The organism is Micromonospora zamorensis (genome assembly GCF_900090275.1).
In the GTDB taxonomy this organism is placed as follows: domain Bacteria; phylum Actinomycetota; class Actinomycetes; order Mycobacteriales; family Micromonosporaceae; genus Micromonospora; species Micromonospora zamorensis.
This window is the reverse complement of sequence record NZ_LT607755.1, coordinates 4,675,534-5,125,425: the sequence shown is the minus strand read 5'-3', so window position 1 is coordinate 5,125,425 and position 449,892 is coordinate 4,675,534. Positions and strand designations below refer to the sequence as shown.

425 protein-coding genes, 5 tRNA genes, 3 rRNA genes, 7 pseudogenes and 2 riboswitches (2 of these 442 cut by a window edge) are annotated in these 449,892 nt (G+C 71.2%); of the genes and pseudogenes, 267 read left to right on the top strand and 173 right to left on the bottom strand.

Features of this window, described 5'->3' with window-relative positions; all coding sequences use genetic code 11:
• Positions 1–576, top strand: the final stretch of a protein-coding gene (locus GA0070619_RS22680) for a transglycosylase domain-containing protein (protein ID WP_088949921.1). It extends 1,539 nt beyond the left edge of the window; 576 of the gene's 2,115 nt are visible here — the last part of the coding sequence; the start codon falls outside the window, past its left edge; it ends in the stop codon at positions 574–576.
• 12 nt (positions 577–588) lie between these two features.
• On the opposite strand, the gene GA0070619_RS22675 is transcribed toward GA0070619_RS22680, so the two are convergent.
• Complete coding sequence (locus tag GA0070619_RS22675; RefSeq protein WP_088949920.1) at positions 589–2,052, bottom strand: SDR family oxidoreductase; 1,464 nt, start codon at positions 2,050–2,052, stop codon at positions 589–591.
• A 35-nt stretch (positions 2,053–2,087) separates the two neighbouring features.
• Here GA0070619_RS22675 and GA0070619_RS22670 point away from each other — a divergent pair, with 35 nt between their 5' ends.
• From GA0070619_RS22670 to GA0070619_RS22610, 13 genes are all read left to right on the top strand, one after another.
• The gene (locus GA0070619_RS22670; RefSeq protein ID WP_172862098.1) at positions 2,088–3,377 is read left to right on the top strand and encodes a serine hydroxymethyltransferase; all 1,290 of its coding nucleotides are present in this window, start codon (positions 2,088–2,090) and stop codon (positions 3,375–3,377) included.
• Positions 3,370–3,795, top strand: coding sequence for a hypothetical protein (locus GA0070619_RS22665; RefSeq protein ID WP_088949918.1), 426 nt, complete (start codon positions 3,370–3,372; stop codon positions 3,793–3,795). The genes GA0070619_RS22670 and GA0070619_RS22665 overlap by 8 nt, the downstream gene beginning before the upstream one ends.
• Before the next feature lie 189 nt (positions 3,796–3,984).
• Positions 3,985–4,221: an AtpZ/AtpI family protein gene (locus tag GA0070619_RS22660; protein ID WP_088951984.1), complete on the top strand. Its 237-nt coding sequence runs from the start codon at positions 3,985–3,987 to the stop codon at positions 4,219–4,221.
• Between the two features lie 11 nt (positions 4,222–4,232).
• The gene (gene atpB, locus GA0070619_RS22655; RefSeq protein WP_088949917.1) at positions 4,233–5,030 is read left to right on the top strand and encodes a F0F1 ATP synthase subunit A; all 798 of its coding nucleotides are present in this window, start codon (positions 4,233–4,235) and stop codon (positions 5,028–5,030) included.
• A gap of 64 nt (positions 5,031–5,094) precedes the next feature.
• Positions 5,095–5,337 carry an ATP synthase subunit c family protein gene (locus GA0070619_RS22650; protein ID WP_088949916.1) on the top strand — a complete coding sequence of 81 codons (243 nt, stop codon included), beginning with the start codon at positions 5,095–5,097 and terminating at the stop codon, positions 5,335–5,337.
• Positions 5,338–5,364: 27 nt separating this feature from the next.
• Positions 5,365–5,904, top strand: a complete 540-nt coding sequence (locus GA0070619_RS22645; protein WP_088949915.1) for a F0F1 ATP synthase subunit B — start codon at positions 5,365–5,367, stop codon at positions 5,902–5,904.
• Positions 5,904–6,725, top strand: a complete 822-nt coding sequence (locus tag GA0070619_RS22640) for a F0F1 ATP synthase subunit delta (RefSeq protein WP_088949914.1) — start codon at positions 5,904–5,906, stop codon at positions 6,723–6,725. The genes GA0070619_RS22645 and GA0070619_RS22640 overlap by 1 nt, the downstream gene beginning before the upstream one ends.
• A gap of 140 nt (positions 6,726–6,865) precedes the next feature.
• Positions 6,866–8,518: a F0F1 ATP synthase subunit alpha gene (atpA, locus tag GA0070619_RS22635; protein WP_088949913.1), complete on the top strand. Its 1,653-nt coding sequence runs from the start codon at positions 6,866–6,868 to the stop codon at positions 8,516–8,518.
• A gap of 4 nt (positions 8,519–8,522) precedes the next feature.
• Positions 8,523–9,452: a F0F1 ATP synthase subunit gamma gene (locus GA0070619_RS22630; RefSeq protein WP_088949912.1), complete on the top strand. Its 930-nt coding sequence runs from the start codon at positions 8,523–8,525 to the stop codon at positions 9,450–9,452.
• Positions 9,452–10,888, top strand: a complete 1,437-nt coding sequence (gene atpD, locus GA0070619_RS22625) for a F0F1 ATP synthase subunit beta (protein WP_088949911.1) — start codon at positions 9,452–9,454, stop codon at positions 10,886–10,888. The genes GA0070619_RS22630 and atpD overlap by 1 nt, the downstream gene beginning before the upstream one ends.
• Positions 10,889–11,116: 228 nt before the next feature.
• The gene (locus tag GA0070619_RS22620) at positions 11,117–12,253 is read left to right on the top strand and encodes an LCP family protein (RefSeq protein ID WP_088949910.1); all 1,137 of its coding nucleotides are present in this window, start codon (positions 11,117–11,119) and stop codon (positions 12,251–12,253) included.
• 88 nt (positions 12,254–12,341) lie between these two features.
• Positions 12,342–12,623 (top strand): F0F1 ATP synthase subunit epsilon, encoded by a 282-nt coding sequence (locus GA0070619_RS22615; protein ID WP_088949909.1) that lies wholly within the window; start codon positions 12,342–12,344, stop codon positions 12,621–12,623.
• Between the two features lie 12 nt (positions 12,624–12,635).
• Positions 12,636–13,091 carry a DUF2550 domain-containing protein gene (locus GA0070619_RS22610; protein ID WP_088949908.1) on the top strand — a complete coding sequence of 152 codons (456 nt, stop codon included), beginning with the start codon at positions 12,636–12,638 and terminating at the stop codon, positions 13,089–13,091.
• A gap of 339 nt (positions 13,092–13,430) precedes the next feature.
• Here the strand turns inward: GA0070619_RS22610 and GA0070619_RS22605 are convergent, their stop codons facing one another.
• Positions 13,431–14,003 carry a cob(I)yrinic acid a,c-diamide adenosyltransferase gene (locus tag GA0070619_RS22605; protein ID WP_088949907.1) on the bottom strand — a complete coding sequence of 191 codons (573 nt, stop codon included), beginning with the start codon at positions 14,001–14,003 and terminating at the stop codon, positions 13,431–13,433.
• Between GA0070619_RS22605 and murA the strand changes: the two genes are divergently transcribed.
• Both murA and GA0070619_RS22595 read left to right on the top strand, forming a co-directional pair.
• Complete coding sequence (gene murA / locus GA0070619_RS22600; RefSeq protein ID WP_088949906.1) at positions 14,002–15,444, top strand: UDP-N-acetylglucosamine 1-carboxyvinyltransferase; 1,443 nt, start codon at positions 14,002–14,004, stop codon at positions 15,442–15,444. The two genes, GA0070619_RS22605 and murA, sit on opposite strands and share 2 nt — an antisense overlap.
• Positions 15,445–15,648: 204 nt before the next feature.
• Complete coding sequence (locus GA0070619_RS22595; protein ID WP_088949905.1) at positions 15,649–16,497, top strand: 3-hydroxyacyl-CoA dehydrogenase family protein; 849 nt, start codon at positions 15,649–15,651, stop codon at positions 16,495–16,497.
• Between the two features lie 31 nt (positions 16,498–16,528).
• Here GA0070619_RS22595 and GA0070619_RS22590 read toward each other — a convergent pair whose 3' ends face one another.
• Both GA0070619_RS22590 and GA0070619_RS22585 read right to left on the bottom strand, forming a co-directional pair.
• Entirely contained in the window at positions 16,529–17,350 is an 822-nt protein-coding gene (locus GA0070619_RS22590; protein WP_088949904.1) for an alpha/beta hydrolase, read from the bottom strand.
• 47 nt (positions 17,351–17,397) lie between these two features.
• Positions 17,398–18,591 carry an MFS transporter gene (locus tag GA0070619_RS22585; protein WP_088949903.1) on the bottom strand — a complete coding sequence of 398 codons (1,194 nt, stop codon included), beginning with the start codon at positions 18,589–18,591 and terminating at the stop codon, positions 17,398–17,400.
• Positions 18,592–18,648: 57 nt separating this feature from the next.
• Between GA0070619_RS22585 and GA0070619_RS22580 the strand changes: the two genes are divergently transcribed.
• Entirely contained in the window at positions 18,649–19,602 is a 954-nt protein-coding gene (locus tag GA0070619_RS22580) for an ArsR/SmtB family transcription factor (protein WP_088949902.1), read from the top strand.
• A gap of 44 nt (positions 19,603–19,646) precedes the next feature.
• On the opposite strand, the gene GA0070619_RS22575 is transcribed toward GA0070619_RS22580, so the two are convergent.
• Positions 19,647–20,492 (bottom strand): ABC transporter permease, encoded by an 846-nt coding sequence (locus GA0070619_RS22575; RefSeq protein WP_088949901.1) that lies wholly within the window; start codon positions 20,490–20,492, stop codon positions 19,647–19,649.
• Positions 20,489–21,340: an ABC transporter ATP-binding protein gene (locus GA0070619_RS22570; protein ID WP_088949900.1), complete on the bottom strand. Its 852-nt coding sequence runs from the start codon at positions 21,338–21,340 to the stop codon at positions 20,489–20,491. The genes GA0070619_RS22575 and GA0070619_RS22570 overlap by 4 nt, the downstream gene beginning before the upstream one ends.
• Positions 21,341–21,491: 151 nt before the next feature.
• Here GA0070619_RS22570 and GA0070619_RS22565 point away from each other — a divergent pair, with 151 nt between their 5' ends.
• Positions 21,492–23,498, top strand: coding sequence for a protein meaA (locus tag GA0070619_RS22565; protein WP_088949899.1), 2,007 nt, complete (start codon positions 21,492–21,494; stop codon positions 23,496–23,498).
• A gap of 15 nt (positions 23,499–23,513) precedes the next feature.
• On the opposite strand, the gene GA0070619_RS22560 is transcribed toward GA0070619_RS22565, so the two are convergent.
• A complete protein-coding gene (locus GA0070619_RS22560; RefSeq protein ID WP_088949898.1) occupies positions 23,514–24,131 on the bottom strand; it encodes a DUF4126 domain-containing protein in 618 nt (205 codons plus the stop codon).
• A gap of 71 nt (positions 24,132–24,202) precedes the next feature.
• On the opposite strand from GA0070619_RS22560, the gene nucS reads away from it, so the two are divergent.
• The gene (gene nucS / locus GA0070619_RS22555; RefSeq protein ID WP_088951983.1) at positions 24,203–24,862 is read left to right on the top strand and encodes an endonuclease NucS; all 660 of its coding nucleotides are present in this window, start codon (positions 24,203–24,205) and stop codon (positions 24,860–24,862) included.
• Between the two features lie 5 nt (positions 24,863–24,867).
• Here nucS and GA0070619_RS22550 read toward each other — a convergent pair whose 3' ends face one another.
• Both GA0070619_RS22550 and GA0070619_RS22545 read right to left on the bottom strand, forming a co-directional pair.
• On the bottom strand, positions 24,868–25,527 hold the full coding sequence (locus GA0070619_RS22550; RefSeq protein WP_088949897.1) for a methyltransferase domain-containing protein: 660 nt from the start codon (positions 25,525–25,527) through the stop codon (positions 24,868–24,870).
• Positions 25,528–25,606: 79 nt separating this feature from the next.
• A complete protein-coding gene (locus GA0070619_RS22545; protein WP_088949896.1) occupies positions 25,607–27,103 on the bottom strand; it encodes an aldehyde dehydrogenase family protein in 1,497 nt (498 codons plus the stop codon).
• A gap of 256 nt (positions 27,104–27,359) precedes the next feature.
• Here GA0070619_RS22545 and GA0070619_RS22540 point away from each other — a divergent pair, with 256 nt between their 5' ends.
• From GA0070619_RS22540 to GA0070619_RS22510, 7 genes are all read left to right on the top strand, one after another.
• Positions 27,360–27,776, top strand: a complete 417-nt coding sequence (locus GA0070619_RS22540) for an FHA domain-containing protein (RefSeq protein ID WP_088949895.1) — start codon at positions 27,360–27,362, stop codon at positions 27,774–27,776.
• Positions 27,777–27,894: 118 nt separating this feature from the next.
• Complete coding sequence (locus GA0070619_RS22535; RefSeq protein WP_406083231.1) at positions 27,895–28,965, top strand: alpha/beta hydrolase; 1,071 nt, start codon at positions 27,895–27,897, stop codon at positions 28,963–28,965.
• Between the two features lie 159 nt (positions 28,966–29,124).
• Complete coding sequence (locus tag GA0070619_RS22530; RefSeq protein ID WP_088949893.1) at positions 29,125–30,915, top strand: 3-hydroxyacyl-CoA dehydrogenase family protein; 1,791 nt, start codon at positions 29,125–29,127, stop codon at positions 30,913–30,915.
• 40 nt (positions 30,916–30,955) lie between these two features.
• Positions 30,956–31,450, top strand: coding sequence for a SigE family RNA polymerase sigma factor (locus GA0070619_RS22525; protein WP_088949892.1), 495 nt, complete (start codon positions 30,956–30,958; stop codon positions 31,448–31,450).
• A complete protein-coding gene (locus GA0070619_RS22520; protein WP_088949891.1) occupies positions 31,447–32,496 on the top strand; it encodes a hypothetical protein in 1,050 nt (349 codons plus the stop codon). Before GA0070619_RS22525 ends, GA0070619_RS22520 begins: the two co-directional genes overlap by 4 nt.
• A 40-nt stretch (positions 32,497–32,536) precedes the next feature.
• A complete protein-coding gene (locus GA0070619_RS22515) occupies positions 32,537–32,866 on the top strand; it encodes an ATP/GTP-binding protein (RefSeq protein WP_088949890.1) in 330 nt (109 codons plus the stop codon).
• 134 nt (positions 32,867–33,000) lie between these two features.
• A complete protein-coding gene (locus tag GA0070619_RS22510) occupies positions 33,001–33,798 on the top strand; it encodes an alpha/beta hydrolase (protein WP_088949889.1) in 798 nt (265 codons plus the stop codon).
• A 4-nt stretch (positions 33,799–33,802) separates the two neighbouring features.
• On the opposite strand, the gene GA0070619_RS22505 is transcribed toward GA0070619_RS22510, so the two are convergent.
• A complete protein-coding gene (locus GA0070619_RS22505; RefSeq protein WP_088951982.1) occupies positions 33,803–34,882 on the bottom strand; it encodes an AI-2E family transporter in 1,080 nt (359 codons plus the stop codon).
• A gap of 398 nt (positions 34,883–35,280) precedes the next feature.
• On the opposite strand from GA0070619_RS22505, the gene GA0070619_RS22500 reads away from it, so the two are divergent.
• Positions 35,281–36,255 (top strand): endonuclease domain-containing protein, encoded by a 975-nt coding sequence (locus tag GA0070619_RS22500; RefSeq protein WP_088949888.1) that lies wholly within the window; start codon positions 35,281–35,283, stop codon positions 36,253–36,255.
• Positions 36,256–36,340: 85 nt separating this feature from the next.
• On the opposite strand, the gene GA0070619_RS22495 is transcribed toward GA0070619_RS22500, so the two are convergent.
• From GA0070619_RS22495 to mce, 4 genes are all read right to left on the bottom strand, one after another.
• Entirely contained in the window at positions 36,341–38,467 is a 2,127-nt protein-coding gene (locus GA0070619_RS22495; protein WP_088949887.1) for a coiled-coil domain-containing protein, read from the bottom strand.
• A gap of 179 nt (positions 38,468–38,646) precedes the next feature.
• Entirely contained in the window at positions 38,647–39,909 is a 1,263-nt protein-coding gene (locus GA0070619_RS22490) for a DivIVA domain-containing protein (protein WP_088949886.1), read from the bottom strand.
• A gap of 342 nt (positions 39,910–40,251) precedes the next feature.
• Positions 40,252–41,607 carry a crotonyl-CoA carboxylase/reductase gene (gene ccrA / locus GA0070619_RS22485; RefSeq protein ID WP_088951981.1) on the bottom strand — a complete coding sequence of 452 codons (1,356 nt, stop codon included), beginning with the start codon at positions 41,605–41,607 and terminating at the stop codon, positions 40,252–40,254.
• 384 nt (positions 41,608–41,991) lie between these two features.
• Complete coding sequence (mce, locus tag GA0070619_RS22480; RefSeq protein ID WP_088949885.1) at positions 41,992–42,468, bottom strand: methylmalonyl-CoA epimerase; 477 nt, start codon at positions 42,466–42,468, stop codon at positions 41,992–41,994.
• Between the two features lie 83 nt (positions 42,469–42,551).
• Here mce and GA0070619_RS22475 point away from each other — a divergent pair, with 83 nt between their 5' ends.
• Both GA0070619_RS22475 and meaB read left to right on the top strand, forming a co-directional pair.
• Positions 42,552–43,751, top strand: coding sequence for an acetyl-CoA C-acetyltransferase (locus GA0070619_RS22475; protein WP_088949884.1), 1,200 nt, complete (start codon positions 42,552–42,554; stop codon positions 43,749–43,751).
• Positions 43,752–43,806: 55 nt separating this feature from the next.
• A complete protein-coding gene (meaB, locus tag GA0070619_RS22470) occupies positions 43,807–44,811 on the top strand; it encodes a methylmalonyl Co-A mutase-associated GTPase MeaB (protein WP_088949883.1) in 1,005 nt (334 codons plus the stop codon).
• 94 nt (positions 44,812–44,905) lie between these two features.
• Here the strand turns inward: meaB and GA0070619_RS22465 are convergent, their stop codons facing one another.
• Together GA0070619_RS22465 and GA0070619_RS22460 are read right to left on the bottom strand one after the other, a co-directional pair.
• A complete protein-coding gene (locus tag GA0070619_RS22465; RefSeq protein WP_088949882.1) occupies positions 44,906–46,636 on the bottom strand; it encodes a DUF2207 family protein in 1,731 nt (576 codons plus the stop codon).
• Between the two features lie 3 nt (positions 46,637–46,639).
• Positions 46,640–47,206 (bottom strand): LemA family protein, encoded by a 567-nt coding sequence (locus GA0070619_RS22460; RefSeq protein ID WP_088949881.1) that lies wholly within the window; start codon positions 47,204–47,206, stop codon positions 46,640–46,642.
• 125 nt (positions 47,207–47,331) lie between these two features.
• On the opposite strand from GA0070619_RS22460, the gene GA0070619_RS22455 reads away from it, so the two are divergent.
• From GA0070619_RS22455 to GA0070619_RS33580, 5 genes and pseudogenes are all read left to right on the top strand, one after another.
• Complete coding sequence (locus GA0070619_RS22455) at positions 47,332–47,745, top strand: Asp23/Gls24 family envelope stress response protein (RefSeq protein ID WP_088949880.1); 414 nt, start codon at positions 47,332–47,334, stop codon at positions 47,743–47,745.
• Between the two features lie 78 nt (positions 47,746–47,823).
• The gene (locus tag GA0070619_RS22450) at positions 47,824–48,081 is read left to right on the top strand and encodes a hypothetical protein (RefSeq protein WP_088949879.1); all 258 of its coding nucleotides are present in this window, start codon (positions 47,824–47,826) and stop codon (positions 48,079–48,081) included.
• Positions 48,082–48,371: 290 nt separating this feature from the next.
• Positions 48,372–50,060 (top strand): acyl-CoA mutase large subunit family protein, encoded by a 1,689-nt coding sequence (locus GA0070619_RS22445; RefSeq protein ID WP_088949878.1) that lies wholly within the window; start codon positions 48,372–48,374, stop codon positions 50,058–50,060.
• A 154-nt stretch (positions 50,061–50,214) separates the two neighbouring features.
• Entirely contained in the window at positions 50,215–51,138 is a 924-nt protein-coding gene (locus GA0070619_RS22440; protein WP_088949877.1) for a tetratricopeptide repeat protein, read from the top strand.
• A 66-nt stretch (positions 51,139–51,204) separates the two neighbouring features.
• A pseudogene (locus GA0070619_RS33580) lies at positions 51,205–52,186 on the top strand (arginase family protein); the annotation flags it as partial.
• A 757-nt stretch (positions 52,187–52,943) separates the two neighbouring features.
• On the opposite strand, the gene GA0070619_RS22430 reads toward GA0070619_RS33580, so the two are convergent.
• Complete coding sequence (locus GA0070619_RS22430) at positions 52,944–54,908, bottom strand: penicillin-binding transpeptidase domain-containing protein (protein WP_088949875.1); 1,965 nt, start codon at positions 54,906–54,908, stop codon at positions 52,944–52,946.
• A 288-nt stretch (positions 54,909–55,196) separates the two neighbouring features.
• On the opposite strand from GA0070619_RS22430, the gene GA0070619_RS22425 reads away from it, so the two are divergent.
• Positions 55,197–60,278: an NAD-glutamate dehydrogenase gene (locus tag GA0070619_RS22425; protein ID WP_088949874.1), complete on the top strand. Its 5,082-nt coding sequence runs from the start codon at positions 55,197–55,199 to the stop codon at positions 60,276–60,278.
• Positions 60,279–60,352: 74 nt separating this feature from the next.
• On the opposite strand, the gene GA0070619_RS22420 is transcribed toward GA0070619_RS22425, so the two are convergent.
• Both GA0070619_RS22420 and GA0070619_RS22415 read right to left on the bottom strand, forming a co-directional pair.
• Positions 60,353–61,051: a class F sortase gene (locus GA0070619_RS22420; RefSeq protein WP_088949873.1), complete on the bottom strand. Its 699-nt coding sequence runs from the start codon at positions 61,049–61,051 to the stop codon at positions 60,353–60,355.
• A gap of 1 nt (position 61,052) precedes the next feature.
• Positions 61,053–62,297, bottom strand: a complete 1,245-nt coding sequence (locus tag GA0070619_RS22415; RefSeq protein ID WP_088951980.1) for a putative sodium/potassium/calcium exchanger — start codon at positions 62,295–62,297, stop codon at positions 61,053–61,055.
• Between the two features lie 614 nt (positions 62,298–62,911).
• Between GA0070619_RS22415 and GA0070619_RS22410 the strand changes: the two genes are divergently transcribed.
• Positions 62,912–64,687: a glycoside hydrolase family 6 protein gene (locus GA0070619_RS22410; protein WP_088949872.1), complete on the top strand. Its 1,776-nt coding sequence runs from the start codon at positions 62,912–62,914 to the stop codon at positions 64,685–64,687.
• A gap of 117 nt (positions 64,688–64,804) precedes the next feature.
• On the opposite strand, the gene GA0070619_RS22405 is transcribed toward GA0070619_RS22410, so the two are convergent.
• From GA0070619_RS22405 to GA0070619_RS22385, 5 genes are all read right to left on the bottom strand, one after another.
• Positions 64,805–65,191: a hypothetical protein gene (locus GA0070619_RS22405; protein WP_088949871.1), complete on the bottom strand. Its 387-nt coding sequence runs from the start codon at positions 65,189–65,191 to the stop codon at positions 64,805–64,807.
• Positions 65,192–65,323: 132 nt separating this feature from the next.
• Positions 65,324–65,632: a hypothetical protein gene (locus tag GA0070619_RS22400; RefSeq protein ID WP_088949870.1), complete on the bottom strand. Its 309-nt coding sequence runs from the start codon at positions 65,630–65,632 to the stop codon at positions 65,324–65,326.
• Between the two features lie 15 nt (positions 65,633–65,647).
• Complete coding sequence (locus GA0070619_RS22395) at positions 65,648–67,306, bottom strand: sodium:solute symporter family protein (RefSeq protein ID WP_088949869.1); 1,659 nt, start codon at positions 67,304–67,306, stop codon at positions 65,648–65,650.
• A 186-nt stretch (positions 67,307–67,492) separates the two neighbouring features.
• Positions 67,493–68,506 carry a hypothetical protein gene (locus tag GA0070619_RS34155; RefSeq protein ID WP_088949868.1) on the bottom strand — a complete coding sequence of 338 codons (1,014 nt, stop codon included), beginning with the start codon at positions 68,504–68,506 and terminating at the stop codon, positions 67,493–67,495.
• Between the two features lie 11 nt (positions 68,507–68,517).
• Complete coding sequence (locus tag GA0070619_RS22385; RefSeq protein ID WP_088949867.1) at positions 68,518–69,111, bottom strand: hypothetical protein; 594 nt, start codon at positions 69,109–69,111, stop codon at positions 68,518–68,520.
• Between the two features lie 138 nt (positions 69,112–69,249).
• Here GA0070619_RS22385 and GA0070619_RS22380 point away from each other — a divergent pair, with 138 nt between their 5' ends.
• The 8 genes from GA0070619_RS22380 to GA0070619_RS22345 all read left to right on the top strand — a co-directional run bounded on the left by GA0070619_RS22380 (position 69,250) and on the right by GA0070619_RS22345 (position 79,579).
• Positions 69,250–70,737 (top strand): catalase, encoded by a 1,488-nt coding sequence (locus tag GA0070619_RS22380; RefSeq protein ID WP_088949866.1) that lies wholly within the window; start codon positions 69,250–69,252, stop codon positions 70,735–70,737.
• A 286-nt stretch (positions 70,738–71,023) separates the two neighbouring features.
• A complete protein-coding gene (locus tag GA0070619_RS22375) occupies positions 71,024–73,444 on the top strand; it encodes a sensor histidine kinase (RefSeq protein WP_088949865.1) in 2,421 nt (806 codons plus the stop codon).
• Between the two features lie 12 nt (positions 73,445–73,456).
• Complete coding sequence (locus tag GA0070619_RS22370; RefSeq protein ID WP_088949864.1) at positions 73,457–73,879, top strand: roadblock/LC7 domain-containing protein; 423 nt, start codon at positions 73,457–73,459, stop codon at positions 73,877–73,879.
• The gene (locus GA0070619_RS22365) at positions 73,869–74,258 is read left to right on the top strand and encodes a DUF742 domain-containing protein (RefSeq protein WP_088949863.1); all 390 of its coding nucleotides are present in this window, start codon (positions 73,869–73,871) and stop codon (positions 74,256–74,258) included. The genes GA0070619_RS22370 and GA0070619_RS22365 overlap by 11 nt, the downstream gene beginning before the upstream one ends.
• Entirely contained in the window at positions 74,239–74,841 is a 603-nt protein-coding gene (locus tag GA0070619_RS22360) for a GTP-binding protein (RefSeq protein WP_088949862.1), read from the top strand. Before GA0070619_RS22365 ends, GA0070619_RS22360 begins: the two co-directional genes overlap by 20 nt.
• Positions 74,842–74,928: 87 nt before the next feature.
• A complete protein-coding gene (locus GA0070619_RS22355; RefSeq protein ID WP_088949861.1) occupies positions 74,929–75,966 on the top strand; it encodes a lactonase family protein in 1,038 nt (345 codons plus the stop codon).
• Positions 75,967–76,124: 158 nt separating this feature from the next.
• Complete coding sequence (locus GA0070619_RS22350; RefSeq protein WP_088951979.1) at positions 76,125–77,885, top strand: substrate-binding domain-containing protein; 1,761 nt, start codon at positions 76,125–76,127, stop codon at positions 77,883–77,885.
• A gap of 212 nt (positions 77,886–78,097) precedes the next feature.
• Entirely contained in the window at positions 78,098–79,579 is a 1,482-nt protein-coding gene (locus tag GA0070619_RS22345; RefSeq protein ID WP_088951978.1) for a sugar transferase, read from the top strand.
• A 9-nt stretch (positions 79,580–79,588) separates the two neighbouring features.
• Here the strand turns inward: GA0070619_RS22345 and GA0070619_RS22340 are convergent, their stop codons facing one another.
• Positions 79,589–80,719: a PP2C family protein-serine/threonine phosphatase gene (locus GA0070619_RS22340; protein WP_088949860.1), complete on the bottom strand. Its 1,131-nt coding sequence runs from the start codon at positions 80,717–80,719 to the stop codon at positions 79,589–79,591.
• A gap of 66 nt (positions 80,720–80,785) precedes the next feature.
• Here GA0070619_RS22340 and GA0070619_RS22335 point away from each other — a divergent pair, with 66 nt between their 5' ends.
• A complete protein-coding gene (locus tag GA0070619_RS22335) occupies positions 80,786–81,433 on the top strand; it encodes a MarR family winged helix-turn-helix transcriptional regulator (RefSeq protein ID WP_231927130.1) in 648 nt (215 codons plus the stop codon).
• Between the two features lie 60 nt (positions 81,434–81,493).
• Here the strand turns inward: GA0070619_RS22335 and GA0070619_RS22330 are convergent, their stop codons facing one another.
• Both GA0070619_RS22330 and GA0070619_RS22325 read right to left on the bottom strand, forming a co-directional pair.
• Positions 81,494–83,104 carry a PP2C family protein-serine/threonine phosphatase gene (locus GA0070619_RS22330; RefSeq protein ID WP_172862097.1) on the bottom strand — a complete coding sequence of 537 codons (1,611 nt, stop codon included), beginning with the start codon at positions 83,102–83,104 and terminating at the stop codon, positions 81,494–81,496.
• Positions 83,105–83,228: 124 nt separating this feature from the next.
• Positions 83,229–84,467: an ROK family transcriptional regulator gene (locus tag GA0070619_RS22325; RefSeq protein WP_172862096.1), complete on the bottom strand. Its 1,239-nt coding sequence runs from the start codon at positions 84,465–84,467 to the stop codon at positions 83,229–83,231.
• A gap of 80 nt (positions 84,468–84,547) precedes the next feature.
• Here GA0070619_RS22325 and xylA point away from each other — a divergent pair, with 80 nt between their 5' ends.
• The 3 genes from xylA to GA0070619_RS22310 all read left to right on the top strand — a co-directional run bounded on the left by xylA (position 84,548) and on the right by GA0070619_RS22310 (position 88,720).
• Entirely contained in the window at positions 84,548–85,735 is a 1,188-nt protein-coding gene (gene xylA / locus GA0070619_RS22320; protein WP_088949857.1) for a xylose isomerase, read from the top strand.
• A 9-nt stretch (positions 85,736–85,744) separates the two neighbouring features.
• Positions 85,745–87,172 (top strand): xylulokinase, encoded by a 1,428-nt coding sequence (gene xylB, locus GA0070619_RS22315; protein ID WP_088949856.1) that lies wholly within the window; start codon positions 85,745–85,747, stop codon positions 87,170–87,172.
• 93 nt (positions 87,173–87,265) lie between these two features.
• The gene (locus GA0070619_RS22310) at positions 87,266–88,720 is read left to right on the top strand and encodes an MFS transporter (protein ID WP_231927129.1); all 1,455 of its coding nucleotides are present in this window, start codon (positions 87,266–87,268) and stop codon (positions 88,718–88,720) included.
• Between the two features lie 142 nt (positions 88,721–88,862).
• On the opposite strand, the gene GA0070619_RS22305 is transcribed toward GA0070619_RS22310, so the two are convergent.
• The 5 genes from GA0070619_RS22305 to GA0070619_RS22285 form a co-directional block, all read right to left on the bottom strand.
• A complete protein-coding gene (locus GA0070619_RS22305; RefSeq protein ID WP_088949855.1) occupies positions 88,863–90,533 on the bottom strand; it encodes a glycoside hydrolase family 13 protein in 1,671 nt (556 codons plus the stop codon).
• Between the two features lie 97 nt (positions 90,534–90,630).
• A complete protein-coding gene (locus GA0070619_RS22300; RefSeq protein ID WP_088949854.1) occupies positions 90,631–91,677 on the bottom strand; it encodes a LacI family DNA-binding transcriptional regulator in 1,047 nt (348 codons plus the stop codon).
• 68 nt (positions 91,678–91,745) lie between these two features.
• On the bottom strand, positions 91,746–92,714 hold the full coding sequence (locus tag GA0070619_RS22295) for a carbohydrate ABC transporter permease (RefSeq protein WP_088949853.1): 969 nt from the start codon (positions 92,712–92,714) through the stop codon (positions 91,746–91,748).
• Position 92,715: 1 nt separating this feature from the next.
• Positions 92,716–93,762 carry a carbohydrate ABC transporter permease gene (locus GA0070619_RS22290; protein ID WP_088949852.1) on the bottom strand — a complete coding sequence of 349 codons (1,047 nt, stop codon included), beginning with the start codon at positions 93,760–93,762 and terminating at the stop codon, positions 92,716–92,718.
• Positions 93,763–93,832: 70 nt separating this feature from the next.
• The gene (locus GA0070619_RS22285; protein ID WP_088949851.1) at positions 93,833–95,179 is read right to left on the bottom strand and encodes an ABC transporter substrate-binding protein; all 1,347 of its coding nucleotides are present in this window, start codon (positions 95,177–95,179) and stop codon (positions 93,833–93,835) included.
• 250 nt (positions 95,180–95,429) lie between these two features.
• On the opposite strand from GA0070619_RS22285, the gene GA0070619_RS22280 reads away from it, so the two are divergent.
• Positions 95,430–96,203: a M23 family metallopeptidase gene (locus tag GA0070619_RS22280; RefSeq protein WP_088949850.1), complete on the top strand. Its 774-nt coding sequence runs from the start codon at positions 95,430–95,432 to the stop codon at positions 96,201–96,203.
• Between the two features lie 52 nt (positions 96,204–96,255).
• On the opposite strand, the gene GA0070619_RS22275 is transcribed toward GA0070619_RS22280, so the two are convergent.
• From GA0070619_RS22275 to GA0070619_RS22260, 5 genes are all read right to left on the bottom strand, one after another.
• Positions 96,256–96,750 (bottom strand): TspO/MBR family protein, encoded by a 495-nt coding sequence (locus GA0070619_RS22275; protein ID WP_088949849.1) that lies wholly within the window; start codon positions 96,748–96,750, stop codon positions 96,256–96,258.
• 193 nt (positions 96,751–96,943) lie between these two features.
• Positions 96,944–97,087, bottom strand: coding sequence for a GPGG-motif small membrane protein (locus GA0070619_RS32865; RefSeq protein ID WP_007464364.1), 144 nt, complete (start codon positions 97,085–97,087; stop codon positions 96,944–96,946).
• Positions 97,078–97,854 (bottom strand): metallophosphoesterase family protein, encoded by a 777-nt coding sequence (locus tag GA0070619_RS22270; protein WP_088949848.1) that lies wholly within the window; start codon positions 97,852–97,854, stop codon positions 97,078–97,080. Before GA0070619_RS22270 ends, GA0070619_RS32865 begins: the two co-directional genes overlap by 10 nt.
• Before the next feature lie 10 nt (positions 97,855–97,864).
• Positions 97,865–98,140 (bottom strand): BON domain-containing protein, encoded by a 276-nt coding sequence (locus tag GA0070619_RS22265; RefSeq protein WP_088949847.1) that lies wholly within the window; start codon positions 98,138–98,140, stop codon positions 97,865–97,867.
• Positions 98,137–98,721 (bottom strand): nucleotidyltransferase, encoded by a 585-nt coding sequence (locus tag GA0070619_RS22260; protein ID WP_088949846.1) that lies wholly within the window; start codon positions 98,719–98,721, stop codon positions 98,137–98,139. The genes GA0070619_RS22265 and GA0070619_RS22260 overlap by 4 nt, the downstream gene beginning before the upstream one ends.
• Positions 98,722–98,902: 181 nt before the next feature.
• On the opposite strand from GA0070619_RS22260, the gene GA0070619_RS22255 reads away from it, so the two are divergent.
• Positions 98,903–99,574, top strand: a complete 672-nt coding sequence (locus tag GA0070619_RS22255; protein WP_088949845.1) for a dTMP kinase — start codon at positions 98,903–98,905, stop codon at positions 99,572–99,574.
• Here the strand turns inward: GA0070619_RS22255 and GA0070619_RS22250 are convergent.
• The gene (locus GA0070619_RS22250) at positions 99,559–100,248 is read right to left on the bottom strand and encodes an SDR family NAD(P)-dependent oxidoreductase (RefSeq protein WP_088949844.1); all 690 of its coding nucleotides are present in this window, start codon (positions 100,246–100,248) and stop codon (positions 99,559–99,561) included. The genes GA0070619_RS22255 and GA0070619_RS22250 overlap by 16 nt on opposite strands.
• A 113-nt stretch (positions 100,249–100,361) precedes the next feature.
• Between GA0070619_RS22250 and GA0070619_RS22245 the strand changes: the two genes are divergently transcribed.
• From GA0070619_RS22245 to GA0070619_RS22230, 4 genes are all read left to right on the top strand, one after another.
• Entirely contained in the window at positions 100,362–101,378 is a 1,017-nt protein-coding gene (locus GA0070619_RS22245) for an NAD-dependent epimerase/dehydratase family protein (RefSeq protein ID WP_088949843.1), read from the top strand.
• Positions 101,379–101,451: 73 nt separating this feature from the next.
• Entirely contained in the window at positions 101,452–102,366 is a 915-nt protein-coding gene (locus tag GA0070619_RS22240; RefSeq protein WP_088949842.1) for a MurR/RpiR family transcriptional regulator, read from the top strand.
• Positions 102,363–103,319, top strand: a complete 957-nt coding sequence (gene murQ, locus GA0070619_RS22235) for an N-acetylmuramic acid 6-phosphate etherase (RefSeq protein WP_088949841.1) — start codon at positions 102,363–102,365, stop codon at positions 103,317–103,319. The genes GA0070619_RS22240 and murQ overlap by 4 nt, the downstream gene beginning before the upstream one ends.
• A gap of 379 nt (positions 103,320–103,698) precedes the next feature.
• Complete coding sequence (locus tag GA0070619_RS22230; RefSeq protein ID WP_088949840.1) at positions 103,699–104,688, top strand: sigma-70 family RNA polymerase sigma factor; 990 nt, start codon at positions 103,699–103,701, stop codon at positions 104,686–104,688.
• Positions 104,689–104,758: 70 nt separating this feature from the next.
• On the opposite strand, the gene GA0070619_RS22225 is transcribed toward GA0070619_RS22230, so the two are convergent.
• Positions 104,759–105,736 carry a C40 family peptidase gene (locus GA0070619_RS22225; protein WP_088949839.1) on the bottom strand — a complete coding sequence of 326 codons (978 nt, stop codon included), beginning with the start codon at positions 105,734–105,736 and terminating at the stop codon, positions 104,759–104,761.
• Positions 105,737–106,234: 498 nt separating this feature from the next.
• Between GA0070619_RS22225 and GA0070619_RS22220 the strand changes: the two genes are divergently transcribed.
• Positions 106,235–106,756, top strand: a complete 522-nt coding sequence (locus tag GA0070619_RS22220; RefSeq protein ID WP_088949838.1) for a DUF6232 family protein — start codon at positions 106,235–106,237, stop codon at positions 106,754–106,756.
• Between the two features lie 48 nt (positions 106,757–106,804).
• Here the strand turns inward: GA0070619_RS22220 and GA0070619_RS22215 are convergent, their stop codons facing one another.
• Complete coding sequence (locus GA0070619_RS22215; protein ID WP_088949837.1) at positions 106,805–107,134, bottom strand: DUF3817 domain-containing protein; 330 nt, start codon at positions 107,132–107,134, stop codon at positions 106,805–106,807.
• A 25-nt stretch (positions 107,135–107,159) separates the two neighbouring features.
• A complete protein-coding gene (locus GA0070619_RS22210) occupies positions 107,160–107,582 on the bottom strand; it encodes a hypothetical protein (RefSeq protein WP_197699564.1) in 423 nt (140 codons plus the stop codon).
• A gap of 121 nt (positions 107,583–107,703) precedes the next feature.
• On the opposite strand from GA0070619_RS22210, the gene GA0070619_RS22205 reads away from it, so the two are divergent.
• The 3 genes from GA0070619_RS22205 to GA0070619_RS22195 are packed head-to-tail and all read left to right on the top strand — an operon-like array spanning position 107,704 to position 108,978.
• Positions 107,704–108,045 (top strand): DUF6158 family protein, encoded by a 342-nt coding sequence (locus GA0070619_RS22205; protein WP_374223661.1) that lies wholly within the window; start codon positions 107,704–107,706, stop codon positions 108,043–108,045.
• Positions 108,045–108,383 (top strand): SRPBCC family protein, encoded by a 339-nt coding sequence (locus GA0070619_RS22200; RefSeq protein WP_088949834.1) that lies wholly within the window; start codon positions 108,045–108,047, stop codon positions 108,381–108,383. Before GA0070619_RS22205 ends, GA0070619_RS22200 begins: the two co-directional genes overlap by 1 nt.
• A 55-nt stretch (positions 108,384–108,438) precedes the next feature.
• Positions 108,439–108,978, top strand: a complete 540-nt coding sequence (locus GA0070619_RS22195) for a DUF1360 domain-containing protein (RefSeq protein WP_088949833.1) — start codon at positions 108,439–108,441, stop codon at positions 108,976–108,978.
• A 65-nt stretch (positions 108,979–109,043) separates the two neighbouring features.
• Here GA0070619_RS22195 and GA0070619_RS22190 read toward each other — a convergent pair whose 3' ends face one another.
• From GA0070619_RS22190 to GA0070619_RS22170, 5 genes are all read right to left on the bottom strand, one after another.
• Positions 109,044–109,235, bottom strand: a complete 192-nt coding sequence (locus GA0070619_RS22190; protein WP_088949832.1) for a hypothetical protein — start codon at positions 109,233–109,235, stop codon at positions 109,044–109,046.
• Between the two features lie 23 nt (positions 109,236–109,258).
• Entirely contained in the window at positions 109,259–109,492 is a 234-nt protein-coding gene (locus tag GA0070619_RS22185) for a hypothetical protein (RefSeq protein WP_218907803.1), read from the bottom strand.
• Between the two features lie 75 nt (positions 109,493–109,567).
• Entirely contained in the window at positions 109,568–110,251 is a 684-nt protein-coding gene (locus GA0070619_RS22180) for an SDR family NAD(P)-dependent oxidoreductase (protein WP_088949830.1), read from the bottom strand.
• 45 nt (positions 110,252–110,296) lie between these two features.
• On the bottom strand, positions 110,297–111,178 hold the full coding sequence (locus tag GA0070619_RS22175; protein WP_231927504.1) for a helix-turn-helix domain-containing protein: 882 nt from the start codon (positions 111,176–111,178) through the stop codon (positions 110,297–110,299).
• A 287-nt stretch (positions 111,179–111,465) separates the two neighbouring features.
• Positions 111,466–112,560: a 3-deoxy-7-phosphoheptulonate synthase gene (locus GA0070619_RS22170; protein WP_088949828.1), complete on the bottom strand. Its 1,095-nt coding sequence runs from the start codon at positions 112,558–112,560 to the stop codon at positions 111,466–111,468.
• 272 nt (positions 112,561–112,832) lie between these two features.
• Here GA0070619_RS22170 and GA0070619_RS22165 point away from each other — a divergent pair, with 272 nt between their 5' ends.
• Positions 112,833–113,051, top strand: coding sequence for a hypothetical protein (locus tag GA0070619_RS22165; RefSeq protein WP_088949827.1), 219 nt, complete (start codon positions 112,833–112,835; stop codon positions 113,049–113,051).
• Here GA0070619_RS22165 and GA0070619_RS22160 read toward each other — a convergent pair.
• Complete coding sequence (locus tag GA0070619_RS22160) at positions 113,018–113,761, bottom strand: phosphodiesterase (protein ID WP_088949826.1); 744 nt, start codon at positions 113,759–113,761, stop codon at positions 113,018–113,020. The genes GA0070619_RS22165 and GA0070619_RS22160 overlap by 34 nt on opposite strands.
• Before the next feature lie 100 nt (positions 113,762–113,861).
• On the opposite strand from GA0070619_RS22160, the gene GA0070619_RS22155 reads away from it, so the two are divergent.
• The 4 genes from GA0070619_RS22155 to GA0070619_RS22140 all read left to right on the top strand — a co-directional run bounded on the left by GA0070619_RS22155 (position 113,862) and on the right by GA0070619_RS22140 (position 118,339).
• A complete protein-coding gene (locus tag GA0070619_RS22155; RefSeq protein WP_088949825.1) occupies positions 113,862–115,151 on the top strand; it encodes a M16 family metallopeptidase in 1,290 nt (429 codons plus the stop codon).
• Positions 115,148–116,497, top strand: a complete 1,350-nt coding sequence (locus GA0070619_RS22150; protein ID WP_088949824.1) for a M16 family metallopeptidase — start codon at positions 115,148–115,150, stop codon at positions 116,495–116,497. The genes GA0070619_RS22155 and GA0070619_RS22150 overlap by 4 nt, the downstream gene beginning before the upstream one ends.
• Positions 116,498–116,741: 244 nt before the next feature.
• Positions 116,742–117,767 carry an aspartate-semialdehyde dehydrogenase gene (locus GA0070619_RS22145; protein WP_088949823.1) on the top strand — a complete coding sequence of 342 codons (1,026 nt, stop codon included), beginning with the start codon at positions 116,742–116,744 and terminating at the stop codon, positions 117,765–117,767.
• A gap of 131 nt (positions 117,768–117,898) precedes the next feature.
• Positions 117,899–118,339, top strand: a complete 441-nt coding sequence (locus tag GA0070619_RS22140; protein WP_088949822.1) for a PPOX class F420-dependent oxidoreductase — start codon at positions 117,899–117,901, stop codon at positions 118,337–118,339.
• A gap of 18 nt (positions 118,340–118,357) precedes the next feature.
• On the opposite strand, the gene GA0070619_RS22135 is transcribed toward GA0070619_RS22140, so the two are convergent.
• On the bottom strand, positions 118,358–118,939 hold the full coding sequence (locus tag GA0070619_RS22135; protein ID WP_088949821.1) for a nucleotidyltransferase family protein: 582 nt from the start codon (positions 118,937–118,939) through the stop codon (positions 118,358–118,360).
• Between the two features lie 278 nt (positions 118,940–119,217).
• On the opposite strand from GA0070619_RS22135, the gene GA0070619_RS22130 reads away from it, so the two are divergent.
• Positions 119,218–119,634 (top strand): CBS domain-containing protein, encoded by a 417-nt coding sequence (locus GA0070619_RS22130; RefSeq protein WP_088949820.1) that lies wholly within the window; start codon positions 119,218–119,220, stop codon positions 119,632–119,634.
• 76 nt (positions 119,635–119,710) lie between these two features.
• Here GA0070619_RS22130 and GA0070619_RS22125 read toward each other — a convergent pair whose 3' ends face one another.
• Entirely contained in the window at positions 119,711–120,820 is a 1,110-nt protein-coding gene (locus GA0070619_RS22125) for a winged helix DNA-binding domain-containing protein (RefSeq protein WP_088949819.1), read from the bottom strand.
• Between the two features lie 195 nt (positions 120,821–121,015).
• Between GA0070619_RS22125 and GA0070619_RS22120 the strand changes: the two genes are divergently transcribed.
• The 5 genes from GA0070619_RS22120 (at position 121,016) to GA0070619_RS22100 (ending at position 125,969) form a co-directional block, all read left to right on the top strand.
• Positions 121,016–121,387, top strand: a complete 372-nt coding sequence (locus GA0070619_RS22120) for an SCP2 sterol-binding domain-containing protein (protein WP_088949818.1) — start codon at positions 121,016–121,018, stop codon at positions 121,385–121,387.
• Positions 121,387–123,447 carry an amylo-alpha-1,6-glucosidase gene (locus GA0070619_RS22115; RefSeq protein WP_088949817.1) on the top strand — a complete coding sequence of 687 codons (2,061 nt, stop codon included), beginning with the start codon at positions 121,387–121,389 and terminating at the stop codon, positions 123,445–123,447. Before GA0070619_RS22120 ends, GA0070619_RS22115 begins: the two co-directional genes overlap by 1 nt.
• A 96-nt stretch (positions 123,448–123,543) precedes the next feature.
• Positions 123,544–124,296 carry a lysophospholipid acyltransferase family protein gene (locus GA0070619_RS22110; protein ID WP_088949816.1) on the top strand — a complete coding sequence of 251 codons (753 nt, stop codon included), beginning with the start codon at positions 123,544–123,546 and terminating at the stop codon, positions 124,294–124,296.
• A gap of 79 nt (positions 124,297–124,375) precedes the next feature.
• Positions 124,376–124,984, top strand: a complete 609-nt coding sequence (locus GA0070619_RS22105; protein ID WP_088949815.1) for an isochorismatase family protein — start codon at positions 124,376–124,378, stop codon at positions 124,982–124,984.
• A 4-nt stretch (positions 124,985–124,988) separates the two neighbouring features.
• Entirely contained in the window at positions 124,989–125,969 is a 981-nt protein-coding gene (locus tag GA0070619_RS22100) for a GlxA family transcriptional regulator (protein WP_088949814.1), read from the top strand.
• Here the strand turns inward: GA0070619_RS22100 and GA0070619_RS22095 are convergent.
• The 5 genes from GA0070619_RS22095 to GA0070619_RS22075 all read right to left on the bottom strand — a co-directional run bounded on the left by GA0070619_RS22095 (position 125,851) and on the right by GA0070619_RS22075 (position 130,223).
• The gene (locus GA0070619_RS22095; RefSeq protein WP_157744072.1) at positions 125,851–126,573 is read right to left on the bottom strand and encodes a hypothetical protein; all 723 of its coding nucleotides are present in this window, start codon (positions 126,571–126,573) and stop codon (positions 125,851–125,853) included. The genes GA0070619_RS22100 and GA0070619_RS22095 overlap by 119 nt on opposite strands.
• Before the next feature lie 72 nt (positions 126,574–126,645).
• The gene (locus GA0070619_RS22090) at positions 126,646–127,359 is read right to left on the bottom strand and encodes a response regulator transcription factor (RefSeq protein WP_088949813.1); all 714 of its coding nucleotides are present in this window, start codon (positions 127,357–127,359) and stop codon (positions 126,646–126,648) included.
• Positions 127,332–128,507 carry a hypothetical protein gene (locus tag GA0070619_RS22085; protein ID WP_414855644.1) on the bottom strand — a complete coding sequence of 392 codons (1,176 nt, stop codon included), beginning with the start codon at positions 128,505–128,507 and terminating at the stop codon, positions 127,332–127,334. The genes GA0070619_RS22090 and GA0070619_RS22085 overlap by 28 nt, the downstream gene beginning before the upstream one ends.
• Positions 128,508–128,529: 22 nt before the next feature.
• Positions 128,530–129,708 carry a sensor histidine kinase gene (locus GA0070619_RS22080; protein WP_088949812.1) on the bottom strand — a complete coding sequence of 393 codons (1,179 nt, stop codon included), beginning with the start codon at positions 129,706–129,708 and terminating at the stop codon, positions 128,530–128,532.
• Positions 129,709–129,827: 119 nt separating this feature from the next.
• Positions 129,828–130,223 (bottom strand): VOC family protein, encoded by a 396-nt coding sequence (locus GA0070619_RS22075; protein ID WP_088951975.1) that lies wholly within the window; start codon positions 130,221–130,223, stop codon positions 129,828–129,830.
• Positions 130,224–130,420: 197 nt separating this feature from the next.
• On the opposite strand from GA0070619_RS22075, the gene GA0070619_RS22070 reads away from it, so the two are divergent.
• The 3 genes from GA0070619_RS22070 to GA0070619_RS22060 all read left to right on the top strand — a co-directional run bounded on the left by GA0070619_RS22070 (position 130,421) and on the right by GA0070619_RS22060 (position 132,880).
• The gene (locus tag GA0070619_RS22070; protein ID WP_088949811.1) at positions 130,421–131,422 is read left to right on the top strand and encodes a hypothetical protein; all 1,002 of its coding nucleotides are present in this window, start codon (positions 130,421–130,423) and stop codon (positions 131,420–131,422) included.
• A 257-nt stretch (positions 131,423–131,679) separates the two neighbouring features.
• Positions 131,680–132,393 carry a GAF and ANTAR domain-containing protein gene (locus tag GA0070619_RS22065; RefSeq protein ID WP_088949810.1) on the top strand — a complete coding sequence of 238 codons (714 nt, stop codon included), beginning with the start codon at positions 131,680–131,682 and terminating at the stop codon, positions 132,391–132,393.
• A gap of 79 nt (positions 132,394–132,472) precedes the next feature.
• Positions 132,473–132,880, top strand: a complete 408-nt coding sequence (locus GA0070619_RS22060; RefSeq protein WP_088949809.1) for a four-helix bundle copper-binding protein — start codon at positions 132,473–132,475, stop codon at positions 132,878–132,880.
• Positions 132,881–132,928: 48 nt separating this feature from the next.
• Here the strand turns inward: GA0070619_RS22060 and GA0070619_RS22055 are convergent, their stop codons facing one another.
• Positions 132,929–133,252, bottom strand: a complete 324-nt coding sequence (locus GA0070619_RS22055) for a plasmid stabilization protein (RefSeq protein WP_088951974.1) — start codon at positions 133,250–133,252, stop codon at positions 132,929–132,931.
• Positions 133,253–133,697: 445 nt separating this feature from the next.
• Here GA0070619_RS22055 and GA0070619_RS22050 point away from each other — a divergent pair, with 445 nt between their 5' ends.
• The 3 genes from GA0070619_RS22050 to GA0070619_RS22040 all read left to right on the top strand — a co-directional run bounded on the left by GA0070619_RS22050 (position 133,698) and on the right by GA0070619_RS22040 (position 135,570).
• Positions 133,698–134,444 carry a GAF and ANTAR domain-containing protein gene (locus GA0070619_RS22050; RefSeq protein WP_088949808.1) on the top strand — a complete coding sequence of 249 codons (747 nt, stop codon included), beginning with the start codon at positions 133,698–133,700 and terminating at the stop codon, positions 134,442–134,444.
• A gap of 163 nt (positions 134,445–134,607) precedes the next feature.
• The gene (locus GA0070619_RS22045) at positions 134,608–135,075 is read left to right on the top strand and encodes an STAS domain-containing protein (protein ID WP_088949807.1); all 468 of its coding nucleotides are present in this window, start codon (positions 134,608–134,610) and stop codon (positions 135,073–135,075) included.
• A gap of 96 nt (positions 135,076–135,171) precedes the next feature.
• A complete protein-coding gene (locus GA0070619_RS22040; protein ID WP_157744071.1) occupies positions 135,172–135,570 on the top strand; it encodes a nuclear transport factor 2 family protein in 399 nt (132 codons plus the stop codon).
• Positions 135,571–135,592: 22 nt separating this feature from the next.
• Here the strand turns inward: GA0070619_RS22040 and GA0070619_RS34150 are convergent, their stop codons facing one another.
• The gene (locus GA0070619_RS34150; RefSeq protein WP_406083251.1) at positions 135,593–135,760 is read right to left on the bottom strand and encodes a hypothetical protein; all 168 of its coding nucleotides are present in this window, start codon (positions 135,758–135,760) and stop codon (positions 135,593–135,595) included.
• Positions 135,761–136,421: 661 nt separating this feature from the next.
• On the opposite strand from GA0070619_RS34150, the gene GA0070619_RS22030 reads away from it, so the two are divergent.
• Entirely contained in the window at positions 136,422–136,724 is a 303-nt protein-coding gene (locus GA0070619_RS22030; protein WP_088949805.1) for a MerR family transcriptional regulator, read from the top strand.
• 115 nt (positions 136,725–136,839) lie between these two features.
• Here GA0070619_RS22030 and GA0070619_RS22025 read toward each other — a convergent pair whose 3' ends face one another.
• Complete coding sequence (locus GA0070619_RS22025) at positions 136,840–137,220, bottom strand: VOC family protein (protein WP_210923722.1); 381 nt, start codon at positions 137,218–137,220, stop codon at positions 136,840–136,842.
• A 142-nt stretch (positions 137,221–137,362) separates the two neighbouring features.
• Between GA0070619_RS22025 and GA0070619_RS22020 the strand changes: the two genes are divergently transcribed.
• Positions 137,363–138,088 carry a dienelactone hydrolase family protein gene (locus GA0070619_RS22020; protein ID WP_088949803.1) on the top strand — a complete coding sequence of 242 codons (726 nt, stop codon included), beginning with the start codon at positions 137,363–137,365 and terminating at the stop codon, positions 138,086–138,088.
• 131 nt (positions 138,089–138,219) lie between these two features.
• Here the strand turns inward: GA0070619_RS22020 and GA0070619_RS22015 are convergent.
• A tRNA-Arg gene (locus GA0070619_RS22015) sits at positions 138,220–138,295 on the bottom strand.
• Between the two features lie 160 nt (positions 138,296–138,455).
• Between GA0070619_RS22015 and GA0070619_RS22010 the strand changes: the two genes are divergently transcribed.
• Entirely contained in the window at positions 138,456–139,160 is a 705-nt protein-coding gene (locus GA0070619_RS22010) for a hypothetical protein (RefSeq protein WP_088951973.1), read from the top strand.
• A 323-nt stretch (positions 139,161–139,483) separates the two neighbouring features.
• On the opposite strand, the pseudogene GA0070619_RS22005 reads toward GA0070619_RS22010, so the two are convergent.
• Together GA0070619_RS22005 and GA0070619_RS22000 are read right to left on the bottom strand one after the other, a co-directional pair.
• A pseudogene (locus GA0070619_RS22005) lies at positions 139,484–140,423 on the bottom strand (alpha/beta hydrolase); the annotation flags it as partial.
• 163 nt (positions 140,424–140,586) lie between these two features.
• On the bottom strand, positions 140,587–141,027 hold the full coding sequence (locus GA0070619_RS22000; RefSeq protein WP_088949802.1) for an HPF/RaiA family ribosome-associated protein: 441 nt from the start codon (positions 141,025–141,027) through the stop codon (positions 140,587–140,589).
• A gap of 305 nt (positions 141,028–141,332) precedes the next feature.
• Here GA0070619_RS22000 and GA0070619_RS21995 point away from each other — a divergent pair, with 305 nt between their 5' ends.
• The 3 genes and pseudogenes from GA0070619_RS21995 (at position 141,333) to GA0070619_RS21985 (ending at position 145,075) form a co-directional block, all read left to right on the top strand.
• Positions 141,333–142,088, top strand: coding sequence for a single-stranded DNA-binding protein (locus GA0070619_RS21995; protein ID WP_172862094.1), 756 nt, complete (start codon positions 141,333–141,335; stop codon positions 142,086–142,088).
• Between the two features lie 297 nt (positions 142,089–142,385).
• Positions 142,386–143,375, top strand: a pseudogene (locus GA0070619_RS21990) (cobalamin biosynthesis protein); the annotation flags it as partial.
• A 140-nt stretch (positions 143,376–143,515) separates the two neighbouring features.
• On the top strand, positions 143,516–145,075 hold the full coding sequence (locus GA0070619_RS21985; RefSeq protein ID WP_088949801.1) for a cobyric acid synthase: 1,560 nt from the start codon (positions 143,516–143,518) through the stop codon (positions 145,073–145,075).
• Between the two features lie 250 nt (positions 145,076–145,325).
• Here GA0070619_RS21985 and GA0070619_RS21975 read toward each other — a convergent pair whose 3' ends face one another.
• Entirely contained in the window at positions 145,326–145,727 is a 402-nt protein-coding gene (locus GA0070619_RS21975; protein WP_088949799.1) for a rhodanese-like domain-containing protein, read from the bottom strand.
• 391 nt (positions 145,728–146,118) lie between these two features.
• Between GA0070619_RS21975 and GA0070619_RS21970 the strand changes: the two genes are divergently transcribed.
• From GA0070619_RS21970 to GA0070619_RS21950, 5 genes are all read left to right on the top strand, one after another.
• Complete coding sequence (locus GA0070619_RS21970; protein ID WP_231927501.1) at positions 146,119–146,793, top strand: nucleoside/nucleotide kinase family protein; 675 nt, start codon at positions 146,119–146,121, stop codon at positions 146,791–146,793.
• 130 nt (positions 146,794–146,923) lie between these two features.
• Entirely contained in the window at positions 146,924–148,069 is a 1,146-nt protein-coding gene (locus GA0070619_RS21965; protein WP_088949797.1) for a M48 family metallopeptidase, read from the top strand.
• Positions 148,070–148,105: 36 nt separating this feature from the next.
• On the top strand, positions 148,106–149,449 hold the full coding sequence (locus GA0070619_RS21960; RefSeq protein ID WP_172862229.1) for a dipeptidase: 1,344 nt from the start codon (positions 148,106–148,108) through the stop codon (positions 149,447–149,449).
• Positions 149,450–149,526: 77 nt separating this feature from the next.
• Positions 149,527–149,733: a hypothetical protein gene (locus GA0070619_RS21955; RefSeq protein WP_030333429.1), complete on the top strand. Its 207-nt coding sequence runs from the start codon at positions 149,527–149,529 to the stop codon at positions 149,731–149,733.
• An 84-nt stretch (positions 149,734–149,817) separates the two neighbouring features.
• Positions 149,818–151,410 (top strand): ATP-dependent DNA ligase, encoded by a 1,593-nt coding sequence (locus GA0070619_RS21950; RefSeq protein ID WP_172862093.1) that lies wholly within the window; start codon positions 149,818–149,820, stop codon positions 151,408–151,410.
• 19 nt (positions 151,411–151,429) lie between these two features.
• Here GA0070619_RS21950 and GA0070619_RS21945 read toward each other — a convergent pair whose 3' ends face one another.
• Complete coding sequence (locus GA0070619_RS21945; RefSeq protein ID WP_197699562.1) at positions 151,430–152,110, bottom strand: hypothetical protein; 681 nt, start codon at positions 152,108–152,110, stop codon at positions 151,430–151,432.
• Between the two features lie 115 nt (positions 152,111–152,225).
• A complete protein-coding gene (locus GA0070619_RS21940; RefSeq protein WP_088951969.1) occupies positions 152,226–153,047 on the bottom strand; it encodes an SURF1 family cytochrome oxidase biogenesis protein in 822 nt (273 codons plus the stop codon).
• A 183-nt stretch (positions 153,048–153,230) separates the two neighbouring features.
• Between GA0070619_RS21940 and GA0070619_RS21935 the strand changes: the two genes are divergently transcribed.
• On the top strand, positions 153,231–154,631 hold the full coding sequence (locus GA0070619_RS21935; RefSeq protein ID WP_088949796.1) for a cobyrinate a,c-diamide synthase: 1,401 nt from the start codon (positions 153,231–153,233) through the stop codon (positions 154,629–154,631).
• Positions 154,628–155,197: a GNAT family N-acetyltransferase gene (locus GA0070619_RS21930; RefSeq protein WP_088949795.1), complete on the top strand. Its 570-nt coding sequence runs from the start codon at positions 154,628–154,630 to the stop codon at positions 155,195–155,197. Before GA0070619_RS21935 ends, GA0070619_RS21930 begins: the two co-directional genes overlap by 4 nt.
• A 12-nt stretch (positions 155,198–155,209) precedes the next feature.
• On the opposite strand, the gene GA0070619_RS21925 is transcribed toward GA0070619_RS21930, so the two are convergent.
• Positions 155,210–157,339: a transglycosylase domain-containing protein gene (locus GA0070619_RS21925; RefSeq protein WP_088949794.1), complete on the bottom strand. Its 2,130-nt coding sequence runs from the start codon at positions 157,337–157,339 to the stop codon at positions 155,210–155,212.
• A 121-nt stretch (positions 157,340–157,460) separates the two neighbouring features.
• On the opposite strand from GA0070619_RS21925, the gene cobC reads away from it, so the two are divergent.
• The 3 genes from cobC to cobA are packed head-to-tail and all read left to right on the top strand — an operon-like array spanning position 157,461 to position 160,946.
• On the top strand, positions 157,461–158,546 hold the full coding sequence (gene cobC, locus GA0070619_RS21920) for an Rv2231c family pyridoxal phosphate-dependent protein CobC (protein ID WP_088951968.1): 1,086 nt from the start codon (positions 157,461–157,463) through the stop codon (positions 158,544–158,546).
• A complete protein-coding gene (locus tag GA0070619_RS21915) occupies positions 158,546–159,676 on the top strand; it encodes a nicotinate-nucleotide--dimethylbenzimidazole phosphoribosyltransferase (RefSeq protein ID WP_088949793.1) in 1,131 nt (376 codons plus the stop codon). Before cobC ends, GA0070619_RS21915 begins: the two co-directional genes overlap by 1 nt.
• A gap of 40 nt (positions 159,677–159,716) precedes the next feature.
• Positions 159,717–160,946: a uroporphyrinogen-III C-methyltransferase gene (gene cobA / locus GA0070619_RS21910; RefSeq protein ID WP_088949792.1), complete on the top strand. Its 1,230-nt coding sequence runs from the start codon at positions 159,717–159,719 to the stop codon at positions 160,944–160,946.
• Between the two features lie 200 nt (positions 160,947–161,146).
• On the opposite strand, the gene otsB is transcribed toward cobA, so the two are convergent.
• From otsB to GA0070619_RS21890, 4 genes are all read right to left on the bottom strand, one after another.
• The gene (gene otsB, locus GA0070619_RS21905) at positions 161,147–163,726 is read right to left on the bottom strand and encodes a trehalose-phosphatase (RefSeq protein ID WP_088949791.1); all 2,580 of its coding nucleotides are present in this window, start codon (positions 163,724–163,726) and stop codon (positions 161,147–161,149) included.
• Positions 163,727–163,752: 26 nt separating this feature from the next.
• Positions 163,753–165,153, bottom strand: a complete 1,401-nt coding sequence (locus GA0070619_RS21900) for an alpha,alpha-trehalose-phosphate synthase (UDP-forming) (protein ID WP_088949790.1) — start codon at positions 165,151–165,153, stop codon at positions 163,753–163,755.
• A gap of 142 nt (positions 165,154–165,295) precedes the next feature.
• Positions 165,296–165,688 carry a hypothetical protein gene (locus GA0070619_RS21895; RefSeq protein WP_088949789.1) on the bottom strand — a complete coding sequence of 131 codons (393 nt, stop codon included), beginning with the start codon at positions 165,686–165,688 and terminating at the stop codon, positions 165,296–165,298.
• The gene (locus GA0070619_RS21890; protein WP_088949788.1) at positions 165,685–165,969 is read right to left on the bottom strand and encodes a hypothetical protein; all 285 of its coding nucleotides are present in this window, start codon (positions 165,967–165,969) and stop codon (positions 165,685–165,687) included. Before GA0070619_RS21890 ends, GA0070619_RS21895 begins: the two co-directional genes overlap by 4 nt.
• 210 nt (positions 165,970–166,179) lie before the next feature.
• On the opposite strand from GA0070619_RS21890, the gene ettA reads away from it, so the two are divergent.
• The 4 genes from ettA (at position 166,180) to GA0070619_RS21870 (ending at position 169,761) form a co-directional block, all read left to right on the top strand.
• Positions 166,180–167,856 carry an energy-dependent translational throttle protein EttA gene (gene ettA, locus GA0070619_RS21885; protein ID WP_088951967.1) on the top strand — a complete coding sequence of 559 codons (1,677 nt, stop codon included), beginning with the start codon at positions 166,180–166,182 and terminating at the stop codon, positions 167,854–167,856.
• A gap of 14 nt (positions 167,857–167,870) precedes the next feature.
• Positions 167,871–168,317 carry an acyl-CoA thioesterase gene (locus GA0070619_RS21880; RefSeq protein WP_088949787.1) on the top strand — a complete coding sequence of 149 codons (447 nt, stop codon included), beginning with the start codon at positions 167,871–167,873 and terminating at the stop codon, positions 168,315–168,317.
• Positions 168,314–169,045: a hypothetical protein gene (locus tag GA0070619_RS21875; RefSeq protein ID WP_088949786.1), complete on the top strand. Its 732-nt coding sequence runs from the start codon at positions 168,314–168,316 to the stop codon at positions 169,043–169,045. Before GA0070619_RS21880 ends, GA0070619_RS21875 begins: the two co-directional genes overlap by 4 nt.
• A gap of 131 nt (positions 169,046–169,176) precedes the next feature.
• Positions 169,177–169,761, top strand: coding sequence for a type III secretion system chaperone family protein (locus GA0070619_RS21870; RefSeq protein WP_088949785.1), 585 nt, complete (start codon positions 169,177–169,179; stop codon positions 169,759–169,761).
• 19 nt (positions 169,762–169,780) lie between these two features.
• On the opposite strand, the gene GA0070619_RS21865 is transcribed toward GA0070619_RS21870, so the two are convergent.
• The 3 genes from GA0070619_RS21865 to GA0070619_RS21855 all read right to left on the bottom strand — a co-directional run bounded on the left by GA0070619_RS21865 (position 169,781) and on the right by GA0070619_RS21855 (position 172,952).
• A complete protein-coding gene (locus GA0070619_RS21865) occupies positions 169,781–170,209 on the bottom strand; it encodes a globin (protein ID WP_088949784.1) in 429 nt (142 codons plus the stop codon).
• A gap of 69 nt (positions 170,210–170,278) precedes the next feature.
• On the bottom strand, positions 170,279–171,661 hold the full coding sequence (locus tag GA0070619_RS21860; RefSeq protein ID WP_088949783.1) for an MFS transporter: 1,383 nt from the start codon (positions 171,659–171,661) through the stop codon (positions 170,279–170,281).
• 232 nt (positions 171,662–171,893) lie between these two features.
• Positions 171,894–172,952, bottom strand: coding sequence for a mechanosensitive ion channel family protein (locus GA0070619_RS21855; RefSeq protein WP_088949782.1), 1,059 nt, complete (start codon positions 172,950–172,952; stop codon positions 171,894–171,896).
• Between the two features lie 265 nt (positions 172,953–173,217).
• On the opposite strand from GA0070619_RS21855, the gene GA0070619_RS21850 reads away from it, so the two are divergent.
• Genes GA0070619_RS21850 through GA0070619_RS21840 form a run of 3 tightly spaced genes read left to right on the top strand, consistent with a single transcriptional unit; the run spans position 173,218 to position 174,500 of the window.
• Positions 173,218–173,754: an HNH endonuclease gene (locus GA0070619_RS21850; RefSeq protein ID WP_088949781.1), complete on the top strand. Its 537-nt coding sequence runs from the start codon at positions 173,218–173,220 to the stop codon at positions 173,752–173,754.
• Between the two features lie 60 nt (positions 173,755–173,814).
• Positions 173,815–174,093, top strand: a complete 279-nt coding sequence (locus GA0070619_RS21845) for a type II toxin-antitoxin system Phd/YefM family antitoxin (RefSeq protein ID WP_088949780.1) — start codon at positions 173,815–173,817, stop codon at positions 174,091–174,093.
• Positions 174,090–174,500, top strand: coding sequence for a type II toxin-antitoxin system VapC family toxin (locus tag GA0070619_RS21840; protein WP_088949779.1), 411 nt, complete (start codon positions 174,090–174,092; stop codon positions 174,498–174,500). The genes GA0070619_RS21845 and GA0070619_RS21840 overlap by 4 nt, the downstream gene beginning before the upstream one ends.
• 21 nt (positions 174,501–174,521) lie before the next feature.
• Here GA0070619_RS21840 and GA0070619_RS21835 read toward each other — a convergent pair whose 3' ends face one another.
• From GA0070619_RS21835 to GA0070619_RS21825, 3 genes are all read right to left on the bottom strand, one after another.
• Entirely contained in the window at positions 174,522–175,298 is a 777-nt protein-coding gene (locus GA0070619_RS21835; RefSeq protein ID WP_231927499.1) for a class F sortase, read from the bottom strand.
• Positions 175,299–175,373: 75 nt separating this feature from the next.
• Complete coding sequence (locus GA0070619_RS21830; RefSeq protein ID WP_088949777.1) at positions 175,374–175,898, bottom strand: hypothetical protein; 525 nt, start codon at positions 175,896–175,898, stop codon at positions 175,374–175,376.
• 105 nt (positions 175,899–176,003) lie between these two features.
• Positions 176,004–176,468, bottom strand: a complete 465-nt coding sequence (locus tag GA0070619_RS21825; RefSeq protein ID WP_088949776.1) for an Lrp/AsnC family transcriptional regulator — start codon at positions 176,466–176,468, stop codon at positions 176,004–176,006.
• A gap of 148 nt (positions 176,469–176,616) precedes the next feature.
• On the opposite strand from GA0070619_RS21825, the gene GA0070619_RS21820 reads away from it, so the two are divergent.
• The 14 genes from GA0070619_RS21820 (at position 176,617) to GA0070619_RS21755 (ending at position 189,523) form a co-directional block, all read left to right on the top strand.
• Positions 176,617–177,519, top strand: coding sequence for a tryptophan 2,3-dioxygenase (locus tag GA0070619_RS21820; protein WP_088951966.1), 903 nt, complete (start codon positions 176,617–176,619; stop codon positions 177,517–177,519).
• Positions 177,495–178,820 carry a kynureninase gene (gene kynU, locus GA0070619_RS21815; protein WP_172862227.1) on the top strand — a complete coding sequence of 442 codons (1,326 nt, stop codon included), beginning with the start codon at positions 177,495–177,497 and terminating at the stop codon, positions 178,818–178,820. Before GA0070619_RS21820 ends, kynU begins: the two co-directional genes overlap by 25 nt.
• Positions 178,817–180,154, top strand: coding sequence for an FAD-dependent oxidoreductase (locus GA0070619_RS21810; protein ID WP_088951964.1), 1,338 nt, complete (start codon positions 178,817–178,819; stop codon positions 180,152–180,154). Before kynU ends, GA0070619_RS21810 begins: the two co-directional genes overlap by 4 nt.
• Before the next feature lie 23 nt (positions 180,155–180,177).
• Positions 180,178–181,659 (top strand): 2-hydroxymuconic semialdehyde dehydrogenase, encoded by a 1,482-nt coding sequence (locus GA0070619_RS21805; RefSeq protein ID WP_088951963.1) that lies wholly within the window; start codon positions 180,178–180,180, stop codon positions 181,657–181,659.
• Positions 181,660–181,706: 47 nt separating this feature from the next.
• The gene (locus tag GA0070619_RS21800) at positions 181,707–182,504 is read left to right on the top strand and encodes a 2-keto-4-pentenoate hydratase (RefSeq protein WP_088949775.1); all 798 of its coding nucleotides are present in this window, start codon (positions 181,707–181,709) and stop codon (positions 182,502–182,504) included.
• Positions 182,501–183,433 carry an acetaldehyde dehydrogenase (acetylating) gene (locus GA0070619_RS21795; protein ID WP_269458520.1) on the top strand — a complete coding sequence of 311 codons (933 nt, stop codon included), beginning with the start codon at positions 182,501–182,503 and terminating at the stop codon, positions 183,431–183,433. The genes GA0070619_RS21800 and GA0070619_RS21795 overlap by 4 nt, the downstream gene beginning before the upstream one ends.
• Positions 183,430–184,494, top strand: a complete 1,065-nt coding sequence (gene dmpG, locus GA0070619_RS21790) for a 4-hydroxy-2-oxovalerate aldolase (protein ID WP_088949774.1) — start codon at positions 183,430–183,432, stop codon at positions 184,492–184,494. The genes GA0070619_RS21795 and dmpG overlap by 4 nt, the downstream gene beginning before the upstream one ends.
• The gene (locus tag GA0070619_RS21785) at positions 184,491–185,264 is read left to right on the top strand and encodes a 2-keto-4-pentenoate hydratase (protein ID WP_088949773.1); all 774 of its coding nucleotides are present in this window, start codon (positions 184,491–184,493) and stop codon (positions 185,262–185,264) included. The genes dmpG and GA0070619_RS21785 overlap by 4 nt, the downstream gene beginning before the upstream one ends.
• A complete protein-coding gene (locus GA0070619_RS21780) occupies positions 185,261–185,683 on the top strand; it encodes a RidA family protein (protein WP_088949772.1) in 423 nt (140 codons plus the stop codon). Before GA0070619_RS21785 ends, GA0070619_RS21780 begins: the two co-directional genes overlap by 4 nt.
• The gene (locus GA0070619_RS21775) at positions 185,680–186,204 is read left to right on the top strand and encodes a 3-hydroxyanthranilate 3,4-dioxygenase (protein ID WP_088949771.1); all 525 of its coding nucleotides are present in this window, start codon (positions 185,680–185,682) and stop codon (positions 186,202–186,204) included. The genes GA0070619_RS21780 and GA0070619_RS21775 overlap by 4 nt, the downstream gene beginning before the upstream one ends.
• Positions 186,204–187,205 carry an amidohydrolase family protein gene (locus tag GA0070619_RS21770; RefSeq protein WP_088949770.1) on the top strand — a complete coding sequence of 334 codons (1,002 nt, stop codon included), beginning with the start codon at positions 186,204–186,206 and terminating at the stop codon, positions 187,203–187,205. Before GA0070619_RS21775 ends, GA0070619_RS21770 begins: the two co-directional genes overlap by 1 nt.
• A gap of 88 nt (positions 187,206–187,293) precedes the next feature.
• Positions 187,294–188,757: an amidase gene (locus GA0070619_RS21765; protein WP_088949769.1), complete on the top strand. Its 1,464-nt coding sequence runs from the start codon at positions 187,294–187,296 to the stop codon at positions 188,755–188,757.
• A 57-nt stretch (positions 188,758–188,814) separates the two neighbouring features.
• Positions 188,815–189,129, top strand: a complete 315-nt coding sequence (gene ctaJ, locus GA0070619_RS21760) for an aa3-type cytochrome oxidase subunit CtaJ (protein ID WP_435794572.1) — start codon at positions 188,815–188,817, stop codon at positions 189,127–189,129.
• Positions 189,116–189,523: a DUF5130 family protein gene (locus tag GA0070619_RS21755; RefSeq protein WP_088949767.1), complete on the top strand. Its 408-nt coding sequence runs from the start codon at positions 189,116–189,118 to the stop codon at positions 189,521–189,523. The genes ctaJ and GA0070619_RS21755 overlap by 14 nt, the downstream gene beginning before the upstream one ends.
• A gap of 56 nt (positions 189,524–189,579) precedes the next feature.
• Here GA0070619_RS21755 and GA0070619_RS21750 read toward each other — a convergent pair whose 3' ends face one another.
• Together GA0070619_RS21750 and pepN (GA0070619_RS21745) are read right to left on the bottom strand one after the other, a co-directional pair.
• Positions 189,580–190,143, bottom strand: a complete 564-nt coding sequence (locus GA0070619_RS21750) for a Uma2 family endonuclease (RefSeq protein WP_172862091.1) — start codon at positions 190,141–190,143, stop codon at positions 189,580–189,582.
• Between the two features lie 82 nt (positions 190,144–190,225).
• Positions 190,226–192,775 (bottom strand): aminopeptidase N, encoded by a 2,550-nt coding sequence (gene pepN, locus GA0070619_RS21745; protein ID WP_088949765.1) that lies wholly within the window; start codon positions 192,773–192,775, stop codon positions 190,226–190,228.
• 222 nt (positions 192,776–192,997) lie between these two features.
• Here pepN (GA0070619_RS21745) and GA0070619_RS21740 point away from each other — a divergent pair, with 222 nt between their 5' ends.
• The 4 genes from GA0070619_RS21740 to GA0070619_RS21725 all read left to right on the top strand — a co-directional run bounded on the left by GA0070619_RS21740 (position 192,998) and on the right by GA0070619_RS21725 (position 196,249).
• Positions 192,998–193,624 (top strand): mycothiol-dependent nitroreductase Rv2466c family protein, encoded by a 627-nt coding sequence (locus tag GA0070619_RS21740; protein WP_088949764.1) that lies wholly within the window; start codon positions 192,998–193,000, stop codon positions 193,622–193,624.
• Between the two features lie 204 nt (positions 193,625–193,828).
• Positions 193,829–194,404, top strand: a complete 576-nt coding sequence (locus tag GA0070619_RS21735; protein ID WP_197699561.1) for a hypothetical protein — start codon at positions 193,829–193,831, stop codon at positions 194,402–194,404.
• Positions 194,405–194,493: 89 nt separating this feature from the next.
• Positions 194,494–195,693, top strand: coding sequence for a DUF1015 family protein (locus GA0070619_RS21730; protein WP_088949763.1), 1,200 nt, complete (start codon positions 194,494–194,496; stop codon positions 195,691–195,693).
• 88 nt (positions 195,694–195,781) lie between these two features.
• On the top strand, positions 195,782–196,249 hold the full coding sequence (locus tag GA0070619_RS21725) for a ribose-5-phosphate isomerase (RefSeq protein WP_088949762.1): 468 nt from the start codon (positions 195,782–195,784) through the stop codon (positions 196,247–196,249).
• A gap of 2 nt (positions 196,250–196,251) precedes the next feature.
• Here the strand turns inward: GA0070619_RS21725 and GA0070619_RS21720 are convergent, their stop codons facing one another.
• Complete coding sequence (locus tag GA0070619_RS21720) at positions 196,252–196,593, bottom strand: hypothetical protein (protein WP_088949761.1); 342 nt, start codon at positions 196,591–196,593, stop codon at positions 196,252–196,254.
• Positions 196,594–196,733: 140 nt separating this feature from the next.
• Between GA0070619_RS21720 and GA0070619_RS21715 the strand changes: the two genes are divergently transcribed.
• Positions 196,734–197,279 carry a hypothetical protein gene (locus GA0070619_RS21715; RefSeq protein WP_088949760.1) on the top strand — a complete coding sequence of 182 codons (546 nt, stop codon included), beginning with the start codon at positions 196,734–196,736 and terminating at the stop codon, positions 197,277–197,279.
• A gap of 187 nt (positions 197,280–197,466) precedes the next feature.
• On the opposite strand, the gene GA0070619_RS21710 is transcribed toward GA0070619_RS21715, so the two are convergent.
• Both GA0070619_RS21710 and GA0070619_RS21705 read right to left on the bottom strand, forming a co-directional pair.
• Positions 197,467–197,733, bottom strand: coding sequence for a hypothetical protein (locus tag GA0070619_RS21710; protein WP_088949759.1), 267 nt, complete (start codon positions 197,731–197,733; stop codon positions 197,467–197,469).
• A gap of 95 nt (positions 197,734–197,828) precedes the next feature.
• The gene (locus tag GA0070619_RS21705) at positions 197,829–199,973 is read right to left on the bottom strand and encodes a M14 family zinc carboxypeptidase (protein WP_088949758.1); all 2,145 of its coding nucleotides are present in this window, start codon (positions 199,971–199,973) and stop codon (positions 197,829–197,831) included.
• A 192-nt stretch (positions 199,974–200,165) separates the two neighbouring features.
• On the opposite strand from GA0070619_RS21705, the gene GA0070619_RS21700 reads away from it, so the two are divergent.
• From GA0070619_RS21700 to GA0070619_RS21690, 3 genes are all read left to right on the top strand, one after another.
• Positions 200,166–200,675 carry a SigE family RNA polymerase sigma factor gene (locus GA0070619_RS21700; protein WP_088949757.1) on the top strand — a complete coding sequence of 170 codons (510 nt, stop codon included), beginning with the start codon at positions 200,166–200,168 and terminating at the stop codon, positions 200,673–200,675.
• Positions 200,672–201,514: a hypothetical protein gene (locus tag GA0070619_RS21695; RefSeq protein ID WP_088949756.1), complete on the top strand. Its 843-nt coding sequence runs from the start codon at positions 200,672–200,674 to the stop codon at positions 201,512–201,514. Before GA0070619_RS21700 ends, GA0070619_RS21695 begins: the two co-directional genes overlap by 4 nt.
• A 125-nt stretch (positions 201,515–201,639) precedes the next feature.
• On the top strand, positions 201,640–202,137 hold the full coding sequence (locus tag GA0070619_RS21690) for a GNAT family N-acetyltransferase (RefSeq protein ID WP_088949755.1): 498 nt from the start codon (positions 201,640–201,642) through the stop codon (positions 202,135–202,137).
• Between the two features lie 31 nt (positions 202,138–202,168).
• Here GA0070619_RS21690 and GA0070619_RS33140 read toward each other — a convergent pair whose 3' ends face one another.
• Positions 202,169–202,579 (bottom strand): hypothetical protein, encoded by a 411-nt coding sequence (locus GA0070619_RS33140; RefSeq protein ID WP_088949754.1) that lies wholly within the window; start codon positions 202,577–202,579, stop codon positions 202,169–202,171.
• Between the two features lie 128 nt (positions 202,580–202,707).
• Between GA0070619_RS33140 and GA0070619_RS21680 the strand changes: the two genes are divergently transcribed.
• A complete protein-coding gene (locus GA0070619_RS21680; RefSeq protein WP_088951961.1) occupies positions 202,708–203,502 on the top strand; it encodes a hypothetical protein in 795 nt (264 codons plus the stop codon).
• A gap of 177 nt (positions 203,503–203,679) precedes the next feature.
• Here the strand turns inward: GA0070619_RS21680 and GA0070619_RS21670 are convergent.
• Positions 203,680–203,753: transfer RNA gene (locus tag GA0070619_RS21670), tRNA-Gly, on the bottom strand.
• Between the two features lie 200 nt (positions 203,754–203,953).
• Between GA0070619_RS21670 and GA0070619_RS21665 the strand changes: the two genes are divergently transcribed.
• The 6 genes from GA0070619_RS21665 (at position 203,954) to GA0070619_RS21635 (ending at position 209,621) form a co-directional block, all read left to right on the top strand.
• A tRNA-Pro gene (locus tag GA0070619_RS21665) sits at positions 203,954–204,027 on the top strand.
• 138 nt (positions 204,028–204,165) lie between these two features.
• Entirely contained in the window at positions 204,166–205,506 is a 1,341-nt protein-coding gene (tig, locus tag GA0070619_RS21660; RefSeq protein ID WP_088949753.1) for a trigger factor, read from the top strand.
• Between the two features lie 196 nt (positions 205,507–205,702).
• The gene (locus tag GA0070619_RS21655) at positions 205,703–206,344 is read left to right on the top strand and encodes an ATP-dependent Clp protease proteolytic subunit (protein WP_088949752.1); all 642 of its coding nucleotides are present in this window, start codon (positions 205,703–205,705) and stop codon (positions 206,342–206,344) included.
• A 10-nt stretch (positions 206,345–206,354) separates the two neighbouring features.
• The gene (locus GA0070619_RS21650) at positions 206,355–207,017 is read left to right on the top strand and encodes an ATP-dependent Clp protease proteolytic subunit (protein WP_088949751.1); all 663 of its coding nucleotides are present in this window, start codon (positions 206,355–206,357) and stop codon (positions 207,015–207,017) included.
• 209 nt (positions 207,018–207,226) lie between these two features.
• Entirely contained in the window at positions 207,227–208,522 is a 1,296-nt protein-coding gene (clpX, locus tag GA0070619_RS21645; protein ID WP_088949750.1) for an ATP-dependent Clp protease ATP-binding subunit ClpX, read from the top strand.
• A 301-nt stretch (positions 208,523–208,823) separates the two neighbouring features.
• Entirely contained in the window at positions 208,824–209,621 is a 798-nt protein-coding gene (locus GA0070619_RS21635; protein WP_088951960.1) for a carbon-nitrogen hydrolase family protein, read from the top strand.
• 20 nt (positions 209,622–209,641) lie between these two features.
• Here the strand turns inward: GA0070619_RS21635 and GA0070619_RS21630 are convergent, their stop codons facing one another.
• Positions 209,642–209,866 carry a hypothetical protein gene (locus GA0070619_RS21630; protein ID WP_088949748.1) on the bottom strand — a complete coding sequence of 75 codons (225 nt, stop codon included), beginning with the start codon at positions 209,864–209,866 and terminating at the stop codon, positions 209,642–209,644.
• Positions 209,867–210,501: 635 nt separating this feature from the next.
• On the opposite strand from GA0070619_RS21630, the gene GA0070619_RS21625 reads away from it, so the two are divergent.
• From GA0070619_RS21625 to rrf, 3 genes are all read left to right on the top strand, one after another.
• A 16S ribosomal RNA gene (locus tag GA0070619_RS21625) occupies positions 210,502–212,018 on the top strand.
• Between the two features lie 384 nt (positions 212,019–212,402).
• A 23S ribosomal RNA gene (locus GA0070619_RS21620) occupies positions 212,403–215,513 on the top strand.
• An 84-nt stretch (positions 215,514–215,597) separates the two neighbouring features.
• A 5S ribosomal RNA gene (gene rrf, locus GA0070619_RS21615) occupies positions 215,598–215,714 on the top strand.
• Together the 16S, 23S and 5S rRNA genes form the textbook arrangement of a ribosomal RNA operon.
• Before the next feature lie 127 nt (positions 215,715–215,841).
• Here the strand turns inward: rrf and GA0070619_RS21610 are convergent.
• Positions 215,842–216,528 (bottom strand): hypothetical protein, encoded by a 687-nt coding sequence (locus GA0070619_RS21610; protein ID WP_088949747.1) that lies wholly within the window; start codon positions 216,526–216,528, stop codon positions 215,842–215,844.
• Positions 216,529–216,597: 69 nt separating this feature from the next.
• On the opposite strand from GA0070619_RS21610, the gene GA0070619_RS21605 reads away from it, so the two are divergent.
• The 3 genes from GA0070619_RS21605 (at position 216,598) to GA0070619_RS21595 (ending at position 221,044) form a co-directional block, all read left to right on the top strand.
• On the top strand, positions 216,598–219,216 hold the full coding sequence (locus tag GA0070619_RS21605; RefSeq protein ID WP_088949746.1) for a valine--tRNA ligase: 2,619 nt from the start codon (positions 216,598–216,600) through the stop codon (positions 219,214–219,216).
• Positions 219,213–220,547: a bifunctional folylpolyglutamate synthase/dihydrofolate synthase gene (locus GA0070619_RS21600; protein WP_088949745.1), complete on the top strand. Its 1,335-nt coding sequence runs from the start codon at positions 219,213–219,215 to the stop codon at positions 220,545–220,547. Before GA0070619_RS21605 ends, GA0070619_RS21600 begins: the two co-directional genes overlap by 4 nt.
• Before the next feature lie 104 nt (positions 220,548–220,651).
• On the top strand, positions 220,652–221,044 hold the full coding sequence (locus tag GA0070619_RS21595; RefSeq protein ID WP_088951959.1) for a DUF4233 domain-containing protein: 393 nt from the start codon (positions 220,652–220,654) through the stop codon (positions 221,042–221,044).
• Positions 221,045–221,086: 42 nt separating this feature from the next.
• Here the strand turns inward: GA0070619_RS21595 and GA0070619_RS21590 are convergent, their stop codons facing one another.
• Positions 221,087–222,553, bottom strand: a complete 1,467-nt coding sequence (locus GA0070619_RS21590) for a VOC family protein (RefSeq protein WP_088949744.1) — start codon at positions 222,551–222,553, stop codon at positions 221,087–221,089.
• A 142-nt stretch (positions 222,554–222,695) separates the two neighbouring features.
• Between GA0070619_RS21590 and ndk the strand changes: the two genes are divergently transcribed.
• Positions 222,696–223,121 (top strand): nucleoside-diphosphate kinase, encoded by a 426-nt coding sequence (gene ndk, locus GA0070619_RS21585; RefSeq protein WP_088949743.1) that lies wholly within the window; start codon positions 222,696–222,698, stop codon positions 223,119–223,121.
• A gap of 37 nt (positions 223,122–223,158) precedes the next feature.
• On the opposite strand, the gene sigJ is transcribed toward ndk, so the two are convergent.
• Positions 223,159–224,037, bottom strand: coding sequence for an RNA polymerase sigma factor SigJ (sigJ, locus tag GA0070619_RS21580; RefSeq protein ID WP_088949742.1), 879 nt, complete (start codon positions 224,035–224,037; stop codon positions 223,159–223,161).
• Positions 224,034–224,474 carry a carboxymuconolactone decarboxylase family protein gene (locus GA0070619_RS21575; protein ID WP_088949741.1) on the bottom strand — a complete coding sequence of 147 codons (441 nt, stop codon included), beginning with the start codon at positions 224,472–224,474 and terminating at the stop codon, positions 224,034–224,036. Before GA0070619_RS21575 ends, sigJ begins: the two co-directional genes overlap by 4 nt.
• A 527-nt stretch (positions 224,475–225,001) precedes the next feature.
• Between GA0070619_RS21575 and ileS the strand changes: the two genes are divergently transcribed.
• Positions 225,002–228,148: an isoleucine--tRNA ligase gene (gene ileS / locus GA0070619_RS21570; protein ID WP_088949740.1), complete on the top strand. Its 3,147-nt coding sequence runs from the start codon at positions 225,002–225,004 to the stop codon at positions 228,146–228,148.
• A 95-nt stretch (positions 228,149–228,243) separates the two neighbouring features.
• Complete coding sequence (locus tag GA0070619_RS21565; protein WP_088949739.1) at positions 228,244–228,933, top strand: lysophospholipid acyltransferase family protein; 690 nt, start codon at positions 228,244–228,246, stop codon at positions 228,931–228,933.
• Between the two features lie 112 nt (positions 228,934–229,045).
• Here GA0070619_RS21565 and GA0070619_RS33575 read toward each other — a convergent pair whose 3' ends face one another.
• On the bottom strand, positions 229,046–230,269 hold the full coding sequence (locus GA0070619_RS33575; RefSeq protein WP_231927128.1) for a hypothetical protein: 1,224 nt from the start codon (positions 230,267–230,269) through the stop codon (positions 229,046–229,048).
• Positions 230,270–230,347: 78 nt separating this feature from the next.
• Here GA0070619_RS33575 and GA0070619_RS21555 point away from each other — a divergent pair, with 78 nt between their 5' ends.
• From GA0070619_RS21555 to GA0070619_RS21505, 11 genes are all read left to right on the top strand, one after another.
• Positions 230,348–232,342, top strand: coding sequence for a TIGR03960 family B12-binding radical SAM protein (locus GA0070619_RS21555; RefSeq protein WP_088949738.1), 1,995 nt, complete (start codon positions 230,348–230,350; stop codon positions 232,340–232,342).
• A gap of 243 nt (positions 232,343–232,585) precedes the next feature.
• Positions 232,586–233,026: a hypothetical protein gene (locus GA0070619_RS21550; RefSeq protein ID WP_088949737.1), complete on the top strand. Its 441-nt coding sequence runs from the start codon at positions 232,586–232,588 to the stop codon at positions 233,024–233,026.
• 10 nt (positions 233,027–233,036) lie between these two features.
• A complete protein-coding gene (locus GA0070619_RS21545; protein WP_088949736.1) occupies positions 233,037–234,509 on the top strand; it encodes a hypothetical protein in 1,473 nt (490 codons plus the stop codon).
• Positions 234,510–234,519: 10 nt separating this feature from the next.
• Positions 234,520–235,941, top strand: coding sequence for a type VII secretion-associated serine protease mycosin (mycP, locus tag GA0070619_RS21540; protein ID WP_088951957.1), 1,422 nt, complete (start codon positions 234,520–234,522; stop codon positions 235,939–235,941).
• 149 nt (positions 235,942–236,090) lie between these two features.
• Positions 236,091–236,903: a TIGR03936 family radical SAM-associated protein gene (locus tag GA0070619_RS21535; RefSeq protein WP_088949735.1), complete on the top strand. Its 813-nt coding sequence runs from the start codon at positions 236,091–236,093 to the stop codon at positions 236,901–236,903.
• 131 nt (positions 236,904–237,034) lie between these two features.
• Positions 237,035–240,142 carry an Rne/Rng family ribonuclease gene (locus tag GA0070619_RS21530; protein WP_088949734.1) on the top strand — a complete coding sequence of 1,036 codons (3,108 nt, stop codon included), beginning with the start codon at positions 237,035–237,037 and terminating at the stop codon, positions 240,140–240,142.
• 117 nt (positions 240,143–240,259) lie between these two features.
• Positions 240,260–240,742 carry a hypothetical protein gene (locus GA0070619_RS21525; protein ID WP_088949733.1) on the top strand — a complete coding sequence of 161 codons (483 nt, stop codon included), beginning with the start codon at positions 240,260–240,262 and terminating at the stop codon, positions 240,740–240,742.
• Positions 240,743–240,908: 166 nt separating this feature from the next.
• On the top strand, positions 240,909–241,223 hold the full coding sequence (rplU, locus tag GA0070619_RS21520; RefSeq protein WP_007464063.1) for a 50S ribosomal protein L21: 315 nt from the start codon (positions 240,909–240,911) through the stop codon (positions 241,221–241,223).
• Positions 241,224–241,234: 11 nt separating this feature from the next.
• Positions 241,235–241,489, top strand: a complete 255-nt coding sequence (rpmA, locus tag GA0070619_RS21515; protein ID WP_074313740.1) for a 50S ribosomal protein L27 — start codon at positions 241,235–241,237, stop codon at positions 241,487–241,489.
• Between the two features lie 93 nt (positions 241,490–241,582).
• Positions 241,583–243,055, top strand: a complete 1,473-nt coding sequence (gene obgE, locus GA0070619_RS21510) for a GTPase ObgE (RefSeq protein ID WP_088949732.1) — start codon at positions 241,583–241,585, stop codon at positions 243,053–243,055.
• Between the two features lie 70 nt (positions 243,056–243,125).
• On the top strand, positions 243,126–243,575 hold the full coding sequence (locus tag GA0070619_RS21505) for a GNAT family N-acetyltransferase (RefSeq protein ID WP_088951956.1): 450 nt from the start codon (positions 243,126–243,128) through the stop codon (positions 243,573–243,575).
• A 16-nt stretch (positions 243,576–243,591) separates the two neighbouring features.
• Here GA0070619_RS21505 and GA0070619_RS21500 read toward each other — a convergent pair whose 3' ends face one another.
• Both GA0070619_RS21500 and GA0070619_RS21495 read right to left on the bottom strand, forming a co-directional pair.
• On the bottom strand, positions 243,592–244,251 hold the full coding sequence (locus tag GA0070619_RS21500; RefSeq protein ID WP_088949731.1) for a DUF6766 family protein: 660 nt from the start codon (positions 244,249–244,251) through the stop codon (positions 243,592–243,594).
• A 65-nt stretch (positions 244,252–244,316) separates the two neighbouring features.
• Complete coding sequence (locus tag GA0070619_RS21495) at positions 244,317–244,808, bottom strand: DUF4383 domain-containing protein (protein WP_088949730.1); 492 nt, start codon at positions 244,806–244,808, stop codon at positions 244,317–244,319.
• A 231-nt stretch (positions 244,809–245,039) separates the two neighbouring features.
• Between GA0070619_RS21495 and GA0070619_RS21490 the strand changes: the two genes are divergently transcribed.
• Genes GA0070619_RS21490 through GA0070619_RS21480 form a run of 3 tightly spaced genes read left to right on the top strand, consistent with a single transcriptional unit; the run spans position 245,040 to position 246,983 of the window.
• Positions 245,040–245,837: a hypothetical protein gene (locus GA0070619_RS21490; RefSeq protein WP_088949729.1), complete on the top strand. Its 798-nt coding sequence runs from the start codon at positions 245,040–245,042 to the stop codon at positions 245,835–245,837.
• Between the two features lie 31 nt (positions 245,838–245,868).
• Positions 245,869–246,336 (top strand): phage holin family protein, encoded by a 468-nt coding sequence (locus GA0070619_RS21485; RefSeq protein ID WP_088949728.1) that lies wholly within the window; start codon positions 245,869–245,871, stop codon positions 246,334–246,336.
• Positions 246,333–246,983, top strand: a complete 651-nt coding sequence (locus tag GA0070619_RS21480) for a DUF3618 domain-containing protein (RefSeq protein ID WP_088949727.1) — start codon at positions 246,333–246,335, stop codon at positions 246,981–246,983. The genes GA0070619_RS21485 and GA0070619_RS21480 overlap by 4 nt, the downstream gene beginning before the upstream one ends.
• A 67-nt stretch (positions 246,984–247,050) precedes the next feature.
• Here the strand turns inward: GA0070619_RS21480 and GA0070619_RS21475 are convergent, their stop codons facing one another.
• On the bottom strand, positions 247,051–248,097 hold the full coding sequence (locus tag GA0070619_RS21475; RefSeq protein ID WP_231927127.1) for a glycosyltransferase family 2 protein: 1,047 nt from the start codon (positions 248,095–248,097) through the stop codon (positions 247,051–247,053).
• A 158-nt stretch (positions 248,098–248,255) separates the two neighbouring features.
• On the opposite strand from GA0070619_RS21475, the gene GA0070619_RS21470 reads away from it, so the two are divergent.
• Both GA0070619_RS21470 and GA0070619_RS21465 read left to right on the top strand, forming a co-directional pair.
• A complete protein-coding gene (locus GA0070619_RS21470; protein ID WP_088949726.1) occupies positions 248,256–248,894 on the top strand; it encodes an SRPBCC family protein in 639 nt (212 codons plus the stop codon).
• Entirely contained in the window at positions 248,891–250,060 is a 1,170-nt protein-coding gene (locus GA0070619_RS21465; protein WP_088949725.1) for a zinc-dependent alcohol dehydrogenase, read from the top strand. The genes GA0070619_RS21470 and GA0070619_RS21465 overlap by 4 nt, the downstream gene beginning before the upstream one ends.
• Positions 250,061–250,112: 52 nt before the next feature.
• Here the strand turns inward: GA0070619_RS21465 and GA0070619_RS21460 are convergent, their stop codons facing one another.
• Positions 250,113–251,360 (bottom strand): cytochrome P450, encoded by a 1,248-nt coding sequence (locus tag GA0070619_RS21460; RefSeq protein ID WP_088949724.1) that lies wholly within the window; start codon positions 251,358–251,360, stop codon positions 250,113–250,115.
• A 160-nt stretch (positions 251,361–251,520) separates the two neighbouring features.
• On the opposite strand from GA0070619_RS21460, the gene GA0070619_RS21455 reads away from it, so the two are divergent.
• Complete coding sequence (locus GA0070619_RS21455) at positions 251,521–251,922, top strand: hypothetical protein (RefSeq protein WP_088949723.1); 402 nt, start codon at positions 251,521–251,523, stop codon at positions 251,920–251,922.
• A gap of 58 nt (positions 251,923–251,980) precedes the next feature.
• On the opposite strand, the gene GA0070619_RS21450 is transcribed toward GA0070619_RS21455, so the two are convergent.
• A complete protein-coding gene (locus GA0070619_RS21450; RefSeq protein ID WP_030336536.1) occupies positions 251,981–252,199 on the bottom strand; it encodes a DUF397 domain-containing protein in 219 nt (72 codons plus the stop codon).
• A 69-nt stretch (positions 252,200–252,268) separates the two neighbouring features.
• On the opposite strand from GA0070619_RS21450, the gene pepN (GA0070619_RS21445) reads away from it, so the two are divergent.
• The gene (pepN, locus tag GA0070619_RS21445; protein ID WP_088949722.1) at positions 252,269–254,785 is read left to right on the top strand and encodes an aminopeptidase N; all 2,517 of its coding nucleotides are present in this window, start codon (positions 252,269–252,271) and stop codon (positions 254,783–254,785) included.
• A gap of 85 nt (positions 254,786–254,870) precedes the next feature.
• Here pepN (GA0070619_RS21445) and GA0070619_RS21440 read toward each other — a convergent pair whose 3' ends face one another.
• A complete protein-coding gene (locus tag GA0070619_RS21440) occupies positions 254,871–256,085 on the bottom strand; it encodes an FAD-dependent monooxygenase (RefSeq protein WP_088949721.1) in 1,215 nt (404 codons plus the stop codon).
• Between the two features lie 153 nt (positions 256,086–256,238).
• On the bottom strand, positions 256,239–256,958 hold the full coding sequence (locus GA0070619_RS21435; RefSeq protein ID WP_231927126.1) for a PadR family transcriptional regulator: 720 nt from the start codon (positions 256,956–256,958) through the stop codon (positions 256,239–256,241).
• A 261-nt stretch (positions 256,959–257,219) separates the two neighbouring features.
• Between GA0070619_RS21435 and nadD the strand changes: the two genes are divergently transcribed.
• The 10 genes from nadD (at position 257,220) to GA0070619_RS21385 (ending at position 266,314) form a co-directional block, all read left to right on the top strand.
• On the top strand, positions 257,220–257,816 hold the full coding sequence (gene nadD, locus GA0070619_RS21430) for a nicotinate-nucleotide adenylyltransferase (RefSeq protein WP_088951954.1): 597 nt from the start codon (positions 257,220–257,222) through the stop codon (positions 257,814–257,816).
• A 110-nt stretch (positions 257,817–257,926) separates the two neighbouring features.
• On the top strand, positions 257,927–258,334 hold the full coding sequence (gene rsfS / locus GA0070619_RS21425) for a ribosome silencing factor (protein WP_088949720.1): 408 nt from the start codon (positions 257,927–257,929) through the stop codon (positions 258,332–258,334).
• Complete coding sequence (locus GA0070619_RS21420; protein WP_088949719.1) at positions 258,331–258,990, top strand: histidine phosphatase family protein; 660 nt, start codon at positions 258,331–258,333, stop codon at positions 258,988–258,990. The genes rsfS and GA0070619_RS21420 overlap by 4 nt, the downstream gene beginning before the upstream one ends.
• A gap of 48 nt (positions 258,991–259,038) precedes the next feature.
• Positions 259,039–259,893 carry a DegV family protein gene (locus GA0070619_RS21415; RefSeq protein WP_088949718.1) on the top strand — a complete coding sequence of 285 codons (855 nt, stop codon included), beginning with the start codon at positions 259,039–259,041 and terminating at the stop codon, positions 259,891–259,893.
• Positions 259,894–259,897: 4 nt separating this feature from the next.
• Positions 259,898–260,671 (top strand): SDR family NAD(P)-dependent oxidoreductase, encoded by a 774-nt coding sequence (locus tag GA0070619_RS21410; protein WP_088949717.1) that lies wholly within the window; start codon positions 259,898–259,900, stop codon positions 260,669–260,671.
• A 220-nt stretch (positions 260,672–260,891) separates the two neighbouring features.
• Positions 260,892–261,266, top strand: a complete 375-nt coding sequence (locus GA0070619_RS21405; RefSeq protein ID WP_088949716.1) for a VOC family protein — start codon at positions 260,892–260,894, stop codon at positions 261,264–261,266.
• Positions 261,267–261,415: 149 nt separating this feature from the next.
• Positions 261,416–262,243, top strand: coding sequence for a helix-hairpin-helix domain-containing protein (locus tag GA0070619_RS21400; RefSeq protein WP_414855612.1), 828 nt, complete (start codon positions 261,416–261,418; stop codon positions 262,241–262,243).
• Positions 262,240–264,648, top strand: coding sequence for a ComEC/Rec2 family competence protein (locus tag GA0070619_RS21395; RefSeq protein ID WP_088949715.1), 2,409 nt, complete (start codon positions 262,240–262,242; stop codon positions 264,646–264,648). Before GA0070619_RS21400 ends, GA0070619_RS21395 begins: the two co-directional genes overlap by 4 nt.
• Positions 264,649–264,914: 266 nt before the next feature.
• Positions 264,915–265,895 carry a DNA polymerase III subunit delta gene (holA, locus tag GA0070619_RS21390; RefSeq protein ID WP_088949714.1) on the top strand — a complete coding sequence of 327 codons (981 nt, stop codon included), beginning with the start codon at positions 264,915–264,917 and terminating at the stop codon, positions 265,893–265,895.
• Complete coding sequence (locus tag GA0070619_RS21385) at positions 265,892–266,314, top strand: hypothetical protein (RefSeq protein ID WP_088949713.1); 423 nt, start codon at positions 265,892–265,894, stop codon at positions 266,312–266,314. The genes holA and GA0070619_RS21385 overlap by 4 nt, the downstream gene beginning before the upstream one ends.
• A gap of 192 nt (positions 266,315–266,506) precedes the next feature.
• On the opposite strand, the gene rpsT is transcribed toward GA0070619_RS21385, so the two are convergent.
• Together rpsT and GA0070619_RS21375 are read right to left on the bottom strand one after the other, a co-directional pair.
• The gene (gene rpsT / locus GA0070619_RS21380) at positions 266,507–266,776 is read right to left on the bottom strand and encodes a 30S ribosomal protein S20 (protein WP_088949712.1); all 270 of its coding nucleotides are present in this window, start codon (positions 266,774–266,776) and stop codon (positions 266,507–266,509) included.
• 267 nt (positions 266,777–267,043) lie between these two features.
• The gene (locus GA0070619_RS21375; protein ID WP_088951952.1) at positions 267,044–268,030 is read right to left on the bottom strand and encodes a phosphotransferase family protein; all 987 of its coding nucleotides are present in this window, start codon (positions 268,028–268,030) and stop codon (positions 267,044–267,046) included.
• A gap of 61 nt (positions 268,031–268,091) precedes the next feature.
• Here GA0070619_RS21375 and GA0070619_RS21370 point away from each other — a divergent pair, with 61 nt between their 5' ends.
• From GA0070619_RS21370 to GA0070619_RS21340, 7 genes are all read left to right on the top strand, one after another.
• Positions 268,092–268,628 (top strand): DUF4240 domain-containing protein, encoded by a 537-nt coding sequence (locus GA0070619_RS21370; RefSeq protein ID WP_088949711.1) that lies wholly within the window; start codon positions 268,092–268,094, stop codon positions 268,626–268,628.
• A 116-nt stretch (positions 268,629–268,744) separates the two neighbouring features.
• Entirely contained in the window at positions 268,745–270,622 is a 1,878-nt protein-coding gene (gene lepA / locus GA0070619_RS21365) for a translation elongation factor 4 (protein ID WP_088949710.1), read from the top strand.
• 837 nt (positions 270,623–271,459) lie between these two features.
• On the top strand, positions 271,460–271,744 hold the full coding sequence (locus GA0070619_RS21360) for a GlsB/YeaQ/YmgE family stress response membrane protein (RefSeq protein ID WP_088951951.1): 285 nt from the start codon (positions 271,460–271,462) through the stop codon (positions 271,742–271,744).
• Between the two features lie 459 nt (positions 271,745–272,203).
• Positions 272,204–272,488: a GlsB/YeaQ/YmgE family stress response membrane protein gene (locus GA0070619_RS21355; RefSeq protein ID WP_088951950.1), complete on the top strand. Its 285-nt coding sequence runs from the start codon at positions 272,204–272,206 to the stop codon at positions 272,486–272,488.
• Between the two features lie 251 nt (positions 272,489–272,739).
• Positions 272,740–274,026 (top strand): sugar ABC transporter substrate-binding protein, encoded by a 1,287-nt coding sequence (locus tag GA0070619_RS21350; RefSeq protein WP_088949709.1) that lies wholly within the window; start codon positions 272,740–272,742, stop codon positions 274,024–274,026.
• The gene (locus GA0070619_RS21345) at positions 274,023–275,009 is read left to right on the top strand and encodes a carbohydrate ABC transporter permease (RefSeq protein ID WP_088949708.1); all 987 of its coding nucleotides are present in this window, start codon (positions 274,023–274,025) and stop codon (positions 275,007–275,009) included. The genes GA0070619_RS21350 and GA0070619_RS21345 overlap by 4 nt, the downstream gene beginning before the upstream one ends.
• Positions 275,006–275,836: a carbohydrate ABC transporter permease gene (locus GA0070619_RS21340; RefSeq protein ID WP_088949707.1), complete on the top strand. Its 831-nt coding sequence runs from the start codon at positions 275,006–275,008 to the stop codon at positions 275,834–275,836. Before GA0070619_RS21345 ends, GA0070619_RS21340 begins: the two co-directional genes overlap by 4 nt.
• Before the next feature lie 41 nt (positions 275,837–275,877).
• Here GA0070619_RS21340 and GA0070619_RS21335 read toward each other — a convergent pair whose 3' ends face one another.
• From GA0070619_RS21335 to GA0070619_RS21325, 3 genes are read right to left on the bottom strand one after another with little or no spacing between them, the layout of a single operon-like run.
• Positions 275,878–276,660 (bottom strand): MerR family transcriptional regulator, encoded by a 783-nt coding sequence (locus tag GA0070619_RS21335; RefSeq protein ID WP_088949706.1) that lies wholly within the window; start codon positions 276,658–276,660, stop codon positions 275,878–275,880.
• Positions 276,661–276,705: 45 nt separating this feature from the next.
• On the bottom strand, positions 276,706–277,467 hold the full coding sequence (locus tag GA0070619_RS21330) for an ABC transporter permease (protein WP_088949705.1): 762 nt from the start codon (positions 277,465–277,467) through the stop codon (positions 276,706–276,708).
• Positions 277,464–278,261, bottom strand: a complete 798-nt coding sequence (locus GA0070619_RS21325; protein WP_231927125.1) for an ABC transporter ATP-binding protein — start codon at positions 278,259–278,261, stop codon at positions 277,464–277,466. Before GA0070619_RS21325 ends, GA0070619_RS21330 begins: the two co-directional genes overlap by 4 nt.
• A 72-nt stretch (positions 278,262–278,333) precedes the next feature.
• Here GA0070619_RS21325 and GA0070619_RS21320 point away from each other — a divergent pair, with 72 nt between their 5' ends.
• Both GA0070619_RS21320 and GA0070619_RS21315 read left to right on the top strand, forming a co-directional pair.
• Complete coding sequence (locus GA0070619_RS21320) at positions 278,334–278,975, top strand: MOSC domain-containing protein (RefSeq protein ID WP_088949703.1); 642 nt, start codon at positions 278,334–278,336, stop codon at positions 278,973–278,975.
• 127 nt (positions 278,976–279,102) lie between these two features.
• Positions 279,103–280,296, top strand: a complete 1,194-nt coding sequence (locus tag GA0070619_RS21315; protein WP_157744070.1) for a low temperature requirement protein A — start codon at positions 279,103–279,105, stop codon at positions 280,294–280,296.
• A 32-nt stretch (positions 280,297–280,328) separates the two neighbouring features.
• On the opposite strand, the gene GA0070619_RS21310 is transcribed toward GA0070619_RS21315, so the two are convergent.
• The 3 genes from GA0070619_RS21310 to GA0070619_RS21300 form a co-directional block, all read right to left on the bottom strand.
• Complete coding sequence (locus tag GA0070619_RS21310) at positions 280,329–281,519, bottom strand: low temperature requirement protein A (RefSeq protein ID WP_088949701.1); 1,191 nt, start codon at positions 281,517–281,519, stop codon at positions 280,329–280,331.
• A 197-nt stretch (positions 281,520–281,716) separates the two neighbouring features.
• Positions 281,717–282,619: a phytanoyl-CoA dioxygenase family protein gene (locus tag GA0070619_RS21305; RefSeq protein ID WP_088949700.1), complete on the bottom strand. Its 903-nt coding sequence runs from the start codon at positions 282,617–282,619 to the stop codon at positions 281,717–281,719.
• Between the two features lie 221 nt (positions 282,620–282,840).
• Positions 282,841–283,701: a hypothetical protein gene (locus GA0070619_RS21300; RefSeq protein ID WP_088949699.1), complete on the bottom strand. Its 861-nt coding sequence runs from the start codon at positions 283,699–283,701 to the stop codon at positions 282,841–282,843.
• Between the two features lie 373 nt (positions 283,702–284,074).
• On the opposite strand from GA0070619_RS21300, the gene GA0070619_RS21295 reads away from it, so the two are divergent.
• The gene (locus GA0070619_RS21295) at positions 284,075–284,839 is read left to right on the top strand and encodes an SDR family NAD(P)-dependent oxidoreductase (protein WP_088949698.1); all 765 of its coding nucleotides are present in this window, start codon (positions 284,075–284,077) and stop codon (positions 284,837–284,839) included.
• A gap of 60 nt (positions 284,840–284,899) precedes the next feature.
• Here GA0070619_RS21295 and GA0070619_RS21290 read toward each other — a convergent pair whose 3' ends face one another.
• Positions 284,900–285,709, bottom strand: a complete 810-nt coding sequence (locus tag GA0070619_RS21290) for an enoyl-CoA hydratase-related protein (protein WP_088951949.1) — start codon at positions 285,707–285,709, stop codon at positions 284,900–284,902.
• A 19-nt stretch (positions 285,710–285,728) separates the two neighbouring features.
• On the opposite strand from GA0070619_RS21290, the gene hemW reads away from it, so the two are divergent.
• Entirely contained in the window at positions 285,729–286,952 is a 1,224-nt protein-coding gene (hemW, locus tag GA0070619_RS21285; protein ID WP_172862089.1) for a radical SAM family heme chaperone HemW, read from the top strand.
• A 54-nt stretch (positions 286,953–287,006) separates the two neighbouring features.
• Here the strand turns inward: hemW and GA0070619_RS21280 are convergent, their stop codons facing one another.
• The gene (locus GA0070619_RS21280) at positions 287,007–287,603 is read right to left on the bottom strand and encodes a DUF4870 domain-containing protein (RefSeq protein ID WP_088949696.1); all 597 of its coding nucleotides are present in this window, start codon (positions 287,601–287,603) and stop codon (positions 287,007–287,009) included.
• Positions 287,604–287,828: 225 nt separating this feature from the next.
• Here GA0070619_RS21280 and hrcA point away from each other — a divergent pair, with 225 nt between their 5' ends.
• The 3 genes from hrcA to GA0070619_RS21265 all read left to right on the top strand — a co-directional run bounded on the left by hrcA (position 287,829) and on the right by GA0070619_RS21265 (position 290,808).
• Complete coding sequence (gene hrcA / locus GA0070619_RS21275) at positions 287,829–288,851, top strand: heat-inducible transcriptional repressor HrcA (RefSeq protein WP_088949695.1); 1,023 nt, start codon at positions 287,829–287,831, stop codon at positions 288,849–288,851.
• A gap of 75 nt (positions 288,852–288,926) precedes the next feature.
• Complete coding sequence (gene dnaJ / locus GA0070619_RS21270; protein ID WP_172862226.1) at positions 288,927–290,072, top strand: molecular chaperone DnaJ; 1,146 nt, start codon at positions 288,927–288,929, stop codon at positions 290,070–290,072.
• A gap of 1 nt (position 290,073) precedes the next feature.
• Positions 290,074–290,808, top strand: coding sequence for a 16S rRNA (uracil(1498)-N(3))-methyltransferase (locus GA0070619_RS21265; protein WP_088949693.1), 735 nt, complete (start codon positions 290,074–290,076; stop codon positions 290,806–290,808).
• Positions 290,809–290,828: 20 nt separating this feature from the next.
• Here GA0070619_RS21265 and ppk2 read toward each other — a convergent pair whose 3' ends face one another.
• Positions 290,829–291,740: a polyphosphate kinase 2 gene (gene ppk2, locus GA0070619_RS21260; RefSeq protein ID WP_088949692.1), complete on the bottom strand. Its 912-nt coding sequence runs from the start codon at positions 291,738–291,740 to the stop codon at positions 290,829–290,831.
• A 72-nt stretch (positions 291,741–291,812) separates the two neighbouring features.
• The gene (locus GA0070619_RS21255; protein WP_088949691.1) at positions 291,813–292,574 is read right to left on the bottom strand and encodes an SDR family NAD(P)-dependent oxidoreductase; all 762 of its coding nucleotides are present in this window, start codon (positions 292,572–292,574) and stop codon (positions 291,813–291,815) included.
• Positions 292,575–292,671: 97 nt separating this feature from the next.
• Between GA0070619_RS21255 and GA0070619_RS21250 the strand changes: the two genes are divergently transcribed.
• The 7 genes from GA0070619_RS21250 (at position 292,672) to era (ending at position 298,786) form a co-directional block, all read left to right on the top strand.
• Positions 292,672–293,031, top strand: a complete 360-nt coding sequence (locus tag GA0070619_RS21250) for a histidine triad nucleotide-binding protein (protein WP_088949690.1) — start codon at positions 292,672–292,674, stop codon at positions 293,029–293,031.
• A complete protein-coding gene (locus tag GA0070619_RS21245) occupies positions 293,028–294,425 on the top strand; it encodes a serine hydrolase domain-containing protein (RefSeq protein WP_231927124.1) in 1,398 nt (465 codons plus the stop codon). Before GA0070619_RS21250 ends, GA0070619_RS21245 begins: the two co-directional genes overlap by 4 nt.
• Positions 294,426–294,557: 132 nt before the next feature.
• On the top strand, positions 294,558–295,616 hold the full coding sequence (locus tag GA0070619_RS21240) for a PhoH family protein (protein ID WP_088949689.1): 1,059 nt from the start codon (positions 294,558–294,560) through the stop codon (positions 295,614–295,616).
• Between the two features lie 15 nt (positions 295,617–295,631).
• Positions 295,632–296,105 (top strand): rRNA maturation RNase YbeY, encoded by a 474-nt coding sequence (gene ybeY, locus GA0070619_RS21235; RefSeq protein WP_088949688.1) that lies wholly within the window; start codon positions 295,632–295,634, stop codon positions 296,103–296,105.
• Positions 296,081–297,505 (top strand): hemolysin family protein, encoded by a 1,425-nt coding sequence (locus GA0070619_RS21230; protein WP_088951947.1) that lies wholly within the window; start codon positions 296,081–296,083, stop codon positions 297,503–297,505. The genes ybeY and GA0070619_RS21230 overlap by 25 nt, the downstream gene beginning before the upstream one ends.
• On the top strand, positions 297,498–297,884 hold the full coding sequence (locus GA0070619_RS21225) for a cytidine deaminase (RefSeq protein WP_088949687.1): 387 nt from the start codon (positions 297,498–297,500) through the stop codon (positions 297,882–297,884). The genes GA0070619_RS21230 and GA0070619_RS21225 overlap by 8 nt, the downstream gene beginning before the upstream one ends.
• Before the next feature lie 5 nt (positions 297,885–297,889).
• A complete protein-coding gene (gene era, locus GA0070619_RS21220) occupies positions 297,890–298,786 on the top strand; it encodes a GTPase Era (RefSeq protein ID WP_088951946.1) in 897 nt (298 codons plus the stop codon).
• Positions 298,787–298,823: 37 nt separating this feature from the next.
• On the opposite strand, the gene GA0070619_RS21215 is transcribed toward era, so the two are convergent.
• Complete coding sequence (locus tag GA0070619_RS21215; protein ID WP_157744069.1) at positions 298,824–299,294, bottom strand: hypothetical protein; 471 nt, start codon at positions 299,292–299,294, stop codon at positions 298,824–298,826.
• Positions 299,295–299,489: 195 nt separating this feature from the next.
• On the opposite strand from GA0070619_RS21215, the gene GA0070619_RS21210 reads away from it, so the two are divergent.
• On the top strand, positions 299,490–300,653 hold the full coding sequence (locus GA0070619_RS21210; RefSeq protein WP_088949685.1) for an acyltransferase family protein: 1,164 nt from the start codon (positions 299,490–299,492) through the stop codon (positions 300,651–300,653).
• Here the strand turns inward: GA0070619_RS21210 and GA0070619_RS21205 are convergent.
• Positions 300,640–301,446: a DUF4097 family beta strand repeat-containing protein gene (locus GA0070619_RS21205; protein WP_088951945.1), complete on the bottom strand. Its 807-nt coding sequence runs from the start codon at positions 301,444–301,446 to the stop codon at positions 300,640–300,642. The two genes, GA0070619_RS21210 and GA0070619_RS21205, sit on opposite strands and share 14 nt — an antisense overlap.
• A gap of 102 nt (positions 301,447–301,548) precedes the next feature.
• On the opposite strand from GA0070619_RS21205, the gene recO reads away from it, so the two are divergent.
• From recO to GA0070619_RS21180, 5 genes are all read left to right on the top strand, one after another.
• The gene (gene recO, locus GA0070619_RS21200) at positions 301,549–302,415 is read left to right on the top strand and encodes a DNA repair protein RecO (protein ID WP_088949684.1); all 867 of its coding nucleotides are present in this window, start codon (positions 301,549–301,551) and stop codon (positions 302,413–302,415) included.
• A gap of 4 nt (positions 302,416–302,419) precedes the next feature.
• Entirely contained in the window at positions 302,420–303,232 is an 813-nt protein-coding gene (locus tag GA0070619_RS21195; RefSeq protein ID WP_088949683.1) for an isoprenyl transferase, read from the top strand.
• A gap of 69 nt (positions 303,233–303,301) precedes the next feature.
• On the top strand, positions 303,302–303,487 hold the full coding sequence (locus GA0070619_RS21190; RefSeq protein ID WP_088949682.1) for a hypothetical protein: 186 nt from the start codon (positions 303,302–303,304) through the stop codon (positions 303,485–303,487).
• 287 nt (positions 303,488–303,774) lie between these two features.
• On the top strand, positions 303,775–303,975 hold the full coding sequence (locus GA0070619_RS21185; protein WP_231927123.1) for a thioredoxin reductase: 201 nt from the start codon (positions 303,775–303,777) through the stop codon (positions 303,973–303,975).
• Complete coding sequence (locus GA0070619_RS21180) at positions 303,972–304,733, top strand: pirin family protein (RefSeq protein WP_088949681.1); 762 nt, start codon at positions 303,972–303,974, stop codon at positions 304,731–304,733. Before GA0070619_RS21185 ends, GA0070619_RS21180 begins: the two co-directional genes overlap by 4 nt.
• Before the next feature lie 36 nt (positions 304,734–304,769).
• Here the strand turns inward: GA0070619_RS21180 and gndA are convergent, their stop codons facing one another.
• Together gndA and GA0070619_RS21170 are read right to left on the bottom strand one after the other, a co-directional pair.
• Positions 304,770–306,212, bottom strand: coding sequence for an NADP-dependent phosphogluconate dehydrogenase (gndA, locus tag GA0070619_RS21175; protein WP_088949680.1), 1,443 nt, complete (start codon positions 306,210–306,212; stop codon positions 304,770–304,772).
• Positions 306,213–306,316: 104 nt separating this feature from the next.
• Entirely contained in the window at positions 306,317–306,613 is a 297-nt protein-coding gene (locus tag GA0070619_RS21170; RefSeq protein ID WP_088949679.1) for an MTH1187 family thiamine-binding protein, read from the bottom strand.
• A gap of 294 nt (positions 306,614–306,907) precedes the next feature.
• Here GA0070619_RS21170 and GA0070619_RS32540 point away from each other — a divergent pair, with 294 nt between their 5' ends.
• Entirely contained in the window at positions 306,908–307,384 is a 477-nt protein-coding gene (locus GA0070619_RS32540) for a hypothetical protein (RefSeq protein ID WP_157744068.1), read from the top strand.
• A gap of 187 nt (positions 307,385–307,571) precedes the next feature.
• Here GA0070619_RS32540 and GA0070619_RS21160 read toward each other — a convergent pair whose 3' ends face one another.
• The 3 genes from GA0070619_RS21160 to GA0070619_RS21150 all read right to left on the bottom strand — a co-directional run bounded on the left by GA0070619_RS21160 (position 307,572) and on the right by GA0070619_RS21150 (position 310,511).
• Positions 307,572–308,372, bottom strand: coding sequence for an energy-coupling factor transporter transmembrane component T family protein (locus GA0070619_RS21160; protein ID WP_088949677.1), 801 nt, complete (start codon positions 308,370–308,372; stop codon positions 307,572–307,574).
• Positions 308,369–309,805 carry an ABC transporter ATP-binding protein gene (locus GA0070619_RS21155; protein WP_088949676.1) on the bottom strand — a complete coding sequence of 479 codons (1,437 nt, stop codon included), beginning with the start codon at positions 309,803–309,805 and terminating at the stop codon, positions 308,369–308,371. The genes GA0070619_RS21160 and GA0070619_RS21155 overlap by 4 nt, the downstream gene beginning before the upstream one ends.
• Before the next feature lie 112 nt (positions 309,806–309,917).
• The gene (locus GA0070619_RS21150) at positions 309,918–310,511 is read right to left on the bottom strand and encodes an ECF transporter S component (RefSeq protein WP_088951943.1); all 594 of its coding nucleotides are present in this window, start codon (positions 310,509–310,511) and stop codon (positions 309,918–309,920) included.
• Between the two features lie 74 nt (positions 310,512–310,585).
• Positions 310,586–310,690: riboswitch (TPP riboswitch) on the bottom strand.
• A gap of 108 nt (positions 310,691–310,798) precedes the next feature.
• Here GA0070619_RS21150 and GA0070619_RS21145 point away from each other — a divergent pair.
• The 5 genes from GA0070619_RS21145 (at position 310,799) to GA0070619_RS21125 (ending at position 316,008) form a co-directional block, all read left to right on the top strand.
• A complete protein-coding gene (locus GA0070619_RS21145; protein ID WP_088949675.1) occupies positions 310,799–311,629 on the top strand; it encodes an alpha/beta fold hydrolase in 831 nt (276 codons plus the stop codon).
• A gap of 29 nt (positions 311,630–311,658) precedes the next feature.
• Complete coding sequence (locus tag GA0070619_RS21140; RefSeq protein ID WP_088949674.1) at positions 311,659–312,465, top strand: AAC(3) family N-acetyltransferase; 807 nt, start codon at positions 311,659–311,661, stop codon at positions 312,463–312,465.
• The gene (locus GA0070619_RS21135) at positions 312,462–313,211 is read left to right on the top strand and encodes a sugar isomerase domain-containing protein (protein WP_088949673.1); all 750 of its coding nucleotides are present in this window, start codon (positions 312,462–312,464) and stop codon (positions 313,209–313,211) included. The genes GA0070619_RS21140 and GA0070619_RS21135 overlap by 4 nt, the downstream gene beginning before the upstream one ends.
• Positions 313,212–313,385: 174 nt before the next feature.
• Complete coding sequence (locus GA0070619_RS21130; RefSeq protein WP_088949672.1) at positions 313,386–313,889, top strand: DUF6328 family protein; 504 nt, start codon at positions 313,386–313,388, stop codon at positions 313,887–313,889.
• Between the two features lie 112 nt (positions 313,890–314,001).
• Positions 314,002–316,008, top strand: a complete 2,007-nt coding sequence (locus tag GA0070619_RS21125; RefSeq protein ID WP_088949671.1) for an acyl-CoA dehydrogenase family protein — start codon at positions 314,002–314,004, stop codon at positions 316,006–316,008.
• A 67-nt stretch (positions 316,009–316,075) separates the two neighbouring features.
• Here the strand turns inward: GA0070619_RS21125 and GA0070619_RS32860 are convergent, their stop codons facing one another.
• From GA0070619_RS32860 to GA0070619_RS21090, 8 genes are all read right to left on the bottom strand, one after another.
• Positions 316,076–316,243 (bottom strand): hypothetical protein, encoded by a 168-nt coding sequence (locus GA0070619_RS32860; protein ID WP_172862087.1) that lies wholly within the window; start codon positions 316,241–316,243, stop codon positions 316,076–316,078.
• Between the two features lie 9 nt (positions 316,244–316,252).
• Positions 316,253–316,861: a hypothetical protein gene (locus GA0070619_RS21120; RefSeq protein WP_088951942.1), complete on the bottom strand. Its 609-nt coding sequence runs from the start codon at positions 316,859–316,861 to the stop codon at positions 316,253–316,255.
• 136 nt (positions 316,862–316,997) lie between these two features.
• Complete coding sequence (locus tag GA0070619_RS21115; protein WP_088949670.1) at positions 316,998–317,396, bottom strand: Fur family transcriptional regulator; 399 nt, start codon at positions 317,394–317,396, stop codon at positions 316,998–317,000.
• A complete protein-coding gene (locus tag GA0070619_RS21110; RefSeq protein ID WP_030338189.1) occupies positions 317,393–317,692 on the bottom strand; it encodes an ArsR/SmtB family transcription factor in 300 nt (99 codons plus the stop codon). Before GA0070619_RS21110 ends, GA0070619_RS21115 begins: the two co-directional genes overlap by 4 nt.
• A gap of 43 nt (positions 317,693–317,735) precedes the next feature.
• Entirely contained in the window at positions 317,736–318,602 is an 867-nt protein-coding gene (locus GA0070619_RS21105) for a metal ABC transporter permease (RefSeq protein ID WP_088949669.1), read from the bottom strand.
• A 3-nt stretch (positions 318,603–318,605) separates the two neighbouring features.
• A complete protein-coding gene (locus tag GA0070619_RS21100) occupies positions 318,606–319,367 on the bottom strand; it encodes a metal ABC transporter ATP-binding protein (protein ID WP_088949668.1) in 762 nt (253 codons plus the stop codon).
• Positions 319,364–320,308: a metal ABC transporter substrate-binding protein gene (locus GA0070619_RS21095; RefSeq protein ID WP_088949667.1), complete on the bottom strand. Its 945-nt coding sequence runs from the start codon at positions 320,306–320,308 to the stop codon at positions 319,364–319,366. The genes GA0070619_RS21100 and GA0070619_RS21095 overlap by 4 nt, the downstream gene beginning before the upstream one ends.
• A gap of 54 nt (positions 320,309–320,362) precedes the next feature.
• Positions 320,363–320,620 carry a hypothetical protein gene (locus GA0070619_RS21090; protein ID WP_088949666.1) on the bottom strand — a complete coding sequence of 86 codons (258 nt, stop codon included), beginning with the start codon at positions 320,618–320,620 and terminating at the stop codon, positions 320,363–320,365.
• Positions 320,621–320,649: 29 nt separating this feature from the next.
• Here GA0070619_RS21090 and GA0070619_RS21085 point away from each other — a divergent pair, with 29 nt between their 5' ends.
• From GA0070619_RS21085 to dusB, 4 genes are all read left to right on the top strand, one after another.
• Positions 320,650–320,991 carry an antibiotic biosynthesis monooxygenase gene (locus GA0070619_RS21085; RefSeq protein ID WP_088949665.1) on the top strand — a complete coding sequence of 114 codons (342 nt, stop codon included), beginning with the start codon at positions 320,650–320,652 and terminating at the stop codon, positions 320,989–320,991.
• A gap of 24 nt (positions 320,992–321,015) precedes the next feature.
• Positions 321,016–321,495, top strand: a complete 480-nt coding sequence (locus tag GA0070619_RS21080; RefSeq protein WP_088949664.1) for an Rv0361 family membrane protein — start codon at positions 321,016–321,018, stop codon at positions 321,493–321,495.
• Positions 321,496–321,610: 115 nt separating this feature from the next.
• Positions 321,611–322,990, top strand: a complete 1,380-nt coding sequence (locus tag GA0070619_RS21075) for a glycine--tRNA ligase (RefSeq protein ID WP_088949663.1) — start codon at positions 321,611–321,613, stop codon at positions 322,988–322,990.
• A gap of 79 nt (positions 322,991–323,069) precedes the next feature.
• Positions 323,070–324,227 carry a tRNA dihydrouridine synthase DusB gene (dusB, locus tag GA0070619_RS21070; RefSeq protein WP_088949662.1) on the top strand — a complete coding sequence of 386 codons (1,158 nt, stop codon included), beginning with the start codon at positions 323,070–323,072 and terminating at the stop codon, positions 324,225–324,227.
• 405 nt (positions 324,228–324,632) lie between these two features.
• On the opposite strand, the gene GA0070619_RS21065 is transcribed toward dusB, so the two are convergent.
• Together GA0070619_RS21065 and GA0070619_RS21060 are read right to left on the bottom strand one after the other, a co-directional pair.
• Complete coding sequence (locus tag GA0070619_RS21065) at positions 324,633–325,289, bottom strand: C39 family peptidase (RefSeq protein ID WP_088949661.1); 657 nt, start codon at positions 325,287–325,289, stop codon at positions 324,633–324,635.
• 646 nt (positions 325,290–325,935) lie between these two features.
• On the bottom strand, positions 325,936–327,717 hold the full coding sequence (locus GA0070619_RS21060; RefSeq protein ID WP_157744067.1) for a family 20 glycosylhydrolase: 1,782 nt from the start codon (positions 327,715–327,717) through the stop codon (positions 325,936–325,938).
• A 248-nt stretch (positions 327,718–327,965) separates the two neighbouring features.
• On the opposite strand from GA0070619_RS21060, the gene ppdK reads away from it, so the two are divergent.
• On the top strand, positions 327,966–330,701 hold the full coding sequence (ppdK, locus tag GA0070619_RS21055; RefSeq protein WP_088951941.1) for a pyruvate, phosphate dikinase: 2,736 nt from the start codon (positions 327,966–327,968) through the stop codon (positions 330,699–330,701).
• Positions 330,702–330,751: 50 nt separating this feature from the next.
• Here the strand turns inward: ppdK and GA0070619_RS21050 are convergent, their stop codons facing one another.
• On the bottom strand, positions 330,752–332,179 hold the full coding sequence (locus GA0070619_RS21050; RefSeq protein ID WP_088949660.1) for an MFS transporter: 1,428 nt from the start codon (positions 332,177–332,179) through the stop codon (positions 330,752–330,754).
• Positions 332,180–332,205: 26 nt separating this feature from the next.
• On the bottom strand, positions 332,206–332,886 hold the full coding sequence (gene wrbA, locus GA0070619_RS21045; RefSeq protein ID WP_088949659.1) for an NAD(P)H:quinone oxidoreductase: 681 nt from the start codon (positions 332,884–332,886) through the stop codon (positions 332,206–332,208).
• Positions 332,887–332,962: 76 nt separating this feature from the next.
• Here wrbA and GA0070619_RS21040 point away from each other — a divergent pair, with 76 nt between their 5' ends.
• The gene (locus GA0070619_RS21040; RefSeq protein WP_088949658.1) at positions 332,963–333,421 is read left to right on the top strand and encodes a MarR family winged helix-turn-helix transcriptional regulator; all 459 of its coding nucleotides are present in this window, start codon (positions 332,963–332,965) and stop codon (positions 333,419–333,421) included.
• 53 nt (positions 333,422–333,474) lie between these two features.
• Here the strand turns inward: GA0070619_RS21040 and GA0070619_RS21035 are convergent, their stop codons facing one another.
• Positions 333,475–333,975, bottom strand: coding sequence for a roadblock/LC7 domain-containing protein (locus GA0070619_RS21035; RefSeq protein ID WP_088949657.1), 501 nt, complete (start codon positions 333,973–333,975; stop codon positions 333,475–333,477).
• A 252-nt stretch (positions 333,976–334,227) separates the two neighbouring features.
• Between GA0070619_RS21035 and GA0070619_RS21030 the strand changes: the two genes are divergently transcribed.
• From GA0070619_RS21030 to GA0070619_RS21020, 3 genes are all read left to right on the top strand, one after another.
• Positions 334,228–334,581 carry a VOC family protein gene (locus tag GA0070619_RS21030; RefSeq protein ID WP_088949656.1) on the top strand — a complete coding sequence of 118 codons (354 nt, stop codon included), beginning with the start codon at positions 334,228–334,230 and terminating at the stop codon, positions 334,579–334,581.
• Between the two features lie 101 nt (positions 334,582–334,682).
• Positions 334,683–335,948 carry a deoxyguanosinetriphosphate triphosphohydrolase gene (locus GA0070619_RS21025; RefSeq protein ID WP_088949655.1) on the top strand — a complete coding sequence of 422 codons (1,266 nt, stop codon included), beginning with the start codon at positions 334,683–334,685 and terminating at the stop codon, positions 335,946–335,948.
• Between the two features lie 15 nt (positions 335,949–335,963).
• Positions 335,964–336,821 carry a siderophore-interacting protein gene (locus GA0070619_RS21020; RefSeq protein ID WP_088949654.1) on the top strand — a complete coding sequence of 286 codons (858 nt, stop codon included), beginning with the start codon at positions 335,964–335,966 and terminating at the stop codon, positions 336,819–336,821.
• A 7-nt stretch (positions 336,822–336,828) separates the two neighbouring features.
• Here GA0070619_RS21020 and GA0070619_RS21015 read toward each other — a convergent pair whose 3' ends face one another.
• The gene (locus tag GA0070619_RS21015) at positions 336,829–338,034 is read right to left on the bottom strand and encodes a low temperature requirement protein A (protein ID WP_088949653.1); all 1,206 of its coding nucleotides are present in this window, start codon (positions 338,032–338,034) and stop codon (positions 336,829–336,831) included.
• 113 nt (positions 338,035–338,147) lie between these two features.
• Between GA0070619_RS21015 and dnaG the strand changes: the two are divergent.
• Both dnaG and GA0070619_RS21005 read left to right on the top strand, forming a co-directional pair.
• Positions 338,148–340,050, top strand: a pseudogene (dnaG, locus tag GA0070619_RS21010) (DNA primase).
• A complete protein-coding gene (locus tag GA0070619_RS21005) occupies positions 340,051–340,587 on the top strand; it encodes a hypothetical protein (RefSeq protein ID WP_088949651.1) in 537 nt (178 codons plus the stop codon). It abuts the pseudogene before it with no gap.
• A gap of 9 nt (positions 340,588–340,596) precedes the next feature.
• Here GA0070619_RS21005 and GA0070619_RS21000 read toward each other — a convergent pair whose 3' ends face one another.
• Together GA0070619_RS21000 and GA0070619_RS20995 are read right to left on the bottom strand one after the other, a co-directional pair.
• Complete coding sequence (locus tag GA0070619_RS21000; RefSeq protein ID WP_088949650.1) at positions 340,597–341,616, bottom strand: TAXI family TRAP transporter solute-binding subunit; 1,020 nt, start codon at positions 341,614–341,616, stop codon at positions 340,597–340,599.
• Entirely contained in the window at positions 341,613–343,991 is a 2,379-nt protein-coding gene (locus GA0070619_RS20995) for a TRAP transporter fused permease subunit (RefSeq protein ID WP_088951940.1), read from the bottom strand. The genes GA0070619_RS21000 and GA0070619_RS20995 overlap by 4 nt, the downstream gene beginning before the upstream one ends.
• Before the next feature lie 132 nt (positions 343,992–344,123).
• Here GA0070619_RS20995 and GA0070619_RS20990 point away from each other — a divergent pair, with 132 nt between their 5' ends.
• The 22 genes from GA0070619_RS20990 (at position 344,124) to GA0070619_RS20885 (ending at position 371,492) form a co-directional block, all read left to right on the top strand.
• Positions 344,124–345,056, top strand: a complete 933-nt coding sequence (locus tag GA0070619_RS20990) for an ABC transporter ATP-binding protein (RefSeq protein ID WP_088949649.1) — start codon at positions 344,124–344,126, stop codon at positions 345,054–345,056.
• A gap of 204 nt (positions 345,057–345,260) precedes the next feature.
• On the top strand, positions 345,261–345,803 hold the full coding sequence (locus tag GA0070619_RS20985) for a hypothetical protein (protein ID WP_088949648.1): 543 nt from the start codon (positions 345,261–345,263) through the stop codon (positions 345,801–345,803).
• A gap of 239 nt (positions 345,804–346,042) precedes the next feature.
• Positions 346,043–346,840: an ABC transporter permease gene (locus tag GA0070619_RS20980; RefSeq protein ID WP_088951939.1), complete on the top strand. Its 798-nt coding sequence runs from the start codon at positions 346,043–346,045 to the stop codon at positions 346,838–346,840.
• Between the two features lie 10 nt (positions 346,841–346,850).
• Complete coding sequence (locus tag GA0070619_RS20975; protein WP_088949647.1) at positions 346,851–347,660, top strand: ABC transporter permease; 810 nt, start codon at positions 346,851–346,853, stop codon at positions 347,658–347,660.
• A 64-nt stretch (positions 347,661–347,724) separates the two neighbouring features.
• Positions 347,725–348,750, top strand: a complete 1,026-nt coding sequence (locus GA0070619_RS20970; protein WP_088949646.1) for a YihY/virulence factor BrkB family protein — start codon at positions 347,725–347,727, stop codon at positions 348,748–348,750.
• Between the two features lie 243 nt (positions 348,751–348,993).
• Entirely contained in the window at positions 348,994–350,190 is a 1,197-nt protein-coding gene (locus tag GA0070619_RS20965; protein ID WP_231927121.1) for an ROK family protein, read from the top strand.
• Between the two features lie 193 nt (positions 350,191–350,383).
• Positions 350,384–351,892 carry a sugar ABC transporter ATP-binding protein gene (locus tag GA0070619_RS20960; protein ID WP_172862224.1) on the top strand — a complete coding sequence of 503 codons (1,509 nt, stop codon included), beginning with the start codon at positions 350,384–350,386 and terminating at the stop codon, positions 351,890–351,892.
• Entirely contained in the window at positions 351,889–353,016 is a 1,128-nt protein-coding gene (locus tag GA0070619_RS20955) for an ABC transporter permease (RefSeq protein WP_088949644.1), read from the top strand. The genes GA0070619_RS20960 and GA0070619_RS20955 overlap by 4 nt, the downstream gene beginning before the upstream one ends.
• A 98-nt stretch (positions 353,017–353,114) precedes the next feature.
• Entirely contained in the window at positions 353,115–354,167 is a 1,053-nt protein-coding gene (locus GA0070619_RS20950) for a substrate-binding domain-containing protein (RefSeq protein WP_088949643.1), read from the top strand.
• A gap of 54 nt (positions 354,168–354,221) precedes the next feature.
• Entirely contained in the window at positions 354,222–355,397 is a 1,176-nt protein-coding gene (locus tag GA0070619_RS20945; protein WP_370453101.1) for a Gfo/Idh/MocA family protein, read from the top strand.
• Positions 355,398–356,021: 624 nt separating this feature from the next.
• Positions 356,022–357,188: an inositol-3-phosphate synthase gene (locus GA0070619_RS20940; protein WP_088949641.1), complete on the top strand. Its 1,167-nt coding sequence runs from the start codon at positions 356,022–356,024 to the stop codon at positions 357,186–357,188.
• Positions 357,172–358,026: an SCO3242 family prenyltransferase gene (locus GA0070619_RS20935; RefSeq protein WP_088949640.1), complete on the top strand. Its 855-nt coding sequence runs from the start codon at positions 357,172–357,174 to the stop codon at positions 358,024–358,026. Before GA0070619_RS20940 ends, GA0070619_RS20935 begins: the two co-directional genes overlap by 17 nt.
• The gene (locus GA0070619_RS20930) at positions 358,023–358,991 is read left to right on the top strand and encodes a sugar phosphate isomerase/epimerase family protein (RefSeq protein WP_088949639.1); all 969 of its coding nucleotides are present in this window, start codon (positions 358,023–358,025) and stop codon (positions 358,989–358,991) included. The genes GA0070619_RS20935 and GA0070619_RS20930 overlap by 4 nt, the downstream gene beginning before the upstream one ends.
• A 52-nt stretch (positions 358,992–359,043) precedes the next feature.
• On the top strand, positions 359,044–359,652 hold the full coding sequence (locus GA0070619_RS20925; RefSeq protein ID WP_088949638.1) for an EboA domain-containing protein: 609 nt from the start codon (positions 359,044–359,046) through the stop codon (positions 359,650–359,652).
• Complete coding sequence (locus tag GA0070619_RS20920) at positions 359,653–360,507, top strand: TatD family hydrolase (RefSeq protein WP_088949637.1); 855 nt, start codon at positions 359,653–359,655, stop codon at positions 360,505–360,507.
• Positions 360,507–361,706, top strand: a complete 1,200-nt coding sequence (gene eboE / locus GA0070619_RS20915) for a metabolite traffic protein EboE (RefSeq protein ID WP_088949636.1) — start codon at positions 360,507–360,509, stop codon at positions 361,704–361,706. Before GA0070619_RS20920 ends, eboE begins: the two co-directional genes overlap by 1 nt.
• Positions 361,703–363,118 carry an alkaline phosphatase family protein gene (locus GA0070619_RS20910; protein ID WP_088949635.1) on the top strand — a complete coding sequence of 472 codons (1,416 nt, stop codon included), beginning with the start codon at positions 361,703–361,705 and terminating at the stop codon, positions 363,116–363,118. The genes eboE and GA0070619_RS20910 overlap by 4 nt, the downstream gene beginning before the upstream one ends.
• Positions 363,115–364,182 (top strand): polyprenyl synthetase family protein, encoded by a 1,068-nt coding sequence (locus GA0070619_RS20905; RefSeq protein WP_088949634.1) that lies wholly within the window; start codon positions 363,115–363,117, stop codon positions 364,180–364,182. The genes GA0070619_RS20910 and GA0070619_RS20905 overlap by 4 nt, the downstream gene beginning before the upstream one ends.
• 219 nt (positions 364,183–364,401) lie before the next feature.
• Positions 364,402–367,260 carry a PQQ-dependent sugar dehydrogenase gene (locus GA0070619_RS20900; RefSeq protein WP_172862086.1) on the top strand — a complete coding sequence of 953 codons (2,859 nt, stop codon included), beginning with the start codon at positions 364,402–364,404 and terminating at the stop codon, positions 367,258–367,260.
• A gap of 75 nt (positions 367,261–367,335) precedes the next feature.
• On the top strand, positions 367,336–369,444 hold the full coding sequence (locus tag GA0070619_RS20895; protein ID WP_088949632.1) for a ThuA domain-containing protein: 2,109 nt from the start codon (positions 367,336–367,338) through the stop codon (positions 369,442–369,444).
• 325 nt (positions 369,445–369,769) lie between these two features.
• Positions 369,770–370,273, top strand: a complete 504-nt coding sequence (locus tag GA0070619_RS20890; protein ID WP_088949631.1) for a sensor histidine kinase — start codon at positions 369,770–369,772, stop codon at positions 370,271–370,273.
• A 211-nt stretch (positions 370,274–370,484) separates the two neighbouring features.
• On the top strand, positions 370,485–371,492 hold the full coding sequence (locus GA0070619_RS20885) for a sugar phosphate isomerase/epimerase family protein (RefSeq protein WP_088949630.1): 1,008 nt from the start codon (positions 370,485–370,487) through the stop codon (positions 371,490–371,492).
• A 64-nt stretch (positions 371,493–371,556) separates the two neighbouring features.
• Here the strand turns inward: GA0070619_RS20885 and GA0070619_RS20880 are convergent, their stop codons facing one another.
• Positions 371,557–371,970, bottom strand: a complete 414-nt coding sequence (locus GA0070619_RS20880; RefSeq protein WP_088949629.1) for a hypothetical protein — start codon at positions 371,968–371,970, stop codon at positions 371,557–371,559.
• A gap of 295 nt (positions 371,971–372,265) precedes the next feature.
• On the opposite strand from GA0070619_RS20880, the gene GA0070619_RS20875 reads away from it, so the two are divergent.
• The 7 genes from GA0070619_RS20875 to GA0070619_RS20845 all read left to right on the top strand — a co-directional run bounded on the left by GA0070619_RS20875 (position 372,266) and on the right by GA0070619_RS20845 (position 380,011).
• Positions 372,266–372,338, top strand: a tRNA-Asn gene (locus GA0070619_RS20875).
• A gap of 162 nt (positions 372,339–372,500) precedes the next feature.
• The gene (locus GA0070619_RS20870) at positions 372,501–374,618 is read left to right on the top strand and encodes an MMPL family transporter (protein WP_088949628.1); all 2,118 of its coding nucleotides are present in this window, start codon (positions 372,501–372,503) and stop codon (positions 374,616–374,618) included.
• On the top strand, positions 374,608–375,846 hold the full coding sequence (locus GA0070619_RS20865) for an NAD(P)/FAD-dependent oxidoreductase (protein ID WP_088949627.1): 1,239 nt from the start codon (positions 374,608–374,610) through the stop codon (positions 375,844–375,846). The genes GA0070619_RS20870 and GA0070619_RS20865 overlap by 11 nt, the downstream gene beginning before the upstream one ends.
• Positions 375,847–375,901: 55 nt before the next feature.
• Positions 375,902–376,849 (top strand): hypothetical protein, encoded by a 948-nt coding sequence (locus GA0070619_RS20860; protein ID WP_157744066.1) that lies wholly within the window; start codon positions 375,902–375,904, stop codon positions 376,847–376,849.
• Positions 376,846–378,528, top strand: coding sequence for a M16 family metallopeptidase (locus GA0070619_RS20855; protein WP_088949625.1), 1,683 nt, complete (start codon positions 376,846–376,848; stop codon positions 378,526–378,528). The genes GA0070619_RS20860 and GA0070619_RS20855 overlap by 4 nt, the downstream gene beginning before the upstream one ends.
• A gap of 66 nt (positions 378,529–378,594) precedes the next feature.
• Positions 378,595–378,671 (top strand) — tRNA-Ile (locus GA0070619_RS20850).
• A gap of 68 nt (positions 378,672–378,739) precedes the next feature.
• Entirely contained in the window at positions 378,740–380,011 is a 1,272-nt protein-coding gene (locus tag GA0070619_RS20845) for a tyrosine-type recombinase/integrase (RefSeq protein ID WP_088949624.1), read from the top strand.
• Here the strand turns inward: GA0070619_RS20845 and GA0070619_RS34145 are convergent.
• Positions 379,948–380,262: pseudogene (locus GA0070619_RS34145) on the bottom strand (hypothetical protein); the annotation flags it as partial. The gene GA0070619_RS20845 and the pseudogene GA0070619_RS34145 sit on opposite strands and share 64 nt — an antisense overlap.
• Positions 380,263–380,782: 520 nt before the next feature.
• On the opposite strand from GA0070619_RS34145, the pseudogene GA0070619_RS33570 reads away from it, so the two are divergent.
• Both GA0070619_RS33570 and GA0070619_RS33565 read left to right on the top strand, forming a co-directional pair.
• Positions 380,783–381,445 (top strand): annotated as a pseudogene (locus tag GA0070619_RS33570) (hypothetical protein); the annotation flags it as partial.
• Positions 381,434–382,300 carry an FG-GAP repeat domain-containing protein gene (locus tag GA0070619_RS33565; protein WP_231927496.1) on the top strand — a complete coding sequence of 289 codons (867 nt, stop codon included), beginning with the start codon at positions 381,434–381,436 and terminating at the stop codon, positions 382,298–382,300. The pseudogene GA0070619_RS33570 and the gene GA0070619_RS33565, both read left to right, overlap by 12 nt.
• A 118-nt stretch (positions 382,301–382,418) precedes the next feature.
• Here the strand turns inward: GA0070619_RS33565 and GA0070619_RS20835 are convergent, their stop codons facing one another.
• A complete protein-coding gene (locus GA0070619_RS20835) occupies positions 382,419–382,661 on the bottom strand; it encodes a hypothetical protein (protein ID WP_197699560.1) in 243 nt (80 codons plus the stop codon).
• 3 nt (positions 382,662–382,664) lie between these two features.
• Here GA0070619_RS20835 and GA0070619_RS20830 point away from each other — a divergent pair, with 3 nt between their 5' ends.
• The 3 genes from GA0070619_RS20830 to GA0070619_RS20820 all read left to right on the top strand — a co-directional run bounded on the left by GA0070619_RS20830 (position 382,665) and on the right by GA0070619_RS20820 (position 385,919).
• Entirely contained in the window at positions 382,665–384,176 is a 1,512-nt protein-coding gene (locus GA0070619_RS20830) for a tetratricopeptide repeat protein (RefSeq protein ID WP_197699559.1), read from the top strand.
• Positions 384,177–384,268: 92 nt separating this feature from the next.
• On the top strand, positions 384,269–384,988 hold the full coding sequence (locus tag GA0070619_RS20825) for a hypothetical protein (RefSeq protein WP_088949621.1): 720 nt from the start codon (positions 384,269–384,271) through the stop codon (positions 384,986–384,988).
• Between the two features lie 43 nt (positions 384,989–385,031).
• Positions 385,032–385,919: a hypothetical protein gene (locus GA0070619_RS20820; protein ID WP_088949620.1), complete on the top strand. Its 888-nt coding sequence runs from the start codon at positions 385,032–385,034 to the stop codon at positions 385,917–385,919.
• Between the two features lie 191 nt (positions 385,920–386,110).
• Here the strand turns inward: GA0070619_RS20820 and GA0070619_RS20815 are convergent, their stop codons facing one another.
• Positions 386,111–386,992, bottom strand: coding sequence for an AraC family transcriptional regulator (locus GA0070619_RS20815; RefSeq protein WP_197699558.1), 882 nt, complete (start codon positions 386,990–386,992; stop codon positions 386,111–386,113).
• 91 nt (positions 386,993–387,083) lie between these two features.
• On the opposite strand from GA0070619_RS20815, the gene GA0070619_RS20810 reads away from it, so the two are divergent.
• Both GA0070619_RS20810 and GA0070619_RS20805 read left to right on the top strand, forming a co-directional pair.
• Positions 387,084–388,160: an aldo/keto reductase gene (locus GA0070619_RS20810; RefSeq protein ID WP_088951937.1), complete on the top strand. Its 1,077-nt coding sequence runs from the start codon at positions 387,084–387,086 to the stop codon at positions 388,158–388,160.
• Positions 388,161–388,280: 120 nt separating this feature from the next.
• Positions 388,281–389,477, top strand: coding sequence for a serine hydrolase domain-containing protein (locus tag GA0070619_RS20805; RefSeq protein WP_088949618.1), 1,197 nt, complete (start codon positions 388,281–388,283; stop codon positions 389,475–389,477).
• Positions 389,478–389,550: 73 nt separating this feature from the next.
• On the opposite strand, the gene GA0070619_RS20800 is transcribed toward GA0070619_RS20805, so the two are convergent.
• Complete coding sequence (locus GA0070619_RS20800) at positions 389,551–390,090, bottom strand: TetR/AcrR family transcriptional regulator (protein WP_197699557.1); 540 nt, start codon at positions 390,088–390,090, stop codon at positions 389,551–389,553.
• A gap of 86 nt (positions 390,091–390,176) precedes the next feature.
• On the opposite strand from GA0070619_RS20800, the gene GA0070619_RS20795 reads away from it, so the two are divergent.
• Positions 390,177–391,067 carry an NmrA/HSCARG family protein gene (locus tag GA0070619_RS20795; RefSeq protein ID WP_088949616.1) on the top strand — a complete coding sequence of 297 codons (891 nt, stop codon included), beginning with the start codon at positions 390,177–390,179 and terminating at the stop codon, positions 391,065–391,067.
• Positions 391,068–391,071: 4 nt separating this feature from the next.
• On the opposite strand, the gene GA0070619_RS20790 is transcribed toward GA0070619_RS20795, so the two are convergent.
• From GA0070619_RS20790 to GA0070619_RS20780, 3 genes are all read right to left on the bottom strand, one after another.
• Positions 391,072–392,259 carry an NAD(P)/FAD-dependent oxidoreductase gene (locus tag GA0070619_RS20790; RefSeq protein WP_088949615.1) on the bottom strand — a complete coding sequence of 396 codons (1,188 nt, stop codon included), beginning with the start codon at positions 392,257–392,259 and terminating at the stop codon, positions 391,072–391,074.
• An 82-nt stretch (positions 392,260–392,341) separates the two neighbouring features.
• Positions 392,342–393,286, bottom strand: coding sequence for an RNA polymerase sigma-70 factor (locus tag GA0070619_RS20785; protein ID WP_088949614.1), 945 nt, complete (start codon positions 393,284–393,286; stop codon positions 392,342–392,344).
• A 111-nt stretch (positions 393,287–393,397) separates the two neighbouring features.
• Entirely contained in the window at positions 393,398–394,231 is an 834-nt protein-coding gene (locus tag GA0070619_RS20780; RefSeq protein ID WP_088949613.1) for an SDR family NAD(P)-dependent oxidoreductase, read from the bottom strand.
• A 63-nt stretch (positions 394,232–394,294) separates the two neighbouring features.
• Here GA0070619_RS20780 and GA0070619_RS20775 point away from each other — a divergent pair, with 63 nt between their 5' ends.
• Positions 394,295–395,080, top strand: coding sequence for a helix-turn-helix domain-containing protein (locus GA0070619_RS20775; protein WP_088949612.1), 786 nt, complete (start codon positions 394,295–394,297; stop codon positions 395,078–395,080).
• Positions 395,081–395,106: 26 nt separating this feature from the next.
• Positions 395,107–395,703, top strand: a complete 597-nt coding sequence (locus GA0070619_RS20770; RefSeq protein WP_088949611.1) for an HD domain-containing protein — start codon at positions 395,107–395,109, stop codon at positions 395,701–395,703.
• An 11-nt stretch (positions 395,704–395,714) separates the two neighbouring features.
• Here GA0070619_RS20770 and GA0070619_RS20765 read toward each other — a convergent pair whose 3' ends face one another.
• The 3 genes from GA0070619_RS20765 to GA0070619_RS20755 form a co-directional block, all read right to left on the bottom strand.
• A complete protein-coding gene (locus tag GA0070619_RS20765; RefSeq protein WP_088949610.1) occupies positions 395,715–396,911 on the bottom strand; it encodes an MFS transporter in 1,197 nt (398 codons plus the stop codon).
• 76 nt (positions 396,912–396,987) lie between these two features.
• The gene (locus tag GA0070619_RS20760) at positions 396,988–397,467 is read right to left on the bottom strand and encodes a hypothetical protein (protein WP_088949609.1); all 480 of its coding nucleotides are present in this window, start codon (positions 397,465–397,467) and stop codon (positions 396,988–396,990) included.
• Positions 397,468–397,476: 9 nt separating this feature from the next.
• Positions 397,477–397,929 (bottom strand): GNAT family N-acetyltransferase, encoded by a 453-nt coding sequence (locus tag GA0070619_RS20755; RefSeq protein ID WP_088951936.1) that lies wholly within the window; start codon positions 397,927–397,929, stop codon positions 397,477–397,479.
• A 477-nt stretch (positions 397,930–398,406) separates the two neighbouring features.
• On the opposite strand from GA0070619_RS20755, the gene GA0070619_RS20750 reads away from it, so the two are divergent.
• Together GA0070619_RS20750 and GA0070619_RS20745 are read left to right on the top strand one after the other, a co-directional pair.
• Positions 398,407–398,676 (top strand): hypothetical protein, encoded by a 270-nt coding sequence (locus tag GA0070619_RS20750; RefSeq protein WP_088949608.1) that lies wholly within the window; start codon positions 398,407–398,409, stop codon positions 398,674–398,676.
• Entirely contained in the window at positions 398,676–399,713 is a 1,038-nt protein-coding gene (locus tag GA0070619_RS20745) for a hypothetical protein (RefSeq protein WP_088949607.1), read from the top strand. Before GA0070619_RS20750 ends, GA0070619_RS20745 begins: the two co-directional genes overlap by 1 nt.
• Before the next feature lie 46 nt (positions 399,714–399,759).
• Here GA0070619_RS20745 and GA0070619_RS20740 read toward each other — a convergent pair whose 3' ends face one another.
• Together GA0070619_RS20740 and GA0070619_RS20735 are read right to left on the bottom strand one after the other, a co-directional pair.
• Entirely contained in the window at positions 399,760–400,290 is a 531-nt protein-coding gene (locus GA0070619_RS20740) for an SRPBCC family protein (RefSeq protein WP_088949606.1), read from the bottom strand.
• Complete coding sequence (locus GA0070619_RS20735; protein ID WP_088949605.1) at positions 400,291–400,602, bottom strand: ArsR/SmtB family transcription factor; 312 nt, start codon at positions 400,600–400,602, stop codon at positions 400,291–400,293.
• A 98-nt stretch (positions 400,603–400,700) separates the two neighbouring features.
• Here GA0070619_RS20735 and GA0070619_RS20730 point away from each other — a divergent pair, with 98 nt between their 5' ends.
• Complete coding sequence (locus GA0070619_RS20730; protein ID WP_088949604.1) at positions 400,701–401,630, top strand: LLM class F420-dependent oxidoreductase; 930 nt, start codon at positions 400,701–400,703, stop codon at positions 401,628–401,630.
• Between the two features lie 60 nt (positions 401,631–401,690).
• On the opposite strand, the gene GA0070619_RS20725 is transcribed toward GA0070619_RS20730, so the two are convergent.
• The gene (locus tag GA0070619_RS20725) at positions 401,691–402,119 is read right to left on the bottom strand and encodes a hypothetical protein (protein ID WP_088949603.1); all 429 of its coding nucleotides are present in this window, start codon (positions 402,117–402,119) and stop codon (positions 401,691–401,693) included.
• 101 nt (positions 402,120–402,220) lie between these two features.
• Here GA0070619_RS20725 and GA0070619_RS20720 point away from each other — a divergent pair, with 101 nt between their 5' ends.
• Both GA0070619_RS20720 and GA0070619_RS20715 read left to right on the top strand, forming a co-directional pair.
• Entirely contained in the window at positions 402,221–402,991 is a 771-nt protein-coding gene (locus GA0070619_RS20720) for a hypothetical protein (RefSeq protein ID WP_088949602.1), read from the top strand.
• On the top strand, positions 402,988–404,265 hold the full coding sequence (locus tag GA0070619_RS20715; protein WP_088949601.1) for an FAD-binding protein: 1,278 nt from the start codon (positions 402,988–402,990) through the stop codon (positions 404,263–404,265). Before GA0070619_RS20720 ends, GA0070619_RS20715 begins: the two co-directional genes overlap by 4 nt.
• A gap of 90 nt (positions 404,266–404,355) precedes the next feature.
• Here GA0070619_RS20715 and GA0070619_RS20710 read toward each other — a convergent pair whose 3' ends face one another.
• Both GA0070619_RS20710 and GA0070619_RS20705 read right to left on the bottom strand, forming a co-directional pair.
• Positions 404,356–405,495 carry a site-2 protease family protein gene (locus tag GA0070619_RS20710; protein ID WP_088949600.1) on the bottom strand — a complete coding sequence of 380 codons (1,140 nt, stop codon included), beginning with the start codon at positions 405,493–405,495 and terminating at the stop codon, positions 404,356–404,358.
• Positions 405,496–405,644: 149 nt separating this feature from the next.
• Positions 405,645–406,499, bottom strand: a complete 855-nt coding sequence (locus tag GA0070619_RS20705; protein WP_088949599.1) for an alpha/beta hydrolase — start codon at positions 406,497–406,499, stop codon at positions 405,645–405,647.
• A gap of 158 nt (positions 406,500–406,657) precedes the next feature.
• Here GA0070619_RS20705 and GA0070619_RS20700 point away from each other — a divergent pair, with 158 nt between their 5' ends.
• The 4 genes from GA0070619_RS20700 to GA0070619_RS20685 are packed head-to-tail and all read left to right on the top strand — an operon-like array spanning position 406,658 to position 410,146.
• Positions 406,658–407,563, top strand: a complete 906-nt coding sequence (locus tag GA0070619_RS20700; RefSeq protein ID WP_088949598.1) for an ABC transporter ATP-binding protein — start codon at positions 406,658–406,660, stop codon at positions 407,561–407,563.
• A complete protein-coding gene (locus GA0070619_RS20695; protein ID WP_088949597.1) occupies positions 407,560–408,360 on the top strand; it encodes an ABC transporter permease in 801 nt (266 codons plus the stop codon). The genes GA0070619_RS20700 and GA0070619_RS20695 overlap by 4 nt, the downstream gene beginning before the upstream one ends.
• 26 nt (positions 408,361–408,386) lie before the next feature.
• The gene (locus tag GA0070619_RS20690) at positions 408,387–409,517 is read left to right on the top strand and encodes a sensor histidine kinase (protein ID WP_157744064.1); all 1,131 of its coding nucleotides are present in this window, start codon (positions 408,387–408,389) and stop codon (positions 409,515–409,517) included.
• Positions 409,514–410,146 (top strand): response regulator transcription factor, encoded by a 633-nt coding sequence (locus GA0070619_RS20685; protein ID WP_172862084.1) that lies wholly within the window; start codon positions 409,514–409,516, stop codon positions 410,144–410,146. The genes GA0070619_RS20690 and GA0070619_RS20685 overlap by 4 nt, the downstream gene beginning before the upstream one ends.
• A 16-nt stretch (positions 410,147–410,162) precedes the next feature.
• Here GA0070619_RS20685 and GA0070619_RS20680 read toward each other — a convergent pair whose 3' ends face one another.
• A complete protein-coding gene (locus GA0070619_RS20680) occupies positions 410,163–411,071 on the bottom strand; it encodes a L,D-transpeptidase (protein WP_088949595.1) in 909 nt (302 codons plus the stop codon).
• An 85-nt stretch (positions 411,072–411,156) separates the two neighbouring features.
• Positions 411,157–412,602: an alpha-amylase gene (locus GA0070619_RS20675; protein ID WP_088949594.1), complete on the bottom strand. Its 1,446-nt coding sequence runs from the start codon at positions 412,600–412,602 to the stop codon at positions 411,157–411,159.
• Between the two features lie 282 nt (positions 412,603–412,884).
• Here GA0070619_RS20675 and GA0070619_RS20670 point away from each other — a divergent pair, with 282 nt between their 5' ends.
• From GA0070619_RS20670 to GA0070619_RS20655, 4 genes are all read left to right on the top strand, one after another.
• Positions 412,885–414,495: a ferric reductase-like transmembrane domain-containing protein gene (locus GA0070619_RS20670; protein WP_231927119.1), complete on the top strand. Its 1,611-nt coding sequence runs from the start codon at positions 412,885–412,887 to the stop codon at positions 414,493–414,495.
• Positions 414,495–415,958: an NADH-quinone oxidoreductase subunit NuoF family protein gene (locus GA0070619_RS20665; RefSeq protein WP_172862083.1), complete on the top strand. Its 1,464-nt coding sequence runs from the start codon at positions 414,495–414,497 to the stop codon at positions 415,956–415,958. The genes GA0070619_RS20670 and GA0070619_RS20665 overlap by 1 nt, the downstream gene beginning before the upstream one ends.
• A gap of 69 nt (positions 415,959–416,027) precedes the next feature.
• Positions 416,028–416,645, top strand: a complete 618-nt coding sequence (locus GA0070619_RS20660; protein WP_231927118.1) for a TlpA family protein disulfide reductase — start codon at positions 416,028–416,030, stop codon at positions 416,643–416,645.
• Positions 416,642–417,505 (top strand): cytochrome c biogenesis CcdA family protein, encoded by an 864-nt coding sequence (locus GA0070619_RS20655; RefSeq protein ID WP_088949591.1) that lies wholly within the window; start codon positions 416,642–416,644, stop codon positions 417,503–417,505. The genes GA0070619_RS20660 and GA0070619_RS20655 overlap by 4 nt, the downstream gene beginning before the upstream one ends.
• Here the strand turns inward: GA0070619_RS20655 and serS are convergent.
• The 5 genes from serS to GA0070619_RS20630 form a co-directional block, all read right to left on the bottom strand.
• Positions 417,502–418,785 (bottom strand): serine--tRNA ligase, encoded by a 1,284-nt coding sequence (serS, locus tag GA0070619_RS20650; RefSeq protein WP_088949590.1) that lies wholly within the window; start codon positions 418,783–418,785, stop codon positions 417,502–417,504. The genes GA0070619_RS20655 and serS overlap by 4 nt on opposite strands.
• Positions 418,786–418,882: 97 nt before the next feature.
• Entirely contained in the window at positions 418,883–419,947 is a 1,065-nt protein-coding gene (locus GA0070619_RS20645) for a DNA polymerase III subunit beta family protein (RefSeq protein WP_371409918.1), read from the bottom strand.
• 43 nt (positions 419,948–419,990) lie between these two features.
• Positions 419,991–421,187: a saccharopine dehydrogenase family protein gene (locus tag GA0070619_RS20640; RefSeq protein WP_088949588.1), complete on the bottom strand. Its 1,197-nt coding sequence runs from the start codon at positions 421,185–421,187 to the stop codon at positions 419,991–419,993.
• A gap of 50 nt (positions 421,188–421,237) precedes the next feature.
• Complete coding sequence (locus GA0070619_RS20635) at positions 421,238–422,371, bottom strand: alcohol dehydrogenase catalytic domain-containing protein (RefSeq protein WP_088949587.1); 1,134 nt, start codon at positions 422,369–422,371, stop codon at positions 421,238–421,240.
• The gene (locus GA0070619_RS20630) at positions 422,368–422,808 is read right to left on the bottom strand and encodes a hypothetical protein (RefSeq protein WP_088949586.1); all 441 of its coding nucleotides are present in this window, start codon (positions 422,806–422,808) and stop codon (positions 422,368–422,370) included. Before GA0070619_RS20630 ends, GA0070619_RS20635 begins: the two co-directional genes overlap by 4 nt.
• A gap of 145 nt (positions 422,809–422,953) precedes the next feature.
• Between GA0070619_RS20630 and GA0070619_RS20625 the strand changes: the two genes are divergently transcribed.
• Entirely contained in the window at positions 422,954–425,839 is a 2,886-nt protein-coding gene (locus GA0070619_RS20625) for a LuxR C-terminal-related transcriptional regulator (protein WP_088949585.1), read from the top strand.
• Positions 425,840–425,882: 43 nt separating this feature from the next.
• On the opposite strand, the gene GA0070619_RS20620 is transcribed toward GA0070619_RS20625, so the two are convergent.
• The 5 genes from GA0070619_RS20620 to GA0070619_RS32535 all read right to left on the bottom strand — a co-directional run bounded on the left by GA0070619_RS20620 (position 425,883) and on the right by GA0070619_RS32535 (position 428,929).
• Entirely contained in the window at positions 425,883–426,431 is a 549-nt protein-coding gene (locus tag GA0070619_RS20620; protein WP_088949584.1) for a DsbA family protein, read from the bottom strand.
• The gene (locus GA0070619_RS20615; RefSeq protein WP_088949583.1) at positions 426,428–426,925 is read right to left on the bottom strand and encodes a redoxin domain-containing protein; all 498 of its coding nucleotides are present in this window, start codon (positions 426,923–426,925) and stop codon (positions 426,428–426,430) included. The genes GA0070619_RS20620 and GA0070619_RS20615 overlap by 4 nt, the downstream gene beginning before the upstream one ends.
• A 96-nt stretch (positions 426,926–427,021) precedes the next feature.
• Positions 427,022–427,708 (bottom strand): BON domain-containing protein, encoded by a 687-nt coding sequence (locus GA0070619_RS20610; RefSeq protein ID WP_088951933.1) that lies wholly within the window; start codon positions 427,706–427,708, stop codon positions 427,022–427,024.
• Positions 427,709–428,253: 545 nt separating this feature from the next.
• A complete protein-coding gene (locus GA0070619_RS20605) occupies positions 428,254–428,652 on the bottom strand; it encodes a hypothetical protein (protein WP_088949582.1) in 399 nt (132 codons plus the stop codon).
• Between the two features lie 136 nt (positions 428,653–428,788).
• A complete protein-coding gene (locus tag GA0070619_RS32535; protein WP_157744063.1) occupies positions 428,789–428,929 on the bottom strand; it encodes a hypothetical protein in 141 nt (46 codons plus the stop codon).
• A gap of 387 nt (positions 428,930–429,316) precedes the next feature.
• Between GA0070619_RS32535 and GA0070619_RS20600 the strand changes: the two genes are divergently transcribed.
• Entirely contained in the window at positions 429,317–429,679 is a 363-nt protein-coding gene (locus GA0070619_RS20600; protein ID WP_088949581.1) for an STAS domain-containing protein, read from the top strand.
• A gap of 18 nt (positions 429,680–429,697) precedes the next feature.
• Here GA0070619_RS20600 and surE read toward each other — a convergent pair whose 3' ends face one another.
• Both surE and GA0070619_RS20590 read right to left on the bottom strand, forming a co-directional pair.
• Complete coding sequence (surE, locus tag GA0070619_RS20595; protein WP_088949580.1) at positions 429,698–430,525, bottom strand: 5'/3'-nucleotidase SurE; 828 nt, start codon at positions 430,523–430,525, stop codon at positions 429,698–429,700.
• Positions 430,522–431,484, bottom strand: coding sequence for a PfkB family carbohydrate kinase (locus GA0070619_RS20590; RefSeq protein ID WP_088951932.1), 963 nt, complete (start codon positions 431,482–431,484; stop codon positions 430,522–430,524). Before GA0070619_RS20590 ends, surE begins: the two co-directional genes overlap by 4 nt.
• 185 nt (positions 431,485–431,669) lie before the next feature.
• Here GA0070619_RS20590 and GA0070619_RS20585 point away from each other — a divergent pair, with 185 nt between their 5' ends.
• Positions 431,670–432,137 carry an SRPBCC family protein gene (locus GA0070619_RS20585; protein ID WP_088949579.1) on the top strand — a complete coding sequence of 156 codons (468 nt, stop codon included), beginning with the start codon at positions 431,670–431,672 and terminating at the stop codon, positions 432,135–432,137.
• 23 nt (positions 432,138–432,160) lie between these two features.
• Here GA0070619_RS20585 and GA0070619_RS20580 read toward each other — a convergent pair whose 3' ends face one another.
• From GA0070619_RS20580 to GA0070619_RS20560, 5 genes are all read right to left on the bottom strand, one after another.
• The gene (locus GA0070619_RS20580) at positions 432,161–432,661 is read right to left on the bottom strand and encodes a hypothetical protein (RefSeq protein ID WP_088949578.1); all 501 of its coding nucleotides are present in this window, start codon (positions 432,659–432,661) and stop codon (positions 432,161–432,163) included.
• A gap of 165 nt (positions 432,662–432,826) precedes the next feature.
• Entirely contained in the window at positions 432,827–433,891 is a 1,065-nt protein-coding gene (locus GA0070619_RS20575; RefSeq protein WP_406083300.1) for a coiled-coil domain-containing protein, read from the bottom strand.
• Positions 433,892–433,896: 5 nt separating this feature from the next.
• A riboswitch (cyclic di-AMP (ydaO/yuaA leader) is annotated at positions 433,897–434,028 on the bottom strand.
• Positions 434,029–434,140: 112 nt separating this feature from the next.
• A complete protein-coding gene (locus GA0070619_RS20570) occupies positions 434,141–435,058 on the bottom strand; it encodes a cation diffusion facilitator family transporter (protein WP_088949577.1) in 918 nt (305 codons plus the stop codon).
• A 107-nt stretch (positions 435,059–435,165) separates the two neighbouring features.
• A complete protein-coding gene (locus GA0070619_RS20565) occupies positions 435,166–437,280 on the bottom strand; it encodes a HelD family protein (RefSeq protein ID WP_088949576.1) in 2,115 nt (704 codons plus the stop codon).
• A gap of 108 nt (positions 437,281–437,388) precedes the next feature.
• Positions 437,389–438,327, bottom strand: coding sequence for an alpha/beta fold hydrolase (locus tag GA0070619_RS20560; protein WP_088949575.1), 939 nt, complete (start codon positions 438,325–438,327; stop codon positions 437,389–437,391).
• Positions 438,328–438,475: 148 nt separating this feature from the next.
• Here GA0070619_RS20560 and GA0070619_RS20555 point away from each other — a divergent pair, with 148 nt between their 5' ends.
• Entirely contained in the window at positions 438,476–439,120 is a 645-nt protein-coding gene (locus tag GA0070619_RS20555) for a carbonic anhydrase (protein ID WP_231927117.1), read from the top strand.
• A 108-nt stretch (positions 439,121–439,228) separates the two neighbouring features.
• On the opposite strand, the gene GA0070619_RS20550 is transcribed toward GA0070619_RS20555, so the two are convergent.
• Complete coding sequence (locus GA0070619_RS20550) at positions 439,229–439,558, bottom strand: hypothetical protein (RefSeq protein WP_030330285.1); 330 nt, start codon at positions 439,556–439,558, stop codon at positions 439,229–439,231.
• Between the two features lie 308 nt (positions 439,559–439,866).
• Here GA0070619_RS20550 and GA0070619_RS20545 point away from each other — a divergent pair, with 308 nt between their 5' ends.
• The 3 genes from GA0070619_RS20545 to GA0070619_RS20535 all read left to right on the top strand — a co-directional run bounded on the left by GA0070619_RS20545 (position 439,867) and on the right by GA0070619_RS20535 (position 442,462).
• Positions 439,867–440,358 (top strand): DUF3145 domain-containing protein, encoded by a 492-nt coding sequence (locus tag GA0070619_RS20545; protein WP_088949573.1) that lies wholly within the window; start codon positions 439,867–439,869, stop codon positions 440,356–440,358.
• Positions 440,359–440,443: 85 nt separating this feature from the next.
• Complete coding sequence (locus GA0070619_RS20540; RefSeq protein WP_088949572.1) at positions 440,444–442,180, top strand: glycoside hydrolase family 3 protein; 1,737 nt, start codon at positions 440,444–440,446, stop codon at positions 442,178–442,180.
• 63 nt (positions 442,181–442,243) lie between these two features.
• A complete protein-coding gene (locus GA0070619_RS20535) occupies positions 442,244–442,462 on the top strand; it encodes a hypothetical protein (RefSeq protein WP_030488757.1) in 219 nt (72 codons plus the stop codon).
• A 48-nt stretch (positions 442,463–442,510) separates the two neighbouring features.
• Here GA0070619_RS20535 and fabF read toward each other — a convergent pair whose 3' ends face one another.
• The 8 genes and pseudogenes from fabF to GA0070619_RS20495 form a co-directional block, all read right to left on the bottom strand.
• A complete protein-coding gene (gene fabF / locus GA0070619_RS20530; RefSeq protein WP_088949571.1) occupies positions 442,511–443,737 on the bottom strand; it encodes a beta-ketoacyl-ACP synthase II in 1,227 nt (408 codons plus the stop codon).
• A 2-nt stretch (positions 443,738–443,739) separates the two neighbouring features.
• A complete protein-coding gene (locus GA0070619_RS20525) occupies positions 443,740–443,979 on the bottom strand; it encodes an acyl carrier protein (protein ID WP_030330276.1) in 240 nt (79 codons plus the stop codon).
• Positions 443,980–444,062: 83 nt separating this feature from the next.
• The gene (locus tag GA0070619_RS20520; RefSeq protein WP_088949570.1) at positions 444,063–445,007 is read right to left on the bottom strand and encodes a beta-ketoacyl-ACP synthase III; all 945 of its coding nucleotides are present in this window, start codon (positions 445,005–445,007) and stop codon (positions 444,063–444,065) included.
• 5 nt (positions 445,008–445,012) lie between these two features.
• A pseudogene (locus tag GA0070619_RS20515) lies at positions 445,013–445,930 on the bottom strand (ACP S-malonyltransferase); the annotation flags it as partial.
• Positions 445,931–446,008: 78 nt separating this feature from the next.
• Complete coding sequence (locus GA0070619_RS20510; RefSeq protein WP_269458518.1) at positions 446,009–447,310, bottom strand: PucR family transcriptional regulator; 1,302 nt, start codon at positions 447,308–447,310, stop codon at positions 446,009–446,011.
• 11 nt (positions 447,311–447,321) lie between these two features.
• A complete protein-coding gene (locus GA0070619_RS20505; protein WP_157744062.1) occupies positions 447,322–448,173 on the bottom strand; it encodes a septum formation family protein in 852 nt (283 codons plus the stop codon).
• Between the two features lie 96 nt (positions 448,174–448,269).
• Positions 448,270–448,962: a response regulator gene (locus GA0070619_RS20500; RefSeq protein ID WP_088949566.1), complete on the bottom strand. Its 693-nt coding sequence runs from the start codon at positions 448,960–448,962 to the stop codon at positions 448,270–448,272.
• Positions 448,959–449,892: the 3' portion of a sensor histidine kinase gene (locus GA0070619_RS20495; RefSeq protein ID WP_088949565.1), read on the bottom strand. It continues 272 nt past the right edge of the window; 934 of the gene's 1,206 nt are visible here — the last part of the coding sequence; its start codon lies beyond the right edge, outside the window; the stop codon is at positions 448,959–448,961. The genes GA0070619_RS20500 and GA0070619_RS20495 overlap by 4 nt, the downstream gene beginning before the upstream one ends.

The window sequence follows — 449,892 nt, the reverse complement described above, 5'->3', positions numbered from 1 at the left end:
AAGCTGGCCCGCTACGGCGCGAAGAACTGGGGCCCGTTCACCCTGGGCGTGGCCGCGACGACGCCGCTGGACCTGGCCACCGCGTACGCCACCGTGGCTGCCGAGGGGACCTGGTGCGCACCGCTGCCGGTGGTCTCGATCACCGACTCGGGCGGCCGACCCGTCGACGCCGCCAAGCCGGACTGCCGGCAGGTGCTCGACCCCGACGTGGCCCGGGCGGCCACCGACGCGGCACGCTGCCCGGTCGGCGACCAGTCGATGTACAGGCGCTGCGACGGCGCAACCGCACCCGGGCTGCGCGCGCGGCTCGGCCGTCCCGTGGCCGGCAAGACCGGCAGCTCGGAGCGGTACGAGACGGAGACCGTGGTGGCGTTCACGCCGCAGTTGGCGGTCGCCTCGATGGCGGCGAACCCGGACGATCCCCGGGACGCGGTCGGCCAGGCGGTGCAGGCTCGGATGGTGGACGCGGTCGGCGAGGTGCTCGCCGTCGCCCTGCGCGACCAACCGGTACGCGACTTCGTCCCGCCGAGCGAACGAACCGCCCTCCAGGTCACCGGAGCCCGCACCGGCAACTGAGACCTGCGGGGATCAGGGGGCCTGTTCGGCGTTGCGCGCAATGTTGCGGGCCATCCCGCCGAAGACCACCGCGTGGAAGGGCGCCACCGACCCCCAGTAGGCGTGGCCGCTCAGCCCGCGTGGCAGGAAGACCGCGCGTTGCTGGTAGCGGCTGCGGCCGTCGTCAGTTGGCAGCACCCGCATCTCCAGCCAGGCCCGGCCGGGCAGCCGCATCTCGGCGCGCAGCCGGAGCAACTCGCCCGGGACGATCTCCTCGACCCGCCAGAAGTCCAGCGCCTCACCGACCTGGAGGCGGTGCGGGTCGCGTCGGCCCCGACGCAGCCCGACCCCGCCGACCAGCCGGTCCAGCCAGCCGCGGATCGACCAGGCGAGCGGGAACGAGTACCAGCCGTGCTCCCCGCCGACGCCCTCGACGACCCGCCAGAGCGCCGCCGGTGGGGCGTCCACCACCCTCTCGCGGACGTCGGTGTAGGCGGTGCCGCCGGACCACTTCGGGTCGGTGGGCAACGGCTCGGCGGGCGCGTCCGGGCCGCTCGCGTTCGACCAACGGGTCTCCACCTGGGCGTCACGCACCTTGGCGAGCGCCAGCGCCACCGCGTCGTCGAAGCCGGTCAGCCCACCGGGTGGGTCCGGCACGTAGCGGGCGATGTCGTGCTCGTGCGCGACCGCCTCGTGGATCAGGCTCTCCACCAGGGGACGGGCGATGGCATTCGGCACGGGGGTGACCAGGCCGACCCAGTGCGACGAGAGCGACGGGGTGAGCGCGCGGACCGGCACGATGATCCGTCGGCGCAGCCCGGCCACCCGGGCGTAGCGCTGCATCATGTCGAGGAAGGTCAGCACGTCCGGCCCGCCGATGTCGAAGCCCCGGTTGACGTCCGGCGGAAGCGCGATGGAGCCGGCCAGGTAGCGCAGCACGTCGCGGACCGCGATCGGTTGGATCCGGTTGTGGACCCAGCGCGGGGTGATCATGGCGGGTAGCCGCTCGGTCAGGTACCGCAGCATCTCGAACGACGCCGAGCCGGATCCGATGATCACCGCGGCCCGCAACACGGCCGTCGGCACCCCGCTGGCCAGCAGGATCCGGCCCACCTCGGCCCGGGACCGCAGGTGCGGGGACGGGACCTCCGCGTCGGACGCCGGCTCCGGCCCACCCAGGTAGACGATCCGGCGTACGCCGGCAGCGCGGGCCGCCGCCGCGAAGTTGGTCGCCGCCGTGCGGTCGGCCTCCTCGAAGTCGGGCCGGCCCAACGAGTGCACCAGGAAGTACGCGACGTCCACGTCGGCGAACGCGGCGGGCAGCGTCTCCGGCCGGCTCAGGTCCCCCTCGACGATCTCGGCCGCCGAGGCCCAGGGCACGTCCCGCAGCCGGACCGCCTTGCGGGCGAGGCAGCGGACGGTGTGCCCGTCGGCCAGCAGCAGCGGCGTCAGCCGCCCGCCGATGTATCCGGTGGCTCCCGTGACGAGGCATCTCACAGGTCCCAGTGTGCGGCCCCCTAGACTCGTTCGCTGTGGAGACCGAGACGAGCACCTTCTGGGGGCCGGATTTCGCGCAGCTCAGGGCCACCGACCCGGAGATCGCCGGGGTGGTCCTCGGCGAGCTGGACCGGTTGCGGGGTGGCCTGCAGCTCATCGCCAGCGAAAACCTGACCTCGCCGGCGGTGCTGGCCGCGCTCGGCTCGACCCTGACCAACAAGTACGCCGAGGGTTACCCGGGCCGGCGCTACTACGGCGGCTGTACCGAGGTGGACCGGGCCGAGGAGATCGGCATCGCCCGGGCCAAGGAGCTCTTCGGGGCCGAGCACGCCAACCTCCAGCCGCACTCCGGTGCGAGCGCCAACCTGGCCGCGTACGCCGCGCTGGTGCAGCCGGGTGACACGGTGCTGGCGATGGACCTGCCGCACGGCGGGCACCTCACCCACGGCAGCCGGGTGAACTTCTCCGGCAAGTGGTTCCGCCCGGTCGGCTACCCGGTGCGGCCGGACACCGAGCAGATCGACTACGACGAGGTACGGGACCTGGCGCGGGCGCACCGACCCAAGCTGATCATCTGTGGTGCCACCGCGTACCCCCGGCTGATCGACTTCGCCCGGTTCCGGGAGATCGCCGACGAGGTGGGCGCGTACCTGATGGTGGACGCCGCGCACTTCATCGGCCTGGTCGCCGGCCGGGCCATCCCGTCCCCGGTGCCGTACGCCGACGTCGTCTGCGCCACCACCCACAAGGTGCTGCGCGGTCCGCGCGGCGGCATGATCCTGTGCCGCGAGTCGCTGGCCCAGCGCATCGACAAGGCGGTCTTCCCGTTCACCCAGGGTGGCCCGCTGATGCACGCCGTCGCGGCCAAGGCGGTCGCGCTGCGCGAGGCCGCCCAGCCGGAGTTCCAGACGTACGCCAGGCAGGTCGTCACCAACGCCCAGGCGCTCGCCGCCGGGCTGACCGACGAGGGCATGCGCCCGGTGTCCGGTGGCACCGACACCCACCTGGCCCTGATCGACCTGCGGGAGCTGGGGGTGACCGGCGCCGAGGCCGAGCGACGCTGCGACGCCGCGTCGATCACCCTGAACAAGAACGCCATCCCGTACGACCCGCAGCCGCCGATGGTGGCCTCCGGCATCCGGGTGGGCACGCCGAGCGTCACCACCCAGGGCATGCGGGAGGGGGAGATGCGGCAGGTGGCCTCCCTGATCGCCCGTGCGGTGCGCACCGATCCCGGGGCACCGGGAGGCGCCGACGAGCTGACCCGGCTCGGCGCCGAGGTGGCCGAGCTGGTCGCGGCGTTTCCGGCGTACCCCCGTGGCTGAGCCCGGGGTGGTCGAGCCCGACGCCGACCGGCGGTGGCGGCTGCGGCACCTGCCGGTGCTGCTGGCCGCGTCGGCGGCGTTGGCGGTGGTCGCCGCGGTGGTGGGTGCGGTGACCGGCGGCGCGACGGCAGCGCTCGGCGCGGCGGCCGGCGTGGGCGTCACGGTGCTCAGCTACACCCTGACCACGGTGGTGCTGGCCCGGGCCGACCAGGTCAACCCGCAGTTGTTGCTGCCGCTCGGGCTGGGCCTGTACGTGCTGAAGTTCACCCTGCTGGGCGTGGTGATGGTGGCGGTGGCGTCGACCGGCTGGGCCGGGTTGGTCCCGCTCTGCCTCGGCATCGTCTCCGGGGTGGCAGTGTGGACGGCGGTGCACATCTGGTGGCTGACCACGGTGCACGCCCGCCGGCCGCAGGGCTGACCTGGCCGTTGGCAGGTCGTCCCAACCAGCGGACGCGCCGCAATGTGTCGGCCTCCGGTCATTTTCCGACGGGCGGAAGGGGAGTAGCGTGCCCACAGACGACGGTGCCCACGAGAAGCCCACACAACGATGGTTGTGCGGGGGGTGAGGCACAGCCTCGTCTTCCCGGCTGATATCGTTCGCCCCGTCATGGCTGGTGACCAAACCCCCCGTCCCGCCGGTGAACCGGACGATATTCCGTCCGGCGCCGGTCAGGGTTGGACCGCGCTCAGCTACCTCATCGGAGGCATGCTCGTGTGGGGTTTCATCGGCTGGCTGATTGACCAGTGGCTCGACACCGGCGGCGTTGCCACCGGGATCGGCGTCGTGCTCGGTATGGCCGGGGGCATCATCCTGGTCGTCCGCCGACTCGGCACGCCTACTTAGGAAGGGACGCGGTGTTCGGACAGGCGAACGTTCTGGCAGCGGGCCAGGCGGCATTCCCACCCAGTGTGGAGGACTTTTACCTGCCCAGCATCCTGCCCTGGGGTGCGCACGACTCGTACTGGTTCACCAAGATCACGGCAATGGTCTGGGTCGCGGTCGGCGTCCTGATCATTTTCTTCCTGGCGACCTACCGGAAGCCGCAGCTGGTGCCGACCAAGAAGCAGTGGCTCGCCGAGTCGATCTACGGCTTCGTGCGCAACAACATCGCGGTCGACATGATCGGTCACGCGGGGGTGCGGTTCGCTCCGTACTTCACGACGCTCTTCTGCTTCGTGCTGCTGACGAACTTCTTCGCGATCGTGCCGTTCTTCCAGATCTCGCCGAACTCGCACATCGCCTTCCCGGCGTTCCTCGCGATCATCAGCTACGTGCTGTTCAACTACGTCGGCATCAAGAAGCACGGGTTCGTCAAATACTTCAAGAACTCTCTGGTTCCGCCGGCGCCGTGGTTCATCCTGCCGCTGCTGATCCCGATCGAGCTCTTCTCGACGTTCATCGTCCGGCCGTTCTCCCTTGCGGTTCGTCTCTTCGCGAACATGTTCGCCGGCCACATGCTCCTGCTGGTCTTCACGCTCGGCGGCTTCGCCATGCTGAGCGCCAACGCCTGGCTGGCTCCGGTCTCGGTGCTCTCCTGGGTGATGACCATCGCGCTCACCTTTCTCGAGTTCCTGGTGATCTGCCTGCAGGCATACGTCTTCACCGTCCTCACCGCCAGTTACGTGCAGGGCGCGCTCGCCGAAGAGCACTGATCCACCGCACCAACCGTTGTCGTCCCGCGTGAGAGACACGCGTGATAACCAGGAGGAACCACTAATGGATTACGTCGCCGCCGCAGAAGGTGTCGTTGGCAGCACCGCCGCCATCGGCTACGGCCTCGCGGCCATCGGTCCGGGTATCGGCGTCGGCCTGGTCTTCGCCGCCTACATCCAGTCGACCGCCCGTCAGCCGGAGTCGTCGCGGATGACCCTGCCGTACGTCTGGATCGGCTTCGCCGTCATCGAGGCGCTCGCGCTGCTGGGTATCGCCTTCGGCTTCATCTGGCAGGGCCAGCTCTAATCCCGCTCGTCGACCGGGAGGTCACCTATGTACTTCCTCGCCGCTGAGGGTGGTGAGTCGACCCACAACCCGATCATCCCCATCTGGCAAGAGATCGTGGTCGGTGGGATCGCCTTCATCGTTCTCTGCTTCGTGCTGATGAAGTTCGTCTTCCCCCGCATGGAGCAGACGTTCCAGGCTCGGGTCGACGCGATCGAGGGCGGCATCAAGCGCGCCGAGGCCGCCCAGGCCGAGGCGAACCAGCTGCTCGAGCAGTACCGTGCCCAGCTCGCTGAGGCTCGGACCGACGCCGCCAAGATCCGTGACGACGCGCGGGCCGACGCCGAGGGCATCCGGCAGGACATCCTCGCCAAGGCGCGGGAGGAGTCCGACCGGGTCATCCAGGCCGGCAAGGACGCGCTCGCCGCCGAGCGGGCCACCATCGTGCGCGAGCTGCGCACGGAGGTCGGCACGATCGCGGTGGACCTCGCCAGCAAGATCGTTGGCGAGTCGCTGGCCGACGAGGCGCGACGCAAGGGCACCGTCGACCGGTTCCTGAGCGGCCTCGAGAGCACTGGGGCCCGCTGATGCAGGCCGCCAGCCGGGAGTCGTACAAGGTCGGGGCCGAGCACCTCGACGCGTACGTCCGCGGCAATGACGCGGTCGCGGTGGCACACACCGCGAACGACCTGCTCGCTGTCGGCGGGCTGCTGCGACGGGAGCCCCGGCTGCGCCGGGCGCTCTCGGACCCGGCCCGGTCCGGCGCGGATCGCGCCGAACTGCTCGGCGGGATGCTGCGCGGCAAGGTCGGCGAGGGTGCGCTCGAACTGCTCGCCGCGCTGGTGTCCGGCCGTTGGTCGGCACCGTCGGAGTTGCTCGATGCCGTCGAGCGACTCGGCGTGGAAGCGGTGCTCGCCAGCACCGAGGCCTCCGGTGACCTCGGCGAGGTCGAGGACGAGCTGTTCCGTTTCGGGCAGGTCGTCGCCGGCGAGCCGGCGCTCTCGGCGGTGCTGTCCAACTCGGCGGCCCCGGTGGAGCAGCGCGGGGCCCTGGTCGGCCAGCTGCTGGCCGGCAAGACCCGTCTGGCCACCGTTCGCCTCATCGAGGTGGCGCTGTCCGGCTTCGGGGGGCGCTCCTTCAGTGGATCGCTCACCCGGCTCGTGGAACTCGCCGCCGAACGGCGGGACCGTCAGGTGGCGTACGTCACCGTGGCGGCCCCGTTGAGTGACGAGGAGGAGCGCCGGCTGGGTGCGAGCCTCGCTGGGATATACGGTCGAGAGGTCTCCGTCAAGCAGACGGTCGACCCCCACGTCCTGGGTGGCGTGAGCGTGCGGGTCGGCTCCGACCTGTACGACGGCACCATCCTTCGCCGCCTCAACGAGACCCGCAACGCGCTCGCGAAGCGCTGAACGGCTCGCCGCCCAGCGGCTGAGCGGCTCCGCCGCTCAGCGTCGGGGCGGCACCGCCGCTCAGCGCCCGGATTGACAGACGCCATTCGGACCGGTCGGTACTAGGTATCCCGGGCCCCTGAATTTTAAGGAAGCAGAGGATGGCCGAGCTGACCATCTCGACGGAGGAGATCCGCGGCGCCCTGGAGCGCTACGTCTCTTCCTACTCGTCCGACGTCTCCCGCGAGGAGGTCGGCACCGTCGCCGACACCGGTGACGGTATCGCCCACGTTGAGGGCCTGCCCTCGACCATGACCAACGAGCTCCTGGAGTTCGAGGACGGCACGCTCGGCGTGGCGTTGAACCTCGACGTCCGGGAGATCGGTGTCGTTGTTCTCGGTGACTCCGCCAAGCTGGAGGAGGGGCAGCGCGTCAAGCGCACCGAGCGGGTTCTCTCCGTTCCGGTCGGCGACGCCTTCCTCGGCCGCGTGGTCAACGCGCTCGGCGATCCGATCGACGCGCTCGGCGACATCGCCAACGAGGGCTTCCGCGAGCTGGAGCTTCAGGCTCCGAACGTGATGTCCCGGCAGTCCGTCGACGAGCCGCTGCAGACCGGCATCAAGGCCATCGACGCGATGACCCCGATCGGTCGGGGTCAGCGGCAGCTGATCATCGGTGACCGCAAGACCGGCAAGACCACTGTCGCCCTGGACGCCATCCTCAACCAGCGGGACAACTGGCGCACCGGCGACCCGAAGAAGCAGGTCCGCTGCATCTACGTCGCCATCGGTCAGAAGGCCTCCACCATCGCCTCGATCAAGGGGCAGCTGGAAGAGGCCGGCGCGATGGAGTACACGACGATCGTGGCCTCCCCGGCGTCCGACCCGGCCGGCTTCAAGTACCTCGCCCCGTACACCGGCTCGTCCATCGGGCAGCACTGGATGTACGGCGGCAAGCACGTTCTGATCGTCTTCGACGACCTGAGCAAGCAGGCCGAGGCGTACCGGGCCGTGTCGCTGCTGCTGCGTCGCCCGCCGGGCCGTGAGGCGTACCCGGGTGACGTCTTCTACCTGCACTCCCGCCTGCTGGAGCGCTGCGCGAAGCTCTCCGACGAGCTGGGTGGCGGCTCGATGACCGGTCTGCCGATCATCGAGACGAAGGCCAACGACATCTCGGCCTTCATCCCGACCAACGTCATCTCGATCACCGACGGCCAGATCTTCCTGGAGACCGACCTGTTCAACCAGGGCGTTCGTCCGGCGATCAACGTCGGCACCTCGGTCTCCCGGGTCGGTGGCGCCGCGCAGGTGAAGCCGATGAAGAAGGTCGCTGGTTCGCTGCGGCTCAACCTCGCGCAGTACCGCGAGCTGGAGGCGTTCGCCGCCTTCGCCTCCGACCTGGACCGGGCCTCCCGCGCCCAGCTGGACCGCGGTTCGCGCCTGGTCGAGCTGCTCAAGCAGCCGAACTACTCGCCGTTCCCGGTGCAGGAGCAGGTCGTCTCGGTCTGGGCCGGCACCGAGGGCAAGCTGGACGACATCCCGGTGGGCGAGGTCCGGCGCTTCGAGTCGGAGTTCCTCCAGTACCTGCGGCACAAGCACGAGGGTGTGCTGGCCGGCATCGCCGACAACCAGTGGAACGATGACATCATCGGCTCCCTGGACAGCGCGATCGCCGAGTTCAAGCAGGTCTTCCTCAACAAGGAGGACGAGCGTCGGGTCAACGACGCGCCGGCCGCACCGCTTGAGGGCGACGAGAACCGCGAGACGGTGACCCGCTTCCGCGACAGCGCGACCGACCGCCCGGCCGAGAGCTGATCCCGTGGCGGCCCAGGTACGCGTTCTTCGTCAACGGATCCGCTCGGCGAAGTCGATGAAGAAGATCACCAAGGCGATGGAGCTCGTGGCGACGAGCCGGATCGCCAAGGCTCAGGCCCGGGTGCAGGCGTCCCTGCCGTACGCCCAGGCCATCACCGGTGTGCTCACGGCGCTGGCGTCCAACGCGCGGATCGACCACCCGCTGCTCACCCCGCGCGAGCGGGTGCGGCGGGCCGGCGTCCTGTTGGTCACCAGCGACCGTGGCCTGGCCGGCGGTTACAGCTCCAACGCGATCAGGATGGCGGAGTCGCTGGTCGCGCGGCTCAAGGCGGACGGCAAGGAGCCGGTGCTCTACGTCATCGGGCGTAAGGGCGTCGGGTTCTACCGGTTCCGCGAACGGCCGATCGAGGCCAACTGGACCGGGTTCAGCGAGCAGCCGTCGTTCGAGGACGCCCGCACCGTCGGTGAGACGCTGATCAAGGCGTTCACGGCCGGTGCGGACGACGTCGACGGCGGTGCCGGAGCGGACGGCGTGCTCGGCGTCGACGAGTTGCACATCGTCTACACCGAGTTCCACTCGCTGATGACGCAGAACCCGGTCACCAAGGTGATCGGTCCGATGCAGGTGGAGGACCGGCCGCGCTCCGAGGGGCTGCTGCCGGCGTACGAGTTCGAGCCGGAGGCGGAGGCGCTGCTCGACGCGCTCCTGCCGAGGTACATCAACACGCGGATCTACGCGGCGTTGATCGAGTCGGCGGCGAGTGAGTCGGCGGCACGGCGGCGGGCGATGAAGAGCGCCACCGACAACGCCGAAGAGATGATCGAGAAGTACACGCGCGAGATGAACTCGGCTCGCCAGGCCGGGATCACCCAGGAGATCAGCGAGATCGTCGGCGGCGCCAACGCGCTGGCCGCGTCGGGAAGTGAAGTGTGATGACTGCACCAGTAGAGACCAAGACGGCCACGGGTCGCGTGGTCCGGGTCATCGGCCCGGTCGTCGACGCCGAGTTCCCGCGCGACGCCATGCCGGCCCTGTTCAACGCGCTCAACGTTGACGTGAAGCTGTCCGGCGGTGAGAAGACGCTGACCCTGGAGGTCGCCCAGCACCTGGGTGACAACCTGATCCGTGCCATCTCGATGCAGCCGACGGACGGCCTGGTTCGCGGCGCTGAGGTGCGTGACCGCGGCGAGCCGATCACCGTGCCGGTGGGCGACGCGGTCAAGGGCAAGGTGTTCAACGCGATCGGCGAGGTGCTCAACCTCAAAGAGGGCGAGACGTTCGAGGCCGACGACCGGTGGGGCATCCACCGCAAGGCCCCGGCCTTCGCGGACCTGGAGCCGAAGACCGAGATGCTGGAGACCGGCATCAAGGTGATCGACCTGCTCGCCCCGTACGTCAAGGGCGGCAAGATCGGTCTGTTCGGCGGCGCGGGCGTGGGCAAGACGGTGCTCATCCAGGAGATGATCACCCGTGTTGCCCGCAACTTCGGTGGTACCTCGGTGTTCGCCGGCGTGGGTGAGCGCACCCGTGAGGGCAACGACCTCATCGCCGAGATGACCGAGTCCGGCGTCATCGACAAGACCGCGCTGGTCTACGGCCAGATGGACGAGCCGCCGGGCACCCGGCTGCGGGTGGCCCTCTCCGCGCTGACCATGGCGGAGTACTTCCGGGACGTGAAGAAGCAGGAGGTGCTGCTCTTCATCGACAACATCTTCCGCTTCACCCAGGCCGGTTCGGAGGTGTCCACCCTGCTCGGCCGTATGCCGAGCGCCGTGGGTTACCAGCCGACCCTGGCCGACGAGATGGGCGAGCTCCAGGAGCGGATCACCTCCGTCCGGGGCCAGGCCATCACGTCGATGCAGGCGATCTACGTGCCGGCGGACGACTACACCGACCCCGCTCCGGCCACCACGTTCGCCCACCTGGACGCGACCACCAACCTGGAGCGGTCGATCTCCGACAAGGGCATCTACCCGGCCGTGGACCCGCTGGCGTCCTCGTCCCGGATCCTCGCCCCGGAGTTCGTCGGCGCCGAGCACTTCCAGGTCGCCACCGAGGTGAAGCGGATCCTGCAGCGCTACCGCGACCTGCAGGACATCATCGCCATCCTCGGTATCGAGGAGCTCTCCGAGGAAGACAAGATCACCGTGGCTCGGGCCCGGCGGATCGAGCGCTTCCTCTCGCAGAACACGTACGCCGCGGAGCAGTTCACCGGCGTGGCGGGCTCGACGGTCCCGATCAAGGAGACCATCGAGGCGTTCCGCAAGATCAGCGAGGGTGAGTACGATCACTTCCCCGAGCAGGCGTTCTTCATGTGCGGCGGTCTCGAGGACCTTGAGGCCAAGGCTGCGGAGCTGATGAAGGACTGACCAGCTCGATCGGATCTGCAACAAAAAGACTGCCCCGGCATTGCCGGGGCAGTCTTTTGTTCATGTTCGCGTCCTATCGTCGTCGCGGTCCGTTACTCGTGGTCGGCACAGACGAGCCACCCGAGATACGGTCGTTCCGCGCTCTTATGTGAAAGAGCTTTGATCTTTGCAACCTTTCGGCGACGTGCGCCCGTCTTCCTCCCGTGGGGCGTAACGAACGGAGAACTCGTGGGTAAGGCCGGCAAGAGTGGCCGCAAGTCGTCGGTCTGGCGGGGTGTGCCGCGCTGGGCCAGGATCTGCACGGTGTTCGGCACCGTGTTGACAGTGCTCAGCGGTGCCGTGCTGGTCGGCACCGAGGTGCTCATGGCCCGCTACGAGGGGGCGGTGGGCAAGGCGGACCTGTTCGGCGACCAGGCGGCCGGTGCCCAGGCGAAGAAGAGTGAGATCAAGGGCCCGCTCAACATCCTGCTGGTCGGCATCGACCCGCGTACGGCGACGGCGGCGCCGCTGGCCGACTCGATCATGGTGCTGCACGTGCCGGCGACGATGGACCGGGCCTACCTCTTCTCACTGCCGCGCGACCTCTACGTGCACATCCCGGCGTTCAAGAAGGCCAACTTCGCGGGCGAGTCCACGAAGATCAACGCCGCCATGTCGTTCGGCAGCCAGGTGCAGGGGGCGAACCCCGACGCCGCCCGGGGCTTCGAGCTGCTGGCCACGACCGTGCAGAACGTGACGGGCATCAAGCGGTTCGACGCCGGCGCGATTATCAACTTCACCGGCTTCCAGAAGATCGTCGATGCCATGGGTGGCGTCAACATGTACGTCGAGCGGGAAGTGAAGTCCGAGCACAAGCAGCCGGACGGCAAGGCCCGGCCGGGCAACACTCGCGGCGAGGGCTACGTCGGGCCGCAGGCGGTCTACAAGAAGGGCAACCAGCACCTGAGTGGGTGGCAGGCGCTGGACTACGTTCGGCAGCGTTACCCGAAGAACGGCGTTCCGGACTCCGACTACGGCCGGCAGCGCCACCAGCAGCAGTTCGTCAAGGCCATGGTCGGCCAGGCGTTCAGCGCCGACGTGGTGTCCAACCCGATCAAGCTGGACAAGGTGCTCCGCGCCGCCGGGCAGTCGCTGATCTTCAACGGGCGGGGCAACAGCGTTGTCGACTTCGGGCTCGCCCTGAAGGACATCCGCCCCAATACGATCCAGATGATCAAACTGCCCGGTGGTGGCATGTACGACGGCAAGAGATACCTGGGTGAGCAGTTCCAGCCGGGGGTTCCGGACTTCTTCGCCGCGCTGAAGAACGAGCAACTCGACCCGTTCCTGCTGGAGCACCCCGATTTCGTCAACAAGACCAAGTAGCCGGGGCGTGGTTCTCCCCACCCGCGTGGGGCGCGCGCCGGCGTCAGGCTAGACTTTCGGCAATCCGTAGCCGCAGCAAGGAGACAGCGTGGCACAGCAGCTTCACGTCGAGCTCGTCGCCGTCGAGGAGAAGGTCTGGTCGGGTGACGCCGAGATGGTCGTCGCTCGCACGACCGAGGGCGAGCTGGGTGTTCTGCCGGGGCACGCGCCGCTGCTCGGCCAGCTCGCCGAGCCCGGCCAGGTGCGCATCAAGCTCGCCGGTGGTGAGCAGGTCACCTACGAGGTGGCTGGCGGCTTCCTCTCGGTGAGCGCCAACGGTGTCACCGTGCTGGCCGAGAGCGCAACCCCGGTTTCCGCACCGAGCCGCTGAGTCACACCGGGGATGGAGATCGTCGAAGGATTCGGGATCGGCGTAGTCGTCATCCTCGGCGCGCTTTTCATTCTCTTCGTCCGGCGAGCTCTGGTCACCCGCAGCGGTGGCATCATCCGGCTCAGCGTCCGAGTCTCCACCATGCTCGACGGCCGCGGCTGGTCGCCCGGCTTCGGTCGGTTCGCCGATGACGAGCTTCGTTGGTACCGGATGTTCAGCTTCGCGATCCGCCCCAAGCGGGTGCTGTCGCGCAAAGGGTTGGCGGTGGAGCGCCGCCGATTGCCCGAAGGTCAGGAACGGCTCTCCATGCCGGCCGACTGGGTGATCCTCCGCTGTACCAGTCACCACGCACCGGTGGAGATCGCCATGGCGCGATCGACAGTGACCGGTTTCCTGTCCTGGCTCGAGGCCGCCCCTCCGGGGGCGGTCTCGCCGCGTCTGGCCTCCCAGGACTGGCCGGCTGCCTGAGCCGTCTCTGGTCGCCGTTGGGGTTTCCGGGGAGCCCGCCCGGCTCCGGGCGGTCAGGCTTGATCCCTGCGCCGGGCGGGCTCCCCGGAAACCCTTCTTGGGCATCCTGCGTCGGTCTGGCGCGGTTTTTGTCACCTGCCGTTACCGGTGAGGCTAAGTTCCGCCTTCTGCGTCGCTTGTTCGGGTGATCGACTCGGTTTCGTGATGCCGGGGTGTCCTGCTGGTCTGGATGCCCCTTTTTCTTGAACCCGAGTCGACCGCGCCGCCCACTCGGTTCACGTAGGCGTGGGGGCGGTCAGATCGGGAAGTCACTGCTCGACGTGGTGCAGAGCCCTCCGGTCAGCGCTTGCCGCCTGGCACCCATAGCACGTCTCCCGCCGGATTTGCCGTTCTTGACAGGATAAAGAGCAGATCGGAGAGCCGGTTGAGATACTTTGCCGGGAGCGTGCTGGTTCGGTCCGGATCGTGGGCCACCAGCGCCCACGCCGCCCGTTCGGCACGCCGGGCGATGGTTCGCGCCACATGCAGCAGCGCCGCGCCTGCGGTGCCGCCGGGGAGGATGAAGGAGTCGAGCTTGCTCAGGCGTGCGTTGTACTCGTCGCACCAGCCTTCCAGGCGCTCGACGTACTCCTCGGTCACCCGCAGCGGCGGGTACTTCGGCTCCGGCTCGACCGGGGTGGACAGGTCGGCGCCGACGTCGAACAGGTCGTTCTGCACCGACCCCAGCACTCCCCGCAGCACCTCGTCGAGCTCGCCCATGGCGATCGCGACGCCGATCGCCGCGTTGCACTCGTCGACATCCGCGTACGCGGCGATGCGTGGATCGGTCTTCGGCACCTGCTCGTTGTTGCTCAGCCTGGTCATGCCGGCATCGCCGGCCTTGGTGTAGATGCGCGTGAGGTGGACGGCCATGACGCACAGCCTACGGATTCCCGACCTGACGATCCCGGCGCGGCCGGACAGCTCCGCCAGTTGGCCTGTGGTGGTAGGCCCCGGCGACGCGGGCGACACGGCGGTCAACGACGTCGACGTCATCCGGGTCCACGGTGACGCCCGCCTGGCCGGCACCGTGCACGTGGTCGGTGCCAAGAACTCGGCGCTGAAGCTGATGGCCGCCGCGCTGCTCGCGCCGGGCCGCAGCGTGATCACGAACGTCCCGCGGATCACCGACATCGCGATCATGGGGGAGGTGCTGCGCCGGCTGGGTTGTGACGTCCGGTTCGACGCGGACGACCCGGTCGACCCGATGGTCGCCCGCGGTGGGGTGGCCCGGTCCCGCTCGGTGACCATCGACGTGCCCGAGCAGCCTGGTGCCGAGGCTGACTACGACCTGGTCCGGCGGTTGCGCGCGTCGATCTGTGTGCTCGGCCCGCTGCTGGCCCGCCGGGGGTACGTGCGGGTGGCCCATCCCGGCGGCGACGCCATCGGGTCGCGAGGGCTGGACATGCACATCTCCGGGCTGACCCGGATGGGCGCGGAGATCTCCGGTGAGCACGGGTTCGTCATCGCCTCCGCCCCGCACGGGCTGCGCGGCGCGGACATTGTGTTGGACTTCCCCAGCGTCGGCGCGACCGAGAACCTGGTGATGGCGGCGGTGCTCGCCCAGGGCACCACGATGATCGACAACGCGGCCCGCGAGCCGGAGATCGTCGACATCTGCACGATGCTCAACGAGATGGGCGCGCGGATCGTCGGCGCGGGCACGTCCACGTTGCGGATCACCGGGGTCCCCGGTCTGCGCCCGGTGCGCCACGCCACGGTGGGGGACCGGATCGTCGCCGGCACCTGGGCGTTCGGCGCGGCGATGACCCGGGGAGACGTGACGGTGACGGGGCTGGACCCCGCGTACCTGGAGGTCGCGCTGGACAAGGTGGTGGCGGCCGGTGGCCTGGTGGAGACCAGGGGGGACGGCTTCCGCGTACGGATGGACGAGCGGCCCCGGGCGGTGGACGTGGTGACGCTGCCGTACCCGGGCTTCGCCACCGACCTGCTGCCGATGGCGATCGGGCTGGCCGCGGTCAGCGACGGCGCCTCTCTGATCACCGAGAACATCTTCGACGGCCGGTTCATGTTCGCCAACGAGATGATGCGGCTCGGTGCGGACATCAAGACCGATGGGCACCACGCGGTCGTCCGTGGGCGGGGTCGGCTGTCCGGTGCGCCGGTGCGGGCCACCGACATCCGCGCCGGAGCGGGGCTGATCATCGCCGGGCTCTGCGCTCAGGGTGTCACCGAGGTCTCCCACGTGCACCACGTCGACCGGGGGTACCCGGACTTCGTGGCCGACCTGCGCGCACTCGGGGTGGCGATCGAGCGGGGCACCGCACCGGAGGAACCGTCGCTGGAGATCTGACCCGCCGGGAGGCCGTACGTCAGGCCCGGGCAGTGCCGCCGGGCCGCCGCCATGCCGGGAGGCGGGCGCCGGACCGCCGCCATGCCGGGAGCCGGTGCGGGACCGCCGCCTTGCCGGGAGGCACCTCCCGACGCCCCTTAGCCATCGTTCAGGCTCGCCGACTAGGGTGTTTGCAGGCACTCAATCGCAGCGAGGGAGAAGTAGATGGCGGGTCGACTCGCGGTCGTCGGGGCCGGGCTGATGGGCTCCGGCATCGCTCAGGTGGCGGCGCAGGCCGGCTGGCAGGTGACGTTGCGCGACCTGGACGACGCGGCCACCACCCGGGGGCTGGGCGGCATCCGGAAGTCGCTGGAAAAGTTCGCCGAGAAGGGCAAGATCGAGGCGTCCGAGGTCGAGGCGACGTTGGCCCGGATCACCCCGACCACCGACCTGGAGGCGGCGGCGGACGCGGACATCGTGGTCGAGGCGGTCTTCGAGCGGCTGGAGATCAAGCACGAGGTGTTCCGCGCCCTGGACAAGATCTGCAAGGCCGACGCGGTGCTCGCCACCAACACCTCGGCCATCCCGGTCACCCAGATCGCCGCGGTGACCGAGCGACCCGAGTCGGTCGTCGGCACCCACTTCTTCTCCCCGGTGCCGATGATGCAGCTCTGCGAGCTGGTACGCGGTTACAAGACCAGCGACGCCGCGCTGGACACCGCACGGGCCTTCGCCGAGGAGATCGGCAAGACGGTGGTGGTGGTCAACCGGGACATCGCCGGCTTCGTCACGACCCGGCTGATCTCCGCCCTGGTGATGGAGGCGGTCAAGCTGGTGGAGTCCGGCGTGGTGTCCGCCGAGGACCTGGACACGGCCTGCCGCCTCGGCTTCGGGCACGCGATGGGTCCGCTGGCCACCACCGACCTGACCGGTGTGGACGTGCTGTTGCACGCCTCGAAGAACATCTACACCGACACGGCCGACGAGAAGTTCTTCCCGCCGGAGCTGCTCCAGCGCATGGTCACCGCGGGCGACCTGGGCCGCAAGACCGGCAAGGGCTTCTACACGTACTGAGACGGCGGTAGGCCGCGGGCCCGGGATGTGCTCATCCCGGGCCGGGAGACCGGGCGGGGGCAGCCAACGCCGCCGCGACGAAGTCGAAGGCGCTCGGGATCATCCGGCCCCAGTAGCCGAAGTCGTGTCGGCCGTCGGCGTACTCCGCCCGGGCGGCCGGCTCGGGCAGTGCCCGCTCCAGCGCCTGCACGTCGTCCAGGAAGTCGTCCTGCCGACCGCACCAGAGGGCCAGCGGTGTGCCGCGCAGCCGGTCGACGTTGGCGAAGACGGCATCGCCGGGCGCGACGGCGGGGGAGAAGGCCGCCACCGCCCGGAGCAACCCCGGCCAGGTCCCGGCGAGCAGCAACGAGCCGTAGCCACCCATCGACCAGCCCCAGCCCGCCAACCGGGTGGCGTCGAAGCCCCGCTCGGCGCACCAGGCTGGCAACTCCTCGCGCACCATCCGTTGCGGGTCGTCCCGCCCGGAGGGACGCCAGGAAAGCCGGTCGCCGGTCGCTCCTGCCAGGACGAACGGTGCCGCGCCCCGGCGGACCGCGTCGGTGAGGAAGCGGCCCAGGCCGAGCCCGGGGAAGTCCCGAGCGGTGGTGGACGCGCCGTGCAGCACGAGGCAGACCGGCAACCCCCGACCGTCGCCGTACCCGTCCGGGACGGCGGTGTAGAAGTCGACAGTACGACCACGCGCGGCGGACGGACGGCTGGTGAGCCGCTCGTCGCCGGTCGGCGCGTCCGGCGGCACCGGTCGTGCCGGCGCGGGCCGGATCAGGTCGCGGGCCGCCCAGCCCGCCCCGACCGCCAGCACCGTTGCCCCTGCCCCCGCGAGCAGGAGACCACGCCGGGTCGGTCGAGCGGCCATCGGCAGAGTGTGGCAGCCCGAGGGCAATTCGGGGAGGGGCCTGCCGCTCAGCCGTCCCGCTTGGTCGCCGCGACGGGTGCGGGTGCGGTCCGCCGCAGCCCCGAGGTGAGCGCGACGGTGGCGGCCAGCGAGGCCCCGGCCAGCAGCGCGACGGCCTGGTACGTCGGGACCAGGTCGGCGATCGCGCCGGCGAGCACGGCGCACAGCGCCTGCCCTGCCAGCATGCCGTTCTGATGCAGACCGAGCACCTGGCCACGGGCCTCGGATGGCGAGCGGGCGATCAGCCGCTCCTGCAACGGCAGCCCGCCGGCGAAGCCGATCGAGGCGACCAGTGCGACGACGATGGCCAGCGGTAGCGGCGGCGACAGCAGGAAGACCAGGTAGGGGACGGCGAGCAGCAACCGCAGGGCGGGAACCCACCGCTCCCGGCGGGCCGCGCTCAGGAACCGCCCGACCACCACGTCGCCGATCAGCATGCCGAGGGCGGCGGCGGCGAAGAGGAAGCCCGCGCGATCACCGGCGTACGGAATGAAGAGCGCCTCGCACCCGACGATCAGACCACCGGGCACCCACAGGTTCAAAAAGAGCGACCGGCGACCACGGTCCGCCCAGAGTTCCCTGTTCACCCGCAGGGTGCGCGCGATCGTCGTCCGCTCGGTGGCCCGGACCGGGCGTTCGGCCAGCCCGAACCAGCCCACCGCGGCGGCCACCGCCCGAAGCACCGCGGCGAGCAGGAACACCTGCTCCGGGCTCAGCCAGACGAGCAGGGCGCCGGCCAGCCCGAACCCGGCGATCTGCATCACCCCGACGCTCGTGTTCATGGTGGCCCGGGCCAGTACGTAGGTGTTGGCCGGCAGGATGTCGGTGAGCAGTGCCCACCTCGCCCCACCGGTGATCGAGCCGACGTATCCGCTGACGAAGATGATCGCGAAGCGGGTCCACAGTGGCACCCCGGGTACGGCCTGCACCGCCGCTCCGGCCGCGACCAGCACCGCGGCCAGGGTCAGTGCGCGGCGGGGCGGCAGGCTGTCGGCGGCCGACAGCAACGTCAGGCTGCCGAGCACACCGGCCAGCGGTGCGCCGAACATGCTCAGCGCGGTGATCAGCGCCGAGCCGGTCGACGCGTAGGTCAACGCGCCCAGCGCCAACGCCGACGTGGTGTGCGCGGCGATCCCCGCGCAATTGGCGAGGAACAGGTTGCGAAACTCGCGGGCGGCGAACAGGTCTGTGTACGTTCTCACGGCACGAGCGTGTGGGGCGTCGGCTGCGTTCCATAGAGTTACGTCTGGAGGCGAAACTTGGGCGTCTGGCAGGTGCCGTCGGATCTGCTCGCGCGCAGCCGCTTCACGGTCTCGCCGATGGTCGACACGGTCGCCGCGCTGCGCGCGCTGTACAACCCGCGTACGCCCTGGCAGTGGGCCTGGCGTGGTCCGCACGTCGACGCGTTCCAGCGGATGCTCGCCGCCCGGCCGGTGGCCCGGGCGCTGCTGCCCGCGTCGTTCAATTCCCGGTGGGTCGCCGACTTCTTCACCATCGCGCCGGCCTCGCCGGAACCGACGTTCCCGGCCGAGCTGGCGGCCGTCGGACGGTTGTCCGACGAACAGGTCCGGGCCGACCTGCGGGTCACCCGCCCGGAGTCGCTCGCGCCCGAACTGCTGGCGGACGGCCTCACCGGTCAGGTGGTGGAGCTGCTCAACTGGGTCTGGACGCACACCGTCGAACCGGAGTGGCCGGAGCGGGAACGCCGGTTGCGGGCGGACATCGTCGCCCGTACCACCGCGCTGAGCGCGGGAGGCTGGGCGGGGGTGATCGCCGATCTCAACCGCAACATGCGCTGGCTGGGCGATGGCCGCCTCCAGATCAACGACTACTCCGAGCCGCCGCTGTCGCTGGACGAGGCCGAGCAGCTGGTGTTCGTGCCGGCGCACTGCCGCCGTGGTTGGGTGGTGTGGGACGCGCCCACCCGGTTCGGGATGGTCTACCCAGCGCGCGGGATCCTGATGGACCCCGCCTCACCGGCACCCGACGGCCTGGCCCGGTTGATCGGCGCGAACCGGGCCAGCATCCTGGCCAGGCTGGACGCGCCGCTGAGCACCTCCCAGCTGGTGGTGGTGACCGGGCTGTCCCTCGGGACTGTGAGTGATCACCTGCGGGTGCTGCTCGACGCGGGCGCCGTCAGCAAACGGCGGTCCGGGCGCGAGGTGCTCTACTGGCGTACACCGCTCGGCGCCGCGCTCGCCGCCGGCGGCTGAGCGGGGCCGTCCGACCGGCGGCGCCGGGGGGTCGAGCCTGCCGCTCAGCCGTCGCGCTTGGTGGTCCAGCGGAAGGTGGTCATGCAGAGCACCACGCCGATGACGCACCACAGGGCCAGCACCAGCGCGACCCGGCCCAGCTCGAACGAGCCGCCCGGTTCCTGGGCGCCGAAGCCGTCGGGCAGGAAGACCGACCGCAGCCCCTGGCACATCCACTTGAGCGGGAAAAGCGCCGCCACCTGCTGCATCCAGGTGGGCAGGTCGGTGAAGACGAAGAACACCCCGGAGATGAACTGGAGCACCAGGGCGACCGGGGTGACCACCGCCGAGCCGCTGCGTGCCGTGCGGGCCAGCGACGAGATGGCGATGCCGCACAGGGTGCAGGCGGTCACCCCGAGCCCGGAGACCCAGCCGAAGGTCAACCACTTCCCGGCGGTGCCCGGCAGGTCGAGATCGAACAGCGCCACCGCGACGGCCAGCAGCAGCGCGGTCTCGGCGATGCCGATCGCCACCACCATGATCACCTTGCCGGCGAACCAGACCCACTTCGGCATCGGCGTGCCCCGGTAGCGCTTGAGCACCCCCCGGTCCCGCTCGATCGGGATCCAGATGCCCAGGTTCTGGAAGCTCACCGTCATCAGGCCGGTCGCGATCATGCCGGTGATGAAGTACTGGGTGTACTTGACCCCGCCACCGATCTCCCCGCTGAAGATCGACGCGAAGATCAGGATCATGATGATCGGGAAGCCCATGGTGAAGACCACTGACTCCCGGCTGCGCAGGAACTGGGTGATCTCCAGCCGGCCCTGGCGCAGCGCGAGCGCGCCGGCACCGTGTCGACGGCTGCGGGTCGCGGTGGCCGGCGTCGCCGGCCTTGTCGTGGTGGTCATCGCGCGTGTCCGATCATGGTGAGGTAGACGTCCTCCAGGGTCGGCCGGGTCACCGTGAGGCCGGGGACCTCGCCGCCGTGGCGCGCGGCCAGGTCGGCCACGAGGGCCGTCGGCGTCGCGCTCTGCGCGCTCTCCAGTGTCCCGTCCGGGGTACGCCAGGAGACCGTCGCGAGGGCCTCCTGCCGGTTGCCCAGCCGGTTCGGGGCAGCCACCTCGACCAGCCGGCCACCGGCGATCACACCGACGCGGTCGGCGAGCGCCTCCGCCTCGTCCAGGTAGTGCGTGGTCAGCACGATGGTGGTGCCGGCCGCGGCGAGGTCGCGAATCAGTTCCCAGAACTCGCGGCGGGCCTCCGGGTCGAAGCCGGTGGTCGGCTCGTCGAGGAAGAGCAACTCGGGGCGACCGATGATGCCCAGCGCCACGTCCAGGCGGCGCTTCTGCCCGCCGGAGAGGGTGTGCGTACGGGCCTTCGCCTTGGCGCCCAACCCGACCCGCTCGATCACCTTGTCCGGGTCGTCGGCGGCGGGGTAGAAGCCGGAGAAGTGCCGGATCACCTCGGCCACGGTCAGCTCGTCGAACTCGCCGGTGCCCTGGAGCACGATGCCGACACGGGAGCGCCAGTCGGCGTCCGGGTGGGCCGGGTCCGCGCCGAGCACGAAGACCTCGCCGGCATCCCGGTGCCGGTAGCCCTCCAGGATCTCCACCGTGGTGGTCTTGCCGGCACCGTTCGGGCCGAGCAACGCGAACACCTCACCGCGGCGCACGTCGAGGTCCACGCCCGCCACCGCCACGTTGTCGCCGTACGCCTTGCGCAGCCCTCGGACGGAGATGGCCAGCTCGTCATCCATGCCGTCCAGTGTGCGTCCTGACCCTGCTGGCCCGGTGCCCGGGGTGTGGCGGTGCGCGCCACAGCGGGTACTTCGCACCCGGATGTCCCCGACATGGACCTGTGTGGTTTTCCACAGCCCCTTTTACTGGGCGGTAACTTAAACTCCGGCCATGGACGAGACGGCATTTCCGGGACGGCTGCCCGAGCGGGACCGCCCGTGGGTGATGCGTACCTACGCCGGCCACTCGTCGGCGACCGCGAGCAACGCCCTCTTCCGACGCAACCTGGCGAAGGGGCAGACCGGCCTGTCGGTCGCCTTCGACCTGCCCACCCAGACCGGGTACGACCCGGACCACGAGCTGGCCTCCGGCGAGGTCGGCCGGGTGGGCGTGCCGGTGGCGCACCTCGGCGACATGCGGGCGCTCTTCGACGGCATCCCGCTCGCCGACACGAACACCTCGATGACCATCAACGCCCCGGCGATGTGGCTGCTCGCTCTCTACGGCACCGTGGCGACGGAGCAGGGCGCCGAGCTGGCCCGCTGCTCGGGCACCACCCAGAACGACATCATCAAGGAGTACCTGTCCCGGGGCACGTACATCTTCCCGCCAGCGGCGTCCCTGCGGCTCACCGCCGACGTGGTGGCGTACACGCTGCGGGAGATGCCCCGGTGGAACCCGGTCAACATCTGCTCGTACCACCTCCAGGAGGCCGGGGCCACGCCCGTGCAGGAGGTCGGCTTCGCGCTGGCCACCGCGGTCGCCGTCCTCGATGCGGTCCGTGACTCCGGCCAGGTGCCGGCCGAGCGGATGGGCGACGTGGTCCAGCGGATCTCGTTCTTCGTCAACGCCGGGGTGCGTTTCGTCGAGGAGATCGCCAAGATGCGCGCGTTCGGCGTGCTCTGGGACGAGATCACCCGGGACCGGTACGGGGTCACCGAGGCCAGGCAACGTCGGTTCCGCTACGGCGTGCAGGTCAACTCGCTGGGCCTCACCGAGGCGCAGCCGGAAAACAACATTCAGCGCATCGTGCTGGAGATGCTCGGCGTGACGATGTCCCGCGACGCCCGGGCCCGCGCGGTGCAGCTGCCCGCCTGGAACGAGGCGCTGGGCCTGCCCCGCCCCTGGGACCAGCAGTGGTCGTTGCGGATGCAGCAGGTCCTGGCGTACGAGTCGGATCTGCTCGAATATCCCGACCTCTTCGCCGGCTCGCACGTGATGACCGCGCTGGTCGCCGAGATCGTCACCGGCGCGCGGGTCGAGCTGGACAAGGTGCTGGAGCTGGGCGGCGTGGTCGCCGCCGTGGAGACCGGCTACCTCAAGAGCGCGCTGGTCGGGTCGCTGGCCGAACGCCGCAGGCGGATGGAGTCCGGTGCCGACGTGGTGGTCGGGGTCAACCGGTACACCGAAACCGAATCCTCCCCGCTGACCGCCGCCGGCGCGGAAGCCGTCGAGCAGGTCGACCCCGCGGTCGAGGCGGCCGCCACCGAGGGCGTACGCCGATGGCGGGCCGACCGGGACACGGCCGCCGTCGACGCGGCCCTCGCCCGGCTCCGCGCGGACGCCGCGACCACCACCAACCTGATGCCGGCCACCCTGGAGTGCGTGCGGGCCGGGGTGACCACCGGCGAGTGGTCCGGCGCGCTGCGCCAGGTCTTCGGCGAGTATCGCGCACCGACCGGCCTGGCCGGCGCCACCGGCAGCGGCGGCGACCCGGGCCTGGCCGCCGTCCGCGAGCGGGTCGCCGCCACCGCCCGCGAGCTGGGCAGCGGCCGGCTGCGGCTGCTGGTCGGCAAACCCGGCCTGGACGGGCACTCCAACGGCGCCGAGCAGATCGCTGTACGCGCCCGCGACGCCGGGTTCGAGGTTGTCTACCAGGGCATCCGGCTGACGGCGGGGCAGATCGTCGCCGCCGCCGTCGAGGAGGACGTCGACCTGGTCGGGCTGTCCGTGCTCTCCGGGTCGCACCTGGCCGCCGTGCCGGCGGTGCTCGACGGGCTGCGCGCCGCCGGCCGGGCGGACCTGCCGGTGGTGGTGGGCGGCATCATCCCCGCCGGCGACGCGGACACGCTCCGGGCTGCCGGGGTGGCCCGGGTCTTCACCCCGAAGGACTTCGCCCTCACCGGCATCATCGACGACCTGGTCACCGTCATCCGCCGCGCCAACGACCTGCCCTGACCCGTCGATCAGGCGTCAGACGCGGAAGCCGGCGGCGCGGGCCGCGTCGCGTTCCCGGCGGCGCTCCGAGCGTCGCCGGAAGAACCAGAAGATGAAGACCACCAGGCCCAGCAGGAAAGCCAGCACCAACACCGGCAGGATGATCGCCACCAGGGAGACCACCACGCTGGTGGCGTCCTCGGCGGTGCTGGCGACCGGGGCGCCGAACCCGGCGGTGGTCGCGTTGATGACGGGTCGTGCCGCGGACTTGAGCAGGTGCACACCCAGTGCCAGCAGCACGCCGGTGACGACCGGCACCCACTGGTGGGACGAGAAGAAGCTCCCCGGGTCGCTGACCGTCACGGTCTCCGACGAGGATCCGGCGCCGAAGGCCAGGCCGCCGGCGGTGGGCCGGACCACGGTCTGCACCATGTCGTTGATGTGGTCGACCACGGGCACCTTGTCCGCCACCATCTCGACGGCGAGCAGCACCGCCATGATGAGGATGACCCAGCCGTTGCCGAGCCAGGTCCAGCCGCTGGGCAGGTCGATCAGATCGGTGTAACGGCCGAGGAGACCGAGGATGAGCAGGGGTATGTAGGCGTTCAGGCCCGCCGATGCGGCGAGGCCAGTGCCGGTGAGGACTTCGAACACGGTCTCAGCATGGCATCGACGCGCCAGTGCCGCTCGCTGGCGACCGGGGGGTGCTCAGCTACCCTCGTCGGGTGCGGTTGGTCATTGCGAAGTGCTCGGTGGACTACGTCGGACGGCTCTCGGCTCACCTGCCGCTGGCCACCCGGTTGCTGATGGTGAAGGCGGACGGGTCGGTGTCGATTCATGCCGACGACCGGGCGTACAAGCCGTTGAACTGGATGAGCCCGCCATGTCGGCTGGAGGAGGCCCCCGGTGTGTGGCGGGTGGTCAACAAGGCTGGCGAGGAGTTGCGGATCACCCTGGAGGAGATCTTCCAGGACACCTCGTACGAGCTGGGTGTCGATCCCGGCCTGCGCAAGGACGGGGTGGAGGCGCACCTCCAGGAGTTGCTGGCCGCCAACCCCAGCGCGTTGGGCGAGGGGTTCACGCTGGTCCGCCGCGAGTACATGACCGCGATCGGCCCGGTCGACCTGCTGTGCCGGGACGCCAACTCCGGTTCGGTCGCCGTCGAGGTCAAGCGGCGCGGCGACATCGACGGGGTGGAGCAGTTGACCCGGTACCTCGAGTTGATGAACCGTGACCCGCTGCTCAGCCCGGTTGTCGGGGTCTTCGCGGCGCAGGAGATCAAGCCGCAGGCCCGGGTGCTCGCCACCGACCGGGGCATCCGGTGTGTGGTCGTGAACTACGACAAGCTGCGGGGCATCGAGAAGGACGAGCTGACGCTGTTCTGAGCGGCTCAGCTCCCGGTACGCACCGCGATCAGCGACTTGGGCAGGCCGAACACCCGCTCGACCAGCATGGTCGAGTCCGGGAAGTAGTGGCGCATCTGCGAGCGGTCCAGCAGCTCGGTCCAGAGCACCTGGTGGATGGCAGCGTCGTGGCTGCGGGTCGGCTTGTGCCCCAAGGGCCACCGCCTGGCGAACGCGGTGCGCAGCCGCACCGGTAGGAACTGCATGCCCGGCGCGATCCAGTGTGGCTCGATGGGGAAGTAGCGGTAGGGCGTCTGCACCCAGTGCCGGTCGGCCAGCGAGCGGACGGCGGCGGCGAAGCGCAACCGGCGTTCGTGCCCGCCCACGTGCTCCAGCACCGAGTTCGAGAAGACCATGTCGAAGCTGCCCCCGGCTAGGCGCGCAGGGAGGTCGCAGGCGTCAGCCTGCTCGACGTGGGCCCACTCCGGCACGACGGCCGGGGGTTTCTCCAGGTTGACGACTGTCACCCGAGCCGGCCGGATGGTGGCGCGGTGCCAGGTGCCGAGCCGGCCGCCGAGATCGACCACGTGCATGTCGCCGATGTCAGGGAAGGTGCGCGCCAGCCAGTCCGAACGGTGCTGACGTCGCCGGGCGCTCCACGACTGGTCACTGTCGACAAGGCGGTAGCGCAATCGATTGGGGCCCATTTAACGCAATGTACCGCCGTAACCACCCGTACACACATGTCGATTCGCCGATCTTCTTTGAAGATCGGCTATCTGACACTCACCTTCCGTACATCACCTTGATCGCCTTGACGAGCCGGGCCACGTCGGTCGGCGTCCGTTCGAAGGTCATCGACGGCAGCAGTGACCGGGCACGACGCCGGGTGATCGCCTTGGCCCGACCGAACTCGCGCAGCCCGTCCTCCCCGTGGATCCGCCCGAAGCCGGAGTCGCCCACCCCGCCGAACGGCAGGGTGGACATGCCGGCGAAGGTCAGGGTGGAGTTGACCGAGGCCATTCCGGAGCGCAGCCGCCGGGCGATGGCCACCGCGCGTCGTCGGCCGAAGACCGAGCCACCCAGGCCGTACGGCAGGGCGTTGGCGCGGGTGACGGCCTCGTCGGCGTCGCGGACCCGGCTGATGGTCAACGTGGGGCCGAAGGTCTCCTCCTGGACGGCGGCCGATTCCTCCGGCACGTCCACGAGCACGGTCGGGTGGACGTACGGCGGTTGCACGGCGCTCGGGCCACCGAGCACGGCGCGCCCACCGGAGTCGATCGCGGCGTCGATGTGCCGGCGGATCACGTCGATCTGCCGGGGCATGGTGATCGGGCCGATGTCGGTGCCCTCCGGCCCGACGGTCAGTTGACCGGCGCGGGCCACCACCTTGTCGACGAAGGCGTCGAAGACGGAGTCGACGGCGTAGACCCGCTCGATGCCGATGCAGGTCTGGCCCGCGTTGGTCATGCCGCCCCAGACACAGGCCTCCGCGGCGGCGTCCAGGTCGGCGTCGCTGTCGACGATCATGGCGTCCTTGCCGCCGCCCTCGATCAGCACCGGGGTCAGCGTCTCGGCGCACGCGGCCATCACCTTGCGGGCGGTCGCGGTGGAGCCGGTGAAGGCCACCTTGTTGACCCCGGAGCGGCACAGAGCGGCACCCACGTCGCCCAGCCCGTGCACGGCGGTGAAGACCGGGTGCTCGGGCACCACCTCGGCGAAGCTGTCCACTAGCCACTGGCCGACGGCGGGCGTGTATTCGCTGGGCTTGAGCACCACGGCGTTGCCGGCGGCCAGCGCGTACGCGGCGGAGCCGATCGGCGTGAAGACGGGATAGTTCCACGGCCCGATCACGCCGACCACGCCGTGCGGCTGGTATTCGAGGTGACCGGAGAACTCGGCGAGGATGAGCCGGGACCGCACCCGGCGTGGGCCGAGCACGCGGCCGGCGTTGCGGGCGGCCCAGTCGATGTGCTCGATCGCGGTGACGATCTCGACGATCGCGTCGGCGACCGGCTTGCCGCCCTCGACGTGCACCAGCTCGGCCAACTGCTCGATCCGCTTGGCGAGCAGCGCGCGCCACCGCAGCAGCCGGTCGCGGCGGCCGGTGAAGCCGAGCCCGGCCCACCACTCGCCAGCGGCCCGGGCGCGGTCGACGGCCTGGCGCACCTCGTCGTCGGTGGCGATCGGGAGGCGACCGGCCTCGATGCCGGTGGCCGGGCTGGTCGAAACCAGCTGGCCCTCCTCGATGACCGGGGTCCCCGGGACATGCACAGCCGTCATGACGGAAGTCTAGACCCGAAAACTACTCGCTGGTAGGTCCCCGATCCGGTGCGGCGGGACGGGAGTCGCTCCACCCCGACCGATCGTTGATCAGTGCAGGTCAGGGCAGCGGTGGCCGGTGCGGTCCGCCCGAATCGTCGAACGGCAGGTGGCCGGGAGGTGACGAGAGGCTGACCGGCCGGTCGGTATTGACGATTACCGTCTGATGGCAGGCTGACGCGCGGAGTGACGGTGTGGGGTGGAGGGCTGACTTTCCATGGAGGAACATCCGGAACTGATGCCGCTGTTGACGGTCGCGGGTGGGCCGATGCGCGGTGCGAGCTTTCGACTGCGGGGCGAGCCGCAGGTGATCGGTCGGGCGCCGACCGGCCACGTGGTCATCGCCGACCCGCATCTGAGTCGTCGGCACGCCGAGGTGTGGCTGACCCCGGAGGGGCCCTCCCTGCGGGACCTGGGTTCCACCAACGGCACCTGGCTCAACGACCGACGGATCAGCGAGGTCGAGCTGCTCTCCGACGGCGACGTGATCCGGCTCGGTCGGACCGAGCTGCGCCTGTTCGATCCCGGTGTGGCGCTCACCGACCCCGTGGGGCTCAGCTTCGGGCCGTCGCGGCGGGACGTCCGACCGACGCTGCCGCTGCCGTTGGCCGCGCCGCCGAGCGGCCGTCGCTGAGACGGGAGGGCCCCTTCCCTCCCACTCGGCACACGGCGAGTGCTGAGTGCGGCACACACTCGGTGCGCGCCCCAGGTGTCTGCCGGACACCTGGACCGGCGGGGGCTCGCGTGGCAGCATGCCGCGGATGGAGACCGAGCAGCGGACCGTGACGGCTAACGGCATCACCCAGGCGGTACGGGTGGCCGGCCCGCCGGACGGCACGCCGGTGCTGCTGATCCACGGCAACTGCTCGTCAGCTCTGTTCTGGGAGCCGCTGGTGCGGCGGCTGCCGCCGACGCTGCGGGTGGTCGCCCCCGACCTGCGGGGGTACGGCGACTCCGAGACGGCACCGGTGGACGCCACCCGGGGCCTGCGCGACTTCGCCGACGACGTGGCGGCCCTGCTGGACGACCCGACGCTCTTCGGTGCCGACGCCCGTCCGGTGGTGGTCGGGCACTCCCTCGGCGGCGGGGTGGCGATGCGACTGCTGGTCGACCATCCCCACCGGGTGGGAGCGTTGCTGCTCGCGGCACCGGTCTCCCCGTACGGCTTCGGCGGCACCCGTGACCTGACCGGCACGCCGACCACCCCCGACTTCGCCGGCACCGGCGCCGGCACGGCCAACCCGGACTTCGTCGCCCGGCTCGCGGCCGGTGACCGCAGCGCGGACGCCCCGGCCAGCCCGCGTGCCGTGCTGCGAGCCACCTACGTGGCCGATCCCGCCTCTCTGGTCGAGGACGAGGATCTGCTGCTGGACACCGTGCTCTCCACCGCCACCGGGGACGACAACTACCCGGGCACGGCGGTGCCCTCGGAGAACTGGCCGGGCACCGCACCGGGGGAGCGCGGCGTGCTCAACGCGCTCGCGCCGACCTTCTTCCGGCTCGCCGACGAGCTGGTGGCCGTCGCCGAGAAGCCTCCGGTCACCTGGGTACGCGGCGACGCCGACGTCATCGTCTCGGACACCTCGCTGTTCGACCTGGCGTACCTGGGCTCGCTGGGTCTCGTGCCCGGCTGGCCGGGCGAGGACGCCTGCCCACCGCAGCCGATGGTCGGCCAGACCCGGGCGGTGCTGGAGCGGTACGCGGCGGCCGGCGGCGCGTACCACGAGGTGGTGCTTCCCGGCTGTGGTCACAGCCCGCACCTGGAGCGCCCGGCGGAGTTCGTCGCGGAGCTGCTGGCCCTGACCACCGTGCCCACCGCCTGACGGCGGTCTGAGCACCAGGCCCGCCGCGTCCCTGCACCCTGCGGCGGTGTGGGTGAAATATCCCACGGCGTCTCGACAACCCAGCGTCACGTGGCAGACTCGCGCGCATAACCTTAGCGGCCGTTCAGTGGCCGTGCGGAGTCTCTGGGGAGGCCGGTCGTGGCGCGCGATTTCAGCACCGTTGGCGTGGTGGGGCTGGGCACCATGGGTGCCGGCATCGTCGAGGTCTTCGCCCGTAACGGCATCGACGTGGTGGCCGTCGAGATCTCCGAGCCGGCGCTGGAGCGCGGCCGGGTCACCCTCGCCGGCTCCACCGACCGTGCCGTCGCCAAGGGCAAGCTCGCCGCCGCCGACCGCGACGCCCTGCACGAGCGGGTGCACTTCGCGGTCGGGCTGGACGCGCTGCACTCCGTCGACCTGGTCATCGAGGCGGTGCCCGAGCACCTGGACCTCAAGCAGCGGATCTTCGCGGAGCTGGACCGGGTCTGCCGGCCGGAGACGATCCTCGCCACCAACACCTCCTCGTTGAGCGTCACCGAGATCTCGGTGGCCACCAGCCGGCCCAACCAGGTGATCGGCATCCACTTCTTCAACCCCGCGCCGGTGATGAAGCTGGTCGAGGTGGTCCGCACTGTCGTCACCTCGCCCGAGGTGGTCGCCGACGTCGAGGCGCTGTGCGCCCGGCTCGGCAAGGTCGACGTCACCATCAACGACCGGGCCGGTTTCATCGCCAACGCGCTGCTGTTCGGCTACCTCAACCACGCCGTCGGCATGTTCGAGGCGCACTACGCGACCCGGGAGGACATCGACGCCGCGATGAAGCTCGGCTGCGGCCTGCCGATGGGCCCGCTGGCGCTGATGGACCTGATCGGCCTGGACACCGCGTACGAGATCCTGGACACCATGTACCGGCGCGGCGGGCGGGACCGCCGGCACGCCCCGGTGCCGCTGCTCAAGCAGATGGTCACGGCGGGGCTGCTCGGCCGGAAGTCGGGTCGGGGCTTCTACACCTACGAGCGGCCCGGTTCGCCGGTGGTCGTACCGGACGAGGCGACGCCGCTGGCCACGGAGGCCGCGGTCGCCGACGGCGCGCGGGCCATCACGAAGGTCGGCGTGGTGGGCTCCGGGACGATGGCCACCGGGATCATCGAGGTCTTCGCCAAGGCCGGCTACGAGGTCGTCTCGGTGACCCGCGGCATGGAGAAGTCCGCGAAGGTCTGCGAGGCCGTGAAGACCTCGCTGAACAAGGGCGTGGTGCGGGGCAAGCTCGCCGAGGCCGACCGGGACGCCGCGCTCGGCCGGATCAGCTGGTCGGCCACGCTCGACCACCTCGCCGACGTCGACCTGGTGGTCGAGGCGGTGGTCGAGGAGCTGAGCGTCAAGAAGGCCCTCTTCGCAAGCCTCGACGAGATCTGCAAGCCGGGCGTCGTGCTGGCCACCACCACCTCCTCGCTGCCGGTGATCGACGTGGCGATGGCCACCCATCGGCCGGCCGACGTCGTGGGGTTGCACTTCTTCAACCCGGCACCGGTCATGCCGCTGGTCGAGGTGGTCCGCACCATCCGCACCTCCCCGGAGGCCACCGCCACCGCCCGCGCGGTCTGCGCCACCCTCGGCAAGACCGGCGTGGTCTGCGGCGACCGGTCCGGGTTCATCGTCAACGCGCTGCTCTTCCCCTACCTGAACGACGCGGTGAAGATGCTGGAGGCCAGCTACTCGACGGCCGACGACATCGACCACGCCATGAAGCTGGGCTGCGGCTACCCGATGGGCCCGTTCGAGCTGCTCGACGTGGTCGGGCTGGACGTGTCGCTGGCGATCCAGCGCGAGCTGTACCTGGAGCTGCGCGAGCCGGGCTTCGCACCCGCGCCGCTGCTGGAGCACCTCGTCACCGCCGGCTACCTGGGCCGCAAGACCCGCCGCGGCTTCCGCGACCACTCGCACCGCTGACGGGGTCAACGCCGGAGGGGCCCGGCCGCGTCTGAGGGATGTGACCTTCGAGGAGTACGTCGGCAGCCGCGGCCCGGCCCTGATCCGGCTGGCGCGGCTGCTGACCGGTGACGAGCACCGGGCCGAGGATCTCACCCAGGAGGTGCTGTCCCGGGCGTACGTGCACTGGCGCAAGATCTCGCGGGCCGACCGGCCCGACGTGTACGTACGTCGGATGCTGGTCAACGCCAACAACTCCTGGTGGCGACGCCGGTCGAGCCGCGAACTGGTCGTCGACACCTTCGTCGACCGGGCGCAGCGTGGCGACCTCGGCCGTGAGGCGGCCGACCGGGACGAGATGTGGCGGCTGATCCTCGGCCTGCCCGACCGTCAGCGGGCGGTGCTGGTGCTGCGCTTCTACGAGGACCTCGACGACGCGACGATCGCCCAGATCCTGGACTGCTCGCCGGTCACCGTCCGCACCCACGCGATGCGGGCGCTCGCCAACCTCCGGGAGCGCTGCGGTGCCCCGGCCACGAACGGGAGCCGACCGTGACAGACCTCGACGAGCGGATCAACGAGACGCTTCGCGAGCGCGCCGAGGGCAGCGTCGATGCAGGCCTGCTGTTGGCCGGCGCGGTCTCCCGGGGCCGTGTACGGGTCCGCCGTCGGCGTACCGCCGTCGGCACCGCGCTGGGCATGGTGGCCGTGCTCGGTGCGGGCGTGGCCATCGGTCCGGCGGACCTGCTCGGCTCCGACGCTGCCCCAACCGGGCCGCAGCGGCCGGCCGGTGCTGTCGTGCCAGCAGCACCGCCCCTGGCCGACGGGGTGCCGGGTGCCTCCACGCGGCCCGACCTGGTCGGCGCCGACCCGAACGTGCTGCATTTCGGCTTCAACCCGGGCGGGCCTCGATATCTCTCCTGGTCGGTGGAGGGTGGCGTGGAGATGGCGCGGCTCGACATGGGCGGACGGACGGTCACCCTGGAGTTGGCCGCGTCCGTCGAAGCGCTGCCGAGGTACGCCCAGGGCCTGCCGGCGGGTATGTCCGTGCCGATCAGGAAGGGTGTCTTCGACGGATCGGTGTCGCAGGCTGACACGTTCAACGGGAAGCCGGTCTGGTTGCGGCACTGGCAACCGGCTCCTGGGGTGTACGCCCGGGCCAGCGTGATCGCCCAGGATCAACGGGATCTGGCTGCGGTGGCCGCCGGGTTGCGGTTCGATCGGGCTTACCACTGCGGCGGGCCGTTGCGGCTCACCGCGCTGCCGACGGATGCCCGGGTCACCAACTGCGAGGTGTCGGTGGAGCGGTTTCCGGCCGGGTTCGACGTGTGGCTGACGATCGGGAGGCCTACGGTGTCCGGTCTTCGGGTCGGGTTGAGCTATGCGGTCGCCATCGCAGAGGACCGCACCAAGGGAAATCGGACGATCGCCGGTAAGCCGGCCTACCGCACCCCCCGCGGGCTGGAGCTGCTCGGCCTTCCGAAGGCCCATCTGGGCGCCGAGTTCGGCTTGCCGTTCCAGGGGTTCACCGAGGATGACGCGGCGACGGTCCTGGCAGGAGTGCGGGTCGCCGAGCCGCTGGACGATCCCGCGTCCTGGTGACCGCCCCCCGGACCGTCCGCTCCGACGGACCGTACGCTTGGTGACTGTGAGCCCCCGTCGCAATCGCCCTCGCCGGGACGAGAACGCCAACCTGGACGCCGACCGCGTCCGGCAGGGTGTCGCCTCGGTGCAGCAGTGGACCGACGGCGCCTGGCAGGTGCGCGGCATCGGGGCGGGCGCGTCGGTCAAGACGTACCGTTGCCCCGGCTGTAACCAGGAGATCCCACCCGGGGTGGCGCACCTGGTGGCCTGGCCGGCAGACGGTCTGGGTGATCTGACCGACCGGCGGCACTGGCACAGCGGTTGCTGGCGTGCCAGGGAGCGACGCGGCCCGGCGGTGCAGCGCGGCCGGGGCGCCCCGCGCTACTGAGCGACTGCCCGGGGCCGCCTCGCGCCACGGCTGAGCGACCTGTCCGGGGCGCCTCGCGCCACGGCTGAGCGACCTGGATCACCCTGTTACCGCCTGGGCGGGCGGTGGCGGCGACTTCGCGCCAGACTTGGGCGGTGAGCACAGCGATCCGCGCGTCGTCGATCCTGCCCCGCCGCCGGGAGGACATCGAGCTGCACACCGCCGATGGTCTGCGGCTGGTCGGCGAGTTGGCACTACCGGCCGACCGGCCGCCGGTGGCCACCCTGGTCTGCCTGCACCCGCTGCCCACGCACGGCGGGATGATGGACAGCCACGTGTTCCGCAAGGCGGCCTGGCGGCTGCCCGCGCTGGCCGACCTGGCCGTGCTGCGGTTCAACACCCGGGGCACCAGCAGCATGCGCGGCACCAGCGAGGGTGCGTTCGACGGCGCGGTGGGGGAGCGGTACGACGTTGCCGCCGCCATCGAGTACGCGGAGTTCGCCGAGCTGCCCAACATCTGGCTCGTCGGCTGGTCGTTCGGCACCGACCTGGCGTTGAAGTACGGCTGCGACCCGGCGATCGCCGGTGCGATCCTGCTCTCTCCGCCGCTGCGCTTCTCGGCCCCGGAGGATCTGGCCACCTGGGCCGCCTCGGGGCGACCCTTGACGGCGCTGGTGCCGGAGTTCGACGACTACCTGCGCCCGGCCGAGGCGCGGGAGCGGTTCGCGGCGGTGCCGCAGGCCGAGGTGGTCGGCGTCCCGGGTGCCAAGCACCTCTGGGTGGGCGACGCGGAGACGGTGCTCGACGAGATCGTCCGGCGGGTCAACCCGGCCGTCGAGGTGCCGCTCCCGACGACCTGGGACGGCCCGATGGAGGCCGGCGACGTCAGCGCGTACGCCGACCGGACGGTGGCCTCGTTCGCGGACACGCCCGTGCCGCAGCCGGGCGACTGACGGCTCAGCGCCGCTCCTGGCGGGGCAGCACCACCTCGCGCAGGATCAGTTGCAGCGCGGCCACCGTGGGGATGGCGATCAACGCGCCCACCACGCCCAGCAGCGCCACCCCGAGCAGTGCGGCGAGCAGGGCGGCCACCTCGTTGACCTCCACCGAGCGCCGCATCACCTTCGGGTAGATCAGGTAGTTCTCCACCTGCTGGTAGATGAGGAAGAAGACCGCACAGGCGATGCCGGTGGGCAGGTCGGACGCGAAGCCGACCAGGCTCACGATCACCGCGCCCAGGGTGGCGCCGATCTGCGGGATGAGGTCGGTCACCGCGACCACCACGGCCAGCGCGAACGGGTACGGCAGGCCGACGATCAACGCGAACACGAAGGTGGTCGCGCCGGCCAGCACCGCGATGCTCAGCGCCCCGACCATGTAGGCGCCGACCTTGGCAAGGATCTCGTCGCCGATCAGCTGCACCCGCTCCCGCCGAGAGCGGGGCACCAGCGAGTAGCCCAGCGAGCGCAGCTTGTTGAAGTAGGCCAGGAAGTAGATCGTCAACACCAGCACGGTCAGCGTCCGGAACACCGTGCCGAAGATCAGTTGAGCACCGCCGAGCACCCCGCCGAGGGCCCGCCCGATGGTCTGCGCGTTGGCGGCGCCCTGCACCCGCTCCACCACGTCGTACCGCTCCACCAGGTCGTTGACCGTCGGATTGCGGCGCAACTCGTCGAGCAGGCTCGGGATCTGGTCGATGAACTGCCCCGACTGGGTGACGATCGGCGGGACCAGCGCGACCACGCCGCCGCAGAGCAGCAGCACCACAGTCAACGCGACCCCCGCCACCGCCAGGCCGTGCGGCACGCCCCAGCGGCGTAGCCGGACCACCGCCGGGTTGAGACCGACCGCCAGGAAGAGCGCGATCACCACCAGCACCAGGATGCCGCCGGCATTTCGAATCCCCAGATAAAGGGTGTACGCCAGCAGCACGCCCAACGCGCCGGTGAAGCCGATCAGGAAGCTGCTGCGGCGCAGCGGGCGCCCCGGAGTGCCGAACTTTCCGGACGGGACGGCCGGCGGTTCGTCCGGGTCGATTCCCGGAGCGGGGACCGGCACCGGCGGTGGTGTGTCGACCGGTGCGGTTTCGGTCGACGGGGGATCGGGCGTCGCGTCCGGATCGTCAGCCGACGGGTCGTGCTGTGGCACCAGGGACCTCCCGGCTCAGGCCGTCGGACGACCGGCGGCAGCGACGGCTGTTTCTGATCATCTCTCAGCGCGTCAGCAGCGTAGCGACTTCATGGTCGCTATCGACCACAAGGCCGTCAACCTGGTGCTCCAGGTGCCCGACCAGCCGCCGTCCGTGCCTCGACCCACCACCCGACATCGTCTAGCTCCCGCCGACGCGCAAATCTTGGACACTTTCCGTTAGCGCGTAACGGAAACTGTCCAAGATCTGGTGGTGTGGTGGCTTCCCGGCGGTGAAAGCTGTTCGGATGCTGCCCGCCGACGACGCTGACGCACTCGACTGGCTCGCCTTCGAGCAGGCGGGCGTGCTGACCACCGCGCAGGTGTCCGGCCTGCTAAGCGAGGGGACGGTGCGCGGGCGAATCCGCTCCGGCCGGTGGCGGTCGATCTGCCGCGGCGTCCTGCTGACCGGTAACGGTCGCCTGAACCGCGACCAACAGCTCTGGGTCGCGGTGCTGGCAGCTGGACCGGGTGCGATGCTGGCGGGGGTGACCGCCGCCACCGAAGCCGGGGTACGAGGGCTGCGCCGCGAGCCACTGCACGTGCTGGTGCCGGCCGTCCGCCGTGCTGCGCGGACCTCGCTGCGTCGCCTCCCGATCGACATGCCCGCAGTGCTGGTGCATCGCACGTCGGTGCTGCCGGACTCGCATCGGCAACTCGCCCGTCCACCACGCACCACGACGGCCAGAGCACTCGTCGACGCGGCGGGATGGTCCGTCGGTGTGGACGAGGCGCAGGGAGTGCTGGCGGCCGGTTGTCAGCAGCGGCGGGTGCTGCCCGAGGAGTTGCAGGCGGTGCTCGACGTCCTCCCCCGAGCACCGCGCCGGCACCTGATCCAACAGACCGTCGATGACATCGCCGGCGGCGCGCAGGCGCTCTCCGAGATCGACTTCCTGCGCCTCTGTCGCCGGCATCGGCTGCCCGTCCCTGATCTTCAGGAACATCGGGTCGACGCGGCGGGCCGCAACCGCTGGCTGGACGCGTACTGGCGACAGTGGCGGGTGCAGGTCGAGATCGACGGCGCGCACCACATGGACGCCCGGCAGTGGGCGGACGACATGCGTCGGCAGAACGAGGTCTGGACCAGCGGCGACCGGATCCTGCGCTTTCCGGCCTGGCTGGTCCGCGCCCGCCCCGACGAGGTCGCCGACACCGTCCGGCGGGCCCTCGTCGCAGCCGGCTGGAGCCCCACCCAATCCCAGCGCCGTCCGACGCACAAATAGATCTCGGACAGTTTCCGTCAACGGGTAACGGAAACTGTCCAAGATCTCGATGCTCGGTTGGTTATGCGGCTGGCGACGCCGGCCGTCAGTCCTTCTCGATGGTGACCTTGCTGGGCTTGGCGCTGCGCTCGTCGGTGGTCGGCTTGCTGGGCCGCTTGCCGTTCTCACCGGTGCTGGTGATCTTGGTCGGCTTGGCGCCTCGGCCACCCTCGCCCGGAACGGCGGCCACGGTGGGCTCCCCGTCCACCCCGGCGCTGGCCGCGCCTCCGTCGACGGTGGTCACCGGCTCGGCCACCGGTCGGGTCGTGGACTGCCCGGCGCCCTCGGCCCCGGCGTTCACCGGCTGCCGGGTGTCGGCGGGCTCGGTCTTGAGGCCGGTAGCCGCACCCGACCCGGCCGGCGTGCCCGCATCGACGGTCGCCACGTCAGGGACGGTCGCCGCGCCGGACACGGTCGCGCCGTCATCCCCGTCGTCGGCCGCGCTCCGGCTCGCACCGTCACCGGCGGCCGGCGCGGTCGGGCCGTCGATCGGCCCCGCGACGCTCTGCAACCGCAGCTCGGCCATCTGCCGCTGGAGCTCGTCGGACTCCTGCCGGGACTTCCACGTCTCCTGGCGAAGGTCAGCGAGCTGCTGCTGGGCCTGGGCGATCTCCAGCATCACCTGGGCGAGCTGCTGCCGGCCCGCCGCCGACTCCTGCTGGGTGGCCGCCAGGTGCTGCTGCGTGGTGGCCAGGTGCTGCTGGGTGGTGGCCGCGTACTCCTCGAACTGCCGGCGGGAGGCCGCGACATGCTCGTCGGCCTTGCGGCGCTTGTCGCCGGCCTCGGTCTCGGCCCGGCGCAGCAGCTCGGCGGCCTCCGCCTCGGACCGTTGGCGCAGCGCCGCCGCGGCCTGCTCGGCCGCCTGCCGGATCCCGGCCGCGCCCTGCTCGATCTCGTTCTTGCGGGCCGTGTATTCGGTCTCCAGCTCGTCTTTGCGGCCGGAGTAATCGGCTTCGAGCTCGTCGCGGCGAGCGGTGAAAGCCGTCTCCATCTCCTGCTGACGGCTGGTGAACCCGGTCTCCAGCTCCTGCTGGCGGGACTTGTGCTGCTTTTCCAGCTCGTCGCGGCGCTTGGCGTACTCCTGCTCGGCCGTGGCCCGCCGCTGCGCCAGCTCCCGGTCGGCCGCCTCCCGCCGGGAGTTGACCTCCTGCTCCACCCCGGCCCGCCACGCGCCCAGCTCCTGCTGGGTCTGCGCCCGGGCGTGCTTGACGTACTCCTCGGTCTCGGCGCGCATCCGCTGCACGTACGCCTCAGTCTCGGCGCGGTTGCGCTTGGCCGACTCGGAGGCCTGCGTGGTCAGCCGCTCCGCCTCCTGCTGGGCCTTGGCGCGGGTGGCGCGGCCAGCCATCGACGCGTCGTCGATGATCTGCTTGGCCTCCTGCTGCACCTTGGCGTGGGTGGCCCGGCCGGCCTCGGTGGCGGCGTCGGTGAGCCGCTTGGCCTCCTGGAGGGCCTTCGCGTGCACCTCCTTGGCCGCCTCGCGCAGGTCGCTGGCCTCCTGCCGGGCATTGGCCAGCGCCTCGCGAGCCGCCTCGCGCAGCTTGGTCGACTCCTGCTGGGCCCGGGTGTGGATCTCCTTGGCGGAGTCGCGTAGCTGGGTGGCCTCCTGCTGGGCCTTCGCCAGCGCGTCCTGCGCCGCCTTACGCAGCTGTGCCGACTCGTCCTTGGCAGCCCGCAGGGTCGCGTCCGCCTCGGCCCGCTTGGCGGTGCTGTGCCGCTCCTCCTCCGCGCGGCGCGCGGCGAGGGCGATCTCGAAGTCCTTCAGAGCCCGCGATGCCTGCTCGCGGGCCTCTTCGATGATGTGCTCAGCGGCGTTGCGGCGGGCCTCGATCTCCCCGTTCGCATCGGCCAGGATCTGCTCGGCCTGCTCCTCCGCGAGAGTGAGGATCGACTCGACCCGCGGACCGAGGTGCCGGAACGAGGCGCGGTCCACCACGTTCATCTGCTTGCGCACCTGAGTCAGGTCGCGTTGCAGCACCTCGACCTGGCCGGCGAGCTTGTGGATCTGTGTGTACGCCTGTTCCCGTTCGGAGGCGAGGGTCGCGATCTCGTGCTCGGCACGCGCGACATACCGGTCGACCTGTTTCTTCTCGTACCCCCGCAGAGCGGACTCGAAGCTGGGCTCCGTCGTCACGTCCCCGCCGAGAGCGAACAGTTCCTCGCCGTGCGACATGCCCCCATCCTCACACGCAACGGGCCCTGCTGGGGCGATACGGACGGGCCTTGTGCGAGCTACTTCACTCCGTTGCGAGCGGGAGATTCCACGAACTGGGAAACGCATACGGCGCGAGGTGGACCCGGTTACCCGGTGTCACCTCGCGCCGTTCGATGCCCCGACCTGACGGCCTCGCGTCAGCCAGCGGACTCCGCGGGGACCCGGTCCTGACCGCCCTCGGTCTTCTTGGCCTCCGGCTTGGCCGCGGGAGCGGCAGCGGCCGGCATGCCCGGAACGATGCCGGCGAGCCCGGAGAGCATCTGGCCCAGCTGCGACGTGACCGCGTCCTTCTGCCGGGTGAGGTCGTCGACCTCGCGGCGGGCGGCCTGCGTGGTCAGCTCCGCCTCGGTGCGGGCCTCGGTGAGCAGGCGCTGCGACTCGGCCTTGGCCTCGTTGAGCGTCTTCTCGGAGTGCGCCTTGGCCTTGTCGACCGTCTCGGCGGCGTTGCGCTCCGACTCGACCCGCCGGGCCTCGGCGCGCTGCTCGATCTCCTTGGCACGCTCCTGCGCGGCCCGGGCACGCTGCTCGGCCTCGCTGACCAGCTTCTGGGTCTGCGCGACCTGGGCGGCGTGGCGCTCGGACTCCTCGCGCTCGGCCTTCTCCCGCCGCTCGGCGAGCTGGAGCTCCAAGGCCTGAAGGTCCTTGTCGCGCTTGTCCCGCGCGTCGGTCAGCAGCTTGGTCGCCTCGGCGCGCTTCTCCTCAGCCTCGCGGGCGGCCTTGGCCCGCTGCTGGGTGATCTCGCGCTCGGCGGTGGCGCGGAGGGTGGCCACCTCCCGCTCGACTGTCGACTTCAGCTCGGCCACCTCGTGCGCGGTGACGGTGCGGAGCTGCTTGGTCTCGCGGTCGGCGTCCGCGCGCAGCGTGTCGGCCTCGCGGCGGGCCTGCACCCGGACCTCGGCGGCCTCGCGTTCGGCGGCCGTACGCAGGTTGCCGGCCTCGCGCTCGGCGCTGGCCTTCATGGCCGCGGCCTCGGCACGTGCCTTGTCGGTGATCTCGCGAGCCTCGAGGCGGGCGGCGGAGAGGATGCCCTCCGACTCGCGCTTGGCCTCGTTGCGGTGGTCGTTGGCCTGCTCCTCGGCGAGCCGGAGGATCTGCTCGACCCGGGTGCCGAGCCCCGAGAGGGTGGGCCGGCTGTTCTCTTCGAGCTGCTTGTTCGTGTCGGTGAGCTTCTGCTCCAGCGCGCTCATGCGCTGCTCGGCCTGGCGGAGCCGACGCTGGGCGTCGTTCATCCGCTGCTCGGCCTCGGCACGGGCCTGCTCGGACTGGGTCAGCGCGGCGGTCATCCGGCCGAGGAAGTCGTCGACCTGGTGAGTGTTGTATCCGCGTAGGCCTACGGTGAAATCTGGCTGCGAGTTCGCGTTATCGAAGAACGCGAGAGGGGAGGACTGCTGCTGGGGCATTGGGACATACTGGCAGACGCCCCAGGGTGCTTCGCAAGAGCGGTGCGGAGCTTTCGTGCCCTCTTTACATGGTCAACTTCCGCGATCGGCAGAGCCGGACCAATCGGCGATCTTGGCAGGTCCCGGGCGGGACGGGCGCCATGCCGCGTGATCCGGAAAAGGGCCCCGGGGTTACCCGAGGCCCTTTGTTCGATCCGAGCAACCGCACGCTAATCGGGTTGGAAGAACAATGGCCGATCACCGCATTGGCCATCCACCGCTCATCCGTCCGGCTGGTGTCCAGGTCAGTGCCCCGAACCGGCGTGCGCCGGTCAGTGCCCGCCAGAACCGGCCGTGCGCCGGTCAGTGCCCCCGGAACCGGTTGATTGCGTCCTCGTGCTGGGCCCGCAACTCCCCGTCGCGTACGCCGAGGCCGTCGGTCGGTGCCAGGCAGCGCACCCCGACCTTGCCCTGGTGGGCGTTGCGGTGCACCTCGTACGCGGCCTGACCGGTCTGTTCCAGCGGGTAGGTGCGGGACACCGTCGGGTGCACCCTTCCCAGCGCGACCAGGCGGTTGGCCTGCCACGCCTCGTGGTAGTTGGCGAAGTGGCTGCCGACGATCCGCTTGAGGTGCATCCACAGGTAGCGGTTGTCGTACTGGTGCTGGAAACCGCTGGTGGACGCGCAGGTGACGATGGTGCCACCGCGCCGGGCCACGTAGACGCTGGCGCCGAAGGTCTCCCGACCTGGGTGCTCGAAGACGATGTCCGGGTCCTCGCCGCCGGTCAGTTCGCGGATCCGCTCGCCCAGGCGCTTCCACTCGTCCGGGTCCTGGGTCTCCTCGTCCTTCCAGAACCGGAAGCCCTCTGCGGCCCGGTCGATGACCAGGTCCGCGCCCATCCGGCGGCACAGCTCGGCCTTCTCCGGCGAGGAGACGACGCAGACCGGGATCGCGCCGCCGTTGAGCGCCATCTGGGTGGCGTACCCGCCGAGGCCACCGGAGGCGCCCCAGATCAGCACCACGTCGCCCTGCTTCATGTTGGCCCCGTGGTGCGAGACGAGCTGCCGGTACGCGGTGGAGTTGACCAGCCCCGGGCTGGCCGCCTCCTCCCAGCTCAGGTGTCGCGGCTTCGGCATCAGCTGGTTGGCCTTGACCACCGCCATCTCGGCCAGCCCGCCGAAGTTGGTCTCGAAGCCCCAGATCCGCTGCTGCGGGTCGAGCATGGTGTCGTCGTGCCCGGCCGCGTCCTCCAACTCGACGGAGAGGCAGTGCGCGACCACCTCGTCGCCGGGTGCCCACCGGGTCACCCCGGGGCCGGTGCGCAGCACCACGCCGGCCGCGTCCGAGCCGACCACGTGGTACGGCAGGTCGTGCCGGCGGGTCAGCTCGGAGAGCCGGCCGTAGCGCTGGAGGAACTTGAAGGTGGACACCGGCTCGAAGATGCTGGTCCACACGGTGTTGTAGTTGATCGCGCTGGCCATCACCGCGATCAGTGCCTCGCCCGGCGCCAGCTCCGGCGTCGGCACCTCCTGCACGTGCAGCGCCTTGCGCGGGTCCTTGTCCCGGGTGGCCATGCCGTCGAACATCCGGGACTCCTCGGCGCGGACCACCACACCCCGGTAGCTCTCCGGTACGGGCAGCCCGGCGACGCCGGCGAGCTCGCGGTCCGGGTCGTTCGATTCCTCCGCCGCCATGATCGCTTCGAGGATGTCCTGCACGGTGACCTCCGGTTCGTCCGCACCCGAATGGGCCGGGGTGCTGCCATCGTCGGCGCCGGTGGGGCACGACCACCATGTCGGCATTCGACACATCCGACCCCGGTCGCGCTCCTGTGTGGCGGACGTTACTGAACGGTAGCTAAAGCCGGAAGTCCTGTGTGAAAAACTGCATCCGCCGATGCGTGAAGCTGCCCGGCCACCCCACCAACCGAGCACTGACGTGCGCCCCGGCCGCAACCGAGCCCAACCGCCCCGGCCCACCCACCCACAAGCGCACGCCCCGTTGATCAAGAGCTTTCGGTCACCTGCGAGCCGCAGGATGACGCAAACCTCTTGATCAACGGGGCGTGCGGGGAGGTGGGGGTGGGGGGTGGGGGTAGGGGGTCAGTGGGGGGTGGGGGCGGGTTCTACCAGTTCCACCAGGACGCCGCCGGCGTCCTTCGGGTGTACGAAGTTGATGCGGCTGTTCGCGGTGCCGCGTCTCGGGGTCTCGAAGAGCAGCCGCATTCCCCGCTCGCGCAGTGCCGCGCAGGCCTTGTCGATGTCAGCCACGGTGTACGCGACCTGCTGCACGCCCGGCCCGTTGCGGTCCAGGAACTTGGCGATCGTCGACTCCGGCGTCAGCGGGGCGAGCAACTGCACGCAGCCGCCCTCGGTGGTGGGGCCGACGGACAGCATCGCTTCCCGCACGCCCTGCTCGGCGTTGGTCTCGACGTGTACGCAGCGCATCCCGAACGTCCGCTGGTAGAAGTCGATCGCGGCGTCCAGGTCGGCGACCGCGATCCCGACGTGGTCAATCTTGCGAAGCCCGATGTCCGTGACGTAGTCCTCACCGGGCTCGGCGGGGGAGTTCTCAGTCATGGCGTTAGTCTGGCCGAACAAGCGTTAAGGCGTACAGCTCGGCACCCCCCTCGAACAGCTCGGCACCCCCTTCGGAGGCAGGCATGGCTTCGGTGATCATCAGCGGCGCGCGGACCCCGATGGGGCGGCTGCTGGGCAACCTCAAGGACCTTCCGGCCACGAAGCTCGGCGGTATCGCCATCAAGGCGGCGCTGGAGCGGGCCGGCGTCAGCCCGGACCAGGTCCAGTACGTGATCATGGGGCAGGTGCTCCAGGCCGGCGCCGGTCAGATCCCGGCGCGGCAGGCGGCGGTCGAGGCTGGCGTGCCGATGTCGGTGCCGGCGCTGACCATCAACAAGGTCTGCCTCTCCGGCCTGGACGCGATCGCCCTGGCCGACCAGCTGATCCGTGCCGGCGAGTTCGACATCGTGGTGGCCGGCGGCATGGAGTCGATGACCAACGCCCCGCACCTGCTGATGGGCCAGCGCACCGGCTACAAGTACGGCGACGTGGTGGTCAAGGACCACATGGCACACGACGGGCTCAGCGACGCCTGGGACTGCTGCTCGATGGGTGAGTCGACCGAGCGCCTCGGCACCAGGCACGGCATCACCCGCGAAGAGCAGGACGCCTTCGCCGCCGCCAGCCACCAGCGGGCCGCCGCCGCGCAGAAGAACGGCCACTTCGCCGACGAGATCGCCCCGGTGGTGATCCCGCAGCGCAAGGGTGACCCGCTGGTCATCAGCGAGGACGAGGGCATCCGCCCGAACACCACCGTCGAGTCGTTGGCCAAGCTGCGCCCCGCCTTCGCCAAGGACGGCACCATCACCGCCGGCAGCTCGTCGCCGATCTCCGACGGCGCCGCCGCCGTGCTCGTGATGAGCAAGGCCAAGGCCATCGAGCTGGGGCTGACCTGGCTGGCCGAGATCGGTGCGCACGGCAACGTGGCGGGCCCGGACAACTCCCTGCACTCGCAGCCGTCCAACGCGATCAACCAGGCCCTGAAGAAGGGTGGCCTGAGCGTCGCGGACCTGGACCTCATCGAGATCAACGAGGCGTTCGCCCAGGTCGGCGTTCAGTCCACTCGGGACCTCGGGATCAGCCCGGACAAGGTCAACGTCAACGGCGGCGCGATCGCGCTGGGGCACCCGATCGGCATGTCCGGCGCGCGTCTCGTCCTCACCCTCGCCCTGGAGCTGAAGCGACGCGGTGGCGGCACCGGCGCGGCGGCCCTCTGCGGCGGCGGTGGCCAGGGCGACGCGCTGATCATCCACGTTCCGGGAAGCGCAGCGGCGGACCGGTGAGCGCGAGGAGCGAGCCGATTCTGCGAGCACCGCAGTCGCGAACGAAGACGGCACTGTGAGCGAGGCGGCCGAGCAGGTCCCGGCAGCTGGCAGCACGTCGGTGCGCCGCAGTCGGGACGTACCGCAGCTGGTCGAGCGGGCCCGCGCGGGCGACCCCCGCGCGGTGGCCCGGTTGATCACATTGGTGGAGAACGGCGACCCGCTGCTGCCGGCGGTCGCCGCGGCGCTGGCACCGTACGCCGGGCAGGCCCAGGTGGTCGGGTTGACCGGCTCACCCGGGGTGGGCAAGTCGACCACCACGAACGAGCTGGTCCGCTCACTGCGCGCACGCGGGCACCGGGTCGGCGTGCTGGCGGTGGACCCGTCCAGCCCATTCACCGGCGGCGCGATCCTCGGCGACCGCGTGCGGATGCAGGACCACGCCACCGACCCGGGCGTCTACATCCGGTCCATGTCCAGCCGGGGGCATCTCGGCGGGTTGTCCGCGGCGACGCCGCAGGCGGTCCGGGTGCTGGAGGGCGCCGGCTGCGACGTGGTGCTGGTGGAGACCGTCGGCGTCGGGCAGGCCGAGGTCGAGGTGGCGTCGCTGGCCGACACCACGCTGGTGCTGCTCGCACCCGGGATGGGCGACGCGATCCAGGCGGTCAAGGCCGGCATCCTGGAGATCGCCGACGTCTTCGTGGTCAACAAGGCCGACCGCGACGGCGTCGACGCCACCGTCCGCGACATCCAGGGCATGATCGCGCTCGGTGAGCGCGGCCCCGGGCAGTGGCGGCCGCAGGTGGTCCGCGCGGTCGCTTCGCGGGGCGAGGGCATCGACGACATCGCCGCCGCCATCGACAAGCACCGGGGCTGGCTGGTCGAGCACGGCGAGCTGCGCCGCCGCCAGGAGGCGCGGGCCGCCGCCGAGGTCGAGGCCATCGCGCTCGGCATCCTCCGGGCCCGGATCGGCTCCCTACGCGACGGTACGGAGCTGGCCACGCTCGCCGCGAAGGTGGCCGAGGGCGGCCTCGATCCGTACGCGGCGGCGGACACCCTGCTCGCCCAGCTCGCCCGCTGACCCGCCCGCTCGTTGGTCGCCGTCTCGCGCGGTCTGCTGAGCCGAAACGACCCGGCGGGTCGCGTCCCGGCGACGTCCGGCGAGGTGCTGGCAGTCAGGTGCGTGTGAGGGCGTCCCGTTCACACCTGCTGAGCAGCCACGGAAGGTGCGGGGCGCCCACCCGCCCGCCGCCGAGCGCGGTGAGGACCAGCGTGGTGTCGCCGACGCGCATCACCACCCGGTTGCCGCTGGCGTACGCCTCGTCGCCGATGCCCGGCAGCGGGGTGGCGACACCGCGCGCGTTGGCCCGCCACGCGATCCGTCCCGCCGTACCGTCCGCCCACGCGGCCCGCAGCACAGTGGAGTCGTCGAGCTCGGAGCGGAAGTCGACGCGATGCGGGCGGCGTTCCACGCGTACGGGTTGACCGACGAACCGCGCGACGTCCTCGACGGACACCGGAAGCGGCCCGGCCCGCACATGGCGTACCTCCCCGAAGACGTCGGTGACCAACGGGCCGGTCAGTTCGCTGTCGGGTCCGGCCGACGGCCGGGGGCCCGGGTCTGCCGGTGCGTGCGCGCTGACCGCGATGACGCGTCGGCTCCACGGCCGAACGGTGATCGTCACGACGTCGCCCTGCCGCCAGCGGTCGCCCCACTCGTGGGGCAGCGCCCAGGCGGTGGTCTCGTCGGCGGTCCCGTCGTCGATCACGAGGTGGCTCATTCGTGGGCTGTCCTGCGCCCGCCGCAGGTGGAGCGCGAGCACCCGGCCGGTGATGGTCACGGACCGCGTCCGGTCCACCAGCGTGCGGATCAGCAGGTAAGCGCCGCCGGTGAGCAGCACGTAACCCGGCAGCGCGTACCAGCCCGCGTGGCCGGCCACGATCAGCACGAGCGTTCCCGCCAGCACGACCAGCAGCGCCTGGAGGAACAGGGCTGGGGTGCCGCTGCCGTACCAGGGCCGTCCTCGCGGATAGCGCACCCGGATCCTGCGACAACCGCCGTGGTAGGTCGACCAGAGGTTGCGCCGGACACCGGCGCTGAGGTCGAGGACGTCGCTGGCCTGCTGGGTCACGCCCAGCGCGGCGCCGTACGCGAGGTAGCGGTCCCAGATCGCCACCGCCGACGGCGGCAGCTCGGCGAACTGCTGGTGGTTTCGCAGCCAGGACCGCACCCCGAGCCAGCGGGCGGTGGCTTCCGACCCGGCCGGAGTGGCGCGCTCGCCGATGCGCTGCACCAGGCCCGCGAGCACAGCGGCGACGGTGAGGGAGACGAGGAACGTCCAGCGGAGGTGGGTGCGGTGCACAGCCACGAGGCCGCAGACCACGCCGACCGCGAGTGCCCCGAGGTACAGCGCGGTCATCATCGTCGGCCCGAATCGGCGTTGCGACAGCCCGGCCGCGCGGGCATCGGCGACCACGGCGGCGCGCAGCCGGCTGTTCCAGGTCCTGGACTCGTTGTCGTCCCGGAAGGTCAACGCCGTCAGCGGCACCACACCGTCGACGGCGAGCTCGCGAACCCGCCCCAGCACCTGCCGTTCGTACGGCCGTAGGCCGCCCTCGTCGGGATGCTCCCCGGCGAGATGGATGGTGGTCCCATAGGGGTCGGCGTCCGGCTGTCGCAGCTCGTAGTAGCCGGCCGCGGCCAGGTCGAGCAGCGTCGAACCCGCCGTGCCCGCGTGAGTCGACCCGCCGTTGACCAGCAGGCCCGCCACGGCGGGCGGCTCCGGGCCGAGATCCATGGTGGCCGGTAGGGCGGCAGGCGGCACTGGGCGGGTGGCGACCCGGCAAGCCGCGTACGCGAGGAGCCAGAGCCCGAGAGCGGCACCGGCGAGGAGGAGGTCGGGCACGGCCTAGAAACCGATCGCGATCACTGCACGGTCGGAGTCGGCCACGGCGAACAACTCACGCCGATGGAAGCCGAGCATGCCGGCGACCAGGTTCGTGGGGAAGCTCTCGATCGCCGTGTTGTACTGCTGGACGGCGTACGTCAGGAACTGCCGTGAGTAGGCGATCTTGTCCTCGGTGGTGGCCACCTCGCTCTGCATCGCCGCGAAATTCTCGCTCGCCCGCAGCTGCGGATACGCCTCGGCAAGTGCGACGAGACGACCCAGAGCCCGGCTCAGCGCGTTCTCGGCGTCGGCCCGCCCCGCGTCGCCGCCACTGTGCGCGATCGCCACACCGCGTGCCGCCACCACGGCGTCCAGGGTGCCGCGCTCGTGCGACGCGTATCCCTTGACGGTTTCGACAAGGTTCGGGACCAGGTCGTGCCGTCGCTTGAGCTGCACGTCGATCTGGGACCAGGACGCATCGACCTGGTTGCGCATGCGGACCAGCTTGTTGTAGACCCGGATCAGCCACACCGCGACCAGCAGGACCACCGCCGAGCCCACGAGGCCGGCGGCAAGGATCGATGTCATCTGGGCAAGATAGCGAACGGGGCGTGCCGCACCGACCGGGCGTCCACAGCGGACCCCGCCCTAGTACGCTCGCACGGCCCCCACGCCGCCGGCGCGGGGCCGGTGCGACGGGTGGGTGGGAGAGCATGGCTGACGACGCGACCCAGGAGCTGTCGGTGACCCCGGACGCGGTGGCGGGCGGGAGCACGCACGTCTCCGACGAGGTGGTGGAGAAGATCGCGGCGGCCGCCGCCCGAGCGGTGCCCGGGGTGGCCGAGCTGGGCGGCGACGTGGCCCGGTTCTTCAACACGGTGCTCGACAAGATCGGGCTCGACCAGGTGGGCGACGCCCGGCGCGGCTGCTCGGCGCACGTCACCAACGGTGCGGCGGTGATCAACCTGGTCATCGTGATCGACGCTGGCCGTCCGGTGCCGGAGGTGACCGACGCGGTCCGGGCGAGGGTGACCGAGGCGGTCGAGGCGTACGGGCTGCGGGTTGACGAGATCAACATCCGGGTCGACGACGTGGCGATGGGCGCACCCTCGGCTCCGACGGTCTGACCTGAGCGCGCTCCGGTGGGTGCCCTAAGCTCCTGACGTCAAGATCCTCAGTGGAGGGTCCACCGGAATGGAGTAAAGATGCCGAAGATTCTGCGTCGTCCGCGCCGCCGCACCCTCATTGCTGCTGCCGCCCTGGCCGGCGGCATCGTGCTGGGCACCGCGTCGCCCGCTCTCGCGGACTACAACAGCCCGATGTACCCGACGATGTCGGCGTGCAAGGCGGCCCGCCCGACGTACGTCTCGTCGTGGACGTCGCCCCAGCAGTGCTGGCCGATGTACAACAACAGCGGCACCGTGGTGGTTGGTTACCAGTTCCTCGTGAAGACCCGTTACTGAGATCAGTCTCGTGACCTCGGGTGGCGGTGGGCAGCAGGTGCCCGTCGTCGGGGAATGACGGACGTCCGTCGTGCCACCGGGGTCCCTCGTGCCGGTGCGGCGGTGGCAACGGCCACCGCCGCACCGAAACCGGGCGAGAGTTGGACGCCGGCGATCCACGCACTCGGGATGCCGCCGCTCCGGAGTCGGCCCAGCGCACGTTACCCGTCGGTACGACGTGACTTAGCGATCGTTCAGGTGAGGGCCTTACACTCGACGTGCTGTCGAGGAACCGAGGAGGAGCCCTGCTCATGGACGCCGACGAGATCGACGCCGGACGCGCGCGCTGGCAGGCCCGCTACGACGCCGCGCGCAAGCGGGACGCCGACTTCACCACGCTTTCCGGCATGCCGGTGGAACCGGTCTACGGGCCGCCGGAGGGCGCCACCTATCCCGGCTTCGAACGGATCGGCTGGCCGGGCGAATATCCGTACACCCGGGGTCTGTATCCGACCGGATACCGCGGACGGACCTGGACGATCCGGCAGTTCGCCGGCTTCGGCAACGCCCAGCAGACCAACGAGCGTTACAAGATGATCCTCGGCGCCGGCGGCGGAGGCCTCTCGGTCGCGTTCGACATGCCGACGCTGATGGGCCGCGACTCGGACGACCCGCAGGCGCTCGGCGAGGTCGGCCACTGCGGCGTCGCCATCGACACCGCCACCGACATGCAGGCGCTCTTCGACGGCATCGACCTGGCCGACGTCACCACCTCGATGACCATCTCCGGCCCGGCCGTGCCGGTGTTCTGCATGTACCTGGTCGCCGCCGAGCGGCAGGGCGCCGACCTGTCCAAGCTGGACGGCACACTGCAGACCGACATCTTCAAGGAGTACATCGCGCAGAAGGAGTGGCTCTTCGACCCGGAGCCGCACCTGCGCCTGATCGGCGACCTGATGGAATACTGCGCCGCCGAGATCCCGCGCTACAAGCCGCTGTCGGTCTCCGGCTACCACATCCGCGAGGCCGGCTCGACCGCCGCGCAGGAGCTGGCGTACACCCTGGCCGACGGTTTCGGCTACGTGGAGCTGGGTCTTTCGCGCGGGCTGGACGTGAACGTCTTCGCGCCCGGGCTGAGCTTCTTCTTCGACTCGCACCTCGACTTCTTCGAGGAGATCGCCAAGTTCCGCGCCGCCCGCCGGATCTGGGCCCGCTGGCTGCGCGACGTCTACGGCGCGACCAGCGAGAAGGCCCTCTGGCTGCGATTCCACACGCAGACCGCCGGTGTGTCGCTGACCGCGCAGCAGCCGGTCAACAACGTCGTACGCACCGCCGTCGAGGCCCTCGCGGCGGTGCTCGGCGGCACCAACTCGTTGCACACCAACGCGCTGGACGAGACCCTGGCGCTGCCCACCGACGAGTCCGCCGAGATCGCCCTGCGTACGCAGCAGGTGCTGATGGAGGAGACCGGTGTGGTCAACGTGGCCGACCCGCTCGGCGGCTCCTGGTACGTCGAGGCACTGACCGACAAGATCGAGGCCGAGGCGGAGGAGATCTTCGCCCGGATCCGGCAGCTCGGCGGGGACGGGCCGCACCAGATCGGCCCGATGACCTCGGGCATCCTGCGCGGCATCGAGGACGGCTGGTTCACCGGGCACATCGCCGAGTCGGCCTTCGTCTACCAGCAGGCCCTCGAAAAGGGCGACAAGAAGATCGTCGGGGTCAACTGCCACACCGGCACGGTCGCCAAGGAGCTGGAGATCCTGCGCATCTCGCACGAGGTGGAGCTGGAGCAGCGCCGGGTGCTCGCCGAGCGCAAGGGCGCCCGGGACGAGTCGGCTGTCCGCGCGGCGGTGGCCCGGATGGTCGACGCCAGCCGCACCGACGAGAACATGATCCCCGCCATGCTCGACGCGGTCCGCGCCGAAGCGACCCTGGGGGAGATCTGCGACGCGCTCCGCGCCGAATGGGGCACCTACCGCGAACCCGCCCGCTTCTGACCCATACCACCACCCCCGTCGATCACGCATCCGCTGCCCGCTTCCGGGCGGCAGAAATGGCCGATCGCCGGGGGTGGGGGTGGGGCGTGAGAGTTGCAACGTCGGGGTTGCGGGTGAGCTGAGATCGGGGGCTCACGTGCGAGACTAGGTAACCATGAGCGACCCACGGATCACCTCGTCGATCTTCACCCGCGGCGCGGTCGACCTCAGCACGCTGCGTGGCCCCGCACCAGCAAGTCCCCGCCCCGGCACGCCCCCGCAGGGCGGCCCGTCCAACGGCGCCCCGGGCGCGCCCACCGCAGGCGGTAACACCGCCATCGTGGACGTCACCGAGGCGACAATCCAGTCCGACGTGCTCGAACGGTCGATGGCCATGCCCGTCGTCGTGTTCTTCGGCGCCGCCGGCTTCCCGGAGAGCGACGAGTTCGCCCCGGTGCTGGAACGGCTGAACGCCGAGGGCGACGGCACCTGGGTGCTGGCACGGGTCGACGTGCAGGAAAACCCGCGAATCGCCCAGATGTTCCGGGTCCAGGGCATTCCCATGGTCTACGCGGTCGTCGGCGGGCAGCCCGTCGACGCCTTCTCCGGGGTCGTGCCCGAGGCGCAGCTTCGGCAGTGGCTCCAGGCCGTCCTCAAGGCCGGCGGCGTGGCCGTGGCCGAGCCGGAGGACCCCCGCCTCGACGAGGCGGACGACGCGCTGATGAGCGGGGATCTGGACGCCGCCGAGCAGGCGTACAGGAAGATCCTGGCCGACGCGCCCGCGGACGCCGCGGCCACCGCGGGGCTGGCCCAGGTCGGGGTGGCCCGCCGGGTGGCCGGCGCAGACCCCACCACCGCCATGGCCGCCGCCGAGAGCGCCCCCGACGACGTGGCCGCCCAGCTGCTGGCCGCCGACATCGAGGTGCTCAGCGGCCTGGCCGAGCAGGCGTACGCCCGGCTCGTCGGTCTGGTCCGGCGCACCGCCGGCGAGGACCGCGAGACCGTCCGCCAGCACCTGGTCTCGCTCTTCTCCATCGCCGGCCCGGACGATCCGGCGGTCGCCTCGGCACGCCGGGCCCTGGCCAGCGCCCTGTTCTGAGTTCGTAGCACGCCAGCGCGGGCCGGCGTTCCGGCCGGCCCGCCCGACCACCGAGGACGGGAGCTCATGATGCGCCGGATCGCCGTCCTCGACGCGCCGACAAACCTTGGCCTGCGGCCACCGACGTCCACGTCGGTCCCCGGTTGCGGCAAGGCGCCCGGCGCGCTGCGCGACCACGACCTGCTGGCCCGGCTGCGCGCCCGCGACGCCGGCTGCATCACCCCACCCCGGTACGACCCGGGCGACTGGCGGCCCGGCGACGGCGTGTGCCACGCCCGGGAGATCGCCGACTACTCGCTGGCGCTCGCCGAACGGATCGGCTCGATCATCGACCGGGGGGAGTTCCCGGTGGTGCTGGGCGGCGACTGCTCGGTGCTGCTCGGCTCGGCGCTGGCCATGCACCGCCTCGGTGAGGCCGTCGGCGGGCGGATCGGGCTGGTCTTCGTCGACGGGCACTCCGACTTCCGGCACCCCGGCAACGCCTCCTACGTCGGCGCGGCCGCCGGTGAGGACCTTGCCCTCGTCACCGGGCGTGGGCAGGCCGACCTGGCCGCCCTCGAGGGCCGCCGACCCTACTTCCGCGACATCGACGTGGTGGTGCTCGGCATCCGCGCGCAGGACGAATACCGGCTCGACCTCCAGGCCGCCGGGATCACCACCCGGCCGGTCCCCGCGCTGCGCGCCGAAGGTGCCGCCCGCACGGCCCAGTGGGCGCACGAGCAGCTCGCCGACTGCGCGGGCTACTGGGTGCACATCGACGTGGACGTGCTCGACCCCGCGGTGATGCCCGCCGTGGACGCTCCCGACCCGGGTGGCATCGCCTTCGCCGAGCTGGAGATCCTGCTCGCCGGCCTGGTCGACACCCCGCACTGCCTCGGCGTGGAGCTGACCGTCTTCGACCCCGACTACGACCCGGACGGCTCGTACGCTGCCGAGATCGTCAACACCGTGGTCGCCGGCCTGGCCCCGGTCAGCGCACCGGAAGCGGTGCCGCCCCGACTGCTCTCGGCCCGGCCGACCCCCGGCCCCCGGCGCGGCAACGGCCGGACCCCGGGCACCACCGAACGACCCGACCGCTCCCAGCGGCTCGACGGGATGGATCGTGCCGACCAGCTCGGTGGGCTCGTTCGTGGTGCGCGCCCTGATGGGCTGGAGCGGGGCGAGCGGTTCGATCAGCTCGTTGCTGCCGAGCGGCTCGATGCGCTGCCGAGCGCGATTCATGGCGAGGAGTCGCACGCCGACGTTCCCCCGTGGAACCCGTCCGTCGACGCCAGGTCGCTCGCGGAGGCCGGACCCTCCGATGTCGGGTCTGCCGGCGACGCATCCTCGGCCTTCGGGTCTGCCGGCGTTGGTTCTTCCGACGGCCGCTTCTTCGGGGGCGCAACGCCGCACGACATCGTGGCCGAGGCGGAACCAGCAGTCACCAACGGTCAGGCCCGCTCCGAGCAGTCGAGCGTCGCAGCGGACATCGCCGCCACGTTCGAGCGGGAGCCGGTCGAGCGGGAGTTGGTCGAGCGGGAGCTGGTCGAGCGGGAGCTGGTCGAACCGGAGCCGGTCGGCCCGCCCGCGTCGGCCGGCCCAGGCCTGCTGCGGCGACCTTCCGCACCGGCCCAGAACCCCTCGGACCACCACAAAGCCGACACGGCCTGACCCGTCTGGCGGCCCCTCCGGGCCGTGATCGACTCGGTTTCACGGAAGTCGCGGTATCCAGGTGGCTCGGACACCGCAGTTTCCGTGAAACCGAGTCGATCAACGCCTTCGTGGTGCGGGGGCCGCTCGCTGCGGGTGCGCTCGTCGCGCGGGTGTCAGGACTGTGGGAGGGCGCGGAGGAAGCGCTCGGCGATCGGGACGGCCGAGGCAGTGCTGGCCCCGCCCTTCTCCACGAACACGGCGAACGCCACGTCACCCCGCCAACCGACGAACCAGGCGTGGGTGTGGGCCGGGTTGTCGTCGTACTCGGCGGTGCCGGTCTTGCCGTACACCTCGCCCGGCACATCCTTGAGTGCGCTGCCGGTGCCGCTGGTGACCACCTCGCGCATCATCGAACGCAGCGCCGCGACCGATTCCGGCTTGAGCTGCTCACCCGCCGCGGCCGGCTTGGCCGGCGCCGGGTCGAGCAGGAGCTTCGGCTGCTCGAACCGGCCTCGGGCGACGGCGGCGGTGGCACCGGCCATGGCCAGCGGGCTGACCAGCGTGGTGCCCTGCCCGAACGATGCCGCGGCCTGCTCGGCCGGGCTGCCGCCCGTGGACACCTTGCCGGTGAAGGCGTCGGTGCCGAGGTCCCATTGACCCTCCAGGCCCAACGCGCGGCCGGCAGCGGCCAGCCCGTCACCGCCGAGCTTCGGGGCCAGCGAGGCGAACGCCGTGTTGCAGGACTTGGCGAAGTCGGTGCGGAACGGCACCGAGCCCAGCTCGAAGTTGTCGGAGTTCTTGAAGGACCGACCGTCGACGGTGAAGGTCTTCGGGCAGGCAACCGGCCCGTCCAGAGTGACAGCGCCCCGGTCCAGCAGGCCCAGCGTGCTGACCACCTTGAACGTGGAACCCGGCGGCACCTGGGCGGTGAAGGCCAGGTTTTCCCCGGCCGGCCCGGGACCGTTCGCCGCGGCGAGCACCGCGCCATCGCTGATCCGGAGAGCCACCAGGGCGGAGCGGCGGGACTCGGCGCGCAGTGCCCCGTCGGCCGCGTTCTGGGCGGCGACGTCCAGCGTGGTCTTCAGCGTCTGGCCGGGCTGCGGCTCCCGACGGAACAGCTCAGTGCCGGTGGACTCCAGTTTGCCGCCCTCGGCCGGCCGCTCGACCACCACGGTCAGCCCGGGCGCGCCGCGCAGCCGTTCGTCGTAGCGGCCCTGCAACCCGCCGTGCCCGACCAGGTCGCCGGCGACGTACCGGTCCGGGTGTGCGGTGAGGTCGTCCGCCTGCGCCGGGTCGACAGTGCCGAGCACCGCCCGGGCAAACTCCCGGGTCGGTGCCAGGTCGACCTTGGCGGAGACGAACTTGGTGCCGTCCAGGTCGTAGATCCGGGGCTTGATCTGGAGGTACGCCTCCTCGCGCAGCGACACCACCTCGACGAAGGCGCCCGGCTCGGCCTTGGCGACCCGCTCGGGCAGGTCGGCCAGGTCGACGGCGGGCACCAGCGCCGGGCGGATCGCCTTGAACGCCCCGTCGAGGTCCTTGACCAGCTTCTTGATGTCGGTGACCCCGTCGGGCTGCACGCCCACCCGGACCACCGGGCGCGGAGTCACGAGCGGTTGCCCGGCGGCGTCCAACACCGCGGCCCGGGCACCGGCGTCGCGGCGCACCGCCAACCGGTCACCCTTGGTGAGCTGCTCGTGCACCACCCTGGGCTCCCAAATCACCTGCCACTGGTCGTCATCGCCGTGCGCGAGGCGTAACTCCCGGTCGTACGCCCAGCGGGTCTGACCGGGCAGGTTCCACTCCACCTGGACCGTCGCGGTCGCGATGTCCTTCGTGACCTTCGGCTCGCCGCGCCGCTTCAGCGTGGGCGGGGTGGCCGCCAGCTCACCGGAGAGCTCCTTGATCTCGCGAGTCACCTCGGCCGACGGCAGCTTGTTGCCGGTCGGGTCGATCAGACCGACCGCCTGGAGATCGCCGCTGCGCCAACCGCTGAGGAAGGCGTCGACGCTGCTCTGCGGCCCGTCGTCACCCGAGCAGCCGGCGAGAACACCGGCCGTGAGCAGCGCCGTGGTGAGGGCGGCGGTCAGGCGGCGGGCGTGGTTCGGCCGGTGGGGCCGGGGGTACGACAAGGGCATGGAGCTGGTCCTTCCGATCTCAGACTGCCCTCGCACGGTAGTACGCCGACGCCGTCCCCAACGTCCCGTGGGCGCGCGAGCGTGGGTAAAGAGGGCCGCGCCCGTGTGATGAACATCGCGTGGCGGGGTATCCCGCAGCCGGCCAACCTCGGACCCGCAACGGGTGAAAGGACAAAGTCCCGATCCGGACGTCTGGCCAGTGGTCCGCCGACGAAGGCGAAGAACGGCAGGGCCTAGGCTGGGCGGCAGAGTGACCCACAACGCGGTGGGTCGAGGGGAGTGGCACCGATGGACCGGCGTCCGGCGATCAAACCGGAACCCGACCTCCGGCAGGATGACTCCGGCCGGGACGACGACAGCTTCGATTCGGCGACCGACGGGGACGGCTACGGCCGGCTCGACACGGGAGTCACCGGGCTGACCGGGTCGAGCATCGACACCATCTACGATCTGGGCCTGCCGACCGAGGCGTTGGCCGACGACGTGGAGGACGCCGAGCTCGACGAACCAGTTCCCAACGCGGAGCGCCTGGTGGCCCAGGCTGTCGCGCTCGCCGGGGACGACCACGACGCGGCGACACTTGTCGGCCGTTTCTGGCGGTTCGCCCCGGACGAGGAACTGGTCGGTTTCACGGCAGAGGAGATGCTCGACGCGGCCCGGGCACACCGGGACCTCGCCCAGCAGCGGGTTCCCGGCGAGTTGAAGCTGCGGATCCACGAACCGCACGCGGACCAGCACCACACCGTCGTCGAGATCGTCACTGACGACATGCCGTTCCTGGTCGACTCGGTCACCGCGCTGCTCAACTCGTACCACCTCGACGTGCACCTGCTGGTGCACCCGCTCGTGGTGGTCCGGCGTGAGCCGCTGGGGCGGCTCACCGAGGTCTCCGCGGACGTGGAGCCGGATGACGCGATCTCCGGCGACATCATCGAGAGCTGGATGCGGATCGAGATCGACCCGGTCCGGGACGCGGCCGAGCGGGACCGGCTGCGTCGCGAGTTGCAGCGGGTGCTCACCGATGTGCGGGAGGCTGTCGAGGACTGGCCGAAGATGCGTCAGCGGGCCCTTGCGCTCGCCGACGAGCTGGCCTCGGCTCGCACCTCGGACAATCGCCCACCGGTGCCGGAGAAGGACATCACGGACTCGGTGGAGCTGCTGCGGTGGCTCGCCCACGACCACTTCACGTTCCTCGGCTACCGGGAGTACCGACTGGTGGACGCCCCCGGGGGTGACGCCACCGACCCGGTGGACGGCAAGGCGTTGGAGGCGGTGCTCGGCACCGGGCTGGGCATCCTGCGCTCGGATTCGCCGGACCCGCGGTCGTTGTCGTCGATGACGCCCGAGGCGCACGAGAAGGTGCTGGAGAAGCGCCTGCTCATCATCACCAAGGCCAACTCGCGGGCCACCGTGCACCGCTCGGCCTACCTCGACTACATCGGCTTCAAGATCTTCAACTCGGACGGCGAGGTGATCGGCGAGCGGCGGTTCCTGGGCCTGTTCTCCACGGCCGCGTACCGGACCAGCGTCCGCGAGCTGCCGGTCGTACGCCGCAAGGTCGCCGAGGTGCTGGACCGCTCCGGCCTGAGTCAGCGCAGCCACTCCGGCAAGGATCTGATCCAGATCCTGGAGACGTACCCGCGCGACGAGCTGTTCCAGATCAAGACCGACGACCTGTACCACGCGGTGGTCGGTGTGCTGCGGATGGCGGGCCGCCGGCAGCTGCGGGTCTTCCTGCGCCGGGACGCGTACGGGCGGTTCATCTCCTGCCTGATCTACCTGCCCCGGGACCGGTTCACCACGCAGAACCGCCTTCGCATGCAGGACATCCTGCTGCGCGAGCTGAACGGTGTCGGGGTGGACTACACCACCCGGGTCACCGAGTCGATGCTGGCCCGGGTGCACTTCATCGTCCGCACCGACCCGACCCGGCCGCCCGGCGACATCGACGCCGACCTGTTGGCCGAGGAGCTGGCCGACGCGACCCGGCTCTGGGACGACGACTACCGGCTGGTGCTGGAGCGCAAGCTCGGCGACGAGCAGGCCAAGCACCTGTTCACCCGGTACGCCGACGCGTTCCCGGAGGGCTACAAGGACGGGCACACGCCGTACGAGGCGATGAAGGACCTGGCGAAGCTGGAGCTGCTGGAGGAGCCCGGCCAGCTGGAGATGCACCTGTTCCGCAAGCAGCTCGCGCCCCGACCGGGCACCCGGGTGCCCGGTGCGGACCTCGCCGAGGCCATGGACGTCCGGTTCAAGGTCTACCGGTACGGCGAACCGATGATGCTCTCCGCCGTGCTGCCGGTGCTGCACTCACTCGGCGTACGGGTGGTCGACGAGCACCCGTACGAGGTGGACCGGATCGACGGTCGGGTCTACCTGTACGACTTCGGCCTCCTGCTGCCCGAGGGGCACCACGAGCTGTCCGAGGTGCGCCCACACGTGGAGAACGCCTTCGCGGCGGCGTGGCGCGGCGAGGCCGAGGTGGACCGGTTCAACGAGCTGGTGCTGCGCGGCGGGCTGACCTGGCGGCAGGTGGTGGTGCTGCGGGCGTACGCGAAGTACCTGCGGCAGGCCGGCACGGTCTTCTCGCAGGACTACATGGAGCAGACCTTCGTCGCGTACCCGAAGATCGCCGCGTTGCTGGTGGATCTGTTCGAGACCCGGTTCGCGCCGGGCGAGCAGACGACCGAGCAGCGGCAGCAGCGCAGCGGTGAGCTGGTGGAGATGATCCGGGAGGCGCTGGACGACGTGGCCAGCCTCGACCAGGATCGGATCCTGCGCTCGTACCTGACGTTGATCGAGGCGACCCTGCGGACCAGCTTCTACCAGAAGCGCGCCGACGGGCGGCCGAAGGCGTACGTGGCGTTCAAGCTCGACCCGCAGGCCATTCCGGACCTGCCGGCGCCGCGACCAAAGTTCGAGATCTTCGTCTACTCGCCCCGCTTCGAGGGTGTGCACCTGCGGTTCGGGCCGGTGGCCCGGGGCGGGTTGCGCTGGTCCGACCGTCGGGAGGACTTCCGGACCGAGGTGCTCGGCCTGGTCAAGGCGCAGATGGTGAAGAACACCGTGATCGTGCCGGTGGGTGCCAAGGGCGGCTTCGTGCTGAAGCAGAAGCCGGGTGACCGGGACGAGGCGGTCGCCTGCTATCAGGAGTTCGTCGGCGCGATGCTGGACGTCACCGATAACATCGTCAGCGGGCAGATCGTGCCTCCCGTGGACGTGGTCCGGCACGACGGCGACGACCCGTACCTGGTGGTGGCCGCCGACAAGGGCACGGCGACGTTCTCCGACGTCGCCAACGAGATCTCCAAGACCCACAGCTTCTGGATGGGCGACGCGTTCGCCTCCGGTGGTTCGGCGGGCTACGACCACAAGAAGATGGGCATCACCGCCCGGGGCGCCTGGGAGTCGGTCAAGCGGCACTTCCGGGAGCTGGGCCTGGACACCCAGACCCAGGACTTCACGGTGGTCGGCGTCGGCGACATGTCCGGCGACGTGTTCGGCAACGGGATGCTGCTCTCCGAGCACATCCGCCTGGTGGCCGCCTTCGACCACCGGCACATCTTCCTCGACCCGGACCCGGACGCGGCGACCTCGTACGCGGAGCGGCGGCGGTTGTTCGATCTGCCCCGCTCGTCGTGGGAGGACTACAACCCGGAGCTGATCTCGGCAGGCGGCGGCATCTTCCCGCGTACCGCCAAGTCCATCCCGATCACGCCGCAGGTCCGGGCGGCGATCGGCCTGGACGACGACGTCACGCAGCTGTCGCCGCAGGAGTTGATGAAGGCGATCGTGACCGCCCCGGTGGATCTCTTCTGGAACGGCGGCATCGGCACCTACGTCAAGGCGTCCACCCAGACCAACGCCGAGGTGGGCGACAAGTCCAACGACGCGATCCGGGTGGACGGGCGCAGCCTGCGCTGCCGGGTGGCGGGCGAGGGCGGCAACCTGGGCTGGACCCAGCTCGGCCGGATCGAGTACGCGTTGACGGGTGGCCGGATCTACACGGACTTCATCGACAACGCGGCCGGGGTGGACACCTCCGACCACGAGGTGAACATCAAGATCCTGCTGAACACCGCGGTGGCCGACGGCGAGTTGACCACGGCCGAGCGGGACGAGCTGCTGGCCGGGATGACCGACGAGGTCGCCGAGCTGGTGCTGAGGGACAACTACGACCAGGCGCGGGCGATCAACAACGCCCAGGCCCAGGCCGCCTCGCTGCTGCCGGTGCACCGCCGGATGATCAACGAGTTGGAGCGGTCGGGCGGGTTGGACCGGGCGCTGGAGGCGCTGCCTCCGGACGAGGAGCTGGCGGTCCGCAGCGAATCGGGCCTGACCGCGCCGGAGTTCGCGGTGCTGCTCGCGTACGTGAAGATCGTCCTGGAGCGGGAGATCCTCACCGAGGGGCTGGCCGACGAGGAGTGGACGACCGAGGTCCTGGTCAACTACTTCCCGACGCCGATGCGCGAACGGTTCGCCGACCGGATGGGCCGGCACCGGCTGCGCCGGGACATCGTCACCACAGTGCTCGTCAACGAGGCGATCAACCGGGGTGGCATCTCGTTCATCTTCCGGGTGGTCGAGGAGACCGCGGCCAGCGCGGCGGACGTGATCCGTGCGTACGTGGTGGTCAGCGAAGTGTTCGGCCTGCGGGACCTGTGGGACGCGGTGGAGGCGCTGGACAACAAGGTCGCACCCGAGTTGCAGACCAGCGTCTACCTGGACACCCGCCGGCTGCTCGACCGGGCGGTGCGGTGGCTGGTCTCCAACCGCCGCTCGCCGATCGACGTGCCGGCCGAGATCGCCCGGCTGCGGGACGGGGTGACCCGACTGCTCCCGGGTCTGGAGGACCTGTTCTACGGCGACGAGCGGCAGGGCATCGTCTCGCACATGGACTCGATGACCGAGCGTGGGCTGCCCCGCGAGTTGGCCGAGCGGGCTACCCGACTGATGTACAGCTTCGGTCTGATGGACGTGGTGGAGACCGCGAACGTCAGCGGACGGGACGTCGGCGAGGTGGCCTCGGTCTACTTCGTGCTGTCCGACCTGTTCCGGGTGGACTCGCTGCTGTCGAAGATCTCCCTGCTGCCGCGGGAGGACCGCTGGCAGACGCTGGCCCGGATGGCGCTGCGTTACGACCTGTACGCCGCGCTGGCCGCGCTCACCGCTGAGGTGCTGGAGTCCACCCCGGGCGACCTGCCGCCGCACGAGCGGGTGCAGCAGTGGGAGCAGTCGAACGCCACCTCGATCCACCGCGCTCGACGGGCGATGGGGGAGTTCGACGAGTCGCGGGCGGACCTCGCCGCCCTCTCGGTGCTGCTGCGCCAGATCCGCACCCTGGTGCGGACCTCCGCGGCCGCCTGAGTCAGGCACACCGGACGCGGTCCGGCCGATCGGGTGACCCCGACCGGCCGGACCGCGTTTCGTTTCGTCCCCGCTCAGGCCACCAGGCTGGCGAAGACGACGATGTTGTCCGGGTAGCTCTTGGCGACCGCGTCGAACTGACCGCCGCAGGTGACCACCCGCAGGCCAGGCCGGTCGCCGGGCCCGTACACCAACTCGGTGGGGAAGGCTGTCTTCGGGTACGACTTCACCGAGTCGACGGTGAAGGTGGCCGGCACCCCGTCGGCCCGGCGCACGGTGACGGTGTCACCGGGGGTGAGCGCGCCGAGGTCGAAGAAGACGGCCGGACCGAGCACCGCCGAGTCCACATGCCCGACGATGACCGCGTTGCCCGTCTCGCCGGGACTCGCACCCGGCTCGTACCAACCGGCCTTGTCGGCCTGGTCGAGCGGAGGGACCTGGACGGTGCCGTCCGGGTTGGTGCCCAACGACATGATCGTCGCGTCGACACCGATCCGGGGGATCTCGATGCTGGTCGGCGCCGAACGGGCCAGTCCCGCCGGCGCGTCTCCGACCGGCTGCCCGTCGACCGGCGGGGCGTCGTCGGCGGTGCTCGCCGACCCGGTGACCTCGGGACCGGCCTGAGCCAACGGCTGCGGCGGTCGGGGAGCGGGTGTGTCCTTCAGACTGGCGCCGATCATCCCGGCGCCAATCATGGCCATGGTGACGACGACGGCCGCGCCGGCGGCACGCCACGGTCTCCCGTGACGGCCGCCGGCCCGTGTCGTCGTCACGTCAGACGAGCGAACCATCGGTCCGCCGGCGACGCATCAGCACGATCCCGCCCAGCGCGGCAGCGCCGAGCAGGCCCGCCCCGCCGGTGGCCAGGCCACGGTCGGTGCCGGTGCTGGCGCCACCGTCACCACCGTCGACACCGCCGTGCGGCAGCACGACGAGCTCACCCTCGCCGCACGAGCCCTTGAGCTCGTAGCGACCCGGCTTCGCGTCCTTGTCGACCTTGGCCTCGCCGTAGTAGACGAACTCGCGCTCCTCGTCCCAGTCGCGCTCGTCGGAACGGCCCTCTTCCGAGCCGTAACCGCCGTGCTCGTCCTTGGACTCCCAGCCCTTGTCGGAGCCGTATTCGTCGGAGCCGTGCTCGTCCTTGGACTCCCAGCCCTTGTCGGAGCCGTATTCGTCGGAGCCGTGCTCGTCCTTGGACTCCCAGCCCTTGTCGGAGCCGTATTCGTCGGAGCCGTGCTCGTCCTTGGACTCCCAGCCCTTGTCGGAGCCGTATTCGCCGGAGCCGTGCTCGTCCTTGGACTCCCAGCCCTTGTCCGAGCCGTACTCGTCGGAGCCGTGCTCGTCCTTGGACTCCCAGTCCTTCTTGCCTTCGTCCTTGGAGTCCCAGTCCTTCTTGTCGCGGCTGTCGTCCGCGTCCTGGTCGTGCTCCTCGCCCTTCCAGTCCTTGCTGCCCTCGTCGCCGTAGGCGTCGGCGGCAGCGCCGCCACCCTGGCCACCGGGCTGGGCGTCGTCGGCGGGCGGCTGCGGCTTGTCCTTGCCGTCTTCGCCCTTGCCCTCTTCGCCCTTGCCGTGCTCGTCCTTGCCCTCGTGGTCCTTGCCCTTGTCGTCCTTGCCCTTGTCGTCCTTGCCGTGCTCGTCCTTGCCGTTTTCGTCCTTGCCCTCGTGGTCCTTGCCCTTGTCGTCCTTGCCGTGCTCGTCCTTGCCCTTGTCGTGGTCCGAGGAGTTCTCCTCCTCGCGCCACTCGCGGTCCTCGCCCCGGTCTTCGTGGGCCGGCTTGAGCTTGACCTTGCCGGTGACCTTGGACCACACGTACGCGTGCTCCTGCCGATCCGGGCAGATCTCGAGGAGCTTGACCTCTTCGCCAGCCTTGACGACGTGCGGCTTGGCGTAGACCTTGCCGTCGCGGTCCTTGGCGTCGTTGTGGCCGTCCGCGAACGCGATCCCCGGCGCGAACACCAGGAGCGATGCACCGCCGAGCGCGGCGCCCGCAACGACCTTCCCGAGCATCTTCTTAGCCATGACCTGCGTCACTCCATCCCTGTTGTCCTGTGCCCGGCGACAACCGAGCTAAGACCGACGTTAGACGGTTTCATGACTTATGAAGTGAAAGATTCGCGTTTTGACCTTTGATCCAGGTAAGAGGTGAAGGGGTGCTACGCGGCTTTCGCCGTGCTCAGTGTCGTCTCAGGTGCGGGACGCCCTTGCGTGCGGCGCACGGCGTTCCGGCCTCCCCGTGCCCGACCCGCGCCGCTCATCCGGTCCCGGCGGCTCCGGTCCGCAACGTGCTGCCCGAGCGCACTCGGGGGTATCGTCCGAAACGGGCGAGGGACGGCCGGCGCGCGCAACGCATCGAGCCATTGCCATGGAAGCGCTCCCATGCGAGAATCGTCCAACGCGGTGAGGTGAGCCACACCGCGCAGGCTGGGAGTCGAGGGCACCGGTTCACCGGGCGACGTCCCGCCGCCGATCGACCGGCCGACGCATCGGCCGCGCACCACCACCACCATCGCCCGTCCGGGTCGGGCGCCCCCCAAAGATTCCCGTTGGCGCCGGAGGCCGTCCGTTCAGGACGCCCGCCGGGCCGTCTCGCCGGGCCGTACGCGGGCCCGGTCTCGCCCAAGGAGATCAGTGGCATGAATGTGTGGAGAAGGCTGTCCGGCCCACGCCGGACCATGGCGCTCGCCGGCGCGGGTGTCCTGGTCGCCGGCGGGTTGGTGACGATTCCGGTCACCGCGGCGCAGGCCGCGACTCAGTGCGACATCGCCTACACGAGCAACGAGTGGCCCGGCGGCTTCACCGCCAGCGTCACCATCAAGAACGTCGGTGACCCGCTCAACGGCTGGACGCTGGGCTGGACCTTCCCCAACTCCAGCCAGCGCGTGCAGCAGGGCTGGTCGGCGGAGTTCACCCAGTCCGGCAGCCAGGTCACCGCCAAGAGCCTGTCCTACAACGGCACCCTCGCCACCGGCGCGTCGACGAGCATCGGCTTCAACGGCGCGTGGAGCGGCAGCAACCCGAAGCCGACCTCGTTCACCCTGAACGGCGTGGTCTGCAACGGTGGCACCACCCCGCCGACCACGCCCCCGCCGACCACGCCTCCGCCCACCGACCCTCCGCCCACCGACCCGCCGCCCACCACGCCGCCGCCCGGCACCAAGGTCGACAACCCCTACGCCGGGGCGCGCGGGTACGTGAACCCGGAGTGGAAGGCCAAGGCGGACGCCGAGGCCGGCGGAAGCCGGGTCTCCAACAACCCCACCGCCGTCTGGCTGGACCGGATCGCCGCGATCAACGGCACGCCGGACAGCAGCTCCAACGGCGCCTTCGGCGTGCGTGAGCACCTGGACGAGGCGCTGCGTCAGGGCGCCGGCTACATCCAGTTCGTGATCTACAACCTGCCCGGCCGGGACTGCTCCGCGCTCGCCTCCAACGGTGAGCTGGGCCCGGACGAGCTGCCCAAGTACAAGGCCCAGTACATCGACCCGATCGCCGCGATCCAGGGTGAGTCGAAGTACAGCAGCCTGCGGATCATCAACGTCATCGAGATCGACTCGCTGCCGAACCTGGTCACCAACACGTCCGGTCAGCCCGGCGGCACTGTCATGTGCGACACGGTCAAGGCCAACGGCGCGTACGTCAACGGCGTCGGCTACGCCCTCGCCAAGCTGGGCGCGATCGGCAACGTCTACAACTACATCGACGCCGGTCACCACGGCTGGCTCGGTTGGGACTCCAACTTCGGCCCGACCGCCGACATCCTGAAGACCGCCGCGGTGGCCTCTGGCAGCACTGTCAACAACGTGCACGGGTTCATCACCAACACCGCCAACTACTCGGCGCTGACTGAGCCGTACTTCAAGGTCACGGACAACGTGAACGGTCAGACGGTGCGGCAGTCCAAGTGGGTCGACTGGAACTTCTACGTCGACGAGCTGTCCTTCGCCCAGGCGTTCCGCACGAAGCTGGTCTCGGTCGGCTTCAACTCCAACATCGGCATGCTGATCGACACCTCCCGCAACGGGTGGGGCGGCTCCGCGCGGCCCACCGGGCCGGGTGCCACGACCAGCGTCGACACGTACGTCAACGGAGGCCGCATCGACCGCCGGGCCCACCTCGGCAACTGGTGCAACCAGGCCGGCGCCGGCCTCGGCGAGCGGCCGCGGGCCAACCCGGCGACGGGCATCGACGCCTACGTCTGGGTGAAGCCGCCGGGTGAGTCGGACGGCTCCAGCAAGGAGATCCCGAACAACGAGGGCAAGGGCTTCGACCGGATGTGCGACCCGACGTACGGCGGTAACGCCCGCAACGGCAACAACCCGTCCGGGGCTCTGCCGGACGCGCCGATCTCCGGTGCGTGGTTCTCCGCCCAGTTCCAGGAGCTCATGCGCAACGCGTACCCGGCTCTCTGACCGGAACGCTTCACACCCACCGGCCGCCGGCAGTTGGTGAGGCACTGCCGGCGGCAGGTTCCCCCCGGGTCCCCGGTCCGACCGTTCTGGTCGGGCCGGGGACCCCCCCTTGCCCGATCAGGGCACGGTGCGCTCGATCGCCGCCCGGCCCTGCTCGGCCAGGTCACGGCGGGCCTTCTCCAGGTTTTCCGGCGTGAGGTCCTGCCCGCGGGCCATCACCAGGTCCTCCGGCTCCCAGGGCTGTTCGCTCCCGGTGCGGATGTTGTCCCCGCCAGCGCCGGTGCCCGTCCCGGTCGCCCCGGTGCCGGCGGCGTACGGGTCGCCGATCAGCTCGTCGGTGTCCGGAGCGAGGTCGTCGGGTCGGCTGCGGGGTTCGGCGAAGCCCGGAGTGTCCCGGTCGGGCCCACCTCCGGTCCGAAACTGCGAGACGGTGATGTCATCATCCACCGCCGAGGCCACCTCCGGGCTGTCCTCCAGCGGCGGTTGGCGATCGCGATCGGTCATGGTGCTGCCTCCTGGGTCCGACACGGTGCCTGGATTCCCTCGCGTACCCCTTCGTGCCGCGCTCATGCCGCACGGCCCGGCGGTCAGGCCGGGCCGTGCTCATGCCGTGCGGTCAGGCCGTGCGGCCAGGGGTCAGCTCCCGGGGGGCTGCTCGTTCGGGGCCGGCGGGTCCGCGGGACGCAGCCACTGCCAGAGCAGCATGAGCAGGCCGAAGACGAGCATCGACAGCCCGGCCCACAGGTTGATCCGCACACCCTCGGCCTTGTCGATCTCGGCCCGGCTGTCGAAGATGCCGATCAGCGTCACGATGATCCCGTACGCCACGAAGAGGCCACCGATCACCCGGCGGATGTCGAACAGCCGGGCCGCGGCGGACCGCCGTTGCTCCGCCTCCGACTCGTCGATCAGCGGGTCCTGTGCCGGCTGGCTGTGGTTGTCCATCTGCCGACCCCTTTCCTAGAAGACCGGGATGTAGAAGAGGGCGGCCAGCGCGACCGCGATCACGCCGAGGAGCACGGGGGAGCGGTACCAGACGGCGTCGCCGGCGAGCACGTCGCCCTTCAGGTCGATGCCGCCCATCCCGTAGACCAGCCCGCGCAGTTCCTCGTCCCGCTTGGGCGCGGTGAGCGGGGTGATGATCGCGGCGACCACCACCGCCGTGACGAAGGCGAGGCCGGCACCCCAGAAGCTCTCCTCCAGGTCGGAGTTGAAATCGATCACTCCGCCCTTGTAGAGCAGGTAGAGGCTCAGTGACACCAGGGTGCCGAGCAACAGCGACCAGAAGCCGGCCAGCGCGGTCATCCGCTTCCAGAACATGCCGATGATGAAGGTGGCGAACAGCGGCGCGTTGAAGACGGAGAAGAGCGCCTGGATGTAGTTCATGATGTTGCTGAACCCGGCCGCGATGAACGCGGTGCCGATCCCGATCACCACGGCGCCGACCGTCGCCCACCGGCCGATCCGCAGGTAGTACTCGTCCGACCGGTCACGGCGGATGTACGCCTGCCAGATGTCGTAGGTGAAGACGGTGTTGAAGCCGCTCACGTTGGCCGCCATGCCAGCCATGAACGAGGCGAGCAGGCCGGTGACCGCGACCCCGAGCACACCGTTGGGGAGCAGGTCGCGCATCAGCAGCGGGATGGCGTTGTTGTACTGGAGGTCGCCGCTCTCCGCGCCGAGCCCCTTCACCGTCACCAGGGCCACCAGACCGGGGATGATCGTGACCAGGGGGATGAACAGCTTCGGGTACGCGGCGATGATCGGCGTACGCCGGGCGGCGCTCATGTTCTTGGCCGAGAGGGCCCGCTGCACCTCGGCGAAGTTCGTCGTCCAGTAGCCGAACGACAGGACGAAGCCCAGGCCGAAGACGATGCCGATCCAGTGCGCGCCCAGCGGGTTGGCGGTGCTGCCGGTGTCCTGCCACGCGTGCAGGCCCGCCTCGCCGAGTTTGGTGTCGCCGACCGCGTCCATCAGACCGTTCCACCCGCCGACCTTGACCAGGCCGATCACGGTGACCGGGATGAGACCGGCCAGGATGACGAAGAACTGGAGCACCTCGTTGTAGATCGCCCCGGACAGGCCACCGATGGTGATGTACGCCAGCACGATCGCCGCGCCGACCACGATCGCCGTCCAGAGCGGCCAGCCGAGCAGCGCCTGCATGACGAGGGCCAGCGCGTAGAGGTTGACACCGGCGATCAGCACCTGGGCGACGGCGAAGCTGAGCGCGTTGAGCAGGTGGGTGGGGCGGTTGAACCGCAACCGCAGGTATTCCGGCACGCTGCGGACCTTGGAGCCGTAGTAGAAGGGCATCATCACGATGCCCAGGAAGACCATGGCCGGGACGGCGCCGATCCAGTAGTAGTGGACCGTCATCACACCGTACTGGGCCCCGTTCGCGGCCATTCCGATGATCTCCAACGCGCCCAGGTTCGCCGAGACGAAGGCGAGACCGGTCACCCAGGCCGGCAGGGAACGGCCGGAGAGGAAGAAGTCGACGCTGGTCCGGATCGCCCGGCGAGCGGCGAAGCCGACCCCGAGGACGGTGACGAAGTACAGCGCCAGAATCAGGTAGTCCAGGCCGTTCATGTTGAGCCGGAGACCGTCGCCGTCCATCCCGTCACCCCTCGTGCCGACGTCCACGCTGGCTGTACGCGCGCGCCGTATTACCCCGGACGGGCGGTTTCAATCCCCCTGGATGGATCCGGTGTGTTCGGCTCCGTTCGGGCGGTCCGACAGGCTGCCGACGGCAAGGGGCGCCCCGGCCATCCGGCCGGAGCGCCCCCTTGTCGGTCGTGAGACTCAGCGACCCAGTACGCGGTCCAGGAAGTCCCGGTAATTGCGTACGGCCATCCGCAGTTGCTCGGTGTCGGCCGAGCCGGCGTCCTGCCACCCGCCCAGCGTGGTCTTCTGCGCGGCCAGTGCAGAGGAGAGGGCCTGGATGGCCTCCTCCACCAGCGACTGCGCCTCGCCGGCCGCCGCCTGCGGATCGTCGACGAAGCGCAGCTGCACGTCCCGCCAGCGGTCCCGGAAGCCCTGCGCGGTGTCCGTGTCCAGGAGCGTGGCCGCCCCCGCCGCGACCGTCGACCCGGCGGGCTGCGACGTCCCGGCTGACGCCAGCGAGGTGCTGGTGCCGTCGGTGGTGACCGGTTCGCCGTCCGCGTCCGGGTCGACCATCTCCGGCGTGGCGCTGCCGTAGCCGGCCGTGACGTCCGGGTCGCCGGTCAGGTCGTCGCGTCGCTCGGGAGCGCCGTCCGTGCTCCCCGGCGCTACGAAGGTCCGCGCGGAGGTGTCCGCGTCGGCGCGGTCGTCGAGGTCCGCGTCGTCGTCGACATCGGTGTCGCGGCGGTGCAGCTCGGCCGTGGGGTCGGCGCGCAGGCCCTCACGCTCACCGTCCTCGGCGCCGTCACCCGGCTGGGCAGTCCGCTCGGCCCGGGGGTCCGGCTGGTCCTGCGGGCGCGGGCTGGCCAGCGCGGAGGCGGCCACCGCGTCGGCCACCGTGGTGGCGCCGAACGTCGTCGGCAGCGGCCCCGGCTCGTGGAAACCGCCCTCGTCGGTGGACCGGTCGTCCCGCCGCTGGCGCGGGTCGACGTCGTCGGCCCGCTCGTCGTCGACCGGGTCGTATGCGGCATCCCGTTCGGTGCCGTTCGTCCGGTCCGGGTCGGTGGCCTGCTCGTCGAAGGTGTCCCGCTCGTCGACGGCGTCCTCCGGGGCGTCGGAGCGGTTGGTCCGGTCGTCGGCCGGGGGTACCGGCACGGGTGCGGACCGGACGGCCTCCGGATGGTCGTTGCTCACCTGTTGCTCATCCTGGCGCATCGGTGGCCTCCTCAGCGGCTCGTGGCGTCGTGGTCCGGGTGGTGTGGCTGGTCGGGCGTGTGCTGCCCGAGCGGTTCCTCGCCGAGCAGGTCGGCGAAGAGTGCCCGGTAGTGGACGACCGCCTGCCGGAGCTCCTCGGTGCTGGCCTCGCCTCGGGTGTTGCGCAGGTGGATGTCGTGCGCGTCCCGGTAGTTGCTCAGCGTGCGGGCGTGCTCGACGGAGAGGTGGGCGATCTGGTCGGAGAAGTCGCCGGTCGGGTAGCCCTGCTCCTCGATGAGCCGGGTGACCAGTTCGTCTGCGTCGCCGACGGTCTCGCCGGGTGAGTCGATGAAGCGGACCTGGAGTTCCTCCCAGGCGGCGCTGTAGCGGGCCCGGGACTCCGGGCTGAGCGGGGTGAGCGAGAGCTCGGCGTGCCGGCGTTCCCGATCGCGCAGTTCGCGCTCCGCGGCGGACCGGCTGTCCTGCTCCGCCACCACCCGGTCGTACTCCGGCCCGAACTTGCTGCGCAGCGCGCGACGGCGGCCGAGCTGCCGCACGGCCAGGGCGGCCGCCGCGACGAGCACCAGGACGACGAGCACGATGACGATTACCTGAGTGGGCGACATGGGCTCCTCCTTCGTCTCCTGGTATTCCCTCCGCGCACTGATCGCCAATCCCGATTCGGGACACTTTCCTGACGAGAGACGCAGCTCACCGTCCCACTGAAACTTGACTCATTCCAGAAAAGGCGGTTGGGTGGGGTGATGCACCCACAGACCAGCAAGCCGATCCTCACCACCCGGCAGGGTCACCCCGTGCACAACAACCAGCAGCAGCGGACGGTTGGCTCCCGGGGGCCCGCGACGCTGGAGAACTACCACTTCCTGGAGAAGATCAGCCACTTCGACCGGGAGCGGATCCCCGAGCGGGTGGTGCACGCGCGCGGTTTCGTCGCGCACGGCGAGTTCGAGGCGTACGGGACGATCGGCGACGAGCCGGCCGCGACCTACACCCGGGCCAAGCTGTTCCAGACCCGGGGCACGAAGACCCCGGTCAGCCTCCGCTTCTCCACCGTCATCGGCGGGCGGGACTCCTCCGAGGCCACCCGCGACCCGCGTGGCTTCGCCGTCAAGTTCCGCACCGAGGACGGCAACTGGGACCTCGTCGGCAACAACCTGCCGGTCTTCTTCATCCGGGACGCGATCAAGTTCCCCGACGTCATCCACTCGCTGAAGCCGGACCCGGTGACCTTCCGGCAGGAGCCGAACCGGATCTTCGACTTCATGTCCAACACTCCCGAGTCGATGCACATGCTGACCTGGCTGTTCAGCCCGCGCGGCATCCCGGCCAACTACCGGACGCAGGACGGCTTCGGCGTGAACACGTACCGCATGGTCAACGCCGCGGGCGAGGGCGTGCTGGTCAAGTACCACTGGAAGTCGCGGCAGGGCATCGAGTCGCTGACCGAGGAGCAGGCCGCCGCCATCCAGGCGCGCGAGTTGGGCCACGCCTCCAAGGACCTCTACGAGGCGATCGAGCGCGGCGAATACCCGCAGTGGGAGCTGAACGTCCAGCTCATGAGCGACGACGAGCACCCGGAGCTGGACTTCGACCCGTTGGACGACACCAAGACCTGGCCCGAGGACGTGTTCCCGCTGCTTCCGGTCGGCCTGATGACCCTCAACCGCAACGTCGGCAACTTCCACAACGAGAACGAGCAGATCGCGTTCGGCACCGGCGTGCTGGTCGACGGCCTCGACTTCTCCGACGACAAGATGCTGGTCGGGCGCACCTTCTCCTACTCGGACACCCAGCGTTACCGGGTCGGCCCGAACTACCTCCAGTTGCCGATCAACGCCCCCCGCGAGGACGTCCAGGTGAACACCAATCAGGACGGTGGTCAGATGGCGTACGGGGTGGACAGCCGGGGCGGCAACCCCCACATCAACTTCGAACCGTCCTCGGTGGCCGGTCTGCAGCAGGCTGACGAGTCGTACCGGGAATACCAACCGTTCGTCTCGGGCCGGGTCATGCGGGCGCCGATCGAGCGGCAGAACAACTACGCCCAGGCGGGTGAGCGCTTCCGCACCATGCCGCAGTGGGAGCGCGACGACCTGGTGAAAAACATGATCAACCTGCTGGGTCAGTGCGACAAGCAGATCCAGGAGAAGATGGTCTGGCACTTCAGCCAGTGCGACGACGCCTACGGCCGGCGGGTCGCCGAGGGCCTCGGCATCGCCGACAACGCCTGACCCGCCCCCAGCACGACGAACGCCCCGCCGGTCCGCCAGCGGGGCGTTCGCCGTCTGCCCGCAGGGCACAGCCTCCGGCGCGGCGTCTCGGAGCGTCGATCTCGACGCCGCGCGTCTCGGAGCGTCGATCCCGAGGCGACGGGCGGTAGTGCAACCGCCCCTGATTACGTATCCTGCCCAAGGCGCCCGCGCTGGTGCCCGACGTCGACGCCGGGCACGCAACCGGCCGACGCGTTGCCCGGCGGTGCCGGCACCCCTCCTGCCACCCCTGTACGGGCGAGGTCTGATGAGAACCCGCGACTGGCCGATCCGCTCGAAGCTGACCGCCCTGGTCGTCGCGCCGGTGAGCGCGCTCCTGGCGTTGTGGATCTTCGCGACCACGTTGACTTTCGGGCCCGCCCTCAATCTGCTCTCCGCCCGCACCCTGCTGTACGACCTGGGCCGCCCCGGCGAGGCGGTGGTCACCGAGTTGCAGCGGGAACGCCGCCTCTCGGTGGTGCAGCTCGCCGGCAGCGCCGATCTGCCGGCCCTGGCCGAGCAGCGTCAGCGCACCGATCGCGCGGTCGCCGAGCTGCGTCGCCGGGTCGACGGAGAGGCGCTGCGCGACGCCGCCGACGACCTGCTGGAGGACCGCGTCGACCGGCTGGTCACCGCTCTGGCGGCGCTGCCGACCGGCCGGGACTTCATCGACGACCGGATGATGGACCGCCCCGGCGCGATCGGTCTCTACAGCGGCATGGTCACAGCGGCCTTCCAGGCGTTCTCCGCGATGGCCACCCTGTCCGATCCCGACCTCAACCGGCAGGCGCTGGCGCTCACCGCGCTGGGCCGATCCCGGGAGCTGCTCGGCCAGACCGACGCCATGCTGGCCGGCGTACTGACCGTCGGCCGCTTCGCCGACGGGGAACACGCCCAGCTCGTGCAGTCCATCGGCAACCAGCGGTGGCTCACCGAGAGCGCCGTGGCCGACCTGCCCGAGGCCGGGCGCGTCGCGTACCAGCGACTGACCGAGAGCCCGGCGTTCACCAGTCTGCGCGCCATGCAGGACGCGCTGGTCGCGGCCAACCGGCCCGGCCGGCCGCCGGTGGACGCGGCGTCCTGGCAGGCCAGCCACGACACCGTGCAGCAGCAGCTGCGTGACTTCGAACTGGCCGAGGCCGACGGTCTCACCGACCGTTCGGTGCCGATGGCGGTCCGGATCCTGGTCCGGCTGGCCGCCGCCGGGGTGCTCGGACTCGCCGCCGTGGTGATCTCGGTGCTGGTGGCGGTGCGGGTCGGCCGCACCCTGGTCCGACGGCTCAGCAGTGTCCGCACCGCCGCGCTGGAGCTGGCCGAGCACCGGCTGCCGGACGTGGTGTCCCGACTGCGTCGAGGTGAGCAGGTCGACGTCGCCCGGGAGGCGCCACCCCTGGAATACGGCAACGACGAGATCGGCGAGGTCGGGCGCGCCTTCACCGAGGTGCAGCGCACCGCCGTCCAGGCCGCGGTGGACGAGGTCACCCTGCGTCGCGGGCTCAACGAGGTCTTCCTCAACATCGCCCGACGGAGCCAGAGCCTGGTGCACCGTCAGCTGCACCTGCTCGACCGGATGGAGCGGCGCGCGGAGGACCCGGACGAGTTGGCCGAGCTGTTCCAGGTCGACCACCTGGCGACCCGACTCCGCCGGCACGCCGAGGACCTGGTCATCCTCGCGGGCTCCGCGCCCGGCCGCGGGTGGCGAAACCCCGTCGCGATGGTCGACCTGATCCGCGGCGCGATCTCCGAGGTCGAGGCGTACGACCGGGTGGACATCACCGCCGTGCAGCCGGCCGGAGTGCTGGGCCGGGCCGTCGGCGACGTCATCCACCTGCTCGCCGAGCTGGTCGAGAACGCCACCGCCTTCTCCCCGCCGGACACCCGGGTCACCGTCGTCGGGGAGCAGGTGGCCAACGGGTACGCCCTGGAGATCACCGACCAGGGGCTGGGCATGTCCGACGCGGCGCTGGAAACCGCCAACACCCGACTGGCCAGCTCACCCGAGTTCGATCCGGCGCAGAGCGCACGACTCGGCCTGTTCGTGGTGGCCCGGCTGGCGGCCCGCCACCACGTACGGGTGCGGTTGCGGCCCTCCGGCAAGGGTGGAATGACCGCTGTGGTGCTGATCCCCACCGACCTCGTCACCGCCGAGCCTCCGGCCGGCCCCGACCCGGCCACCCTGGGTGCCGCCTCGGCCGACGCGGGCCGACGGCTGGCGCGCCCGGTACGCCGGGGCAGCGTGCCCCGCGCGCGCACCCGCCCGTCCACGTCCACGCCCGCCGCCAAGTCCCCGACCGCTCCGGCCGCCGTCGCGACGCCGGCTGCCTCCGGCGGGGGTGCTGCCGCAGGCGGCCTGGCGCCTGCCATCGGGGCGTCGACCTCGGACCCGTCCGCGCCGAACGGGACCGGCGACGCGGGGCCGAAATCCACCCCCGCGACGACCGACGACGGGCTGGACGGCCTGCCCCGCCGGGTGCGACGCCAGACTCCCGTCGCCCAGGCCCGGTCGACCGTCAGCGACACCCCCTCGCCCCGATCCCCGGAGGAGGTCCGCCGAGTGATGGCCGCCCTCCAGGCCGGCACGGCACGCGGACGCGCCACCGTGATCACCCCGGCGGCGCCGAACGGCCCGGCGGCCACGGCTGACCCCACCGACCCGGCGACGACCGCCGAACTCCCCAACCGCGACTGAGAGGGACGCCTAGTGCGGCATTCGACGAAGCAGAGCGCCGGCCTCGACTGGTTGCTCGACGAGCTGGTGCAACGGGTCCCGGCCGCCCGGGAGGCGGTGGTGCTGTCCGCCGACGGTCTGCTGCTCGGCTGCTCGGCCGAGTTGGAGCGCTCCGACGCAGAGCACCTCTGTGCCCTCGCCGCCGGCTTCTCCAGCCTGGCCCGAGGCGCCAGCCGACACGTGGACGGCGGCCCGGTCCGCCAGACCGTGGTGGAGATGGAGGCGGCGTACCTCTTCGTCACCGCCGCCGGGCAGGGCGCCTGCCTAGCGGTGGTGAGTGACGCCGACGCGGATATCGGGCTGGTCGCGTACGAGATGGCGATGCTGGTCATCCGGGTGGGGGAGAGCCTCGCCGCGCCGGCCCGATCGTCGGTGGGACCCGGTGATGCGGACTGAGCCGCCCGGGCCGCAGCACGAGTGGCTGGACAGCGACGCCGGCCCGGTGGTGCGGCCGTACACCCTCACCCGAGGGCGGGTACGCTCCGCCGTCGACGGTTTCAACCTGGTCGCGTTCGTGCTGGCCGGCTCGGACGTCGACGCGGCGAGCCATCCGCACCTGCTCCCGGAGCACCGACGGCTGATCGCGTTGTCCCGCCAACCGGTGTCGGTGGCCGAGTTGGCAGCCGAGCTGGACCTCGCGGTCGGTGTGGTCCGGGTCCTGCTCGGTGATCTCCTGACTGAAGGCCTGGTCGCGGTGCACGAGCCGCCGGCCGCCGGCATCCTTCCCGACGACGACATCCTCAAGGCGGTGGTCAGTGGACTCCGTGCGCTATGACCATGTGGGCACCAGCACCACGATCCCGCTGGCACTGAAGATCCTCATCGCGGGAGGCTTCGGCGCTGGCAAGACGACATTGGTGAGCGCCCTGAGCGAGGTCCGCCCGTTGCAGACCGAGGAGGTGTTGACCGGCGCCGGGATCGGCACCGACGACATCTCCGGGGTGGAGGGCAAGTCGACGACCACTGTGGCGATGGACTTCGGCCGGATCACCATCAACGAGGACCTCCAGGTCTACCTGTTCGGCACCCCCGGTCAGGACCGGTTCTGGTTCCTCTGGGACGAGCTGGCCTTCGGTGCGCTCGGGGCGGTGGTGCTCGCCGACACCCGTCGACTGGCGGGCTGCTTCCCCTCCATCGACTACTTCGAGCAGCGGGGCATCCCGTTCGTGGTGGGCGTGAACTGCTTCGACGACTCGCGCAGGTTCAACCTGGAGACCGTACGCCGGGCGCTCGACCTGGACCCGGACGTGCCGATGGTGCTCTGCGACGCCCGGGACCGGCAGTCCGGAAAGATGGTGTTGATCTCTCTGGTCGAGCATGTGGCCCGGCAGCGTGGGGAGCCGGTGCCCGCGGCCTGAGATCCGGGCCGGAAAGCCGGTTAAGGGCCGGGCAACGCGGGCAGCCTCTGGTTGGATCAGCGGGGGACGCCAGCGGAGGAGTCGGACGTGAGTGGTCAGGGTGAGATCGTCCACATCGGGGGTTACACCGCGCAGAGCGGTGGGCGGGGCAGCGGCATCGTCGCGGCACACCGCGACCCGACGACGGGGGCGCTGACCCCGCTCGGCACGGTTGCGGTGACCGCGTCCCCCTCCTTCCTGGCGCGGCATCCCACCCACCCGGTGCTCTACGCGGTCAACGAGCTGACCGACGGCGAGGTCAGCGCCTGGCGGGTCGGGTCGGAGGGCAGGCTGGACCCGCTCGGCAGCCGGTCGACCGGCGGTGCGGAGCCCTGTCACCTGGCGGTGCTGCCCGACGGCGGTCACCTGGTGGCGGCCAACTACGGCAGCGGCAGCGTCGCGGTCTTCCCCCTCGACGCGCAGGGCGTGCCCGGCGAGCGCACCGACCTGGTGGTGCACGAGGGGCACGGCCCCGACCCGGAGCGCCAGGACGGCGCGCACGCCCACATGGTCTCGCCGGGTGCCGGCCGGGCGCCTCTCCTCGCTGTGGACCTCGGCACCGACTCGGTCTACCGCTACGACCTGGACGACGCGAGCGGGCGCCTGGTGCCCCGTGGACCGCGCATCCGTACGGCACCCGGCACCGGGCCCCGGCACCTGGCCCGACACCCGGACGGACGACGTTGCTACCTCGTCGGTGAGCTGGACGCCTCGGTCACCGCGTACGAGCTCACCGACGACGGCGCGATGCACCAGCGCGGTCGGGTCGAGGCCAGCGAGCGGTCCGGTCATGTCCAGCCGTCGGAGGTCGCGGTGGCCCCGGACGGTCGCTTCCTCTATGTCGCCAACCGGGGGGTGGGGACCCTGGCGGTCTTCACCCTGGCCGGGGATCTGCCCGCGCTGGTGGCTGAAGTGGACACCGGTGGCGAGTGGCCCCGGCACTTCGCGCTGATCGGCGAGCACGTCTACGTCGCCGACGAGCGGGCAGACATGGTGCGCGTTTTCCGGCGAGACATCGAAACCGGTGTCCCGGAGGCGGTCGGGGAACCGGTGCTGGTGCCGAGCCCGACGTGCGTCCTCCCCTGAATCTGCGCCGCCGAAACGCGAGGGCGGCACCGATTAGGCAACGCCCCGGGGCCGGTGCATCACTCTGTGTTGCTAAATGGAGGTCAACTGTTTCTCCTGCGTAACTTTAGTCCGAACGGATGTGGCAGAGAGGGCACCTTGTACGCAAGATGGTCACCGTGTCAGCAGGCCGCCATCGCATGCGTTCGAAACTCCACCTAGCAGCCGCCGCCGCGACGGCGACGGTGCTCGTCGTCACGACCGGTGTGTGGTTCGGCTATCGGGAGTTGATCCAGCCCGACTGCTCGGGCGAGATCCGGCTCGCTGTGGCGGTCGCCTCCGAGCTGGCCCCCGCTGTGGACGCCGCCGCGTCGCAGTGGGTCAAGGACGGCGCCGCGGTAGGCCCCACCTGCATCCGGGTGGACGTCTCCGCCTCCGACCCGGTGGACGTGGCCGCGGTGGTGGCGGCGAAGCACGGTGCGGTCCTGGCCGGTGTGGGGCAGGCCAGCGGCACCGCCGTCAGCCCTGACGTCTGGGTGCCTGACTCCTCGACCTGGTTGCTGCGCTTGAAGAAGGACGCGACGGCGTTCGCTCCGACCAACGGCGCGTCCATCGCGCGCAGCCCCATCGTCGTGGCGATGCCCGAGCCGATCGCGACCCGGCTCGGCTGGCCGGACAAGAAGTTCAACTGGACCGACCTGCTCAAGCAGGTCAACAACACGAGCGCGCCGCTGCGGACCGGGATCGTCGAGCCGACCCGGGACGCGGCAGGCCTGTCCGGCCTGATGTCGCTCACGGCGGCAGCCAACGGCGCTGGCGGAGCCGACGCCCAGCGCAACACCGTCGGCGCGCTCCGCGCACTGGCCACCGGGCGCTCCTCGCTCCGCAACGACCTGCTGGCCCGCTTCCCGACCGCCAACGACGCGACCTCCATCGCCAGCGGTCTCGGCGCGGCGGCCCTGTCCGAAGAAGACGTGATCGCCTACAACAGCAAGAAGCCACCGGTGCCGCTCGCCGCGCTCTACATGGAGCCGGCGCCGATGCCGCTGGACTACCCGTACGCGGTGCTGCCCGGCATCGAGCCGAGCAAGGCGTCGGCGGCCCGGGTGCTGTTCGAGCTGCTCACCAGCCCCACCTTCCGCAACCGGCTCGCCGCGCAGTCGCTGCGCGCGCCGGACGGCAACTGGGGTGAGGGCTTCAAGGCGCCGCAGGGTGCCCCCAGCCCGTCCGGCGGCGCGCCGACCGCACCGGCCAACGGTGGCACCGCCGCGGGTGGCCTCGACCCGGCTGCGATCCAGCGGGTCGTCTCCAGCTGGTCGATCGCCACCCAGTCCGGTCGGATGCTGGCCGTCATCGACGTCTCCGGCTCGATGAAGGAGCCGGTGCCCTCCGCCAGCAACCGGAGCCGGGAGGAGGTCACCGTGGACGCGGCACGCCGCGGCCTCGGCCTCTTCGACGACTCCTGGTCGATCGGCCTGTGGACCTTCTCCACGAAGCTGGTCGGCAACCGGGACTACCGACAGCTGATCCCGATCGGACCGCTCTCCGGTCAGCGGGCCCAGCTGGAGGGGGCGCTCGCCACCATCAAGCCCTCCAGCGGCGACACCGGCCTCTACGACACGATGCTGGCCGCGTACCAGGCCGTGCAGGAGGACTGGCAGCCCGGCCGGGTCAACTCGATCGTGCTGTTCACCGATGGCAAGAACGAGGACGACAACGGCCTCAACCAGCAGCAGCTGCTCGCCAAGCTCAAGGAAATCGCCGACCCGGAGCGGCCGGTCCAGGTCATCATGATCGGCATCGGCGAGGGCGTCAGCAAGGCCGAGCTGGAGTCGATCACGAAGGTGACCGGCGGCGACGTCTTCGTCACCAAGGACCCGAGCGAGATCGGCAGCATCTTCCTCAGCGCCATCGCCCGGCGTCCGCCGGCACCGCGCTGATCCGGCGCTCAGACGCCAGCGGGCCTGCCGTACCTTCGATCCGGTGTGGCAGGCCCTTTTTGGCCACCGTGTTGAAGAAAAGTGACGGCAATACGTCCGAAGCAATCGGCCGTCATAGTTGTCAAGGCAGGATGTCGACTGTTCCGGCATAGTCGGTCCGCCTCCGGACCGACCCGTCGGCCGGGGCCATCCTGAACAGAGTGGGAGGGCCGGTGACCGCAGCGACACTGTTGACCCCCGCCACGTCGGCGGGGCCGAAAGGCCGTCCTGCTGGTCTGGTGGCGCGCGCTGACGAACGGTCCTACGTCCGGGTTCTGGTGGTGCTGGACACCACCATCCTCATCATCGCGCTGCTCGTCGGCTACGTCACCCGCTTCGGCGACGACGAGCCGACCGGCTCGGACGTCCCGTACGTGTTGGTCGCCCCCGGGTTGGTGCTGGCCTGGCTGATCTCGCTCAAGTTTCTCGGCTGCTACGACGACCGGGTGATCGGCTACGGGGCGGACGAGTACCGGCGGGTCAGCTCCGCCAGTCTGCGCCTGGCCGGTGCGATCGCCATCGTCGGCTACATCGCCGATTTCGGCGTGTCCCGGGGTTTCCTCGGAATCTCCTTCGCCGTGGGCACCGTCGGGCTGGAGGTGGCGCGGTTCGCCGCCCGTAAGCGCCTGCACCGGGCCCGCTCGCTGGGCGCCGGGTGGTCCCGCAAGGTGCTGGTGGTCGGCGACACCGCCCACGTGTTGGAGTTGGTGCACACGTTGCGCCGCGAGCCGTACGCCGGTTACCAGGTGGTCGGGGCGTGCATCCCGGACGCGTTGCTCGCACCGGTGGCGCAGAGGTTGGGCGACGTGCCGGTGGTGGGGTCCTTCCGGGGCATCCCGGAGGCGGCCACCGCGATCGGCGCGGACACCGTCGCGGTGACCGCGTCGGGCGAGCTGACCGCGACCCGACTGCGTCGCCTCGGCTGGCAGCTGGAGGGGACCGGCGTCGACCTGGTCGTGGCGCCCGCGCTGACCGACGTCGCAGGCCCGCGGATCCACACCCGCCCGGTCGCCGGCCTGCCGCTGATCCACGTCGAGGCCCCCGAGTTCCGCGGGGCGCGCAAGCTGGTGAAGGGTCTCGTCGACCGGTCCGTCTCGTCGTTGGCGTTGGCGCTGCTGCTGCCGCTGATCGCGTTCATCGCCCTGGCCATCAAGGTGGACAGTCGGGGTCCGGTGCTGTTCCGGCAGGTCCGCGTCGGCCGGGGCGGGCAGGAGTTCGGCGTGTTCAAGTTCCGCACCATGGTGGTCAACGCCGACGCCATGCTCGCCGAGCTGACCGCTCGCAACGAGACCGACGGCCTGATGTTCAAGATGCGCCACGATCCCCGGGTCACCCGGGTGGGCCGGTTGCTGCGCAAGTGGTCCCTGGACGAGCTGCCGCAGCTCGTCAACGTGCTGTTGGGTCAGATGAGCATGGTCGGGCCCCGCCCGCCGCTGCCCTCGGAGGTGGCCCGCTACGACGGCGACGTGGCCCGGCGGCTGCTGGTCAAGCCGGGCATGACCGGCCTCTGGCAGGTCAGCGGTCGCTCGGATCTGAGCTGGGAGGACGGCATCCGGCTCGATCTCTACTACGTGGAGAACTGGTCCCTCGCCGCCGACCTCACCATCCTCTGGAAGACCTTCGGAGCGGTGCTGAACGGCCGCGGGGCGTACTGACCGCGCCGGTCACGGTTGCGGGCCGTACCAGTCCAGGCAGACGACCACCGCGTCGTCGACCAGGTCACCGGCCACGAACGCGCGCAGGTCACCGATCAGCGACCGGACGGCGTCCAGTGGCGCCATCGGCCCCGTCCGGCGCAGGAACCGGTCCAGTGCCGTCTCGCCGTAGCGCATGTGCTGCCCGGTGGCCTCCAGCACTCCGTCGCTGACGACGAAGAGCCGGTCGTCGCGCTCCAGCGGGAACTTCTGCTCGTGGTAGTCGGTCGCCTCGAACATGCCGAGCGGGAACTGCGCCTCCAGGGGCTGCTCGGTGACGTCCCCGCCGCGCAGCAGGACCAGTCGGGGTGAGCCCGCGTCGACGACGGCCATCGTCCCGGAGCGAAGGTCCAGCTCCATCAGCAACGCGGAGAGGTGTTGCTCCCCCCGGTGCAGGTCGTAGATGGCCTGGTCGGCGAGGGCGGCCTGGTCGGCCAGGCTCAGCCCGGCCCGGCGCGCGTTGCGCAGCGCATGGGTGGCCAACGAGGTGAGCAGGGAGGCGGCGACGCCCTCACCGGTGCCGTTGATGGTGGCCAGCCAGAGCCGCTCTCCGTCGTCGGACCAGTCGAAGCTGTCGCCGCGCACCGTGTACGCCGGCTCCAACTGCCCGGCCAGGCTGAACGAGGGTCGGATCCGGCTGCGGCCGGGAAGCAGGTCCCACTGCATCTCGGCGGCCAGGGTGAGGCGCTGGCTGCGCCGCGCCGCCCGGTAGACGTCGGTGCCGGCGGATACCGCCGCCACCTCGTGGGCGAGCGCCGTGGCGATCTCGGCGAGCGCGGCGAGGACGTCCGGGTCGTCCGGGACGGGCGACAGGCACAGCACCCCCCGGCGCTCGCCACGCATGCTGACCGGGAACCACCCGTTGCCGTCGGTGAGTATCGGTGACTGGTGGTCGAAGGCCCGCCAGGCGGGGTGCCCGGGGCTGTCGATCGGCTCACCGTCGCCGAGCGGCAGGAGCTCCGCGAGCCGGTAGTCGACCTGGTACAGCTCGACGTCGGTGATCCCGTACGACCGGCCGAGCACCTCGCCGACGCCAATGACGAGCCGGTCGGCCGGTGTCTGGTTCAGGGCGCGCCGTGCCTGACTGACCGGTTCGCTCATCGTCGCTCCCTTGCTAAAGCTCGACCACCAGCGGGTTCGGAGTATTCTCGGCCCACCATGGCCGATGTGAGCGGTCCGACGGACCCCGAGACGAGTATGGCTGCCGCGCTGGACGCGGTGGCCGCAAGCCTGCTGGGCATCTGGGAATCTGCCCGGGAGGGGACCGCCAGTCGTGTCTCCGGCGCCCAGCTACGGGCCGTGATGGTGGTGGAACAGTCCGACGGGATCAACCTGCGTCGGCTCGCCACCCAGCTCGACATGCTGCTCAGCTCCGCCAGTCGCCTCTGCGACCGGCTGGTCGCCGCCGGCATGCTGGAGCGCGAGCCGGGCCGCTTCGACCGGCGGGAGATCTCGCTGCACCTCACCCCGGAGGCCCGCCGGCTCCTCGCCGAGCTGCGGGCGGATCGTCAGGAACAGCTCGGGGCCGTGCTGGCGGGGATGAGCCCGGAGGGTCGCGACGCGCTGCTGCGCGGGATGCGGGAATTCGACGAGGTCGGTCGCCGCCAGCAGGCGCACGCCACGTCGGCACTGGGTGAGCCGGCGGAGCAGGAGGGTTGGCCGGGCCCGGACCGGCCAGGTGGCCGGTCTCTGCCCACTGATCCGGGCCTGCAGACCCGTGGGGCCTGGGCAGGCTCGTCGGGGGACCAGGAACGCTCGGTCGGCCCCACCCGGGACTGGCCGGCCGGCGGCCCACCGGTGGCGCGAACCGCCTGATCGCGCCGCTGCGGGCGGGGGTGGCCGTGAGCGTGTCGCGCACATTCCGGCCGGACCCACTCACGCCGGCACCGACGCACAGACGGCCAGCATCGCGACGTCGTCGTGGGCCTGCCCGTCCAACCAGTCGTCGACCGCCCCGAGCACCCGGTCGATCAGCGCCGCCGGCGGCTGCCCGGCCGCCGCCGCGACCGCCGCACGCAGCCGGGCCTCACCGAACATCACCCCGTCGCGGGGCCCGCGCGCCTCGGTCACCCCATCGGTGTACGCCAGCAGCAGGTCGCCCGGGTCGAGGTGCACCCGGGTCTCGGCGAACCGTGGGGCCGTCAGCGCCCCGACCGGCATGCCACCGACCGGGACCGGGGTGACAGTGCCGTCCGTGGTGACCAGCAGCGGTGCCGGGTGGCCCCCGCCGGCGATCCGGATGTCCACCCCGTCGGGCCCGCGCTGGAGGGAACCGAGCAGCAGAGTGGTGAGCTGGCTGCGCCGCGCAGCGTCCGGCGCATCGAACAACGCCCGGTTGAGCAGGTCGATCAGCTCCAGCGGGCGCTGCTCGACAAGCCGCAGCGTCTGCAACGACTGGCGGACCCGGCCGGTCAGCACGGCTGCGCCCACGCCCCTGCCGCACACGTCGCCGAGCGCGAACAGGGCGCCGCGCGGGTGCGGGAACACCTCGTAGAAGTCGCCTCCGATGCGCAGGCTGTCTCCGGCGGCCCGGTAGCCGCCGGCCAGGGTCACGCCGGGCACTGAGGGCAGCTCGGGCGGAAGCAGGCTGGCCTGCAGGACCCGGGCCAGATGGGCCTGCTCGCCATGGAGGTCGGCCGTGGCCAGCGCGGCACCCGCCCGGGCGGCGAACTCCCGGGCAAGCTCGATGTCGCGCGGGTCGAAGTCGGCCCGCCCGGCCCGTCGGACGAGCAGCAGAGCGCCGACCGACCCTTCGGCGCCGAGCATCGGGCTGACCAGCACCATGCCGGGGTGGCCGAACCCGGGCGGCAGCATGGCGGCCAGGTCGGCGAGCTCGGTGTCGCGCCAACGGCTCGGCTCGGTGAGGTCGCCGGTCAGCGCCTCGGCGAGCCCGGGCACGGTGTCGGTCAGCGTCGCCGGGGCCAGCCCGCTGACCGGGGCGGGCTCGCCGTCGGCGTACCGGATCCAGCGGGCTTGCGGCTCGGCCGGCGCGGCCGGTCGGGGCAGGGCCACGGCGACGTCGGCCAGGTAGGGAACCGCGAGGGTGGTGGTTGCCAGGAGCACCTGGTCCCGGTGCAGGGACAGCCCGAGCCGGCTGCCGGCCTGGGCGAGGAAGGCGGTGCGGGAGCGTTCGGCGAGCAGGGCGTCGGCGCGGGCGTGCTCCTCGGTGGCGTCGCGCACGTACCACGCGAAGCGGGAGCCGGCGAGCTGTCGCCGGGCACCGCGCAGTCGTCGGCCGCGGTGGTCGGCGTCGAAGCGGTCGGCGTCGCTGGCGACCGCCCGGGCCAGGGCCGCCACCGGGCAGCGGGACAGCTCGGTGCCGACGGTGATCTCTGGGAGCAGCTCCGCCGCCATGGCGTTGAGCAGGGTGACCCGGCCGGTCTCGTCCGTCGTGAGGACTGCCTCGGCGAGACCGTCGAGCAGCTCGCGGGCCAACGGCGGGTCGGCTGGCAGCGGAGTGCCGCCGGGTCGCCGGGTCGTGGTCACCGCCGCACGCCGGCTCGCGTCTGACGACTCGTGCGCATGCTGCTTCTCGACTCCTCACACGGCATCGTTGCTGAGGGGCAAGGATACCGATCCGCACCAACAGACGCCCAGCGCGCAGTGTCGATCAGCCGGAGCGGGCCAGCCACCCGGCGGGCTGGGCGACGATCCGGCGGACCACCGAGCCGGCGGCACCCACCGCGGCGGCCTCCGCGCCGAGCGTCGACGGCCGGACCGTGACCGGCGACCAGGCGGCGGTCAGCACCCGGCTGGCGATCTCGGCGAGCACGGGAGGGCACAGCCAGGGCGCGAGCGCCGCGTACCCGCCGCCGAGCACCACGGTGTCCAGGTCGAGCAGGTTCACGACGCCGGCCACCGCGACGCCGAGCGCCGTCCCGGCGTCGTGCAGCGCCCTGAGCGCGTCGGCGTCGCCGGCCTCGGCCAGCTCGGCCAGCCGCACCGTCGCGGTGTCCGCCGGAAGCTCCGCCCGGGCCAGCCCGGCAGCGGTCACGATCGCCTCCTGGCCGGCGTACTGCTCCAGGCAGCCCTGCCCGCCGCAGCGGCACGGACGGCCCTCGGGGTGGACCGGAAGGTGCCCGATCTCACCGCTCCAACCGCGCACGCCGCGGAACAGCGCCCCGTCCAGCACGATGCCGGCGCCGATGCCCACCTCTCCGGAGATGTGCAGGAAGCTGGACGGGCCGGGTGGCCGGGAGTGCAGCTCACCGAGCGCGGCGAGGTTGGCCTCGTTGTCCACGACCAGGACGGGCACGCCGGGCACCTGCTCGACCAGCGGCGGATGCTCGGCGAGCAGTGCGGGGACGGGCACGTCGCGCCAGCCGAGGTTGGGCGCGAGCCGGACCATCCCGGCGTCGTCCACCAGGCCGGGCACCGCGAGCGCGGCCCCGACCAGGGTGAGGCCCCGCTCGGTGGCGTCGTCGCGGGCCGCCACGGCCATCTCGACCAGCTGGGCCAGCGCGTCGGCGGGGGCCACCGGGCGCAGGTCGGCCCGGTGCACGGTGCGATGGCGGACCTGGCCGGCGAGGTCCACCACGCACACCGCCAGGTAGTCGACGTTGACCTCCAGGCCGAGCCCGGCCGGCCCCTGGTCGGCCAGGACCAGCCCGCGTGCCGGACGGCCGGCGCCGGAGCGGGGCGCCGGGTCGGATTCGCTGACCAGGTGGCCGGCGAGCAGGTCCTCGACCACCGCGGAGACGGTGGCCCTGGTCAGGCCGGTCGCGGTTGCCAGGTCGGCCCGGGACGGAGGACGGTGGGCTGCGGCGATGCGGCCGAGCACCAGGGCGAGGTTGAGCTCGCGCAGACTGCCCTGACGGACTGCGCCGGCCGGGGCGTGGGTGAGGCTCACCCCTTGACAGTGCCATAGGGCGAGCAAATAATTCAATGGCTGAACAAATAGCGGACAACACCACCACCCGGAGGTCGCTCATGGCACCCCGTCCCACTCCCGCCGACAAGTTCTCCTTCGGGCTCTGGACCGTCGGATGGCAGGCCCGCGACCCGTTCGGTGACGCGACGCGCCCCGAGCTCGACGCGGTCGAGGCGGTGCACCGGCTCGCCGAGCTGGGCGCGTACGGCATCACCTTCCACGACGACGACCTGATCCCGTTCGGCGCCGACGCCGCCACCCGTGACCAGCACATCGCCCGGTTCCGCAAGGCTCTCGACGAGACCGGCCTCGTGGTTCCCATGGTCACCACCAACCTCTTCACCCACCCGATCTTCAAGGACGGCGGTTTCACCAGCAACGACCGCGACGTCCGCCGGTACGCGCTGCGCAAGGTGCTGCGCAACGTCGACCTGGCCGCCGAGCTGGGCGCGAGCACCTTCGTCATGTGGGGTGGCCGCGAGGGCTCCGAGTACGACGTCGCCAAGGACGTCCGCGCCGCGCTGGACCGCTACCGCGAGGCGGTGGACCTGCTCACCCAGTACGTCATCGACAAGGGCTACAACCTGCGGTTCGCCCTGGAGCCCAAGCCCAACGAGCCGCGCGGCGACATCCTGTTGCCGACCATCGGGCACGCGCTCGGTTTCATCTCCCAGCTGGCGCACCCGGAGATGGTCGGCCTCAACCCGGAGGTCGGTCACGAGCAGATGGCCGGGCTCAACTACGCCCACGGCATCGCCCAGGCGCTCTGGCAGGGCAAGCTGTTCCACCTGGACCTCAACGGCCAGCGTGGCATCAAGTACGACCAGGACCTGGTCTTCGGTCACGGTGACCTGATGAACGCGTTCGCCCTGGTGGACCTCCTGGAGAACGGCGGCCCGAACGGCGGGCCGACCTACGACGGCCCCCGGCACTTCGACTACAAGCCCTCCCGCACCGAGGACATGGACGGTGTCTGGGCCTCGGCCGCCGCCAACATGAGCACCTACCTGCTGCTCAAGGAGCGGGCAGCGGCGTTCCGCGCCGACCCCGAGGTCGTCGAGGCACTTGCCGCCAGCAAGGTCGGCGAGCTGAACACGCCGACGCTCGGCGCGGGCGAGAGCTACGACGAGTTCCTGGCCGACCGGTCCGCGTTCGAGGATGTCGACGTCGACGCGGTGGCCGCCCGGGGCTACGCCTTCGTCCGGCTCAACCAGCTCGCCGTCGAGCACCTGCTCGGCGCCCGCTGAGGCCCCGCCATGCCGTTGGTCGCAGGCGTCGACTCGTCCACCCAGTCCTGCAAGGTGGTCATCCGGGACGCGGAGACCGGTGCCCTGCTCCGGCAGGGCCGGGCGCCGCACCCGGATGGCACCGAGGTCGACCCGGAAGCCTGGTGGCAGGCACTGCGTAGTGCCTGCCACCAGGCCGGTGGGCTGGCCGACGTGGCCGCGATCTCGGTCGCCGGCCAGCAGCACGGCATGGTGTGCCTCGACGAGGACGGCCGGGTGGTCCGCCCGGCGCTGCTGTGGAACGACACCCGATCCGCCGACGCCGCCGCCGACCTCGTCGAGGAGGCCGGCGGCGGCGCGGCCGGGCGTCGGTTCTGGGCCGAGGCCACCGGAAGCGTGCCGGTGGCCAGCTTCACCCTCACCAAGCTGCGCTGGCTGGCCACACACGAGCCGGAGCGGGCAGCCCAGGTGGCGGCCGTCTGCCTGCCGCACGACTGGCTGACCTGGCGGCTGGCCGGCGCACCGGGGCTGGACGCGCTGCGTACCGACCGGGGTGACGCCAGCGGCACCAGCTACTGGTCGCCGGCCACCGGGCAATACCGACTGGACCTGCTGGAGCGGGGCTTCGGCCGGCGGTTGGTGCTGCCCGAGGTGCTCGGTCCGGCGGAGTCGGCGGGAAAGCTGTCCGACGTGCTGGGTGGGCCGGGCGGCGCGCTGCTCGGCGCGGGCACCGGGGACAACGCAGCCGCCGCGCTCGGCGTCGGCGCCGGGCCCGGTGACGTGATCGTCTCGATCGGCACCTCCGGCACCGTGTTCAGCGTCGCCGACGTGCCGGCCGCCGACGAGAGCGGTGCGGTGGCGGGCTTCGCCGACGCGTCCGGTCGCTTCCTGCCGCTGGTCGCCACGCTCAACGCGGCCCGGGTGCTGGATGCCGCCGCCGCGATGCTCGGGGCCAGCCTGGACGAGCTGGCCGAGCTGGCGCTCTCCGCGCCAGCCGGCGCGGACGGGCTGGTCATGGTGCCCTACCTGGAGGGTGAGCGAACGCCGAACCGTCCGCTCGCCACCGGCGCTGTGCACGGCCTGACCCTGCGCACGTCGACCCCCGCGCACCTGGCCCGGGCCGCCGTGGAGGGCATGCTCTGCGCCCTCGCCGACGGCCTGGACGCGCTGACCGCGCAGGGTGCCACCGCCCGCCGGGTCATCCTGGTCGGCGGCGGAGCCAGGTCGGCCGCGGTCCGCCGGATCGCGCCGCAGGTCTTCGGCTGCCCGGTCGTCGTCCCGCCCGCCGGGGAGTACGTCGCCGACGGCGCCGCCCGGCAGGCCGCCTGGGTCGCCCTGGGCGGTCCCACGCCGCCGGTCTGGGCGGTCGAGGGCACCGAGGAGTACGCCGCCGAGCCCGTCCCCGCGGTGCGTGAGCAGTACGCCGCGGCTCGCGGACTGGTTCTCGACCGGCGCTGACCGTCGGGATCGACGCGGGTGGGTGCCGGTCGACGGTGACCGGCACCCACCCACGTGACGACCTCCTCGACGGAGTCTGGTTGGCTGCCGGTCATGACGGTGACCAGTGGCGGGCCCGGCCAGGGGCGGGCGCAGTCCGGCCCCCGCCCGACTGGCCGGGGCGGTGGCCCGGCACACCGGCTGTACAGCGTCGTGGTGTTCGTGCTGCTCGCCTCCCTGGACAACGTGGCGATCGGGCTGGTGCCGCCGCTGTACGGCCCGATCTCCGACGCGTTCGGCGTGTCGGGGCGGCTGCTCGGTCTGGTCACCGCGGTCAGCTTCCTGGTCAGCGCCGTGGCGGCGGTCGGCTGGGCGTACGTCGGCGACCGGACCAACCGCAAGCCGCTGCTCATGGTGGGCACGCTGCTCTGGGCGGCGGGCACCGGCGGCAGCGCGCTCGCCGGCGGCTACCTCACGTTCCTCGCCGCACAACTGGTCGCGGCGGTCGGCCTCGGTGCGGTCGGCTCGGTCGGCTTCTCGGTGGTCACCGACCTGATCTCACCGACCCGGCGGGGGTTGGTGATGAGCTTCTGGGGGCTGTCCCAGGGGATCGGCACCCTGGCCGGCACGCTCCTCGGCGGGCTGCTCGGGGCGGCTGACTGGCGGCGACCGTTCCTGCTCCTGACCGGCGTCGGCCTGGCGGCCACCCTCGCGTACCTGTTCACGTACGACGTCCGCCGTGGCCAGAGCGAGCCGGAACTGGCCGGCAGGCTGGACGCCGGCGCCGAGTACGACTATCGGATCAGCCGCGCCGACCTACCGCGCATCCTGGCCCGACGGACCAACCGGTGGCTGATCCTGCAGGGCCTTACCGCGCAGGCCGCCTTCGGCTCGCTGGTCTGGCTGCCGGTGCTCTTCGCCGAACGGGCCGAGGCCCAGGGATATTCGACGTCGACAGCTGTGGTGGTGGGCAGCGTCTTCGCCACACTGTTCCAGCTCGGCGGGGTGCTCTCCATTGTGGGCGGCCTGATCGGCGACGCGGCGCAGCGGCGTACGCCGAGAGGGCGGGCCCTGGTCGCCGCGGTCGGCATCCTCGCGGCGCTGCCGTTCTACCTGGTGTTGTTCTTCGTCCCGGTGACCATCGACGTGCCGGACGGCGCGAGTGGCGGCGCGGTCGTCGGCGCGGTGCTGGCCAGCGTCTTCACCGAGCCGTCGGTGGGGCTGAGCCTGCTCACCGCGATCGTCGCGCTCGCGCTGACCTCGGCCAACTCGCCGAACTGGTTCGCGCTGATCGCCGACGTCAACCCACCCGAGCACCGAGGCACGGTCTACAGCCTGGGCAACCTGGTCAACGGGGTTGGTCGCGCGGCCGGCAACGGGCTGGTCGGGGTGGCGTTCCAGGGGCTGCGAGCGGCATTCCCGCCGCCGTTGAACTTCGCCGTCGGGTTGGCGGCGTTCCAGCTCTTCTTCATCCCCACCGGTGTCATGTACTGGCTCGCCTCGCGGACCTCACCCGAGGACATCGACAACGTGCACGACCTGCTGCACACCCGCGCCGACCGCCTCTGAGCCGCGTGCGCCGCCCCCACCCCACCGCCCGCCCCGCCCGCACGCCCGCCCTGATCCGCGCAACATCTCCGAAAGTGCTGCCTCAGTCGAGCGTGAGGGGCCAACATCCCTGATGTTGGCCCCTCACGGACTGGGGTCAGGGTCAGCGCAGCCAGACCGTCACGTCGGTTGGGACCGCGTTGTCGTCGTTCAGGGGTGCGCTGGTGGCTAGCACCTCGGCACCGGTCGGCAGCGGCACCGGGGCCGCACCGAAGTTGGTCAGCACGGTCAGCTCACCGTTGCGGAAGATCAGCGTCTCGTCGCCCGAGGACACCCACTCCAGGGTGCCGCGACCCAGCCCGTGCTCGCGGCGCAGCCGCAGCGCCGCGCGGTACAGCTCGTACGTGGAGCCGGGCACGTCGCGCTGGCGGTCCAACGCGTACTCCGCCCAGAGCGCGGGCTGCGGCAACCAGCTCGCGTCGGTCGGCCCGAAACCGTACGACGGGGCGTCGGCCTCCCACGGAATCGGCACCCGGCAGCCGTCCCGGCCACGCTGGGTGTGCCCGCTGCGCTCCCAGGTCGGGTCCTGCCGGGCCTCGTCGGGCAGCGTGGTGTGCTCGGGCAGCCCCAGCTCCTCGCCCTGGTAGAGGTACGCCGAGCCAGGCAGGGCGAGCATCAGCAGGGTGGCTGCCCGGGCCCGGCGCAGGCCGAGGGCCGCGTCCGGCTGCGGGTCGCCGATGCCGATGCCGTTGGGCCGGCCGCCGCCCACCGGCAGGCCGAGCCGGGAGGCGTGCCGCACCACGTCGTGGTTGGACAGCACCCAGGTGGTCGGCGCGCCGACCGAGTCGGTCGCCTCCAACGAGCGGGTGATCACCGCGTACTGGGCCGGTGCGGTCCACGCGGCCAGCAGGTACTCGAAGTTGAACGCCTGGTGCATCTCGTCCGGGCGGACGTAGCGGGCCAGCCGCTCGGCCGGCTCCACCCACGCCTCGGCGACGAGCACCCGCTCGCCCGGGTAGCTGTCCAGGACCTGCCGCCACTGCCGGTAGATCTCGTGCACGCCGTCCTGGTCCCACATCGGCGGGCGCGGCTTGTCGATCTCGTTGCCGGAGAGAATCTCCTGCGGCTCCTGCCAGTCGGCCAGGTCGGCCTGCTTGATCAGGCCGTGTGCCACGTCGACCCGGAAGCCGTCCACCCCGCGGTCCAGCCAAAACCGCAGGACGTCCAGGAACTCCGCGTGGACCTCCGGGTTGTCCCAGTTGAGGTCCGGCTGGCCGGTGTCGAACAGGTGCAGGTACCACTGGCCGGGTTTGCCGTCCGGGTCGACCGTCCGGGTCCAGGCCGGGCCGCCGAAGACGCTCTGCCAGTCGTTCGGCGGCTGGTCACCGGTCGGGCCGAGGCCGTCCCGGAAGATGTACCTGGCCCGCTCCGGGCTGCCGGGCGCGGCGGGTAGGGCGGCCTGGAACCAGCGGTGCGCGGAAGAGGTGTGGTTCGGCACCAGGTCCACGATCACCCGCAGGCTGCGGGACCGGGCCTCGGCGATCAGCTTGTCCGCGTCGGCGAGGGTGCCGAACAGCGGGTCGATGTCGCGGTAGTCGGCCACGTCGTAGCCGGCGTCGGCCTGCGGCGACGGGTAGAACGGGGAGAGCCACACCGCGTCCACGCCCAGCTCGACGAGGTGGTCGAGGCGGGCGGTGATGCCGGGTAGGTCACCGATGCCGTCCCCGTCCGAGTCGGCGAACGAGCGGGGATAGATCTGGTAGATGGTCGCCTCGGTCCACCAGCCGGTGATCGGGTGACCGGAGGGGGTCTGCTGCGTCGGATCGGTGTTCAGAGTCTTCTCCCGTGTCGAGCTGTGGGTGGACTGCCGGCGGTGCTCCTGCCGGCCGCATCGCCGCCAGCCGCCGGCCGGCGGCGATGGTTGAAGTTCTTCAGTTTGCCCGGGGTGGTGCGGTCGAGTCCCGGACCACCAGCCGAGTGGGCAGGATCACCGGCGTGGCGCCGTCGGTGCCCTGGTGACCCACGAGGGGGCCCGGAGGTCGGGCTTCGAGCGGGTCGAGCAACATCCGTGCGGCCAGTCTGCCCTGCTCGGCGGCGGGTTGGGCGATGGTGCTGAGCCCGAGCACGCCGGCCAGGTCGTGGTCGTCGATGCCGATGACGCTGACGTCCTGCGGCACCCGCAGTCCGGCGTCGCGCAGCGCGGTCATCGCGCCCATCGCCATCTCGTCGCAGGCGGCGACGATCGCGGTCGGCGGCTCGCCGCGGGCCAGCAGCTCCTCGGTGGCCCGGGTGCCGCCGTCGATGGTGAACGTGGATTCGACGTCCAGGGTCGGGTCGAGCCGCAGACCGGCGGCGCGCAGTGCCGCCTGGTAGCCCCGGCGGCGGTCGAGGTGGGTGGTGAAGGCCAGCTCGTCGTCCGGGTCACCGGAGATGTGCGCGATGCGGTGGTGCCCGAGGTCGAGCAGGTGCCGGGTGGCGGCCCGGGCGGCGGCCACGTCGTCGATGCGGACGCAGGGCCAGTTGGGCACCCTGCTTCCCGAGCTGATGGTCACCCCGGGGAGTTCCAGGGCGGCCAGCGCGGTCATATCGGCCGGCCGCAGTGGCGTGGCGACCAGCATGATGGCGTCGACCCGCTTGTGCAGGTTGGCCGTACGCAGGACCCGCTGGCGGACCTGCTCCCGGCCGCCCAGGTTGTAGAGCAGCAGATCGTAGCCGGACTCGTGGAGGTATTCCTCGACCGCCTCGACGATGGTGCTGAAGAACCAGCGGGTGATTCGGGGGACCACCACCGCGACCGTGCCGGTCCGGCCCCCGGCCAGCCGGGACGCGCTCGGTGAGACCTCGTAGTCGAGCTGCTCGGCGGCGGCGAGCACCCGGCGTCGGGTGGCGGCCGAGACCGTCGGCAACCCGCGCAGGGCCCGCGAGACGGTGGCCGTGGACACTCCGGCCAGCCGGGCCACATCATCAATCCTCGTCACGGTTCCCCCGCTCGGTGCCCGGAGCGCCCGCCGCCGCCCGAGGGGCCAGGCGGCGGCGGGCAAGCGGGTCAGCCCTTGACGCTGCCGGCGAGCAGACCTCGCACGAAGAAGCGCTGCAGGGACAGGAAAACAATGAGCGGTACGACGATGGAGACGAACGCGCCGGCGGTGAGGCGCTGCCACTCGTTGCCCCGGGTGCCGGCCATCTCGGCGAGCCGGACGGTGAGCGGGGCTGTCTCGTTGCCGCCGCCGGCGAAGATCAGCGCGACCAGCAGGTCGTTCCAGACCCAGAGGAACTGGAAGATACCGAACGCCGCGAGTGCCGGGGTGATCAGCGGCAGCACGATGGTGCGGAAGATCTTCGGGTGGGTGGCCCCGTCGACGCGGGCCGCCTCCATCAGGTCACCCGGCAGTTGCGAGATGAAGTTGTGCAGCAGGAAGACGGCGAACGGAAGCGCGAAGCAGGTGTGCGCGAACCACACCTGGGCGAACTTCTGCTCGTCGACCAGGTCCCAGGCCGGCATCAGGGTGACGCCGCCGAGGCTGACCCCGGTGGAGAAGAACCTCAGCAGCGGCACCAGGGCCATCTGCAGCGGCACGATCTGCAACGCGAAGATCGCGATGTAGACCCAGTCCCGGCCGCGGAAGTTGATCCAGGCCAGCGCGTACGCGGCCAGGCAGGCGAAGGCGAGCGGGAAGAGCACCGACGGGATGGTGATCGCCAGGGAGTTGATGAAGGACCCGGCGAGCTGCCCGGAGGACGACGACCGCCCGAACAGGACCTGCTCGTAGTTCTCGAACGTGAACTGCGGGTTGGTGAAGGCCGTCCACCAGCCGCTGGTCTTGATCTCGTCTTCCGGTCGGAGCGAGGAGACGAGCAGGCCGAAGGTCGGAATGGTCCAGACCACCGCGATGATGACTGAGACGAGGGTGGCGGTGCGGCTGTTCAGCCGCTTGCGGACCCGTCCGGCAGTGGTGGTCGGGGTGCCGTCGGTCTTCTGGGTGCCAGCGGCGACAGTTGGCGTTGCGGTGGTCATCTCAGCCCTCCCGCTGTTGACGGAGGTTACGGATCTGGTAGATCACGACCGGGATGACCAGGATGAAGAGGAAGACCGCGAGCGCGGAACCCCGCCCGTTCTCGCTGTACCGGAACGCCTGGTTGTACATCTCGTTGGCGATCACGCTGGTGTCGTAGTTGCCGTTCGTCGAGGTCCGGACGATGTCGAAGACCTTGAGCGTGGCGATCGTGAGGGTCACCATCACGACGATCAGCGCCGGTCGGATGCTCGGCATGGTGATCCGCCAGAACATCTGCCACGGGCTGACCCCGTCGAGCCGGGCGGCCTCCACGATGTCGCCGGGGATCGCCTTGATCGCGGCGGAGAGCACCACCATGGCGAAACCGGCCTGGATCCAGATCATGATGACGATCAGCAGCAGCGTGTTCAGGGGCGATTCGAGCAGCCACTGCTTGGGCTCGCCGCCGAGGCTGACCACGATCTGGTTGAGCAGGCCGATCTGGTCGCCCTCACCACGGTAGGCGTAGACGAACTTCCAGATGATGCTGGCGCCCACGAAGGAGATGGCCATCGGCAGGAAGATCAGTGACTTGGCCACGGACTCGAACCGGGCCTTGTCCACGAGTACGGCGTAGATGAGGCCGAACCCGGTCGCCACCAGGGGGACCAGGAGCACCCAGATCAGGGTGTTGATCAGGACCCGGACGATCGCGTCGTCGGAGAACATCCAGCCGAAGTTGTCCAACCCCACCCACTCGGTGCTGTCCCTGTTCATCAAGGAGAGCACCGTGGTGCGGATGGCTGGCACGACCAGGCCGATGGTGAGCAGCAGCAGCGTCGGCAGCAGGAAGAAGAGCGCGAAGAGCCCCTCCCGCGGCTTGGTTCGGCGGGGGAGTGGAGCTCCACTCGCCGAGGCGGCGACGAGTTGTGCCTCCCGTCGCCGGGCGAACCAGGCCGGCACCACGTCGAGCAGCAGGAGCAGACCGCCCACCACCACGACGAAGGCGACCAGCCCGTACATCAGCATGAGGAGCTTCGGCTGCTGATCGGCGAAGTCGAACTCCATCAACCCTCCCTCTCGGGTCCACCGCAGTCGGTGGCCCGGCCCGCGGTCACGGGCCGGGCCACCGCCGGGATCACTTAGGCCAGCTGCTCTCGATGCCCTGGAGCACCGGGGCGGTCGCCTTGCCGTTCAGCCACTCGACCATGCCCTTCCAGAACGTTCCCGCGCCGACGGCTGCCGGCATCAGGTCGGAACCGTCGAAGCGGAAGGTGCCGCTCTTGTCCTGGAGGATCTGGACGGAGAGCTTGTCGATCGGGCTGGCCACGTTGGCGATGTCCAGCTTGTTGTTCGCCGTGACCCAGTTGCCGAGCTTCGCGCGGCTGTTGACGTACTCGGCCGAAGCCAGGTAGGTCTGCACCGCCTGGACCTCGGGACGGTCGGCGTAGCCGACGACGAACTCGCCCGCGCCCAGCACCGGCTTGCCCTTGGCGGGGTCGATGGCCGGGAAGTAGAAGGCGAACGCGTCGCCGTCCGCAGCCACCTTGGTGCCCTCGGGGAACTGGTTGGCGTAGAACGACGCCTGCCGGTGCATCGCGCACTTGCCGTTGGTGACCGGCACGCCCGCCTCCTGGAAGGAGGTGGTGGTGATGCTCTTGACGCCGCCGAAGCCGCCGTTCATGTACTTGTCGTTCTTGAGGATGGTGCCGGCGCGGTCGACCGCGTCGACGATCTTCGGGTCGTTGAACGGGATCCCGTGGGTGGTCCACTGGTCGTAGACCTCGGGGCCCTGGGTCCGCAGGATCACGTCTTCGATCCAGTCGGTGGCCGGCCAGCCGGTGGCGTCACCGGACTCGACGCCCGCGCACCACGGCTTCATGCCACTGGCGGCGATCTTGTCGCTCAGGGCGATGAGCTGGTCCCAGGTGGTCGGAACCTCCCAGCCCTTCTCCTTGAACGTCTTCGGCGAGTACCACACGAAGGACTTCACGTTGGCGCCGAGCGGCACGCCGTAGAGCGTCCCGTTGACGGTGCCGTACTTCAGCCAGTCGGCCGGCATGTTCTGCTCGGCGAGGGCCTTGGTGTCAGCGCTCAGGGACTTCAGCTTGCCGGCGTCCGCGAAACGCTTCACGAGGCCGGGCTGCGGCACGAAGGCGATGTCGGGGGCGTTGCCGCCGTCGACCCGGACCGGGAGCTGCGCCTCGAACTCGCCGCTGCCCTCGTAGTCGATCTCGATGCCGGTGCACTTGGTGAAGTCCGACCAGGAGCGCTCGAGCAGGTCCGCCTCGGCGTCACGGATGGACGCGTAGATCGAGACCTTCTTGCCGTCGTGGCCCTCGTACTTGTCGTATGCGGCGCACTCCGCGGAGCCCGCGTTGTTGCTCTTCTTGTCGTCGCCGGTACCGCAGGCGGTGGCGCTGAGCGCCAGCCCGAGTACGCCGGCGATCACGAAGGCCTGGCGTGGTCTGGTAAAGACCGCCATGCCGTCCTCCTTCCTAGCCGGCGCGGTCGTGCTGGTGACCCGTCGCCGGTCCGATTGGGCGTGCACACATGTAAGCGCTTGCATCCGGTCCGGTCCACCCCCTGTCAGACACGAGCGAGTAACAATCCGGAAACCTGCGGGCTGCCTCGTGGGCGCGCTCCCGGGGTGAATCCCCGACTCTTTCGAAGATTGACGATATCTGTCAGGCTAGGGCCACCCCATCGAAGGTTTTCGACATAGGAGGAGCTGTATGCGAAAGCGGTGGATCAGCCTGCTGGTGGCGGGTGTGCTCGTCGGAGGAGTCCTGGCACCGGCCAGCCCGGCGCTGGCCGCGCCGACCTTCAAGGTGCCGTTCCCGTGCGGCCAGTCCTGGTCCGGGCAGACCCGATCGGGTCACAGCCCGGCGAACGCCGTCGACTTCAACCGCACCGACGATCAGGGCGACCCGGTGGTGGCGAGCGCGCCCGGCACCGTCGACCGCGTGACCGACCTCGGTGGCACCAGCTACGGCAAATACGTCCGGATCAACCACGGGGGCGGTTACAGCACCTACTACGCCCACCTCAACGGCTTCAACGTCTCCGTCGGGCAGACGGTCGGCTACGGCAAGGTGCTCGGCTGGGTCGGCACCACCGGCGGGTCGACCGGCCCGCACCTGCACTACGAGCAGCGCCTCGACGGCGCCGACATCAAGGTGCGCTTCAACGGCACCCTCGCGCTGTACTGGGGCACCAAGACCTACACCAGCAACAACGGGTGCTCCTCGGGCGGCGGCAACGGCACTGTCGACACCAGCGGCACCCCGCTGACCGTCCGCTCCGGCCCCGGCACCGGGTACGCCTCGGTGGGCACTGTCGCCGACGGCACGCGGGTGACCATCGCCTGCCAGACCAGCGGCACCACGGTCACCGGCACGTACGGCACCAGCTCGATCTGGGACCGGATCGGCAGCGGCCGGTTCATCGCCGACGCGTACGTGTACACCGGGTCCGACGGATACATCCCCGGCGTGCCCCGCTGCTGACCCGGGGACGGCCACGGTCCCCGGCGGGCGCCGCCGTCGGGGACCGGTCAGGTCAGGAGTTCAGCTGCCAGATCGACAGGTTCAGGGCGGCGGCGAAGGTGACCCAGGCCCAGTAGGGCAGCAGCAGCGCCGCCGCCACCCGCGACACCCTGGCGAACAGCACCACGGTGAGCCCGATCGCCAACCACATCACCACGATCTCGGCGAACGCCAGCCCGTACTGCCCCGCGCCGAAGAACAGCGGGGTCCAGATGGCGTTGAGCACCAGTTGGGCGGTCCACGCCCAGAGGGCGGGGCCGAAGCCGACCCGCTGCCACACCAGCCAGGCGGCCACCGCGATCAGTGCGTAGAGCAGCGACCAGACCGGGCCGAACAGCCATGAGGGCGGTGCCCAGCTGGGCTGCTGGAGGCTCGCGTACTCGCCGGTGGTGCCCTGCACCCCCAGACCGCCGATCGCGGCCGCGACGAAGACGGCCGCCGCGAAGCCCACGAGAGCCCACCACCGCCGCCGGCCGGAGGTCCTCGACGCGTCCTGGGATGTCTCCATGGTCGAGATAATTTCCATCCAGCGTCAGGTCAAACCGGCGGTAGGGCGCACAAGACATCCGGCACCGTCATCAGGGGGTGGGAGCGCCCACAAGAAAGCGCCGGGATTGCCCCGGCCGGTGCTCCTGTCGGGAGGACGGAGCTCCGGTCGCGGCGACCCCGGCGGGTCCCGGTTTTTTTAGGAGTTACGCACGCTAATTGAAGATGCTGACACCACCCGGGCCGACCAACAGCCCGACAACGATGAGGACGATGCCCCACAGGATCTGCCGGCGGAACAGCGCGAGGATGCCGGCGACCACGAGTACGACTGCGAGAATCCAGAGAATCAGCTCCATGACCTCTGACTACCCGACTGGCCGATCGGGGAAACCTGGTCGGTGTCGAGTTGATCGCCGACGTGGAAGACGCTGTACGCCTGCTTGATCACCGGGTGGGCGACGTTGCGGACGCGTACGCCGCCGGGGGTCGTGCCGCGCTCGGTGCCGGCGTGCGCGTGCCCGTGCAGGGCCAGCGCCGTGGGTGCCGAGTCGATCGCCTGCCCCAACTGGTACGAGCCGAGGAACGGGTAGATCTCCAGCGGTTCACCAGCCAGCGTGTCCGGCACCGGGGAGTAGTGGGTGAGCGCGACCAGCATGTCGCAGTCCAGCGAACGGAGCGCCGTGCCGAGAGCCTCGGCGCTCTCGTTGGTGGTCCGGACGAACGCCTTCATCTCCGGCTCGCCGAAGTCGCTGGCGCACCGCCCGGCGAACCCGCCGCCGAAGCCCTTGACGCCGGCGATGCCGAGCCGACCGCCCGCGCAGTCCAGCACGACGCCGTTGCCTTCCAGCACGGTGATGCCCGCGTCCTCGAGGACCTTCACCACCTGCGGCACCTGGTCACACTGGTGGTCGTGGTTGCCCAGCACGGTCACCACCGGCACGGCCAACCCACCGAACTCCTCCGCCACGCAGCGCGCCTCGGCCTCGGTGCCGTGCCGGGTCAGGTCCCCGGCCAGCAGCAGCACGTCAGCGCACTCCGGCAACTCCTCCAACGCGGGACGGAACCGGCCGACCACGTCCTCGTCCAGATGTACGTCGCCCACGGCGGCGATCCGGATCACCATGGAACCTCCCTCAGGGCAGTTGCTCGATCTCCGTGGGCGCCTCGACGCGGATCACCCCGATGTCGCTGGTGATCGGTACGTCCGGGAAGCGCTCGGACACCCGACGCAGGATCTCCTCGCGCCGGTGTGGGCTCTCCACCTCGCCGTAGAGCACGATGGCGCGTTCCCGCCGCACCACGGTGATCCCCTGTTCGGCGACGGCGGGGTCCTCGGCGAGGAGCCGTTGGATCTCCGCCTCGACGTACTCGTCCGGTGGCCCGGCGCCAATGTCGCGTTGGTGGGTCACGATGTCCCCTCTCCGGTCGGGGTGCCGGCGGCCGGCACCACCTCCAGCCGGTCCAGCAGCACCAGGAACGCCTCGGCGTACGGCGAGTGCTCCGTCTCCTTGCGTACCCGCTCCCAGTCGATCTGCTCCCGCAGGGAGCGGGCCAGCGGCAGGCCGCGGGCGAAGTCGCAGTAGTGCTGGGAGAAGCTGAGCAGTTTGTGCACCATCAGCTGGGAGGCGGACAGGACCGGCATCTGGATCGCGTCCACCGGCCGGATGACCGTGTCGGCGAACGTCTCCTCCGTCACCGGTGTCTCGATCGGCCGGTGGATCAGATCCACCATCCGGCCGTCGTCGAAGACCTTGACCAGCCAGTCCTCCGGGGGGCGCTCGGCGACGAACCCGGCGGCGACCAGGGCCTCCAGTGCCTTCTCCACGTCGACCTCCCGGATCAGGAAGTCGACGTCGTGCTCGCTGGAGTGGCCCCCGTGGGCGTAGACGGCGAAGCTGCCGCCCAGGGCGAACGGGATCTCGGACTGCTTGAGCACGGCGGCGACCTTCTTGAGGGTGTGCACCAGACTCTCGTCTCCGCGCTCAGCCATCTGGTTCTCCCGTCGTCGTGTTGGTGGACCGGCGGTTGGATACGAACTCCGGTACCCGGCATTCCGGTCGGCCACACCTGCGGGTGTCCCGGTCGGGTGTCAACAGGGATAAACCATCACATACCTCACGGGTCGGGTGCGTGGGTCGGATAACCTGTCGAGGGTGGCCAGATCATCGGGGATGCGACGACGCAGGGCCCGGTTGCGCACTGTCGCCCTCATCGGCATCGACGGCTCGGGCAAGACCACTCAGGCTCACCGACTGGCCGACGCGCTGAACGCGGCCGGCCGCCCCGCGAAATACCGCCGCAACGCCAGCGGCCGTCGTTGGCTCGGCCGGCTCGCCAACCGGCTCGGGCGGCCCGACGCCCAGCGGCTGGTCGGGCGCGACGGTGTGCTGGCGGTGGAGTCCGTGCTGCGCTGGCTCGCCATCGCCGTAGCCCTGATCAGCTGTCTGCTCACCGGCCGGACGGCGGTGATGGACCGTTACTCGGCCTGCCAGTACGCGAGCATCCGGGCCCACGGTGGGCAACGCTGGGAACGGTTCGCACGGGCCGGCTACCGGCTCTTTCCGACGCCGCAGGTGACCTTCCTGCTGGCCGTGGACCCGGCGGAGGCGTACCGGCGCATCGAGGAACGCGGCACCGACCACGAGACGATGGGCTGGCTGACCGCGGCGGACACCGCCTACCGGGCCCTGCCCGAATACCCGAGCTTCGTGCTGGTGGACGCGGACCGCCCGGCCGAGGAGGTCACCGAGCAGATCCAGGCGCACCTGGAGACCTGGCTGCCAGCGCCCTCCAGGGCGGCACCCGGTGAGGTGCCCCCGCTGGTAACTCAGGCCCGCCCGTAGACCGGAACGGTGGCACCGCTGGTCGGGGCCGACTCCTCCGACGCGAGGAAACGGATCACCGATGCGATCTCGGCCGGCGCGACCCAACGGGAGTGGTCGGCGTCGGGCTGGGCGGCCCGGTTGGCCGGGGTGTCGATGACGCTGGGCAGCACGGTGTTGCAGCGGACGTTGCGGGGCCGGTATTCCACCGCGACCGCGTTGGCGAAGGCCAGCACCCCGGCCTTGGCCGTCACGTAACCGGCCGCGCCGGCGAACGGGGCGACCGCCGCGCGGGCCGAGACGCACACCACCGCGCCACCACCGGCCGCCACCAGATGCGGCAACGCGGCCTGGGTGACCAGGTAGGTGGGCCGCAGGTTGACGGTGAGCATCCGCTCGAAGACCTCGATCGGGGTCTCGTGCACCAGACCTTCGCTGGCGTACCCGCCGACGAGGTTGACCACGGCCCGCAGGGGTGCCGCCGGGTCGCCGGCGGCGGCCTCGACCGCCCGCGTCGCGTCCGCCGGGTCGCTGAGGTCCGCGACCAGCCGGAGCACCCCCGCTGCCGGCTCCGAACCGGGACGGGCCTCCCGCTCCGGTACGACCACCCGCCAGCCCGCCTCGACGAACGCGGCGACGGCCGCCCCGCCGAGCCCGCCAGCCCCTCCGGTCACCAACACGCTGCGCTCCGCCATGCGCCTCACGCTAGCGTCCCGTCCGGCCGGCGCCTGCCGGTGCTCCACAGCCGACGCTCTGCCCAGAGCAGAGTGGCTGGCCGAACCGCCTACCGGCAGCGCAGGATCGGCGGATGCGGATCCTCATTCTCGGTGGCACCCGGTTCCTCGGTCGGGCGGTGGCGCAGCTCGCCCTCGACCAGGGCGACGACGTGACCTGCGCGGCCCGGGGCGTCTCCGGCGTCGTGCCGGCCGGGGCCCGGTTCGTGCCGGTCGACCGCGACGACCCGGACGCCCTGGTGCCGCTCGCCGACGACGGCTTCGACGCCGTGGTCGACGTGACCCGCCAGGTCAGTCACGCGCGGCACGCGCTCTCCGCACTTGCCGACCAGGTGGGCCACTGGTCCTTCGTGTCGACGATCTCGGTGTACGCGGACAACACCACCCCCGGCCAGACCGCCGCGGACGCACCGGTGCTGCCGGCCGCCCCGGCGGACGTGGACGGTCCGGTCGGCCCGGACCACCGTTGGTACGGCGAGTGCAAGGTGAGCATCGAGCAGGCGGTCCGGGAGCGGGTGGGCGTGGACCGCTCGTTCATCTGCCGAGCGGGCCTGATCGTCGGTGCCGAGGACCCGAGCGACCGCTTTCCGTACTGGGTGCGGCGCCTGTCGGCCGGCGGAGAGGTTCTCGCGCCCGGGCAGCCGACCGACCGGGTGCAGTTCGTGGACGTCGCCGATCTGGCGGGTTGGTTGCTGCACGCCGCCGGCACCCGCCTCAGCGGCACGTACGACGGCATCGGGCCGGCGATGACACGGGCGGACCTGCTGGCCGGGGTGGCGGCCGGGCTGGACGCACCGGAGCCCGTCCTGACCTGGGTGGATCAGGAGTTCCTGGCGTCCCACGACGTTCGCGAGTGGTCGGGGGAGCGGGCGCTGCCGCTGTGGGTGCGACTGCCGGAGTCCGGCGGCCTGATGGACCGCGACGCCCGACCGGCTCTGGACGCCGGGCTGACGGTCCGTCCGTTGCCTGACACCGTTCGGGCGACTGCGTCCTGGATGGCAGCGCAGCCGGCCGCCGTACGGCAGGGTGGTCTCGACCCGGCGGATGAGGCGGCGGTCCTGCGGGAGTGGCAGGCTGTGCGGGACCGGTGATCCCGGCAGCCGACACTTTCCCTACCGGACAGTCATAGTTGACGCTCACGCTTGGTGAAAGTAAGTTTCACCCGTGGCGAAGAGTCCGAAGATTTCTGCGAGTCAGGAGCCCGGTGGGCTGATCGTCCACATCAGCGGGCTGTTGCCGTCGCTGTCGCCCGCCGAGCAGCGGGTTGCCCGACTGGTCGTGTCCGATCCGGCCGCTGCGGCCCGGCGGACCATCACCGACCTCGCCACCGCAGCGGAGACATCCGAGGCGACCGTCATCCGGTTCTGCCGTTCGGTGGGCATGGACGGTTACCCGCAACTACGCATCCGCCTCGCCGCCGAGGCCGCTCGCCGGATCGAGCCGCCGGACGCCCGGGTGGTCGGTGGTGACATCCCGCCCGGCGCCGACCTCGCCCAGATCATCGCCACCATCGCGTTCAACGACGCCCGAGCGGTCGAGGAGACCGCCGAGCAGCTCGACCCCGCCGTCTGTGAGCAGGTGGTCGAGGCGATCAGTGGCGCCGGTCGGATCGACATCTACGGCGCCGGCGCCAGCGGCTTCGTCGCCTCCGACTTCCAGCAGAAGCTGCACCGCATCGGCCGGATCGCCTTCTACTTCCCGGACGTGCACACCGCGTTGACCTCGGCCGCCCTCCTCGGTCGGGGCGACGTGGCGATCGGCATCTCGCACACCGGCACCACCTCCGACGTGATCGAGGTGCTGGAGCAGGCCCGCACCCGGGGTGCCGTCACCGTGGCACTGACCAACTTCCCGCGTTCGCCGATCACCGACGTCGCGGACTTCGTGTTGACCACGGCGGCCCGCGAAACCACCTACCGCTCCGGCGCGACGGCCAGCCGGCTGGCCCAGCTCACCGTCGTCGACTGCCTCTTCGTGGGGGTGGCCGCCCGCAACCGGGCCCGGGCACGCAAGGCACTGGAGGCGACCGCTGAGGCGGTCCAGTCGCACCGGGTGGGTGCCAACCGGAGGCGGGCATGACGGCAGGTGCGGTGGAGCCGGACGAGGACGTGCCAGCACCGCCCGCCCGCCCGACGGTCCGGGTGGGTGCGCCCACCGAGCGGCGCAACCCGCTCAGCGTCGACCTCGACCTGATGTCGACCCGGGACGTCCTCACCGTGATCAACGAGGCGGACCGGCGGGTGCCGGCCGCGGTCGCAGCGGTGCTCGACGAGATCGCCACCACCGTCGACCTGGCGGTTGCGGCCCTGCGCGGCGGTCACCGGGTGCACTACTTCGGCGCCGGCACGTCCGGCCGCCTGGGAGTGCTCGACGCGGCCGAGCTGGCGCCCACCTTCAACTCGCCCCGGCACTGGTTCTGCTCCCACCTCGCCGGTGGCCCGGACGCCATGTGGCGGGCCGTGGAGGACGCCGAGGACGACGAGCGGGGCGGCGCGGTCGAGGCGGCCGGTTGTGTGCGCGCCGGTGACCTGGTGGTCGGTCTGGCGGCCAGCGGACGCACCCCGTACGTCCTCGGGGCGCTCGCCTCGGCCCGGGCCAAGGGTGCTTCGACGGTGCTGCTCTGCGCCAATCCGGAGGCGGAGGCCGCTCGCTCGGTCGACGTGTTCATCGGGGTGGACACCGGACCCGAGGTGGTGACCGGGTCGACCCGGATGAAGGCGGGCACCGCACAGAAGTTGGTGCTCAACACGTTCTCGACCGCCGTCATGGTGCGTCTGGGCCGGGTCTACTCGAACCTCATGATCGATATGGTCGCCACCAACGCGAAGCTCCGGGGACGAATGATCTCGATTCTGGTCGAGGCCACCGGCTGCTCCGAGCAGGTCTCCCAGCAGGCCCTTTCCGCCGCCGACGGTGACCTGAAGACGGCGCTCGTCTCCCTGGTGTCCGGCGCCGAGGTGGACGCCGCCCGGGCCGCACTGGCCCGCTCCGCCGACCAGGTCCGCGGCGCCCTCGCCCTGCTCGCCTCCTGACCCCGCCCGGTCCACCGGGAAGCGAACCGGGCTTCGGATTGTTCATCAGGCCGGGGGGTAATAACACTCCCGATGGATGAACCGACCGGTCCGCCGGTGCGTATCAGCCAGTGACCAGGATCGCAGCAGGGTGGTGACCCGGGTCGCTGTGCCCCAGGGCCGGCGGTGTTGCCATGGTCGGTGACCCGTGCGTGGCGCCCAGCGTAGAGCCGCCAGACGGGGTCCTGACAGCAAACATGGACCGTGCTCTCAGCTACTACTCAGGCATTCGTGACACTTTCGACTCACGAGACGGAATCCCCGACACGTCTCATCTGTTGTGTAGGTGTCAGCACCGATGGGCACAGCAGAAGTTACCAGGGGCTGACGGACGTGGGGAATGGCAAGGAACCGGGCAACCGGCGCGAGCGAGGGGACCGTGGGCAACGTGGACAAGAACATCGGCATGCGAACCGACGAGGTTGCCGAGGAGCGCGACCTGGTCGGCGTCTACCTGCACGAGATCTCCCGGACGCCACTGCTGGACGCCGCCAAGGAGGTCGATCTCTCCAAGGCGATCGAGGCGGGCCTCTACGCCGAGCACCTGCTCGGTGAGGACGCCCTCCCCGCCGGTGTCGACCGGGCCGACCTGGAGTGGCTGGTCGTCGAGGGAGAGCGGGCGAAGGACCTCTTCATCCGCGCCAACCTCCGACTGGTCGTATCGATCGCCCGCCGCTACGTGCGCTCGGGCATGCCCATGCTGGACCTGATCCAGGAGGGCAACACCGGCCTGGTCCGGGCGGTCGAGAAGTTCGACTACGAGCGTGGTTACAAGTTCTCCACCTACGCGACCTGGTGGATTCGCCAGGCGATCAGCCGGGCGATCGCCCAGCAGGAGCGCACCGTCCGTCTGCCGGTGCACCTGGTGGAGGACGTCAACCGGATGCGCAACGTGGCCCGGCAGCTGACCCGTGAGCTGGGCGCCGACCCGGAGCCGGAGCAGATCGCCGCCGCCCTCGGCGTCACCGTCGAGCGGGTCAACGAGCTGCGCCGCTGGTCGCAGGACACCGTCTCGCTGGACACCCCGGTGGGCGACGACGGTGACACCAAGCTCGGCGACCTGGTCGCCGACAGTGACGCTCCGTCGCCGGAGGACATCGTCCTCAGCGGTCTGGAGCGGCAGCGCATCGAGGGCCTGCTCAACCACCTCGACGACCGGTCGGCGGGCATCATGCGGGCCCGCTACGGCCTGGAGGACGGCCGGGAGCACTCGCTCACCGAGGTCGCTTCCCGGTTCTCGCTCTCCCGCGAGCGGATCCGACAGTTGGAGATCCAGGCTCTCGGTCGGCTGCGTGAGCTGGCCCGGGCCGAAGGGCTGCAGGCAGCCTGACCTGGTAGTAATGACGGCGAACGGCCGGCGTCCGATAGGGGGACGCCGGCCGTTCGCCGTATTCGTCTGCCTAGCGGACCCGACCGTAGCCCTGGATGGGCATCATGTTCATGCCCCGCTTGAGCACGTTGCGACCGGCGCTCGGCGCGTCGATCACCTGGCCGTCGCCCACGTAGAGGGCGACATGCCCGAGCCCGCTGTAGAACACCAGGTCGCCTGGGCGTAGGTCGCCCCGGCCGATGTGCGCGACGGCACTCCACTGCATCCGGGTGTTGTGTGGCAGCGACTTTCCGGCCGCCCGCCAGGCCGCCGAGGTGAGCCCGGAACAGTCGTAGCCGTTGGGCCCGTCGGCTGCCCAGACGTACGGCTTGCCCAGCGCGCCGAACGCGTAGCGCACCGCGGCCCCGGCGTCACCTGCCACCGCGGGCACGTTCCTGGCCTCGGTCACCGCGGCCTTGGGTTCGGGTCGCTCGGTGGCCGCCCCGTACGCCTGCTCGCGCAGCTCGTACAGTCTGGCCAGGTCCTGCTCGATCTGCTTCTTGCCCGCCGCGAGTTCACGGGCCTGTGCGGCCTGCCGGGTGAGTGTCGCGTCCAGGCGGGACTTCTCGTCGAGCAGCCGCCGCTGGTCAGCGGTGTAGCCGGAGATGCTCTCCTGCCGCTGGCGGGTCAGTTGGTCGAGCGTGCCGAGGCGGTCCAGCAGCGCGGTGGCACCCTCGGCGCGCAGCAGGGCGTCCGCGGTCCGCAGGCCGCCGGTCTTGTACGCGGTGCTGGCCAGTTTGGCCACGTCGGCCTGGCTCTGCTTGGCCTGCTCTTCGAGTGGGCCGATGCGGGCCTGTAATCGGGACACTGCGGCCTCGTTGGTCTTGATCTCCTCACGCAGCTTGTTGTACGACTCGACGACCCGCTCCAACTCGGTCGAGGACGTCTCGATCCGGCGGGTCAGGTCGGCGGGGGACGGCTCGGCGCGAGCCACCGCCGTCGGGGCGATCAGCGCGGCCGACATGCCGGCCAGCGCCACGGTGCGCAGCAGGTTTCTCAGGGATGACAAGAGCGGAAGGCCCCTCTCCCACGGCCGCCGGGGCTGCTGATGCCCTCGGCGACACCGGCCGGGGCCACCCGGGGCGGACGGCACTGGGCCGGACCGGCTCGCCCAACCTAACCCGGGACGGATGTTGCCCGCAGTTGAAGCAGGGGCGAATGTTGGCGAAGTGGCCCGTCGTACCCCTGTGCCGGGTGGCGTCATCGTGGCTGTTGACGCCTGACAGGGGAGGGCGTATCGCACTTTTAGTGCCCAACTGACGGAAATGCGACTTTCGTCGTTCCGGGCGTATGCCGCCGGAGACCCGCCCCCCATAACCGATAAAACCTGAAATGGATGCTGTTTCTCGGCGATGTCCTGCGGTTGGGGGAGCTGTCGAGAGTCCGCAAATGCCCAGGCCGGCTGGCGTTCTCCCAACACAATGTGAACGGAGCCGGGAATCCCGTCGACCGGTAGCGATGTCATTCAGCGGGTCATCTCGGCCAACCGTCCCCCGCGGGAGGAACCGTGAATCGTGAAGGCGCAGGAACGACGCCGCCGCGAACGGTGCCGGGCGCCCGGTCGACCCTGCTGTACGCACGGCCCGGCATCATCGTGACCGTCGACCGGTTCACCGCCGGTCGAACCAGCTACCAGGTCGCCGACCTGACCCATCTGCGGACCACCCGGGGCCCGCACGACCGGATCGCCGTGCGGGCCGTGGTCATCACCGCCAGCATGCTCGGCGGTGTCGGGCTGTTGCTCGGCTTCACCGGAGGTCTGCACCGCCTGACCGCCGGGGCGTACCTCATCCTGGGTGCGGTGTTCCTGCTTCCGGCCGCGCTCGCCCTGGTGGGCGATCGCTGGCGCCCACCGCCCTACGAGCTGTGGGGGTGGTACCGGGGAACGGAGATGCTGCTGTTCACCGCCGACGACGAACGGCAGTTCGGCCAGGTCACGCGGGCACTGTTACGGGCCCGGGAAGTCAACCGGTACGGCGGCTGGGTCGATCCGCTCGCGTCGGCCGACCCGTGGCGACCCAGTCGTTGACCTGACGGCGGTGGGCCGGCGCCGAGGTGGCGTCGGCCCAGCGGCCACTCAGCGGGCGACCGGCTCCGGAGCCCGCTGCTCCTGCGGCGCGGCCAGCCAGGAGCTGACCCGGCGCTCGGCGTAGAACGAGACGAACGGCACAGTGCCGGCCAGCATCACGAGCAGCATCCGCTTCAGCGGCCAGTCCGCGCGGCGGCTCAGGTCGAACGCGGCCACCAGATAGATCATGTAGAGGAAGCCGTGCGCCGGCCCGATCGTCTCGACCACTACCGCGTTGTCGAACACGTACTTCAGGGGCATGCCGATCACGACCAGCATGATCAGCACCACGCCCACGATCCAGGCGATCACGCGGTACCGGGTAAGGGCAGCGCCCACCGTCGTCCGTCCTTCCGAACCCGGCTCAGCCGGGATAGTCACCGGGCCGGGCGCCCGGATTGGCGTTCAACCATGACAGGTAGTGGTTGTAGGCGGCCAGGTCATTGTCCTGGACGGCATCGTCGCTGACCGGCACCCGGGAGACCCGCACCGGTCGGCGCACCGCCGGGCGGGAACCCGTGGTGACAGCCGGCTCCGGCGCGTCGGCCGGGTCCGCCGGTGGCGCGTCGGCCTCCGACGCCCGGTTGCGGGCCAGCTTCACCTCGCGCCACCACACGTAGACCACGAAGCCGGCGAAGATCGGCCACTCGACCGCGTACCCCCAGCTCAGGCTGTTGCCGGCCGCGGCTCGGCTGACCTGCCACCAACCCAGCCCGAGGAAACCCACGGTCAGCACGACCATGGCCACGTGGCGCGCGATCCACGCCGGGGTCCAGAGCCGCCTCATGGCATCGAGGGTACCGGGGACGGCGCGGGTCTCCGACACCGTGTCGTAGCTGACGCGGGTTTGGCGTTCCCGCGCCTGGGCAATCGTCTAGACGCCAGCCCAAACGAGATCAAGGGGGGCGATCATGACCGGATCGGTACGTGAGGACGGCTTTGCGTCCAGCGGCAGCAGCGATATGAGCCCGGAGCAGCGGGTGCCCGAGTGGGCCGGCGACGACCTCGCCGACCCGGCCGGCTCCACGGGTCTCGACGGCGATCTGCCCGGCATCGACCCGACGGAGTTGACCGACGAGGATCTGATCCGCGAGATGCACAGCCTGCACCGCACCCGCCTCGACACCCTGCGGCACGCGTCGGACTCCGCGCTCGCCAACCACCTGCGACGCACGGCGGAGCTCGAGACCGAGTACCTGGCCCGCCACCCGGGCCGGGAGGTCGACCCCAGCCGCCTGCGGGACGCCTGATGCCGGCGCGCGCCGTGCGCGGCATGTCCGCGCCACCCGAGGTGGTCTTCAACACGGCCACCGACCCTCACCGCGCCTCCGCCTGGCTGCCGGAGCCGCTGCGCGGCGACGGCAGCCCCGCTGCGGAGATCAATGGCGAGGAGTTGCGGGCCCGCTGGGGTGACGGCGACGGCGACGACTGGTCCGCCGAGATCCGGGTGGAGCCCGCGGATTCCGGCGGCGCCCGGATCCAGCTCGACCTGGCCGACGGCTCGGGAGGGGCGGGCCCGGACCAGTTGGCCGACGAAGCGCTCACCAACCTGGCACGCGAGGTCGCCGACAACCTCCAGGCCGGCTGAGCCGGCCACGCGGGACACCACTCCCGTACCACCACGACACATCTGAGGAGACCGGGTGAGCGACACTGGCCTGCGACAAAAGGCGGCACGGTTGCGCCGGGCGTACGCGCCGCACGAACACCGACCGCTCGGCGGCTATCTGGTGGCGATGGGCGCCTACGCCGGGGTGACGGGCGCTCTCGCCGGTCTGGTCAAGGTGACCGGTCGCCCGGTGCCGGAGCGTCCCGCCCCATCCGACGTGGTGCTGCTCTCCATCGCCACGCACAAGCTGAGCCGGCTGCTGTCCAAGGACGCGGTGACCAGCCCCCTGCGGGCGCCGTTCACCCGTTACGACCGCCCGATCGGCAGCGGCGAGGTGATGGAACAGGTCCGCGACTCGGGCAGCCCGACCCGGCACGCCATCGGCGAGTTGCTGAGCTGCCCGTTCTGCCTGGCGGTCTGGGTGGCCACCGGGCTGACCGGCGGCCTGGTGCTCGCGCCCCGGCTGACCCGGCTGGTGGCCACCGCCCTGACGGCGGTCGCCGCGTCGGACTTCCTCCAGATGGCGTACGCGACGGCGCAGCAGGCCGCCGAGGGTGGGCACGACGACGACTGAGCAGTCGAAGACAACGACAGCGGGGGCCGGCGCATGCCGACCCCCGCTGCCGAATGTCGTACGTCTCAGCGCTGCATGCCGGACCAGCCGTGCGGCGACTCCGGCTCCCGTTCGTCCTCGTCCGCCCCGGTGATGATGTCCCGGTCCACGGCGGTGCGGTCGTGTTCGTTGGCGAAGTCGGGCTCAGGCGTGGTGTCCCTGCCCTTCGGCGGCTGACCCAGCGCCGGCATTTCCTCGTCGTGGTCCTTGTCGGTCATGTCGGTGTCCCTTCTGCGGTCGCTCACCCGATCGAACCGCCCAGCAGGTCGCTGGCCTCGTCCACCGCGTACTCGCCCTCGGGCAGCGCGTCGATGCGGGCGAGCAGGTCCGGCGGAAGCTCGGCAGCCACCGCCCGGCGGTAGATCTCGGCCTGGGTGACCCGCTCCTGTGCCCGGTAGATGTCGTCGAGCAGGTCGTCGAGGGCCCGGGTGTCCGGCTCGCCGGACACGGATGCGTCGTCGGTCACCTCGATCAGCTACCCGGGGCGGAATCGGTCAAACGTCACGCCGGTGTTCCACGTGCCGGCACCTCCGGACCACCCCACACGTGCTCACCAGGGCAGTGGCCCTGCCTCGTCCTGGAAGGTCCCCGTCGGCCCGGACGGGTCCAGGGTCGCCAGGCGTACGACCTGCCGGGCGCTCTCCGCCGCCGGACGTCCGATGCCGAAGGCGGCGGTCATGTCGGTGGCGGTGGGGCCCGGTTCGAGGGCGTTGAACTTGATGCCCGGCTGGGACTTGGCGTACTGCACCGTCAGCATGGTGGCCGCGGCCTTGGACGCCGAGTACAGGGCGAGCGGCAGACCGTACTCCGGCCGCTCGGGATTGTTCACCGCCCAGAACGACCCCGCGCTGCTCGAGACGGTGACGACGTTGGGATTGGACGATCTGCGAAGCAGGGGCAGTGCGGCCTCCGTGACGCGCACGATCCCCACCGCGTTCGTGTCGAAGGATCGCAGCGCGGCGGGGCCGTCGAGCCCGGTCTCCAGAACGCCCGCGTTGTGCACCAGGACATCGAGTCGGCCCTCGTCCGAGTCGATCGTCGCCAGTGCGCCGCGCACCGATGCGTCGTCGGTCACGTCGAGCTGGACGAACCGCGCCCCGAGCGTCGCCGCCGCCTTCTCGCCTCGCTCGACATCACGAGCGCCGAGGTAGACGACGTGCCCCAGCTCCAGAAGCTGTCGGGCGGTCTCGAAGCCGATGCCCTTGTTGGCTCCGGTGATCAGCGTGACAGTCATGTCCATTCCTTTCGAATACCTGACCCGAAAGGGCCGCTGCGAACGCTATGCGCGTTCCACCGGCGTACCTGGAGCCCTCTTCAGCCTGGGGTCTGGCAGGACCCCCTCTGCGGTCGTGGGCAGGCCCGCGGAGGCCAGGAGGGTCAGCTTCTCGGCGTTGTCGGAGCCGGCGTCGGGGTGGTAGACGACGAGCATCAGGCCCTCGGTTCCGGCGATGCTCAGCCGTTCCCGGTTGAGGACGAGTTCGCCGACCTGGGGGTGGTCGATCCGAATCGGTGTCCCGCGCTGGCCGCGTACCTCATGGCGGGCCCAGAGCTGACGGAATCGGGCGCTCGCCAGGGACAGCTCTCCGGTGAGCTCGATGAAGCGGGGGTCGTCGATGTCCGTGCCCACGGCCTGTCGCAGGTTCGCGACGAAGCACTCCGTGATGTTTTCCCAATCCGGGTGCAGCGCCTGCTCGGCGGGGTTCAGGAACAGGTCCCTGAGCTGGTTGCCGCCTTCCACGAGGCCTGGAGAAAGAGCTGTGGCGAGGCTGTTCGAGGCCAGGATGTCGAAGTACCGTCCCTCGATGAACGCGGGCTGGACGAGGGAGTCCAGGAGCTTGAGCGCACCGGACGGAACGGTCTCCCGGCGCGCTCGGCGTCTGCGCTTGCGGGGAGCGCCCGCAACCAGCGTCAGCAGATGGGCCAGGTGCTCGTCGTCGAGCTGCAGTACGCGGGCGATGGACTCCAGCACCTGCACGGACGGATTTCGGTCGCGGCCACGCTCCAGGCGCAGGTAGTAGTCCGCGCTGACACCGGCGAGCATGGCGACCTCCTCGCGCCGCAGGCCCGGCACGCGTCGCACGCCCCCGTTGGGAATGCCGGCCTGCTGCGGTGTCACCAGGGCCCGCCGAGCACTCAGGAAAGCACCAAGCTCGTTCGACATCTCGCTCACCAATAGATCGTATGGTCGGGCGCAGCGGTCAGCGGGGGGCCTGTCGCACCCCTGGCTCTGGTGGCCCGCCTACAGACAGCGCCGCCCCCGACCTTGTGGGTCGGGGGCGGCGCTGGTGTCGGTGTGCAGGTCGCCTCTCGGCGAGTGGCACTACGCGGCTCCAGCCGGACGGTATTCCGCGAAGGCTATTTAGGTGAGGCCCGGGGACACTGGACACACCGACACCCCTGTCAACGAGCCGACCCCCGTCGGTGTTCCGTGCCCTCGGGTGGCAGCCGTCACACCGTCGTCGGCAGGGTGGCCCTGCGGGCCCGTACGGCGGAGGCCAGGTGGTCGAGCACCTCGGCGGTGTCGTCCCAACCGAGGCAGGCGTCGGTGACCGAGCGGCCGTACTCCAGCTCCCGGGTCGGGTCGAGCTCCTGCCGGCCCGGCAGCAGGAACGACTCCAGCATCACACCGGTGATCCCACGCTGGCCGGCAGCCAGTTGGGCGGCCACGTCCGCGGCGACCTTCGGCTGGTTGCGGTGGTCCTTGCCGCTGTTGGCGTGACTGGCGTCGATCACCAGCCGCTCCGGCAGGTCGGCCGCGCGCAGCAGGTCGAGCGCGCCGGCGACCGACTCGGCGTCGTAGTTGGGCCGGCCGCCGCCGCCGCGCAGCACCAGGTGCCCATCCGTATTCCCCCGGGTGTGCATGATCGCCGGGGTGCCGGAGAAGTCGATGCCGGGGAAGACGTGCGGCACCCCGGCGGCGCGGATCGCGTCCACGGCCGTGCCGATGCTGCCGTCGGGGCGGTTCTTCATGCCGATCGGCATGGACAGGCCGGAGGCGAGCTGCCGGTGCACCTGGCTCTCCACGGTGCGGGCACCGATCGCGCCCCAGGCCACCGTGTCCGCGATGTACTGCGGGGTGATCGGGTCGAGGAACTCGCAACCCACCGGCAGGCCGAGACGCAGCACGTCGAGCAGCAGCGCCCGGGCGAGCCGTAGGCCGGTGTTGACGTCCCCACTGCCGTCCAGGCCCGGGTCGTTGATCAGGCCCTTCCAGCCGACAGTGGAGCGCGGCTTCTCGAAGTAGACCCGCATGACGATCAGCAGGTCGTCAGCCACCCGGTCGGCGGCCACGCGCAGACGCTCGGCGTAGTCGAGGGCGGCGGCCGGATCGTGCACCGAGCAGGGGCCGACCACCACGAGCAGGCGGTCGTCCTCGCGGTCGAGCACCCGACCCACCGCGCGGCGGCCGGTCAGCACGGCCGAGGCGAGCGGGGCGTCCAGGGGTAACTCGTGGTGCAGGAGTGCGGGCGTGGTCAACGGCACGACACGGTCGATCCGCTGATCGCTGACCCGATTGGTCTCCGGGGTCGTCACGGTGGGCATCCTTCCGCCGACCGTGCCCGGGGCCGGTGCCCGGGACGAGCCGGCTGCTCGTACGCAAAAGGGCAGGAACGACAGCTCCTGCCCAGCCGGCTCGGTCCGTGGTGACGTCAGTTCATGGTGAAGTCACCGGCGTGCGAGCCGGCTGCCTAAACCATCGATAGGAACGCGTCACCGGGCCAGCGTACCCGACCGGGCGGGAACCTCCGGCCGTCGTCCCAAGATGCGGGGCGGAGGCAGCGTGCCGGGGACGAGGTCGGGGTAACAGGGGTGCCATGACCAACGAGCAGAGCGATCAGGACCGGGTGGAGTCCCGCGCCCACCACCTCCTGCCCGAGGAGGAGGCAGTGGGCAGCGACGACCCGGAGGCGCAGGCGGAGGCGATCCTCGCCGAGTCGGACATCCGCGAGGCGGACCAGAACGCGGCCCCGGACACCGTGCTGGAGCGTCGTACCTCGGATCAGACGGTGGTCGCGGTCGAGCCCCCGGACTGAGCTGTCGCACCACGTGCCCGGCGTGACCCCCGGTAGGTCTGCTCGCGCAGCCAGGCCAGCGGACCTGCCACCCGCAGTTCGGGTGGCAGGTTGCGCACCGGGTCGAACGCGAGCGCGGCGTCCTCCTCGGCGCTGAGCTGCGCACCGAAGCTGACCTGCCCCACCGGCCGCCACGACCCCACGGCGGACGCGACCGCGAGCACCAGACGCGGCGTGTCGGCCCGGGTCGCGGCGGCCACCGTGCTCAGGCTGCGCCCCAGGCCGACCGAGTCGGGGTCGGCCAGCGCGGCCAGCCAGATCCGGCGACGGCCCACGCGGTAACACATGATCGTGGTGTACGTCCCGGTGAAGCGGCGTCGGGGCAGCGGCAGGTTGCGCAGCAGCGGGGCCGCGCCGCTGGAACTGACCAGCAGGTCGAAGGGACGCTCGCCGTCGCGGTGCAGGCGCAGCGCGAGACCCAGCACGTCCGGCCAACTGCCGGGCGTCGGCGTGCCCTTGGAGATCCGGACGGTGGCCCGGTACCGGCCGGGCTCGTCCAGCAGACCGACACCGACGGGTGGTCCGGGCGTACCCCAGATCATCGTCTCGCCGGCGAAAGAGTGACCGGCCGGATGCAGCAGCCGGCCGTGGCGCCGCCGGCCGAGCGCGGCGCTGGCGCGTTCGACGGCGGTGGCGGCCCAGCCGGCGGACGGGGGCGGAGTGACGGTCATGCCCCTCCGTTACCCCGCGCGGCGGCCCCGATGCGGCGGGTCGGCTCGCCGACCGACCGCACGTCACCTTTCCGCCCGTGAGATCGGATAGCGTCGGGGCATGCCCGACAGCGGTTACCCCTGGCCCATCGAGACGTCCCGACTGGACAACGGCCTGCGCGTGGTGGTGAGTGAGGACCGCACGGCGCCGGCCGTGGCCGTCAACCTCTGGTACGACGTCGGCTCCCGGCACGAGCCGGCCGGGCAGACCGGCTTCGCCCATCTCTTCGAGCACCTGATGTTCGAGGGTTCGGTGAACGTGGCGAAGACCGAGCACATGAAGCTGATCCAGGGCTCCGGCGGCTCGCTCAACGCCACCACCAATCCGGACCGGACCAACTACTTCGAGACGGTGCCGGCCGAGCACCTGGAGCTTGCTCTCTGGCTGGAGGCCGACCGGATGGGCGGCCTGGTCCCGGCGCTCACCCAGGAGACGCTGGACAACCAGCGCGACGTGGTCAAGAACGAGCGCCGGCAGCGCTACGAGAATGTCCCGTACGGGGACGCCTGGCTGCGGTTGCTGCCCCTGCTCTACCCGCCGGGGCACCCGTACCATCACGCGACGATCGGCTCGATGGCCGACCTGAACGCCGCCGACCTCGCCACCTTCCAGGCGTTTCACCAGACCTACTACGCGCCCAACAACGCGGTGCTCACCGTGGTCGGCGACGCAACCGCCTCGGATGTGTTCGCACTGGCCGACAAGTATTTCGGTGCCCTTCCCGCGCGCGACGACATCCCGTCGGCCCCGGATGGCCGCAGCGTCCCGGCCACCGGGCAGACGGCCGTCGAGTCGGTGAGCGCCGACGTGCCGGCGCCCCGGGTGTACATCGCCCACCGCAGCTATCCGTTCGGCACCCCCGGCTACAACGTGATCACCGTGCTCGCCACCATCCTCGGCAGCGGTCGGGGCAGCCGGCTCTACCAGCGGCTCGCCGACGGTGAGCGGATCGCCCAGCCGGACCTGGTCGGGGCGTACGGGGTGGACCTCGCGCACGCCCCGGCGCCGCTGATCGCCACCGCCACCGCCCGCCCCGGAGTGAGCGCCGAGCGGCTCGCCGAAGGGTTGGCCGAGGTCGTCGACGAGCTGGCCACCGTGCCGGTCACCGCCGCGGAGCTGGACCGGGCCAAGGCGTTGCTCAGCACCGGGTGGTGGCGTCAGCTGTCCACCGTGGACGGTCGCGCGGACCTGCTCGGCCGGTACGCCACGCAGTTCGGCGACCCGGCCCGCATCGCCGACCAGTTGCCGGGCCTGCTCGCGGTGACCGCCGAGCAGATCGCCGAGGCCGCCGCCGAGGTGCTCGCCACCGACCGGGTGGTCCTGACCTACCTGCCCGAGGAGACCTCATGACGCTGATCGCCGACCGTCCCGGCCCGGGCGCCGCCCGCCCGTACCGGTTTCCGCCGGTGGTCCGCCGCACGGTGGCCGGCGGCCAGGTCGTCGCCGCGCACCTGCCCGGGCAGAACCTCGCCGTGGCGCTGCTGCTGCTCGACGTGGGCGCGGGCCAGGAGCCGGTCGGCAAGGAGGGTCTGTCCGGCGTGCTGGCCAAGGCGTTGGAGGAGGGGACCGCGCAGCGGGACGCCGCCGCGTACGCCCTCGCCGTCGAGGGGCTCGGCACCGCGTTGATGACCGGGCTGGACTGGGACTCGTTCCAGGCCAGCGTGGTGATCCCGGTGGACCGGCTCAGCGCGGCCGTGGAGCTGCTCGCCGAGGCGGTGCGGACGCCCAAGCTGGACCCCGCCGATGTGCGCCGGGTCCGCGACGACGAGGCGACCGCACTCCGGATGGACTGGGCCAACCCGGGCCCGCGCGCCGACGCCGCGCTGCGCGCGGACCTGTTCGGCGCGGAGAACCGCTGGGGACGGCCGATGCACGGCGACCCGGACTCGGTCGCCGGGTTGGACGTGGAGGACGTCACGGTCTTCCACTCCGAGTGGTTCCTGCGCCCCGGCACCCTGATCGTCGCCGGTGACCTGGACCGGATCGACCTGGACGCGCTCGCCGCCGCGGCGTTCGCCGGCACCGGCGGCGGTCCGGCCGAGCGGGGTGGCCCGCTCGACGTGCCGCTGCACACCGGCCGGCGGATCATCCTGGTGGACCGTCCCGGCTCGGTGCAGTCGACGCTGCGACTGGGTCACCCGTCGCCGCACCGGGCACACCCCGACCACGTGCCGATGACGCTCGCCGGCACGGTGCTCGGCGGGGCGTTCACCTCCCGGCTCAACCACCTGCTGCGCGAGGTTCACGGCTACACGTACGGCATCCGGGGCGACTTCGCGTCGTCCCGGCGGTTCGGGCGGTTCGCGGTCAGCTCCGGCGTGCAGACGGCGGTCACCGCGCCGGCCCTGGTCGAGGCGGTCGGCGAGATCACCCGTACCCAGGCCAGCGGGGTCACCGAGGACGAGCTGGAGGTGGCGCGGTCCTGGCGGGCGGGGCAGCTCTCCGTCGAGTTGCAGAGCCCCCGGGCGATCGCCTCCGCGTTGACCACGCTGGTGGTGCACGACCTGCCGGACGACTACCACGCCCGCCTGCGGGAGTCGCTGCTCGCCGCCGACGTGGACCAGGTCTCCGCAGCGGCGGCCACCCACCTGCACCCGGACGCGCTGACCCTGGTCATCGAAGGCGACGCCGCGGTCATTCGCGACGACCTGAATGCGGCAGCCCTGGGCGACCTCATCACCATCACCAACCCCTGACCCCGCGCCTCCTGCCCCCACCCACCCCCCACCCACCCATCGCCTGCCCTCTCACGCCGTTGATCAAGAGATTTGCGTCAACCGAAGCGCGATTTCTGACGCAAACCTCTTGATCACGGGGGAGGGCACCGAGGGGTGGTGGGGCGGTCGGGGATGGGTTTTTGGGGTGGGGTGGGTGTGATGCGGGCCTGGGGCGTGGGAAAGGGCTCCCGGTTGCGGTGGTGGGCTGGGTAGCCTCGCGGGCATGAGGATCGGCATTGTGGGGTCCACCGGCCAGGTCGGTGGCGTGATGCGGCAGGTGCTGGCGGAACGGAAGTTCCCGGCGGAGCAGGTGCGGTTGTTCGCCTCGGCGCGGTCGGCCGGGCGGACACTGCCGTGGCGCGACGGTGAGGTGACAGTCGAGGACGCCGCGACCGCGGACTACTCCGGCCTGGACATCGTGCTCTTCTCGGCCGGTAAGGGCACGGCCCGGGAGCTGGCACCCCGGGTCGCCGAGGCCGGCGCCGTGGTGATCGACAACTCCTCGGCGTTCCGGATGGATCCGCAGGTGCCGCTGGTGGTCGCCGAGGTCAACCCGCACGCGGCCCTCGACCGCCCGAAGGGCATCATCGCCAACCCCAACTGCACCACGATGGCCGCGATGCCGGTGCTGCGCCCGCTGCACGCCGAGGCTGGTCTGATCGGCCTGGTCGTCTCCACGTACCAGGCGGTCTCCGGTGCCGGGCTGGCCGGCGTCGCCGAGCTGGACGAGCAGGTCCGCAAGGTCGCCGAGCACGCCGCGGGGCTGGCCTTCGACGGCTCGGCCGTGGAGTTTCCCGCGCCGCGCTCGTTCACCCAGCCGATCGCCTTCAACGTGCTCCCACTGGCCGGCTCGATCGTCGACGACGGCTCGTTCGAGACCGACGAGGAGCAGAAGCTGCGCAACGAGAGCCGCAAGATCCTCGAAATCCCCGACCTGAAGGTGTCCGGCACCTGCGTCCGGGTGCCGGTCTTCACCGGTCACTCGTTGCAGATCAACGCCCGGTTCGCCCGGCCGCTCACCCCGCAGCGCGCACACGAGCTGCTGGCCGACGCGCCCGGTGTGGCGCTGACCGACGTGCCGACGCCGTTGCAGGCCGCCGGCCAGGACCCGACGTACGTGGGTCGGATCCGCGCCGACGAGACCGCTGATTACGGGCTGGCCCTGTTCTGCTCCAACGACAACCTGCGTAAGGGCGCCGCGCTGAACGCGGTGCAGATCGCCGAGCTGGTCGCCGCCGAACGCCGCTGACCGTCGTCGTCACCGGGCCCTCGCCGCACGTCGGCGGGGGCCCGGTCCCGTTCCTGGCAGCCTCCAGCGACGATCCGCCGGTCGTGCTTGGATGGGACGAAGCCGATCGATCGTCCCACCTGGAGGAAACCGTGCCGGATGACCGCGTCCAGCAGGCGTTGACCGATCTGGTCGCCGGGCGCTCGATGGGCGTCCTCGCCACGATCAAGCGGGACGGGCGGCCACAGCTGTCCACAGTGGTCTATTCCTTCGACCGCGACGCCGGCCTGATCCGGGTCTCGGTCACCGGCGGCCGGGCCAAGACCGCCAACCTGCGCCGGGACCCCCGGGCCAGCTTCCACGTCGGCAGCGAGGACGGCTGGGCGTACGCGGTGGTCGAGTGCCGTGCCGAGCTGACCACGCCGGCCGCCGAGCCCGGCGACGAGACCGTCGAGGAGTTGGTGGCGCTCTACCGGGGGCTGCGCGGCGACCACCCCGACTGGGACGAATACCGCCAGGCCATGGTCGACGAGGCGCGGCTGGTGCTGCGCCTGCACGTGGAACGCATCTACGGGATGCCGCCCCGGGGCTGACGCGCCCGTCACATCCGGTCAGCCCGGTTCGATCACGGTCACCCCGGGCCAGCGCTGCGCGGGTCGGTGCCGGGCCAACCGCTGCCGGGACCGGGCCACGTCCACCCGGGCCGGGTTGTGCCGCCAGACCCCGCCCAGCAGATCCGCCAGGCCGTACGGGGCGCAGACCTCCAGGCGGTCGGCCGGGTCCAGCCGGACGACCACCGCCGTCGCGTACTCCGGCCAGGTGGCCACCGCCTCGGCCACGCTGCGGTACGGCTCGATCGGGTCGCCGCCGAACCTCGCCGCGTACCAGGTGTGCACCGCCGCCTGGTTGCGTGCCTGCCACGGCGGGTCGGGCCACGCCGCCGTCAGGCGGGCGGTGGCGCGGTGGTCGTCGTCGCGGGTCAGCCTCGTCGGGTCGAAGAAGACCACGTCCACGTCCCGGACCGTCGTCGGGTCGAACCCGTCGCCGTACCGCTCGCCCCAGACCAGGTCGCGCAGGGCGCCCGCGCCGATCCAGGCGTCCGGCAGCCCGGAGTCACGCACCACTGTCAGTGCCCGGGTGAACCAGGCGCAGCCGGCGACCAACTCCCGCAACTCCTGCTCGCCCGTCGTCATCCGCCCACGATAGGCAGCGGCTCTTCCCGACCGAACGGGCACGGGCCGCGGTCGGCCTGCTGGGGTACGCGCTGGCGATTCTCGTCGGATACCTCGCCAGCCCGCTGTTCGCGTTGGCGATCCTCCTGCTGTTGCCGACCTTCTACACCCTGACCAGCAGTGGATTCTACGAACTGCGGCGTTTGCGGCACCCCCACGGACAGCCCGGCGAGCCGTCGGCGTTACCCCGTCCGGGGCGGCGGGTAGACGGGCCGTGCCGACACCGAGAGGGGAGCACCATGACAACGGTCGGAGAGTTCATGACGACCCGGTTGGTGACGATGGACGGCAACGACACGCTCATCGCCGCCGCGCAGGAGATGCGTGACAGCGCGATTGGCGATGTGGTGGTGACCGACGGCGACAGCGTGGTCGGCATCGTCACGGACCGGGACATCACGGTCCGAGGTGTCGCGGAGAACATGGACCCGGGCTCGACGCAGCTCAACCAGATCACCACCCGCGACGTGATCACGGTGAGCCAGTACGACGACGTGGTGGCCGCCGCTGACCTGATGCGTACGTACGCCGTACGCCGGCTCCCGGTGATCGACGACGGGCGTCTTGTCGGCCTGATCTCGATGGGTGACCTCGCGGTCGAGCGTGAACCGCAGTCGGTGCTCGCAGACATCAGCGCCGACGATCCAAACAACTGACCGTCCGCCGCGGGCGCGCCGGCTCTCTCCCTCGGGGGAGGGCCGGCGCTGCGGTGTCGGGGACCAGATCGAGGGATCAGGACTGGTCGAACTGGAGCCGCACGTCGGTGACCCCACGAGCGGCGGCCACCGTCGCGGCCTCGGCGTCGACATCGCGTCGGACCCGGGCGGACAGCGGCGACCACGGGGTGACGGTCAACTCCAGTCGCTTCTTTCCGGCCTGCCGTGCCCGCCAGGTGCCGGTCACCTCCCCGTCCACCAGCAGCGCACCCGGATTGCCGATGGCTCGCCACAGTTGCTTCTGGTGCTCGCGTTCGGGCACCAGCAGGTCACGATCGCGACCAGCGAGGAACGGATCGCCCGGCGGCAGCAGCCGCACCAGCCGGGGCGGCGGCGCGTTGGTCAGCGCCTCGACCGCGTCTGCCGGAAGCCAGGCGGGTCGCCCGTGGACACGCACCTCGACCAGGCCCGTCGGCCAGACCCGACGCAGCTCCGTCGCCGAGGAGCCGAGGAAGCCGGCGGCGTCGGCCGGGGTGGCCGGGCCGAGCAGCCGCAGGTATGTCGTGACCAGCTCGGCGGTGTGCGCGGCGGCGGTGGGCGGGTCGGTGCGCTCGGGCAGTGGGGCGAGCCGGGCGGCGCGGCCGGACACCACGAGGCGCACCCCACCGGCGAGCCCGGCCTGTTGAAAGACCGCACCGGAGATGTGCCGGGCCTGGCACACCCGGCAGTCGTAGGTCAGCTCGCTGGGCACCCGGTCGGAGACGGCACGGCTCACCACGCCGCGCTCCAACTCGGTGGTGACCACCGACTGGAACGCCTCGGCGGTGGCCCGGAAGGCGGCCAGCCCGAGCCGCGCACCCGCGCCGATCTGGCCCGGGATCCGGCGGGTGGCGTCGGCGTCACTGAGCGGCCAGATCGCCGCGGCCAGCGCCGGCAACTCGGCCCGGCGGTGCAGGTGCGGGGCGCCGCGCATCGACCAGACCAGCTCCAGGCGGTCGTCCGGCCCGGTCGCGCCGCGCGCCGCCAGTGCCTGCCGGGCGGTGCCGTAGGGCGTGTCCTGCACGCCGAGAGCCAGAACGGCCAGGTCGCCCGGACGAGGGCCACCGGAGCGGTCGAGCTGCTGGGCCGCCGCCCGGTAGGCGAGCACCTGCCGCCGGTCGACCTGTGGTGGTGTCTGCCCGGTCATGTGCCTCCCGTCCCACACGTCCCGTCCGGGACGCTACCGCGCTGGTCCGACACCGCCCGGCGGCTCACCCGATCCGGGCGAGGTTGACCGGGGAACCGGCGGGGACCCGTGCGGGGACGTGCAACGCCGGCCGGCCGCGCGACGCGAGCGCGGTGAATGGGACCCCGGGCCCGGCAACTGGGAGGAGTGGACCCGATGGTGGACGCGACCACGAGGTTCTTCGAGGACCTGGACCGGCGGGGGTACGAACCCCTGCTGGCCAAGACCTCCGGGACAGTGCGTATCGACCTGCACGAGGGGGCGCAGACCCGGCACTGGCTGCTGAGGATCGACCACGGCCGGCTGGACGTGAGTCAGGAGGACCAGGAGGCCGACACGGTCATCGGGACGAGCCCGGTGCTCTTCGACGACATCGCCTCGGGCCGCGAACACGGCCTGGCCGCGCTGTTGCGCGGGGACATGACGGTCCTGGGGGACGCTCGTCTCGTCGTACAGGTGGAGCGGATCTTCCCGGGTTCCCCGGACGCCCGTGGACCTCGTCGGCGTTTCGTGGGGGAGGCGGACTGATGGGGCAGAGCAACACGATCCGGATCCTGGACGGCAACACGTTCGTCGTCTGCGAGGACACCGGTGACATCGAGGCGACACCGAGCGAGCCGACCGGGCTGTTCTCCATCGACACCCGGTTCCTGTCGACCTGGGTGCTGACCGTCAACGGTGAGCGGCTGAACTCGCTCTCCTTCGACGACCTCCAGTACTTCGAGTCGCGATTCTTCCTCGTCCCGGGGATGGCCACGCACTACGTGGACGCGAAGTTGTCGATCATCCGCGAGCGCGCGGTGGGTGGCAGCTTCTGCGAGCAGCTCACCATCCTCAACCACGACGAGAAGCCGGTCGACCTGGAAGTCCGGATGGACGCGGCGTCGGACTTCGCCGACCTGTTCCAGGTCAAGGACGAGATCGTGAACAAGAAGGGCGAGATCTTCACCGAGGTCGAGTCGGACCGGCTGCGGTTGGGATACCGAAGGGGCAACTTCCAACGCGAGACGGTCATCTCCTCGTCGATGTCTCCCCGATACGACAGCAAGGGCTTCGCGTACACGGTGCACCTGGAGCCCAACGAGCAGTGGGAAGCCTCGATCGACGTCAAGACGCACGCCGTCGGCCCGGGCGGCCGGGACCTGCGTTTCGGGCTGCGCGTGCACGGCAACGAGCGGCTCGCCCTCCAGCACGACCTGGAGCAGTGGATCGCCGACGCTCCGAAGGTCAACAGCGAGCACGGCCGGGTCTCCGCCACGTACCGGCGCAGCCTGATCGACCTGGCGGCGCTGCGCTTCTCGCCGCTGTCGCTGGGCGGCGCCACCCTGCCGGCCGCCGGCCTGCCCTGGTTCATGACCATGTTCGGCCGGGACAGCATCCTCACCTGCCTCCAGACGCTGCCGTTCACCCCGCAGTTGTCGAAGACGACCCTGCGCATCCTGGCCTCCCTGCAGGGCAGCCGGTTCGACGACTTCCGGGACGAGGACCCGGGGCGCATCCTGCACGAGATGCGTTACGGCGAGACCGCGGCCTTCGAGGAGCAACCCCACTCGCCGTACTACGGCTCGGTCGACGCGACGCCGCTGTTCGTCGTACTGCTCGACGAGTACGAGCGGTGGACCGGGGACGTCGCGCTGGTCAAGGAGTTGGAGCGGGAGTCCCGGGCGGCGCTGAAGTGGATCGACAACTACGCCGACCTGGTCGGCAGCGGCTACATCTGGTACGAGCGGCGCAACACCGACACCGGCCTGGAGAACCAGTGCTGGAAGGACTCCTGGGACTCGATCTCCTACCGCGACGGCACCCTGCCGCCGTTCCCGAGGGCCACCTGCGAGGTGCAGGGGTACGCGTACGACGCGAAGGTCCGCGGGGCCCGGATGGCCCGCGAGTTCTGGGATGACCCGGAGTTCGCCGACCAGCTGGAGCGGGAGGCGGCAGCCCTGAAGGAGCGGTTCAACCGGGACTGGTGGGTGGACGACGGCGAGTTCTACGCCCTGGCCCTGGACCCGGACGGTCGCCAGTGCGACATCCTCAGCTCGAACATCGGCCACCTGCTGTGGAGCGGGATCGTCGAACCCGAGCGGGCGGAGAAGCTGGCCGCCCACCTGGTGGGGCCGCGGCTCTTCTCCGGCTGGGGAGTGCGCACCCTCGCCGAGGGGGAGGCCCGGTACAACCCGATCGGCTACCACAACGGCACGATCTGGCCGTTCGACAACTCCTTCATCGCCTGGGGTCTGCGCCGGTACGGGTTTGCCGAGGAGGCCGCCACCATCGCCAACGGCATCCTGGACGCGGCCACGTACTTCGACGGCCGGTTGCCGGAGGCGTTCGGCGGCTATCCCCGGGAGCTGACCAAGTTCCCGGTGGAGTATCCGACGGCGTGCAGCCCGCAGGCCTGGTCGACCGGCACTCCGCTGCTGCTGCTGCGGACCATGCTCGGTCTGGAGCCGCACGAGGGTCACCTGACCGTCGAGCCACGGCTGCCGGTGGGCATGGGGCGGATCGAGGTGCTGGACATCCCGGGTCGCTGGGGCCGGGTGGACGCGTTCGCCCGGGGCCGGCTGGACCTGGACAAGCTCGCCGACTGAGCGATCGGCCGACGAACCGGCGGCGGCGGCGCGCAACCCGCGTCGCCGCCGGTCGCCACCCAGCCGAACCACAGGCTGGCAGGGTAGATTCTGCGGATGCCGGAGCTCGTGTACCCGCCCATTATCGCCGCCGCCAAGACGGCGTTCCGCCTTCTCGACCTGAAGATCACCATCGAGGGCGCCCACCACGTACCCCGCACCGGCGGGGCGGTGCTGGCCAGCAACCACGTGAGCTACCTCGACTTCATCTTCGCCGGCCTGGGCGCGAACCCCTCGGGGCGGCTGGTCCGGTTCATGGCCAAGCAGTCGGTCTTCGCGGACCGGATCGGCGGCCCGTTGATGCGCGGGATGAAGCACATTCCGGTGGACCGGCAGGCCGGCGCTGCCTCGTTCCGGGCCGCTGTGGACGCGCTCAAGCGTGGCGAGGTCGTCGGTGTCTTCCCCGAGGGGACGATCAGCCGGTCGTTCACCGTGAAGGAGCTCAAGAGCGGCACGGTCCGGATGGCCCGCTCCGCGAAGGTGCCGGTGCTGCCGGTCGCGGTGTGGGGCACCCAACGGCTCTGGACCAAGGGCCGCCCGCGCACGCTCACCCGCCGGCACACCCCGATCACCATCCTGGTCGGCGAGCCGATCAACCCGGCGGACTTCCCGGACCCGAACGTGCTGGCCGAGGAGCTGACCACCCGGCTCAACGCGCTCGTCGACCGGGCCCAGAGGGACTACCCGGACACCCCGGCCGGCCCGGACGACACCTGGTGGCTGCCCGCGCACCTGGGCGGCAGCGCGCCCACTCCGGAGGAGGCCGCCGTTCTGGACGCCGCCGCCGAGCAGCGCACCCCCAGCGCCTGACGCCGACGTGGCCGGATCGTTCCGCACCCGGGCGTGATGGTGTCTGCCGGCGCGGTCCTCATCCGGTCAGGATCGGAGCATGAGCAGAGCAGCACTCGTCGTGATCGACGTCCAGGAGTCCTTCCGTCAGCGCCCGATCTGGGCGTACGGCTCCAACCCCGATCTGGTGCGGCAGGTCGAACGACTGGTCGCCGCGGCCCGTGAGCGCGGCGACCTGGTGGTCTGGGTCCTGCATTCCGAGCCGAGCACCGGTGGGTTGTTCGACCCCGCCCTCGGGCACGTGCGGCTGATCGACGGGCTGGTCCCGGCCGAGGGTGAGCCGACGCTGGTCAAGACCGCGCACAACGCGTTCACCACCACGAACCTCCAGCAGGTGCTCACCCAGGCGGGCATCCAGGACATCACCGTCTGCGGCATCCGCACCGAGCAGTGCGTGGAGACCACCGCCCGGGTCGGCTCCGACCTCGGCTACCGGATGACGTTCGTCACCGACGCCACGCTGACCTTCCCCATCCCACACCGGGACCTGCCGGAGACCGCCACGGTGGCGGAGATCCTGGCCGACCCGCGCACCCTCACGAACGAGGAGATCGTCACCCGCACCGAGTACGCGCTGGCTGGCCGCTTCGCGACCATCCGCACCGTGGACGAGGTGACTGGCGCGGCCCTCGCCGGCACCCGGAGCTGACGCGATGACCCGGGTCGTCTTCCTGCTGGTCCCGCAGCTGCACCTGCTGGACCTCGCCGGGCCGGCCCAGGTCTTCTCCAGTGCCGCCGACCTCGGTTTCGACTACCGGCTGCACTACGTCGCCGAGCGGGAGCAGGTGACCACAGTGCAGGGCGTACCCCTGGTCGCCGACACCCGGTGGCCCGAGCTGGCCCCGGCCGACCTGGTCATCGTGCCCGGTTGGCGGCCGGCGGCGCACGGGCCGCAAGGGCCGGTGTCGCCCGGCGACCTGCGGCGGCTGGCCGAGCACCATCGCGCCGGTGGCACGGTGGCCAGCATCTGCGCCGGGGCGTACGCCCTCGGGCGGGCCGGGCTGCTCGACGGTCGACGTTGCACCACCCACCACGAGGTGCAGGACGACCTGGCCCGCCGGCACCCGGCGGCCCAGGTCATCCGCGACGTCCTGTACGTGGTCGACGACCGGGTGGTCACCTCGGCCGGCATCGCCAGTGGCATCGACGTGGCGCTGCACCTGGTGGCCACCCGGCATGGCCCGTCGACCGCCGCGAAGATCGCCCGCACGCTGGTCGTCTACGCCCGCCGCAACGGGCACGAGCAGCAGGCCAGCGCGATGATGCGGCACCGCTCCCACCTGTCCGACTCGGTGCACCGGGTGCAGGATCTGATCGACAGCCGGTACGCCGAGACGCTGCCACTGGCCGAGCTGGCGGCTGCCGGCGGCCTTGCGGAACGGACGCTGACCCGGCTGTTCCGTGCGGCCACCGGGCTCACCCCGCTCGGCTACCAGCAGGTGCTGCGGGTGGAACGTGCCGAGCACCTGATCGGCCACGGCACAACAGTGGAAGCCGCCGCGCGGACCGTCGGCTTCAGCGATGCCCGGATGCTGCGCCGCCTGCGAGCCCGTGCCACGAGCTCGGCTCCGGCCCCGGGCGGTAGTAGTCGTCCCGGGAGTGGAACTCCACCGGCAACGAGCCGGGCAGCGTGACCCGGGTGGCCCCGGCGAGCAGGGCGGGGCCGGCCCGCAACAGCAGCACGTCGCGCTCCTGAGCCGACAGGTCGACCAGTTCAGGTCGGGTGAGCCGGAACATGGCGACCGCCCGGCGGACCTGGCGGCCCAACGCCACGACCTCTCCCGCTGGGCCTCCGAGGGCCAACGCCGGCTGTTGAATGGTGCGCAACGCATCGCAGACGATCAACAGCTGCGACGGCTCGTCCTCCTCGGCGACCGGCAGCTCCAACCGGGACGGCCACTGCCACCGGATCTGCCCACTCATCAGGCCGTTCATCCGCGCGGATGGCCGCGCCCGGGGCAGGTCGTCGGCGACCAGCGACAGTTGTGAGCCGCTGCCCACCCAGCAGATCCGCTGGTCGGTGACGGTCACCGCGACGGGCTCGGGTAGCTGCCAACGGCGCCGTGTCTCGCTCGGCCCGAGCAGGTAGCCCGCGACCAGCAGACGGTGGCGGGCGAGGACCCGTTCACCATGCACCGGACGCAGGTTGTAACGGCGATCCAGGGTCGGCCCCACTTCGTCGTCCGGGGCGTCGAACCGGTGCGGACCGATGAAAAAGGGGGACGCGTCGGCGTGCATCGTCACGACCTCCCGATCAGCTGGCTGTGTGGTGAAGCCTGTCGGATCGGCGGGCCGCTGTCATGACGCCTGTTAGGGGGTCGGCCGGTCGTGCGCCGCGTGTGACCGGTAGATGCCGATCTCCTCCGGGCGGACGAGGCCGTCCTCGATCGCGCGGGCGAGTAATGCCGCCTTTGTGGCGGCCGGCCGCCCCGCCCGGGTGTACTTGATCCGAGCACGGTCGACGTACTGCTTCACCGTGTGCTCGCTGATCCGCATCCGGCGCGCCACCGACGCCTTGGACATCGACTGGAACCAGAGCAGCAGCGCCTCACGTTCCTTGTCGGACAGCATCGGCCGGTCCGGTCGCGGGTCGCCGACCATGGCTCCGGCCAGTGCCGGCGGCACGTACGGGCGGTCGCTCGCGGCGGCCAGCACGGTCGCTACGCAGTGCTCCCGCCCCTCGTGCTTGGCCAGGAACGCCACCGCCCCGGCGTCCAGCGCGGCGAGCATGGTCTGCGGGTCGGTGTGCTCCGAATAGACCACCACCCGACGCCCGGCGGTGCTCAGCTCGGCCAACTTGTCCAACGCCATCCGCCCGTGCAGCCTCAGGTCGAGCAGGACGACGTCGGCGTCCGGCGCCACCCGCAGCACCTCGTCCGGGTCGTCGCCGGTGGCCAGCACGGTCAGCCGCGGCTCGGTGGCGAGCCAGGCGCGGACCCCCTCGACCACGACGGGATGGTCGTCGACGATCGCCACACCGATCGGCCGTTCGCCGGTCATCGCTGCCACCGGGTCTGCGCCCATCTGATGTTCCCGTCCCGTTCGTAGAGGTGCTGCACCTGCCCATCGTCGTACTCCCCGGGTGGCGGGCCGGTCGCCTCCGGCCCCTCCCGGTCCGGCGTGACCAGGCTGACCACCACCTCGTCCGGGCCGGAGACCACTGTCAGCCGGGCCCAGCCCTCGGCGTCGGCGAGGGTGCCGGTGAGCGGATCGGCCAGCCGGCGTCGGATCTCCACCGGCAGCGGTGGCGGGGTCCCGATGGTGACCAGGTCGATCGGTAGGCCGTTGCGTTCCGCCAGGTCGGCGGCGGCCCGCAACTCGTGCAGCAGTGGGTCGGGCACGTCGTCCGACTCGGCGATCAGGCGGCGCAGCCGGGCGGCGGCCAGCACGCTGCGGCGCTGCACCTCCGGGTCGTTGGGGTCGGCCTGACCGGCGGCCAACTCCCCGAGCACCCGCCCGGCCGCCGAGCTGACCAGGGCGAGTCGATCCCGACGGTCGCGGAGGCCACGCTCCGCGGCGTCGCGCTCCGCCGCCATAGTATGGCCGGCGGCCGAGACGGCGGCGCGTTCCCGCGCCAGCGAGACGATCGTCGCGCTGCCCACGAACACCGCCACCGGCAGCGAGAACGTGCCGTAGACGTACATCACGTAGCGGGCCACGTCGACCGGGTCGGGACCGTGCCCGAGCACGGCGACCAGCGCGATCAACGCGTGCGTGGTCAGCAGCGCGATCAGCCCCACGACCCGCCGACCCCACAGGGCCAGCACGAAGAACCAGCCGAGCGTGCCCCACACCCAGTTGGCGGCGGCGAACAACTGCCGCTCGCCGACCGCTGCGAAGACGGCCGCGTCGACGGCGAGCAGCAGCGCGGCCAACGGCCACGGCGGCAGCGGTGAGCCGCGCAGCAGCCGTATCCCGGCCATCGCGCCGGTCACCGCGACCAGCGCCCACGCGCCGAGCACCACCACCGGCGCGGCGAACTCCGCGCGGGCGGCCCACACCGCCGGCAGCCCGATCGCGACGTGCCAGGCCAGCGCGATAGCGACGGCGGCGATCCGGGCACCCCGGTCGGAGGCCTGCGCGACGGCCGCCGGCGCGGCGAGCCCGTCGGCGGAGACCGGCTCCCGGGGGGCCGGCACGCTGGTCCGGTCCGGTGCCTGCGGTGCGCCGATGGTGTGCGCTGGCGCGCCGAGGTCAGCCGACACCAGGCCACTCCAGTCGGATCCGGGTGCCGGTGCCGGGTGCCGAGTGCACGTCGGCCCGACCGCCGACCGCCGCCATCCGGCCGCCGATCGACTCGCGTAACCCGTACCGGTGGGGTGGGACGGTGGCCGGGTCGAAGCCGGGGCCGTCGTCGACGACCTCGACCACGACGCCGATCGCATCCCGTTTCAGCCGCAGCGTGGCCCGCGCGCCCGGCGCGTGACGGACCACGTTGGACATCGCCGCGTAGGTGCTCTCGCCGATGGCGTCGGCAACCCCGGACGGGACCGCACACGACTCCAGGTCAAGGTGCGCCGGAAGCTCGGGCAGGCGGGCCGCCACCAACCGCAACCGCCCGTCCAGCGGCACCGGGCCGTCACCGGCCACCGGGCCGACGTCGGTGTGCGCGACGAGAGTACGCAGGTCGGCGGCGCACCGGTCGCGGAAGGCGGTCGAGGGCCCGGACACCGCGCCCAGCCCGACCATGGTCAAGGTGCCGAGCACCGTGTCGTGCAGGTCGCGATTCTGCTGACGTTCCGCCTCGCGGGCGGTTCGCGCGACCAACGCCTCCCGGGTCAACCGTTGATGCTCGACGAAGGCGCGGTCCGCACGGCCGAGCCGTCGACGCATCACCGCCGTCATCATCGCCGTGCAGGCGGTCTGCACCAACAGGGTGGCCGCGTGCGCCCGAGCCTCGGTGGGATTGCCGGCGGCCTGCGCGCCTGTCACATAGGTGGCGACGACGAGCAGGCCGGCCGGGATGGACCAGCGCGCCGGGGCGGTGGCCTGGGTGTTGATCACCGTGGTGCTGGCCAGCACGGCGATCCAACTGCCCTCACCGGGCAGGACCCCGGGTGCCACCATGACGGGGATGAGCAGGCAGGCCACCGCGGTGACCGCGACGTCACCGGCGACCAGGCTCGGTGTGATCCCGTGGCGCAACGCGCGGTGCGCGTACCAGAGCGACCAGCCGGTCAGCGCGGCGACGCCGGGCAGCAACACGGCTGGCTCGACCGGCGGGGTCTGCACCGACAGGGCCACCGACGCGCCGACCAACCCGCAGGTCAGCCGCAGCAGCGCCGGCAGTGTGGTGAAGATGAGGCCGAATGCGCCGCCGGCCGGATTGTCCAGCGTGGGCGGCGGCACGGGCGGGGTGGCAACGGCCGGCATCGGGAAGTGTCCTTCCGACAACGACCCGGTCCGGGTCCGTGCGGTAGAGATCGACATCGGACAATAGCATGGCTGGTGTCGAACGTTGACCCCGTTGTGCGCAGAGTGTCGCTAATGTGTCACTCTGCGCTGCGGGGTTGGAGCAGGTCCCAGCGGTTGCCGTAGAGATCGGCGAAGACCGCGACAGAGCCGTACGCCTCGTGGCGTGGTTCCTCCAGGAAACGCACCCCGGCGGCCACCATCCGGGCGTGGTCCCGGGCGAAGTCCTCGGTGTACAGGAACAACCCGACCCGGCCGCCGGTCTGGTCGCCGATCCGGGCGCGCTGCTCGTCGGTGCTCGCCCTGGCCAGCAGCAACGCCGTCTCCCGGGCGCCCGCCGGGCGGACAACCACCCATCGCGAACCGTCGGGTCGGGCGGTGTCCTCCACCAACTCGAAACCGAGGTCGCCGACGTAGAAGTCGATCGCCTCGTCGTACTCCCTGACCACCAGCGCGACGAGTCCCAGATGTGCCATCCGGTCATCATGCCGCCGGGCACGTCGCACCCGGTTGGCGGCGTCCCCGCCGGTCGCCCGGATCACGCCGCAGCGCGCCGTCGCAGCGGCGCGTGTCGCGGCTTGCGCGTGAACCACTCGCGTCTGTCAGGTGCCCCGGCGGGAACCGAGTGCGGCCGTGGGCCGTCCCATCCTCGGGTGGAGAGGTGGTGAGCCGGATGCGCTCGTCCCGGACCGTACTGGCGTTCGCACTGCTCGGCATGGCGCTGGGTGGCTGCGGTGGCACGACCACCGGGCCGGGCGTGGCCGAGGAGCCCGGCCCGGCTCAGATCGTCGACTCGTGGGCCTCCTGCCGCGCAGCGGCACCACAGGCCGGTGCGGTGTTGTCGGTACCGAACACGCCGACACCGACACCGAGCGTGCCCGAGCCGAAGATCGGGCGCATCGACCCCGCGTTCACCCCGGTCGCCGCCGTGCTCTGCGGGCGGGAGATCCGACCGGGCGTCAACGGAGGCCAGGAGCAGACCGCCACGGAGCGACGCGCCGAGCAGATCGCACCGCTGCTCGCCGCACTGCGCCTGCCCAACGAGCAGGCCGACGGGGAGATCGCCTGCACCCTCGACATGGTCATCCCACCCTGGTTGGCCCTGCTCGACGACCGGGGGCGCTGGCTGCGGCCGTACCTGCCGACAACCGTCTGCGGCAGGCCGCGCGCCGAGGTGAGCGACGCCCTCGCCGGGTTGTCCTGGACCACTGTGGACACCCGTACGGTCGGCCAGGTCGAATCCCCGGCGGCCGAGGCCGCCGGATGCGCGCAACGATGGACGGACATGGTGTGGGTGGAGACCAGCAACGAACGCCGCGGGCCGCCCGCGCCGGCCACGTCTCCGGCCGCCGGGCCGCTGCGCCTCTGCGTCTACCAGGTGCCCGCGTCGGAGCAGGGTGGCGGCAAGCCGGCGGGCGATTTCGTGTACGGCGGGCCGCTGCCGGCCGAGCGTCAGGGGGGCGTGCTCCGTGGGCTGGCCAACCGCCGGGCGGTGGTCGAGTGTCAGACCCCGGCGTCGCGTTTCGCGGTGCTGCGCCCGCTGGACGGCGCCGCCGGACCCGACCGGTACGTGGAACTCGACGGCTGCCGACGCTTCCTGGTCGCGCCACCGACGGGTGGAGCGCAGCTCGGTCAGGGCGACGAAGCGCTGGCCGCGTTGCTGGGGCCCGTCTGAGCCCGCTCAGCGCTTCGCGAGCCGCTCTCGTCCACGCAAACTCCGGCGCGGCACGTCGCACCACAGGGGAGTAGGGTGAAAATTCTGTAGCCCACGTCCCTGGATGGGGCGGGGCGAGCCGGCGTCACGAGATCGGCGTGGGTCCCAGGTCCACCCGCCGTGGATCTGTGCAGCAGCCCGCCAAGGCGTGCTGCCATCCGCGCGCTCGACGGCTCTGCCGGCAGCGGGCGCGCCGGCCCCGAGGACCTGGTGCACTCATGCCCCGCCTGCCGACGGACCCCGCCACCGCGTTCGTCGAACTCGGGGGTATCAAGCTCTCCGAGGTCAATCTCGACGAGGTCCTTCAGCGGGTAGCTGAGCTCGCGAAACGCGTCCTGCCCATGCCGGTGGAGGTGTCGGTCACGTTGATGCGTGGTGGGGTCGGACATACGGCGGCCTTCACCAGTGAGGTCGCCCGTGACATGGACGAGGGGCAGTATGCCCACGGGCGTGGCCCGTGCCTGGAGGCCGCCGCCAGCGGCGATGTCGTGTCCGTCCCCGATCTGGCCAGCGAGGACCGGTGGCCGGTGTGGGCCGCCCGCGGCCGGGGGCGGGGCCTGGGCAGTTCACTGTCGATCGGCCTGCCGATCCAGGAAGCTGTCGTCGGAGCGCTGAACGTCTACGCGCACACACCCGAGGCCTTCGACGACGAAGCCGTGACGGTGCTGGAGACGTTCGCCGCGTACGCCGCGGTCGCCCTGTCCAACGCCCAGCTCTACGACAGCACCGCCAACCTCGCCCGGCAGATGCGCGAGGCGATGGCCAACCGGGCGGTCATCGAGCAGGCCAAGGGCATCGTCATGGCCGAGCGGCGCTGCGGCCCCGCCGAGGCGTTCGCGATCCTGTCGAAGGTCTCGCAGGACTCCAACCGCAAGGTCCGTGACGTGGCCCAGGCTCTGGTCGACCGGACCGCCGGGCCACGCCGGGGCTGACGGCCATCCGGCCGCGCCCGGACGTGTGCGGGGCGAGACTTCGGGTAGGGCCGAGGGAAGCCGACGAGAGGATTCCCCGATGCCGAGCACCACGATGCCCATGCTCGAGACGTACCCAAAGTCGATCAACCTGGACCGGGCGAAGCTTGCGGCGGCGATCGACGCCCTCAACGACTGCGCCCAGGCGTGTACGGCGTGCGCTGACGCCTGCCTCAGCGAGGACATGGTCGCCGACCTGACCAAGTGCATCCGGACGGACCTGGACTGCGCGGACATCTGCACCACCACGGCCCGGGTGCTGTCCCGGCACACCGGCTACGACGCGAACCTCAGCCGGAGCATCCTGGAGGCGTGCGCCACGGCGTGCAAGTCGTGCGGTGACGAGTGTGCCCGGCACGCCGACATGCACGAGCACTGCCGGATCTGTGCGGACGCCTGCCGGGCCTGCGAGCGGGCCTGTCGGGACCTGCTGGCCACGATGAGCTGACCGCGGCGCGCGGTGCCGGGCGCCGAGGGGCCTCACGCGGAAGGCTCGCTACTTCGACAGGGCGCGCTCCAGCTCCGCCTTCGACATCGACGAGCGACCCTTGATGCCGCGCTGCTTCGCCTCGTTGTAGAGCTGCTCCTTGGTGCGACCCTTCGCGCCGCTGTGGGAGCGCTTACCGCCGCGGTGCCCGGACGACACGTCGTTGCGCGACGACCGGCTCGACGTGCGCGCCTCACCCGAGCGGGCCCGTTCCTTGTTCACCGTGCGGGCCGCGATCTCCTTGGCCCGGCCGGCGGAGGCGCCCCGCTCCTGCGCGCTCTCCTTGATGTGCTCGTACTGCCGCTCCCTCTTGGGGCTTGATCCTGCTGGCATCGGTGCCTCCCGCAGCCGCTGTCGGGTGAGGTCGAGACCCGGCTCGCACAGTCCGAGGTGCGATCGAGGCATCCCAGGCCGGGGCGTCGCGCTCACGCTTCTGGGCCACCATGCCCAGTCGCCACAGAGGTCAAACGAGTGCCGCCGAACGCGCGCGGCCGACGATCGCCCGGCACGTTGTCGGCGCGACGGAACGGCGCCGGCCGTCCCGGCCCGCGCGCTGGACCCGATCCGGCTCTGCACGTTCGGAACCGCTGCGAGCGGCGTCGTATAGTTGTTGCCGCAGCCGACGCCTGTGCGTCGGCCAGTCAGCGTCCAGCAGCGGGCGCCGGGCTCGGTTGGCGAGCCTGTGCGGCGCCCCGTGTTCGCGGTGCGCCATCACCACGCGCGCTGCCGTCGCCTTCCTGCAACTGGTACGCGCCCCGGGCACGAGGACCTTGACGTCATGGCACAGCAGCCCATTGATCCCAATGCGGCGATCTCTGAACTCGGCCAGATCAAATTCGGCGAGACCGATCTGTCCGGAGTGTTGAGCCAGGTCTCCGAGCTGGCACGCCGAACGATTCCCGGCGCCGAAGAGGTGTCGGTGACGTTGCTGAAGCAGGAGGGGGCGCACACCGCCGCGTTCAGCGGCGAGATGGCGTTACGACTCGACGAACTGCAGTACGAGTATGAGCAGGGCCCGTGTCTGGAGGCGGCGAAAGAGGCCGCCGTCGTGTCCGTCCCGGACATGTCCGAAGAGGTTCGTTGGCCGCAGTGGGCGGCTCAAGCCGTGCAGGGCGGAGCGCTCAGCTCACTGTCGATCGGGTTCCCGATCCAGGAGACCGTGCTCGGGGCACTGAACATCTACGGGGTCAAACCGGGCGCCTTCGACGACGACGCGGTCACCCTCGCGCAGACGTTCGCCGGGTACGCCGCCGTCGCCCTCGCCAACGCCCACCTGTACGACACCACCGCCACCCTGGCCGCGCAGATGCAGTCGGCCATGCAGAGTCGAGCGGTCATCGAGCAGGCGAAGGGCATCATCATGGGTGAACGCCGCTGCACCCCGGACGAGGCGTTCGCCGTCCTCGCGAAGGTCTCCCAGGACTCCAACCGCAAACTGCGGGACGTCGCCTCCGCGCTGGTCGAAAGGGCCGCCCGACCGTCGAGCCTCAAACGGGATCGCGGTGACGCAGGCCACCTGCCGTGAGCATGCTGCGCCGTTCGAAGTGGCGGCCCGGCAGCGCACCTCCGGTTGATCGGCAGGGGCGCACGAGTCGACTGGCGGTCGACGGCTGTTCCTATTACCGTTGGGTTCGGGTCAAGACACGCGCCCTTCCTGTTACGAATCTCGACAGGAGGCGCGAGCCCCTATGACTGAGCGTTCCTGGCTCCTCCAGACCCACTTCGATCGGTCCCCGCCGGCAGTCAGCCGAGGGCTGGTCACACCAGCGACGCTCGCCATCCGCCAGGCGGCCCCTGAGGTGGAGTCCTCCGAGTTGTCGTTCCACGTGGCTCGCTTCACCGAGCCCACCGACCTGTCCGCAACCATCTCCGCCGACCGGATGGTCGTCGCCCCGGTGGGTTATGTCGACATGGACACCGCGCCGCGCCTGGCGGTGGCACTGTTCAACGCGGTCGACAGCCATCCCGAGGTCTGTTGCGACCTGAGCGGCGTCGGGTTCTTCAGCGCCGCGGGTGTGCACGTCCTCCTGCTGGCGCGCGACCGGGCGGAACAGGTCGGGTCTCGCTTCTCGGTCCGAGGCGCCAGCGGAGTCACTCTGCGCGTGTTGCGGATCACCGGCGTGGAGCCTCTGCTCCTCGACGGCGAACGCGGCTGAGAACCGCCGATCCGTGCGACCGGACGAGTTGCACGCTCGCCATGTCGGAGGTCGCTGGTAGAAGGAGCAACAAGCATTGTCGTGAGGGGGTCGAGCGTGGAGGTACGGGACGCGGCCAAGCGGTGGGCGACCGTGTGGGCGCACGGATGGCCCGCCAAGGACATCGACGGCATCGCCGGGCTGCAAGCCGAGGACGGCGATCACTGGGCGTCGATGTTCCGCCCGTACCGGGGGCGTGTGGGGCTCCGCGCGTACCTGCGGGAGTGCTTCGACGAGGAGACCCGCCCGGCCGAGGTCTGGTTTGGCGACCCGCAGGTCGACGGCGACACGGCGAGCGTCGAATACTGGGCGGTCACCTACCCGAACGACCGGCCGTTCACCATCTCCGGCTGCACCCTGTTGCGTTTCGACGACGCGGGCCTGGTGACCGAGGCCCGCGACTACTCCCACGCCAAGGAAGGGCGGTTCCTGCCGCCCGCCAACCTGTTCGGGTGACGTCTCACGCCCGCGGCGACTGTCACCAGGTGTCCGGGCGGTCCAGGTCGCCGGTCGGCTGGTAGCCGCCGAGGACCACCAGGCCGTCCTCCTGAACCAGGTCCTCGGCTCGGTGCTCGTCATCGGTCAGCAGTCGGGCGAGCCGGATCAGCGCCGATGTGCGAGCGAACGCGTACTCCTCGAACGTCACGCCCTATTGACGCCGTAGGTCAGCCGGCCCGTAGACACCCGCCGGGTGTTTCTGTCGGCCGCGCAGCGCCTGCCGACCCGCCGGCGGCGTTCTCAGCTGCATGGCCGGCGGGACTGCTCACGGCGGCAGAGAAAATCTCTGTGCGAAGAGCTAGATTTTCTTGCGGCTGTCGGCTAACGTTTCTGAAGTCGAAGACGGAGCAAGTAAAGACGCTGACGTAACCGTCCCGCACGAGGACGAAGGAGTTGGGCCAGGAAACTCGTGGGCCCGCTCAGAAGTTGCGGGTGAGGCCGAGGCTCGTTCAGGGCTTCACCCGAGGCAAGCAGGGTTCGTCGCACGTGTCAGGGCCATGAAGTCGCGTGGGGCTCGGACACCGACGGACAGCAAGAGGAACGACAGAGGAAATCAGAGGCAAGGGAGGGCGTAACACCGTTGGATCGCCCGCTGCCACCCGTGGACATGGGCTGGGCGCGGACACCGCAGTATCCATCGAACGAAAGGTGGTCTCCGGTCACGCATACGCGATCCTCGCACCCGATGCCGTCATTGACGGCCGGTGTGGACAAGACAAGCCGACGTTCTGTCGGCAGATGGTGTTCCTGACCCACAACCCTTGGGCCCCGGTGCTTCCGAGCACCGGGGCCCTCGTGATGGAGGTTTCATGACCCAATCCGACGACATGCTTGACGACGAGGACTACCCCGCGTACACCATGGGCCGTGCCGCCGAGATCATCGGCTGCTCGCAGGACTTCCTCCGTCGGCTCGGTGACGCCAAACTTTTCGACCCGCAGCGCTCCAGCGGCGGGCACCGCCGCTACTCCCGCTACCAGCTCCGCCTTGCCGCACGAGCCCGGGAGATGTGCGACCAGGGCACCGACATCGTCTCGGCCTGCCGGATCATCATTCTTGAGGACCAGCTCGAAGAGGCCCTTCGACGCAACGAGCGCTACCAGCAGGGCTGAACACACCCCACGCTGCGCCCTCCCGCACAAGTGACGCCGACCGCACACGGTCCCTCCCACCAGGGCAGGGACCGTTCGTCGTCTGCGGAAGGGTCTCGGTTCGGTGCCGCCCAGCTCAGAGCTGCTGGACGATCTGAATCGGGTTGCCGTCCGGGTCGGCCGTCCAGGCGATCAGCAGGCGATCGAGCCACCGGTGCGGTGCGGCCAGTGCGGGGGCGCCGCTCGCCGTGAGTGCGGCGTACGCGGCGGCGGTGTCGTCGGTCCAGAGGATCACCGCGGCCCGCTGGCCCTGGGGCACCGGGTCGAGCCCGTGATCGTCGCGGGTGGAGGCCACCGAGGCGATGCCGATCTTGTAGCCGTCGAGCACGAGATCGATGTGGATCGGCTCGCCCTCGACTGGCACCCGGAAGGTCTCGGTGAAGCCGAGACCGGCGTAGAACTCGGCCGCGCGCAGAACGTCCTCAGAGAAGAGGATCACCTGCGGAGTGCGGAACATCGACACATCCCGACGCTATCAGCGCAGCGGAGCTGACGCCGGAGCGATGCTGCCAGCCCGCGGGAGATGCCAGGCACAGCACTGTTCTGCCAGCGGCTAAGACCGGTCCGACCGGGCTCGACGGTCGCTACAGTCCGGTCTCATGAGGACGGTTACAACGCGTACGGTCGAGTATCCGGCCGACGGTTTGACGATGGTCGGGCACCTCGCGCTCCCGGCCGGTGTCGACCGCCGGCCCGCGGTGCTGCTCGGACCAGAGGGCACGGGGCTCAGCGACGTCGAGCGCCGCCGAGCCGACACCCTGGCTGAGCTGGGGTACGTGGCGCTGGCCTTCGACCTTCACGGCGGGCGCTATTTGGGCGACCCCGAGGAGATGCTGGCCCGTTGCATGCCGCTGCTCGCCGACCCCGACCGGATGCGGGGCATCGGCCACGCGGCGCTCGACGTGTTGCGCGCCGAACCGCGGACCGACCCCGACCGGATCGCCGCCGTCGGCTACGGCACCGGGGGCGCCATCGGGCTGGAACTTGGGCGCGACGGCGTCAACCTGCGCGCGATCGGGACAGTCAACGGACTGATCACGGGCCGACCCGGCGAGGCGGCGCGCATTCGCTGCCCGGTGTGGGCCGGGGTCGGGTCGGAAGACCCCATCATGCCGCCCGCGCAACGGGACGCGTTCACCGCCGAGATGCAGGCCGCGGGCGTCGATTGGCGCCTCGTGGTCTACGGCGGCGCCTTGCACGCCTTCCACCACCCGCCGGTCGACCACCCCACGGTCCCCGGCGTCGGCTGCCACCCACGGCACGCGCAGCGAGCCTGGCGCGACGTCGTCGACCTGCTCGCCGAGTGCCTGCCCTTAACGGAGTGATTTGGGTCGGCAACCGCGATTCCGGGGCCACGGACCAGGCGATCGACCGCCGCCGGCTGAATGAATGGCTGTACGGGCGCCGTTGTGATCGACTCGACGGGGAAAGGCAGGTCGCTGACCTGGAACGACGGTGGTGCGCCCGGCAGGATTCGAACCTGCGGCCTTGGGATTAGAAGTCCCCTGCTCTATCCGCTGAGCTACGGGCGCGCGTGACGTGGATGTCGCGCCCAGAGGGTACCGCCGTCCTGCTGCCCGGCGGCGAAAAGGGTGCCCGCGTCCACGTTGTCGAGCAGGGTCTCATGTCACCGGCCTGGTGGGCATCCGGGTTCCCGCGGACCGACCTGGCCTCGGACCGTACCTTTGGCTGGTGTTGCTGGATTCCGACGCCGAGAGCGACGTCGCCTACGAGCTGTGTCAGGTCGTCGGTCGCGCCATCCTGCCGTACCGGTCGTCGGACGACGACCAGCACCACGGCACCGCGTTCTTCTTCCAGGGCGGCGACGACCCGGTCGGGGAGTCGCTGTTGACGGCGGCCGACCTGGTCGGCACGCCGGGTGGCGAGCTGGGGCTGCGGACGAGCGTCACCGAGCCGGCCGGCGTCGCCCCGGCAGCCGTGTCCGAGGTCGGGATCGTGCCCGGCTGGGCCCGTTTCCCGGGCGACGGGGTCGCGGTGCTGCCGACCGCGGACCTGCACCGGTTGGCCGGTGACGGTGGCTGGCGGTGGCGCGTTCAGCCGGTCCCTGCGGGGATCGCCGCCGGGCCCGAGGTGGTCGCCCGCCTCGGCGCCGACGCCGGTTCCGCTTTCGTGCTGGCCCATGGGGTACGCGAAGACGGGTCGCGTCCGCTGGAGGTCGCGATCGAGCGGGTGGTCCGCGACGGGGACACCGTGCGGATCACCACGGAGCTGCCGCAGGGGTACGTCGGCGCGCCGGTCTTCGTCGTCCAGCCCGACTCCAGCGGGGAGCTGTCGCCGTACTGCCTTGGCCTGGTGCTGCCCGGCGTCGGCGAGCACCCGGTGGCGACCTTCGACCGGATCCGAGCCGTCCTTCCGGCGACGCCCGGCGACATCTGAGCCACGCAGCGCCGTCTGAGCCACGCCCGGCGCAACGTCTGAGCCGCGCCCACTGACGTCACCCGTGCCTCGCGTCGCCCTCCCGACTGGTCAGCCGCCGGCCGGCGCGGCACCTGCCGTGTCGGCCGTGGACCGTCGGCTCTCCGGGAGCCTGGCCTCGCCGGTGGTCGAGTCGGTGCCGGTGGAGGCCCCGACGCTCGGTGGCCCGCCGCCTGCCGCAGGGTCGGCCGGTGCGGGATCGGCGGTAGCCGGGGCGGCCGGCGCCAGGTCGGTCGACCCGGGGTCGGCCGTGACCGGACCGGCCGGGGCGGTGGGGCCGGCGGCGAGGAACGCTTCGGCCCAGCGGCCCACCTCGTCGAAGACCTTCTTGCGGACGGCCGGGCCGGAGAGCGTGAGGTCGTGCAGCCCGCCGTCGAAACGGGCCAGGGTGACGTGCCGGCCGAGGCGGGGCGCGTACCGGACCATGTGCTCGACGTCCAGCACGGCGTCGGCCAGTGTCGCGTTGTCGTGCCACCTGGTGCCCCGGAAGGAGCGGGTCGAGTAGGCCAGCAGCACCGGCACCTGGATGTCGAGGCCGGCGCGCAGCCGGCGTTGACCAGTGCGGATCGCGTTCAGCCAGCCGGCCCGGACCGGGAACCCGGCCAGCGGCTTCCACGCCAGGTCATAGGTCCACTCGCCGCGGTGGTCGGAGTGGATGCTCTCGCCGTACACCGTGCCCAGCCCGAACGGCAGGATGCGGTGCGGCGCCCTGCGGCCCAGGCGGGAGACGGCGGCCGCGAGGGGTCGGCGCACCGCCCAGGGGGCGTTCAGGTCGAAAAACGGGCTGTTGAGCACCAAGCCGTCGACGGTGCCGGCGTCGCGGCGGGCGTCCGCCCAGAGCGAGAGGATCAGGCCGCCGGTGGAGTGGCCCATCGCCAGCAGGGTGTCGTGCCCGTCGTCGGAGCGGATGATCTCGGCGGCGGCGTCCAGCTCGGGGAAGTAGTCGCTGATGTCGCGGCAGAAGTTCGGGGTCTGGCCCGGGAGCAGACTGCGACCGTATTTGCGCAGGTCGAGCGCGTAGAAGTCCCAGCCCCGTTCGGCGAAGAAGTCGGCCAGATGGGTCTGGAAAAAGTAGTCGACGAAGCCGTGCACGTAGAGGACGGCCCGCCCGGTGGGGCGCTCGGCGCGCCGCCGGACCAGAGTCGCGACGACCGGTCCCTCGTCGTCGGTGCCCAGATTGATCGTCTGCCGCTCGTACGGCGGCCCCAACACGTCCGGTTCCACAGACGCGACGCTACGCCGCGAACCTACCCAGCGGTAGCCCGCGCTCTGGCTGGCCCCCGCGATCCTGGCCTGCCCCGCGATCCTGCTCCTGATGCCGTGGCGCAGCCTCTGCGAGCTGCGTGCGCGGCCCTGAAGGTGCAGGATCGCGGGGACGAGGCGTGGGTCAGACCGTTTCCGCGTCGGCGCGGCTCGGGTCGGCGGCGGGCAGCTGCTCCTGGCCGTCGGCGGGGTCCAGCTCACTCTGCGGCTGCGGGACGTCGCGCAGGTGCTTGTTGTGCCGGGGCTCCTGGCGGGTCTTGGCGTCGTTGAGCCGGCGGCGCAGGTCGTCGCGGACGTCGTTGAGCGCGGCGTGCAGGTCCTCCTCGCCGGAGGTGGTGACGATCTTCTGTCGGCCGGCGATCCAGCACTCCAGGGTGACCTTCTGGCCGCGGGCCTCCCGGTCCTTCACCGACACCTCGAGCTCGGTGGCGTCGGCGTGGAAACTGGCCAACCGGGCGTCGAGGGTGGCGAACTGCTCGGCGATCCAGTTGCGGTCGCCCTGCGAGAACCCGGCACCCACCCGCAGGCACTCCGCAACGGTGGCCGGGTTCGCCACGGCGCTCATCGCTGCGCCTCGGAGACGTTTGCGGAGCCGATTTCGGTGATCATCATGGCGCTGACCTCTCGTCGACGTGGAGCTGTCGGTGGTGCGTTGATCAAGTGCATACCCAGTTCGGGCAGCCCCGGAAACCGCCGACGTCGAGTCGGGCGGGTCGGGCGTACCACATCAGGGCGTGATCAGGGCGTTGTCCACAGGTGGCTTCGTTGTCCACAGGTCGGAGGTGGGGCGCTGGTGATGGCCGCCCTCAGCGCACAGGCTCGTTGTCGAGTCGACTCGCGCTGGCAGGCCCCAATCCCCCTGGAGGGACGATGTTCGACACCTACGTGACAATCGTCGGCAATGTGCTGACAACGCCCGAGTGGCGGCGTACCACCCAGAGCAACACCCTGGTGGCCAACTTCAAGGTCGCCTCGACCGCCCGACGGCTCGACCGCGACAGCGGCCGGTGGGTCGACGGCAACTCACTGCGCGTCCGCGTCAACTGCTGGCGCAAGCTCGCCGAGGGCGTGGCGGCATCGGTCATGGTCGGCGATCCGGTGGTGGTCTGCGGGCGGCTCTACACCCGCGACTGGACCGACGACGCCGGCAACCACCGCACCCTCTACGAGTTGGAGGCGGTCGCCGTCGGCCACGACCTGTCCCGAGGGCGGGCCCGGTTCCTGCGTAACCGGCCCAGTGTCACGACCAGCACGGTGGAGGACGCGGAGGCCGAGAGCCGCGTGCACGGCGAGCCCACCGAGCCGGTCCCGGCCGGGCAGGCGCCCGTGCTGCCCGACGACCGCCCGTTGGACGACGACTTCGAGCTGCCCGACTACGCCGCGCTGCGCACCAGCCCGTTCGCCGACGGCCCGGTGGATGGTGATCTCGTCCCGAGCGGCGGGCGGATGGGGCCGGTCGACGTCCTGCCCGACCTCGACGACGAGCTGCCCCTCCCGCCCGAGGAAGACGAGGACAACGCCGACCTGGACGACGAGCTGGAGCCGGTGCCGGACGAGGGTCAGCCGGAGCCCGCGCAGTCCGGTCGGGGACGGCGTGGCCGGGGCCGGGTCCCGCAGCCGGCATGACCCATCGGTTCGGCCCTCGCGGGCCGGGCGCCTGACGATCCCGTGCCGGTCGGGCGCCACGCCGCTCGTCACCGCCTCTTTGGCGGCTGGTCGGTCGCCGCTTCGGCAGCACCGCACCGGACGTAACGGCACGACGGGGGCGGGGTGGCGATGCGATCAGCGTCGTCACCCCGCGTGACAACAACTGAAGGACCGGCCCGCCTGGCGTGCCACGAAGCGTCCTTCACTGGTGAAGCACCGTGGGCCGGGCTGGTTCACGGGTTGCTCGTCTAGGCTGGCCGGCCGGAGGTGGTGCGGGTGCGACGGACAGCGCCGGTGGCGAACGCGGTGGGGCTGCTGGCCGGGTACGCGCTCGACAGGCTGCTCGGTGACCCGCGCCGGTGGCATCCGGTGGCCGGCTTCGGTCAGGCCGCCGGAACGTTGGAGCGCCGCCTCTACCGGCCGGACCGTACGGCGGGTGTGGCGTTCACCGCGCTGGCCGTGGGCGGGCCGGTGCTGCTCGGGGCCGTCGCCGCGGCGGCCACCCGGCACCGGCCGGTGACCCGGGCGGTGCTCGTGGCCGCCAGCACGTGGACCGTCCTGGGCGGTCGCACGCTGCGGCACGAGGCCACGGTCATGGGTCGGACGCTGCGCGCCGGTGACCTTCCCGCAGCCCGTCAACGTCTCGGTCACCTCTGCGGACGGGACCCGTCGACGCTGGGCGAGTCCGAGTTGGCCCGCGCCACTGTCGAATCGGTCGCCGAGAACACGTCCGACGCGGTCGTCGCCCCGCTGGTCTGGGGTGCGGTCGCCGGTCTGCCCGGGCTGCTGGGCTACCGCGCGGCGAACACCCTCGACGCGATGGTCGGGCACCGGTCGGCGCGCTACGCACGGTTCGGCACTCCGGCCGCGCGGCTGGACGACGTGCTCAACCTGGTGCCGTCCCGGCTGACCGGGCTGCTCACCATCGCTGTCGCGCCCGTCGCCCACGGGGATCGGCAACGGGCCTGGCAGGTGTGGCGGCGTGACCGCAACGACCACCCGAGCCCCAACGCCGGCCAGTGCGAGGCGGCCATGGCCGGCGCGCTCGGCGTCCGCCTCGGTGGCCGCAACGTCTACTTCGGGCGCTCCGAGGTGCGGCCGTTCCTCGGCGACGGCCCCCGTCCCGAGGCGCGGCACCTGAAGCGTGCCGCCCGGATCTCCGGCGCTGTCGGGTTGGCGGCCGTGGGGTTGGCGGCCGCGTACCCGGTGACCCTCGGCCGTCTGGTCGGCGCCGTGGGCCGGCGCGGGTTGGCCGTCGTGACCGGTGGGCGTGGGCTTGTCGCCTTGGCGGGTGGGCTCGGGCCCTTCGCCGCCGTCAGCGGGCGCAGGCTGCGGGCTGTTGGCGCGGGCGGGTCCGTCCGTGCGGGCGGGGCTGTCGGAGCGGGCGGAATCGTTGGTGCCGGGCGGTGAGCGGCGGGCTGCTGGTCGCCGGCACGACCTCCGACGCCGGCAAGAGCGTGCTCACCGCCGGGATCTGCCGGTGGCTGCACCGTCAGGGCGTGAAGGTGGCGCCGTTCAAGGCGCAGAACATGTCGAACAACTCCGCGGTGATCGTCGGGCCGGACGGGCGTGGCGGCGAGATCGGACGAGCCCAGGCCATGCAGGCCGCAGCCTGTGGGCTCGCGCCCGATCTGCGGTTCAACCCGGTGCTGCTCAAGCCGGGCAGTGACCTGGCGAGTCAGGTGGTGCTGCTCGGCGAGGCCGTCGACACCATCACCGCCGGCACCTTCCGGCACCTGCGTCCCCGGCTCGCCGAGACCGCGTACGCGGCGCTGGCCGAGCTGCGGGAGACGTACGACGTGGTGATCTGCGAGGGTGCCGGCAGCCCTGCCGAGATCAACCTGCGGGCTGGTGACTACGTCAACATGGGGCTGGCCCGGCACGCCAACCTGCCCACCATCGTGGTCGGCGACATCGACCGGGGTGGCGTCTTCGCCTCCATGTTCGGCACCGTGGCGCTGCTCGACCCCGCCGACCAGGCCCTGATCGCCGGCTTCGTGATCAACAAGTTCCGAGGTGACCTCGGGCTGCTCCAGCCGGGGCTGGACATGCTGCGTCACGTCACCGGCCGTCCCACGTACGGGGTGCTGCCCTGGGCACTGGACCTGTGGCTCGACGCGGAGGACTCACTCGCCTACGGCCGTGTGCTCGGCCGCCCCGCCGCCCCGCACGGCACCGAATGGCTGGACGTGGCCGTCGTCCGCCTGCCCCGGATCAGCAATGCCACCGACGTGGAGGCGCTGGCCACCGAGCCGGGTGTCCGCGTACGCCTCACCATCGAACCAGCCGAGCTGGCCGCCGCCGACCTGGTCGTCCTCCCCGGCTCCAAGTCAACCGTCGCCGACCTCGCCTGGCTGCGCGAAACGGGCCTCGCCGACGCGGTTGCCGCACACGTGGCGGCCGGCAAGCCACTGCTCGGCCTCTGCGGCGGTTTCCAGATGCTCGGCCGCGCCATCCATGACCCGGTGGAGAGCCGGCAGGGCAGCGTGCCGGGGCTGGGCCTGCTACCCATCGAGATCACGTTCGATCCGCGCAAGACCGTCCGGCAGTCGGTGGGCACCGCCCACGGTGGCCTTCCGGTGCGCGGCTACGAGATCCACCACGGGTACATCTCGCACACCGACTCCACCCTGGCCCCGTTGCTGATCGGCGACGACGGTGTCGGCGAGGGAGCCGTACTCGGTGCGGTGCACGGCACGCACTGGCACGGGGCGTTCGAGTCCGACGGGTTCCGCCGGTGGTTCCTCACCGAGACGGCTCGCCTGGCCGGCCGTACCGGCTTCCGGGTCGCACCGGCCACCAGCTTCGCCGCCGCCCGGGAACGCTCGCTCGATCTGCTCGGTGACCTCGTCGAGGAACACCTGGACACCGACGCCCTCTGGCGTCTCATCGAAACCGGGCCACCGGCGGGCCTCCCCTTCATCCCGCCCGGCCCCCCACCAACCACCACGCCGCCTCAGAACTAGCCCCCCGGCCGCCACCTCCGTCCGCCGTGGACTCGCTGGCCGTGGTCGATCATGCACTTGTGGTGCCCGTTGTGCTCCGACCAACCCCTTTCATCCCCCACCACAACTCCATGATCGACGGGGCGAGGGCGAGGGCGAGGGCGGGGCGGGGCGGGGCGGGGCGGGGCGGGGCGGGGCGGGGCGGGGCCGTGCGGCTGGTGCGCAGCGCGCGGCGGCGCCCGGTGGTGCACCTGGATGGGGTGATGGAGGACTAGGGGCGGATGTCGGCGGGGCGGTCGGTTGTCGGGAGGCCGGCGGCGAGCCAGGCGTCGACGCCGCCGATCATGTCGGTGGCCCGACGCAGCCCGAGGGTCTGCAAACTGGCGGCGGCCAGGCTGGAGCTGTAGCCCTGTCGGCACACCAGCACGATCTCCCGGTCGTACCCGGTGGCCTCCGGGATCCGCCAGGCGCTGGCCGGATCGAGCCGCCATTCCAGCACGGTACGGTCGATGACGACCGCGCCCGGCAGGTCGCCCTGTTCGCGGCGTTGCAGATCGGTGCGGGTGTCGACCAGCAGCGCACCGCCGCGGACCGCCTCGACGGTCTGCTGCGGAGTCAGTCGGTGCAGCCCGGCACGGGCCTGTTCGAGCAGGGCGTCGATACCGGGGCTCATCACATCTCGGAGCACCACCCGATGATGCCGATTCGGTGGCACCCCGGGGCGGCGAACGGGCCGCCCGTCACCCGTGGCCGCCCCAATTCCCCCGGACGTGACGACGGCCGGCCAGGGGCGGTCAGTCGGACGTGTCAGCCGGCCCGGTCAGGCCGCTGATACGGCGTGATCCACTCGGGTTTGCGGAAATCGTGGTGTCCGGTCGACCGGGATACCGCTATTTCAATGAATCGGAGTCGATCACCCGGGCGGGCGGCGCCGGCGGCATACTTTCGGTCATGCACCACGCGAGGCTGGGCTGACCCCCGAGGCCGGACGGCCGGCACCACACTGCGAGGCCGCGCGGAGTCCCGAGGCCACCCGGCCGGCACCGCAGCGGAGGGCCGTGGACATCACCGGAACGGCCGATGACGTCGGGGGACCGGCCGGTCGTCGGACTGGCAGGTCGTCAGTGGCAGTGGTCGAGGCGTACGCCGAACTGGCCCGTCGGGTGCTCGCGGGCCCGGCGCGGTTGGGGCGGACCCGGCTGGTCGCGGTCGACGGGCCGAGTGGCGCGGGCAAGAGCCGGTTCGCCGCGCGCCTCGCGGATGCCCTGGCGGCGCTGCCCGGCGGCCGGCCGCCCGTCGTGCACACCGACGACCTGCTCGACGGTTGGGACGACCAGGTCACCTTCTGGCCCCGACTCGACGAGGGGGTGCTCGGTCCGCTGCGGGAGGAGAGGCCCGGCGCCTACCGGCGCTACAGCTGGGTGCGGCAGAGCTTCCTGCCTCGGCCGGTTCCTGTTCCGGTCGCGCCGGTGCTGGTGTTGGAGGGGGTCACCGCGGCCCGTGCGGTCGTCCGGCCGGAGCTGACCCTGGCCGTGTTCGTCACCGCGCCTGCCTCGTTGCGGTTGGAGCGCGCGGTCGCCCGGGACGGGCCGGAGATCCTGCCCGAGCTGCGTCGCTGGCACGCCGGTGAGCAGGCGCACTTCGCGGCCGACGACACGGCCGACCACGCGGACCTGCTGGTGGATGGCGCGCCGACGCTGCCGCACGACTCGGACCGGTACTACCTTCGCATCGGTTGAGCGGGGGCATGGACGTCCGCCAGCGGCTACGGCACGATGCGAGAGGGCCGCCACCGGCAGGGCACTGGGCGGGACGGCGGCCAACGGCACGACGCGAAGCACCCAGGGCGCGGCGATCGGGGGACTCATCATGTCGGCAACGGACACGCCCGCGCGGCGCCGGATCACCCTCACCGGCATCAGCTCGCGGGCCTGGGAGCATCCGGCCGACCGGGGCGCTCTGGTCGCCCTGCGGGAGCTGCGTGGGTTCGACGACGTGGTGCGGTCGTTCTTCGGCATGTGGAACGAGCGGGGTTTCCGGCTGTCCGTGCTCGCCTCGGGGATCCGGGTCGACCACCGGCAGTACCCGGCGGTGTGGCAGCGCTACGCCGAGGCCGCGGCGGCGCTCGACGTGGCGGAACTGCCCGAGCTGTACGTGACCCAGTCGCCCTGGTTGGGCGCCGAGGCCGTGGGCCTGGAACGGCCGTTCATCGTGCTCAACTCCGCCTGCGTGCAGCACCTCGACGAGGACGAGCTGCGCTGCCTGCTCGGTCACGAGCTGGGGCACGTGGGCAGTGGGCACGCGGTCTACAAGACGATGCTCATGATCCTCACCCGGTGGGCGGCCAACCTGAGCTGGTTGCCGGTGGGAGCGATCGCGCTGCGGGCGATCATCGCGGCGATGCTGGAGTGGTGGCGCAAGGCCGAGTTGTCCGCCGACCGGGCCGGTCTGCTCGCCGGGCAGGACCCGGCCGCCGCGCTGCGTCTGCTCATGAAGCTCGCGGGCGGCGGTGACCTGTCCCAGATCGACACCGCCGCGTTCCTGGAGCAGGCCGCCGAGTACGCCGGCGGCGGCGACCTTCGCGACAGCCTGCACAAGATCAGGATGACGGCGTGGAGCACCCATCCGGCCCCGGTGGCCCGGGCGGCGCAGCTCCGCCAGTGGATCGACTCCGGGGCGTACGGGCGGGTGCTGGCCGGTGACTACCCGCGCCGCGACGACGACAGCTCGACCAGCGTGTCGGAGGAGATCAAGGCCGCTGCCGAGTCGTACCGGGAGGAGTTCAGCCGGTCCACCGACCCGCTGGTCGGGTTGCTGCGCCGGCTCGGCGACGGCGCCAGCGACGTCGGCGAGTGGGTCGGCGGCACCGCCGGTCGGGCCCGCTCCTGGATGGACGCCGCCACCGAGGCAGCCGGCCGCGCCCAGCGCGCCGGCCGGGCCGCACCCGGCGCGCGGGCGGGCACCGGGCCGGCGGGCGGCGGTGACGGTACGGGCTCGGCCAGCACGTCGGGGTAAGGCCGGCATACGATGCCGGTCATGACCTCACCGATCATGTCCGAGTCCGAGGTGCGGGCCGCCGTCGAGCGGGAGATGCCCGGCGTACGCGCCGACCTGGAACGTCTCGTCCGCATCCCCGGCATCGCCTTCGAGGGCTTCGACCACTCACACGTGGAACGTTCCGCCGAGGCGGTCGCCGAACTGCTGCGCGGCTGCGGCCTGGACGTCGACATCGTGCGTTCCGGCGGTCAGCCCGCGGTGATCGGCCGTCGGGCGGCCCCGCCCGGTGCGCCCACCGTGCTGCTCTACGCCCACCACGACGTGCAGCCGGTCGGCGACCGGTCGCTGTGGGAGTCCGACCCGTTCGAGCCGGTGGAGCGCGACGGCCGGCTCTACGCCCGGGGCGCGGCTGACGACAAGGCCGGCATCATGGCGCACGTCGCGGCGCTGCGCGCGTACGGGGACGCGCTGCCGGTCGGTGTGGTGCTCTTCATCGAGGGCGAGGAGGAGTACGGCTCCGACTCGCTGGAGCAGCTGCTGATCGAGCACCGCGACGAGATCACCTCGGACGTCATCGTGATCGCTGACTCCGGCAACTGGGACATCGGCGTACCGGCGTTGACCACCTCGCTGCGCGGCGTCGTCAACTGTTTCGTCGAGGTGCGCACGCTGGACCACGCGGTGCACAGCGGCATGTTCGGCGGTGCCGTGCCGGACGCGCTCACCGCGCTGGTCCGCCTGTTGTCGACACTGCACGACGACGCCGGTGACGTGGCGGTGGAAGGGCTGGTCGGCCGGGAGGGCGCCACCGTCGACTACCCCGAGGACCGGATCCGGAACGAGGCCGGGCTGGCCGAGGGCGTCCAGTTCATCGGCACCGGCCGGATCACCGACCGGCTCTGGACCAAGCCCGCGGTGGCGGTGCTCGGCATCGACGCGCCGTCCACCAGCGAGGCGCCGAACGCCCTGGTCCCGGCCGCGAAGGCGAAGCTCAACGTCCGCCTCGCTCCCGGTGACGACCCCAAGCGGGCGTACGCGGCGATTCGCGCGCACCTGGAGAAGCACGCTCCGTGGGGTGCCCAGGTGACCGTCAGCCTGGAGCACGACGGCAACCCGTGCGTGATCGACGCGTCCGGGCCGATGTTCGACGCCGCCCGGTCGGCCTTCCGGGCTGCCTGGGACGGCACCGACCCGGTGGACGTCGGCATCGGCGGTTCGATCCCGTTCATCGCCACCTTCCAGGAGATGTTCCCGGATGCGGCGATCCTGGTGACCGGTGTGGAGGACCCGCACGCCCGCGCGCACGGCCCGAACGAGAGTCTGCACCTGGGTGAGTTCGCCAAGGTCTGCCTCGCCGAGGCGTTGCTGCTCGGCAATGTCGCCGCTGCGCGTAGTTAGGTCACGGAACGGCGATTTCGGGCCTGATCTGGGAGTTTACGGCGTGTCGGATGGCCAGCTGTTATAGCCTTTCGTACATGAGTACGAACGAGGTGATGGCCCGGTTGGGGGCCGCTGTCAGCGCGCTGGGGGACGTCGACGTCTCCGCGTGGTCCGAGGACACGCTCAACGAACAGCTCGGTGAGCTCTCCGCCGCACTGGTCGCCCTCGACTCGGTGCTCTCCCGTGTCGCTGGCGAGGTCCGTGCCCGGGGGTTGCGCATCGAGGAGCCCGTCTCCGCCTGATCGTCGTCCGCGTTGGTGGGCGGCAACCTGCCGACACCGCCCGGGCACGGCAATGCCCGGGCGGTGTCGGAGGTGACTGGCAGGATGAGCTGCGTGCGGTTCCTCGACCTGGCAGCCACCTCCGCTGCCGTCAGCGCCACCAGCGGCCGCCGTGCCAAGGTGGAGCTGCTCGCTGACGCGCTGCGCCGGCTCGACCCGGGCGAGGTCGAGCCCGGTGCCGGCTATCTGGCCGGTGAGCTGCGCCAACGACAGACCGGGGTGGGCTACGCGAGCCTGCGTGACCTGCCGCCACCGGCCGCCGAGCCGACGTTGACGGTGGCGTCCGTGGACGCGGCCATCGAGCAGATCGCCGCCGTGGCGGGCACGGGTTCGCAGGCCCGACGGCGGGCGTTGCTCGGTGCCCTCTACGCGGCGGCGACCGCCGAGGAACAGCGTCTGCTCACCGGCCTGTTCAGCGGCGAGCTGCGCCAGGGCGCCCAGGCGGGGTTGCTCGCCGACGCGGTCGCCCGGGCCGCCGAGGTGTCGGTGGCGACGGTCCGACGGGCCCTGCTGCTCGCCGGTGACCTGCGTGCCGTGGCGGTGGCCGCGCTGTCCGGCGGGGCCGCCGAGTTGGCCGGGTTCGGCCTTCAGGTCGGCCGGCCGCTTGCGCCGATGCTGGCGCAGAGCGCCCCCTCTGTCGACGAGGCACTCGCCGCGACCGGCACGCCGGCGGTGGTCGACGTGAAGCTCGACGGCATCCGCATCCAGGTGCACCGCTCGGGCGCCGACATCGCCGTCTTCACCCGCAGCCTCGACGAGATCACCGCCCGGGTTCCCGAGGTGGTCGCCGCGGTCCGGGCCCTACCGGGCCGCGAGTTGGTGCTCGACGGCGAGGCGATCGGCCTGGACGAGACGGGCCGTCCGCTGCCGTTCCAGCAGACCTCCAGTCGAGCCGCCCGACGCACCACCCCCAGCACCACCGGCCGCACTCCGGTCGCCCCGGCGGTGCTCGCGGCAGCCGCCAGCACCGGCGCGACAGTGCTCACTCCGTACTTCTTCGATCTGCTGCACCTCGACGGCGAGGACCTGATCGACCTGCCTGGCCGGGAGCGGTGGGCCGCCCTCGCCGGCGCGGTCGACTCGTCGCTGCTGGTCGGTCGGATGGAGGTCGACGGGCCCGAGCAGGCCGCCGCCGCGTTCGCCGCCGCGCTCGACGCCGGGCAGGAGGGCGTGGTGGTCAAGGCACCGGACGCCCCCTACGACGCCGGCCGGCGCGGTGCCGCCTGGGTCAAGGTCAAGCCCCGGCACACCCTCGACCTGGTGGTGCTCGCCGTCGAGTGGGGCAGTGGTCGGCGCAAGGGCTGGCTGTCCAACCTGCACCTGGGGGCGCGCGACCCGCACACCGGCGACTTCGTCATGCTCGGCAAGACGTTCAAAGGGCTCACCGACGAGTTGCTGCGGTGGCAGACCGAGCGGTTCCTCGACCTCGCGGTCGAGCGCGGCGACTGGGTGGTCCGGGTCCGGCCCGAGCAGGTGGTGGAGATCGCCTTCGACGGGGTGCAGACCAGCTCCCGCTATCCCGGGGGGATGGCGCTGCGGTTCGCCCGGGTGGTGCGGTATCGCGACGACAAGTCCGCCGCCGAGGCGGACACCATCGACGCCGTCCGCGCTATCCACGCCGGTCGTCCCACCGGTTGACCGGCCGCACCGGCCCGGCTCACCTGCTGGACAGCGACCTCGCGTAGTTCACCTGGTTGTTGAGGTGCTGCACCTGAGCCTGATCGGCGACCGGGATCCGGGCCACGTACTGCTGCGCGCCGTTGGTGACAGTCACCTGCACCGTGCCGTGGTGCCGGGTCTCCTTGACCAGCAGGAAGAGCAAACTTAAGACGAACAGGCAGAAGAAGCCGACGATGGCGCAGATCAGCGCCCAGGTGGCCACCTTCTCCTCGCGCTGCCAGTAGTCGGCCACGTGCCAGGTCGCCCCGGCCAGCGGCAGCACACCGGCCGGCGTACGGATGACGGGTGGGCTGACCGCGATCTCGGCGATCTGCACCGCGACCACCTCCGGCCCGCTGGCGTAGCCGGCCAGGGCCGGGGGCACCGCCATCGGGGTCGGCGGGTATGGCCCGACCGCCGGCCACGCCCCGGCCGGCTGGGCCGGCGGCCCGGAGAAGGGCGCGGGTGGTGCCGAGAACTGCGCGGGTGGGGAGAACTGTGCTGGTGCCGGCGCGACCGGGAACGGTGTCGTCGGCGGCAGGTCGGAAGCCGCGGCGGCCGGGGGCGCCGTCGTCGGCAGTGGCGCGGTCGGTGGTTCGGCGGCCCACGGGTCGATCGGCGGGTACGCCCGGGTCTCCGGAACGGGCTCGGGCAGCGGTGCTGTGGGATCCACGCTCATCGGGACCCCCAACGTGAGGTGAACACCCGGCGGAGACTACCGGCTGCCGTGGTGTGCCCGGTGCCCCCGAGTGTCCGGTTGAGTCACCGGAACGGACCGGGTCGGGCCGGGCCGGTCAGGCGGACGCGCTCGGTGTGGGCTCGGCCGCCCGGTCCAGCGGAGCCGGGGTGGTGCCGAGGCCGGCGGCGCGGCGTGCCTCGCGGCGGGCCACCCAGCCGTAGCCGAACAGGGCCATCACCGCGAAGAGCCACCACTGCACGACGTAGCCGAAGTTCTGCCAGTTGTTGGCGTGCCCGACCGGCACCGCCTTGAAGACCGGGTCGGCCGCCGGGGTCTGTTCGTCCAGCAGCAGATAGGCGCCGTAGACCGGGTAGGGCAGTTCGCCGGCCAGGCGTGACACCCCGATCCGTCGGATCTCCAGCCGCCCGTCGCGCCGCGCCACCGCGCCGGCGCCGCTCTCGGTCTCGTGCACCCGACCGACAACTGTCACATCGCCGGTCGGCACGGCCGGCACCTGCGGCTGGGCGGTCGCCCCGCCGGGCGCCGGCGGGATCCAGCCCCGGTCCACCAGCAGCGCCGTGCCATCCGCGAGCACCAGCGGGGTGAGCACCTCGAAGCCGACCCGGCTGTCCACCGTCCGACCACGGACCAGCACGGTGTTCGTCGGGTCGTACCGGCCGGTGACTGTCACCCGCGTCCAGACCTTGTCCTCGGCGGGGGCCGGGCCTGTCGTGCCCGCGCCGCCGGTGGGAGCGCGCAGCGCGTCGGCCAGTGGCGTCGGGGTCATCCGCTGGCCCGCGTCGATCCGCTCGTTGACCTCGGTACGCCCCCGGTAGCGGTCCAGCTGCCAGTTGCCGAGGAACACCATGACGGCGGCGGCAACCAGGGTCAGCGCGAGAGCGCCCAGCCAGCGTGGGCTCAGCAGGAACCGGTACACGGCACCGAGGCTACTCGTATGACCGGCGCCACTGACCTGGACCGGGCCGGAGCCGTGCCAGTAACGGGTCCGGTGGCCCCGGTTGGCGGTGCTCACGTCTTCAGCCGGACGGGTATCGTCACGCCGACGGATCGGCCCCGGTCGTCCCGTCGCGTACCCGCCACCGCTCGCGAGGAGTCGATGATGACCGTCGTGCCGCGCCTGGTGCTCAGCGCACCGTCCTCCGGGCACGGTAAGAACGCGCTGGCGATCGGGCTGCTCGCCGCGCTCGCCGAGCGGGGGGTGGACGTCGCCGGGTTCAAGCTCGGGCCGGACCACGTCGACGCCGCCTACCTGGGCCTCGCCTCCGGTCGGCCGGGTCGGGTGATCGATCCCCGGCTGGTCGGCATGGACCGGCTCGCCCCGCTGGTGGCGCACGGTGCCGCCGGTGCCGGGCTCGCCGTGGTGCAGGGCAGCATGGGCCTGTACGACGCGGTCGGTGGCCGCCCGGAGCAGGAGTCGACGGCCGCCGCGGCCGCGGCGCTGCGCAGCCCGGTGGTGCTCGTCGTCGACGTGGCCGCGATGGGGCAGTCGGTGGCGGCCCTGGTGCACGGTTTCCGCTCGTACGACGAGCAGTTGTGGCTCGGCGGGGTGATCCTCAACCGGGTGGCGTCGTCGCGGCACGAGGCGATGCTGCGCGAGGCGTTGGACGACGTGGGTGTGCCGGTCTACGGTGCGCTGCGTCGCCAGGACCTGCCGGCGGTGCTGCCGTCGCGGCGGCACGGTGTGGCACCGGTGGTCGACGGCTCCGCCGACGCCGTCCGCGCGGTCCGTCGGCTGGGCGAGGCCGTCGCCGCCACTGTCGACCTGGAACGACTGCTCGGGCTGGCCCGCTCCGCCCCAGAGCTGCCCGCCCCCGCCTGGTCTCCCGAGGAGGCCCTCGGCGCGTTCACCGCCCCGGCGGACCGCCCGCTGGTGGCGCTGGCCGGCGGGCCGGGCGGCAGCTTCAGCCACCCGGAGACCGCCGAGTTGCTGCGCGCCGCCGGCGCCGAGATCGTCACCGTCGATCCGCTGCGCGACGAGGCACTGCCGGTGGGCACCCGCGCGCTGGTCATCGGTGGCGCGCTGCCCGAGGCGTACGCCGAGCAGTTGTCGGCCAACCGGCGGCTCTGCATCGCTGTGGCCGAGCTGGCGCGGACCGGGCGTCCGGTGGTCGCCGAGGGCGCCGGGCTGCTCTGGCTGGCCCGGGAGTTGGACGGGCTGCCGATGTGCGGTGTCCTGGACGCGATCGGTGTCAGCCGGGACGGTCTGGTGGCCGGCTACCGGGAGGCGACCGCCCAGACCGACAGCGTGGTCGCCGCCCAGGGCACGGTGCTGGTCGGCCACAAGGCGCACCGTGCGGTGCTCACCCCCCGCGCTGGTCAGCGGCCGGCGTGGAGCTGGGAGGGCGGCACGCCGGAGGGGTTCGTCTGGCGCAACGTGCACGCCTCGCAGCTCACAGTGCACTGGGCCGGTCATCCGGCGACGGCGGCCCGGTTGGTCGCCGCGGCGGCCGAGCCGACGAACGAGGCGGTGCCGGCGCAGCCCGGCGGGGTGCCGGCGTGATCGGTCAGGTGGCGGTGCGCCGCTTCCCGGCGTTGACCGTCTCCACCCCGCGTACGGAGGTGCGGCGACTCACCTCGGCGGACGCGGAGGCGGCCGGTGAGATCTTCGCCGACAAGTTGACCCGGCGCTGGCTGCCGTTGCCCGACGACTCCGGCCCGATCGACGGGCACGCCTGGTGCACCGAGCTGGCCCGGCAGCGGCGGGACAGCGGCGAGGGTGACCACTATGCGGTGGTCCGACGCGAGGACGACCAGGTGGTGGGCTCGCTGTGGACGCGGCGCACCGACTGGGGTGCCCGTCTCACCGAGGTCTCCTACGCGATGGCGCCACACGCGCGGGGCTTCGGCTTCGCCGCCGAGGCCGTCGACGCGGTGGCCATCGCGCTGATCCTGGAGCACGGCTTCCAACGGGTCGAGCTGCGGGTGGCACCCGGCAACCTGGCCTCGCGCCGGGTCGCCGAGAAGGCGGGGTTCAGCTACGAGGGCCTGCTGCGCAATGCCGGGCTGGTCGGCGGCGGCCGGGTGGATCTCGAACTCTGGTCGTTCGTCGCCGCCGACCTGCGCTGACCCGCCGGCTGGTCAGCCGACGATCGCGTCCGACGGTGGGGTGAACTGGCGGGTCGGTGTGCCCTTCAGGCCGTCGCGCAGCGTCTCCGACACCGCCTTGATCGGGATCTGGGACTGCCCGTCACCGACCGCGTTGAACGGGTTGTCCGGGTCGGAGATGAAGCTCGCCGCGGCCAACTCCGGTGTGTAGCCGACGAACCAGGCGGATCGTGTGCTGTCGGTGGTACCGGTCTTGCCGGCCACCGGGCGTCCGACTGTGCCCCGCACGCTGTCGGCCGTGGACCAGCCGCCGCAGCTTCCGCGCGCCGGGGTGTCGCCGGTGGGGCAGCGGGCCGCGTCGGTGGCCGCCCGAGCGGCGTCCGCGCTGACCACCTGCCGGCAGCGGGGCTTGGCCACCTCACGATGGATGCCGCCCGGGGTGGCGTACGTGGTCGGCGTGCCGTCCCGGTTCATGATCGACTGCACCGGGATCGCCTCGCAGTAGCGACCGTCGGCGGCGATGGCGGCGTAGGCGTTCGCCATCTCCAGCGGGGTGGCGTCGGAGACGCCCAGGGTGAACGCGCCCCACTGCTTCGCCTTGTCCGGGGACGCGTGGTCCCGGTCGACGTCGGTGCGCCACCGCAGCCCGAGCTGCTCGGCCAACCGGACCGCCCGGTCCGCGCCGACCTTCTCCTCCAACCAGACGAAGTACGTGTTGACCGATTTGCCGAAACCGGACCACATGGTCTGTTGACCCGTCATCGCGCCGCTGGCGTTGGAGGGCGCCCAACCGTCGTAGACGGACGACCGGTAGCGGTAGGGGGCGTTGAACGAGGTGGAGAGCGTCATCCCCGAGTCCAGCGCGGCCAGCATCGGGAACATCTTGAACGTCGACCCGGCCTGGTAGCCCGCCAGGTCACCGCCGCCGAGCAGCGGCGCCACAGTGTTCGGGTAGTTGGCCTTCACCTTCGGCCCGGCCTCGGGATTGGAACTCTGCGGGTTCTCGCTGAGATCCAGCGAGTACGTCCGGTTCACCGCCATCGCCTTGACCCGCCCGGTGCCCGGCTCGGAGACCACGATCCCGTTGGCGAACGGGCTGCCGGTGGCCTCCTTGGAACCGACGTTCTTCTCCGCCGCCTCCTGGATCTTCGGGTCGATGCTGAGCACGATCCGGTAGCCGCCCCGGCGCAGCTTGTCCATGCGTTCCAGCCGGTTCGCCCCGAACGCGGGCTGCGCGCTCCACCAGTTCTTCAGGTAGTCGCAGGCGAAGCCCCAGCTGTTGTACTTCTCCGCCACCGCGGCACAGTCGTGCGGCGGGGTCGTCAGCTTCAGCCGGATCGGCTCGGACTTGGCGGCGGCGGCCGAGTCGGGGGAGAGGTAACCGAGCTGGCTCATCCGGTCCAGCACGTAGTTACGTCGCCCGGTGGCCTCCTTCTGGTCGGAGTCGGCCGGGTCGTACTCCGACGGGGACTTGACCAGCCCGGCGAGGGTGGCGGCCTCGACCGGGGTCAGGTTTTTCGGGGTCTTGGAGAAGAAGATTTCGCTGGCCGCGTAGATGCCGTACGCCCGGTGCCCGAAGTACGCCGAGTTCAGGTAACGCTCCATGATCAGCTCCTTGCTCATCTCCTTCTCCAGGTCCAGCGCCATCCGCATCTCCTTGACCTTGCGAAGGCTGGTCTGCTGGGTGGCTTCCTGGACCTCCTTGGGCGTGGTCGCGCTGTCCCGCAGGGCCATCCGGACGTACTGCATGGTCAGCGTCGACGCACCCTGGGAGCCGCCGGAGCGGGCGTTGGACACGAAGGCGCGGGCCACGCCCTTCGGGTCGACGCCGTGGTGCTGGTAGAACCGTGAGTCCTCGGCGGCGACGATCGCCTGCTGGATGTTCGGCGACATGTCCGACAGCTTGGTGTACTGCCGGTACTCCTCGTAGAACATGGTCAGCACGGTCTTGCCGTCCGGGGCGTAGACGTACGAGGTCTCGGCGGGCAGCGCGGTGGTCAGCAGTCTGGTCTTCTGCTCCGTGGCGTGCGCGGTGGCCTTCGCGCCGAGCCCGGTGACGGCGACCAGTGGGTACGCGGCGGCGGCGATCACGATTCCGGCGATCAGTCCGGCGCGAAGTAGAGGGACGAGTCGACCAGCGGCAGCAAGGGGTCGGTTACTCACATGGCCAAGTTATGACATTTCCGATTCGTACCTGAGAAGAACTCTTAAACCGGCGGGTGGTGACGTGGCTTACGCCGAGATCGACTGTCCCACCGGCCACCTTCCCGGCAGGATCGCGGACATGTCTGATCAGCCGAGTGGGATGGTCCCGACCGCCGGGGCCGAGCCGGACCTCGCGCACCACGGCGACGCGGAGGCGACCGAAGGCCTGATCGACCTCGCCGTCAACGTCCGCCAGGCAGCGCCTCCCGCCTGGCTGGCCGGCCCGATCGCCGCGACCCTGACCGACCTGGCGCGCTATCCGGACCCGACGGCGGCCCGGGCGGCGGTCGCCGCCCGACACCGCCGTCACCCGAACGAGGTGCTGCTCACCGCAGGCGCGGCCGAGGGCTTCGTGCTGATCGCCCAGGCGCTGCGCGGGGTGCGCCGACCGGTGGTGGTGCACCCCCAGTTCACCGAGCCGGAGGCGGCGCTGCGGGCCGCCGGGCACCCGGTCGAGCGGGTGCTGCTGGACCCCGCCGACGACTTCCGGCTCGACCCGTCCCTGGTGCCCGCCGACGCCGACCTGGTGATGATCGGCAACCCGACGAACCCCACCTCGGTGCTGCACCCGGCGCAGACGCTGGCCACGCTGGCCCGCCCCGGCCGGGTGCTGGTGGTCGACGAGGCGTTCGCCGACACCACCATCGCCCCCGGCCATCCCGGCGAACCGGAGTCGCTGGCCGAGCGGCGCGACCTTCCGGGGCTGCTCGTCCTGCGCAGCCTCACCAAGACCTGGGGCCTGGCCGGTCTCCGGATCGGCTACCTGCTCGGCGCTCCGGAGCTGCTGACCCGGCTGGCCGCCGTCCAGCCGCTCTGGGCCGTCTCCACACCCGCGTTGGCCGCCGCGTCCGCCTGCGCCACCGCCGTCGCGGTGCAGGCCGAACGCGCGATCGCCGCCGATCTCGCCGCCGACCGCGACCACCTGGTCGCCCGTCTGGAAGACCTGCCCGGTGTACGCGTCGTCGGCCGCCCCGCCAGCGCGTTCGTCCTGCTGCACCTGCCGGGCGCGAGCGCGATCCGAGCCGCGCTGCGGGAGCGGGGCTGGGCGGTACGCCGAGGCGACACGTTTCCCGGCCTCGGCCCGGACTGGCTGCGGGTGGCGGTGCGCGACCGTAACACCACCGACGCGTTCATCGAGGTGCTGCGCGAGACCATGGAGGCATGATGCTGGAGACCACGATCGCGGCGATCCGGGCGGCGGACGAAGCGGCCATGGCCGCCGCCCGCGAGCTGCACGGCCGGCTGACCAAGCCGGCGGGCTCGCTGGGGGCTCTGGAAGAACTTTCGGTACGCCTCGCCGGGCTGGCCGGGGCCTGCCCACCGCCGCTGCCCGAGCCGGCCGCCGTGGCGATCTTCGCCGGCGACCACGGGGTGCACGCCCAGGGGGTCAGCCCGTGGCCGCAGGAGGTCACCGGGCAGATGATCGGCAACTTCCTGGCCGGCGGGGCGGTGGTCAACGCGTTCGCCCGGCAGGCCGGCGCGTCGGTCACCGTTGTCGACGTCGGTGTGGCCACCCCGCTGCCCACCGGACCGATCGCCGATCCGGCTGGGCCCGATCCGGCTGGGCCCGATCCGGCTGGGTCCGATCCGGCGGTGCTCGACCCGGCGGTGCCCCGACTGGTTGTCGCGTCCGTCCGCCGGGGCACCCGCGACTTCACGGTGACCGCCGCGCTGACCCGGGACGAGGCGCTGGCTGCGGTGCAGACCGGCATCCGGATCGCCGACGAGCTGATCGACGCCGGGGCCGGCATCCTGCTCACCGGTGACATGGGCATCGGCAACACCACCCCGGCCGCCGCGCTGATCGCCGCGTTCACCGGTGCCGACCCGCTCGACGCCACCGGCAGGGGCACCGGGATCGACGACCCGACGTACGCCCACAAGGTCGCCGTGGTGCGCTCCGCCTTGGCCCGGCACTCGCCCGACCCGGCCGACCCGCTGGGTGTGCTGGCCGCCGTCGGTGGCCTGGAGCACGCCGCGCTGGCCGGGCTGATCCTGGGTGCCGCGGCCCGCCGTACGCCGGTGCTGCTGGACGGCGTGATCGCGGTCTCGGCCGCGCTGGCCGCCGCCGCGTTCGCCCCGGCGGCGGTCGGTGCCATGGTCGCCGGTCACCGTTCGGCCGAGCCGGGCGCCACTGTGGCACTGCGACACCTCGGCCTCGACCCGCTGATCGACCTGGGGCTGCGCCTCGGCGAGGGCACCGGCGCGCTGCTGGCGTTGCCCGTGGTCACCGGTGCCGTCCGGGTGCTGCACGAGGTAGCCACCTTCGACTCCGCCGGCGTGGCCGAGAAGTGACCACACGCAGCGAGCGAGTCGCCCGCCCCGGTGGTGCGGCGTGACCTCCAATCCGTACCCCCTGGGTCTGCGGCTCGACGGGCGGCGGGTGGTCGTGGTGGGCGGTGGCGCGGTCGCCACCCGGCGCGTGCCCGCGCTGCTGGACGCCGGTGCGGACGTCCTGCTGGTGGCCCCGGAGCTGACCCCGGCGTTGCGCGCCCGGGTCGACGCGGGACGGTTGCACTGGGTGCCGCGCCGGTTCGTGCCCGAGGACCTGGACGGCGCGTGGCTGGTCCAGGTCGCGATCGACGACCCGCTGGCGGCGGCCTCGGTGAGCGCCGTCGCCGCCGAGCGGCGGATCTTCTGCGTCCGGGCCGACGACCGCACGGCCGCCACCGCCTGGACCCCGGCGGTGACCCGGCACGGCCCGGTCACCGTCGCGGTGCTCGGCGGCGGTGACCCGCGCCGGGCGATGACGGTCCGCGACGCGATCCGTGACCTCCTGGCGGTCCGCCTGGCACCGGACGGGATCGCCGGCCGTTCCGACGCTTCCACCGGGACGACCGCCGGGCGGGTGGCGCTGGTCGGGGCAGGGCCGGGGGACCCGGAGCTGATCACCGTGAAGGGCTGGCGGTTGCTCACCGAGGCGGACGTGGTGGTCGCCGACCGCCTGGTGCCGGGGCTGCTCCTCGACGAGTTGCGCCCCGACGTCGAGCTGGTGGACGCCTCGAAGATCCCCTACGGCCCGTCCCGGGCGCAGGAGGAGATCAATCAGATCCTGGTGGACCGCGCCCTGGCCGGCGCCTTCGTGGTGCGGCTCAAGGGCGGTGACCCGTACGTCTTCGGGCGGGGCGGCGAGGAACTGCTGGCGTGCGCGGAGGCCGGCGTGCCGGTGACCGTCGTGCCGGGGGTGACCAGCTCGATCGCCGCGCCGGCCGCGGCCGGCATCCCGGTCACCCATCGTGGGGTGGCGCACGAGTTCACAGTGGTCTCCGGGCACCTGGCGCCCGACTCGCCAGCTTCCCTGGTGCGCTGGGAAGCCCTCGCGGGTCTGCGCGGCACCCTGGTGATCCTGATGGGGCTGAAGAACCTCGCCGCCATCACGGCCACCCTGATCGCGCACGGCCGGTCGCCACAGACGCCGGCCGCCGTCGTCCAGGAGGCCACGACGGGCGCCCAGCGGGTGCTGCGGTCGACGCTCGACGCGGTGGCCGCCGACGCGCTCGCCGCCGACATCCGTCCGCCCGCCATAGTCGTGGTGGGCGACGTGGTGGGCGCCCTCGACGGATGAGCCCGGGCTGCGAGCTCCCCGCCCTCCGCCCTCCACCTCCACTCCGTCGATCATGGAGTTGTGGTGGGTGACAAAGCAGCCGTTATGGCTCGAAACTGGACACCATAACTGCATGATCGACCAGAGGCCTGGACTGCGCGTCCCGGATAGTGCGACGGGCCGGAGCGCTAGCGCTCCGGCCCGTCCTACGTGCTGTCGAACTACTGCTTGAGCATGTTGTCGAGCAGCAGCGCGCAGCGGATCAGCCCGAGGTGGCTGTACGCCTGCGGGTGGTTGCCCAGGCCGCGCTCGGCGAGCGGGTCGTACTGCTCGGGGAGCAGCCCGGTCGGCCCGGCGGTGAGCACCATCTGCGCGAACAGCTCCTCGGCGTCGGTGCGGCGACCGGTGCGCAGGTACGCCTCGATCAGCCACGCCGTGCAGATGTGGAAACCGCCCTCACGGCCGGGCAGGCCGTCGTCCCAGTGGTAGCGGTAGACGACCGGGCCGCTGCGCAGATCCGCCTCGATGCGCAGGACGGTGGACAGGAAGCGCGGGTCGTCACCGGCAAGCAGGCCGGAGAGCCCGATCCAGAGCGACGAGGCGTCCATGTCCTCGTCGCCGTACGCGACGCTGTACGCCTCGACGTCGGCGTGCCAGCCGTGCTCCAGCACGTTGGAGCCGATCCGGTCGCGCAGGTCCTTCCACTCGGGCCGGTCCTCGCCGCCGTGCTCCCGCATCACGTGCAGGGCGCGGTCCACTGTCATCCAGCACATCACCTTGGAGAACACGTGGTGCCGTGGTGGCAGCCGGGCTTCCCAGATGCCGTGGTCGGGCTCGTGCCAGCGGCGACGAACCGCCTCGACCATGTTCTCCAGGACCCGCCACTCGTCGTCGCGGACCGAGCCGCGCGCGTCGGCGACGGCCGCGATCAGGTCGGCGATCGGGCCGAAGACGTCCAGCTGCAACTGGTGGTTGGCGAGGTTGCCGACGCGGACCGGCCGGGAGCCGGCGTAGCCGGGCAGCGTGTCGATGACCGCTTCGGCGCCCAGCTCGTACCCGTCGATGGTGTAGAGCGGGTGCAGGCGTTCCGGGTGGCCGCCGGTGCGCTCGATGCAGCCGTCCACCCAGCGCAGCAGTGCCTCGGCTTCCTCGATGGAACCGAGGTCGACCAGCGCGCGGGCGGTCAGCGCCGCGTCGCGCAGCCAGCAGTAGCGGTAGTCCCAGTTGCGGACGCCGCCCAGCTCTTCGGGGAGCGAGGTGGTCGCTGCGGCCAGGATCGAGCCGGTGGCCTCGTGGCAGAGCCCACGGAGGGTGAGCGCGCTGCGGGCGACCAGGTCGCGACTGGTGGACGGCAGCCGAAGTGAGGCCACCCAGTCCTTCCACGGCTGCTCGGCGGCGGCCTGCCGCTCGTGGATCGGCACCCGGTGGTGCTCAAGGCTGTGCGTGCCGAAGCGCAACTCCAGCACGACCTGCCCGCCAGCGGCGGAGAGGTCGACGATCGCTTTGGCGGTCTCGTACCCGCCGTCGTTGCCGACCTCCCACTCCACGCCAGGGGCGTAGAGCGCGACCGGCTCGTTGGAGCCGAGCACCAGCAGGCCGTCGCCGATCGGCTGCAACTGCACGGCGACCTGACCGAACTCGGGCCTCGGCGCGAACTCCACCCGGGCCTTGCCGCTGCCGGTGAGCACCCGGATCAGGGTCGAGTCGCCGGTGATGACCGCGGGGCTGTCATCCGGAGTGGTCTCCCGGGCCGGCTTGTCCAGCCAGTCGGTGACGGTGAGCCCGGACCACCGGGTCTCCACTGTCATCGTGCCGGAGCGGTAGCGCTGACCCAGCGGGATGCCGCCGCGTTCCGGGGCGACGCTGAAGTGACCGGCCGGGCTGCCACCCACCAGGTCGGCGAAGATCGCCGCCGAGTCCGGCTTGGGGTGGCAGAGCCAGCTCACCTTGGCTTCGGGGGTGAGCAGAGCGACGGTACGACCGTTGGCCAGCATGGAGTGCCGCTCGATCGGCACCGCCCGCTCGCCGAACAGCCAGTGTCGACGGGTCTCCAGCAGCAGCGCCAGCGCGCGGGCGGCCTCCAGCGGGTCGGCGACCCGGTAGCTGGCCTGGGTGTCCCCGGGGCCGATCTTGATGCCGAGGTCGGGACCGTGCAGGTGCGCGAACCCGTTCTCGTCGGTGATGTCGTCACCGATGAACAGCACCGCGCTGGAGGCGAGCTGGGTCCGCAACTGGTCGAGTGCGGTGCCCTTGTGGGTGGCCACGACGGAGAGCTCGATGACCTCCTTGCCCTGGGTCACGGTGACGCCGTCGAAGGTCGCCGGGCCGTTGCGGACCGCCTCGATGGCGGCTGCGGCGACCTCCGGGTCGACCCCTCGGGTGTGCACGGCGACGCTGGCCGGCTTGCGTTCCAGCCGGATGCCCGGGTGCGCGGAGGCGATGTCACGCAGCGCGTTGCGCACCTTTTGACGCACCGCGACCAGCTCGGGGGAGAGTCGCTCGACGAAGCCGATGTCGAACTCGGAGCCGTGGCTGCCGACGAGGTGCACCTCGCTGGGCAGTCGGGACAGCGCGGCCAGGTCGCGCAGCGCCCGGCCGGAGACGACCGCCACTGTGGTCTGCGGCAGCGCGGCGAGCGCGCGGACCGCGGCGACCGACTCGGGCAGCGGGACGGCCGTGCTCGGGTCCTCCACGATCGGCGCCAGTGTGCCGTCATAGTCGCAGGCGACCAGGAGCTGGGGAACCCGGGCGATCCGGCCGATGGCGGAGCGCAGCTCGGGGTCCATCACCCCGGTGGCCATCGCCGCTCCATCGTTGACGGTCGTGTTCACTCGGCCTCCGCCTCGGAAACTCCAAGCTCGGAGAGGAAAGACTTGGCCCAGTGGCCCACGTCGTGGGTACGCAGGTGACGTTGCATTGTCCGCATCCGGCGGCGTGCCTCGGTTTTCTCCACGTGCACTGCCCGGAGCAGGGCGTCCTTGACCGCGTCCGGGTCGTGCGGGTTACACAAAAAGGCCTGGCGCAGCTCCGTTGCGGCGCCGGCGAATTCACTGAGCACGAGCGCGCCGCCCTGGTCGGCGCGAGACGCGACGTACTCCTTGGCTACCAGATTCATTCCGTCTCGCAGCGGTGTCACCATCATCACATCTGCGGCGACGTACATCGCGGCGAGTTCACTGCGACTGTACGACTGATGCAGGTAATGCACCGCCGGCACGCCGACCCGGCCGAATTCGCCATTAATCCGACCAACCTCGCGCTCCACCTTGACCCGTAGTGCCTGGTAGTGCTCGACGCGCTCTCGGCTGGGCGTGGCCACCTGCACCATAACCGCATCGGGAACTGTCAACTTTCCGTCAGCAAGGAGCTCGCGGAAAGCCTTGAGTCGCAACTCGATGCCCTTGGTGTAATCCAGCCGGTCCACGCCGAGGATTATCGTCTTCGGGTCGCCCAACTCGGCACGGATCTGCTTCGCCCGGGCCTGGATCGCCGGGTCGGCGGCCATCCGCTCCATCTCCTGGGTGTCGATCGAGATGGGGAAGGCGCCCGCCTTCACCTGCCGACCTTCGACCTGGATCATCTGCCCCTCGTAGCGCAGCCCGAGCAGGTGCCGGGCCAGCCGGACGAAGTTCTGCGCCGCCAGCCGCTGCTGGAAACCGACCAGGTCGGCGCCGAGCAGACCGCGCAGGATCTCGGTGCGGAAGGGCATCTGCATGAACAGCTCGATCGGCGGGAACGGGATGTGCAGGAAGAACCCGATCCGCAGGTCCGGACGCAGCTCACGGAGCATCGCCGGGACCAACTGCAACTGGTAGTCCTGCACCCAGACCGTGGCGCCCTCGGCCGCGACGTCCGCCGCGGCCTCCGCGAACCGCGCGTTGACCAGGCGGTACGCCTCCCGCCACCGGCGCTTGTAGGCCGGCGTCTCGACCGCGTCGTGGTAGAGCGGCCAGATCGTCGCGTTGGACTGGCCCTCGTAGTAGCGCTCCAACTCCTCGGCGCTGAGCGGGACCGGATGCAGCCGGATCCCCTCCAGGTCGAACGGCTCGGGAGCCGCGCCGGTGCCACCAGCCCAGCCGACCCAGGTGCCCTGGTGTTCGGCGAGCACGGGATGCAGCGCGGTGACCAGCCCACCGGGGCTACGTCGCCACTGCCGCCCCTCGGGTGTGCTCACCTCGTCGACCGGCAGACGGTTCGCCACTACGACAAAGGAGCTTCGGACGGTCACGATCGGCCACCTCCGGGTACTGACGGGTCCACCGCGATGAGCGTACTGAGCGTAGCTGCGGCGTCTGGTGCCCCGTGCCGGAGTCTCCTACCCGCCTCGGTCCGACCGAATCCTAGAGGTGATCTTGTCGACAGGCCGTGGGTCAGAGGTCGATGATCGGCCATTCCTTGGGCAGCACCTCGCCGAGCAACTCCCGCCGATCCGTCATGATCGGCACGAGGGGACGCGACGCAGCCTCCATGGCGAGCTGGGCGAGATCCATGCGACCGTTCATTCGGCGAGACCAGCCACCGAGGATGGCGCACATGTCGGCTTCGACTGGTGTGACCCGGATGTTCGGCAGTGCCGAGAGCAGTTCTAGCAGTTCCCACTGTTCGGGAGTCGCCTGTTGGTGTGCCCGCGCTAGGCAGAGCGCCGGCACGAGTACATCAAGAGCGTGGTCGGCGACTTCGGCGATCCGGTGCCCCACCTCCTGAGTTGTCGCTGAATAGGCGAGTAGTGCGGTTGTGTCGAGCGCAAGGCCGAAGGTCGTCACCGGCGGACCCGTGCACGGGCCGCTTCGACCTCTGCCTGCAACTGGGCGGCCTGGGTGCGCAGTTCGGGGGTGATGCTGGCCTTGGCCTGCTCCATCTCGGCATGCGCCCGCGCCAGGCCTTCATCGGTCAGCTTGAAGCCAACGCTTCGGAGGATCTCCCGGGTCTTCTCCCCTGCGACCCGACTCCGCAGGGAGTCCGCCACAAAGGCGGACACGTTGGGTTCCAGTGCGAGTCTCTCCGCAAGATCGTCGGGCAGGCTGACAGTGATCTTCTTGGTCATACCTTAACCGTAATTTGCCTTACCGGCTCGGGCAAGGAGGCTCGCCCACGTACTCCTGAGGCGGGGTGATGTGGGCGAACCGCGTCGTACCTGTCAGGATTGACGATGGCGTGCGCGCGGCCGGTCACCGGCCGGCGGCGGCGGGCGGTCTTCGCAGCCCGCGCCCGCGCCGCCGATCAGCGACAGCAACCGACGGAGGTAGCCCGCACCGTGGCCCAGTACATCTACGTCCTGGAAAAGGCCCGCAAGGCGCACGGCGACAAGGTCGTGCTCGACAACGTGACGTTGAGCTTCCTGCCGGGAGCCAAGATCGGTGTGCTCGGTCCGAACGGCGCCGGTAAGTCCAGCCTCCTCAAGATCATGGCAGGGCTGGACAAGCCGAGCAACGGCGAGGCCCGGCTGATGCCCGGCTACACCGTCGGCATGCTCGCCCAGGAGCCCCCGCTCAACGAGGCCAAGACCGTGCTCGGCAACGTCGAAGAGGCGGTCGCCGAGACCAAGGCCAAGCTGGAGCGCTTCAACAAGATCGCCGAGCAGATGGCGACCGACTACTCCGACGAGCTGATGGAGGAGATGGGCAAGCTCCAGGAGGAGCTGGACCACCTCGACGCCTGGGACGTCGACTCCAAGCTCGAACTGGCCATGGACGCGCTGCGCTGCCCCCCGCCGGACGCCGACGTGACCCAGCTCTCCGGTGGTGAGCGCCGCCGCGTCGCGCTCTGCAAGCTGCTGCTGGAAGCGCCCGACCTGCTGTTGCTCGACGAGCCCACCAACCACCTGGACGCGGAGAGCGTCTCCTGGCTGGAGCAGCACCTCGCCAAGTACGCCGGCACCGTCATGGCGATCACCCACGACCGGTACTTCCTCGACAACGTGGCCGGCTGGATCCTGGAGCTGGACCGCGGCCGGGCCATCGGTTACGAGGGCAACTACTCCACCTACCTGGAGAAGAAGGCCGCCCGCCTGGCCGTCGAGGGTCGCCGCGACGCCAAGATGAAGAAGCGCCTCACCGAGGAACTGGAGTGGGTCCGCTCCAACGCCAAGGCCCGCCAGACCAAGTCCAAGGCCCGCCTGGACCGGTACGACGAGATGGCCAACGAGGCGGAGAAGACCCGCAAGCTCGACTTCGAGGAGATCCAGATCCCGCCGGGCCCGCGCCTGGGCAGCACGGTGATCGAGGCGGTCAACCTCAGCAAGGGCTTCGGCGACCGGCTGCTGATCGACAACCTGTCGTTCTCGCTGCCGCGCAACGGCATCGTCGGCATCATCGGCCCCAACGGCGTCGGCAAGACCACCCTGTTCAAGACCATCGTCGGGCTGGAGGAGCCGACCGGCGGCCAGGTCCGGGTCGGCCCCACCGTCTCGCTGTCGTACGTCGACCAGAATCGCGAAGGCCTCAACGGCGACAAGACCGTCTGGGAGGTCGTCTCCGACGGGCTGGACTACCTGATGGTGGGCAAGGTCGAGATGCCGTCGCGGGCGTACATCGCCGCGTTCGGCTTCAAGGGACCGGATCAGCAGAAGCCGACGAAGGTGCTCTCCGGCGGTGAGCGCAACCGGCTCAACCTGGCGCTGACCCTGAAGATCGGCGGCAACGTCATCCTGCTCGACGAGCCGACGAACGACCTGGACGTGGAGACGCTGTCCAGCCTGGAGAACGCGCTGCTGGAGTTCCCCGGCTGCGCCGTGGTCATCTCGCACGACCGGATGTTCCTGGACCGCGTCTCCACGCACATCCTGGCCTGGGAGGGCGACGACCAGGACCCGACCCGGTGGTTCTGGTTCGAGGGCAACTTCGAGGCGTACGAGAAGAACAAGATCGACCGCCTCGGCGCGGAGGCTGCCCGGCCGCACCGGGTGACCTACCGCAAGCTGACCCGCGACTGACCGGGGCCGAGAAGGTGTCTGACCGGTTCGTCTACCACTGCACGCTGCGCTGGTCCGACCTGGACGCGTACGGCCACGTCAACAACTCGCGCTTCCTCACCCTGTACGAGGAGGCGCGGGTGGCGTTGATGTTCGCCGGCGGCCGGGCCTGGGGGGTCGGCTCGTTCGCCGACGGGGTGGTGATCCGTCGGCACGAGGTCGACTACCTGCGCCCGGTCGACTACGCGCTGGGCCGGGCCACCGCGGAGGCGGCGCCCACCGTTCGGATCGAGCTGTGGGTGGAGGAGATCCGGGCCTCCCGGTTCACTGTCGCGTACGAGCTGTACGACGGCGAGGTGCTGGCCAGCCGCGCCCGTTCGGTGCTGGTGCCGTTCGACCTGACCCGCCAGGTGCCCCGACGGATCACACCTGAGGAGCGGGACTTCCTTCTCACGTACGCCCCACACGGCGGGGTGGCATGACCCGGCCGGGTACAGCCGAGCCGGGACGGACGGCCGCGTCGACCCCGACGCACGGTGTCGCCGGGGTGGCGGACGCCGGCGCCTTCCTGGCCCGGCTGGTCCGGCTGGACCCGGTCGCACCGGTCCGGCTGCGGCCGGCCGGTGGGCCCGGCCGGGTCGCCCTCTGGGCCCGGCTGCCGTGGCAGGTCCTCGTGGTCCGCACGGTGGCCGGTGGGCCGGCCGACGACGTCACGGTGGCCGCCGCCGAGCTGCTGGCCGAGCTGGAGCGTGGCGGTGCGGCCCTGCCGACCCGCCGGGACGCGCAGTGGCGGTGGCCGCTGCCGCCGGTGCGCAGCCGGCAGGTGGAGGCGCTGCCGGTCGCCGAGGTGCGACGGATCGCGCAGGCGGCGGCGGGCACCCTGCGGACGGCGAGCGAGCAGGGGGTGGCCGGCCGCGCGGTGGGTCAGCGTGCGCTGCGCGACGCGTTGCTCGACCACGTGGCGGTGCTGGTCACTCCGGACGGGCCGCCCGCCGAGCCGGTCGAGGTGTCCCAGCGGCTGGTGCAGGCGGTGGTCCGGATGGGCTTCCTCGGCGCCGCTGGCGGCCCGGTCGCCGGCCACGGCGGCCCCGACGTTCAGGTGCGGGTGGCGGGTCGTTGGGTTGGCCTGGTGGGACCATACGGAACGGCATGGTCGCAGAAGGCCACGGATCTTGCCGTGACACCCCTGAGTACTCGTCCGAACGGCTGACCCCGGCTCATTCTTCTGGGCTGGGGCGGTCGTTGGGGGGGTGCTTCAACTCGGCTGTCCGGGTACCGTCCATCCTCGGATCCAACGCACCGTAGGCGGCTGGATCCGCTGGGGAGTGAGGTGCGCGAGCGATGCCGTGGTGGTCATGGCGCCCCGGTCCCGCCGACGGCGGCGATCCGGAAACCCGAAGCGGGATCACAGTGGAGAGCGCGGTCCGGGTCGGGCCGCCCAGCCCTCGCCAGCCGGGGGACGACTGCCCGGCCAATGAGCGGCCGGTGCTGTCCGAGATGCCCGCCAACGTCGAGCCGGTGAGTCTGCGCCGGGTCTGTGACGCACTCGACCTGCTCGACGTGCGCTACCTGGCCGACGGCGACGGCAACCTGCTGGCCATGTGGGAACGGCACGCGGTGCTGGTCACCCTCGAAGGGCCGGAGGACGAGATCCTGGTCATGCGGGCACGCCCACATGCCACCGTCCCGCCGGACTGGGCCGACCGGGCATACCGGGTGGTCAACGAGTGGAACCACACCCGCCGGTTCTGCAAGGCGTACATCGGCGACCCGACCGAGCGTGGGCAGCTACCGATCTACGCCGAGCTCCAGGTGCCGCTCGGCGCCGGCACCCACGACGCGCTCCTGGTCGAGATGCTCGACTGCGGCGCGGCGGTGGCCACCAGCTTCGTGGACTGGCTGCACGACGAGGGCGCGCTGCTCTGACGCAACCTCGGCCCGGCGATCAGCCGCCGTTGGCCGGGTCCTCCTCGGCGTTGACCATGAAGTATGCGGCGCGCTCCAGGTAGTCCCAGAGTGTGGCGGCGATCTCCGGCTCGAGGTCGAGCCGGTCCACGGCGCGGCGCATGTTCCGCAGCCAGGCGTCCCGCTCGGCGGCGCCGATCCGGAAGGGCGCGTGCCGCATCCGCAGCCGCGGATGGCCGCGCTGGGCGGAGTAGGTGTTGGGGCCGCCCCAGTACTGCATGAGGAACAGGGTCATCCGATCCGCGGCCGGCCCCAGGTCTTCCTCCGGGTACATGGGCCGCAGCAGGGGATCGGTGGCGACGCCGGCGTAGAACTCGTCGACCAGCTTGCGGAAGGTGGGCTCGCCGCCGACCGCTTCGAAGAGGGTCATCGACGCACCAGGACGGTCGGATTCACCTGCGGGGTTCACCGTTCCATCCTGCCAGGTGCGCTCCGTGCCGGCCCGACCCGTGCGGCGTGCGTCGGATCACGCCGGGGGTCAGGTGACCGCGTGGCGGCGGTGCCCGTCGCCGGAGCGCGGCTCGGGAGTGCCCGCCTCCGTGTCGTCCTTGGCAGGGCTGGCAGGTTCCTGCGGCGGCTGGGCGTTGGCCGCTGTGGCTGCGGCGATCGCGTCGTCCATGGTCTGCCGGTCCGGCCAGCGCAGCGCGGCCACCCCCATGAGCACCACTCCGGCCGCGCTCCACAACCCGACCACCACCGGGATGGGGAACCGCTCGGCGAGCAGCCCGGTGACCAGCACCGCGACACCCTGGATGACCTGGACACCGGTGGCCATCACGCCGAAGGCGCGGGCGCGGAAGCCGTTGGGCAGTGCCTGGACGAACAACCCGTTGGCCATCGGCAGCATGCCGGCGACGGCGAACCCGCAGAGGGCGGCCAGCAACGCCACCACCAGCGGGGACGGATCGAGCAGCGCCGGCACCAGCACCAGTGGGGCGAGCACCGCGAGTGGCCGCATCAGCTTCATCCGGCGGGCCGGCCCGAACAGCCGGCTCACCAGCAACCCGCCCAGGACGAAGCCCACGGGGTTGGCCACCATGATCACCGCCTGCGCCGCGCCCGTGCTCAGGTCGCCCTTGGCGCCCTCGTTGGCCCAGGCGGCGGCGAGCCCCTCCGGGACGATCGAGAAGAGCATGGCGCTGAAGACCAGCACCGCGATCGCCCGCAACACCGGTGTGCGGAACACGATGGCGAACCCCTCGCGCGTCTCCTGCAGCAGGTGGCTGCGGTGCGCAGGGTTCATGGACGCCGGGCGGTGGCGTACGCCGAGGCGGACCAGCAGCGCGGACAGGCCGAACGTCGCCGCGTTGAACAGCAGCGCGACCACCGGGTCGATCGAGGCGACCGCTGCGCCGAACACGTACCCGATGACCTGGGCGGCCTGCCCGACGCTGCTGTTCAGCGACAGCCCGAGCACCAGCCGGTCCCCGGTGAGCATCTGCGGCATCAGCGCGGACTTCGCCGCCTGGCTGGGCGGGTTGGCCAGAGTGGCAGCGAAGATCAGCACCAACACCGCCTGGTACGGCAGGTTCGGGATGGCGATGAGCAGCATCAGCAGCATGCGGATGACGTCACATGCCACCATCACCTTGCGGTACGGGTACCGCTCCGCCAGTGCGGCGAGCACAGGACCACCGAGCAGCCAGGGCAGGAAACTGACCGCGAAGGCTGCCGCGGAGAGCGCGACGGACCGGGTCTGCTGGTAGACGAGCAGGGTGACGGCCGCCTTCGCGACGTAGTCACCGACCCAGGAGAGAGCACCAGCCACGAACACGGCCCGAAACTCGTGCTGGGCGAACACTTCGCGAAAGGTGGCGGGGCCTTCCGCGGAAGGTCGCTCGTCGGGCACCGTCGCCTCCATCGGCTCCGGTTCGGCCGCTCGTGGCAGCCAGGCCGGAAGCCCTCGTCAGATCTGCGGATCAGCGAGTATGTGATCACGCTCCGTCGGGAACGCGTGGTCCGGATTCTGCCCGATCGTCTGACAACTGGCTAGGGCGAACGGATCGATCGTCGCTTCCCCGACTGAACGAACGGACGATACCTGAGGGGCCGGGCGGCTGGCGACCCTGCATCGGCGGACATTTCCGCCTGGGTCAGGTGGCGCCACCCTGACCGGTCTCGCTGTCGGGCAGCGGCCGGGTCGGCAGACCGGGATAGATACGAGCAGCCGCGATCTGCGCGGTGATCCCCGAGTTCTCCAGCGCCTCGGCGAGCCGCCGACGCAGCTCCCGGCCCACCGCGAACTGCCCGTCCGCGGTGGTCTTCACCACCGTCCGGATGACCGCGCCGTCCACCGTCACCTGCTCGACGCCCAGCACCTCCGGCGCCTCGACGATCTCCGGTGACAGCTCCGGGTCCACCGCGATCGAGGCGGCCGCGGTCCGCAGGACGGCGGTGGCCTCCTCGGTGCTGTTGAAACCGATCGGCAGGTCCACCACCACGAGGGCCCAACCCTGACTCTTGTTGCCCACCCGGATGATCTCGCCGTTGCGGATGTACCAGAGCACCCCGCGACCGTCGCGCACCGTGGTGACCCGCAGCCCGACCGACTCGACCACGCCCATCGCCTCGCCCAGGTCGACGTTGTCGCCCACGCCGTACTGATCCTCGATCAGCATGAAGAGGCCGGCGATCAGGTCCTTGACCAGGCTCTGCGCGCCGAAACCCAGTGCCACGCCGGCGATCCCCGCGCTGGCCAGCAGTGGAGCCAGGTCGAAGCTGAACTCGCGCAGGATCATCAGCAGCGCGATGCCGAAGACGAACGCGGTGGTCAGGCTGCGCAGCACGGAGCCGATCGCCTCAGCCCGCTGCCGTCGCCGCTCGGGCACGAACTCCGCCGGGTCACCCGCCGTGCTGGGCACCCGCTCGCGCAGCGGGCGCAGCATCGTCGGCACCGCGCCCTCGGTGGTCGTCCGGACCAACCGGTTGATGGTGCGGTGCAGCGCCCAGCGGGCCACCATCGCCAGCGCCAGGATCACCAGCACCCGCAGCGGCTTGAGCAGGATCCAGTAACTGCCCTCGGCGAACCAGGCCGATCTGGTGATGTCGTAGATCCACTCGCAGGAGGTGCTGCCCTGGCAGTTCACCGAATCGGCGGTGGACAGGGCAAGGGGCGTCACGCTGGCGGCACTCACCCTGTCTTCGTACCGCAAGGGACCCGACACTCCGCCGCCGACCCACCGGCGGGTGAACTGCCGCAGAGGGCACGACCGGAACGGGGCGAACCGGCCATCGTGACAGGTGCGAGAGAGAGCTTCATGTCCGACCCCGGATTAGTACGTGCAATCCGGGGTCCGATCAGGGACTATTGGCGCAACGGACGTCGGTGATCGGCCCGGCGTCGACCGGGTGGGCCGGCGTGCCCGACCCCGGTCGGCGGCGGTTCGCAGCAGCCGCTGAACCGGGAGGGTGAGCGCGATGCCTGACATACGACCCACGGTGGGCTCCGGCGCGTTGGTCCTCAACGCCACCTACGAGCCGCTGTGTGTCGTGTCGGTGCGCCGCGCCGCGATCCTCGTCCTCTCCGCCAAGGCGGTCTGCGTCGCCGACGGTGACGGCATCCTGCACAGTGCCCGGGACGCGCTCCCGGTGCCGTCCGTGGTCCGGTTGACGCGCTTCGTCCGGGTGCCCTACCGGACGCACATCGGGCTGTCCCGGCGGGCGATCTTCGCCCGGGACGGGTGGCGGTGCGCCTACTGCCGGGGCCCGGCCGAGACCATCGACCACGTCTTTCCGCGCAGCCGCGGTGGCCGGCACGCCTGGGAGAACGTGGTCGCCGCCTGTGCCCGGTGCAACCACACCAAGGGTGACAAGACTCCGGCCGAGATGGGGTGGCGGTTGCACGCGCTGCCGGCCGCGCCGAAGGGCACCGCCTGGCGGGTGCTCGGGCACCGGGCCCCGGACCCGCGCTGGGCAGACTGGTTGGACCTGCGGGAGCCCGAAGCGGCAGCCTGACCTTCGGTGTCTGACCGCGAACATCTGGCAATGTAGAACATCTGGTTCTACACTCGGTCTGTGGAACGCATCGGGGTCCGAGAGCTGAACCAGAACACGAGTCAGGTGCTGGCTCGGGTGAGTGGCGGCGAAACCGTCGAGATCACCGATCGTGGGCATCCGATCGCCAGACTGGTTCCGGTGAGTGACGACAGGTCGGTACTGGCCAAGCTCGTAGCTGCGGGGCGAGCCGTCGCTCCGACCGGCGGCGGCTCTGTGCCGCTTCCCCCGAAGCTGGGTGACGGGGATGTGGACGTGGCTGCCACGCTCGCCGAGATGCGGGACGAGGAGCGCTGGTGATCTATCTGGACTCCGCCGCCGTCGTCAAGTTGGTTCGGCAGGAGGCGTGCAGCGCTGAGCTTGTCTCCTGGCTCAACACCCACGGAGACGTCCCCCTGGTCTCCTCCGCGCTGGTCGAGGTCGAAGTGCCCAGAGCGTTACGCCGATCAGCCCCGCAGGCGTTGGTCGGCGTGCCGGCGGCCGTCGGACGGCTCTTTCGGCTGGAGATCGACGGCACGATCCGTGCGACCGCTGCCGCGTTTGCCGAGCCGACGTTACGCAGCCTCGACGCCATTCACCTTGCCACCGCTCAGGTTCTGACCAACGAGTCCGGAACGGCACTCATCGCCTTCGTCAGCTATGACCGGCGACTGCTCGAGAGCGCCAAGGTTGCGGGGTTACCCGTGGCAAGCCCCGGTCAGAACTGACCCGGTTCCGATCCACCCGGGTCAACCACCTGTACGCGCCTTCGTCAGCGACGCGAAGACCACCACGTTGTCCGAATAGCCCGTCTCGCCGCCGACCCACTGGCCGCCGCAGGTGATCAGTCGCAGGCTCGGACGGCTGAAGTCGCCGTACACCTCGTCCACCGGCAGCCGCCCCTTGTCGAACCGCTCCACCGAATCCACCTCGAAGATCGCCACGCTCCGGTCGGTGCGGGTGACCTCGATCTGGTCACCGGAGCGCAGGTCGCGAAGCTTGTGGAAGACCGCCGGCCCGCTGGTGGTGTCGACGTGCCCGACGATCACGGCCGGGCCGTACTGACCGGGGGTGGGCCCCTGGTCGTACCAGCCGGCCTCCTGGGCGCGGGCCGCGTCCGGCACGGCGATGGTGCCGTCCGGGGCGATGCCCACGTCGTGCACCGGCGCCTCGACGTCGATCGTGTCAATGGCGAGGTTGGTCGGACGGCTGGATGACAGCACCGGGAACTTCTTCGGTGGCGGTCGGAAGCCGGCGCTGAGCTGGTCCGGCAACAGGCTCATGCCGGTCACCTGCTCGACGCCGAGCATCGCCACGATCAGCACCATCAGCGCGGCGACGGCCAGGACCGGCAACCCTGGTCCCGCACCGATCAGGCGTCCGGCCAGCGGCGACCCGGCCGGACGCCTCGGTCGCAGCGGCTGGGCGGTCGGATCGGTGGTGGCGATGCTGGCCGACCCGGCCTGACCGGCGACGCGGCCCAGCCGGCGGGAGGCGCGGGCCACCAGCCGGCCGGAGGCGCGCAGCGCCGGCCCGGCCCGGAGGCGGGCGCGGCGGTCCGGCCGCGCACGCGCGGATCTGCGGGTCATGGGTCGTCCGGCTCAGGAGCCGGCTCCGGTCCGACGCCGGCCGCCCGCCATGCCGAGCGCGATCGCAGTGGCCACCAGCGCCACGCCGCCGAGCACCAGCAGTGAGCCGGTGCCGCGACCGCCGGCCGTCCCGCCGCCCCCGGTCGCCGGTCCCTTGCTGGGCGACGCCATGTTCAGCACTGTCAGGGTGGTCGTGGCCGTCTGGCCGTTCTGGCAGCGCAGGTCCACCGCGTAATCGCCGGCCTGCTTGTCACGCGGAATGCTGGCCTGCGCGGTCAGGAAGCCGTTGTCCGGTCTGAGCGTCACGTGCCCGAACGCATCGGAGTGCACGCTGGACTGGCGGTTGTTGTTGTCGTTGTCGCAGCTCGCCTTGATGGAGACCCGGCTACCGGCCTGGGCGCTGTTCGGCGTCACCTCGACGAAGGTGTTCTCGCCGGCACGGGCCGGAGCGACAGACATCAGGACGAACGCCCCGACCAGCCCGACCAGTGTCAGTGCGGACGAGAGCGCGCGGTTGATCGTGCGGATTCCCTGCATGATTTCCCCCCAACCGGCGACGACCGCCGGAACCCTCCCCTGGGCACGCGGCCTGCTTTCCCGCTGGCGCGGGAGCAAACCCGCAGGCGGCGAGGGTGGGGTGGGTCAGCGCTGACGCGGGGCGACCCCAGTAGAGGGGAGCGGCGTGATCGGCTGCCAGCCCAGCGGGGACGACAGGACCATCGTGCTCGACGGCTGGCCGTACGGGGCGAGTCGGTCGATGACGCCCTCGAACGCGCCGATCGAGCCGGCGGCCACCTTCAGCACGCTGCACGCGTCCCCGGTGATCCGGTGGATCTCCAGGATCTCCGGCCAGCCCGCCACCGCCGGGTCGTGCAGGATGCATCGCGCCCCGTAGCAGGACATCCGGATCAGCGCGATCACGGTGCGGCCGGCTCGGCTCAGGTCGACATGGGCGTGGTAGCCGGTGATGACTCCGGACTCCTCCAGCCGGCGAACCCGCTCGGCGACCGCAGGTGGCGACAGGTGCACCCGCCGGGACAACTCGCTGAAGGACAGCCGCGCGTCGGCTTGCAACTCGCGCAGCAGCGCCCAGTCCATGTCGTCCACGCTCAGACCTTACTTTCGTGAACCGACTTCGCCTAGTTGCCTTTGGTTCGCCAGGAGAAGGCGGCGAGAGCCGTTGATCCGGCATTCCGTAGGCCGATCCGACCGAGGGATCATGACGTCGGCGAGTCCGGGGGAGGGAGACGAGATGGTGGATCAGACGGAGCGGCGGGCGCCGAACCGCCCCGCCACGGTGCGACCGGTGACCCCGGGGCAGCGGGCCGCCCAGGCGGAGCGCACCGGTGGCGAGCCCACGCTGGAGTTCGCCGACATGGTGCCGTACGACGCGTACGTGCAGGCCAGCGCCCTGCACCGGATGCAGCACCCGCTCAGCAGCGACCCGGGCGAGATGTCGTTCCTGATGGTCAGCCAGATCATGGAGCTGTACTTCGGGCTGACCTGCCACGAGTTGCGGGAGACCCAGCGGCTGATCCGCGCCGACCAGGTCTGGGAGGCGTTGGCGCCGTTGCGTCGAGCCAAACTGCACCTGGAGGGGCTCAACGCCGCCTGGCAGGGGTTGCGCTGGATGAGCCCGGCCGACTTCAACCGGTTCCGCAACCTGCTCGGCGAGGCCAGCGGCTTCCAGTCGGCCATGTACCGGCAGTTGGAGTTCCTGCTCGGGCTGCGTGACCCGACGCTGATCCGCCCGTTCCGTCGACAGACCGACGTGTACGCCGCGCTGACCGCCGCGCTGGCCACGCCGAGCCTCTGGGACGATGTGCTCGCGCTGCTCGCCCGGCGTGGCTTCGATCTGCCCGCCGACCTGCTCGACCGGGACGTTGCCGTCGAACATGATCCGCACCCGTCGGTCGAGGCGGCCTGGGTACGGATCTACGACGACGGCGGCCCGGACAACCACGTGCGACTGCTCGGTGAGGCGCTGAGCTCGGTCGCGGAGGAGTTCGGCGACTGGCGGTGGAACCACGTCAAGGCGGTGCAGCGGACGATGGGCGCCAAGGTCGGCAGCGGAGGCTCCGCCGGCCTGGCGTGGCTGCAGCGCAGCATGGCCCGGGTGGTTTTCCCGGAGCTGTGGTCGGCCCGCACCGCGATGTGACCGGAGAGCGAGACACCCCTGTGCACACCCCAGAACGAGAGGCGCACCGCCTCGACGAAGCCGACCCGGGTCACCGGCACCTGTTCCACGTGCCCCCGGCCGACGGCGGCGACCACCCCGAGTCGGCGTACCTCGCCGGCAACTCGCTGGGCCTGCAACCCCGGGCCACCCGCGACGAACTCCTCGCCGACCTGGACGCCTGGGCGCGGCTCGGCGTCGAGGGGCACGTCGAGGCGGCGCGCGCGTGGCTGCCGTACCACGAGTTGTTGACCGCGCCGGCCGCGCGACTGGTCGGCGCCCGCCCCGCGGAGACCGTGGTGATGAACTCGCTCACGGTCAACCTGCACCTGCTGATGGTGAGCTTCTACCGCCCGGCCGGCGCGCGCACCCGCATCGTCATCGAGGACGCGGCGTTCCCGTCGGACAGCTACGCGGTGCGCAGCCAGGCCCGGTTCCACGGCCTGGACCCGGACGAAACCGTGGTCCGGTTGCGCCCGCGCGACGGTGAGGACGCCCTGCGCACCGAGGACGTGACCGCCTACCTGGCCGCCGAGGGCGACCGGGTGGCGCTGGTGCTGCTCGGCGGGGTCAACTACCTCACCGGTGAGCTGCTGGACATCCCGGCGATCACGGCCGCCGGCCGGGCGGCTGGCGCGGTGGTCGGTTGGGACCTGGCCCACGCCGTGGGCAACGTGCCACTGGCCCTGCACGACTGGGATGTCGACTTCGCCGCGTGGTGCTCCTACAAGTATCTGAACGCAGGTCCGGGTGCCCTGGCCGGCGTCTTCGTGCACGAGCGGCACCTCGGCGACGAGACAGTGCCCCGCTTCGAGGGTTGGTGGAGCACTGCGGCGGCCACCCGCTTCGAGATGACCCCGGTGTCGCGGCCACCCGCAACCGTGGAGGCCTGGCAGATCTCCAACCCGCCGATCTTCGCGATGGGCCCGGTGCGCACCTCGCTGGAGGTGTTCGACGCGGTCGGCATGCCGGCGTTGCGCGCCCGCAGCCAGCGACTCACCGGCTGGTTGGAGTCACTGCTCGACGAGGTGGTCGTCGACCGGCCGTTGCGCGTGGTCACCCCGCGCGACCCGGCCCGGCGGGGCTGCCAGCTCTCGGTGCGCATCGGCCACGGCAGCGCGGCGGAGCTGACCAAACGCCTTCGACACGAGCACGGCGTCATCGCCGACGCCCGCGAACCGGACGTCATCCGGTTCGCCCCGGTGCCGCTCTACTCCACGTACCTCGACTGTTGGCGGGCCGCGGCGGCGCTCGCCGCGACGGTGGGGCAGGTGAACCCGTGACCGCGCGGCGCGACGAGGTCGCGATCATCGGTGCCGGCCTGGCTGGTTGCCTGGCCGCCTGCTTCCTGGCCCGGCGCGGCTACCCGGTGGCGCTCTACGAGCGCCGCTCCGACCCGCGGGCCGGCACGGCCGAGCGGGGGCGTTCGATCAACCTGGCGCTCTCCGAGCGCGGCCTGGACGCGTTGCGCCGGATCGGGCTCGCCGACCAGGTGATGACCGACGGGCTGCCGATGCGGGGCCGGATGATCCACCCGGTCGAGGGGGAGCCGCAGTTCCAGTCGTACAGCGCGGCCGGCGACCGGGCGATCAACTCGATCAGTCGGGGCGCGCTGAACAACGCCCTACTGGACGAGGCCACCGCGCTGCCCGGGGTGCGGGTCGTCTTCGACCACCGGTTGGTCGGGCTGGACCCGACCGACGGCTCGCTGAGCTTCGAGACACCGCAGGGCACGGTCGCCGCCAAGGCGTCGGTCGTGCTGGGTGCCGACGGCGCCGGCTCCGCGGTGCGGGGGCAGTTGCTCGCGTACGGGTTGCTGAACGAGAGCGTGGACTTCCTCGACTACGGCTACAAGGAGTTGACGATCCCGCCGCTGGGCGGGGACTTCGCCCTGGACCCGGACGCCCTGCACATCTGGCCGCGCGGCACCTCGATGATGATCGCGCTGCCGAACCCGGACCGCTCCTTCACCTGCACGTTGTTCTGGCCCAACGACGGCGCCGGCAGCTTCGCCTCGCTGACCAGCCCGGCCGAAATCGAGCGGCACTTCGCCGAGCACTACCCGGACGTCATCCCGCTGGCCCCGAACCTCGTCGACGACTACCAGCACAACCCCGTGGGCGTGCTTGGCACTGTTCGCTGCACGCCCTGGCAGGTCAACGGGAGCGTCGGCCTGCTCGGTGACGCTGCGCACGCGATCGTGCCCTTCTACGGGCAGGGCGCGAACTGCGCCTTCGAGGACGTGGTCGAGTTGGACCGCTGCCTGGACGAGTGCGCCGACGACTGGCTGGCGGCGCTGCCCCTCTTCCAGCGACGCCGGCAGGAGAACGCCGAGGCCATCGCCACGATGGCGCTGACCAACTTCGTGGAGATGCGGGACAAGGTCGCCTCCCCGGTCTTCCAGACACGGCGGCGGGTGGAGCACGCCCTGGAGCGAGCCCTCCCCGGCCGGTACGTTTCGCAGTACGAGCTGGTGTCGTTCTCCACCACCCCGTACGCGGAGGTGCGCCGCCGGGTGCGCCGACAGCACCGGGTGCTGGGGGCGGTCGTCGGCGGGGCCGCGTTGCTGCTGGTCGGCGCGATCGGCGCGGCACTGAGCCGAGGGAGGCAGGAATGACCGGCCTGTGGGACCCGCGACTGATGGCCGGCCACGCGCCAGGTGGCCCGCAGCGGCTGCGCAACTTCGTCGCCGGCGAGTTCGTCGACGGCGGGTCGACGTTCACCAAGGCCAGCCCGGTCACCGGGGACCAGGTCTTCGAGGTGGACGAGGCGTCGCAGTCGACTGTGGACGACGCGGTGGCCGCCGCCCGGGCGGCGCTGCGCGGGCCGTGGGGCTGGATGGGCGAACGGGAACGCGCCGAGGTGCTGCGCCGGGTCGCCGACGAGTTGGAGCGCCGCTTCGACGATCTGGTCACCGCCGAGGTCGCCGACACCGGCAAGTCCATCGCCCAGGCCCGCACGCTGGACATTCCTCGTGGTGCGGCGAACTTCCGGGCGTTCGCGGAGATCGTGGCGACCGCGCCCACCGAGTCGTTCACGACGGTCACCCCGACCGGTGGCCGGGCGCTCAACTACGCGCTGCGCAAGCCGGTCGGCGTGGTCGCGGTCATCGTGCCGTGGAACCTGCCGCTGCTGCTGCTCACCTGGAAGGTCGCCCCGGCGCTGGCCTGCGGCAACGCCGTGGTGGTCAAGCCCAGCGAGGAGACACCCGCCTCGGCGACGGTGCTCGCCGAGGTGATGGCCGCCGCGGGCGTACCGGCCGGGGTGTTCAACCTGGTGCACGGGTTCGGGCCGGACTCGGCGGGTGAGTTCCTCACCCGCCACCCCGGCGTGGACGCGATCACCTTCACCGGCGAGTCGGCCACCGGCGGCGCGATCATGCGGGCCGCCGCCGACGGCGTGAAGGCGGTCAGCTTCGAGCTGGGCGGCAAGAACGCCGGCCTGGTCTTCGCCGACGCCGACCTGGACGCCGCCGTGGCCGGCTCGGTGCGGTCCAGCTTCACCAACGGCGGGCAAGTGTGCCTCTGCACCGAACGCATCTACGTGCAGCGCCCGGTCTTCGAGGAGTTCACCGCCCGGCTGGCGAAGCGGGCCGGTGAGCTGGCGTACGGCTGGCCGACCGACGAGGCCACCGCCACCATGCCGCTGATCTCCCACCAGCACCGGTCGAAGGTGCTCGGCGCGTACGAGCTGGCCCGAACCGAGGGCGCCGAGGTGCTCACCGGTGGCGGCACGCCCACCTTCGGTGACACCCGCGACGGCGGGTCGTACGTGCAGCCGACAGTGCTCACCGGGCTCGGCCCGCAGGCGCGCACCAACCGCGAGGAGATCTTCGGGCCGGTGGTGCACGTCGCGCCGTTCGACACCGAGGACGAGGCATACGCGCTGGCCAACGGCACCGAGTACGGCCTCGCGGCGACCGTCTGGACCCGGGATGTGGGCGTCGCGCACCGGGCCGGCGCCCGGCTCGACGCCGGCATCGTGTGGGTCAACACGTGGTTCCTGCGTGACCTGCGCACCCCGTTCGGCGGGGTGAAGGCGTCCGGCATCGGCCGGGAGGGCGGCGTGCACTCGCTGAACTTCTACTCCGAACTCACCAACGTCTGCGTGGACCTGTCGTGAGCCGTAGCGAGCGTGGACCTGTCGTGAGCCGTAGCGAGGGAGCGGGCATGGAAGCTGACATCGAGGCCGCCAACCGGGAGCTGGCCGACGCCCGCAGCACCGGCAAGCCCTGCCCACCGCTGCGCGGGCGGCTGCTGCCGGAGGGCGACGTCGAGTCCGCGTACCACGTGCAGCAACTCCAGGCGCGGGCCTGGCAGGGCCGCGGCGAACGCCGGGTCGGCGCGAAGATCGGGCTGACCTCCCGGGCGGTGCAGGAGACCTTCGGGGTGTTCCAACCGGACTTCGGCATGCTGACCGACGCCATGGCGGTCGGCGACGGGGTCGAGGTGCCCATCGACCGGCTGCTCCAGCCGCGGGTCGAGGCGGAGATCGCGTTCGTGCTCGACAAGGATCTCGCCGACCCGCAGATCACCACTGTCGACCTGATCCGCGCGGTGGACTACGTGCTGCCGGCGATCGAGATCGTCGACTCGCGGATCGCCGGCTGGGACATCTCCATCGTGGACACCGTCGCCGACAACGCCTCCAGCGGGCTCTTCGTGCTCGGCACCACGCCTCGCCGCCTCGCCGACGTCGACCTGCGGCTGTGCGGAATGGTGCTGGAACACGCCGGCGAGCCGGTCTCGGTCGGCGCCGGCGCGGCCTGCCTGGGCAACCCGCTGCACGCCCTGCACTGGTTGGCCAGCACGCTCGCCCGCGCCGGTGACCCGCTGCGCGCCGGGGACGTGGTGCTCTCCGGGGCGCTCGGCCCGATGGTCCCGGTCACCCCGGGAGCCGCGTACGAGGCACGGATCTCCGGGCTCGGCTCGGTGCGCACGAGTTTCAGCAAGGGAGACAACCAGTGACCGGTGTGGCGGTGCTCGGGTCCGGAAACATCGGCACCGATCTGATGATCAAAGTGCTCCGGCTGAGTGACAGCCTGAAGATGGTGGCGATGGCCGGCATCGACCCGGCCTCCGACGGCCTGGCGCGCGCTCGCCGGCTCGGCGTCGCCACCACCGCCGACGGCGTGGACGGGCTCGTGGCGATGCCCGAGTTCGCCGACGTCGAGCTGGTCTTCGACGCCACCTCGGCGGGAGCGCACCGACACCACGACGAGGTGCTGCGCGCGCACGGCCGCACGGTGGTCGACCTGACCCCGGCCGCGCTCGGCCCGTACGTCGTGCCGCCGGTCAACCTCGACGAGCACCTGCACGAGTCGAACGTCAACATGGTGACCTGCGGCGGGCAGGCGACAGTGCCGATCGTCGCCGCGGTGCGCCGGGTCACCCCGGTGGCGTACGGGGAGATCGTCGCCTCGATCGCCTCCCGGTCGGCCGGCCCGGGCACCCGGGCCAACATCGACGAGTTCACCGAGACCACCGCTCGGGCCATCGAGGTGGTCGGCGGGGCCGAGCGGGGCAAGGCGATCATCGTGCTGAACCCGGCGGACCCGCCACTGCTCATGCGGGACACCGTCTACTGCCTCTGCCCGGACGCCGACGCGGATACCGACGCCATCGCCGCCTCGGTGGCGGACATGGTGGCGGCGGTGCAGGAGTACGTCCCCGGCTACCGGCTCAAGCAGGACGTGCAGTTCGACCGGGTGCGGGCGTACGTGCCGACGCTCGGGCGGCAGCTCACCGCGTTGCAGGTGTCGGTCTTCCTGGAGGTCTCCGGTGCCGGGCACTACCTGCCGGCGTACGCCGGGAACCTGGACATCATGACCTCTGCCGCTCTGCGTACCGCGGAGCGGCTGATCGCCCTGCGTTCTTCGGAGGTGGCCGCGCCATGACCGACCTGTACATCCAGGACGTGACGCTGCGCGACGGCATGCACGCCATCGCCCACCAGTACAGCGTCGAGCAGGTCCGCACCATCGCCGCCGCGCTGGACGCCGCCGGGGTGGCCGCGATCGAGGTGGCGCACGGGGACGGGCTCGCCGGTTCCAGCGTCAACTACGGCCACGGCGCGGCCAGCGACGCCGAGTGGATCTCCGCGGCAGCCGAGGTGCTCACCACGGCGAAGCTGACCACGCTGCTGCTGCCGGGCATCGGCACGATCGCCGACCTGAAGGCCGCGAAGGCGCTCGGGGTGACAAGCGTCCGGATCGCCACCCACTGCACCGAGGCGGACATCTCCGCCCAGCACATCTCCTGGGCCCGGGAGAACGGCATGGACGTCGCCGGGTTCCTGATGATGTCGCACATGAACGATCCGGCCGGGCTCGCCGCTCAGGCCAAGCTCATGGAGTCCTACGGCGCGCACTGCGTCTACGTCACCGACTCCGGTGGCCGGCTGCTGATGTCCGACGTGGCGCAGCGCGTCGACGCGTACCGGCAGGTCCTCGCCCCGGAGACGCAGATCGGCATCCACGCGCACCACAACCTGTCGCTCGGGGTCGCCAACAGCGTGCTCGCCGTCGAACACGGTCGGGTCACCGGGTCCGCGCCGGTCGGCCCGGACGCACCCCACGGCCGGACCGTCCGCGTCGACGCCTCCCTCGCCGGCATGGGCGCGGGTGCCGGCAACGCACCGCTGGAGGTCTTCGTGGCGGTCGCCGAGCTGCACGGCTGGAAGCACGGCTGCGACGTGTTCGCGCTGATGGACGCGGCCGACGACATCGTCCGCCCGTTGCAGGACCGACCGGTCCAGGTGGATCGGGAAACGCTCTCCCTGGGGTACGCGGGGGTCTACTCCAGCTTCCTGCGGCACGCCGAGCGGGCCTCCACGAGGTACGGGGTGGACGTCCGGTCGATCCTGGTCGAGCTGGGCCGGCGCCGGATGGTCGGCGGCCAGGAGGACATGATCGTGGACGTCGCACTCGACCTGGCCGGCAAGGAGCAGCCCTCATGATCGGACCGGACATCGCCGGGATCGCCGAGAAGCTGGGCGTGGCAGCGGCCACGGCCACCGCGATCCCGCAACTCGCCGCCGAGACCGGCCTCGACGTGGATGCCGCGTACGGCGTGCAGGCCGCACTGCTCCAGCGCCGGGTGGACGCCGGTGAGCGGCTCGTCGGGCTGAAGATGGGGCTGACCAGCAGGGCGAAGATGGCCCAGGTCGGCGTGGACGAGGTGATCTGGGGGCGGCTCACCAACACGATGCGGGTCCCCGACGGTGGCGTGGTGGACCGGGCCGCGTACATCCATCCCCGGGTCGAGCCGGAGGTGGCGTTCCTGCTGGACCGGCTGCCCGAGCCGGGTGAGCCGGTCGGCGACTTCGCCAGCGCCGTCCGCGCGGTCGCCCCGGCCATCGAGCTGATCGACTCCCGGTACGCGGACTTCCGCTTCTCGCTGCCGGACGTGATCGCCGACAACACCTCGGCCGCCGCGTTCGTGATCGGGCCGTGGTCGCCGGTACCGGCGGGGCTGGACAACCTGGGTGTGCTGCTGGAGGTCGACGGGCGGGTGGCGCAGGTCGGTTCGACGGCGGCGATCCTCGGCGATCCACGCCGGGCCCTCGACGAGGGCATCCGGCTGGCCGGCCGGCACGGCGTGCGGCTGGAGTCCGGGTGGGTCTTCCTGGCCGGCGCCGCCACCGCGGCTGTGCCGCTGCGTCCCGGCGCGCACGTCCGTGCGGTCGTGGAGAAGCTCGGCACCGCGTCGCTGCGGGCCTCGTCGTGACCGCGCGGGTGGTGGCCGGCAAGGCTGTGCCTCGGGGGGCTTTTCCGCACGTCAAGGTGGCGGGTGGGTTCGTCTTCGTCTCGGGTACGTCGTCGCGGCGGCCGGACAACAGCTTCGCTGGTGTGTCGGTGGACGAGTTCGGCACGACCAACCTCGACATCCGGGTGCAGACGCGAGCCGTGATCGAGAACATCGGCGATCTGCTGCGCTCGGTCGGCGCGGACCTCACCGACCTCGTCCAGGTGACGTCGTACCTGGTCAACATGAACGACTTCGGTGGTTACAACGAGGTGTGGGCGGAGTTCTTCGACGCGTCCGGGCCGACCCGCACCACGGTGGCCGTGCACCAGTTGCCCCATCCACACCTGCTCATCGAGATCCAGGCCGTGGCCCTTCTTCCCTCGGGAGGTCAGTCGTGAGTGAGATCGCCGAACCGTTCAGCTTTCCCGGGTGGATCGCGGACAACCAGCACCTGTTGAAGCCGCCGGTGGGCAACAAGGAGATGTTCCCCGGCGGGGACGACTTCATCGTGATGGTGGTGGGCGGGCCCAACCAGCGCACCGACTTCCACGTGGACCCGTACGAGGAGTTCTTCTACCAGGTCAAGGGCAACATGCACATCAACCTGGTCACCCCCGAGGGGCCGCGTACGGTGCACGTGCGCGAGGGTCAGATGTGGATGCTGCCGCGCAACACCCCGCACTCGCCGCAGCGGCCGGAGGCCGGCTCGATCGGCATGGTCGTCGAGCGAGTCCGTGAGGAGGGCACGCTGGAGACGTTCCAGTGGTACTGCCCGGAGTGCGGCAACAAGGTGCACGAGGTGGAGTTGCAGGTCCGCGACATCGCCGCCGACCTACCGCCGGTGTTCCAGGCGTTCTACGCCGACGAGCAGGCACGCACCTGCGCCAACTGCGGCACCCTGCACCCGGGCAAGGGCTGATGCCCGCAGGCGTCGTCGACGTGCACACGCACGTCGTACCGAAGGGGTGGCCGGACCTCGGCGCGGCGTGCGGTGGGTCCGGCTGGCCGCGGCTGCGGGTCGACTCCGAGCGAGCCGCCATGATCATGGTGGGGGAGAGGGAGTTCCGCCCGGTCGGAGCCGAGTGCTGGGACGCGTCGCGCCGGCTGGCCGACATGGACGCCGACGGCGTGGACGTGCAGGTGGTCTCGCCCACCCCGGTCTTCTTCAGCTATGACCGCCCGGCCGACCAGGCGGTGAAGGTCGCCCGGATCTTCAACGACCTGACCCTGGAGGTCACCGCCGCCGGTGGCGACCGACTGGTGCCGTTCTGCCAGGTGCCCCTCCAGGACCCGGACGCCGCGTGCGCCGAGCTGGATCGCAGCCTGGCCGCCGGGCACGTGGGTGTGGAGATCGGCAACCACGTCGGCGACCGGGACCTGGACGACGCCGGGGTGGTCACCTTCCTCCAGCACTGTGCCGAGGTGGGCGCACCCGTCTTCGTCCACCCGTGGGACATGCCGGACGGCCCGCGCCTGCACCGCTGGATGGCCCGGTGGCTCACCGGGATGCCCGCCGAGACGCACCTGTCGGTGCTGGCGATGATCCTGGGCGGCGTCTTCGACCGGGTGCCCGAGACGTTGCGGATCTGCTTCGCACACGGTGGTGGCAGCTTCCCGTTCTGGCTGGGCCGTGCCGACAACGCCTGGCACCGCCGTGGCGACCTGGTCCGTGGCGCGTCCGTCGCCCCGCCCAGCAGCTACGTCGACCGGTTCAGTGTCGACTCGGTGGTCTTCGCGGCACCCGCGCTGCGGCTGCTGGTCGACACGATGGGGGAGGACCGGGTGCTGGTCGGCAGCGACTACCCGTACCCGTTGGGGGAACGCCCGGCCGGCGCGGTGGTCCGCGACGCCGACTTCCTCACCGACGCCCAGCGCGACAAGCTCCTCTCCACCAACGCCCAGCGCTTCCTGCGCGGCTGAGCGCATCTGTGGACCGGTGGGCCGAGTGGGTGGGGAGTCCGGCGTGTGTCGGACGCCCGGGGCCCGTCCCAGCGGGCAGGATGAGGGGATGGCCGAGCCGCACGACCTGACCGCGTTGGAACAGGCCGCCGCGATCGCCCGCGGCGAGCTGACCAGCGTCGACCTGGTCGAGCATTGTCTGGGCCGGGTGGCCGCGCTCGGCGACACCGTGGGCGCGTTCGTCACCGTCACCGAGGACCTCGCCCGGCAGGCCGCACGCGCCGCCGACGCCGTGCCGGTCGAGGCGCGCGGCCCGCTGCACGGTGTGCCGACCGCGATCAAGGACCTGACCCTCACCGCCGGCGTGCGCACCACCTTCGGTTCGGCCGCCTTCGTCGACTTCGTCCCGCCGGTCGACGCCGACGTGGTCCGGTTCATCAAGGCCGCCGGCCTGGTCAGCCTCGGTAAGACGACCACCTCCGAGTTGGGCTGCTCGCTCTACTCCGAGGGCCGGGTTGCGCCGCCGGCCCGCAATCCGTGGCAGTTGGCGTACACCGCTGGTGGGTCCAGCGGCGGCGCCGCGGCGGCGGTGGCTGCCGGGCTGGTCCCGGTCGCCCAGGGGTCCGACGGCGGTGGCTCGCTGCGCATCCCGGCGTCGCTCTGCGGCCTGGTCGGCTACAAGCCCAGCCGTGGCATGGTCTCCGGCGGGCCGCTCGGCTCCGGCGCGTTCGGCCTGCCCACCAGCGGCCCGCTCGGGCGGACCGTCGCCGACGTCGCCGCGCTGCTCGACGTGATGGCCGTGCCGGTCCCCGGCGAGCCCTACCTGTCGCCGCCCGCGCCGCCCGGCGGATATCTGGCCGTGGCACGCCGGGCCGAGCCCGGCCCGCTGCGCATCGGCCGGTTCACCACGCCGATGCTCGCCGACGAGCCGGTGCACCCCGACTGCGTGGCCGCCGTGGATCGGGCCGCCGCGCTGCTCACCGCGGCCGGCCACGAGGTGGTCGAGGTGCCGCCGCCGCTCGGGCCGGCGGTGTGGCCGCTGTTCGAGATCCTCTGGTACGTGCTGGCGCTCGCCCCGGTGCCGCCGCAGCGGGAGGCGGAGCTGCTGCCGTTGACCCGGCTGATGCGCGCCCGGGGCGCGGAGATCTCCGCCGGCACGCTGGCCGCCACCCTCGGTGAGTTGCAGGCTCAGGTCCGCCTCGGCGCCCGTCGCACCGCCGGGGTCGACCTGCTGCTCTGTCCCACCCTGGCCGCGCCGCAGGCGCCCGTCGGCTGGTTCACCGCCGATGGTGACCCGGCGGCCGACTTCGACCGGCAACGCCGCTTCTCGCCCTACTGCGCCATCTTCAACGTCACCGGCGATCCCTCCGTCTCCCTGCCGGTCGGCACCACCACCGACGGCCTGCCCGTCGGGGTGCTGCTCACCGGCCGGTACGGCGACGACGCGCGGCTCATCGCGACCGCTGCGCAACTGGAGAACTCCAGTGACGGATGGGATCGGCACCCCGCAATCTGGCGGGCCGTCGACTCCGCTAACGTGAATGGTGACGGCGTCGGGTGGCCAGCATCATGATCATCCATCCGACCCGCTTGTTCGAGGTCGTCCTTCTTCCGCCTGGGGGCGTTGGGATTGTCTGTTACCGAGACGTTGCTGGTCTTCGTCGGCATCCCGCTGGCCGCGGTGCTGGTCATCGCCGGCCTCACCTATGCCGGTAGCAGCGGTGGTGCCACCGGCGGTGGCCGTGGTGCCAAGCGCTACCGCCCGGGCCGGCCCTTCGACTTCACTCCGGTCTGGTTCCTGGGCCGCCCGGAGCAGCTGGCCGACTCGGCCGGCACCGCGCTGACGGCGGGGGCGCAGGCGCCCGCGCTGACCAGCCACAAGCTTGAGCAGGCCAGCGTCGAGGCGCCGGCCGGTGGAACCGGAGGCGCAAGTGACCGTTGGTGAAAAGCACGCCGGGTCGGAAAATCCGCCCGAGGTGCTGGACGGGCCCTTCTCGACCCGCCAGCTGCTGCGCATCGACGAGGCGTTGCGCCTTGCCGACCAGGGCACCGGCCTGGTCTTCTCGGTCTTCGTCGGTGGTCTCGACGAGCCCGTCCGGGAGCACGCCCAGCGGCTGCACCGTCAGCTCGCCGACCCGGACAAGTCGGTGCTGATCGCGGTGTCGCCCAACCAGCGTCAGCTGGAGATCATCACCGGCCGGTACGCGCGCAAGCGCATCCCCGACACGTACGCCAAGCTGGCCGCGCTCTCGATGGCCGGCGCGTTCAGCGGCGGTGACCTGGCCGGCGGCATCATCAACGGCCTCGACCAGCTCTCCAGCCACGCCGGCAAGGGCTGAGCCTCTCCTCGTACGACGAAGCCCGGCCCGCGAACAGCGGGCCGGGCTTTCGGACCTTAACGGGGCCAGGCGGAGGGGTCGAGGCGCATCGGCCACGGCTCGTTGATCTGCACCGGGTCGTCTGGGCCGACCGTGCCGAGCAGGTTGTAGTGAACGCCCTTCACCAGCTCGTAGCGATATATCACGGGGCCGAAGTCGCCGCGCTCGACCCGCCAGTAGGCGGGAATGCCGAGCTCAGCGTAGAGCGCAGGCTTGGTGAACCGGTCATGCCGACGGCTGCTCGGTGATTCCACCTCGACGACAAGCGCCACATCCGCTGCTTCGATCCAGGTGCCGTCCGCAGGGGCCGTCGGCTTCAGCACGGTGACATCAGGAATGAGATTGCTGCCGGCGGCACGAAGCCCCGCCTCCCGGATTACCCGCCATCCGGTCGGCGTCGCCGCTCGCAGGGCTGCCCGTAGTTCATCGGCCAGTTCCTGGTGTCCGAAACCCGGTGGTGGGGTCACGTGCAGGCTCCCGTCGATGATCTCGTAGCGGTTCCCATCCTCGGGAAGGTTGGACAGGTCCTGCTCGCGCCACTCGCGCGCAGGGGGTCGCCACTCGTAGATCGGCTGTGCCATCACGTCCACCTCCTTTCGCAACCATAACGGCCCGTGCCGGCGTCGGCTCGCGCCCACGCCGGCACGGGCCGCGTACCCCTGATCAGCTCTGCTCGGCGTCCTTCGCGCGGGCCTTGAGCGCCCGCAGCACGCCGTCGCGGCCCTCGGCGACCAGCCGGCGCAGCGGGCCGGGGTGCCCGTCGCCGGCCAGCCACGCGTCGGTGGCCGCCACCGTGTCGTCCTCCACCAGGTAGGCCGGGTATGCCAACTGGGCGAACTCCTGCGCCGGCTCGCTGTCCCGGGTGGCCCACACCTGCGCCACCGTCTCGAAGTACCGCTCCCGGTACGGGGCGATCAGCTCCACCTGCGTCGGGTGCGCGAAGCCCTGCAACAGCGCCCGGTGCCGCCAGTTGGGCAGCGCGTCGGGGCCGGTCAGCAGCGCCCACAGGGCGGCCTTGTTCTCGGCCGTCGGCAACAACGCCTGGGCGTACGCGGCCTCCCGCTCACCGCTCGCGGTGCGGTCGCCGGCCAGCTCCGCCTCGATCTCGGCGGCACCGGCCGCGCCGTTGGCCACCAGCGCGGCGAGGACCGACCAGCGCAGCTCGGTGTCCACGGTCAGCCCGGCCGGGATGCCGGTGTCGTCCAGCCAACCGCGCAGGGTCGCCAGGTCCTCGTCGGAGCGGGCCGCCGAGGCGAACGCGCGGGCCCAGGCCAGCTGGAAACCGCTGCCGGGCTCGGCGCTGGCGAGCGCGTCCCGGGCGGTACGGGCCAGGTCGGCCCAACCGGTCGGCGCCCAGGCCGGGTCGGCGTACAGGGTGAGCGCGGTGGTCGCCTGCCGCAGGGTGGCGGTGACCAGGTTGATGTCGGTCTCGGCGGGCAGCCCGCTCAGCGTGAGCGCCACGTAGTCACGGGCCGACAGCTCGGCGTCGCGGATCATGTCCCACGCGGCGGTCCAGCACAGCGCCCGGGCCAGCGACGACTCGAAGCCACCGATGTGCTGCACCACGTTGGCCATCGACCGGTCGTCGAGGCGCAGCTTGGTGTAGCTCAGGTCGTCGTCGTTGAGCAGCAGCACGTCGGCCGCCCGGACACCGCGCAGCTCGGCGAGGTCGGTCCGCTCGCCGGTCACGTCCACCTCGTAGCGCTCGCGACGGACCAGCCGCCCGTCGGTGAGGTCGTACAGGCCCACGCCGATCCGGTGCGTCCGCAGCGTCGGGTATGCCGTCGGCGCCTCCTGGAGGACCGCCACCTGCTCGTAGGTGCCGTCCGCGCCGATGGTCACCTCCGGGCGGAGCGTGTTGACCTGTGCGGTCTCCAGCCACTGCGCCGCGAACTTGCGCAGCTCCCGGCCGGAGGCCGCCTCCAGCTCGGTGAGCAGGTCGTCGAAGGTGGCGTTGCCCCAGGCGTGCTTGCCGAAGTAGGCCCGCAGCCCGGCGACGAACGGCTCCTCACCCACGTACGCGACGAGTTGCTTGAGGACGCTCGCGCCCTTGGCGTAGGTGATGCCGTCGAAGTTGACCTCGACGGCCTCCATGTCCGGCATCTCGGTGTAGACCGGGTGCGTGGAGGAGAGCTGGTCCTGCCGGTAGCCCCAGTTCTTGCGGATGGACAGGAACGTCGTCCACGCCTCGGTGAACCGGGTGGCATGGGTGTTGCACCAGTGGCTGGCCCACTCGGCGAACGACTCGTTGAGCCACAGGTCGTTCCACCAGCGCATGGTGACCAGGTCGCCGAACCACATGTGGGCCAGCTCGTGCAGGATCGTGTTGGCCCGCTGCTCGTACTCGAAGTCGGTGACCTGCGAGCGGAACAGGTAGTGCGACTCGGCGTGCGTGACGCAGCCGAAGTTCTCCATCGCGCCGGCGTTGAAGTCGGGCACCCAGAGCTGGTCGTACTTCGGCAGCGGGTAGCGCACGCCGAACTTCTCGTGGAAGAAGTCGAAGCCCTGCTTGGTGATCAGGAACAGGTCGTCGGCGTCCAGGTAGCGCGCCATCGACGCGCGGCAGAACACCCCCAGGTCGATGCCGTCGTGGCTGTCCCGCACCTCGTGGTACGGGCCGGCGCACATCGCGGTGATGTAGGTGCTCATCCGGGGCGACACGGTGAAGTGCAGGGTCTTGAGCCCCTCACCCGCCGGCTCCTCGCGCTGCACGGGCATGTTGGACACGGCCCGCCAGTGCGCCGGCACCGTGGCGTGCCAGGTGTAGACGCTCTTCAGGTCGGGCTGGTCGAAGCAGGCGAACACCCGCTGCGCGTCGGCCGTCTCGAACTGGCTGTAGAGGTACGTCTCGCCGTCCACCGGGTCGACAGTGCGGTGCAGACCCTGGCCGCTGTTGGAGTAACCGAAGTCGGCGTCGACGACCAGCGTGTTGTCGCTGTCCAGGGAGGACAGCACCAGGCCCTTCTCGGCCGACCAGTCGGAGAGGTCGACGGGGGAGCCGTTCAGCGTCGCGGAACGCACCGACTCGGCGGCCAGCTCGATGAACGTGCTCGCACCCGGCTCCGAGCAGCGGAAACGCACCTCGGTCGTGGACCGGAACGTGCGGCCGTCCGCCGCCAGCACGGCGGTGGACAGGTCCAGACTGATGTCGTACCCCGTCACATTGAGCAGGCGGGCCCGCTCGGTCGCCTCGACCTGCGTCAGGTTGCGCACTCCCGGCACTGTTCGTCTCCATCCCAACATCTCGCCGTACGCCCGGCGGCGCCCGTCTGCCAACCGCTCGTGGCGGCCGGCCCGAACCGAGTCTTCCATGTACGAGCAGCCCGCGGTGGCCGAGGTCACGCTCTCATTCGGGTGCCGCTCGACGGGCTGCGGGGTGAAGATTCCCCTGAGACGCCGGACTGCCGGCGCCCCCCGTCGCGAAGGGACCTCACCGTGACCGATCGTGTCACCGCCGACATGTGGTTCGACCCGGCCTGCCCGTGGGCGTGGATCACATCCCGCTGGCTGCTTGAGGTCGAGCAGGTCCGTGACGTGGACATCCGTTTCCACGTGATGAGCCTCGCCGTGCTCAACGATGGCCGGGACGAGCTGCCCGAGGAATACAAGGAGTTCCTGAAGACCGCCTGGGGCCCGGTGCGGGTCTGCATCGCCGCCGAGCAGCGGTACGGCAACGACGCCCTGCGTCCCCTCTACACCGCGCTCGGCACCCGGATCCACCTCGGCAAGGAGGAGCGGGGTCACGAGCTGTACGTCGCCGCGCTGACCGACGCCGGTCTGGACCCGGCGCTGGCCGCGGCCGCCGACAGCACCGACCACGACGAGGCGCTGCGGGCCAGCCACGAGGCCGGGATGCGCCCGGTCGGGCAGGACGTCGGCACGCCGGTCGTCCACGCGCCCGGCCCGGACGGCACCCCTGTCGCGTTCTTCGGCCCGGTGATCACCCCGGCTCCGAAGGGGGAGGCCGCGGGCCGGCTCTGGGACGGCGTCCTGCTGGTCGCCGGCACGCCGGGCTTCTACGAGCTCAAGCGCACCCGGGAGCAGGGCCCGATCTTCGACTGAGGTGTGCCCAGGGGCCCCCGGTCGACGCCCGGCGTCGATCGGGGGTCCTTTCCATCGCCGACCACCTCCGCAGCGCGCCCCGCTCGGCGTGTCGCGTCGTGGCGATGCCCGCCCCGTCACCGGGAGACCGCCGCGCTCGTTGGCCTGCATGTCCGCCGCAGCGACCCGCAGGGCCGCACCCCGCAGTTCGTGGAGGCAATCCCGATGGCCAAGCACCGTGCGTCCGGTGACGATCAGCTGACCCGGCAGGGGGTGATCGACACTCCCGGCGCGGCCTACTGGTCCGTTGACGACTCCCGCTGGCCGGCGGTCCGTCCGGACCTACCCGCCCATCTGGTCGACCTGCTCGCGCCGCCCATCGTGGTGGGCGTGGCCCGGGTTCCGGTGACCTCCCGGCTCTCACCGCCCACGTCGGCCGACCCTCTGACGTCGGCCGTCGACTCCGGCCCGACCGACCTCGTGGCGTCCACCGCGGCGTCGCCCGTGCCGGCGCTGCCGGTCCCGGCGCCGCCCGTCGCGACGCCGCCCGTCCCGTCGGCGGCGGCACCGGCCCAACCCGCGCCGCCTCCGCCGGCGCCCGCCCCCTCACGTCCGGTGCCCACGCCGCCCATGAGCCCGCGACCCGTCCCGTCGCCGCCGCCCGAGCGGCCCGTGCCGGGGCCGCCCGCGTCACCCCGCCGTGCCGTGAACACCGGGCCGGTCGGCAACGGCCGGCGGGGCAACGGCGGGCCGGCAACCGCAGGCAGGCACCGCCGGGGCGCGTCCGACCGCACCGGCTGACCACTCCGCCCGGCCTGGCGCTTTCATCTGGTGGACCCCCCGCGGGTCCCCCGTCGACGGCGACACCGTCGCCGGTAGCGTCAGCGGGTATGACGGTCGTGCATCCGATCTCCCGGGCGTGGGTCACCACTGGTGGCACCGGCGCGCAGAACTACGACGAGTTCGCCGACGACGCGGAAATCACCGCGATCATCGAGGCGAACCCGCACAGTGCCCTCGGCATCGAGATGCCGCACCGCGCCCCGCAGAGCCTGGGCAGGTCGTTCCTGGACGCATTGCCGGACGCGGTCGCGCGCCTCGCCGAGGCCAAGGCGGACGGCAGCTACACCCCCGCCGAGCAGGTGGTGGTGCTCTACCGGATCACCGCACCCGGCGAGGAGCCGGCGTACGGGCTGTTCGCGATGGTGGACACCGACCAGATCTCCACCCGGGCCGACGAGCCCGGTCTGGTCATCCGCAACGAGGACGTCTTCATCGCCAAGGTGCGCGAGCGGGTGGCACTGGCCGAGGCGCTTGGTCACCTGCTCTCACCCGTACTGCTGCTCCAGACCGGGCGCGGCGACGAGCTGCACGCCGCGCTCGCGTCGGCGACCGAGATGTCCGGCGCGCCCGCCGCGACGGACACCGACCAGGCGGGGCGCACGCACGCCATCTGGCTGCTCGGCCCCGGGCCGGAGCAGGCCGCGTTGACCGCTCTCGCCGGCGGCGGGGAGCTGGTCGTCGCGGACGGCAACCACCGCAGCCTGGCTGCCCAGACCGGCGGGCTGTCGCGCTTCCTGGCCGTGGTCACGACCCCCGCGTCGGTGGCCATCCAGCCGTACAACCGACTGGTCAGCGAGCTGACCACCACACCGGCCGAGCTGCTCGACCGGCTGCGGGCTGCGGGCGCCGAGGTCGAGCCGATCGACGGCCCGGTCGAGGTCCCGCAGGGTGGCGGCACCGTGCACCTCCGCCTCGACGGCCAGGGGTACGCGGTGCGCCTGCCGGCGACGGCCTCCGCCCGCCTGGAAAACCTGGACCACGCTCTGGTCGAGCGGCTGCTGCTGCGCGACGCGCTCGGTCTGGACCCGGGCGACAAGAGGATCACCTACGTCGGCGGTGACTACCCGGCGAGCTGGCTCACCGGTGAAGTCGACGCAGGGCGGGCCGAGCTGGCCATCCTCATCGCGCCGGTGACCGTTGCCGACTTCGTCGCGGTGAACCTCGCTCGGGAGAAGATGCCCCGCAAGAGCACCTGGTTCACCCCGAAGGCGCGGGGCGGTCTGGTCGTCGCCGAGCTGCCGCGCTGAGCGTTCCCCGGCACGACCGTGTGACGAACCCGGCTCTCCGACGCCGCCCCCGCGACGTCGGAGAGCGCGGCCTGACAGACTGCCCGGTATGCGCGTCTACCTGGGATCCGACCACGCCGGTTTCGAGTTGAAGGTGCACCTGGCCAACCACCTGGCCAAGCAGGGGTACGACGTCGTCGACGTCGGCCCGCACAGCTACGACCCGGACGACGACTACCCGACGTTCTGCCTGCACACCGGCGACCAGGTGGTGGCCGACGAGACAGGCCTCGGCGTGGTCATCGGTGGGTCCGGCAACGGCGAGCAGATCGCCGCCAACAAGGTCGCCGGCGTCCGCGCCGCGCTGGCCTGGAGCGTCGAGACCGCTCAGTTGGCGCGCCAGCACAACGATGCGAACGTCGTCGCGATCGGTGCCCGGCAGCACACGTTGGACGAGGCCACCGGCATCGTCGAGGCGTTCCTGAACACGCCGTTCTCCGGCAACGAGCGGCATGCCCGTCGGATCAACCAGGTCGCCGAGTATGAGCGGACCCGGCAGCTGCCCGTCCTGCCCTGAGGTCAGCGCGGCGAGCGGGGCAACTCCTCGCGGGGCACCCAGTTTCGGCGGACGACAACCACCCGGGCTTCCGCCTCGGCCAGATCCTCGTCGGTGGGCCGGGCGGCGTCCCGGGCCCGCAGCGCGGCGCTCAGGCCCACCTGGGACGAGCCGGAGCCGACCAGCCCCCGCAGCCCCCGCTCGCCGTCGCGCTCGTCGCCACCCGGGCCTCGACGGCGCGGCGGAGGGTCGTCACCGTCATGCACCCCGGGGGTGCTGACCGTCGGGCCGTCGGCGCTGCGCCCGGCCGGCTCCGAGTCGGGGTGGTGGCGTAGCCGTCGCCGTCGTCGGTCGGGGTCACCCATCAGCCGACCGTACCCTGCCCGGGGTGGGATTCGGCACTGTCGCGTCGGCCGGCGTCTCGGGCGGGGTCGGCGACCAGTTTGCCGGCTGGCTACCCTCGGAATCAGGCGGTGTTGTTGCCGTCGGTCAGGGGGAGGACAAGATGGCAGACCAGACGCAGCCGTGGGCGGAGCGGACCGTGGAGGTGCCACCGCAGGCCGGCGTCGGGGTGCCGCCGCAGCGTGACGGGTTCCGCCGGGGTGTGGCCCCGGTGGGCCAGCCGCGCAGCCCGCGGACCGAGCCGTTCCCGGTGGTGGAGCAGGAGCCGACCGGCACCGGCTGGCCCGGCGAGCCGGCCCCGCGCCGGTCGCTGAGCTCGCGGATGTCGCAGCTCCGGCGTGGCGGTGAGTGGAGCGCGGCGGCCGGACTGTTCGCCTTCGTCTGCTGGGGGATCTGGGCGCTCTCCGGCCAGGGTGACCTGAGCGGTCCGCTGCTGGTGCTGGTGCTCAGCCTGCTGGTGGCGGTCGGCCTGTTCGCCCTGTTCCGGTTGGTCGGCCGGGTGGTGTTGGAGCGGCAACTCGGTCGGGTCCGGCGCGGTGCGCGCGGCGCCCACCTGGCGACGGCGGTGTTCCTCGTCGGCCTCGGTGTGGCCTGGCTCCAGCAGACCGAGTGGGTCGTCTCGGCCTGGAACTGGATCTCCTCGAACTGATCACGGGCGCGTACGGGCGGGTCGGCTCTGTGCCGCCCGCCCGTACGCCCGGTCGCGGCACGCCGCGACGCCGGTCGTCTCCCCACCAGGCAAGGCTGCTGCTTACCCGGCCGGCCACGGTTCATCCGTGGCCGGCCGGTTCGACTGGTGCCCCGTTCGGGGCGGCTCGATCCGCTCGGTGTTGCGGTCAGTGGGTGCCGCCGTGCCCCTCGGCGTCGGCGCGGGGCGAGGCGACCCGGGCGGCCGGGTCCTCGACGCCGGGCTCGCCGCCGTCAGGGGCCACCATCCCGTCGTAGTTGTAGAGCGGCTGGCCGTCGTCGTGCTGCTTGGTGGTCTTGATGTAGCGGTGCATCATGCCGTCGATCTCCAGCTCGACGAGCGCGTCGCCGCCGGTGTCGTGGGTGCTGCCGTCGCGGGGGCCGCCAATCAGGTGGGCCGTGGTGTTCGTGTCCATGAACAAGCCCTACCCGCGAGCCGTTGGGCGGAAACAGATGAAATGTCGGCGGGCGGTGCCGTGCCCGGCGTGCGGGCACGGCACCGCCCGGGAGATCAGGCAGCGGGCTGGGCCGCCGCGTAGTCGCGGGCCACCCGGACCATTTCCACCAGTCCGCCGGCGTACTCCTGGGACTCGCCGTGTGCCTCGTCGAACGGCGGCTGGAAGCCGACGCCCTCCCACTGGTTGGTCGCCGGGTTCCACCGGTCGTTGCCGACCTCGAAGTCCCAGGCGAAGATGCCCAGCTCGTAGTAGAGCTGGTCCGCCGAGTTGCCGGCGGCGGAGTAGAGCACGTCGGCGACCGGCCCGGTCTGCGACGGCCAGGTGACGGTGCCGCGTTCCTGCGCGATGGCGCCGACGATCCGCCGGGCGCTGTTGAGGAACAGCGTCGACTCGTCGATCGACGGTCGCGGCAGGGTGACCCGGCCGTCGGCCCGGTACGCCCCCGGCGGCCACATGAAGTACCCGCCGTAGGAGTGCACGTTCATCGCGAACTTGATGTTCGAGTGGGCCTGGGCGAGCGCGATCACGTTGCTGCTCTCCGCCTCGGACAGCTCGGCGGTGCCCGTGTAGGTGCCGGAGAGGCAGTTGGCGCTGGCGCCCACGTAGCCGTCGAAGTACGACCCGACGGTGTAGTTGCGGTTGATGTCGACGCCCCACGAGGTGCGGTACTTCGGGTCGCGGGCCGCCCCGGTGCAGTGGTTGACCAGGTTCTTGCGCTGCATGTTGAAGTCGTTGAACGAATAGTTCGCGCCGTCGGGGTTGACCGTCGGGATGACGAAGATGTCGACCTGCTCCAGCAGCTCTCGGGTGGCCGGGTCGGTCCGGGCGTTGGCCAGCATCCGCTCGGCGAACTCCAGCGTCACCAGCGGCGTGGCCCACTCCCGGGCGTGTTCCTGAGAGTAGGCGAGCACGCCGACCCGGGAGCCGTCACGGTGTACGCCGAGGCGCAGCGCCTGCACCGTCCAAGGCCGTGCCGGCACCTCGGTGCCCTGCAACCCGTCGTCGAGCCGGGCCGGACCGGCGACCGGCATGGGCAGCCCGGTCGAGCCGTCCTCGACGGTGGCCCGGAAGCGGTTCGGTTGGCGGGCGTTGATCGCCGCGGCGACCTCGTCGGTGGTGCTCACCGCCTTGCCGGCGGTGTCGGTGGCCAGCGACACGGTCAGCACGCGATCGCGGTAGCGGACGGTCAGCGGTCGGTTGCGCCGGCCCGGGTCGACCGTCCGCACCTGCACGCCGTTCATGCCCTGGTCGCCGAAGCGGACCGACTCGACCACCACGGCCGCCACGGCCGGGTCACCCAGGTACGCGACGGCGTTGCGCCGGTATCCCTGGGTCTTGTTCGGTAGGTCGATCACGTCCACCAGATCCCGGTACTGGCGGGCCAGCCGCTTGATCCGCGCCTGGATGTCGGTCGGCGTCAGGTACGCGTCGATGAAGTCCTTCTGGTAACCGGCCGGCAGGGGCGGCGGGGTGGCGTTGGGCCAGAACGTCGGCGTGACCACGCGGCTGGCCCCGCCGAGGCTGGAGCTGGCGGTCAACTGGACCGGCCGGTTCGGCACCGGCTGGGGAAGGTTGTAGTGGTACTGGTACTCGCCGGAGTCCTCGAACCGGTAAAGCGGGAACGACCCGGTGGCGCCGTCCGCCGTTCGCCAACTGACGGTGATCTCGACGTCCGGGTCGTCGGTGGCGGTGGTGGCCACCTGGGCCTGGAGGAAGGTCTGGCCGCTTGTGGTCCACCAGTACGCCTGCTGCACCTGGAGGGTGTCCACCGCCGCAGCGGCGGTGGTCCGCTGGCCGGCGGCCGGAGCGCGCAGCCCGGCGGCGGTGCGGGCCTGCGCCGCGCGAACGCTCTCGGCATGGTGCCGGCTGCCGTCCCCGGCACGCTGCACGACCTGTACGGCCTTCGCGCCCTGGGCGGTCAGCTCGGCGAGCTGCGTGCCGCTGAGCACGAGGTCGGCGAGGATCCGCCCGTCCCGCGCCCGGGGCCGGTTGGCGAGGTCCGCGCCGGTGGCGACGAGCCGGTCGAGCTGTGCCTGGTCACGTAGCTGCACCCGGACCAGGGCGGTCTCGGTGGCGCTCAGGGTGATCGGTGGTGCGGAATCGGCGGGTGCCGCGGTTCCCGGAGCGGGGTGGGACAGCACTGCGCTGAACAGGATCGCTGTGGTGGCGGCAGCTGTCCACCGTCGTCGGACGATCATGTGCCCTCCTGACGGACATCGATGTACCTGGTCCTTACACCAGTGCATAGATCGACACCTGTCAAGGTGATGCGTCGGTTGTAGCCTCCGGACGTCGTTCGGCGTTGATCGGGTGACATGTCCGCGAGTTCCGGAGCAACCCGGCGGGCCAGACCCCGCGTGACTACCTCGAAACGGGGATCGGAGGCCTGAATGAGCGATCGCGACAAGGCGTTCGCCGAGTACTTCGCGGCACGGTCCGGTGCCATGCGCGGCACCGCGTACCTGCTGTGCGGCGACTGGCACCGCGCCGAAGACCTGGTCCAGACCGCGTTCGTCAAGCTCTACCGGGTCTGGAACCGGATCTCCCGGCACGAGGTGCTCGACAGCTACGTGCGCCAGATCCTGATCCGGACATTCCTCGACGAGCGCCGTCGCGGCTGGTGGCGGCGTGAACGGGTGGGTGGCGAGGACACCGACCAGGTGGCCCCGCCCGACTCGGCGGAGAGCCGGCTGGTGCTGCTCCAGGCGCTGGCCCGCGTGGCACCGCGCCAGCGGGCCGTGCTGGTTCTGCGCTACTGGGAGGACCTGTCCGTCGAGGATGTCGCGGCGCTGCTGGAGTGTTCTCCAGGGACGGTGAAGAGCCAGGCGGCACGCGGGCTCGACACGTTGCGCGGCCTCCTGGCACCCACGTACAGCGGGATCGAGATGGGGGAGCGATGAACGAGGAACAGTTGCGCGAGGGTCTGCGCAGCGAGATGGCGAGCATTACCCCGCCACCACCATTGAGTACGGGAGCAGCGCTCGGCGCGGCCCGGCGGACGCAGTTGCGCCGCCGAGCGGTGTGGGCGTCCCTCGGATCGGCGGCTGTCGTGCTGGCGGTCGCCGGCTTCGCGGCCGTCACCACTCCGGACGGCCGCCTCTACCAGCCGGCGGGCAACGGGCCACTGGCATCTCCGGACGCGTCGGGGGACACCAAACAGGCGTGGCCGACCGGGCCCGACGGTCGACCGCAGGAGGACCGGACCGCGCGAGCCGGGTCCAAGCACGACCAGGGAGTTCACCTGCTCAACGAGGCTGTCTCGGTCATACCCTCCGGCTACACCACGCCGGAGGATCCGCCGAGCCGGTCCGCCGAGGAGCGGACGCTGCGGACCCACCAGGCGCAGTTCGAGGACAAGGTGAACGGCGTCGACGTGTGGAGCTACTCGTCCTCCGTGGCCGTGGCCCAGGGCAACGGCACCGGGCGCGTGATCGTCGAGGTGCACGACGCCGGTAACCCGCTGCCGACCGAGCCGTGCGCCCTGGCCCAGAACTTCTGGGGCATGCAGGGCGAGTGCCAGGTCGAGACGGTGGGAGCGGTGCAGGTCGGCGTGGTGGTCCGGCCGGGCAGCGACGAGCGGCTCGACCAGTGGTCGGCGTACCGGCACCCGGATGGCGTGGTGGTCTTCGTGGCGCAGGGTGTGACGCTCGACGAGAGTCGGCCGGCGTTGACGAAGCTGCCGTTCTCCGTGCCGCAGCTGGCGGCCCTCGCCGTCGACGAACGGTTTCACCTGAAGTGACACGGCAACTCGGCTGAGCCGAGTGGGTCCAGGTGCCGCGACCGTGTGGCCCACCTGGGCCTTGCTGTGCGTCAAGGCCCGCCGCCGGGATCATCCGGTGTCGTGCGGTTGTAGCGTCAGCGCCCATGAGCTGGCTGCCCGACGATTTCGTCCACCCCGTCCACGTGCCCGTGCCCGGCACCACGCTTCACCTGCGGCCGATCCGGGAGGCGGACACGGCGCTCGACTACCCCGCGGTGATGGGCTCCCGGGAGCGCCTGTGGGAGATCTTCGGTCCGGCCTGGGCGTGGCCGAACGAGAAGATGACCTACGAAGAGGACCGCATCGACCTGCTGCGGCACGAGGTCGAGATAGCCGCGCACCAGTCGTTCAACTACGCGCTGCTGGACGCGGACGAGACGGCGATCCTGGGCTGCGTATACGTCGATCCGCCCGAGCGCGCCGGCTCGGACGGCGAGGTTTCCTGGTGGGTGGTGGACGACCTCGTCGGCGGCGAGGCGGAGCGCGCACTCGACGCGCTGGTGCCGCAGTGGATCGCCGCCGACTGGCCCTTCCGGCAGCCCCGTTATCTGGGCCGCGACATCGCCTGGCAGGAGTGGCTCACGTTGCCGCGCGCCTCGTGACGCGTACGGGATGATCCGGGGCGCGCCGGCCTCACCGGCGCGCCGTGAGGGGCACGAGGACGGCGACGGCGACGCCAAGCGTGCTGGCGCCGACGGCCCACCACCAGAAGAACCCCGAGAAGACCGAGGCGATCAGGAGTCCCACGCCGAGGCCGGCCAGCAGGCCGAGTGCGAACAGGGCCCGTGGGGGCAGGGCGAGATGCGGCAGGCGTCGTACCACGAGCACCTCCAGCCATGTGCCGCCCACCGTCAGCAGCGCCGCGCCGACCACGTCCACGGCCGTGAGTCCGTGACCTTCGCTGAGGGCGACGAGGACCCTGCCCTCGTCGCCCGCCGGGACGAAGAGGACGAGCACGCCGGCGACGACGAGCAGAGCGGCAAGAACGACCTGCCTGCGCGGAGCGCCCTCACCCTTGTGCGACACCGCCACAGTCTCGGCCATCCGCCACCGGTCGCGCAGGAACCGTATCGACGGACAGTGGCCTCGGCTGGCCCCTGATGTCCTCGCGCTGAGCACTAGGGATGGATCGCGCAGGCTAGGCTGTGCCGCACTGTGACGGGGGTGGGCCGGTGGGACCTCGACTGCGGCACGTCGCGATGTTGCTGCTCGGCGCGGTGCTGCTGGGCACGGCCGGCCTGGGCGTCGGCTCCTGGTACGGCGGCCGGGGCGCCATGCCGCTCAGCCCCGACCGGTCTCAGAGCGTGGCGGAAGAGCTGCTCCCTGGGGCCGAGCCAACCGGCTCGGTGATCGTGCGCGGCTATCGGTACGGCGAATTTCTGGCTACCGACGACCTCGGCGGGAGTCACGTGGACTTCCAGTACGGCGAAGGTGCCGACTGTGCGCTCTCGGAGCAGCTGCGGCGCACCGCCGCGACGCGGGGTTGGCAGGAGCTCCGTCGCGTGCCGGGTGCTCCGTGCGACGGCTGGCGGGCCGAGAGAGAGGGGCTGACGGCTACGCTCACCCACCGGACGTACGGGTCGAGGCTGAGCATCGCACCGGCCGCGCCCGACGGGTTTCTCGCCGCCACGGTCACCGGTACCCTCCTCGGCGCCGCCGCTGGTGCGGCGCTGTTCTGGCTGCTGGCGCGGCGACGTCCGCCCGTACCCCGGCTGGTCGGCACGCTGGTGACGGTCGCCCTACTCCCGGGCGTCGCCCTCACCTGGACGGACCTGGCCGCGAACAGGCTCGCCGAGCCGGTGTGGCCCATCTGGCGGGCACTCGCTCCCCTGCTGGTGCCGCTGTGGCTTGTGCTCCTGCTGGTGGGCGTGATCGTTCTCGCGAGGCGACAAAACCCGACCATCCCCGCCACCGACGCGAGGCCTGCCGCACGGGGAAGTAGCCCAAGTGCCAGCAGGGGTGGCTAGCCGCTGCCTGCGGGGCGAGCACTCGGGACCTGATGCAACGGATGTGCCACGCGAGCATGCGGGCCGCGTTGATCTACCAGCACGCGACCAGCGAGCGGGATCGCGAGATCGAAGCGGGGGAGTGGCCGGCCGGCCACGGATCGGGGGTTACCGCCTCTGACCTGGGCCGGAGGGCTGTGGAGCGGGCGACGGGAATCGAACCCGCGTAGTCAGTTTGGAAGACTGAAGCTCTACCATTGAGCTACGCCCGCGTGCACCCACCTGAGCGGGTCGCGCCGACAGCGTACCCAATGGCTGTGCCCGGCGCGTAGCCACGCCACCGCCTGACGCGCCGCGTCGTCCCGGCGCCGCGTGGCCACCCCCGAAGATCCGGGTTTCGGGGGATCTGTCCGGGTGGGGGCTGCCCCGGCACCGCCTGAGGCGCGGCGACGGCATAGACTGCTCGTCGCCACGGGGTGTGGCGCAGCTTGGTAGCGCACTCGCTTTGGGAGCGAGGGGCCGTGGGTTCAAATCCCGCCACCCCGACTGTCGTCCGCGGCCGGGCCGCCCCGGGTGCCGCCCAGCGCGGTCCCCGGGCGATGCCGGAGCGTCAGGCCGGCTCGCCTACACTCGATGGGCTGAATCACGCCCAGACTCAACTGAGATCCGTCAAGGAGTACGCCTGTGAAGAGCACCGTCGAGACTCTGAGCCCGACGCGCGTGCGGCTCGCCATCGAGGTGCCGTTCGTCGAGCTCGAGCCGAGCCTCAAGAAGGCGTACCGGGAGATCGGTTCGCAGGTCCAGGTCCCGGGCTTCCGCCGGGGCAAGGTGCCGACCGCGGTGATCGACCAGCGGGTGGGCCGGGGCACCGTCCTCAACGAGGCGGTCCAGGAGGCCATCCCGGAGAACATCCTCGCCGCCGTGCGTGAGCACGACCTCAAGACGCTGGGGCGCCCCGAGGTCGAGATCACCGAGTTCAACGACGGTGACTCGCTGAACTTCACCGCCGAGGTCGACGTCCGGCCCGAGATCACCATCCCGGACACGAGCGCCATCGAGGTGACCGTCGACGAGCTGCAGATCGACGACAGCGAGATCGACGAGCAGGTGAAGAACCTGCGGGAGCGCTTCGCGACCCTCAAGACCGTCGAGCGGGCCGCCGCCGAGGGTGACTTCGTCCAGATCGACCTGAACGCCACCGTCGACGGCGAGGACGTGCCGGGCGGCCAGGCGAGCAACATCTCCCACGAGGTGGGCAGCAAGCAGCTCCTGCCGGGCCTGGACGAGGCAGTGGTCGGCCTCTCCGCCGGCGAGGAAACCACCTTCACCACCCAGCTGGTCGGCGGCGACTTCGCCGGTCGCGACGCCGACGTGGCGGTGACCGTTCGCACGGTCAAGGAGAAGGAGCTGCCCGAGCTGAACGACGAGTTCGCCCAGATGGCGAGCGAGTTCGACACCATCGAGGAGCTGCGCGGCGACCTGCGGGCGCGGGTCACCCAGGGCAAGCAGGTCGAGCAGATCTACGCCGCTCGGGACAAGGCCCTGGCGCAGCTCGTCGAGGCCGCCGAGATCCCGGCCCCGGAGGGTGTCGTCCGCGAGGAGGTCGAGAGCCGCAAGCAGGCGATGGTTGACCAGCTCGAGCGGATCGGCGCCTCCATGGAGGAATACCTCGCGGCCGAGGACAAGACCGAGGAGCAGATCGACGCCGAGCTGACCGAGGCGGCGACCGAGGGCGTCAAGGTCCAGCTCCTGCTGGACACGCTGGCCGACGCCGAGGACGTCCAGGTCTCCGACGACGAGTTCGGTCACGAGATCGTGCACCGGGCGCAGCGCGCCGGGATGGCTCCCCAGCAGTACTACGACCAGCTGGTGCGCTCCGGCGCGGCCGCTGCGGTCTTCGGCGACGTGCGGCGGGGCAAGGCGCTCGCCGCTGTCATGGAGCGCATCACGATCAAGGACGAGGCCGGCAACCCCGTCAGCCTCGACGCGCTGCGCGCCGCCAACGAGGCCGAGCACAACCACTGATCGTCGGGTGCGGCCGCCGTCCGCCGCTGCGCGGTGGATGGCGGCCGTTTCCCTTTCCGGGGTACGGCCCGGAAGCCCGCGCCGCGGGTACGCCCGACACAGCTGCGCTGAGAGCGAACAGTGCCCCGACCGGGACTCTGCCGCCCCGCACAGCGGTTAGTGTCGGGAAAGACGGTACGGAGAGCGAAGGGCTGCCATGACCGACATGCACATCCCCAAGAAGTCGCTCCGGGCGATTGAAGCGCGCGGTGGCGACTCCATTGGCAACCTCGACGACTCGGTCTACAACCGGTTGCTCAAGGAGCGCATCATCTTCCTGGGCAGTGAGGTGACCGACCAGGTCGCCAACCGCATCTGCGCGCAGCTGCTGCTGCTCGCCGCGGAGGACCCGGACCGCGACATCAACCTGTGGATCAACTCGCCGGGTGGCTCGGTCTACTCCGGCATGGCGATCTACGACACCATGCAGTTCATCGACAACGACGTGTCGACAGTGGCGATGGGCATGGCTGCCTCGATGGGTCAGCTGCTGCTCTGCGCGGGCACCAAGGGCAAGCGCTACGCCCTGCCCCACGCCCGGATCATGATGCACCAGCCGTCCGGTGGCCTGGGCGGCACGGCGTCCGACATCGCCATCCAGGCGGAGCAGATGCTCTACACGAAGCGGATGTTCCAGGAGCGGGTCGCGCACCACACCGGCCAAGACCAGTCGCAGATCGAGGCGGACTCGGACCGGGACCGTTGGTTCACCGCCCAGGAGGCCATGGACTACGGCTTCATCGACAAGGTGATCATCGGGGCCGCACAGGTTCCGGATGGCGCCGGGACCCTGAGCTGAGGAGCTGACGATGACCGATCTGAGCCTGCCGCCCCAGTTCGCGGCCGTGCACAACCGCTACGTGCTGCCGTCGTTCGTCGAGCGCACGTCGTACGGGGTCAAGGAGTCGAACCCGTACAACAAGCTCTTCGAGGACCGGATCATCTTCCTCGGCGTCCAGGTGGACGACGCGTCGGCCAACGACGTGATGGCCCAGCTGCTGACGCTCGAGGGCACCGATCCGGACCGCGACATCATCATGTACATCAACTCGCCGGGTGGCTCGTTCACCGCGATGACGGCGATCTACGACACCATGCAGTACGTCCGTCCGGACATCCAGACGGTCTGCCTCGGCCAGGCCGCCAGCGCGGCTGCGGTGCTGCTGTCCGCGGGCACCGCCGGTAAGCGGATGGCTCTTCCGAACTCGCGGATCATCATCCACCAGCCGGCCACCGAGGGCGGCTACGGGCAGGGCTCGGACATCGAGATCCAGGCCCGGGAGATCCTGCGGATGCGTACGCAGCTGGAGGACATGCTGTCCCGCCACTGCAACCGCCCGATCGAGCAGGTTCGCAAGGACATCGACCGTGACAAGATCATGACGGCCGAGGAGTCCAAGGAGTACGGGCTGGTCGACACGATCCTGACCAGCCGCAAGAAGGGCTTGCTGGCCGCCCAGGCCGCTAGCTGAGCAGTACCGGGTCAGAGGTTGGCCGGGGCTTTCGTTCCCGGCCGACCTCTGACACACCCGTTTTGGGGGTCGGAGAATGCCCCGCCAGCGGGTAACGTCGGGTCCGTACCGCTTCGCCGGTCGATCGGCGGGGCGAACCAAGCCGGACGGCGCGCAGCGTCCGCAGGTCAGGGCCGGGTCTCCGGCCGATGAGTGCAGGGAGAACGTAGGTGGCACGGATCGGTGACGGCGGCGACCTACTGAAATGCTCCTTCTGCGGCAAGTCGCAGAAGCAGGTCAAGAAGCTCATCGCGGGCCCAGGGGTCTACATCTGCGACGAGTGCATCGATCTCTGTAACGAGATCATCGAAGAGGAGCTGGCCGAGTCCGGCGAGGTGAAGTGGGAAGAGCTTCCCAAGCCGATGGAGATCTGCCAGTTCCTCGACAACTACGTCGTGGGGCAGGATCAGGCCAAGAAGGCGCTCGCGGTCGCGGTCTACAACCACTACAAGCGGATCCAGGCCGAGGCGGCCAACGCGCCAGGCTCCGGCAATGATGCCGTCGAGCTGGCGAAGTCCAACATCCTGCTGCTCGGTCCGACGGGGTGCGGCAAGACCCACCTGGCACAGACCCTCGCCCGGATGTTGAACGTCCCGTTCGCCATCGCCGACGCCACGGCGCTGACCGAGGCGGGTTACGTCGGCGAGGACGTGGAAAACATCCTCCTCAAGCTGATCCAGGCCGCGGACTACGACATCAAGCGCGCCGAGACCGGCATCATCTACATCGACGAGGTCGACAAGATCGCCCGCAAGTCGGAGAATCCGTCGATCACGCGCGACGTCTCCGGCGAGGGCGTGCAGCAGGCTCTGCTCAAGATGCTCGAGGGCACGGTGGCGAACGTCCCGCCGCAGGGTGGTCGTAAGCACCCGCACCAGGAGTTCATCCAGATCGACACCACCAACGTGCTGTTCATCTGCGGCGGTGCGTTCGCCGGCCTGGATCAGATCATCGAGTCCCGCACCGGGCAGGGCGGCACCGGCTTCGGTGCCCGGCTCCGTTCGGTGTCTGATCGGTCGACCGACGACATCTTCAGCCAGGTCATGCCGGAAGACATGCTCAAATTCGGGTTGATCCCCGAGTTCGTGGGCCGGCTGCCGGTGATCACCAACGTGCGCAGCCTTGACCGCAGCGCCCTGGTTCGCATCCTCACCGAGCCGCGCAACGCGCTGGTCCGGCAATACCAGCGCCTGTTCGAGCTGGACGGGGTCGAGCTGGAGTTCGACGAGCCGGCACTGGAGGCGATCGCCGATCAGGCGATGCTGCGGGGCACCGGTGCCCGTGGTCTGCGCGCCATCATCGAGGAGGTTCTGCTCTCCGCGATGTTCGAGGTGCCCAGCAACCCCGACGCCGCCCGAGTGTTGATCACCCGCGAGGTGGTCCTGGAAAACGTCAACCCGACGATCGTTCCGCGCGAGTTCACCGGGCGCCGTGCCCGGCGGGACCGCGAGGAGAAGTCGGCCTGATCCTCCCCGTGTCACGCCGGCCGCTCAATCCTGACGCGGCCGGCGTGATCGCGTTCGGCGGTCCCATTCGCCCGACCGGGGGACCGCCACCATCATCAGCCGGGCCGCTTCGCCGCTGTCGTCACGCTGACCGCCGCTGGATCCGACGGGAAGCGTTCCGTCGCGCCGACTCGATCGCCCTGTCCACGGTGTCGCGGCTCCCCAGCGTCCCGCTGCCGGTCGTACAGGTGCTGTCGGTGCCCTGGCCCCCGACCGCCGCTGACGCTGTCCACGCCGGCACCTCCCGCCGTACCCTGTGGTCATGCGTGTCGCCGTCTGCCAGCTGAACGCCCGGGACGACCGCAAGGCCAACCTGGCCGCCGCCGAGGTCCTGCTGGAACGCGCCGCCGCCGGCGGCGCGGATATTGCCGTCCTGCCGGAGTACGTCGACTACCTCGGCCCCGCCGCCGGACTGCCGGAGCCGGAGCCGGTGGACGGGGAGGTCGGCAGCTTCTTCGCCGGGATCGCCCGACGGCTCGGCATCTGGGTGGTGGCCGGCTCGTTCCACGAGGCCGGCCCGGACCCGGAGCACACCTGGAACACGTCGCTGGTCTTCGACCGCACCGGCGTCCTGGCAGCGAGCTACCGCAAAATCCATCTGTACGACGTGGAGATCCCCGGTCGGGTCTCCTACCGGGAGTCCGCGAGCGTGGCGCCGGGTGTGCAACCGGTGGTGGTGGACGTCGAGGGCCTGCGGGTCGGCCTGTCGATCTGCTACGACCTGCGCTTCCCGGAGCTTTACCGGCTGCTCGCCACCGATGGCGGCGCACAACTGCTGGTGGTCCCCGCGGCGTTCATGATGCACACCGGGCGGGACCACTGGGAGGTCCTGCTGCGGGCCCGGGCGATCGAGAACCAGTGTTTCGTGGCGGCGGCTGGCCAGACCGGCGACCACGAGCCAGGTCGCACCTGCTTCGGGCACAGCATGGTGGTCGACCCGTGGGGGACTGTCCTCGCCCAGGTGCCGGACGGCCCGGGCGTGTCCGTCGTCGACCTGGACCTCGACCGCCTTGCCGCGATCCGGGCCGAGCTGCCTAGCCTGGCCAACCGCCGGCTCTGACGCCAGGCCCTGGCAGTCTCTCAGCCTTCCAGCAGAACGCCGATCACCGCGAACCCGGCGATGGCCGCGGCGGTGACCAGCAGCGCGGTGGTCATCCGGGATTTGCCCCGTCGGGCCAGCCGTCCCACCGAGAGCACCAGGACGACCAGCACGACCGCACCGATCACCACCTGCCAGAACGGCAGGAGGAGGCCCAGTAGTGCCTCCTCGGCGAACACCCTGGTGCCCAGCCCGGACTCATCCATGTCTGACACTCTGGCACGTCGGGACAGCCCGCGTCCCGAGGCTGCGCCGGGTGCCGCCGCGTCCCGGTCGGTCGAACCAGTGATGAACCCTGATTTGCCTTCTCCGGGCCGTCCGCGTAACTTTCTCTCTGCACGGGGAACGCCGGACAAACCGGCGGAGAACGGGCACCGGGCTCGTGGCGGGAACGCCGAGCGAGACCGAGGATCGGGCGGTGCGGAACACTCCGGATACGGGGTTGCGAACGCGAAGCCGACCGGGTAGAGTTTTGAAGCCGGCAGGAGCCGGGCGGAGAGCCGCGAAGCGGCGATCGGCCGGTCTGCGGCTTCCCACGACAGTAACGACCGCCGGTCACGGCGTGCGTCATCGTGGATCCGGACGAACCAAGGTGATCGCCTCGGATACGAGGTTGACAACGAAAGTTCGACCAAGTAAGTTTGAGCGGTTGCCCCGAAACGGGGTTCCACTGAGGTGGGGCTTCTGGTCGGTGTGTGGTTGTTCTTTGAGAACTCAACAGGGTGCTTGTAAAGCCAGTGCCAATTATGATTTATACCCCGGACTGGTCAGTTTTTGCTGGCTGGTTGGGATTCCTTTGGCAACATTTGTTTGTTGCCGGGATAGCTGTTCAACTAATTTTTTGTTGGAGAGTTTGATCCTGGCTCAGGACGAACGCTGGCGGCGTGCTTAACACATGCAAGTCGAGCGGAAAGGCCCTTCGGGGTACTCGAGCGGCGAACGGGTGAGTAACACGTGAGCAACCTGCCCCAAGCTTTGGGATAACCCTCGGAAACGGGGGCTAATACCGAATAGGACTTCCGGCCGCATGGCTGGGGGTGGAAAGTTTTTCGGCTTGGGATGGGCTCGCGGCCTATCAGCTTGTTGGTGGGGTGATGGCCTACCAAGGCGACGACGGGTAGCCGGCCTGAGAGGGCGACCGGCCACACTGGGACTGAGACACGGCCCAGACTCCTACGGGAGGCAGCAGTGGGGAATATTGCACAATGGGCGGAAGCCTGATGCAGCGACGCCGCGTGAGGGATGACGGCCTTCGGGTTGTAAACCTCTTTCAGCAGGGACGAAGCGAGAGTGACGGTACCTGCAGAAGAAGCACCGGCCAACTACGTGCCAGCAGCCGCGGTAAGACGTAGGGTGCGAGCGTTGTCCGGATTTATTGGGCGTAAAGAGCTCGTAGGCGGCTTGTCGCGTCGACCGTGAAAACTTGGGGCTCAACCCCAAGCCTGCGGTCGATACGGGCAGGCTAGAGTTCGGTAGGGGAGACTGGAATTCCTGGTGTAGCGGTGAAATGCGCAGATATCAGGAGGAACACCGATGGCGAAGGCAGGTCTCTGGGCCGATACTGACGCTGAGGAGCGAAAGCGTGGGGAGCGAACAGGATTAGATACCCTGGTAGTCCACGCTGTAAACGTTGGGCGCTAGGTGTGGGGGACCTCTCCGGTTTCCTGTGCCGCAGCTAACGCATTAAGCGCCCCGCCTGGGGAGTACGGCCGCAAGGCTAAAACTCAAAGGAATTGACGGGGGCCCGCACAAGCGGCGGAGCATGCGGATTAATTCGATGCAACGCGAAGAACCTTACCTGGGTTTGACATGGCCGCAAAACTCACAGAGATGTGAGGTCCTTCGGGGGCGGTCACAGGTGGTGCATGGCTGTCGTCAGCTCGTGTCGTGAGATGTTGGGTTAAGTCCCGCAACGAGCGCAACCCTCGTTCGATGTTGCCAGCGCGTTATGGCGGGGACTCATCGAAGACTGCCGGGGTCAACTCGGAGGAAGGTGGGGATGACGTCAAGTCATCATGCCCCTTATGTCCAGGGCTTCACGCATGCTACAATGGCCGGTACAATGGGCTGCGATACCGCGAGGTGGAGCGAATCCCAAAAAGCCGGTCTCAGTTCGGATCGGGGTCTGCAACTCGACCCCGTGAAGTCGGAGTCGCTAGTAATCGCAGATCAGCAACGCTGCGGTGAATACGTTCCCGGGCCTTGTACACACCGCCCGTCACGTCACGAAAGTCGGCAACACCCGAAGCCGGTGGCCCAACCCCTTGTGGGAGGGAGCCGTCGAAGGTGGGGCTGGCGATTGGGACGAAGTCGTAACAAGGTAGCCGTACCGGAAGGTGCGGCTGGATCACCTCCTTTCTAAGGAGCACCTTCACCTGAAAGGGTGCAAGGAGCCCGCGGCCCACGGATGTTGGGTCGGGGTGCTCAGATGGCGGAGACACTGGCAAGTTTTTCCTCGGCAACGGCCGGGTTCCTTCTAGTACAGCTGCTTTCGGGTGGTGGGAACGAAGTCCCTGGTGCGGCTGAGAAGAAATGTGAGCACCCTGTTGGGTCCTGAAGGAACAACCATTGGTTGTTGTTTCAGAGACTTGGCCAGCCCCCCGGTGTGGGGGCTGGGAGTCTGCCAGGCATGGCCTGGCCCCACATACCGCTGGTCCTGAAGGGCTGGGTTTGGTGTGGGGCGGATCGGGTTGTGGGTTGGTCGTTTGTTGAGAATTGCACAGTGGACGCGAGCATCTTTGTGGTCAAGTTGTCAAGGGCGAACGGTGAATGCCTTGGCACCAGGAGCCGATGAAGGACGTGGGAGGCCGCGATAGGCCTGGGGGAGCTGTCAACCAAGCTGTGATCCCAGGGTGTCCGAATGGGGAAACCTGGCACCAGTCATGTGGTGTCACCCACACCTGAACACATAGGGTGTGTGGAGGGAACGCGGGGAAGTGAAACATCTCAGTACCCGTAGGAAGAGAAAACAATTTAGTGATTCCGTGAGTAGTGGCGAGCGAAAGCGGATCGAGGCTAAACCGGCTGCGTGTGATACCTGTCAGGGGTTGCGTGGTCGGGGTTGTGGGACCCTGCTGAACAAGCTGACACTTGTTCGAGAAGTTACAAAGTTAGTGGCTAGTCGAACAGTCTGGAATGGCTGACCGTAGACGGTGAAAGTCCGGTAGGTGAAAGTTGCTGACCTTCTGTGGGTGTTCCCGAGTAGCGGCGGACCCCTGAAATCTGCCGTGAATCTGCCAGGACCACCTGGTAAGCCTAAATACTTCCTGGTGACCGATAGCGGACAAGTACCGTGAGGGAATGGTGAAAAGTACCCCGGGAGGGGAGTGAAATAGTACCTGAAACCGTTCGCCTACAATCCGTCGGAGCCTTGCGGGGTGACGGCGTGCCTTTTGAAGAATGAGCCTGCGAGTTAGTGGCATGTGGCGAGGTTAACCCGTGTGGGGGAGCCGTAGCGAAAGCGAGTCTGAATAGGGCGATTCAGTCGCGTGTCCTAGACCCGAAGCGGAGTGATCTAGCCATGGGCAGGCTGAAGCGCGGGTAAGACCGCGTGGAGGGCCGAACCCACCAATGTTGAAAAATTGGGGGATGACCTGTGGTTAGGGGTGAAAGGCCAATCAAACTCCGTGATAGCTGGTTCTCCCCGAAATGCATTTAGGTGCAGCGTCGCGTGTTTCTTGCCGGAGGTAGAGCACTGGATGGTCTAGGGGGCCCACAAGCTTACCGAAATCAGCCAAACTCCGAATGCCGGTAAGTGAGAGCGCGGCAGTGAGACTGCGGGGGATAAGCTTCGTAGTCGAGAGGGAAACAGCCCAGATCACCAGCTAAGGCCCCTAAGCGTGTGCTAAGTGGAAAAGGATGTGGGGTCGCATAGACAACCAGGAGGTTGGCTTAGAAGCAGCCACCCTTTAAAGAGTGCGTAATAGCTCACTGGTCAAGTGGTTCCGCGCCGACAATGTAGCGGGGCTCAAGCACACCGCCGAAGCTGTGGCATTCACATTTTAACCTCGCTTGGACTTGATTCCTTGTGCAGGTGTGTGGATGGGTAGGGGAGCGTCGTGCCGCGAGTGAAGCAGCGGGGTGACCCAGTTGTGGACGCGGCACGAGTGAGAATGCAGGCATGAGTAGCGAAAGAAGGGTGAGAAACCCTTCCGCCGGATGACCAAGGGTTCCAGGGCCAGGCTAATCCGCCCTGGGTGAGTCGGGACCTAAGGCGAGGCCGAGAGGCGTAGTCGATGGACAACGGGTTGATATTCCCGTACCCGCGAAAGAGCGTCCCTGATGAACCTCGTTGTGCTAACCACCTGAACTGACTGATGTCTTCGGACGGATGTCGGGGAGGCTGGGAACCTGATGGGTAGTAGTCAAGCGATGGGGTGACGCAGGAAGGTAGCTGAGCCCGGCCGGTGGTTGTGCCGGGGTAAGCGTGTAGGCCGTGTTGTAGGCAAATCCGCAACACATTTAAGGCTGAGACGTGATGCCGAGCCGATTCAGGTGAAGTCAGTGATCCTATGCTGCCGAGAAAAGCCTCTAGCGAGTTCTTAGCGGCCCGTACCCCAAACCGACACAGGTGGTCAGGTAGAGAATACCGAGGCGATCGGGCGAACTGTGGTTAAGGAACTCGGCAAATTGCCCCCGTAACTTAGGGAGAAGGGGGGCCGGAGACGTGAAGCCCCGCGCGGGTGGAGCGTTGTATGGCCGCAGAGAGCAGGGGGAAGCGACTGTTTACTAAAAACACAGGTCCATGCGAAGAAGTAATTCGATGTATATGGACTGACGCCTGCCCGGTGCTGGAACGTTAAGGGGACCTGTTAGCTCTTCGGGGCGAAGCGGAGAACTTAAGCGCCAGTAAACGGCGGTGGTAACTATAACCATCCTAAGGTAGCGAAATTCCTTGTCGGGTAAGTTCCGACCTGCACGAATGGCGTAACGACTTCCCCACTGTCTCAACCACAGGCCCGGCGAAATTGCAGTACGAGTAAAGATGCTCGTTACGCGCGGCAGGACGGAAAGACCCCGGGACCTTTACTATAGCTTGACATTGGTACTCGAATTAGTTTGTGTAGGATAGGTGGGAGCCGGTGAAGTCCATACGCCAGTATGGGTGGAGGCAATCTTGAAATACCACTCTGGTTGATTTGGGTATCTAACTTCGGACCGTTATCCGGTTCAGGGACAGTGTCTGGTGGGTAGTTTAACTGGGGCGGTTGCCTCCTAAAAGGTAACGGAGGCGCCCAAAGGTTCCCTCAGCCTGGTTGGCAATCAGGTGTTGAGTGCAAGTACACAAGGGAGCTTGACTGTGAGACTGACAGGTCGAGCAGGGACGAAAGTCGGGACTAGTGATCCGGCACTTGCGAGTGGAAGCGGTGTCGCTCAACGGATAAAAGGTACCCCGGGGATAACAGGCTGATCTTCCCCAAGAGTCCATATCGACGGGATGGTTTGGCACCTCGATGTCGGCTCGTCGCATCCTGGGGCTGTAGCAGGTCCCAAGGGTTGGGCTGTTCGCCCATTAAAGCGGTACGCGAGCTGGGTTTAGAACGTCGTGAGACAGTTCGGTCCCTATCCGCCGTGCGCGTAGGATACTTGAGAAGGGCTGTCCCTAGTACGAGAGGACCGGGACGGACGAACCTCTGGTGTGCCAGTTGTCCTGCCAAGGGCACGGCTGGTTAGCTACGTTCGGAAGGGATAACCGCTGAAAGCATCTAAGCGGGAAGCCTGCTTCAAGATGAGGTATCCCACCCACCTTGGTGGGGTAAGGCCCCCAGCTAGACGACTGGGTTGATAGGCCGGAAATGTAAGCCCGGTAACGGGTTCAGTTGACCGGTACTAATAGGCCGAGGACTTGACTACTAAGCTGCTACGCGTCCACTGTGCAACTCTCGATAAACGAACAACAGACCACTGTGTTGGTGTTGTTTGACATGTCGATAGAGTTACGGCGGTCATGGCGGAGGGGAAACGCCCGGTTACATTCCGAACCCGGAAGCTAAGCCCTCCAGCGCCGATGGTACTGCACTCGTGAGGGTGTGGGAGAGTAGGACGCCGCCGGACAATCTTTCCAGAAAGGGTCACCCGTTATCGGGTGGCCCTTTCTGCGTTTCCCCAGGAAAACCCTGGTATCCGCGGCCACTCCATAGCCCGATATCAGGAAAACCGATCGGGCGGCCGGTGGGCCGCGTCAGCCCCGGGTCTGCATGCCGTTGCGGAGGTTACGCAGCAGGCCGCCGGCGTCGCCGACCGACCGTCCCGGGAACATCGCCATCACCACGCTGCCGTGGTCGGCCCAGCCGCAGACCGCGAAGTCGCCGCCCTCGCCGCTGGTGCTGCCGCACTTCATCACGCCGCCCAGGTCACCGGCGGGCACCTCGCGGAGGCCGCTCACCGCACCGGTCTCATCCGACATGAGGCGGAAGAGGCTGTCCAGGTCCCGTTCCGGCTGCCACAGCAGCGTGGTGCCGCCGAAGATGAGGACCGAGCGCTTGTCGTCGGCCGGGTCCCGGTAGACGGTGCCGAAGCTGCGGTCCAGTTCGATGTCTGCCGCCAGGCCGCTGCGCAGGTAGTCGGCGGTGCTCTTCGCCCGTTCACTGTCGTCGCGGGTCAGACCCGCCACCTGGTCGGGCGACGTCAGTTGGGTGTCCTTCTGCTGTGCGATCCGCCACCCACCGACACCCAGCACCCCGGCGCCGGCGAGGCCGACCACCAGGGCGGCAGTCCAAGCGATCTTGCGCCGGCGGGACCAGCCGCCCGACGGCTCGTCCGGGTCGCCACCGGAGTCGCGGGTGCTCAGCTGGATCGGTTCTTCGGTCAGCTCGACCGGCTCGCGACCGCCGTCGAGCGAACGCTCGGTGAGATGTGCGTCGGACATAGCCGACACCGTACGCGAACCACAGGTGGCGCACGTCAGGTCTGCGGAAGCCCTCCGTAGACTTGTCAGGTGACCGAGAGACTGGATGCCCACCGCCCCGCAGCCCCGACCCTTGCCGGCCAGTACCAGCCCGGCGAGGTAGAGCAGCGACGGTACGAGCAGTGGGTAGCCGACGGGCACTTCCGGGCGTCCGCCGACAGCGACAAGCCCCCCTTCACGATCGTCATCCCGCCGCCGAACGTCACCGGCTCGCTGCACATGGGCCACGCGTTCGAGCACACGCTGATGGACGCCTTGACCCGGCGTAAGCGGATGCAGGGCTTCGAGGCGCTGTGGCTGCCCGGCATGGACCACGCTGGCATCGCCACCCAGAACCTGGTGGAGCGCCAGCTCGCCGCCGAGGGCCTGTCCCGGCACGACCTCGGCCGGGAAAAGTTCGTCGAGCGGGTCTGGCAGTGGAAGGCCGAGTCCGGTGGGGCGATCCTCGGGCAGATGCGGCGTCTCGGCGACTCCGTCGACTGGGACCGTGAGCGCTTCACCATGGACGAGGGGCTGACCCGCGCCGTCCAGACGATCTTCAAGAAGCTCTTCGACGAGGGGCTCATCTACCGGGCCAACCGGATCATCAACTGGTGCCCACGCTGCCTCACCGCCCTCTCCGACATCGAGGTCGAGCACACCGACGACGACGGTGAGCTGATCTCGATCCGCTACAGCGACGAGGTCGTGGTGGCCACCACCCGGGCCGAGACGATGCTGGGCGACACCGCCGTGGCGGTGCACCCGGACGACGAGCGCTACCAGCACCTGATCGGCACCGAGGTCGAGCTGCCGCTCACCGGCCGTCGCATCCCGATCGTCGCCGACGCGCACGTCGACCCGTCGTTCGGCACCGGCATGGTCAAGGTGACCCCGGCACACGACCCCAACGACTTCGAGATCGGCCAGCGCCACGACCTGCCCGCGCTCACCGTGATGGACGAGCGTGGGGTGATCACCGTGCCCGGCCCGTTCGAAGGGCTGGACCGGTTCGAGGCGCGGCCCGCGATCGTGGCCGCACTGCGCGAGCAGGGCCGGATCGTGGCCGAGAAGCGGCCGTACGTGCACGCGGTCGGGCACTGCTCACGGTGCAAGACGACAGTCGAGCCGCGGCTGTCGTTGCAGTGGTTCGTCAACACCGCCCCGCTGGCCCAGGCCGCCGGTGACGCGGTGCGCGACGGTCGGGTGCGCATCGAGCCGGCCGAGCTGTCCAAGCGCTACTTCGCCTGGGTCGACAACATGCACGACTGGTGCATCTCCCGCCAGCTCTGGTGGGGGCACCGGATCCCGGTCTGGTACGGCCCGCAGGGCGAGATCGTCTGCGTCGGCCCGGACGAGCAGCCGCCGACCGGCGACGGCTGGCGGCAGGACGAGGACGTCCTGGACACCTGGTTCTCCAGCGCGCTCTGGCCGTTCTCCACTCTCGGCTGGCCGGAGCAGACCCCGGACCTGGCCAAGTTCTACCCGACCAGCGTCCTGGTCACCGGCTACGACATCCTCTTCTTCTGGGTCGCCCGGATGATGATGTTCGGCCTGTACGCGATGGACGGCAAGCAGCCGTTCGACGTGGTGGCCCTGCACGGCATGGTCCGCGACGAGCACGGCAAGAAGATGTCCAAGTCGTTCGGCAACGTCGTCGACCCGTTGGACTGGATCGACCGGTTCGGGGCCGACGCCACCCGGTTCACTCTGGCTCGTGGCGCCAACCCCGGGCAGGACGTCCCGGTCAGCGAGGAGTGGTGCCAGGGCTCGCGCAACTTCTGCAACAAGCTCTGGAACGCCACCCGCTTCGCCCTGATGAACGGTGCGCACACCACTGGCGACCTGCCGCCCGCCGAGCAGCTCTCCACCGTCGACCGGTGGATCCTGTCCCGGCTGGCGCACGTCACCGCCGAGGTCGACGAGCAGTTCGAGGCGTACGAGTTCGCCAAGGTGTGTGACCTGCTCTACCACTTCGCCTGGGACGACGTCTGCGACTGGTACGTCGAGCTGAGCAAGCCGGTGCTCGGTGAGGGCGGTGAGCGGGCCGAGGCGAGCCGCCGGGTGCTCGGGCACGTGCTGGACCAGCTGCTGCGGCTGCTGCACCCGGTCATCCCGTTCGTCACCGAGGAGCTGTGGCTCGCGCTGACCGGCGGCGAGACGGTGCAGAACGCCGCCTGGCCGGTGGCCGACCGTGCGCTGATCGACGACGCCGCCGAGGCCGAGCTGATCAGTGTGCAGCGGGTGGTCACCGAGATCCGCCGGTTCCGTTCCGACCAGGGGCTGCGCCCGACGCAGCGGGTGGCCGCCCGGCTGGACGGGCTGACCGGGGCGGGCATCGCCGCCCACGAGCCGCTGATCCGTTCGCTGGTCCGGCTGGACCCGGCCGGGGACGACTTCCAGGCCAGCGCCACGCTGGCCATGCCCGGGGCGGTCGGTGTCGCGTTGGACACCCGGGGGTCGATCGACCTGGCTGCCGAGCGGGCCCGGTTGACGAAGGACCGCGCCGCCGCCGAGAAGGAGGTCGCGCAGGCCCGGGCGAAGCTCGACAACCCCGCCTTCATCGGCAAGGCCCCCGAGCCGGTGGTCGCGAAGATCCGCGACCGGCTCGCCACCGCCGAGGCCGACCTGGTCCGGATCGACGCTGCTCTGGAGACACTTTCCTCGTGACCGACCGTACCGAATTCGCCGCTGTCGAGGCCGAGCTGAACGCTCGCGGCTTCACCCGCATGGTCTTCGAGTTGGACCGGATCGAGTCACTGCTCGACCTGCTCGGCAGCCCTCAGCGGGCCTACCCGGCGATCCACCTGACCGGCACCAACGGCAAGACCTCCACCGCGCGGATGATCGACTCGCTGTTGCGGGCGCACGGGCTGCACACCGGGCGGTACACCAGCCCGCACCTGGAGACCGTCCGGGAGCGGATCAGCCTGGACGGTGAGCCGGTCAGCGAGGAGCGGTTCACGTCGGTGTACCGGGAGATCAAGCCACTGGCCGAGCTGATCGACGCGCGGTCCGACGAGCCGTTGACGTACTTCGACATGACCACCGCGCTGGCGTTCGCCACGTTCGCCGACGCGCCGGTCGACATCGCGGTGGTCGAGGTGGGCCTCGGCGGTGCCGAGGACGCCACCAACGTCATCCAGGCGGGGGTCTGCGTGATCACCCCGATCGGCCTGGACCACACCGAGTGGCTCGGCGACACCATTCAGGACATCGCGCTGGCCAAGGCCGGCATCATCCACCCGGGCGCCACCGTCATCGCGGCAGCGCAGGACGAGGAGGCGGCAGGCCCCCTCCTCGATCGGTGCGCCGAGGTCGGGGCCACCATCGCGCGGGAGGGCGGCGAGTTCGGCGTACTGAGCCGGGCGGTCGCCGTCGGCGGCCAGGTGCTCAGCCTCCAGGGCCTGGGCGGCGTCTACGACGACGTGTTCATTCCGCTGCACGGGGCCCACCAGGCACAGAACGCCGCTGTGGCGCTCGCCGCCGTGGAGGCGTTCCTGGGCGCCGGGAGTCGTCGGCAGCTCGACGTCGAGACGGTCCGGGAGGGCTTCTCCTCGACCAGCTCCCCGGGTCGGCTGGAGCGGGTGCGCAACGCCCCGACCATCCTGCTCGACGGTGCGCACAACCCGCACGGCATGGCCGCCACCGTCACCGCGCTCCAGGAGGAGTTCGCGTTCAGCAAGTTGGTGGCGGTCGTCGGCGTCCTCGCCGACAAGGACGCGGAAGGGCTGTTGGAGCTGCTGGAGCCGGTAATCGACCAGCTGGTGGTCACCCGCAACAGCTCGCCACGGGCGATGCCCACAGACGACCTCGCCGCGCTGGCCGCCGAGATCTTCGGTGAGGAGCGGGTGTCGACGGCCGAGGAGATGCCGGACGCGATCGAGCTGGCGGTGGCGCTGGCCGAGGAGGACGTCCCCGGTGAGCTCAGCGGGGTCGGGGTGCTGGTCACCGGTTCGGTGGTGACGGTCGCCGACGCCCGCCGGCTGCTGAAGCGATGACCGGCCCGGAGCGGGACCCGCACGTCACCGACGACCCCACCGACCATGCCCCGGCCGGCTCGCCGGCTGATCAGGCCGCGGCCGGCGTCCCGTCGGGTCAGGCCATGCCCGGCTCGCCGGCCGATCGACCCGAGGACGGGCCCGACGCCGGGCAGCCACGACGCTCCGGGTTGCGCAACCCGGAGGCGGCGGTACGCGGCCTGGGTGCGGGAACCCTCGGGTTGGAGGCGCTGGTGCTGTTGCTGGCGATCCAGCCGGTCCGGGTGGTCGGCGGTGACCTGAGCGGCGCCGCGATCGGTGTCGTGGTGGCACTGGCGGTGGCTGCCATCGTGCTCGCCGGCATGATGCGCCGCCCGTGGGCGTGGAATGCCGGCACCGTGCTCCAGGGACTGCTGATGCTGGGCGGTCTGCTGCACTGGTCGCTGCTCGGACTGGGCATCATCTTCGCCCTGGTCTGGGCGTACGCGCTGCACGTCCGCCGGGTCATCCTGGGCTGACGGCCGACCGTCGGCCGTCAGCCCGAGGCGCGACGGGACGGGTCAGGCGTCGGCGCGTTCACGCCACTGGGTGAGGGCGATGCCGTGGCCGTCCGGGTCACGGAACGCCGCCGCCCACACCTCCAGCTTCGTGCCGCGGTTGACCACCCGGGGCGCGTACGTGAAGCGGACGCCCGACCCGCGTAGCCGCTCGTACGCCGCTTCGATGTCGTTCACCTCGAGGTTGACGTGCACCAGTCGGCGGCTGATCGGCGCCGCCCCGGTCACCTCGCGCAGGACGAGCCGGGTCGTGCCGGAGGCGAGGATGGCGTTGTGGGCGCCCTGGTCAACCTCGGTGAAGCCGAGCACGTCGCGGTAGAAGCCGAGCGAGCGGGACAGGTCGGTCACCAGCAGGGTGAGACCCACCCCGCTGATCGGCGCGGTCGGATCCGCGGCCGCGTCCGAGGCGAACCCGAAGATCGCCTGGTCCAACTCCTCGTCGGTGACCGTCTCGCGGCCCGCCCCGGCCGGGGTGGGGTCGTCCAGCGGGAGGTCGAGGGGGTCCAGTGGGTCGGTCGCGCCCGGCCCGGAGCGCTGCGCGGGCGGCGGGTCGGCGCGTTGCGCCCTGGACGGGTCGACGGGGTCAGCGGGGGATGGGGTCGCCCGGTCGTCCTCCGACAGGTCGAACCGGTCGGCGTCGGGCTCGTCGAAGCGCTCCTCAACGGGTGAGCGTGGCGCCGGGGTGGCCCGTCGGGGCAGCCCACCACTGGCCTGCTGCTCGACGAGGACGCCCTCCAACACCACCGGGCCGCCCGGGCTCTGGTGCATCACCACCGGCTCGCGCTCCTCGGGCACGACGCCCGGGTCGTCGCGCAGCGGATCGTCGTGCAGGGGGTCGGTGCGCAGGTGATCGCTGCGTACCGGGTCGGGGCCGAGCGGGTCGCGGAACGGGTCGCCGAGCGGGTCGCGGAGGTCGTCCCGGAAATCGTCGTCCGGCCCACGGTCGGCCCACGGCGGGGCGTCCTGCTGGATCAACACCTCGTCCACCACGTCGACGTCGGCGAACTCCGGCGGGAGGTCGGCGACGGCGGCGGCCGTCTCGGCGTGGGTCGGCACCTCGTCCCAGAGGACCTTGACGTGCCGCTGGTCGTCGAGCGCGACCCGGATCGGCAGGGTCTGGCCCAGCGACGGCCACTTCGAGACCGGCACCCGTGGTTCGATGATCTTCTTGGATCGCGGTGGCAGGCCGGGCGCGTCGAGCACCAGTTGGAGCTCGCAGCGGCCGAACGCGTACTGGGTGGGTGGTTCGGAGGCGCTGTGCACGTGCCCGACGCCGACCACCCAGGTGCGCCCGCCGCCGCGCACGGTCGCCAGCGCGATCGCCAGCACCAGCAGGGCGACGCCGAGGGCCACGATGGCCCAACTGGTCATGCCCAGCCCGAAGAGGACGACGAACGTGGCCACGGTGCCCAGCACCGTGCCGATCAGTTTGCGTACCGGCGCGATGGGCCGGCTCCCGCCATTCGCCACAGTGGACCTCCCGGGGGTCAGGGCCAGGCTAGGCCGGATCGGCCACCGGGGGAAAGACCGGCCGCCGCGCCGGCGCCGGGACCGGGTCGCTACGCTGACCGTACCGATCTCGAGCGTTCAACGCGTACAGGAGGAACCCAGCGTGTCCAGCAACAGCCCGGATGAGCGCAGCCTCGTTCTGATCAAGCCCGACGCGGTCCGCCGCGGCCTGGTCGGCGAGGTTCTCTCCCGCTTCGAGCGCAAGGGGCTGCGGATCGACGCGATGGCGCACCGGACGATGGACGCGGCGCTCGCCGACGAGCACTACGCCGAGCACGTCGACAAGGCGTTCTACCCGCCGCTGAAGGACTTCATGACCGGCGGTCCGCTGGTCGCCCTGGTGCTCTCCGGCGACCAGGTCATCGACGTGGTCCGCGGTCTGGTCGGCGCCACCGACGGGCGCAAGGCCGCCGCCGGCACTATCCGGGGTGACCTGTCGCTGTCCAACCGGGAGAACCTGGTGCACGCCTCCGACTCGACGGACAGCGCCAAGCGCGAGATCGCGCTCTGGTTCCCCGAGCTCGGCTGACCAGGGGTCGTCGACACGGGGCTGGCGGGCGGCGGGGTCAGTCGACCGACGGCAGCTTCGCCGGGTTACCCACCACGTAGACCCCGGTGATCCGGCCGTCGGCCGCCGTGACGGTCAACGTGTAGCGGCTGCCGTCCGCGCGGACGAGCAGGGCGCCGGGTTCGCCGTTCAACTCCAGCCGACGCAGGGTCCAGCTCCGGCTTCCCGGACCGTAGATCCCGGCGAAGAAGCGGGCGATCCGGTCCGCCCCGGTGACCGGGTTGCGGGCGGCCCGCGCCCGGCCGCCGCCGTCGTTCCACGCCGTGGCGTCCTTGGCGACCAGCCCGGTCAGCGTCGCCAGGTCACCGTCGCGGGCGGCGGCGAGGAACGCGTCCAGCAACCGCTCCCGCTCCGAGCGGGTGGCGGTGAACCGTCGCTGCTCCTGGCGTACCCGGGCGGCCGCCCGGTGGTGCAGCTGCCGACAGTCCTCGGGGGTCCGGTCCAGGATCTCGGCGATCTCGGCGTACGGCAGGTCGAACGCGGTGTGCAGGACGTAGACCGCCCGCTCCGGCGGGGTGAGGCGCTCCAGCACGTGCAGCAGGGCGGTGGACAGCGAGTCGCGCAGCTCCGCGCGGTCCAACGGCCCGAACGGCGAGGGCTCGGTGGGCACCGGCTCGGGCAGCCACGGCCCGACGTACGTCTCCCGGGTCGCCTGCCTGGCCCGCAGCCGGTCCAGGGCCAGCCGGGTGACGACCCGGGACAGGTAGCGGCGCGGCTCGGCCACCGTCGAGCGGTCCACACCCAGCCACCGCAGGTATGCCTCCTGGAGCACGTCCTCGGCGTCGTGCCGGCTGCCGAGCAGGCGGTACGCCAGCCCGAGCAGCATCGGCCGGTGCGCCTGGAGCGCACCGGCCGCCTGCGCCGCCTCGGTGGTCACACCTGCGCCGGGGGCTCCGTGCGAGTGGTGATCGCCAGTCGGTTCCACACGTTGATTGTGGCAATAGCGAGTACCAGGTCGGCAAGCTCCTTCTCCGACCACACCTTCGCGGCGGCGTCCCAGACGTCGTCCGGTACGCCGTGGTCGCCGAGGCGGGTCACCGCGTCGGTGAGCGCCAGCGCGGCCCGCTCCCGCTCATCGAAGAAGGGCGCCTCCCGCCAGGCGGCCACCGCGAAGAGCCGACGGCTCGACTCGCCGGCGCCGAGCGCGTCCCGGCTGTGCATGTCGACGCAGTAGGAACAGCCGTTCAGTATCGACGCGCGCAGCTTCACCAGCTCCAGGACGGTGCTGTCGACGTTCGACTGGACGTACTTCTCCAGGCCCAGCACGGCCCGGTATCCCTGCGGCATGACCTCGGCGGTGTTCATCCGTTGCATGACTGACTACCTCCCTGATCGGTTCCGACACCGTGACGACGGACCGACCGGGGCCAACCGTGACAGCTCCGGCTGTGATCCGGGTCATGCGGGTGGCGCCGGGTGGCTCAGCCGCGCGGCCACCGCCCGCAGCCCGCCCAGGGCGGGGAACCGGCGCATCCCCTGGAACTCGTTGTACCGAAGCGAACGCACCGGCGAAGTTCGCGTGAGCGCCCCACCCGCGTCAAGCGCCGGTGCGTTCGCGCGTTTACTCGGCGGCGGGGTGGCGGCTGAGTCTTGTATCGTTGAGCGCTGTAAGGCGATGACCCGGCCATCACCGGTGAGCCTCCGGAAGAACAGTCGGGCAACCGACCCAGTAGAACCGGACGGGTGCGGCCCGTCACAGCCGGCAATGAGCGGGCGGTCGATCCTGACCGCCAAGCGGGGTGGTACCGCGGACCACCCGGGAGCGCCGTTCGAGGCGTACCCCGGACGGTTCGTCCTCGCAGACCCACGTTGAGTGAGCTGCATGAGGAGAGCGACCCCCGATGGCCTATCCGTTGCACGACCCGACCGCCGCCGGTGTCCCGGCGAGCCCGGACCTGCCCGCGGTCGAGCGCCGGGTCCTGGAGCACTGGACGGCCGACAAGACCTTCGAGGCCAGCGTCGAGGCCCGCCCGGCCGGCGACGACGGTAAGAACGAGTACGTCTTCTACGACGGCCCGCCGTTCGCCAACGGCCTGCCGCACTACGGCCACCTGTTCACCGGGTACGTCAAGGACGTGGTGCCGCGCTACCAGACCATGCGCGGGCGGCACGTCGAGCGGCGCTTCGGCTGGGACTGCCACGGCCTGCCCGCCGAGGTGGTGGCCGAGAAGCAGCTCGGCATCACCAGCAAGGCGGAGATCATCGACCTGGGCGTGGCCCGGTTCAACGACGCCTGTCGTGCCTCGGTGCTGGAGTTCACCCAGGACTGGGAGCGGTACATCAACCGGCAGGCCCGCTGGGTCGACTTCGCCAACGACTACAAGACCCTCGACCTGGACTACATGGAAAGCGTCATGTGGGCCTTCAAGACCCTGCACGACAAGGGTCTGATCTACGAGGGTTTCCGGGTGCTGGCGTACTGCTGGCGCTGCGAGACGCCGCTGTCGAACACCGAGACCCGGATGGACGACGTCTACCGGGACCGGCACGACCCCACGCTGTCGGTGTGGTTCGGGCTGACCGCCGACGAGTCCGCGCCGGAGCTGCTGCGCGGGCCGGTCAAGCTGGGCGTCTGGACGACCACGCCGTGGACCCTGCCGTCGAACCTGGCGCTCGCCGTCGGCCCGGACATCGAGTACGCGGTGCTGGAACGCGACGGGGAGCGGTTCGTGGTCGGCGCGGCGCGGCTGGCCGCGTACGCCAAGGAGCTGGACGGTTTCGAGCAGGTCGGCACGGTGTACGGCCGTGACCTGGTCGGACGCCGCTACACGCCGCTGTTCGACTTCCTCGTCGAGCAGGCCGGGGAGAACGCCTACCAGGTGCTCGGCGCGGAGTTCGTCACCACCGAGGACGGCACCGGGATCGTGCACCTCGCCCCGGCCTTCGGTGAGGACGACCAGAACGTCTGCAACGCCGCCGGCATCCCGACCATCGTCACGGTGGACGACCACACCCGGTTCACGGCGCTGGTCCCGCCGTACCAGGGTGAGCAGGTCTTCGACGTCAACAAGCCGGTGATCCGGGAGCTGAAGGAGCGGGGGGTGGTGCTCAAGCAGGACACCTACACCCACTCGTACCCGCACTGCTGGCGCTGCGACACCCCGCTGGTCTACAAGGCGGTGTCGTCGTGGTTCGTCGCCGTGACGCAGTTCCGGGACCGGATGGTCGAGCTGAACCAGGAGATCAACTGGACGCCCGGCCACATCAAGGACGGCTCGTTCGGCAAGTGGCTGGCCAACGCCCGGGACTGGTCGATCAGCCGGAACCGGTTCTGGGGTTCGCCGATCCCGGCGTGGAAGTCCGACGACCCGAACTACCCCCGGCTCGACGTCTACGGCTCGCTCGCCGACATCGAGCGTGACTTCGGCGTACGCCTCACCGACCTGCACCGGCCGGCGGTGGACGACCTGGTCCGCCCGAACCCGGACGACCCGACCGGTCAGTCGATGATGCGCCGGGTGCCGGAGGTGCTGGACTGCTGGTTCGAGTCCGGTTCGATGCCGTTCGCCCAGGTGCACTACCCGTTCGAGAACGCGGACTGGTTCGAGCACCACTACCCGGGTGACTTCATCGTCGAGTACATCGGGCAGACCCGCGGCTGGTTCTACACGATGCACGTGCTGGCCACCGCGCTGTTCGACAGGCCAGCGTTCCGCAACTGCCTGAGCCACGGCATCCTGCTCGGCTCGGACGGGCGCAAGATGTCCAAGAGCCTGCGCAACTACCCGGACGTCTACCACGTCTTCGACGCGTACGGCTCGGACGCGATGCGGTGGATGCTGATGTCCTCGCCGGTGCTGCGCGGCGGTGACATGGCGGTCACCGAGGCGGGCATCCGTGACGCCGTCCGGCAGGTGCTGCTGCCGCTGTGGAACGTCTGGTACTTCTTCACGCTCTACGCCAACGCCGACGGGCACCAGGCGCGTCGACGTACCGACTCGACGCACCTGCTAGACCGGTACGTGCTGGCGAAGACGAACGAGCTGGTGGCCACCGTTGGCGCGCAGATGGACGCGTACGACATCTCCGGCGCCTGCGCCACCGTTCGGTCCTACCTGGACGCGCTGACCAACTGGTACGTGCGCCGCTCCCGGGACCGGTTCTGGTCCGGGGACGCCGACGCGTTCGACACGCTCTGGACCGTGCTGGAGACGCTCTGCCGGGTGGTGGCGCCGCTCGCGCCGTTGACCGCGGAGGAGATCTGGCGTGGCCTGACCGGGGAGCGGTCGGTGCACCTGACCGACTGGCCGGAGGCGACCGAGTTCCCGGCCGACCACGACCTGGTCGCCGCGATGGACGCCACCCGGGCGGTCGCCTCGGCGGCGCTGTCGCTGCGCAAGGCCAAGGGTCTGCGGGTGCGGCTGCCGCTGTCGAAGCTGACAGTGGCCTCGCCGGCGGCGGAGCAGTTGCGGCCGTTCGCCGACCTGGTCACCGACGAGGTCAACGTGAAGGCCGTGGAGTTCAGCGCGGAGCTGTCCGCGTACTGCGAGCAGGTGTTGACCGTGGTGCCCCGGGCGCTCGGCCCGCGGGTCGGCAAGCAGGTGCAGCAGGTGATCAAGGCGGTCAAGGCGGGGGACTGGGAGCTGGTCGACGGCGCCCCGGTGGCTGCCGGCGTCACCCTCGCCGAGGGTGAGTACGAGCTGCGCCTGGTCGCCGCCGACGCCGAACACTCGGCGCCACTGCCCGGCGGCGAGGGCGTGGTGGTGCTGGACACCGACGTGACCCCGGAGTTGGCCGCCGAGGGGCTGGCCCGCGACGTGGTGCGGGTGGTGCAGCAGGCCCGCCGTGACGCCGACCTGGACGTCTCCGACCGGATCGTGGTGTCGGTGTCGGCGTCCGACGAGGTGCGTGCGGCAGTGGCGGCGTACGTCGACTTCGTCTCCCGGGAGGTGCTGGCCGACTCGGTGGACTTCGCCGAGGGCATCGACGGCTTCGCCGGTGAGGTCGGCGACGGCGAGCGGGTGACGGTCACCGTCCGCCGTTCGTAGCCGCGGTACGGACGCCTCCACACCTCCGTCGGCGGAGTGTGGAGGCGTCCGCTACCGTGACACCGCCTGTTCGCACCTCATCTGCCGGAGGACCAGTGCCCCTGCTCTACACCATCGGCAAGCTCACCGTGGCGCCGACGCTGCGGTTGGCGTTCCGCCCGACCGTGGAGGGGCTGGAACACGTGCCGGCGACCGGCGGCGCGGTCTTCGCCGGCAACCACCTCTCCGTGGCCGACGAGCTGTTCCTCGGCACGGTCGTGCCCCGCCACCTCGCGTTCTGGGCCAAGTCGGAGTATTTCAAGGGCGCCGGTGTGAAGGGTGCGATCTCCAAGTTCGTGCTCACCGGTCTGGGCGCCATTCCGGTCGAGCGGGCCGGCGGTCGGGCCGCGCTGTCCGCGTTCGACGCGGCGATCCCGGCGCTCAAGGGCGGTGACCTGGTGGTGGTCTACCCGGAGGGCACCCGCTCGCCGGACGGCAAGCTCTACCGAGGGCGGACCGGGGCGGCCCGACTGGCGATCTCCGCCGGCGTGCCGATCATCCCGGTCGGCATGATCGGCACGGACAAGGCGCAGCCGATCGGTGCCCGGGTGCCGCGTCCCGGCACCGCCAAGATCACCGTCCGGTTCGGCAAGCCGCTGGACTTCACCGGCCGACCGGACGACCGCACCTCGCTGCGGCAGATGACGGATGAGCTGATGGGCGAGATCCAGAAGCTCACCGGCCAGGAGTACGTGCCCCGCTACGCCCCGCCGCGCGCCCACCCGGACCCGACCCGCGAAGCCTGACCCGCACCCGCCCGGCCCACCCTCGGCCCACCCCCGGTTGATCAAGAAGTTTGCGTCATTCGCGGGACTGATTCTGACCGAAACCTCTTGATCAACCTGGGTGGGTCGGCACTCAGCCCCGCTCGGGTTGGACGATCTGGGCGCGCAGTGTGTTCAGCAGGGTGGCGCTGTCACCGACGGAGAGCCGGGTGAACACTCCGGTGGCGATGCTGCCGTAGTCGACAGAGGTGCAGACCACCACGTCGCTGCCGTCCGCCCGGCCGACCGCGCAACGCTCGTGCCGGCCGCGTACGCCGGTGTCCACCGTCTCCGGGGCGTTCAGCGCGTAGCGGTCGGTGAGTCGGCTGATCTCCGCCTCCGCGTCCGACTCCGGGCTCAGCCGGAAGCCGGTGCCGCCGAAGACCGTCACCCGCTTGCCGCTGTTCGTGGAGTAGACGCCGGCGAACGTGTCCTCGGCCAGCCAGTGCTCCTGGCGGACCTCGTTCTCCAACTGCTTGGCGGTTTCCGCGCTGCGGCTGTCCTGACGCAGGCTGAGGTCCTCGATCTGGACGGGCAGTGCCGCGCGGGCCGGGTACTGGGCCGAGATCGGGAACCCGTAGTAGGCGGGGCACCCGCAGCAGCAGGCCAGGGTGAGCAGCAGCAGCCACGGCCAGCGGCGACGTCGACGGACCGGCACCGGAACGTACCCCTTGGGGGCCTGCCAGTCCGGTGGTGGCGCCGGTGGTGGCGGGTCGGACCGCCGGCCGCGGCGCTGCTTCGGCGGTCGGGCCGGCGTCGGGGAAGGTGCGGGCGGCGACATTGGCCGACTCGGCATCGTGGGCCTCGCGGCCTGTGGAGGCACCGGGACGGCCTGCGGCGGCAGCGGGTGCGGGCCGACCGGGGGAGCGGGCGGACCCGACCACTGCCGGGTCGACGGCGGCGACGGGTAGGGCAACGTCGGAGGCAGCGGGGGCAGCTCGGCGGACGGCAGGTCCCAGCCGCCGGTGTCCACGCCGGCCCACGGGTCGACCGGGGTCTGGTGCTCCGGCGGCCCGACGGGCACGGCCTGCGGCGGCGTCGGCTCGGCCGACTCGCCCCAGGCGGGTCGGCGCGGCGACGGAGGCGGCACCGGGGCCGAGCCGCTCCACCGGGGCGCCGGAACGTCGGCGGTGGCGGTCGACTCGGGCTGGCCCGATGGCTCGGGTTGGTCCGCAGCTGTGGGCTGCGCCGAGGGCTCAGGCTGGTCCGATGGTACGGGTGGGGAGGTCGGCTCGTCGGCGGCCGCCGGATCCCGGTCCGGCTCCGCGCCCGGGGTGTTCCCGTCGGCCGGCCCTGCTCCCGTCTGGGGCTCGGGCATCGCGGCAATCTCCTCTCGCGCCGGTCCGAGGTTAGTACCGCGTCGCCACCGTCGGACGGGCGCGTACCCTTGGCCATCATGAGTGCCCCGTCCACGACGCCGCGCGCGGCCGCGACCAATTCGGTCTGGTCCCAGCTCGAGCCACTGCTGCCCCAGGTCTCCAAGCCCATCCAGTACGTCGGGGGCGAGCTGGGTGCGGTGACCAAGGACTGGGATGCCGCAGCCGTGCGCTGGGCGTTGATGTATCCCGACGCGTACGAGGTGGGCCTGCCCAACCAGGGCGTGCAGATCCTCTACGAGGTGCTGAACGAGCTGCCCGACACCCTCGCCGAGCGGACGTACGCGGTCTGGCCGGACCTGGAGAACCTGATGCGCACGCACGGCGTGCCGCAGTTCACGGTCGACGCGCACCGGGCGGTACGCGGCTTCGACGTGTTCGGCATCTCCTTCTCCACCGAGCTGGGTTACACCAACATGCTCACCGCGATCGACCTGGCCGGCATCCCGATGCTGGCCGCCGACCGCACCGACGCCGACCCGGTGATCGTGGCCGGCGGGCACGCCGCGTTCAACCCGGAGCCGATCGCCGACTTCATCGACGCCGCAGTGCTCGGCGACGGCGAGGAGGCGGTCCTGGAGATCACCGCGATCGTCCGGGAGTGGAAGGCCGAGGGCTCCCCGGGCGGCCGCGACGAGCTGCTGCTGCGGCTGGCCCGCACCGAGAGCGTCTACGTGCCGCGCTTCTACGACGTCGACTACCTCCCGGACGGGCGCATCCAGCGGGTCGTGCCGAACCGGGCGGACGTGCCGTTCCGGGTGCACAAGCGCACGACGATGGACCTGGACGCCTGGCCGTACCCGAAGAAGCCCCTCGTGCCACTGGCCGAGACGGTGCACGAGCGGTACGCGGTGGAGATCTTCCGGGGTTGCACCCGGGGCTGCCGGTTCTGCCAGGCGGGCATGATCACCCGTCCGGTCCGGGAACGGTCGATCACCACGGTCGGGCAGATGGTCCGCGACGGCCTGGAGTTCTCCGGCTTCAACGAGGTGGGCCTGCTGTCGCTCTCCTCGGCCGACCACTCCGAGATCGGCGACATGTGCTCGGGCCTCGCCCAGCAGTACGAGGGCACCAACGTGTCGCTGTCGCTGCCGTCGACCCGGGTGGACGCCTTCAACATCGACCTCGCCCAGGAGTTGTCCCGCAACGGGCGGCGGACCGGCCTGACCTTCGCCCCGGAGGGCGGGTCGGAGCGAATCCGCAAGGTCATCAACAAGATGGTGACGAAGGAAGATCTGATCCGCACCGTCGTCACCGCGTACACCAACGGCTGGCGGCAGGTGAAGCTCTACTTCATGTGCGGCCTGCCCACCGAGACCGACGAGGACGTCCTCGAGATCGCGGAGATGGCCCACGAGGTGATCAGGGCCGGTCGGGCCGCCACCGGTTCCAAGGACATCCGGTGCACCGTCTCGATCGGCGGGTTCGTGCCGAAGCCACACACCCCGTTCCAGTGGGCCTCGATGGAGCGTCCGGAGGTCATCGACCACCGGCTCAAGATCCTCAAGCAGGCCATCAACTCGGACCGGTCGCTCGGCCGCGCCATCGGCTACCGCTACCACGACGGCGAGCCGTCGCTGATCGAGGGACTGCTCTCCCGGGGTGACCGCCGGGTCGGCTCGGTGATCCGCAAGGTCTGGGAGGGCGGCGGCCGGTTCGACGGATGGAGCGAGCACTTCTCGTACCAGCGCTGGGTCGACGCGGCTGCCGAGACGCTGCCCGCGTTCGGCGTGGACCTCGACTGGTACACCACCCGGCAGCGCGAGGAGCTGGAGGTCCTGCCCTGGGACCACCTGGACTCGGGCCTGGACAAGGACTGGCTCTGGCAGGACTGGCAGGACTCGGTCAGCGGGTTCGAGCAGGACGACTGCCGGTGGACGCCCTGCTTCGACTGCGGCGTCTGCCCGTCGATGGACACCGAGATCCAGATCGGCCCGACCGGTAAGAAGCTGCTGCCGCTGACCCCGCTGGGCGGCAACGGTATGAACGTGCCGGCAGCCGGCCACTCACACTGAGGCGCCTCCGGGGCAGCGCCGGGCGGCGTTGACCCACTACTCTCCACTTCCGACATCACCCAACGGGTCCGCTCCTCGCGGACCCGTTGGTGTTGGTCGGGCTTCCTGACGGCCCCCGCACACGACATCGACAACTGTCGGTTCGTTCGGACGGCGACCAGGGCTGCCCCGACGTGGTCAGACTTCGATACGCTGCGTCTGACATGGACCGACCCCGAGGGTCGGAAACGGGGGAGGAACCGCATGGGGAGCTTGCCGCCGCCGAACACCGGCGATCTGCACGTCAGCGTCGAGGACCTGGACGCCGCCGCCGCGTACGTCGAACGGCTGAAGCAGTATGTCGAGGACACTCTCAGCTACGAGATGGAGCGCATCAAGGAGCGGATGAAGGGCGACAGCAACAACGCCCAGGCCGTTCCGAACGGCACGCCCTTCGGCGCGTTCGAGGACGCCCGCCTCCAGTGGCGGACGCTGGAGACCTCCACGACCAACATGGAGCTGCACCTCAAGACGCTCTCCCAGAAGCTCGCCGCGCTGAAGCAGGGCACAGAGGACATCGCCAAGGCGTTCCGCGACGCCGAGGCGCGCAACGGCGCCAACGGCAAGGAGATCGAGCGGCTGCTGGAGTCGGCGGCTCCGCCGCCCCCTGCCGGCGGCACGCCCACCTACCCGCACACGGCCTGAGGGGGACGTCATGGCTGGAGGAACCTGGGAGCGGTGCGTCCGCGAGGTGACGCTCTCCGCGGACCCGGAAACGGTCGGCTCGGTCGGGATGGGGTGGAGCAACCTCTCCGCCGGCCTGGGCCATCTGCGGGACGCGCTCGTCGGTCGGTCGTTCGTCGGCCCGATCGCGACGGGTCAGGAGCGCCCGCACGTGGGTGGTCTGCCCGGCATGCTCGCCGGCTGGAAGGGCAGCGGCGGTGACGCGTACCGCGAGCACCTCGGCAAGATCGGCAAGCAGATCGAGGATCTGATCACCGACGCGAGCAACGTCAGTGGCGCGTTGACGCGGATCGAGGGCGACATCCGCAAGGTGGTGGCCACGATCCCGATCCCGTTGGGGGACGACTTCGGGTGGAACGAGTGGAGCCTGCCCAACGGCACCGAGCTCGATGACGCCCGCGACGGCGAGAGCTCGTCGGGCTTCCTCGCCGCGCTGCGCGCGGACTACCAGAGCAACCCCGCGTCGTACGCCGACGGGGCGTTCCGCGACAAGGCCGACGACCTCGAAGCGACGATGAAGGTCGACGGCCAGGCCGGTGACCAGAAGCGGGGCGGCTTCTGGGACACCAAGGCCCATCTGGACAACTGGTACCGGGACAATCAGCAGGCGGCGAACACGGCGATGTCACCGCTGCCCCCGGCGGTGTACACCGAGCGTCCAAAGCTGGTGGTCGGCGATCCAGGACGCTCTTTCGACGACTACCGACCCGACGATCGGGTGCCCCCGAAGGGGCTGCCTGAGACCGGCGGCATTGGCGGCGGTGGTGGCGGTGGTGGTGGCGGCGGTGGCCCGTCCATCGGCAGCAGGCCGCCCGGCATCAGCGACATCAACGGGGGCCCCACGTCCACGGTGGCCCCGTTCAACCCGACGACGACCGGTGGCCCCGGTGGCGGCCCCTCGTTCGAAGGACCCGGCCCATTCGCACCGCCGACCACCGGTTCCGGCTACCCGGACGGCGACGGCGGCTACAGCACCGGCCTGGCCGGCGCCGCGCCCACCACCATTGGTGGCGTGGGTGGTGGCCTCGGCAGCACCGGGGTCGGCAGCGCCGGTCTCGGTGGAGCCGGCGGTGGTTTCGGTGGCGGCGTCGGCGCGGGCGGCGGGCTCGGGTCCGGCGGTGGTCTGGGTGCCGCCAGCGGGATCGGTGTCGGCGGTATCCCCGGCATGGTGGGTGGCGGCAACGGAAAGATTCCGCCGGTGACGAGCGCGGCCAACGCCCTGCGTACCGCCGCTGGCGCGGGTGCCGGTGGTGCCGGCATGCCGGGCGGCGCGCGTGGCGGCACCGGGATGGGCGGCGCCGGGATGATGGGCGGCGGCATGATGGGCGGCGCGGGCGGTGCCGGGCACGGCGGTGGCACCGGCTCCGAACACTCGTCGTGGTTGACTGAGGATGACGATCCGTGGGGCCCTGGTGACGGGGCGTCCCCGGGCGTCCTTCGATGAGGACGGACGGATGAGGGTGAATGCTGCAGCGCTCCGGCCGGTGACTGCCTCCCTGCTGGCGGGTCTCCTGGTGCTGGGAGCCGCCCAACCGGCGGCCGCCGCGCCTCGGCGGGCCGAGCAGTGGTATCTGGATGAGCTCCGGATCGCGCAGGCGCACAAGCTGTCCACCGGGCAGGGCGTGATCGTGGCCGTGGTCGACAGCGGCGTCGACGCGAATCACCCGGATCTCAAGGGCCAGGTGCTGGCCGGTGGCCGCAGCGACGGCGGCAGCGGAGATGGGCGGGCCGACGCGCAGGGGCACGGCACGCACATGGCCGGCATCATCGCGGCGACGAACGCCAGCCCCGACGGCGTGGACGGCATCGCCCCCGGCGCGAAGATCCTGCCCATCAGACTGGACGCCTCTGCGGATGACGCGCCGTACGACGAAGTGACGGTCAGCCGCGGCATCCGGATGGCCGTCGACGGTGGCGCCAAGGTGATCAACGTGTCACTGGGCAAGCCGTCGGCCGTCACCCCCGAAGAGGTCAGCGCCATCCAGTACGCCCTGGAGCGCGATGTCGTCGTGGTGGTCGCCGCCGGTAACACCGCCAAGGGCAGCGTCAAGGTCGAGGCTCCCGCCAGTGTCCCCGGCGTGATCGCCGTGACCGGGACGACCCGGGGCGGCAGCTTCTGGTCCGGCTCGGTCCAGGGCCCCGAGGCGGTGGTCGCCGCACCCGGCGATGACATCTACAACGCCGGCCGCAACAAGGGCTACGGCTGGGGTGACGGCACCTCCGACTCCACGGCGATCGTCTCCGGTGTGGCCGCGTTGATCCGATCGAAGTACCCGAACCTCGACGCCGCCAATGTGATCAACCGGATCATCCGGACCGCCCGGGACGCCGGCCCTGCCGGCCGGGATCCGCAGTACGGGTTCGGCCTGATCGACCCGGTGACCGCGCTGAGCGCGAACGTGCCGCCGGTCAGCGCCAATCCGCTGCTCGACCCGGCCGCCGCGGCCAACCCGGCACCCACTCGGACAGCGGACGCGGCCGAGGAGTTCGACGTCACCCAGCACGGCGACCGCGGTGGCCCCACCGACCAGCAGGTCATGGTGGTCGTCATCGGCATCGCCGTGGTGCTGGTGCTGCTGCTGGGGTTGGCGGTGTTCCTGATCTGGAACCGACGTCGGTACCGCCGTGAGGCGGCCCTGGCGGCCGACCTGCCGGACGACCTGCTCGACCAGGCGGCCACCGACGGGTACGCCCCACCGGGTGCTGGTTACGCCCCGCCACCCGGTTACCCCGCACCCCCGGGCTACGCCCCACCGTCCGGGTACGCCCCACCGTCTGGCTACGCCCCACCGTCCGGGTACGCGCCGCAGCCGCCGGGCTACGGCCCGCCCGGCGGGGGGCCGTCGGCTCCACCGGGGCGCGACAACCGGTCCTGATCGCCAATGGCCGGCCGGGTGACCTGCGTGTCACCGGCCGGCCATCGGCGTCCTGGACGGCTGATCATGACCCTGTCGACCGGTTTCACCCGGTTCGTCGGAGCGAGGCGACCGCCCCGGCTGCGTACCGTCACGGACACTGCGCCAGGATGGGTCCACACGCAGGTACCCCCGAGGAGCCCACGATCGCCAAGAAGCCTCAACCCGAGGGCGGCCAGGCACCGGTCGTCCAGCGCGTCCGCATCCGATACGCCAAGCGCGGCCCGCTGCGGTTCACCTCGCACCGGGACTTCGCCCGCGCCTTCGAACGCGCGCTGCGCCGGGCCGCCGTGCCGATCGCCTTCTCCCAGGGTTTCCACCCGCACCCCAAGATTTCCTACGCCAGCGCCGCCCCCACCGGGGTGGCGAGCGAGGCGGAATACCTGGAGATCGCCCTCCAGTCGGAGGTCGACCCGGAGGCGTTGCGCGCCGCGTTGGACGCCGCGCTCTCACCGGGGCTGGACGTCCTGGACGCCGTGATCGCCGAGGGAGGCAGTCTCCCGGACCGGATCGAGGCGTCGCGCTGGTACATCGAGATGCCCGAGGTCGACCCGGCGGTGCTGCGCGCGGCGGTGGACGCCTTCGTCGCGGCCGACGAGGTGCTGGTGGAGCGGATGACCAAGCAGGGCCGACGCACGTTCGACGCCCGTGCTGCCGTGATATCCATCGATGCCCCGGCGTCGGCACCGACGCCTTCCGGGGCGCCGGCCGTACCGTGTGCGATACTCGAACTGGTCGTGCGGCAGGTCACCCCGTCCGTACGGCCCGATGACGTCCTTTCCGGCCTCCGCGTGGTGGCCGACCTGGAGCCGCCGGTTTCGCCGAGGGTGACCCGGCTGGCTCAGGGCACGTTGACCGCGCAGGGTGCGATCGTGGATCCGTTGGATGCGGACCGCGACGGGGCAGCCATCGTTGGGCACTGACCGACGGTCGGTGTTCTGGCAGGCAGACTTCGGCGGTCGCGCACCACGCGCGCCCGGCGGAAACACTTTTGCGGCGACCCTGCGTGGCAGCGCTCACCCGCGCCCGGGCTAGCCAGAACTGGAGAACGTCCATGCTCGAGAACGAGCCCGAGGGCGGCGAACGGACCGGTTCACAGCCGGCCGGTGAAACCGCCGACGAGAGCACCACGACCGACGGCGCCGCCGTCGCGACCCCCACCACGGCCGTCGGCTCGGCCTCGGTCGAACCGGCAGGCGCGGAGACGGCTGAGCCCGCCGCGCCGGTACGGCGTGCGAGGGCGACCCGTCGTCGGGCCGCCCCGCTCAATCAGCCGGAGCAGACCGACGCGCCGATCGAGGCGTCCACGGGTGGGTCCGGCAGCGTCGAGTCGCCGCAGGCGGAGGTCTTCGCCCCGGTCTCCGGTGACCAGGACGTCGCACCGAAGACCCCCCGGCGCCGCCGCAAGGCCACCCCCGTCGAGACCACCGCCGAGGAGCCGTTGGTCGCCGCCTCCGCGGAGGCGGCCTCGGCCGAGGTGGTCCCGCCGGTCAAGGTGACCCGGACCAGGCGCAAGAAGGCCACCCCGGCTGCTGTCGAGGAGCCGCCCGCCACCGAGCAGCCGGCCGCCGTCGAAGAGCAGCCCTCGATCGAGGAACCGGTCGTCGCCGAGGAACCGGTTGTCGACGAGGAGCCGGCGGAGTCCGACCTGCGCGAGGCCGAGGCTGAGCTGAACGACACCGACACCCTCCCGAGGGCGAGCGCCGCCGAGCTGGCCTGGACCAGTGGCGCGCAGGAGCGCTCGGGCGAGGTGCCGCCGGGTGTGGCCGTCCCCGCTGTGGCCGATGAGCCCATCGAGCCGGCCGAGGTCGAGCCGGAGCAGCCGCGTACCCGTCGTCGGAGGGCCGCCCTCTCGGCGCCCACAGTGCTGTTCATGGCACCCCAGCCGGACGCTGTGCCGGTGACCCGGCCGGTGGAGCCGGCCCCGGTCGCCGAGGAGCCGGCTGTGGAGGAGACCGCCGAGCCGTCCCGCCGCCGCCGGCGTGGTCGCCGCGACATCGAGCCGGTCGAGCCGGTCGAGGCGATCGAGGCCGAGGAGGAGCCGGTCGAGGAGGCCGACGAGGCCGCCGAGACGGATGAGGACGACGAGGACAGCGCCGCCGCGCGCCGTCGGCGCCGGCGTGGTCGCCGGGGTCGGGGCCGCGGCAAGGGTGGGGCCGACGACGCCGAGGACGAGGAGTCCGAGGAGGCGGCGCAGGCCGACGAGGAAGAGACCGCAGAGGTCGAGGCCGAGAGTGACGAGGACGAGGAGACCGAGGGCGGCGATGGCCTGACCCGTCGTCGCCGGCGTCGTCGTCGCCGTGGTGCGGGCGACACGGAGGGCGCCGCGGACGACGGTGTGCCGACCGTGGTCAAGATCCGCGAGCCGCGCCGGACCGTCGACGAGGTGCAGGGCGTCTCCGGCTCGACCCGCCTGGAGGCCAAGCGTCAGCGCCGCCGCGACGGCCGGGAGCAGCGGCGTACCCGACCGCCGATCCTCAGCGAGTCGGAGTTCCTGGCGCGCCGGGAGGCCGTCGATCGCGTGATGGCGGTCCGCCAGCGCGGCGACCGTACCCAGATCGCCGTCCTGGAGGACGGCGTGCTGGTCGAGCACTACGTCACCCGTAACTCCTCCGGCACCATGGCCGGCAACGTGTACCTGGGCAAGGTGCAGAACGTGCTGCCGAGCATGGAGGCGGCGTTCGTCGACGTCGGCCGGGGCCGCAACGCGGTGCTGTACGCCGGCGAGGTCAACTGGGACGTGTCCGGCCTGGAGGGGCGGGCCCGCTCGATCGAGCAGGCGCTGCGCTCCGGCGACTCGGTGCTGGTCCAGGTCACCAAGGACCCGATCGGGCACAAGGGCGCTCGGTTGACCAGCCACATCGCGCTCTCCGGCCGGCACCTGGTCTACGTGCCCAACGGCAACGCGTCCGGGATCAGCCGCAAGCTGCCGGACAACGAGCGCAAGCGGCTGCGCGACGTGCTCAAGAAGCTCGTTCCGGACGGCGCGGGCGTCATCGTCCGCACCGCCGCCGAGGGCGCCACCGAGGACGAGCTGGCCCGTGACGTCAAGCGGCTCCAGGCGCAGTGGGAGGACATCCAGGCCAAGGCCGCCGAGGGTGGTGCCCCGGCGCTGCTCTACGGGGAGCCGGACCTGGTCATCCGCGTGGTCCGTGACCTGTTCAACGAGGACTTCCGCGAGCTGGTGATCGAGGGCGAGCAGTCGTACGACATCGTCGAGTCGTACCTGTCGCATGTCTCTCCGGACCTGGTGGACCGGGTGCGCCGGCACGTCGGGACGAGCGACGTCTTCGCCGAGTACCGGATCGACGAGCAGATCATCAAGGGCCTGGACCGCAAGGTCTTCCTGCCCTCCGGTGGCTCGCTGGTGATCGACCGCACCGAGGCGATGACTGTCGTCGACGTCAACACCGGTAAGTACACCGGCTCCGGGGGCAACCTGGAGGAGACCGTCACCCGCAACAACCTGGAGGCGGCGGAGGAGATCGTCCGCCAGCTCCGGTTGCGCGACATCGGCGGCATCGTGGTGATCGACTTCATCGACATGGTGTTGGAGTCGAACCGTGAGCTGGTGCTGCGCCGACTCACCGAGTGCCTGGGCCGGGACCGGACCAAGCACCAGGTCACCGAGATCACCTCGCTCGGTCTGGTGCAGATGACCCGTAAGCGGATCGGCGCGGGCCTGCTGGAGGCGTTCAGCGAGACCTGCGAGTGCTGCAAGGGCCGGGGCGTCATCATGCACACCGAGCCGGTGCCGGAGAAGCCGCGCCCTGCCGGCGCGGGGGAGAAGGTCAAGGCGGTCGCCTCGGCGGTGGCCGCCCCCGCCCCGGCCGCCGAGCAGGCCACCACCTCGTCCCGCCGCCGGGCGCGCAAGAACGCCCCGGCCGAGCGGGCCGTCGTGGAGGTCGTCGACACCGACACCAGCGCCGAACCGGACGCCGACTACCAGGACACCATGGGCTACGACCTGTCCCGCTACGAGTCGGACACCGCCGCCGCGCCGGCGATCTCCGACAGCCAGCAGGGGGAGTCGGCTCGGTTGGCGGCGGCGGACGACCCGGACGCGCTCGCCGACGGTGACGGCGACGAGGACGCCACCGAGGGTGGCGCCGGCCGACGCCGTTCACGTCGGGGTGGCGCCCGCCGGCGGACGCGCCCCTGACCGCCTGACCGGCCAAGTGTTTGACGAGGTCCCTTCCCCGGCAATGTGCCGGGGGAGGGACCTCGCCGTTGCGGCCACCCCGGTCCAGGATCGGTCGTCCCGGGTCAGGAGAAGAAGATGCGTCGTCTGCTCGCCGTCACCGCGTTGGTCACCGTGCTGGCTGGCTGCTCCGCCGACCGGCCGGGGAGCGTCGGGCCAGGTCCGACCGGCGTGACCACCGGTGGCTCGGCCTCCGGGCCGAGCGGTGTTCCGGCCAGTGGTGCTGCGGCGGGCGGCGGCACGAAGGTCTGCGTCGCCGCCCAGCAGGCCAGCACCAACGCCGTACGGACGTACGTGGCGGAGCTGGGTCAGATGGTCGCGGCGGTGGGCGCCGGGGACAGCAGCACGGCCGAGGCCGCCCGTGGGCGGGCCGAGGCGGCACTGGACGGCTGGCGCACCGAGCTGCGGGAGCAGTCGGAACAGGCCACGGATCCGCAGCTCAAGACTCTGCTCACGGACCTCGGCACCGAGGTGGCCGCGCTCAGCGTCGACGTCGAGTCGATCGACGAGACTGAGTTGGACCGGCTCCAGCAGCGTCTCGACCAGCTCTGCGCGCGCTGACCAGGGCGGGCCGGTTTGGGGTCGGGGCCGGCAATGGCGTACTCTTGCCTGCGGCCCACCTTTGGTGTGCCGAGTTCCCGTGTGCCCGCGCCGCCGTGCACTGCTACCCGGCGAGCCGCTGCGGGGACGACCGCCAGCAGCCTCAACGACAGGGAGTCCGCCTCCGATGTACGCGATCGTCAAGACCGGCGGCAAGCAGTACAAGGTCGCCGAGGGCGACGTGATCGAGGTCGAGAAGCTCACCGGTGCCCCCGGTGACGCGGTGAAGCTCACCGCGGTGCTCCTCGTCGACGGTGACGACCTGGTGACCGACGCGGCGAAGCTTGCCGAGGTCGCGGTGTCCGGCGAAATCGCCGCGCACACCAAGGGCCCGAAGATCCGGATCCACAAGTTCAAGAACAAGACCGGCTACCACAAGCGCCAGGGTCACCGCCAGCCGTTGACCCAGGTCAAGGTGACCGGCATCTCCAGCGGGAAGTAGGTCGTCCTCCAATGGCTCACAAAAAGGGTGCGTCCAGCTCGCGTAACGGTCGTGACTCCGCGGCCCAGCGACTCGGCGTGAAGCGCTTCGGTGGTCAGGTTGTCAGCGCCGGTGAGATCCTCATCCGGCAGCGTGGCACCAAGTTCCACCCCGGTGACCTGGTCGGCCGTGGCGGCGACGACACGCTGTTCGCGCTGTCGGCCGGTGCGGTCCTGTTCGGCACCAAGCGCGGTCGCAAGACCGTCAGCATCGTTCCGCAGCAGTAGTTCTCGAGCCAAGCGGGCCGCGGACCTACGGGTCCCGGCCCGTTTGGCTTTTTTCGAAGTGCGGGGTTGGACCTCGCTGGAAGGATTGACGCCGTGGCAACGTTCGTTGACCGGGTCGTTCTGCATCTGCAGGCCGGCGATGGCGGGCACGGTTGTGCCTCGATCCACCGCGAGAAGTTCAAGCCCTTCGGCGGGCCGGACGGCGGCAACGGCGGGCACGGCGGCAGCGTGTCGCTGGTGGTCGACCCGCAGGTGACCACGCTGCTCGACTTCCACTTCCACCCGCACGTCAAGGCCGACAACGGCAAGGGCGGCGCCGGGTCGAACCGGGACGGGGCCAACGGTCACAACCTGGTGCTCAAGGTGCCCAACGGCACCGTGGTGCAGACCACCGACGGCACCGTGCTGGCCGACATGGTCGGCGCCGGCACCACCTTCGAGGTGGCCCGCGGTGGGCGCGGCGGGCGGGGCAACGCCTCGCTGGCCAACGCCAAGCGCAAGGCTCCGGGCTTCGCCGAGCTGGGCGAGCCCGGCGACCAGCTGGACATCGTGCTGGAGCTCAAGAGCGTCGCCGACGTGGGTCTGGTGGGTTTCCCGTCGGCCGGCAAGTCGTCGCTGATCTCGGTGATCTCCGCGGCCAAGCCGAAGATCGCCGACTACCCGTTCACCACCCTGGTGCCCAACCTCGGTGTGGTCCGGATGGACAACCACACCTTCACCGTCGCTGACGTCCCGGGTCTGATCCCGGGTGCGGCGACCGGCAAGGGCCTGGGCCTGGAGTTCCTGCGGCACATCGAGCGCTGCGCGGTGCTGGTGCACGTCATCGACTCGGCGACCCTGGAGCCCGGGCGTGACCCGGTCGCCGACATCGACGCCATCGAGGCGGAGCTGAGCCAGTACGGCGGGCTCACCGACCGCCCGCGACTCGTGGCTGTGAACAAGGTCGACGTGCCGGACGGCCGGGACCTCGCCGAGATCGTGCGCCCCGACCTGGAGGAGCGCGGCTACCGGGTGTTCGAGGTGTCCGCGGCCACCCGGGAGGGGCTCAAGGAGCTGACCTACGCGATGGCCGACCTGGTCGAGGCCGAGCGCAAGGCCGCACCGCCCGCCGAGCCGACCCGGATCGTGATCCGTCCGATGGCCGTGGACGACGACGGCTTCACCATCACGGCCGAGGCGGACGGCTCCTTCACCGTGCGCGGTGTCCGGCCCGAGCGCTGGGTCAAGCAGACCAACTTCGACAACGACGAGGCGGTCGGCTACCTGGCCGACCGGCTGGCCCGGCTCGGGGTGGAGGACAAGCTGGCCAAGGCCGGCGCGCAGCCCGGTGACCTGGTCCGGATTGGCGCGCGCGAGTTCGACTGGCAGCCGACGCTGTTCGCCGGCGTGGACTTCGTGCCCGGTAACCGGGGCACCGACGTCCGCCTGGAGGAGAAGTCGAACCGGGCCTCGGCGGCGGACCGGCTCGCCGCCCGTAAGGCCCGCCGGGTGCGGTCGGCCGACGAGGTGGGCGCGGACGCGTCCGACGACCTCGACGACATCGACGACGAGGACGACGCCGAGTAGTTCGTTGCGCTCTGTGATCGGGTTGATTTCCGGAAACCTCCGCGAAATCCACCCGTTCTAGCGTGGGGTGATGCTGATCGAGTCCCGGCCTGTCACCGATCCGGAGATCGCCGCCCTCGTCGTCGCGCAGCAGCGTGAGCTGCGCGAGGCCGACGGTGGGTTGGACGGGCAGGTCTTCATGCCGCACGACGACGTCCGCTACCTGGCCGTGGTGGTCAACGATCGGGCGGTCGCCTGCGGAGGGCTCCAGTCGCTCGACGCCGAGACCGGCGAGATCAAGCGGATGTACGTGCGGCCCGCGTACCGGGGGCGGGGCATCGCCCGCCAGTTGGTGGCCGCGCTGGAGGAGTGCGCGTTCCGACAGGGGCACTCGGTGGTCTGCCTGGAGACCGGCACCTACCTGCCGACCGCGATCGCGCTGTACACCTCGTGTGGCTACGAGCAGATCCCGGTCTACGGCGAGTACGTGAGCAACCCGTACAGCGTCTGTTTCGCCAAGCGGCTGCCGGTCGCGGCCTGAGGCGTCGCGTCGCCGGTCAGGCGCCGGTGCTGGCGTGCTCGACGGTCACCGGCTTCGACTCGGGTGAGGCGTGCTGGCGCAGGACGATGCTCAGCAGGATCAGCGCACCGACCGCGAGGAACTCGCTCTGCCAGTTCTGCATCGACTGGAACCAGAAGTCGCTGGTGCCGAGGAACTCCCACACCCCGATCGGCGGTGCGCCGCTCTGTAGCGCCTGCTCCTGGTTGTACGCGGCGGTGCCACCGAACAGGTGACCGACGAACGAACCGGCGAAGATCAGCAGCAGCGCGAGGGAGAGGCTGTTGCGGTAGATCACCAGCGGCAGACCGCCGACACGCACCGGCCAGGGTGACTGCGGGGTGGCCCGGCGCTCGTCGTCCTCCGGCCGGTCGGTCTGGTCCACCGGCTTCGACTCGGCCGACCCCCGCTGCACCAGGTGCGCGGTGAGCAGCACGTACCCGCCCATCTGGAGGAACTCCGACTCCCAGTTCTCGAAGACCGACTCGATGAAGTGCCCGCTGGTCAGGTACGCCGGCCAGCTCAGCGGCGCGGCACCGAACTCGGTCAGCTCCTCATTGTGGGTCTGCCAGCCGAAGACGCTCTGCAACACGAGGAAGACCAGGAAGGCCCCCAGCATGGCGACGGCCAGGCCGTTGTCGCGTAGCCAACGAGGCATGACGTACCTCCTTCGGCGGTCGATTACCCCTGCCGGCGTGGCGGCGAAACCACCAAAGCTCCAGGTCAGTGCCGTTCGGCGGGATTGTCGAGGCGCCCGCCGGTGCCCGCCTGGTTCGACAGCAGCAGCCCGAGCGCGAGCATCCCGAAGCCGAGCGCGAGGTGCAGCCAGTTGTCGGCGTCGTTCACCGGCAGGATGTTCGCCCCGCCCTCCGGGTTGACCGCCTCGATCCCCAGGCCGTACAGCCAGAGGGCGAGGTAGATCGCGCCGCCGGCGGCCAGGAACACGCGGGCGCCGGCGATGCTGCGGGCCATCACCAGGCCGACCAGCCCGAAGAGCAGGTGCACCGCGTTGTGCAGGATCGACACCTGGAACAGCCCCAGCAGCCGGGCGTCCGAGTGGTGTCCGGCGAATCTCAGCTCGCCGTAGTCGGTGGTGATGCCGGGGATGAAGCCGAGCACGCCGATCAGCAGGAAGACCCCGGCGACGGCCAACGCGGCCAGCTGGACCCGGGGTCGGGGGCCGGCCCGTCGGCCACCTCGCGCGTCTCGTGCCATCGCTGCCCCCTCCATGGATCTGCCAGCACTCGCGAACCTCACTGTCCGCAGCGGCGACGTGACGCAGCCCGACGATCCTCCATTTTGAAGTTGGAGCGGCAGGTCCCGCAGAGAAATGCACGAAGAGGTATGGAAGCCAAAACGCAGGGTAGGTCAATGGTCAGCGGCTGCGGCAACGCAGCCGCATCCCCCCAGCACAACCGCGACGACATTCTGAGCGGAAGGGAAATCATGTCTTACGATCTTTCACCTACGTCTTCCACGTACGGGCAGGAGTCGACGAACGGCGGTGGCGTTCGCGACCAGGCGCGCCAGGTCGGTTCCGAGGCCGCGCAGGCTGGCGGCGCGGTCGCCCAGACCGCCAAGGAGCAGGGCACCGAGGTTGGCCGCGAGGCGGCCCGGCAGGCCCGCAACCTGTACGGCGAGGCTCGCACCCAGCTCGCCAGCCAGACCGGTGAGCAGCAGCGCCGGGCCGCCGGTGGGCTGCGTTCGCTGGCCGACGAGATGCGCTCGATGGCCGAGCAGGGTGGCCAGGCCGGCCCGGTGACCGAGCTGGCCCGCCAGGCCGCCGACCGGGTGCACGGCGTCGCCGGCTGGCTCGAGGAGCGCGAGCCCGGCGACATGATCACCGAGGTACGCGACTACGCGCGGCGAAACCCGGGCACCTTCCTGGTCGGCGCGGCGGTTCTCGGCGTGTTGGCCGGCCGGCTGACCCGCAGCATCTCCTCCGCTGGCGACGACTCCAGCAACGGATCCTCGGCCTACCGGGGCGCCGGTGCGTACGACCCGGAGCAGACCGCCGTGATCCCGACGCCGCCGCCGGCACCCCGCGCGGCGCCGGACGCCACCCCGGCGGGCGGTTACCTCGACCCGACCCCCAGCACGTACACCGAGCCGACCCCCGGCGGTTACACCGCGCCGGCTCCCGGTGGCTACACCGAGCCGACCGGCACCGGACAGCCGCTGCCTCCGGTGACCCAGACCGACCCGCTGCCGGGCGTTCCGTCCAGCGGCAGCCCGCGCCCGTGACCCGCCGAGTCATCCGAAGGGAGGCGACGGCATGAGCATGCCGACGCAGGGGTCCGGGCTGGACTCCGGATACCACCCCGACGCGGGTGCCCCGCACACCGCCGCGGAGGTGAAGGGCAGCTCGCTGGGTGACCTGATGCGTCAGGTCACCACCGACCTGTCGACGCTGATGCGTCAGGAGGTCGAGCTGGCCAAGGCCGAGATCCGCCAGGAGGGCAAGAAGGCCGGCAAGGCCGCCGGGCTCTTCGGCGGTGCCGGCTTCGGCGGCTACATGGTGGCCCTCTTCGTGTCCATCGCCGTCTGGCAGTTCCTGGACAACGTCATGGACTCCGGTCTGGCTGCGCTGATCGTGGCCGTGATCTGGGCCGTGGTCGCCGCCGTCCTCTACTCCAAGGCGAAGCAGAACGCCCAGCACGTACGCGGGCTCAAGCAGACCAACGACAGCGTGCAGCGGATCCCCGACGCGCTCAAGCCGCACCCGGAGGGAGTCACCCGATGAGCACCGATCCCGATCAGATCCGCCGCGAGATCGAAGCCACCCGTAACAGCCTCAGCTCCGATGTGGATGCGCTGGCGTACAAGGTCAGCCCGAGCCGCATCGTCGACGACCGCAAACAGCGGGCCCGTTCCGCTCTGCAGAATGTGAGGGACAAGGTCATGGGAACCGCGTCTGACCTCGGCCACGGCACCGGCCAGGCCGCCCACTCGGTGGGTGACCGCGCCTCGTCGGCGGCCTCCAGCGTCAGCGACGCCGCGCACTCGGCGGCGACCAGTGTCAGCGATGCCGCCCACAGCGCTCCGCGGGTGATCCGGCAGAAGTCCCAGGGCAACCCCCTCGCCGCCGGTCTGATCGCGTTCGGGGTCGGCTGGCTGGCCTCGTCGCTGATCCCGGCCTCTCGCCGTGAGCAGCAGGCCGCTACCCAGCTCAAGGAGCGGGTCAGCGAGCACAGCGGTGCGGTGACCGAGAAGCTTGGCGCGGTGGCCAACGAGCTCAAGGAAGAGCTGCGCGAGCCGGCCCAGCAGGCCGCCCAGTCGGTGAAGTCCACCGCCCAGGACGCCGTGCACGCGGTCAAGGACGACACGAAGTCGGCCGCGCACGACGTCAGGGACCAGGCCCAGCAGGCCCGGCACCAGGTCAACTCCTGACCCCACCCCGATCCCGACAGCTCGCGGCCACCTCGGTGACCGCGAGCTGTCGCGTTGTGGGGTGCGGTCAGTGGCGGCGGCGTCGCAGGGCGCGGGTCGGGTGGGCGGCCCGGCGGATTCGGGTGTCGCCGTAGCGGACACCGCCGAACAGGAACCGCTGGCCGACCGCGAGCCAGCCGCACACGCCGCGCTCCAGCAGCCAGACCGGAGCCGCCAGCGCCGTCGCCGCAGGGAAGACCGTGGTGCCGCCGGCGCGACGGCGACCCACCTCGGCGAGGACCACGGTGCCGGCCGCCGCGCCGAGCACCAGCGCGGGCCGCCGGGCCGCGACCGCCGCGGCCAGCGCCGGCAGGACCGCGAGCGAGGTCAGCAGGCGGGCCGGCTGGGCCAGATCGTCGTACGCCTGACGGACCCGTTGACCGCGGAAGTGCGCGGCGTCGGGAGGCAGCCGGCGTACGTAGAGCCAGGCCGGAGCCGCCTCGGTGCCGTCGTTCGCGCGCAGGGTGCGGATCAGCTCCAGGTTCTCGAAGAGCACGTCCGGGTCGTAGCCGCCCATGGCGAGGAAGGTGCTGCGACGCACCGCGAGGGTCCCCGGGTAGTCAGCGCCGAGCGCCCGGTTGAGCAGCGTCCGACCGGTGTCCCACCAGGCGTGCCAGGGCAGCGGGTCGAAGTAGTTCTGCGGTCGCACCAGGTCGACCCGGTCCAGCAGCCGGTGCACGGCGGTCAGCCCGGCCTCGTCGTACCGGACGTCGTCGTCGGCGATCACCACGTGCTCGTGGCCTGACGCGCGTACGCCGGTGCGTACGCCGAGCACCTTGCCGTTGAGCCCTCGAGTGGTGGCGTCGGGCGGGAGGTGCCGGACCAGCCCCCGCCAGGCGTCGGCGTGCCGTGCGAACAGGTCCGGGGCGGAGCCGTCGACCACGATCACGTCGACCCGGTCGGCCAGCCACCGCAGGTAACCGGTCAGCTCGGCCAGGCCGGTGTCGGCGTGCCAGCGCAGCGGCAGCACGTACGTCATCGGCAGTCGGACCGGCGACGTGCTGGCGCGGCCGTGTTCGACATCCCACCGATGCGCGGCGCGCCGGGCGTCACCAGGTGGGCTGAACAGGGACATCGACGTGCCTCCTCGGCAGGACTTCGTGAAACCGTGGCTGAGCAGCACGTGCCCGCATTCCCGCTGATCAAACGGACGTGTTGTTTCGACCGCCCGACGCCGGGTAGCGCTGCCGGAAAGAGCTGTCCATCCCCGGACGTCCGGGTGGAGGAGACGAGATGACCAACAACGGAACGAGATGGGCGGTGCTCGGCGTCACCGCGGTCACGGCGGCCGGTGTGGGCCGGGCGGTGGCTCGCCGTCGGCACCGGCATCAGCCGGAGCGGCAGGACGGCTGGTACGTGGTACGGCGCGGGGTGACCGTGGACCGGCCCCGGGATGAGGTGATCGGCTTCTGGACCGACCGGGAACGGCTGGACCGCGCGCTGGCCGGGTGGGCCACCCTGGAGCAGCTCGACGACCGGCGCTGGCGGTGCGTGGCTCGCGACCGGGCCGGCGGCGACACCGAGTGGCGGGCGGAGATCACCGTCGACGGGCCCGGCACGCTGCGGTGGCGGGTCGAGGACGGGCCGGTGCCGCAGGAGGGGCGGATCGAGCTGGCCGACGCGCCCCAGGGCCGGGGCACCGAGATCCGCGCCGAGCTGCGGTACCGCTCGGGCCCGGTGCGCCGGGTGTTCGGCCTGATCGGTGGGGACGACCCCGATCTGGCGCTGCGGGACACCCTGCGGCGGGTGAAGTCGCTGATCGAGTGTGGCCAGGTGATGGACACCCGCGACGACCCGTCCGGCCGGAGCCCGAGGCAGGAGAAGGCGACCGACAAGGTCCGGGAGAAGCTGATGACGGGAGGCCGGGCGTGAGGGCACTGTGTTGGGAAGGCGTCGGCAAGCTGGCGGTGCGGGACGTGCCGGAGCCCAGAATCCGCGCCGAGGGGGACATCATCGTCCGCGTCCGGGCCAGCAGTGTCTGCGGCTCCGACCTGCACCTGATCAACGGGTACCTGCCGGCGATGCGGGAGGGCGACATCCTCGGCCACGAGTTCATGGGCGAGGTGGTGGAGACCGGGCCCGGCGTACGACAGCACAAGGTCGGTGACCGCGTGGTGGTCGGGTCGGTGGTCGCCTGCGGTGGCTGCTGGTACTGCCGCACCGAGCAGTACTCGCTCTGCGACAACTCCAACCCACAGCCGGTGTTCACCGAGAAGCTGTGGGGGCACTCACCGGCCGGCATCCTCGGCTACTCGCACGCCGCCGGCGGCTACTCGGGGTCGCACGCCGAGTACATCCGGGTGCCGTTCGGTGACGTTGGTGCGTTCGGTGTGCCCGACGGGGTGCCGGACGACTCGGTGGTGTTCGCCTCCGACGCGATGCCCACCGGGTGGATGGCGGCGGACTTCTGTGGGCTCACCGGTGGCGAGGTGGTCGCCGTCTGGGGCGCCGGCGGCGTCGGGCAGATGGCGGCCCGGTCGGCGCAACTCCTCGGCGCCGAGCGGGTCATCATGATCGACCGGTTCCCGGACCGGCTCGCCACGGCGGCCGAGCGGGTCGGCGTCGAGACGATCAACTACGCGGAGACGGACGTGCTGGAGGCGCTACGGGAGCTGACCGCCGGCCGTGGGCCGGACGCCTGCATCGAGGCCGTCGGCATGGAGTCACACGACGTCGGACCGACCTACGCGTACGACCGGACGAAGCAGGCGGCTCGGTTGCAGACCGACCGGCCGACCTCCGTACGCCAGGCGATCATGGCCTGTCGTAAGGGTGGCACGGTGAGCATCGTCGGGGTGTACGCCGGTCTGGTGGACAAGTTCCCGCTCGGCGCGGCCATGAACAAGGCCCTGGTGCTGCGGATGGGGCAGATGCACGCGCAGCGCTACATCCCGATGCTGCTCGACCGGCTCGCGGCCGGCGAGATCGACCCCGGCTACCTGGCCACCCACCCGATCTCCCTGGAGGAGGGCGCACACGGCTACGAGCTGTTCGAGAAGAAGCAGGACGGCTGTCTCCGCAGCGTGCTGCACCCCTGACCCGCTGGGATGCCGCCTCGCCGGTCCCCCCGAACGACCGGCGAGGCGGAGGTCAGGCGGTGCGTCGGATGTTGGTGAGGGTCAGGCCGAGGGGCGGCAGCGCCGGCATCCGGTGCAGGTCCAGGGCCAGGTCCTGGACGGGCACGTCGTAGCGCATGGTGCTGGTCAGGTTGGTGACCGCCCGCTTCATCAGGTCGATGGTGATCCACTCGCCCGCGCAACGGTGCCCGGCCCAGTGGTCACCGCCGCCCTGCGGGATCAGCTCGAACGGGTCCACGCGTCGGTTGGCGAACCGCTCCGGCCGGAACAGTTCCGGTTCCGGCCAGAGGGCCGGATGGTGGTTGGTGCCGTACAGGTCGAGCAGGACCCGTCGCCCCTGGGGAAAGTGGTGGCCCTGCCAGTCGAAGGAACGCCGGACCCGGGCTGCCGCCATCGGGAAGAACGGGTAGTAGCGGCGTACTTCCTGGACGAAGTTCTCGGTGGCCTCACCGTCGCCGCGGACCCGTTCCCGCCAGCCCGGATGGTCGTGCAGGGCGAGCGCGGCGAACGCGATGTACTGGTCCACGGCGACCACCGGCCGCAGCACGTTGAGCAGTTCCACAGCCGCGACCCGGCGGGGGAGCAGCCGGCCCTGCCGGTCGCGGTGTTCGGCGATCACGGCCAGGGCGCTGCCGGGCGGCGCCGGAAAGAGACCGATCCGGGTCCGCTCGATGAGGTCGCCGAGCCAGCGTTCGGTGCGACGACGGGCGAGCCGTCCCCGCCAGTGCCGGGGGCCGACCGCCGCCGGAGCCTCGATCATCGAGTGCAGCTCGACGGCGCGTCGTTCGACCTGGGACGTGGGCAGCGGCACCCCCGCCCAGGCGTAGACCACCCGGGTCAGCAACCGGCCGAGTTCGTCGTAGAGCGGCAGCGGCCCGGCGGCCTCCCAGGCGGGGATCCGCGCCTGCCACTCCTCGTCGAAGAGTTGACCGAGCTGCCGGATGGCGATCGGCGTCATGATCGACATGAACATGGCCTTGCGGTCGGCGTGCTCCGGCCCGTCCAGCCCCTGCACACCACGCCGACCGGTGAGTGTCCGCTGCACCCGCAGCGGCATGGCGGTCGCGCGCTGGAAGCGGTCGTTGTCGTAGAACAGCACCGCCGCCGGCCGGCCGCGCAGGCAGATGGTCGGGGCGAGCAGGATCCGGGTCTGGAAGACGTCGCTGCCGTACCGCTCGCAGCGTTCGCCGATGAACCGGTAGCCGGCACGGAGCAACGCGAGGGTGCTGTCCGGGCTGCGGTCGGCCGGCATGGTGGCCATCGGGTCTCCTCACGCGCGGGTGTGGCCGGGTCGCCACCGGCCGGCTGCGTCTACCCCCGTCACGGCCGCTGAATCCCCGCGCCGACGGCACGCCGGCTGGCCCCTCCCAGGGGCAGCGGAACCTGGTTTGCTGCTGGTGGGGCAACCACGGGGAGGGCGGATGCGCGACAACACATCACCGCGCTGGCGGCAGCGACGAACTGTCGGGGCACTGGGCGGAGGCCGCGACGCGCGGCCACTCATCGGGCCGCCCCGGCGGCCCACCCGGCCACACCGCTTCTTCACCGTGCACCTGGGCTTCACCGCCCCCAGCGTGGTCGAGGCACGCGAGCTGGCCGTGGCGTACGCGGAGGCGCTCAACCTGCTCCGCCCGGAGGTGGCGCTCGGGGCGGCGGCCCTGTCACCGGCCGATGCCTGGCAGCGGGCCGAGCGGCTGTTCTGCGGTGCGCTCGGCCCGGACGGCGAGCGCTGCGTCGACGTGGCCGATCACCCCGGCTTCCACCACGCCCCGGGCCCCGGCGGTCTCGGCTGGGGCGACGGCGACGGCCCCGCCCGTGACTGACCGCCAACCCGGGGTCGCCGGTCCCGGGTCGACGGCCACCGCCCGCCGGCGGGCACGATCAGTCCAGGTCAAACTCGCCGTCCTGCGCGCCGGCCACGAACGCGTCCCACTCGGCCTGCGTGAAGACCAGCACCGGCCCGTCCGGCTCGGCCGAGTTGCGCATCCCGATCAGATCGTCGACGAAGGCGACCTCTACGGCGCTGTCGGAGGTGTCCCCTTCGGCCCGCTGCCAGACCGCCCGAGAGAGGTCGAAGTCGCCCTTGGGGTGCTGCGCCATTGTTCTTTCCTCCAGTGCCGAGGGTCGTGTGGTGACCGGGTGCCGATCCCCATCGGGCAGGATAAGCGGATGCCGAGCCTGACCCGTGTAGAGGCGACCGCGCGTGGCGCGGCGATTACTGTCGAGTCCTATCAGGTGGACCTTGACCTGACCGGTGGCACCGAGCTGTTCCGCTCCCGCGTCGAGATCCGGTTCCGGGCGACCGCCGGCACCGCGACCTTCGCCGAGGTCAAGCCTGCAAAACTGCTTGGCGTACGCCTCAACGACCGCGACCTCGACCCCGGTCTGCTCACCGACAACCGGCTGCCGCTCGACGACCTGCTCGCGGACAACACGCTGGTCGTCGAGGCGGAGATGGCGTATTCCAGGACGGGCGAGGGGATGCACCGCTTCGTCGACCCGGCCGACGGCGAGACCTACCTCTACGCGATGTCCTTCCTCGACAACGTGCAGCGCATCTTCGCCGCGTTCGACCAGCCCGACCTCAAGGCACCGTTCACCCTCTCGGTGACCGCTCCGCCGGAATGGACGGTGTCCGGCAACGCCGAGGTGGCAGCCAATCCCGCGCCCGGTCGTTGGGAGTTCGCACCGACCGCGCCGCTGGCCACATACTTCTTCTCGCTGATCGCCGGTCCGTACCACGTCCGGCGGGCCGAGCACGACGGCGTGCCGCTGGGCATCTACTGCCGCCGGTCGCTCGCCGAGCACCTGGACGCGGACGCCGAGGAGATCTTCACCGTCACCCGGCAGTGCCTGGACCGGTTCCACCAGCTCTTCACCGAGCGCTACCCGTTCGGCAAGTACGACCAGGCGTTCGTGCCCGAGTTCAACGCCGGCGCGATGGAAAACCCGGGCATCGTCACCTTCCGCGACGACTACGTGTTCCGCTCGGCAGTCACCGACAGCCAGCGCGAGCTGCGGGCCACCACCATCGCGCACGAGATGGCGCACATGTGGTTCGGTGACCTGGTCACCATGCGCTGGTGGGACGACCTGTGGTTGAACGAGTCTTTCGCGGAATACCTGGGCACCCGGGTCACCGCCGAGGCGACCCGCTTCGACCAGGCGTGGACCACCTTCGCCATGCGCCGCAAGGCCTGGGGTTACGCCGCCGACCAGCGCCCCTCCACCCACCCGGTCGCCCCGGACGAGGTGGCCGACACCGACGAGGGCCTGCTCAACTTCGACGGCATCTCGTACGCCAAGGGCGCCAGCGTGCTCCGGCAACTGGTCGCGTGGCTCGGTGACGAGGCGTTCCTCGCCGGCCTGAACGCGCACTTCGCGGCGCACCGCTTCGGCAACGCCACCCTCGACGACCTGCTGGCCAGCCTCTCCATCGCCAGCGGGCGGGACCTGTCCGGTTGGGCCGAGCTGTGGCTGCGCCGGCCACAGGTCAACACCCTGCGCGCCGAGGTCGCCGTCGATGCCGACGGCCACTACGCCGAGGTGGCCGTGGTGCAGACCGCGCCCGCGCCACACAAGGTGCTGCGCCCGCACCGCATCGGCGTGGGCCGCTACTCGATGGACGGCACCGTCGAGCGCGACGAGGTGGACATCGACCCCGCCGCCGACGGTGCCCGTACGGTGCTGGGTGAGCTGACCGGCGCCCCAGCGGCCCGGCTGCTCCTGCTCAACGACGGTGACCTCAGCTTCGCCAAGGTGCGCCTCGACCCGGCGTCGGCGGACGCCGTTCCGCTGGTGCTGCCCGGGCTGACCGACCCACTGGCGAGGGCGGTGCTCTGGAGCGAGGCACTGGACGCGGCGACCGACGGGGAGCGGCCGGTCACCGGCCTCGTCGAGCTGATGGTCGCCGCGCTGCCGGCCGAAACCGAGGTGATCATCGCGGAGGACGTGCTGACCCTCAGCCGGTCGCTGATCGACCGCTATCTCGACCCACTGGCCCGGTCCACAGCGCTGGCCCGGGTCGCCGGGGCGTGCCAGCGGCTGCTCGACGGTGCGCAGGCGGGGGAGTCGCTGCAACTCGCCGCAGCCCGCGGCTGGATCGCCGCGACCACCGACGCGGACCTGCTCGTCGGCTGGCTCGCCGGCCGGGACGTGCCGTCCGGTCTGAAGGTCGACGCGGAGCTGCGCTGGGCGGTGCTGCGCCGGCTGGTGGTGCTCGGCGCCGCCGGCGAGGCGGAGATCGCCATCGAGGCAGCCGCCGACAACAGCTCCACGGGGGCGGAACGGGCCGCCCGCTGCCGGGCCGCACTGCCCGACCCGGCCGCGAAGCAGGCAGCCTGGGAGATCATCGTGCGGGACACCGAGCTGTCCAGCCGGCCGTTGGAGGCGACCGCCGAAGGGTTCTGGCAACCCGAACAGGCCGAGCTGACCGCCGCGTACATCGATCGGTACTTCGCGGACATGCCGGCCGCCGCGCGTCGGCGTACCCCCTGGACGGCCGACCGGGTCGCGGCCCTGGCGTTCCCCCGCTATGCCGTGGCGCAGCCGACCCGGGAAGCGGCCGCGGCGCTGCTGGCCCGCGACGACCTGACCCCCGGCCTACGCCGGGTGGTGACCGACGCCGACGACGACCTGCGCCGCGCGCTGGTCGCCCGAACGGCGGTGGCCGCCGCGTCCGCATAGGGCTGGTTGGGCGCGGGGTCCGGGACGGGCGAACCCCCGATTCCCGGACCCCGACTCGATCAGGAAGTGCTCCCGCGCCCGTAGCTCAGCGCAGCGCGGGCTCCGCCGTGACCGGCGCGTCCCAGTCGATGACGTACCGCTGCTCGTGGGCGATCGTCTTCTCCGGGTCCATTGCGGTGCGCACCAGCAGGGGCATCAGCAACGGCATCAGCGTCCGGCCGACCGGCCCCGGCGCCTTGGTGTGGTTGATCCGCGCCGCGCGAGCGGCGACCTTCTCCACCCGGGAGCGGCGGAGCCGGTCGAACGCGGCGAACGCCGACGCCACGTCCGGTAGGTCACGCAGGCAACGGGCGAGCTGCACCGCGCTCTCGATGGCCAGTGACGCGCCCTGCCCGGAGCTGTTCGACGGTGCGTGCGCCGCATCGCCGACCAGCACCATCCGACCCCGGTGCCAGTGCGGCACCGGCGGCATGATCTGCAACGCCCCGACCACCTGGAGCTCGTCCGCCGTGCTGGTCGCCATCAGCTCCCGGCCCGGGTCGTCGTCGCCGTAGGTGTCGCGCAGCGTGGCCAGCCACTGCGTCGACGGCACCGTGCGGGCCTCGACCAGGCTCATCGGCCGCTGGTACGGCAGGTTGGCCCCCCACCGGGTGCCACCGCCCCGCTCCGGCCAGTAGAGGTAGTAGCCGCGGCGCCCGAACGCGAACGTCATAGTGCCCGGCTCCGCATCCACCTCGTGCCGGGCCACCGCCTCGAAGCCGAGCAGGCCGGTGAACCGGGGGCCGGGTGCGGCCGGGTCGATCAGGCCACGAACGGTCGACCGGATGCCGTCGGCACCGATCAGGACGTCGGCGTTGACGGTGCTGCCGTCCTCGAAATGGGCGGTCACGCCGCTCTCCGACTGCTCGGCGTCGACCAGGCGCTTGCCGTACGCGAAACCGACCCCCTCGGCGACCGCCTGGTCGTGCAGCGCCCGATGCAGCTCGGCGCGGTGCACCACGCGCAGCGGTGGCACTCCGCTCAGCGTGGGCAGGTCGATGCGGCGTCGGCCGACCGCCATCACGCTGCGCGTGATCGGGGTGGCGGCCGCCGTCACCGCTTGGTCCGCGCCGACCGTACGTAGGGCCGCCACGCCGTTGGGCGCGAGCGCGAGGGTGCCGCCGATGCCGCCAACTCCGCTGGCGGTGGCCGGGTACGCCTCGTGGACGGTCGCCGTGATGCCGGCGCGGCGCAGCGCTAGTGCCGTCACCGGTCCGGCGATGCCGCCGCCGATGACGATCGCGGTTCGTACCGTGGTCATGCTCTTCTCCCTGAGGTGTGTGGTCGCGTGCGACCGACCTGGGAGGGAGCCCGGTTATCCTCTGGTTGCCGCTTCGGGCCGGGCGCCTTCCCAGGCATCGGTTCGGGGTAAGGGCTCCGGCGGGGTGTTGGCGCACCCCGCCGGAGCCGTTATTCAGTCGGCTTCCCGGCTGCTGGTTGTCGGGGTGCTGGCTTTCTGTGTGGTGGTGTTGTTGCTTTCGGCGGTGCCTTTCGCGGTGGTGGTTCTCTCGGACAGCTCGGTCAGCTCCGCGGGCATCTCGCCGGTCTCGTGGAAGGCCCGCCAGGTGTCCAGCCCCGGGTAGCTGCCCGAGGTCAGCTCCGCGAGCAGCCCCCGCAGCCAGGAGGCCTCCGCGTCGCGCATGGCGAGGTCGTACTCCGACTCCACCAGGAACAGCCGCGGAACCTCCCGCAGGTGCGCGTCGAGCGCTTCCCGGTCCTGGCGTATCGCGTCCTCCAGCAGGTCGAGCCGTTGCCGCAGCAGGGCGGCGGCCTCGTCGGGATGCAGGGCGGCGAGAACGGACAGGCCGGCTCGGAAGCGGGGATGCTCGGGCATCGGCGTGGAGACCAGCTCGCGGGCCCAATCGACCAGCTCCGCCCGCCCCGCATCCGTGATGCGGTAGACGGTGCGTTCCGGGCGCCGACCCTCGCGGACGCTCTCCACCGCTTCGATCATGCGGTGTTTGTCCATGTTGCGGATCACCGTGTAGAAGGACCCCCACTTGAACTCCATGTCCTGGTCCTTGCCCCAGGCACGCAGTGCGGTGGCGATCTCGTACGGGTGCATCGGCCGCTGGACCAGGGCAGACAGCACGGCCAGCGCCAGCAGGTTGCCGACCTTGCGCCGCTTCTGCACGACGTCTCCTCTGCTCGCGGGCGATTACTCGTAGACGAGTATATCCCCGCGCTGGCTTGCCCGCGACCCTCACGCGCGTCCCCTCACGCGACGCCCTCAATGCGGCGACCCTTCACGCGACCCCCGTGTTGCCCCGCGAGGTGACCACCACCACGCCGCCGGGCCGAATCATCTGCCCGGCAGGCTGCCATCCGGTGGGCTGACGTGCGCCCGATGCCGGGCCCCAACGGCGCCCCACGACGTCCGGCCTACGATCACGGGGTGGAGGAAGACATCCGGCGGATCGGGATCATGGGTGGCACCTTCGACCCGATCCACCACGGGCACCTCGTCGCGGCCAGTGAGGTGGCGGACCGGTTTGGTCTGGACGAGGTGGTTTTCGTCCCCACCGGTCAGCCGTGGCAGAAGGCTGACGAGCCGGTCAGCCCGGCCGAGGACCGGTACCTGATGACGGTCATCGCCACCGCCTCCAACCCCCGCTTCCAGGTCAGCCGGGTCGACATCGACCGCAGTGGCCCCACCTACACGGTCGACACCCTGCGTGATCTTCAGGCCGAGTACGGCCCCAAGGTGCAGCTGTTCTTCATCACCGGCGCGGACGCGTTGCAGCGCATCCTGTCGTGGAAGGACCTGGACGAGATCTTCGAGCTGGCCCACTTCGTCGGGGTGACCCGGCCCGGCTTCCAGTTGACCGACAAGCACCTTCCGGCCGACACCGTCAGTCTGATCCAGGTGCCCGCGATGTCCATCTCGTCGACCGACTGCCGTGCTCGGGTCGCCCGTGGTGAGCCGGTCTGGTATCTGGTGCCCGACGGTGTGGTGCAGTACATCGCCAAGCGGCGCCTCTATCAGGGCTGATCACGCCCGGTATGGCCCGGTCTGTGCGCTTAACCGACCAGAACTGAACGGTCGGGGTGTCGCCGGGTATGAGACGCTTGGAGGATCGCACGCTTGATCTAAGGAGAACGGTGACAGTTTCCGAACGCGCTCACGAGCTGGCTATCGCGGCTGCCCAGGCCGCTGCCGACAAGAAGGCGCAGGACATCACGATCATCGACGTCGGCGACCAGCTCGCCATCACCGACGCGTTCGTGCTCGCCGCCGCCCCCAACGAGCGTCAGGTGCTGGCCATCGTCGACGCCATCGAGGCGAGCCTGCTGGAGCTGCCGGAAAAGGCGAAGCCGGTGCGGCGCGAGGGCGAGCGTGGCGGCCGTTGGGTGCTGCTCGACTACGTCGACATCGTGGTGCACGTCCAGCACACCGAGGAGCGCGAGTTCTACGCGCTCGACCGGCTCTGGAAGGACTGCCCCACCATCCCGTTCGTCGACCGCGACCTGGTCGAGGCCGACGCCAGCGGGTCCGCCGCAGCAGAATGACCCGGCTGATCGTCTGGCGGCACGGCAACACCGACTGGAACGCCGCCAACCGCGTGCAGGGGCAGACCGACGTACCCCTGAATGAGCTGGGCCGCGACCAGGCCCGCGCCGCCGCCCCGCTGCTCGCGGCGCTGCGGCCCGACGCGATCGTGTCCAGCGACCTGAGTCGCGCCGCGGAGACCGCTGGCGCGCTCGCCGCGCTGACGGGGCTTCCGGTACGCACGGACGTCCGGCTGCGCGAGCGGCACTTCGGTCAGTGGCAGGGTCTGCACCTCACCGAGGTCGCCGAGCGCTTCCCCGAGGAGTACGCGCGCTGGCGGGCCGGCGACCCCGATCCGGGTGCGGACCTGGAGCCTCTGCACGGCCTCGGCGAGCGGGTCGGCGCCGCGTTGCGGGAGGCGGCCGAAGCGGCACCGGGCGGCACCGTGGTGATCGCCACCCACGGTGGTGGCTCCCGGCAGGGCATCGGCCACCTGCTCGGTTGGGACACCAGCGTGCTGCGCACCATCGGCTCCCTGGCCAACTGCCACTGGAGCGAGCTACGGCACGACGACCGCGCGCCGGCTGTCGGGCGTCCGCAGGACGTCCGGGGCTGGCAGTTGCGGGCGCACAACGTCGGCCTGGTCACCGCCCCGGTCGTCGTCGACGCGATCTGAACGCTTCCGCCTCGTCGTTCGACCTCTCGATCGGCTAGCGTGCCGGGCATGCCCGTCGCGGTTGTCATCGACTCCACCGCCTACCTTCCGCCCGAGCTGGTGCAGGCGCACCGGCTGACCGTCGTTCCGTTGACCGTCGTGCTCAACGGCGCGGAAGGGCTGGAGGGGGTGGAGACCCAGCCGGCCGACGCCACCCTGGCGCTGAGCGCCCGGCGGGTCACCGCGACCACCTCCCGGCCGGCACCCGAGCAGTTCGCCCGCACGTACCGCCGACTGCTCGACGACGGTGCCGACGGCGTCGTCTCGGTGCACATCTCCGCCGCCCTGTCCGGCACGGTGGAGGCGGCCCGGCTCGCCGCCGCCGAGTTCGACGGCCGCGTCGAGGTCGTGGACAGTCGCTCCACGGGCATGGGGCTCGGCTTCCCGGCCATCGCGGCAGCCACCGCCGCCCAGGCGGGTGCCGACCTGACCGGGGTACGCGACGCGGCGCTCGCCGCCGTCGCCCGCACGACCGTCTGGTTCTACGTCGACACGCTGGAGTTCCTTCGCCGAGGCGGCCGGATCAACGCCGCCGAGGCGCTGCTCGGGACCGCCCTGTCCGTCAAGCCGATCATGCACATGCCGGACGGGGCGATCGTGCTGCGGGAGAAGGTCCGTACCGCCAGCCGTGGAGTGGCCCGTCTGGTGGATCTGGCCGTCGAGGCGGCCGGGGACGACGATGTGGATATCGGTGTGCATCATCTGGCCGCGCCGCAGCGGGCCGAGGCGTTGCTCGCCGCGCTGACCGGACGGTTCGGTGACCGGCTGCACGACACGTACGTCTCCGAGGCGGGCGCGGTCGTCGCCGCGCACGCGGGCCCAGGTCTGGCCAGCGTGGTCGTCCACCGCAGGCCGGCCGGCTGAGCCGATGGCGACGTCCTGTGTGGTCACCGGCGGTGGACGTGGTGTCGGCCGGGCCGTGGTGGAGCGCCTGGTGGCGACCGGTGTCACGGTCGTCGTGCTGGAGCGCGACGCGGACGCGGTCGACTGGCTGACCGGGCACCCGGCCGCCGACCGGCTCGTCGCCGTGATCGGCGACGCCGCCGACGAGCAGGTGGCCGAGCACGCCGCCGAGCTGGCCGAACGCGCCGCGCCCCTGTCCGGCTGGGTGAACAACGCGGCGGTCTTCCGCGACGCCGCCCTGCACTCCGCCTCCGCCGACACGGTGCTGGAACTGATCGAGCTGAACCTACGCCCGGCAGTGGTGGGCGCCGCGGTGGCCGTACGCCGGTTCCTGGCCCGGGCCGCAGGCGGCGCGATCGTCAACGTCTCGTCGCACCAGGCCCGCCGGCCGGTGTCAGGCGCCTTGCCGTACGCGACGGCGAAGGCCGCGGTGGAGGGGCTGACCCGGGCGCTGGCCGTCGAGTACGGGAGGCACGGAATTCGTGCCAACGCGGTCGCGCTCGGTTCGATCGCCACCGAGCGGCACGCCGACTTCCTGGCCGCGCAGGAACCCTCCCAGGCCCAGTGGATCGACGCCGAGCTGACCCGGCTGCACCCGGTGGGACGCATCGGGCGGGTCGACGAGGTGGCCGAAGCCGTCGCGTACCTGCTGTCACCCGCGGCGAGCTTCGTCAACGGGGTGGTCCTGCCGGTGGACGGGGGACGGGCCGTGCTCGGCCTCGACCCGGAGGCCCGCTGACGGCGTACCCGTCGGGTAACCTGGTTGCGCGCCCCAGATGGGCCTACCCCCCGGAGGTTCTGGCTACTTCAGCCACCACGCCGAGATCGACGCGATGCACGCGTCTCTCGTGCGGGATCCGGGGCGTCGGTGCCCTCGGGGCGTCGTCATCGGTGTGGCTGGCTGAGCGCTGTGGGCTTCCGGTCGGGTCTTCGGATCAGCCGGGAAGAAGACGGTACGCATGGCAGTCACGTTCAACCACACCATCATCGCCACGAAGGACAAGCAGGCTTCGGCCGCGTTCTACCGGGAGTTGTTCGAGTTGCCGGAGGCGCCGTCGTGGGGGCCGTTCGTCAACGTCCAGCTGGACGAGGGTGTGTTGCTCCAGTTCGCCGAGCCGCCGGTGGACATCCAGATGCAGCACTACGCGTTTCTCGTCGACGACGAGTTGTTCGCCCGGTGCCTGGCGTTCGTCCAGGGGCGCGGCATCACGTACTGGGCCGACCCGCAGCTGAAGCGTGAGGGCGAGACCAACACCGAGCACGGTGGGCGGGGTTTCTACTTCATGGACCCGGCGGGCCACGCCATCGAGATCATCACCCGGCCGTACGTGTAGCGAGCGGCTGATCCGGCTCTGCCTCGTGGGTGAGGTGTGCCCCTAGCAGATCGTGCGGTGATCAGGGCGTTGTCCACAGGACGCCGGTTGTCCACAGAGGGGGAGGACGGCTCGCCCCGTCGCGCTGTCCTCCGCTCTAGCGTCGGGCCGTGTCGCACGACGAGGAGACAGAGGTCCGCCAACGCCTGCGCTGGCTGACCGACCCGGCGGAGGGTTCGCCGCCAATGCGGGCTGAGGTGCCGCTTGCGGGCGTACCCCCGCTGGGTGTGTTGCCGCCCCGGGCCGATGCGCCGCCCGCTGAGTCGGACGCGCGAGGCGCATCGGCTGGCCTCGCGACCGGGCCCGGGTCGCGGCTGCCCGGGCCTGGGGCGTTCGACCCCGGGCGGCGCGGCGTGCGGGCGTTGGCGGTTGTCGCCGTGGTGGTCGTGTTGGGCGCGGCCGGTTGGGCCTGGCGGTCACGCCCGCAGTCGGAACCGGTCGCCCCGCTGGTGAGCGTGGCCGCTTCTGCCGCACCGGCCGAGCAGCCCAGCGCGTCCGGCTCCGGCGAGCTGGTGGTGGCGGTCGCGGGGAAGGTTCGCAAGCCAGGGCTGGTGCGGTTGCCGGCCGGGTCCCGGCTCGCCGACGCGGTGCAGGCGGCTGGCGGCGCGCTGCCCGGTGTCGACGTGGCGTTGCTCAACCCCGCCCGCAAGGTCACCGACGGTGAGTTGATCGTGGTCGGGGTGACGCCACCGCCGCCGCCGGGTGGTGCGGCCGGGCCACCCGGCGGCGCGGCCGGGCCGGCCGTCGGGCCGTTGAACCTGAACACCGCCACGTTGGCCCAGCTCGACGCGCTGCCCGGGGTCGGGCCTGTCCTCGCCCAGCGGATCCTCACCCATCGGGACCAGCACGGTGGGTTCAAGGCCGTCGGCGACCTGCGCCAGGTCGACGGGATCGGCGATGCGCGGTATGAGCAGCTCAAGGACCTGGTGACGGTGTGAGCGGCGGTGCCCCGAGGCCGTCGGACGGTGCCGGTGTCGTGCCAGCCGAGACCTCCCCGCCGGACCTGCGGCTGGCCGGGTTGGCGGTGGCCGCCTGGCTCACCGCGCTCGCCGGCCTGCACCTAGGCGCCGGCCCACTTCTGGCGGTCACCGTGGCGGCGGCCGGCGTGACGACGGCGGGCGCCCTGCACCTGCTCGGTGGCCTCGGCCATCCCCGGGCCGCTGTCCGCCGCTACGGCTGGATCGCCGTCGCGGTCGGTCTCGGCGTGGTCTGCGCAGGAGCGGCCACCGCAGCCCGGCTCGCCATCCGCGACGCACCGCCGATCCGTGCCCTTGCCGAGCAGCGCGCCCCGGTCACCGCCGACCTGGTGGTCCGGGACGATCCGCGTCCGATCCGCAGCGCCGGTCGGCCCGGCATGCTGCTGGTGTCGACGGAACTGATCCGGCTCACCGGCCCGGACGGCCGACGCATCGACGCGTCGGTGCAGCTGCTCGTCCTGACGACCGACCCGGCTTGGCGGGGCCTGCTGCCCGGGCAACGCCTCACCGCCGACGGCCGGCTCGGCGTTCCGCGGGGTGGTGACCTCACCGCGGCGGTGCTCAGCACCGACGGCCCTCCGGAGCGGCACGGTGCGTCGTCCTGGGCGCAGCGTGCCGCCGGGACGCTCCGCGCCGGCCTGCAACGAGCCTGTGCGCCGCTGCCCGACGATCCGGGTGGGCTGCTGCCGGGTCTCGTGGTGGGGGACACCAGCCGACTGCCACCCGCCGTCGAGGAGGACTTCCGGGCCACTGGGATGACACACCTCAACGCCGTTTCGGGAAGCAACGTGGCAATTGTCGTAGGCGCGGTGCTGCTGCTGGCCCGGTGGGCGCGGGCCGGCCCTTGGCTCGCCGCCGGGCTCTGCGGGGTGGCGCTGGTGGGCTTCGTCATCCTGGTCCGGCCGTCACCGAGCGTTGTACGGGCCGCCACGATGGGGGCGATCGGGCTGGCAGCGCTGGCTGCCGGTCGTCCTCGTGCCGCGCTGCCCGCGTTGGCCGCCGCCGTCACCGTGCTGGTCCTGGTGGACCCGGAGCTGGCCGGTGATCCCGGTTTCGCGCTCTCCGTGCTGGCCACCGGTGGCCTGTTGTTGCTCGCGCCGCGCTGGCGGGACGGGCTGCGGCGGAGAGGCGTGCCGCCCGGCCTGGCGGAGGCGCTGGCCGTGCCGGCGGCGGCGCAGCTGGCCTGCGGGCCGGTCGTCGCCGGCATCTCCGGCACGGTCAGCCTGGTGGCGGTGCCGGCCAACCTGCTGGCGGTGCCCGCCATCGCGCCGGCGACCGTGCTGGGCGTGCTGGCGGCCATGATGTCGCCGATCTGGCCGGGCGGCGCCGAGTTCCTCGCCTGGCTGGCGAGCTGGCCGGCCTGGTGGCTGGTGGTCATCGCCCACCAGGGCGCCCGCTTGCCGGGTGGCACCCTGCCGTGGCCGGGCGGGGTGCCGGGCGCCCTGCTGTTGACCGCGCTGACCGTCGCGCTGCTGATCGCGGTGCGCCGGCCACTCGTACGGCGACTCGTGGCGGTCGTCGGCGTCGCCTCGGTGCTCGGTGCGCTTCCGGTGCGGCTGGTGTTCGCCGGCTGGCCGCCGCCGGGTTGGGTGGTGGTGGTCTGCGCCGTGGGTCAGGGCGACGCCGTGGTGTTGCCGGTCGCCCCCGGTCGGGCGGTGGTGGTGGACGCCGGTCCGGAACCCGGGGCGGTGGACGGTTGCCTGCGCCGGCTCGGCGTACGGGAGGTGCCGCTGCTGGTGATCAGCCACTTCCACGCCGATCACGTGGGTGGAGTGGCCGGCGTGTTCCGGGGGCGGCGGGTCGATGCCGTGCTGGTGCCGCCCTCGACAGACCCGGACAGCGGTCGGGAGGTGGTTCGGGCGGCGGCGACTGCCGGACTGGCCGCGTTGTTCACCACAGTCTCCGGGGCACGCCATCCGATCGGGGACGTCGACCTGCTGGTGCTCGGCCCGCCGTACCCGCTGGCCGGCACGAGGTCCGATCCGAACAACAACTCGCTGGTGCTGCTCGCCACGGTGGCCGGGGTGCGGATCCTGCTGCCCGGAGACGCGGAGACCGAGGAGCAGCACGCGATGGTGGCGCGGGCCACGCCCGGCCAGTTGCGGGCGGACGTGTTGAAGGTCGCCCACCACGGCTCGGCGTACCAGGACGTCGGTTTCCTGGACGCGGTGCGGCCCTCCGTCGCGCTGGTGCCGGTCGGCACCGGCAACACCTACGGACACCCGAGCCCTGGGCTGCTCGCGCGATTGGGCAGGGGCGGCGCTCGGGTGCTGCGTACCGACACCGATGGCGACCTCGCAGCGGTTCGGACGAGCCACGGACTGGGTGTGGCCCGGCGAGGTGTCCCAGTGGGCCGGCGACCCTGAGCCGACGGCGGGGAGGTGCTGATCGACTCCGATTTGCTGATATCGCGGTATGAACAGCTGTCCGACATCGCGATATCGCTGATCCCGTGTGGATCAACTCCATACGGGCGTTCCGGTGCGGCCCAGGTCGCCGTCAGGGCTGAAGATGCGGGTAAATTGCGGATTGCATGGGGAATTGAGATAGATGTCGGGATTTGCGCTGTGTGCGGGCTGCGCCGACCAAGCAGCGAATGAGCAGGCACGATCCCGAGCCGGGCCGTGCGAATATGGGCGGCGTGACCCCCGCCAGCCTCGCCCCCATTCTGCTCGTCCTCGGTGACGAGGAGCTGCTCGCCACGCGCGCGGTCACCGAAGCTGTCGCGAAGGTTCGCGGTGTCGACCCCGAAGCGGACGTCCGCGAATACCAGGCCAGCGCGCTCACCGTCGGCGAGATTGCCGAGATGCTCAGCCCGTCGCTGTTCGGTGGACGGCGGCTGCTGATCCTGCGCTCCGGTCAGGACGCTCGCAAGGATCTGGTCGCCGCACTGCTCGCATACGCGAAGAACCCCGACCCGGACGTCCAACTGCTGGTGCTGCACCTGGGCGGCGCCAAGGGCAAGGCGTTCGCCGACGGGCTGCGGGCAGCCGGTGCGACTGTCGTCCCGGCGGCCAAGCTCAAGGGGCACCGCGACCGGCTGGCCTTCGTCCGCGACGAGATCCGCCGAGCTGGCGGAAAATGCACCGACGACGCCGCCGAGGCGCTCATCGCGGCGGTCGGCAACGACCTGCGCGAGCTGGCCGCCGCCTGTTCCCAACTGATCGCTGACACGGACGGGCGGATCAGCGCCGACACGGTCTCCCGTTACTACCGCGGCAGGGTCGAGGTGACCGGCTTCACCGTGGCGGACGCCACCATGGTTGGCGACGTGCCGGCGGCGCTGGAGGCACTGCGCTGGGCCCTGCACGTCGGGGTCGACCCGGTGCCCATCGCCGACGCCCTGGCCGACGGGGTACGCACGGTTGCCCGGGTGGCCTCGGCTGGGCGGGGCAACCCGTACCAGCTCGCCAGCAGCCTCGGGATGCCCGCGTGGAAGATCGAGCGGGCGCAGCGGCAGGGGCGTGGTTGGACCCCGGAGGGCCTGGTCCGGGCCATGCAGGTCGCCGCCGAGTGCAACGCGGCCGTCAAGGGCGGCTCCGACGATCGGGCGTACGCCCTGGAGCGTGCGGTCTTCTCCGTCGCCGCGGCCCGGCAGGGCAGCACCAGGTGACGGGGGCGAACCGCCCGGCCTGGGCCACCATCCCCGTGGACGAGGAGCGTTACCGGCCGCTGTACGCCCGACTCCTCGGCCTGCGGTTCGTCAACCCCGGCGGCGTGCTGTGCTTCCTCTTCTTCGAGGGCACCATCGCTCTGGCGGTGCTGCTCGCCCTCGCCGAGCTGGTCACCTGGTGGGCGGTGCTGGTGCTGCCCGTCGTGGTGGCGGCCATGGTCAAGCTCAACGACATGGTGGCCGCGATCGTGGTCCGTTCCGCCGCGCTCGTGCCCGAGCAGGAACGGGACCGGTTCCGACGGCAGATGGAGCCGGCGGTCGGCCGAGCCCAGGTGGAGTGGATCTCGCACAGCGTCACCGGCGTGGTGATCACCGCGGATTCGGTGCCGCCCGCCCGCCGCCCCGACCCGTCAGACTGAGCCCGACCCGTCAGATCGAACGCTGGTCGGTCGGATCGAGCGTCGGCCCGTCCGACTCAGCGCGGCCCGCGGATTGAGCGTCGGCCCGTGAGATTGAGCCGTCTGGTCTGCGGGCACGACACCGGCCCGCGGACACGCGGAAGCCCCGGGCCTGAGCCCGGGGCTTTCCGAATCGGTCTGACGGTTGAGTCGTCAGGCGGCGGAGAGCGCACCCACGCGCTTCGCGATCGCGGACTTGCGGTTCGCGGCCTGGTTGGAGTGGATCACGCCCTTGCTGACGGCCTTGTCCAGCTTGCGAGAGGCGTCCAGCATCAGCGCGGTGGCCTTCTCGACGTCACCGGCCTCGGCAGCCTCGTTGAACTTCCGGACGGCGGTCTTCAGCGACGACTTGACCGACTTGTTGCGCAGCCGGGCCTTCTCGTTCTGCCGGTTGCGCTTGATCTGGGACTTGATGTTCGCCACGCGACAGCCTCGTCTTGATAGCTCGGGTTGGTCAGCTTGTGCGCTGGATGACGAACATGCGTCACCGCTGCGCGAAGAGCCAGGTTACCAGGTCGCCCGGGACGAGCCAAAACGGCTCGGCCTTCGCGCGGACGGACCCGGCCCGTCGACCACCAGATTACGCCCTCGACCGTTAGGACGGCTCACCCCGGGCCCGCGTCGCGCCCAGGTCAGGCCGCGTCACCGTCAGGCCGCGTCACCGTCAGGCCAGCCCGCCGCCAGGCCGCGTCACCGCCAGCCCTGGCGGCGGGCGAGCCAGTCGAGGGACTGCTCGCCACTCCACCGCTGGTGGGCGGGCAGGTGCGGCGAGGCCGTCGGCGGCGCCGCAGCAGCACCGGTGAGGTAGTAGCCGGCCAACGCGGCCAGGGTCGCGTCCAGTGCGTCCGGGGGCGCGCCGACTGTCGTCGGGTGCGTGGCGAAGAGCCGGTCCGCGTCCAGCCCGCTGGCGTACGCGGTGAGCAGCAGGCCGGCCAGGTCGAACCAGGCCGGGCCGGAGCAGACCCACGTCCAGTCGCAGAACCAGGCTCGGCCGTGCGCGTCGATCAGCACGTTGTCGACCCGCAGGTCGCCGTGGATCAGGCTGGTCGCCCCGGCGGCGTACCGGGGGAGGCGGGACTCCAGCGCCACCAGCTCAGCCAGGCGACCCTGCGCCGGAGCGGGCAGTGGTGGGGCCGGCTCGCGCCCGGCGGCGACCTCCTCCCACCAGAGGATGTCCGAGCGGGCCAGGTCCGACAGCTGCGGCAGGCCGAGCGCGGTCAGCTCGACCGGGGGGTCGGCCAGGGCGGCGGCGACCTGCGCGTACCCGGCGAGGGTGGCGTCCAACTCGGCGGGCACCCAGGGCAGACGCGGGGTGTGGCCGTCGACGGCCTCGGTGCAGAGCACGAACCAGCCAGCTTCGGACAGGGTCCACCGAGGGCGGGGCGCCGGCAGGTCGGCCGGCAGCCGATCCAGGATCGCGGCCTCCCGGGCGTACCACTGGACCAGATGCGGTTGCTCGGCGGCGGGTGCCGCCTTCACGAAGGCCCGGCCACCGTCGGCGGTGTGGAGCACTGCGGCGAAGCCGCGGGTGAAGCCCGCACCCGCGACCCGGGCGGTGACCACCGGCGCGCCCAGCCGGTCGGCGACCGCGGCCCGCAGCGCCGCCGGCAGCGTCGGCCAGGACGGGCGCAGCGCACTCGCGTGGTAGGGCACCGGCGGCAGCGGGGGAAGAGACACCACACCATGCTGCCCCGGGGTACGTGCGCGACGCGCGGCGACACTGCCAGACTGCCAAGCCATGAGGACCGAGGACTTCTGGCAGCTGATCGACCAGGCGCGAGCGGGCGGTGGGGGAGAGCCCGGGCCGGTCGCCGCGCGGGCGGTCGCGCTGCTCGCCGAACGCGACCCGGAGGACATCATCGGGTACGCCCGGCACCAGACGAGAGTGCTGGCCGCCTCGCACAAGGCGGATCTGTGGGGTGCGGCGTACCTGATCAACGGCGGCGCTTCCGCCGACGGCTTCGAGCACTTCCGGGGCTGGCTGATGACCCAGGGTCGGGCGGTCTTTGCCCGGGCGGTCGCCGAACCGGACTCGCTGGCCGAGTTGCCCCAGGTGCGGGCGGCCTCGCTCAGCGGCGAGGAGTTCTCCGCCGAGCAGATGCTGTCGGTGCCCTGGGACGCGTACCGAAAGGCCACCGCGACCGAGTTGCCGGCGGACCGCGACCCGGTGCGTGCGCCGGACCTCAACGACTTCTGGGACTTCGACGACGAGGAGGAGGCCCGCCGACGGCTGCCCCGGCTGGCCGCGCTCTTCGTCGAACCGCCGATGGAGTGAGGGGTCCTCGGGCCGATCCATCGCCCGCGCAGCGGGCGTGCCCCGGCGGCGTGGGAACATAGAGGGGGTCGGCGGCGCGCCGGCCTGTTCACGTCAGCCGACCAGAACGGACCGCTGTGCCACCGAAGCTCGATCCCGGCGCGAACGCCCCTGGTTCCACCGACCCCGGTCGCATCCGGAACTTCGGCATCATCGCCCACATCGACCACGGGAAGTCGACCCTGGCCGACCGGATGTTGCAGCTCACCGGTGTGGTCGACCCCCGGCAGATGCGCGCCCAGTACCTGGACCGGATGGACATCGAGCGCGAGCGCGGCATCACGATCAAGAGCCAGGCCGTTCGCATGCCGTGGACCATCCGCGAGGGCGAACGGACCGGCGAGCACGCGGTGCTCAACATGATCGACACCCCGGGGCACGTCGACTTCACGTACGAGGTGTCCCGGTCGCTGGCCGCCTGCGAGGGCGCCGTGCTCCTGGTCGACGCCGCGCAGGGCATCGAGGCGCAGACCCTGGCCAACCTCTACCTGGCGCTTGAGAACGACCTGCGCATCATCCCGGTGCTCAACAAGATCGACCTGCCGGCCGCCCAGCCGGAGAAGTACGCCGAGGAGCTGGCCCACCTCATCGGTGGCGACCCCGCCGACTGCATCCGCGTCTCCGGCAAGACCGGCGAGGGCGTGCCGTACCTGCTCGACGAGATCGTCCGGCAGTTCATCCCGCCGGTCGGCGACGCGGCGGCGCCCGCCCGGGCGATGATCTTCGATTCGGTGTACGACGTGTACCGCGGCGTCGTCACGTACGTCCGGGTCATCGACGGGCGGATCAGCGCCCGGGACCGGATCAAGATGATGTCCACCGGCGCCGTGCACGAGCTGCTGGAAATCGGCGTCATCTCGCCCGAGATGGTCAAGGCCGAGGCGCTCGGCGTCGGCGAGGTCGGCTACCTGATCACCGGTGTGAAGGACGTCCGGCAGTCCCGGGTCGGTGACACGGTCACCATCAACAGCCGGCCGGCGGCCGAGGCGCTGGGTGGTTACAAGGACCCGAAGCCGATGGTCTACTCCGGCCTCTACCCGATCGACGGGTCCGACTACCCCAACCTGCGTGAGGCTCTGGACAAGCTCAAGCTCAACGACGCCGCCCTGGACTACGAGCCGGAGACCTCCGGCGCGCTCGGCTTCGGCTTCCGTTGCGGCTTCCTCGGCCTGCTCCACCTGGAGATCATCCGGGAGCGGCTGGAGCGCGAGTACAACCTCGACCTGATCTCCACCGCGCCGAACGTCGTCTACCGGGCGATCACGGACGACGGCGAGGAGATCGTCGTGACCAACCCGAGCGAGTACCCCACCGGCAAGATCGCCGAGGTGTACGAGCCGGTCGTGCGGGCCACCGTGTTGACGCCCAACGACTATGTGGGCGCGGTGATGGAGCTCTGCCAGGGCCGGCGCGGCAACCTGCTGGGCATGGACTACCTCTCCGCCGACCGGGTGGAGCTGCGCTACACGCTGCCCCTCGCGGAGATCATCTACGACTTCTTCGACCAGTTGAAGAGCCGTACCAAGGGCTACGCCTCGCTCGACTACGAGCCCACCACCGAGCAGGCGTCCGAGCTGGTGAAGGTGGACATCCTGCTGCACGGCGAGCCGGTGGACGCGTTCAGCGCCATCGTGCACAAGGACAAGGCGTACAACTATGGCGTCACCATCGCCGCCAAGCTCCGTACCCTGATCCCGCGCCAGCAGTTCGAGGTGCCGATCCAGGCGGCCATCGGCAGCCGGGTCATCGCCCGGGAAACCATTCGGGCGATCCGCAAGGACGTGCTCGCCAAGTGCTACGGCGGCGACATCAGCCGTAAGCGCAAGCTGCTGGAGAAGCAGAAGGAAGGCAAGAAGCGGATGAAGATGGTGGGCCGGGTCGAGGTCCCACAGGAAGCCTTCATCGCCGCGCTCTCCTCCGACTCCGGCGACGGCAAGGCGGCCGGAAAGAAGTAGCAGCTCCCGCGGCGGGTCCGCCGGCGCGTTGCTTGCGTGGTGGGCGCTCTTTTGCGGTGGGGTGCTCTCGTGTCGTGGGGTGCTCTCGCGTGGTGGAGTGCTCTCGGGTGGCGCGGCCTTGCGCGGGGCGCCCGGCGTAACCGAAGTCCACAGCCCACCCACTCGACTTCATGAAAATCGAGGTATCCGGGGCTGCTCGACACCCCGCCTTCCTGCAACCCGAGTCGATCAAGAAGCGTCGAGCAAGTCGAGGGTGAGCAGCTGGAGCTCCGCTGTCGGCGCCCTGCGTGCGGGCGTGGTCGAGATGTACCCGCTCTCAGGGGTGCTGCCGCCAGCAGATGTCTCCCGGCGGCGTTCGCCTGCGCCGCATCGTTCGCCTGCGCCGCATCGTTCGCCTGCGCCGCATCGTTGGCTCAGCTCGGCGCTAGATCCACTCGGCTTCCGGGAAGTCGGGGTGTCAAAGGGTCGGCGATACCCCGACTTCCCGAAACGCGAGTCGACCGGCCACCGCCACCGCGCCGGCCACCGCCACCGCCACCGCGCCGGCCACTGGGTTCGGCCACCGGCCCCGGGGCGCGCCACCGGCCACCGGCCACCCGGCACCGGACAGTGCCGGGAAGAAAATTTTCTTGCGCTGTCGCGGAGCACCGGGGGTTACCAGATGGGCTCCCACCTGTGTGGATGCGCTCCCACGCGAAACCGACGCAGCTCTGGGCATTGACGTCTGGCGCTGCTATCTGAGGTGAGTCGGTTTGGATTTTCGGAGGGTCGGGCAATTAGCGGTCACGACAGGAAGCACACGCTGGTGTGTCAGACATTCTTTGAAGGAGGGTGGCCGTGGAGCTCACCGTGTGGGGCATCATCACTGCGATCGTTGTTGGTCTCATCGTCGGCGCGCTGGGCCGCCTGGTTGTTCCGGGTCGGCAGAACATGCCGATCTGGCTGCACCTGTTGATCGGTGTGGGTGCGGCTCTGCTGGGCACCGTGCTGGCGCGGGCCATCGGCATCGCGACCGAGACGAACGGTATCGACTGGGCCGAGCTGCTGGTGCAGGTCGTGGTGGCCGCGATCGCGGTCGCGCTGGTGGCAGGTGTGGGTGGCCGCCGCCGCGTGACCCGGTAACACCGAGCATCACCCCGTACCACTGCTAGATCTTTGATGGGCGCCCGACCGACAGGTCGGGCGCCCATCGGCGTTCCTCCTGTTCGGAGGGCGGCTGGCTCTTCGGATCGTGGCCGGCCGTAACCCTGGTTCGCCGGCTCGGCCGGTCGAGCCCGCCGTGATCGACTCGGGTTCAGGGAAGTCGGGGTGTCCCAGGGCCTCCGATACCCCAGTTTCAAGGATTCCGTGTTGATCATGTCGCCAGCGGCGCCGGTAGGTCGGGGATCGCCGCCAGGTCGGAGACCTCGGCAGGACCGGCGTCCGTCGGGCGATCGCCGGTCGGCGGAACGTGTTCGTGTCTGCCAAATCGTGATCGTTTGGTGGATGGAGTCGGTTTGGATTTTCGTTGGGTCGGGCAATTAGTGGTCACGACAGGAAGCACACGCTGGTGTGTCAGACATTCTTTGAAGGAGGGTGGCCGTGGAGCTCACCGTGTGGGGCATCATCACTGCGATCGTTGTTGGTCTCATCGTCGGCGCGCTGGGCCGCCTGGTTGTTCCGGGTCGGCAGAACATGCCGATCTGGCTGCACCTGTTGATCGGTGTGGGTGCGGCTCTGCTGGGCACCGTGCTGGCGCGGGCCATCGGCATCGCGACCGAGACGAACGGTATCGACTGGGCCGAGCTGCTGGTGCAGGTCGTGGTGGCCGCGATCGCGGTCGCGCTGGTGGCCGGCGTTGGTCGCCGCCGCAGCGTCACCCGATAACGACCCGGCATCACCTGGTCGAACAGCACCACCGGCAAGACGGCAACACTGGAAAGAGCGCCCGGCCTTTGGCCGGGCGCTCTTTCGTGCTGGTACACCCGACTTCGATCCGATGCGGCAGTGCCGATCGTCGGGCCTCTGCGGTACGGTCGCGACGCTTCGGCCAGTCCCGCCCACTGTCGTAAAGGAATTCTCCGTACTAGGGTGCGGCGGAGAAGGTTAGTTCCAGGCGGCGCGAGGGGAGCAGTGGCGTGAACAGGTGGAAGCGGTTGGCCCCGGTCACCGCCATGGTGGCCTCGGCCGCGATGGTGCTGACCGGCTGTGGGGGTTCCGACGACAAGGCGGCCGACGACAGCAAGCTCACGGTCTGGATGATGGGCGAGGGCGGCGACGCGCAGAACACCTTCCTCGACGGGGTCGAGGCCGAGTTCCGCCAGAAGCACCCTGACACCGACGTGGTGGTGCAGTACATTCCCTGGCTCGAGGCGCCCAAGAAGTTCCAGGCTGCGCTCGCCGGTGGCGAGGGACCGGACATCACCGAGCTGGGCAACACCGAGACCCAGGGCTGGGCGGCCCAGGAGGCGCTCGCCGACGTGAGTGGTCGGATGGGCGGCTGGGCCGACGGCAAGGATCTGCTGCCCGACCTGGTGCGCAACGCGCAGCTCGACGGCAAGCAGTACGGCGTGCCCTGGTACGCGGGTGTGCGCGCTATCTACTACCGCACCGACTGGTTCGCCGAGGCCGGTGTGCAGCCCCCGAAGACCTGGGACGACCTGGTCACCGTGGCGAAGACCGTGCAGGCGAAGAAGAAGGGCACGTACGGCATCGCGCTGCCGGGCAACTCGGAGCTGCCGTTCTACTCCTTCCTCTGGGGCGCCGGCGGCGAGATCGCCAGCAACCAGGGCGGCACCTGGAAGTCCGGCTACACCACGCCGGAGGCGCAGCGGGCGGTCAAGTTCTGGACCGACCTGGTGACAGTGCACAAGGTGGCCCCGCCGGCCGCGGCCGGTTGGAATGAGATCGACGCGCGGACCCAGTTCGCCACCGGCAAGGCGGCGATGGCCTTCGCCGGCAGCTGGCAGCAGGGCGCCATGAAGAAGGACAACCCCGAGATCGAGAAGGTCTGGGGTACGTTCCCGATCCCCGGCCCGGACGGCAAGGCGGCACCCGGTTTCGCCGGCGGTTCGGACGTGGCGATCTGGAAGGACAGCGAGCGCCAGGATCTGGCCTGGGACTACCTGACCGTGCTGCTCAACAAGAAGAACTCGCAGAGCTTCGCGAGCAGCCTCGGCTTCTTCCCGGTCTACCAGGACCTGGTGGCCGGTGACGCGTACGCCAACGACAAGGTGATGGCGGCGTTCGCCACCACCATGCAGAACACCAAGCTCACGCCGCTCACCCCGAAGTGGGTGGAGGTCAGCCGGACCAAGACGGTGACCCAGGCGATGAACAGCTCGGTCATGAAGGGTCAGAAGACGGTCGAGAAGGCTACCGCCGACGCGGCCGGTGAGATGGAAAGCATTCTCAACGCCAAGTGACCACGCTGACAAAGAACCCGGAGACGGCCGCCGCGCGGGAGACCCCTGCGCGGCGGCGTCGCCGGGTTGACCGCCTGCCCTACCTGTTGCTCCTGCCCGCACTGGTGATCATCGGGGTGCTGCTGCTCTGGCCGCTCGGCCAGGTGGTGGTGATGTCCTTCTACCGGCTGAACACCGTCCGGCAGTTGCGCGGCGACCGGGAGTGGCCGTGGGTGGGGCTGGGCAACTACGCCGACATCCTCTCCGACCCGTTCTTCCTGACGGTGTTGCGCAACACGGTGTTGTTCGCCGCGGCCAACGTGCTGCTCACCATGGTCCTCGGCACCCTGGTCGGGCTCCTGCTGAACCGGCTCGGCCGCAAGATGGCGACCTTCGTGGCCAGTTGCGTGATGCTCGCCTGGGCCACCCCGGCGCTGACCGGCACCATCGTCTGGAAGTGGATTTTCGACGACACGAGCGGCCTCGTCACGTGGCTGTTCAACGCCCTGCCCGACGGGCTGTCCAACAGCCTCTTCGGCCGTAGCGACTGGACCGGCTACGGCTGGTTCAACTCGCCGCTGCTCTTCTTCGCCATCCTCACCCTGGTGGTGGTCTGGCACTCGTTCCCGTTCATCGCGGTGAGCGTGCTCGCTGGTCTCAAGAGCGTGCCGAGCGAGCTGCACGAGGCCGCCCGGGTGGACGGCGCCAGCCCGTGGCGGGTCTTCTGGAAGATCACGTTTCCGCTGCTGCGGCCGGTCTTCGGGATCCTGATCGTGCTCTCCACCATCTGGGACTTCAAGGTCTTCACCCAGCAGTTCGTGCTGGCCGGCGGCACCCAGGACCGGCCGACGTTCATGCTCGCCATCTACTCGTACGCCGAAGCCTTCTCCCCGCCGCCGAAGTACGGACTCGGCGCGGCCATCGCAGTGATCCTCACGCTGATCCTGCTGATGGTCACCGGCTTCTACGTACGGATGGTGCTCAAGCAGGAGGACGAGTCGTGAAGAAGGTCGCCCTCAACGGCGCCGGGCTGCTGGTCGCGCTCTTCGCGGCGTTCCCGGTCTACTGGATGATCTCCACCTCGCTGAAGCCGAGCAGGGAGATCTTCTCGTCCACTCCGCAGCCGGTGCCGACCCACCCGACGCTGGAGCACTACCGGGAGATCCTGACCGGCAACCTGATCCCCGGGGTGAGCTTCCTCGACTTCTTCCTCAACAGCGCGCTGGTCGCCGTCTCCACAGTGGTGCTCAGTGGGCTGGTGGCCCTGCTGGCCGCGACGGCGGTGGCGCGGTTCCGCTTCAAGCTGCGGACCAGCTTCCTGATCATGCTGCTGGTGGTGCAGATGATCCCGCTGGAAGCGCTGGTCATCCCGCTGTTCCTGATGATCCAGCGACTGGGGCTCTACAACACCCTGCCCAGCCTGATCCTCACGTACCTGGGCTTCTCGCTGCCGTTCGCGGTCTGGATGCTTCGTGGTTTCGTCGCCGCGGTGCCCAAGGAACTGGAGGAGGCGGCGGCCATCGACGGGGCGAGCCGGGCCCAGATCTTCCGGCGGGTCCTCTTCCCGCTGGTCGCGCCCGGCCTGGTGGCCACCAGCATCTTCTCCTTCATCACGGCGTGGAACGAGCTGATCTTCGCGTTGACGTTCATCAACGACCAGGGGAGCTACACCCTGCCGGTGGCGATGACCTTCTTCTTCGGCCGCGACGACACCAACTGGGGGCCGGTGATGGCCGCGTCCACGCTGTTCACCCTGCCGGTCATCATCTTCTTCCTGCTGGTGCAGCGTCGGATGGTCTCCGGCCTGGTGGCCGGCGCCGTCAAGGGCTGAGCGGTCGGGAACGCTGAGCGGTCGGAAGCGCCGCCCGGCGGTCAGCCGGGGGGCGGCTTCGGCAGCCGCTCCATCCGGTTCCAACCGGACCAGCCGCGCTCGTGCATCAGCTCCCGCAGCCGCCGCACCCGCGGGTCGGACTCGACGGCAAGCGCGTCGATCAGGTCGTGCGGAAGATCGTCATTGGCCTCCTCAACGTGCAGGACCTCGCTGACGGCGTACGCCTGCTCTGCCAGGCAGGCCATGATGTCGGCGGCCTCCGCCAGCCGCGGGTCGTCCTCCTCGTCACCGTCGAAGATCTCCGAGAGCACCCGGTAGAGCCGGACGACCTGCGGATCATCGAGGTGGGCGATCTTGCCGGGCATCCACTCGACGATCCGGTCGGGCCAGCGCGCCGCGACCAGGATCCACCCGTCCCGTTCGGCCTCCACCATCCGCTGGGACGCCCCGATGCCCCGGAGTCGGTCGAGATAGGCGGCGACCTCCGGTGGGAGCGCCAGGCTGTCCCCGGCGGTGAGTTGCGCGATGTGTCTGCGGCTGGTCTCCAGCCGGTGGATCTCGTCGCGCAGGTGGTTGTCGATGGTCCGGATAGCTTCGGCGAAGGCTGCGGCGTCGGCTTCGAGCATCCGACTGATCTGCGACAGTGGCACGCCGGCGTCGGCGAGGGTGCGGATCTTGATGAGCGACACGACTGCCGTTGCGCCGTACCGCCGGTAGCCCGAAGCGTCCCGCTCCGGCTCGGGCAGGAGCCCAATCTGGTGATAGTGCCGCACCGCCCGCACCGTGACGCCGGCGTACGCCGCGAGTTGGCTGATCGTCAGCATGCCCTGATCCTGCCCGCAGTCCGTCCAGCTCTGGTCGACACCGGTTCAGGAGATCGTGCGACGGTAGGTGACATTGGCGAACAGGTAGGCGAGGACGAGGATGCCGGTGCACCAGGCGAGGGCGATCCAGATGTCGGCGCCGACCGGCTGTTGGGTGAACAGGTCCCGGATCGCGTTGACGATGGAGGTCACCGGCTGGTGCTCGGCGAAGGCGCGTACCGGGCCGGGCATGGACCCGGTGGGCACGAAGGCCGAGCTGACGAACGGCAGGAAGATGAGCGGATAGGAGAACGCGCTCGCGCCGTCCAGCGTCTTCGCGGTGAGGCCGGGGATCACGGCGATCCAGGTCAGGGCCAGAGTGAACAGGACGAGGATGCCGGCGACCGCGAGCCACCCCGACACGCCCGCCCCCGTACGGAAGCCCATGATCAGGGCGACGCCGACGACGACGACGATCGAGATCAGGTTGGCGACCAGCGAGGTCAGGACGTGCGCCCACAGCACGGCGGAGCGGGCGATCGGCATGGACTGGAACCGTTCGAAGATGCCGCCCTTCAGGTCGAGGAAGAGCCGGAAGGCGGTGTAGGAGATGCCGGACGCGATCGTGATGATCAGGATGCCGGGCAGCAGGTAGTTGACGTAGGAGTCGGACCCGGTCTCGATCGCGCCGCCGAAGACGTAGACGAACAGCAGCATGAAGGCGATCGGCATGATCGCGGTGGTGATGATGGTGTCCGGGCTGCGGGCGATGTGGCGCAGCGAGCGACCCAGGAGAACGGCGGTGTCGCCGACGAAATGCCTGTTCATCGTTGTTCCTTGCTCGTGCGGGCGCCGACGACGGTGAGGAAGACGTCCTCGAGGCTCGGCTGCTTCTCGACGTACTCGACTTTTGCGGGTGGGAGGAGCTGCTTGAGCTCGTCGAGGGTGCCGTTCACGATGATCCGTCCCTCGTGCAGGATCGCGAGCCGGTCGGCGAGGTGCTCCGCCTCCTCGAGGTACTGAGTGGTGAGCAGTACGGTCGTACCGCCCTTGGCGAGTTCCTTGACGGCCTGCCACACCTCGATGCGCGCCTCCGGGTCCAGCCCGGTTGTCGGCTCGTCGAGGAAGATCACCGGTGGGTTCCCGATGAGGCTCATCGCGATGTCCAGCCGGCGGCGCATGCCACCGGAGTACGTCGCCACCCTCCGGGTGCCCGCCTCGGTCAGCGAGAAGCGCCTCAGCAGGTCATCCGCGACCGTGCGCGGCGCTGGACGGTGCCTGAGCCGGGCGACCAGGACGAGGTTCTCCCGCCCGGTGAGGACCTCGTCGACCGCCGCGAACTGCCCGGTGAGACTGATCGACTCGCGCACCTCGGCAGCCTGCGCCGCGACGTCGAAGCCGTTGACCCGGGCGGTCCCCCCGTCGGCCTTGAGCAGCGTGGACAGGATCTTCACCACAGTGGTCTTGCCCGCCCCGTTGGAGCCGAGCAGGGCGAAGATGGAGCCGCGCGCCACGTCGATGTCCACACCGCGCAGCACCTTCAGTTGCTTGAACGACTTCTCCAGGCCCCGCACGTGTATCACGGGCGGCTCGACCTGATCGGTTGTTGGCGGGATGCTCATGGCAGCCAGCATGGAGGGTTGACGCAGCGTCAAGGTCAAGCCCGCACCGCGAATTCACCTAGGCTGACGGTCATGACGGGCAGGGTGGCAGCGGTGAACCTCGGCATCGTGACCGAGGCGCAGTGGGCCGGCGACGCGAGCGGTCGCAGCGGCATCGACAAGCGGCCGGTGGACGGCCCGGTGCAGGTCCGCGTGGACGGGGTGGTCGGTGACTTCATCGGCGAGCGAGCCCACCACGGCGGTCCTGACCAGGCGGTCTACGCCTACGCGGAGGAGGACGCCGCCTGGTGGGCGGCCGAGCTGGGCCGCGCCGTACGACCGGGTGGCTTCGGTGAGAACCTGTCCACCTACGCGGTCGACGTGACCGGCGCGGTGATCGGCGAGCAGTGGCAGGTCGGTTCCGCCCTGCTCCAGGTCACCAAGCCGCGTACGCCCTGCACCACCTTCGCCGGGTTCTGGGGCGTACCGGATCTGATCAAACGCTTCACCGCCCGGGCGTTGCCCGGCGCGTATCTGCGCGTGCTGCGGGAGGGCGAGGTCGGCCCGGGTGACCCGGTCGAGGTGGTGGAGCGGCCCGCGCACGGCGTGACCATCGGCGAGGTGTTCCGGGCGACCAGCCTTGAGCCGGAGCTGCTGCCCCGGCTGCTGGAGGCGGAGGGCCTGCCGGAACCGATCCGGGAGAAGGCACGCCGCCGCCTCGCCTCCCGCGGCTGACCGCGAGCCGCGACGACACGCGGCCCTCCCGTCCAGGTCGGGATAGACGGTCAACAGGAACCGACGGCGGACGGTTGCCCGTATTGTCCCCATCGAGGGCATGCGGCGGGGGACCGGGTGGAGCGCGATGTCGATGGCGACGGACGGCGGTGCTGCTGCGGCGTCACCACCTGATCCGGGTCTGGAGCGTCCGGCGTTCCTGGAACTCTTCTTCGACCTCGTCTACGTCTTTGCGCTGGTCACCCTGGCGACCGTCCTGTCCGAGAACCTCAGCTGGACCGGCCTCGCCAGGACGTTGGTGCTGCTGCTCGGGTTCGCGATGATCTGGGCGCTGACCGTCTGGGCGGCGGACAGCGTCGACCTGACCCGCCCGTCCGGGCAGGGGCAGTTCATCTGGGTGGCGGCGGCCAGCCTGCTGTTGGCTGCGCTCGCGCCCGACGCGTACGACGATCACGCGCTGCCCTTCGCGATCACGTACGTGGTCATCCACCTCAGCGCCTCGGCGTACTACGTCCTGGTCGTCTCGATCAGGAAACCGCCGCGTCGCAGCATCCGGATCCAGGTCTGGGAGGCCATCGCCGGCGTCGGCTGGATCGGTGGGGCGCTCGTCGGCGGTTCGGGACAGTTGGCGATCTGGGCGCTCGCGGTCGTCGTCGAGTACGGCGCAGCCGTGTTCGGCTGGCCGGTGCCGCGGATTGGCCGCTCACGACCGCGCGACTGGCGGCTGGTCGGCGCGCGGGTGGCTGAGCGGTACCGGCAGTTCGTCATCGTCGCGCTCGGTGTCTCGATCTTCGTGACCGGAACGACCTTCAGCATGAGCGAGTACACGCTGGTGCGAGGGTGGGCACTGCTCGTGGTGTTCACCACCGTCGTGTTGATGTGGCGGATCTACACCTACCGCGCCGGTGAGCTGCTGACCGACGCGATCACCCGGTCGACCAACCCGGCGCTGCTCACCCAGTCCGCGGCGGCCACCCATCTGGTCATGGTGGCCGGAATCGTCGGCGCGGCGGTCACCAGTCACCTAGTGGTGGGCCGCCCGTTGGGCGAGACCCCGCCCTCGTGGGCTGCGGTGATCCTCGGCGGCCCCGCGTTGTACCTGGTCGGCCGGGGAGTCCTCGACTTCACCGTGTTCGGGCGGATCTCGCGGTCCCGGCTGGCCGGGCTGGTGCTGCTGGCGTGCGTGGCGCCAACCGCGCCCCTGCTGCCGCCGGTCCTGGTCGCGCTGCTCGCCATGGCGGTGCTGCTCCTGATCGCCGTGGCGAACCTGGTGAGCACCCGACTACACGCACGTACGCCGGCACCGCCGATGCTGCGGTGACTCGGCACGGGCGGCCAAGGCCGGGCGACCGCTCAGAGTGACGGCGCGGCGGCCAAGGCCCGGCGGCGGTCACGCGCGGCCAGCCCTTCCCCGACCAGGGTGAGCAGCAGGACCAGGTTTGCCAGCACCAGGGCGGCCAGGGGCGGGAGCAGGAACGTGGCGGGTGCCATCAGGGCGCCCAGCACCACGATCGCCAGCACCCGGGACCAGAGCATCCGGCCGGTCACCACGGCATCGAACAGGACGCTGCCGAGCAGGAAAAGGGCCGGTCCGCCGAGGATGGCGGCCATCAGCTCGACCGGGGCGCGACCGGACGGCTGATCAATGACTGTCAGGGTGCTGGCCGAGACCACCACCACCCCGGCCACCATCACCAGATGGCTGTACGAGGTGGAGGTGCCGGGGCGCACCCGTTCCACCGTCGCGACGCTCGGTGGGGCCAGGATCCGCTGGACCCGCTGGAAGTAGAGCTGGAACAGGAGCACCGCGCTGACGAACGCGACCGCGCTGGTGGCCACCTGGCCGGTCGTGAACCCGCTGCCGGCCAGTCCCATGCCGGTGCTCAGGATCAACTCACCGAGCGCAACGATGAAGATCGCCCGGTGCCGTTCGGAGAGATGCACCCCGGTGAAGATCTGGCTGGCGAGTTCGGTGCGCCCCAGCCTCGGCGTCGGCCAGCCGAACCGGGCCGAACCGAGGTCGACCGCCACCGCGAGCGACCAGAGCGCCAGCCGAGCCGTCTCGTCCACGAACACTCCGGCCACCCACGGCGCCACTGTGACGCCGAACCAGAAGAAGACCCGGATGCTCCTGGCCTGGATCGGGCGGTTCACCCGGGTGCCGGGGATCAGGACGGCGTCACGGACCAGGTGGATGCCGAAGTACGCCGCGACGAAGAGCCACCCGTACCGGCCGAAGGCGTACGGGGTGGCGATCGCCATCAGCAGGGTGCCGAGCATGACCAGCAGGACGGTCGCCTGGATGATCGGCAGTCGGGGGTTGAACAGGTCGGTGAGCCACGCGGTCAGCACCCAGACCCACCAGGCGGCCAGCAGGAGTACGGCGGTCTGCAGCGCACCCCGGATGGTGAGGTCGGCGGCCAGGCTGGCGGCGAGCCGGGAGAACATGAAGATGTAGACCAGGTCGAAGAAGAGCTCCAGGAAGGTTGGGTATTCCGGCTCGCCCCGGCGGCGGAGGATCCGGGGAAGCGGAGCGGACGTCACTGCGACTGCCTCCTGTGCCACCCCGCGCCCTGGGGTGGGGGCACCGCGCCCCGACCTGCGCACCCGTCACGCTACCGACAGTGCGGCCTGCGGTGGTCGGGAACGGGGCCGGCCCGAGCGGTCGTGTCCGCAGACACGAAAAACGGCCCCTCTGCCACCGCTGGGCGATGGCAGGGGGCCGTTCTGCGAGCGGTGGGTCAGCGGAGCCAGGGGATGTTGCGGTCGAGCAGACCGCGTTCCTTGAGCTCCTTGCGCAGCGGGATCTCGTCGTCGACGTACCCGTCCCAGTTGATGCCCCAGTAGTTGGCGGTGTGGGTGCCCTCACCGATCAGCTGGCGCTGCACGGGGGTGCGGTTGCGGTACCACTCGCCGTTCACGTCGGGGTGCAGCTCGTCCAGCGGACGGATCCACCGGTAGGTGTAGCCGACGAAGAGCATCTTGCGGGTGACGGTCGACAGGTTCGTCGACCGCGAGTGCCACTGCCGACGGTCGAAGATGAAGGCGTCGCCCGGGTTGGCGGTGATCTCCACCGTGCCCTCCGGGTCGGGGTTCTGCACGGTGAGGTCCGCCGGCCGGGGCAGCGAGTTCTTCAGGTGGCTGCCCGGGATGACCTTGGTGGCGCCGCGGCCGGTCTCGGAGAGGTCCGACAGCACGTACGCGACCTTCAGCGAGAACATCGGCCGGGGCAGGTTCGGGTCCATCGTCTCCGGGTCGGAGTTCTGCCGGTACCCGTCCTGGTGCCAACCCCAGTACGGCTTCTCCGGCTCGGCGGCCGGCGGGGTGACGTCCAGGTGGTTGTGGTGCGTGTAGATGTTCCAGCCGGCCAGCCCCCACATGTACGGGAAGGCGATCGGGTGGGTCAGCAGCTCGCCGAAGAGCTCGTCGCGCTCCAGGAAGCCCAGCAGGTGCAGGGTGCCGTCCTTCTTGGTGGTGCCCTTCGCCTGCTCCTCCGCGTAGACGCGGTCGACCGCCGCCTCCAGCGCCGCCCGGTGGTCCTCCGTCAGGACGTTGCGCAGCAGGAGGAAACCCTGCTCGTGGAACTCCTTGCGGTCAGTGTCGCTGATCGGTTCGTAACCGGTCCGGTCGCCGTAATCGAACACCGCGTCGTACCCCTCCCCATGAGGTGAAACCTTTTCTGGCACAGGCCGCCGATCGTAACGCGACGGATCTGGCCCCGGGGAGGGCGTGTGGGGCTGGTGGGCCACAGGGGGACCCCGTGCAGCGAGAGGACTGCGGAGAGTGATTTGACCGTGATCAATGGAGGTATTTGCGGAGACTTGTCCGATTGTGCGGTGACTGCCGGTTAAGAGATCCGGGTCGGTCAACCCTCGTTGAACACCTCGGCCACCACCTGACCGGCGGGGCTCTGCTCGCCGTCCGCCCGGCCCCAGGTGCCGGCCCGGGCGGTCCACTCCAGGTCGCCGAAACGGACGCGCTTCACGCCGTGGTCCTGGGCGTGGGAAACCAGCCAGTGCGCGTACCGCCAGCCGTCGCGCTGGTCGTCCGGCGTCACCGCCAACCCGGTGGGGTCGGTCGGGTCGGTGCCCTTCAGGCCCCAGTCCAGCACCAGGTTGCGGGTCAGCTGCGTGGCCGCCGCCGCGCCGTGCATCGCCGGGGTACGCCCGACGGTGCAGGCGACCGCGCCGGTCGCGTCGCCCATCAGCGCTCGGCTGAGCACCTCGGAGTCGTCGGCCCACTTCTGGTAGGCCTCCGGGAAGGCCGAGCGCTGCACCCGCTGGGCGGCGTCGGTGACGCGCATCTTCTCCCAGCCGCGCACCTTCTTGAGCGCCGCGTAGAACCGGTTGGCCGCGTAGCGCGGGTCCCGGATCTGGGCCGGGGTGCCCCAGCCCTGGCTCGGCCGCTGCTGGAACAGGCCGACCGAGTCCCGGTCGCCGTCGGCGAGGTTGCGCAGCCCGGACTCCTGGTACGCGGTGGCCAGCGCGACCACCACGGCCCGCTCGGACATCCCGCGCTGTGCCCCGATGGCTGCGATGGTCGCCGCATTGGCCATCTGGTCGGCGTCGAGCGCGACCCGACCGTCGGCCTGCACGGTGCACTTCCGGGCCGCCAGCGGCAACTGGAGGCGGTCACCGACCTGCCGTACGACGAGCCAGATCGCGATCACGGCGACGAGGATGAGCACCACTCCACCCGCCACGGTTGCCCGAGTTCGCACCCACACCCCCAGATCGACAGTCTGACAAGCGTACGTCCCTCACGGGCCCCTCCGGGTCGTCCGCACGGTTCCAGGCCGGCTCTGCCGACCCGTTCCGATCGCGGCATTCCCGCTCCGGCCGCGCTCTCACCTGCCCGTATGGCCCTGTGGTCCACCCTGCTCCGGCGAGAATCGAGCCATCCGGCGCCAGGGCCCGCTGGCGGATCGTGGGCACCGCGTGTGTGCCGCCAGTCTGACCTGTCGTGCGTGTCACCGCCCCGACGGTGCCCGGAATGGTCGGAAGGTCGAGGCGCTTACTCCCGATTGACATGTCAATTGCTGGCTCGCCCGGTCGTTCACGCAGGTGGCCGGGGATAGCCACGGAGCAAGGAGGAGTTCCATGGGAACGCTCGACGGCAAGATCGTGCTCGTCACCGGCACCGGCGGCGGCCTGGGGCGCGTCGCCGCGCAGATCTTCGCGCGGGAGGGCGCAAAGGTCGTCGGGGCCGACATCCAGGTCGCCGGAAACGACGAGACGGTCGAACTCGTTCGGAGCGCCGGCGGCGAGATGACCGGCATCGCGCCGGTCGACCTCACCGACCCGGAGCAGGTGCGGAAATTCGTCGAGGACGCCGCCGCGACCTACGGCGGGCTCGACGTGGTCTACAACAACGCGGCGGCGCTCCGCTTCGGCCCGATGCCGGACTTCTCCGTCGAGGCCTGGCGGTACACCATCACCGGCGAACTCGACATTCCGTACTTCGTGTCGAAGTTCGCCTGGCCACACCTGGTCCGGCGCGGTGGTGGCGTCATCATCAACGCCGCCTCCATGGCCGGCATGATCGCCGGTCACGTCCCCCCGATGGTCGGCCACACCGCCGCCAACGCCGGCGTCATCGGCCTGACCCGACAACTCGCGCTCGAAGGCGCGCCGCACGGAATCCGCGCGGTGGCGGTCAGCCCAGGGCCGATCGTCAGCCCCGCAAGTGAGCGCGACCTGGGTGACAACCAGGCGGCTCGGGACGCCATCACCGGCAAGACGCTCCTCAAGCGGTTCGCTCAACCGGAGGAGGTCGCCGAACTGGTGGTGTTCCTGGCCTCCGACCGGGCGTCGTACATCACCGGGGCGAACTACCCGGTCGACGGCGGCGCGACCGCCTGGTGACCGGACCGAATGGCCCGGGGACGCCACATCAAGCAGGCGGCGTCCCCAGCGGCCCCGGCCCTAGCCAACATGATCACCGGCACCACCGTCCGGAGCGGGCACCCAGGCCGCCGGTCGCTTCTCCCGGAAGGCCATGATCCCCTCGCGCCCCTCGTCGGAGAGGAAGTAGCCGGTCGAGAGGGCCGACAGCCGGGCCAGATCACCGCGCAGCTCGGCGGTGCCCGGCCGGCGCAGCAGCTCCTTCGCCCCGGCCAGGGCGCCCGGCGCTCCGCGCACCAGCGAGTCGCAGTAGCGCCGCACCGCGTCGTCCAGCCCGTCCGCCGGGACCGAGGCCGTGACCAGGCCGATCTCGGCGGCCCGTCGACCGTCGAAGGTGTCCCCGGTCAGGTAGAGCTCGGCGGCGGCGCGCGGGTTCAGCCGGGGCAGCACGGTCGCCGAGATCACCGCCGGGATCACCCCGATCCGCACCTCGGTGAACGCGAACGTCGCCTCGTCGGCGCAGACCGCCAGGTCGGCGGCGGCGATCAGGCCCAGCCCGCCGGCCCGCGCCGGGCCGCCCACCCGGGCCAGCACCGGCTTCGGGCAGTCCCAGATCGCCGCGAGCACGTCACCCAGCATCGTGGCGGGCACCGTGCCGCTGGCGTACGCCGCGGCCGTCTCCTTCAGGTCGGCGCCCGAGCAGAAGACCGGGCCGGTGTGGTCGAGCACTATCGCTCGAACCGTCTCGTCGGCGACCGCGTCGCCCAACCCCGCCAGCAGCTGGGTCATGAGGCCGGTGGAGAGCGCGTTGCGGTTGTGCGGGCTGTCCAGGGTGAGGGTGGTCACCCCGCGGGCCGTGGCGACCCGCACGAGGACGTCGGGAGAGGTCATGCCGGGCACACTAGTGGCCATGCCCGGCGTCCTTCCAGATGGTGAGACCGTCCCCGTCGACGGATCGCTGCCCGCCACCGCCACCACGGCGGTCGGCGCGCGCGGCTTCGGCGTGTACGTCCACGTGCCGTTCTGCGCCAGCCGCTGCGGCTACTGCGACTTCAACACCTACACGGCGTCCGAGTTGGGCGGCGGTGCGAGCCGCGAGGGGTACGCCGACACCGTCCTGGCCGAGCTGGCGCTCGCCGCCCGGGTGCTGGGCGACAGCCCGCCGCCCCGGGTCGACACCGTCTTCGTGGGCGGTGGAACGCCCACCCTGCTCCCCGCCGACGACCTGGCCCGCATCCTCGACGGCATCGACCGCACCTGGGGGCTGGCCGCCGACGCCGAGGTGACCACCGAGGCCAACCCCGAATCGGTCACCCCGGAATCGTTGAAGCTGCTGCGGGCCGCCGGCTACACCCGGATCTCGCTGGGGATGCAGTCCGCCTCCCCGGGAGTGCTGGCGATCCTGGACCGCAAACACAGCGCCGGCCGGGCCACCGCCGCCGCCCTGGAGGCACGCGACGCCGGGTTCGAGCACGTCAACCTGGACCTGATCTACGGCACCCCGGGGGAGCGCACCGAGGACTTCGCCGCCTCGCTGGAGCAGGTCGTCGCCGCCGGGGTGGACCACGTCAGCGCGTACGCCCTGATCGTCGAGGACGGCACCCGGCTCGCCGCCCGGATGCGGCGCGGCGAACTGGCGTACCCCAGTGACGACGTGGCCGCGGACCGCTACCTGGCCGCGGAGGCCGCGCTCGACGCCGCCGGGCTCTCCTGGTACGAGGTCTCCAACTGGGCGCGCACCGACGACGCCCGCTGCCGGCACAACCTGCTCTACTGGACCGGCGCGGACTGGTGGGGGCTGGGGCCGGGGGCGCACAGCCACGTCGGCGGGGTGCGCTGGTGGAACGTCAAACACCCCACGGCGTACGCCCAGAGGTTGGCGGCGGGCGCGTCACCCGGCCTGGCCCGGGAGGTGCTCACCGGCGACGAGGCGCACATGGAGGACGTGATGCTCCGGCTGCGCCTCGCCAGCGGCCTCCCGTTGGCGGTGCTCGACGCCACCGGCCGGGCGGGCGCCGAGCGGGCCCTGGCCGACGGCCTGCTGGCCGCCGACGAGTACGCGGCCGGCCGGGCGGTGCTCACCCTGCGCGGGCGGCTGCTCGCCGACGCGGTCGTGCGTGACCTGCTGCCCTGAGTGGGCGGGCCGTTTCGGTGGTGCGGGCCGGCCGGGGGAGCGGCCGACCCGGCATCACTTGATGAAGTTCGCGGAGAGCGGGTAGCGGTAGAGCTGCCCCTCGTTGGCCTTGATTCCGGCGATGATGCCGAACACGAGACCGAGGATGACGGCTGCGCCGACCCCGATGAAGCCGATCAGGATGCAGGTCAACACCCAGCCGACCAGGCCGACGATCGACCAGATGAGCTGGAAGTTGAGCGCCGCCACGGCGTGCGCCCGCACCGTCGGGGACTGGCTGCCACGTGCCAGCATCGCCACCAGCGGGGCGATCCAGCCGAGCACACCGCCGCTGACGATCATGCCGACGGCGCCGCCGAAGTGGGCGATCAGCGCCCAGGTCTTGTCCTCGTTGTTGGCGAAGCCGCCAGGGCCGCCGTAGGCGCCGCCGGTCGGGTAGCCGCCACCGGGCGGGGGATAGCCGCCGGGCGGGGGATAGCCACCCGCCGGAGGGTAGCCGCCTGACGGCGGTTGGTCACCGGTGGGCGGGGGATAGCCACCGGGCGGGGGATAGCCGCCCGGGCCGGGTGCCCCGGACAGTGGTGCGGTGGGCGGCTCCGGCGGGTAGTTACCGGGGTCACCCGCGCCGGGAGGGCGAGGAGGTTCAGTCATGGATGCCACCGTAGGGGCACGTGGCAACGCGGCACCAGCGCGACACCGCCCGGTCGTGAGGGTCGATCGGCCCGGCGGGGTGGCGCGGACCGCACCGACGGACAGCCGTTGATCATCGCGCTGGCGGGCACGCCGACGTAGACTGGCACTCGTTACAGTCGAGTGCCAGGACGGCCCGGCCGGCCGAGGACGCCGGCGGCCGACGTGCGACAGGAGGTGCGGAGGATGGGTCTCGACGACCGGAAACTCGCCGTGCTCCGCGCCATCGTCGAAGACTACGTCTCCACCCAGGAGCCGGTCGGCAGCAAGGCGCTGGTCGAGCGGCACCAGCTCGGGGTCTCCCCGGCCACGGTCCGCAACGACATGGCCGTGCTGGAGGAGGAGGGCTACATCCGGCAGCCGCACACCAGTGCCGGCCGGGTGCCCACCGACCGCGGCTACCGACTCTTCGTCGACAGGTTGTCCCGGGTCAAGCCGCTCAGCCCAGCCGAACGCCGGGCCATCGAGCGCTTCCTGGTCGGCGCGGTCGACCTCGACGACGTGGTGCACCGCACCGTGCGCCTGCTCGCCCAGCTCACCCGGCAGGTCGCCGTCGTGCAGTACCCGAGCCTGGCCCGCTCCTCGGTGCGTCACCTGGAGCTGGTGCCGATCTCCACCACCCGACTGATGGTCGTCATGATCGCGGACACCGGGCGGGTGGAGCAACGTCTGGTGGAGCTGCCCGGTCCGGTGCCCGCCGACGACGTCACCGACCTGCGCCGACTGGTCAACGAGAAGCTCGCCGGCGCCCGGCTGTCCGACACGCCGCCGCTGGTGCAGGCGCTGGTCGAGGAGTCGTCGCCCAAGCTGCGTCCGGCCATGACCACGCTCGCCACTGTGCTGCTGGAGACCCTGGTCGAGCGGCACGAGGAACGCATCGCCCTGGCCGGCACCGCCAACCTCACCCGGGGTGGCCTGCTCGACTTCCAGGGTTCCCTGCGACCGATCCTCGAGGCGCTGGAGGAGGAGGTCGTCCTGCTCAAGCTCATCGGCGAGACCGAGCCCAGCACGACCCGGGTGCTGATCGGCGACGAGAACGAGTTCGACAACCTGCGGGCCGCCTCCGTGGTCAGCACCGGCTACGGCCCGGGCGCCACGATCGTCGGCGGCCTGGGGGTGCTGGGGCCCACGCGGATGGACTACCCCGGCAACATCGCCACGGTTCGCGCCGTGGCACGCTACGTGGGCGAGTTGCTGGCCCAGAACTGATTGGTCAGGGCCGATGCGGCCGGCTGCGGCCGCCGACCGGCACAACGCGAGACGAACATGAGGACACGGAACGCAGTGGCCAGGGACTACTACGGCATTCTCGGTGTGAGCCGGGAAGCCTCCGATGACGAGATCAAGCGCGCCTACCGCAAGCTGGCGCGCCAGTTCCACCCGGACGTCAATCCGGACCCGGAGGCTCAGGAGAAGTTCAAGGACATCAACGCCGCGTACGAGGTCCTCTCGGACGACCGGAAGCGGCAGATCGTCGACCTGGGTGGCGACCCGCTCGCCCCGGGCGGCGGCGGTGCCGGAGGCCCCGGAGGTCCTGGTGGTGCCGGCCCGTTCGTCGGTTTCCAGGACATCATGGACGCGTTCTTCGGCGGTGCCGCGGGCGGCGCCCGTGGTCCGCGTCCGCGTACCCGGCCGGGCGCCGACGCGATCCTGCGCCTCGAACTGGACCTGCACGAGACGGCGTTCGGCGTCGAGGCCCCGATCACCGTCGACACCGCAGTGCTGTGCACCACCTGCTCCGGCGCCGGCACGGCGGCCGGCACCCACCTGGCGACCTGCGAGGCGTGTGCCGGGCGCGGCGAGGTGCAGTCGGTGCAGCGCACCTTCCTCGGCCAGGTGGTCTCCGCCCGGCCGTGCACCGTGTGCCAGGGCTACGGCACGACCATCCCGCACCCCTGCCCCACCTGCGCCGGCGACGGCCGGGTGCGCACCCGCCGCTCGCTGACCGTCAAGATCCCGGCCGGCGTCGAGGACGGCATGCGGATCCGGCTCGCCCAGCAGGGTGAGGTCGGCCCGGGTGGCGGCACCGCCGGCGACCTCTACGTGGAGATCCACGAGCGGCCGCACGACGTCTACTCCCGCAAGGGCGACGACCTGCACTGCCGGGTCACCGTGCCGATGACCGCGGCGGCACTGGGCACCCGGCTCACCATCAAGACCCTGGACAGCGAGGAGACGGTCGACGTCAAGGCCGGCACCCAGCCGGCCAGCACGCTGCGGCTGCGCGCCCGGGGCGTACCCCACCTGCGCGGCACCGGCCGAGGCGACCTCTACGTGCACCTGGACGTGCGGACGCCGACCAAGCTCGACCCCGACCAGGAAAAGATGCTGCGCGACTTCGCCAAGACCCGCGGTGAGGAGGTCGCCGAGTTGTCCAAGCAGGGCGGCTTCTTCTCCCGGATGCGCGACGCGTTCAACGGGCACGCCTGAGGTGTCCGCGCCGCTGTTCCTGGTCGAGGCGCTGCCCACCGGCGACGCGCTGACCCTGGACGGCCCCGAGGGGCACCACGCCGCCACAGTGCAGCGGCTGCGCGTCGGCGAGGAGCTGCTGCTCGCCGACGGCCGGGGTGGCACGGCTGCCGCCGTGGTCACCGCCGTCGGCCGGGGCACCCTGGAGGTCACCATCACCTCCCGGGGGTACGCGGACGCGCCCGTACCCCGGATCGTCACCGTGCAGGGCATCGCGAAGGGCGACCGGGGCGAGTTGGCCGTGCAGGCGATGACCGAGGTCGGCGTCGACGAGATCGTGCCCTGGGCGGCGTCGCGCTCGGTGGCCCAGTGGCGCGGTGACCGGGGCGTACGGGCCCGGGAGAAGTGGGTGGCGACCGCCCGGGAGGCGGCCAAGCAGGCCCGCCGGCCGTGGCTGCCGGTGGTGGCCGGCGCGCCGGACGAGTCGACAGCCACTGTGGCCCGCCGGATCGCCGGTGCCGCCGCCGGGTTCGTGCTGCACGAGGAGGCCGACGAGCGGCTCACCACCGCCGACCTGCCGGCCACCGGTGAGATCGTCCTGGTGGTCGGCCCCGAGGGTGGCATCGCCCCGGCCGAGCTGACCGCGTTCCGTGAGGCCGGCGGCCGGCCGGTGCGGCTCGGGCCGGCGGTGCTGCGTACCTCGACCGCCGGAGTGGCGGCGCTCAGCGTGCTCGCCACCCGCCTCGGCCGCTGGTAGCCCGTCGGCTGCTGGCTCGTTTACGGGCGGGGGAACACCGGCACCACCTCTTCCTCCGGCGTCAGGTCCAGCCCGGCCGGCCCGATGATCTGTGGGTCGGGCGTGCCGACCACCTCGGGGTCCTTGCCCGCGTAGTCGAAGCGGTGCAGCACGTGACGCATCGCCTCCAGCCGGGCCCGCTTCTTGTCGTTGCTCTTCACCACCGTCCACGGCGCGTCGGCGGTGTCGGTCCAGAAGAACATCGCCTCCTTGGCCTCCGTGTACTCGTCCCACCGGTCCAGCGACGCGATGTCCATCGGGGACAGCTTCCACTGCCGGACCGGGTCGACCTGGCGGATCGCGAACCGGGTGCGCTGCTCGTTCTGCGAGACGGAGAACCAGAACTTGACCAGCCGGATGCCCGAGCGCACCAGCATCCGCTCCAGCTCCGGGGCCTGACGCAGGAACTCCAGGTATTCCTTGCGGGAGCAGAAGCCCATCACCCGCTCGACGCCGGCCCTGTTGTACCAGGAACGGTCGAACAGCACGATCTCACCGGCCGCCGGCAGGTGCGCCATCCACCGCTGGAAGTACCACTGGCCGGCCTCCCGCTCGTCCGGCTTGGCGAGCGCCACCACCGACGCCCCACGCGGGTTGAGGTGTTCCATGAAACGTTTGATGGTGCCGCCCTTGCCGGCCGCGTCCCGACCCTCGAAGACGATCACCAGACGCTCGCCGGACTCCTTGATCCAGTCCTGGAGCTTGAGCAGCTCGATCTGGAGCAGCCGCTTGTCGCGGTCATACTCGTCGCGGTCCATCCGTTCGTCGTACGGGTAGTCCTCCCGCCAGGTCTCGACGGGCGTCCCGTCGGGTCGGAGCAGGACGGGGTCGTCGTCGTGGCCATCGGCCACCTGGTAGTCGGCGGTGAGATCCAGCAGCGCGGAGTCGGCCATGTCGCAGAGACTTACCCGCCCTCGTGCCGCGAACCACCCCCTGGCCGGGTGATGTGGGCAGCTGTTCCGCCGTCAGCTGCGCAGGTAGGAGGCGCCGTTGAGGTCGACGATCGTGCCGGAGGCCCACTCGGCCTGCGGCGAGGCCAGCCAGTGCACCGCGGCCGCGATCTCCTCCGGCTCGGCCACCCGGTCGAACGGGCTCTGCGCCCGGATCGCCGCACCGTGCTCGCCGCGCAGGTGCTCGGTGGTCATGTCGGTCGCCACGAAACCCGGCGCGACGGTGGCGACAGTGATGCCGTACGGCGCGAGCGCCACGGCGAGCGACTGACCCAGCGCGTTCAGACCCGCCTTGCTGGCGCCGTACGCGGGCTGGTCCGGCTCGCCCCGGAACGCGCCACGGGACGAGACGTTGACGATCCGCCCACCGCGTTCGCGCATGTGCTGGGCGGCGCACCAGGTGACGTTGCCGGCTCCGGTGAGGTTGGTTTCCACCACCCGCCGCCAGCGCTGCTGCCACTGCTCGTAGGAGGTGCCGAAGATCGGGTGCGGCTCGTCCCGGTCGCCGTACGTCCCGGCGTTGTTGACCAGCACGTCCAACCCGCCGAGCAGCTCGGCGGCCCCGTCGACCATGACCCGGACGGCGTCCGGGTCGGTGAGGTCCGCGCGGACCACCACGTGCCCGGTGCCGGGCAACTGCGCGCGCAGCTGTTCGGCCGCGTCGGCCGAGTCGCGGTGGTGGATCGCCACCCGGTCGCCACCGACCGCGAACGCCGTCGCCACCGCACGGCCGATGCCGCGCGAGGCCCCCGTCACGAGTACCGCCCGATCCGTCATGCCGGCCATCCTGCCTCAGCCGGTCTCTCCTGCGAACAGGCCGGCGGCGCATGCTGCGCCGGGGCGCCCCCGGCCCGTTAGTCCTTACACTGCCCCGATGGGATCCGACTGCCTGTTCTGCCGCATCGTCGCCGGGGAGATCCCGGCCACCGTGGTCCGGGAGACCGACACCACGCTCGCCTTCCGCGACATCGACCCGAAGGCGCCGGTGCACGTCCTGGTCATTCCGAAGGAGCACTACGCCGACGTCGCCACGCTCGCCCAGGGTGACCCTGCGCTGGCCGCCGATGTGCTGGCGACGTCCGCCGCGGTGGCGGAGGACGAGGGCCTGCTCGGCGACGGCTTCCGGTTGATGTTCAACACCGGCGCGTACGGCGGTCAGGAGGTGTTCCACGTGCACGCACATCTGCTCGGTGGCGCGCCGCTCGGCCCGATGCTCGCCCGGGACCTGACGTGAGCGCAGGACCGGCGCCGGACGGCCGGGTGGATGAGCGCCTGGGTCGGTTGGTCCGGCGGGTGCAGGCCGACGCCCGGGTGCCGGCGGTGTCGGCGGCGCTGCACCGGGCCGACCGCCCGCTCTGGAGCTGCACCGTCGGCGAGACCGGCACCGACAGCCCGCTGGGGTCGGACACCCAGTTCCGGATCGGCTCGGTCACCAAGACCTTCACCGCGGCCCTCACCCTCCAGTGCCGCGACGACGGGCTGCTGGACCTGGACGACCCGGTGGGCCGGCACCTGGACCTTCCCGCACATGGCGAGCTGACCGTGCGCCGGCTGCTGTCGCACACCGCCGGTCTGCAACGCGAGCCGTTCGGCGACGTCTGGGACAGCCTGCGCGCACCGGACGCCGACCAGTTGGTGGCAGAGCTGGACCGGGCCGAGCGGGTGCTGCCGACCGGACGGCGGTTCCACTACTCCAACCTGGGCCTGGCCGTGCTCGGTCAACTGGTCGCCCGGCTGCGCGGCGAGAGCTGGGCGCAGGCGCTCACCGAGCGGATCCTCACGCCGCTGGGGCTGACCGACACCACGGTGACCCCTCGGCCGACGGCGGCCACCGGCTTCCTGGTCGACGCGTACTCCGACGAGGCGCACCCGGAGCCGCCGACCGACTTCGGCGCGGTCGGCCCGGCCGCCCAGCTCTGGAGCACCGCGACCGACATGGCGCGCTGGGCCGCGTTCCTGGCCGACCCGGCGGCACTGGACCCGACCGGCACGGTGCTCGCCCCCACCACCCTGGACGAGATGCGCTGGCCGCTGACCACCACCGACGAGACGCTCTGGGGCGCGGGCTTCGGGCTCGGCCTGATCCTCGTCCCGCAGGGGGAGCGGGTGATGCACGTGGGGCACGACGGGGCCATGCCCGGTTTCCTCGCTGGGGTGTACGGCCGGCGGGGCGGCGACGGCACGGCCGGCGCGATGGGTGCCGCGGTGCTCGGCTCGTCCGGCACGGCGGCCGAACTGTTCGACCTGCCGCACCGGCTGCTCGCCGCGGCGGTCGAGCACGACCCGGCCGAGATCGAGCCATGGCGACCGGGGGCACCCGCCCCGGCGGCCCTGCGGGGCGCGCTTGGTCGCTGGTGGGGGGAGGGTTTCGAGTACGTGTTCTCCTGGCGCGACGGTGCCCTGCGGGCGAGCGGGGCCGGTGACGCCGCCGGACGCCCGCCGGCGATCTTCACGCCCCTGCCGGACCAGCCGGACGTGTTCCGCACCGCCTCCGGTCGGGAGGCCGGTGAGCTGCTGCGGCTGACCCGGGACGAGGCCGGGGCGGTGGTCCGGATGCACTGGGCGACGTACCGGTTCACCCGCCACCAGGAGACCTTCGAGGGGTACGACTTCCGGGCCGGCAGTTGATCGCGGCCAGCGGAAATGGGCGCGATGCGGCCCGCGTTGAACGGATACGATGGGTGTAACGTCCGCACGCCAGGCCAGCAGGCCGGCGCCGAGATCGAGAGCAGGTGGCGCAGGGCCCTACGGGCCCGACCTATGACCGGCACCCCACCTCCCGGCCCGCCCCGGGTGCAGACCAGGATCACCGTGCCCGACTCGAAGATCATGGTCAATCTGCTCGGCGCAGGCGACGAGATCCTCCGACTCGTCGAACGCTCGGTCGCCAGTGACGTGCACGTTCGCGGCAATGAGATCACCATCACCGGTGAGCCCGCGGACAACGCCCTCGCCGAGCGCGTCTTCAGTGAGCTGCTCGAACTCATCGAGAAAGGCGAGACCCTGACCACTGACGCCGTCCGGCGTACCGTCGGCATGCTCGAGCAGGGCACCGCCGAGCGGCCCGCCGAGGTTCTGACGCTCAACATCCTCTCCCGTCGCGGGCGCACCATCCGCCCCAAGACGCTCGGTCAGAAGCGCTACGTCGACGCGATCGACTCGAACACCATCGTCTTCGGCATCGGCCCGGCCGGCACCGGCAAGACCTACCTGGCGATGGCGAAAGCCGTCCAGGCGTTGCAGGCCAAGCAGGTCAACCGGATCATCCTGACCCGGCCGGCGGTGGAGGCGGGTGAGCGACTGGGCTTCCTGCCCGGCACGCTCAACGAGAAGATCGACCCGTACCTGCGTCCGCTCTACGACGCGCTGCACGAGATGCTCGACCCGGAGACGATCCCCAAGCTGATGGCCGCGGGCACGATCGAGGTCGCGCCTCTGGCATACATGCGGGGCCGGACGCTGAGTGACGCGTTCATCATCCTGGACGAGGCGCAGAACACGACGCCCGAGCAGATGAAGATGTTCCTCACCCGACTCGGCTTCAACTCCAAGATCGTCGTGACCGGTGACGTCACCCAGGTGGACCTTCCCGGCGGGACGAGCAGCGGCCTGCGGGTCGTCCGGGAGATCCTGGGAAACGTCGACGACGTGCACTTCGCCCAGTTGTCCAGCACCGACGTGGTCCGCCACCGTCTGGTCGGGGAGATCGTCGACGCGTACGCCCGCTGGGACGCCGAGCGGGAGAACCAGCAGGCGCAGGGCGTCCACGCCGTGCCCGGGCGACCCGCCCAGGGCGGCCGGGCCGGCCGTCGCCGCTAAAGCAGAGGAAAGCAGTTGTCCATCGAGATCGCCAACGAGTCCGGTGTCGACGTCGACACTGACGCCGTGCTCGCCGTCGCCCGGCACGCCCTCGACGAGATGGGGGTCAACCCCCTCGCCGAGTTGTCCGTGCTGTTGGTCGACATCGACTACATGACCGAGCTGAACCACCGCTGGATGGGTGGCGAAGGCCCGACCGACGTGCTCGCCTTCCCCATGGACGAGGGCAGCGTCGACCACGGCCCGGGTGAGTCCGCGCCGGCCGGCGGCGAGCCCGCCCTGCTCGGCGACATCGTGCTGTGCCCGGAGGTCGCGGCCAAGCAGGCGGCGACCGCCGGGCACGCGCCGGCCGACGAGCTGCACCTGCTCACCGTGCACGGGGTGCTGCACCTGCTCGGCTACGACCACGCCGAGCCGGAGGAGGAGCGGGAGATGTTCGCGCTCCAGGCCCGACTGCTGGCCAGCTGGCGGTCGACCCGCACCCAGTGATGTCCACTCCTCCGTTACTTGCGGCCGGTGCCACCGCCGGCCTTCCTGACCTGCAGCTGATCGTCTTCGCGGCCGGCCTGGTGGTGCTGGCCGGTCTGATCGCGATGACCGAGGCAGCTCTCGCGGCGGTCTCGCCGGCCCGGGCCGCCGAGCTGGCCCGTGACGGTGTGCGCGGCGCCCGCACCCTCCAGGTCGTCGCCGGCGACGTCGTCCGGCACCTCAACCTGCTCCTGCTGTTGCGGCTGCTCGCCGAGTTGACCGCCACCACGCTGGTGGCGCTCGTCGCGGTGGACAGCTTCGGTGCCGGCTGGCGGGCCGCGCTGGTGACCGCCGGCGCGATGACCGTGGTCAGCTTCGTGGTGGTCGGCGTCGCGCCGCGCACCATCGGCCGGCAGCACGCGTACGCCGTGGGTCGTGCGGTGGCGCCGATGGTCCGCTGGCTGGGCCGGGCGCTCAACCCGCTCGCGTCGTTGCTGATCCTGATCGGCAACGCGGTCACCCCGGGGCGCGGCTTCCGTGAGGGGCCGTTCGCCACCCAGGTGGAGTTGCGGGAGCTGGTCGATCTGGCCGAGCAACGCGGCGTGGTCGAGCACGGCGAGCGCCAGATGATCCACTCGGTCTTCGCCCTCGGCGACACCATCGCCCGCGAGGTGATGGTCCCGCGTACGGAGATGGTGTGGATCGAGGAGGGCAAGACGCTCGCGCAGGCGCTGGCGCTCTTCCTGCGTTCCGGTTTCTCCCGCATCCCGGTGATCGGCGAGAGCGTCGACGACGTGCTGGGTGTGCTCTACCTCAAGGACCTGATCCGGCGCTCCCGGGGCGGTGACCCGGAGGCCGAGCAGTTGCCGGTGGCCGAGCTGATGCGCCCGGCGACCTTCGTTCCGGAGTCCAAGCCGGTCGACGACCTGCTGTCGGAGATGCAGGCGGCCCGTAACCACCTGGTCATCGTCGTCGACGAGTACGGCGGCACCGGCGGTCTGGTCACCATCGAGGACATCCTGGAGGAGATCGTCGGTGAGATCACCGACGAGTACGATGTCGAACGCCCGCCCGTCGAACGTCTGGCGGACTCCACGGTGCGGGTGACCGCCCGCCTGCCGGTGGAGAACCTGGGCGAGATGTTCGACACCGATCTGCCCACCGACGAGGTGGAGACGGTCGGTGGCCTGCTCGCCCAGTCGCTGGGGCGGGTGCCGATCCCCGGTGCGGAGGCGGAGGTCGCCGGCCTCCGGCTGGTCGCCGAGGGCACCACCGGCCGGCGCAACCGGATCGACACCGTCCTGGTCAGCCGGGTGGAGTCGGGCCACGAACAGGACACCGCGGGGCGTGGCGACCACGCCGGCCCCGGGGACGACACGGACAACTACCGAGATGACGAGAGGCAAGCTGCCGATGCCTGACACACCCGCCGCGCCCGCCGCCCGACCCGCCCCCACCGAGTCGGCGACGCTCAGCGCCGAGGACGGCAAGCTCGTCGTCCTGGCCCGGGGAGCCCGCGGACGGGTCGGCGCCGTGGAGGGCGCCGCGGTCCGGGATCAGGACGGCCGGACGTACGCGGCGGCCAGTGTCGCGCTGCCCTCGTTGACCCTCACCGCGTTGCAGTTGGCGGTCGCGTCCGCCGTGGCTGCCGGGGCGAGCCGGCTGGAGGCCGCGGCGGTGGTGACCGAGGCGTCGACGCTGGACGGCGCCGGTCATGCGGCCGTACGTGACCTCACGGTGGACGCGCCGATCCACGTGGCCGCTCCCGACGGCACGGTCCTCGGCACGGTGACCCAGTGAGCCCCGTGCAGGACCCGGAGGCGCGGCCGTACCGTGCCGGGTTCGGCTGCTTCGTCGGCCGGCCCAACGCGGGCAAGTCGACGCTGACCAACGCCATCGTCGGCACCAAGATCGCGATCACCTCGAACAAGCCGCAGACCACCCGGCACATCATCCGGGCCGTGCTGCACCGACCGGAGTCGCAGCTGGTCCTGGTCGACACCCCCGGCCTGCACCGGCCCCGTACGCTGCTCGGCGAGCGCCTCAACGACCTGGTCCGGTCCACCTGGACGGAGGTCGACGTCATCGGCCTGTGCATTCCGGCGGACGAGCCGGTGGGGCGCGGTGACCGGTTCATCACCGGTGAGCTGGCCGAGTTGAAGGCGACAGTGCTGGCGGTGGTCACCAAGACCGACCTGGTCGACAAGCGCCGCCTGGCGGAGCAGCTGCTCGCGGTGAGCCAGATGGGGGAGTTCGCCGAGATCGTGCCCGTGAGCGCGGTGTCCGGGCACCAGGTGGACACCCTGGTCGACGTGATGACCAAATATCTGCCGCCGTCGCCGCAGCTCTACCCGGACGACATGCTGACCGACGATCCCGAGCAGGTTCTCGTCGCGGAGCTGATCCGGGAGGCAGCCCTGGAGGGCGTCCGTGACGAGCTGCCGCACTCCATCGCCGTGGTGGTGGAGGAGATGATCCCCGAGGGTCAGGTCATGAAGATCTACGCCGACCTTTACGTGGAGCGGCCCAGCCAGAAGGCCATCGTTCTCGGTCACAAGGCGAGCCGGCTCAAGGAGGTCGGCACCAACGCCCGCCGGCAGATCGAGGAGCTGCTCGGCAGTCGGGTCTATCTCGACCTGCACGTCCGCGTCGCGAAGGACTGGCAGCGCGACCCCAAGCAGCTGCGCAAGCTGGGTTTCTGATCCACCGCACCGGCCGGGATCGACCAGAGAAATCCGGTCACCCCTCGCCCTGACGCTCGGCCCAGAAGCGGACCAGGAACCGTTCCACGTCCATGATGGGGACGGGGTGGTCCGGCCGGGCTTCGACACGGCGCAGTTCGGCACGCCCGGTGACATCGACCCGGGCGTGGTAGCGGCCCGGTGGACCGAGGGTCAGGATCGGGCTGGCCTGGAACTCCAACATGCCGGAGACGTGCACGGTGCCGTCGCTCAGTGCCAGTGTCACCTGCTGCTGAGCGTCCACGCCCGTGCGGTCGTCCGGCGGGGCGGCGGCCCACGACTCGAGCACTACCCGCGCGCGGTGATAGGAACCCGAAGCACTCATCAGGTAAAGGACGTCGTCGCCGGCGTAGCACAGCGCGCTGGCACGGCCCGGCAGGTCCAGAAACTCGGCAACCGCGCCCGCGACGATGATGACGCGGTGAGCTGGCGCCAGCAGTGCCTCCACGCTGGACAGTGGTTCAGTCATCGTCCCTCACTGTGGTTGCGGGGCCGGCCGAGCCGCCGGCCCCGCAATCGTCGGTGAACATGCCGTGCAACTCATGATCGTCTTCGGTCAGGTAGGTGGAAAGGCTCACGTTTGGTCGGGGTGGTGACCGTTTCGCGCGGGCACCGCGCAGGGTAGGGGAGTTACGCCCCGCGTCCCCGACCCAGATGCAGGCTGATGCGCAACCGGTATCTCGATCTACTCCGTTTCCTGGCCATCGTTCGAGTTGTCGTCTACCACGTCACGGGATGGGCGACCCTCACCCTCGTCTTCCCCGCCATGTCGGTGATGTTCGCGCTGGCCGGTTCGCTGATGGCCGCTTCGTTGACCCGTTCCGGGCCGGCGGCGGTCGGGCGGCGGCTGCGGCGGCTGCTGCCGTCGTTGTGGGTGCTCGCGGTGGTCTTCGTGCCGGCCATGCTGCTCAGCGGGATGCCGATGAGCCCTCGGGTGCTGCTGTGGCTGTTTCCGATCGCCGACCCGCCGGCCAACAACTGGGGCGCCCTGGCGCTGAGCATCATCTGGTACCTGCGCGACTACCTGTGGTTCGTGCTCGCCTCACCGGTCGCGTTCTGGCTGTTCCGGCGTGCCCCGCTGCCGACCCTGCTCGCCCCGTACCTCCTGCTGGTGGCGATCGAGGTGGGGATCTACCCGGCGCCTCCGGTGCTGCGCGAGTTCGGGCTCTACTTCGGAGCGTGGATGCTCGGCTTCGCCCATCACGCCGGGATGCTGCGCCGGCTCGCCGGTCGGGTGTTGTACCCGGTGGCGCTCGCGCTCGCGGTGACCGGCGGCGCCTGGATCGTCGGGCATCCCGGCCCGCGCGGGTACGACCTCAACGACAACCACCTCGGCAACGCGCTCTGGTCGGCCGCATTCATCCTGATCGTGCTGGGCCGAGCCCCCGCCGGGGTGGCCTGGCTGGGCCGAAGCCGGCTGGCTGACCGGGCGGTGACCGTGGTCAACCGGCGGGCGCTCACCATCTATCTCTGGCACATGCCGTTCGTGGTGGCGCTCACTCCGCTGGTCGACGTGGTGGGTTGGTCCCATCAGGACCCGGTGGGTCTGGCCATCCGGGTGGTGCTGGTCTTCGCGCTGGTCGGGGTGGTCACCCTGGCCTTCGGGTGGGTCGAGGACGTCGCCGCCCGTCGCCGCCCGGAGCTGATCCCCGGCGGCCCGGTCCAGGCAACCGAGATGGCCGACCAGCCCGACACCGAGGGCCGCGAACAGCCCGACACCGAGCGCCGCGACCGTCCCGACGAGCAGCCGGCCGGGGCCACCCTCGGGCGGGCGGTGGTGCCACCGCAGCGGGTTACGGCGGCACGGAGCGATGTCAGCGCTGGGTGATCGTGACGCTGCCGCTGCCGGCCGAGCCGTCGAGCACGTCGGTCGCGGCCGGGTCGTGCGTGACGGTGATCCGCGCGTCGCCGGAACCGGTGCTGGAGCGCACCTGGTAGCTGCCCGCCGGCACCAGCATCGTGACGTCACCGCTGGAGGCGTGCGCCCGGGCCGAGGCGGGCTTGTCCAGCTCGACTGTGACATTGCCGGAGCCGGCCTCGGCGTCCGCCGCGCCACCGAGGCGGCGCGCCGTGATGTCCCCCGAGCCGGCGCGCAGGCGGATCGTCCCACTGGCCTCGCTCACGTCGATGTTCCCGGACCCGGTCTCCACCCCGACCGTGCCGGAGGCGCCGTTGACCCGGACGTCACCGGAGCCCAGGCGCAGGTCCACCGCGCCGACCCGGCTCAGCTCGACATCGCCGGAGCCGGACTCGCCCTGAAGGGCGACGCCCTCCGGCACGGCCACCTCGTAGGAGACGCTGCAACGGTCGCCGCAGTCGGTGTCCAGCACCAGCTCGCTGCCCTTGATCTCGTACCGGGCCTTGGGCTCGCCGCCCTGGTAGCGCACCACCCGCTTGATCCGTGCCTCCGCGGCGGTGGCGGTGCCCCGGACGATCACGTCGCCGGCACCCGGCAGCACCCGGATGGTGGTGATCTTCACGGCCTCGGTGTCGTCGTAGTCGAGCCGGCGCATGGCCAGGTTGTCGCACCCTGCGAGCACGATGAGTGCGGTTGTCAGCCCCAGGGCGATGGGGGTGGCGGCGCGACGACGGCGGGCGTCGGTGGTGGATTGCATTGCCATGGCCAGCACGCTACGGCCGGTGCGGAGCCACGCGCATCGGGGTTCATCCGCGCATCCACCCCGAACCGACCCTGATTTCACACCCCGAGGGAGAATGGCCCGATGGCCGGGTATCGCCGACAGCTCTACCGCGACGACGCGGTGGTGCTGCGTGTGCAGAAACTCGGCGAGTCCGACCGGATCATCACCCTGCTGACCCGTCGACATGGCCGGCTGCGCGCGGTGGCCAGGGGGATCCGCCGCACCACCAGCAAGTTCGGCGCCCGGCTGGAACCGTTCGGCCACGTCGACCTCCAGCTCGCCGGCGACCCGAAGGGCAACCACGGCAGCTCACTGCACAGCGTCAGCCAGGTCGAGGGCATCGACCTGTACGGCAAGCGGTTCCTGGGGGATTATCCGCGCTACACGGCGGCGAGCGCGATCGCCGAGACCGCCGAGCGACTGACCCCGGTCGAGCGGGAGCCGTCGCTGCGGCTGTTCCAGCTCACCGTGGGCGCGTTGAAGGCGCTGTCCCGGGGCGAGCACGCCACCACCCTGGTGCTCGACGCGTACCTGCTGCGGGGGATGGCCCTCGCGGGCTGGGCGCCGGCGCTGATCGCCTGCGCCGTGTGCGGCACCCCCGGCCGGCACCGGGCGTTCTCCGTGCCCGCCGGCGGCACGGTCTGTCCCGATTGTCGGCCACCCGGCGCGGCCCACCCCGCGCCGGCCACCGTCGACCTGATGTCCGCGCTGACCACCGGTGACTGGGTGCTCGCCGACGCCACCGAAGCCGGCGTACGCCGGGAGTGCAGTGGGCTGGTCGCAGCTCACCTCCAGTGGCACCTGGAGCGCGCGCTACGCTCGCTGCCGCTGGTCGACCGGGGTCCCTCGGCGACCAGCACGGCCTCGCCGCCGGATGGCACCGGGGCCGTGGTGCTCCGGCCACGTGGCGACGTCGAGGCCGGGGCGGACGGCGCGAACAGGGAGTGACCGAGTGATCCGATCGAAGAAGGCCGGCCGGCGCGAGCCGACGCCGCCGACACCACACCCGTCCGGCGCCCGGCCGCCGGCGCTGCCCGGCGACGCGGTGCCGAAGCACGTGGCGGTGGTGATGGACGGCAACGGCCGCTGGGCCAAGGACCGCGGGCTGCCCCGCACGAAGGGGCACGAGGCGGGGGAGCACAGCCTCTTCGACACCATCGAGGGTGCGATCGAGATGGGCATCCCGTACCTGTCGGTGTACGCGTTCTCCACCGAGAACTGGCGACGCTCGCCGGACGAGGTCCGGTTCCTGATGGGGTTCAACCGGGACGTGATCCGTCGCCGTCGCGACGAGTTGGTCGACCTCGGCGTCCGGGTGGTCTGGTCTGGTCGGGCCGGGCGGTTGTGGAAGAGCGTCATCTCCGAGTTGCAGACCGCCGAGGAGATGTCCCGCGACAACTCGACGCTGACCCTGCAGTTCTGCGTCAACTACGGCGGGCAGGCCGAGATCGGCGACGCCGCAGCCGCGATCGCACGGGACGTGGCGGCCGGCCGGCTGGATCCGGCGAAGGTCAGCGAGAAGACCGTCGCGAAGTACCTCTACCACCCGGAGGTCCCGGAGGTCGACCTGTTCCTGCGCCCCTCCGGCGAGGAGCGGATCTCCAACTTCCTGCTCTGGCAGGCCGCGTACGCCGAGCTCGTCTTCCTGGACACGCTCTGGCCCGACTTCGATCGCCGCCACCTCTGGTACGCGTGCGAGCTGTACGCGCAGCGGGACCGGCGCTTCGGCGGGGCGCTGCCCAACCCGGTCGCCCCGGTTCTCTGAACCGACGCTTATCCGCACGTCACTCTGGGTATCAGTGACGTCAGAAGCCACTGACGGAGGTGAACCCACATGATCCAGAAGCGCATTGCCCAGTGGGCGGTGATGGCGGTCGCGGTGCCACTGGCGGCTGCCGGTGCTCGCCGGCTCAGCCACACACTGGAGGCCCGGCGTGGTCCCTCCGGGGCTACCCGGTTGCTGACCAGGGGCGCTGACCTGATGCGCCCGCAGAAGGCCAAGCGCCGCCGCTTCTTCTAACCCCAGACCCACCGGCGCCGCCCACACCCCGTGTGGGCGGCGCCTCCCTGTGCCCAAACCCGCCCCCAACCCGGTCGATCATGGAGTTGTGGTGGGCGGTTCCACCGCTTTCGCCACTTCTGTGCGGCACTACAACTGCATGATCGACGCGGCCGGGGTGGAGGGGTTCCGGCTGGGGGACTGAGCTGTCGTTTCGGGGTCTCGCGAAAGGGTGGCGGGTAGGGTCCGGAAGTGGCGGGACTACTGCGGTTGGGGTGGGTGTGCGGGATCTTCGGTTCAAGATGATCATGGCGTTGAACGCGGCCGATCTGGGTGACCCGATCTGCGAACAGGTGGCCGACATCTGCGCCGAGATCGCCGAGCAGCACTGCGCCGAGTTCGGCCACACCCCGCAGCTGCGCACCGGCGAGATCGCCGAGCTGGCCACCGGCGAACCGGCCCTGACGTGGGCGCCGTCGACCTCCGACACCGGGCAGCGTGCCTGGTGACCGCGCCCGCTCCCGCCGTCGACGTCCGTCGTGGCGAGGACCGCTTCTCCACCCGGATCTCCTGGCTCGACTCCCACCACTCGTTCTCGTTCTCCCGGCACTACGACCCAGCCAACACCCACCACGGTCTGCTGCTGGTCAACAACGACGACGTCGTGCGACCGGGTGCCGGTTTCGAGACCCACCCGCACCAGGACATGGAGATCGTCACCTGGGTGCTGCGTGGCTCCCTGGTGCACCAGGACTCCACCGGGCACTCCGGGGTGATCTACCCGGGGCTGGCGCAGCGGATGAGCGCCGGCACCGGCATCCTGCACTCGGAGAAGAACGACGCCTGGCGGCTCAACAACCAGGAGCCGCACAGCGACCCGGTCCACTTCGTGCAGATGTGGGTGCTCCCCGACGAGGACGGCGGCGACCCCGGCTACGAGCAGTTGGAGATCGAGGACGAGCTGCTCCGCGGCGGCCTGGTGCCGATCGCCTCCGGGATGGAACGCTACGACGGGGCGTCCGCCATCCGGATCCGCAACCGGTACGCGACCCTGCACGCCGCCCGACTCGCCCCCGGCGACGAGGTGACCATCCCCGACGCGCCCTTCGTGCACCTGTACGTGCCCAACGGCACGGTGACCCTGGAGGGCAGCGGCCCGCTCGGCACCGGCGACGCGGCCCGACTCACCATGACCGGCGGCCGGCGGGTCACCGCCGACGAACCAGCCGAGATCCTCGTCTGGGAGATGCACGCCACGGTCACCTGACCCCACGTGGGCGGGGCCAGGTGACCGTCGCTCAGGTCAGGCGGGGGACTCGGCGCGGTCGCCGGCCCAGGTGGTGTGGAACGAGCCGTCCCGGTCCACCCGCTGGTAGGTGTGCGCCCCGAAGTTGTCCCGCAGACCCTGGATCAACGCGGCGGGCAGCCGCTCGGCGCGCAGCGCGTCGAAGTAGGCCAGCGACGACGAGAACGCGGGCGTCGGCACACCGGCCCGGGTCGCGTCACCCACCACCCGGCGCCAGCTCGGCACACCGGCGGCGACCGCCTCGGCGAAGTACGGTGCCACCAGCAGCGTCGACAGGTCGGGCTGCTGGTCGTACGCCTCGCGGATCCGGTTGAGGAAGCGGGCCCGGATGATGCAGCCGCCCCGCCAGATCGTCGCGGTGCCGCCGAGGTCGATGTCCCAGTTGTATTCCTGGCTGCCGGCCCGGATGTGGTCGAAGCCCTGCGCGTACGCAACGATCTTGGAAGCGAGCAGCGCCCGGCGGACGTCCTCGATGAACGCGTCCCGGTCGGCGACCTGCCACTTCTCACCAGCGTCCGGGAACGCCCGACGGGCCGCCTCCCGCTGGTCGACGTGCCCGGAGAGCGACCGGGCGAAGGTCGCCTCGGCGATCCCGGTGATCGGGATGCCCAGGTCCAGGGCGCTCTGCACCGTCCACCGGCCGGTGCCCTTCTGCTCGGCACGGTCCTGCACGATGTCCACGAACGCCCGGCCGGTCGCCGCATCGGTGTGCGCGAGCACATCGGCGGTGATCTCGATGAGGAACGACTCCAGCTCGCCGTTGTTCCAGTCGCGGAAGATCTCCGCGATCTCCGCCGGCTCCGCGCCCAGACCGGCCCGCAGCAGGTCGTACGCCTCGGCGATGAGCTGCATGTCGGCGTACTCGATGCCGTTGTGCACCATCTTGACGAAGTGCCCGGCGCCGTCCGGCCCGACGTGCATGCAGCACGGCACACCGTCCACCTGCGCGGCGATCTTCTCGAACATCGGCCCGAGCTTGGCGTACGACTCGGCGGAACCGCCCGGCATGATGCTCGGCCCCCGCAGCGCGCCCTCCTCGCCACCGGAGACGCCGGTGCCGCTGAAGTGCAGGCCCTGCGCGCGCAGCGCCTCCTCCCGACGGCGGGTGTCGGCGAAGTGGGCGTTGCCGCAGTCGACGATGATGTCGCCCTCTTCCAGCAGCGGCACCAACTCGTCGATCACCGCGTCGGTGGGCGCGCCAGCCTTGACCATGACGATGACCGCGCGGGGGCGCTCCAACGACGCCACGAAATCGGCCATCGACTCGCCGGGCACGAACGTGCCCTCGTCACCGTGCTCGGCAACCAGGCTGCGGGTGCGTTCCGGCGACCGGTTGTGCACTGCCACCGTGAAGCCGTTGCGGGCCAGGTTGCGGGCCACATTCCGACCCATCACCGCCAGCCCGGTCACACCAATCTGCGCCCTCGCCTGCTCAACCATCCGTGCCGCCACCTCTCGCCGTCGTGTCAATGTGTTGCGACGGTATCGCGACGCAGGGGCCATGGGGGAGCGCTGCCCAACAGCCGGTCACCGACCGATGGCGCTCAGCCCTGGGCCAGCCGGTTCTCCACGTGCGCCACCTTCGCGGTGAGCGCGTCGGTCACCCCCGGCCGGATGTCGGCCTTGAGCACCACGCTCACCCGGGGTGCCTGCGCGGCCACCACGTCGACCGCCTGTTTGACGACCGCCATCACCTCGTCCCACTCACCCTCGACGGTGGTGAACATGGCGTCGGTGCGGTTGGGAAGGCCCGAGTCGCGGACCACCCGTACCGCCTCGGCGACCAGGTCACCGACGGACTCACCGACACCGAGCGGGGTTATCGAGAACGCGATCAGCATGCCGCCGATGGTGCCAGGAAAATCGGCTGCACCGCCCCACCTGGTGCCGATAGAGTGCGGGCATGCGCAACTGACGCCCCACTTCCGAGCCGGCCCGCCGCCCCGCGTCGCGGTCCGTGCGCTCCCGGGCGTCCCGCATCTCCCACCCGCCGTTCGGCGGCGCTGGCTGTGCCCCGACCCCCGGTGAGCAGTCCCTTCCCCGTTGGACCGTCGCACGACGACGGTCATCAGCCGATCCGACCGACCGCCGGCGCGCGGGACCGGCCGTGCCGGTCGGCTTTGAAGGAGGCCCGGATGCCTGCCAGGCGCAACCGGAAGAAATCCCGTTCAGCCGCACCCACGTCCGGCACAGACTCGGCGGCCGGCCATGACGCGCTCCTACCGACCCGCCCCGACTTCGATCTCGCGGTCCAACCGGCTCTCCTGGTCGATCCGGCGTTTCCGGCGGAGTTGGGTGAGCCGGCAGTGCTGGTCGAGCCGGCGCTGCCGGCGGTGCTGAGTCAGCCGGCTCCGCCAGCGGTGCTGAGTCAGCCGGCGCCGCCGGCGGTGCTGAGTCAGCCGGCTCCGCCAGCGGTGGTGCCGGGTGAGCTGGTGCCGCCGTTCGACGTGCCGGCAGCAGTCGACGCGCCGGTGGTGGCAGACCTGCCGAAGGTCGCCGGGCGACCGAAGGCACCGACCGCCGGACCGCCGCAGGGTGGCGGGACACGCTCGGCCGGCGGGCGTGGTCAACAAGCCGGCCAGAACCGCCGCTACGCCTTCCGCCGCAGCTGACCGACCCCGCACCCACCCGGCGCGTTGTCCCCGACGCCGTGGGCGGTGAGGCAGACAGCAACTTCAGGGATGGTGCTGCCTCACCGCCCAACGAAGCAGCACCATCCCTGAAGTTGTGCGGATCATGCCGGCGCGGCGACGCTCAGAGACGCCGGGCGGCGCCCCTGCGTGGAGAGCAGGGGTCAGGTCAGCCGATCAGGGGGCGGAAGCTGCCGAGGAGGATGCTCGTGGTCAGTGCGCCGGCGGCCAGGGTGGCTGCCCCGGCGACGAGCAGCCCGTCGGCCCGGGTGAAGCGCTGCCGGCGGGCCACGGTCCGGGGGGTGCCGGCGTCGAAGCCGCGCGCGTCCATCGCCACGGCCAGCCGGGTGCCCCGGCGGATCGCCCCGACCAGCAGCGCGAACGCGGTGGAGGCGAACAGTCGTAGCTTCGCCACCGGGTTGCGTCCCGCGTCGACGCCCCGCGCCCGCCGGGCCATGCTGATCATCTGCCACTCCTGACCGAGCAGCGGCACCAGCCGGAACGCGGCGAGCGCCCCGATGGCGAACCGGGCCGGCGCCTTCGCGTTCTGGATCAGCGCGTCGGCCAGGTCGGTGGGGTCGGTGGTCGCGAAGACGATCACGCCCGGCAGTGCCACCGCGAAGACCCGCAGCACCAGGCCGAGCGCGGTGAGCAGCACGCCGGTGCTCACGAACACCGGCCCGGCGTCCAGCAGGACCCGACCGGACCTGTCGGCGGCGAAGAGCACCAGGGTGACCAGGATGCCGGTGGCGCTGAGGAGCAGCGGCCAGGCCCGCCGGGCCAGCACCCGGTAGCGGATGCCGAACAGCGGGAGTACGGCGAGTTCGAGCGCGATGGCGATCGCCGGGGCCACCGGGTCCAGGGTGGCCAGCAGGGTGAACGAGAAGACCAGCGCCGCGGCGAGCTTCGCCACCGGGTTGCGGCGGGCCAACGGCGCACCGGGCGCGGCGACCGGTTCGATGCTGATCATCGGGCACCGTCGCCGGTCACGGCCCGGTGCAGGGTGACGGTGCGGTCGGCGAGAGCGGCGACGAAATCCGCGTCGTGGGTGACCGCGACCACGCCGTGCCCGGCGTCGCGCAGCTCGGCGAAGAGGTCGACCAGCTCCCGCCAGGTCCGCCGGTCCTGGCCGAAGGTCGGTTCGTCGCAGATCAACAGACGGGGCGCGGTGGCCAGGGCCGTCGCCACGCTCAGCCGCCGCGCCTCGCCCCCGGAGAGGGTGTACGGGTTGGCGGCGGCGAGCCGATCCAGTCGTAGTCGCTCCAGCAGCCCGGCCACGGTCTCCCGCACGGCTGCCTCGGGTTGACCGGTGCGGCGCGGGCCGAGCGCCAGCTCGTCGAAGACGGTGCTCGTGACGAACTGGTGCTCCGGGTCCTGGAAGACCGACCCGATCCGCCGGGTCAGCGCGGGTGCCCGCCAGCGGTGCGGGGGAGTGCGATGGTCCGCGCCGGCCAACTCGGCGGACGCGGTGACCCGGCCGGTGCCTGGCCGGAGCAGCCCGCCGAGCAGCAACGCCAGGGTGGACTTGCCGGCGCCGTTGGGTCCGCGTACGGCGAGTGCCTCTCCGGCGCGTACCGCGAGATCGGTGGAGGCCAGCCGGGGTGGCAGGCCGAGCCGGTCGGCGGTGAGCAACAGCTCGCCGGGAGCGGCGGTGGCCCGCCGGGGCGCGATGGGGTGACCCGGCACCCAGACTCCCTCGGCGGCCAGGGCGGGGCCGTGGGCGGCGAAGACCGCCTCGGGCGTGCCGTCCGCACGGACCCCGCCGCCCGGGTCCAGGACGACCACCCGGTCGACCAGTGGCAGCGCCTCGGCGACCCGGTGCTCGACCAGGATCAGCGTGGTGTCGGCGTCCAGCGCCCCGGCAACCGCCTGCCGGATCAGGTCGGCCCCGGCCGGGTCGAGATTGGCGGTCGGCTCGTCGAGCAGCAGCAGGCCGGGGCGCAGGGCCAGCGCGCCGGCCAGGGCCAGGCGTTGCTGCTCGCCGCCGGACAGTGCGGCCGTGTTGCGGTCCCGGGAGTACGGGAAGCCGACCCGGTGCAGCGCCTCGTCCACCCGGGGCCAGATCTCGTCGGCGGGCACACCCCGGTTCTCCAGCCCGAACGCGACGTCGTCGCCGCAGCGGGCCATCACCAGTTGGGTTTCCGGGTCCTGGAAGACGATGCCGACCCGTTCCCGGCCCTTGCGGGGGTCGAGCCCGTCGATCTCGACTGTGCCCTCCTGCTCGCCGGAGTCCTCGGGTAGCAGCCCGGCGAGCGCGCTGAGCAGGGTGCTCTTGCCGGCCCCCGAGGGCCCGAGCAGCAGCACCCGCTCCCCGACCTCAACCCGCAGGTCGACCCCGCGCAGAGCCCACGCGCGCCGCCCGGCGTGCCGCCAACCGAACCCCCGCAGCAGTACCCCGCCCACCAAACACCCCTCCCAAGCCCCGGCTCCACCCTGCACGGTCGATCATGAGGTTGACGGTGGTTCTGAAGATCCATCCGCCCGTCAACCTCATGATCGACGCGAGTGGGTGGGGTCAGATCAGGGCGCGGTCCCGGCCTACCGGGAAACGGTCCAGGACACCGGTGTTGGCCAGGGCCTTGGTCAGCAGCCAGCCGCCGGCTCCGGCGATCACCGTGGCGCTGACGATGGTGATCAGCGCGTACGGGATGCGGTAGTCGGCCAGCGCGTAGTCGACGTTCCAGATGAAGAAGTCGAACAGCGCGGCGCTGAGACCGGTCAGCGCGCCGGCCACCACCGCGGTGGGCAGCCGGAACGACCGGTACCGGAAAGCGGCGAACGCCAGCTCCGCGCCGATGCCCTGCACGATGCCCTGCGGGATCACCGTGCCGGCCCACTGGCTGCCCAGCAGCGCGGAGAGGACCGCGGCCACCGTCTCGCAGTAGAGCGCGGCACCGGGCTTGCGGATGACCAGACCGCCGATCACGGCCGGCATCAACCAGACGCCGTACAGCAGCGCCTGCGCCGGCGGGAAGAAGGCGAACGCACCCTCGGTGGCGCTCCAGACCAGGCCCCAGGCCCAGAAGATGACGCCGAAGGCGACCGCGATCACCGAGGCGACCACGATGTCGATGGTCCGCCAACGGTGTGTGTCGGTGGTGGATTTCATGTGTTGCTCCCAGTTCGTGAGTGCGAACCAGGAGAAGACGCACGCCGCGTCCGGGGGCACCGGACTGCGGCGCGGCTGGAGGTCGACCGAACTCCCTGCGCTGGCATTACCCAGATCAGGTTCGAGGGTCTGCGGGCATGCCCGCACTCTCAGCGCTGTGCGCTCCCCTGTCGGATGTGAAGTTGTCTCGCTGACGCTAACACCGACGTGGGCCGCTGGCCCAGGAGGGCATCCGCCTGACCTGCGGCGAGCAGCCGGCCCGTCGTCGGCTGGGTACGCTTCCGATCATGCGGGTTGACGCGCGAGGCTTCACGTTCGAGGTAACCGTCGGTGGTCCGCCGGAGGGCGTACCCGTCCTGCTGTTGCACGGGTTCCCACAGCACAGCGGCGAGTGGGACGAGGTCGTGCCGGCGCTGCACGCGGCCGGGCTGCGCACGTACGCGCTGGACCAGCGCGGTTACTCGCCGGGTGCCCGGCCCACGGCGGTGGCGGACTACCGGATCCCCGAGCTGGTCGCCGATGTGGTGGCGGTGCTCGACGCCCTCGGGTTGGACGCCGTCCACCTGGTCGGCCACGACTGGGGCGCGATCGTGGCCTGGGCGGTCGCCGCCGGGCACCCCGAGCGGGTCCGCACACTGACGGCGGTGTCCGTGCCGCATCCGGCGGCCATGGCGCACGCCCTGGCCAACGACAGCCAGCAGAAGGCCCGCTCGTCGTACATTGCGCTGTTCCGTAAGCCGGACAAGGCGGAGAAGGTGCTGCTGGCGTGGCACGCCACCGCGCTGCGCAAACTGCTCGGCGGGGTGGGCGACGGGCCCCGGGTGGACCGCTACGCCGACCCGATGCGCGAGCCGGGAGCCCTCACCGCCGCCCTGAACTGGTACCGGGCGATGTCCCGCTCCGACCTGGCAGCGGTCGGCCCGGTCGCGGTGCCCACCACGTACGTCTGGAGTGACCGGGACGTCGCCATCGGTCGGACCGCCGCCGAGGCGTGTGCGGCGAACGTCACCGGGGACTACCGCTTCGTGCAACTGGCCGGTGTGAGCCACTGGATCCCGGACGCGGCCCCGGGCCCGCTCGCCGAGGCGATCCTGGCCCGAGTCAGCGCAACGGCCTGAGTCGTGCGGGTCAGCGGGGGAGGGCCATCATGACGACGGACGGCAGCGGGCCGGGCAGCCGCCGCTCGATCGCCGCGCAACTACGCCTGCTGGGCGTACGCCCCGGCGCGACGCTGCTGGTGCACGCCGGCCTCCGTCCGCTGGGATTCATCAGCGGTGGTCCGCACGCGGTGGTGCTCGCCCTGCGTGACGCGCTCGGTCCGGACGGCACGATCGTCGTGCCCACCCACACACCGGAGAACAGCGATCCCGCCCAGTGGCGCAACCCGCCGGTGCCGGCGGACTGGTGGCCGCTGATCCGCTCGGAGATGCCCGGCTTCGACCCGGCGATCACCCCGAGCCGGTTCATGGGGGCGCTCGCCGAGACGGTCCGCGGCTGGCCCGGCGCTCTGCGCAGCTCGCATCCCCAGGTGTCGTTCGCCGCGCTCGGGCCGGCCGCCGAGCAGGTGGTGACCGGGCACGCCCTGGCCGACATGCTCGGCGAGCAGTCCCCGCTGGGCCGGCTCTACGACCTGGACGCCGACGTGTTGCTGCTCGGTGTCGGCCACTCCGCGAGCACCTCGCTGCACCTGGCCGAATACCGCCGCCCCGGCTCGCCCCGAGAGCGGGTCGGCGCTGCGGTGCGCACCGCCGACGGCGGCAGGGAATGGGTGTGGTGGCAGGACGTACGGCTCGACGCGGGTGACTTCGACGCGTTGGGCGCGGCCCTGGAGGCCACCGGAGAGGTTCGCACCGGCCCGGTGGGTGCCGGGACCGGCAGGTTGATGCGCCAGCGGGCGGCGGTCGACTTCGCGGTGCACTGGTTGGCCCGCAATCGGACGACGGAGGACGCATGACGGTGAGTGCCGAGGACTACCTGGCCGTGGTGACCGAGACGATCGGCCGGGTGGCCGAAAGCCAGCGGGAGGCGGTGGGGCGGGCCGCGGATCTGATCGCCGACGCCGTACGCGCCGACGGCGTGGTGCACGCGTTCGGCACCGGGCACTCGGAGGCCCTCGCCATGGAGATCGCCGGCCGGGCGGGCGGTCTGGTGCCGACCAACCGGATCGCCCTCCGCGACCTGGTGCTGCTCGGCGGCGAACCGGCCGATCGGCTGGGCCCGATGCTGGAACGGGACCCGTCGGTCGCGCACCGCCTCTACGAGCTGGCGCCGGTGCGGCCCACCGACGTCTTCGTGCTCGCCTCGAACTCCGGGGTCAACGGCGCGATGGTGGAGTTCGCGACGCTGGTCAAGGAACGTGGCCACGGGCTGGTTGCGATCACCTCGGCGCGGCACTCCGGTCGGATGACCTCCCGGCACCCGTCCGGGCGCAAGCTGGGCGACCTCGCCGACGTGGTGCTCGACAACGGCGCCCCGTACGGCGACGCGACGCTGCCGCTTCCCGGTGGCGGTGCGGTCGGCGCGGTCTCCTCGATCACCGCTGCGCTGCTCGCCCAGCAGATCACCGTGGAGGTGGTGGCGCGGTTGCTGGCAGCGGGGGAGCGGCCACCGGTCTACCTGTCGGCGAACATCCCGGACGGCGACGCGCACAACACGGCGTTGGAGGCCCGGTACGCGGGCCGCATCCGTCGCGGGTCCTGACGCCGCCGGACGGTGCTCACGGTCGCCCGGCATCGGCTGGTGCTGGTGACCGACCTGCGTCCCCGAGGTGAACGGAAGATGTCGTGAACCTGTTTCGCGCTCGGGCGGGTGGGGCATTGGCGTTGCTGCCGGCGGCCGGGACCGCCGGCAGTAGCGTCTCACCGGAGGTAGCGCGTGTCCAAGGAGACCGACAAGCAGCGTTGGCAGCGCAATTTCGCCGACCTGCTCCAGGAGTTGCGGGTCGCACAGACCGGCGTGCAGATCCTCTTCGCCTTCCTGCTCACCCTGCCGTTCAGCAACGGGTTCACCGAGACCACGGAGTTCCAGCGGGACGTCTACATCGTGGCGTTGCTCGCGGCGGCCGCCGCCACCGCGCTGATCATCTCGCCGGTGGCGTTCCACCGGGCGCTGTTCCGGCAGGGACGCAAGCCGGAGCTGGTGCGCTTCGCGCACCGGATGGCCACCGGCGGTCTCGCCTTCATGCTGATCGCGATGGTCAGCGCGGTGCTGCTGATCACCGACTTCGTGCTGGACCGGCCGATCGCCTTCCTGCTCAGCGCCCTGACCGGAATCTGGTTCCTCGCGTTCTGGGTGATCCTGCCGTTCGCGCGACGCAACTGGGGTGAGGACGACATCGACGACGATGACGACGACCCGGACACGATCGCCGGTCGCTGATCGCTGATCGCGCAGATCTTCACGCAGCGCTACCCCTGGGTAACAACCGGGGGTAGCGTGGCGGGTAGTCGCGCACGTCGACGCAGCCGCACCGAGCTTCGAGGGGGCAGCCGTGACCACGACGCAGGACGGCCGACCGGCACCGGACGGCCCCGACTCCGAAGCCGCGCCCAGCACCGCCGGTGCCGCGGCCCCGTTGCCCAGGGAGGCCGGGCAGGTCTCCGAGAAGGAGGCCCGGCAGGTCGCCGAGGCCGCCCGTGAGTCCACCTGGGACCGACCCAGCTTCGGCAAGGAGTTGTTCCTCGGTCGGTTCCGGCTGGACCTGATCGACCCGTGGCCCCGGTCCGACCCGGACGACGTGGCGCGCGCCGAGGAGTTCCTCGGTCGGTTGCGCGCCTTCCTGACGACCGAGGTCGATGGCGCCGCCATCGAACGCGACGCGTCCATTCCGGACTCGGTGTTCCACGGTCTGGCCGACCTCGGCGCGTTCGGCATGAAGATCGACCGGAAGTACGGCGGGCTCGGGCTGAGCAACCTGCACTACTGCCGGGCGCTGATGCTGGCCGGGTCGGTCAGCCCGGCCATCGGCGCGCTGCTCTCGGCGCACCAGTCGATCGGGGTGCCACAGCCGCTGAAGATGTTCGGCACCGCCGAGCAGAAGCAGCTCTTCCTGCCCCGCCTCGCCGCGGGTGAGGTGTCCGCGTTCCTGCTCACCGAGCCCGATGTCGGCTCCGACCCCGCCCGCCTGGGCACCATCGCCGAGCCGACCGAGGACGGCACCGGCTATCGGCTCAACGGGGTGAAGCTCTGGGCCACCAACGGCATCGTGGCCACCCTGCTGGTGGTGATGGCCCGGGTGCCCGCCACCGAGGGGCGTCGGGGCGGGATCACCGCGTTCGTGGTGGAGGGCGACAGCGAGGGCATCACCGTCGAGCGGCGCAACGAGTTCATCGGATTGCGCGGCCTGGAAAACAGCCTCACCCGGTTCCACGACGTGTTCGTACCCGCCGAGAACGTCATCGGCGGCGAGGGCAAGGGTCTGAAGATCGCCCTGACCACGCTGAACACTGGCCGGCTCTCGCTGCCGGCGATGTGCGTGGGCGCCGGCAAGTGGGCGCTGAACGTGGCCCGGGGCTGGGCGGCCGACCGGGTGCAGTGGGGCCGGCCGGTGGGCGAGCACGAGGCGGTCGCGCAGAAGTTGTCCTTCATCGCCGCGACCACGTACGGCATGGAGACCATGCTCGACCTCTGCTGCCTGCTCGCCGACGACGACCGCAACGACATCCGGATCGAGGCGGCGCTGGTCAAGCTGTACGCCAGCGAGATGGCCTGGAAGATCGCCGACGAGCTGATCCAGATCCGGGGCGGGCGCGGCTACGAAACCGCCGACTCGCTGGCCGCCCGTGGCGAACGTCCGGCCGCCGTCGAACAGATGCTGCGCGACCTGCGGATCAACCGGATCTTCGAGGGTTCCACCGAGATCATGCATCTGCTGATCGCCCGGGAGGCGGTCGACGCCCACCTGTCGGTGGCCGGCGACATCATCGACCCGGACGCGGGGCTGGGCCGCAAGGCACGGGCCGGCGCCCGAGCCGGTGCCTTCTACGCGAAGTGGCTGCCCACCCTCGCCGTGGGTCGGGGGCAGAGGCCCTCGGCGTACGCCGAGTTCGGGCCGCTCGCCGCGCACCTGCGCCAGGTCGAGCGCTCGTCGCGCAAGCTGGCCCGCTCGACGTTCTACGCGATGTCCCGCTGGCAGGGAAAGATGGAGCGTAAGCAGGCGTTCCTGGGCCGTGTGGTGGACATCGGCGCCGAGTTGTTCGCGATGTCCGCGGTCTGTGTCCGTGCCGTCGCTGAACGGGACAGCCGACCGGAAAACGTGGAGCTGGCCGACCTGTTCTGTCGGCAGGCTCGGGTGCGGGTGGACGCCCTGTTCGCCGCACTGTGGGACAACACCGACTCGGTCGACACCGCGGCGGCGAAGCGGATCCTCGCCGGCCGCTACGCGGGTCTGGAGGAGGGTGTGCTCACCCCGTCCGACGAACTCCCGTGGGTGGCCGGCTGGTCACCCGGCCCGTCCACCGCCGAGGACGTCCGCCGCCGCATCCCACCGAAGCCGTAAGCCGGGCTGGTCGGTGGTCACGCTGGTCGGCGGCCGGGTTGGTCGGCGGCCGCGTCGATGGCGCCGGTCAGCGGGCGACCGCCCAGGCCAGCACCCCGGCCAGGATCAGGCCGTTGAGCCCGGCCAGCGCCAGGTACGCCGCGGGTGGGATCTTCTTGCCCCGTCGCACGAAGGAGACCAGGACGGCGGCGTAGCCGAGCAGCAGGACGGCGATGACGAGGAGGAAGTAGAACACCCGAAGACCTTAGCGGCTCCTGCCGCGTAGGCCGAGTTGGCGCAGCTCCAACGCGGCCAGGGCGTCGACGGTGGCGTCGTCGCCACGTCGCCACGCCTCGGCGACGTCCGGCGCGATCCGGGTCAGCTTGCCCAGCGGCTGGGTGGCCAGCGCGCGCAGGGCGAGCAGGTCCCGGCCGGCCGGTCCGACGGCCAGCTTCGCCGCTGACCCGGCCCGGCGCATCCAGCGCACCCGCAGCGGCAGCCAGCCGAACAGCACGATGCCGAGCGGGAAGATCAGGACCGCGATGGCGAGGGCGAGGGCGAGCTGGTCGACCAGGTGCTGCTGGTCGCGGCCGGCGTCGGCGAGCCCCCGGGCCGCGTCGGCGGCCCGCTGGAAGGGTGCGGTCAGCTCGTCACCGACCAGCGGGACCCGGCGGACCTTGCCGCCCGCGTCGGCGAGGTTGTCGGCGAGGCCGCTGCCCGCGCCCTCCAGCTTCTGCCCCGGTACGGCGAGCTTCTGCACCAGGTCGTGCAGCCACAGCGCGCCGCGGATCGCCACGTACACCCAGGCGACGACGAGCAGGTCGGTGAGCAACTGACGGGCGGCGGTCGGAAACCGATCGGCATAGATTTTCACGCCGGACAGCGTGTCACGAACGGCCCGGCGCGGCACCCGTCAGATCAGCCGGCGGGACGGCCCGGGCGGCCAGGGCAGGCAGCAACATCGGGGATATTGCTGCCCCAAGGCGCGGCGACCAGTCCGCGATGTTGGGTCAGCGGACGCAGGTCGGGCAGGTGCCGAAGATCTCCAGGGTGTGGCTGACGTCGGCGTAACCGTGCTGGGCGGCGACCCGGTCGGCCCAGCTCTCGACCGCCGGGCCGGCCACCTCGACGGTGCGCCCGCAGGCCCGGCAGACCAGGTGATGGTGGTGCCCCTCGCTGCACCGACGGTAGAGGTGCTCGCCGCCGGGTGGGCGCATCACGTCGATCTCGCCGGCGTCGGCGAGCCCCTGCAGGGTGCGGTAGACGGTGGTGAGGCCGACCCGCTCGCCGCGCTGCCGCAGCATGGCGTGCAGGTCCTGGGCGCTGTGGAAGCCCTCCATCTCGCCCAGCAAGGCGCTCACCGCCGAGCGCTGCCGGGTGTTGCGCACCGCGGCGGTGCTCTCGCTCATGATCCCTCCCCGGCGTGGCTGACCGCGTCTGCCACGATGTGCGCGACGTGCTCGTCGACCAGGCTGTAGGCGATCTCCCGACCGCGGCGGGAGCCTCGCACCACTCCCGCGCCGCGCAGCACCCGCAGGTGCTGGGAGACCAACGGTTGTGCGGCACCGAGCTTCTCCACCAGCTCGTGCACGCACCGTTCGCCGCCGGCCAGCTCGCTGACGATGGCCAGCCGGATCGGCGCGGACAGAGCGCGGAGCAACTCGCTGGCCCCGTCGAACCCGTCGTAGCCCGTCGCGCTGGTCATTCCGCAACGGTACCCATTACCACCGACGCTTCGCTGATCAGGATCAGCTCAGCACGACCTCGTGCGGCTCCGGCGTCGGAGCGTCGGTCGGTGTCGCCCGGCGGCGCAACGTCCGCCAGACGCCGCCGGCCACGGCCACGACCAGGAACGAGGCGATCGCCACCAGCACCACCGAGGCGCCCGGCGCGGTGTCCGCCGTAGCCGCCACACAGACACCGGAACCGGCGGCGAAGAACCCGAGCGCCATCGCGGCGACCATCGTGCTGCGGAAGCCCCGGGTCACCTGCTGGGCGGTGGCGACCGGCACCACCATCAGCGCGCTGATCAGGAGCACCCCGACAGCCCGCATCGCGATGGTCACGGTGACCGCGGTGGCGACCGCGATCAGCAGGTTCAGCGTGCGCACCGGCAGGCCGGAGACCCGGGCGTACTCCTCGTCGTGGCTGACCGCGAAGAGCGCCGGGCGCAACGCGATCATGGTGACCAGGATCGCCGCGCCGAGCACCGCGATGGTGACCAGGTCGTCGGGCGAGATGGTGGTCAGCGACCCGAACAGATAGGCGTTGAGGTTCGCGCTGGTCGCGTCCGAGAGGCCGACCAGCAGTACGCCGCCCGCGATGCCGCCGTAGAAGAGCAGGGCCAGGGCCAGGTCACCGGACGTACGCCCTCGGGCGCGGACCACCTCGATGGCGATCGCGCCGATGGTGGCGGCGATCACCGCGACCAGCACCGGTGAGCGGTTGAGCAGCAGGCCTGCCCCGACGCCGGTCAGCGCCACGTGCCCGACACCGTCGCCGATCAACGCCAGCCGGCGCTGCACCAGGTAGATGCCGAGCGCCGGCGCGGCGAGGCCGATCACCAGCGCGCCGATCAGGGCACGCTGCATGTAGGGGTACTGGAAGAGTTCCATGCGTCAGTTGCTCCACAGCCCGGCGGGCTCGTCGTAACAGTGCGGGTGCACGTGGTCGTGGTCGGGCTCCGCGTGATGGCCCGCCGGGTCCGGCACCGCGCCGTCGTGGACGATGCCACCCTCGTGGACGACGACCGCCCGGCTGATCACCGGTCGCAGCGGGCCCAGCTCGTGGGCGACCAGCAGCACCGTCCCACCGTTGCCGACGAAGTCGCGCAGCGCGCCGGCGAATGCCTCCTGGCTGGCCGCGTCCACCCCGGCGGTGGGCTCGTCGAGGACCAGCAGCTCCGGTTCACCGGCCAGGGCGCGGGCGATCAGGGTGCGCTGCTGCTGGCCGCCGGAGAGCGTGGACACCGGGTCGCCCGCCCGGTCGGCGAGCCCGACCGCGAGCAGTGCGGCGTCCACGGCGGCCCGGTCGGCTCGACCCGGCGGACGGAGCACCCCCCGGCGGGCCAGCCGGCCGGAGGCCACCACCTCGCGGACGGTGGCTGGCACGCCGCCGCCGGCGCCCAGGCGCTGCGGGACGTACCCGATGCGCGCCCACTGCCGGAACCGGCGCAACGGCCGGTCGAAGAGGGCGACCGAGCCGGCGCTGAGTGGCACCAGCCCGAGCACGGCGCGGATCAGGGTGGACTTGCCGGAGCCGTTCGCGCCGAGCACCGCGACCACCTCTCCGGCGGTCACGGTGAGCGAGATGTTCCGGAGCACCGGGCGGCCGTCGTAGCCGACGACCCCGTGCTCGACGGTGATGACAGGTGAGGTCACGAGCAGCTCAAGGCCGTCTGCAGGGTCTGCAGGTTGGTACGCATCACCGAAAGGTAGTCCCCGTTGCTGCCGGCGGCGAGCCCTTCGATCGGGTCCAGCACCGCGGTCTTCGCGCCGACCTGACCGGCGATGGTCTCGGCGACCTTCGGGCTGACCAGCGTCTCGAAGAAGATCGTGGTGGCCTGGTGCTCCTTCGCCTCCTCGATCACGTGCGCGAGCCGCTGCGGGGAGGGCTCGACGTCCGGGCTCAGCCCGGTGATGCCGACCTGGTCGAGCTGGTAGCGGTCGGCGAGGTAGCCGAACGCGGCGTGGCTGGTGACGATCTCGCGCCGCTGGCAGGTCGCCAGGCCCTGCTTGAACTCCCCGTCCAGGGTCGTCAGGTCGGCGCGCAGCGCCGCGGCGCGGGCGGTGTAGTCGGCGGCGTGGGCCGCGTCGGCCTTGCCGAGCCGCTGGGCGAGCTGGTCGCCGATGCCGGCCAGCCGGGTCGGGTCGAGCCAGACGTGCGGGTCCTTGCCGCCGCTCTCCTCGGCGTGCCCCTCCTCGCCCTCGTGGTCGTGCCCGCCGGCGGACGCGTCCAGCAGCGGCTGCACGCTGGTCACGTCGAACGCCCGGTCGCCACCGTTCTGCGCGACGGCGTCGTCCACCGCCGGCTGGAAACCCTTGAGGTAGACGATCAGCTCCGCGTCGCTGACCTGGCCGACCTGGCTCGGGTTGAGCTCCAGGTCGTGTGGCTCGGCACCCGGCTTGGCCAGGTTGGTCACCCGGACCGCGTCGCCGCCGATCCGCTCGGCCAGGAACTGGAGGGGGTAGAACGCGGCCACCACGTCGACCCGTTGGGGGTCGGCGCCGGCGGCGTCGCCGCTGGAGCAGCCGGCCCCGGCACCCAGGGCGAGGAGGGCGGTCGCGGCGGCCAGGACACGGTACGTGGTGCGGTTGGTCATGTCGTCAACTGTCCGTGGCAACGATAATGATTGTCAAAAACGCATGATTGCATGTCAGAGCAGCTTGGCGAGGCCCACCGTCACCAGCAGGGTCAGCATCACCAGTCGAATCAGGCGGGTCTGCGGCGCCTGAACCGCCCAGGTCGTCGCCAACAGGGCGATCAGGCCCGCGGCGAGCGCGAGCGTCAGCAGCCCGCCGATCACCCCGGGCGTGAAGAACGCCACCAGCACCACCACCAGGGTGAGCAGGAACACCGACGTCGGGTTCGCCCCGGCCAACCGGGCGAGCAGGGGGCGCTGCGTACGCTGCATCCCACAGACTCTACGAGGAGGGACCACCGTTGCTGGTGACCAACCGGTTCGTGGTCGACGTCGATGTCGCCGACGACTTCACCGAACGGGCGCACGCCGCCCTCACCGCCCTGGCCGCCTGCCGCGGCTACCTGCGCGGTCAACTGGTCCGGGCGCTCGACGACCCCCGGCACTGGTCGCTGGTCACCGAATGGGAGTCGGTCGGCACGTACCGGCGGGCCCTGGGGGCCTTCGAAGTCAAGGTCAGCGCCGTGCCGCTGCTCGCCGAGTCGGTCGACGAACCCTCCGCGTACGAGGCGCTGGCGACCGCGGCGCCCGGCGGAGCGGTGGTCGTCGCCGAGAGTGATCGGGCTGCGGGTCCTTACCGCTGAGCCGCCGGACACTACGCTGCTCCTATGACCGCACCCGCCCCGCCACCCGGTCCCGGGGTGGCTCCGCCGTTCGCCGCGCCGCCCACCGAGGGTCGCCGGACTCGGCTCTGGATCGGCCTCGGCGTCGGCGCGCTCGCCGTGGTGCTCTGCTGTGGCGGGGGCGGCACCGCCGTCGTCGGCCTGGCCGTCAGCGGCGTGCAGGCGATACGGGAGCAGGCCCGCACCGTGACCGGTGACTACTACCAGGCGCTGGTCGAGCGGGACTACGGGCGGGCGTACGAGCAGCTCTGCGACGACGCGCAGCGGCGTGAGTCCCGGCCCGAGTTCGAGCGGCGAGCCTCCGCCGAACCTCAGGTCTCGGCGTTCCGCGTGGGTGAGGTGGACACCACCAGCCTGACCGTGCCGGTCGACGTGACACTCGCCGGTGGTGACCGGGAGCAGCAGCAGGTCAGGCTCGGGCAGGACGGGGAGACCGGCGGCGTGGAGGTCTGCGGGGTGAGCTGACCCGCCCCCCGGTATTCTGCTGGGCTCAGGGCGGCGGTGGTCGTACCGTTGTCCTGAACTGACCGTTCCATCCACATCTCGCCCCCGCCGACCGCCAGCCGGCGTAGGAGGAAACATGCCAGCCGACCGTATCGACGCCGTCGTCAGCCTCGCCAAGCGACGAGGCTTCGTCTTCCCCTCCAGCGAGATCTACGGAGGCACCCGATCGGCGTGGGACTACGGTCCGCTCGGCGTGGAGCTCAAGGAGAACGTCCGCCGGCAGTGGTGGAAGACCATGGTCCAGCAGCGCGACGACGTCGTGGGCCTGGACTCCGCGGTGATCCTGTCCCGCAAGGTGTGGGAGGCGTCCGGTCACATCGCCGAGTTCGTCGACCCGCTCACCGAGTGCCAGTTCTGCCACAAGCGCTTCCGGGCGGACCACCTGGAAGAGGCGTACGCGGAGAAGCACGGCAAGCCGCTGACCTCACTGGCCGAGCTGAACTGCCCCAACTGCGGCAACAAGGGCACCTTCACCGAGCCGAAGATGTTCAACGGCCTGATGAAGACCTACCTGGGCCCGGTGGAGAGCGACGAGGGGCTGCACTACCTGCGCCCGGAAACCGCGCAGGGCATCTTCGTCAACTACAAGAACGTCGAGACGGTCGCCCGCAAGAAGCCGCCCTTCGGCATCGCGCAGACCGGCAAGTCGTTCCGCAACGAGATCACCCCGGGTAACTTCATCTTCCGGACCCGCGAGTTCGAGCAGATGGAGATGGAGTTCTTCGTCGAGCCGGGCACCGACGAGCAGTGGCACGAGTACTGGCTCCAGGAGCGCTGGAACTGGTACCTCGACCTCGGTCTCTCGGCGGACAATCTGCGCCTCTTCGAGCACCCCGCCGAGAAGCTCTCGCACTACTCGAAGCGGACGGTGGACATCGAGTACCGCTTCCAGTTCGGCGGCACCGAGTTCGCCGAGTTGGAGGGGGTCGCCAACCGCACCGACTTCGACCTCTCCACGCACAGCAAGCACTCGGGCGTCGACCTGTCGTACTTCGACCAGACCAAGAGTGAGCGCTGGATGCCGTACGTCATCGAGCCGGCCGCCGGTCTCACCCGTGCGGTGCTCGCCTTCCTGCTGGAGGCGTACGACGAGGACGAGGCGCCCAACACCAAGGGCGGCGTGGACAAGCGCACCGTGATGCGGTTCGACCCGCGACTCGCCCCGGTCAAGGTGGCGGTGCTGCCGTTGTCCCGCAACGAGGCGCTGTCGCCGAAGGCCAAGGATCTCGCGACGCTGCTGCGCAAGCGCTGGGTGGTGGAGTTCGACGACTCGCAGGCGATCGGCCGCCGCTACCGCCGGCAGGACGAGATCGGCACCCCGTTCTGCGTGACCGTCGACTTCGACACGCTGGACGACAACGCCGTGACGGTGCGCAACCGGGACACGATGGCTCAGGAGCGGGTCTCCCTGGACCAGGTTGAGCGTTACCTGATCGAGCGTCTGCCCGGCTGCTGAGGCTGTGTGCACGGGGCCTCGGCCGACGCGATAAGCGCCGGTCGGGGCCCCGTACACTTGTCCGGTGACTGTCTCGACCATGCCCGCGCTGCGCCCGTTGACTCTCGGGCCGTACCAGGTGTGGCCGCCGGTGGTGCTCGCGCCGATGGCCGGGATCACCAACGTCGGGTTCCGCCGGCTCTGCCGTGAGCAGGGCGGCGGCATCTACGTCTGCGAGATGATCACCACTCGGGCGCTGGTCGAGCGCAACCCGAAGACGCTGCGCATGATCACGTTCGGCGAGGACGAGAAGCCGCGCAGCCTCCAGCTCTACGGCACCGACCCGGAGATCACCGCCGCCGCCGTCCGGATCGTCGTCGAGCGCAACCTGGCCGATCACATCGACCTCAACTTCGGCTGTCCGGTCCCCAAGGTCACCCGGCGTGGCGGCGGCGCGGCGTTGCCGTGGCGACGCCGGCTCTTCGCCCGACTGGTGCGGGCCGCGGTGGACGCCGCGTCACCGGCCGGAGTGCCGGTCACTGTCAAGATGCGCAAGGGCATCGACGACGACCACCTGACGTACGTCGAAGCGGGGCTCGCCGCCCAGGAAGCCGGCGTGGCCGCGGTGGCCCTGCACGGGCGGACGGCCGCGCAGCGCTACTCGGGCACCGCCGACTGGGACGCGATCGCCACCCTGAAGCAGGCCCTCGACGTGCCGGTGCTCGGCAACGGCGACATCTGGGAGGCCGACGACGCGCTGCGGATGGTCGCGCACACCGGCGTGGACGGCGTGGTCGTCGGGCGCGGCTGCCTGGGTCGGCCGTGGCTCTTCGCCGACCTGGAGGCCGCCTTCAACGGCCGGCCGGAGCGGCGACTGCCCAGCCTCGGCGAGGTGGCGGTGACCATGCGCCGGCACGCCGAGCTGCTGGTGGACCAGTTCGTGGCCGGTGCCCGCAACCCGGCCCGGGGCGAACGGGACGGCTGCACCGACTTCCGCAAGCACGTCGCCTGGTATCTCAAGGGCTTCCCGGTCGGTGGCGAGCTGCGCCGCTCACTGGCGATGATCGAAAGTCTGGCCCAGCTCGACGACCTGCTCGGCAAGCTCGACCCGAGCGAGCCGTTCCCGGTGACCGCTCTGGGGCAGCCACGCGGGCGCACCAACTCGCCGGGCAAGGTCTCCCTGCCCGACGGGTGGCTGGCCAGCCGGGACGACGACACCGTCCCCGAGGGCGCCGAGATGGACGACTCCGGCGGCTGACCGAGCCTCCGGCCGGTTGGGCGGAGACGCCCGGCGGCCATCCCTCCTCGGTCTCGTGGCGCTCGGTCTTACCCCGACGATCCGCTCGCAGAGGCTGGGCAGATGAGTTCGGCGCCCTATCGAGCTGATGTCGTGAACGAATCACCAGCCCGCCTCGGTCGGCGATACCACTGATTCGTTTACGACATCAGCTCCAAAGGACCCGTGCCGCAGTCATTCGGGTGCCTGCTGTGGTCGGGACGGCTTGGCCCGGTGGGCGGCCTGCCGTGGCGGGCGCTCTGGTCGGCTCGGATGACCACTCGATCCGTCAGCGCCCGACGAGGGCGCGTGGAGAGTGACCCGGTCATGCCGAAGGGCCGGGCCCCGTGGTGGGGTCCGGCCCTTCGCTTCGTGTCTGGTGCGGGGTCAGCTGGTGGCGTAGCCGCGGGTGGCGATCCAGTCGGCGAGGTGCTCGACGGTGACCTCGTAGGAGGCGGTGTTCGGGTCGGCGGAGTCGGCGATCTTCACGATCTGACCGTTGTCGCGGTAGCCGACGACGCTGATGTAGTGCCCGCCCTCGAAGGAGTGGATAGCACCGTCGGTGTCGGTGGTGGTGCCGGCGATGTTGGCGACTACTGCCCGGCCGTCGTCAACAGTCTTGACGATGTCGGCGCGCAGCTTGTCGGTCTGCTTGGCGTCAGCATCCGGGGTGCTGATCTCCACGGACCGGTAGGCGTCGTTCTTGCCGGTCTCCTTGTTCAGCACCGGGGTGATGTCGTTGATCGAGTTGGTGCCGGCCTCGGTGGTGCCCATCTCCTTGGCCATCGCGTCGACGCTGATGTCCTTGCCCTGCACACTCAGGGCGTTACGGGCGGCGGCGGGCCCGCAGTAGTAGAAGTTCGGCTGGGCCTCGTAGCGCACGCCCAGCTGACGCTCACCCGACGGCTTGCGGTCAGACTGCGTCTGCGACGCCGGCTTCGCCTCGGCGGCGTAAGCGGCGGTGATCGGTCCGACGATGGCGCCGCCGGTGAAGGCCAGGCCAGCAGCGGTCAGAGCGGTCTTACGAATCAGATCGGTACGCATGATGGCGTGCTCCTCTGCGATTGGGGGTGCACGGCACGCCCGGGGGGTGGGCGTGCCGCACGTGCAAGGGGGGAAAGTTTCGGAGGTTCTTGCCCGGCGGCCATGGGGGGCCGGCGTCGGGGAAGGGTGTAACGGTGCGGGGCGGCGGGTCATTCCACCTGGCCCCGGCTTGTGGTGCTCGGGGGTGCGGGGTGTGTAACCGGCCGGGCCGGCGAGTCATTCCGCCGGGCTTCCGGCCTGCGTGCTCCGGGGGATGTAACCGGGGCGGCCGGTCGGGTGTTCCCGGCGGCTGCCGCGCCCCACGGCCCGAAGTCGCGGTGGCATGCCAGGTATAACGACCCCGCCCGGCCCACGATTCCGCCGCCAGGGTGGCCCCGACCACGGGACGGTAGCCGACAAAACGGACAACCTGCCCGACCGGCCGCGCTCACCTCGCATGATCCACTCGGGTTTGGTGATGTCGGGGTATCCGCGCGGCCGGGATACCCCGACATCAAGGAAGCCGAGTGGATCATGGCGGTTTGCGCGGTTTGTGCGGATCGTGAGTGTGCGACGGGGCTCGCCGCGACTGCGGGCAGCGTCAGCGGGCCGTGTCAGTGGGCAGCGTCAGCGGGGCCGTGTCAGCAGGCAGCGTCAGCGGGCCGTGTCAGTGGGCGGCGGTGTCCGTCTGGGGAGTGTCGGTCTGGGGCGTGTCGCGCTGGGTGGGGATGGTGGGGGTGGTTGCCCAGGGGATCTCGGGCGCTCGGTGGAAGCCGATGCCGGCGGTCGCCCAGCGCGGGCCCTGACCGGCCAGCCGGTCACGGAAGTTGGCCCAGTCGTGGGTCGCCCGGGTGGACCAGCCCAACTCGGCGATGGCGGGGAGTCGGGGCAGGAGCAGGAACTCGATGTCGGCCAGTGAGGTGACCGATTCGGTCCAGAGCGGGGCCTCCACACCGAGGACGGCCTCGGCCGGTACGCCTGCGACGTGCGTGCCCGGGTCCCAGTCGTACGCCTTTCGTACGTCGATCAGGCCGGCCCAGTCGTGCCCGATCGGGGTGTCCGGGGCGTACTTCATGTCCAGGTAGGCGTGGTTGCCGGGGGAGACGATCAGCCGGGCGCCCTGACGTACGGCCTCGGCGGTGGTGGGGTCGGCGCTGGTGGTGCCCCACCACTGCAGGATCCGGCCGTCGAGGTGCGCGGCCGGTGCGAGCTGGTGCCAACCCACGACGGTCTTACCGAGGTCGGCCACGATGCGCTGGACCCGCTCGACGAAACCGGTGTAGACCTCGCCGGTGACCTTGAACGCCTCGTCGCCACCGATGTGCAGCCACGGCCCGGGGGTGAGCGCGGCCACCTCGCCCAGCACGTCGGCGATGAAGTCGTACGTCCGCTCGTCGGCCGGGTCGACGTAGCTGAAACCGACCTCGGTGCCGGTGTACGGCGGTGGCGCGATCTTGTCCGGTGCCAGCTCCGGGTACGCGACCAGCGCCGCGTTGGTGTGGCCGGGGAGGTCGATCTCCGGGACGACGGTGATGTGCCGGGCGGCCGCGTAGGAGACGATCCGCGCGTAGTCGGCCTTCGCGTAGTGCCCGCCGGGGCCGCCGCCGACCTCGGTCGCCCCACCGACGGTGGTCAGCCTCGGCCAGGAGTCGACGGCGATCCGCCAACCCTGGTCGTCGGTGAGGTGCAGGTGCAGGTGGTTGAGCTTGTAGCGGGCCAGGTGGTCGATCACCCGCAGCACGTCCTCGACGGCGAAGAAGTGCCGCGCGACGTCGAGCATCGCGCCCCGGTACGGGAAGCGGGGTGCGTCGGTGATCGTCCCGCCGGGCAGCGCCCAGTGCTCGGTGACCGGGGTGGGGCTCTCGATCGCCGCCGGCAACAGTTGGCGCAGGGTCTGCACGCCGTAAAAGAGGCCGGTGGCGGTGACGGCGGTGAGGCGTACCCCGTCGGGGGCGACGTCGAGCCGGTAGCCCTCCGCGCCGAGATCGGCGGCCTCGTCCAGCACCAGCGCGATGCCGCCGACCGGCCCAGGACCGGCGGCGTCGGCGACCGGCAGCGAGTGGGCGGCGGTGTCGGTGACCGGGAGCGGGTAGCCGGTGGCCGGGCGCAGCAGCTCGGCGAGGTGCTCGGCGACGGCCAGCGCGGCCGGGTCGGCGCTGACCACGATGACCGCTCCGGCCGGCAGCACCCAGTCCCCGGTCGGGTCCGGCTGGACCTGCTGCGGGGCGGGCACGACGTCGGCGAGCCGGTGCGAGGTCGCCGCGGTGAGCACCGTGACCGCGCTCTGCTCGGCCGCGCGGGCCAGAGTGGCCGCGTCCGGCTCCTCCGCCGGCAGTGGCGCGGGGACAGCGGTGGGGCTGGGGGAGGGGGTGGTCGGCACGGCGGCGACTCCGGGGGGTGTATTCGCGTCGGTTATGGCAAAAGCGACGTTCACCGGCTGGCGTGCCATCCAGCGTACGGCGCGCGGCCGGGATGCGTGATGGTGCGCATGGAAGCGTTCCCAAAAACCGGTACGAACACGGATAGTCGTGATGGCTGTGCCAATTGTCACCGAACGGTCCCAGGTCGCTCGATGTTCGCTTAACCTTCGCCCACCGATCGGCGTCGACCCGGGGATTACCGGTGGTCCGCTGCGGGGTAGAAGAAAACTGAACCTTCGTTAAGTGTCAATCCGGCGCGTGTGTTGTGGAGGCTCTGGTGGCAGCGCAAGAGACCGTCGATCACAAGTACGTCTACGACTTCTCTGAAGGAAACAAGGATCTCAAGGACCTGCTCGGCGGCAAGGGGGCCAACCTCGCCGAGATGACCAACCTCGGCCTGCCCGTTCCGCCCGGCTTCACCATCACCACCGAGGCCTGCAAGGCGTACCTCGCGACGGGCCAGCAGCCGGACGGGCTCGCCGCTCAGATCGAGGCGCACCTGGAATCGTTGGAGCGCGCGATGGGCAAGCGTCTCGGCGACCCGCAGGATCCGCTGCTGGTCTCCGTCCGCTCCGGCGCCAAGTTCTCCATGCCCGGCATGATGGAGACCGTCCTCAACGTCGGCCTCAACGACCAGAGCGTGGTCGGGCTCTCCGCGCAGGCCGGCGGCGAAGGCGGCCAGGCCGCCTCCGGCGGCGCAGACAGGTTCGCCTGGGACTCCTACCGCCGCCTCATCCAGATGTTCGGCAAGACCGTCTGCGAGGTGCCGGGCGAGGAGTTCGAGCACGCGCTGGACGAGGCCAAGAGCGCCAAGGGCACCCACAACGACCTGGACCTGGACGCCGACGACCTCCGTGGGCTGGTCGACGCGTACAAGAAGATCTTTTTGAAGCACACCGGTCGGGAGTTCCCGCAGCAGCCGCGCGAACAGCTCGACCTGGCCATCCGGGCGGTCTTCGAGTCGTGGAACGCCGAGCGCGCGATCCTCTACCGTCGCCAGGAGCGGATCCCGACCGACCTCGGCACCGCGGTCAACGTGGTGACCATGGTGTTCGGCAACCTCGGCCCGGATTCCGGCACCGGTGTCGCGTTCACCCGTGACCCGGCCAGTGGCGCGCAGGGCATCTACGGCGACTACCTGGCCAACGCTCAGGGCGAGGACGTCGTCGCCGGCATCCGCAACACCGTGCCCCTGCAGGAGCTGGAACAGCTCGACAAGACCTCCTACGACCAGTTGCTCGGCATCATGGCTCGGCTGGAGGAGCACTACAAGGACCTCTGCGACATCGAGTTCACCATCGAACGCGGCAAGCTCTGGATGCTGCAGACGCGGGTCGGCAAGCGCACCGCCGCCGCCGCGTTCGTCATCGCGGGGCAACTCGTCGACGAGAGTCTGATCGACCTGGACGAGGCACTGCACAGGGTCAACGGGGCGCAGCTGGCCCAGCTGATGTTCCCCCGTTTCCAGCTCGACCACGACTTCCAGCCGGTCGCCAAGGGCATCGGCGCCTCGCCCGGCGCGGCGTCCGGCACTGTGGTCTTCACCTCCGCGCGGGCCGTCGAGATGGCCGCCGAGGGCAAGTCGGTGATCCTGGTCCGCCGGGAGACCAACCCGGACGACCTGAACGGCATGATCGCCGCCCAGGGCATCCTCACCTCGCGCGGCGGCAAGACCAGCCACGCGGCGGTGGTGGCCCGCGGCATGGGCAAGACCTGCGTCTCCGGCGCCGACGAGATCGAGGTGAACGTCCCGGCGAAACGCTTCACCGTCGCCGGGCAGACCGTCAACGAGGGCGACGTCGTGTCCATCGACGGCACCACCGGCAAGGTCTACCTGGGCGAGGTGCCGGTCATGCCGTCGGAGGTGGTGCAGTACTTCGAGGGCAGCCTCGACCCGGAGCACATCGACAACGCGTTGGTCCGGGCCGTACACCGGATCATGACGCACGCCGACGGCAAGCGGCGGCTCGCGGTCCGCACGAACGCCGACACCGGCGCGGACGCCGCCCGGGCCCGGCGCTTCGGCGCCGAGGGCATCGGGCTGTGCCGCACCGAGCACATGTTCCTCGGCGACCGGCGGGAGCTGGTCGAGCGGCTGATCCTGGCCCGCGCCCCGGGCGAGCGGGAAGCGGCGTTGGAGGCGCTGCTGCCGTTGCAGCGGGCCGACTTCGAGGAGATCTTCCGCGAGATGGACGGCCTGCCGGTCACCGTCCGGCTGATCGACCCGCCGCTGCACGAGTTCCTGCCTCCGTTGGAGCAGCTCGCGGTCAACGTCGCGGTCGCCCAGGAACGGGGCGAGGACGTGGCCAAGGAGGAGGCGCTGCTCGCCGCCGTCCGGCGGATGCACGAGGAGAACCCGATGCTCGGGCTGCGGGGCGTCCGCCTCGGCCTGGTCATCCCCGGCCTGTTCGCGATGCAGGTCCGGGCCATCGCCGAGGCTGCCGTCGCCTGCGCCCGTGGTGGCGGGGTGGCCAAGCCGGAGATCATGGTGCCGCTGGTCGGGGCCGTGCAGGAGCTGGAGACCGTCCGCGCCGAGGCCGAGAAGATCATCGCGGAGGTGGTCGGGGACAGCGGGGTCGAGGTGCTGATCGGCACCATGATCGAGGTGCCCCGGGCGGCGCTGACCGCCGGGCAGATCGCCGAGGCGGCCGAGTTCTTCTCCTTCGGCACCAACGACCTGACCCAGATGGGCTGGGGCTTCTCCCGCGACGACGTCGAGGGCGCGTTCTTCTGGCGATACCTGGAGCTGGGCATCTTCGGCATCTCGCCGTTCGAGTCGATCGACCGTGACGGGGTCGGCCGGCTGGTGCGGATCGCCGCCGAGGAGGGCCGGGCCGCCCGTCCGGGGCTGAAGCTCGGCGTCTGTGGCGAGCATGGCGGTGACCCCGACTCGGTGCACTTCTTCCACGAGGTCGGCCTGGACTACGTGTCCTGCTCGCCGTTCCGGGTGCCGGTGGCTCGGCTGGAGGCCGGCCGGGCCGTGGTGGAGACCGGCGGGTCGGACAGCCGCTGACGTGGGCCGGCGGCGGACCGGTGACCCGGTCCGCCGCCGCGCCGCCGTGGTCAGCCGCGGCGATGCGGTGGTAGCAGCAGGCTGACTGTCGCGATAGCCAGGCCGATCCCGGCTGCCATAAGGAAGACCAGGTCGTAGCCGGCGGCGAGGGCGGCAGGGGTGCCTGCGTCGGCGGCGTCTGTTCCGACCTTGGCGCTGGCGGCTGTGGCGAGTACGGCCAGGGCTACCGAGCCACCTATCTGGCTGGCGGTGTTGGCCAGGCCGCCGATGATGCCCGCGTCGCCTTCGGGTGCGTCGGCGGTGGCCGCAGCCATCAGGGTGGGGAAGGTCAGGCCGATGCCGACGGCGATGAGCAGCGTGGGTCCGAGCACGCTTGTGACGTAGTCGCTGTCCGTGTGGGCCTGGGCGAGCCAGCCGAAGCCGGCCACGAAGCAGACGCTGCCGGCCAGCACCAGAGGGCGTGCACCGGTTCGGGGCAGCAGGTTGGCGGACAGTCGCGCGATCACCACGAACGCCACCGCCGCGGGTGTCTGCCCGAGCCCGGCTTCAAGAGCGCTGTAGCCGAGTGCGTTCTGCATGAACAGCGACGTGAAATACCACATTGCGATGGCGATCCCGCCGAACAGCAGCAACATGGCGTTGCTGACGGCCACGGTCCGGATCCTGAACAGCCGCAGGGGCACCATCGGCTGGGTGGCGACACGCGCCTCCACCACGGCGAAGACGACGAGCAGGAGCAGGCCCGCCACGGCTGGCCCGAGAACCCGCACGGACATCCAGCCTTGGTCGGCGCTCTGCATGACCCCGTAGATCAACGCGGCCAGCCCCGCCGTGCCCGTGACCGCGCCACCGAGGTCGAGCGGTTCTCGCCGGCTGGCTCGCGTGCGGACCAGCGACATCATGGCCAGCACGATCAGCACGGCGCCGATCGGTACGTTGATGAGGAAGACCCACCGCCACGACAGGCCCGTGGTGATGGCACCGCCGGCGAGCGCGCCGGCCATCCCGCCCACACCGCCCGAGGCGGACCACGCGCCGAACGAGCGGGCCCGCGCCTGCGGCTCGGTGAAGTAGGTGTTGATCACGGCCAACGTGGCCGGGGCCAGCATGGCGGCGCCCACACCCTGCGCGACGCGGGCCCCCACCAGGATCTCCGGAGCGGTTGCCAGGCCACCGACCACACTTGAGGCGGAGAACAGGAACAGCCCGGCGACCAGCATCCGGCGCAGGCCGAACAGGTCGACGGCCCGGCCACCCAGCAGCATGAAGCCGGCGAAAGTAAGCACGTACCCATTCACCACCCAGGCCAGGCCGGTGGCGGTGAAGCCGAGATCCCGCTGGACCGAGGGCAGCGCGACGTTGACGATGGAGACGTCCAGGATCACCATGAACTGGCAGGCGCATGCCAGCGCCAGGACCATCCAGGACGATCCGGCCTGCAGCCTGGCCCGCTGAGTTGCGGTGCTGGTGCTTGTCATGACTTCTCTCCCTGCTTACCCGCCGCTCAGGCGGTTCGGGAGGCTGCTCCGGCGAGAGCTCCGTGGCTGTTTCCGTCACCCACGACGGCATCCGTGACGACGCGGTCGCCCAGCAGCTGAAGTGTGATCTTGGCTAGCCGAAGTCCCTGGTACCTGGCCGCGTCCAGCGCCGCGGCATCGGGGCCGTCTCCGTTCGGGCTGGCCACATGCGACGTGCCGTAGGGGTTGCCGCCTGCGGCGGACACGACCGGATCGGTGAATCCGGGCGGCACGATCAGCGACCCCCAGTGGTAGAAGACGTTGCTCAGCGACAAGATCGTTGCCTCGCTGCCACCGTGCCGGTTGAACGCCGAGGTGAAGGTGGTCACCGGCTTGTTGGCCAGTTTCCCCTCCCGCCACAGCCCGCCGGCCTGGTCGATGAACTGCTTGAGCTGCGCGGCCGGCGCGCCGAATCGACTCGGCGTCCCGAAGGCGTACGCGTCGGCCCATGCCAGGTCCTCGAGGGATGCCTGGGCAATCGACGCGGTCGCGTCGGCGTGCCGCCGCCACTGCGGGTTCTGGTCGATCGCGTTGTCGGGTGCCAGCTCGGCGACCCGCCGCAGCCGCACGACGGCCCCGGCCGAGGCGGCCCCCTCGGCGACGGCCTCCGCGAGTGTGTGCACACTGCCTGTCGCGCTGTAGTAGATGACAGCGACCTTCACGGTCATGTCGGGCTCCTCGGTGTTGCTAGAATTAGTTATCCGCATAATGTTATGCGCGTAACTAACTTGTCAAGGAGAGTTCGTGGACTTTGAGTACGCCGACGCCCTCAACCAGGCCATCCGCCTGCTGAGCCTGCGCCACCGGGCCAGGGCCGCCGCGTTGCTGGCCCCCCTCGGCCTGCACCCTGGCCAAGAGGCACTCCTGCTCGAACTCGACCGGACCGGCCCGAGAATTCAGGCCCAGCTCAGCGAGGCGCTCGGCTGTGAGCCGCCCAGCGTCACGCTCATGACGCGCAAGCTCGAAGCCTCCGGCCACATCCGCCGCAGGCCCGCTCCCTCCGACAAGCGCGCCAGCATCGTCGAACTCACCGACAGCGGCAAGGCGCTTGCCGGCCGGGTCAAGGAGTTGTGGCATGGTCTGGCCGAGGAAACCGTGACCGGCTTGCCAGCCCAGACCGTGGCCGAACTACCCGCCATCCTCAACGCCATGACCGGCAACGTCGACACCAGGCGCCCGGCCACCCGCACGGCCGCCGGCTAGTTCTTGTGCAGCAGGCCCGAGCTGTGCCGTCGAGGAGGTTTGGCTGGTTGCGGTCAGATCGGCGGGCGACGCCAGGTGGGCCGGGACGAGCGGCGCAACTGCGCCGGCAGGGTGGCCATCGGCGTACGCACGGCGAGCGGCCCGTGCGCGTCCTGAATCGAGGTGGCGCCGACTGCCCCACCGCGTCTGTCCAGCACCGAGCCCGCCCGACGGGCCACGGCACGGGCCTCCTCGTGCAGCGCTTCCAGATCCTCGGCCGCAGACACGGTGACCAGGGTCAGCAGGGCGGTGCGCCCGGCCGGGTAGGTCACCACGCAACCGGCGGTGGTGCAGACGACCGACTCCCGGAACTCACCACGTTGGACCGTGTCGGCCACCCGGTGGCCGAGCCCGAAGCTGGCTGCGGCGAGCGCGGCGAGATGGGTGGCGTCGGTGCTGGGCAGATCGCTGGAGATGAGCAGCCCGTCGGTGCCGGCCAGGACCGTGCCGGCGATCTCGGGCCGGCGGCGGCGCAGCCCGCGTAGTTCCGTTCCCACCACCGTGTCCGCGTCCACGAGATTTCCCCTTACCGGTCGGGCTCCGCATGTCGGTCGGCTGGTCACGTTCCGCGCTGGGAACGCTACCGGCCGCGACTTCCGCCCGCGAGCCCATAACCCTCAGCGATCGGTTGACAACTCCAAGCCAATCGGCGGTTGTGGGCCAATCGTCGATGCGTCGTGGGCGGGTCGACCAGCGGTGGCGGGCGTAATCTTGGCTCGCTCGCACACGGCCGATTGCGTATGCCGTCGAACGGGAAAGGTGACTGAATGACCAGCGTCTGGGAGAACCTCACCGTCGATGCCCGCGATCCGGCGCGACTGGCCCGTTGGTGGGCCGAGGCGCTCGGCTACCAGGTCGTCAGCGAGAGTCCGGACGAGGTGGAGATCCGCCAGTCCGCGGACCGCCTGCCCGGCCTGGTCTTCGTGCCCGTGACCGACGCCAAGGACCGCAAGAACCGGCTGCACATCGATCTGCGCCCCGCCAACCGGGAGGCCGAGGTCGAGCGGCTGGTCGACATGGGCGCCCGGCACGTCGACATCGGTCAGGGTGACGTGGAGTGGACGGTGCTGGCAGATCCCGAGGGCAACGAGTTCTGCGTCCTGCGTGAGCGCGAGGAGTGAGCCGGTTTTGCGAGCCCCGCAGTCGCGAACAGCAGTGGCGCCGTGAGCGCGAGGAGTGAGCCGGTTTTGCGAGCCCCGCAGTCGCGAACAACGGCGGCTGCGTGAGAAGTGAGCCTGTTGCGGCGGACGCCCGGCTGGTCGAGGAGCCGCCCAAGGACACCGGGCACCGCCGCTCACCGTACGAGCGTGATCGCGCCCGGGTGCTGCACTCGGCGGCGTTCCGGCGGCTGGCCACGAAGACTCAGGTGCACACCGCCGGGACCGACGACTTCCTGCGTACGCGGCTGACGCACTCGCTGGAGGTGGCCCAGATCGCCCGGGAGATGGGCGCCCGGCTGGGTTGCGACCCGGACGTGGTGGACGTGGCGGGGCTCGCCCACGACCTGGGGCACCCGCCGTTCGGGCACAACGGCGAGGCGGCTCTGGATCTGCTGGCCACACCGTGCGGCGGCTTCGAGGGCAACGCGCAGACCCTGCGGGTGTTGACCCGGCTGGAGGCGAAGGTGCTCGCCCCGGACGGGTCGTCCGCTGGGTTGAACCTGACCCGGGCGTCGCTCGACGCGATCGGCAAGTACCCCTGGCCGCGCCGCCCCGGCGAGCGCAAGTTCGGGGTGTACGCCGACGACGTGACCGTCTTCGACTGGATCCGGGAGGGTGCGCCCGGCGACCGGCGCTGCCTGGAAGCGCAGGTGATGGACTGGGCCGACGACGTCGCGTACTCGGTGCACGACGTGGAGGACGGCATCCACGGCGGGTACGTGTCGCTGCGTCCGCTGCTCGGCGACGCCGACGAGCGGGCCGCGCTCTGCGCCGACGTGGCCGGCGCCTACTCCGGGGAGTCGGCGGCCGACCTGGCCGAGGTGCTGGTCGAGTTGCTGGCCGACCCGTTGCTCGCCCCTCTGGCCGGCTACGACGGCAGTCATCGCGCGCAGGTCGCGCTGAAGGCCACCACCAGTGGGGTGACCGGGCGTTTCGTGTCCGCTGCGGTGGCTGCCACGGAGGAGCGCTTCGGCCCCGGACCACATCGCCGCTACGCCGCCGACCTGGTGGTGCCTCGGCTGGTCCGGGCGCAGTGCGCCCTGCTCAAGGGCATCGCGCTGCGGTATGTGATGCGTCGGACCGGCTTCCGGGGCCGCTACGAGCGGCAGCGGACGATGTTGGCCGAGCTGGTCGCCGCGCTGGTGCGGCGGGCTCCGGAAGGGCTCGACCCGATCTTCGCTCCGCTGTGGCGGGCCGCCCCGGACGACACCGCCCGACTGCGGGTGGTGATCGACCAGGTCGCCTCGCTCACCGACCCGGCGGCGGTGACCTGGCACACCCGTCTCGTCGGCGGGGACACACCGCCGACCCACGACGGGGCAGCTTAGGCTAGCCTAACTGATATGACGGAACGCCCCAGGAACGTCACCTCGGCCCGGGTGCTGCGCACCGAGCGGCCCACCCCGCATCTGATCCGGCTCGTCCTCGGTGGGGACGAGCTGACCGGTCTGCCGGTGGGCGAGTTCACCGACCACTACATCAAGGTGGTGTTCCCGCAGCCCGGTGTCGACTATCCGCAGCCGCTGGACCTCGCCGCGATCCGTCGGGACCTGCCCCGGGAGCAGTGGCCCCGGCTGCGCGCGTACACGGTGCGACGCTGGGACCCGCTGGCCGAGGAGCTGACCGTGGACGTGGTGCACCACGGCGACGAGGGGTTGGCCGGCCCGTGGGCCGCCGCGTTGCGCCCGGGTGACCCGGTGCACTTCGTCGGCCCCGGCGGCGCGTACGCCCCGAGCCCGGACGCGGACTGGCACCTGCTGGTCGGCGACGAGAGCGCCCTGCCGGCGATCGCCGCCGCCCTGGAACGGCTGCCGCTGGGGGCACCGGCCCACGTCTTCGTGGAGATCGCCGACCCGGCGGATGAGCAGAAGCTGCTCAGCCCCGGCGCGGTCGAGGTGACCTGGCTGCACCGCGGCGACAGCCCGGTGGGCGAGGCGCTGGTCGCGGCGGTGCGGGCGTTGGAGTTCCCCGCCGGCACCGTGCACGCCTTCGTGCACGGCGAGGCTGCCTTCGTCCGGGACCTGCGCCGGCTGCTGCGCGGCGAGCGCGGCGTGCCTCTCGATCGGCTCTCCATCTCCGGCTACTGGCGGCGCGGCATGGACGACGAGGGCTGGCGTTCCACCAAGGCCGACTGGAACCGGCAGGTGACCGCCGAGGAGGACACCCCCGCTGTGGTGGCCGAGCAGGCCGCGGCCGCCTGAGGGCGGATCATCCCTCGGGCGTCTGGGTCGACTCGCTGGCTCGGGCGAGTCGGCGGCTGAGCAGCACGGCGTACCCGACGATCGCCGCGGCGAGCAGGGACAGCATCAGCCTCGGCTCGTGCACCGTCGCGGTGATCACGATGACCGAGACCACCCCGTAGGCGGCGATCGCCAACCGGGCGAGGCTCGGCCGGGTCCACAACCAGTACAGGGCCAGGCCGCACACCGTCCACACCACCATCGAGGCGGCCAGCAGCAGCCGCAGCTCCAGCGGCAGCCGGGGTGCGTCGTCGTCGACCAGCCGGACCACCTGCCCGAGCGCCCAGCCGAGCAGCAGCAGCGCACCGCCGAGCGGAATGTGCAGGTAGCTGTACGCCTGCCCGCCCCGCAGACGACTCTGGAGGAGTCGGGTGGTGACGAAGGTCGTGTAGACCCACCAGACGGCCGCCGGGATCAGGAAGGCCAACCCGGCGGTGAGGATCATGTGGGGCGGGGGATGGTCCGGCACGGCGAAGAGCAGGCTGGCCAGGGCGCTACCCAGCACGATGATCGTGAACTGCCCGATCCGTTCCGGCAGGTGCCGGTTGTCCACCGGCCAGCGGTTGAGCCAGCGCGCCCCGACCCAGGGCGTGGCCAGTTCGATGACCATCGCGACCACCCACAGCGTCGGGCGCCGGTCGGGGGGCGCGGTCAGCGACACCAGCCAGATCAGCCAGCCCGACCCGAAGCCGATCAGGTAGACCGTCGTCACCATGCCGGCCATCGGGCTGGTCGGCCGGGCCCGCAGGTACAGGAGGAGCAGCACCCCGCGCACGATCAGGTACCCGACCGGCAGGAGCACGCTCTCCGGCACCTCGTCGACGCCGAGCGTCATCGCGCCCGCGCCGACCAACGCGAACAGCACCAGCACCCGGTGCAGCGCGTCATCCGGGTCGAACCGGGTGTCGTAGAAGACCTGCCCCACCCACGCCCACTGGATCACCACGAACAGCCCGATCACGGCCAGCACGGCGCTCGGCGACGGGGTCGGGTCGCTGCCCAGCCGGGCGACGACCGCCGCCAGCGCGTACACGAAGATGAGGTCGAGGAAGAGCTCCAACCAGGTGGCATGGCGGTGTCCGGCCTCGTCCGCAGGCGGGGCCTGCCCGCGTAGCCCGATCCGACCGGCCAACCATCTGGGCAGGCGGGGGACGTCGGTCCGTACCCTGCGCATCTGGTCATGGTCCCCGGGCGGGCCCGGCCTGCGGGCCGGAACCGCCCAGCCGGCAGCGGTGGCCGCCACACCGGCGTCCCCCGGCCGGCGTGTCGTCGGCCCGGCAGGGCAGGATGTACGCCGAGGGGGTGGCGCATGGCTGGGCGGATCCGGGACGAGGACATCGCACTGGTCCGGGAACGCACCTCGATCGGGGATGTGATCTCCGAGACGGTCACCCTGAAGTCCGCCGGCGGCGGCAACCTCAAGGGTCTGTGCCCGTTCCACGACGAGAAGAGCCCGTCGTTCAACGTCTCCCCGGCCCGCAACGTCTGGTACTGCTTCGGCTGCGGGGCCGGCGGTGACGCCATCAAGTTCCTGATGGACGCCGACCACCTCAGCTTCGTGGAGTCCGTCGAGCGGCTCGCCGGCCGCGCCGGCATCCAGTTGCGCTACATCGAGGACGACAAGAGCGCCCCGCGCCCTCGCCCGCAGCAGGGCCAGCGCCAGCGCCTGGTCGCCGCGCACGCCGCCGCGGTCGAGTTCTACCGGGCGCAGCTCAGCACCGCGGGTGCCCGGCCGGCGCGGGAGTTCCTGGCCCAGCGAGGGTTCGACCGGGCCGCCGCCGAGCGTTACGGCTGTGGCTTCGCGCCGGACGGTTGGGACCTGCTCACCAAGCACCTGCGCCAGCAGGGCTTCACCCACCAGGAGCTGGTCACTGCCGGGCTGTCCCGGGAGGCCCGCTCCGGCAGCCTGATCGACCGGTTCCGCCGCCGGCTGCTCTGGCCGATCCGCGACCTCGCCGGCGACGTGATCGGCTTCGGCGCGCGCAAGCTCTTCGACGACGACGACGGCCCGAAATACCTGAACACCCCCGAGACGCCGATCTACAAGAAGTCGCACGTGCTCTACGGCATCGACCAGGCCAAACGGGAGATCGCCAAGCAGGGGCGAGCGGTGATCGTCGAGGGTTACACCGACGTGATGGCCTGCCACCTGGCCGGGGTGACCACTGCCGTGGCGACCTGCGGCACGGCCTTCGCCGCGGACCACATCTCGGTTCTGCGCCGTCTCCTGTTCGACAGCGACGAGGTGGCCGGCGAGATCATCTTCACCTTCGACGGCGACGCCGCCGGCCAGAAGGCCGCGCTGCGCGCCTTCGAGGACGACCAGCGCTTCGTCGGGCGCACGTTCATCGCCGTCAGCCCGGACAACATGGACCCGTGCGACCTGCGACTGGCCAAGGGCGACCTGGCGGTGCGTGACCTGGTCGCGCGCCGCGAGCCACTTGTCGACTTCGCGCTGCGACACGTGATCGGCCGCTTCGACCTGGACACCGTCGACGGCCGGGTCGAGGCCATGCGCCACGCCGCGCCGCTGGTCGCGCGACTCAAGGACCGGGAAAAGCGCCCGGAGTACGTCCGCAAGCTCGCCATGGACCTCGGCATGGAGATCGAGCCGGTGCAGCGGGCGGTGCTCGCCGCCGCCAACACCCCGCCGCCCGGCACCCGCGACGCCGCACCCGCCGCCCGCCCCACGTCGGCCCGCCCCGAGCCGACCCCGGACAGCCCGCTGTCGATGGTCGAGCGGGAGGCGCTGAAACTCGCCCTCCAGCAGCCGGTCCTGGCCGGGCCCATGTTCGACGCGGTCGAGGCCACCGAATACCGCCACCCGGTGCACGTCGGGGTGCGCGCGGCCATCGCGGCAGCCGGTGGTGCCGCGTCAGCGACCGGCGGCGCGGTGTGGATCGAGTCGGTCCGCGACGCCTGCGACGACCTGGCGTCGGCGGCGCTGGTCGGTGAGCTGGCGGTGGAGCCGCTGCGGATCGACGGGGAAGCCGACCCACGCTACGTGTCGATCACCATGGCGCGGGTGCAGTTCGGGTCGGTGACCTCCCGGATCCGGGACATCAAGTCCCGCATCCAGCGGATCAACCCGGTCAACAACAAGGACGAGTACTTCGCCGCCTTCGGTGAGCTGCTGTCCCTGGAGCAGCACGCCCGGGCGCTGCGCGAGCAGGCTGCGGGAGGCCTCTAGATGGGACTGTTCAGCCGCAAGCCGAAGCTGCCGCCGGCCGACCGCCCGCCGCTGACCGCCGACGAGCGGGTGCTGGCATGGGCGGCCGTTGGCAACGGCGAGGGCGACGGAGTGGTGGTCGCCACCAACCTCGGGCTGTGGCTGCCCGGTCGAGGGCACCGGCTCGGCTGGCACACCATCCTCAAGGCGGTCTGGTCCGGCCGGGAGCTGACCGTCACCCCCGCCGAGACCGTCGTCGAACGCGACGGCTACACGGTGGTCGCCGACGGCCCGGCCGAGACGTACTTCCTCCTCGACCCGCGCGAGCTGCCGCACCAGGTGCGGGCGCGGGTGACCCGCTCGGTCGCGTACACCGAGCACCAGCCGGTGCCCGGCGGCGCGGCGCGGGTCGCGGCCCGCCGAGTGGCCGGGGCCGACGGTCTGACCTGGACGGTCCGACTCGACCCCGGCACCCCCGCGGACGACGAGGCACTGCTCGCCGAGACCGACCGTCTGGTCGGCGCGGCCCGTGCCGCCACCGCGCCGGCCGATCTCTGACCGGTTGGGTCAGTTGGCGCCGAGATCCTTCAGCGCCTTATCCGCGCCGCGATGCAGCGGCACCGGCAGGGTCCTGCGGGCCTTCTCCAGCGAGATCCCCTTGGCCGCCGGGTTGGCCTGGGCCAGGGCGTCGCGCTTGTCGAACACCGTCCGGGTGATCGCGCAGGCGACATTGGCGTCCAGGTCCTTGCGGACCAACAGCACATTGGGCACGACGATGGTCGGGGTGTCGGTCGCCGTCCCGTACGCGTCCCGCCCGATCGTGCCCTCCTGGTAGCCGGGGCTCGACGCGGTCATCTTCGGCAGCAACGGCGCGATGTCGACGAACTTCACCGAGTCGCCGGCAGTGGTGAACAGGTCGGTCAGGCCCCCGGTGGGCAGACCGCCGGACCAGAAGAACCCGTCGACGCTGCCGTCCTTGACCCCCTCGACCGTCTTGGTCAGGTCAAGCCGCTGCGCCCGGATGTCCTTGGCCGGGTCGAGACCGGCGGCCTCCAGCAGCCGGTTGGCGATCACCTCCGTGCCGGACTTCGGTGAACCGGTGGAGATCCGCTTGCCGCGCATGTCGGCCACCGAGGTGATCCCGGAGTCCTTGCGGACCACCACCTGCGTGTAGTTGTCGTAGATGCGGGCCAGCGCCTCCACCGGCTGCGGCGCGGTGAAGCTGCCCTTGCCCTCGACCGCGTTGACCGCCGTGTCGAACAGGGAGAACGCCACGTCGTACTGGCCGCCGACGAGCTGTTCGACGTTCTGCACCGAGGCGCCGGTCTCGGCCGCGGTGCCGGTGAGCTTGCCGCCGGTCGCCCCGGACAACTGCCCGGCCAGGGCGTTGCCGACCACGTAGTAGACGCCCGTCGCGTTGCCGGTGGCGATGCCGACACGGGTCTCCTTGGTCACCTCGCAGGTGACCTCGCTGGCCGCGTCGTCCTTGTCGGCGCCGCCCTGCTGACCTCCACAAGCCGTGGCGCCGACCGTGACGAGGGCGAGAGCGCTCAGGCCCGCCGCGAGGCGTACGTCGATTCGTCTCACAGTTGTTCCTCCACAGGATTTGCTGGTGATCCGGACGATGGCCGACCGGCGGATCCACGTCGGACGAACACACCTGCCGCCGCGACGGCGGCCAGTGCCGCGCCGACCATGACCGGGACGGGTTCGAGCCAGAGCAGGGTGACACCGGCGAGGGCACCGAGCACGCGTTCCGGGGCGCCGGCGGGCCCCACCCCGGGCAGCCAGCCACCGGCGGCGACGGCGAGCACCGCCACGCTGAACGCGGTCACCACGGCGGCGAAGGCGATCCGCTGGACGCCACCGATGCCGAGCAGACCGAGCCCGGCCGGGGTGATGACGAACGCGATCGGGGTCAGATAGGCCGGTAGCGCGTACCGCAGGGTCTGCCACATGGTCGGCACCAGCCGGCCGCCGGTCACCGCGGCCGCGGCCACCGCGGCGAGCGCGGTCGGCGGGGACACCTCGGACAGGACCGCGAAGTAGAAGACGAACATCGCCGCGGCGGGCGCGCTCACGCCCAGGTCGAGCAGAGCCGGGCCGACGATCACCCAACCGATCACGAACGAGGCGGTGACCGGCACGGCCAGGCCCAGCAGGCTGAGGGCGACGGCCGCGAGCAGCGCGGTGAGCACCAGGACCAGTGTCGGGTCCGAGGTGGCCGCCTTCGCCCCACCGATCAGCAACGCCGCCGCCTGCGGTCCGAGGCCGGTCTTCGTGGTGGTTGCCGTGATGATGCCGGCGGCGGCACAGACCGCGGAGACCGCGAGCACGCCGCGTACGCCGGTGACGAGCGCGGCCATCAGCCGGGCCGGGGTGAGCCGGTACGCGCGGTCCTTCGTGCGGTCCAAAAAGGAGAGCGCGACCGCCAGGAGGGTGGCGAAGACGACAGCCCTCGTCGCGGACACGCCGACCGCGAGGAACACGATGATCGCGATCAGCGAGGCGAAGTGGTAGCCGAAACGGGCCAGCAGACGCCAGGGCGAACCGACGTCGATCACGACGGGGCGTACGCCGGAGCGGCGCGCGTCGATCTCCACCGAGAGCAGGATGCCGAGGTAGTAGAGCACCGTCGGCACCGTCGCCCAGCCCAGCACCTGGAGGTACGAGACGCCCAGGTATTCGGCGATGATGAACGCCGCCGCACCCAGGGTCGGTGGGGAGAGGATCGCGCCAACCCCGGCCGCGGCCAGCATGCCGCCGGCCCGCTCCGGGGGATAGCCGGCGCGGCGCAGCAGGGGCCAGGTGACCGCCCCGATGCTCACTGTCGTCGCCGCCCCGGAGCCGGAGACGGTGCCGAGCAGGAAGCCGGAGGCCACCGCCGTCCGTCCGGCGGCGGTACGCGAGCGGCGGAACGCCGCAGCCGACAGCTCGACGAAGAACCGCCCGGCCCCGGACAGCTCCAGCACAGCGCCGTAGATGGTGAACAGCACGATGTACGACGCGGCCACGTCCAGCGGAGTGCCGTAGAAGCCGCTGTCGGAGTTGTAGAACGCGTCCACCAGTTGGCTGAAGTCGAGCCCGGCATGGGCGACCGGCCACGACTGCGGGAGCAACCCGCCGTAGTAGCCGTAGCCGAGGAACAGCAGGCAGACCGCGGGCAGGATCCAGCCGGTCGTGCGTCGGCACGCCTCCAGCAGCAGGAGCAGCAGGATGGTGCCCATCGCCAGGTCCGCCGGCACCAGCAGACCCTGCCGGTCGAGGAAGGCGTTATAGCCGCCGCCACCCGAGCCGAGCGGGACCGGCAGGACTGGGTAGAGGCAGGCCGCCACCGTCAGCACGACCAGGACCCAGTCCGCTGCGGTGGGCGTTGTGGAGGCCAGCCGTGTCAGGACAGGTGCGTCAGTGTCGTGGTTGCCGCTGCCTTTGGTGCTGCGTCGTCCGCGCCGGGCCGCCAGGCGGGCCCGCAGCCGCAGGTCGGCCGGGTAGGCGAGGAAGACCAGCGGGAGTACGCCGGCCAGGAAGATGATCAAGTAATACTTGCTGCCCTGCGACAGCGGGCGGAACACCTGCCAGAGGGAGAGGGCGCCAACCGCCAGCGCCGCCGCGGTGAGGAGCAGACCCGCCGGCCCGGACAACACGCGGCCCGGTTTCTCGTCCTCGAACTGGGCAGCCAGATCCCGGGTCGCCCGTTCGGCGACGGAGTCGCCGTCGCCGGTCGGGTTGTCCCTGCTTGGGTCGTGCCTGGTGGGGTCGTGCCTGGTGGGGTCGTCTCTGCTCGGGTCGTCGCCGGTCGCAGGGGTCTCGGCGGGCGCGGTGAGCTCGGTGGGCGCGGTGAGCTCGGCTGATGGTCGCGGTCGCGGGGCCGCGCTGCTGGGGCCCGTCGCGGGCTCACCGGCGGGAGAGTTGGCTGGTCGGACGGGTGACGAAGAACCATCGGGCGAGCTGATGGGCGGCACGAGGGGACGATACACGTCGATCAGCAAACCGGTGGGGCACCGATCGGGGTTTCGCCGTTGACGGGGTGGCCGGTTGGGCACGGGCGGATATTTGCGTGGAGGGCTGTCGGACCGGGCGGTTAGGGTCGGGCGGTGACTTCGGGGCGACCATTGATTCAGGCTCGCGGGCTGGTGAAGCGGTTCGGTGGCTTCACCGCCGTGGACGGCATCGATGTCGAGGTGCGCTCGGGTGAGGCGTTCGGCTTCCTCGGGCCCAACGGCGCCGGCAAGTCCTCCACCATGCGCATGGTCGGCTGCACCTCTCCACCGAGCGGGGGCGAGCTGCGCATCCTCGGCCTGGACCCGGTGGTCGACGGCCCGGCGATCCGGGCGCGGCTCGGGGTGTGCCCGCAGCTCGACAATCTCGACCCGGAGCTGACGGTCCGGGAAAACCTCACCGTCTACGCCCGCTACTTCGGCATCTCACGGCGGGCGGCCCGCGAGCGGGCCGACGAGCTGCTCGACTTCGTCCAGCTCACCGAGCGCGCCGACAGCAAGGTCGACCCGCTCTCCGGTGGGATGAAGCGTCGGCTGACCATCGCCCGCGCGCTGGTGAACGACCCGGAGATCGTGCTGCTCGACGAGCCGACCACCGGGCTCGACCCGCAGGCCCGACACCTGGTGTGGGAGCGGCTGTTCCGGCTCAAGCAGCAGGGCGTCACGCTGGTGCTCACCACGCACTACATGGACGAGGCCGAGCAGCTCTGCGACCGGCTGGTGGTGATGGACGGCGGCCGCATCGTCGCGGAGGGGTCGCCCCGGGCGCTGATCGAGCGGCACTCCACCCGCGAGGTGGTCGAGTTGCGCTTCGCCGCCGAGTCGCAGGAACCGTTCGCCAGCAAGCTCGACGGGCTGGGGGAGCGGGTCGAGGTGCTGCCCGACCGGGTCCTGCTCTACGTGCCCGACGGCGACGCGGCGGTCGCCGAGGTCACCGCGTTGGGGCTCAACCCGGCCAACGTGCTGGTGCGGCGCAGCGGCCTGGAGGACGTCTTCCTGCACCTGACCGGCCGCACCCTGGTCGACTGACCGACCTCGGCTGATCGTTGGCAGCGCAGCGACAACTTCTCCGGCGTGTCGCACCGCTCAGCTGCCAACGATCGCCGTTCGACTGCATTCGATCTTGGGCGTAACATCGCCCGACCGACGGGCCGGTGGATGCAGGTGACCTTGCGTAGCATCGCCAGCCCGGCGAGCGCATCCGCCCGTTCAGCAGCCAACCACGGGGGTTCCATGTCCAACATGCCGACCAACAGCCGGCATCAGGCCGGCCTGACCGCCCTCTACCTGGGCATCTTCGCCACGGTCTGGTTCAGCGTGCCGGCGGTGGAGCAGCCGTGGCGCGCCCTGTTGGTGGTCGGCAGCGTGGCGTCCATGATCACCGCCGTGCTGGGCGGTGTGATGTCTGGCCGTCCCCGGGGCGAGGGTGGCGGTGCGCAGGAGCGGGCGACCAACCGGCGGTACCTGCTCATCGTCGTCGCCGAGTTCGCCGCCGCCGGGCTGGGCGCCGTCCTGCTGGCTGCCGCCGACCGGTCCGAGTACATTCCGGTGCTGGTCTGCGCGGTGGTCGGGCTGCACTTCTTCCCGCTCGCTCCGCTGCTGCGAGACCCGCTGCTCAGGCCGCTCGGTGTCGCGCTGTGCGTGGTGGCGGCGGCGGGGCTCGTGGCCGCGTTCGGCTCGGCGGTCGCCGCGGGTCGGGTGGTCGGCACCGGTGCGGGGCTGCTGCTGCTCGGTTACGCCGTCCAGGCACTGGTCCGCGCGCGCCGGCCGGCCTGACCGGCACGCGAGGCAGGCGTGAATTGCGCGCGCACCCGTCCCGGGGGGTTGATCGACTCCGCTTTCTGGAAGTCGGGCTGTCCGGGCAACGTGGACACCGCGAGTTCCGTGAAACCGAGTCGATCACCGCGCTGAAACCCGGGCGACACGCCTCCGGGGGCGTCGTAGGGTGACCGGCGGCCTGTCGTACCCCGGGGGTAGACAGGTCGTGGTGGTCGGCACGGTGGGTGGGGGTGGTCGTGGTGAGCGTGGCGACAGCGACGCGCGGGCGGTTCCCGTGGGTGCCGGCGTACGCGGTCTTCGAGCACTATCTGGTGGGTCTACGACGCACCTGGCGGGCCGGGGTGTTCTCGTCGTTCCTGCTGCCGGTGCTGACCGTGCTCGGCTTCGGGCTGGGCGTCGGCGCCTACATCGACCAGGGCGTCGGCGGGGTGCGCTACCTCGACTGGCTGGTGCCCGGGCTGATCGCCTCGACCGCGCTCCAGGTGACCGTCGGTGACTCGACCTGGCCGGTGTTCAGCAACTTCCAGTGGGTCAAGACCTACTTCGCGCAGAGCGCGTCGCCGCTGCGGGTGGGCGACATCGTGGCCGGGCACCTGGCCTTCGTGCTGTTCCGGGTGCTCACCACGATCGTGGCGTTTCTGCTGGTCACCGGGTTGTTCGGGGCGCTGCGGTCGCCGTGGGCGGTGGTCACCCTGCCGGTGGTCGCGTTGCTCGTGCTGGCCGTCGCCGCGCCGACCTTCGCGTACGCCGCGTCGGTGTCCAGCGACAGTTGGCTCGCGATGCTGTTCCGGTTCGCCGTCATCCCCATGACGCTCTTCGCCGGGGTGTTCTTTCCGGTGGAGTCCCTGCCCGACGCGCTGCGGTGGCTGGCGTACGTGACGCCGCTGTGGCACGCCGTCGACCTGTGTCGCGCGGCCACGCTCGGCATCGCCCCACAGTGGTCGGTCGCCGGGCATGTGCTCTACCTGGCCGCCTGGGCCGTCACCGGTTGGCTGCTGGCGTTGCGCACGTTCCGTCGCAAGCTCGTCGTCTAGGGAGGCCGCAGTGGTCACGCTGATCCTGCCCCGGCTGGTCGATGTCTCCGCCGCGTCCCGGCGGTCGGCGTCGGTGGTCGAGCGCAACCTCTCGGCACTGAAGTCGGTCTACTGGCTGCTGCTGCTGTCCGGCTTCGTGGAGCCGCTGCTCTATCTGCTCTCCATCGGGGTGGGCGTGGGGGCGCTCGTCGGCGATCTGCCGCTGCCCGACGGCCGACTGGTCTCGTACGCGGAGTTCGTGGCCCCGGCGATGCTCGCGTCCTCGGCGATGACCGGGGCGCTCGCGGAGACCACCTTCAATTTCTTCGGCAAGATGAAATACATGAAGCTGTACGACGGGATGATCGCCACCCCGGTACGGCCGTTCGAGATCGCCGTTGGCGAGCTGGGTTGGGCGATGCTGCGGGGCAGCGCCTACTCGGCCGCGTTCCTCGGGGTGATGGTCGCTCTGGACCTGACCAGCGTCGGCCGCGCCTTGGCCGCCCTACCGGCCGCGGTGCTGGTCGGGTTCGCGTTCGGGGCGCTCGGCATGGCGATATCCACCTTCATGCGCAGCTGGCAGGATTTCGACCTGGTGGGCTCCGCGCAGTTCACGCTGTTCCTGTTCTCCGGCACCTTCGTGCCGGCGCAGGCCTACCCGACTTTGCTGCACTGGCTGGTCGAGGTCACCCCGCTGTACCGGTCGGTGCACCTGATCCGCGGGGTCGCGCTGGGCGGCGGTGGCTGGGTCTGGGTGCTCGACGTGCTCTACCTGCTGGCGATGCTGGCGGTCGGCCTGTTCGTGGCCTCTCGCCGGATGGGCAGGTTGCTCTACAAGTAGGGGTTATCCGCGCGCGTTCACGGGGCATGTCCGGTGGTGACACCACCGACGAAGAGGAGGGGCGATGGCCTCGGACGAGTCTTCCGCCCAGCGGCAGCGGGAGCGTGATCCCGCGAACGCGCCGGTCGGGCCCGACGCGGGGCCGGACAGCCCCACCGATCTGCCCGGCAGCGGTTGGAAGGCGGCGCTGCGCCGGACGGTCCGCGAATTCCAGGACGACAGCCTGACCGACTGGGCGGCAGCGTTGACCTACTACGGGGTGTTGTCCATCTTCCCCGGCCTGCTGGTGCTGATCTCCCTCCTCGGCCTGCTCGGCAAGAGTGCCACCCAGGGCGTCAAGGACACCGTCAACCAGGCAGTGCCGAACGACAGCGTCCAGAAGATCATCGAGGGCGCGATCGACACCGCCCAGCAGAACGGTGGCCTGGCCAGCGTCGCGGCGATCATCGGTCTGTTGGCCGCGTTCTGGTCCGCGTCCGGTTACATCGGCGCGTTCATGCGCGCCTCGAACACCATCTACGACGTGCCGGAGGGGCGGCCGATCTGGAAGACGCTCCCGATCCGGCTCGGCGTTACCGCGGTGGTCGGGGTGTTGCTGCTGGTCAGCGCGGTGATCGTGGTCTTCACCGGTCGTCTCGCCGAATCGGTCGGTGACGTGATCGGGCTGGGCTCGACGGCCGTCGCGGTGTGGGACGTCGCCAAGTGGCCGGTCCTGCTGATCCTGGTCAGCCTGATGTTCGCGATCCTCTACTGGGCCTCGCCGAACGCGCGGCACGGCGGCTTCCGCTGGGTCAGCCCGGGCGGGGTGCTGGCCGTGGTGATCTGGCTGGTGATCTCCGGCCTGTTCGCCTTCTACGTGAGCAACTTCGGCTCGTACAACAAGACGTACGGGGCGCTCGCCGGCGTGATCATCTTCTTGGTCTGGCTCTGGCTGAGCAACATCGCGATCCTGCTGGGCGCCGAGTTCGACGCCGAGTTGGAGCGGGGCCGCGCCATCGAGGCGGGTCACGACGTCGACGACGAGCCGTACGTCGAGCTGCGCGACGACCGCAAGCTTCGCAAGAAGAGGGGATCCGCCGACCGCAGCTGACCGCCTCGCACGAATCGCCCCGCCACCGCACGTCCGGCTGGCGGGGCGATTTCGTGTCCATCGATGGAACTGCTGGCAAGCGGATGCGGGCGGCCCGTGATCCTTTTCTTGATCGACTAGTAGCTTTTGTTCTTTCGGACAAAAGTTGGTCTCGGAACGGTTGAAGCTCTGGACAGGCGGCGCGGAACGCTCCTACTGTGTCGGACACAACACATCGACATGACGTCGATGTGAACGAGGCTGATGAAGAGGTGGCCCCCGTTGCGGACCGTCGATCCCCTGCACGTACGACTGTTGCGGTTGCTCCGCGACGAGGGGGCCGTGTCCCGGGCCGAGCTGGGCGACCGGCTCCAGATGCCGCGCCCGCGCATGCTGGCCGAGCTGGAACGTCTGGTCGCGCTGGGCTACGTCGCCGAGGCGGGGCTGGCCGCCTCCCGAGGTGGGCGTCGCTCGACCCTGGTCGAGCTCAACCCGAAGCTCCGCTTCGCCGCCGTCGACCTCGGCGCCAGCTCGATAGACATCGAGGTGGTCAACGGCCGCCTCGAACCGGTGGCCCACTACGGCGAGGCCGCCGACATCCGCAACGGCCCGAAGGTGACCCTGCAACGGGTCAACGAGTTGCTGCACAAGGCCCGGGTCGACGGCGCGTACGAGCGGTTGGACGCGGTCGGCATCGGCGTACCCGGCCCGGTCAGCTTCCGCGACGGCGTTCCGGTCTCGCCGCCGATCATGCCGGGCTGGGACCGGTTCCCGGTGCGCGAGCTGCTCAGCCGGGAGCACGGCTGCCCGGCGGTGGTCGACAACGACGTCAACATCATGGCGATCGGTGAGCGGCACGGTGGGGTCGCCCACTCGGTGGACGACTTCCTCTTCGTGAAGATCGGCACCGGCATCGGGTGCGGCATCTACCTCACCGGCGAGGTCTACCGGGGCACCGACGGTTGCGCTGGCGACATCGGCCACATCCAGGTCGACTCGCACGGTCCGATGTGTTCCTGCGGCAACATCGGTTGCCTGGAGGCGCTGTTCAGCGGTGCCGCGCTGGCCAAGGAGGCCACTGCGGCCGCCCGCAGTGGCGTCTCGCCGGCGCTCGCCGAGCGGATGACGCTGCGCGGTGTGGTGACGGCTCTCGACGTCGCCGAGGGTGCCGTCGAGGGAGACGTGGCCTGCATCCAGCTGATCCGTGACGGCGGGCGGCGGGTCGGCGGTGTGCTCGCCGGCCTGGTCAGCTTCACCAACCCGTCGATGATCGTGATCGGCGGCGGGTTGGCCCAGCTCGGGCACATCCTGCTCGCCGAGATCCGCAGCGTGGTCTACCGCCGGTCGCTGCCGTTGGCCACCGGCAACCTGCCCGTCGTGCTGTCCGAGCTCGGTGGCCGTGCCGGTGTCACCGGGGCGGCGGTGCTCGCGAGTGACGTCGCCTTCGCGGAGGCGTCATGAGCGCGAGCAGTGAGCCGGGCTTGCGAGCCCCGCAGTCGCGACCAGCGGCCGGTGCCGTGAAGTTGACCGAGATCCTGTCGTGAGCGAGGAGGAGACTGTGGCTCTGCCCGAGGATGACGCCGCCACCGCGTCGGCTGAGGCCGTCGCCGAGGCACCGCTGGTCGAGGCTCCCGCTGACACCGTCGCTGGCGAGGTGGTCCTGCGCCTCACCGATGTGGTCAAGACCTTCCCCGGCGTACGCGCGCTCGATGGTGTGCAACTGGAGGTGCGTGCCGGCGAGGTGCACTGTCTGCTCGGTCAGAACGGCGCCGGCAAGTCCACCCTGATCAAGGTGCTCTCCGGGGTGCACCAACCGGATTCCGGGCAGGTGGAGTGGCGCGGCGAGCCGGCCACGTTCGCCAACCCGCAGGCCGCGATGAAGGCCGGCATCGCCACCATCTACCAGGAGCTCGACCTCGTCGAGGACCTGTCGGTGGCGGAGAACGCCTTCCTCGGCCACGAATACCGCAGCTTCGGGTTCGTCCGGCGCGGCCGGATGGCCCGGCACACCCGGCAGATCCTCAGTCGGCTCGGCCACGGCGAGATTCCGCCCGGGCGGATGGTCCGGTCGCTGCCGGCGGCGGGCAAGCAGATCGTCAGCATGGCCCGGGCGCTGTCGCACGAGGCCCGACTGATCATCATGGACGAGCCGAGCGCCGTGCTGGCCCATGACGAGGTCGGCAACCTGTTCCGGATCATCCGGGAGCTGACCGCGCAGGGCATCGCCGTCATCTACATCTCCCACCGCCTGGAGGAGATCCGCGAGATCGGCGACCGGGTCACCGTACTCAAGGACGGCCGGACCACCGCGGCGAACCTGCCGGCGCGCGACACCCCGACCCGCGACCTGGTCAGCCGGATGACCGGCCGGACCATCGAGTACGTCTTCCCGGACCGGCCCAGCGACGACGCCGAGGGTGCCGACCTGCTCCAGGTGCAGGGGTTGACCCGGCCCGGCGAGTTCGCCGACGTCTCGCTGAACGTGCGTGCCGGGGAGATCGTCGGCATTGCCGGGCTGGTCGGCTCCGGCCGTTCCGAGCTGCTGGAGACCATCTACGGCGCCCGTCTCGCGGAGGCCGGCTCGGTCCGGATGAACGGCAAGGTGCTGCGTCCCGGCGTGGGCGCGGCGGTGCGGGCCGGCATGGGGATGGCCCCGGAAGAACGCAAGAGCCAGGCGCTGCTGCTCGGTGAGCCGATCTACCGCAACGTCACGCTGGCCACCTTCGGCCGGTACGCGCGGCTCGGCTTCACCAACGCCGCCAAGGAACGCGCCGAGGCGGACCGGATCGCCGAGACCCTGGAGCTGCGGCCCCGGGACGTCGACCGGCCGGTACGCACGCTGTCCGGCGGCAACCAGCAGAAGGTCGTGGTCGGGCGGTGGTTGCTCGGCGGCACGAAGTTGTTGCTGCTCGACGAGCCCACCCGGGGCGTGGACGTGGGCGCCCGGGCTGAGCTCTACCAGGTCATCCGGGCGTTGGCCGCCCAGGGCGTCGGCGTGCTGCTGGTCTCCAGCGAGGTGCCCGAGGTGCTGGGTCTGTCCGACCGGGTGCTGGTGATGCGGGAAGGGCGGGTCGTCCGCGAGGCCGCGGCCGGCGAACTCGACGAGAACACTGTGCTTGACCTCGTGATGGCGGGGTCCTTGATGGAAGGCGCACCGGCATGAGCGACGCGACTCCCACTCCCACCGCGACACCGGAGCGCCCGCAGCTTCCGGCGCAGTCGCCGCCGGTGGACCCGGCGGAGACGGCGGTGGCCGGCGATAAAGCAGCATCCGCGGGTCGGCTCTCCTGGTGGCGGGGCGACGGCGGCGACGGCGCCAAGCGCAACCTCGGTCTGATCGGTGTGTTGGCCGCACTGATCGTGGTTGGCGCGGTGACCAAGCCGGATCTCTACGGTGACCCGAACTGGGTCTGGAACAACGTCCTGGCCATCCTTCAGCTCGCCTCGGTCGTCGGCGTGGTGACGGTCGGTATGACGTTCGTGATCATCGGCGGTGGCATCGACCTGTCGGTCGGGGCGATCGTCGCGCTGGCCGGCGTCTGGTGCACCACGGTGGCCACCCAGAGCTACGGCGCCGGTGGGATGATCTTCGCGGCCCTCGCGGTCGGCATCTGTGTCGGTCTGGTCAACGGGGTGCTCATCTCGTACGGGCGGTTGGTGCCGTTCATCGCGACGCTCGCGATGCTGGTGGCCGCGCGGGGCCTCGCGGCGTCGATCTCCAACAAGCAGACCCAGGTGTCGAGCAGCACCTTCATCAACGACATCGCGGCGCGCAAGGTGATCGGTATTCCGATCCTCGTCTACATCCTCGGCGCGGTGGTGCTGGCCGGTTGGGTAGTGCTCAACCGGACGACCTTCGGCCGGCGGACCATCGCCGTCGGCGGTAACCCGGAGGCGGCACGGCTGGCCGGCATCAACGTCCGCCGCCACACCATGCTGCTCTACGCGCTTTCCGGTCTGTGCTGCGGCATCGCCGCCATCATGCTCACCTCGCAGGCCACCTCGGCGCAGGCGGCGATGGCCAACCTGTACGAGTTGGACGCGATCGCCGCGGCCATCATCGGTGGAACGCTGCTCAGCGGTGGTCGGGGCACGATCGTCGGCTCCCTGCTCGGCGTCATCATCTTCGCCACGATCACCAACCTCTTCGCCATCAACGGCCTCTCCATCGAGGCGCAGAACATGGTCAAGGGCGGCATCATCGTCGCCGCCGTCCTGGTCCAGCAGTTCCAGTTCAAGTCCGTCACTCGGCTCCTCGCGCGGAACAGGGTCACCACCGCAACCTGACGCACCGCACCGTTGTCCCGGGCGACGTCGAGAAATTCGACAGTGGCCGGGCCTCGCACACCCTCACCAACTCAAATCCCGCTCCCAGGAGGTCATTCATGACCCAGCACAGTCGCGACCTGTCGCGCCGCCGGTTGCTCTTCGGTGGAGCCGCAGTAGGCGCCGCCACCCTTCTCACCGCCTGCACCAGCAACGAGACGCCGGCAGCCAGCACCCAGACCAAGGCCGCCGGAGACAGCGCCGGCAACAACGCGCCGGGCAAGAAGGTCGTCATCGGCTTCTCGGCGCCGGCCGCCGACCACGGCTGGATGGGTGCGATCCACGCCAACGCCAAGGCTCAGGCCGCGGCCTACTCGGACGTGGAGTTCAAGGAGGTCGACGGTGGGTCGAACTCCGAGGCCCAGCGCTCCACGCTCGGCACCCTGATCGCCCAGAAGCCGGACATCATCGTCGTGCTGCCGCACGACGGCAAGGAGGTCAACGCCGTTGCCCTCCAGGCGATGCAGGCGGGCATCCCGATCGTGAACCTCGACCGGGCGTTCCCCGACGCGCTGGCCTCGCGGCTGGTCATCAAGGGCGACAACTACGGCATGGGCGTCTCGGCCGGGCACTTCATCGGCAAGCAGCTCAAGGCCAAGGGCATCGCCAACCCGGTGATCGGTGAGATCGCCGGCCTGGAGATCCCGCTGACCGTCGAGCGCAGCGCCGGCTTCGCGGCGGCCCTGGCGACCTACGGGTTCAAGGTGAACAACCGTCGCTCCGCCGAGTTCACCTCGGACAGCGGCCAGCGTGAGGCGGCCCAGCTGCTCCAGGCGCTGCCGAAGATCGACGCGGTCTGGAACCACGACGACGACCAGGGCATCGGTGTGCTTGCCGCCATCAAGCAGGCCAACCGGTCGGAGTTCTTCATGGTCGGCGGCGCCGGCTCGAAGCTCGCGATCGACGCGATCAAGGCCGACAACACCGTGCTCAAGGCGACGGTCACGTACAACCCGTCGATGGCCTCGTCGGCAGTCTCCCTCGCACGGCTCATCGCGCAGGGCCGGGGCCTGGGCGACCTGACGGAACTGCAGGTTCCCAAGGAAGTAACCCTGGCCTCCGAGACGATCACCAAGGAGAACGCGAGCAGCTACGACAAGCTCGGGTTCTGACATACCGGGGGGAGACCCACCTTGTCCACGACAGACAAAGAACTGCGGGTCGGCATGGTCGGCTACGCGTTCATGGGCGCCGCGCACTCACAGGCGTGGCGCACCGTGAACCGCGTCTTCGACCTGCCGGCGCGGGCCCGGATGGCGCTGATCTGCGGTCGAGACACAACGAAGGTGGCGGATGCCGCCGACCGGCTCGGCTGGGACGCGTACACCACGGACTGGCGTGACCTGATCAACCGGGACGACATCGACGTGATCGATGTCTGCACACCGGGCGACAGTCACGCCGAGATCGCGCTCGCCGCGTTGGCCGCCGGCAAGCACGTCCTGTGCGAGAAGCCGTTGGCCAACACGGTGGCGGAGGCACGGGCGATGACCGCTGCGGCGGAACTCGCCCGGGCCTCCGGGGTGCGGTCGATGTGCGGGTTCAACTACCGCCGGGTCCCCGCGGTCACGATGATGCGTCAGTTGGTCGCCGACGGACGACTCGGGGTGATTCGACACGTCCGTGCGACGTACCTGCAGGACTGGATCGTGGACCCGCAGTTCCCGCTGGTCTGGCGGTTGCAGAAAGACAGGGCGGGCTCCGGCGCGCTCGGTGACATCGGTGCGCACATCATCGATCTGACCCAGTTCGTCACCGGCCAGAAGATCAGCGGGGTCAGCGCGGTCACCGAGACGTTCGTCAAGGAACGGCCGTTGCCGGCCGAGTCGAGTGGTCTCGCGGCCACTGTGGATGGCCACACCGCCCCCACCGGGCCGGTCACCGTCGACGACGCCGCGGTCTTCGTGGCACGGCTCGACGGCGGCGCCCTGGCCACGTACGAGGCGAGCCGCTTCGCCACCGGTCGCAAGAACGCGTTGCGTGTCGAGATCAACGGCTCGCTGGGCAGCGTGATCTTCGACCTGGAGCGGCTCAACGAGCTGGAGTTCTACGACGCCACCAGGCCGAGCGTGGAGCAGGGTTTCAGCCGCATCCTGGTGACCGAGGGCGAGCACCCGTACATGTCGGCGTGGTGGCCTCCGGGCCACATCATCGGCTACGAGCACTCGTTCACGCACGAGATGCGCGACTTCATCGAGGCGGTCGCCACCGGCGTCGACCCGACTCCGTCCTTCGCCGACGCGTTGCAGGTCCAGCTCGTGCTGGACGCGGTGACCCGCTCGGCGGAACTCGGTTCCTCCTGGACCGAGGTGGAGCCGGCGCTGATCGCGGCGGCCGTCTGACCATCGACCATCTGCGATGGTGGTGATCGCACCACCATCGCCCTACCAGCTTCCCGAAGCCGACCGGCGAGGGACCGACCGCGGATTGCGCCCCGCGGCCGGGACGAGGTCGGCGTCGGAGAGCGTGCGGCCGGGCACTGCGGCCCGGTGGCGCACGAGCAGGACGGTCGTCCGGTGCGACCGGACCGGGATTCCCCGGCCGCACCGGAGGACCGCCACCAATCCGGAGATCCGGAGGACCTGATGGCACCGCCCGCCGCTGCCCCCACCCGTACCGCAACCACCCGCCGACGTCCGGCGGGTCGTGCTGCGGTCGGTGACCTGGTGGGCACGGCGGCCTGAGACGCCCGGTTGGGACGCATCAGCGCCCCGGCCGGTCGGGTGCGGGGGAGACAGGGTCGAGACGCCGACCCGACCCTGTCTACCAAGCCCCGTCTGCCCGCGCCCGGACCGGAAGCCGGTCCGGCGTCGTCGCCGCCGACGCCGACGTCGGAACCCGGTGCCAAACCGGTGTGGGACGGGCGGACGGGGCCCCGCAAAACCGGGGCGTATCTTTCCGAAACATATTCTGATATTCCTATATTTAGCGGTACCGCGGTTCCTCGTGAACGGGGAAGGAGCACCATGCGAACAGGTGTCTGGCTGGTAGGAGCGCGCGGTTCCGTCGCGACCACCAGCATCGTCGGGGGGCTCGCGCTGCGGGCTGGCCTGGCCGGGCCCACCGGCTGCGTCACCGAGCTGCCCGAGCTGCGTGGCCCCGCCCTGCCGAGTTTCGCCGACCTCGTCTTCGGCGGGCACGACCTGGCCACCACCCCGCTGTCCAAGCGCGCCGAGGCCCTCGCCGACGCCGGTGTCATCCCCTGGCGGCTGGTCGCCGCGCTCCCCGACGAGCTGAACGCCGTCGAGCAGGAGCTGCGCCCGGCACCGGTCGGTGCCACCCAGGCCGACCGGGCCGACGCCGTGGTCCGCGACCTCACCAGCTTCCGTGAGCGACACCACCTGGACCGGGTGGTGGTGGTCAACGTCTCCGCCACCGAACCGGCACCGGAGCCGCACCCCGGGCACGCCGACCCGGCCGCGTTGCGCACCGCCCTCGCCGGGCCGGACGAGGTGCTGCCGGTCAGCTCCCTCTACGCGTACGCGGCGGTGCTGGCCGGCTGCCCGTACGTCGACTTCACCCCGTCCACCGGGCTGCGGCTTCCCGCGCTGGCCGCGCTGGCCCAGGAGGCCCGACTGCCGTACGCCGGGCATGACGGCAAGACCGGGGAGACCCTCGTCAAGTCGGTGCTCGCGCCGATGTTCGCGATGCGCAACCTGGCCGTGCGCTCCTGGTCCGGGGTCAACCTGCTGGGCGGTGGCGACGGCGCCACCCTCGCCGACCCGGCCGCCAACGCGGCGAAGGTGCAGAGCAAGCAGCGGGTGCTCGGCGAGACGCTGGGCTACGTCCCGCAGGGCGGCACCCGCATCGAGTACGTCGAGGATCTGGGCGACTTCAAGACCGCGTGGGATCTGATCACCTTCGCCGGCTTCCTCGGCACCGGCATGCGGATGGAGTTCACCTGGCACGGCTGCGACTCCGCGCTGGCCGCGCCGCTGGTGCTCGACCTGGCCCGGCTCACCGCCGCCGCGCACGCCGCCGGGCAGGTGGGGCCGCTGGCTGAGCTGGGCTTCTTCTTCAAGGACCCGCTCGGCTCGCCCACCCACTCGCTGGGCGAGCAGTGGGCCCGGCTGAGCGACTTCACCCGGCAGCTGCACGCCGGCGGGGACGGTGTCCATGACAACGTTGGCTGATCTCGCCGAGTTGGTCCGGGCACCGGCCGCGCTCTCGGTGCCCGGTGACGTGATCGCCGGTGCGGCGGCGGCCGGCGCGCTGAGCCCGCGTACGCCCGCCCTGGCCGGCGCGTCGGTGCTGCTCTACTGGGCCGGCATGGCCGCCAACGACTGGGCCGACCGGGGCCTGGACGCGGTGGAACGCCCCGAGCGGCCGATCCCCAGCGGTCGGGTCACCCCGGCCGCCGCGGTGGGCCTCGCGGCGGGTCTCACGGCCGCCGGCGTGGGCCTGGCCGCCGCCGTGGGCGGTCGCCGCGCCGTCGCGCTCGCCGTGCCGCTGGCCGCCACCATCTGGGGGTACGACCTGCTGGCCAAGAACACCGCCGCCGGTCCGGCCGTGATGGCCGCCTGCCGGGGGCTGGATGTGCTGCTCGGCGCGTCCGGTGGGCGGGTGACCCGGGCGTTGCCGGCGGCGGCGACGGTTGCCGCGCACACCTGGACGGTCACCGCGCTGTCCCGCCGGGAGGTCACCGGCGCCGACGCCAAACTGCCGATGCGCACCCTCGCGGGCACCGCGTTGGTCGCCGCCAGCGCCGCTGTCGCCGCCCCTCGGCGGGTTGCGGTGCTGCCTGCCGTGTTGGCCGGCTGGTACGCCGCCCGCTACGGCGCGGCCCAGGCCGAGGTGGTCCGGGACCCGTCGGCCGGGCGGGTCCGCGCCGCTGTCGGCGCCGGGATCACCGGGCTGCCCGCCCTCCAGGGGGCGCTCACCGCGCGCGGTGGAGCAGGTCTGCTCGGGGTGGCCGTCGCGGCGGCCGCGCCGCTGGGTCGACGGTTGGCCCGGAAGGTCTCCCCGACATGAGCATCCCCGAGCCCCGGCCCGGTGCGCCGGCCGCCGACACCACGACGCTGCGCCTCGGGTACGGCACCAACGGCTTCGCCAACCATCGGCTCGACGACGCGCTCGCCGTCATCGCCGACCTCGGCTACGACGGGGTGGCGCTCACCCTGGACCACGACCACCTGGACCCGTTCGCGCCCGGCCTCACCCGCCGGGTCGCCGCCGTCGGCAAACGGTTGGAGGCGCTCGGACTGGCCGTGGTGATCGAGACCGGGGCCCGCTACCTGCTCGACCCGTGGCACAAACACGCTCCGACGTTGCTGCACGACGACCCGACCCGGCGGATCGAGTTCCTGCGCCGCGCCGTGCGAATCGGCGCCGACCTGGGCGCCGAGGCTGTCTCGTTCTGGGCCGGTGTCCGACCCGAGGCGGTGTCGCCGCAGTGCGCCTGGGACCGGCTGGTGGCCGGCTGCGCCACAGTGGTCGACGCGGCCGACACCGCCGGCGTCACCCTCGGCTTCGAACCGGAGCCCGGCATGCTGGTGCAGGACATCGCCGACTGGCGTCGGCTGCACGCCGCTCTCGACAACCCGGCCCGCTTCGGCATCACCCTCGACATCGGACACTGCCGGTGCCTGGAGCCCTGGCCGGTGCCGCAGTGCGTCGCCGAGGTGGCCGACCACCTGGTCAACGTGCAGATCGACGACATGCGCCGGGGCGTGCACGAGCACCTGGAGTTCGGCGTCGGCGAGATCGACTTCCCACCGGTGCTGGCCGCGCTGCGCGACGCCGGCTACCGCGGTCTGGTCGCCGTCGAGCTGCCCCGGGACTCGCACGCCGCGCCCGCCGTGGCCGCCCGGTCGATCGAGTTCCTGCGCGCCGCCGCGGCCACCGATTACCACCCTGCCCGCACCCTTTGCTCTGCACCCAGCGAGGCGACACCCACCGAGGCGACACCCGCCAAAGAGGCGCCGGTGCATATGTAGGTGCAAAGCAAAGGTGGCGGGCACCGCGTAGCAGCAAGAGGGAGGAGACGGGATGACACCGGATTCACTACGGGCCGCGCTGCGAGGCGTACCCGATCCCGATTGGTTGGACACGGCGCTGCGCCGGGTCACCACCGAGCCCACCGCGATCACCCGGCTCTTCCCCGCCGCAGGTCGGCGTTGCGGTCGGGGCGCGTTGCCCGAAGCGCCCGGCTGGACCGCCGACGACGCGGCCCGGGTGCTGCTGCTCACGGCGCTGCCCGGCGACCACGCGGCGTACGCCGACAGCCTCTACCAGCACGGCGACGCGGCCGAGCGGCGAGCCGTGCTGCGGGCACTGCCGCTGCTGCCGATCGGCGCCGCCGGCGTGCCGCTGCTGCACGACGCGATCCGCACCAACGACACCCGGCTGGTCGCCGCAGCCCTCGGCCCGTACGCCCGACACCTCGACCCGGCCGCCTGGCGGCAGGCGGTGCTCAAGTGCGTGTTCAGCGGCGTCCCCCTCGCCGCCGTGGCCGACCTGGACACCCGGGCCGACGGGGAGCTGGCCGCGATGCTGGCCGCGCTCGCCGCCGAACGGCACGCCGCCGGCCGGGACCTGCCCGCCGACGCCACCGACCTGCTCGACCGGCTCACCGCCGCACTGCCCCGGGAGGCGTGAATGCGCATCTTCGACCCCCACATCCACATGACCTCACGCACCACCGACGACTACGAACGGATGGCCGCAGCCGGAGTGCGCGCGGTGGTGGAGCCCTCGTTCTGGCTGGGTCAGCCGCGCACCAGCGCCGCCTCGTTCACCGACTACTTCGACTCGCTGATCGGGTGGGAGCCGTTCCGGGCCGGTCAGTTCGGGGTGCGGCATTTCGCCACGGTGGCCCTGAACCCCAAGGAGGCCAACGACCCGCGCTGCCGCCCGGTCCTCGACCTGCTGCCCCGCTACCTGGACAAGGACGCGGTGGTGGCGGTCGGCGAGATCGGGTACGACTCGATGACGCCGGAGGAGGACGAGGCGTTCGCCGCGCAGCTCGCCCTGGCGGTGGCGTACGACCTGCCGGCGCTGGTGCACACCCCGCACCGGGACAAGGCGCGCGGCTGCGAACGGACCCTCGCCGTGGTCGCCGAATCCGGCATTGAGGCGGGACGCGTGGTGGTCGACCACCTCAACGAGGTGACCGTCAAGCTGGTCCGGGACAGCGGCTGCTGGTTGGGCTTCTCCATCTACCCGGACACCAAGATGACGCCGTCACGGATGGTGGAGCTGCTGCGGGAGTACGGCACGGAGCGGATGTTGGTCAATTCGGCCGCCGACTGGGGGCGCTCCGACCCGCTGCTGACCCGGGCCACCGGCGAGGCGATGCTGCTGGCCGGGTTCAGCGACGACGACGTCGACCAGGTGCTGTGGCGCAACCCGGTGGAGTTCTACGGGCAGTCCGGCCGGCTCGACCTCACCGACCTGGAGGTCACCGCCGTGGACCCGCAGACCGGCAACTCGATCCTGCGCGGCGGCAGCTGATGCGCCTGCGACATGCCGGCGGCGACACCGTCCACCTCGGCTACTGCACCAACGTGCACCCCGCCGAGGACCTCGCCGGCATCCTCGGTCAACTCGACACCTACGCCGTGCCGGTCCGCGAGGCGCTCGGCAGTGACCTGCTCGGGCTCGGCCTGTGGCTGGCCGCCCCGGTCGCCGCCGAGCTGGCCGCCGACCCGACGCTGCGCCGCCGGTTGCGCACCGAACTTGACGCGCGCGGTCTGGAGGTGGTCACCCTCAACGGCTTCCCGTACGCGGCCTTCCAGGCCCCCGTGGTCAAGCAGGACGTGTACCACCCGGACTGGACCACCGAGCAGCGCCTGACGTACACGCTGAATCTGGCCCGCGTGCTCGCGGACCTGCTGCCCGACGACGCCGCTCGGGGCTCGATCTCCACCCTGCCGCTGGCCTGGCGGCAACCGTGGGACACCGACCGGGCCGACGCGGCCCGACGCCGGCTCGACCAGCTGGCCGCCGGCCTGGCCGCCGTGCAGCGCGACACCGGCCGCGAGGTGCGGGTCGCCTTCGAGCCGGAGCCCGGCTGCGTCGTGGAGAGCACCGGCCAGGCCGCCGAGCTGCTGTCCGGGATGGACACCGAGCGGCTGGGCGTCTGCGTCGACCTGGCCCACCTGGCCTGCGCCTGGGAGGAGCCGGCCGAGGCACTGGAACGACTGCGGGCGGCCGGGCTGCCGGTGGTGAAGGTGCAGGTCTCCGCCGCCGTCGAGGCCACCGACCCGGATGGTGGGGCCGAGGCGTTGCGCCGCTGGGTGGAGCCACGCTTCCTGCACCAGACGCGGGGCGCTGGTTGCGCCGGTCTGGCCGACCCGGCCGACCCGGCGTACGCGGCCGACGACCTGGACGAGGCACTGGACAGGGCGCTACCCGGGCCGTGGCGGGTGCACTACCACGTGCCGCTGCACGCCCCGCCCGAGGAACCGCTCGGCTCGACCCTGCCGGTTCTTCGCGCGGCCCTGAGAGCGCTCTTCGACGGCCCGACCGCTGGCTGCGACCACCTCGACGTCGAGACGTACACCTGGGGGGTGCTGCCGGCCGCACGACGGCCCGGCACCGACGCGGAGCTGGCCGCGGGCATCGCCGCGGAACTGGCCTTCGCCCGGGACGAACTGGTCGGCCTCGGCCTGACCGTAGAGCGATCCGTGAGCATGGGGGTGACGCGATGAGCCGGCGACTGGTGGTCCTCGACGTGGTGGGGTTGACGCCACGACTACTGGCGCACATGCCTCGACTGCGGGGGGTCGCCGACGGCGGCTTCCGGGCCGAGCTGGGCACCGTGCTGCCCGCCGTGACCTGCTCGGTGCAGTCCACCTTCCTCACCGGCGAGCCGCCCAGCGGGCACGGGATCGTCGGCAACGGGTGGTATTTCCGGGAGCTGGGCGAGGTGCTGCTGTGGCGGCAGCACAACGCGCTGGTCGGCGGGGAGAAGCTCTGGCAGGCGGCCCGCAAGGCCGAGCCGGGCTACACCGTCGCCAACGTCTGCTGGTGGTACGCCATGGGTGCGGACGTCGACTGGACGGTCACCCCACGCCCCGTCTACTACGCCGACGGGCGCAAGGAGCCGGACTGCTACACCGACCCGCCGGAGCTGCACGACGCGCTCACCGGGCGGCTGGGCACCTTCCCGCTGTTCACCTACTGGGGGCCGACGGCCGGGTTGCCGTCGTCGCGGTGGATCTGCCAGGCGGCCGAGCAGATCCTCGCCGACGTGTCACCCGACCTGACCCTGGTCTACGTCCCGCACCTGGACTACGACCTGCAACGCTTCGGTCCCTCGTCGGCCCAGGCTGCTGCGGCGGCAGCCGAGCTGGACGCGGTGCTCGGGCCACTGCTGGACGCCGCCCGGGCGCGCGACGCCACAGTGGTGGTGCTCTCCGAGTACGGCATCACCGACGTGTCCCGGCCGGTGGACGTCAACCGGCTGTTGCGCGCCGAAGGGCTGCTGCGGGTGCACACCCAGGCCGGAATGGAATACCTCGACCCGTGGACGTCGAAGGCGTTCGCGGTCGCCGACCACCAGATTGCCCACGTCTACGTCAAGGACCCGGCCGACGTGCCGGCGGTGGCGAAGCTCTGCGCCAACCTGCCCGGGGTGGCCGAGGTGCTCGACGCCGAGGGCAAGGCCGCGCACGGTCTGGACCACCCGCGCGCCGGTGAGCTGGTGCTGGTGGCCGAGCCGGACGCCTGGTTCACCTACTACTACTGGCTGGACGACGCCCGGGCGCCGGACTTCGCCCGCCTCGTGGAGATTCATCGGAAGCCCGGTTACGACCCGGCGGAGCTGTTCTTCGACCCGGCCAACCCCGGTGCCGCGAAGGCCCGCGCCGGGCTGGCCCTGGCCCGCAAGAAGCTCGGCATGCGGTACCTGATGAGCGCTGTCGGCCTGGACGCCGGCGCGCAGGCGGTACGGGGCTCGCACGGGCGGCTGCCGGACGACCCGGCGGACGCCCCGGTGCTGCTCTGCTCCGACCCGACGGCCGCCCGGGACCGGATCGCGGCCACCGAGGTCAAGGCGCTGCTGCTGGAGTTGGCCGGGTTGGGCGCCGGCGGTACGGGCGGGCCGGGGGAGGGGGCATGACGGTCACCGTCGCGCCCACCGACGCGAGCGGGTTGCGGGCGCGCTTCGACGCGGAGCTGGCCGGGTTCCTCGAACGGCAGGGCCCGGACTGGCCCGACGGCGCGCCCCGCGGCGTGTTCACCGCCCTGCAACGGTTCGTGCTGGCTGGTGGCAAACGGTTGCGCCCGCTCTTCTGCTACTGGGGCTGGCGCGGGGCGGGCGCGGCCGACGGCACCCCGATCGTGGTGGCGGCCGCCGCCCTGGAGCTGTTCCACGCGTTCGCGCTGATCCACGACGACATCCTGGACGGCAGCGACCGCCGCCGGGGTGAGCCGTCGGTGCACCGGCTCTTCGCCGACCTGCACGCCCGCTCGTCCTGGCGCGGTGACCCCGAGGCGTACGGCCGCAACACGGCGCTGCTCTGCGGGGACCTCTGCGCGGCCTGGTCGGATCAGATGTTCCACGAGTGCGGGCTGAGCACCGAACAGGTGCACCGGGGGTACGGCGTGTTCGCGCTGATGCGTACCGAGGTGATCGCGGGGGAGTACCTGGACCTGGTCTCGGGCGTGGGTGACGGCTCGGTGGCCAGCGCGCTCACCGTGATACGGATGAAGGCTGCCCGGTACACGGTCACCCGGCCGCTCCAGATTGGCGCGGCCCTGGCCGGCGCCGGCCCGGAGTTGATCGCCGCGCTGGGCGAGTTCGGTGACCCGCTGGGCGACGCGTTCCAACTTCGCGACGACGTGCTGGGTGTCTTCGGGGACCCGGCGGTCACCGGCAAGTCGGTCCTGGACGACCTGCGCGAGGGCAAGCCCACGGTGATGATGGCGCTGGCCCGCAGTGCCGCCGACCGGTCGCAGACCGCCCGGCTACGGGAGCTGTTCGGCAATCCGGCGTTGGACGCCGACGGCGCGGCGGAGCTGCGCGCGATCATCGAGGCGACCGGTGCCCGAGAACGGATCGAGCAGATGATCCGGGTGCGGACGGAGGCGGCGCTCGTCGCCCTGCGGGCCGCGACGGTGGCCGACGAGGCTCGCTCGGCGCTGGTCGCGCTGGCCGGGCAGGCGATCGACCGCCGGGCCTGACCGGCAACTTTCGATCAGATCGACGAAAGTTGATGCTGAATCGCCGGAAGGTATGGACACATCGACAGGTCCAACTTAGTGTCGTGACCAACACGACAATGTTTCGTCGAGGTGAACCGGCGGCGCGGTAACCCATCGACCCCCACCATCACCGCTACGGCATCCGGCGCGACGGCGCGCGCCCGCCTGGCAGTCACTCGTCAGGAAGGGGCAGCACACATGTCCATGAAGGACGCTCCAAGACAACGATCCCGACGATGGTTCTCCGCCGGATCGGCAGCGCTGCTGGTGGTCGCGGCCGGGACGGTCGCCCTCGGCGCCGACTCGACCCCCGCGCAGGCCCACACGATCAACGCGACCGACTTCCAGCAGGTCGAGCTCGCCCGTGGGGTGAGCGACATGGGTGAGCCGATGTCGCTGGCGGTGCTGCCGGACCGTTCCGTGCTGCACACCGCCCGCAACGGCACCCTGCGCCGCACCGATGCGAGCGGCACCACCTCCGTGATCGGCACCCTGTCGGTCTACCAGCACGACGAGGAGGGGTTGCAGGGCGTCGGCGTCGACCCGGGCTTCGCCAGCAACCGCCAGATCTTCCTGTACTACGCCCCGCCGCTGTCGACGCCGGCCGGCGACGCACCGGCCACCGGCACCGACTTCTCGGCCTGGAACGGTGTCAACCGGCTCTCCCGGTTCACCCTCAACTCCGACTTCACGATCAACCAGGCGAGCAAGGTCGACGTGCTCGACGTCCCAGCCAGCCGCGGTGTGTGCTGCCACGTCGGCGGGGACATCGACTTCGACGCCGCCGGCAACCTCTTCCTGTCGACCGGTGATGACACCAACCCGTTCGAGTCGGCCGGCTACTCGCCGCTGGACGAGCGGACCAACCGCAACCCGGCATACGACGCGCAGCGCAGCGCCGGCAACACCAACGACCTGCGGGGCAAGATCCTGCGGATCAAGGTGAACGCCAACGGCACCTACTCCATCCCGTCGGGCAACCTGTTCGCGCCCGGCACGGCCAGGACGCGGCCGGAGATCTACGCGATGGGGTTCCGCAACCCGTTCCGGATCAGCGTGGACAAGGCCACCGGTGTCGTCTACGTCGGTGACTACGGGCCGGACGCCGGCACCACCAGCTCCACCCGTGGGCCGTCCGGCCAGGTGGAGTTCAACCGGGTCGCCGCGCCGGGCAACTACGGCTGGCCGTACTGCACCGGCACCAACACCTCCACCGAGACGTACAACGAGTGGGACTTCGCCGCCAACACCGGCGGCGCGAAGTACAACTGCACCGGCGGGCCGACCAACAACTCGTTCCGCAACACCGGCCTGACCACCCTGCCGCCGGCCCAGCCGGCCTGGATCCGGTACGCCGGCGACGCCGGCACCCCGACCGAGTTCGGCGGCGGCTCCGAGTCGCCGATGGGCGGCCCGGTCTACCGGTACAACGCCTCGTCGACCTCCACCACCAAGTTCCCGCAGTCCTTCGACGGCCAGTTCTTCGCCACCGAGTTCGGCCGTGGCTGGATCAAGCCGATCCACGTCAACTCCGACGGCTCCCGGGGCACCATCGACACCTTTCCCTGGGTCGGCAAGCAGGTGATGGACTCGGCGTTCGGCCCGGACGGCGCGTACTACGTGCTCGACTACGGCACCGGCTACTTCAACGGTGACGCCAACTCGGCGCTCTACCGCTTCGACTACGTCGGTGGCGGCAACCGGGCACCCACAGCCGTGGCCAGCGCCAACCGCACGTCCGGTGCGGCACCGCTCGCGGTGACCTTCTCCTCGGCCGGCTCGTCCGACCCCGAGGGCGGTGCGCTGACGTACTCGTGGGCGTTCGGTGACGGGACCACCTCGACCGCGGCCAACCCCACGAAGACCTACACCGCCAACGGCAGCTACACCGCCACCCTGACGGTTCGGGACCCGCAGGGCGCCACCGGCAGCAGCAGCGTCCGGATCAGCGTCGGCAACACCGCGCCCACGGTGACCATCAACAACCCCGGCAACGGGCAGCTGTTCAGCTTCGGTGACACGGTGCCGTTCAGCATCACGGTCACCGACCCGGAGGACGGCACGATCGACTGCACGAAGGTCAAGATGACCTACGTGCTCGGGCACGACCAGCACGGGCACCAGATCACGTCGCAGACCGGCTGCTCCGGCTCGATCACCATCCCGGTCGACGGTGAGCACGACGACGCGGCGAACATCTTCGCGATCTTCGACGCCGAGTACACCGACGCGGGCGGGCTGACCACGCACACCCAGCACACCCTGCCGCCGCGGCACCGCCAGGCCGAGTTCTACGGCACCTCGTCCGGGATCAACGTGTTCAGCAAGACCACGGCCGAGGGTGGCAAGACCGTCGGCGACATCAACAACGGTGACTGGATCGCGTTCCAGCCGTACCGGCTCGGCAACGTGACCTCGTTCAACGCCCGGGTCTCCTCGGCGGGTGCCGGTGGCACCCTCCAGGTCCGGGCCGGTTCCGCCACCGGCACGGTGCTCGGCTCGGCCACGGTCCCCGTGACCGGCGGCTGGGAAACCTTCGCCACGGTGACCGGGACGATCACCAACCCGCCGACCGGCACGACCACGCTCTACCTGACCTTCGCCGGGGCGGGCACCGGGGCGCTCTACGACCTGGATGCCTTCACCTTCGTCACCGGTACGCCCCCGACCGGCGGAAGCGGCCCGATCAAGGGTCTCGGCGGCAAGTGTCTGGACGTGCGCAGCGCCGCCACGGCCGACGGCACCCAGATCCAGATCTACACCTGCAACGGCAGCGCCGCGCAGACCTGGGCGGTCACGCCGAACTCCACGATCAGGTCGTTGGGCAAGTGCCTGGACATCTCGGGTGGTGCCACCGCCGACGGCACCAAGATCCAGCTCTGGACCTGCAACGGGACCGCTGCGCAGAACTGGGCGGCCCAGGCCGACGGCACGCTGCGTAACCCGTCGTCCGGCAAGTGCCTCGACGTCTCCGGCAACAACTCCGCCGACAGCACTGTGGTCCACCTGTGGACCTGCGTCAGCGGTGCCGCCAACCAAAAGTGGATCCTGCCCTGAGCTGAGCGGAGGGGCCTCTTGTCAACGCCTAGTGTGGTGCGAGGGGCCCCTCCTAACCGCAATTAGGAGAGCGATATGCGCAGACTCCTGCGACCCGTCCTCGGTGCGGCCATGGCCGCACTCGCCGTCATCGCCTGCACCACCCCGGCCAACCCCGCCAGCGCCGCCGACGCCCCGTACGACGTGCTGGTGTTCTCCAAGACCGCCGGGTTCCGCCACGACGCCATCCCGGTCGGCATCCAGACCATCCGCGACCTGGGTGGGGCGAACAACTTCACCGTCACCGCCACCGAGGACGCCGCCGCGTTCACCACCAGCAACCTCGCCCAGTACGAGGCCGTGGTCTTCCTCAACACCACCGGCGACGTGCTCAACGCCAGCCAGCAGACCGCCTTCGAGTCGTACATCGCCTCCGGCCGCGGGTACGTGGGTGTGCACGCTGCCGCCGACACCGAGTACGACTGGCCGTTCTACGGCAACCTCGTGGGCGCGTGGTTCGCCTCGCACCCGGCGATCCAGCAGGCCAACATGAAGGTGGAGGACCGGGGCCACGCGGCGACCGCGCACCTGCCGCAGACCTGGACCCGCACCGACGAGTGGTACAACTACCGGACCAACGCCCGGTCCACCGCCCACGTGCTGGCCACGCTGGACGAGTCGTCGTACTCCGGCGGCGGCATGGGCTCCGACCACCCGCTGAGCTGGTGCAAGAGCTACAACGGTGGCCGGTCGTTCTACACCGGTGCCGGGCACACCCAGGCGTCGTACGCGGAGCCGGCGTTCCGGGCGCACCTGCTCGGCGGCATCCGGTACGCCTCCGGCCGGAGCAAGGCCGACTGCCGGCCCGAGACCGGCTACACGCCGATCTTCAACGGCTCGACGGCCGGCTGGTCGCAGGCCGGTCCGGGCAACTTCACCAACTCCGACGCCACCCTGACCTCGGTCGGTGGCATGGGGTTGTACTGGTACAACACGAAGCAGTTCACCAACTACTCGCTCAAGCTGGACTGGAAGCTGGCCGGGGACGACAACTCCGGCATCTTCATCGGCTTCCCGCCGTCCAGTGACCCGTGGTCCGCGGTGGACAACGGCTACGAGATCCAGATCGACGCCACCGACGCCGCCGACCGCACGACCGGGTCGGTCTACACCTTCAAGTCGGCTGACACGGCGGCCCGCGACGCGGCACTCAACGCGCCGGGGGAGTGGAACACCTACGAACTGCTGGTCGAGGGCGAGCGGTTGCAGATCTTCCTCAACGGAGTGAAGATCAACGACTTCACCAACACCAACCCGGTCCGCTCGTTGGCCGGTCACATCGGCATCCAGAACCACGGCACCGGTGACGACGCCTCGTTCCGCAACATCCGGGTCAAGGAGCTGGGCACCACACCACCGCCCACCGGCACGATCCAGGCCGAGGCGTTCAGCTCGGCCAACGGTGTCTCCGCGTTCACCAAGGCGGGCGCCAACGGTGGGCAGACCGTCGGCTACATCGACCCGGGTGACTGGGCCGCGTACAACGGGGTCAACCTGGCCGGGGTCACCTCGTTCACGGCCCGGGTCGTCTCCGGCGGCGCGGGTGGCGCCATCCAGGTGCGCACCGGTTCGGCCACCGGCCCGGTGCTCGGCACTGTCGCGGTGCCGAACACCGGCAGCTGGACGACCTTCGCCAACGTCTCCACGGCGCTGTCCAACGTCCCGTCCAGCACCCAGAACCTCTACCTCACCTTCACCGGTAATGGCACGGGGCTCTTCGACCTGGACGACTTCACCCTGGTCAAGGGCAGTGGCGGCGGCACCGGGGTCGGCCCGATCAAGGGTCTGGCCGGCAAGTGCCTGGACGTGCGCAGCGGCGGCACCGCCGACGGCACCCAGATCCAGCTCTACACCTGCAACGGCAGCGCGGCACAGACCTGGACCGTGACGCCGAACTCGACGATCAAGGCCCTCGGCAAGTGCCTGGACGTCTCCGGCGGCGGCACCGCCGACGGCACCAAGATCCAGCTCTGGACCTGCAACGGCAGTGGCGCGCAGAACTGGGCGGCGGCCTCGGACGGCACCCTGCGCAACCCGTCGTCGGGCAAGTGCCTGGACGTCTCCGGCAACAACTCGGCGGACAGCACCGTCGTACACCTCTGGACCTGCCTCAACGCGGCCAACCAGAAGTGGACCCTGCCCTGACCGACTGAGCCTGGAGGGGCCGCCGCTCACGGCGTCGGCCCCTCCCGCTCCAGCGCCGGCCGTGCCGGGCCGGGCCGGGCGTGCCCCGACCGGCCGGGTTTGTCGGCTCTGGCGGAGCGGCGAGGCGGTGCCACCCACGAGCGCTATACCTGTGTGTCATAACTATGACTAGCAGGTATAGCGCTCGCACCGATGTGTGCGACCGCAGATCTCGCCCGTCGCACGCGGCCCGGTGACGCGGTGCCTCCGAGACCGCCGCCCGGGTGGGGGCCGTTCCGGCGACGCCGCGGACCGGCTCACAGCCGACTGCCGTACCTTGACCTGCATGGGGCGGTTCGCGCAGTGGCGCGGGAGGGTGCTGGTGCAGGGGCACCGGCTGGGTGACGCGCTGCGCCGGCCCGACGAGCCGGACGACCCGACCGGGCCGACTCCGAGCCTGAATCGGCTCGACGCGCTGGTGGAGGGCTTCGCCGCCGGTCAGCCGGTGCGGTGGAGCCTGGCCGGGCAACCCCGGCCGCTGCCCGGGCCGGTCGACGTCGTGGCGTACCGGATCATCGAGGAGTCGCTCACCAACGCGTGCCGGCACGCCCCGGGCGCGCCGGTAGCGGTCCGCCTGCGCTACGACGCCACGGGCATCACCATCGAGGTACGCGACGAGGGCACCGGTGCCGCGCCGTCAGGCCGGCGCGGCCAGGGGGCCGGGCGGGGTCTGCTCGGCGTACGCAGGCGCGCGGAGCGGCTCGGCGGCACGTTCTCCGCAGGCCCACGCGCCGGTGGCGGTTTCGCCGTGCGGGCCGCCCTGCCCGCACCCGAGGAAATGATCGGATGATCGGCCGACCGCAGGGCTTCCCCGATGGGGTGCTGCGGAAATAAGGTGGGGGCGGCGACCGTGCTGGTGGCCGGTGACCCGGTGGGAGGCGCAACCCGCTGGGCCCAGGTGTGTTCCGCACCCACCGGTGACCGCCCGGTGCCGCGTACGTCCGGTCACCCTCGCCCCGGTCCGCACCTGGAATCCCCCATGACAACAGGGGAGAAGAACAATGGCGCGACCCATCACGCTCTTCACCGGCCAGTGGGCCGACCTTCCGTTCGAGGAGGTCTGCCGGCTCGCCTCCGAGTGGGGCTACGACGGCCTGGAGATCGCCTGCTGGGGCGACCACTTCGAGGTCGACAAGGCGCTCGCCGACGACTCCTACGTCGAGCGCAAGCGGGAGACTCTCGCGAAGCACAACCTTGAGGTCTTCACGATCTCCAACCACCTGGTCGGTCAGGCGGTTTGTGACCACCCGATCGACGAGCGGCACCAGGACATCCTGCCCGGTCGGATCTGGGGCGACGGAGAGCCCGAGGGGGTCCGCCAGCGGGCCGCCGAGGAGATCAAGGACACCGCGCGGGCGGCGGCCAAGCTCGGGGTGAAGACCGTCGTCGGCTTCACCGGCTCGTCGATCTGGCACACCCTGGCGATGTTCCCGCCGGTGCCGCCGTCGATGATCGAGCGCGGCTACCAGGACTTCGCCGACCGGTGGAACCCGATCCTCGACGTGTTCGACGAGGTGGGGGTGCGGTTCGCCCATGAGGTGCACCCCAGCGAGATCGCGTACGACTACTGGACGACGAAGCGGACGCTGGAGGCCATCGGCAACCGGCCCGCGTTCGGGCTGAACTGGGACCCGTCGCACTTCGTGTGGCAGGAGCTGGACCCGGTGAACTTCATCTTCGACTTCGCCGACCGGATTTACCACGTGGACTGCAAGGACGCCAAGGTGCGCACCGGGGACGGCCGGCGTGGCCGACTCGCCTCGCACCTGCCCTGGGCCGACCTGCGCCGCGGGTGGGACTTCGTCTCCACCGGGCACGGCGACGTGCCGTGGGAAGACTGCTTCCGCGCGCTGAACGCGATCGGCTACACCGGCCCGATCTCGATCGAGTGGGAGGACGCCGGCATGGACCGGCTCGTCGGCGCCCCGGAGGCGTTGCAGTTCGTCCGCCGGCTGGCCTTCGACGCCCCGAGCGCTGCCTTCGACGCGGCGTTCAGCAGCAAGGACTGACCGCACCTCGGACAGACCACGGGCCGGTCGCCCTGCGGCGACCGGCCCGTCGACGTGCGGTTGGTCAGAGCGTGCTGGCGTTCGTGCCCGAGCCGGACGGCTTGGTGCGGGGGTTGTTGGTGGACGACGGCGACCCGGAGGTCGTGCCGACCGTGCTGGTGCCCGCCTTGGCGCCCACGGTTGCGGGCGTGCCGGCGAACGCGTCGTCGGCGGCGGTCAGCTCCTGCTTGCCGGTGCTGCCGTTACCGTTGCCGCTGCCCAGCTTCTCGCCCAGTTTGGTCTGGCCGAGCTTGTCCTTGCCCTCGCTGTAGAACTTGTTGGCCTGGGCCTGCGCGACCCCGGCCGCCTCCTGGACGGTCGGGTGGTCGAGCACCTTGCGGCCCCGAACAACGAGCTCCTCGTACTTTTCCCGGCCGGCACGGGCGCCCAGGACGAATCCCGCAGCCAGCCCGCCAAGAAACATGATCTTTCCGCGCATGGCGGCTCCTTCCGTACCTGACGCGCCTGTCGCTCCGTCGAGTTGCCCCGTCGGAAGGCGACCAATTCGCGCCTGCGTCCTCTGTCCGCAGCTAACTACCCATCCTGCTCTCCGCTCAAGCATGCTTGTGCCCGGATGGCGATTTACCCCGATTGTCGATGCCTCCCGGACCGTGACCTGCGCGTCTTGATCATCGGGCGGTGGGGCGGAACCCACTGGACCACCACCGGGGAATGTCCTGTACTCTTGTCCCGTCGCACGGCGTCGGCGAGATCCGATTCCGAGCGGTGCACGATCCCCTGTAGCTCAATTGGCAGAGCAGCCGGCTGTTAACCGGCAGGTTATTGGTTCGAGTCCAATCGGGGGAGCTTCTCCACCCAACGCCCGTCGGCCTCCGGCCGACGGGCGTTTTCGTGTGCTCGGCCCCGGTTTCACCCTCCCTCGGCCTGCCTGAGCGGCAGGATGGTCGATGTCGACGCTCAGGTTCCCGCTGCGTCGATTCATGCGTCGATCCTTGGGGTGGAGTGCGGATGTCCGGACGAGGCGGCAGGGCCACGCTGATCGCGGTGGCGGTCGTGCTGGCCTGGCTGGTGATCGGCGGCGTGGCCGGCCCGTACGCCGGGCGCCTCAGCGAGGTCGCCACCAACGACAACGCCGCATTCCTGCCCACTGACGCCGAGGCGACCCGCGCCCAGGATCTCGCCGGTGAGTTCGTCGACCGGCAGACCATCCCGGCTCTGGTCGTCTACGAGCGGCCCTCCGGGATCACCGACGCCGACCGGCAGCGGGTGAGCGCCGACGCGGCCCGGTTCGCCCAGGTGCCCGGCGTGGTCGCCCCGCTGCCCCCGCCCATCCCCAGCGAGGACGGCCAGGCACTCCAGATCGTCGTACCGGTGGACGACGCCGAGGGCGAGGAGATCGGCACTGTCGTCGAACAGCTGCGCGACATCACCGGCGGGGACCGGGACGGCCTCACCGTGGACGTCTCCGGACCGGCCGGCCTGCTCGCCGACCTGATCAAGGTGTTCTCCGCCATCGACGGGCCACTGCTGCTGGTCACCCTGGTCGTGGTGCTGATCATCCTGCTGGTCGTCTACCGCAGCCCGGTGCTCTGGATCTTTCCGCTGCTGGCCGCCGGCATGTCGTACGCCCTCGCCTCGGTGTTCGTCTACCTGCTCGCCGACGCCGACGTGGTGAAGCTCAACGGGCAGGCCCAGGGCATCCTCACCGTGCTGGTCTTCGGCGCGGGCACCGACTACGCGCTGCTGCTGATCGCCCGCTACCGGGAGGAGCTACACCGCCACGACCGTCCCTGGGCCGCCATGCGCACCGCGTGGAAGGGCGCCGCGCCGGCCATCATCGCGTCCGGCGGCACGGTCATCGTCAGCCTGCTCTGCCTGCTGCTGTCCAGCCTCAACTCCAACCGGGCGCTCGGCCCGGTCGCCGCCATCGGCATCGGCGCCACCCTGCTGGTGATGCTCACCTTCCTGCCCGCGCTGCTGGTGCTCGGCGGCCGTTGGGCGTTCTGGCCCCGACGGCCCCGGGAGGATCAGGCCGACCCACGCGCCGAGCACGGCATCTGGAGCCGCATCGCCGGCTTCGTGGCCCGGCACGCCCGACCGATCTGGCTGAGCACCGCGGTCGTACTGGCCGTCCTCACGCTCGGGCTCACCCAGCTCGGCGCCACCACCCTCGGCCAGTCCGACCTGTTCACCCAGCGCACCGACTCGGTCGACGGCGAGGAGGTGATCGCGCGGCACTACCCGGCCGGCACGGGCAGCCCGGCCACCATCTTCACCACCGAACAGACCGCCCGGCAGGTCACCCAGGTGGCGCAGGGCGTGCCCGGCGTGGCCGACGTCCGCCCGCTCTCCACCGGCCCGCAGACCGGCCCACCCGATCCGAGCGCCACCCCGAAGGTCGTCGACGGGCGGGTCCAGCTGGAGGCGACCCTGGCCGACCCACCCGACAGCGACGGCGCCGAGCGGACCCTCCGCGAGCTGCGGGTGGCCGTACACCAGGTGCCCGGCGCGGACGCCGTGGTCGGCGGCTTCACCGCGATCAACGTGGACACCTCGGACGCCGCGAAGCGCGACCAGAACGTCATCATCCCGGTGGTGCTGGTGGTCATCGCGGTCATCCTGGCCCTGCTGCTCCGCGCGCTGATCGCCCCGGTGCTGCTGATCGCCACCGTGCTGCTCAGCTTCGGGGCGACACTCGGCCTCTGCGCGATCCTGTTCCGCCACGTCTTCGACTTTCCCGGCGTGGACTCGTCGTTCCCGCTGTTCGCGTTCGTGTTCCTGGTCGCGCTCGGCATCGACTACAACATCTTCCTGATGAGTCGGGTCCGGGAGGAGTCGGTCAAGCGCGGCACCCGCGCCGGTGTGCTCGCCGGCCTGGCCGTCACCGGCGGGGTGATCACCTCCGCCGGCATCGTGCTCGCCGCGACCTTCTCCGCCCTCGCCGTGTTGCCCCTGGTGGTGCTCGTCGAGTTGGGTACGGCGGTCGCGATCGGGGTACTGATCGACACGATCATCGTCCGGTCGCTGCTGGTGCCCGCACTCGCGTACGACATCGGGCCGAAGATCTGGTGGCCGGGCCGGCTGTCCCGGGCGAACGGTGAGCGGGAGGCGCGCGATGCTGGCTGAGACCGACGTGGTCATCGTCGGCGGCGGCCTGGCCGGCCTCGCCGCCGCCCGCCGGCTGCACCGCGCCGGCGTGCCCTGGCGGCTGCTGGAGGCCAGCGGGCGACTCGGCGGCCGGGTCGCCACCGACGTGGTCGACGGACACCTCGTCGACCGGGGCTTCCAGGTGCTCAACACCGCCTACCCCCGGCTCGGCACGCTGCTCGACACCGACCGGCTCGACCTCGGGTACTTCACCTCCGGCGTGCTGGTGCGCAAGGGCGACGACCTGCTGCGGCTGGTCAACCCGTTGCGGGAGCCGACCGGCGCCCCCGGCACCGCGCTCGCCGGCATCGGCTCCCTGCGCGACCGGCTGCGCTTCGCCGCGCTCGCCACCGGCTGCGCCACACTGCCCACGTCCCGGCTGCTCGCCGCACCGGAGACCAGCGCCGAGACCGCGCTCCGCCGGGCGGGCCTCTCCGACGCGATCATCGAGGAGCTGCTGCGGCCGTTCCTGTCCGGTGTGTTCATCGACCAGGAACTGGCCACGTCCAGCCACGTCCTCGCGATGGTGCTGCGGTCGTTCGCCCGCGGCCGCATCGGCCTGCCCGCCGAGGGAATGGCCGCGCTGCCCCGGGCCATCGCCGACCCGCTCCCCGCCGACCTGCTCGACCTGGACATGCCGGTCGCCGAAGTCGCCCCCGGTCGGGTCCGCACCCAGGCCGGCGACATCCGCTGCCGGGCCGTCGTGGTCGCCGTCGACCCACCCGCCGCGTCCGCGCTGCTGCCGACCCTGGCCACGGTACGGATGCACAGCTACACCACCTACTACCACAGCGCGCCCGAGCCGCCGCTGACCGAACCGATCCTGCTCGTCGACGGCGACCGGCGCGAGATCGTGGCGAACACGGTGGTGCTCAGCAACGCCGCCCCGACGTACGCGCCCACCGGACGACACCTCGTCGCCACGTCGGTGGTCGGCCCGAGCGCCCCACCCGAGGCGACCATACGGGCCGAGTTGACCCGGCTGTATGGCCGTTCCACCGCCGACTGGACACACCTCACCACAGTGGCCGTCCCGAACGCGCTGCCCGCCGCGCCACCACCGCAGGGGCGGCTACGCAAGCCCGTGTCGTTGGGAGAAGGGCTGTTCGTGGCCGGTGACCACCGCGACAGCCCGTCCATCCAGGGCGCTCTCGCCAGCGGCTGGCGCGCCGCCGGAGAGGTGCTGGAGGAGTTGCGCGCCGGCTGAGCCCCGCCTCAAACGAGGACCCCACAGCCGTAATTGATCATCTATGATCGCCGCCATGCCCGCCCCTCTACCGGCCCCCACCTTCGACGCCGGTGCCGCGTACCCCGAGGTCAACGACCTGCGTAAGGCGCTCGACGCCGCCGACTGGCCCGCCGTGCAGGCGTTGTTCGCCGACCGGGACCCCGCGCTCCACACACTGCTCGTCAGGGAGGCCGGCGACCACGTCGGGTCCGGGGCGTTCCTGCATCACGTGTACGACGACGACCCCACCGATCAACTGGCCGGCACCCTGCACGGCACCCACCTCATCTGCGACGGCTGGCGGATCCGCAGCGCCGACCGGGCCCGACATGTCAGCCGGTCCCAGTTCGACCAGTTCCACGAGCACCTGCGTCGCGCCGAGCAGGTGCTCATCGACGTCACCGCCCGGTACCCGGACGACCCGTCGGCCTGGACCGAGCGACTCGCCATCGCCCGTGGTCTGGAGCTGGGCCAGTCCGAGGCGCGCCGCCGCTACGACCGCCTGGCCCATCACCACCCCCACCACCTGCCCGCACAGACCAGCCTGCTCCAGCAGCTCTGCCCGAAGTGGAGCGGCGACTGGGACCGGATGTTCGCCTTTGCCCGGGAGTGCGCCCGGACCGCGCCCGACGGGGCACCCAACGCCGTACTGATCGCCGACGCGCACCTGGAACGCTGGCTGGACATCGACGACGACCAGGAGAGCGCCGACTACCTGGCACAGCCGGCGGTGATCGACGAGATCGCACAGGCTGCGGAACGGTCCGTGCTGCACCCGGCGTTCACCCACGGGGCCGGCTGGGTCTGGGTCCGCTCGACCTTCGCGCTCATGCTCTGCCTCACCGACCAGTGGGTCGCCGCCGCGACCCAGTTCACCGCCCTCGGCAACCTGGGCTCGAAGTACCCCTGGAACTACGTCGGTGGGGTCGACGGCTTCACGGAGTACCGTGCCGAGGCGTACGCGAAGGGTGGCCAGTCGTGATCCAGCACCTGGACGTGGACGGCGTGCCCACGCTGCTGGCCCCCACCGGAGGGCCGATGCACGCCGGGTTGACCTTCCGGGTCGGCACCGCCGACGAGACCCTCGCCCGCGCCGGCGTCACCCACCTCGTCGAGCACCTCGCGCTCGCACCGCTCGGTCTGGCCGACTACCACGTCAACGGTGCGACGGCCCCCGCGTTCACCATGTTCCACACCCAGGGCTCGGAGGCGGACATCGCCTCTTTCCTCACCGCCGTCTGCGGGCACCTCTCCGACCTGCCGACAGCCCGGCTCAACGTCGAGAAGGAGATCCTGCGTACCGAGTGGAGCAGCCGGGGCGCCACCGCGATCGACGAGATCCCTCTGTGGCGGCACGGCGCCCGGGACTTCGGGTTGAGCAGCTACCCGGAGTGGGGGCTGGGCGCGCTCACCACCGACGACCTGCGCGAGTGGGCGGCCCGGTGGTTCACCCGGGAGAACGCCGTGCTCTGGATCGCCGGTGACCGGGTGCCCGCCGGGCTACGGCTGGCACTTCCCACCGGGGTCCGGCAGCCGGTCCCGGTGGCGTCGTCGGCGCTGCCGCAGACGCCTGCCTACTTCGTCAACGGCGCCCGCGCCGTGGTGCTCGACTCGGTGGTACGACGGAGCACCGCCGCGAACATCTTCGCCGGCGTGCTGGAGCGCGAGCTGTACCGGTCACTGCGCCAGGACGCCGGCCTCTCCTACGCCACCACGACGGGCTACGAGCCCCGCGGCGACGGGTACGCCATGCTGCGGGCACTCGCCGACGCGCTGCCGGAGAAGCAGGACGCGGTGCTCGGCGGCTTCGTCGACGTACTGGCAAAGATGCGAGTGGGGCGGATCGAGCAGGCGGACCTGGACGCCACCGTCGCCAAGCGGGCGGACGTCCTCGGCACCGCCGAGGTCGATGCCGCGCGGTTGCCCTCGTACGCTCTCAACGTGCTGACCGGGCACCCGAACTCCACCATCGACGAGCACCGGGCCGAGTTGAAGGCCGTCAGCCTCGCCGACCTGCACGAGGTGGCCGGCGAGGTGACGGCCTCGGCGCTGCTGATGGTGCCCGGCGGCCACACCGCCGACTGGGCGGGCTTCGTCGCCGCGCCCACCCACTCCGCCGGCGTCGTTGATGGCACGACGTACGCGTCGAAGGAGGGTGCCGGTGGGCTCCGTATCGGCACGGACGGTGTGAGCTACCTCAGAGGGCAGCGGCCGCTGACCGTCCGCTACGACGACTGCTCCGCCCTGCTCACCTGGCCGGACGGCGCGCGTCAACTGATCGGCGCGGACGCCATAGTGCTGGACATCGAGCCGACCCTGTTCGAGTTGCCCCCGGAGGCAGCCCAGATCATCGACGCCCGGGTGCCGGCCGACCGGCACGTCAGCATGCCGGCCCGCACACCGGACCAGATCCCGCAGCCCAGACCAGTTGCCGAGCAGGTTGAACCCAGCGGACGATCCTGGTGGGAGATCCCGGTGATGGTGCTCAGCGGGCTGGGCACCCTGCTGATGGGCGGCTTCTGCCTGCTGCTGACCATCGGCATGTTCGTCGACGACAGTGAGCCGAGCGAGGGTTGGTTCTGGGGCGTCATCGCAGTCGGCTGGCTGCTCACTGTTATCCTCGCGTTGCCCATCGTGCTGTTGAAGCGACGACGGCGGTGATGAGGTGGAGCCGGATCGCTGCTGGCCCGTGATCCACCGGGCGGGATAAGATCCGGCGCGGTGTGAGGGGCGGTAGCTCAGCCGGTTAGAGCAGGGGACTCATAATCCCTCGGTCGCGGGTTCGAGCCCCGCCCGCCCCACCAGCACAAATGCTAGGTCAGCGATCTTTCCGTGGGGCTACGCGTGGTGCGAGCGAGCTACGGTCGTCTCCATGGGGACATCGACGGGGCGCGCGAAGCGCCAGCGCGGCGAGATCGAAGAGCTGCCCAGCGGTTCACTGAGGGTGAAGGTCTACGCGGGCATCGACCCCATCACCAAGAAGCGGCATTACCTGACCGAGACCGTCCCGCCCGGCCCGACCGCCCGGAAGGAAGCCGAGAAGGCGCGTACGCGCTTCCTCGCCCAGGTGGACGACCGGCGCAACCCGCGCACCCGTGCCACCGTCGATCAGCTGCTTGACCGGTGGTTGGAAGTGCTCGACGTGGAGACGTCGACCCGGCAGGGATACGTCAGGAAGCTGAACAAGCACGTCCGGCCGCTGCTGGGCAAGCTGCCGGTGGGCCGACTGGACGCCGAGACGTTGGAGTCGTTCTACGCGGTGCTGCGGAAGTGCCGGGACCACTGTGGAGGCGCGCGGAAGGCCATCGAGCACCGGAAGGTAGGGCCGCACGACTGCACCGACAAGTGCCGGCCGCATGAGTGCAAGCCGTTGGCACCGGCCTCGATTCGGCAGATTCACTGGATCCTGTCCGGTGCCCTGAACCGGGCCGTCCGGTGGCGCTGGATCGCCGTCAACCCGGCAGATCAAGCGGAAAAGCCTGGGCTGCCTCAGCCCAACCCACACCCACCATCGGCCCCGGAAGCGGCTCGGTTGGTCACTGAGGCGTGGAAGGACCCAGACTGGGGCGCGTTCGTGTGGGTGGCCATGACGACAGGGGCACGACGGAGTGAGCTGTGTGCGCTGCGATGGTCTGCCGTCGACCTGGACGGGGCCGTTCTGACGCTGCGGAGCGCCCTGTACGTGGACGGCACGGGGAAGCTGCGGGAGAAGGACACCAAGACGCACCAGCAGCGGCGGGTGGCCTTGGACGTGGAGACGATAGCGGTGTTGCGCGAACAGCTGGCGCGCTGCGAGGCTCGTGCGTCGACTCTCAGTCTGTCGCTGCCCGCTGACGGTTACGTGTTCTCGCCGGATCCGGACGGTAGTACGCCGCTTGTGCCGGACACGGCCACCCAACGTTTCAGCCGGATGGCCGTTCGCCTTGGGGTCGCGACGAACCTACACGCCTTAAGACACTATTCGGCAACCGAACTGATCGCTGCCGGTGTGGATGTTCGGACCGTCGCTGGCAGGCTTGGGCACGGCGGGGGAGGGGCGACAACTTTACGGGTTTACGCTGCATGGTTGTCGGAGTCCGATCAGCGAGCCGCTTCCGCTCTTAGTGCCCGTATGCCTTCTAGGTCGGGCCCTCGAAGCAATTGATCCCCATAAAGCTTCTTCCAATCAGGACGAGAGCACCGAATGCGAGGAATAGGGTTGAGCTGTAAAGTAGCCAGGCGCTGGGCGGATGTCGTGGTGAGTGCGGCACGGGAGCTGTCGATCTAGCGTTGAAGGTTGTCGATGCCCTGGTGGCGGTAATCGACAGCTTCGACGAGGCATTCGAGCTTGTCTGCGTCACGGGCGACGATGGCTTCAAGGGTTTCGCCGGTTGACACCGAAGAGGTCGATAGTTCCATACCAGCATCCCCCAGTCCCGGTCAAAGGATTTCGACCGCACGCTATCAGTTCGTCGACGCCCTTTCGGCGCATGCTTAATTGCGATCCGCGCGACTTCATTCGGAAGCGGCGCCGCCATGTCTCGCGTGCCCGCCTGCGTGATCATTGTCTCCCGTCGTTACCTGACGTCCCGCCGGTTTGGCTTATTTTAGATAGATTTAGTCTCCTCCGCAGCCCAGTGGTTGGGCTTCGAATGTTGCGGGAGAGGGCTTGCCAGCCAGTGAGGCGAGGCCGTATTGTACTGCTCAGATCGCCCCTTGGATTTGATTGATCGAGCCGCCGACATGGAATCGAAAATTCATTGCTGTCGGCGTGTCGGATCAATTAATGTCCACCCTGGGCGCGCCAATCGGGCTGAGGTGAGTCAATCTATTCTGCTGTCTCACCCTGAATGCCGCTTGATCACACCGAGTCACCGCCGAAAGGAAAAGAATGACCCGTCGACCAGTGAACGAACGGTGGCGACAGAAGCGCGGTCTGAAGCTCTGGAGCGCGTTGATAACCGTTTCGGCGACGACCGTAGCCTGCATCGTCGTGGCACCCGTCTCGGCAAGCGCGGCAGCCAACCCGAATCCGGCGAGGATCACGGCTGCTTCCTGGTGGTTGATGGAAGAACTCCTCGAACTCGAACCGGGCACGCAGAACGGCGGGACTTACGTCAACAAGCCGGGCTACCACAACACCCGGGCCGCCAACGACTCAGACAACTACTCCGTCCGTGACGCAGAGGACAAGGGCGGCCCGTCAGACAAGACCGCCGCCTACGACTGGACTTTTCCCGAGGCCCAGAGTCTTTCCTTGGCCGCGCTCTCCGTCGACCCGAATGCAGATCAGAAGCTTCCAGCTGACGTGACGGCGGCGGTTTCCAACTACACCAACATCGCCCGTTATTCCAGTCGCCTCTTGGCGTCGGGTCAGGATCCGAATGATCCACGGTTGAACGGATGGCGCGAGTTCTTCGGCCAGGCCGACAGTGACACCTCAGTGGAGGGCTACGACTTTCGTTACAACCAGACGGCCACATCCGACTCCTCGCACCTGTGGCACATTCATCTGAGCGAAGACCGCGACCAGGTGGAGAGCTTCGAAAACAAGCAGGCGCTGCTCAGCGTCCTCCGCGGAGAGACGGTGGAGCAGTGGGAGGCGGGCTTTGGAAACGCCGTGTCGGATTCCCAAAGCACGGATCTCGATGGCGATGGCGATGCAGAGCTGGTGCGTTTCAACTCTGATGGGACTGTGTCGGCTTTCCGCAACAATGGCATTCTGGCCGGTAATGCGTGGTCAGCGGCAGTGGTGATCGCCACCAATCCTGGTACGACGGATCCGCTTCGTATGAGGTTCGCTGATCTGGACAATGATGGTTTGGCGGAGTTCGTTCGTATCAACTCTGACGGGACTGTGTCGGCTTTCCGCAACAATGGCATTCTGGCCGGCAATGCATGGTCAGCGGCAGTGGTGATCGCCACCAGCCCTGGTACGACGGATCCGCTTCGTATGAGGTTCGCTGACTTGAACAATGATGGTTTGGCGGAGTTCGTTCGTATCAACTCTGACGGGACTGTGTCGGCTTTCCGCAACAATGGCATCCTGGCCGGCAATGCATGGTCAGCGGCAGTGGTGATCGCCGCCAGCCCTGGTACGACGGATCCGCTTCGTATGAGGTTCGCTGACTTGAACAATGATGGTTTGGCGGAGTTCGTTCGTATCAACTCTGACGGGACTGTGTCGGCTTTCCGCAACAATGGCATCCTGGCCGGCAATGCATGGTCAGCGGCAGTGGTGATCGCCGCCAGCCCTGGTACGACGGATCCGCTTCGTATGAGGTTCGCTGACTTGAACAATGATGGTTTGGCGGAGTTCGTTCGTATCAACTCTGACGGGACTGTGTCGGCTTTCCGCAACAATGGCATCCTGGCCGGCAACGCATGGTCAACGGACGTCGTGGTCGCCGCCAACCCAGGAACGTCGGACCCAGCCCGGCTGGCAATCGCGTAGCTCACACTTCGTCCCCAACTGTATTGGTGCCGACGGCACCAATACAGTTGGGGACGGGCAATTGTTTGGGCGGGGAAATGTCGCCGGCAGGAGGCTGCCGCCGGAGGTGAGGGCAGCTTCAGATCGTTCGGGCCGGCATGCGGCGGCGGGCCGGGTCCAGCCCGTCGATCAGGTCTTCGAGGCGCTGCGCGAGGGTGTCGTCGTCGCCGATGAGCAGCCCGGCCAGGTCGGCGCGGACCAGGGCGTCCACCCGCCCGTGCTCGGCACGCCCGCGCGCCGTCAGGTAGGCCCGGATGCGGCGGCGGTCCACCGGATCGACCCGGCGGAAGACCAGGTTCCGGTCGACGAGCTGGTCGACCAACCGGTGCCCCTCGACCTGCTGAGCCCCGGCGAAGCGCGCGACATGCTGGCCCGCCGACTCGGGGCGCGCCAGATCGCCGCCGAACCCGGCGCGGCCGACGACATCGCCGACCGCTGCGCGCGGCTGCCCATCGCCCTGGCCATCGTCGCGGCCCGAGCCGCCACCAACCGGCACTTCTCGTTGGCGGCGGTCGCCGGTGAGCTGGGCGATCTGGGCGCCTTCCACGGCGGTGACGAGGCCACCGACGTCCGGGCGGTCTTCTCCTGGTCGTGCCGAACGCTCAGCCCACCGGCGGTCCGGCTGTTCCGGCTGCTGAGCCTGCATCCCGGCCCGGACGTCTCCGTCCCGGCCGTGGCCAGCCTGGCCGGGATCACCCCGCAGGCGAGCGGTCCGCTGCTGACCGAGCTGACCCGGGCGAACCTTCTGACCGAGCACACGTACGGGCGTTACGCGTTCCACGACCTGCTGCGCGCGTACGCCGCCGGCCTCGCCGACGAGGCCGAGGCACCGGCCGAGCGTGATGCCGCCGTCCACCGACTGCTCGACCACTGCCTGCACACCGCACACGCGGCCGACCTGGCACTGCACCCGCACTTCAGCGACATCAGCCTCCCGCCACCGCGAGCGGGCGTGACGCCGGAACGGCCCAAGAACAAGTTGGCCGCCACGGCGTGGTTCACCGCCGAGGTTCCCGTTCTGCTCGCGGCCGTGCCACTGGCGGCACGGGCCGGGTTCGAGGGACACGCCTGGCGGCTCGCCTGGGCCATGGCCGGCTTCCTGCACCGGCAGGGGCACTGGCAGGACTGGCTGGGCACGCAACGCATCGCTCTGGCCGCCGCGTCCCGCATCGGCGATCAGACCGGGCAGGGCCACGCGCACCGCAGCCTCGGTCTCGCCTGTTCAAGGCTTCGACGGTACGACGAGGCCGACGACCACCTGCGCCGCGCGCTCGATCTGTTCACCGACGTCGGCGACGACGCCGGCCGGGCACACACCTGCCTCAACCTCGGCCAACTGGCGGAGCGGCAGGGGCAGCACCAGCAGGCGCTGCGCCATTCCCGGCAGGCGCTGGCCCTGTTCCGGGGGACCGGAAACCGGGCCGGGCAGGGGTACACCCTCAACGCTGTCGGTTGGCAGGAAGCGCTGCTCGGCAACTACCACCACGCCCTTGAATCATGCGGCGAGGCGCTGCGGATGTTGCAGGAGGTGGACGACGTCCAGGGGCAGGCCGACACCTGGGACAGCCTCGGCCACGCCCACCACCAGCTCGGCGACGACCGGCGAGCGATCGCCTGCTACGAGCACGCCCTCGACCTCTTCACGCAGGTCAACGACCGGTACGCCGAAGCGAGCACGTACGTCAATCTCGGCGGCAGCCACCGGGCCCTCGCCGATTTCGGTGCCACCCGGGTGGCGTGGCGCCGGGCCCTGAGCATCCTCGACGAGCTCGGCGACGCCGACGCCGACGCGATCCGTGCCGACCTGGCACAGCTCGACGCCAGTCGACTCCACTGACGTACCCCCGCTTTCAGCGCCGTTTCCGGGCCGCTTCAGCGCGGCCCGCCACTCTTCGGACACCAGATTCTTTCCGAGGAATGGAGCGTTCGATGAAGCGTTTGGCACACCGCCTCGCGGTGATCGGGGTGGTCAGCGGGACGGTGCTGGCCATGTCCTCCGCAGCCGTGGCCCGGCCCGACAAGCCGCCGACAAAAGGCACCGACTGCGTGGTCCAGCACGTCGACGAGCGCGGCGGAATCGTCCGCACCGAGACCGAGCCTGAGGGCCGGGAGCACGGCCAGTTCCGCTGCGAAGGCGGGCAGTGGACGTTCGCGTGGGACCCGTTCGGGGCGGACGACATGATCAGGGCTGGCGAGATCCAGATCGATCCGGCCGGTGCGGTGTCGGCCCGGCGGTTCACCGGTCCCGCGCTCGGCAACGACCTCACGGTGGGCGAGATCGCTGGTATCGCCCAGGCCGTCAGCGGCAGCCGGGAGGTGCTGGTCGACCGCGCGATCGTCGCGGTCGACGATGGCAAGGAGAGGACCCCGGAGCAGGTCGCGGCGCTGCTGGCCGGCAAGGACGACACCGGGGTACGGGTGCTGGACATCATCGAGAAGCCCGAGGCCGCCATGTCGACGAAGGACGTCATCGACGAGGCCGGCGGCACACCCGAGACGACAGTCGTCTACTTCAGCATCTGGGGCGCGATCAAGTCGGTGTTCGCCTGGATCGTGGACACGATCGGCGAGATCGGTGAGTGGATCGACGACCACTGCGACGTGGGGTCCCCCAACGATTTCGGCGACATCGTCACGTGTCGTTGGTAGCCCGTCCCACTCCGCCGACACCGATCACCGAGATGAGGACAGGATGACAACTCTGCGGGACATCACCAGGCGCGTCACCATCATCACCACGGCCCTGATCGTCGGGCTGACCGCTTCGTACGCTCCGTCGCAGGCCGCCGAGGGTGAGGCCCGGACGGCGATCACCGACCACCCCGGTGCGCCGCGGACGATGCTCCAACAGTTCGAGGACCTGACCGGCCGGCCCGTCGGCGACCTGGACAAGGTGCTGGCCGTCGACGCGGGAGGCCGGGACCTCACCAGCGACCAGCTCGCGGCGCTCGTCGCCGGTGAGAAGGTCGACGGTGTCAAGGTCGTGGGCACGATGCCGGGCGGCCGGGACATCCTCGGCACGACCATGGCCGACCTGGCCGACGGCGCGTACGACGGCAAGGGTGACAGCGGGACAGGGACCACGTCGCTGATCTTCGCCTCGTCGGTGCCCGGCGGTCGGGACTGGTGCCTGACCATGTGCGTCGCGTCGGGCAAGTCCGTCTGGGAATGCCTGCTGTCGCGCCGGACGGGCGAACCGGTCATCACCCTCGACCTTGGCGGCGACACCACGATCGGCGGGACGAAGGCGGCCTTCGAGAAGGCCAACGGAGTCACAGTGGATGGCCCGTCCGCCGTGGAGACGCTGGTTGGCGAGGGCGAGCCCTCGGCGAAGGACGTCGAGATGCTCCTCGACGGCAAGGACGTCGACTCGCTGCGCCGGGTGGCGACGGTGAAGGGACCGGACCCGGGGTGGGCGTTGGCCGACATCGCCGAGAACTCCGGAGTCGTGTACGCGAAGACCAGGGCTCACATCTTCACCGTCAGCGTTCCCTTCCTCGGGACGCTCCTCGTGGTCTGCATCTCGCAGGATGGCGGGAAGACCTGGAAGTGCTCGGCCCGCCAGTGGGACGGGTTCTAGCGGCTGGGCACGCTGCTGACCCAGTGGTTCCCCTGAGTGAGTGATGCCTGTGAGTCATCTTGATGACTCACAGGCATCACGCTCGTCGGGGCGAGGCCGGCCGCGCCGCCGGCCACGGTCACCCTCGACGGGTCGAACGCCGGCACCACCCCGTTGCCACCGGACCAGCCGGCCACCCCCCTGTGGCACCCTCACACGTCGGCGAGCTGCGCCGGGTCGACGCGGGACAGGCGGGCCGCGTCCTGCCCCGGTGGGAGCCCGAACAGTCGCCGGTATTCGCGGCTGAACTGCGACGCGCTCTCGTAGCCGACAGCGAACCCGACGCCCGCCACGTCACCGGGCTCGGCCAGCAGTCGGGCCCGTGCCTCCTGGAGCCGAATCAGTTTCTGGAACTGAATGGGTGTCATGGTCGTAACGGCCCGGAAGTGGCGGTGCAGCGACGTCACGCTCATCCCGGCGGCGCGCGCCACGTCCTCGACGCGGAACAGGTCGGCGTGATGCTCGCGGATCCAGCGGATCGCCCGTTCGATCTGCACGATGTTGCCGTCGCCCAGCCCGATCTGCCGGACCGTGCCACCCTGCTCGCTGGTCAGCAACCGCCAGACGAGTTCGCGTTCCACCCCCGCCCACAGCACGCGCTGGTCGTCGGGGCGGTCGAGCAGTCGCAGCAGCCGCACCACCACGTCGAGCAGGTCGTCGCTCGCGGTGCTGACCGCTATGCCTGCCGCCGGCTCGCCTCGCGACGGTGGAGTCTCCAGCAGAAGCTCCGCGATCAGTGGCGGGCGCAGAGCGAGGCCCAGCACCAGGTACGGCGTGGCCGGGCTGGCCTCGCTGACGTGGGCGATCACCGGGAGCTCCGTCGACGCGACGACGAACTGCCCGGCACCGTACGAGAAGACCCGTTCGCCCAGTATCGCGTACTTCGCGCCCTGTGCGATCAGAGCGAAGACCGGCGCGGACTGCGACGGCATCGGCTCGGTGGGGGAGTCGCTGCGGTGCAGGACGAGGCCGCCCGGTGCGGGTCGGCCGGCGTGGCGCAGCACCAGGTCGCGGATCTCGGGCAGCGCGCTCATGGGGCTCATCCTGCCGACTTTGGCAGGATCGGGCAACGCGCTGCCAGTTCTGATCTACCCGGTCGGAGGCCCGCAGGTGTGCACTGGGGGCATGCCACTCGACAGTTTCATCACACTGGGCCGCTCTGGCCTGCGTATCAGCCCCTACACCCTGGGCGCGATGACCTTCGGCGAGGACCATGGCTGGGGTGCCCCGGTCGACGAGTCCGAGGCGATGATCACCGAGTACCTGGAACGTGGCGGCAACTCCATCGACACCGCCAACATCTACACCAACGGGCACTCCGAGAAGATCATCGGCGACTACCTGGCCGCTCGGCCTGGACTGCGCGACCGGGTCGTCCTCGGCTCCAAGTTCTTCGGCAACCTGTTCGCCGGCGATCCCAACGGTGGCGGCGCCGGGCGCAAGGCCGTGGTCGCCCAGGCCGAGGAGTCGCTGCGCCGGCTGCGCACCGACTACCTGGACATCTACTGGCTGCACAACTGGGACCGGGGCGTCCCGGTCGAGGAGACGCTGCGAGCCCTCGACGACCTCGTCACGGCCGGCAAGATCCGGTACGTGGGCCTGTCGGACCTGCCCGCGTGGAAGGCAGCCGAGGCGCAGGTCGTCGCGCACTTCCGTGGGTGGACTCCTGCGATCGGGATGCAACTCGAATACTCGTTGCTCGAACGGACGGTCGAAGGGGAACTCATCCCGATGGCGGCCGAGCACGGTCTCGGCGTACTGCCGTGGAGCCCGCTCAAGAGCGGCTGGCTCTCCGGCAAGTTCGTCCGTGGAAACAGCACCGTCGACACGACACGTGCCGGGCTGGTGGGCAGTCCCGCGGAGCGTGACTGGCAGGTGATCGACGCCCTCCACGAGGTCGCGAGGGATGCCGAGGTGACACCGGCGGCAGCGGCACTGGCCTGGGTCGGCGCCCGGCCGGGAGTCAGCTCGGTGCTGATCGGGGCGCGACGCCTCGATCAACTCAAGATGAACCTGGCCGCGGTGGACGTGCGGTTGTCGCCGCAGCAGACGGCACGGCTCGACGAGGTGTCGACACCGGTGCTCAACTTCCCGGCAGACAACAACCGTTACCTCGCGCCGAGTCTCGCCTTCGCTGGCGCGACGGTCGACGGCCGGCCGAGCGAGGCGTCACCCTTCGTCGGGGGCCAGGTCAGGTACTGATCACCGACCGGCCGGGGTAGCGCAGGCTGTACCGAAGGAGGGCAGCAGGAGGGATCGTCCAGGTATCGGACTTCTTGAACCATTGATGGTGTCAAGCGTTTCCGATACCGAGGAGTCATCATGCCCGTGACACCGAACGATCCCTCCCGCCGCCGTCGCACGGTGCGGATGGCCGCCGCCGCGTTGGCCGCCGTCACCGTCGGCGCCGCCCTGACCGGCCCTTCGGCATTCGCCGACACCGCCCGGCGCGACGGCCCGCGCGACGTCGTGCAGCGACAACTGGACGGCCTGGTCAGCGAGAGCGGCTTCCCCGGCGTACTCGCCTCAGTGCGGGGGGCCGACGGGCGGGTCCGGGACTACACCGCCGGTGTCGGTGACCTCCAGACCCGCCGCCCGGTTCCCCGCGACGGCCAGGTCCGCGTCGGCAGCAACACCAAGAGCTTCACCGCGGTGGTCGTCCTGCAACTGGTGGGCGAGGGCCGCATCGACCTGGACGCCACAGTCGAGCACTACCTGCCCGGGGTCGTGCGCGGCAACGGCAACGACGGCGGCAGGATCACCGTACGACAGCTGCTGCAACAGACCAGCGGTCTGCCGGACTACGACGACGTGCTGTTCACCAGATCGCAGGACCTGATCGACAAGAGCCACTCGTACTACGAGCCGCGTCGGCTGGTGGACGCGGCGCTCACCGGCGCGCCGCACTTCGCGCCGGGGGAGAAGTGGGAGTACAGCAACACCAACTACGTCCTCGCCGGGCTCGTCGTCGAGCAGGTCACCGAACGTCCGATCGGCGAGGAGATCACCAACCGCATCATCAGGCCGCTCGGTCTGCGCGACACCTACTGGCCGGGCGTCGGGGAGCAGCGGCTCCGTGGCACCCACCCGCACGGCTACGTCGCGGTGGCGCCTGGCGCGCCGTGGGTGGACGTCACCAAGATGGACCCGTCCCTGGGCTGGTCCGCCGGCCAACTGGTGTCGACGCCGGACGAGCTGCGGACCGTCTTCGACGCGCTGGTCGGCGGCAGGTTGCTCAAGCCCGCGCAGCAGACGGCTTTGATGACGACCGTGCCCGCGCCCGGGTTCGAGCCGGCCGGGGAGTACGCGTACGGGCTTGGTGTCGCCCGGTACGAGCTGCCCTGCGGCGGCTACGCCTGGGGTCACGGCGGTGACATCCAGGGCTTCGAGACCCGCAACCTCGCCACCAGGGACGGCCGGAGCGCCGTCGTCGCCGTCACCGGCCTGCCGACCAGCGAGCAGATGCTCGGCGCGGTGAACCGGAGCGTCGAGACGGCGCTGTGCGCCACCGACCGCTGACCTGGACGCGCATGCCGGCGCGGACCGATTCGGGTGAATCAGCCGCTCCGGCGGCCACCGCCTTGGAGGCCCGTCACCGCCGGGGTGGCTGGATCCCCTCCAGGGCGAGGGTCAGCAGCTGTCCCGCCTTGGCCGCGCCTGCTGGTTGCGCCGCGAGTGAGATGCCGTTGGCGAGCATCATCAGGTCCGCCATCGTGATGTCGGGGCGTATCGAACCCTCGTCGGTGGCTCGGCGCAGCAGCGGTTCACCGGCCGCGACGAGCGTCGCGCCGCAGGCGTCGGTCTCCTCGGTGGGCTCGTTCAGGAGCGAATCCGCGAGGCCGCGGGTTGTCGTGGCGTACGCGGTGACCTCGTGCAGCCAGGTCGTCAACGCGTCGAGGGCGTCCGGCGCGGTCAGCAGGTCTCCGGCGCGGGCCGCCAGGTTGCTGACGCAGGTGCGGAAGACGGCCTGGAGCAGGGACCAGCGGGACGGGAAGTGCCGGTGCAGGGTCGCCGAGCCCACTCCTGCGGACCGGGCGATCTCCTCAAGCGAGGCGTACGCGCCGTCGCGGGCGATCGCCTCGGAGGCCGCGGAGACGATGAGGTCGTAGTTGCGCCGTGCGTCCGCTCTCATGGTCCGCCTTGCCAAAGTGGGGTGGTCCCCCATATCGTAGCCGACAGAAAGTGGGGGGACACCCCACTTGGTTCTGGGGAGGCATCATGGCTGTTCTCGTCATCGGCGCGACGGGCAAGCAGGGCGGGGCCACGGCCCGCGCGCTGCTTGCCCGGGGCGTCGCGGTCCGTGCCCTGGTCCGGGACCCGGGCAGCGACAGCGCCAAGGCTCTGCGGGAGCGGGGCGCCGAACTGGTCAAGGGCGACCTGGACGACGCGGAGTCGCTGCTCGCCGCGGCGGACGGGATGGACGGCCTCTTCTCCATCCCGTATCCCGACGTGACGAACATGTCTGGCGACGCCGAGGTGACCCGCGGTCGCAACGTCGTCGAGGCGGCGCGCCGGGCCGGCGTGTCGCACGTGGTGCACAGCAGCGTTTCCGGTGCCGGCGACTTCCACCGCAACCAGCCCGGATGGGCCGAGGGCCGGTGGGACAGGCACTACTGGGAGAGCAAGGCGGAAATCGACGAGATGGTGCGCTCCGGTGGCTTCGCACACTGGACCGTCCTCAAGCCCTCGACCTTCATGGAGAACCTCGTCGGCTGGTCCTACCTCTTCGGCGACTGGTCCAGCGGCACGATCATCACCGGCTTCGCCGCGGACACGCGGCTTCCGTGGATCGCCGTCGACGACATCGGCGAGGCCGCGGCGACCGCGTTCACCAACCCGGGAAGGCTCGACGGCCTGGACGTCGAACTCGCCGGCGACCTGCTCACCATGACCGAGATCGCCGCCCTCCTCAGCGAGGTCACCGGCCGGGCGGTCACCGCGCCCGTGCTCACCCCGCAGCAGGCCGTCGAGCGCGGCCTGCTGCCCGCCATGGTCAACGCGGTGGAGCAGATCAACGAGAACGGCAGCCCCGCCCGACCGGAGATGACCCGCGCCCTCGGCCTGCCCACCACCGATTTCCGTACGTGGGCGCGTCGGACGTTCTCCTGACGCCTCACGACATCGTCGGGACGGTCTCCGTCCGGGTCGCGGCGATGCGCCGGCGGCGCACCGGGTAGAGCACCGGGTGCGAGATCTGCCAGGCCGCGCCCTTGCAGACGATCTCCTTGTAGCGGGCCGCCAGCTTTCCAGCGAGGAAGGACGGCTTGGCCCTGTCGTCGGCGGTCACGTACTGGATGATGCCGTCGCGGCGGCCGAGGCTGATGCACTGGTTGAAGTAACGCAGCGGGGCCTTGGGGAACTTCTCCCGACCGGCCAGCCGCGCCGCGATGGCGTCGGCGGCCTGCCAGGCCATCGGGATGCCCGAGGCGCAGGACATCCGCAATGGCTTGCCGCCAGCGCCTTCGGCGAGTCCGGCGTCGCCCACCGCGTACACCTCGGGGTGTGAGACCGAGCGCATCGATGCGTCGACGATGATCTGGCCGGTCGCCGCGACCGTCAGGGTCGTGGCGGCGGCGATCGGGTGGACGGCGAAGCCGGTCGTCCACACCGTCACCTGGGCCGGGATCACCCGGGCGTCGGCGGTGACCGCAACGGTCGCCTCGACCCGCGCGATGTCCGCGTGCTCGTGCACGGTGATGCCGAGCCGGTCGCAGACCCTCCGCAGGTGCTGCTGCGCCTTCTCGTTGAGCCAGTCACCGAGGACGCCACGGGCGGCGATCGCGACGTCGAGGTCCGGCCGGGCCTCGGCGATCTCGGTGACCGCCTCGATGCCGGTGAGACCCCCGCCGACGACGAGCACGGTCCCGCCGGCCGAGAGTTGGTCGAGGCGGTCGCGCAACCGCACCGCCGACGGCCTGCCGGCGATGTCGTACGCGTGCTCCGCGTCGCCGGGAACGCCATGGTCCGCGGCGGTGCTGCCGAGGGCGTAGACGAGCGTGTCGTAGGCGATCTCGTCGGTGCCGTGCTCGTCGGCGAGCGCGACGGACCTGCGGTCGGCGTCGACGGCGGTGACCCGCGCCAGTCGCAGTGTGACGCCGGTGCCGGCGTAGACCTTGCTCAGCGGGCGGCGCTCGGGGTCCTGCCCGGTGGCGACCTGGTGCATGCGGACCCGCTCGACGAAATCGGGGTCGGCGTTGACGACGGTGATCTCGGTGTCGTCGGGGTGCAGTCGCTTGGCGAGACGCCCGGCGGCGACGGCTCCCGTGTAGCCGGCCCCGAGGACGACGATGCGGTGCTTCATGGTGTCACTCCTGTCTCGGCGGTGGTCGCTTCCTGAACCGGACAGCGACGTGATTCCTGACAGGCACCGGCTATGACCTGGGTCACCACACGTGCATGAGGGGTTCGCCGTGGTCGGCGGCGGACCACTGACGGGTGGCGCGCACGAGCTTGTCGGGGTTGACCTGGGTGTGGATGGCCGCGACCCCCTCGGGCGTCACCTCCAGGGACATGACACCGATGACCCGGTCGTCCATCACGACCACCGCTGCCGGACTGCCGTTGACGACCGCGACGTACAGGGCGGGACTGCCGCCGATCAGGTCCCGCTTGGCGTCGGCGGGCTTGAACAGGCCGCGCAGGAACTTCGCCACGGCCAGTGCCCCGGAGAACGGCGTGGTCCGGGCCGGGATCTTGCCGCCGCCGTCACCGGTGCTCGTCACGTCGTCGGTCAGCAACTCGACCAGCCGCTGGATCTCGCCGTGCTGGGCCGCCGTGAGGAACTCCGCGACGATCTTCCGCGCGGTGGCCTGGTCGACCTCCGCGCGGGCCCGCTCGGCGGCGACGTGCTGCTTGGCGCGCCGGTAGATCTGCTGGCAGTTCGACTCGCTGAGGCCGAGGATCTCGCCGATCTCACCGTGCGAGTAGCCGAAGGCCTCCCGCAGCACGTACACCACACGCTCGTTGGCGGACAGCCGCTCCAGGAGGGTGAGCACCGCCATCGAGACCGATTCGCGCTGTTCGGCGGTGTCGAGCGGGCCGAGCATCCGGTCCCCGGCGAGAACCGGCTCGGGCAGCCACGTGCCCATATAGGTTTCCCGCCTGGCCCGAGCCGAGGTGAGCTGGTTGAGGCACAGGTTGGTGAGCACCTTCGTCAGCCACGCCTGGGGTGTCTCGACCCGTTCCCGGTCGGCGGCCTGCCAGCGCAGGAACGTGTCCTGGACGGCGTCCTCGGCGTCGCTGGCCGAGCCCAGCAGGCGATAGGCGATCGCCTCCAGGCGGGCCCTGGAGTGCTCGAACAGCTCGACCTCGTCCGGACTCAGCCGCATGGTGCGACAGTATCCACCCGTCGCGTCGGGCACTCGCTCCCGTCGGCAACCGCACTCGACGCCGGCGCGGCAGCACGCAGGGCGGTCGTACCCGGGCCCGGCGACCGGCACTCACGCCGGGTCACCGTCCTGGCCCGGTGCCGCCTGCTCCGCCAGCCAGCGCCAGTCGTTCCAGGTGGCGAGCCGGTTCCGATACAACGTTTCGGCGAGAAGGTACGGGTACGGGCCGAGGAACAGGCGCAGCGGCGGCTCCTCGGAGTCGACGAGTTGCAGGATGACTCCGGCGGTCAGCGCGGGATCGTCCGGCGTGCGGGCGGCCGCCCCGGCCCGGCGTGCCTGCCGTACCGGCTCATAGGCGCCGATCGGCTCCGTGTGCACGGCCGAGTCGCCGGACCAGTCGGTGCCGAACGGTCCCGGCTCCACGATCGTCACCTTCGGGCCGAGTGGGGCGAGCTCGGCGGACAGCGCCTCGCTGAGCCCCTCCAGTGCCCACTTCGACGCGTTGTAGAGCCCGAGGGTGGGGAAGGCCCCGACCCCTCCGATGCTGGAAATCTGGAGGATGTGACCGGTGCCCTGCGCGCGCAGCACCGGCAGGGCGGCCTGGGTCACCCAGAGAGCGCCGAAGAAGTTCGTCTCCAGCTGCGCGCGGGCCTGTTCCTCGGTCGTCTCCTCGACCATGCCGAACAGCCCGTAGCCGGCGTTGTTGACGACGACGTCCAGCTGGCCGAACGTCTCCGCTGCCCGGGACACCGCGTCGAACACGGCCGAGCGGTCGGTCACGTCGAGGGTCAGTGGCAGAACCCGGTCCCCGTACGCCTCGGTCAGATCCTGAAGCGCCCTGTGGTCGCGTGCGGTCGCGGCGACCCGATCTCCGCGTGTGAGCGCGGCTTCGGCCCAGATGCGGCCGAAGCCGCGGGATGCGCCGGTGATGAACCATGTCTTCATGACTCGACCATGCGGCGGCGGACGCCGGGCTGCCAGCACCCTGACAGGGTTAGGCTGGCGGGAATGAAAGGCGAGAACGCGCTCGGCGACTTCCTCAGGGCACGTCGCGGGCGGGTCCGGCCGGACGAGGCGGGGCTGACGTCGTTCGGGCGCCGACGCGTGCCGGGACTGCGCCGTGACGAACTGGCCCACCTGGCAGGCGTGAGCCAGCACTATCTGACCCGCCTGGAGCAGGGCAAGGACCGCAACCCCTCACCGCAGGTGCTGAACGCCCTGGCGAACGCGTTGCGGTTGAATCCCGACGAGAGGGCACATCTCACCGCGCTCGCCGACGCTCCGCCGCACGGGGTCGAGCACACGGCGGTCTCCGACGCGGTGCAGCAGCTCATCGACTCGTGGAGCCAGACACCCGCGTACGTCCGCGACCGCCGGTTCGACGTGCTGGCGGCCAACAAGCTCGCCATGGCGCTCTCCCCGCTCTACACGCCCGGTCAGAACCTGATCCGCGGCGTGTTCCTCGACCCCGCGGCGCGTGCGCTGTTTCCCGACTGGGCGCAGATCGCCGCCCAGAGCGCCGCCGCGCTCCGCGCCGAAGCCGACCCGCGCGATCCCGCGACCGCCGACCTCATCTCCTCGCTACTGACTGACAGCTTTTTCCGCGACAGCTGGACGCTGCACGACGTACAGCCGACACGCGACGAGGTCAAGCGCTTCAACCATCCCGTCGTCGGGCCGCTCACGCTGCGACGGGAGACGCTCGCCATCGCCGGCGCCGAGGGGCAGGTGATCATCGCCTACCAGGCGGCACCGGACACCCCCGCCGCGCAGGCCCTGGCCAGACTGCTCTGAGGAACGGTGGTCGTACCCTTGCGGCCGTGACCGCCGACCCCCTGCGCCGCGCTCTCACCGCACCCGCGGACCCGCCGCTACGGTCCCTGCCCGACCAGGTCGTCGCCCTGTTGGAAACCCTGCATGCGCCGCCGCGTCTCGCCGCGCACCTGCGGGCCGTGCACGACGTCGCCGCGCAGCTGACCGACGCGATGGCGGAAAGGTTCCCGCAGCTTCCGTTCGATCGTGATGCGGTGCTCTTCGGGGCCGCCACCCACGACATCGGCAAGGTCCGGCACCCGGAGGAGCTGTCCGGGCCCGGATCCGCGCACGAGCCCGCCGGCTACGAGCTGCTGCTGGGGCATGGTGTCTCCGAGGCGCTCGCCCGGTTCGCGCGTGACCACGCGTCCTGGCAGCAGGACGGCATCGGCGTCGACGACCTGCTGGTCAGCGTGGCCGACAAGGTGTGGAAGGGAAAGCGGGTCACCGACCTGGAAGGGTTGCTCGTGGACCGGCTGGCCGAGGCCACCGGCCGCGAGCGGTGGTCGGTGTTCCTGGACCTCGACGACATCCTCGACCACATCGCCGCCGACGCGAACCGCCGGCTGGCCTTCCAGGCAACCCATCCGGTACGCGACCGGTGAGGCCCTGCCCGTCATCGGGTCGCGGTATCCCGGTCAGCCGTCCGACGGGCGCTCCGGAGGGACCGTGGGTGGGGGTGCGTGACCACCACGGCCGTCAGACAAATCACGACGGCGGCGACGAGCGGCGGGCGGGCGCCGAGGTGGACGGCCGCGGCGCCGAGGGGGATCGCCACCACGAGTGGCCCGAACATCGCGGTGTTGGCCGTCGCGGAGACCCGGCCCAGCAGCGCCGACGGTGTGTGTGTCTGCACGGCGGTCACCGCCGCGACCAGGGTCCAGGGCAGGCCGACGCCGGCGACCAGCGCCCCGGCGATCGTGACCGGCCACCATGGCAGGCAACGCGCCAAAAGGCCGAGCGCGAACAGCACCGTCCCGGCGACGCCGACGGCAACGGGACCGCGTCGGGCGAGCAGCCGGCCGACGATCAGCCCGCCGATGATGGAACCCGCGCCCTGCGCGCTGGCCAGCACGCCCAGGAACGTCGTCGGTAGGCGCAGCTCCGTGATCACGACCGCGTAGACCGCCGCGGTCGTGAAGCCGGACATGGCGATCGACACGGCCGCGAGCGTGACCGGCACCCGGGTCACCCGCTGTCCGAACAGGACCGACAATCCGGTACGCAGGCCGTTTCGCCGTGGTGCGGGCTGGTCGTGCGACGTCCTGTTCAGGCGCACCGCCGCGTACAGGGTGGCGACCAGGACCGGCATGGCCGCGCTGAGCACGACGACCGCGTGACCGCCGTGCCATGCGTACAGGCCCGCCCCGGCCAGGGGAGCGATGAGCTTCATGCCCTCCTGCGCGCTGGAGCGCCAGCCGTTGACGTCGCCGAGTTCCGTCGGTGACAGCGCGGACGGCAGCAGCGCCGTCTCACCCGCGTCGATCAGCACGTAGCTGACGCCGTAGGCGCACGAGACGGCGAAGATGAGCCAGATCTGTCCCGGCCCGCGCACCGCGAGGAGCGCCAGCAGCGCGGCGGCCAACAGGAGATTGACGGCGATGACCAGGGGCCGCCGGGGTGCCCGGTCGAGCAGACCGCCCAGCCACGGGCCGGCGAGGACCGGGGCGTACACGCAGAGTCCGGCGAGGGCGGCGAGGCCGGTGGAGCCGGTGAGGTCGAGGATCCAGATCCCGGCCACCAGGGTCATGGCGCTGCTGCCGAAGCCGGACAGCAGGGAGATCGCCACGAACAGTCCCGCGTTGCGCCGCATGAGCCCTCCAGGTTGAGCCGAGATGACTCACATCCTGAACATTGAGTCTCATGCGGGCAAGACTCTCGCGGCTCTGTCAACCAACCGTTGACAGAGCCGCGTTGATCTTCGCTGCGGCGGCGCGAACGGGTGCCGGCACGCGCTCGCCCACCTCGGCGAGATCGGCGGCGAGATGCTCGGCCAACGCGTACAGCGAACCCGGGGCGGCATCCAGGGCGACCTCCACCGTGCTCCGCACGAGCCCCGCCCGATCGAACCGGGCGTCCCAGCGGCGATCGGCGGCGATCCACCGCCCAAGGTCGGCAACCGCGTTTCGCAGCGCCACGATCCGTGGTGCGAACCGGAGGTCGAGGTGCTGGCGGCGTGACCACCGCGCGGCCACCAGTCGCTGCCGGCGCTGCTCCGCGGCCTGCCGGCTGCCGAGACCCAGTGCCGTCGCGATCTGCGCCCACGTCGCGCCGTTGTGGCGCGCCCGGTCGATGAGGTCCAACTCCCGCTCGTCGAGGCGGGCGCGGGTGGCACGAACCTCGGCCAACCGGGCCAGCTCCGACGTCATGTGTCAACGTTACATTGACATGCGGTTGGGCTGGCGCACCAGGAACACGTCGATCGGGTCCTCGGTCTCCACTGTGAAGCCGTGTCGCTCGTACAACCGTCGGGCGGGGCTGCCCTGCAACACGTTCAGGCGGACGCGGGTGCCGTCGCGGTCGCACCGGTCCAGCAGCGCACGCAGCACGGCCGTCCCGATGCCGCTGCCGTGCAGGTGTGGGGCCAGATAGAAGTGCTCCAGCCAATGGGCGTCCGCCGCGGGCCGCAGCGCCACGCAGCCGGCGAAAGCTGCGCCCACCTCGACAACCCAGGTGTACGCGGGTGCGAACCCGTCCCGCAGGCGCTGCCGCACCCGCTGCTCGTCGTAGCGCCCCAGCCGCTCCAGATCCGCCCGCAGCACCACCGCCCGTAACTCGGCCACCGCCTCGACGTCCTCTGCCGAAGCCGGCCGAAGCTCCCAGTCCGCCATGATCACAAGTTATCGGCCCGCAGGACGGTGATCGACTCGGTTTCGCTGATGCCCTGTCGGCGGCGGTGTAACAAACCGGACAAGACGGTAAAGGCCCTGGTAGAGCACCCTTGGGGCAGGTGGAGGTAGACGGGTGGCGGGCCACACCCAGAGCCTCCGGCCCGGTGGGGACAACATCGTCCGCACCGGTGCGGTCCCCACCCAGCCCGGCCCCGACGCCGCGGCGGTCACGGCACAGATGCCGTGCCGGTCACGCGTACCACAGCCGTGGCTGCCACCGACACCCCTGCGGGCGCCCGCAGCGGTGCCTCCGCCCATCGGGACGAGGACGTCAGCACCGTCGGCAGCCAGGCGACGCCTGTCGCCGGCCGTGCCTGTCGTCCCCGCGCCCCGCCGGCCTTTCGCACTGTGGACCCCGCCGTCCGGTGTCGCCCAAACCGCGCGCCGGCCTGGCGACCGAGCCAGAAAGGGCCCGACATGGCCGCTCCCACCGCGACAGCAGCCTTGAACGCATCCGTCTTCGCGCCGGGTGACCAGATGCTGCTGACCGTCACCTACTCAGACGCCGACACCAAACCGCTGACCGTCACCATCGTGGTCACCGACGCGCAGGGCAACAGCAGCGCGCCGGTGAAGGTCACCGCCGTCATCGACCCACTCACCCTGACCGTCAGCGACAACTCCGGGCGTACCTGGACCCGGGTGTCCGACAACGGTTCCGTGGCCGTCTACCGGGCGGTGGCGTGATGCCCCGGGTCACCGTCCAGGTCCGCGACGCCGCCGGGAACACCGCGACGGCCACCGCCGACTACAACCTGAGCCAGCCGGTGCTGGGGGGCTACTACCTGTCCGGGGGCGCCGACCCGACGGCCGACATGGCCGGCGGCAACTTCCGGTCGCTGACCCAGTACCGCAGTTTCGCCGACGGCTACACGTTCCCCGGCTACAACCGCCCCTGGCTGACCAGCCTCGGTAAGGCCGGGGTGCAGATGAACATGGTCCTGGAGTTGAAGCACTACGGCGCCCCGAACCAGGGGCCGCAGAGCTTCGCGGTGGACGGCGTCAGCTACACGGTGCCGGCACCGTCGATGACCATCCAGCAGCGTCCCGGCACCACCTGGCCGAGGGCGTACGGGTACGGCCAGGTGATCAACGGACAATGCGACGGGTTGTTCGCCCGAGCCCTGTCGCAGTACCGGACGCTCGGCTTCGGGGTGAACATCCAGCTCGCCTCGGAGTTCGACACCGACCACGAGTTCGGGACCACCGAGGACGGCAAGGCCTACACCTGGGCCGAGTCGGACGCTCGGGCGGTGCAGGCGGTGAACTACATCCTGACGTGGTTCAAGGCGCGGACCCTGCCCGCCGGGACGACCTTCTCGGTCGGGCTGGGCGGCTTCGACCGGGCCTGCTTCCAGCGTATGCACCCGGAGTCGCTGATGACCCGCCTCGACTATCTCCAGTGGAACGCGTACGCCACCAACGCCAGCCACACCGCGTTGGCCCGGTTCCGCCGCCCCAAGGACTGGGCGGTGGCGGATCTCGGCCCGGTGGCCCTGTCCCGTCCCGTGATCGTCGCCGAGTGGGGGGTCCGGTCGGCGGAGATCCCGAACCAGGCCGCCTGGATCGCGACCGTGCCGGCGGCGATCGCTCAGCTCAACGCCGAGCGTGGGCCCCGGATCACGCGGACCAACTACTTCAACTCCGGTTGGGGCACCCTGACGCCGAAGGCGGTCGGGTTGGCCGCGCTGCGAGAGGCGTACGCCAAGCGGCCGTACGTTTGAGCGGTCCCGGCGGCTCCGGGGCTCCGGGGCCGCCGGGACAGACCGGTCAGCCCGCACTGAGCCGTTCGGCGTACGCGTCGCGCAGCTCGGGCCAACCGAAGTCCCTGGCCTCCGCGCCCCGGATCGGGCCGACCGGGTCGCCGTCGAGCAGCCGGTCGGCCACGTCGAGGCAGAGGTGCCAGCCGGCCGCGACCATCGGCAGCATGCCCCGGTCGGCGACGGTGTGCCGCAGGGTGAGCCGGGTGCCGCTGCCCAGCGGGCTCAGCTCCCAGCACAGCAGGTCGTCGCCCCAGGTGTACTCCAGCAGGTGTGGCGGCTCGGCCCGGCGTACCGTCGCCGGGTCCTCCTGGGTGGTCTCGCCGTCGACGAGGGTGAGCACGGCGGTGCCGACGTGGCCGAGGTCGCGGTCGGCGAGGAACGGCGCCCACTGCGCGAGCTGGGTCGGGTCGGTCAGGGCCGCCCAGACGGTGGCCGGCGGATGCCGCAGGTCGCGGACGAAGACCAGTGTCGCGCCGTCGTCGGCGGGCTCGGCGCGCACCTCGGCGGGCGGGCTCGGGCGGAACGCGTCGCGGTCCATTCACTGCTCCTGACTGTCGAGGTGCCGTTCCAGGGCGTCCAGGTGCCGGGCCCAGAGCCGGCGGTACGGGTCCAGCCAGCCGTCGACCGCCCGCAGTGGGCCGGGGTCGAGGCGGTAGATCCGCTGTCTGGCGGCCGTCCGGCAGGTGACGAAGCCGGCGTCGCGGAGCACCCGCAGGTGCTTGGAGACGGCCGGCTGGCTGACCCCGAGCCCGTCCACCAGCTCGCCGACGCTGCGTTCGGCGTCGCGGAGCTGATCGAGGATCCGGCGCCGGGTGGGCTCGGCGAGGACGGTGAAGGCATCGGTGGACACCAACCTAATATGCCTGGTTCTTCATATGACTGTCAAAGCATATGACAGGAGTCTCCGTCCCGACGTGGCGTCGCCGATCAGCTCCCTATGCTCGGATCATGGAACTGCGGATCTTCACCGAACCCCAGCAGGGCGCCAGCTACGACCAGTTGCTCGCCGTCGCCCGCTGCGCCGAGGACGCTGGCTACGGCGCGTTCTTCCGGTCCGACCACTACCTGATGATGGGTGCGGCGAGCGGCGAGCCCGGCCCCACCGACGCGTGGACCACGCTGGCCGGGCTGGCCCGCGACACCAGCCGCATCCGGCTCGGCACGTTGATGACCGCCGCGACCTTCCGGCTGCCCGGCCCGCTGGCGATCACGGTGGCGCAGGTCGACCAGATGAGCGGCGGTCGGGTGGAGCTGGGCATCGGCACCGGCTGGTACGCCGAGGAGCACACCGCGTACGGCATCCCGTTCCCGCCGCTGGCAGAACGGTTCGACCGCCTGGAGGAACAGCTCGCGGTGATCACCGGGCTGTGGTCCACGCCGACCGGCGAGCGGTTCGATCACGCCGGTCGGTACTACCCGGTCCAGGACTCGCCCGCGTTGCCCAAGCCCGTGCAGCAGCCGCGCCCACCGATCCTGCTCGGCGGGACGGGCCCGAAGCGCACTCCTCGGCTGGCCGCCCGCTACGCCGACGAGTTCAACCTGCCGTTCGCCTCGGTGGCGGACACGGCGGCGCAGTTCGACAGGGTCCGCGCGGCGTGCGCCGAGATCGGCCGGGACCCGGCCGGGATGGTCTGGTCCAACGCCCTGGTCCTGTGCTGCGGGCGGGACGACGTCGAGGTGGCCCGCCGGGCCGCCGCCATCGGGCGCGACCCCGACGAACTACGGGCCAACGGTCTGGCCGGGACCCCCGCCGAGGTCCTGGACACCATTGGCCGGTACGCAAAGATCGGCAGCGAGCGGATCTACCTCCAGGTGCTGGACCTCGGCGACCTGGAGCACCTGGAGTTCGTCGCCAGCGAGGTGATGGCGAAGCTCTGAGTCGGCCGGGTGGCCGTGGGACGGCGCTCGGCCGGGTGGCCGTGGGACGGCGCTCGCCGGTCAGGCTCGGTGGGCGCCCGTCGCGACCGCGTCCGGGTCGCCCAGCACGGTGTCCAGCCGCCCGTCCCCATCACTGTCCACATAGGTGATGTCGGGGATCCCGTCGCCGTCCACGTCGATCTGGACGACGTCGGCGACACCGTCGCCGTCGAGGTCGGTGACCACCTCCACCGAGCCGTCCAGGTGTCGGGTCACGATCGACTGCGGGCCGGCACCGGGCGTGCGCGGCGGCGGCCCCGGTGCCGGCACCGGTGTCGGGGCCGGCGCGGGCGCCGGTGTGGGGCGGGGGCCGGGCGTCGGCGCCGGGTGGCTCGGCAATCCGTCGGCCGCTGGCGCGCTGGCCTGCTCGACTCCGGTGCCGGTGGGGTCCAGCTCCTCCTCGGAGGGGTAGACGTCGCCTCTCGCGGCGGGATCACGGTAGCTGCTCATGGGCGTAGGGTTCCCCGACGATGACGAGAACAACCGTGCCCGATCGACCGGTGTCCTCGGTGCCGGGTTTGGCGGAAAATGCTGGGACCGACGCCACGGTCATGAACGGGGGTCCGAGCGTGGAACTGCGCCGGAATCGGGGAGCCCGTGCGCTCGCCCTGGTGTGCGTACTCGGCGGAGTGCTCTTGTTGGTCTACCCCAGCGACGGCGCCCTGCTACGGACGATCATCGCGGTGGGAGCCGTCGTGCTCGGCTGCCTGGCGCTGGTCAGCGCACTGCGGCCGTTCCGGTTCCGGATCGACGCCGAAGGTGTCAGCATCCGCCGGCCCGGCCTGCGCCGGGAGATCCCGTGGGCCGAGGTCGACGCGCTGGTCCTCGACGACCCGCCCCGACGCGCCGGCTACTCGGCACCACCGCGACTGCTGCTGGTGCCTGTGCCGGGTGTGACGCTTGAGCCGGTGACCGCCCGCCACCCGCTCGACGGCCGCCCGGCCATCGAGTTGCTCGTCCTCGACCAGGTTCGCGAGCAGCCCGAGCAGGTGTCGGCCGCGCTCACCCGCTATGCCGGAGGTCGTTTCGTCGACCTGGCCGCGCTGCGCCGCGCCGCCTTCGCCACCCCGGACCTTCCGGTCGGCCTGCGTGGCTACCGGATGGACCGGGTCGACCAGCTGATCCGGCGCGGCCAGGACGCCCTGGTTTCCGGGGACGCGCAGAGCAGGCAGGCGGCCCGGGGCGAGATCGAACGCGTGTGCGCGGCCGGCCTGCCGGTCGCTCAGCGTGGCTACAGCACGTTCCAGACGGATACGGTTCTGGACGCCCTTGTCGCCGCGTTGGCCGACCACCAGTCCACCGATCGGGAGACCGCCACATGACCGCCCAGGGAGAGCACGGCACGTCGACCACCGCGGCCGACGTCCCGCGCCGCAACTGGGCCGGCAACGTGCGGTACGCCGCTCGGGCGTTCCACCGCCCCACCTCCGTCGACGAGCTGCGCCGGCTGGTCGCCGGCAGCAACCGGATCCGGGCGGTGGGCAGCGGGCACTCCTTCAACCGCTTCGGCGACACCGACGGCGACCTGGTCACCCTCGCCGGCTTGCCCCCGGTCGTCGACCTTGACCGCGAGCGCGGGCAGGTCACCGTCAGTGGCGCGATGCGCTACGGCGACCTCGCCCGGCACCTGCACACCCAGGGGTACGCGCTGGCCAACCTCGCGTCGCTGCCGCACATCTCGGTGGCCGGGGCGGTGGCCACCGCCACCCACGGCTCCGGCCAGACCCACGGCAACCTGGCCAGCGCGGTCGCCGGCCTGGAGTTGGTCACCGCCGACGGCGACCTGCTGCGGGTCGACCGCGACGCCGACACGTTCGCCGGCATGGTGGTCGGGCTCGGCGCGCTGGGCCTGGTCACCCGGGTCACCCTGGACGTGGTGCCGACCTTCGAGCTGCGCCAGTACGTGCGGCTCGACCTCGACCGGGAGGCGCTGGACGAGGCGCTCGGCTCCGCGTACAGCGTGAGTGTCTTCACCGACTTCCGTTCCCCCCGGCTGCGCGAGGTGTGGCGCAAGCAGGTGGCGGACCAGCCGCCACCCCCGGCGGACTGGCTGGGCACCACCGCGGCCGACGCGCCCCGGCACCCGGTGCTCGGGATGCCGGTGGAGAACTGCACCCCGCAGCTCGGCGAGCCGGGCCCGTGGCACGAGCGGCTGCCGCACTTCAAGCTCGGCTTCACCCCGAGCAGCGGTGACGAGCTCCAGTCCGAGTACCACGTCGCGCGTACCGATGCGGCCGACGCGCTCGCCGCCCTGGACGACGTGGCGCACCTGATCGCCCCGGTGCTGCTGGTGTCCGAGCTGCGTACCGTGGCGGCGGACGAGCTGTGGCTCAGCCCGAACCACCAGCGGGACAGCTTCGTACTGCACTTCACCTGGGTCGACGACACCGCGGCCGTGCTGCCGGTGGTGGCCCAGGTGGAGGAGCGCCTGGCACCGTTCGCGCCCCGCCCGCACTGGGGCAAGGTCTTCGTCACCGACCCGGCGGAGCTGGCCGCCCGCTATCCGAGGCACGCTGACTTCGCTGCCCTGCTGCGTCATCTGGACCCGACCGGCACGTTCCGCACCGAGCTGCTGGACCGCTACTTCCCCCGCTGAGTTCCCGCTGGCCCCCCGACCCCCGCTTTACCCCGTTGATCATGAAGTTAGCGACGTGGATGTCGGCGTGTCACGCCGCTAACTTCATGATCAACGGGAGGGTGCGGGGGTGCGGAGGGTGCTGCTCTGGACGGCTCGGCTGATGTCGCTGGGGGACACTATGCCCGTCAGGCGGCCGTCTTCGGTCACCACCAGGGCTCGGCCGTCGGCGCACGCGCTGAGGCGGGGGAGCAGGTCGTTGAGTTGCTCACCGGGCTGGGCCAGGACCAGATCCTCGGCCCGGCAGGCCACCTCGGCCAGCGTGGTCGACGCCCGCCGCTCGGGCGGTACGCCGCGCACCCGGTCGACGGTTACCAGGCCGGTCGGCCGGCCGTCCTCGGTCAGCGGCAGCGCCGAATGCCGGTACGCGAACAGGTAGTGGTCGACGAAGTCGGCGACAGTCATCTCCGCCGAGGCGGTCTGCGGCTGTGAGGTCATGACGTCGCCGACCCGGATGCCGCGCAGCGCGCTGCCGGTGCGAGCCTGCCGCTCCTCCAGGCTGGCGGCCCCGATCAGGAACCAGCCGATCAGGGCCAGCCACAGCCCACCGAAACCGACCCCGGACAGGAACTGCCACAGCCCCAGGCCGATCAGCAGCACACCCAGCACCCAGCCGGCGCGGGCGGCCACCACGGATGCCCGGGTGCGGTCGCCGGTGGCCTTCCAGACCGCGGCGCGCAGCAACCGGCCGCCGTCCAGGGGCGCGGCCGGCAGCACGTTGAAGATGGCCAGCAGCACGTTGATGCCCGCCAGCCAGGCCACCGACCCGAGCAGCAGCCCGCCCTGACCGGCCAGCGCGAGCAGCGCGGCGACGACACCGAAGAACGCCCCGAGCAGCAGGCTGACCAACGGGCCGACGCCGGCGATCCGCAGCTCCGCGCCCGGGTCGCGTGGCTCGCCCCGCAACTCGGCCACGCCGCCGAACAGCCACAGCGTGATGCCGTCGACCTCCAGCCCGTTGCGCTTGGCCACCACCGCGTGCGACACCTCGTGGGCGAGCAGGCCGACGAAGAACACCACCGCGGCGGCAAGCCCGGCAATCGCGTACGCGACGGGCGAGCGGTCCGGGTACGAGCGGGGGAACTGGTTGGCGGCCAACCCCCACGCGATCAGCGCGAAGATGAACAGAACGCTCCAGTTGACGCCGACCGGCACTCCCGCGACCCGGCCAAGCCGGAAACTGGCCCTCATCCCGGTGAGATACCCCGGACAGACCCGCCCATGCCGGCCCTGGCGCCCGAAGGACTGGTGATCGACTCGGGTTCACGAAAACCGGGGTATCCACGACCCTTCGACACCCCGACTTCCGGAAAGCCGAGTAGATCGTGCGCTCGCCCGGCTCAGCGGCGCGGGGACTCGCTGGCGATGGTCACCTCGCGGGGGAGCGCCGCCGCGCGCAGCGCCCAGTCCAGCGCGTAGTCGGCGATCTCCTCCCAGCCGTCCTGCCCCACTGTGAAGTGCGAGCGGCCGGGAAACTCCTCGTACGCGGTGAGCGCCCGGGACTTCTGGTAGAGCCCTGCGTTGGCGCGGACCACCGAGGCCGGCACCACGTGGTCGGAGCCTCCGGCCATCAGCAGCAGCGGCGCGCGGTCGTTGCGCCCGTTGTCGACGCGGGCGGGTGAGCGCGGGTCGACGTTGGCGAAGGCGCCCTCGAAGAAAATCCGCCCGGCACCGGGGACGGCGTAGCGCTGCCAGGCCCGGTCGGAGTCCTCCCGGCTCATCGTGTTCCCGAACGTGTAGGCGAAGTCGTCCGGGGTGAACGGGACGGCCTTGGTGCGGTTGGCGGGGCTGCGCAGGATCGGGAAGCCGGAGCGCAGCTGACTCAGCGGCACCTTGAGCACCCCCTTCACCGCCGCGGGATGCACCCCCACCACCGCCGCGCCGAGACCCCGGTCGGCGAGGACCTGGGCGAACAGGCCGCCGAACGAGTGCCCCATGATGATCGGCGGTCGGGGCAGCGCCCGGATGATCTTGTCGTAGTGTGCGACGACCGTGGCGATGCTCTGCTCGGCGATCGGGCCGGGATCGTCCCGCAACTGCTCCACGGACCGGTCCATCCCGGGCCAGGCAGGGGCGATGACGTGCATGCCGCGCGCGGTGTACCGCTCGGCCCACCCCTCCCAGCTGCGCGGAGTCATCCAGAGTCCGTGAATCAGCACGACCGTGTCGGCCCGGCCCTGCGGCGTGGCACCCATCGCGTCCCCCCGGTGTCGCGGTGTCCGGCCCCGCGGATACCCGTTGCCCTGCCGTGAATTCCTCGGCCGGTCGAGCCGTGTGCCCCTGACAAATGTCACGGCCGGGACGTGACGGCCGCTCCGGGAGTCGAGGTCCGCGCCGCCGGAGCATCAGTGCCATGACAAGTACGCATCCGGCCGTCGAGTTGGACGGCCTCACCAAGACCTTCGGCGCGGTCACCGCTGTCGACGGGTTGAGCCTGCGGGTGCAGCCCGGCGAGGTGGTGGCCTTCCTCGGCCCGAACGGCGCGGGCAAGACCACCACCATCGACATGCTGCTCGGGCTGGCCCGCCCGGACGCGGGCACCGTCCGCATCCTCGGCGGCACCCCGGACGACGCGGTGGCCCGGGGCCGGGTCGCCGCCGTACTCCAGACCGGCGGGCTGCTCAAGGACCTCACCGTCGGCGAGACGGTCGAGATGTCCGCGCACTTCTACCGGCACACCCGCCCGGCCGCCGAGGTGCTGGAGCGGGCCGGCATCGCCGACATCGCCGGTCGGGTGGTCGGGCGCTGCTCCGGCGGCCAGCAGCAGCGACTGCGTTTCGCGCTGGCCCTGTTGCCCGACCCGGACCTGATGGTGCTCGACGAGCCCACCACCGGCATGGACGTCGAGGGCCGCCGGGACTTCTGGCAGGCGCTGCGCCGCGACGCGCGGGCCGGACGGACCGTCATCTTCGCCACCCACTACCTGGACGAGGCGGACGCGTACGCCGACCGCATCGTGCTGGTCCGGCAGGGGCGCATCGTGGCCGACGGCACCACCGCGGCAATCAAGAACCTGGCCGCGGGCCGTACCGTGCGGGCCACCCTGCCCGGCGCCGACCAGGCCGCCCTCGCCGCGCTGCCCGGGGTGGACGCCGTGGAGGTACGCGGCGACAGCGTGCTGGTGCGCACCAGCGACTCGGACGCCATCGCCCGGCACCTGCTCACCCGGACCGCCGCCCGGGACGTGGAGATCACCTCCCGCAACCTCGAAGACGCCTTCCTCGCCCTGACCACCGCGCAGACCGGAGCCTTGAGATGACAACCCTGCCGGCCACCCCCACCCGTACCGTCGAGCCGGACCGTCGGTTGCCCGCCCTGGGCGGGTTCGCCCCCGGGGTGCTGCGCATCGAGCTGCGCCGCGTGCTGCGCAACCGCCGCACCCTCGCCTTCACGCTGATCATGCCCGGCGTCTTCTTCCTCATCTTCGGCCTGCCGCAGGGCGGGCAGAACCTGGACAACGGCCGCCCGGTGACGGCGTACGTCATGATCAGCCTGGCCGTGTACGCGGCCATGGTGGCGACCACCAGCGCCGGTGGCGCGGTCGCCACCGAGCGGGCGCTGGGCTGGAGCCGTCAGTTGCGGCTCACCCCACTGCGCCCGAGCGCGTACGTGGCCACCAAGCTGGTCACCGCGATGACCCTCGGCCTGCTCGCGGTGGTCGTCGAGTTCCTGGTGGGCGCGGCGGCCGGCGTCCGCATCCCGGCGTACGTCTGGCTGCTGTCCGGGCTCGCCGCCTGGCTCGGTTCGCTGGTCTTCGCGGCGTTCGGTCTGTTCATCGGCTATCTGGTGCCGGCCGAGAACGTCATGCAGTTCATCGGCCCGATCCTGGCCGTGCTGGCCATGTTCGGCGGCCTGTTCGTCCCGGTCGAGGTGCTGCCGGAGGTGCTCCAGCAGGTCGCGAAGTTCACCCCGGTGTACGGGATGGGCGTCCTGGCCCGCGCCCCGCTGACCGGCGACGGGGTGAGCGCGGCGGCGGTGGTCAACCTCGTCGGCTGGGCGCTGGTCTTCGGCGTCGGTGCGGCGCGGCTGTTCCGCCGGGACACCGCGCGGGTCTAAGCGCACCGACGGTTAGCGTGAACCCGATGGACCTCTCGACGGGACAGCCCCGGCCGGCGAACCGCCACTGGCGGGTCACCGGCTGGTTGCTGGCCGCCGTCTGGCTGTTCTTCCTCAACGTGCCGCTCGCCACCGCGCTGCACCAGCCGGAGATGTGGCGGCGGGTGCTCGGCGTGACGGCACTGATCGCCTTCGGTATCGGTTACGTGCTGCTGTTCCAGTGGGCCCGCCGGCTGCGCCAGGTGCTGGCGCCGATCCCGGCGGGCCGGGCACGGGCCGGGCTGGCACTGCTGCTCCTGGTGGGCCTGGCCAGCATCCCGGGCACCGGCGGGGACTGGCTGGCCACCCTGGTCTACGTGGCGGCCGCGGCGGTGTTCCTGCTGCCGCCCTGGGAGGCTTTGGCGGTGGTGGTGGTCTGCGCCGTGACCCCCGCGCTGGCCTCCTGGCTGGTGCCCGGATGGCAGGCCGAGAGCGGCATCGTCTTCGCGGTGCTGCTCGCGTCGTTCGCCATGTTCGGGGTGTCCCAGTTGGCTCAGCGCAACAGTCAGCTCCAGGCCGCCCAGCAGGAGATCGGTCGGCTCGCGGTCGCCGAGGAACGGGCCCGCGCCGCCCGCGACCTGCATGACATCCTCGGGCACTCGCTGACCGTGGTGGCGATCAAGGCCGAGCTGGCCGGGCGTCTGATCGACGTCGACCGGGACCGGGCCGCCGTCGAGATCGCCGAGGTGGAAGCGTTGGCCCGGGCGGCGCTGGCCGACGTACGGCAGACGGTTGGGGCGTACCGCGAGGTCACTCTCGCCGCGGAGCTGGCTGGCGCCCGCTCCGCGCTGGCCTCGGCGGGCATCGCGGCGGATCTGCCGGCCGAGGTGCCGGACCTGCCGGGGGAGTGGGACCGGTTGTTCGGCTGGGCGGTACGGGAAGGGGTGACCAACGTGGTCCGGCACAGCGGGGCGCGGTGCTGCACGGTCCGGGTCCACCCGGACCGGGTCGAGGTGAGTGACGACGGCCGTGGTCCGTCCACTCCCGACACCAGCGGGCACGGGCTCGTCGGTCTGCGGGAGCGGGCGCGACGGCTGGACGCCGTGGTGACCGTCGGTCGCCGGCCGGAGGGCAGCGGTTTCCTGCTGCGGGTGCACTCGCCGGCGGAGGCCCGGTGAGCGGCGGGTCCGCGCGGATCCGGCTGCTGCTCGCCGACGATCAGGCGTTGGTCCGGGGTGCGCTGGCCGCGCTGCTCTCGTTGGAGGAGGACCTGACAGTGGTGGCCGAGGTCGGCCGGGGCGACGAGGTGGTGCCCGAGGCCCGGCGGACCGACCCCGACGTGGCCCTGCTGGACGTGGAGATGCCCGGCATGGACGGGATCGCCGCCACGACCGCGTTGCGCGCCGCGCTGCCGACCTGCCGGGTGCTGGTGGTGACCACCTTCGGCCGGCCCGGCTATCTGCGCCGGGCGATGGAGGCCGGCGCGAGCGGCTTCGTGGTCAAGGACACCCCGGCCCGGCAACTCGCCGACGCGGTCCGCCGGGTGCACGCCGGCCTGCGGGTCGTCGACCCGACGTTGGCCGCGGAGACGCTGGCCACCGGTGTGAGTCCGCTGACCGAGCGGGAAACCGAGGTGCTGCGTACGGCCCGTGGCGGTGGAACGGTCGCCGACCTGGCCCGGGCACTGCACCTGTCCGAGGGGACGGTGCGCAACCACCTCTCGGCGGCGATCGGCAAGACCGGTGCCCGCAACCGCGCCGACGCGATCCGGGTCGCCGAGCAGAACGGCTGGCTGCTCGGCGAGTGACAGTGCCTGCTGACGGTCAGGCGGTCGGCGGCGGGGTGGGCAACCGGTCGACCACCAGCACGCTGCTGCCGGGGCGGACCTCGGCGAGCAGCTCCCGCTGGCCGGAGCGGGTCAGCCGGATGCAGCCGTTGGTGGTGTTCTCGCCCAGCTCGTCGTCGTTGTGCCAGGTGTGCACCCCGATGTGCGCGCCGCGCAGCCCGGCCGGCACCGACTCCGGGTCGTCGGGCACCGAACCGAGGGCGTAGATGTCCACCCCGCCGTAGACCGACTCCGGCGGTGGGGTGCGACCCAGGACGAAGGTGCGCCCGAGGGGAGTTTCCTGCCCCGACTGGCCGAGGCTGACCTCCCAGGAGCGCACCGCCTTGCCTGCCCGGTACCAGGTGAGACGGTGCACCTTGCGTTCCACCACGATCTGGTCGCGCAGTGGCACGGTGTCGAACCCACCGGGCGGCAGCCAGGCGAGCCGCCGGTTGGCCGAGGGCAGCAGCACTGCCGTCCAGCCGGCGTGCCGCTCGGCGATCGGCATGGTCAGCTCGACGCCGCGGATCGTCGGTTCGAGGAACGCTCGCGGACGACCGCCGGGAGCGTCGTACGCGGCGATCCGCGTGGTCGGATGCGCGCCCTCGGTCAGCGGTGTGGTGTCCATGGTGGCCGGGTCGGCGGGGAACCCCTTGGGGGCGGGGTCGTAGTCGACCACCGGCAGCCCGGCCGGGGCGGGCGCGGCCGCGGGGATCGGCTCCTCGGCGTTCTGCTCGACACTGCTCGGCGTCGGGTCGGCCGCCGCGACGACCTTCTCGGGGGCCGTCGGGCTCGGGGTGAGGGCCTGGCCGATCAGCAGCGCGCTCACCAGCAGCACGGGCACGGCGATGGCGGCGGCCACCCAGACGCCACGGCGGCGGTACGGGGACTTTCCGGCAAACTCCACCAAATGACTGTATAGGACGCACGTTCGCCGGGAAGGGCCCCTTGCCAGACAAAATGCGATAACAGGGGCTCTTCCCGGCGGTGCGTCAGACCCGTGCGCCGATGTGGATCGCCACGGCGTCGTGTGCCGGCACGTTGGCCGCGAACCAGCCGCTACCGTCCACCGTGATCACCGGTCCGCTGCACGTGCCGCCCGCGTACGTGCCGTGGATGACGTCGCAGTACCGACCGGCGGGCAGCCCGGTGTAGTAGGAGCGGCCGTTCACCGCGGAGTCCTCGTCGTTGACGGTGATGAAGCCCTTGCCGCTGCGGCTGAACGCGATGTGGTTGTTGCCGTTGTCGTACCAGTTGGCCACGGCGGCACCCTCGGTGGCGTTGCGGAAGCCCACCATGTTGGCGATCACCGGCCAGCGGTGCTCACACTCCCAGCCGGAGTAGCAGGTGGCGTTGAGCGTCTTGTTGGCGCCGTCCGAGGGTGGGCCGGCGTCCCGGTTGCTGAAGGTGTAGCTGGACATCACGGTCGGCGAGCCGTACGGCCAGGCCAGCATGAACGCGTTCGCCAGGGAGTAGATGCCCCGATCCTTGTAGGTCAGCACCCCACCCGAGTCGCGCTGGGTGTCGTGGTTGTCGACGAACACCGAGGCCTTTCCGGTGGGCAGGTGCCCCCAGCCCTCGCCGAAGTTGCGCAGGTACGCCAACCGCTCCGAGCGGAACACCCGGGCCAGGTCCTTGCCGTAGCGGAACTCGTGCACGTCACCGTTGCCGGTGTACTCGGTCGGCTGGACCGGCTCGCCGGCACCGTAGATGACCTCCTGCACGATGTACGCCGAGCGGGAGAGCTTGCCCCTGATCGCGGCGATGTCGGCGGCCGGCATGTGCTTGCTGGCGTCCAGTCGGAATCCGTCCACACCGAGGGAGAGCAGGTCGTTGAGGTACGAGGCGATCTTCGTGCGCACGTAGTCCGACTCGGTCTTGAGGTCCGACAGGTTGACCAGCTCGCAGTTCTGCACCTCGTACCGGTCGTTGTAGTTGGCGATGTCGTCGCCGCCGTTGCGACCGCAGTGGTGGAAGTCCTGGGTCTGGTAGATGCCCGGGTAGTCGTAGTGCGAGAAGGACGAGCCGGCCCAGCCGGTGCCGCCGTTGTCCTGACCGGACATGTGGTTGATCACCGCGTCGACGAGCACCTTGACCCCGGCCGCGTGGCAGGTGTTCACCATCGACTGGAACTGGGCCCGGGTGCCCTTGCGGGACTCGATCCGGTAGCTGACCGGCTGGTACGCCAGCCACCACTGGTTGCCCCGTACGTGTTCCTGTGGGGGCGAGACCTGCACGTAGCCGTAGCCCTTCGGGCCGAGTGTGCTCTGGCACTCGCTGGCCACCGAGGGCCAGTTCCACTCGAAGAGCTGGACGATGACCTTCTTGGAGCCGGACGGGGCGGCGACGGCCGGTGATGCCGGCACGGTGGCGGGGAGAAGCAGGCTGGCGACCAGGCCGAGGGCGAGGATCGCCGAGCCGCGTCGACGTCGGTGCATCGAGGACTCCTGACGAACGCAGGGCGGGGTGGGGGTGGTGGCGCGGCGGGAAACGCTGGGTTGTCGGAATCTTGCAACCCATGCTGAAAATTTCCGAAAGATTACAAGCCTGTTGCAGCGACTGTCAATGCATGGACGATCGTCACTGCAATGACCCGCGCGTGTGAGCGTGCGCAACGCACGTTGGCGGCAGTCGGTTCGATCCTGCCCCAGAAATTTTTGGCAGCGGGTGATCCGCGCACCCCCACCGTCCGTACTGGATGGGGGAGCAGGGGTCGGCCGGTGGTACGCCGCCGCGAGACGATCGAGGAGCAGATGGCCCGGGCACAGCAGGACAAGAAGGCGGCGACCGTCCGGACCAGCGCCAGCAGTCGGGGGGTGCGGACCCGGTCGCGGTCGGCGACAGCCATGCTGATCGCGTCGGTGCTCGCCGCGCTCTGGGCTGCGGTCATGCTGACCGGCGCCGGCCAGAAGGCGTACGCGTACGGCTTCTTCTTCACCGAGTTCTTCGCCGGGGTGATCTCCCTGGTGGCGTTGAGCCTCACCGTGATGCTCGGTCTGCTCGCCACCGACCGGTTGGTGCTGCGCATCTCGCACCGGGTGCTGATGCAGTCGGCGCACCGGGCCACCGGTGTGCTGGGCGTGGCCGGCCTCGGTTTTCACGTCCTCACCAAGATCGCCACGGGCCGGGCGGCGGCGACCGACGCGGTGGTGCCGTTCGTCGGCGGCCGAGGGCTCTACGTCGGGCTCGGCACGGTGGCCGCCCTGCTCATGGTCAGCGTGATCTGGACCGGGATCATCCGGGCCCGCTTCGCGGGCGTCGGTCCGAAGTGGCTGTGGCGCACGCTGCACTCCACCGCGTACCTGGCCTGGCCGTTCGCTGTCTTTCACGGCCTCAACGCCGGTCGGGCCGCAGCGCCCTGGGTGATGTTCAGCTACCTCGGCTGCATTTTGCTGGTGGTGCTTGCCCTGCTGGTCCGGTTCTCGGTCACCATCGGTCGGCGCAGCCGCGAACAGCACCAGGCCGCGGTGCGCAACGCGGTGATGGTAGGCCGGGCCGAGGAGGCGAAGACCGCCCGATCGCTGCTGGCCGGGTTGGGTCGGCGCAGCAAGGCCGCCGACAAGCGTCCCGCCTGGGCGGAGACCACCACCGCCACCTGGGCCGCGCCGGCCGCGCGACGTGACCCCGAACGGTTCACCGTCCCCGTGGTGCCCGAGCCCGGTTCCCTCGTCGAGCCGACCCGGCCGAGCCGACGTCGACGGGAGGAGGAGCCGGCGGCCCGCCGCGACACCGAACGCTCCCGCGGCCGGCGCGACAAGGTGGAGCCCACGACCCGCCGGTCGACCCGCCGCGGCGTCGAGGAGACCGACACCCGCCGGCGCGACGAAGAAGAGCTGGCGCCGGTGGCCCGGCGTCGCGGCTCGCGTACCCGGGACGAGGACGTTCCGACCGGCCGGCGACGCGCCGAGGACCCGGTCGTCGAACGGTCCAGCCGCCGGTCCCGCAGCGAGGACGACGGCAGCCGGTACTCGGCCCCGCCGACGGTCGAGCCCGAGGAGCCGTGGGACAGCCCGCGCCGGTGGCAGGCCGCCGAGCCGATCTCCGCCGGCCCGATCTCCAGCAGCCCGATCTCCGCGACGCCGCGCAGTGACAGCGGCTGGCACAGCGCCGACGAGGACCTGGCGGACGAGCCGGACTACTGGCGCCCACCGGCCCGGTACGTACCGGACGAGGTGCCGCCGCCGGTCGACGACACCCCGACCCTGGTCGACCTGGCCTCCCGGCGCGCGCGCCGGACGGCCGGCGAGGGCCGGTCCGCCAAGCGCCGCAAGGCCAGCGCCGACGCGGTGGACGGGGCGTACTGGGCCGGGCTGCGAGGTGAGGCGAAGTGATGCGTACCGCCGTGCCACCGGTCGCCTGTGTGGGCGAGCCCCGGCTCACCGCCGGCTTCGCCGAGTACGGCCGACTCGACCTGCTCGCGCACGAGGAGGTGCACGGACCGATCGGCCCGATGGAGCCGGCGCAGCTGCTCCGGCTTGCCGAGGGCATGCAGCTCAAGGGCAAGGGCGGAGCGGGTTTCCCGTTCGCCCGCAAACTGCGCGCGGTGCTGGAGTCCTGCGAGCGGCAGGACCTCGCCGCCGTGGTGGTGGTCAACGCCACCGAGGGGGAGCCGGCCAGCTGGAAGGACAAGGTGCTGCTGACCCGCGCGCCGCACCTGATCCTGGACGGGGCGGCGCTGGCCGCGTACGCGCTGGACGCCGACGAGATCGTGATCGGCGTGGCGGACGACGGGGTCGGCCGGGACTCGCTGATGGATGCGCTCGAAGAGCGCCGGATGCCGGTGCAGACGACGATCGTCACAGTGCCGCACCGGTTCATCTCCGGTGAGGGCGGCGCACTGGTCAACGGGATCAACGGGCTGCCGCACATCCCGCCCGGCACCAAGAAGCGCTCCAGCGACTCCGGGGTCAGTGGCCTGCCCACCCTGCTCTCCAACGCCGAGACGTACGCCCAGCTCGCCGTCGGCGCCCGACTCGGCCCGTACGAGTACGCGGCCCTCGGCACCGACGACGAGCCGGGCACCGTGCTGCTCACCGTGACCGGCGCGGCGGGCCGGCCGGCGGTGGTCGAGTGCACCGCCGGCATGCCGCTGCGCGACGTCCTCGACCTGTGCGAGGTGCCGGAAATTCAGGGCATCCTGATGGGCGGCTACCACGGCAAGTGGATCACCCCGGAGGCGGCGGAGACGGCCGAGGTCTCCCGCAAGGGCCTGGCCGCGGTAGGCGGCACCCTCGGCGCGGGCATCATCATCCCGCTCGGCGTCGACACCTGCCCGCTCGGTGAGGCCGCCCAGGTGGTGCGCTACCTGGCCGGGGAGTCCGCCGGCCAGTGCGGGCCGTGCAAGATGGGCCTGCCGGACCTGGCCCGAGCCGTGGACCTGGCCGTGGCCGGCAGCCAACCGGCGGACGTGGTGCGAGCCGCCGCCGGCGAGGTGAAGGGCCGGGGCGCGTGCAGTCACCCGGACGGCACCGCCCGGTTCGCGCTCTCCGCGATCGAGGTCTTCGCCGAGGACCTGCGGCTGCACAGCACCGGCGACGGCTGTGGGCGGCGGGTCAAGGGCGTGATGGGGCTGCCGGGCGCACCCGACGAGAACCCGCAGAAGCTCACCCTGGACTGGTCGCGCTGCGACGGGCACGGCCTCTGCGCGCACGTCGTACCGGACTTCATCCGGCTCGACGCGAACGGATACCCCGCCTTCCCGCCCACCCCCGTGCCGACCTGGCTGCGCGAAGGCGCGCTGAAGGCCGTCAAGGTGTGCCCGGAGCTGGCTCTGCGCCTCGCCAAGGCCGAGTAGGGAAGGGCACCCAGTCAACGCCTGATGAGAGTCGGGAAGGGTCCCTTCCTGACCGGAACGGAGAAGCGGATGCCCAGTGGCATGGCATGGACGGCGGCCGGGCATCTACGCCGCGCCGCCACCGCCGGGACGCTCGTCGTGGCCCTGTCCGGCGCTGCTGCCTGCACCGGCACCGCGCCGGGTGGCCCCGCCGTCGCCGGGTCGGCCCCGGCCTCGACCGGTTCGGCGACCACACCGACCGGTACGCCGGCTGGCGCGCCACCCGCAGCCCCGGCGCAGGTCCCGGACATCCTGCGCTTCACCGGCACCACCCTCACCGGCGCCGCGTTCGACGCCGCGCAGCTCGCCGGCAAGCCGGTGGTCCTGTGGTTCTGGGCGCCGTGGTGCGCCACCTGCGCCAGCCAGGCCTGGACGGTCGCCGAGGTCGCGCCCCGATACCGGGACACCGTGCCGATCATCGGCGTCGCCGGGCTGGGCGAGCAACGCGCCATGAAGGAGTTCGTCACCGAGTTCGACCTCGCCGGGACGCCGCAGATCGAGGACCGCAAGGGCGCGCTCTGGAAGCGGTTCAAGGTGACCGAACAGAGCATCTTTGTGATCATCGACCGGAACGGCACAGTGGTCCACCAGGGCTTCCTCGACGGTGAGGCGCTCACCGCCCGCGTCGCCGCCCTGGCCGGGGCGTGACCGCCGCACTGCTGCTCGCGCTGACCGCCGGCATGCTCGGCGCGGTCAACCCGTGCGGCTTCGCGTTGCTGCCCGCGTACCTCTCGCTGTTGGTCGCCGGTGCGTCGGACGCCCGCGGCGCGGTCGGCCGCGCGCTCACCGCGGCGGCCGGGCTGACAGTGGGGTACGTGCTGGTCTTCGGCGCGTTCGGGCTGGCGCTCGCGCCGCTGGCCGGCTGGCTGCGACCCCGGCTGCCCTGGCTGACCGTGACGCTCGGCGTGCTGCTGATGGTGGCGGGCTGCTGGCTGCTCGCCGGACGGCGACTGCCCTCCCCGGGCTGGTCGGCCCGAGCGCCCCGGCTGACCCGTTCCTGGCCGTCGATGGTCCTGTTCGGTGCGGCGTACGCGCTCGCGTCGCTCGGCTGCGCCATCGCGCCGTTCCTGGCCATCGTGGTGACCAGCCTCCAGGCCGGCTCGACCGGCCAGGGGGTGGCGCTCTTCGGCGCGTACGCCCTCGGGATGGGTCTGGTGGTCGCGGTCGCCGCGCTCGGCGTGGCGCTGGTGCGCGACGGCCTGGTGGCGCGGCTGCGCGTCGCCGGCGCGCTCGTGCCCCGGCTCAGTGGCCTGATGCTGCTGCTCGCCGGTGGTTACGTCGCCTGGTACGGCTGGTACGAGCTACGGCTGGCGGCCGGCCGCCGCGACGCCCTGCGGGACCCGGTGATCCGGGTGGCGTCGGAGGTGCAGCACGCCCTGGCCGACGCGCTCGACGCCGTCGGCCCACCAGTGCTGCTGGCCGCTCTCGTCCTGCTCACTGCGCTGGGTGCCTGGATGCGTCGACGGGGGCGCGGGGCGGACCCGGCCCCCGTCGAACGGACCGGCTAGCGCGAGGTCAGACGGTCGGTGCCCAGGCGGTCCTGGAGGACCTTCGGGATCAGCACCGAGCCGTCGGCCTGCTGGTTCTGCTCCAGGATGGCCGGGAAGAGCCGGCTGGTGGCCAGCGCCGACCCGTTGAGGGTGTGCACGAAGCGCGTCTGCTTGCCGCCCGGCTCCCGGTAGCGGATGGCCGCCCGACGGGCCTGGTAGTCGCCGGCCCAGGAAACCGACGACACCTCCTTGTACTTGCCGGTGCTCGGCATCCACACCTCGATGTCGAGGGTCTTCTTCATCGAGGCGCTGGCGTCACCGGCGGAGAGCAGGGTGCGCTGGTAGTGCAGACCCAGCCCCTCGACCAGGCTCTCGGCGTGGGCGAGCATCTCCTCCAGAGCGGCGTCGGCCTGCTCCGGCAGCGTGAACTGGAAGATCTCCACCTTGTTGAACTGGTGCCCGCGCACCGTGCCGCGCTCGTCGGAGTGCGAGCCGGCCGACTCCCGCCGGTAGCACGGGGTGTACGCGAAGGCCTTCAGCGGCAGCTTCGGGGTCTCCAGGATCTCGTCCTGGTACGCACCGAGGATCGCCGTCTCCGACGTGGGCAGCAGGAACTGCCCGCGCGGGGCGGACGCCGAGTCCAGGTGGTAGACGTCGTCGTAGAACTTGGGGAACTGGCCGGCGGCGAAGCCGGCCGAGTCCAGCAGGAGGTGCGGCGGCAGCAGGAACTCGTAGCCGGCCTTGATGTGCTGGTCGACGAAGTAGTTGAGCAGCGCCCACTCCAGCCGGGCACCGACGCCGGTGTAGATCCAGAAACCGGACCCACCGAGCTTGACCCCGCGCTCGTAGTCGACCAGGCCCAGCGCGCGGCTCAGCTCGACGTGGTCGCGGACCTTCTCGATCACCGGCGGCTCGCCGAAGGTCTTCACGACCCGGTTGGCTTCCTTGCCGCCGGCCACGACGTCGTCGCTGGGCAGGTTGGGCAGCTCACTCATCGCGTCGCGCAGCCGGGCCTGCACCTCGTCCAGCTGGGACTCCAGCTCGGCGAGCTGCTTACGCTCGGCCTCCGGCGCGGCGGCCTGCGGCTCCTCGCCGGCGCGCTTGGCCTGCGCGTACGCCCGGGCCTCCGCCTTGCGGCGTTGCCGCTCGGCGTCGATCTCCGTGATCAGGGCGCGTCGTTCCTGGTCGAGCCGCTGAATCTCGTCCAGGGCACTGGTGACCTCGGCGGGATCCAGACGCTTCGCCAGCGCGGTCGCCACCGCCTCGCGATCCTTCCGGATCAACTCCATGTCGAGCATGCTGCTCTGTACGCCTCCGTCCGGGGTTCACAGGTGAACCACCAGATGCTACCGTCGCGGGCTTTTCCTCGCGGGACGGGGATTGCTGGCCGCCGGCTCAGAGCCGGATCGGCATGAGCACCGAGTAGGTGTCCGCGTCGTCCGGTCGGCGTAGGGCCAGCGGGGAGATCGGCCCGTCCAGCTCCAGCACCAGTTGCGGCGCGCCGGCCGCGTTCAACGCGTCCAGCAGGTAGCGACCGTCCACCCCGACCCGCAGCGCGTCGCTGTCCAGGTCGGCGGCGGGGAGCAGCCGAAGACCGCCCTGGTCGTCGACGCCGAGCACGGTGACCTCCCGGGCCGTGCCGTCGTCGTCGCGGGCGACGGTGGGGGCCGCCGGGTCGGCCAACGCGGCGCGCAGCGTGGCCACGTCGACAGTGATCCGGCGCGCGGTGGGCCGCTCGCCGACGGCCTTGCGCAGCAACCGGCGGTAGTCCGGGAAGTCGTACGGCAGGGCGGTGCCGGTCAGCGTCCGGTCGGCCACCAGCACCCGCAGGTCCGCGCCCGCCACTGTCAACGACACCGGCCAGGCGTCGGCGGCGTCGAGCAGCGGCCGGAGCTGGTCGACGAGGGCCACGGGGACGAACACCCGCACCGGCGGACCGTCGACGTCGGCCCGGGAGCGGGCCAACGCGAGCCGGTACCGGTCGGTGGCGACGAGCCGGACACCGTCGGGCTCCACGTCGAGCAGCACGCCGCAGAGCATCGGCATCTCCGGGTCCGCGCCGACGGCGAAGCGCACCGCGTCGAGCGCGGCCGCCAGGTCGGCGGGGGAGAGCAGCAGCGTGGTGGTGCTCGGCTGGGCCGGGTCGACCAGCGCCCGGAGCCGGGTCACCTCCCGACGGGCGTCGGCCAGCCCGTCGACCAACCGGCGCAGGTGCGTGTCGAGCAACCGGTGCACCGCAGCCGGCTCGGCGCGGACCGCGGCGGCGATCTCCGGCACCGGCATGCCGATCCGGCGCAGCCCGGCCACCAGCCGGGCCGGGGCGATCTGCTCATCGGTGTACCAGCGGTAGCCGGTCACCGGGTCGACCAGGGCCGGTTCCAGCACCCCCGCCGAGTCGTAGAAACGCAGGGCGCTGACGGTCAGGCCACTGGCCCTCGCCAGCTCACCGATGCTGTGCAGGTCGCTCACGCTGGGCATCCTGCCCCCTCGACCCGGTCGAGGGTCAAGCCGAGTGCTCCGCCGTGTCCTGCTTGAGCACCCGGAAGGTGAGCCCGGCCCGGACGAGCCGGTCGAGCAGCGCGTCACCCATCGCGGCGACCGGGGTGACCTGACCGGCAGTCTGCGGCAGCTCGTCGAGCGCCAGGCACAGCGCCGACTCGCCGAGCATCTTCGCCGTCTCGTCGTAACCGGGGTCGCCGCCAGCCACCTCGGTGACCACCCGCTGCCCGCCGCCGGTGCCCACGAACCGGACCCGGAACCAGGACGCCGCCCGTTGCTCGGCGGTGGGCCCCTGCCCGGACGCGAGCCGGCCGAGCAGCCACCGTCGGCTGGGCGGCAGCTTCACCAGCCCGACCACCGCTCCGAGCCCGACCGCGCCGGCCAGCACTGTGGGCAGCCGCTTCACGGCCGCGAAGTGCCGGTAACGGAAGTCCGGGCCGTACTCCGGGCGGGCCGCCGCCGAGCGGCGGACCACCTGCGGGTCGATGGTCGGCAGCGGCACGGTCCAGATGCCCAGCTCCGCCGAGCGGCCCAGCCGGCCGGGCACCGCCCGCACCCGGCGGCCGGTGGGGCGCGGCTCGACCGCCCGACGGTCCCGGGCGGCCTGGCTGGCCTGCCCGGTACGGGAGAACGCGGTGAGCGCCGAGTGGTAGGTGCCGGCGGAGAACCGGCCACCGGCGCGCACGTAACCGTCCACGGTGATCGGCACGTCGGCGGGCAGCTGCTTGACGGTGAACCAGACGCCCAGGTCGTGCGGGATGGAGTCGAACCCGCAGGCGTGCACCAGCCGCGCGCCGGTGCGGGCCGCCTCGGCGTGGTGGCGCACATACATCAGGTCGACGAACTCCGGCTCACCGGTGATGTCCAGATAGTCGGTGCCAGCCCGGGCGCAGGCGGCGACCAGCGGCTCCCCGTGGTGGACGTACGGGCCGACAGTGCTGGCCACCACCCGGGCGCTCTCCGCGACGGCGCGCAGCGAGGCCGCGTCGGTCACGTCGGCGGTGAGCAGCGGAAGGTCGGTCAACGTCGGGTCGGTCGCGGCCAGCCGGTCCCGGACGGCGGCGAGGCGGCCCGAGTCGCGCCCGGCCAGCGCCCAGCGCAGCCCCGGCGGCGCGTGCCGGGCCAGGTATTCAGCGGTCAGGCCCCCGGTGAACCCGGTCGCCCCGAACAGCACCACGTCGTACGTTCGCTCCCCAGCCATCCCCAGAGTCTGCCATTCGCGGTGCCCGATGGCAGATCACGAAAGGGCCGTCACGGCGTGAACACGGCCCGTACGCATCCGTCAGCCCGGTCCCGGAACAGCGCGTACCCCTGCGGGCCCTGCTCGAGCGGCAGCCGATGGGTGGCCAGCTGCTCGGTGCGCAGCTCGTCGCGGGCCATCCGGTCCAGCAGCATCGGCACGTCCCGCAGGTCCGGCCGCCGGGCCCCGCGCAGCGTGAGCCGCCGGTCGTTCACCGTGCCCAGCGGAAACGCGTCGACGAAACCGGCCGACTCGCCGAGCACCACCACCACACCGCCCTTGCGGCAGGCGTACACGGCCTCCCGCAGGGCGTCCGGGTGGTCGGCGGTGCGGCCACCGAAGCGACCGGCCGCCGACCAGCCGACCGCCACCACGCACACGTCCGCCCCGCGTCCGCCGCTGCGGTCACGCAGCTCCGCCGCAACGTCGGTGTGGCGATAGTCCAGCGGCTCCGCGCCACAGTGCCGCTCCGCCATCCGCAACCGCTCCTCGTAGCGGTCCACCACCAGCACCTGGGCGGCACCACGCCGCACCGCCGCCCAGGCGGTCAACTGGCCCACCGCTCCGGCGCCCCAGATCGCCACCACGTCGCCGGGGCGCACCGCACCCAGCTCAGCCGCCGACCAGCCGGCCGGTGCCGCGTCGGCGGCGAACAACGCCCGGTCGTCGTCGACAGCGTCCGGCACCGGAAACGCGCCCACGTCGGCGTACGGCACCCGCACGTACTCGGCGTGACCGCCCGCGAAGCCGCCCGCCGCCCGGGGCCGGCCGAAACCGCCGGCGTCCCGTCCCTGGTCGGGGTCGGCGCTCGCCAGGTCGACGCTGCTGTTGTCGCAGCAGGAGTGCAGGCCCTGACGGCAGTACCAGCAGCCGCCGCAGGCGACACTCGCGCCGACGACCACCCGGTCGCCGGTGCGGTGCCGGCGGACGGCGGGCCCGACCTCGACCACCTCGCCCATGAACTCGGCCCCGAGCACGTCACCGGCCCGCAGCAGCGGATCCCGCCCGGCCAGCAGCGGCAGGTCACCGCCGCAGGTGGTGCTGCGACGAACCCGGACGATCACGTCACGCTCGTTGCGCAGCTCCGGGTCGCTCACCTCGCGTACCGCCACCTCGTCGGCGGCGACCCAGCACAGCGCCCTCACCCGTGCACCTCGCGGCGGTCCAGCGCCGACCGGTCCGCGCGCAGCACCTCGCCGGCCTCCACCCGTTGCTTGACCTGGCGCAGGGTACGGCGCACCAGCAGGCCCGGGTCGTCACCGACCAGGTGCGCGGCCAGCCCGGGGGGCGGGGTGCCGCCGGGCAGCGGCCGGGCCGCCAGCTCCGTGCCCCGGTCGCCGGGCGCCGGCCGCACCCGCACCTCGACCGCACCGCCCAGGCGGCGCAGCGGTTCGGGCCAGCGACCATCGGGGAGCACCTGCTCCGGAGGCCGGTCGACAGTCACCACCTGCCACCGGGCCGGCGCGCCAGGGTCGCCGTCCGCGCCGGTCCGGCCGCGCCGCCGGGGTACGCGCAGCAACCGCGCCGCCCCGGTCAGCGCCGCGCTGCCGAGGGCGGGTCCCGCCCGCGCCAGCCGTCCCATTCGTCCCCACCCGTCCTCGCGGTCCACGTCCCCCGATCGTCGGTCCCGGCCGGGTGAAGCGTGCTCGCCCGGAAGGGGTGAACCGGCCCCCGCCGGGTAACCGCTCGCCGACCGGGGGCGGAGCGCGTGGTGGGGGTGGGGCTGGGTGCCGGAACAGCGGAATCGCGTACGGGTCGAAACCGCACGACAGGTCGATACGGCACCGGGGCGTCCGGCGGAGTCTCCGCTGCTGGCGTCCCGGCTGACTCCGGCCGTGCCGCCGGAGCCGGTGGTGGCCCGGCCCCGACTGCTGCGCCGGTTGGACGAGGGCAGTGCCGGGCCGGTCACCCTGATCGCTGCTCCCGCCGGCTGGGGCAAGACCACGCTCCTCGCCTCCTGGGTACGGCTGGGCGGTGCTGAGCCCGACGTCGAGCCGGGCGGGGTCGTGCCCGACTCCGGCGACCTGTCGGTGCCGCCCGAGGCCCGCCCGGTCCCGGCGTGGCTGTCCGTGGAGGTGGGCGACGACGGCGACCGGCTCTGGGCGTACCTCGCGGCGGCCCTGCGGTCGGCGACCGGGTCGGCGGAGGACGGCCCGCTGCCGGACCGGCCGCCGCGCCCGGAGCAGCTGGAGGTGCTGGCCGCCACGCTCGCCGCCGCGGACCGGCCGGTGCTGCTGGTCCTGGACGACCTGCACCGGGTCGCCGACCCGGCGGCGCTGACCGGCCTGGAGTTCCTGCTGCGACATGCCGAGCGGCGGCTGCGCCTGGTGATCGGCGCGCGGGCCGGGTTGCACCTGCCCCTGCACCGGCTACGCCTCGCCGGAGAGCTGACCGAGATCGGCCCGGACGAGCTGGCGTTCACCGACGACGAGGTGGCCGACCTGCTCACCGCGCACGCCGCCGCGCTACCGGCAGCCGCCGTGCACCAGCTGCGCGACCGGACCGGAGGCTGGCCGGCCGCGCTGCGCATCGCCGCGCTGGCGGTGCGCGGGCAGCCCGACCCGGAGCGCTGGGTGGGGCAGTTCGGCGGTGACCAGCCGGAGATCGCCGGCTACCTGCACGAGGAGGTGCTCCCCGCACTCGACCCGGCCGAGGAGGATCTGCTGCGCCGGACGGCCATCGTCGACACCGTCTGCGCCGACCTGGCTGAGGCGCTGACCGGTCGGGCCGACGCCGCACAGGTGCTGGCCGCCCTGGCCGGGACCGGTGGCCTGCTGCACCGCGAGGACACCCGCCCACCCTGGTACCGCTGCGAGCCCCTGCTCGCCGACCTGCTCCGCGCCGACCTGGCCCGGTTGCCCCCCGACGAACTCCGTGACCTGCACGGACGGGCCGCCGACTGGTACGCCGAGGACGGGCGGCCGGCCGACGGTCTGCGGCACGCGCTGGCCGCCGGCCGGTGGGACCTGGCCGGCGACCTGTTCGTCGCGCACTGGCCGGAACTGACCCGGTACGACCGGGACCCGGTGCACGCCCCCGCCCCCATGAGCCCGCCGGCGGAGGTGATCCGCGCCGACCCGGAGGTGGCGTTGGCCTGCGCCGCCGAGCGCGCGTACGCCGGTGATCTGCCGGCCGCCAGCAGCCACCTGCGCTCGGCCGCCGACCATGCCGCTGGTCTGCCCGTGCCGCGGCGGGACCGGTTCCTACGCCTGGTCACGGCGCTGGAAGTAAGCGTGGCACGCCTCTCCGGCGACCCGGCGGAGGTCCGGGCCGCCGCCGCCCGACTGCTGCGAACCCGCCCTGCGGGCGCCACGCCGACCCGTGTGCCGGACTCCGCGCCGACCGGAGCGGCCAGCTCCGCCCCGACGGCCGGTGGGGGAGGCGCGGCCGACGACGCGGACCTGAGAGCGTTCACCGGCACCGCCCTCGGGCTGGTCGAGTTGGCCGACGGCGCACTCCCGACCGCCCGGTTCGTCCGGGCCCGGGCGGCGGCGCGCGAGGCCGGCCGTCCGCGTACCGAGTTGGTCGGCGCCAGCCGTGCCGCGCTGCTGCTCGCGGTGCGCGGCGAACTGCGGGCGGCCGAGCAGGCGGCTCGGGACGCGCTCGGGATGCCACCCTGTCGGGGCTGGTCCTGTCGGCTCGACTGCGCCTACGCGTACCTGGCGTTGGCCCTGGTGGCGCAGCTCCGCGACCAGCCCGAGGAGGCTGCCGCCAACCTCGCTCTCGCCGGCCCGGCCCTCGGCATCGTCGGCGGCTGGATCGCCGGCCTCGAGACGGATGCGGGCGACGACTGGCCGGCCGCCGCTGCCGACGAACCGGTAGCGGCGACGGTGGCCGCGCTGTGCCGGGCAAAGCTGCACCGCGACTCCGGCGACCCGGCAGCCGGGCAACGACTGCTCGTCCGGGCCCGGGAGGCGCTGGCCGACCGGCCGTCCGCGACCGAGCTGGCCGGCCTGCTGCGGGCCGCCGAGGCCGAACTGCGCGCCGAGCGGGGTGACCTGGACGCCGCCCGCGACCTGTTGGTCGGCGCGAGCGAACCCGTCCTCGCGGTCGCGGCGGCGAAGGTGGAGCTGCTGGCCGGTGAGGCCGCTGCCGCAGGGCGCGCCCTTCCGGGCTGGCAGTCACCAGCGGCCACCTCCTGGCCCCTGCCGGTACGCCTCGACGCGGGGCTGCTGGACGCCCTGCTGGCCGAGCGGGCCGGCGACGGGCGGCGGGCGGGCCGGATCCTGGAGCAGGTGCTGGACCTGGCCGGGCCGCAGGGCTGTCGACGGGTCTTCACCCGCGCCGAACCACCCGTGCGGGACCTGCTGGCCGCCCACCTGGACGCCGGCACCGCGCACTTCGCGCTGGTCAGCGACCTGGTGCGGGGAGCCGGCAGGAGCACCGCCCGCCCCGCCGCCGAGCCGAGGGACACGCTCGACGAGCCGCTCACCGAGCGGGAGCTGACCATCCTGCGCTACCTGCAGAGCATCCTGTCCAACGTGGAGATCGCCAGCGAACTGTCGCTCTCGGTCAACACGGTGAAGACCCACGTCCGCAACATCTACCGCAAACTCGACGCGACCCGCCGGCGCGAGGCGGTCCGGCGGGCGCGCGAGTTGCGGCTGATCTGAGCAGGTCGGCGGTTCTCGGTCGGCGGTCAGGCGTTGCCGGCGGTCAGGCGTTGCCAGCGGCGTCCACGGCCGCCAGCAGGTCGGGCAGGTCGTAACCACCGTCGTGCCGAACGCCGTTGACGAACAGGGTGGGGGTGCCGTTCACCCCGCTGCGGATGCCGCCGACGAAGTCCCGACGCACCCGGTCCGCGTGACTGCGGCCCTCCACCTCGGCGTTCAACTCGTCCGGCGGCAACCCGACCTGCTCGACACCGAGCGAGAGGTGCACCGGGTCGAGTTGGTCCTGGTGCTCGTAGAGCCAGTCGTGCATCTCCCAGAACCGGCCCCGGACCCCGGCGGCCTCGGCCGTCTCGGCGGCGCGTTCCGCGTACGGGTGCATGTTGGCGATCGGGAAGTACCGGTAGACCAACCGCACGGTGTCGGCCCGCTGCCGCAGCAACTCGTGCAGGTTCGGGTACGCGGCACCGCAGAACTGGCACTGGAAGTCGCCGTACTCGACGATGGTCACCGACGCGTCGGCCGGGCCGCGGATGTGGTCATCGGTCGTCACCGGATCCCGAAGCCGGGCGGTGACCTGAAGTGGCGTGGTCATCCGGCCATCACCTTCCGATCGGCGGCGAGTTGGTCCAGCGCGTCGAAGATGCCGTCCGCGCCCGGGTTGACGTCGGGCGGGGAGAGGTAGCTCCAGGTCACCGTCCCCGCCGGGTCCAGCACCACGAGCGCGCGGGCCGCCTCACCGTTCGACATGTACGCGCCGTAGCGGCGGGCCACCTCGCCCTTGGGCTCGAAGTCGGCCAGCAGCGGGAACTCGATGCCCCGGCTCTCGGCGAACGCCCGGTGCGACCAGATGCTGTCCACCGAGATGCCGAGCACCGCTGCCCGGTACTGGGCGAAGACAGGCGCCGCCGACTGGTAGAGGGACATCTGGTCACCGCAGACCGGGCTCCAGTCAGCGGGGTAGAAGGCGAGCACGACCGGCCGGCCACGGAACTGCTCAGGGCCGACGAGGCCCCCGTCCGGGGTGGCCGGCAGGGTGAAACCGGGCGCGGGGCGGCCCGGTTGGATCAGCCCGTTCGGATCACTCATGCCTCCAGCCTGCTCCCGGGGCGGGTGAGACGGACTCACCCACCCCGGGTGGTTCCACGCCCGTTCAGCGCCCGCTGAGCGGGCGCCCGCGTCCGCTCAGCGCAGCACCGGGGCGACCGCGATGTGGTTCTGCACCTCGCGGATGCCGGGCGCGGACCAGGCCAGCTGCTCCACCTCGGCCCGCTCGGGCATCGAGTGCACCAGACCGGCGAGCACCGCCGTGTCGCCGTGCACCCGGACGCTGATCCGTTCGGCCTCGGTCGCGCCGGCCCGGGCGAGGGCGTCGACGATCCGCTCGGCCAGATCCCGGCCGTCGGGTGGGGCGGCCGGACGGACGGTGATGCCGTTGCTCACCCCGCGTACGCCGGTCAGCCGGCTGACCGCCCGTTCTGAGGCCCGGCGCTGGTACTCCCACTCGACGTCGCCGTGCAGCGTCACCCAGCCGGCCGAGACGGTGACCTGGAGCTTCTCGATGGGCACGAAGGCGTCCCATTCCAACGCGTGGCTGGCGGCGGCGGCCAGGTCGGGATCGGCGCGCTCGGAGCCGCTGTCCAGTTGCACGGCCACGTCGTTGGCGACCGCCCGGACCCGGGCGACCCGGTGCGTGGCTCGCTCGGCGGCCCACTTCTTGGCGTAGCTGTCCACGCGTCCGGTCAGCGTGACGACGCCCTCGGCGACGGTCACGCCGATCTCGTGCGGCTGTACCCGCGGTTCCCAGGTCAGCTCGTCGAGTACGGCGGACTGGATGTCCTGGTCGGTTCGGCTGATCTCCGCGATGGCCATCTGCCCCTCCTCCCGTGCTCTGTCGGCGGACCGGGCGGCGGTCGCGGCCGGGAGGTCCGCCGTCGTCCGATCCTGCCGCTGCTCCGGGTGAACCATCCTCGCCCGGAAGGGGTGACGGCCCGGCCGTGCTGTTCCGGGACGGCCGGATTTCCGCCATGGGAGCGCTTCCAAAGCGAGCCGCCTTCAGTTACGGTAGTGGCGTTCCTCGATTGCGGGAGCCGTTCGCGTCGGGTGGTGGAGCCAGGGCAGCTCTTCCCGTCCCCGTCGCTGTGCCCGTCCCCCGGGCCACGGCGTTCACGTGCGGTCGACCCCGTCCCCCGGGGCTCCGCCCGAGAGGAACAGCACCCACCCAGCAGCCTCCATGCGCCCCACCACCCGAGCACCGGTCCGCCGGCGGCCTGAGGGGTCCGGCACCCGGCGGACCGGCCCCAACCTGTTCGGTAATCGGCCACGTCCAACCCGCCCTGTCCCGCCGCAATGCCGGCGGGCCCCGCTCGACCGTGGTCGAGTGGGGCCCGTGGTGGTGGTGCGGGGAGAGCGGTTGATCAGACCGCGGGGGAGTTGGGGCGGTCGACGTCGACGAACTCCACGTCGTCGACGGCACGGTCGTCGTGGCTGCCGGCGGCCCGCGCGGCGGACCCGACGGCCCAGCCGACCGCCGCGCCGACGAGCGCGGCACCGATCAGCAGCGTCCAGGGCAGTGCCGGCTGGCGGCCGGCGAGCGCGTCGAAGGCCAGCGAGGCACGCCGACGTGCCTCCTCGGCGGCGGAGCCCACCAGGTCACCCGCGCCATCGGCGAGGTCGCCGCTGTTGCGACGGGCCGACCGGGCGGTGTCCCGCACACTGTCTCCGGCGGAGCTCACGGCCGAGAGCAGGTGCTCCCAGGCCTGGTCCGCGATCCGCTCCGGCTTGCTGCGGCGGTCCAGCAGGTTGGTTCCGAACATCGTGGTTACCTCCTCGGGTGCCGAAGCCGCCGGCCACTTCGGACTTCGGCGTCTGTTCAGCGCGTCACGGTTCGCCTACCCCGCAGTGCCCAGGGCCGCCCGAGCGCAAACCCGGCCGGCCCTGGCTCGGAGGAACTCAGCGCACCACTGTCACGGCGACGCCCCGGGCGAAGTCGTCGTCATCGTCGTCATCGTCGCCTCCGCCGCCGAAACCGCAGGCCAGAACGAGGGCGAGCAAGACGCCGACGCCAGCCAGCCCCGCAAGTCGCTTGATCATCGAAGGTCCTCTCCGTCACGGTGGGTTTCCCGGCCCGATGCTAGGGCGCGTCGGCAACCACAGGTGCCGATCAGGGCGGGCGTTCGCGGGCGACACGCCGGTGGCACACGGGGCGGGCGTAGGTGGTGGTCCGGTTGTCGGGCCTGTCGGGTCCGGGCGGCTACCCTTGTCCGCGGCGCGTCGGTCCCGACTGATCGCCGAGGGTCAGATAACGAAAAGTGTTGAGTAATCAGATACTGAAAAGTACGGATATGGGCGGCTTTGTGGGTCCGGATCCGCGAATTACTCATCCCGAGGGGTGGCGACCGAGGCCGTCGGAGGAATACTCTCGGTCGCGGCCCGCGTACTGATGAGGCGCCCGGGGGACGGGCGGGTGGAGGTGCTCGCGTGAGCCTGTCGATCGTGAAGTCGGTTCTGTCCGGTGGTGTGGTGGAGATCGCCCCGCGGGGCGAGATCGACGTGGACACCGCGTACGAGGTGCGCGAGGCGATCGCGGAGGTGCTGGCCAAGGGCCGTCCACTCCGCATCGAGCTGAACATGAGGCTGGTCACCTTCATCGACTCCGTCGGCATCAGCGCCATGGTCGCCGGCTTCCAGACGGCCGAGGTCAGCGACGTCAAGCTGGTGGTCACGCAGCCGAGCCGGTTCGTGCACCGACAGCTCTGGGTGACCGGTCTGCTCGGCCTGTTCGGCGCCCCGGAGCCCTACTTCGCCGGTGCCGCCACCCCCGAAGTGCTGCCCGGCGCCTGAGCACACCGGGCATTCCGGTCAGGGCTGCTCGTCCAGCCCGGTCAGGTCGATGTCGGTTGCTTCGGTGACCGCCCGGATGGCCGTCACCGAGGCATACCCGGCGGCCAGCAACGCCACGTCGGTGCCCGGCTGGGCGGCCTGCCCCGGCTCCTCCAGCGACGTGCGGATGAAGCCGTGGCCGGATTCGGCCACCGTCATCTGCACCTGACCGAAGCTGGCCAGCGTGCCTCGCCGCACCCCGCGCAGGCGTCCGTGCGGCAGGTCCGGGGCGTTCACGTTGAGCACGCTCTCCATCGGTGCGGACGTCAACCGGGGGAGCAGGTCCAGGGCGACCCGCGCCGCGGTGCTCCAGTGCCGCTCGGCGTCGCGTACCCGGGCGGCCGCGTCCACTGCCGCACCGCCGCTCGCCGCCGTCGCCTCGCCCGCGGAGAGCACGTCCAGGGAGACCGCCATCGCCCGGCACCCGTTCGTGGCGGCGGTGAACGCGGCCCCCACCGTCCCGGAGTGCAACACGGCCCGGCCGGCGTTGGCACCACGGTTGATGCCGGAGAGCACCACCGATGGCGGTGGGCCGAACGCGCCGTGCAGGGCGATCAGCGTGATGAAGCCCGGTGAGCCGCCAACCCCGTACGCCGGCACGCCCTCCAGGTCGGGCAGCGGGTGGTCGTTCACGACCACCCGTCCGTCCCGTTCCACGGCGCTCATCGCGGCGCTGGTGCCGCTCGCCTCCTCCAGCGGGGCGGCGACCACCACGTCCAGGCCCCGCTGCCGGGCAGCCCAGGCCAGTGCCTGGATGCCCGGCGCGGCGATCCCGTCGTCGTTCGTGATCAGCACCCGCAGGGTCATCGGTCGACCGCCCGGTCGGCCAGCTCGTCCGGGGTGGTCCGCTCCTGCTGCCGGCTGTCCGCAGGCACCAGTCGGACCCGTTCCACCAGGCCGGTGATCGAGTCCAGTCGTCCGGTGCCCAGGCCATGCCGGGTGACGTTCAGCGCGCCGGCCGCGGCCCCGGTCCGGATGGCGGTCCGGATGTCCCCGCCGCCGGCCACGACGGCCGCCACCCCGGCGGTCATCGAGTCGCCCGCGCCGCGCGGGTCGGCGGCCTCCAACCGGGGCATCTCGACCTCGAACAGCTCCCCGTCGATGAGCGCGAGTGCCGGCTGGTCGGCCCGGCTCACCACCACCGTCTCGGCGCCGGCCGCGTGCAGCTCGTACATGACCCGGGTCAGTTCCACGATGTCGTCGCTGCGGGCGCGGCCGTCGCGGATCAGCTCCTCGTGGCTCACCTTGAGGAAGAAGACGCCGCCCTCCAGCGCCGAGCCGAGGTGATCGCCGGAGAGGTCGACCACCACCCGACCGCCGTTGGCGCTGAGGTCGGCGGCGAAGCGTCGGTACAGGTCGGCAGGCACGAGCCACGGCTCGTTCGGCCCGCTGAGGATGCTCACCGCGGCCGACAGGCCCTCGCCGAGGGCCAGGTTGTACAGCTCGTCGAGTTCGTGTCGGCTCAACGGCTGACCGGGCACGTCGGCGATCTCCTGCCGGGAGCCGTCCCGGCGGTCGTGCACGTACCCGCCGCTGCCGGAATCACGGGCCACCGCCTTGAGGTCCACGCCCTCACTGACCAGCAGCGGCTCCAGCACCTGGCCGATCTCGCCGCCGAGGGCAGCGCAGAGCACCACCTCGACACCGAGCGACATCACCATCCGGGCCTGCCAGACGCCCTGCCCGCCGGGGTGCAGGTGCAGCTCGGGGTGGTCGTTCGGCTGGTCGACGGTCACCGTCAGCTGTGGAGTGGGCGCGAAGACCATCACGTGCCCGCTCACCGGATCGTCGCCGTTCATGATGTCCGCCTCCAGCACGGCCGGGTGATTCCTCACTAAACGACCTTAATGCGCCAAACGGTGACTGGGCGTGTCATCGGGCCGGCCCTCGGACATTGCCAGCCAGACATCGGTACGGGACGATCGTGCGACCATCGACGGCGGGAGACGGTGTGCTCAGCAGCGATACCTTCAGCTACACCGTGCAGGCCCGGTGTTCGCCGGCCGAGGCGGCGGCGCTGCTCAGCGACCTGACCCGGCAGGGTGAGCTGCACCCGTTGATCGTCCGGGTCCGCCGACTGCCGCCCCGACCCGGTGCGCAGGCCAGCTACACGATCAACGACCGGCTGGCGGCCGGTCCGCTGCGCTTCCGGACCACCTACCACGCGGACGTCCTGATCAGCGAGGACGACGAGATCGTCATGGTGGCCCGACAGTGGCCCGCCACCACCGTGCGTAACCACACCCGGCTGCGCCCCGAGCCGGACGGCCTGACCCGGATCGACGTCGACATCACCCTGACCGCGCCGACCCCGCTGTTCCGGTACGCGTTCCGTCAGGCCCGAGCCGCCCACCTCGCCCTGGCCACCCGCCTCGGCGCTGCCCTCGACCGCACCGGCGACCCGCCGCCCCCAGCCTGACCCGAGCGCGGACGGCAGCGGGGTCACCGGTTGCGGGCGTGGCCCGCCAGCGCGGGCTGGGCGGCGGGACGCCGTCCCCACGGCTTGTACGTGGACAGCACCGTCGCGATGATCATCAGGCTGGTCGACACCGCGGGTGCGATCACCAGGTCGGCGCGGTCCCGTGCGGGCAGGGCGGCGCCCACCGCTCCGGCGTGCCGCAGATTCGGGGTGAGCAGGAACAGCACCAGCCCGACCATCACCGTGGTGAGCACCAGCTTGACCACCACCCACCGGTAGCGCAGCAGGCCCCACGGGGTGAGCAGCGCGCTGGCGACACCGATGAGCCAGACCAGGACGCTCAGCGGCGCGAACAGGACGGTGCCGACCAGCGCGCCGACCGGGTAGAGCACCGCCGGGTCGGCGCCACGCTGCACGGCGATGCCGAGGGTGAGCAGCACCAGGTCGGCGCCGAGCCAGCCCAGCGAGGTGACCAGGTGCAGGGTGAGCAGCCCCTTGCGGGCGGTGGGTGGGATCCGAGGCATACCGCGATGCTGCCCGCCGACCGCCGCCGGGTCGTCCGACGAGCGACGACATCAGGGGTACGCCCGGCGACGTAGCCCGGTCGGAAAGCGCTGCCCGGACGAACGTGATGCCTGTGAGTCATCTTGATGACTCACAGGCATCACACACTTTGGGGAACGGCCGGATCAGTAGACCGACAGGTGCACGTGGTTGGTGTGGTCGCTGGACGGGTCGCCACCCGCCCCGCTGTAGGACTTCCATCCGCTGCTGGGCAGCCAGATCTGCCTGTACCAGATCACGTACAGCACGGCGAGCCGGTCGGCGTTGCGGATGAAGTACGCGGCCAGGTTGTTGCCGTACGTCTTGTCGCCGCCGGTGGCGTCACCGCCGAAGCCGCCCGTCTGGGCCGCGAAGTCGCAGGCCCGGCCCTTCGGGTGTTCGCCGGAGCCGCTGGGGCGGTGGCAGGAGACGTACCGGGTGAAGCCGGCCGCCTTGGCCTGGTTGAGGGCGTGCAGGGTGCGCGGGGTGATGCAGCCGCTGGCCGGCGTGGGGTCGTTGACGCTGCACGTCTCCGACGGCCAGGAGCCGTCGGAGTTGCGCGGCGCGGCCTTCGCGTTGGCGGCGGAGGTGCCCCGGTTGGAGTCGGTGTCGGCGGCGGGCTGCGGCTTGGGGGTGGTGGCCACCGTCAGGGCCCGTTCGGCCTGCTCCTTGCGCTTGGCCATCACCGCGACCTGCTTGCGCTGCTCGTTGATCTCACCGTTCAGGGCGACCTGGGTGCGGTTGGCCTGGTCCTTGCTGCTGAGCAGGTCGCGCAGCACCCGGTCCTCGTTGGCGGCCACCGCGTCCAGTGCGGCTGCCCGGTCCATGAAGCCTTCCGGGCTGTCGCTGTTGAGCAGCGCCGACATCGCGCTGAGCCGGCCGGTGCGGTACGCGACGCCGGCGATCTCGCCGACCTTGCCGCTGCGTTGGTTGAGCTCGACCTCGATGGTCTTCAGTTGGGTGGTGAGCTGCTGCTGCCGCTGCACCGAGGCGTCCAGGGCGCGCTTCGCGTCCAGGTAGCCCTTGCTGGCCGCCTCGAGTTGGGCTCGCAGCGCGGGGGTGCCACCCTCCTCGTCGGAGTCGGGGGCGGCGGCCCGCAGGCCGGTCGGGGGAGCGGCCGAGGCGGTGCCGGCCGGGAGCGCGACGCCGAGGGCGAACATCGCGACGATCAGGGCCGCCAGTCGGGCGGCGGGTGGTCGTGCTGGTGCCACTGTGCATGTCCTTCCGTCAGCCGCCGACCGGGTTAGCTGACGGGTTCGGGACGGAAGATCCCTACCGCTGACGCGGATGCACCCCAGGTACGTGGTTCCCCGGTTCGCCCTCGCGGGCGATTAGGCGGCGACCACCACCGGCGCCGGGAGGGCGCCGCCTGGTGGAGGCCGGGACCGAGCCTACCGGTGCCGGTGGGGTGGTTGCAGCCAATGTGACGGACGGTGCGTGCGTCGTCACGAGAGCTGCTGTCACCACTCGATCGAGCCACACGCTCCGGAGGCGGCGCCCGGCTCGATCTGCAACGTCGCGTGCTCGATCCGGAAGTCGTCGTGCAGGGCCGTACGCGCGGCGGTGAGCACCGCGCCGACCTCCGCCCCGGGTGCCATGGTCAGGTGTGCGGAGGCCACGTCCATGCCGGAGGTGAGCGTCCAGACGTGCAGGTCGTGCACCTCGACCACACCGGGGACCGCGGCCAGTCGGTCGTGCACGGCGGTCACCTGGAGGTGCTCCGGGGCGGCCTGCACCAGGATGCGGACGGCGGCCCGTGCCAGCCGCCAGGTGCGCGGGAGGATGAACACGCCGATGGCGACGGCGACCAGCGGGTCGGCCCACCACCAGTCGGTGACGGTGATGAGCAGTGCGGCGCCGATCACGCCGACCGAGCCGAGCAGGTCGCCGAGCACCTCCAGGTAGGCACCCTGAAGGTTGATGCTCTCCCGGGCTCCGGTGCGGAGCAGGGCGAAGGCGGCGATGTTGGCGAGCAGGCCGAGCACGGCCACCGCGAGCATCGGGCCGGCGATGACCTCGTGCGGGTCGCCGAAGCGGCGGATCGCCTCGATCACCACGTAGATCGCGACGCCGGAGAGCAGGACGGCGTTGGCCAGCGCGGCGAGCACCTCGAGTCGGTAGAGCCCGAAGGTGCGCTGCGGGTCGCCGGTGGCCCGCCGGGTCGCGGTGATCGCGGCGAGCGCCATCCCGATGCCGAGCACGTCGGTGAACATGTGCCCGGCGTCGGAGAGCAGGGCGAGCGAGCCGGTGTGCAGGGCGGCCACCGCCTCGACCACCATCAGGGTGGCGAGCAGCCCGAATGCCGCCCAGAGGCGGCCCCGGTGCTGGTGTGCGGCATTGGCGACGGACCCGTGGTGGTGGTCATGACCTGCGCCCACGAGAACCACCCTCCGCCGCCAGTCGGGACCCGGTCAAATGTATGTTCACATCGCTATGTATGCAAGTGTAGGGGCGGCAACTCTCGCCGGCCGCTCGCCAGCACGGATCAGCCGGTCGGGTCGATGGTGGTGAGGCGCTGCGTGGCCCGGGAGAGCGCCACGTACAGGGTGCGCACCCCGGCACCCGGATCCGCCCGGATCTCGCTCGGCGCGACCAGCACGACCCCGTCGTACTCCATGCCCTTGGCCTCCAGGCTGGTGACCACCTGGAGCCTCGGCGCGCCGAGTGCGGCGACCCAGCCGGCGGCCTCGTCGCGGCGGGGGACCGGCGTGATCACGCCGACGGTGCCCTCCACCTCGGCCAGCAGGCCGGCGGCCGCCTCCACTGTCGCGGTCTCCAACCCGCTCGGGGGCACCACCAGCTCGACCGGGTCGACCCCGGTGGAGCGGACCGCGGTCGGCAGCGGCAGGTCAGGATAGAGCCGGCGGATCTCCGCCGCCGCCACCGCGAAGATCTCCGAGGAGTTGCGGTAGTTGGTGGTGAGCGTGAAATCGTGCCGCTTGCGCCGACCCAGCGCCTGGTCCCGGGCCCGGTCCAGCTCGTCGGGGTCCCCGGTCCACGCGGTCTGGGCGGGGTCGCCGACCACCGTCCAGGAGGCCAGACGGCCACGTCGACCGACCATCCGCCACTGCATCGGTGAGACGTCCTGCGCCTCGTCCACGACCACGTGCGCGTAGTCCCGGTAGTCCTCCGGGCGCTCGCGCGCCGCCGCACGGGCGGCCCGTTGCCGCTCGCCGAGGGTGCTCAACTCGCGTACGCCGCCAGCCAGCTGGAACGGGTCGCGCCGGGCCTTTGCCGACTGCGCCGGCTTGCCGAGCAGGGAGTCCAACTCGTCCAGCAGCGCGATGTCGGCGATGGTCAGCCCGGTCGTGTCCAGGTGCCGGTACGCGGCGCTGAGCAGCCGGATCTCCGCGGAGGAGAGGATCCCCCCGGCGTACCGGCGCAGGCGGTCCGGCTGCGCCAGCCAGCCCAGAACGTGTCGAGGGTGCAGCCGGGGCCACCACGCCTTGAGGAACTCCCGGAACTCCGACCGCTCGGCGATCTCCGCCTCGAAGGTCCGCTGGTCCGGCAGTCGAATGCCCACCTCACGGGCCTGCGCCCAGAGCGCGGCGAACACCCCGTCGAAGCCGGCCCGGCGCACCTCGTTGCGGCGGGCACCCCGTTGCAACGCGCGGTCCCGGATCCGGTCCAGTGCCGTCCGGTCCAGCCGCAGCAGCGTGCCCCGGTAGAGCAGCCGCAGCTCACCCGGGCCGCCCGGCACCGCGTCGCGGGCAGCCCGCTCCAGCACCCGACGCATCCGCAGCGAGCCCTTCACCGCCGCCACCTCGGGCGGGTCGGTGCGGGTGGCGCTCATGCCCGGGAACAGGGTGCCCAGCGAGTGCAGGGTCGCGGTGTCCTCGCCCAGCGACGGCAGCACCGAGCCGATGTACTCCACGAAGACCGACGACGGGCCGACCACCAGGATGCCGCCGCCCGCGTACCGGCTGCGGTCGGAGTAGAGCAGGAAGGCGGCCCGGTGCAGGGCGACAGCGGTCTTACCGGTGCCGGGGCCGCCCGCGACGATCGTGACCCCGGAGCCGGGGGAGCGGATCGCCTCGTCCTGTTCCCGCTGGATCGTCGCCACGATGTCCCGCATGCCCCGGCCGGTGGCCTTGGACAGGGTGGCCAGCAGCGCGCCGTCACCGACGACCGTCATGCCCTCCGGCGCGGCGTTCGGGTCGAGCAGGTCGTCCTCGATGCGGGTGACCCGCTCGGCGCGGGACTGGATCGTGCGGCGGCGCACCACGTCCAGCGGCTGCGCCGGGGTGGCCTGGTAGAAGGCGGCGGCGGCCGGCGCCCGCCAGTCGACGACCAGCGTGCGGGCGTCCTCGTCGCGGATGCCGAGGCGCCCGACGTGCAGCACCTGACTGTCGCGCAGGTCCAGCCGGCCGAAGACCAGCCCTTCGTGCTCGGCGTCCAGGGTGTGTCGCCGCTGCGCCGCGTGGAAGACCATCGCGTCGCGCTCGACCAGCGCCCCGTGCGTGCCCACCCGAGCCATCCGGTAGCCGTCACGCTCGGCGCGGACCGCCGACTGCCGCAGTTCGGCGAGTCGGGCGTACACCCGGTCGAGGTGGCGTTGCTCGACGGCGATCTCCTGCTCCAGGCCGGTCTGGTCGGTCAACGCACGCTCCTTCGAAGGTCGCCGGCAGGCGGCGGAAACCGCGCAAGCCAACCGCAGAAGGGTACGGCCCCCGGCCCGGCCCGCCGCGCCCGAGGTGCGGGAACGCGCTCAGACGCCCGTCCCGGCGGGTGTCACCCCGCGCTGCGGTGCGGCGAGCACCCGGCGCAGTACGCCGGTGAGGGCGGCGTTGACCTCGTCCGGGCGCTCCATCATCAGCATGTGCCCGGCACCCGGGCAGACGGTCAGCTCGGTGGCCGGCAGCGCCGCCGCGATCGACTCGGCGCAGGGCGGTGGGGTCAGTCGGTCCCGGTCGCCGACCAGGGCGGCGGCCGGCAGGTGGGCCAACGCGGCGAGGGTGTCCAGTCGGTGCTGGGTGCCGATGGAGGCGCGGAACCCGCCGATCGAGCGCAGCGAGGCACGAGCCACCGCGGAGGTCACCAGGCGGATGTCGGAGGGCTCGCAGCGGTCGCCGAAGAGCATCCACCGGATGCTCGGTTGCAGCGCGTTCAGCAGGGCCCGGGGCGCTCGCCACGACCCGCACCGGGCGAGCACTCCGGCTCCGGTCGTCTCGGCCAGCCGGATCAACCGGGCGATCCGCGGCGAGAGCCCGTAGACGGTGTGCGTGTGCCCCTCGGCGGTGGTCGAGACGAAGACCAGCCCGGCCGTACGGGCGGCGAAGTGCGTGGGGTGGCGGTGGGCGTACTCCATGATCGTCATGCCGCCCATCGAGTGCCCGACGAGGAGCACCGGCCCGGGAGGCGCCACCGCGTCGATCACCGCGGCCAGGTCGTCACCCAGCTGGGCCAGTGTGGCCGTGGGCAGCGCCATGCAGCTGGAGCGGCCGTGCCCCCGCGCGTCATAGGTGACCACCCGCACCGCCCCGCCGAGCGGCGCCGCGGTGAGCGCGTCGACCTGTCGGTGCCAGGCGCGCCCGTCCAGCGTCCAACCGTGCAGCAGGATGGCGGTCACCGGGGCGTCCGTCGGCCCCGTCACCTCGACGTTGAGCCGCACGCCGTCCGGCAGACCCACCTCGAACCGCTCCGGCATCGCCGCCTCCCAGGGCCGCCCAGCATCACCAGCACCGGGGATACCCGGCGGTAACACGGGCTACCCGCCATCAGACCACGTCAATCGCGCCGGGGCTAACATTCCCGACCGCGCCCGTGGTCGTCGGCGGGGGACCAAGCTGTACGGCATGGGGTCGTCGGGGGCGTCCATGGGCGGGGCGGCGGGGCAGGGACGGCAGGCCGGGGGGACGCCCCGCGCCGCGCTGGCAGACCTGCTCTCCGGCAACCGGCGGTTCGTCAGCGGCCAGCCGATCCACGGACACGACGTCACCGCCGCCGCGGCCGCCTCCGGCGATCAGCAGCCGTACGCGGTGGTGCTCGGCTGCATCGACTCCCGGGTGCCGCTGGAGGCGATCTTCGACCAGACCTTCGGCGCGATCTGCGTGATCCGTACCGGTGGGCATGTCCTCGACCGCGCGGTGTGCGGCTCGATCGAGTATGTGGTCGGCCAGCTCGGCGTACCGCTGGTGATGGTCCTCGGCCACGAGCGGTGCGGCGCGGTGGGCGCGGCGGTGGACGCGCTGCGCAGCGGGCAACGTCCCGGGGGGTCGCTGGCGCACCTGGTGGACGAGATCGCCCCGGCGGTGACCGAGGTGGGGATCGACGACCCGGCGGTGCATCCGCTGGCGATCCGCCGGCATGTCCGGCGAACGGTGGGCACGCTACGCGCCGACGACCTGCTGGCCGGGCCGATCGCCGCCGGAAGGGTGGCCGTGGTCGGTGGCCTCTACGACCTGGCCACCGGTGAGGTCGCTCTGCTCGATCCGGGCTGAACCCGCCCTGACGCGCTCGACCGTGGCCTTTTCGATCTCACGCCGGACACGCGAAAGCGCCCGCCGGGACTCCCGGCGGGCGCTCTACGTGTTGCGGTGGGGGAGAGCTCAGCCCTCGAAGACGCCGGCCGCGACCAGGCGCTTCTCGGTGGCCTCCCAGCCGTCACCCGGGTGGGTGGCAGCCAGGTTGTTGATCTCCGCCCGGATCTTGGCGGCGTGGCCGGCGGCGGCCAGCACGCGGATCTCCTCGACGAAGGCGTCGGAGTCCGTGCGCAGGTGCGCGGTCTTGCCGTTGGTCAGGTTCCGCACGTAGGCGTGCTTGCCGCCGTTGAGCGGGATGAGGTACTTGAACTCGCCCAGCACGCTGAGGGCGCCACCCTGGCCAGCCTGGCCGGCCCGGACGGACGCGCGCGCGGTCTTAGAGGTGTTGCTCGCCACGGAGGTACTCCTTGCAAGACGTACGGGAGGACTGGACGTCCGGGGGCTGTGTGCGGGCCGCACTTGACTCGGCTCGCGAAGGTGTAACGCGGCATAAGCCGCCGATGGAACTGTACATGACCACGACATCACGCTGGTTGTCGCGGTGTCCTGAGAGGCAACGGCGACCACCCGTCCGGCTATTCCACCCGGCGATTTTTCCGATTCCCTGGCGCACCACCCGTCACAGGAGTAATCATGTGTTGCAGGAACCACCTGGGTGGACGAGGTCGTAGGGGAAGACGCACCTCGCTCTCCGGGAGGTCACCGTGCCAACGCGTGGCGTCGTATACGTCCACTCGACCCCGCTCGCCGTGTGCTCACACGTCGAGTGGGCGATCGCGCGCGTCCTAGCCGCGCCGGTCAACCTGCAGTGGACGGCTCAGCCCGTCGACCCCGGCGCACGCCGGGCCGAGTGCGGGTGGACCGGTCGTCCGGGAACGGGCGCCGAGCTGGCTGCTGCCCTACGGCAGTGGCCCATGATCCGTTTCGAGGTCACCGAGGAGCCGAGCGCCGGCGTCGACGGTGAACGCTTCATGTACGTGCCGGCTCGTGGCCTGTTCCGGGCCACCGTCGGCGTGGCCGGCGACATCCAGCTCGGCGAGGACCGGCTACGGGCGCTGATGGTCTCCTCGCGGGCCCCGGAGGCGCTGGCGCACGCCCTCGACAAGGCGCTCGGCACCGCCTGGGACGCCGACCTGGAGCCCTACCGGTACGCCGGGGACGGCGCCCCGGTGACCTTGCTCACCCGGGTCGGCTGACCCGACCGTCGATCCGCTGGCCACACCCCCCGGGAGGGTGCGACCGGTAAGGTCAAGTTGCCCCGATAAGGGGGAAGCTGGTGGGATGGGCGGCGTGTCGAATCGCCCGTGGCGCGCCACCGTCGCAGTCGCCGCCCTGACCGTCCTGCTCGTCTCCGGCTGCTCAAGCGACCCCGAGCGCCCCGCGCCGACACCCAGCCCGGCCGGCACATCCGCAGCCCCGAGCGCACCCGCCGCGCCGCCGGCCACCGACCCGGCCGCCCGGGCCGCCGCGCTGGTCGCCACGCTGTCCGACGAGGACCTGGTCGGTCAGGTGCTGATGCCGTACGCCTACGGCGACTCCGCGACCAAGGTCTCGGCCGGCTCGGCCGCCGGCAACCAGGCCCTCGCTGGGGTCGACACCCCCGCCGACATGATCAGCAAATATCGACTGGGTGGCCTGATCCTGGTCGGCTTCAGCGCCGACGACCCGACCAAGGGCAACCAGGAGACCACGAACGTCGACAACCCGAAGCAGGTGCACGAGCTCACCAGCGGGCTGCGTACCGCCGCCGGTCGGCTCGCCGCCGGCCCCGCGCCGCTGCTGATCGGCACCGACCAGGAGTACGGCGTCGTCACCCGCGTGACCGACGGCGTCACCGTGCTGCCCAGCGCCCTCGCGGCGGGCGCGGCCGGCGACCCGAAGCTGACCGAGGCCGCCTGGCAGGCCGCCGGCGCCGAGCTGGCGGCGATGGGGATCAACGTCGACTTCGCCCCGGTGGCCGACGTGCTGGCCACCCGCAGCACCGTGATCGGCTCCCGGTCGTACGGCTCGGACCCGAAGCAGGCCGCGGTGCAGGTGGGCGGCGCCGTCCGTGGCCTCCAGGCGGCCGGGGTCGCGGCCACCCTCAAGCACTTCCCGGGGCACGGTCACAGCGCCGACGACTCCCACCAGGACCTGCCGGTGCTCACCCAGTCCGCCGAGGCGTTGCGGAGCGGCGCGTGGCCGCCGTTCACCGCCGGGATGGACGCCGGGGCGATGGCAGTGATGTCCGGTCACCTGGACGCCCGCGCGATCGACCCGGGGACCCCGGCGACGTTCTCGCACAAGCTGCTCACCGACGTCCTGCGGGGTCAGCTCGGTTTCAAGGGCGTGGTGATCACCGACGGGATGAACATGCCGCCCGCGAAGCGCTGGGCTCCCGGTGAGGCGGCCGTCCGCGCGCTGAACGCCGGCAACGACCTCATCCTGATGACCCCGAACGTCGGCCAGGCGTACGACGGGCTGCTCGCCGCGCTTCGCGGCGGTTCACTGCCACGCGCCCGGCTCGTCGAGGCGGTCACCCGGGTGCTGACCATGAAGTTCCGGCTCGCGGAGACCCCGGCCGCGCAGATGTCCACGCTCAACGCCCCGGCGCACCGCGCGGCGGCCGACGCACTGGCCACCGCCGCCGTCACCGTGCTGCGCGGCACCTGCGGCGGTGCCGTACGCGGACCGGTCACCGTCACCTCCTCCGGTGGCCGCGACGGCACCCGGACGGTGCTCACCGCCGCACTGACCGCCGCCGGGGTGCAGGTCAAGCCCAGCGGCGGCACGATCGTGCACCTGGTGGGCTACGGCGACGGCGCCAACGACCTGCGCGCCGACGCGGCGGTCACTGTCGCGATGGACACCCCGTACGTGCTGAGCGGCGCGAAGTCGCCGACGCTGCTGGCCACGTACTCCTCCAGCCGGGCCTCCATGACCGGGCTGGCCGCCGTGCTGGCCGGCAAGGCCCGGCCGGGCGGGCGGTCCCCGGTGACCGTGCCGGGCCTGCCGGCGACGACCTGCGCCAGTAGCTGACCGCCGTTCACGGGGCCGAAAATCGGGTCGCCTCGGTTCGGTCGGCCTGACAACCTTCCAGGCATGGGAGCGGCAGAAGGATTCCGGCACGTGCAACGGGCGGACGGCACTGTGGTGATCACACACCACGGACGGGTCGCCGGCACGCTGCGCGGCGCTCGGGCCGCGGAGTTCCTCGCCGAGGTCGACGACGACCCGCAGTTGGTGATGGCCCGCTGGACCGGCAACTACCGCCACGGCAACGAGCGCACCGCGAAACAGCACCCCCGCAACCGGGGCTGAACGAAGGAAGGGCCCCTCCTCGACGAGGAGGGGCCCTTCCGCGGGATCTCAGGGCCGGGCGAAGACGAGCGCCACGTTGTGGCCGCCGAAGCCGAACGCGTTGTTCAACGCGGCCGGGATCTCCATGTGGCGGGCCTTGTGCGCGGCGACGTCCAGGGTGAGGCCTGGCTCCGGGTCGTCGAGGTTGATGGTCGGAGGGACGACACTGTCGCGGATCGCCAAGATGGTGGCGATCGACTCCAGCGCTCCGGCCGCACCGAGCAGGTGACCCGTCATCGACTTCGTCGCGGACAGCACCGGGTGGTCGCCGAGCGCCTTGTGCAGCCCGCTGATCTCCAGCATGTCCCCGACCGGGGTCGAGGTGGCGTGCGCGTTGACGTGCACGATGTCCCGCTTCGCCACGTCCGCGTCCGCGATCGCCTTGGCGATGGCCCGGATGGCGCCCTCACCCTCGGCGTGCGGCTGCACGATGTCGTACGCGTCGGAGGTGATGCCGGCACCGGCGAGGCGTGCGTACACCCGGGCACCCCGGGCTGCCGCGTGCTCGGCCCGCTCCAGCACCACGATGCCGGCACCCTCGCCGAGGACGAAGCCGTCCCGGCCCCGGTCCCACGGGCGGGAGGCGCGCTCGGGGTCGTCGTTGCGGGTCGACATGGCCCGCATCGAGCTGAAGCCGGCGATCGGCAGCGGGTGGATGACCGCCTCGGTGCCGCCAGCCACCACCACGTCGGCACGACCGGCGCGGATGATGTCCAGCCCGAGGGCGATCGCCTCGGCGCCGGTGGCGCAGGCGCTGGCCACCGAGTGCACGCCGGCCTTGGCGCCCAGCTCCAGCCCGACCCAGGCGGCCGGACCGTTCGGCATCAGCATCGGGATGGTGTGCGGGGAGACCCGCCGTGGCCCGGAGGCCTCCAGGATGTCGTCCTGGGCGAGCAGGGTGGTGGCGCCACCGATGCCGGAGCCGACGCTGACGGCCAGCCGCTCCCCGTCGAGGTCGGAGCCGGCGAGGCCGGCGTCCGCCCAGGCCTGCTGCGCCGCGATGATGGCGATCGCCTCGGAACGGTCCAGTCGGCGCAGCCGGACCCGGTCCAGCACCTCGGACGGCTCCACGGCCAGCTGGGCGGCGATCCGGACCGGCAGTTGCGCGGCCCACTCCTGGGTGAGGGCACTCACCCCGGAGCGGCCGGCGAGCATGGCGTCCCAGGTCGACGCGACGTCCCCGCCAAGCGGGGTCGTCGCGCCGAGCCCGGTGACGACGACGTCGGGACGACTCATGATCAGGACTGCGCCGCGATGTAGCTGACGGCGTCACCGACGGTCTTGAGGTTCTGCACCTCGTTGTCCGGGATCTTGACGCCGAACTTCTCCTCGGCGGCGACAACGACCTCCACCATGGAGAGCGAGTCGACGTCGAGGTCGTCGGTGAAGGACTTCCCCTCGGCCACGTCGTCCGGGTTCACCCCGGCAACCTCTTCGAGGATCTCGGCGAGGCCGGTGGTGATCTCGTCACGGGTCATTACGGTTGGTTCCTTTCATCGGGGTTTCCGGCGGACGGCGTCGCCGACCGCCGCTCCTGGACGCGTACGCGCCGAGGGGGTCATCAGGGGCAGCGGATGACCTGACCGGCGTAGGTCAGGCCACCACCGAAGCCGAACAGCAGCACCGGTGCGCCCGAGGGCACCTCCCGGCGCTCGACCAGCTTGGACAGGGCCAGCGGCACGCTCGCGGCGGAGGTGTTGCCGGACTCGACGATGTCCTTCGCGATGATCGCGTTGGGGATGTTGAGCCGCTTGGCGATGCCGTCGATGATCCGGGCGTTGGCCTGGTGCGGCACGAACGCGGCCAGCTCCGACGGATCGACCCCGGCCCGCTCGCAGGCCTGCAGCGCGAGTGGCGCGATCGCGGTGGTGGCCCAGCGGAAGACCGCCTGCCCCTCCTGCTGGACGTACGGGCGCCAGCCCTCGATGCGGACCGCGTCGCTCTTCTCCGGCGCCGAACCCCAGACCACCGGCCCGATCCCGGCCGGCTCGTCGTCGGCGGTGGCGCTGACCACCGCGGCGCCGGCGCCGTCCGCGAAGATGATGCAGGTGGAGCGGTCGGTCCAGTCGGTGAAGTCGGAGAGCTTCTCGGCGCCGATGACGAGGGCGTTGCGCGACGCGCCGGCCCGGATGGCGTGGTCGACGGTGCCCAACGCGTACGCGAAGCCCGAGCAGGCGGTGTTGACGTCGAACGCGCCCGGCGCGGTGATGCCCAGCTTGGCGGCGACCCGGCAGGCCACGTTGGGGCTGCGGTCGATGGAGGTGCAGGTGGCGACGACGACCAGGTCGATGTCGGCGGCGGTCAGGCCCGAGTTGGCCAGCGCCTTGCCGGCGGCGGCAGCAGCCATGTCGGCCACCGTCTCGCTGTCGGCGATCCGCCGGCTGACGATGCCGACCCGGTCGCGGATCCACTCGTCGTTGGTGTCGACGAGCTGGGCGATGTCGTCGTTGGTCACCACCCGGGAGGGCTGGTAGTGCCCCATCGAGACGATGCGACTGCCAGTCATGAGCGACCTCCGGTGCGGGCGATCAGGTCCCGTGCGGCCGGCAGGTCGTCCGGGGTGTTCAGGGTGACGATCTCCGGGGCTCCGTCGCCCTTGAGGTCCCGTTTGACCAGCCCGGCGAGGGTGCCGGCCGGTGGTAGCTCGATCACGCCGGTGACACCGAGGTCAGCCAGCGTACGCATGCACAGATCCCAGCGCACCGGTGCGGTCACCTGGCGCACGAGGCGCTGCACCATGTCCGCGCCGGTGTCGACCGTGGTGCCGTCGAGGTTCGACAGCAGGAGGCGGACCGGGTCGGCGGGGGTGATCTCGGCGGCGACCGCGGCGAGCGCGGTCTCGGCCGGGGCCATGTACGGGGTGTGGAACGCTCCCGCCACCTTGAGCCGGATGATCCGGGCCTTGGCGGGCGGCTCGGCGGCGAGTTTGTCGAGCCCGTCCAGCGAGCCGGCGGCGACGATCTGCCCGGCGCCGTTGCGGTTGCCCGGGTAGAGCCCGTGCGCCTCGATCGCGGCGAGCACCTCGTCGGGGTCGCCACCGAGCACCGCGGCCATGCCGGTCGGCTCCAGCGCGCACGCGGCCGCCATCTCCCGGCCGCGGACGCCAGCGAGGGTGATCGCCGTTTCGGCTGACAACACGCCGGCCAGGGCGGCAGCGCCCAGCTCGCCGATGCTGTGCCCGGCGGTGAGCGTCACGTCGTCCAGCGGCAGGTGCTCGCCGGCGAGCAACGCCGCGGCGACCAGCAGGGGCTGGGTGCGGGCGGTGTCCTTGATCTCGTCGGCGTCGGCGGTGGTGCCCAGATGCATCAGGTCGACCCCGGCCAACGCCGACCACTCGCGCAGACGCGCCTCGGTGCCGGTCAGGTCGAGCCAGGGGGTCAGGAAGCCGGGTTTCTGGGAACCCTGGCCGGGACTAAGTACGGCGAGCACGCCTATGACTCTCCCGGATACGCGCGGGTAACGCTGTGCCGCCTTCGACCAAACCGCACTAGCGCCTTTGGAGGTTTCCTACAAAGATCGGCGGGGATCATCCTCGTTTTGGGTGGTTTTCCGGGTGGCCGGGGTCATTGTCTGAGTCGGGACAGGCGAGATGAGCGGGGCGACCGGATCCAACCGACCCACTGTCAGCGCGACCTGGAGAGCGAAAGCGTCCCGCGGTGACAGCGGCGAGAAGCCGGTCACCTCGGCGATCCGACGCAACCGGTAACGCACGGTGTTCGGATGGACGAACAGCGCCCGCGCTGCGCTCTCCAGTGTGCCGCCGGCGGCCAGGAACGCGTCCAGGGTCGCCAGCAGCTCGCCACCGGCGCGTACCAGCGTCGCGTACACGTCGTGCCGCAGCCGCCGACGGGCCTCCGCGTCGCCCGCGAGGGCCCGCTCCGGCAACAGGTCCGCGGCCGGCACCGGCCGGGGGGCGCTGGGCCATGCCGGTGCCGCCCGGAAACCGGACAACGCCGCCCGCGCCGACTCGGTCGCCTCGTCCAGGCTCGGCACGGCCGGACCCACCACGACCGGGCCGTCCCCGAACGCGCTCAACAACTTGGCGGTCGCCGTCAACGGGTCCGGTGCGCCGCCCAGCACGATCACCAGCCGGTCGCCGTGCACCCCGCCGATGACCTCCACCCCGATTCGGCGGGCCTGCCGGTAGACCACGTGCAGCACCGCGGACACCTCGCCGCCGGGCGACCGACCGACCGCCACCGCCACCGGCGGCGCGTCCGCCCAGCCGAGCGCGGCGGCCCGACTGGCCAGCACGTCCGGCGAGTCACCGCGCAGCAGCGCGTCGACCAGCAGTGCCTGCAACCGGGCGTCCCACGCGCCGCGCGACTCGGCCGCCCGCGCGTACACCCGGGCGGCGGCGAACGCGATCTCCCGGGAGAAGCGCAGCACCGCCTCGCGCAGCTGCTGCTCCTCACCCTCGGCGGCCAGGTGCGACACCTGCTCCTCGACGACGTCGATGGTCACCTTGATCAACGCCACGGTCTGCTGGAGGGTGATCGACCGGGCCAGCGCCTGCGGGGCGGCGGCGAAGACCTCGTCCGAGACCTCCTGGGTGCTGTCCGCCGTGCCGCCGCCGTCACGCAGCCACTGCACCAGCGACCGGGCGCCCGCCTGCGCCACCAGCATCACCCAGGAGCGCTGGTCGGCCGGCAGGGTCCGGAACCACGGTAGCGTGTCGTCCATCCGGGCCACGCTGGAGGTGGCCAACGCCCCCGCCGAACGTTCGATCCGGCGCAGCGTGGCCGACAGGTCTCCACCGCCCGGCGTGCTCACCGCCCTAGCCTGACACGTGGTGAGCAGGCCATCCACGTCGGCACCGGTCAGCGGGCCGCCGCTAGGACGGTGCGGCCGGCACCCTTGACCGACGCGTTGAGCACCCGCTGAGGGCTGTGGAGGAAGCACCACACGCTGAGAGTGCCCGCCTGCCACTCAGGCTCGCCCTCGGGCACGAGCGCCAACGGCTCAAAACGTTGCCCCAGAGTCCCCTCCGGCAATCCGACATGATCGGCGATGCTCGACAGGCACCCCGCGTCCACGATCTCGTCGGTCAACTCCTCGACGTCCGGCCCGGCCCGCCAGATGCCGGCGAACTCGGTGGCGTGCGGCCCGGTGCAGGAGGCTGGCGGCAGATTGACAAGGCCCTGGGAGGTCTCCTCCGGCTCGGTGAAGCAGCTCAGCCGCAGCGGCGAGTCACCGGTCAGGGCGCCGCTCAGGCTGTTTGCCCGGGGGTTCGGGAACCACCGGTCCACCGCATGCATCTCCAGCAGGTCGCAGCGGTACCACCGTTCACCCGCCCCCCAGCGCGCCGCCGACGGGATCAGCACCCGCATCGCCAGCCGTGACTCGCGCCATTCGCCACCCAGGAAGAGGTCGGCCTCGGCGTCGCACGACTTGTACACCCGCCCACGGCCCTCGCTGTCGGCCACCGGTGGCGCCTCCGCAGCGGCGTCCGCGCCGCCGAACCGGCCGACCAGGAAGGTCTCCGTCTCGTGCTTCGACGAGCAGGGGATCGGCGTGTACGCCTCAGGGCTGCGCTCGTCGGAGGCGGTGGCGTGACACACCCCTGCCTCGGGTGCGAAGAGCGAGGCTGAGTCTTCGGCGAGGATGGCGTCACAACCACCCGTTCCCATGATCAGCACCAGCAGGACCGTCGGTCCCCACCACCGTCGCACGTGTGCTCCGTTCTGAGCGGCCGGCATCGACGCCGGTGGCGCGCAGCGTACGGCAGGCAAGCGATCCAGCACCGTCCGGAGTGGACCGAACCCGGTTCACGATTGTGGGGGAGCGGTCAGCCCCAGCTCCTGGGCCAGGATCGCGGCCTGTACCCGGCTACGCAGGCCCAGCTTCGCGAGGATCCGGCTCACATGTGTCTTGGTGGTGCTCTCGGCCAGCACCAGCCGATCGGCGATCTGCTGGTTGGACAGGCCCAGGCCGAGGCAGGCCAGCACGTCCCGCTCGCGTGGGGTGAGGGTGCCCAGCGCGGCCCGGGTGGCCGCGGACGCGCCCGGCGTGGTGGCCGCGAAGGCGGTGATCAACCGGCGGGTCACCGCGGGGGCGATGAAGCCGTCGCCGCGCGCCACCGTACGCACAGCGGTCACCAGGCCGTCGGCGTCGGTGTCCTTCAGCAGGAACCCGGCCGCGCCGGCACGTAATGCGCCGAAGACGTACTCGTCGAGGTCGAAGGTGGTGAGCACCAGCACGTCGGCGAGCCCGTCGGCGACGATGGCCCGTGTCGCGGAGATCCCGTCCCGGCGGGGCATGCGGACGTCCAGCACCGCCACGTCCGGGCGCGACTCCCGACACAACCGCACCGCCTCGTCGCCGTCGGCCGCCTCGCCGACCACTTCGATGCCCGGTGAGCCACCCAGGATCAGGGCCAGCCCCGCCCGTACCGCTGGCTGGTCGTCGGCAAGCACCACCCGTACCGTCGCCGTGCCCGCGTCTCCCGACGGCCCGGTCACCCGCCCTCCCCGGTGGGCAGGGCGGCCCGCACCAGCCAGCGACCGTCCTGCGGCCCGGCGGTGAGTCGACCGGCCAGCAGTGTGGTCCGCTCCCGCATCCCGATCAGCCCGGCCCCGGCGCCGGTCAGACCGATCCCGTTCCGGCGCACCGGGTTCTCCACCGTCAGCACCACCTCCGCCGAGCCGTACGCGATCGTCAGATCGGCCTCACCCGTGCCGTGCTTGAGCGCGTTGGTCAGCGACTCCTGCACGATCCGGTACGCGGCCAGGTCCACCGCCACCGGCAGCGGCCCCGGCGTGCCGTCGGTGCGGACCCGCACCGCCAGGCCGGCAGCGCGGATCCGCTCGACCAACCCGTCCGCCTCCGCCAGCCGCGCGCTGACCATCTCCGCCACGGCCGGGTCGTCTCCCACCGGGGCCGGCCCACCGGTGGTCCCCGGCTCGCGCAACACCTCGATCATCTGACGCATCTCCGCGAGCCCCTGCACGCTGCTCTCCCGGATCACCCGCAACGCCGACTCGACCTGGCCGCGGTCCAGCCCGGGCACGGACAGCACGGCGGTGGCGTGGATGGCCACCGCGCTGAGGTGGTTGGCGACGACGTCGTGCAGCTCCCGGGCCATCCGGGCGCGCTCGGCGCTGACCGCCTGCCGGCGGTCCATCTCGACCAGCCGGGCGGTCTGCTCGGCCCGCGTCCGCTCGGCGGCGGCCTGGTCACGGTACTGCCGGACGCTGACCCCGGTCAGGACCGGCAGCAACCCGGCGAGCACCACTGGCACCCCCACGGCGACCCCGCGCCACTGGCCGAGGAGGAGGACGCCGACGACCGCACCGATCAGGCTCAGCGCGACGGTCACCCGCAGCAACCACCGCCACAGGCGGGGCGGGCCGTACACGCAGGCGTCGTAGAGCACCTGGGTGTAGATCAGG

What these genes read in the sequence shown, in the direction of transcription:
- GA0070619_RS22660 (WP_088951984.1), top strand. Translation starts at nt 3,985, where the DNA reads ATGGCTGGTGACCAAACCCCCCGTCCCGCCGGTGAACCGGACGATATT.
- GA0070619_RS22650 (WP_088949916.1), top strand. Translation starts at nt 5,095, where the DNA reads ATGGATTACGTCGCCGCCGCAGAAGGTGTCGTTGGCAGCACCGCCGCC.
- GA0070619_RS22645 (WP_088949915.1), top strand. Translation starts at nt 5,365, where the DNA reads ATGTACTTCCTCGCCGCTGAGGGTGGTGAGTCGACCCACAACCCGATC.
- GA0070619_RS22640 (WP_088949914.1), top strand. Translation starts at nt 5,904, where the DNA reads ATGCAGGCCGCCAGCCGGGAGTCGTACAAGGTCGGGGCCGAGCACCTC.
- atpA (WP_088949913.1), top strand. Translation starts at nt 6,866, where the DNA reads ATGGCCGAGCTGACCATCTCGACGGAGGAGATCCGCGGCGCCCTGGAG.
- atpD (WP_088949911.1), top strand. Translation starts at nt 9,452, where the DNA reads ATGACTGCACCAGTAGAGACCAAGACGGCCACGGGTCGCGTGGTCCGG.
- GA0070619_RS22610 (WP_088949908.1), top strand. Translation starts at nt 12,636, where the DNA reads ATGGAGATCGTCGAAGGATTCGGGATCGGCGTAGTCGTCATCCTCGGC.
- murA (WP_088949906.1), top strand. Translation starts at nt 14,002, where the DNA reads ATGACGCACAGCCTACGGATTCCCGACCTGACGATCCCGGCGCGGCCG.
- GA0070619_RS22605 (WP_088949907.1), bottom strand. Translation starts at nt 14,003, where the DNA reads ATGGCCGTCCACCTCACGCGCATCTACACCAAGGCCGGCGATGCCGGC.
- GA0070619_RS22595 (WP_088949905.1), top strand. Translation starts at nt 15,649, where the DNA reads ATGGCGGGTCGACTCGCGGTCGTCGGGGCCGGGCTGATGGGCTCCGGC.
- GA0070619_RS22590 (WP_088949904.1), bottom strand. Translation starts at nt 17,350, where the DNA reads ATGGCCGCTCGACCGACCCGGCGTGGTCTCCTGCTCGCGGGGGCAGGG.
- GA0070619_RS22575 (WP_088949901.1), bottom strand. Translation starts at nt 20,492, where the DNA reads ATGACCACCACGACAAGGCCGGCGACGCCGGCCACCGCGACCCGCAGC.
- GA0070619_RS22570 (WP_088949900.1), bottom strand. Translation starts at nt 21,340, where the DNA reads ATGGATGACGAGCTGGCCATCTCCGTCCGAGGGCTGCGCAAGGCGTAC.
- GA0070619_RS22565 (WP_088949899.1), top strand. Translation starts at nt 21,492, where the DNA reads ATGGACGAGACGGCATTTCCGGGACGGCTGCCCGAGCGGGACCGCCCG.
- GA0070619_RS22550 (WP_088949897.1), bottom strand. Translation starts at nt 25,527, where the DNA reads ATGGGCCCCAATCGATTGCGCTACCGCCTTGTCGACAGTGACCAGTCG.
- GA0070619_RS22545 (WP_088949896.1), bottom strand. Translation starts at nt 27,103, where the DNA reads ATGACGGCTGTGCATGTCCCGGGGACCCCGGTCATCGAGGAGGGCCAG.
- GA0070619_RS22540 (WP_088949895.1), top strand. Translation starts at nt 27,360, where the DNA reads ATGGAGGAACATCCGGAACTGATGCCGCTGTTGACGGTCGCGGGTGGG.
- GA0070619_RS22535 (WP_406083231.1), top strand. Translation starts at nt 27,895, where the DNA reads ATGCCGCGGATGGAGACCGAGCAGCGGACCGTGACGGCTAACGGCATC.
- GA0070619_RS22500 (WP_088949888.1), top strand. Translation starts at nt 35,281, where the DNA reads ATGCTGCCCGCCGACGACGCTGACGCACTCGACTGGCTCGCCTTCGAG.
- GA0070619_RS22495 (WP_088949887.1), bottom strand. Translation starts at nt 38,467, where the DNA reads ATGTCGCACGGCGAGGAACTGTTCGCTCTCGGCGGGGACGTGACGACG.
- GA0070619_RS22490 (WP_088949886.1), bottom strand. Translation starts at nt 39,909, where the DNA reads ATGCCCCAGCAGCAGTCCTCCCCTCTCGCGTTCTTCGATAACGCGAAC.
- mce (WP_088949885.1), bottom strand. Translation starts at nt 42,468, where the DNA reads ATGACTGAGAACTCCCCCGCCGAGCCCGGTGAGGACTACGTCACGGAC.
- GA0070619_RS22475 (WP_088949884.1), top strand. Translation starts at nt 42,552, where the DNA reads ATGGCTTCGGTGATCATCAGCGGCGCGCGGACCCCGATGGGGCGGCTG.
- GA0070619_RS22460 (WP_088949881.1), bottom strand. Translation starts at nt 47,206, where the DNA reads ATGACATCGATCCTTGCCGCCGGCCTCGTGGGCTCGGCGGTGGTCCTG.
- GA0070619_RS22455 (WP_088949880.1), top strand. Translation starts at nt 47,332, where the DNA reads ATGGCTGACGACGCGACCCAGGAGCTGTCGGTGACCCCGGACGCGGTG.
- GA0070619_RS22450 (WP_088949879.1), top strand. Translation starts at nt 47,824, where the DNA reads ATGCCGAAGATTCTGCGTCGTCCGCGCCGCCGCACCCTCATTGCTGCT.
- GA0070619_RS22445 (WP_088949878.1), top strand. Translation starts at nt 48,372, where the DNA reads ATGGACGCCGACGAGATCGACGCCGGACGCGCGCGCTGGCAGGCCCGC.
- GA0070619_RS22440 (WP_088949877.1), top strand. Translation starts at nt 50,215, where the DNA reads ATGAGCGACCCACGGATCACCTCGTCGATCTTCACCCGCGGCGCGGTC.
- GA0070619_RS22430 (WP_088949875.1), bottom strand. Translation starts at nt 54,908, where the DNA reads ATGCCCTTGTCGTACCCCCGGCCCCACCGGCCGAACCACGCCCGCCGC.
- GA0070619_RS22425 (WP_088949874.1), top strand. Translation starts at nt 55,197, where the DNA reads ATGGACCGGCGTCCGGCGATCAAACCGGAACCCGACCTCCGGCAGGAT.
- GA0070619_RS22415 (WP_088951980.1), bottom strand. Translation starts at nt 62,297, where the DNA reads ATGGCTAAGAAGATGCTCGGGAAGGTCGTTGCGGGCGCCGCGCTCGGC.
- GA0070619_RS22410 (WP_088949872.1), top strand. Translation starts at nt 62,912, where the DNA reads ATGAATGTGTGGAGAAGGCTGTCCGGCCCACGCCGGACCATGGCGCTC.
- GA0070619_RS22405 (WP_088949871.1), bottom strand. Translation starts at nt 65,191, where the DNA reads ATGACCGATCGCGATCGCCAACCGCCGCTGGAGGACAGCCCGGAGGTG.
- GA0070619_RS22400 (WP_088949870.1), bottom strand. Translation starts at nt 65,632, where the DNA reads ATGGACAACCACAGCCAGCCGGCACAGGACCCGCTGATCGACGAGTCG.
- GA0070619_RS22395 (WP_088949869.1), bottom strand. Translation starts at nt 67,306, where the DNA reads ATGGACGGCGACGGTCTCCGGCTCAACATGAACGGCCTGGACTACCTG.
- GA0070619_RS34155 (WP_088949868.1), bottom strand. Translation starts at nt 68,506, where the DNA reads ATGCGCCAGGATGAGCAACAGGTGAGCAACGACCATCCGGAGGCCGTC.
- GA0070619_RS22385 (WP_088949867.1), bottom strand. Translation starts at nt 69,111, where the DNA reads ATGTCGCCCACTCAGGTAATCGTCATCGTGCTCGTCGTCCTGGTGCTC.
- GA0070619_RS22380 (WP_088949866.1), top strand. Translation starts at nt 69,250, where the DNA reads ATGCACCCACAGACCAGCAAGCCGATCCTCACCACCCGGCAGGGTCAC.
- GA0070619_RS22375 (WP_088949865.1), top strand. Translation starts at nt 71,024, where the DNA reads ATGAGAACCCGCGACTGGCCGATCCGCTCGAAGCTGACCGCCCTGGTC.
- GA0070619_RS22365 (WP_088949863.1), top strand. Translation starts at nt 73,869, where the DNA reads ATGCGGACTGAGCCGCCCGGGCCGCAGCACGAGTGGCTGGACAGCGAC.
- GA0070619_RS22340 (WP_088949860.1), bottom strand. Translation starts at nt 80,719, where the DNA reads ATGAGCGAACCGGTCAGTCAGGCACGGCGCGCCCTGAACCAGACACCG.
- xylA (WP_088949857.1), top strand. Translation starts at nt 84,548, where the DNA reads ATGGCACCCCGTCCCACTCCCGCCGACAAGTTCTCCTTCGGGCTCTGG.
- xylB (WP_088949856.1), top strand. Translation starts at nt 85,745, where the DNA reads ATGCCGTTGGTCGCAGGCGTCGACTCGTCCACCCAGTCCTGCAAGGTG.
- GA0070619_RS22310 (WP_231927129.1), top strand. Translation starts at nt 87,266, where the DNA reads ATGACGGTGACCAGTGGCGGGCCCGGCCAGGGGCGGGCGCAGTCCGGC.
- GA0070619_RS22295 (WP_088949853.1), bottom strand. Translation starts at nt 92,714, where the DNA reads ATGACCACCGCAACGCCAACTGTCGCCGCTGGCACCCAGAAGACCGAC.
- GA0070619_RS22290 (WP_088949852.1), bottom strand. Translation starts at nt 93,762, where the DNA reads ATGGAGTTCGACTTCGCCGATCAGCAGCCGAAGCTCCTCATGCTGATG.
- GA0070619_RS22285 (WP_088949851.1), bottom strand. Translation starts at nt 95,179, where the DNA reads ATGGCGGTCTTTACCAGACCACGCCAGGCCTTCGTGATCGCCGGCGTA.
- GA0070619_RS22280 (WP_088949850.1), top strand. Translation starts at nt 95,430, where the DNA reads ATGCGAAAGCGGTGGATCAGCCTGCTGGTGGCGGGTGTGCTCGTCGGA.
- GA0070619_RS22275 (WP_088949849.1), bottom strand. Translation starts at nt 96,750, where the DNA reads ATGGAGACATCCCAGGACGCGTCGAGGACCTCCGGCCGGCGGCGGTGG.
- GA0070619_RS32865 (WP_007464364.1), bottom strand. Translation starts at nt 97,087, where the DNA reads ATGGAGCTGATTCTCTGGATTCTCGCAGTCGTACTCGTGGTCGCCGGC.
- GA0070619_RS22270 (WP_088949848.1), bottom strand. Translation starts at nt 97,854, where the DNA reads ATGGTGATCCGGATCGCCGCCGTGGGCGACGTACATCTGGACGAGGAC.
- GA0070619_RS22260 (WP_088949846.1), bottom strand. Translation starts at nt 98,721, where the DNA reads ATGGCTGAGCGCGGAGACGAGAGTCTGGTGCACACCCTCAAGAAGGTC.
- GA0070619_RS22255 (WP_088949845.1), top strand. Translation starts at nt 98,903, where the DNA reads ATGCGACGACGCAGGGCCCGGTTGCGCACTGTCGCCCTCATCGGCATC.
- GA0070619_RS22250 (WP_088949844.1), bottom strand. Translation starts at nt 100,248, where the DNA reads ATGGCGGAGCGCAGCGTGTTGGTGACCGGAGGGGCTGGCGGGCTCGGC.
- GA0070619_RS22245 (WP_088949843.1), top strand. Translation starts at nt 100,362, where the DNA reads ATGCGGATCCTCATTCTCGGTGGCACCCGGTTCCTCGGTCGGGCGGTG.
- murQ (WP_088949841.1), top strand. Translation starts at nt 102,363, where the DNA reads ATGACGGCAGGTGCGGTGGAGCCGGACGAGGACGTGCCAGCACCGCCC.
- GA0070619_RS22230 (WP_088949840.1), top strand. Translation starts at nt 103,699, where the DNA reads ATGGCAAGGAACCGGGCAACCGGCGCGAGCGAGGGGACCGTGGGCAAC.
- GA0070619_RS22210 (WP_197699564.1), bottom strand. Translation starts at nt 107,582, where the DNA reads ATGAGGCGGCTCTGGACCCCGGCGTGGATCGCGCGCCACGTGGCCATG.
- GA0070619_RS22200 (WP_088949834.1), top strand. Translation starts at nt 108,045, where the DNA reads ATGCCGGCGCGCGCCGTGCGCGGCATGTCCGCGCCACCCGAGGTGGTC.
- GA0070619_RS22190 (WP_088949832.1), bottom strand. Translation starts at nt 109,235, where the DNA reads ATGACCGACAAGGACCACGACGAGGAAATGCCGGCGCTGGGTCAGCCG.
- GA0070619_RS22180 (WP_088949830.1), bottom strand. Translation starts at nt 110,251, where the DNA reads ATGACTGTCACGCTGATCACCGGAGCCAACAAGGGCATCGGCTTCGAG.
- GA0070619_RS22175 (WP_231927504.1), bottom strand. Translation starts at nt 111,178, where the DNA reads ATGTCGAACGAGCTTGGTGCTTTCCTGAGTGCTCGGCGGGCCCTGGTG.
- GA0070619_RS22170 (WP_088949828.1), bottom strand. Translation starts at nt 112,560, where the DNA reads ATGCCCACCGTGACGACCCCGGAGACCAATCGGGTCAGCGATCAGCGG.
- GA0070619_RS22165 (WP_088949827.1), top strand. Translation starts at nt 112,833, where the DNA reads ATGACCAACGAGCAGAGCGATCAGGACCGGGTGGAGTCCCGCGCCCAC.
- GA0070619_RS22160 (WP_088949826.1), bottom strand. Translation starts at nt 113,761, where the DNA reads ATGACCGTCACTCCGCCCCCGTCCGCCGGCTGGGCCGCCACCGCCGTC.
- GA0070619_RS22155 (WP_088949825.1), top strand. Translation starts at nt 113,862, where the DNA reads ATGCCCGACAGCGGTTACCCCTGGCCCATCGAGACGTCCCGACTGGAC.
- GA0070619_RS22150 (WP_088949824.1), top strand. Translation starts at nt 115,148, where the DNA reads ATGACGCTGATCGCCGACCGTCCCGGCCCGGGCGCCGCCCGCCCGTAC.
- GA0070619_RS22145 (WP_088949823.1), top strand. Translation starts at nt 116,742, where the DNA reads ATGAGGATCGGCATTGTGGGGTCCACCGGCCAGGTCGGTGGCGTGATG.
- GA0070619_RS22135 (WP_088949821.1), bottom strand. Translation starts at nt 118,939, where the DNA reads ATGACGACGGGCGAGCAGGAGTTGCGGGAGTTGGTCGCCGGCTGCGCC.
- GA0070619_RS22130 (WP_088949820.1), top strand. Translation starts at nt 119,218, where the DNA reads ATGACAACGGTCGGAGAGTTCATGACGACCCGGTTGGTGACGATGGAC.
- GA0070619_RS22125 (WP_088949819.1), bottom strand. Translation starts at nt 120,820, where the DNA reads ATGACCGGGCAGACACCACCACAGGTCGACCGGCGGCAGGTGCTCGCC.
- GA0070619_RS22120 (WP_088949818.1), top strand. Translation starts at nt 121,016, where the DNA reads ATGGTGGACGCGACCACGAGGTTCTTCGAGGACCTGGACCGGCGGGGG.
- GA0070619_RS22115 (WP_088949817.1), top strand. Translation starts at nt 121,387, where the DNA reads ATGGGGCAGAGCAACACGATCCGGATCCTGGACGGCAACACGTTCGTC.
- GA0070619_RS22110 (WP_088949816.1), top strand. Translation starts at nt 123,544, where the DNA reads ATGCCGGAGCTCGTGTACCCGCCCATTATCGCCGCCGCCAAGACGGCG.
- GA0070619_RS22105 (WP_088949815.1), top strand. Translation starts at nt 124,376, where the DNA reads ATGAGCAGAGCAGCACTCGTCGTGATCGACGTCCAGGAGTCCTTCCGT.
- GA0070619_RS22100 (WP_088949814.1), top strand. Translation starts at nt 124,989, where the DNA reads ATGACCCGGGTCGTCTTCCTGCTGGTCCCGCAGCTGCACCTGCTGGAC.
- GA0070619_RS22095 (WP_157744072.1), bottom strand. Translation starts at nt 126,573, where the DNA reads ATGCACGCCGACGCGTCCCCCTTTTTCATCGGTCCGCACCGGTTCGAC.
- GA0070619_RS22090 (WP_088949813.1), bottom strand. Translation starts at nt 127,359, where the DNA reads ATGGGCGCAGACCCGGTGGCAGCGATGACCGGCGAACGGCCGATCGGT.
- GA0070619_RS22080 (WP_088949812.1), bottom strand. Translation starts at nt 129,708, where the DNA reads ATGCCGGCCGTTGCCACCCCGCCCGTGCCGCCGCCCACGCTGGACAAT.
- GA0070619_RS22075 (WP_088951975.1), bottom strand. Translation starts at nt 130,223, where the DNA reads ATGGCACATCTGGGACTCGTCGCGCTGGTGGTCAGGGAGTACGACGAG.
- GA0070619_RS22070 (WP_088949811.1), top strand. Translation starts at nt 130,421, where the DNA reads ATGCGCTCGTCCCGGACCGTACTGGCGTTCGCACTGCTCGGCATGGCG.
- GA0070619_RS22065 (WP_088949810.1), top strand. Translation starts at nt 131,680, where the DNA reads ATGCCCCGCCTGCCGACGGACCCCGCCACCGCGTTCGTCGAACTCGGG.
- GA0070619_RS22060 (WP_088949809.1), top strand. Translation starts at nt 132,473, where the DNA reads ATGCCGAGCACCACGATGCCCATGCTCGAGACGTACCCAAAGTCGATC.
- GA0070619_RS22055 (WP_088951974.1), bottom strand. Translation starts at nt 133,252, where the DNA reads ATGCCAGCAGGATCAAGCCCCAAGAGGGAGCGGCAGTACGAGCACATC.
- GA0070619_RS22050 (WP_088949808.1), top strand. Translation starts at nt 133,698, where the DNA reads ATGGCACAGCAGCCCATTGATCCCAATGCGGCGATCTCTGAACTCGGC.
- GA0070619_RS22045 (WP_088949807.1), top strand. Translation starts at nt 134,608, where the DNA reads ATGACTGAGCGTTCCTGGCTCCTCCAGACCCACTTCGATCGGTCCCCG.
- GA0070619_RS22030 (WP_088949805.1), top strand. Translation starts at nt 136,422, where the DNA reads ATGACCCAATCCGACGACATGCTTGACGACGAGGACTACCCCGCGTAC.
- GA0070619_RS22025 (WP_210923722.1), bottom strand. Translation starts at nt 137,220, where the DNA reads ATGTTCCGCACTCCGCAGGTGATCCTCTTCTCTGAGGACGTTCTGCGC.
- GA0070619_RS22020 (WP_088949803.1), top strand. Translation starts at nt 137,363, where the DNA reads ATGAGGACGGTTACAACGCGTACGGTCGAGTATCCGGCCGACGGTTTG.
- GA0070619_RS22000 (WP_088949802.1), bottom strand. Translation starts at nt 141,027, where the DNA reads ATGAGCGCCGTGGCGAACCCGGCCACCGTTGCGGAGTGCCTGCGGGTG.
- GA0070619_RS21995 (WP_172862094.1), top strand. Translation starts at nt 141,333, where the DNA reads ATGTTCGACACCTACGTGACAATCGTCGGCAATGTGCTGACAACGCCC.
- GA0070619_RS21975 (WP_088949799.1), bottom strand. Translation starts at nt 145,727, where the DNA reads ATGAGCCCCGGTATCGACGCCCTGCTCGAACAGGCCCGTGCCGGGCTG.
- GA0070619_RS21965 (WP_088949797.1), top strand. Translation starts at nt 146,924, where the DNA reads ATGTCGGCAACGGACACGCCCGCGCGGCGCCGGATCACCCTCACCGGC.
- GA0070619_RS21960 (WP_172862229.1), top strand. Translation starts at nt 148,106, where the DNA reads ATGTCCGAGTCCGAGGTGCGGGCCGCCGTCGAGCGGGAGATGCCCGGC.
- GA0070619_RS21955 (WP_030333429.1), top strand. Translation starts at nt 149,527, where the DNA reads ATGAGTACGAACGAGGTGATGGCCCGGTTGGGGGCCGCTGTCAGCGCG.
- GA0070619_RS21950 (WP_172862093.1), top strand. Translation starts at nt 149,818, where the DNA reads ATGAGCTGCGTGCGGTTCCTCGACCTGGCAGCCACCTCCGCTGCCGTC.
- GA0070619_RS21945 (WP_197699562.1), bottom strand. Translation starts at nt 152,110, where the DNA reads ATGAGCGTGGATCCCACAGCACCGCTGCCCGAGCCCGTTCCGGAGACC.
- GA0070619_RS21935 (WP_088949796.1), top strand. Translation starts at nt 153,231, where the DNA reads ATGACCGTCGTGCCGCGCCTGGTGCTCAGCGCACCGTCCTCCGGGCAC.
- cobC (WP_088951968.1), top strand. Translation starts at nt 157,461, where the DNA reads ATGTCTGATCAGCCGAGTGGGATGGTCCCGACCGCCGGGGCCGAGCCG.
- GA0070619_RS21915 (WP_088949793.1), top strand. Translation starts at nt 158,546, where the DNA reads ATGCTGGAGACCACGATCGCGGCGATCCGGGCGGCGGACGAAGCGGCC.
- otsB (WP_088949791.1), bottom strand. Translation starts at nt 163,726, where the DNA reads ATGGCCACCGGGGTGATGGACCCCGAGCTGCGCTCCGCCATCGGCCGG.
- GA0070619_RS21890 (WP_088949788.1), bottom strand. Translation starts at nt 165,969, where the DNA reads ATGACCAAGAAGATCACTGTCAGCCTGCCCGACGATCTTGCGGAGAGA.
- GA0070619_RS21875 (WP_088949786.1), top strand. Translation starts at nt 168,314, where the DNA reads ATGACCCGGCCGGGTACAGCCGAGCCGGGACGGACGGCCGCGTCGACC.
- GA0070619_RS21870 (WP_088949785.1), top strand. Translation starts at nt 169,177, where the DNA reads ATGCCGTGGTGGTCATGGCGCCCCGGTCCCGCCGACGGCGGCGATCCG.
- GA0070619_RS21860 (WP_088949783.1), bottom strand. Translation starts at nt 171,661, where the DNA reads ATGGAGGCGACGGTGCCCGACGAGCGACCTTCCGCGGAAGGCCCCGCC.
- GA0070619_RS21850 (WP_088949781.1), top strand. Translation starts at nt 173,218, where the DNA reads ATGCCTGACATACGACCCACGGTGGGCTCCGGCGCGTTGGTCCTCAAC.
- GA0070619_RS21830 (WP_088949777.1), bottom strand. Translation starts at nt 175,898, where the DNA reads ATGCAGGGAATCCGCACGATCAACCGCGCGCTCTCGTCCGCACTGACA.
- GA0070619_RS21805 (WP_088951963.1), top strand. Translation starts at nt 180,178, where the DNA reads ATGGCCGGCCACGCGCCAGGTGGCCCGCAGCGGCTGCGCAACTTCGTC.
- GA0070619_RS21800 (WP_088949775.1), top strand. Translation starts at nt 181,707, where the DNA reads ATGGAAGCTGACATCGAGGCCGCCAACCGGGAGCTGGCCGACGCCCGC.
- dmpG (WP_088949774.1), top strand. Translation starts at nt 183,430, where the DNA reads ATGACCGACCTGTACATCCAGGACGTGACGCTGCGCGACGGCATGCAC.
- GA0070619_RS21785 (WP_088949773.1), top strand. Translation starts at nt 184,491, where the DNA reads ATGATCGGACCGGACATCGCCGGGATCGCCGAGAAGCTGGGCGTGGCA.
- GA0070619_RS21770 (WP_088949770.1), top strand. Translation starts at nt 186,204, where the DNA reads ATGCCCGCAGGCGTCGTCGACGTGCACACGCACGTCGTACCGAAGGGG.
- GA0070619_RS21765 (WP_088949769.1), top strand. Translation starts at nt 187,294, where the DNA reads ATGGCCGAGCCGCACGACCTGACCGCGTTGGAACAGGCCGCCGCGATC.
- GA0070619_RS21750 (WP_172862091.1), bottom strand. Translation starts at nt 190,143, where the DNA reads ATGGCACAGCCGATCTACGAGTGGCGACCCCCTGCGCGCGAGTGGCGC.
- GA0070619_RS21735 (WP_197699561.1), top strand. Translation starts at nt 193,829, where the DNA reads ATGGCCAAGCACCGTGCGTCCGGTGACGATCAGCTGACCCGGCAGGGG.
- GA0070619_RS21730 (WP_088949763.1), top strand. Translation starts at nt 194,494, where the DNA reads ATGACGGTCGTGCATCCGATCTCCCGGGCGTGGGTCACCACTGGTGGC.
- GA0070619_RS21725 (WP_088949762.1), top strand. Translation starts at nt 195,782, where the DNA reads ATGCGCGTCTACCTGGGATCCGACCACGCCGGTTTCGAGTTGAAGGTG.
- GA0070619_RS21720 (WP_088949761.1), bottom strand. Translation starts at nt 196,593, where the DNA reads ATGGGTGACCCCGACCGACGACGGCGACGGCTACGCCACCACCCCGAC.
- GA0070619_RS21715 (WP_088949760.1), top strand. Translation starts at nt 196,734, where the DNA reads ATGGCAGACCAGACGCAGCCGTGGGCGGAGCGGACCGTGGAGGTGCCA.
- GA0070619_RS21710 (WP_088949759.1), bottom strand. Translation starts at nt 197,733, where the DNA reads ATGGACACGAACACCACGGCCCACCTGATTGGCGGCCCCCGCGACGGC.
- GA0070619_RS21705 (WP_088949758.1), bottom strand. Translation starts at nt 199,973, where the DNA reads ATGATCGTCCGACGACGGTGGACAGCTGCCGCCACCACAGCGATCCTG.
- GA0070619_RS21700 (WP_088949757.1), top strand. Translation starts at nt 200,166, where the DNA reads ATGAGCGATCGCGACAAGGCGTTCGCCGAGTACTTCGCGGCACGGTCC.
- GA0070619_RS21695 (WP_088949756.1), top strand. Translation starts at nt 200,672, where the DNA reads ATGAACGAGGAACAGTTGCGCGAGGGTCTGCGCAGCGAGATGGCGAGC.
- GA0070619_RS21690 (WP_088949755.1), top strand. Translation starts at nt 201,640, where the DNA reads ATGAGCTGGCTGCCCGACGATTTCGTCCACCCCGTCCACGTGCCCGTG.
- GA0070619_RS33140 (WP_088949754.1), bottom strand. Translation starts at nt 202,579, where the DNA reads ATGGCCGAGACTGTGGCGGTGTCGCACAAGGGTGAGGGCGCTCCGCGC.
- GA0070619_RS21655 (WP_088949752.1), top strand. Translation starts at nt 205,703, where the DNA reads ATGACCGACATGCACATCCCCAAGAAGTCGCTCCGGGCGATTGAAGCG.
- GA0070619_RS21650 (WP_088949751.1), top strand. Translation starts at nt 206,355, where the DNA reads ATGACCGATCTGAGCCTGCCGCCCCAGTTCGCGGCCGTGCACAACCGC.
- GA0070619_RS21635 (WP_088951960.1), top strand. Translation starts at nt 208,824, where the DNA reads ATGCGTGTCGCCGTCTGCCAGCTGAACGCCCGGGACGACCGCAAGGCC.
- GA0070619_RS21630 (WP_088949748.1), bottom strand. Translation starts at nt 209,866, where the DNA reads ATGGATGAGTCCGGGCTGGGCACCAGGGTGTTCGCCGAGGAGGCACTA.
- GA0070619_RS21610 (WP_088949747.1), bottom strand. Translation starts at nt 216,528, where the DNA reads ATGTCCGACGCACATCTCACCGAGCGTTCGCTCGACGGCGGTCGCGAG.
- GA0070619_RS21595 (WP_088951959.1), top strand. Translation starts at nt 220,652, where the DNA reads ATGCCCGGCTCGCCGGCCGATCGACCCGAGGACGGGCCCGACGCCGGG.
- GA0070619_RS21575 (WP_088949741.1), bottom strand. Translation starts at nt 224,474, where the DNA reads ATGCAACGGATGAACACCGCCGAGGTCATGCCGCAGGGATACCGGGCC.
- ileS (WP_088949740.1), top strand. Translation starts at nt 225,002, where the DNA reads ATGGCCTATCCGTTGCACGACCCGACCGCCGCCGGTGTCCCGGCGAGC.
- GA0070619_RS33575 (WP_231927128.1), bottom strand. Translation starts at nt 230,269, where the DNA reads ATGCCCGAGCCCCAGACGGGAGCAGGGCCGGCCGACGGGAACACCCCG.
- GA0070619_RS21555 (WP_088949738.1), top strand. Translation starts at nt 230,348, where the DNA reads ATGAGTGCCCCGTCCACGACGCCGCGCGCGGCCGCGACCAATTCGGTC.
- GA0070619_RS21550 (WP_088949737.1), top strand. Translation starts at nt 232,586, where the DNA reads ATGGGGAGCTTGCCGCCGCCGAACACCGGCGATCTGCACGTCAGCGTC.
- GA0070619_RS21545 (WP_088949736.1), top strand. Translation starts at nt 233,037, where the DNA reads ATGGCTGGAGGAACCTGGGAGCGGTGCGTCCGCGAGGTGACGCTCTCC.
- mycP (WP_088951957.1), top strand. Translation starts at nt 234,520, where the DNA reads ATGAGGGTGAATGCTGCAGCGCTCCGGCCGGTGACTGCCTCCCTGCTG.
- GA0070619_RS21535 (WP_088949735.1), top strand. Translation starts at nt 236,091, where the DNA reads ATGGGTCCACACGCAGGTACCCCCGAGGAGCCCACGATCGCCAAGAAG.
- GA0070619_RS21530 (WP_088949734.1), top strand. Translation starts at nt 237,035, where the DNA reads ATGCTCGAGAACGAGCCCGAGGGCGGCGAACGGACCGGTTCACAGCCG.
- GA0070619_RS21525 (WP_088949733.1), top strand. Translation starts at nt 240,260, where the DNA reads ATGCGTCGTCTGCTCGCCGTCACCGCGTTGGTCACCGTGCTGGCTGGC.
- rplU (WP_007464063.1), top strand. Translation starts at nt 240,909, where the DNA reads ATGTACGCGATCGTCAAGACCGGCGGCAAGCAGTACAAGGTCGCCGAG.
- rpmA (WP_074313740.1), top strand. Translation starts at nt 241,235, where the DNA reads ATGGCTCACAAAAAGGGTGCGTCCAGCTCGCGTAACGGTCGTGACTCC.
- GA0070619_RS21505 (WP_088951956.1), top strand. Translation starts at nt 243,126, where the DNA reads ATGCTGATCGAGTCCCGGCCTGTCACCGATCCGGAGATCGCCGCCCTC.
- GA0070619_RS21500 (WP_088949731.1), bottom strand. Translation starts at nt 244,251, where the DNA reads ATGCCTCGTTGGCTACGCGACAACGGCCTGGCCGTCGCCATGCTGGGG.
- GA0070619_RS21495 (WP_088949730.1), bottom strand. Translation starts at nt 244,808, where the DNA reads ATGGCACGAGACGCGCGAGGTGGCCGACGGGCCGGCCCCCGACCCCGG.
- GA0070619_RS21490 (WP_088949729.1), top strand. Translation starts at nt 245,040, where the DNA reads ATGTCTTACGATCTTTCACCTACGTCTTCCACGTACGGGCAGGAGTCG.
- GA0070619_RS21485 (WP_088949728.1), top strand. Translation starts at nt 245,869, where the DNA reads ATGAGCATGCCGACGCAGGGGTCCGGGCTGGACTCCGGATACCACCCC.
- GA0070619_RS21480 (WP_088949727.1), top strand. Translation starts at nt 246,333, where the DNA reads ATGAGCACCGATCCCGATCAGATCCGCCGCGAGATCGAAGCCACCCGT.
- GA0070619_RS21475 (WP_231927127.1), bottom strand. Translation starts at nt 248,097, where the DNA reads ATGTCCCTGTTCAGCCCACCTGGTGACGCCCGGCGCGCCGCGCATCGG.
- GA0070619_RS21470 (WP_088949726.1), top strand. Translation starts at nt 248,256, where the DNA reads ATGACCAACAACGGAACGAGATGGGCGGTGCTCGGCGTCACCGCGGTC.
- GA0070619_RS21460 (WP_088949724.1), bottom strand. Translation starts at nt 251,360, where the DNA reads ATGGCCACCATGCCGGCCGACCGCAGCCCGGACAGCACCCTCGCGTTG.
- GA0070619_RS21455 (WP_088949723.1), top strand. Translation starts at nt 251,521, where the DNA reads ATGCGCGACAACACATCACCGCGCTGGCGGCAGCGACGAACTGTCGGG.
- GA0070619_RS21450 (WP_030336536.1), bottom strand. Translation starts at nt 252,199, where the DNA reads ATGGCGCAGCACCCCAAGGGCGACTTCGACCTCTCTCGGGCGGTCTGG.
- pepN (WP_088949722.1), top strand. Translation starts at nt 252,269, where the DNA reads ATGCCGAGCCTGACCCGTGTAGAGGCGACCGCGCGTGGCGCGGCGATT.
- GA0070619_RS21440 (WP_088949721.1), bottom strand. Translation starts at nt 256,085, where the DNA reads ATGACCACGGTACGAACCGCGATCGTCATCGGCGGCGGCATCGCCGGA.
- GA0070619_RS21420 (WP_088949719.1), top strand. Translation starts at nt 258,331, where the DNA reads ATGACCCGGCTGATCGTCTGGCGGCACGGCAACACCGACTGGAACGCC.
- GA0070619_RS21415 (WP_088949718.1), top strand. Translation starts at nt 259,039, where the DNA reads ATGCCCGTCGCGGTTGTCATCGACTCCACCGCCTACCTTCCGCCCGAG.
- GA0070619_RS21410 (WP_088949717.1), top strand. Translation starts at nt 259,898, where the DNA reads ATGGCGACGTCCTGTGTGGTCACCGGCGGTGGACGTGGTGTCGGCCGG.
- GA0070619_RS21405 (WP_088949716.1), top strand. Translation starts at nt 260,892, where the DNA reads ATGGCAGTCACGTTCAACCACACCATCATCGCCACGAAGGACAAGCAG.
- holA (WP_088949714.1), top strand. Translation starts at nt 264,915, where the DNA reads ATGGGCGGCGTGACCCCCGCCAGCCTCGCCCCCATTCTGCTCGTCCTC.
- GA0070619_RS21370 (WP_088949711.1), top strand. Translation starts at nt 268,092, where the DNA reads ATGAGGACCGAGGACTTCTGGCAGCTGATCGACCAGGCGCGAGCGGGC.
- GA0070619_RS21335 (WP_088949706.1), bottom strand. Translation starts at nt 276,660, where the DNA reads ATGCTGACGATCAGCCAACTCGCGGCGTACGCCGGCGTCACGGTGCGG.
- GA0070619_RS21330 (WP_088949705.1), bottom strand. Translation starts at nt 277,467, where the DNA reads ATGAACAGGCATTTCGTCGGCGACACCGCCGTTCTCCTGGGTCGCTCG.
- GA0070619_RS21325 (WP_231927125.1), bottom strand. Translation starts at nt 278,261, where the DNA reads ATGAGCATCCCGCCAACAACCGATCAGGTCGAGCCGCCCGTGATACAC.
- GA0070619_RS21320 (WP_088949703.1), top strand. Translation starts at nt 278,334, where the DNA reads ATGACGGGCAGGGTGGCAGCGGTGAACCTCGGCATCGTGACCGAGGCG.
- GA0070619_RS21315 (WP_157744070.1), top strand. Translation starts at nt 279,103, where the DNA reads ATGTCGATGGCGACGGACGGCGGTGCTGCTGCGGCGTCACCACCTGAT.
- GA0070619_RS21295 (WP_088949698.1), top strand. Translation starts at nt 284,075, where the DNA reads ATGGGAACGCTCGACGGCAAGATCGTGCTCGTCACCGGCACCGGCGGC.
- GA0070619_RS21290 (WP_088951949.1), bottom strand. Translation starts at nt 285,709, where the DNA reads ATGACCTCTCCCGACGTCCTCGTGCGGGTCGCCACGGCCCGCGGGGTG.
- hemW (WP_172862089.1), top strand. Translation starts at nt 285,729, where the DNA reads ATGCCCGGCGTCCTTCCAGATGGTGAGACCGTCCCCGTCGACGGATCG.
- GA0070619_RS21280 (WP_088949696.1), bottom strand. Translation starts at nt 287,603, where the DNA reads ATGACTGAACCTCCTCGCCCTCCCGGCGCGGGTGACCCCGGTAACTAC.
- hrcA (WP_088949695.1), top strand. Translation starts at nt 287,829, where the DNA reads ATGGGTCTCGACGACCGGAAACTCGCCGTGCTCCGCGCCATCGTCGAA.
- ppk2 (WP_088949692.1), bottom strand. Translation starts at nt 291,740, where the DNA reads ATGGCCGACTCCGCGCTGCTGGATCTCACCGCCGACTACCAGGTGGCC.
- GA0070619_RS21255 (WP_088949691.1), bottom strand. Translation starts at nt 292,574, where the DNA reads ATGACGGATCGGGCGGTACTCGTGACGGGGGCCTCGCGCGGCATCGGC.
- GA0070619_RS21250 (WP_088949690.1), top strand. Translation starts at nt 292,672, where the DNA reads ATGGGATCCGACTGCCTGTTCTGCCGCATCGTCGCCGGGGAGATCCCG.
- GA0070619_RS21240 (WP_088949689.1), top strand. Translation starts at nt 294,558, where the DNA reads ATGACCGGCACCCCACCTCCCGGCCCGCCCCGGGTGCAGACCAGGATC.
- GA0070619_RS21225 (WP_088949687.1), top strand. Translation starts at nt 297,498, where the DNA reads ATGCCTGACACACCCGCCGCGCCCGCCGCCCGACCCGCCCCCACCGAG.
- GA0070619_RS21215 (WP_157744069.1), bottom strand. Translation starts at nt 299,294, where the DNA reads ATGACTGAACCACTGTCCAGCGTGGAGGCACTGCTGGCGCCAGCTCAC.
- GA0070619_RS21210 (WP_088949685.1), top strand. Translation starts at nt 299,490, where the DNA reads ATGCGCAACCGGTATCTCGATCTACTCCGTTTCCTGGCCATCGTTCGA.
- GA0070619_RS21205 (WP_088951945.1), bottom strand. Translation starts at nt 301,446, where the DNA reads ATGGCAATGCAATCCACCACCGACGCCCGCCGTCGTCGCGCCGCCACC.
- recO (WP_088949684.1), top strand. Translation starts at nt 301,549, where the DNA reads ATGGCCGGGTATCGCCGACAGCTCTACCGCGACGACGCGGTGGTGCTG.
- GA0070619_RS21190 (WP_088949682.1), top strand. Translation starts at nt 303,302, where the DNA reads ATGATCCAGAAGCGCATTGCCCAGTGGGCGGTGATGGCGGTCGCGGTG.
- GA0070619_RS21185 (WP_231927123.1), top strand. Translation starts at nt 303,775, where the DNA reads ATGGCGTTGAACGCGGCCGATCTGGGTGACCCGATCTGCGAACAGGTG.
- gndA (WP_088949680.1), bottom strand. Translation starts at nt 306,212, where the DNA reads ATGGTTGAGCAGGCGAGGGCGCAGATTGGTGTGACCGGGCTGGCGGTG.
- GA0070619_RS21170 (WP_088949679.1), bottom strand. Translation starts at nt 306,613, where the DNA reads ATGCTGATCGCGTTCTCGATAACCCCGCTCGGTGTCGGTGAGTCCGTC.
- GA0070619_RS32540 (WP_157744068.1), top strand. Translation starts at nt 306,908, where the DNA reads ATGCCTGCCAGGCGCAACCGGAAGAAATCCCGTTCAGCCGCACCCACG.
- GA0070619_RS21160 (WP_088949677.1), bottom strand. Translation starts at nt 308,372, where the DNA reads ATGATCAGCATCGAACCGGTCGCCGCGCCCGGTGCGCCGTTGGCCCGC.
- GA0070619_RS21150 (WP_088951943.1), bottom strand. Translation starts at nt 310,511, where the DNA reads ATGAAATCCACCACCGACACACACCGTTGGCGGACCATCGACATCGTG.
- GA0070619_RS21145 (WP_088949675.1), top strand. Translation starts at nt 310,799, where the DNA reads ATGCGGGTTGACGCGCGAGGCTTCACGTTCGAGGTAACCGTCGGTGGT.
- GA0070619_RS21140 (WP_088949674.1), top strand. Translation starts at nt 311,659, where the DNA reads ATGACGACGGACGGCAGCGGGCCGGGCAGCCGCCGCTCGATCGCCGCG.
- GA0070619_RS21135 (WP_088949673.1), top strand. Translation starts at nt 312,462, where the DNA reads ATGACGGTGAGTGCCGAGGACTACCTGGCCGTGGTGACCGAGACGATC.
- GA0070619_RS21115 (WP_088949670.1), bottom strand. Translation starts at nt 317,396, where the DNA reads ATGAGCGAGAGCACCGCCGCGGTGCGCAACACCCGGCAGCGCTCGGCG.
- GA0070619_RS21110 (WP_030338189.1), bottom strand. Translation starts at nt 317,692, where the DNA reads ATGACCAGCGCGACGGGCTACGACGGGTTCGACGGGGCCAGCGAGTTG.
- GA0070619_RS21105 (WP_088949669.1), bottom strand. Translation starts at nt 318,602, where the DNA reads ATGGAACTCTTCCAGTACCCCTACATGCAGCGTGCCCTGATCGGCGCG.
- GA0070619_RS21095 (WP_088949667.1), bottom strand. Translation starts at nt 320,308, where the DNA reads ATGACCAACCGCACCACGTACCGTGTCCTGGCCGCCGCGACCGCCCTC.
- GA0070619_RS21090 (WP_088949666.1), bottom strand. Translation starts at nt 320,620, where the DNA reads ATGCAGCGTACGCAGCGCCCCCTGCTCGCCCGGTTGGCCGGGGCGAAC.
- GA0070619_RS21080 (WP_088949664.1), top strand. Translation starts at nt 321,016, where the DNA reads ATGACCGCACCCGCCCCGCCACCCGGTCCCGGGGTGGCTCCGCCGTTC.
- GA0070619_RS21075 (WP_088949663.1), top strand. Translation starts at nt 321,611, where the DNA reads ATGCCAGCCGACCGTATCGACGCCGTCGTCAGCCTCGCCAAGCGACGA.
- dusB (WP_088949662.1), top strand. Translation starts at nt 323,070, where the DNA reads ATGCCCGCGCTGCGCCCGTTGACTCTCGGGCCGTACCAGGTGTGGCCG.
- GA0070619_RS21065 (WP_088949661.1), bottom strand. Translation starts at nt 325,289, where the DNA reads ATGCGTACCGATCTGATTCGTAAGACCGCTCTGACCGCTGCTGGCCTG.
- GA0070619_RS21060 (WP_157744067.1), bottom strand. Translation starts at nt 327,717, where the DNA reads ATGGCACGCCAGCCGGTGAACGTCGCTTTTGCCATAACCGACGCGAAT.
- GA0070619_RS21050 (WP_088949660.1), bottom strand. Translation starts at nt 332,179, where the DNA reads ATGACAAGCACCAGCACCGCAACTCAGCGGGCCAGGCTGCAGGCCGGA.
- wrbA (WP_088949659.1), bottom strand. Translation starts at nt 332,886, where the DNA reads ATGACCGTGAAGGTCGCTGTCATCTACTACAGCGCGACAGGCAGTGTG.
- GA0070619_RS21030 (WP_088949656.1), top strand. Translation starts at nt 334,228, where the DNA reads ATGACCAGCGTCTGGGAGAACCTCACCGTCGATGCCCGCGATCCGGCG.
- GA0070619_RS21020 (WP_088949654.1), top strand. Translation starts at nt 335,964, where the DNA reads ATGACGGAACGCCCCAGGAACGTCACCTCGGCCCGGGTGCTGCGCACC.
- GA0070619_RS21015 (WP_088949653.1), bottom strand. Translation starts at nt 338,034, where the DNA reads ATGCGCAGGGTACGGACCGACGTCCCCCGCCTGCCCAGATGGTTGGCC.
- GA0070619_RS21005 (WP_088949651.1), top strand. Translation starts at nt 340,051, where the DNA reads ATGGGACTGTTCAGCCGCAAGCCGAAGCTGCCGCCGGCCGACCGCCCG.
- GA0070619_RS20985 (WP_088949648.1), top strand. Translation starts at nt 345,261, where the DNA reads ATGTCCAACATGCCGACCAACAGCCGGCATCAGGCCGGCCTGACCGCC.
- GA0070619_RS20970 (WP_088949646.1), top strand. Translation starts at nt 347,725, where the DNA reads ATGGCCTCGGACGAGTCTTCCGCCCAGCGGCAGCGGGAGCGTGATCCC.
- GA0070619_RS20965 (WP_231927121.1), top strand. Translation starts at nt 348,994, where the DNA reads ATGAAGAGGTGGCCCCCGTTGCGGACCGTCGATCCCCTGCACGTACGA.
- GA0070619_RS20955 (WP_088949644.1), top strand. Translation starts at nt 351,889, where the DNA reads ATGAGCGACGCGACTCCCACTCCCACCGCGACACCGGAGCGCCCGCAG.
- GA0070619_RS20950 (WP_088949643.1), top strand. Translation starts at nt 353,115, where the DNA reads ATGACCCAGCACAGTCGCGACCTGTCGCGCCGCCGGTTGCTCTTCGGT.
- GA0070619_RS20945 (WP_370453101.1), top strand. Translation starts at nt 354,222, where the DNA reads ATGGTCGGCTACGCGTTCATGGGCGCCGCGCACTCACAGGCGTGGCGC.
- GA0070619_RS20940 (WP_088949641.1), top strand. Translation starts at nt 356,022, where the DNA reads ATGCGAACAGGTGTCTGGCTGGTAGGAGCGCGCGGTTCCGTCGCGACC.
- GA0070619_RS20935 (WP_088949640.1), top strand. Translation starts at nt 357,172, where the DNA reads ATGACAACGTTGGCTGATCTCGCCGAGTTGGTCCGGGCACCGGCCGCG.
- GA0070619_RS20930 (WP_088949639.1), top strand. Translation starts at nt 358,023, where the DNA reads ATGAGCATCCCCGAGCCCCGGCCCGGTGCGCCGGCCGCCGACACCACG.
- GA0070619_RS20925 (WP_088949638.1), top strand. Translation starts at nt 359,044, where the DNA reads ATGACACCGGATTCACTACGGGCCGCGCTGCGAGGCGTACCCGATCCC.
- GA0070619_RS20920 (WP_088949637.1), top strand. Translation starts at nt 359,653, where the DNA reads ATGCGCATCTTCGACCCCCACATCCACATGACCTCACGCACCACCGAC.
- eboE (WP_088949636.1), top strand. Translation starts at nt 360,507, where the DNA reads ATGCGCCTGCGACATGCCGGCGGCGACACCGTCCACCTCGGCTACTGC.
- GA0070619_RS20910 (WP_088949635.1), top strand. Translation starts at nt 361,703, where the DNA reads ATGAGCCGGCGACTGGTGGTCCTCGACGTGGTGGGGTTGACGCCACGA.
- GA0070619_RS20905 (WP_088949634.1), top strand. Translation starts at nt 363,115, where the DNA reads ATGACGGTCACCGTCGCGCCCACCGACGCGAGCGGGTTGCGGGCGCGC.
- GA0070619_RS20900 (WP_172862086.1), top strand. Translation starts at nt 364,402, where the DNA reads ATGTCCATGAAGGACGCTCCAAGACAACGATCCCGACGATGGTTCTCC.
- GA0070619_RS20895 (WP_088949632.1), top strand. Translation starts at nt 367,336, where the DNA reads ATGCGCAGACTCCTGCGACCCGTCCTCGGTGCGGCCATGGCCGCACTC.
- GA0070619_RS20890 (WP_088949631.1), top strand. Translation starts at nt 369,770, where the DNA reads ATGGGGCGGTTCGCGCAGTGGCGCGGGAGGGTGCTGGTGCAGGGGCAC.
- GA0070619_RS20885 (WP_088949630.1), top strand. Translation starts at nt 370,485, where the DNA reads ATGGCGCGACCCATCACGCTCTTCACCGGCCAGTGGGCCGACCTTCCG.
- GA0070619_RS20880 (WP_088949629.1), bottom strand. Translation starts at nt 371,970, where the DNA reads ATGCGCGGAAAGATCATGTTTCTTGGCGGGCTGGCTGCGGGATTCGTC.
- GA0070619_RS20870 (WP_088949628.1), top strand. Translation starts at nt 372,501, where the DNA reads ATGTCCGGACGAGGCGGCAGGGCCACGCTGATCGCGGTGGCGGTCGTG.
- GA0070619_RS20865 (WP_088949627.1), top strand. Translation starts at nt 374,608, where the DNA reads ATGCTGGCTGAGACCGACGTGGTCATCGTCGGCGGCGGCCTGGCCGGC.
- GA0070619_RS20860 (WP_157744066.1), top strand. Translation starts at nt 375,902, where the DNA reads ATGCCCGCCCCTCTACCGGCCCCCACCTTCGACGCCGGTGCCGCGTAC.
- GA0070619_RS20845 (WP_088949624.1), top strand. Translation starts at nt 378,740, where the DNA reads ATGGGGACATCGACGGGGCGCGCGAAGCGCCAGCGCGGCGAGATCGAA.
- GA0070619_RS20825 (WP_088949621.1), top strand. Translation starts at nt 384,269, where the DNA reads ATGAAGCGTTTGGCACACCGCCTCGCGGTGATCGGGGTGGTCAGCGGG.
- GA0070619_RS20820 (WP_088949620.1), top strand. Translation starts at nt 385,032, where the DNA reads ATGACAACTCTGCGGGACATCACCAGGCGCGTCACCATCATCACCACG.
- GA0070619_RS20815 (WP_197699558.1), bottom strand. Translation starts at nt 386,992, where the DNA reads ATGAGCGCGCTGCCCGAGATCCGCGACCTGGTGCTGCGCCACGCCGGC.
- GA0070619_RS20810 (WP_088951937.1), top strand. Translation starts at nt 387,084, where the DNA reads ATGCCACTCGACAGTTTCATCACACTGGGCCGCTCTGGCCTGCGTATC.
- GA0070619_RS20805 (WP_088949618.1), top strand. Translation starts at nt 388,281, where the DNA reads ATGCCCGTGACACCGAACGATCCCTCCCGCCGCCGTCGCACGGTGCGG.
- GA0070619_RS20800 (WP_197699557.1), bottom strand. Translation starts at nt 390,090, where the DNA reads ATGAGAGCGGACGCACGGCGCAACTACGACCTCATCGTCTCCGCGGCC.
- GA0070619_RS20795 (WP_088949616.1), top strand. Translation starts at nt 390,177, where the DNA reads ATGGCTGTTCTCGTCATCGGCGCGACGGGCAAGCAGGGCGGGGCCACG.
- GA0070619_RS20790 (WP_088949615.1), bottom strand. Translation starts at nt 392,259, where the DNA reads ATGAAGCACCGCATCGTCGTCCTCGGGGCCGGCTACACGGGAGCCGTC.
- GA0070619_RS20785 (WP_088949614.1), bottom strand. Translation starts at nt 393,286, where the DNA reads ATGCGGCTGAGTCCGGACGAGGTCGAGCTGTTCGAGCACTCCAGGGCC.
- GA0070619_RS20780 (WP_088949613.1), bottom strand. Translation starts at nt 394,231, where the DNA reads ATGAAGACATGGTTCATCACCGGCGCATCCCGCGGCTTCGGCCGCATC.
- GA0070619_RS20775 (WP_088949612.1), top strand. Translation starts at nt 394,295, where the DNA reads ATGAAAGGCGAGAACGCGCTCGGCGACTTCCTCAGGGCACGTCGCGGG.
- GA0070619_RS20765 (WP_088949610.1), bottom strand. Translation starts at nt 396,911, where the DNA reads ATGCGGCGCAACGCGGGACTGTTCGTGGCGATCTCCCTGCTGTCCGGC.
- GA0070619_RS20760 (WP_088949609.1), bottom strand. Translation starts at nt 397,467, where the DNA reads ATGACGTCGGAGCTGGCCCGGTTGGCCGAGGTTCGTGCCACCCGCGCC.
- GA0070619_RS20755 (WP_088951936.1), bottom strand. Translation starts at nt 397,929, where the DNA reads ATGGCGGACTGGGAGCTTCGGCCGGCTTCGGCAGAGGACGTCGAGGCG.
- GA0070619_RS20750 (WP_088949608.1), top strand. Translation starts at nt 398,407, where the DNA reads ATGGCCGCTCCCACCGCGACAGCAGCCTTGAACGCATCCGTCTTCGCG.
- GA0070619_RS20745 (WP_088949607.1), top strand. Translation starts at nt 398,676, where the DNA reads ATGCCCCGGGTCACCGTCCAGGTCCGCGACGCCGCCGGGAACACCGCG.
- GA0070619_RS20740 (WP_088949606.1), bottom strand. Translation starts at nt 400,290, where the DNA reads ATGGACCGCGACGCGTTCCGCCCGAGCCCGCCCGCCGAGGTGCGCGCC.
- GA0070619_RS20730 (WP_088949604.1), top strand. Translation starts at nt 400,701, where the DNA reads ATGGAACTGCGGATCTTCACCGAACCCCAGCAGGGCGCCAGCTACGAC.
- GA0070619_RS20725 (WP_088949603.1), bottom strand. Translation starts at nt 402,119, where the DNA reads ATGAGCAGCTACCGTGATCCCGCCGCGAGAGGCGACGTCTACCCCTCC.
- GA0070619_RS20720 (WP_088949602.1), top strand. Translation starts at nt 402,221, where the DNA reads ATGAACGGGGGTCCGAGCGTGGAACTGCGCCGGAATCGGGGAGCCCGT.
- GA0070619_RS20715 (WP_088949601.1), top strand. Translation starts at nt 402,988, where the DNA reads ATGACCGCCCAGGGAGAGCACGGCACGTCGACCACCGCGGCCGACGTC.
- GA0070619_RS20710 (WP_088949600.1), bottom strand. Translation starts at nt 405,495, where the DNA reads ATGAGGGCCAGTTTCCGGCTTGGCCGGGTCGCGGGAGTGCCGGTCGGC.
- GA0070619_RS20705 (WP_088949599.1), bottom strand. Translation starts at nt 406,499, where the DNA reads ATGGGTGCCACGCCGCAGGGCCGGGCCGACACGGTCGTGCTGATTCAC.
- GA0070619_RS20700 (WP_088949598.1), top strand. Translation starts at nt 406,658, where the DNA reads ATGACAAGTACGCATCCGGCCGTCGAGTTGGACGGCCTCACCAAGACC.
- GA0070619_RS20695 (WP_088949597.1), top strand. Translation starts at nt 407,560, where the DNA reads ATGACAACCCTGCCGGCCACCCCCACCCGTACCGTCGAGCCGGACCGT.
- GA0070619_RS20690 (WP_157744064.1), top strand. Translation starts at nt 408,387, where the DNA reads ATGGACCTCTCGACGGGACAGCCCCGGCCGGCGAACCGCCACTGGCGG.
- GA0070619_RS20675 (WP_088949594.1), bottom strand. Translation starts at nt 412,602, where the DNA reads ATGCACCGACGTCGACGCGGCTCGGCGATCCTCGCCCTCGGCCTGGTC.
- GA0070619_RS20665 (WP_172862083.1), top strand. Translation starts at nt 414,495, where the DNA reads ATGCGTACCGCCGTGCCACCGGTCGCCTGTGTGGGCGAGCCCCGGCTC.
- GA0070619_RS20660 (WP_231927118.1), top strand. Translation starts at nt 416,028, where the DNA reads ATGCCCAGTGGCATGGCATGGACGGCGGCCGGGCATCTACGCCGCGCC.
- serS (WP_088949590.1), bottom strand. Translation starts at nt 418,785, where the DNA reads ATGCTCGACATGGAGTTGATCCGGAAGGATCGCGAGGCGGTGGCGACC.
- GA0070619_RS20640 (WP_088949588.1), bottom strand. Translation starts at nt 421,187, where the DNA reads ATGGCTGGGGAGCGAACGTACGACGTGGTGCTGTTCGGGGCGACCGGG.
- GA0070619_RS20630 (WP_088949586.1), bottom strand. Translation starts at nt 422,808, where the DNA reads ATGGGACGGCTGGCGCGGGCGGGACCCGCCCTCGGCAGCGCGGCGCTG.
- GA0070619_RS20620 (WP_088949584.1), bottom strand. Translation starts at nt 426,431, where the DNA reads ATGACCACGCCACTTCAGGTCACCGCCCGGCTTCGGGATCCGGTGACG.
- GA0070619_RS20615 (WP_088949583.1), bottom strand. Translation starts at nt 426,925, where the DNA reads ATGAGTGATCCGAACGGGCTGATCCAACCGGGCCGCCCCGCGCCCGGT.
- GA0070619_RS20610 (WP_088951933.1), bottom strand. Translation starts at nt 427,708, where the DNA reads ATGGCCATCGCGGAGATCAGCCGAACCGACCAGGACATCCAGTCCGCC.
- GA0070619_RS20605 (WP_088949582.1), bottom strand. Translation starts at nt 428,652, where the DNA reads ATGTTCGGAACCAACCTGCTGGACCGCCGCAGCAAGCCGGAGCGGATC.
- GA0070619_RS32535 (WP_157744063.1), bottom strand. Translation starts at nt 428,929, where the DNA reads ATGATCAAGCGACTTGCGGGGCTGGCTGGCGTCGGCGTCTTGCTCGCC.
- surE (WP_088949580.1), bottom strand. Translation starts at nt 430,525, where the DNA reads ATGACCCTGCGGGTGCTGATCACGAACGACGACGGGATCGCCGCGCCG.
- GA0070619_RS20590 (WP_088951932.1), bottom strand. Translation starts at nt 431,484, where the DNA reads ATGGTCTTCGCGCCCACTCCACAGCTGACGGTGACCGTCGACCAGCCG.
- GA0070619_RS20580 (WP_088949578.1), bottom strand. Translation starts at nt 432,661, where the DNA reads ATGCCTCGGATCCCACCCACCGCCCGCAAGGGGCTGCTCACCCTGCAC.
- GA0070619_RS20560 (WP_088949575.1), bottom strand. Translation starts at nt 438,327, where the DNA reads ATGCCGGAGCGGTTCGAGGTGGGTCTGCCGGACGGCGTGCGGCTCAAC.
- GA0070619_RS20555 (WP_231927117.1), top strand. Translation starts at nt 438,476, where the DNA reads ATGGGGTCGTCGGGGGCGTCCATGGGCGGGGCGGCGGGGCAGGGACGG.
- GA0070619_RS20540 (WP_088949572.1), top strand. Translation starts at nt 440,444, where the DNA reads ATGGGCGGCGTGTCGAATCGCCCGTGGCGCGCCACCGTCGCAGTCGCC.
- GA0070619_RS20535 (WP_030488757.1), top strand. Translation starts at nt 442,244, where the DNA reads ATGGGAGCGGCAGAAGGATTCCGGCACGTGCAACGGGCGGACGGCACT.
- fabF (WP_088949571.1), bottom strand. Translation starts at nt 443,737, where the DNA reads ATGAGTCGTCCCGACGTCGTCGTCACCGGGCTCGGCGCGACGACCCCG.
- GA0070619_RS20525 (WP_030330276.1), bottom strand. Translation starts at nt 443,979, where the DNA reads ATGACCCGTGACGAGATCACCACCGGCCTCGCCGAGATCCTCGAAGAG.
- GA0070619_RS20520 (WP_088949570.1), bottom strand. Translation starts at nt 445,007, where the DNA reads ATGACTGGCAGTCGCATCGTCTCGATGGGGCACTACCAGCCCTCCCGG.